This is a genomic window from Novosphingobium sp. ZN18A2 (assembly GCF_036784765.1).
Lineage (GTDB): Bacteria > Pseudomonadota > Alphaproteobacteria > Sphingomonadales > Sphingomonadaceae > Novosphingobium.
Window position 1 is genome coordinate 2,655,979 of the sequence record NZ_CP136651.1, and the last position, 386,522, is coordinate 3,042,500.

Sequence of the window (386,522 nt, forward strand, 5' to 3'; positions counted from 1 at the left end):
GATGGCCAGTACACCTTCATCGGCAGCTGCAATCCGGCGCTTCGCCAGACCTTCACGCAGGGCCAGTCGATTTCCGACATCATGGCGGCGGGGCTGAACGCGTCGCAGGCGGCGCAGGTGTTCAACGCGCTCAGCGCACCGGACAAGGCGCGCACCAAGGGCACGATCTTCAAGGGCACGATCACTTTCACGCCCACCGAAGACGTGATGCTTTATGCCACCTATTCGGAAGGTTTCCGTCCCGGCCTGCTCAATCGTCCGGGTGGGGCGCAGGGACCAAACGGCTATACCGTGCCCTTCGCGCTCGATACCGATACGGTGCAGAACTATGAATTCGGGTGGAAAACCGAACTGCTCGACCGGCAGCTGCGCTTCAACGCCAGCGCGTTCTATGTCGACATCAAGCGGTTGCAGACCACGATCTTCGATCCCAGCATCGTCAACCTGTTCTTCTCGGACAATGCGGCGAATGCGCGCATCTATGGCATCGAAGGCGACTTTACCGTTGCGCCCTATGCGATGCCGGGCCTGACCGTTGCCGGGGCGTTCTCGTTCCTGGACACGAAGATCACAGACGTCCTCTTGCCCACCAACGACGTGCACACGGGCGACAGCCTTGCTTATGCGCCCGCGTTCCAGGGCAACCTGCGCGTCCGCTACGAATGGGATCTGGGCGATACCGGCATGACCGCGCACGTGATGCCGCAGGTTTCGCATTCCTCGTCGAAATACACCGACATCATCGACATCAACCGCCTGAAGCTGGCTGGTTACACGACGTTCAACCTGTCGGTGGGTATCGACAAGGACCAGTGGTCGCTTGAACTCTATGGCCAGAACCTGACGGACAAGCGGGCCGAGGTCGCGGGCACCTTCGTGAACGACCGTCCGCGCATCACCATCAACCGTCCGCTGACGGTCGGTCTGCGCGCGTCGTTCAAATATTGATCGTATCCACCTGACTCGCGCGGCGGGCGGGGCTTTCGGGCCGCGTCCGCCGCGTCTGTTTCGAAATCCCGTCAATCTATGGCATTAGAGGTGCGATGGCTGTCAGCGACGATACCCGGGCGCCGGACCTGAAGTCCGCGCAGGATGCGCTGCAGGCCGGGAATTTTTCCGGCGGCCTTGCCCGTGCCGAACACATTCTGAAGCGCGACCCCGGCGATGCAGAGGCGCTTTACCTCGCCGCTGTCGCCTGCCGTTATCTCCAGCATCACGATACCGCGCACGAATACCTTGCGCGCCTCCATTCCGTATCGCCCGAATATGGCCGGGCATGGCAGGAAAACGGGCATCTCGCCCGCGCGGAAGGCGATGCCGACACGGCCATTGCCGCCTATGCCCGCGCCTGCCGCTTCAATCCCGTACTGGAAGCAAGCTGGCGCGCGCAGGCCGACCTCCTTGCCGCATCGGGCCGCACCGCAGAGGCAGATGCCGCCCGTGCGCAGGCCGATCGCATCGCAGCCATGCCGGTGGAGCTGGTGGCCGTCAGCAACCACCTGCACGAAGGCAGGCTTCTGCGTGCCGAGGAAATCTGCCGCCATTACCTGCGCGGCCATCCCCGCGACATAGAGGGCATGCGCCTGCTGGCGGAAATCGGCAGCCGGTTCGGCGTACTGGAAGACGCCGAGTTCCTGCTGGAAAGCGCGGTGGCCTTCGCGCCGGACAACATCCAGCTTCGGCTCGATTACATCCAGGTGCTGCGCAAGCGACAAAAGTTCACCCGCGCGCGCGAAGAAGCGGAAGCGCTTTACCGAAGAGACCCCGACAACCCGCTGTTCCAGTCGCACCTCGCCATCGAATCCATGCAGACGGGCGATTACAATCGCGCGTTCGGCCTGTTCGACGCGGTGCTGGAAAAGCTGCCGTCAGACCCTGCGACGCTCACCTCCAGGGGCCATGCGCTGAAGACTACGGGCCGCGAAGAGGACGCGGTCAGCTCGTATCGCGCGGCGGCGGCCGCAAGACCCGATCACGGCGATGCGTGGTATGCGCTGGCGAACCTGAAAACCTATCGCTTTACCGACAGCGAAATCGCAACGATGCGCGAACAGGCGGAACGGCCTGACATCGCCTTCATGGACCGCGTTCACCTGTCCTTCGCACTGGGCAAGGCACTGGAAGACCGCGGCGAATATGCGGGATCGTTCCGGCACTACGACCAGGGCAATGCGCTGAAGCGCAAGCAGACCCGTTACGATGCCGACCGGATGACCGAGGAACTGAAGGCGCAGGCGCAATGGTGCACGCCGGAGCTGTTCGAACGGCACGCCGGAATGGGGCACGACGCCCCCGATCCGATCTTCATCCTTGGCCTGCCGCGCGCGGGATCGACGCTGCTCGAACAGATCCTCGCCTCTCACAGCCAGGTCGACGGAACGCTCGAACTTCCCAACATACTGGCACTGGCGCACAAACTGCGCGGGCGCCGCGCCGGGCAGTCGCTCTATCCGCAAGTGCTTCACGATCTTGGCGCGGAACAGCTGACGGCAATGGGCCGCGACTATATCGAGAACACGCGCATCCACCGCCGGGGCGCCCCCTTCTTCATCGACAAGATGCCGAACAATTTCCGGCACATCGGCCTGATCCACCTGATCCTGCCGAATGCGAAAATCATCGATGCGCGCCGCGCGCCGCTCGATTGCTGCTTTTCGGGCTTCAAGCAGCTTTTCGCCGAAGGACAGGAATTCACATACGGGCTGACGGAAGTGGGCCGCTATTACGCTGATTACGTCGACCTGATGCTGCACTGGGACAATGTGCTGCCCGGCAAGGTGCTGCGCGTGCAGCATGAAGACGTGCTGGACGACCTTGAAGGACAGGTCCGCCGCATGCTCGATTTTCTCGGCCTGCCCTTCGAACAGGCATGCCTCGATTTCCACCGCACCGAACGGGCGGTGCGCACTGCCAGTTCGCAACAGGTGCGGCAACCGCTCAACCGCTCGGGCGTGGGCGCGTGGATTCCCTATGACGAATGGCTCGGCCCGTTGCGCGATGCACTGGCGTCGTCGTGGGCCGGGATGGACAAAGCAATCGATGGAGAAGGACTCATTGGCTGAAGCCGCGATAGAAGAACAGGGCGGGCCACCGGGTCTGAACAATGTCGAGAAACTTTCTGGCCAGAGCCTGAGCGCCGGAATGATCGGCAACGTGCTCGAATGGTACGACTTCGGGCTTTACGGTTATCTCGCGCCGATGATCGGCGCCCTGTTCTTCCCGTCCGCGAACCCGATTGCCTCGCTGATCGGCGCTTATGGCGGGTTTGCCATCGGCTTTGCGGTCCGCCCCATCGGCGGCGCGGTGCTGGGCCATCTTGGCGACAGGATCGGCCGACAGACCGTGCTGGTCGCCTCGGTAGTCCTGATGGGCGGCGCGACGACGCTGATCGGCTTCCTGCCCACCTATGACCAGATCGGGATCTGGGCACCGATCCTGCTTCTGCTGATCCGCCTGTTCCAGGGTTTCTCGGTCGGCGGCGAATTTACCGGGTCGGTTACCTACCTTGTCGAAACCGCGCCGATGCACCGGCGCGGGTTTGCCGGAAGCTTCGCGAACATCGGTTCCACCGCGGGTTACCTGCTTGCCGCAGCGCTTGCCGCGGGCACCGTGATGCTGACCAAGGCCCACCCCGAATACCCGTGGATCTGGCGCGTGCCATTTATCGCTGGCGGTCTGCTTGCCGTCCTTGCCTACTGGATGCGCGCAAGGCTGACGCATACCGGGTTCGAACCCGACATTCCCGAGGAAGGCGAAGAACACGAACTGCCAATGAAGCAAGCCTTTACCCAGGCTCCGCGCGCCATGATCCTGGCAGTCATCTTCACCTGGGGATACGGCGTTGCGGACTATCTGGCGCTGGTTTTCCTGCCCACTTACGCCAGCAGTTTCGGCGCGGTCGATCATGGTGCGGCGTTGACGATCAACACCTTTTCGCAGGCCGCGGCCATTATCGTCATTCCGCTGGCAGGCTGGCTGACAGACCATGCGCTGCGCCGGCGATCGATGCTGATCCTTGCGTTCGCCCTTATCTTCTTCACATCGGTGACCGTGTTCGAGCTGGCCGCCGGGCCGGGCCTGATGCGCTTTGCCGTCGCGCAGGTCGCCTTCGCGGTGTTCCTGGGCATGATCATGGGCACCGCGCCGGCCATGCTGGCAGAGCTGTTCCCGTCCCATTTCCGCATGACCGGCTATTCCATCGCCTTCAATATCGGCCTTGGCTTCGGCGGCGGCACCGCGCCGCTGATCGCGACCGCGCTGATTGACCTGACCGGGCACAACCTTGCGGCGGCGGGATACATGATGGTGGGCGCATTGATGTCCGTCGTCGCGCTGGCGCTGATGAAAGACCGCAGCCGCCAGCCGCTGCACTAGGCGGCGCGTCAGTCTATCGTGGTAACGTCGACCGCAACGCTGGTGCGTTGCGGTGCCGCGCCGATGAATACGCCGTCCACCGGCGCAACGTCGGCATAGTCGCGCCCCATCGCGACAACGATGTGGGATTCGCGGGCAAGGCAATCGTTGGTGGGATCGACACCGATCCACCCTGCCTTCTCGCCCGCCCAGACCGCGACCCATGCGTGCATCGCGTCCGCGCCGACCAGCCTTGGCCGTCCCGGCGGCGGCAAGGTACGCAGATATCCGCTGATATAGGCCGCCGGAATGCCGTGGCCGCGCAAACCCACGATCATAACGTGGGCGAAATCCTGGCAGACGCCGCTGCGTTCCTCGAAGGCTTCGTGCGGCATGGTGGTGCTGTCGGTCTTGCCGGGATCGTAGGCAAACGCTTCGTGGATCGCGTGCGCCAGATGGCTCGCCGCCGCAACCACGCTGTCCGAATAGGAAATGCTGTGCGCGGCCCATGCGGTTATCGCGGCATCCGGCACGGCGATGCGCGATCCGAACAGGTATGGCACGGGCGAGAGGATCGAAAGGTCGCGCGATTGCAGCGCAAGACGCCTGATATCCTCGACACTGGGAATGTCCGCCGGCAGGTCCGGCGGGGTCACGTCGATCTCGAACGTGCCGGTCACGGTCAGATCCTTGACCGGATCGGCATATGCCATGGCATCGAGGTTCACCAGGTATGGGCCGCTGGTTCGCCGCACGTCTGCCGGTGACGGATCGACCGAAAGCGACTGGCGCAGCATCCGCTGGCCCGGCCATTCCACCGGGCGCAACCTGAGGTTGAGGCGCGCATCCCTGACGGGCGCCTGATACGACAACCTCGATTGATGGCGAACCGCGTATTTCATGCCAGGAACGTCGCGCCATCGCGGGCGGCCGGCGGGCCTTCCTGCAGGAAGAACCGTTCGCCAATCGCTTCGGAAACGCCACCAAGCAGCGAAACGGCGGTTTGCAGGTCTTTCGGGACCACGCTTTCGGCATCCAGCATTTCAATGTGCGCGGCAAACCTGCGCGCCAGCTTCAGCGGGGTTTCGGGCAATCCGTCATCCGTCAGCACAGGCAAGGCTTCAAGGTGTTCGACGATCCGCGCGGCCTGGAAGGAAAGCCCGCGCGGCTGTGCGGGGTCGAGCAGGACCACGTCGAGAACCGGGGCAATATACGGCATCGCCAGATAGCGGCTGCGATAGAGCGCCTGCGCGTCCGCAAGGTCCAGCAAGGCCGAAAGATCGTCGGCACTGGCGTGTCCGGGCACAAGCTCAAGCGTCGCCTGGGCGATCAGCGATGCCCGTTCAATCAGGATGCCAAGATCAAGGAAACGCCAGGCATCGGTCCGGTTCATGGTATCCGCCGTCAACCGGCCGATCGCGGAATACCGCTCCACCAGAACATCGGTGGCCTGCACCATCGATTCGGCGTGTCCGGGAAGGAATCCGGGGAACGGGCGATTGATCATCCGCCAGCTGTCGCGCCCCAGCCTGTCGCGCAGCAAAAGCGCGATCTGTTGGCCGCGGCGCGCAAGCGCGGCGACGGAACCTTGCGTTTCCCCAGCAAGCGCCAGTTGCGCGATCTCCAGCGGCGACCGTGTCCGTTGCGCGGTGGTAATCGCGCCCCAGCGCAGAAGCAGGCCGCACAGCCGGTCTATCGTGCTGTTTCCATCGGCATCGGCCTTCTTGTCCGCCTGCGCGGCGCTTGCCACGTCGAGCAAGGTGCGTACCGCGCGCACGGCCTGGTGCCCCCGTTCGCCATAGCGGCCCAGCCAGAACAGGTTGTCCGCGCTCTGGCTGGGGAGCAGCCCCACGGGGCGCCGAACCGGCGGCGCGACCAGCGTGGGCGCGGGTACCGATTGCGTCGGCGTGGCCGGATCGACCACGCACACATCGCTCGACAGGTCACCCAGCCCCATCAGCGACGTCCTGAGGTCGCCATGCTGCGAAACGCGCCCGAAGCCGCCGGGCAGCGTAACCCAGTTCCCGTCCGCATCGCGCGCAAGAAAAGCCCGCAGGGTGAACCCGCGCGGCCGCAAATGCCCGTCGGCAATACACGGCGTGGTGGACAGGCGGATGATCTCTTGCCCGCAATAATCCATGGGCCGCCGATTGATCGCCTCGATCAACGCGCGCCGTTCCTCTCCCCTGAATGTGCTGCCCGCACGCGTATGCCCGTCGTCCAGCCCTTCAACCGGCAGACGGTACGACGAACTGATTACCATGCGGTCCAGGCTGTCGATCACGTGCGCACGTTCGGCCTCGCCCCCGCACCACCACGTTGCGGCGTTGGGAAGCTTCAGCGGCCCGCCGGTGATGTGGCGCGAAAGCCGCGGCAGGAAAGCGGACATCGCGCGGGCTTCCACCACGCCGGCCCCCGGCCAGTTCGCCACCAGCACATCGCCTGTGGCACAGGCGGCAAGGAGGTTGGGCACCCCGATCCGCGAACGTGAATCGAAGTTCAAAGGATCGATGTCGCGCGTATTGATCCACCGCCACAGCGCATCGATCCGCTTCAGTCCGGCAATCGTGCGCACGAAGATGCGCCCGTCGCGCTCAACCAGGTCGCGCCCCTCCACCAGCGAAAAGCCAAGGTGCCGGGCAAGGTGCGCCTGTTCGGGATAGCTCTGGTTGAAGCGGCCGGGCGTAAGCAGGCCAATTCGCGGATCGGATCGGGCGGCACCGGCGGCGATGCCTTCGCGCAGGGCTTCATAGAAATCGGACTGTCTGCGCGCCCGGATGGAAGCCAGCAGACCGCCCGTCGCCCGCGTCAGCGCCAGCCGGTTTTCCAGCGCATAGCCTATGCCGATGGGCAGGCGCACCCGGTCTGCCAGGACGCGCCATTCGCCATCCGGCCCGCGCGCCAGATCGACCGAATAGACCCGCAGGAAATGTCCGCCCGCAGGCGGCATCCCCACCATCCGCCGCGCGAAATTCGGGCTGCCCGAAACGACCGCGGCGGGCAGGTGACCGTCGCGCACAAGCCTTTGGGGGCCGTAGATATCGGCAATCACGGTTTCCAGAAGGTCCGCGCGCTCGACAAGCGCGCCTTCGATCGTCGCCCATTCATCGGCCCCGATGATGATCGGAACCGGCCCCAGCGGCCACGGACGCTCCTGCTCGTCCCCCGTCAGGCGGAAGGCAAGGCCAAGGTCCGATACATGCCGGTCAAGATACGTCTGGACCCGCGTCAGATCTCCGTCGGCCTGCGCGGCGATGCCGGTAACGAAATCGCGCCACGCCGCTGCTGCCGGCCCGGTTGCGTCGGCATAGATATCGCCGCCCGCCCCTGGGTCGTAATAGGCCAGCGGATCGCGTTCGGGATCCGGGCCGAAAAGGTCTGCGCCGTGCGTGGCCATTTGCCTGCTTTAATGCATTCCGGCCGGTCGGCGAAGGTCCAGCGTCATCGGGAACTCACCGCCAAATTCGGCGGCCGGGATATCGACCCGCCCCGGCGTATGACCATGATCCTGGAAACGCGCCTTGCGCCGTGCCTCCGCCTCGTACTCGTTGACCGGAACCGTATCGTAATTGCGCCCGCCCGGATGCGCGACGTGATAGACGCACCCGCCCACCGACCGGCCGTTCCACGTATCGAACACGTCGAATGTCAGCGGCGCATCCGCGCCCAGCAGCGGGTGCAGGCACGATGGCGGCGCCCATGCCTTGTACCGCACCCCGCCCACGCCCTCGCCCGGCACGTCCGTCGGGTGCATCGGCACACGCCGCCCGTTGCAACCGATCACGTGGCGGCCGGGCACCAGACCGGTAGCGCGAACCTGCAAGCGTTCGGTCGAACTGTCGACATAGCGCACGGTGCCGCCCACCGCGCCCGTCTCGCCCAGCACGTTCCACGGTTCAAGCGCATGGCTGATTTCCAGCACCACGCCGCCCGCCTCTATCGATCCATGCACGGGAAAGCGGAACTGGCGCTGCGCTTCGAACCACTGGGGATCGAAATCGTATCCCGCGCGCCGCAGGTCGCCCAGCACTTCCATGAAGTCCGTCCAGCAGAAATGCGGCAACAGGAACCGGTCGTGCAGCATCGTGCCCCAGCGCACCAGGCTGCCGTCTTGCGGTTCGCGCCAGAACCACGCGAGCAGCGCGCGCAGCAGCAATTGCTGGGCAACGCTCATCTTCGCGTCCGGCGGCATCTCGAACCCGCGAAATTCGACCAGGCCCAGCCGCCCGGTCGGGCCGTCGGGCGAATAGAGCTTGTCTATGCAGATTTCGGTGCGGTGGGTATTACCCGTCACATCGACCAGCATGTTGCGGAACAGCAGATCCACGATCCACGGGAAGCGCGGCGCCTCACCCGGCGGCGGCACTTGCGACAGCGCGATTTCCAGTTCGTAGAGACTGTCATGCCGGGCTTCGTCGATACGCGGGGCCTGGCTGGTCGGACCGATAAACAGGCCGGAGAACAGGTAGCTGAGCGAGGGGTGCCGCTGCCAGTAGAGTACGAAGCTTTTCAGCAGGTCCGGGCGGCGGATGAACGGGCTGTCCGGGAATGTTGCCCCGCCCATCACCAGGTGGTTGCCGCCGCCGGTGCCGACCGAGCGGCCATCGACCATGAACTTGTCGGCGGTAAGCCCCACCTCGCGCGCGTCGTCGTAAAGCCCCTGGGTCAGTTCGACGAGGTCGTGAAAGCTCGATGTCGGGTGAATATTGACTTCGATCACGCCGGGATCGGGCGTTACCTTGAGCACGGAAATGCGCGGGTCGGGCGGCGGCGGATAGCCTTCGATACGCACCGGCATCTGCAAGCGTTCCGCCGTCGCTTCCACTTGTGCGACGAGTTCGAGGAAGTCCTCTATCGCTTCGACAGGCGGGATGAACACGGAAAGGTAACGGCCGCGCGGTTCAACGGTGATCGCAGTGCGCACCGCGCCTTCGATGATTTCCTGTTCGACCACGTCCTGCCGGTTTCCGCCCGCGCTCTCCACCCTCTGAAATGGCTGGTCGGCGGCCACTTCGCGCGCAACATCGGCTGGCGCGGCGCGCTGTTCGCGAAAATCGGATAGCGGCGCCTGCGCATCGGTCGTCACGCGCGGGTGGATATAGGGATAGTCCGACTTGGGAACCCAGGGCAGAGACCCCAGCGGCAGCCGGTAGCCAAGCGAGGAATCGCCCGGCACCGCGAACAGCTTGCCCCTGCGAAGGGTCCACTGTTCGGATTTCCAGCGCGGTCCCTTGGCCGGTTCGGCCTGCCAGCGCTGGATCGGCAGAACATAACCGGCGGGCTTAGACAGGCCGCGCTCGAACGTGCGCACGATGCGCGATCTTTCTTCCGGATCGTCAAGCCTGGGATCGGATACGTCGACATTGATCGGCAAGTCGCCTTCGCGCTCGATCCATTTGGCAGGATCCTCATACACCGGCTGGATGAACGCGCTGTCCACCCCCAACCCGCTGGCCGCTGTATCCAGGAACCGTTCGGCATCGTCGCCGGTAAGCGCCTTTTCCGCCGGTTCGGTATCGTCATCGGGATCGGCGGCGATCAGGCCTGGGTTTGACCACAGCGGCTTTCCGTCGTTGCGCCAGTATAGCGAGAAACCCCAGCGCGGCAGGCTCTCGCCCGGATACCATTTGCCCTGCCCGTGATGCAGCAACGCGCCGGGGGCAAATCTCTGCCTGAGCTTGCGGATCAGCTTGTCGGCATATTTCGCCTTTGTCGGCCCGACGGCATCGCCGTTCCATTCGCCGGCTTGCGGATCGTCGGCGGCGACGAACGTCGGCTCGCCCCCCATGGTCAGCCGGCAGTCCTGCGCCGCAAGATCCCTGTCCACCGCCTCGCCCAGTGACAGCAGCCGTTCCCAGCGGCTGTCGGTAAAAGGCTTGGTAATCCGCACCGCTTCGGCAACGCGGTCCACCCGCATGGCGAAATCGAAATTGACCTCTGCCGGCTCGGCAACGCCGGATACGGGCGCGGCGGAGCGATAATGCGGCGTGGCGGCGAGCGGAATGTGCCCTTCACCGGCGAACAAGCCGGACGTGGGATCGAGGCCGACCCATCCCGCACCCGGAACGAACACTTCGCACCAGGCGTGGAGGTCGGTGAAATCGGCTTCGGGGCCTTTCGGCCCTTCCACCGGCTCCACATCCGCCTTCATCTGGATCAGATAGCCGGACACGAACCGCGCGGCCAGGCCGAGCCGGCGCAGCAGGTTGACCAGCAACCAGCCGCTGTCCCGGCACGATCCGGTGCCAAGGCGCAGCGTTTCCTCGGGCGTCTGCACCCCCGCTTCCATCCGCACGACATAGCCGATGCGTTCTTCCAGCTCGCGATTGATGCGCACCAGGAAGTCGATCGTGCGTTCCTCGACGCCCGAATAGCGGTCCGCCAGCGCATCGAGCAGCGGGCCGCCGGGCACCGCTTCGAAATAGGCGGCCAGTTCCTCTCGCGTCGAACCGTCATAGGCGAAGGGGAAGGTTTCGGCGCTGTCTTCAACGAAAAAGTCGAACGGATTGATCACGGTAAGGTCCGCGATCAGGTCTACCTCTATCGAGAACTGGGTGACGCGTTCCGGAAAGACGATGCGCGCCAGCCAGTTGCCGTGGGGATCCTGCTGCCAGTTCAGGAAATGCCCCGAAGGTTCGATCTTCAGCGAATAGTTGGGAATGGCCGTGCGCGAGTGGGGCGCCGGTCGCAGGCGAACCACCTGCGGCCCAAGAGCCACCGGCCGGTCATAGGCATATCTGGTCGAATGGTGCAGGGCCGCGCGGATCATGCCGCTATCAGACACCCGATCATGCTGCGTTGCAATACGTTCCGCGCATCGGGCCGGGCACACCTACGCACGAAGCGCATGGCGCGCGAAGGCGCGGAAGCGTTCAAGCCGCTCCCCGGCTTGTTCGGTTCCATAGGTCCGGGCGCGCCGGGCCTCTACCGCGCTGCGATTGGAGCGCGGCGGCACATCCAGCGCGGCTGCCGTCACGAAGCGTATCCGCCAGGCCAGCGTGACGGTGTCTACGCCGGGTTGTATCGCCTGGAGCGCCCCGGTCACGCGATCCACGCCGGGCGCGAAGATCGTCCAGATCTCGCCATGCAATTCGGGGGTCGCGCGGGCGAAAATCTCGTCCAGAACAACGATCGCGCGTTCATCGCCCCCGATGGCCGATCGGGTCCACAACGGAAGAACCAGCGCATCGACGGCCGCATCGAAATCGTCCGGCGGAAGCCGTTCCAGCAGGCTCGCGCGTTCATCGGCAAGGCGCCGCGCGTTAAGCAACGCCAGTTCGCGCAAAAGGCCGGGCACACCGCCGAAATGATAGCGCACAAGCGCGGAATTCACCTGTGCCTCGCTGGCGATGCGGCGCACGGTCAACGCGTGGACACCTTCGCGCACCACCAGCGATTCCGCCGCCTGCAACAACCTGTGCCGCGTCTGCGCCGCGCCTTCGGCCTGGCGACTTCCTTCGATGGATCGCCCGCCGTTCATCCAGCCCAGGTCCAGAGCAGCATCGCCAGTGCGGACGCACCAAGGGCCGCAACAAGCGGCATGGCCGCGCCGACCCCGCCGCGCCCGAATGCGATTCCGGCCGAAAGCGCGGCCTTGATCGCCGTATTCGCCAGCACGGGCACCGCCAGCACCACGCCCGCCGACGATGGCGAAAGCATATGCCCCGGCAGGCCCGCCAACGTCAGCACCGCCGCATCCACGTCCATCAATCCGGTCAGGCCAAGAACCACGGCAATGCCTTCGTCACCGAACCGGGCAAGCGCCCACCGCGCGGCTACCGAAAGCACGACGACCGACCCTGCAAGGATCAGCGCCGGTGCGAAATCGAACGGATTGCCCAGCTTCACCGGGGCCGCCTCGGCATGGCGCTGGCGCATCCACGCGACCAGCGCGAACCCGCCGGCCACGATCGTCGCCGGCGCCATGGTCAGTGCAAGCGTCGGCAAGGCGGACGGAACAAGGATCGCCGTCAGCAACTGGACGCGCACGAACATCACGATAGAGGCAATGGAAATTCCCGCGGCAAGCGCGCTTCTCGCTTGCGGCTCATCGCGCATTCGGCGGGCATATTCTGCTGTCACGGCGGTAGAGGAAACGATGGCGCCGGTTATCGCGACAACCAGTATCCCGCGCTCCTGCCCCCAGCGGCGGGCCGCGACATAGCCCGCGAAGGAAAGCGCCGCGACCAGAACGACGACCATCCATATCCGTCTTGGATTCCAGGCATCGAACGGCCCCATCTGGGTATCGGGCAACAGCGGCAGGACCACCAGCGCCACGACCAGGAAGCGGGCAACGCCCTCAATCTCTTGCTCGGTCAGGCCGTTCAGCAGGGTGTGCAGGTAACGTCGCGCGCTCAACAGGGCGAAACTTGCGGCGGCGGCGGAAAGCGCCACGATCGGCGCGACGCGCACGGCGGTGAAGCCGATCGCGAAAGTCAGCACCGCAGCCACGGCGGAGGTTGCCGAAACATGGTCCCGGTTCGCGGTCCGGAAATAACCCAGCGTCACCAGCGCCACCACGCCTGTGGCAATTATCGCGGCGAATATATCCGGCGCGAGCCCGGCGATTCCGCCAGTCAGGCCGATCAGCCCGAAAGTGCGCACACCCGATACGCGTCCGCCGGTCGGTCGGTCGCGCAAGGCCCAGCCGCGTTCCACGCCCACGATCAGGCCGGCCGCGACGGCCGCGGCCAGCGCGGTCAAGGTTTCTGCATGAAGTGGCGAGATCTGGTTCACGCCGACGGTTCCCCCACTGGACCGTGTTGGCCCGACCGCCCCCCTAACGCCTGTCGATCTGCTGCGCCAGCCACGCCGCTGCCTGCCGGGGTGACTGCTTGTCCGAATCCCTGCTGACAAGCACGTTGGCGGCGCGCATCGTCTTTACGTCGATCTTGCCCAGCAACGGCCGGATCGCGCCCACGCATTTCTGGTTCGTCATGCATCGCGGCGATGCCAGCACCACCGCGTCGTAATGCGGAATTGCCTCTTCGGGATCGTCCAGCACCGTAAGATCGTAAGCGGCGATGCGCCCGTCGGACGAAAACGCGGTAATCGTATCCACTGCCCCGCTCTTCACCGCCTTGTACATGAAGGTGGGGTTATACCGGCGCTTCATCCTGAAATGCATGGGATAGGCCCGCTTCACCGCGGCCCATTCCGGACGATTGAGGAACTCAAGATCGGTGCCCATGGAAAGCTGCCGCGATTTGGAGGCCAGGTCTTCAAGATTGCGGATACCCAAACGCTTCGCTTCGTCGCTGCGCATCGCAAAGGCATAAACGTTTTCAAAGCCCAGCGCGCCGATCAGCCTGCCGTGCCCCTGCCTGTCCATCCAGCCGGAGATGTCGTCGATCATCTGCTGGCGTCCGGCCTTGTCGGTGCGCCGCATCTCGTTGGTCCAAAGCGTGCCGGAATAATCGACGTAAACGTCTATGTCGCCGCGCTGCAGCGCCTTGAAGATGACTGCTGAACCCAGCCCCTGGCGATAGCGCACGTCGAAGCCGGCCTCGGTCAATTTGTCGCCCAGCAGCCGGGCGAGAATATACTGCTCGGTATATCCCTTCGCGCCCACGGTCAGCACCGGACGCGCCGTGCCAGCGCCGCCGGGCAGCAGGGCCCAGGCGATTCCCGCCGCCGCAATGGCCGCGCCAAGCCACGTCATCCAGCGGCGGCGATTGGCAAGGCCGCGCTCCACCAGTCCCAGCAACGCGTCCGTCACCAGCGCAAGCGCGGCCGATCCGATACATCCGGCAAGCACCAGCGCCCAGTCCTCGGTCTGGAGCCCGGTGAAGATCGCATCGCCCAGGCTTTGCGCGCCCACCGTGGTGGATAGCGTTGCGGCCCCGATGGTCCACACCGCCGCGGTCCTTATTCCGGCCATGACGAAGGGCGCTGCCAGCGGCGCTTCCACCCAGCGCAGCTTTTGCGTCGCCGTCATCCCCATTGCATCGGCCGCCTCGCGCGCGGCGGGATCAAGCTGGGCAAGGCCCGTCACGCCGTTGCGCAGGATTGGCAGAACCGCATAAAGCCCCAGCGCCAGCAACGCGGGCAGGAATCCAAGCGCCGGTATCCCTCCGCCCAGTATCGCCGAAACCGACAGCAGGAACGGATAGAAAAGCGCCAGAAGCGCAAGCGCCGGAATCGTCTGTACCAGCCCGGCAAGGCCAAGCGATATGCGCGCGACCTGCCGCGAGCGGGCCGACCATACGATCATAGGCAGCGCGATCAGGATACCCAGCCCCAGCGCGGCGGCGGACAGCACGACATGGGCCTTCAGCGCCGAACCAAGGTTCAGCAGGTCGGCCAGGATCGCGTTCACGCCTCGATCTCCGCGATACGGCGTGCCTGTTCACGCGGCACCGCGACAAGCGACTGCGCTATCTCGCCACCTTCTCCTGCAAGAAGTTGGTGCGGCGTCGCGTCCGCAACCTTCACACCGCCTTCCATCACCACAACCCGGTCCGCCAGCAACAGCGCCTCGCTCATGTCGTGGGTGACCATGATCGTGGTCAGGCCAAGTTCGCCGTGCAGGTCATGCAGGCGCTTTCCCAGCGCCTCGCGCGTCACCGGGTCAAGCGCGCCAAGCGGTTCGTCCATCAACAGCACGTCGGGGTTCCCGGCCAGCGCGCGCGCTATGCCCACGCGCTGGCGCTGTCCGCCCGAAAGCTCGGCCGGAAGGCGCTGTGCGAATTCGTGAGGCAATTCGACGAGGTCCAGCAATTCGCCCAGCCGCGCCTCATCCCGCGCTTCGCCAGCGATGCGCCACGCGGTTGCGATGTTGTCTCCCACTGTCCAGTGCGGCAGCAGGCCGATATGCTGGAAGACATAGCCTACGCGGCGGCGAAGCCGGGTCACCGGTTCCTCGTCGGCAGGCCGGCCGCCGATCAGCACACGCCCTTCGCCGCTGGCGCCGTGCGCTTCGTCAAGCCGGTTGATCGCACGCAGCAGCGTGGACTTGCCAGAGCCGGACGCACCGACAAGCGCGACGAAACTGCCGCCTTCGATATCGAGATCGACCTGCCGCACCGCGACCGTGCCGTCATATCGGCGCGTCAGGCTTTCAAGCTTTACCGATGGTCCCACGCGGCCAGCATAACGGCTCGAACCTGCAGGTCACCCCCCGCGCGCGTTTTCACCACGCGGCACGAAAATGCCTGTCAAGGCCAGCGCCCTTGCCAGCGCAATTACACGACGCTACGCCCCGCCATGCGCATTTATGTTTCGATGTGGAACCTATTTGCGCAAAAGGAAATCGCCTGCCTGAAGGCGGGGTTCAGGGGCAATTCAGCCGGATTGGCCTATGAACGAAACAACCCGGCCCGTTTTCGCCTTTGCGCGAGCGGGCAAATTTCCCGGGTATTTCCATAGAGGAAATATCTTCCAGGATCGTCCGGTCGGTAACGGACGGATGATCCGCACGAACGCACTTTTTGGGACCAGAGTACCGGAGAACACCATGAACCTTCTTAAACTGGCCGCCTCGGCCGCCCTCGCCACCGCCATGCTTCCCGCCGCCAGTGCCTATGCCCAGGCCGCAGCGCCGCAGTTGACCGCGGGCACGACCGTCTATGATCCGCAGGGCGGCGAAGTCGGCACGATCGTCAGCTCGGCTGGCGGAAACGTGGTGATCGACACCGGCGCCAACAAGGCGACCATTCCCGGCGCAGCCGTGACCAAGGGCGACAAGGGTCCGCAGATCGCCTATACCAAGGCGCAGCTCGACGCCGCGATCCAGGCCGCTGCCGGTCAGGCGCAGGCCAAGCTGCAGCAGTCGCTGGTTCCCGGCACCCTGGTGTACGGCAAGGGCGGCGCGATGGTCGGCGCCGTGAAGGAAGTCAAGGACACGCAGGTCGTCGTGACGCGTCCGGGCAACGTGCTTGTCGCGCTGCCGAAGTCGGCCTTCACCGTCGGCGCACAGGGTCTGCAGATCAGCATGACCTCAGCCCAGCTCGACACGCAGCTCCAGGCTGCCGCACCGGCGACTCCCGAAGCTGATGCAACCGCTTCGGCCGATGCCGGGGCCGCCGCTTCGAACGACGCGGGCGCGGGCACGGACGCCGCCGCGCAGTAATTTCCTGCGCCTTGCGCAAGAAACGGCAGAGGGGCTCCGCTTCGGGGCCCCTTTTTCGTTGTCTCAATCGGTTGCGGCCGCGCTGCCGTCCACAGGATCGATCGGGCCGGTCTGGATCACCGGATCGTTGTGCTGGTCCACTTCGCCCAATACCTCGCCCAGCCGCTCCAGCGAGGCGAGGATCATTGCCTGCTCCCACGACGGAAGGTCCGCGAAGCGTTCAAGAAAACGGTCCTGCAAGGCATCGGGCGCGGCCTCCAGCGCCGCGTGTCCGGCGGGGGTTGCGGTCAGCAACATCGTGCGACGGTCCGCCTCGCCGCGCCGTCTGAGAACAAGCCCGGCGGCAACCAACCGGTCGGTGATGTTGGTGACGGTTGCCTGTGCGAAATGCAGCGATTGCGCGATGCGCGTGGGCGTCGCTTCGCCCAGCCTGGCGATTTCCTGCAACACCAGCAGTTGCGACGGGACCAGCCCCGTTGCGGCGGCGATCCGCCTGCCGCCAAGATCGCTTGCCCGCAACACCCGGCGCAGCGCCTTCAATGTCGCGATAGGGACGGGCGTTTCCATTGCCATGCCATAGCGCAATCCACACATCGTGCCATGGCCCCTTGTAACAGGGCCGCGTTCAGCCCCGTCCGCGATAGGAGGCAACGCCCTGTTCGGGAATCCACACGCCATCGGGCTGCGCGCCGGATTGCCAGAACACATCGATGGGAATGCCTCCGCGCGGATACCAGTAACCGCCGATGCGCAACCAGACAGGTTTCATTTCCGCAACCAGCCGTTCCCCGATGCCGACCGTCACGTCCTCGTGAAATCCGCAGTGATTGCGGAACGAGCCGAGGAAAAGCTTCAGGGACTTGGATTCGACGATTGTCCGGTCTGGCACGTAATCAATAACCAGATGGGCGAAATCCGGCTGACCCGTGACCGGGCAGAGCGACGTGAATTCCGGCGCGGCGAACCGGACCATGTAGCGGCTCTGGCCGCGCGGGTTGGGCACATAGTCCAGCACCGCCTCTTCGGGCGAAGCCGGCAGGCTGCTGGCCTGCCCAAGGTGAAGGGGTGTATTATCGCTCATCGTATCGCTTTTCCGGTGTGATCTGTCTTCAACGCCGGCCGGATGCCAAGCAGGCCGAACCATCGCGGCAAAGGGTGCGAATGCACTTATCGCGCGGGTGAGGCAAGCCGTCGCCGGGATGTGCCCCGGCATCGCCGGTTCCCCTGTTCGCCCGTAGGTTCAGGCGCTATTCACCGCGCCCGCGCTTGGCAGCGGCACTGCTTCACGGGGAGGAAATGGGAAAGAACCGCCGAAATCGCCAATCATTCGGCCCGCACCGCTTGTCGCTGTGGCAAGCGGCGGCAATCGCCGTTGCGACAGCCCTTGCCTGCCCTGCCGTACTGCGCGCGCAAACATCCGATTACCGTGATTTCCAGTTGCAGCCGCAGGCAACCGCAACCCCGCGCGCGTCCGGCCCGGTCGCGCCGGACGGTGAAGCACCGCGCGCGCTTTCCACGCAAGGGGTGGCCACGGAAGCGGCGACGCCCACGCCTGCCTCCTCCCCGTCGCCAGCGACCGGCGCGACCGCGACTGCCGCACCTTCCAATCCTGCCGGTGCAGTGCAAACGGCGCCGCCCCCTGTGCAGACCGCTCCCGCCGCAAGCCCCACAAGCGTAGCACCGCGCCCTGCCGCTTCCTCTACGCCCCCTGCGCAGACACCTTCGCCCCGCACCCCCGCCGCTACGGCGCGACCCGAGACGACGCCCGCACCTTCGGCAAGCGAATCCCCGGTTCTGGCAGTGCCTCCGGAAGCCACAGCCTCCGACAGCGCGCCCAGCCTTGCCGCGCCGGAGCCGCCGCCGGGCGGCATTGCTATAAGTCCGCTGCTGGCCGCCGCCATTGCGCTTGTCCTTGTGCTGTTTGCAGTATCGGCGCTCCTCTATCGTCGCCGCATGGCCGCAGTGGATGCAGACGAGGCCGGAGGATACCCGGCGGAGACAGACGGAGACGGTGAAGATATCGCGGCGGTCCCCGATAGTGCGCCCCGTATCCCGGATGCCCCGCCCGAAACGATTCCCAGCCCGGCACCGCAGTTTCCATCGGACGTCCCCGAGGGCGGCGGCGAACCGGCGCAGCAGCCCGCCGCACCGGTTCCGCCGATAGTCGTGCAGGCGCCGCGCAAGTCGGATTCACCGCTTTTCGACCTTGAGCCGAGGCGACTGGGCGTGACGCTGGTAAACGCGACGCTCACTTATCGCCTGCAATTGACCAATACCGCCCCCCGGATGCTGGAAGATATTGCCATTTCCGGCGACATGATAGCGGCCCATGCTTCGCTGCCGGTCGAACAGCAGCTTGGCGCCGACGGCGCACAATTCGCGCCGCTTCATCGAATCGAGTCGATCGAACCCGGCGAAAGCGTGACGATCGAGGGAGATTTGCGCCTTGCGCTGGCCGCAATCCTGCCGATCCGGCACGGACAGCATCGCCTTTTCGTGCCGCTGGCCCGGTTCGAAACTTCGTGGTCGGCAGGCGAAGCGCGAAAAGCGCGGGTGAGTGCGTTCCTGATCGGCCTGCTTCCCGATGGCGAAAGCGACAGGCTGCGGCCATTCCGGCTCGATCTCGGGCCACGAATGTACCCGGATATCGGGCAAAGACTTCTGACCGCAATTAGCTGATCTGCATATTCGGCCTTTTTACGGCTTCACGCGTCCGGTGCTCCCGATTAAGACTGGCAAGGTTGAAGCCCGGATCAACGGGCCGTGATGACCAGGCAGGAGCATGACATGGAATCCCTCGTATCGACCGAATGGCTTGCCAACGAACTGGGGGCGAGCGACCTTCGCGTCGTAGATGCCAGCGCGTTCCTTCCCGAAAGCAAGCGCGACGCCGCCCAGGAATACGAAGCCTGCCACATTCCCGGCGCGGTCTTCATGGACCTTGCCAACCTGATCGACACCGCCTCCAAGGTGTCCAACACCCTGCCCCCGGCGGAAAAATTCGCCAGCCGCATGCAAAGCCTGGGGCTTGGCGACGGCAGCCGCATCGTCCTTTATGACGACAGCCCGATCAAGAGTTCGGCCCGGGCATGGTTCATGCTGCGCATGTTCGGCGCGCACGATGTGGCGATCCTCGATGGCGGTCTCGCCAAGTGGAAGCAGGAATGCCGCCCTTGCGCGCAAGGCAAGGAATCGCTGCGCCACCGCCACTTCACCGTCTGGCAGGACGACAAGAACCTGCGCACCAAGGCCGATGTGCTGAAGAACCTCCATTCAAAGGAAGAACTGGTCGTCGACGCGCGCGGCGCGCCCCGGTTCGAGGAAGCGCACATCCCCGGCTCGCGCAATGTGCCCTATGCCGCGCTGTTCAACGCCGATGGCACCTGGAAAAAGCCCGACGAACTGAAGAAGGTGTTCGAAAAGGCAGGCGTCGACCTGTCGAAGCCGCTGGTTTCCAGCTGCGGTTCGGGCATGACGGCCAATGTCGTGATCTTCGCCCTGCACCTGATCGGCAAGGACGACGTTTCGCTTTACGACGGCAGCTGGTCCGAATGGGGCGCCGATGCCGATACCCCGAAGGAGTCCGGCGCCGCCGCCTGAAACGATGACGGGCGATAGCGACAGGAAACTGGCCAGCGCCACCCGGCTCGTTTCGGCGGGCCGGCGCGCTGAATGGACCGGCACGCCCGGTCATCCCTCGGCCGTGGTCAGCCCGCCGGTCTGGCGGGCGAGCACGCACCTTTATGCCGATACGGCGGCGCTGAAATCCGGTCCGAAGCTGAACGAGGACGGCCGGTTCTTCTATGGCCGCCGCGGTGCACCCACGCAGTGGGCGCTGGCCGATGCGCTGACCGGGCTTGAACCCGGTGCCGCGGGAACGATGCTCTACCCCTCTGGCGTAGCGGCGATTTCGGGCGCGTTGTTGACCGTTCTGCGCCCCGGCGATGTGCTGCTGATGACGGACAACGCCTATGAGCCGAGCCGGACGATGGGCAACGGCCTGCTCAAGGATTTCGGGATTGAAACGCGCTGGTTCGATCCGCTTTCGCCAGACGCTTTCGCCAAGGCGATCTGCGAACGGACAAAGTGCGTTCTGCTCGAATCGCCGGGAAGCCTGACCATGGAGGTGCAGGACGTGCCCGCCATTGCCGCGATCGCGCGCGACAGGGGGGTCATCTCGATCATCGACAATACCTGGGCGAGCCCGCTGGGATTCGCCCCGCTTTCCCACGGCGTCGACATTACGGTGATGAGCCTGACCAAGCACGTCGGCGGCCACTCGGACGTGATGATGGGCAGCGCCTCGGCAGGCTCGCACTGGTATGCAAGGCTGCGCAAGACCGCGCAGGCCATCGGCCACGTCGTCTCTCCCGACGATGCGGCGCTTGCCCTGCGCGGCCTGCGCACGATGGGCCTGCGCCTCGAAAGCGAAACCGCCCATGCGCTGGAACTGGCGGCATGGCTTGAACAGCAGCCCGAAGTGGCGCGCGTGCTTTGTCCGATGCTGCCCGGTTCGCCCGGCCACGACTTGTGGGCCCGCGATTTCAACGGTGGCTGCGGCCTGTTCAGCTTCGTGCTGAAAGGGGGAACGGCAGAAGCGCGCAATGCGCTGATCGACGCGCTTGAGCTGTTCGGCATCGGCTTCAGCTGGGGCGGCTTCGAAAGCCTGGTAACGCCGGTCGATCCCGCGCGAATCCGCTCGGCATCCGGCTGGCCGCTTGCCGGCATGGCCGATGAAGACCGCTTCGGCGTGCGCCTGTCTATCGGGCTTGAAGATCCTGCGGACCTGAGGGCCGACTTGCGCTCGGGGCTCGACGCATGGCGGAGAGCGGAAGGCTGATGACCGTGACGCTGGACTCGCACGCACCGGTTGCAGCGCAATTGTTCGGTCCGAACAGCCCGATCACACAAGTGATCGACATGCTGGACAAGATCGGCTTCGACGTCGGCAACACGCGCATCTCTATCTGGGGTGCGATCGTGGTCATCGTGGTGGTGATCGGCGTTCTGGTGGCGGCCCGCCTGGGCGGTTCGATCGCGACGCGCATTTTCGGCAAGATCACGCGGCTCGATCCCGCGCAGCAGTTGCTGGGCGAAAAGCTGGTTTCGATTGCCGTATGGGTCATCGCCTTCCTTGTCGGCATCGATATCCTGCATATCGACCTGACGGCACTGACGGTATTTTCGGGCGCATTCGGCCTTGCCGTCGGCTTTGGCCTGCAAAAGACCTTCGGCAACCTGATCGCGGGAATCATCCTGTTGATGGACCGTTCGATCAAGCCGGGCGACGTGATCGCCATCGCCAACAGCGCCGGCACCGGGCAGACCTTCGGGCAGGTCAAGAAGATCGGAATCCGCGCGGTTTCGATCACCACACGCGACCAGCGTGAATACCTGATTCCAAACGAAAACCTTATGACCAGTCAGGTGGAGAACTGGTCCTATTCGTCAAGGAACGTGCGCATCCAGGTGCCTGTGGGCGTCGCTTACGGGTCCGACATGGACCTTGCCGAAAAGCTGATGCTGCAGGCGGCGAAGGATTCTAAGCGCATCCTGGACGTGCCCTCGCCCACGGTGTGGATGCACGAATACGGGCACAGCTCGGTAAACTTCGTGATCCAGTGCTGGATCAACGACCCGGAAGAGGGCTTGGGCAACGTCCGGTCGGCGGTGCTCAAGCGTTTATGGGTGCTGTTCAAGGAGAACGGGATCGAGCTTCCCTTCCCGCAGCGCGACCTGAACTTTCGCCGGAATGAAGAGTTCGACCGGCTGGTGACGGCGATAGAAGGGAACAGAGACGCCCCCGACGGGGACTGAGCGGCGCAGAGGCGCAAAAAGGGCGCCTATAGGGAGCACTAAAGCTCTCCTACCCGCGCCCCAAACCATTCTCGCTGGCATGCCGATGCCGGTGCCGCCATTTCGGCGGAATGAGCAAGCCGTCCAACACGCCCGGAACCGTGTTCCTTGTCGGCGCCGGTCCCGGCGATCCCGACCTGATGACCGTTCGCGCCGCGCGCCTGCTTTCGGCCGCGTCGCTTGTCGTGCACGATGGGCTGGTCGATCCCTCCGTTCTGGACATGGCGCCGCCCTCCGCGCGCTTCGTCTCCGTCGCCAAGGCGCGCAGCCGCCACACGATGCGGCAAGAGGCGATCAATGCGCTGCTGGTGCGCGAGGCGCTTGCCGGGCGCGACGTCGTGCGCCTGAAGGGCGGCGATCCCTTCGTGTTCGGGCGTGGCGGCGAGGAAGCCGAAGCCTGCCGCGCCGCGGGCGTCCCGGTTGAGGTCGTTCCCGGCATCAGCGCCGCGATGGGCGCGGCGGCGGCGGCGCAGATTCCGCTTACCCACCGCGATGCGGCCAGCGTGGTCAGCTTTGTCGCGGGCCAGTGCAAGGGGCTGTCCGACCAGAACTGGGCGGGCCTTGCGGGCGTTGGCCGGACGCTTGTCATCTACATGGGCGTCGCGACGAGCGAGGCGATTGCCGAAAAGTTGATCGGCGACGGTCTTTCCCCCGCCATGCCCATCGCGGTGATCGAAAACGCCGCGCGCCCGCAGATGCGGGTGCTGCGCGGGCAACTGGCGGGTCTTGGCGCGCTTGTTGCCGCCGATAAGGTGAAAAGCCCGGCGCTGATCGTGATCGGCGAGGTCGCCGCGCGCAACGATACCGCCGAACTTGAACGAATTGCGGAGACGGCACTGTGAAGATCATTACGGGCAACAACCTGCGCACCGGCGCGGTGGTGTGGTGGACCGGTTACGACTGGTCGATCCACATCGAGGACGCGATCGACGTTGCCGAACATTACGAAGCGATCATCGCGCGCGAAACCGGCGCACAGCGCGTGACCGATGCCTATGCGATAGAGGCCGAGCGCGACGGCACGCGCATTCGCCCCGCGCACATCAAGGACCGGATCCGCTCTCTCGGCCCCACGGTGCGCCCCGACCTGACCCTCAAACCCGCCGATCCGTCCATCGGCAACTGGGTGATCTGATGTACCAGTACGACCAATACGACCAGGCCATGGTCGATGCCCGCGTTGATGAATTCCGCGGCCAGGTGGCACGCCGCCTTGCCGGCGACATTACCGAGGACCAGTTCAAGCCGCTGCGGCTGAAGAACGGGCTATACCTGCAACTGCACGCCTATATGCTGCGGGTGGCCGTTCCCTATGGCACGCTCAATTCGCGCAAGGTGCGGGCGCTGGCCGACATCGCCGAAAAGTACGATCGCGGTTACGGCCACTTCACCACGCGCCAGAACATCCAGTACAACTGGATCAAGCTGGAAGACGCGCCCGATATCCTGGCGGACCTTGCCAAGGTAGAGATGCACGCGATCCAGACGAGCGGGAACTGCATCCGCAACACCACGTCCGACCAGTTCGCGGGCGCGGCGGCCGACGAAGTGGTGGACCCGCGCCCTTATGCCGAGCTTCTGCGCCAGTGGTCGAGCTTCCATCCGGAGTTCGATTACCTGCCGCGCAAGTTCAAGATCGCGGTAATCGCCAGCGATACGGACCGCGCGGCGATGCGCCTGCACGACATCGGCATCCAGCTTGTCCGCAACGACGCGGGAGAGCTTGGCGCGCGGTTCTTCGTGGGCGGCGGCATGGGCCGCACGCCGATGATCGCCCCCGAAATCGCCGCGTTCGTGCCGATCGACCGCATGGTGACATTCACCGAAGCCTGCCTGCGCGTCTACAACCGCTATGGCCGGCGCGACAACAAGTTCAAGGCGCGCATCAAGATCCTGGTGCACGAAATGGGCGCGGACGAATACCGCCGCCAGGTAGAGGAAGAGTTCGCGCACCTTTCCACGCTGGATATCGAGCCGCCGGCTGCGGAACTGGAACGCATCGCCGCGTTCTTTGTCCCGCCCGCGTTCGAAACCGGCCTTCCGGACGAGATCGACCGCAGCGATCCCGATTTCGCGCTGTGGCTGGATACCAACACGCTTGCGCACCGGCAGCCCGGCTATGCCTGCGTGACAATCAGCCTGAAACCCGTCGGCGGCATTCCCGGCGACGCCTCTGCCGACCAGATGCGGCTGATGGCCGACCTTGCCGAGCGTTACTCTTTCGACGAACTGCGCGTTACGCATGCGCAGAACATCGTGCTGCCGCACGTGCGCAAGGCAGACCTTCATGCGCTGTGGCAGGTGCTGGACGGCGCGGGGCTGGGTTCTGCCAATCTCGACACGATCGAGGACATCATCGCCTGCCCCGGCCTCGATTATTGCGCGCTTGCCAATGCCCGCTCGATTCCCGTCGCGCAGAAGATCGCGCGCCGCTTCGCAGACCGGGGCCGCAGCCACGAACTTGGCGAACTGAAGCTGAAGATCAGCGGCTGCATCAATGCCTGCGGGCACCACCACGCGGGCCATATCGGCATCCTTGGTGTCGACCGGAAGGGCGTGGAAAACTACCAGTTGCTGCTGGGCGGCAGCGAGGCGGCCGACGCTTCGCTGGGCAAGATCACCGGGCCCGGCTTCGACGAGGACGGCGTGGTCGACGCGGTCGAGAAAGCGACCGACGTCTATCTGGCCCAACGCGCGGATGGGGAACGCTTCCTCGACACGTACCGCCGCATCGGCATCGATCCGTTCAAGGAGGCAATTTATGGGTGACCTGTTGCGCTATCGCGATGACGAGCCGGTCAACGATCCGGCGGTGACGGTCGATGCCTTTGCCGAACAGTCGAACGCAACCGCCGTGCGGATCGAACCGGGCGACGACGCGCGCGACATTTTGCCCTACCTTAACCGTATCGCGCTGGTAGAGGTCGATTTTCCCGGCTTCGGCGACGGGCGCGGCTATTCCGCCGCGCGCATCCTGCGCGAAAGCGGATACGAGGGCGAACTGCGCGCCGTGGGCGACGTGCTGATCGACCAGCTTTCGCACATGCGCCGCTGCGGTTTCGATGCCTTTTCGCCCGACGTGGCGATATCGCGCGAAGCGGCGGACAAGGCGCTTGCGACCTGGCCGCAGGTCTATCAGCGCGCCGCCGATACGCGTCCGCCGATCTGGGCCTTGCGCCATGACTAATGCTCCGGCGGCGCGCACGGCCGACCGGCTGGACACCGGACCGCGTTTTACAGAGCAGGATGCGCACCGCCTGAACGCGCGCTTCGAAGGCGCGGGCACGGCCGAGCTTCTGCGCGGCGTCCTGTCCGAAGGCCTGGCCGGAACGGTGGGCGTGGTCAGCAGCTTCGGTGCGGAAAGCGCGGTTTTGCTGCACCTTGTCGCGGCGGCCGATCCGGCAACGCCGGTGCTGTTCCTGGATACGCAGAAGCATTTTCCCGAAACGCTGGCCTATCGTGACGAACTGGTCGCCAGGCTGGGCCTTGCCGGGCTTCGCGTGATCGCCCCCGATGCCGCGCGGATCGCGGCGCGCGACGATACCGGGCTGCGCTGGTCATGGGATCCGGACGGGTGTTGTGAAATCCGCAAGGTCCAACCGCTGGCGCGCGCACTGGCAGACTTCGACGCCTCAATCACCGGGCGCAAGGGGTTCCAGTCGAAAACCCGCGAAGGCCTGCCGCGCTTCGAGATCGACCGATCGGACGCGCAGGGGCGGCTGAAGATCAACCCGCTGGCGGACTGGTCCAAGGCAGACCTTGACGCCTATATCGCCGCGCACGACCTGCCGCCGCATCCGCTGGTGGAACAGGGATACCTGTCCATCGGCTGTTCGCCCTGCACCAGCAAGGTCGCCCCCGGCGAAGATCCGCGCTCGGGCCGGTGGAAGGGCTGGGACAAGACCGAATGCGGCATCCACCAGCCGATAGACGGCAATGGCGGCGACGACCTGCCCCCGGGATTCGAACCGGCGTTCTAGTGACCCGAATCTGAAGTTCGTTTCACTATTCGGCAAGCGCAGAGTGAACTTCAGATTCAAAAGGGTCACTAGCAACTATATGATTCTAGTGTGGTTTACGGATTTGAAATTCGCTCCCTACCTTGCCGATCAATGTGGCGAATTTCAAATCCACCACACTAGAGGCAGGACGTATTGATTGCCTTGATCCGGCGGCGCCCCGTGGCACCGGATCGAAAATGCCTTATGGTGCGTTGCCACCCCAGGGGGAGCGGGAGCAGCACCGGATATGGAATACCAGGCAATCGTCTTCGCGCTGATCGGCGTGCTGGGGATCGGCGCGCAATGGGTCGCGTGGAAAACCGGCTGGCCGGCCATCGCGCTGATGCTGCTGGCGGGCGTTCTGGCCGGGCCGGTGCTGGGCCTGATAGACCCCGAACACACGTTCGGCGCGCTGCTTGAGCCGGCCATATCGCTGGCGGTTGCGGTGATCCTGTTCGAAGGCGGCCTTTCGCTGCGGCTGCGCGAATTGCGCAAGACCGAAGGCGCGGTGATCCGCCTGACACTGATCGGCGTGCCGGTGGGCTGGGTGCTCGGCGCGGCCGCCGGGCACTATCTTGCCGGGCTCGCCTGGCCGGTTGCGGTGCTGTTTGGCGGCATCCTTGTCGTCACCGGGCCGACCGTGGTGATCCCGCTGCTGCGGCAGAGCAATATCGAAAGCCGCCCTCGCACGATCCTGAAGTGGGAAGGCATCGTCAACGATCCGGTGGGCGCGCTTTGCGCGGTGCTGACTTACGAATACCTGCGCCGCTCGCTGGAAGGGGGCACGCTGGCCAGCGTCGCCGTCTCGCTGCTGGTCGCGTCGCTGGTGGCGGGCGGCATCGGCTATGCCGCAGCCCGGTTGATGAGCTGGGCACTGCCGCGCGGCCATATCCCCGAATACCTGAAATCGCCCGTGCTGCTGGTGATGGTGATCGGCGTTTTCGTCGCGTCGAACCTGATCCAGCAGGAAGCCGGGCTTGTCGCCGTAACGGTGATGGGCGTGGCAATGGCCAACATGCAGATCGATTCGCTGCGGGAACTTCGCGCGTTCAAGGAAAACGTGACGGTTATCCTTGTTTCGGGCGTGTTCGTGCTGCTTTCCGCGTCGCTTGACCTTGAACTGGTGCGCCAGTTCGAATGGCGCTTTATCGCTTTCCTCGCCGGCGTGCTGTTCCTGGTGCGCCCGATCGCGGTGATGGCCAGCCTGGCGTTCAGCCGCGTGCCGTGGCGCGAACGTGCGCTGATCGCGTGGATCGCGCCGCGCGGCATCGTGCTCGTCGCCATTTCCGGCCTGTTCGCATTGCGGCTGGACCAGATCGGCTATTCGGGCGGCACGGTCCTTATCGCGCTGTCGTTCTCGGTCGTCGCGGCAACGATCGTGGTGCACGGCTTCACCATCGGGCCGCTGGCGCGCGTGTTGAAGCTGACGGGGCCGAAAAAGTCCGGGCTGATCCTTGCGGGCGGCACATCGTTTTCCTTCGGCCTTGCCGAACAACTGAACGAACTGGAGGTGCCGGTGCTGATCGCCGACACCAGCTGGCAACGCCTCGCCCGCGCGCGGCAGGCGGGCATCCCCACCTATCATGGAGAGATCCTGGCCGAAGCGACCGACGAACATATCGATATGTCGCACTATCAGGCGCTGGCCGCCGTTACCGAAAACGAAGCCTACAACACGCTGATCTGCAACGAGTTCGCGCCGGAATTCGGGCGCGACAACGTGTATCAGCTGGGCGATGCGGGCAATGGCGGCAGCCTGGCCCTGCCCGCCGACCTGCGCGGGCGCGCGCTGTTCGCCTCTGGCCTTGGCGTGGAGCAGATATCGCGCCACGTGCGCGCGGGGTGGACCTTCCGCAAGACACCGATCACCGATGTCTATGGCCTTGCCGAAATGCGCGAAGAGCTGCCCGAGGAAAGCGAATTGCTGATGGTGCTGCGCAGCGCGGGGACGATCAAGTTCTTCACCCACGCCAGCCAGCCCGAGCCCGAACCGGGCGATACGGTGATCAGCTATGTCCCGCCCCACCGCGACGCGCACGCCAGCAAGGCGGCGGCCTGAGCGCGGTCAGAGCCAGCCTTCCTCGCGATACCAGGCGGCGGTGGCGTGCAGGCCGATGGTCGTTTCCACTTCGGGCGCCCACACCGCGGCTGGCGGGCGGGCGCCTTCGCCCGCGCGCCAGTCGGGATGGCACATATAGCCCACGCGGTCCTGCGTCAGCTTGGCGCCCTTGCCGCGCACCATCGCATCGATCCGCGCGCCAAGGCGCAGCACGCCGGGTTTCAGCGGCAGCGCGGCAACACGCTTGCCCACCGCGCGGCCGATCGCGCGGGCCAGATCGGTATGCGTCCAGCCGCCGTCGCGCCCGTCGTCCGGTTCGAAGGTCTGCCGCGTCACGTCCTCTCCTGAAGGGACCAGCGCCAGCAGCAGGCGGGCCAGGTCGTTCACGTGGATGACGGACAGGTGCCCTTGCGGCGGCAGCGGCACGATCCCGCGCTTCGCCAGCTTGAACAGTTCGAACATCTCGGTATCGCGCGGGCCATAGACCGCGGGCGGGCGCACCACGGTCCAGTCCAGCCCGCTTGCGCTGACCAGCTTTTCCCCGCGCAGCTTCGATGCGCCATAGGCCGAAAGCTGCGGCTCGCGCGCGGAGAGCGATGAAACGTGGACGAAGCGCGGCACGCCGGCCTTTCGCGCGGCCTCCACGACGTTGAGCGTGCCGGTGACGTTGCCCGCTTCGAACCCCGCCGGGTCGGGCGCGTTGACCACGCCCGCGATGTGAACCACCGCGCTGGCGCCGCGCGCCAGCTTTGCCAGCGCGCGCGAATCGCCAAGGTCGCCCTCCACCCATTCCACGCCGCCGCGCGGCTCTTGCGGGCGGCGGGTGAGCGCGCGCACGTCATACCCGCGCCGCGCAGCGATATCGAGCAGCGCCTGCCCGACGAAGCCCGTCGCCCCGGTAACGGCCAGCAATTCGGATGGCATCAGAGCAGCACCATCTGGTCACGGTGGATGATCGCGCTGCGCGGCGTATAGCCCAGGATCGCCGCGTGCCGGTGCGTGCTGTGGCCCACCAGCTTCGCGCAATCGCCGGAATCGTATTCGGCAAGCCCGCGCGCCAGCGTTTCGCCCTTCGGGCCGATCACCGAAATCACGTCTCCGCGCCGGAACTGGCCGGTAACTTCCACCACCCCGGCGGAAAGCAGGCTTGATCCGCCGGCCAGCGCCTTTGCCGCGCCCGCATCGATATGCACCGCGCCCTTCATGCGCATCCGGCCGCCAAGCCACGCCTTGCGCGCCTGCTTGCGTCCGCGCGGCAGGAACAATGTGCCGCTGCCTTCACCCAGCGCGCGGCCGATCGGCGCTTCGGGACGGCCATCGACGATGCCCAGCGCGATGCCCGCAAGCCCCGCGATCTCTGCCGCCTGCAACTTGGAGGTCATGCCGCCCGATCCCAGGCCGGACGAGGAACCGGGCGTCGCCATCGCCAGGATTTCGGCCGTGATCCCGCGCACCAGCGGCACGCGTGCCGCCCCCGCCTCGCGCGGGTCGCGGTCATACAGGCCATCGATATCGGACAGCAGCAGAACCCCGTTCGCCCCCGCCGCCTGCGCGACGCGCGCGGCAAGCCGGTCATTATCGCCAAAGCGGATTTCGTTGGTGGCGACCGAATCGTTCTCGTTGATCACCGGCACCGCGCCTGCCGCAAGCAGCCGGCCCAGCGTTGCCGTCGCGTTCAGATAGCGGCGCCGATCCTCCAGATCGTCCAGCGTCAACAGGATCTGCGCGGCGATCAGCCCGTGCCCCGCGAACAGTTCGGCCCAGAGCCCGGCCAGCGCGATCTGCCCGACCGATGCCGCCGCCTGCGCATCGGCCAGCCGCCCGCGCCCGCCCTTTTCCATGCCCAGCCGCCGCGCGCCAAGCGCAATCGCGCCAGACGACACGACGATAACCTGCTGGCCGCGGGCGCGCGCGGCGGCAATCTCCGCAACAAGGGCGGAAAGCCATTGCCCGCGCGGTTCCCCGTCGGTCCCCACCAGCAGGGCCGAACCGACCTTGAGCACAAGTAGCGGACAGGCGACCGGATCGGTCAGGTCATTGAGGGCGGAAATCTTCATGGAACGCCGCGCTTAGGCGAATTGTCGCGGCTTGGAAATGCGTCAGAGCGGCGACCACGGCTTTTCGTCTTGCGCTTCTTCCACTTCACCGTCCGGCCGTTCGGTCACGGTAGCGGCCGGCAGGTACTGGAGCGCGGCGTCCAGCAGCGCGTCGAGCCCTTTTCCCGTGGCGCCCGAAATCGGGAACACCGCATCGACGCCCGCATCTGTCAGTTCCTGCGAAAACGCCTCTACCAGTTCGGCATCGACAAGATCGATCTTGTTCAGCGCGACCAGACGGGGCTTTTCGTCCAGCCCGGCGCCATAGGCTTCAAGCTCCGTCTCGACGATGTCCAGCGCCTCTACCGGGTCGGTGCCGGTAATGTCGATCAGGTGGACCAGCACGCGGCAACGTTCGATATGCCCCAGGAACCGGTCGCCGATCCCCGCCCCGTCCGCCGCGCCTTCGATCAGGCCGGGGATATCGGCCAGCACGAATTCGCGGTTGCGGTGGCGCACCACGCCAAGCTGCGGGCGCGTGGTGGTGAAGGCATAGGCGCCGACCTTTGCCTTGGTATTGGTGATCTGGTTGATGAAGGTGGACTTGCCCGCGTTGGGCAGGCCCACAAGGCCGACATCGGCAAGCAGCTTCAGCCGCAGCCACACCCACATCTCCTCGCCCGGCCAGCCGGGGCCGGACTGGCGCGGCGCGCGGTTTGTGCTGGACTTGTAGCTGGCGTTGCCGCGCCCGCCGTCACCGCCACGCAGCAATGTGACCTGCTGGCCCGCTTCCGTCAGGTCGGCCAGCACGGTCTCGCGGTCGTCGTCCAGGATCTGGGTACCCACGGGCACCTTTACGACCATGTCCCGGCCGCCGGCGCCGGTGCGGTTCTTGCCCGCGCCGCCGATGCCGCGCTGCGCCTTGAAGTGCTGGGTATAGCGGAAATCGATCAGGGTATTGAGCCCGGCGACCGCTTCGAAAACGATATCGCCGCCCTTGCCGCCGTCTCCGCCGTCCGGCCCGCCGTATTCAATGTATTTCTCGCGCCGGAAGCTGACCGCGCCGGGGCCGCCCGCGCCCGAGCGCACATAGATCTTGGCCTGGTCTAGGAAATGCATCTTTTGTTCCGATGGTCCCGCTGGCGGTTCGGCAAGTGAAACGGAATACTGCCAGTTAGGCACGCCACGGCCAACCAACAAGGCAAATAGCAATAAGGCCGCCGGTTGTGCCGGCGGCCTTATGGTGATCTGGTGGAGCCGAGGGGGATCGAACCCCTGACCTCGTCATTGCGAACGACGCGCTCTCCCAGCTGAGCTACGGCCCCGTTCCCAGTATCGCCCCGCGGCGCATGCCGACGGGAGCGCCGCCTTTACGCAGCGCCGTGTCCGGTTTCAACCGAAAAATGCGTGCGCATGTCGCGGCCGCGTCGTCGGCCTTAACCGCCGGGCTGTGCATGGCCCGCCGAAGCCGTGGTCGCCTTGCCCGCTGGAAGCGAGACGGCTTGCGCGGTCGGCGCATATTTCGCGTCCCATTCGGCCGCATCGATGCGCCACTGGTCGTAACGGCGATAGAAATTGTCGAACACGACCTCAACATTGGGCAGCGCCCGCTGCGCAAACGATTCAAGATCGCCCGGCTTCACCGCGCGCGCATCGTTGCTCATCGCCAGGACCGCTTCGCAGAAATCGCCCAGCGTAGGCGGCAACGCATAGTGATTATAGACTTCGGTCATGTATTTTTCGCGGGCGCGGATATAGCTGCCGCGATATTGCTTGCGAAACTCGGAATCGAGCTCGCGATTGGTTTTCGACAGGACCCTGTTGTTGTCCTTCAGGAAGTCCTTGTAGTTCGCGAGGATGGGCGCGAACTTCGCCGCCGTGCAGTTCAGCGCACCCACGTTATAGGCCGAACGCAGGTTCCACAGCTTTTGCGCGGGCGAGATATTGCGGTTCACGCTGACCCGCAGCCCGTCCGCGCCGGTGGGCGGCACGCTGAGTGTGGCCGAAGCACCGTCAGGCGGCATGGGACGCGGCGGAATCCGCACGACCGTGGCAACCTTTGGCGGCGGCGGTGGCGGTGGCGGCGGCGGCGTGGCGCACGAGGCGAGCGCCATGGCCAGACCAGTGGCGGCCAGTGTCGCGATCTTTGGAACAGCCGCGTTGCGGCGGGCGAAGTCAGACATTTTTATCCCCCGAAGGTTCAGAACCGCCAACATCAACGCGGAACTACCTTTCTCCAATCTGGAGGAACCAACTTAACCGGTCATAAAGGTAAATAAAATGCCCGGCGGGACAGAACACCCGCCGGGCACGACGATCCGAATCATTCCTGCGACGAACGCCCTTGGCGGCCTGTGCCAACGGGCGTCGCAGAGCGGCTTTAGCGGCGATCGCCCATGAAGCGCAGCAGGAACATGAACAGGTTGATGAAGTCGAGATAGAGGCTGAGCGCGCCCATCACGACCATCTTGCCCATGAAATCGCTGCCGGCGACGTGGTAATACATCTCGCGCAGCTTCTGCGTGTCATACACGGTCAGCCCCGCGAAGATCAGCACGCCAAGGAAGCTGATGCCCCATGCCAGGCCGCTGGAATGCAGGAACATGTTGATGATCGAGGCGATGATGATGCCCACCAGGCCCATGATCAGGAACGTGCCCATGCCCGACAGGTCACGCTTCGTGGTGTAGCCATAGAGGCTGAGCCCCGCGAAGGCGCCCGCGGTGGCGAAGAACGTCGCCGCGATGGACGTACCTGTATAGACAAGGAAAATCGTCGACATCGAAAGGCCCATCACCGCGCAATAGGCCCAGTAGGTGGCCTGCAATGCCGTGGTGGACAGCCTGTTGAGGCCGAAGCTCATCACCATCACGAACGCCAGCGGCGAAAGGATTATCAGCCACGACAGCGCCCCGCCGTTGACGAAGACCTGCGCGGCCATGCCGCTTTGCGCGAAAAGCATGGCGACCACGCCCGTAAGCAGGACGCCAGAGGCCATGTAGTTGTAGATGGACAGCATGTAGCTGCGCAGGCCGGGATCGACAGTTGCCGCCTGGCCCGCTGCGGCACCGCCGAGGCCGGAATACGCGCCGAAGCCCGTGCGGCTGTCGCGGCGCGTGGGCTGTGGATCGTTCCAGTTTGCCATGTCAGTTCAAAACTCCGTTACCGGCCCGAACTGGACCGTTGCGACAAATATCGCGTCTTGTCGGCCCGTTTTCAAGGAAAACCGGACTTTGCGATATGTGTCAAAGTGTATCCGAAGCCGGTTCCGGCGTGAATTGCGACCGCGCGAATCAGCCGCGTTCGCGCGCCTCGCGGGTCATTTCGGCGCTGCGGTCGCGCGCGTCGCGCAGGGTGTCTTCCAGCAGGCGGGCAAGGCGCCGGTCCGCATCCAGCACGTCGATGCCCACTTGCGTCACCCCGCCGGGGCTGGCCACGCGGCGGGCAAGTTCTCCCGGAGAATGGGGTGAACGGGCGGCAAGCGCCGATGCCCCCTCCACCATCGCCAGCGCCAGCCGGTCCGCCTGTTCGCGCGGCAGACCCAGCGACGCCGCGCCTTCGGCCAGCGCATCGATAAAGCGATAGACGAACGCCGGGCCGGACCCCGCCAGCGCGGTAACAAGGTCCATCTCGCCTTCGCCGGAAAGCCATTCCGCCGTTCCCAGCGGGGCCATCAGCCGGTCGGCAAGCGCACAGGCCGCCGGGCCTGCATCGCCCACCAGCGCAACGGGGGACTTGCCAAGCGCGGCGGCAAGATTGGGCATCACGCGCACGATGCCGCCGGCGGCGGGAAACAGTTCGCGCAGGCGGGCAAGGTCCGGGCCGGCAAGGATCGACAGCAGCAGCGTGTCCTCGCCCACGAACGGGCGCACCGCTTCGGCGGACGCGGCAAGCTGCTGCGGCTTGAAGCCCAGCAACACCACATCGGGCGCAGGCTCGCCAATCGGCGGTTCGCGCAAAAGCGTTACGCCTTCGGGCACGGTTTCACGTACCGGGTCGACAACGGTCACGCAGGCCGGATCGACGCCGCCCGCCAGCCACCCGTCAAGGATCGCGCCGCCCATGTTGCCGGCGCCGAACATCATGATCGTCTCGTTCATACGGCCTTTCCTACCAATCCGCTGCCCATGCTGTCGAACCGGAATCGAATCCGCACCGGGGCGGCGCCGGTCGCGCGGTCAGGCCTCGCCCGCCGCGTCCACCATCGCGCTTGCCAGCGCATCGGACGGCGACTTGTCCCCCCACAGCACGAACTGGAAGGCGGGATAGAACCTGTCGCATTCGTCCAGCGCCACTTCCACCGCCGTCTGCGCCTGGGTGAGCGACAGCAGCCCGTCGTCCCCCAGCATCATGCCGTGACGATAGAGCAGCACCGACCCGTTGGACCAGATATCGAAATGGCCCAGCCAGACCTGTTCGTTGATCAGGGCAAGCAATTCGAAAAACGTGGTTTTCTTGTCATTGGCGACGCGGATGTCGGGAAGGCACAGCAGTTGCAGCACGCGGTCTTCCGCGCGCCACACGCCGCGCATCTGGTATGTCGCCCAGCTTCCCTGGACTTCGCCCAGGATCTCGTCGTCCGAAACGTATTCGAACTCCCAACCGCGCGCTTCGAACAGCGCGGCCAGCATCTCTACCGGGGCCGCGTCGTCGCGTTCGCTTTCGTGTCGGCTGGCGCGCATCATGCCTCCCGTGGACAGGCGGGGAAAATCCCCGCCCTGCTCTGCCAGCGTGAATGCGCGATGCGCTCTTCCCGCTTCAACCGGTGGTGAACGGGGTGTTGAGTATAACTCGACAAGTCTGTGCAAACCTTGTGGACAAGGGGTGCACAGCGCGGTGCGATCACTTCGTGTCGATCTTGTCGATCACCTGTCCGGCGTCGCTGGTGAAGATGAACCCGTCGATCTTCTCCTTGGACAGGTCGTTCAGGAACGAGCGCGCCTTCTCCTCGCTGGGGAACGGCCCCGCCAGCAGGCGATAGACGCGATTCCACGGCGTGACATAGGCCGAACGCTTGCGGAAAAGCGCGGGCGCCTGCTTGGCGATCTTGCGCCATTCCTCGTCCATCCAGCCGCGATTTGCGCCGGTTGCCACCTGAACCCACACACGGCTGGGGTTGGCCTTTTCCAGTGCGCGCTTCTTGCGCGCCTCTGCCTCGGCCTTCGCCTTTTCGGCGCGTGCCGCCGCTTCGGCCTTTTCCTTTTCGGCCTTCGCGCGGGCTGCCGCGCGCCGCTCTTCCGGGCTGGGACCGCGCGGAGGCTCGAACTTGTTGAGGTTCACGGCCGCTTCGCGGCGCCGGGTTTCGGACCTGGGCGGCTGGAAACTGTCGAAAGCCGCGCTGAAATCGACCGGCTCTTCATTGGTCGGCCCGGCAGCCTGCGCGGGCGGCGCGGCGCGAGAGGCCGAAGGCTTGTCGATCATCGCAAGGTCGAAACCGGGCGAGGAGCCCGGCTGTCCGGCGGCCATGCGCTGCGGTTGGGATTGGGGCTGGGCCTGGGGCTGGGGCGCAGGCGTCGTTTGCCGAACCGGTGGCGGCGGAGGCGGTGGCGGTGGTGGCGGAGCTGGCGGCGGAGGTGCCGCCTGTTCGGCCCGCGCTTCACGCGACGATGCCTTGGCCGCGGCAAGCGGGTTCCACACGATGTTGTAATCCGGGCCGGGCGACGAACCGTGGCGCGGCTCCGAAGCGGTCGGGGTCGGGGTCGGGGTCGGCGCAGGCGCAGGTGCGGGCGTCGGCGCAGGTGTCGACGCCTGTGCCTGCCTGTATGCGGGTGACGGCGTGAGCTTCAGATCGGTGGTGAACGCCGAAGTGGCAGGCGGTGTGGCCGCGGGTGTGGGCGTTGGGGCAGGTGTCGGTGCAGGTGTCGGTGCAGGCGTTGGAGTTGGCGTAGGTGCTGGAACCGGCGTCGCCATCCGCATCGGATGGGGGTTGCTGACCGGCGGAAGTTCGCCCTGCGCCTGCGCCATGCGCGTGGGTTGTTGCTGCGGTGCCTGCGCCTGCGGTGCCTGCGAGGCCGTTACCGCCGCAAGACGCGCCGCGTCAGCCTGTCCGCCCTGGCCGGGACGGCGACGCTTTTCGCGGCTGACCTTGCGGCTCTCACGCGTGGAAGCTGCGGACGCCGTCGCGCCCATCGGTTGGCCCGACGGGATCAGCCCCGCGCCGGTCTGCGCGTTCATGCCCGGATGGGCGGACGCGTATTCGCGCACGGCCTGATCGTCGCGCCCGATATCCGCGGCGCGCGGGAACCGGCCGAAGTTCGCCGCCGCGGCCTGCTGCGCCCGCGTAAGGCGCGGCATATAGCGCAGATAGGGGGAAATCCCCTGCGCAAGATCGGTCGGCATCGTGGCCCTGGCGATGGACACGGCTTCATCGTCCTTGCCGCCGATCGCCATGATAAAGGTGCGAACGCGCCACGCCGCGCGGTCCTGTTTCTGGATCAGCGGCGCGATCATCTGCTCCGCGCCCTTCTGGTTCCCCGCTATCGCAAGGCTGAGCGCATAACGCTGGCGCACTTCGTCGTCCGAAGGATCGCGCGCCAATGCCACCTGGTACCAGCGCTGCGCGGTACCGTTGTCGCCGACCAGGTCATAGGCGAGGCCGCGATCCCCGGCAAAGGCGCGAACGTCGCCGCCCGCCCGTTCCGCATCGTCGAAATAGCCGATCGCTTCCACCGGCTTGTTGGCCCGAACAAGCGCGCTGGCGATCTGCGTCTTGATCTTGGCGTTGCCGGGCGAAACCTGGTCCGCGCGGCGGAAGAAGCCCAGCGCCGCGTCCACATCGCCCAGCCGCAGGGCCGCGCTTCCCGCGTCGATCAGCGCATCGACATCGCGCGGATTGCGCGAAACGCGCATCAACGCTTCGTTGAGTTCCGTACTGGTGGACTTTGCCGTGTTCTGGACGACCGGGCGCGAAACGACGGGCACACCATCGTCTTGCTGCGCGGCCAATGCGGCAGTGCTGGAACAGGCGAGAAGCAGGGCGCCGAAACGGACGCCGCGCCTGGCAAATGCAGGATGCGTCATGACGCCAACCCCAATAGCAATCCGATCCTTAAGCCGCGACAACGGCAGCCGCCGCGGCTGTGGACATCTCTGGCGAACCCGAAGGGCAAGCGGCCCTTCACGCGCGCGATCCCCGGCCTGCCGCCAACCTTACTGGTTGTTCTGGCGACCCAGGAATCGCGGAATGTTCAACGAACCGGCATCGTCGCCGTCTTCACCATCCTCGTCGTCCTCGTCGCGCGAACCCCCGCGCGAGAGGTTTGCCATCCGCTCGAACAGGGTGCTGCCGGCACCCGCGGCGCCTTGCGAGACGCGCGGCGCGGGCCGGTCTTCGCCCGTGCGGGCAACCCTTGGCGTTGCGACGGGCGACGGTTCCGGCGCTTCCTCGCCGCCGCCCAGCAGAAGCTCGCCCTCGTTCGGGGACGGCGGCTCCGCCGGTGCGCCGCTGCCGGCATTGCCTGCACCGATTCCGCCTGCACCTATTCCTCCCGCACCGCTTCCGTCGGCAGCACCGTCCTCGTTGCCCTCTTCAAGGTCCAGCGTCAGGTCCAGCGCGTCATCGTCGGCAGACGCCGTTTCAGGCTCGGCCGGCGCGGGCTCTGGCGCCGCCTGCGGTTCGGGCGCGGGCTCCGGCCGGGCGACAGGTTCGGGTGCGGGTTCGCTTGCAGGCGCCGCCGTTGGAAAAGCCGGGCCGCGTGCGCCGCTCGACAGGCTGAACGGACGCGAGGCCGCTTCGGCCTGTTCCGCGCTCTGTTCGATGCCGGTGGCGACCACCGACACGCGGATCTTGCCATCCAGATCGGGATTGAACGCCGAACCCCAGATGATGTTCGCGTCGGCATCGACGAGTTCGCGGATATGGTTCGCCGCTTCGTCGACTTCCAGCAGCTTCATGTCCTCGCCGCCGATGATCGAGATGATCACGCCCTTGGCGCCCTGCATCGACACGCCGTCGAGCAGCGGGTTGGCGATGGCACGTTCCGCCGCCTCAAGCGCGCGATTCTCGCCCTCGCCCTCGCCCGTGCCCATCATCGCCTTGCCCATCTCGCCCATCACGGAGCGCACGTCGGCAAAGTCGAGGTTGATGAGACCCGGCATGACCATCAGGTCGGTAATCGAACGAACGCCCTGCTGCAGGACTTCGTCGGCAAGCTGGAAGGCTTCCTTGAAGGTCGTTTCCGCCTTGGCGATCAGGAACAGGTTCTGGTTGGGGATGACGATCAGCGTATCGACGTGCTTCTGCAGCTCTTCGATGCCCTGCTCTGCCGCGCGCATCCGGCGCGTGCCTTCGAACAGGAAGGGCTTGGTAACAACGCCCACCGTCAGCACGCCCTTCTTGCGCGCCGCTTCCGCGATCACGGGCGCCGCGCCGGTGCCGGTGCCGCCGCCCATGCCGGCCGCGATGAAGCACATGTGCACGCCATCCAGCGCGCGTTCGATCTCTTCGATCGTTTCCTCTGCGGCGGCACGGCCCACTTCGGGTCGCGCGCCCGCACCCAGGCCCTGCGTGATATCGGGACCAAGCTGGATGCGCTGTTCGGCCACGGCGTTGTTCAGCGCCTGCGCGTCGGTGTTGACCACCACGAAATCGACACCCTCGATCTTCGCGTCGATCATGTTCGCGATCGCGTTGCCGCCTGCGCCGCCGACACCGATAACGGTGATGCGGGGCCGCAGTTCATCGATCGACGGCGGTCCGATATTGATGCTCATCACAGTCTCCCAGCCATCCCGGCCTTGGAACAAGAATTTGTGTTTTTGTGGCACAACTGAATCCGACTAGGCAAAGCCGAATTAACCTTTTCCACAGCCGCGAACCCGTATAGTCCGCAATTCTCCACCGGCATGGCACAATAGGCGCCACGCGGCCCTCAGAAATATTCCTTCACCGCGCCATATACCCGGCGCAACAGCTTCACCCCGGCATAGCGCATGGTGGGCGTGTAGCTGGGGCCGACCTTGCGAATATCCACCGGATCGGCAGCAGCATAGATCACAAGCCCCGCCAGCGTCGAATAGCTGGGCGTCGCATGCGTCGGCGGCAAGCCCACCATCGCGGGCGGCGCACCGGTCCGCACCGGGCGGCCCAGCGCGCCCTGCGCATAGTCGGCCAGACCCGGCAACTGCGCGCCGCCGCCGGTCAGCACCACCTGCTGCCCGCGCTGGCCGGCAAAGCCCATCGTCTTCAGCGCCTTGCCCACTTCCTCTGTAAAGCGGCCCAGCTGCTGGGTGATGACGGACACCAGTTCGGCGCGCGGAATGCGGTTCTTGTCGTCCGCGTGCCGCGCGACCGGCCCCGCGCCTTCGGGGTCGCCCGGCGCGTTAACGGGGATCATCTCGCGGTGGTCGGTCGGGCTGGCCATCGCGGAGCCGGCCATGCATTTCAGCCGCTCGGCCTGGTAACGGCGGATGCCGAACGCCGACGCGATGGCATCGGTGATATCGCCCGAACCGAACGGGATCACCTGCATGCCCAGCAGCATTCCAGAGGCATAGACGGAAACGGTCGTCACTTCCGCGCCGAATTCCACCAGCGCCACGCCCAGTTCGCGCTCTTCCGGCGTCAGGCAGGCGTGGCCCGCCGCGACGGGCGAGCCGACCACCGCCTCGACCTCAAGATGCGCGTTCTGCACGGCTTCGGTGATGTTGCGGATCGGCGCGCCGTCCGCCAGCATCACGTGGATATCCACCGCCAGCCGCTCTGCGTGAAGCCCCTGCGGATTGGGAACGCCGTGCGCGCCGTCCAGCGTATAGTGCGCGGGCTGGGCATGAAGCACCATGCGTCCGTCGGGCTCTATCACCTCGCGCCCGGCCACCAGCAGGTGTTCCACATCGTCCTGTTCGATGCGTCGCCCGCCGATATCGACTTCCACCCGCGCGGTCGTGCTGGCAAGACCCGCGCCCGAACAGCCGATCCACACGCGCGAAACGCCGGTGTTGGCCATCTTTTCCGCGCGTTCGATCACGTCGCGGACCGAATGCGTGGCCGCCTGCATATCGGTAACATAGCCGCGCTTGATCCCGTCGGCGGCGCGGTGGGCCGAGCCGAGCACGATCATGTCGCCGTTTTCGGCGATACCGGCAATCATCGCCGATACCCGGAACGAACCGATGTTGACGGCGGCGAACAGCTTGGAAATGCGGGGTGCGGCCATCGTGCCTATTCCTTCCCCGCAGCGGCCCTGGCGGCCGCCTCGCGCGCTTCCTCGGCTGCTAGGCCGGGAATGCGCATATACATCCTGTCGGGCGCGCGCATATCGAAATAGGCGACCTTGCCGCCCAGCAGTCGGTTCACGCCGTCCATCCGCGCGAAGCTGAGCAGTGCCGAGGCCGACTGCGCCTCTCCTTCGGGAAGGGCGAGCGTCTGGCCGGTCTTGAACGTCACGTTCCAGCGGCGGTTGCCGATCCATTCGGCGCTGGCCACTTGCGGCCGCAATGCGGGTGCGGCGTCAAGCAGGTGGTCAAGCGCGGCGACCTGCTGCCCCGCGCCCGGACCGGACAGCACCAGCATCCCCCTGGCATTCGCCTTGGTTACGGGTTCAAGCTCGTGCCCGGTATCGTCGATCAGCACCATCTTGTCGGCCTTTTTCAGCACCGCGTGGGGCACCCGTTCGACCACATCGACAACCAGCGTATCGGGCAACTGGCGCGCCACCCGTGCGTCTTTCACCCACGAAAGCTGGAGCAGGTCCTGCCGCAGCGCCTGCACATCGACGTTGGGCATCGCCTGATCACGCTGGCCCAGCACCTTTTCATAGATCTTGAGCTCGTTCATGCGGTTCACGCCGCGCACTTCCACGCGCTTTACCTTGAAGCCCGCATCGGCGGAAACGACGGCAAGCTGCTGCTGCGCCATCGCGGGCACGCCCGCATAGCTGGCGACGATCCACACCAGCGCGGCAGCCACGGCCAGGATGGCCGTCAGCACGATACGATGAAGCGTCTCCTCGCTCAGCGGCAGCCAGCGCATGAAAGTGTCGAGCGCGCTGCCGGTGCGCTTTTTCGCCGCCTGCACCTTGCGCTTCTTGCCGCGCGCCGCGGTTGCGCGCCGCACGCCCTTGCCGCCCCGTTTGATGGTTTGCGCCGCCATCAGCCGTTGTCCCCCTGCCCCTTCTTCGCATGATCCAGCGCGTCGGCAACGATCGCCTCCACCAGATCGCCGTAATCCATTCCCGTGTGCCGCGCCTGTTCGGGCACAAGGCTGAGCGGCGTCATCCCCGGCTGGGTATTGACCTCAAGCAGGAACAGCCCCTCCACGCCCTGCGTATCGTCCCAGCGGAAGTCGGCACGGCTGGTGCCGCGACAGCCCAGCAGGCGATGCGCACGCAGGGCGATGTCCTTGCACGCCTCGGTAATCGCGTCGGGGATGTCGGCCGGACAGATATGGTCGGTCATCCCGTCGGTATATTTCGCGTCGAAATCGTAGAAGCCGGACTTGGGCCGCAGTTCGGTGACCATCAGCGCCTTGTCGCCGATCACCGCCGTCGTCAGTTCGCGCCCGCGGATATAGGGTTCGGCCAGAAGCGTATCGAATTCCTGCCACGGCCCGCGCGCATCGGGGCTGATCGGATTGCCGAAGTTGCTGTCATCGGTAACGATCGCCACGCCGACCGACGATCCTTCGTTCACCGGCTTCAGCACGTATGGCCGCGCCAGCGGGTCTTTCTCGTATAGGTCCTTCGTCGCCACGATCCGCCCGCCGGGCATCGGGATGCCGTGCGGGACAAGAGCCTGCTTGGTCAGTTCCTTGTCGATCGCGATGACGGACGTGGCAAGGCCGGAATGGGTATAGGTCAGCCCCATCAGGTCCATCATGCCCTGCACGGTGCCGTCCTCTCCCGGCGAGCCGTGGAGCGCGTTGAACACCACATCGGGCTTCGCGTCCGCCAGCTTCTGCGCAACGTCGCGGCCCATGTCGATGCGCGTGACCGTGTGGCCGCGCTCTTCCAGCGCCTTTGCTACGCCCTCGCCGCTCATCAGCGAGACGGGCCGTTCGTTCGACCAGCCGCCCATCAGGACCGCGATATGAAGCTTGGGGAGGGTCACGCCTTGCCTGCTCGTTCTTCTGTGTGCGCTCCGGCAAAAATGCCTACGCGTTGAATTTCCCATTCGAGTTCGACACCCGAGTTTTCCTTCACCCTGCGCCGCACTTCCTCGCCCAGCGCTTCGATGTCGGCACTGGTGGCCGTGCCGGTGTTGATGAGGAAATTGGTGTGCTTTTCGCTCACCTGTGCCCCGCCCACGGCAAGGCCGCGGCACCCGGCGGCATCGACCAGTTGCCACGCCTTGTGCCCATCGGGGTTCTTGAAGGTGCTGCCCCCGGTCTTCGAGCGCAGCGGCTGCGAAGCCTCGCGGCTGGCGGATATGCGATCCATCTCCGCCTGGATGTCCGCCGGTTCGCCGGGGCGGCCACGAAAGCGCGCGGAAACGACAATCGCGCCTTCGGGCAAGTCCGAATGGCGATAGGTATAGTGAAGGTCCGCCACCGGCAGCGTCATCAGCGAACCGTCGCGCAGCACCACGTCGCAATCGACCATGATGTCTTTCACTTCGCCGCCGTATGCGCCGCCGTTCATCCGGCAGAAGCCTCCCACGGTGCCGGGGATGGAGCGCAGGAATTCCAGCCCCGCGATGCCGTTGTCGCGCGCGGTGGACGATACCAGGATACCGCTCGCCCCGCCGCCGCAATCGAGCGTGGTTTCGTCAACGCGCGCCACTTTGGCGAATGCCTTGCCCAGCCGCACCACGACGCCGGGAACGCCGCCATCGCGCACGATCATGTTCGATCCCAGCCCCAGCGCCATGACCGGAACCGCCGGATCGAGCGCGGCAAGGAATCCGCGCAGGTCGTCCACATCCTTCGGTTCGAACAGCCACTCCGCCGTGCCGCCCGACTTGAACCAGACGAGCGGCGCCAGCGGCGCGTGCGCCGTCAGCTTGCCCGCAACCCGTGGAGGCGCATCGGCCATCACGCCGCCACCTGCTTCGCCTTGACGGCATCGGCCAACCCTGCGGCCCACTTGGTGATATCGCCCGCGCCAAGGCAGACGACCATATCGCCCGCACGGATCGTGGCGGCCAGTTCGGCGGCAAGCGCATCGGCGCTGTCCACGGTCGCGGCGGCGCGGTGGCCGCGATCCTTCAAGCCCTTTACCAGCGCGGCGGCGTCCGCCCCTTCGATCGGCTGTTCGCCCGCCGCATAGACCGGGGTTACATAAACGACGTCGGCATCGTTGAACGCGGTCTGGAACTCGTCCATCAGGTTGTGAAGCCGCGAATAGCGGTGCGGCTGGACCACTGCGATCACGCGATCCTTCACCCCTTCGCGCGCTGCGGACAGCACGGCGCGGATTTCCACCGGGTGATGGCCATAGTCATCGATGATCGCGACCGTGCCGCCATTCACCGGCACATCCCCGACCCTGGTGAAGCGGCGCTTTACGCCGCCGAACTTGTCAAAGCCGCACTGGATCACCTTGTCGTCGCAGCCCATCTCGGCCGCGACGGCCACGGCGGCCAGCGCGTTCTGCACGTTGTGGCGGCCGGGCATCGGCAGTTCTATCCCGTCGATCCGGCGGGAAGAGCCATCACGCTGGCGCAGCACCACGTCGAAGCGGTTGCCGCCGGGAACCGGCGTCACGTTCTCGCCGCGCACGTCGGCCTGCGCGGAAAAGCCGTATGTCACCACGCGGCGGTCGCGAACCTTGGGAATCACGCCCTGCACTTCGGGGTGGTCGATGCACAGCATCGCCGCGCCATAGAAGGGCACGTTCTCTATGAATTCGACGAAGGCTTCCTTCACCCTGTCGAACGAACCGTAATGGTCAAGGTGTTCGGGATCGATATTGGTGACGACCGCGATCGTCCCGTCGAGCCGCAGGAAGCTGCCGTCGCTTTCGTCCGCTTCGACCACCATCCAGTCGGAATCGCCCAGCCGCGCGTTGGACCCGTACTGGTTGATGATCCCGCCGTTGATCACGGTGGGGTCCACCCCGCCCGCGTCCAGCAGAGCGGCGATCATGCTGGTCGTCGTGGTCTTGCCGTGGGTGCCCGCCACCGCAACGGTGTTTTTCAGCCGCATCAGTTCGGCCAGCATTTCCGCCCGGCGCACCACCGGGATGCGGTTTTCCAGCGCGGCCACCACTTCGGGATTGCCGCGTTTTACCGCGGTGGAGGTGACGACAACCGCTACCCCTTCGACGTTTTCCGCCTTGTGGCCGATCTTCACGTCGATCCCGCGCGCACGAAGCCCTTCGACGACATAGCCTTCCGCTATGTCCGATCCCTGCACCGAATAGCCCATGTTGTGCATCACTTCCGCGATGCCCGACATGCCGATGCCGCCGATGCCCACGAAGTGAATCGTGCCGATGTCCGTGCCTACACCCTTCAACGGTCCGCCCCTTCCAGCGCGAGCGCCTCTTGCCCGTTGGTGGCGGGCGCCTTTGTCGAAGGCCGGATAACGTCCATCAGCGGCGCGCCTCCGAAGCTTTCGACCAGATCCGCCAGGTCGTGCACCGCGTTCGGCAAACCACAGTTCCACGCCGCATGGGCGGCGTTTGCCAGCGTCTGCGGATGCATCGCCATCGCCTGGATCTGCTTGGCAAGATCCTTTGGCGTGAAGCCCGACTGCCGGATCGCGCGCGCGCCGCCTGCGGCCACGATCTCACGCGTGTTGGCGGCCTGGTGATCGTCGGTCGCGATGGGCAGCGGAACAAGGATCGCAGGGCGGCCAACAGCGGTCAGTTCCGCAATCGTAGAGGCGCCCGCCCGCCCGATGAACAGATGCGCTTCGGCCAGACGTTCGGCCATATCCTCGAAATAGCTGCCCAGTTCCGCCGGGATCTGGTGCGCGGCATAGCGGTCGCGCACCGCGTCAAGGTCTTCCGCGCGGCACTGCTGGGTCACCTGCAGCCGGTGGCGCAGCGACGGGGGAAGCATGGCAAGCGCATCGGGCACGACTTCGGACAGCACCGAAGCGCCCTGGCTGCCGCCCGTCACCAGCACGCGGAACAGCGAATCCCCGGTAAACGCCGGGAACGGTTCCTTGCGCAGTTCCAGCACTTCGGGCCGCACCGGGTTGCCGACAAGGTGGACCTTGCCCCACAGCCTGGGGTCGAGCCGGTCGACTTCGCGATAGGACGTGGCGATGGCGTCCACGCGCTTCGCAAGAAAGCGGTTCACGCGCCCCAGTACGGCGTTCTGTTCGTGGATCACGGTGGGGATCTTCGCCGAACGCGCCGCCAGCAGCGCGGGAAGCGCCGGATAGCCGCCGAAGCCGACGACGCAGGTCGGCTCGAAACTTTCGAACAGGCGCAGCGCCATCTTGCGCCCCTGCCAGATCGAATGGCCCGCGCGCATCACGCCGACCGGCCCGCCGCCGAGGCGGCCCGCGGGAAGGACGTGCGCGGTCAGGCTTTTCGGCTTGCCCGGAATCTTCGCCCCGCGATCGTCTGTTACCAGCGCAACGTGATGACCCCGCCGCTCAAGCTCTTGCGCCAGCGCGAAGGCCGGGATCAGGTGCCCGCCGGTCCCGCCTGCCGCAAGTACGAAATGCCGTGATACGCCGCTCATCTCTTCACCATGTCCATGATCGGGAAGCTCTCGCGCGGCAGATAGGGGTTGCGGCGGGTAATCGCGAGAAGGAATCCCACACCCGTCAGAAGCGCGATGGTTGACGATCCGCCATAGCTGATCAGCGGCAGGGTCATCCCCTTCGAAGGGAACAGCTGCAGGTTGACCAGGATGTTGATGAAGGCCTGCCCCACCAGTTGCACGGTCAGCCCGCCCGCGGCCAGCACGGTGAACAGGTCGTCCTCGTCCACCAGGCGCATCAGCACGCGCACCGCGATCGCGGTATAGAGGATCACCACGACCATGCAGGCGATAAGCCCGAATTCCTCTCCAATAACGGAAAAGATGTAATCGGTGTGCGCTTCGGGCAGCGCCATCTTGCGCGTACCCAGCCAAAGTCCGGTGCCGTTCCACCCGCCAGCCATCAGCGTGCGCATGGCAAGGTCCACCTGATCGAATTCGCTGCCGCCCGACATGAAGCTGTCGATACGGTGCGTGGCGTTGGGATAGAACAGATAGGCGAGCACCAGCACGACCGCGACACTGGCGATCGCGCCGGCCACGCGCACCGCTGAAAGGCCCGAAAGCAGCGCCAGCGCGAACCAAATGCCGCAGAACAGCATCGTTGCGCCAAGGTTTGGCTGAAGCATCAGCAGCATGCTGATAAGGCCGACGAACGCCACCGAAAGCCCGATGACGGGCAGGTTGGGGTCGCGCACCCGCCACGACAGTATCCATGCGCAGGTCACCGCGAAGGCGGGCTTCAGGAACTCGGACGGTTGCAGGCTGAACCCGATCCACAACCAGCGTTTGGCGCCCTTCACTTCCATGCCCACCAGCGGAACAAGGAACAGGCCGATAACCATCGCCGCGCACAGCAGGATCGCCAGCCGCCGCACGGTTTCCCTGGGCAACCACGAAACGACCAGCATGGCCGAAAGCCCCACCGCCAGCCAGCGCAGGTGCGCCCAGAAGAAATAGAGATCGGGAAGCTGCACGTGCGAGGTGGAAAGCCGGTGTGCGCTGGCAGGGGAGCCGGCGGCGACGGCGATCACGCCCACGCAGACCAGCGACAGCACCAGGCCCAGCAGCACGCGGTCTATCTCGCGCCACCAGATCAGCAGTTCGCTGCGGCGGCTGCGGCGATAGCGTCCGTTGCGGCCCACCACGCGCACGCCGCCGTCGCGGGTGGTGGTGGTGACAAGGCGTGTCGGCGTGGTGTTCATGCCGCGCTCTCCTCGTCCGCCTCGATCAGCGCTTCCACCACCTGGCGGAACGCATCGCCGCGCGCCTCGAAATCGCGGAACTGGTCGAAACTGGCGCAGGCGGGCGAAAGCATGATCACATCGCCGGGCCGCGCGGCATCCATCGCCTGCCGCACCGCGTCGCACAGCAGTTCGCTGCGCGTCACGGGCATCACGGGCTGGAGAAGCTGCGCGAAGCGGTGGCCAGCCTCGCCAATGGTATAGGCGGCCACGACATTGCCGAAATGCGGCGCGCATTCATCAAGGTCGTCGCCCTTGGGCAATCCGCCAAGAATCCAGTGGATGCGCGGATAGGCGGCCAGTGCGGGTGCCGTGGAGGCCGGGTTGGTCGCCTTGCTGTCGTTCACGAACAGCACGCCGCGATGTTCCGCCACCCGCTCCATGCGGTGCGGCAGTCCCTTGAACGTGGCAAGCGCGGGGCGCCACTGGCTTTCCGTCAGCCCCAGCAGCCGCGCGATCTCTACCGCGATGGCCGCGTTCTGGAGGTTGTGCGGGCCTTGCAGCGAAGGCCAGTCCGGCTGGCCGTGAAGCGCCGACGGATCGACCACGTGAACATGGCCATCAAGCCGTGCGGCCTCCGTCTCCCCGGCGATGCGCAGCGTTTCCGCGTCGCCGCAGCCGAACACCGCGTGCTGGTCTGCCCGCTGCATCTGGAACAGCCGCGCCTTCGACGCGACATAGCCGGGAAACCCGTCATAGCGGTCAAGGTGATCGGGACTGATGTTGATCAGCGCCGCGATATCCGCCTGCAGGCCATAGGTAAGGTCTATCTGGTAACTGGACAGTTCCAGCACATAGACGCCGCCGGCGGGCAGCGGGTCCTGCCCCAGGACGGGAAGCCCGATGTTGCCGCCCATGCGCACCGGCCGCGCGGCGCTGCGGCAGATATGGTCGACAAGCGCCGTCGTGGTCGATTTGCCGTTGGTGCCGGTGATCGCCACCACCTTGTGCGGCGGCAGGGACGCGCGCGCCTGCGCGAACAATTCGATATCGCCGATCACCGGAACGCCCGCGGCGGCGGCGTGTCCCGCGATCGGATGCCGGTTGAGCGGCACACCCGGCGAGACCACCACCCCGTCAAAGCCCGCAAGGTCTATCGAAAGCGGGTCCGCCAGATCGGCCAGCGGGTTGTCCAGCGCCGCCACCGCCTCGCGCGCTTCCTCGCGATTGTCCCACGCGGTCACGCGGGCGCCGCTGGCCAGCAACGTCCTGACGCTGGTCAGCCCCGACCGCGCAAGGCCCAGCACCGCGTAACGCTTTCCGGAAAAGGCGGGAGAGACGATCACGCCCGGCTCACCTCACCTTCAACGTCGCAAGGCCGATCAGGGCGAGCACGATTGAGACGATCCAGAAGCGGATCACAACGGTCGATTCCTTCCAGCCGAGCTGTTCGAAATGGTGGTGGATCGGCGCCATGCGGAACACCCGCTTGCCAGTGCGCTTGTAAACGAAAACCTGGATGATGACCGATGCCGCTTCCAGCACGAACAGCCCGCCCACGATCGCCAGAACGATTTCGTGGTGCGCGGAAACGGCGATCACGCCCAGCGCGCCACCCAGCGCCAGACTGCCGGTATCGCCCATGAACACCGCGGCGGGCGGCGCGTTGAACCACAGGAAGGCCAGCCCCGCCCCCATCACCGCCGCGCAGAAGATCGCCAGTTCGCCAACGCCCGGCACGTGCGGAATGCCCAGATAGTGCGCATAGTCGACGCGGCCCGCCAGATAGACGATGATCGCGAATGTCCCGCAAGCGATGATAACCGGCATGATCGCCAGCCCGTCCAGCCCGTCGGTCAGGTTCACCGCGTTGCCCGCGCCCACGATCACGAACATCGCGAACAGGTAATAGAGCGGGCCAAGCGGAATATAGAGATCGCTGAAGAACGGGACGTAAAGGTTCGTCTCGCCCACCACCATCCACGCCGCGATACCAGCCACGACGAATTCGCCCAGCAGGCGCACCCGGCCCGAAACGCCCGCGTGGTGCGCCTTCTTCACCTTGTCGTAATCGTCAAGGAAGCCGATCAGCCCGAAACCCGCCGTCACCGCCAGCGCGGCCCAGACAAAACGGCTTTCCAGATCGCCCCACAGCAAGAGCGAAAACGTCAGCGCCGAAACGATCAGCAGGCCGCCCATCGTCGGCGTGCCGCGCTTGGCCAGGTGGCTTTGCGGCCCGTCCTCGCGGATCGGCTGCCCCTTGCCCTGGCGCACGCGAAGCATGTTGATGAAGCGCGGACCGATCACCAGCCCGATGGCCAGCGCGGTAAGCACCGCCGCGCCCGCGCGGAAGGTCTGGTATCTGACAAGATTGCTGAACCCTTCGAAGTTCAGCCACTGCGCAAGCAGGTAAAGCATTTAGCGTTCCCTGGCCGTCAATGCGCGCACCAGAGCGCCCAAACCGACCGAATTCGACCCCTTGACCAGCACGGCGTCTCCACCGGCGATCGGCTTTTCCGCAAGGCATTCGGCGGCCTTTGCGGTGCTTTCCACATGGTCCACTTCGATTGCGGCGGCAAGCGAGTCCCCGGCCCTTTTCCCCAGAGCCCCGGCCAGAGCCGCCATCTCGTCGCCCACCAGTATCGCCCTGTCGATTCCCGCCTCTATCAGCGGTTCGGCAAGTCCGGCGTGATAGCGTTCCTCCTGCGCGCCCAGTTCCTTCATCGCGCCCAGCACCACGATGCGCCGGCGCGCGGGCGTTGCGCCCAGTTGCAGGATGGTCGCGCGCATGGACGCCGGATTGGCGTTATAGCTTTCGTCTATCAGCAGCGCCGTGCCCGATCCGTCTCCGCCTTCGGCTTCCACGGTGTGCCGCGCGCCGCGCCCGGCCAGACCTTCCATCTCGGCCAGGGCCAGTCCCGCCGCGCCAAGGTCTCCGCCCACCGCCTGCACCGCCGCCATGACGGCCAGCGAATTGGCGACCCAGTGCGCACCTTCCTGCGCCACGGTATAGCACACGCGCTGCCCGCCAAGGTCCGCCGTCACGAGCGTGCCGCCACCCGGCGCGGGCACCGCGTCGAGCACGCGCACATCCGCGGTGCGCGACAGGCCAAAGCCGATCACACGGCCCGCGTGCCTTGCGGCCTTCGCCCGCAGGCGTTCGAAATGCGGGCTGTCCGCCGGCACGATGGCGGTTCCACCCGGCTCCAGCCCTTCGAATATCTCGCCCTTGGCGTCGGCGATTTCTTCCTCACCCGAAAAGAAGCCGATGTGCGCGGGCGCGATAGTCGTCACGATCGCCACGTGCGGGCGCACAAGTCGCGTCAATTCAGCCAGTTCGCCGGGATGGTTCATCCCCATTTCGAACACGCCGAACTTCGTGCGTGACGGCATCCGCGCAAGGCTGAGCGGAACGCCGACATGGTTGTTATAGCTTTTGAGCGATCGGTGTGCCCGCCCGCGGCTGCCGCGATCCAGCGCAGCGAAAAGCGCTTCCTTCACACCCGTCTTCCCGGCGGACCCCGTCACGCCGATCACGTGCGCCGCCGCGCGTGCCCGCGCCGCGCAGCCCAATGCCTGCAACGCTTCGAAGGTATCGCCCACAAGCACATGGGGCTGTTCGATTTTCCGGTCGACGATTGCCGCCTGCGCGCCATTGCCGAATGCGCCGGCCAGGAAGCGATGGCCGTCGCTGTTTTCGCCTTTCAGGGCAAAGAACAGGTCGCCTTCGCGCACTTCGCGGCTGTCGATTTCTATACCCGAAACCTGGAAATCGCACGATGCGGCGCCGCCGGTCGCCTCGGCTATTTCGGCCGAGGTCCACAACGCGAGCGGTCGGACGTCCTCGTCCGTCACCGGCCAATCCAGAAGGGCGGGATGCTGGAATGTCATGCGGCAGCCACCTCGCGTGCAACTTCCACATCGTCGAACGGCAGCACGCGCATCGCATCGCCCCGGCCGACGATCTGGCCCTGTTCGTGCCCCTTACCCGCGACAAGGACAATATCGTCGCCGTCGGCGGCCGCAACCGCTGCCGAAATCGCCTCGCGGCGGTCTGCCACCTCCATCGCGCCGGGGCAGCCGCCCAGCACCGCCTTGCGGATCGCCGCCGGATCTTCTCCGCGCGGGTTGTCGTCGGTAACGATCACAAGGTCGGAACCGGCGGCGGCGGCGCGGCCCATTTCAGGCCGCTTGCCCTCGTCCCTGTCCCCGCCCGCGCCCAGCACGGTGATCAGCCGCCCGCGCACGTGCGGGCGCAGCGCGGCAATCGCCGCCTCGATCGCGTCGGGCGTATGCGCATAATCAATATAGACCGGCGCGCCCGCGCGCGTGATCGCCGCGCGTTCAAGCCGTCCGCGCACCGGCTGGAGCCGCGCCAGCGCATCGAATACCTGCCCCGCCTCTCCGCCGGTCGCCAGCACCAGTCCGGCGGAAACAAGCGCGTTCGCGGCCTGGTAGGCGCCGATAAGCGGCAGCACGACCTTGCGGCGTTCTCCCGCCATTTCGACATCGAGTTCCTGCCCCAGCTGGGTCGGCGTGCGGGCGAGCAAGCGGATCGACGATCCATCCGTTTCCGCTTGCCCGCCCACCGCGAGCACGCGCAACCCCCGTCTGCCGGCGTGCTCACAAACCTTGGCCGACCACGGATCGTCGGCCCAGACCACGGCCGTTCCGTCTTCGGCGATGACTTCGTCGAACAGCCGCATCTTGGCGGCGAAATAGCTCTCCATCGTCCCGTGATAATCGAGATGATCGCGGCTGAGGTTGGTAAAGGCGCCCGCCGTCACCCGCAGCCCTTCGTTGCGGTATTGCGAAAGGCCGTGGCTCGACGCTTCATAGGCGACGTGGGTCACGCCTTCGCGGGCGAGGCCGGTCATGTTGGACAGGAACGTGACGATATCGGGCGTGGTCAGCCCGGTCGAAACGCTCTCGTCCGCCGTCGTCACGCCCAGCGTGCCGATCGACGCGGCGTGGTGCCCGCCCATGCGCCAGATCTGGCGCGTCATCTCCACCGTAGAGGTCTTGCCGTTGGTTCCGGTGACGGCGACGATCGTTTCCGGGACGGGCGTGAAAAAGCGCGCGGCAAGGCGGGCGAAGGCGCGGCGGGGTTCCGCATCGGCGATATGGACCGCGCCTTCCACCCGCGCTTCGGGCCGTGCCACGATTGCCACCGCGCCGGCCGCCACCGCGGCGGGAATGAAGTCCTCGCCGTTGAAGCGCGTGCCGGGAAAGGCGCCGAACACCGTGCCGGGCGCCACCTTGCGGTGATCGATGGCGAAGCCGGTCACGCCTGCCTCCCCCCCGGTATCGAGCGCGATGCCCGCTTCCTGCGCCAGCCGCCCCAGCTTCATTCGCCGTCTCCGTTGGCGACCAGCGGAGCGATATCGGAAATGTCCACATCGCGCGTGGGGTCGGGCATGATGCCCAGCATCGGGCCGATGCGCGGCACAAGGCGGCCGACCACCGGGGCCGCGTTCCACGCCGCCGTGCGCTGGAACGATGTGGCCTGCGTGCCCTGCGGCTCATCCAGCGTTGCGATCACCACATAGCGCGGCTTGTCCATCGGGAACGCGGACGCGAACGTGGCGATCACCGCGTTCTTGCGATAACCGTGCTCGCCCGCCAGTTCGGCGGTGCCGGTCTTGCCGCCGATGCGGAACCCGTCGGCATTGGCCTTGCGACCGGTGCCCACTTTCACGATCATCCGCAGCAACTGGCGCATCCGCGCGCTGGTGGAGGCGGTGAACACGCGCCGCCCTTCAACCTTTGCGCCCGGCTTTTCCTTCATCAGCGTCGCGGGATGCCAGATCCCGCCGTTCACCAGCGCGGCATAGGCACAGGCAAGGTGCAGCGGCGTGATGGCGATGCCGTGGCCATAGCTGACCGTCATCGTGGTGATGCGCGACCATTCGCCATGATCCTCTAGCCGCGGCCACAATGGCTTGCCGCGCGCGGGCAGTTCGATGAACGGGCGTTCCTTGAAGCCCAGCGAAAGCATCGTCTCTCTCAGGCGATGGGCACCCAGTTCATCGCCGACCTGCGCCAGCACGATGTTGGAGGAATGGACCAGTGCTTCGGGAATGTTGAGCGTCGCGCCATAGTTGTGGTCGTCGTGGATCTTGAAACCCGCGATTTCAAGCGGTGCGCCCGCCTTGTAACGCCGCGACAGGTCGGTGATCGTCCCGGCATCGATGGCCGCCGCCACCGTCAACGGCTTCATCACCGAACCCAGTTCGTAAACCTGGTTCGTCGCCCGGTTGTAAACGAGGTGGTTGTACGCCTGGTCCGGCCGGTTGGGATCGAATTCCGGCAGCGAGGCGAGCGCCAGCACCTCGCCGCTGTCGACATCGAGCACGATGCCGGTTCCGCCCTTGGCGTTGGTCAGTCCGATCTCGCGGTTCAACTCGTCCTCGAGCGCGCTTTGCACGCGCACGTCGATCGACAGTTCCACCGGCTTGCCGCGCGTCGCGGGGTCAAGCAAGCGCTTGTCCAGCACCTGCTCCATGCCCACGCGGCCATGCCCGTCGGTCGCCACGTATCCCAGCACGTGCGCGGCCAGCGACCCTTGCGGATAATAGCGCTGGTTTTCCCTGGGGATTTCCAGCGCGGGTTCGCCCAGCGCGTGCACCCTGTTCGCCTGTTCGGGCAGGACGCGGCGGACAAGGTAGCTTGCCTTGTCCTGCTTCAGGCGCTTCACCAGTTCGTCGTAATCGGCATCGGGGAAGATTTTCACCAGCGCGGCGGCCACTTCCTGCGGCGTCTTTACCAGCGGATTGCGCCCGTCGTCGTTGAACGCCTTGGGATTGAACCACAGCGCATAGGCGGGAAAGGCGCGGGCCAGCGGCTCTCCGTTGCGGTCGGTGATCTCGCCGCGCGGCGGCAGCAGGCGTTGCGCCATGGAACGCCCTTCCGGCGCCTGCTCGGCAATGCCCAGTTGAACGATCCGCGCGATCGCGACGAAGGCCACGAACAGGATCAGCCCGACGATGACCAGGATGCGGACCTTGGCCGTCAGCAGGGAATTCTGGCGCACATTGGCAAGCTGCACGCGTCCAGTGGCGATCGCCGAGGATGCGGTCAATGTGCTCACCTGCGTGTGGCCTCCACGGCTCCCTTCAATGTCCCGGCCGTGGCGGAACTCTTCGCTTTCCCGCCCTTGTCCGCAAGGATATCCGCAGATTTGTCCACAACGATGCGATGGTGCGGACCCACCGGCAGCGCACTGTCGTCCGCATCGAGCAGCGTCAGGCGCTTGCCCAGCCCCTCGGCCGCCTTCTTGCGGTCCACCGCCTTGGCCGGCTTCGCGTCATCCGCGCTTTTCACGCCATCGGCAACGTCCTCCATCCGGTCGGCCAGCGACGAAACGACCGCGGGGAACGCGGCGCGCGCGGCAACCGCATCGTCCGCGCTGGCGACGCGGATCGGCGCGGGCGCATCGGGGCCGGCGGGCTTGCCCAGCGCGGCAAGCTGGCGCTCGCCTTCGATATACTGCTGCGCTTTGGGGGCGACATAACCGAAGTCGAGATCGTTCCAGGCCTTCAGTTGCTGCTGGTTGGACCGCGTTTCGAACTCGGTTTCAAGATACATCTTTTCCTGCTTCAGCGCGACGATCCGGTTTTCCGAATGGCGCACTTCGCTGCGCAGCGCGTTCACGTGGAACGCCTGCACAAGGATCAGCGCGGCGAACAGGCCCAGCAACGCAAGCCAGCCGATGTTACGCAGGCGGTTGGCGGTGACGATCATGCCGCGATCCTTTCCGCCGGCGGACGCGCCGGCGCGTCGGTGCGCGCCGCCCAGCGCAAGGTGGCCGAGCGGGCGCGGGGATTGCGCGCCACTTCGGCGTCCGAAGGCCGGATGGCGCGAGAGGGTTTTGCGAACGTCGCCGCCGCGCGCGGGGCGACGTCCGGCAGGTGGCGCGAACCGCCGGGGCCAGACTGGCTGGCGGCGCGCAGGAAGGTTTTCACGATGCGGTCTTCCAGACTGTGAAAGCTGACCACGACCAGCCGGCCGCCCGGTTCAAGCAGGTCTTCGGCGGCGGCCAGCGCCTGCGCCAGTTCGTCAAGCTCTCCATTCACGTGGATGCGCACCGCCTGGAAACTGCGCGTGGCGGGGTCTTTCGCCATGCCCGGCTTGTGCCCCAGCGCCTTGCGCACGACGGCGGCGAACTGGCCGGTCGTGGTCAGCGGGCGGGCGGCAACGATGGCGCGGGCGATGCGGCGCGACTGGCGTTCTTCGCCATAGCGGTAAAGCACGTCGGCAATCGCGGCTTCATCGGCTTCGTTCAGGAAATCAGCCGCGCTTTGCCCGTCCTGCGACATGCGCATGTCCAGCGGGCCATCGACCGAAAAGCCGAAGCCGCGACCCGACTGGTCAAGCTGCATCGAACTGACGCCGATATCCATGACCAGGCCGCGCACCTTGTCCACGCCCGCTTCGGCAAGGCTTTCTACCATTTCGGAAAACCGCCGGGGATGGAGCACGAGGCGCGGGGGGCTTTCTTGCGTTTCGGGCCAGCGGTTGCCCGCCTCGATCGCGTCGGGATCGCGGTCGAAGGCATGGACGGTGGCGCCGGCATCGAGCAGACGGCGCGTGTAACCGCCCGCCCCGAACGTGGCATCCACGATCAGGTCGCCCGGCTGCGGGTCCAGCGCCTCCACCACTTCGTCAAGCAATACGGGAACGTGCGGGGCGGTATTTTGCGCGGCAGGACTCACCGGCGCCTCCCCTTGCCGTTCGCCGCATCGGCCATCAGCGCGCGACACTTGGCCTTCGCGGCATCCCAGCCAGCCCCCATCTCGAACAGCCGCTCCGGCGCCCAGATGGTGATGAGGTCGCTACCGCCGTTGAAATAGAGGCCGCCCGTCACCCCGCCCATGTCGGCCAGGTATGACGGCAGCACGAAACGCCCCGAATCGTCGAAGCTGGCGCGGTGGAAGGCGGAAAGCTGGCCCAGCATCTCGTCCCGGTCGAAAGAGCGGTCGCCCGCGGCCTTGGCCATTTCCCATTCGTCGTGCACCAAGGCGTCGAACGTCTCGGTGCGATCGAAGCCGAAACCGACAAGGCACGGCAGCTTGTGATGCTTGTCCAGGCACAGCAGCTTGTCGCCGCCCGATGCGGCGCGAACGCTGGCGCGGAAGTCTGACGGCAGCACGAACCGGTCCTTTTCGCCGCGCGGCGAAAAGCCCTGTCCGAAATACCGAGTTGGCCCTCCCGCCACGCAAACACCCCGCTACGGACAAACTCCTCCGCCTCGGGAAGCGCACGCGCATCCCGGCGCATCCCCCGCGGATGCGGCATGGAAAATCGTCCAGATACGCCTTCTTAACGCGGGAAAGTGCGGGCGGGAAGAGCAAATCGCGGGAAATTACGGGAATTTGCGTCCAGTTGTGCAGTTTTATCAGGATTCTTGCGGGATTCCGGGTACCCCACAGCCTCGGATACCGGACCATGAGTAGTTCTGGCAGATTCGCAAACCCATGTGAATCCTTGTGTTTTCCGGACTGGAATCACTCACGCCCGCACTTTCCCCGAAAGTACCCGCGCGCGACCTTCGTCCCCAAACAGGCAAGGAAATGTGCGAATCGCCGCGAGGCGAGGCAGTCAGGGTTGCTGTTGCTTGACGTCCGGTTCGGAGGTCGGCGGCGCCTGCGTGGGTGTGCCGGCATTGCCGGGCAGCAGGATCATCGCATCGGGCTTCGCGCTGGGGCTCGGCTTGTTGACCGGCAGTTCGGGCGCGACGCCCATGTCCACCAGCGGGTCGCTTGCGGCAGTGGTTGTCGGAGCCGCGGCCGGTGCGGTGTCGACCGCTTCGGGCGAAGCGATGGCCACCGCGTCTTCCGACTGGCGCGCCCGCTCCATCACGATGTTGGCAAGGCCCACCATCAGCAGCATCCCGCCCAGCCCGAACAGGCCCACCTGCAAGCGGTGCACCGCCTGCGCGCGCAATTCCCGCTCACTGGGAGAGGTGAAGCGCAGGGGCAGCGCCGGGCGGCTATCCGCCGCGATATGCCGCGCGATACGCTTTTGCAGGGGGTTGGCGAGACGTGCCATCGCCGGACCCTAGCCGATCAGGCCAGCCAGGGAAATACCGGGCGTTCCTTGGCGCGCAGCCATTCGGGATTGTAAAGCGTCGACAGGTAGCGGAAGCCCGTGTCGCACAGGATCGTCGCGATGCGGGGGCTCTTGCGGCCTTCGGCCACCAGCTTGCGGCCCAGCGCGACCGCGCCCGCCACGTTGATCCCGCTGGAAAGACCAAGGCACAGCCCTTCCTCTTCCAGCAGGCGGCCGACCCAGTGCAGCCCCTCTTCGTCGGAAATGCGGAACGCGGTGTCGATCGGCGCGCCTTCTAGATTGGCGGTAATCCGCCCCTGCCCGATCCCTTCCGCGACAGAGCTGCCTTCCGATTTCAGTTCGCCGCATTCGTAATAGGAATAAAGCGCCGCGCCGTGCGGATCGGTAAGCGCGATGGTCACGTCCTCGTCGAACGCCTTCAGGCCCAGCCCGACGCCCGCGATCGTCCCGCCCGTTCCCGCGGCGCAGGTAAAACCGTCGATCCGGCCGCCCATCTGCTCCCAGATTTCGGGCGCGGTGCTTTCGATGTGGGCGCGGCGGTTGGCGATATTGTCGAACTGGTTGGCCCAGATCGCCCCTTCGGTCTCTTCCGCAAGCCGGCGCGAGGTGTGCACGAAGTGGCCGGGGTTCTTGTAGGGCGCGGCGGGAACCAGCACCAGTTCGGCCCGCAGCGCGCGCAGCGTATCCATCTTCTCGCGCGACTGGGTTTCGGGCATCACGATCACCGTCTTGTAGCCCAGCGCATTGGCGACAAGCGCAAGGCCGATGCCGGTGTTGCCCGCCGTGCCTTCCACGATCGTGCCGCCGGGCTTCAGCGTTCCGCGCTCTTCGGCGTCGCGCACGATCCACAACGCCGCACGGTCTTTCACCGATGCACCGGGGTTGGCGAATTCGCACTTGCCGAAGATGTCGCAACCCGCCGCCTCGCTTGGCCCTGCCAGGCGGACGAGCGGCGTATTGCCGATAAGGGAAAGCGTATCGGGAAGGGTCGTATCAGAAGTCATGCAGAAACAGGTAAGGCCCGGCTGCCGGTTCGGCAATGCAATTGCGCTTGGCCGCCTGCAAGCGCGGCTTATTCGCGCCCCGCACGGATCGCCGCCCCGCCGGCGAACGGCGCGATGGCCAGTGCCGCAAGGCTTGCCGCCGCCAATAGCAGCAGACCGCCCTCTCCGCCCTGTTGCAACGACCCCGCGCCGAAGATCAGCAACGGGACAGTCAGCGGGATAGCCAGCAGCCCGCCCAGCGCCGCGCCGCCGCGCAGGCCCGCCGTCAGCGCCGCGATGGTCACGCCGATGGCCGCAAGCCCCGGCGTGCCCACCAGCAGGCCAAGCTCGACAACCGCAAGTTGCCGCGCATCGAGCGACACGAGCGCGGCGGCAATCGGTGTCGCCAGCATCAGCGGGATGCCGAAGCTAAGCCAGTGGGCGATAATGCGCACCAGCATCAGCGCCTCTTCCGATATGCCGCGCAATGCCCACTGGTCGAAGAACCCGGCGTCGAGGTCGGGTTCCACCAGCCGGTCTATCGGCAGGATCGCAGCGAGCAGCGCCGCCACCCAGATCACGCCCGCGCCGGTCCGGTTCAGCAGCTTCGTGTCCGGTCCCACCGCAAAGGGGAACAGGATCGCCACCGCCACGAAGAACAGCAGGGGCAGAACCGCTCCGCCGCGCCCCTGCGCGCCGCGCGTCAGCAGCACCAGGTCGCGAAGGAAGATGGCCCAGAGCGCGCGGATCATTCGTCCGCCTCCGCACCTGCCCGCTCATCCGGCACGTGGTCCGCGATGGACAAGACCTGAAGGCCGTCCAGCGCCAAGGGCAGGTGCGAGGCGATGACGGCGATTCCGCCGGCCGCGCGGTGCAGTTCGATCATGTGCTGCGCGCGTTTGGCCCAATCGACATCCAACCCGTTCAGCGGTTCGTCCAGCATCCACACCGACGCCCCGCTCGCCGCCACGCGGGCCAGCGCCGCGCGCTTTTTCTGCCCGGTCGAAAGATAGCGCACGGGAACGTCCAGCAGGTCGTCAAGGCCAAGCGCGGTCACGCGTTCCATCACGCCGTCCACCCTGCCCCAGAATGCCAGCGCGCGTTCCAGCGGCACGTGCGCGTCCAGCGCCATGCGTTCGTCTATCAGCGCGATACGCCCTTCGCGTTCCACCGATCCGGCGTATGGACGCAACAGGCCGGCGAGGATGCGGATCAGGCTGGACTTGCCGGTGCCGTTCGGCCCCGTTACCTGCAAGGCATCGCCCGGCGCGAGCGACAGCGACAGGTTCCTGAACAGGATCCTGTCGCCGCGTCGGCACGCGAGATCCCTTGCGGCTAGGCGGCAGGCTTGCATGGCGCGTGGCGATAGTTGAAAGCGCGAAGCCTGCCAAGCAGCCCCGATCTCCCAGGAGTAAACATGGCTATCGATCCCCTCACCGATTCCGAACGCGACAGCGCGCTGGACCGCCTTTCCGCCTGGACCCTTCGCGACGACGGGCTGGCGATCCGGCGCAGCTTTTCATTCGACGATTTCAGCGAAGCCTTCGCCTTCATGACCCGCGTGGCGCTCTATGCGGAAAAGGCGGACCACCATCCCGAATGGTCGAACGTCTACAACAAGGTCTCGATCACGCTGACCACGCACGATGCGGGCGGCCTTTCGAAGCGCGACCTGGCGATGGCCGCCGCGATCGACCGGCTGGTGTAGGCCGCCCGGACCTCAATCCATGGGCGCAAGCGTGCGGCGCCGCACCAGGCCGGGGGCGAAGCGCGACATGAAGGAAAGCTGCTTCGCGGTCTTTCCCACCAGCGTGTGAACCTTCGATCCGTGGACCGCGTCCCACGCGGCCTGGGCCACGTCTTCCACCGGGATGAAGTCCAGCTTCGCCTCCACCACGCTGTCGCGCATCGAAACGTTGGTGTGCGTGTTGCCGGGCTTTTGCAGCAGCGGCGTATCGATGAAGCCGGGCATCAGGTCGCGCACCTTGATGTCATCCGCCGACCATTCGGAATCGAGCGCCTCTGTCATCGCGCGCACGCCGAACTTGGTGGCCGAATAGGTCGCCATGTTGGCAATGCCGTAAAGCCCGGCCGCGCTTGCGGTGTTGAGCAGGCAACTGCCCGGAGTCTTCGCGAGATAGGGCCGGGCGGCCTGCGCACCATAGATCACGCCGCGAAAGTTCACGTCCACCAGCATGTCGATTTCCGACTGCTGCATTTCAGAAAGCGGGCCACCGAAGGCAACGCCCGCGTTGTTGAACATCACGTCGATACGCCCGCCGCTCGCTTCCGCGAAATCGGCCAGCGCCTCGTCCCACGCCAGCCGGTCGCGCACGTCCAGCCTGTGCATGGTCGATCCGCCGTCGGGCAGCAGCGCAGCGGTTTCGCGCATTCCCGCCTCGTTGATGTCGGCAAGCCCGACCAGCCAGCTTTCGCGCGCAAACCGCTGCGCGACCGCGCGGCCTATGCCCGATCCGCCGCCCGTGATGAAAATCGCCTTGCGCTGCGACATTGCCCCTCACCCTTCCCTGATTCGCTGAGCTTGTGAACAGGCATCCTAGAGCGCGGGATTGTTGTAGCAATGCCAAGTGAAGATGGCCGCCGCGCCGCGGTGCGGGCGCCAGTCCTCTGCCAGCGCGCGGGTTTCCTTTTCGCCGGGCCGTTCGGGCAGGTCCAGCAGCTTGCCAATCCCCGCCTGCACCGCAAGATCGCCCGCCGGCCAGATATCCGGCCGGCCTTCCGCGAAAAGCAGATAGATCTCTGCCGACCAGCGCCCGATGCCCTTGATCCGCACCAGTTGCGCAATCGCCGCTTCATCGTCATCCGGCAGGTTTTCAAGGTCGAGCTGCCCGGTTTCGACCAGCTCGCAAAGCGACCGGGCGTATCCCTGCTTCTGGCGCGAAAGGCCGCAGCCGCGCAGCGCATCGAACTCCGCGTCCAGAAGGTCACGCGGGGGAATATCCTCACCCAGCAAGGCTTCGAGCCGGTTCCATACCGACGCGGCGGCGGCCACGCTTACCTGCTGGCCCACGATCGTGCGCAACAAGGTGCGATACCCGGTCGGGCGGATGCGCGGTTCGGGATAGCCCACCCTTTCCAGCGCGCGCGCGATCCCCGGCGAACGCGCGGCAACGTGATCCAGCCCTTCTGCAATGGCGTGTGCGCTCAGGCCCATCGGCATTCATTCCCGTCAAAACCCGGCCAATATCCCGGTCAGCCCGCAACGCACGATGCTTGCCAAAGCCGGGCACAGCCTTTAGCAGCCCGCAGCGAACGCAAACAAGGGGCGCAGCGGACCGCGGGCGCCTGCCAAGAGGATAGTCGAATGCCCAAGCTGATCGTTGTCAATCGTGCCGGTGAAGAAACGACTGTCGATGCCACCGCCGGCCTTTCGGTGATGGAAACGATCCGCGACAACGGTTTCGACGAATTGCTGGCGCTGTGCGGCGGTTGCTGTTCCTGCGCCACCTGCCACGTTCACGTCGATCCCGCCTCGATGGACAGGCTTGAGCCGATGGGCGAGGACGAGAACGACCTGCTCGACAGTTCGGACCACCGCAACGAATATTCGCGCCTGTCCTGCCAGATCGAGATGAGCGACGCGCTCGACGGCCTGAAGGTGACGATCGCGCCCGAAGATTGATTCGGCGAAGCGGATACGACGCGAATTGAAGCAGCGCAGATTGATCCGCAGCGGACCAAATTTACGAGAAATGCGGACGCGTGCGGCGGGCTGGTGCTAAAGCCGCAGCCCCGCGGTTTCATCCAGCCCGGACATCAGGTTCAGGCTCTGCACCGCGGCGCCGCTCGCCCCCTTGCCCAGATTGTCGAGCCGCGCGACGAGGCGCGCCTGCGACCCGTCGGCGCTGGCCATCACGAACAGTTCCATCCCGTCCCACGGCTGCATGGATGCGCGCAGCAGCAGTTCCCCTTCTTCGGGAACGCCGGGATTGACCGTTACGATGGGCGATCCTTCATAAAACCGGGCGAGTTCGGCGCGTAGCGCGTCGCGCGAACCTGCGCCGGGCATGGCCGAAAGCGCCAGCGGCACTTCCACCACCATGCCGCGCAGCGCGGGGATCACCGCCGGCGAGAACAGCGGCGCGATCGACAGCCCGGCATAGGCTTTCATTTCCGGTACGTGCTTGTGCCCGAAGGTAAGGCCATAACCGCGCCACGCGATATCGGCATCGTCGGCATAGCGCGCGATCAGCGCCTTGCCGCCGCCAGAATAGCCGGACACGGCGTTGCAGCTATAGGCCCAGCCGGCAGGCAACATCCCCGCGCGCACCAGCGGCGCCAGTCCACCAAGGAAGCCGGTGGGATAGCACCCCGGATTGGCGACGCGCTTCGCATTGGCCACGGCATCGTGCCCGACCAGTTCGGGGAAACCATAGGTCCAGCCATCGGCCACGCGATGCGCGGTGGATGCATCTATCACGCGGGTGGTATCGTTGCGGATCATGCCCACCGCGGCGCGCGCCGCATCGTCGGGCAGGCACAGGATCACCACGTCGGCATCGTTGATCGCTTCGGCGCGCGCGGTATCGTCCTTGCGCCGCGCATCGTCGAGCGCGATCAGCGCGAACTCGCTCCGCCCGGCAAGCCGTTCCGCGATTTCCAGCCCGGTCGTTCCCGCCGCGCCGTCAATGAATACCTGCACCGTCATGGCAACACCCGCCTGCGGGACGTTTCCCCGCCTTCCTTGCGCGCCAGCATGTCTGCCAGCGGCTCTTTCACGACCTTGCCCGCGTCCTGGCTGGCATGGATCACCGTATCCGCATCCACCAGGATCGCCACGTGCCCCTTAAGGAAGACCAGGTCTCCGCGCTGCGGTGCCGCGCCGGCGTCCAGCTTGCGCCCCGCTTCCGCTTCCTGCTGGTCGCTGTCGCGCGGCAGCCGGAATCCGGCGCGCGCGAACACGGTTTGCACAAGGCCCGAGCAATCGATGCCCGCACCGCCGCGACCGCCCCAGACATAGGGCGTGCCGACAAGCGCTTCGGCGCTGGTAACCGGGTCCGTTCCGTCGGGCGCGGGGGGCGGCGGCACGTCGGCCGGATCGCCCAGCGCCTGAAGCGGAAGATAGCCGAGATAATGGTCGTGCGCGCCATAGCCCCAGCCCCATCCACCGGCGAGGTCGAGCAGCATGAAGCGTTCGCCTCGCAACAGTTCGGACACCTGTTCGGACGCGTCGCCCTTGGCCGCACGCAAGGCGACGTGATCCACCGCCACCGCGCGCTCCATCGGCACGACATAATGCGGGGCGAAAAGCTGGCCGCGCAGCGCGATATCGGCAAGGTCGCCACGGATCGGCGTGACGCGCGGATCGGTTACGCGCGCGGGTCCGGCCAGCGCATATTGCCCGGCATAGGAATCGGTGTCTGGCTTTGCTTCGGCGTTCAATTTCTGTCCTTCATGGGAAGCGCGCGCGATTAGCGGCTCATCGCCCCGGGGGCAAGCATTGCCGCCGCCGCGCCCCAGCATGAAACCGTTCAATCGTAGCGTCCCTTCAGCATGTGCCATGCCGCGCGAAGGCCCAGCGCCTCGCCGCCCTTGGGCCGGCCGGGCTTGGCCGCGGGCCGCCACGCGAATGTATCGAAGTGCAGCCAGTCTATCCCTTCGCCCACGAACCTGTCTAGAAACAGGCCCGCCACGCTCGCCCCCGCAAACCCGTTGGGCGCGGAGTTCACCATGTCGGCGATGTCGGACTTCAGGTATTCGCGATAGGCTTCGGGCAGCGGCAGTCGCCAGCACGCATCGTCGCTGGCCTTGCCCGCCGAAAGCAGCGCATCGGCCGTCTCGTCGCGGCGGGCGAACATCGCCGGAAGATCGGGGCCGAGCGCCACGCGCGCGGCACCGGTCAGCGTTGCGAAATCGACGATCAGGTCCGGCTCGTCTTCGCTCGCCCTTGCCAGCGCGTCGGCCAGGATCAGCCGCCCTTCCGCATCGGTGTTGGTGATTTCCACCGTGGTTCCCCCGCGCGCGGTAAACACGTCGCCGGGGCGGAAGGCATTGCCCGAAATCGCATTCTCCACCGCCGGGACAAGCAAGTGCAGCCGCACCTTCAGGTTGTGCTGCATGACCAGCCGGGCCAGCGCGATGGCGTGCGCGGCGCCGCCCATGTCTTTTTTCATCAGAGCCATGCCTGCGGTCGGCTTGATATCCAGCCCGCCCGAATCGAAGCACACGCCCTTGCCCACGATCGCCAGTGTGGGATGCTTGTCCTTGCCCCATATCAACTCGATCAGGCGCGGCGCGTTGCCGCGCGCCGCCGCGCGGCCGACCGCGTGGACCAGCGGATATTCCTGCTCCAGCTTGTCTCCGCCGGTCACGCTCACTTGCGCGCCGTGCGCCTTGGCAAGCGCGCGCACCGCGTCTTCAAGCTGGGGCGGCCCCATGTCCTCTGTCGGCGTGTTGACGAGGTCGCGCACCTGCGCCACCGCTTCGGCTTCGTGCAGCGCCGGTTCGATTGCCTTGACGTCGGTCGTCAGCAGCACGCGCGGCCCCTGCGCCTTCGGGTCCTTGCGATAGCGATCGAAGCGATATTGCCCCGTCACCCAGCCGTGCAGCGCGGGGCCGGGTTCTGCGCCATCGCGGCGATAGGTGCCTTCGGGCAGCACTTCGGCCAGCTTGGCCATGCACCAGCTGGACAGGCTTTCGACATTGGCGACGCCGGCGACGACCGACCATTCATCGCCTTGCGGCACGATTGCGTGTTCATATCCGCCGCCGGTGAACTTCTGCGCTTCCACCGCGGCGCGCTGCCCTGCGGACAGCGACTTCAGCCAGTCTGGAAAGGTAGCCTTGTCGACAAGGCGGATCGGGATGGCCTTCTGGCCGCGGTCGGGCTGGATCAGCGCGTTCTTGTTTGTCATGCTGACAGGCTATTGCCCCAGCCGCGCCTCATTCGCGAGAGGAAATTCCCATGCGCCTGCCCCCTGCGCCCGTTTCGGCCCTGCTTTCGGCCTTGCTCCTTGCGGCCTGTTCGGGCGGCGGATCGCCCGACGATGCGGGCGGCGGCGCGCAGGCGGCGTCCAGTCCCGCGCCAGCAACCGCGCGAACGGTAAAGGAAGCCAACGACCTTTATTCCTTCGCCTATTCCTATCCCGCGCAAGCGGGGGCGATCCCCGCGCTCAAGACGTGGCTCGATGCCGATCTCGACAAGGCGAAGAGCGAACTGGCGAACGAAGCGAAGGACGCGCGCGACGATGCGGAGCGGCAAGGCTATCCCTTCCGGCCATATGACCGGACCGAACACTGGAAGGTGGTTGCCAGCCTTCCCGGCTGGCTCAGCCTGTCGGGAGAGACATATGCCTTCACCGGCGGCGCGCACGGGATGACCGGATTCGAAACGCTGCTGTGGGACAAGGCCGCGGATACCAGGCGCAAACCGATCGACCTGTTCGTTTCGGAAGACGCGCTGCGCGGCGCGATCCGCAAGGACTTTTGCGCACAACTGGACAAGCAGCGCATCGAAAGGCGTCAGGGCCACACAATCGGCGGCGGCATCAGCGAATTCGTGCAGTGCATCGACCCACTGCGCCAGACGCTGGTGCTTGGATCGTCGAACGGCAAGACGTTCGACCGGATCGACATCCTGATCGCCCCTTATGCCGCCGGCCCCTATGCCGAAGGGACGTATGACGTCGCCGTGCCGGTAACGGATGCCGTGCTGCGCGCGGTGAAACCGGCCTGGCGCGAATATTTCGCGAATGGCGGCTGACGGGCGCGCCCTCCCCTCGCAATTTTGCGAAGCGTTCGCTACATGGGCGGCATGACCGAATATGTAACCGTGGACGAAAGCGACGTCCTGCCGCGTGACGGCACCATCAAGCTGCATGGCCCCGCCGGCTTCGAAGGCATGCGCAAGGCGGGCCGCCTTGCCGCCGAAATCCTTGACGCGCTGGTTCCGCTGGTGAAGCCGGGCGTGACGACGGGCGAGCTTGACGACGTGGTGCGGCAGATGACGCTCGATGCCGGCGCGGTTCCGGCGACGCTGGGCTATCGCGGCTATACCCATTCGTGCTGCATCTCCATCAACCATGTGGTCTGCCACGGCATTCCTTCGGAAAAGACGCTGAAGGACGGCGACATCGTCAATATAGATGTGACACCGCTGCTCGACGGCTGGCACGGCGATACCAGCCGCATGTATCTTGTCGGCGATGTGCCGCTGAAGGCCAGGCGGCTGGTCGATACGACGTATGAATGCCTGATGATCGGGATCGAGCACGCGAAGCCCGGCGCCCGACTGGGCGATATCGGCGCGGCGATCCAGGCCCATGCCGAACGCCAGCGTTATGGCGTGGTGCGCGAATTCTGTGGCCACGGCGTCGGCCGCCTGTTCCACGACGCGCCCGAAGTGGTCCACGCCGCGCGCGCGGGAACCGGCCCCGAACTGAAGCCGGGCATGTTCTTCACCATCGAACCGATGATCAACCTGGGCAAGCCGGGCGTGAAGCTGCTGGACGACGGGTGGACGGCGGTTACGCGCGACAGGTCGCTTTCGGCCCAGTTCGAACATTCGATCGGCATTACCGAAGACGGGTGCGAGATCTTCACGCTCAGCCCGAAGGGGCTGCACAAGCCGCCCTACGACACCGCGACTGCCTAATATTACGACACCGCGACTGCCTAATATTTAGGCAGATCGCTGCGCAAACTTTGTGCAGTGCGGCAGCGCTGGCGCGCAATTTCGCGTGCCAATCGCCGTTGCGCGCGATTCTTTTCTTACTGCAACCGCGAAATTGACGCTTTCCCCGCGCCTTGCGATGTCCTAGGTCGGGGAAAGTGAGCATGGCACGATTCTTGTTAGGCTCGTGCCGTATGGACAAACCGCCGGCACTTCCGAACAGCCCGTCCGGGCCTTCGGGAAGAACCCGCCGGTAGAGCGTTGCAGGGGTCAAAGGGTCCGTGAAAAAGGTCGAGGCGATTATCAAGCCGTTCAAGCTCGACGAAGTGAAGGAAGCGCTTCACGAAGTCGGGGTTTCCGGAATCACAGTTACAGAGGCCAAGGGCTTCGGGCGGCAGAAGGGCCATACGGAGCTCTATCGCGGCGCCGAATACGTCGTTGACTTCCTCCCCAAGGTAAAGCTCGAGGTCGTAGTGCCCGACGCCATGGTGGAACGCACGGTAGAGGCGATCGCCGCCGCCGCGCAGACCGGCCGCATCGGCGACGGCAAGATCTTCGTCGTGCCGATCGACAGCGCGCTGCGCATCCGCACCGGAGAGCGCGACGAGGACGCGGTCTGACACGCATTTCAACCCGCCGGACACCCGGCGGGCCGGAAAAACGGAGGGCTTGCCCGCCAACCGCGCGGGCGAACTTCCACCCCAAACCCCTTGCATCGCGCAAGGCCAGTCAAGAGGACCAAGATGGCTAAAGCAAAGGACATCCTCGCCCAGGTGAAGGATGAGGAAATCGAATGGATCGACCTGCGGTTCACCGACCCCAAGGGCAAGTGGCAGCACCTGACCATGGTTGCGGGCGTGATCGGCGAGGACGAACTGGAAGACGGCCTGATGTTCGACGGTTCGTCGATCGAAGGCTGGAAGGCCATCAACGAATCCGACATGATCCTGAAGCCAGACCTTGAATCGGTCTATATCGATCCGTTCTCGGCCACGCCGATGATGATCATCAACTGCGACATCGTGGAACCGTCGACCGGCGACCTCTATGCCCGCGACCCGCGCTCCACCGCGAAGCGCGCCGAAGCCTACCTGAAGAGCTCCGGCATCGGCGACACCGTGTTCGTCGGCCCCGAGGCCGAGTTCTTCATGTTCGACGACGTGAAGTTCTTCGACGGCTATGACGGCAACGGTTTCAAGATCGACGACATCGAACTGCCGACCAATTCGGGCAAGGACATCGAAGGCGGCAACCTCGCCCACCGTCCGCGCGCGAAGGGCGGTTATTTCCCGGTCGCCCCGGTCGACAGCGCGGTGGACATCCGCGGCGAAATGGTCGCCACGATGCTGGAAATGGGCCTGCCCTGCGACAAGCACCACCACGAAGTGGCCGCCGCCCAGCACGAACTGGGCCTGACCTTCGGCACGCTGGTGCAGACCGCCGACCGCATGCAGATCTACAAGTACGTGGTCCAGCAGGTCGCCGCCGCCTATGGCAAGACCGCCACGTTCATGCCCAAGCCGATCATGAAGGACAACGGGTCGGGCATGCACACCCACATGTCGATCTGGAACAAGGGCAAGCCGCTGTTCGCCGGTAACGGCTATGCCGGCCTGTCGGACATGTGCCTCTATTACATCGGCGGCGTGATCAAGCACGCGAAGGCGCTGAACGCCTTCACCAACCCCACCACCAACAGCTACAAGCGCCTGGTTCCGGGTTACGAAGCGCCGGTCCTGCTCGCCTATTCGGCGCGCAACCGTTCGGCCTCGTGCCGCATCCCCTATGGCGCGGGCGACAAGGCAAAGCGCGTGGAATTCCGTTTCCCCGACGCGATGGCCAACCCCTACCTCGCCTATTCGGCGCTGCTGATGGCCGGCCTCGACGGTATCCGGAACAAGATCCACCCCGGCGAAGCCATGGACAAGAACCTTTACGACCTGCCCCCGGCGGAACTGGCCGAAGTGCCGACCGTGTGCGGTTCGCTGCGCGAAGCGCTGGAAAGCCTGGAATCCGATTACGAATTCCTGCTTGAAGGCAACGTCTTCACCAAGGACCAGGTCGACGCCTATCTCGAACTCAAGTGGCCGGAAGTGCTGCGCTGGGAAACCACGCCGTCGGCGGTCGAGTTCGACATGTACTATTCGGCCTGATCCCGCACGGATCGGAACCGAAACAGCAAGGGGCGTCCGGAGCGATCCGGGCGCCCTTTTTGTTTGCGGTTTCAGTCCGCAATGAACGTCATCCTGTTGAATCGGTGGCGCAATGACGCCAGAACTACATCACGGATGCGAAAGGGGAACGTTGCATATGAAGCCAATGACCTGGGCAACGGTGTTCGGCATCGGCATTGCGGCGTTGCAGCCTTCGACTGCCCACGCCGACTGGCTGGAAGTCAGCTCGCCCAATTTTCGTTTCTATAGTCAGGGCAAGGAACAGGAATCGGTCGAAACCGTCCAGAACCTTGAAAAGCTCGACCATCTCGTGCGCGCGGTAACCGGCAACGACAAGCCGCCCAGCCCCAAACCGCTGACGATCTATGAACTAGGCACAATGCAGGATGTGCAGGCAACAATGCCTGGCGGCGGGCGTGGCGTTGCCGGGTACTACACCACCAGCCCACAGGGCGCGCATCTCATTACGTTCCGCAAGCCCGTGGAAGCGCCCGTACCTGGCTCTCGGCTCAAACGCATCTACAACATCAATGCAGAAGTGACGCAGCACGAATACCTGCATCACCTGATGTTCCAGTATTTCCCGACCAACTACCCCACGTTCTATCCTGAAGGCTTTGCCGAGTATTATGGCACCATGCTGTTCGAGCCGAACAACGTGATCGTGGTCGGCCATGCTCCGGTCGGCCGGCTTGAATCGCTGAAGGACTGGCTGCCGATCCGCAAGGTGCTGACTGCGAAAAGCTATGGCGATGTGACGAACTTGAGCAGCCTGTATGCCGAAGGCTGGTTGCTGACGCACATGGCTGCCGCCCGACCCGAAGTGGGCAAGGAAATGGCCTCGTTCCTGCGTGCGATAACCAAAGGCGTGCCATACGAAAAGGCAGCAGAGGATTCGTTCGGCGACCTCGATGCTTTCGACAAAAAGGTCCATGACTATGCGGGGCACGTCACCGCACTGACGATCAAACTCAAACCGTTTGCGATCAGCAAGGTTACGGTGCGCCACCTGTCGCCGGTCGAGGAAAAGCTGATCTCGACCGAGATCAAATTGCGCTCGGGCATGAAGGTTAATGAAGCCGACGCCGAAGCCCGGCGCGTCCGTTCGGTCGTAGAGGCCAACCCGGGCAATGCCTATGCCCTTGGCGTGCTGGCGCTGACCGAATGCGTCGCAGGAGAAATGGATCAGGCTCGCGCCACCGCGCAGCGCCTGCTGTCGATAGACCCCGGCAACGTGCGCGGCGACCTTGCTCTTGGCATGGTCCAGGTAGCGGAACTGGCCGGATCCGGCTCAGACGACGCAACCGCGTGGGACGAGGCGCGCGAACCATTGGCGCGCGCGATCAACAGTGACGCGACCGCAACGTGGCCGCGCATCGCCTATTACCAGAGCTATCTCAAGGAAGGCGTGTTGCCTTCAGCCGGGGCGCAGAACGCGCTTGTGCAGGCATTCAAGCTGATCCCGCAAGACGACGACGTGCGCTACCTCGTCGCGCGCGATTACGAAATGCGCGGCATGATCAAGGCGGCAATTTTCACGATTTCGCCCAGCGCCTATGGCACGTTCGACGGGAACGAACGGCGCAAGAGAAAACGCGACAAGGCCTACCGCGAAGCGGCCGCCAAATACACCAACATCGCATACCACGAATCCGCCGGCGACATGCTGAAGCGGCTGGAAGCCAAGCGTGATGGACGCTGGGACGAAAAGACGGGAACGATAACCGCGGCACCGAAAACCGCATCCGCGCCCGCCAGCTAGTACGGCGGATCACGACCGGCGGGCGCGTTCATTCCGCCGTCCGGTTGATTTCGCTTGCAACCACCCATGCCGGAAGAGCAGAGCCGCAATCGATGATCTCGGTACTCGATCTCTTCCGCATCGGAATCGGCCCGTCCAGTTCGCACACCGTGGGGCCGATCCGGATCGCGACCGATTTCCTTGAGCGGATCGAACGCCAGGGCGCGCTGGAACGGGTCGCACGTATAGAGGTGACATTGCAGGGATCGCTTGCGCTTACCGGCGTGGGCCACGGCACGCCCGATGCCTGCCTGATGGGCCTCATGGGCCTCAACCCGGAAACGCTCGACCCCGAAGCCGCGCACGCCGCCGTTGCGAAAGCACGGACCGAAGGCCGCATCGCCTTGCTCGGCAAGCACGAAATCGCCTTCGATGCGGCGCGCGACCTGTGCCTTGCCTTCGATGTCATCCCCGCCCTGCACCCCAACGGCATGGTCCTTGCCGCGCTGGACGATGAAGGCGGCGAGATTGCGCAAGCCGAGTATTATTCCACCGGCGGCGGCTTTTTCGCCACGCGTCGCCAGCTGGAACAGCCCGCGCAGGGCGACCTGATTGCCGGGGCCGCCGATGCGCGCTTTCCTTTTGCTTCGGCGAACGATCTGCTGGACATCTGCCGCACGCAGGCGCTGTCCATCTCCGACGTGGTGCTCGCCAACGAGGCGAGCTGGCGGGCGAAACCCGAAACGATGGAAGGGCTGGACCGTATCGCCCGCGCGATGTGCGAATGCATCGATCGCGGCCTGTCGCGCGACGGATATCTGCCCGGCCCGCTGAAAGTGCGCCGCCGCGCCCGTGAAATTCACGAAAACCTCGTCTCCAGCGCCGCCCCGAACGAGCCGGAGTGCCTGATGGACTGGCTCAACCTCTATGCGATGGCGGTGAACGAGGAGAACGCCAGCGGCGGGCGCGTGGTTACCGCGCCAACGAACGGCGCGGCGGGCATTATCCCGTCCGTGCTGCGCCACTATTGCTGCGAGGAAGGCGGTCCCGTCTTCACCAAGACACGGCGCTTCCTGCTGACGGCGGCGGGGATCGGCTTGCTCTACAAGCAGCGCGCGTCGATCTCGGGTGCGGAAATGGGATGCCAGGGCGAAGTGGGCGTGGCCTGTTCCATGGCCGCGGGCGGGCTTGCCGCGGTCTGGGGCGGAAGCCCCGGACAGGTTGCGGCGGCGGCCGAGATCGGCATGGAACACAACCTTGGCCTCACTTGCGACCCGGTGGGCGGGCTGGTGCAGATCCCGTGCATCGAACGCAACGCCATCGCCGCGGTAAAGGCGGTGAACGCCGCAAGGCTGGCGCTGCACAATTCGGAAAGTCCGCGCGTATCGCTTGACCAGGTGATCGAAACGATGCGCCAGACCGGACTGGATATGTCGACCAAGTACAAGGAAACCAGCCTTGGCGGCCTTGCGGCGAACGTGATCGCCTGTTGAACGATCCGGCCTGTCGGAACCTTTCGCATTTCCGATGCGTTGGTTTGGCAAGCGGGCGCGTGGTGCGATCCCCCCTCCCTTACTCTCCGCGCGCCCGTACTTCCCCCCGCACCTTCCACGGCGCGGCATTATCCATCACAGCGATAGCCGGTCGATTTCCGCGTCATTTCGCAAAATCGGCTCCACAAGACGCATTGGCGCGGGTTGCATCTTGCAATCGAGCGGCAAGAGGCCGAAATGGGGCCAGTTAACCGGTCCATTAAAACACGGAGAGATTCCCATGCGTGAGCGGCTTCAAAACTATATCGACGGCAAGTGGGTCGACAGCGAAGGCGGCAAGCGCCACGAGGTCATCAACCCCGCCACGGAAGAGGCATGCTGCGCCATCACACTCGGCACGCAGGCTGATGTGGACAAGGCCGTTGCCGCCGCGCAGCGCGCCTTCAAGACCTTCAGCAAGACCACCCGCGAAGAGCGGATCGCGCTGATGCAGCGCATTATCGAGGAATACAAGAAGCGGGTGCAGGATCTTGCCGTTTCGATGGCCGAGGAAATGGGCGCCCCGCTCAGCCTGGGCACCACCGCGCAGGCCGGGGCCGGCATCGGCGCCTTCATGGGCACGATCGAAGCGCTGAAGAATTTCGACTTCACCGAAAACCACGGCGCCTATACCGTCGCTTACGAGCCGATCGGCGTCGTCGGCATGATCACGCCGTGGAACTGGCCGCTGAACCAGATCGCGCTGAAGGTCGCCCCGGCACTGGCCGGCGGCAACACGATCGTCCTCAAGCCTTCGGAAGAGTGCCCCACCAACGCCGCGATCTTCGCGGAGATCCTTGATGCGGCGGGCGTACCGGCGGGCGTGTTCAATCTTGTCCAGGGTGACGGTCCGGGCGTCGGCCAGGCGATCAGTTCGCACCCCGGCATCGACATGGTCAGCTTCACCGGCTCTACCCGCGCGGGCATCCTCGTCGCCAAGGCGGCGGCCGATACCGTGAAGCGCGTCCACCAGGAACTGGGCGGCAAGTCGCCTAACCTCGTCCTGCCCGACGCCGACTTCGCGCAGCACCTTGCCCCCACCGCGATGGGTCCGCTGGTGAACACCGGCCAGAGCTGCATTTCGCCCACGCGCATCCTTGTCCCGCGTGAGCGCGAGGCAGAGGCCGCGCAGTTCCTTACCGCGATGTATTCGGCCACGCCGGTTGGCGACCCGATGCAGGAAGGCAACCACCTTGGCCCGGTCGTGAACAAGGCGCAGTACGACAAGATCCGCGACCTGATCCAGTCGGCGATCGACGAGGGCGCGAAGCTTGAAACCGGCGGTCCGGACCTGCCCGCGAACGTCAATCGCGGCTATTACATCCAGCCGACGGTGTTTTCGGGCGTCACCCCCGACATGCGCATCGCGCAGGAAGAAATCTTCGGCCCGGTCGCCACGGTCATGGCGTATGACAGCCTGGAAGAAGGCATCCAGATCGCCAACGACACCAGCTATGGCCTGTCGGCGGTGATTTCGGGCGATCCGGCCAAGGCGGCCGACATCGCACCGGAACTGCGCGCGGGCATGGTTGCGATCAACAACTGGGGCCCCACGCCGGGCGCGCCGTTCGGCGGCTACAAGCAGTCGGGCAACGGCCGCGAAGGCGGTCTGCACGGACTCAAGGACTTCATGGAAGTGAAGTCGATCAGCGGGCTTCCCGCCTGATCCACACCTCTTGACCGAACAAATGAAGGGGGCCTCCGCATCGCTGCGGAGGCCTCTTTCGTTTGCGCCGCGTGCACGTGGGTCGGCGCGCGCGTTTCGGGCGGAGCTATTGCAGCGGCGCGGGCGTCGCCTGCCTGGCTTGCGAGGGATTGCCCGAAACCTTTTTCACGATGTTGGTGGTGACGTGGGGAAACACGAACCGCTGGAACGATTCGTCGCCGTTGCGGTCTTTCACCAGCAGGTCCATCTCCATGATGATGGTCTGCGAATAGGCGAGGTAATCGAAGCTGTCGGCATCGTGCGACAGCAGCCAGTAATCGGCCCAATAGGCGGTCACTTCGGACTTGCGCTGTTCGAAAGGCACGTTGGTCACATGGCCCTTGTCGCCCAGCAGCGGCTCGGTCGTCACGCGCCAGTGGATGAAATAGCGCGGCTTCAGGATATCGATCCCCGCCTGCAACGGGTAATTCGGATTCAGCGTCCATGACGGCAGCGGGTTTTCGTATTCACCCGCACCGGGGTTGGCTTCGTCGCCCAGTTGCACTGCATAGGCATCGCAATAGGGAGCAGACGCCTGGTCCGCCGGCGCCGGATAGGGAACCGGCGCATCGGGCAGTTCGGGCTTTCCGCGAAAGATAAACTTGCTGCCGTGGTCGGTGAGGCTGCTGTTGAAGTGATCGCGGTCGTTCAGGTCGACGCTGCCCAGTGCCAGCACCGAATTGCCGTGCGGAACCGAAATCTGCTTTGCCACCGTCACATAGGACGGCTGACGCAGGACCGGACCGGGGTAGGCGTCGGGACCATAGGGGCCGACAAGCTGCTGCGCGCTTCCGAAATGGAGCCAGGCCCCGTTTTCGACATGGATCACCTTGTCCTTGTCCGGACCGTCGGCAACGAACACAAGCTGGTCATAGAACACGGCGTGGGACGTTTGCGTATAGGTGCCGCCCCTGTTCGGCGCGCCGGCGACGACCGCCAGTGCCCCGGTGTCGATATGCTCGGCCGGGTCGGCGGTCATAATGCTTCCGTTGAAGCGGATGATTTCGTTGAAACTGAAGTTCTTCAGGATGAAGCCGCCATACTGGCTGCCGGCCGGGCGGCTCGGCTGCGTTTCCACTTGCGGCAGGGGCATCACGTTGAAAGACGGCGGCCTGCCGTCGACAAGAAGGTCTGGATCGTTCTTCCATGTGCCGATCAGGCGGCACTGGAATTCGGAAAGGGATCCGGCGTCAATCGCATATGGCATAGCGCGCTCCTCAGCAGTTCGGACGATTGCCGATGCGACCCGCCATGCAAATCAGGTTTGATTTGTTGAATTGATAAAATTTTTGAACTCTACTTCATCCTCCCGGCAATCTGGCGGGGACGTTCTTCGTTATATTTCGAGGAGTCAACCCGCAATTACGCACGGTTAACTGGGTTATATATATTTTGTATTTGCGTTTTCACGAATACAAGAGCAATACTTTTCATTAATTCAGGCGGCTATACCGGAATTGGTCAGTCGACCGGACGCCGCCAGGCGCGCTTGCGTTAGGAAAGACAGCGCGAACGCATACGTGCCGGCGCGACAACGGGCACGCGCGACTCGCCCGCCTGCGCGCAACCGGCCAGCCTAGTAATCCTTGCTCGCCTTCACGTTGACCGAGTTGTCGCCGATCGTCGAAAGCGTGGACAGCAGCGAAAGCCAGCGGGTGAAACGGAATTCGACCGACGTGGCGGAATAGCCCTGCCCGTCCGTCACCAGTTCCACATAGAACTTCTGGCCGATGTACTTGCCCACTGCGATGGCGGTGCCGCGATTGATCGTGGGATCGGCGCCAACGATGCGCAGGCGATCCAGCCCGATGGCGCTGCGCAGCTTGTTGATCGGGTCTAGCCCGCCGCCGCCGCGAAGCGATGCCAGCGCCGCGGCAAGCTGGACCGCTTCGGGCGCGGAAATGTTGGTGATCGACGTTCCGAACAACAGGCGGCTCAGCAGTTCGTCTTCCGGCAGGGCCGGGGTGGAACTGAACGAGATGACCGGTTTCAGCGCGGAGCCGGTGATGTTGATCGTCGCGGTCACGCCGTTCGCATCGCCCGTCGCCACGATATCGAGCTGCGGATCGGGCGGCGATGCGCCGAAGAACCGGATGCGCCCCTTCGTCAGTTCGAAGGTCTTCCCCGCGAACTGGTAATCGCCGCGTACAAGATCGGCCTGCCCGGTAATGCGCGGTTCGGCCGTGGTACCGCGCAGCTTCACGTCCGCGCTCCAGTCGCTGGTAAGGCCCAGCCCGCGCACGTCCACCTGGTCCGGCGCCGAAGCGTCAATCATGTAGTGCCACGTGCCCGACGCGGCGCGCGGCGGCGCGATATCGGCGGGGCGGTTGACTTCCGTGGTCTTCAATTCGGGAACGGCTTCGGCCCCCGCCGCCTGTCCAAGCGCCCAGTTGGCCCGTTCTATGCGCAGGCGCCCGGCGATTGTTCCGCCCGCGTTGGTGCCGTCGCTGACGATGCGCAGCGGGCCGGAAACGGTTGCGCCCAGCCCGTCACGCTTCAGCAATTGCGCGTTCGCCGCGGCAATCCGCAAGTCCAGCTTCGCGCCCTTGGTCAGCAGGTCCGACAGGTCCACCGTGCCGCTGCCCGAAACGCTGCCGCCATTCGGCGTCTTGCCCGCGAAGCGCGCCAGCGAAAGACGCGCACCGTTGAAGGTGCCGCTCAGTTGCACGCCGGAAAGATCGGTGCCGGTCAGCGCGCTTTGCACTTCAAGGTCCGTGCTGGCGACGTTCCCGCGAAATTCCGGCTCGTCGATCGTGCCTGAAACGTCTGCGGTGGCGGAAACGGTGCCTGTCATGTCGAACACTTCAACCGCGGCGAGCCGCCAAAGCGCGTCCGCCGGCCCCTTGTAGCGCGCCTTCGCGGCAAGGCGTCCGGCACGCAGCCGGGCCATCAGGCCGGTGCCCGCCGGCATACCCGAAACCACCATCTGCACGCGGCCGCGCGTCGTGCCGTCTTCATCCACCACCGCCTTGGCCTGAAGGCTGGACGGGTCGAGCCGCGCCACCAGTGCCAGGTTTATCGGACGCGAGGTGAACACAAGGCCCGAACGCGTCAGCCGCTTGACCATCAGCCTGGCATCGCCGGTCGGCTCTCCCGTCCCGTCGTCGCGATAGGTCACGATGCCCGATGCATTGCCGCTCAGCCCCAGGTCGGCAACGGCGATATCGGCAATCGAAAGCGGCATCCGCGCAAGCTGGAGCTTCACGTCGGTCAACCCGCCGCCGAAATGCCCCTGCGCGATCGCGATGCCGCGGCCATAGCTCACCTGCGTGGGCGAAAGGGTCCAGCCACTGTCTCCGTGCGTGATGACCGCGCGGCGCGGCATCCTTATGCGGCGCCCCGCGAAATGGCCCTGCGCCAGCGCAACGATCTTTCCGGGCGCGATATTCGCCTGCCCTTGCAGTTCGAACCGGCTGCCGCGCCGGCCGGCGATGGAAGCCGTGACCAGGCCGGACCCGTTTTCCAGTTTCGCGTTGGCGGCAAGGCGGCCGATGAAAAGCTGCCCGCTGCCCACGCCGACGGCGTGGATGGTTGCATCTACGGTGCTTTTGCCCTTGGCGAAAAGCCCGTCCACATCGATGTCCGCCTCTCCGATGGAAAGCGGCGTCGGCCCTGCGAAGCTGGCATGGTCGGCCCTGATCTTCGCCTTGACCGACTGCCCGCTGTCTTGCGGCGCAAGCGCGATCGTGCCGTCCAGCCCGCCGCCCGAAAGCGCCAGCTGGCCGCTCGCCCCGCCATCGCCCAGCACCAGACTGCCGGTAACGCCGGTTTTCCAGACTTTCAGCTGCTGGATATCCAGCCGGGTCGGCCCGCCTTTCGGCGAAAACAGGCCCAGCGTTCCATCGAACGGACCAAGCGCCGATCCGCCCTTCGCTTCGATCCTGAACCCGTCGGTTATGGGCGAAAGGGCAACGCGCACGTCTTTCAGGCCCGCGGCGGGCAACGGGCTGGCGAAGACCAGCACCGCGTTCGGCCCCTTGGCGTCCATCGCGGCTTCGACCGTGAACGGACCGTAATCGGCACTGCCGCCCTTGCCGTTCAAGGTTGTGCGCCCGTTCGCCAGCCGCTTTCCGTTGATCGCAAGGTTGAGTTTCTTCGAAGACAGGCGCGTATCGCGGAACAGGATCGGCAACCCGCCGCCAAGGCTCAGCTTGCTGTGGAAGCGCACGTTGCCGCCGGTCAGGTTGGCCAGTGTGGCGTTATCGATCCGCGGCATGGACCCGTTGACGCTTGCCCCAAGCGCCCACGGCTGCCTCGCGCCCACGCTGAACAGCACCATCGCATCGGCATTCACCGCGCCGAGGTTGGGCAAGGCAAAGCCGCGCGCGGTTACCGGCCCGGCAAGCGCATAGCCCCCCTTCGCCACGTTGCCGCGCAGCGTCATCCTTGCGGCCAGCCCGTTGAAGTCGGCAGCGATGCGCTGCGAATGCAGCTCGTTACCCTTCAGCGTGACGGTGCCCGTGATCTTCCCGCCGGAAAGCCGCCGGTCCAGTTCGGCATTGCCCGCCACGATGCGCCGCGCCGTGAGGTTGAGCGGCAACGACCATGCATCGCCGCCGCGCGACAGGACGCCTTGCTGGCGCAGCCCTTCCGCTTCGAACGACCCGGCCTTCAGCCGCGCGACCGAAAGCGTGTGTTCGATGGAAATGTCGTCAAACGCGCCGTTCGCCTTCGCCGTCAGGCGCACGCCGGAAAGGCCGGGCGAGGACAGCACCTGCGCGGGCCGGGTCAGCACCGCGTTGACGGAGAAATCCTTCGCGCGGTTCCTTGCAAGGTCCAGCTTGCCGGACGTGCTCGCGCGGAACGCGTCGCCCTGCACGAATGTATGCCCTGCAAAAACCTCGCTCGCGAATGTTCCGCGCCAGACCAGCGACACCGTCTTGCCCGTCGCCGCGCGCGCAGTCCCGGTCAGCAGCCCGTAGGGATGGACCTGCCCCGCCAGCAGGTAGTTGCCCGACCGGTTGTCCAGCCGCAGCGCGGCCAGTTCCCTGCCGTCCTGCCGTGCATAGGCAAAGCCCTTCCAGTCGTTCCAACTGCCCTTGCCGCGCACCAGCGCGGAGATCGCGCTGTCTGCCCCGGCAAGCGAGGCCAGCAAGCCGCCCTTGGGCGCGTTGTAATCCAGCGCGAGATCGAACTTGCCCTTGTCCGGCTCTGAATCGAGGTGGAGGACAAAGCGATCCTTGCCGCCAAGCCGGCTGTTCACGTCGGCAATGGCGTGGCCACCGCGAATGTCGGCGCGCGCGGTAAGGTCAACGCGCCGCCGCTCTCCCATCACGCCCCGGGCGACGGAAAAATCGTCGAGCACCAGCGTGCCGACGTGGATGTCGAAATTGGGAAGGATCTTGGCGTTCGGATTGGTGCTGGGGTTGAGCGCGGGGGTGCGCAACAGGTGGCCGCGGTGGGCGACGAGGCTGCGCACGTCCAGCCCGCGATTGAGCCAGGCGAGCGGCCGCCAGTCCAGCTCTGCCTGCGGGATGGTGAGGAACGGCCCCTTGGGATCGCTGATCACGATGTCGCGAAGCGTGGATGCGCCATAGAGCGACCCTTCGACGCGGCCGATCTTGATCCGCAGTCCGTTGGCGGGCGCCAGCGCCGCGATGCGGTCCACCACGAAACGGTGGCCGAGCGAGGTATCGAGCAGGAACAGCGTCGCCGCGACCAGCAGCGCGATTCCGCCGGCGACCATCATGATCGCGCGGCCCACCCGGCGCGACCAGTGCGGGCGCAGCTTCGCCGGCAGCACCGCCTCTGCCGGGGTGGTTTCGGGCGCGTCGTCCGCGCCGCCGGGGATATCGTCCTGCCCAGCCATCAGAACGCCTGCCCCAGCGCCACGTAAACGCCGATGCGGCTGTCACCCGGTTCGGGATTGAGCGGCGTGCCCACGTCGATGCGGATCGGGCCGAAGTTGGTCATATAGCGGATGCCGACGCCAGCACCGTATTTCATGCCCTTCAGCGTTGGCCACTGCCCGGTGCCGACCGTGCCGGCATCGAGGAACGGCACAACGCTGACCGCGCCGCCGACAAGGCCGGTCTTCACACGCGCTTCCAGGCTGAATTCGGTAAGCGAGGTGCCGCCGGTGGGATCGCCCTGCGAATCGCGCGGGCCGACCTTCTGGTAACCGTAACCGCGCACCGATCCCGCGCCGCCCGCATAGAACCGCCGCGACGGTGCGATGTAATCGGTGTTTGTCCCGACGATGCTGCCCAGCCTTACGCGGCCCGCCAGCACCACCCTGTCACCCGCGACCGGCTTGTATATGCTGCCATCGAACTGCGCCTTCACATATTGCGACGTGATGCCGTCCGTCTTCGAATATTCGGGCGAGGCGCGCAGCGACAGGCGATAGCCATCGGTGGGGTTGAGCAGGTCGTTACTGTAATCGAACGCGATCTGGGACGGCAGCGCGGCGATGTAATAGGTCCTGCGCCGGACATTGCCATTGGCATCGGGCGCATCGGTTTCACGCGTGGCCAGAAGCTGTATCCCGGTCGACCAGACGAACGGCTTCTGGAAGATCAGCGATTGTTGCCGCTCTATCGACGTTGTCAGCGAAAGCGTGCTGGCGCGATAGGCATTGGTCAGCACCGTCTGCGCATAAAGATCGGCATTCAGCACCTGGTCGCGGCGCAGGAAATTGTTGCGGCGGAAGGTCACGCCCGCAAGCTGCTCGTCCGTACCCGCCACACCGCGCACGCGCAGCATCCCTTCGGGCGGGAACAGGTTGCGGTTTTCCCAGCTTCCCGCGACGCGGAAGCCCTGGCCGGTGGAATAGCCGATCTGGCCCGCGATAGTGCGCGGCGGCGCCTTGGTCATGGTAACGTCCAGGTCCACCGTTCCCGGCCCGGCGCCGGTCGGTTCGGCAACCTTCTTCGGCTTGACGGTGACGGAAGAGACAAGGCCGGTGGCAAGGATCGCCTGGCGCAGGTCGGTTACGTCGGAGCGTTTGTAGATATCGCCCGGATGGAACCGCGCGATCAGTTGCAAGTGATGCGAAGACAGGAACCTGGGCAGCGCGCTGACCACCTGCCCGAACTGGAACTTGCCCTTGTTCTCGACAGGCACGGACACGTCGCCGGTCTGGGGCTTGTGGTCTATCAGCAGTTCGGGCGCGCCGACGTGCGCGAAGGCATAGCCGCTTTCGCCCAGCGCGGTATCGAGCGCGGATGCATCGTTGAGGATGGTCTGCGTTTCCAGCGGATCGCCGGTCTTCAGGCCGAACGCATCACGCAGCTTCGTATAGTCGTCGCCCGTCTGCTCAAGATCGCCCAGCGCGATCTTGCCGACCGTGTATTGCGGTCCCGGGACGATATCGAAACGCACGACCGCGTTTTCCGCGTCGCGCCGCCCGCGCCTTTGCCCGTTGGCGTTTCCGGTCGAACTTGTGCCGGGCTTACCGCCACCGTTGGTATTGCCGTTCGCCTTATCGTCACCCGACGTCTGGTTCGCCTGCGACTGGCCCTGCGCCTGCCGTTCGGGGCGCTGCACGGTCTGGTACACGGTTGCGCCGTAATATCCGTAATAGCGCATCAGCCGGTCGAGCAGCTCGGCATCCGATTTCGCCCGCCGGGCCAGCTGGGCCAGGTTGTCGTCGTTGGTATCCAGCTGGCGCAGGCTGGAAAGCGCCTCGAACCGGCTGGCCAGCTCGTCACGCTGGGGGAAGGCCGCGTCCTCGCGCGGGAAGGCAAGTTGCACCTGCGGGCCGGCATCGACGATGTAGGCGTCGGCAATCATCGATTCGCCATTGTCGCCCCCGTTATCGCCATTCGCATCGGCAAGCCCGTCCACCGCTTCGCCCGCCGCCTTGCGCGACTCGGCGATGTCGGGATCGGGCGTCAGGCGTTCGGCCTTGGGAATATCGTTTTCCACCGGCCAGGTCAGCGTCATGCCCGGCAGGTCCGGCATGGGTTCGGACGGATCGACCGCCTTTTCCGCCTGGTCCGGTTCTGGCGCGGGCTGCTTTGCCGCGTCCGTATCGCGCGCCCACGCCTGCGGATCGTCAAGCGCCGAATCGGGGATCAGTGCCTCAAGCGCCTTGTCCGTCTTGCGGTCCTGCGCGTGGAGCGCGACCGGCGAAACGGCGAGGGACAGTGCTGAGAGTAAAGCCGCAAGGCGGCTAGTCGTGGCGATAACGCCCATGCCCGCCGGGCACGCCATCCTTGTTGCCGCCTTCAAGCTCTGCCAGGTCTTCGCGGCGCGTCGCGGCGGCGCGCTTGATCGCGCCTGCCTGCTCATCGGGGGCGAAGCGCTCCCATCCGTCGCGGCCAAGCCGTTCGAGCGGGCGGAAGCGGACCTTGTACTGCATCCGCGCGGACCCTTCGACCCAATAGCCGAGATAGACATAGGGCAGCCCGATCCGCTCGGCACGAAGGATGTGGTCAAGAATGATAAAGGTGCCAAGTCCCGACCGGCTCTCGTGTTGCGGATCATAGAAACTGTAAATCATCGAAAGGCCGTCACCCTGTTGGTCGGTCAGGCAGGCCCCAATCAGTTTGCCCGGCTTCCCATCTTCACCCGGCTCCCTGTATTCAATCACATAGCTTTTCACGGGCGTGTGTTCCACCATGTCCGCGAAGTCCATCTCGTCCATGGTGGCCATCCCGCCGCCCGGGTGGCGAACGGAAAGATAACGCTGCAATAGCTCGAATTGTTCCGGTGTCGACCACGGCTTGCACGCGGTCACGACAAGGTCCGAATTGCGGCGCAGGATGCGGCGCTGGGTGCCCGAAGGCTCAAACGCGTCGGCCACCACCCGCACCGAAACGCAGGCCTGGCAATCGATGCAACTGGGGCGATAGGCAACGGTCTGGCTGCGGCGGAAACCGATGCGACCCAGCGCATCGTTCAGCTCGTCCGCATGCGCGCCCTTCAGTTCGGTAAACACCTTGCGCTCGCTCTTGCCCGGCAGGTACGGGCACGGCGCCGGGCTCGTCACGAAGAAGCGGGGAAAGCGCACCGGGGCGGTCACGGTCTGTCAGTCATCCTGTTGCTTGCCGGGCGACCCGGCACCTTCTGACATGACAATGCCTCAGCCGCGGCTATGGTGAAAGACCCTTAACCATGAATCGCGGTTAACGGCTGAAAACAGGCTATATTTTATCGCACGACCGGCACCGCCGGGCGATTGCGTCAACCCAGTTCCACCTGACTGACCGAATAACCCTTGGCCCGCAGACTCGCCACCAGCCGGTCAAGCTGGTCGCGATCGCGCGCTTCGCACTCGATATCGGTGATCAGGCCCTTGGCCGGCAGGTGCGTGAAGATGCGCTGGTGATAGATTTCGATGATGTTCACAGAGTGCGCATCGAATTCGCGCATCACCTTGAACAGCGCGCCGGGGCGATCCTGCAACGTAAGCCGCAGCCGCGCGAGACGGCCCGACCGGGCCAGATCGCGCAGCAGCACGTTGGCAAGCAGGCGCGTGTCGATATTGCCGCCAGTCAGCACGATGCCGACGTTGCGCCCTTCGAACAGTTCCGGTTCCGCCATCACGGCAGCAAGCCCCGCCGCGCCCGCGCCTTCGACAACCGTCTTTTCTATCTGCAAGAGCAGCGCCAGCGCGGTTTCCAGTGCCGCCTCGTCAACCAGCACGATGTCCTCGACAAGGTTGGCCAGCACTTTCGACGTGAACTCGCCCGGCGCCTTCACCGCGATGCCTTCGGCCAGCGTATCGCCGCCGCAGGGCAGGTCCACATGCTTGAGCTTGGAATACATCGACGGGAAAAGCTGCGCCTGCACACCGATCAGGCGCATATCGGGCTTCAGCCCGCGCGCCGCGGTGCCCATGCCCGAAAGCAGGCCGCCGCCGCCGATGGGGACGACCAGTGTATCGATATCGGGCGCGTCCTCCAGCATCTCCAGCGCGACCGTGCCCTGCCCGGCGGCCACGTGCGGATCGTCGAACGGGTGGACATAGGTCATGCCCAGCTGGCGCTCCATTCCGCGCGCGTATTCGGATGCCTCGTCGAACGTCTCACCTTCCAGCACGACCTTCCCGCCCACGCTTTCGGTCTGCATGACCTTCACCGTGGGAGTGGTGCGCGGCATCACGATCGTCACCGGCGTTCCCAGCCGCGTGCCGTGGTACGAAAGCCCCTGCGCGTGGTTGCCGGCCGAAGCGGCGATCACGCCGCGCGCGCGCTGTTCGTCCGTAAGCTGGAGCAGCGCGTTCAGCGCGCCGCGTTCCTTGTAGGCGGCGGTGAACTGCTGGTTTTCGAACTTCAGCCAGATATTCGCACCGGTAATCGTGCTGAGCGTCTTGGAATACATCGTCGGCGTGCGGACAACCTGGCCGGCGATTCGCTCGGCCGCGGCACGGACATCGGCAAGGGTCAGCAGCGCTTCGGGCTGCGCATCGGACTGGACGGCTAGGTTTTCCATGACCTGCGCGCCCTAGTCTAAAGCGCGCGGCTTGCAAACAGTCGTCCGCACGAACGCGCAATGATGCGAAAAGTCAGTCGGGGTCGGCGGAGTCAGGCGGTGCCTGGCAGGACAAGGCGCTTTGCCAGCCAGCCGATTGCCAGCGCCAGAACGATCGCAAGAGTATCGGCAACCCAGTCATGCCAGTCCATGTCGCGATGAAGCACCGGTATCGCCTGAAGCACCTCGATCAGAAGGCCCAGCATGGAAAGCCGCAGGCCAACCTTCCAACGCGAGGCTCCGGGCCAGGCGAGCCGGGCCACTACGGTCAGCACGAAAAATGCCAGCATGTGCTCGAACTTGTCGCCAAAGCGGTCGATCGGCAGCCCCGGCGGCTTGGGCAAGAGTGCCATGAGCATGGCAAACGCGACCAGCGCCCAGAACAGGGGGCGGGTCAAACGTGGCGAGAACACCATTTGGAAGATTCGCAGCATTGACCGCCGGATAGCGGGCTGGCGGGATCGGGCAAAGCCGCTTAACACGCGGGTATGCCTGAACAGCCAGATGCCCCCGCCGAATCGCCGCCGCACCAGCCGCTCAGTGTCTCTTTCATCGGCCTTGGCGTGATGGGCGGGCCGATGGCGCGCCATATCGCGACGGCGGGGCACCGGCTGACGATCTATAACCGGTCGCCCGCGCGGGTGGAAAAATGGCGCGCGGCCAACCCCGGACTGGACGTGCGCGTGGCCGCCACACCGGCCCATGCGGCGCGCGATGCGGACGCGGTCGTCACCTGCGTGGGCACGGACGACGATCTGGCCGATGTTGTGCTAAGCCCCAACGGCGTATTCTCGACGCTGCGGCCCGGTGCGGTTTTCATCGACCACACCACCGTTTCCGCGCGCATCGCACGCCAGATCGCGGTGGAAGCGCGCGACAAGGAAGTGCTGTGCGTCGATGCGCCCGTCACCGGCGGGCAGGCGGGCGCCGAAGCGGGCACGCTTTCGATCATGTGCGGCGGCATGTCGCGCGCGGTGAAGGCCGCGCGGCCGGTGATGCAGCCCTATGCCAAGCGGATCACACACGTCGGAAAGTCGGGCGCGGGACAGACCACCAAGATGGTCAACCAGATATGCCTTGCCGGAACGATCGCCAGCCTTGCCGAAGCGATCCGCTTCGCACAGGCCGCGCACCTCGATCTCGACAAGGTTTACGAAGCCGTCTCCGGCGGGGCCGCGCAAAGCTGGGAAATGGACAACAACTGGGACACGATGGCGCAGGACAAGTTCGATTTCGGTTTCGCGGTGGACTGGATGCGCAAGGATCTGGGCCTGGCGATAGACGAAGCGCGCGCGACGGGCGCAAGCCTGCCCACCACTGCGCTGATCGACCAGCTCTATGCCGAAGTGCAGGCGCTGGGCGCAGGGCGCGAGGATACGAGCGCGCTGATCCGCCGCCTTCCCCGCCGGGGAGCCAAGGCATGAAGGCATCGTTGCTGGCTGCCGCCGCCGCGCTTTCGCTTGCCCCTACCCTTGCCCCCGCGTCCGCCCGCGCGGATACGCTGGTCGACAACGTGAACGGCGAAACCGTGGCCGAAGACGGCCGCGTGGTGAACTTCGTTGCGCTGACCTTTGACGATCATGGGGTCATCACCCACGTCTATTCGCGCGGCGAAAAGCTGCCCAAGCACCCCGAATACCATATCGACGGCAAGGGCAGCACGATGCTGCCGGGCATGATCGACGCGCACCTGCACGTGATGAGCCTGGGCTTTTCCGCGCTGACGCTCGACCTGTCGGGCACGCATTCGCTTGAAGAGGCGCTGGCGAAGATCAAGGCCTATGCCGCCGCCAATCCGGACCGGCCATGGATACTGGGCGGCGGCTGGAACCAGGAGCTGTGGCACCTGGGCCGTTTCCCCACCGCGGCAGAGCTGGACAGCGCGGTGCCCGATCGTCCGGTGTGGCTCAGCCGCGTCGACGGCCATGCCGGATGGGCCAATAGCGCCGCGTTGAAGGCAGCCGGGATCACGCCGAAATCCAAAGCGCCCGAAGGCGGCGAGATCATTCGCGATGCAGCCGGAAATCCGGCGGGCGTGCTCGTCGATGCGGCAACAGGGCTGATGGACCATGCTGTGCCCGCCCCGCGCCCGGCGGACCGCGACCTTGCGCTGGACAAGGCGCAGCGCATCCTGTTCCGCTATGGCGTTACCGCCGCGGCCGACATGGGCACCAGCATAGAGGACTGGCAGGCGTTCCGCCGCGCGGGCGATGCCAACCGGCTTTACCTGCGGATCATGTCCTATGCGCTGGGCGTAGACAACATGGTGCTGATCGCCGGTCCGGGGCCGACGCCGTGGCTTTATGGCGACAGGCTGCACATGGGCGGGCTGAAACTGTTCATGGACGGCGCGCTCGGCTCTCGCGGGGCGTGGCTGAAGGCGCCTTATGCCGACGATCCCAATACGCGCGGACTGCCGCAGCTTACCGGCACGCAGCTGAAAAACCTGATGAGCCGCGCGGCGATGGACCACTTTCAGGTCGCGGTCCACGCGATCGGCGATGCGGCCAATGCCGAGGTACTGGATTCAATCGAAGACCTTGCCGAAACCTACAAGGGGGACCGGCGCTGGCGCATCGAACATGCGCAGATCGTCGATCCGGCGGATATCGCGCGCTTCGGCAGGAACGGAATCGTCGCCTCGATGCAGCCGGTTCACGAAACCAGCGACCGGTTGATGGCCGAAGCGCGGCTGGGTCCGGACCGCCTGGCAGGAGCCTATGCCTGGCATTCGATGCTGGCCGCCGGTGCGCACCTTGCCTTCGGATCGGACGCGCCGGTGGAAGCGCCCGATCCGTGGGCGGGCATTGCCGCCGCGATCAGCCGGCAAGGACCGGACGGAGAGCCCTTTGGCGGCTGGCAGCCGCAGGAAATCGTCACGCGCCAGCAGGCGCTGGCCGCCTATACCACCGGCGGTGCATGGGCCGGGTTCGCGGAAAAGAAGTTTGGCCGCCTCGCCCCCGGCTATCGCGCGGACTTCATCTTCGTCGATACCGACCCGATGCTGGCCAATGCGGACGAGATCAGGAAGACCAGGGTGCTGCAAACCTGGATCGGCGGCGGCAAGGTGTGGGACGCGGACGACGCGAAGACCGGTGAACCGAAGAACGGCGCATCGGGAAACACGGCGGACCGGCACGCACCCGAAGGGCGCTGACACAAATCAGGACGCTTTTCGACCGCACCGGATCGCCGTGATTGGATGCTCTAGGGCGCGGGCGGCGTTGAATCCGGCAAGAGCGGGGTGGGGTCACCGGCCTGATCTTCGGACCGCGCCTTTGCCTCTTCCGCTTCTTCGCGGGCCTTCGCCTCTGCATCTTTCCTTTCGGCGATGCGCATCAGGATCATGGTGCCTTCGAACAGGATCAGCAGCGGCACGGCCAGCATCATCTGCGAAACCACGTCGGGCGGGGTCGCGATGGCAGCCACGGCGAAGATCGCCACGACCACGTAACGCCGGGCAGAGACAAGCTGCTTGCGCTCAAGAATCCCCGCGCGGTTCAGCAGCATCAGCAGCACCGGCAGCAGGAAGCTGATCCCGAAGGCAAGGATGAACTGCATGACCAGCGCAAGGTAATCGCCCGTGCCCGGCAATGCCTCAAGCGTCAGCCCGCCCTTCTCTCCCGCGAAGCTGAGGAACCAGTGGAACGCGGTGGGCATGACCACGAAATAGGCAAGGCTGGCCCCCATCACGAACAGCACCGGCGTCGCGATCAGGAAGGGCAGGAACGCCTTTTTCTCTTTCGCGTAAAGGCCGGGCGCGACGAAGGCCCAAAGCTGGTTCGCGATAACCGGAAAGCTGAGGAAGAAGGCGGAAAACAGCGCGATCTTCACGTTCACGAAAAAGGCTTCGTACAGCTTGGTATAAATGAGCTTGCCCTGCCCCTGCGGAAAGGCCTCCGTCAGCGGGCGGACAAGGATGCCGAAGATATCGTCGGCAAAATACATGCAGATCGCGAAGCTGATCGCCATCGCATAGACGCAGCGCAGCAGGCGCGTGCGCAGCTCTATCAGGTGGTCGAGCAGCGGGGCCTGCGTTTCGTCGAGTTCGCGGAACTTCAAGACGCCGGCCCTTCCGGCTTCGCGTCCGCGGCAGCGGCCGGTGCGGCGGGTGCCGGTGCTTCGTCTGATGCGGGTGCGTGTTCGGTTGAGGGGGGGGCTGCGCCTTGAGGCTCGGCAGCATCGCTTCCGGCAGCGGTAAGCGGCTCCATCGCGGGCGCGGCGGCATCGGCCGAAGCCGCGTTCGCCTTGTCCTCCACGGTGATGTCCTGCGCCATGATCGCGGCGTTATGTTCCTGCCACTTCTTTTCCATCTCCTCCAGTTCGGCCTCACGGATCATCGCTTCGATACCGGAACGGAAATGGTTGGAAACGCGCCGGATCTGACCGATCCAGCGGCCCGCCGTGCGCATGGCGAGCGGCAGGTCTTTCGGCCCGATCACAACGACCGCGACGATCACGATGAGCAAAAGCTCGGAAGCTCCGATGTCGAACATCGGTCAGTGCCCTTCAGCGGGCCGACGGGTCAGTTGCCGCCGGCTTTCTGGTCCTTGCTGACAGGCTCACCGTTGAGCGACGGCTGCTCGGTCTGCGATGCGGCAGGCGCTGCCGACGGCGGGGGCGAAATCTGCGCAGGCGGAGCCTGAGGCGCGGAAGTGCGCTGGTCTTCCTCGTTCAGGCCCTGCTTGAAGCTTTTGATACCCTTGCCGAAATCGCCCATCATTTCGGAAATGCGGCCACGTCCGAAAAGCACGAGTACGACCAGAGCGATAATGATAAGCTGCCAGGGTCCAGCCTGCATTGTTCAAATCCTTTTGCGACTTGCAGCGAATATAGGGGATTGGCGGCTGTCTTTCCAGTCAACCGTCAAGCGCGTCCGACTCCGTATCTTCCGCCGCACCGTCATCCGTGTCCGGTTCGGAGGTTTCCGTCAAGGCGTCGAAAGCAGCATCTACGGGGTCGAGCAGGCCCGCGGCGCGTAATTCGTCGATTCCGGGCAGGTCGCGGCGCGATTGCAGGCCGAAATGCGCGAGAAATTCGCCCGTCGTGGCATAGATCACCGGCCGCCCCGGCACTTCACGGCGTCCCGCAACGCGCACCCAGCCCGCCTCCATCAGCACGTCAAGCGTGCCTTTCGACGTCTGAACGCCGCGAATCGATTCGATTTCCGCGCGACTCACCGGCTCGTGATAGGCGACGATCGCCAGCACTTCGGTCGCCGCGCGCGACAAGTGGCGCACTTCCTCGCGCTCGCGCCGCAATAGGTGCGCAAGGTCGCCTGCGGTCTGGAAATGCCAGCGCCCGCCGCGTTCCACCAGTTCGATCCCGCGCCCGTCGTAGAACACGCAAAGCTCTTTCAGCACGGCGCGCACGTCCGCGCCGCCCAGGTGGGTGGAAATCGCCTGCGCGGTCATCGGTTCCTCTGCCGCGAAAAGCGTCGCCTCCACCGCGCGCAGCAGGTCATCGGGCGGCGCTTGCTGCGTCATTCCTTCACCCCCCGCAACATCAGCGGGCCGAAGGTTTCCTCCTGCCGCAATTCGGCCTTGCCCATGCGCGCCAGTTCCAGCGCGGCCACGAAGCTGGATGCAAGCGCCGAGCGGCGCAGTTGCGGATCGCCCCATCCGGCCTCGCCGCTTCGGGGCAGGAAACTGCGCAAATCGGCCCAGTCCATGTTCACGCCCAGCATCGCGGATACGCGAGACAGGGCCGAATCCAGCGTCATCACCGGCCGTTCGCGCACCATGTGCACCACCGGCTGGGTTCGCGCCTTCACCTGGCCATAGGCCTGCACAAGATCGAACCATTCGCATTGCCAGCGGTTCTTGCGGTCGACGCGCAAGCCTTCGGGCGCGCCGCGCCGGAAAACATCGCGCCCCAGCCTGTCGCGCGCCATCAGCCGGGCGCCCGCCTCGCGCATGGCGCCCAGGCGTTGCAGGCGCAGTTGCAGGCGCAGCGCCAGTTCTTCCGGGCTTGGCTCCACTTCGGGATCGCGCGGCAGCAGCAACAGCGATTTGAGGTAAGCCAGCCACGCCGCCATCACCAGGTAATCGGCCGCCAGTTCCAGCTTCATCGCCTCTGCCCGCTCGACATAGGCGATATACTGGTCGACCAGCGCAAGGATGGAGATCTTGTGAAGATCCACCTTCTGCCGCCGTGCAAGGTCAAGCAGCAGGTCGAGCGGGCCTTCCCACCCGTCAAGTTCAAGGTAGAGCGCCGCATCCTCTCCGGCCGCCGATGCGGGGCCGTTCCAGTCGTCCCCTTCGTCCATCGTCGGAACGGCGGATGCCGCGTCGTCCATCATGCCTTCGCCGCCGCCTGCGCCAACAACCGGTCGCGCCGCTCGATCAGCGCCGCCTGCGTTTCGACCGCCGCGGGCGTGGTGAAATCGCTTGTTCCCGCCAGAGCGCGTTCCAGCCGCGCGGCGCCTTGCGCGGATATTGCCGGAAGTCGCCTTGCGATCCCGACCATGTCCTCCATGTCCGCCCAGCAGTTGAGCGCGATATCGCAGCCCGCCGCTATGGCCCGTTCGGCGCGTTGTGGCACGCTGCCCGAAAGCGCGTCCATATCCAGGTCGTCGGTCAGCAAGAGGCCGGAAAAGCCGATGCGCTTGCGGATCACTTCGTTGATCACGAACGGGGAAAGCGTGGCCGGGTTCCTTTTGTCCCACGCGGTGAACAGCAGGTGGCCCGTCATGCCGATCGGCGCATCTTTCAGCGCGCGGAACGGGGCAATATCGGTTTCCAGTTCGGCTTCACTGGCGGTGACGGTGGGCATCGCCTTGTGCGAATCGGTCGTCGTGCGTCCGTGGCCAGGAATGTGCTTGATCGTGCCCGCCACGCCCGCGCGCGCCAGCCCGTCCAGCACCGCGCGGCCCAGCGCGGCGACGCGCAGCGGCTCACTGCCCAGCGCGCGATCGCCGATCACGTTGTGCGCGCCCGGCTGGCGCACGTCCAGCAGCGGCAGGCAATCGACGTTGATGCCCACTTCCGCAAGGTCGAGGCCCAGCGCCTCGGCATTCGCGCGCGCCGCCTCTATCGCGCTGGCAGGCGCGGTATCGTAAAGCCTGTCAAACACCTCGCCCGGCGGGAATAACAGCCATTGCGGCGGCTTCAGCCGTGCGACCCGCCCGCCTTCCTGGTCTATGCAGATCAGCGTTCGGTCGCGCCCATGCAGCGCGCGCAGCGAATCCGTCAGCGCGCGCAACTGCTCCCGATTGTCCACGTTGCGGCCGAACAGGATATAGCCGGCCGGATCGGCATCGCGGAAGAAGTCTCGCTCGTCAGCGGTCAGGACAAGTCCCGACAGGCCGAAAATCGCCGGTAACATGCCGCGAATCTGGCGGATTGCCGCGGTTTCGGCAAGCTCTTGCGCGCTTTCAGGTGTGGATAGCGCGGCGGGCGGCGAAAAAGCCCCTCACCCTGCCCCGCTCTCGCAAGCGGTTCCCCCGGCGACCGTCACTTCACCTGGCAGGAAAGCCCGTCCGCGCGCAGCTTGCCGCACAGCGTATTCGCAGCCGCGCGGTCGCTTGCCACCGCCTGCAGACGATAGACCTTGCCGATGTCGGCCTGGCCTTCGACGATCCGGTGCTTGAAGTCCTTCAACGCCTCATAGTCGGCGGACAGCTTGCGCCAGCCCGCTTCGGCGGAGGAGGTGCTGAAATAGGCACCCACCTGCACCCCCACACCCGGCAGATCGGCGGGCGATGCCTGGGCAGACGGAGCAGCGGATTGCGTGGCGGAAGGTTCCGGTGCCGGCGCGGATGCGGGTTGCGCAACCTTCGCTTGCGGCTTTTCGCCCTCGCTCACCTTGAAGCTGGTATCGCCGGTGCCTTCGAATGTCTTGCCGCCGGGGTTCGTCGGCGCAACCTTGTAGGGCGTCTTGCTTGCCACGATCAGGCTTCCGTCCGCATCCCGAGAGGCACCGCCGCGATGGGTGAACCAGTAGATCCCGCCGATCAGCAGCGCGAGCGCCACGATGGCGACAACGGCAAGGCCGATAATCCGGCCGCCATCGGTTTCCCCGTCCTCGAAATCGACGTCATCGGCGGATTCAAGCCACGGAAGGCGCTCTTCATCGCCCAGCGGCAAGGCGCCGGTCTGCGCTTCGTCCTGCGATGCGGCTTCGAACGGATCGTTGTCCTCCGGCATTCCGGCGCCGGATTCCCCGTTCTGGTCGTGCCCCCCGATTGCCATAGACTTCAAAGCTCCTCAGCAGCCTCCACGCCCAGCAGGGCCAGCCCGTTCTTCACTACTTGCCCGATCTGGTCGGCAAGGAAAAGGCGCGCGGCGGTCAGTTTGCCGTCCTGTGCCACGATGAAGCGTTTTTCCGGCCGGTCGTTACCCACGTTCCAATAGGCATGGAATGCGGCGGCCAGATCGTAAAGGAAGAAGGCGATGCGGTGCGGCTCGCGCGCAACGGCTGCGCCTTCCACCACGCGCGGGAACTGCGCGGCCAGCTTCACCAGCGCCAGTTCCTCTTCGCCCAGCAGGTCAAGATCGTCGGGCGCGGGCGCAAACCCCTCCTCCGCGCCCTTGCGGAGCGTGGACCGCACGCGCGCGTGGCAATACTGGACGTAGAACACCGGGTTGTCCTTCGACGCTTCGACCACCTTGTCGAAATCGAAGTCCATCTGCGCGTCGGGCTTGCGGGTCAGCATGGTGAAGCGCACCACGTCCTTGCCCACCATCTCCACCACGTCGGCCAGCGTCACGAAGTTGCCCGCGCGCTTCGACATCTTGAACGGTTCGCCGCCTTTCAGAAGCTGCACCATCTGCACCAGCTTTACCTCAAAGGGGATCGGCTTGCCTTCGGCGCCTGTCATCGCCGCGACCGCCGCCTTGATGCGCTTTACCGTGCCCGCGTGGTCCGCGCCCCAGATGTCCACCAGAGCATCCGCATTCTGGGCCTTCTGGAAGTGATAGGCGAGGTCGGCGCCGAAATAGGTCCAGCTTCCGTCGGACTTTTTTATCGGGCGGTCCTGGTCGTCGCCGAACTTCGTGGAGCGGAACAGCGGCAGTTCCACCGGCTCCCAGTCCTCGGGCGTCTTGCCCTTGGGCGCTTCAAGCTCGCCATCGTAAACAAGGTCATGCGCGCGCAGCCACTTTTCGGCGGCTTCGGGCTTGCCCGCCGCCTGAAGCTCCGCTTCGGACGAGAACAGGTCATGGTGGATGCCCAGCAGCGAGAGGTCGTGCTTGATCGCAACCAGCATCGCCGCAACCGCGCGGGTGCGGAACGGCACGAGCCAGTCCGCTTCGGGCGCGGCGGCGTATTTGTCGCCATATTCCTTCGCCAGTTCCTGCCCCACCGGCACAAGGTAATCGCCGGGATAGAGGCCAGCCGGGATCTCGCCAATGTCCTCGCCCAGCGCCTCGCGATACCGCAAGTGGACAGAGCGGGCGAGCACGTCGACCTGTCCGCCGGCATCGTTGACATAATATTCGCGGATCACCTTGTGTCCGGCAAATTCCAGCAGGGCTGCCAGCGCATCGCCCACCACCGCACCGCGGCAATGGCCCATGTGCATCGGCCCGGTCGGGTTAGCCGAGACGTATTCGACGTTGACCACCTTTCCGCCACCCAGCCCCGACTTGCCATAGTCCGCACCGCTTTGCGCGATCCGCCCCAGTTCCTCACGCCATGCCGCATCGTCGAGCCGCAGGTTGATGAAGCCCGGCCCCGCGATTTCGGCCGAGGTTACGTGCGGAGCCTTCTCCAGCTCTGCTACAAGCGCCGCCGCCAGCGCGCGCGGATTGGTCTTTGCCGGCTTGGCGAGGACCATCGCCGCGTTGGTGGCAAGATCGCCATGCGAAGGATCGCGCGGCGGTTCGCACGTCACCGCGCCACGCGGCAGGCCGCCCGGAAGCGTTCCGGCAGTCTCAAGCGCGTCGAGCGCAATATCGATCTGCCGGGCGAAGGCGGCGTGCAGGTTGGCGTGGGTTTCGGTCATCGCAAGTGCTCGTGAAAAATGGCGGCGCGCGCCCGGCGACTGCCGGATGCGGCGCATGAAGGACGGGCTTGCCCTTAGTTTATCCCCGGCTGCTGCCGCAAGCCGTCAGGCGACGGGCGCGACCGCGAGGATTTACACGGAGCCGCCGTTATCGGGTGACGTTGTAGGCAAGCTGGTCGCTGGTAAGCTGAAAGCCCACCAGCAGTTCGAACGAGGCACGCGCCAGCGCGGCCTTCACATCGGGCTGCGACAGCGGATCGATCGCCGCATCGGCATCGCCCGAACGGCGCTTGCGCGTCAGCTTTTCGCGAATGTCCCGCGGCAGGGTGGCCTGCTCCCGGTCGACATAGGCGCCAGCCTCTCCGTGCCCGGTCGCGCGCGCCTGCCCGTCCGCGAAATCGATAGTGACGGTTCCCACCCGCTTCGAAACAACGGCCCCGCCGCCGCGAACAACCGAAACGAAATAGGGCAGCTTCACCTGCCGCGCGCCGCGCGTATCGGTGCGGCTGGCCAGCACGTCGAACGTCGCCTGGGTATAAAGCTTGGGATTGGACGGATCGTTGGTGCACTGGCTGCGCAGGTGCGTCATCGTTGCCGTTACATCCATATTGGATTCGTCGGTGTTGCCCGGCGTGCGGAACTGCGTGATGTCGCCGGTATAATCCGGGATGCCCACGGTCGGGCACGGGCTGCGCAGCGCTGTAACGCCGACGCCGCCGGATACGACCAGTTCGCCCTTGTCCTTGGCACAGCCCGAAAGCGTACCCGCAAGTGCCAGTGCCAGCACGGGAACGCCGATCTGCGCGGCACGGCGAAACGAATGGATCATCAACGCAATTCCTCAGGATCTGGTGGCCGGTGCCCCGCATCGCGCCGGACGGACCGCAAATTCGCGCCACCTCTAATCGCCGCGTCCGGTTTCGGCAATGGTTCCCCGTCCGCGCCCGCACTGCTAAGGGCGGCGGCATGAACACCAGCTTTCCAGCTTCCGCCGACGCGAATCGGGATGCATCGGGCGAAAAACTTCCGCTGCTGCTGCTGATCGCCGCGCCGCGCGGCTTCTGCGCCGGAGTCGATCGCGCGATCGAAATCGTGGAGCGCGCGATCGAACGCTTCGGCGCGCCGGTCTATGTCCGCCACGAAATCGTGCACAACAAGTTCGTGGTCGACAGCCTGAAGGACAAGGGCGCGGTCTTCGTGGACGAGCTGGACGAAGTGCCGGACGGCGTGCCCGTGGTCTTTTCCGCCCACGGGGTGCCCAAGGTGGTGCCGGCGGAAGCGTCGCAGCGCGGGCTGGACTGGCTGGACGCGACCTGCCCGCTGGTCAGCAAGGTCCACCGGCAGGCGGAGCGACAGGTGGAAGCAGGGCGGCACATCGTGTTCATCGGCCACGAAGGGCACCCGGAAGTGATCGGCACGCTGGGCCAGGTGCCGGCCGGCACGATTACGCTTGTCGAAACGGTGGCGGACGTGGCCGGGCTGGACTTTCCCGCCGATGCCCCGCTTGCCTTCCTGACGCAGACCACGCTCTCGGTCGACGATACGAAGATGGTGGTAGATGCGCTGAAGAACCGTTTCCCGCAGATCGTCGGCCCGAAGGCGGAAGACATCTGTTATGCGACATCGAACCGCCAGGCCGCGGTAAAGATCGTGGCTCCGCAATGCGATCTGGTGCTGGTGATCGGGGGCGCCAACAGTTCCAACTCGCTGCGGCTGGTCGAAGTGGCAGAACGGCAGGGCACAACCGCGCGGTTGATCCAGCGCGCAACCGATATCCGGCCTGAATGGCTTGAAGGTGTGGGCACGCTGGGCCTTACCGCAGGGGCATCGGCACCCGAACTGCTGGTGCGCGAGGTGGCGGAACGCCTCGCAGAATGGCGCGAGATCGAAGAACGGACCGTCACCACCGTAGAAGAAAAGATGGTGTTCAAGCTGCCCCGCCGGCTTCTGGACTGAAGGGGCGGCACATGGCGGTCTATACGCGGATCGGGGCCGAAGAGATGGCCGCGCTGGTCGAACGGTTCGACGTGGGCAACCTCGTTTCCGCCAAGGGCATTGCAGAGGGCGTATCGAACAGCAACTGGCTGATCGAGACGACAGGCGGCAAGGACGGCACGCGCTTCATCCTGACGATGTACGAATACCGCATCGAAGTGGAAGACCTGCCCTTCTTCCTGTCTCTGCTCGATCACCTGGCGGCCAAGGGATGCCCCGTCCCGCGCACGATCCACGATTCCGAAGGCCACCTTTACCGCATCCGCGACGACGGCAAGGGCCATGTCCGCGCGCTGGCACTGATAGAGTTTCTGCCGGGCGTTTCCGTCAGCGAGCCCACGCCGGCACAGGCGCGCGCGGTGGGCGGGGCGATGGCGCAGGTCCACCTGGCCGCGGCCGATTTCCCGCAGGCGCGCGAAAACGCGATGGGGCTTCCCGAATGGCGGCGGCTTGCCGATGCCTGCGGGCACGACGGGCTGGAACAGATCGATCCCGGGCTGGCCGAAATCGTGGAGCGCGAACTGCCCGTCCTGGCCGACCGCTGGCCGGTAGACCTTCCGCGCTCTGTCATCCATGCGGACCTGTTTCCCGACAATGTGCTGATGCTGGGCGACCGCGTTACCGGGCTGATAGACTTCTATTTCGCCTGCACCGACATCACCGCCTATGACGTGGCCGTTACCCATGCGGCATGGTGCTTCGATGCCGATGGCACAACCTTCCGGCCCGACCTGTCGCGCGCGCTGATCGAAGGATATGAAGCCGTGCGCCCGCTTTCGGACGGTGAACGTGCTGCGCTGCCGCTGCTGGCGCGAGGCGCGGCGATGCGCTTTACCATGACGCGCGCCTATGACTGGCTCAACACGCCCGCTGGCGCGCTGGTGACGAAGAAAGACCCGATGGCCTTTGCGCGGCGCATCGCCTTCTACGCCGATCCCGCCAATGCCGGGGTCTTCGCGTGAAGCACGTGGAAATTTTCACAGATGGCGCGTGCAAGGGCAACCCCGGCCCCGGCGGCTGGGGCGCGATCCTGCGCATGGGCGAACACGAAAAGGAAATGTCCGGGTCGGAAACCGGGACGACCAACAACCGCATGGAACTGATGGCCGCCATCCGCGCGCTGCAGGCGTTGAAGGAACCGTGCCGCGTCACGCTGCACACCGACAGCAAATATGTGCTGGACGGCATTACCAGATGGGTTTTCGGCTGGCAGAAAAACGGCTGGAAGACCGCGGCGAAAAAGCCGGTCAAGAACGGCGAGCTATGGCGCGAACTGGTTGACGCGACCCGCCCGCACAAGGTCGAATGGGTATGGGTAAAAGGCCATGACGGCCACCCCGAAAACGAACGGGCCGACCAATTGGCGAGTGACGCGGCGCTTGCGGCTGCCTGACGGCGTCATCGCCTGACGCAGCCGGCGCTGGCATAGATGCAGACACCGATCAGGGCCGGTGCCGCCGCGCGATTGCGCAGCAGCACGCGCCCCCTTCGGTTATTCGGCCGACTTGTCGACGATTTCTGCGCCCGGGCCATTCTTCAGGATCGATTCGATCGCGTTCTTCGCGCTGGCCTTGCTGGTATAACCTTCGGTCCAGAAGATCGTCTCGGAGTTATAGACGAAGTACGAAACGAACTCGCCCTTCTTGTTCTTCCGGATCTCGAAACGGTGAGCCATGTCCTGTTCCTTCCTTTTGGCAAACTCCACGGGCGACAATAGCAACCCGCGCGGCGATTAACAGACGCGATCTTGCCCGCCTTTATTTTCCCATGAAACGGGCGGGCGAATAAGCGACTGAATCGATGGGCGCGGTCATCGCATCGGCATCGCGTCCCAGCAAGAGCTGCGCGCCGAGACGGGCCGCCGCCGGTGCGGTCTGGATGCCGAAACCGCCCTGCCCGGCAAACCAGAAAAACCCGTCCACCACCGGATCGAAGCCATAAACCGGCAAGCGATCGGGCGCGAAGCTGCGCAGCCCCGCCCACTTGCGTTCCAGTGCCTCCACCTTCCAGCCGACGACATGGCCCAACCGGTCGATCGTGCGGGCGATGTCGATATCCTCGGGCGCAACGTCGCGCGCGATGTCCGGCGTTTCGTCATGCGGGGAGAGCCACAGGCGCCCCGCCTGCGGCTTGAAATAGAAGTCTCCGTCTATCCCGATGGTCAGCGGCAGGTCGTCCCGCGCCGGGGGATCGGTGCGCAACTGCGCGACCGTGCGGCGCAAGGGGCCGATGCCCAGCGGCCACGCGCCCGCCACCGACGCAACCTGGTCCGCCCATGCGCCCGCCGCATCGACCAGGACGCCGGCCAGCGCCTCTCCGCCGCGCCAGCCCAGTCGCCAGTCCGCCCCCTCGCGCTCGGCCGCGTCCAGCCATGCCCGCACACGCAGCACGGTGCCGGCCCTGCGCCCGGCGGCAAGGTAATGGGCGTGGACACCGGCCACATCGATGTCCGCGCAGGACGGCTCCCACGATCCGCACGTCCATTCGGGCAAGAGGCCGGGCACGCGGCGTTCCAGTTCGTCACGCCCGACCGTCACCAGTTCCGCGCCCAGCGCGCGGAAGCTGTCCACCAGCGCCTCAACCTTGTGCCGGTCGCCGGTGCCACCAATGTTGAGCGCACCGCGCCGGGTGAGAAAACCCCCGTCGCGCAGCCAGCCGCCCGACGCGGCGGTAAGCGGATAGACGCCCGGCCCGCCATAGGTTTCCGCCCAGAACGCAGCGGACCGCCCGGTGGAGTGATAGCCGGGCGCATCCTCCCCCTCCAGCACCAGCACGCTCACGTGCGGGGCCAGTTCGGCAGCAAGGCTGGCACCGGCCATCCCCGCGCCGACAATCGCGACATCGAAACGTTCGGTCATGATGCGGGGGCGGCCTCCGGCGGGGCCATCCGGTCAAGGAAATCGTCTGCAATCGCGATCGCGCGGCTGCGCACGGCATCCTCCTCGCGGAAAAGTTCGTGATAGGCTTCTCGCCCCCAGGTCATCAGCTGGGCGCGCGGAAGGCGGCGCGCGGCGCGCTCTATCGCCTTGAACTGCACCAGCCCGTCATGCCGCGCGGCAAGGATCAGGATGGGCGTGTCCACCGCCTCCAGTGCGCCGGGCGCGAAAATCACGCGCATGGAGGCATAGGCCCGCTCCACCCAGCGCCAGGTGCCTGCGCCCATCGCGACTTCGGGCCGGTTTTCGCGCCACCACTGCTCGTCGGCATAGCGTTCGGCATCGTGGGTAAGCAGTTGCGCGCGCCTGGCGGGCGTCGCTCCGGGTTTTTCGCTCCATTTCCAGGCCGGGCGCGCCGGATCGCCGATCCGGCACATGAGCCGGGCGACCGCGTGCCCCACGGCAGGCGGGAATGGCGCGATAAATCCCAGCATCGGCGCGCTCAGCACCGCCGCTGCCGGATCGATGCGCTGTTCCACCAGCGCGCGCAGGACGAGGTGCCCGCCCATCGAATGGCCGACGATCACGCGCGGCCCCGGCGCTTCGCCGGACCAGTCCTCCCAGAAATCGGCAAGGTCGTTCACCCACACCGAAAAATCGGACACGTCGCCGGCCATCGGGTCATCCGTATGGCGGCCTGATCCCGCCTGCCAGCGCCAGTCCGCCGCCGTGACACGCCAGCCTTCGCGGTGCCAGTGTTCCAGCGTCTCCAAATACTTTTCATAGTGATCGCCGCGCCCCGGCATCAACAGCAGGGAACCGCGCGGCGGATGCCCTTCGGACGTGCGCCCCGGCCAGTCGATCCGGCGGACCCGGTGGCCGTCGCGCGCGGTCCAGAACCCTTCGCTGGCCGCCGCGGGTATCGCGCGCCGATCGAAACCGCCTGCCATTATGTCATTGAACTCCCTGGGCCGGTGTATTTGCAAGTCTGCCTAATTCCGCCTTTTTGGGCTTGGTTACTTTTTGCTAATCCCTGCGCGCTATCCCCTAATGCCATGCAGGGGGACTATCTCGTTTACGGGCTGCTTACAGCCTTGGCAATCGCGCTGCTTTTCGCGGCATTCACCGATATGCGCCGGCGTCAGATCGACAACTGGCTCAACGCGGGGATTGCTCTGGCGGCGCCGGTTTACTGGTATGCCAGCGGCCTTACGCTGTGGCCGGGCGTTGCCTTGCAATTTGCCGTCGCGGCAGGCGCTTTCGCCATCCTTGCGGTGCTTTTCGCACTGAAGATGATGGGCGGGGGCGACGTCAAGCTGCTTACCGCGCTTGCGCTTTGGCTGCCCTGGCAACCGTTCCTCCAGCTGGTCGTTCTGATGAGCCTTCTGGGGGGCGTCCTCACCATCGTCCTTGGGTCGTGGCATGTGATGCGGCGCCAGAAGGACAAACTCAAAATTCCCTACGGCGTGGCCATAGCCACGGCCGGGATCTGGGTGCTCGCGGTCAACTACTGGCCCGTGTCCCAGGCTGCCGGCGGGCATTTGGGGTGAACCGGATATTAACCATTTTGCCCAAAGGATACGGGCTGTTCTTGAAGGGGCGGGACTAAAGCCATGGACAAGAGAAAGCTGATTCTGCTGGTCGGCGCGCTGATCGTCGCGATCGGCACCGCGTTTGCCGCAAGGAGCCTGTTCATCGGCGCATCCACGCCGAAGGCAGAAGCCGCGGCCAAGGTTCCCAAGGGACCGAAGGTTCTCGTCGCGCAGCGTGCGCTGCCGGTGGGCACGATCATCACCGCCGATGCGGTGGGCTATCAGGACTGGCCCAAGGGGCTGGTGCAGGACGCCTATTTCATCGACGGCGAAGCGGACATGAGCAAGCTGCTCGGCACCGTCGTGCGCCACCCGATAACCGCGGGCGAACCGATCACGCAGGGCTCGCTCGTCGCGCCGGGTGACCGCGGCTTCCTCGCCGCCGCTCTCGGCCCGGGCATGCGCGCCGTCACCATCCCGGTTTCCGCGCGCACCGGCGTTGCGGGCTTCGTTTTCCCGGGCGACCATATCGACCTGGTGCTGACGCAGTCCGTCAAGGGCCAGGGTCAGGGCCAGACGCTGAAGGCATCGGAAACGATCCTGAAGAACCTGCGCGTGCTCGCCACCGACCAGAAGACCTCGTCCGAAACGGTCGACGGCAAGACCCGCGTGCGCACGTTCAGCACTGTCACCATCGAAGTGACGCCCAAGCTGGCCGAAGAAGTCGCCGTGGCGCAGACCATAGGCACGATCAGCCTGTCGCTGCGTTCGCTGGCGGACAGCCAGAGCGATCTCGACAAGGCGCTGGCCACCAGTGACGTGAAGGTGCCCAACGGCGCATCGAAGGCCGAGGAAGACCAGCTGATCAGGACCGCGCTGGCGCGTCCGTCGGACAAGGGTTCCACTTACACCACGGGCGGCGATGTCTCGCGCTTCCAGCGCAAGTCGATGCCCGCCATGAGCCCGTCGCCCGCCTTCGGTCAGCCGATGGGCGCCGGCCCGATCGCTTCCGCCCGTCCGGCCGGTCCGGTGGTGCGCGTGACCCGCGGCAAGAATACCGAAGCCGTCGTGGTCGGAGCGAAATGAAATGAAGCGTGACACCACGGATCTCGTGAGGGGCAAGACCATGAAACGCCGTATCACTTCCTCGTTGCTGGCAGCGGTGTTCGTCGCCGCCCCGCTGGCCCTGATGCCCGCGGTAACGCCGGCTAACGCCCAGGCTGCCAACCAGCCGTCCAAGACCATCGTCCTGTCGATCGGTCGCGGCCAGCTGATCACCGTCCCGGGCAAGATGTCGGACGTCTTCGTGGCCGACGACGCGATTGCCGACGTCCAGGTGAAGTCGACCAACCAGCTCTATGTCTTCGGCAAGGGCGGCGGGGAGACCACGGTCTATGCCAGCAACAGCCGCGGCGACGTGGTCTGGTCGGCCAACATCCGGGTGGGTTCGAACATTGACTCGATCGACCAGATGCTGCGCCTCGCCATGCCCGAGGCCAAGATCCACGTCGCGACGATGAACAACACCGTCCTGCTGACCGGTACCGTGAAGGCGCCCGAGGATGCGGCCGAGGCCGAGCGCCTGGTCAAGGCCTTCGTCGGCGACAAGACCAACGTGATCAGCCGGCTGAAGATGGCAACGCCGCTTCAGGTGAACCTGCAGGTCAAGATCGCCGAAGTCAGCCGCACGCTGGTGCGCGATATCGGCGTGAACCTGGTCAACCGCGACAACACGGGCGGCTTCGTCTTCGGCGTATCGCAGGGGGCGGCTCCCGGCACGATCGGCGCGATCAATACGTCGGGCTTCCCGTCGCTGGACGCCTCGTCGCTTTATGGCCTGCCGGCCGGTTCGGTCTCGCTGCCGTTCAACCCGGCCACCGGCAAGTTCGTGACAGGCGGCACGAATTACACCTTCAACCCCAACGCGTCGGGCGCGACGCGGCTGGGCATGGCGGGGCGCCTGCTGGGCATGGATGTGCTCGGCGCGCTGGACCTGGGTGAGAAGCTGGGCCTTGTAACCACGCTTTCGCAGCCCAACCTGACCGCGCTTTCGGGCGAAACCGCAGACTTCCTTGCCGGCGGCGAATTCCCGATCCCGATCAGCCAGGGCCTTGGCACCACGACGATCCAGTACCGCAAGTACGGCGTCAGCCTGGCCTATACGCCCACGGTGCTCGCCAACGGCCGCATCTCGCTGCGCGTCCGCCCGGAAGTGTCCGAACTTTCGAGCCAGGGTGCGGTAACGCTGAACGGCTTCACCGTTCCGGCACTGACCGTGCGCCGCGCGGAAACGACCGTGGAACTCGGCTCTGGCCAGAGCTTCATGATCGCCGGGCTGATGAGCAACAATTCGCAGAACAACCTGCAAAAGGCGCCGGGCCTGGGCGACATTCCGATCCTGGGTTCGCTGTTCCGTTCGACCAACTACCAGAAGGGGCAGACCGAACTGGTCATCGTTGTGACGCCTTACCTGGTGAAGCCGGTCAGCGACGGCGACATCAAGCTGCCCACCGACGGTTACCAGGCGCCGAACGAGATCCAGCGCCTGCTGGGCAACATGGATAACGACGGCAAGAGCGGCGCGACCCGCCCGATGCCGACCGAGAAGGAAGGCACGGTCCAGTCCGGTCCCGAGATCGGCGCGCTCGACAAGTCGTCGATGCCCGCCCAGCGGCCCGATACCCGCGCCAACCGCAAGTCGCGCGGCCAGCGCCAGGCCAAGGCCGGCGATGCCGCTCCCGGCTTCAGCTTCTGACGAGAAAGGGACAAGTCATGAGTGTCAATCTGACCCGGAGCCTTGGTGCCGCGCTTGCTCTCTCGCTCGGCCTATCGCTCACCGCGTGCGGAGGAATTCCGCAGAACCGTTCGCTTTACAGCACCAAGCAGCCGGTGGTTTCGCGCAACAGCTATGTGCTGGATGTGAACACGCTGCCCGGCGGCGGCCTGTCGGTGCCCGAACAGCACCGCCTGACCGGCTGGTTCGATGCGATGAAGCTGAAGTACGGAGACCGCATCTCGGTCGATGATCCCAGCCAGTCGCCGGCAACGCGCAACGCGGTTGAAACGGTCGCATCGCGCTATGGCATGCTGGTCAGCGATGTCGCCCCGGTCACGCCGGGCAACATCGCCGGCGGCACGGCGCGCGTGGTGGTGACCCGCACGACGGCGGAAGTCCCCGGCTGTCCCGACTGGTCGGCCAAGTCGGACTTCAACCCCAACAACGCGACGTTCCCCGGCTATGGCTGCGCGGTCAACGGCAACCTTGCCGCGATGGTCGCCAATCCGGAACACCTGATCCACGGCGCGGAGAACACCGGGGATACCGTGGTCATGAGCAACAGCAAGGCGATCGACAGCTATCGCAGCCAGAAGCCCTCGGGTGAAGGCGGTCTGAAGCAGGTCTCCAGCCAGTCGACCGGAGGAGGTAACTAAGCCATGAACGCACCCTGGAAATCCGGGTCCAACCGCGATGTCTTTGCCGCCTATCTCTGCGATGAGGCCGCACTAGACGTGTTGCGTCCGGTCGTCGTCGACATGGGCTGGCAGCCCGAAAAGTGCAACAAGGGCGGTCTGCGCAACGCGATCCAGTCGCTGTCGATCAGCGCCAGCCCCAACATCCTGCTTGTCGACCTGTCGGAAAGCGGAGACCCGCTGAACGACATCAACGCGCTGGCCGAGGTTTGCGAACCCGGCACGGTGGTGATCGCGGTCGGCCAGGTGAACGACGTTCGCCTCTACCGCGACCTGCTCGGCTCAGGCATCCACGACTACCTGCTCAAGCCGCTTTCGGCCGGGCAGCTGCGCGATGCGCTGGTCCAGGCGCAGGCGATCTTCACCGCGCCGAAGAACCACGATTCGCAAGGGGTGAAGCATCATGTCTCCACCGCGATCGTGGGAACCCGCGGTGGTGTCGGTGCATCCACGCTGGCAACCTCGCTCGCCTGGATATTCAGTTCCGACAAGAAGATGCCGACGGCCCTGCTGGACCTCGACATCCACTTCGGCACGGGCGCGCTGACGCTTGACCTGGAACCGGGACGCGGGCTGACCGACGCGATCGACAACCCCAGCCGCATCGACGGGCTGTTCATCGAACGCGCGATGATCCGCGCGAACGACAACCTTGCGATCCTTTCGGCCGAAGCACCGATCAACTCTCCGCTGATGACCGACGGCAGCGCCTTCGTCCAGCTTGAGGAAGAGTTCCGCCAGGCGTTCGAGAGCACGATCATCGACATGCCGCGCAACATGCTGATCAACTTTCCGCAGCTGATGAGCGACGTGAACGTGGTGATCGTGGCGACGGAAATGACGCTGGCCGGCGCGCGCGACGCGATCCGCCTGCTTTCGTGGATGAAGTCCAACGCGCCCCACGCGCGCCACATGGTCGTCGCCAACAAGGTGCAGTCCGGCATAGCCGAGATCAGCCGCGCTGACTTCGAAGCGTCGATCGAACGCAAGGTCGATTTCCTCGTGCCCTATGACATCAAGGCCGCGGCCAACGCCGCCAAGCTGGGCCAGCCCTTCGTGGCAGCCAACCGTTCGGGCAAGGCGACCGCCGCGATCAACGACATTGCCGACGCGGTGATCGGTTCGATTGGCGAGGACGGTTCGATCCTGGCCGAAAAGGACCCCAACGCCAAGAAGTCGCTTCTGGGCAAGTTCGACCTCAAGTCGCTGATGCCCAGCAAGGGCAAGGCCGGAGCGGCCGCCACGGCGGAATAACCTCTCTTCGGGGGGACGGGCCGGCTCGCAGGAAAGCGACCGGCCCGTGATCCGCGGGGAGACAAAGCGAGTCAGGAAGAGCCGATGAGCATAATCCAGCTGCTTGTGATGTCGATGGGCATCATGCTGATGCTGATCCTCGGCTATGCGGCCTTTGCCGGGCCGTCGCCGGCGAAGGAAAGCGCGCGCCGTCTTCAGGCGGTGCGCTTCCGCCACTCGGAAAGCGCGACCGACAAGGTCGAGGCGCAATATCGCAAGGCCATCGCCGCGCGCAAGCCGAAGGCCCACAAGGTCGCAGGCTCCGCCTCGCGGCTCGAAGCGCTGGAAGTGCGCCTTTACCGCACCGGGAAGAACTGGACGTTGCGCCAGTATTTCTATGTCTCCGGCGGCCTGGCCGCGGCGATCACGCTGCTTGTTTACCTGAAGACCAACGCCGCGTTGCTGTCGCTGGGCACCGGCCTCTCGATCGGCGCGTTCATCCCGCACTTCTGGGTGGGCCGCACGATCGACAAGCGGATCAACGCATTCAACGTGCGCTTTCCCGATGCGCTGGAACTTCTGGTGCGCGGCTTGCGCTCTGGCCTTCCGGTCACGGAAACGCTTGGCGTGGTGGCAAGGGAACTGCCCGGCCCCGTCGGCGAGGAATTCAAGATGATTACCGACCGCATCAAGGTCGGCCGCACGATGGAAGAAGCGCTGCAGGAAACCGCCGACCGCCTTGGCACGCCGGAATTCCAGTTCTTCGTCATCACCCTGGCGATCCAGCGCGAAACCGGCGGCAACCTGGCCGAAACGCTGGCCAACCTTGCCGAAGTGCTGCGCAAGCGCGCGCAGATGAAGCTGAAGATCAAGGCGATGAGCTCTGAATCGAAGGCCTCGGCCTATATCGTCGGCTCGCTGCCGTTCATCGTCTTCGGGCTGATCTACTGGATCAACCCTTCGTATATCGGGAAGTTTTTCGTCGACGAGCGACTGATCGTCACCGGCCTTGGCGGACTGTGTGGCTGGGCCTTGGCGCCTTCATCATGTCGCGCATGATCAGCTTCGAGATCTGAGCGGAAGGACAGGATTACAATGGTGAACCAACCGCCCGGACCCACGCTGCTCGGCTTCGACGTCATCTTCGTCGGCACCGTGCTGGTGTTCGTCGCCGCGATGGCCGCGCTCTATGCGATCTATACCGCGGTCACGGTGCGCGACCCGATGGCCAAGCGCGTAAAGGCGCTGAACGAGCGGCGCGAGCAGCTCAAGGCGGGCATCGTTACCGCCAGCGCCAAGAAGCGCGCCAAGCTGGTGCGCCGCAACGAGACGACCGACCAGGTGCGCACGTTCCTCAACCGGGGCAAGGTGCTGCAGGACACCCAGCTTGCGGAAATCACGCAAAAGCTGGCGCAGGCCGGTATCCGCAACAAGGAATGGGCAGTCTACGTCATCCTGGCGCGCCTTGTCGCACCAATCGTGCTCGGCCTGCTGGCGGCGCTGGTGATCTGGGGCTTCAACTATTTCCCCGACTGGGGCAGCCTGAAGCGCTATGCCGGTTTCGTGGTGATGGTGGCCATCGGTTACAAGGGGCCGGACGTGTTCCTGGCGAACCTGATTTCCAAGCGCACCAACGCCATACGCAAGGGCCTGCCCGACGCGCTGGACCTGCTGGTGATCTGCGCCGAGGCGGGTCTTACCGTCGACGCCGCCTTCTCCCGCGTGGCGCGCGAACTGGGCCGCGCCTATCCCGAACTGGGAGACGAATTCTCTCTGACGGCGATCGAGCTTTCGTTCCTTACCGAACGGCGCCAGGCATTCGAGAACCTTGCCTATCGCGTCGACCTGGAAGCCGTGAAGGGCGTGACCACCACGATGATCCAGACCGAACGCTATGGTACGCCGCTCGCCTCCGCGTTGCGCGTGCTTTCGGCCGAATTCCGTCACGAACGCATGATGCGCGCAGAAGAAAAGGCGGCCCGCCTTCCCGCGATCATGACCGTGCCGCTGATCCTGTTCATCCTGCCGACGCTGTTCATCGTCATCCTTGGCCCGGCGGCGTGCAACATCTCTGACCAGTTCATCAACCGGAAGATGTAGGTCGGAAGAAACAGGCGATACAGACAACGATAACGTCCAAACGAACTGGCCCCCGCCCTTCCCGGCGGGGGCCATTTTCTTTTGGAAGCAAACGGCAGACGTTCAGGACAGGCGGTGCAGCGCGATAGCCTCGACTCTCCTGATTGACAGCGGCCCGATGACCCAGACCACCGTTCGGGTCATTCCCGCACTACTGACGGCGCAGCACGGCGGCCGTGCGCGTTAAACAATGCCCCCTGCCCCCAACGCGCGGTCAGGGTTTCACCACCTGGTGATCGATCGCACCGAAGATCGAGTGGCCATCGCCGTCGCGCATTTCTATCCGCACGGTGTCGCCCCAGCGCAGGAACGGGGTTTTCGCCTCGCCGCTGGCGATCGTTTCGATCATCCGCTGTTCGGCGATGCACGAATAACCGCGCCCGCCCCCGCCCACCGGGCGGCCCGGCGAACCGTCGGGATCGCGGTTGGACACGGTACCCGAACCGATGATCGATCCCGCGCCGACCCGGCGCGTTTTGGCGAGATGCGCGATCAGCGTGCCGAAATCGAACGTCATCTCCTCGCCCGCCTCCGCCCGGCCGAACGGTTCTTCGTTCAGGTCAACCATCAGCGGGTGCGACAACTTGCCGTCCGCCCAGGCATCGCCCAGCGCATCGGGCGTCACGAAGACCGGCGAGAAGTGGCAGGCAGGCTTCGACTGGACGAAGCCGAACCCCTTGGACAATTCGCCGGGAATCAGGTTGCGCAGCGACACATCGTTTACAAGGCCGACAAGGCGGACGTGCTTCAGCGCATCCTCGCGCGATACGCCCTGCGGCACATCGCCGGTGACGACGACGATTTCCGCCTCCATGTCGCAGCCCCAGGCCTCGTCCGCCAGTGTGATCGGATCGCGCGCGCCGCGCATATCGTCGCTGCCGCCCTGGTACATCAGCGGATCGGTCCAGAAACTGGCGGGAAGTTCCGCCCCTCGCGCCTGCCGCACCAGTTCGACATGGTTCACATAAGCCGAGCCGTCGGCCCACTGGAACGCACGCGGCAACGGCGCGGCCGCTTCGCGTTCGTGGAACCGCTTGCGGGGGATGGCCTCGTGCTCAAGTTCTGTCGAAAGCGCGGCAAGAGCCGGCTGGTGCCGGTCCCAATCGTCAAGCGCGCCTTGCAGCGTGGGCACGATGTGATCGGCATCGGCATACCAGGCAAGGTCTGCCGACACGACGATCAGGCGCCCGTCGCGACCTTGCGGAAGAGAGGCGAGCTTCATTCGGTTTCGCCTTCGATCTTGCGCACCGATGCAAGCAGCTTGTCCAGGATTGCGCGCAGCTTGTCCTGGTCCTTCTGCGGCAGGGTGGCGAAGATCCGTTCGGTCATGCCATGCGCCTGCGGCCAGATTTTCGCATGCATCTCTTTCCCCGCGGCGGTGAGTTCAAGGTGGTGCGAGCGACCGTCCGCCAGGTTGGGAATGCGCGCGACCAGCCCGCGCTCTTCCAGAACCTTGCTGGCACGATTGACCGCGACCTTGTCCATCACCGTCGCGCGGACGAGTTCGCGCTGAGTCATGCGCCCCGCATCGCCAAGCACGGCCATGATCCGCCATTCGGGAATTTTCAGTCCGAACTGGCTGCGATATTCGTCGGAGATCAGTCCGCTCACCGCGTTGGAGGTGATGGCCATTCGATAGGGCAGAAAGTCTGCCAGTCGGGTCTCTGTTCCGGGCATGGAACGATTACTACTGAAACAATCGTGCAGCGCAAGGGGGCCTTGTCGCGCATTATTGTGCGCAGCACCGTAATTTTGGGAAAATACTCCGAAATGGGTGCTTCACGCGATTTTGCGGCGCACCAATTGTTCGATGCGGGAAACAGCCTTGCTGTCGCGCGCGCCCGGCGCCGTAACCAGCGCGGTATCCAGAACACGATCGATCGGGCTGGCCGACCGTTCGCCGGGAAGGATTCGGGCCAGTTGCTCCACTGTGCGGCGGGCCTTGTCCGCATTGGCGGCCATGACCTGCAATATCTCCGCAACGTCCACGCTTTCGCCTTCGCGCCAACTGTCATAGTCGGTGACCATGCCCAGCAACGCATAGGGAAGCTCCGCCTCGCGCGCCAGGCGCGCTTCGGGCAGCGCGGTCATCCCGATCACGTCTGCGCCCCAATTGCGGTACATCCGACTTTCCGCGCGGGTCGAAAACTGCGGACCCTGCATCGAAAGATAGCATGCGCCTTCGTGCACCGTGGCCCCCGCCTCGCGCGCGGCGGCGGCGGCCCAGCCGGTCAGGCGCGGGCAAACGGGATCTCCGAACGGCACGTGCGCGACAAGGCCGTTTCCGAAAAAGCTCTGCGGGCGGCCATGCGTGCGGTCGATGAACTGGGTAACGCTTGCGAAATCGCCCGGCGCCATTTCCTCGCGCAACGAACCGATGGCGGAGATTGCCAGGATGTCCGTCGCGCCAAGCTGCTTCAAGGCCGCGATATTGGCGCGATAGGGCACGCCCTCCGGCGCCAGCCCGTGGCCCGGCCCGTGGCGCGGAAGGAAGGCGAAGCGCACGCCGCCGATGCAGCCGGTCGTCACCGGGCCGGACGGCTTCCCCCACGGCGTTTCGATCTCCTGCGCCTGCGCATCTTCAAGCTGGTCGAGCACATAGAGGCCCGAACCGCCGATAACACCGATGCACCAATCGCCCATGCCCGCCTCCGCAAGTTGGTTTGCGCAGGCGCTAGGCCGCGGGCGTTACAACCGCAAGAACGCTTATTCGGGATTCACCAGGATGCCGTGCATGACGATGTCCATCACGTGCGCCTTGTAACGCTCGCGCAGTTCGTCGGTCATGTTGTCGGTATCGAAGCAGTGCTGCAGCACCAGCCGGGCGGAAAAGAAGCGGTCCGAAGCGCCGGTCACCAGGAAATAGAACATCTCGTGATCGATGTCGCGGAACACGCCTTCCTGCACCCCCTGCCTGATGAGCTTGTCATAGGCCCGGTTCAGCGGGGTCAGGTACAGATCGGCGATCCGCCGCGCTTCTGCCGGATCGCTTTCGCGCACAAGCCGCATCAGCAGGCGGTTGAGGTATGGATAGTCGTAGTAGGTATCGATGACCTTGGAGATATGCCGCCGGAGTTTCGCTTCCGGGTCCATATCGTCCTTCACCACCAGGGCGTCGACGCTTTTGACGATGCTCGCCATGTCGCGGTCGAGCAGCGCCTTGAGAAGGCCCGCCTTGTTGCCGAAATAGTATTTCACCAGCGCCGAGTTCAAACCCGAGCGCAGCGAAAGTTCGGACAACGAAATATCGACGATATCGCCTTCGCGCATGATCGCCGACGCGGTTTCCAGCAACAGCGCGCGTGCGCCGGCGGGGCCGTTCATATCGGAAGTTCTGGATGCCTCTGTCATTCGTAGGCCGGTTCGTCCCACCACGGATAAAAGTCCGGCATATCCGAAGAAACCGTGCCGGGGTAGACCGGCGCCCGCTTCTCGAGGAAGCTTTGCACACCTTCCGCGGCATCCTTGCCCTTCGACAGGCGATAGATCGCGCGACTGTCGATCTTGTGCGCCTCCATCGGGTGATTGCCCGGCGGAATGCGCCACAGCATCGCCCGCGTCATCGCAACGGAAACCGCGCTGGTATTGTCGGCAATCTCGCTCGCCAGAGCGCGGGCCGCACCCAGCAGATCCTCGGGTGCGTGAATCGAACGAACCAGCCCGCCGTTGAGCGCCTCTTCCGCGCCGAACACGCGCCCGGTCATGCACCATTCCGCCGCCTGGCTGACGCCGACGAGGCGCGGCAGGAACCAGCTCGAGCAGGCCTCGGGCACGATCCCGCGCCGCGCGAAGACGAAGCCATAGCGCGCCTTGTCGCTTGCGAGGCGGATGTCCATCGGCAGTTGCATGGTGATGCCTACGCCCACCGCGACGCCGTTGCATGCCGAGATCAGCGGCTTCTTTGACTGGTAGAGGCGCAGCGTCAGCAGCCCGCCGCCATCGCGCACACGCGGGTCCGAAAGGTCTTCGACCGGTTCCGAATTGGAAAAGACCGCGCGCCCATCGTCCGGGGTCAGGTCCGCGCCCGCGCAGAACGCCCTGTCGCCGGCGCCGGTAAAGATCACCGCCCGCACGTTGTCGTCGGCGTCGGTGCGGTCCATCGCATCGATGATCTCGTTCATCATCGTGCCGGTAAAGGCGTTCATCTTTTCAGGACGGTTGAGCGTGATCGTCGCGATGCGATCGGTCACGTCGAAAAGTATCTGGGTATATTCGGACACGGACCTCTCCCCTGGTTCCGATGGCGCGCGCCGTTCATCCGGCGCGCGCCACGCACGTTTCCGGACTTACCGGGGCGCCATGCGGATGCCGCCGTCGAGGCGCACGTCCTCGCCATTGAAATAGCCGTTCTCGATCATGCACATGGCAAGATTGGCGTATTCGGGGGGATTGCCCAGGCGCTTGGGGTTGAGCACCGAGGCACCCAGCGCATCGCGCACGTTCTGCGGCGCACCGGCCAGCAGCGGCGTGTCGAAGATGCCAGGCAGGATCGTGTTCACGCGGATCTTCTCGCTCGCAAGGTCGCGCGCGATCGGCAGGGTCATGCCGACAACGCCGCCCTTCGACGCGGAATAGGCCGCCTGGCCCATCTGGCCGTCCTCGGCCGCGACCGACGCGGTGTTGACGATAGCACCACGATCACCGTCTTCCTGCGGGTCGAGCGTCAGCATACCCGCCGCCGACTTGGCGATGCAGCGGAACGTGCCGACAAGGTTGATCTGGATGATGAAGTTGAACGCATCGAGCGGGAAGTGCTTGATCGAACCGTCTTCCTTACTGCGGCTGGCGGTCTTGATCGCGTTGCCGGTGCCCGCGCAGTTGACCAGGATGCGCTCCTGTCCAATTGCTTCGCGCGCCTTGGCGAAGGCGGCGTCTACACTGGCTTCATCGGTCACGTTGCATTCGCAGAACACACCGCCAAGCTCGGCGGCCATCGCTTCGCCCTTCTCCTTCTGAAGATCGAAGATCGCGACCTTCACGCCCTTGGCGGCAAGCGCGCGAGCCGTTGCGGCACCAAGGCCCGAAGCACCGCCGGTAACGACCGCGGCAACCGTATTGTCGAGTTTCATGTGTTTCTCTCCGTTCGATCTCAGACCATTTCGACGATGGTGACGTTGGCGACACCGCCGCCTTCGCACATCGTCTGCAGGCCATACTTCTTGCCACGCGCCTTCAGTGCGTGAAGTAACGTGGACATGAGCTTCGTGCCCGAAGCGCCGAGCGGGTGGCCCAGCGCGATCGCACCGCCGTTGACGTTCAGCTTTTCCGGATCGGCGCCGGTGTGCTTCAACCATGCGAGCGGGACAGACGCGAACGCCTCGTTCACTTCGTAAAGGTCGATGTCCGCCATCTTCATGCCCGCGCGTTCAAGCGCCTTGTCGGTCGCGAAAAGCGGCTCTTCCAGCATGATCACCGGATCGCCGGCAGTAACGGTCAGCGTGTGGATGCGCGCCATCGGCGTCAGCCCGTAACGCTTCAGCGCCTCTTCCGAGACGATTAGCGAAGCCGAGGAACCGTCGCAGATCTGGCTGGAACTGGCGGCCGTCAGCGCGCCGTCGGGCATCAGCAGCTTCACGCCCTGTATGCTTTCCAGCGTGGCGTCGAAGCGGATACCTTCGTCCACCGTGTGCATGTCCGGACCGTCGGGCGTTTCGATCGCGATCGGTACGATCTCTTCCTTGAAGGCACCGGCTTCGGTCGCGGCGATGGCGTTCTTGTGGCTCTTCAGGGCGAAGCGATCGAGATCGTCCTTGGTCAGGCCGTGCTTCTTCACGATCATCTCTGCGCCCATGAACTGGGACCACATGATGCCCGGATACTTCTCTTCAAGGCCCGGCGACTTGTAGTTGCCCAGCCCTTCTTTCATGTGGAAGCTTGCGGTCGACCCCATCGGCACGCGCGTCATGCTTTCCACACCGGCCGCGATGACCACGTCCTGTGTGCCGCTCATGACCGCCTGCGCGGCGAACTGGATCGCCTGCTGGGAAGATCCGCACTGGCGATCGATGGTGACGGCCGGGGTCGATTCGGGAAGCATCTTGGACGCCAGCACCGCGTTGCGGCCAACCTGCATGGCCTGTTCACCACCCTGGCCGACGCAACCCATGATCACGTCATCCACGGCGTTGGGATCGACGCCCGTGCGCCTTACGATGTCATCCAGCGTTGCCGCGGCGAGATCGACCGGGTGCACCCCGGCCAGACGTCCGCCGCGCCTGCCACCTGCGGTTCTGACCGCGTCGACGATATAGGCAGTGCCCATGATATTCCGACTCCTCTCCGAATGGATTTAACCGATCGGTTAAACCTGTCGGCGAGGCTGGTCAAGCTGGCTGGATAAGACGGTCGCTCCGCCGGGTCATTTCCACCCACAAACCCTTACCGCCAAGCGTAGCGACACGGCGGCCCAGAACGCCCGCCCAATGGGCATCGTTGCCGAATTCGCTGCGCCAGCTCATCAGCCGGCGGGTATAGCGGTTCAGCGCGTATTCCATCGTGAAGCCGATCGCGCCGTGAACGCGGTGCGCGATGGGCGTGGCGCGATCGATCGCGATATTGGTGCGCAACTTGGCAGAGGCGATTTCGAACCCCGCCTCGTCAAGTCCGTCCAGCGCCGCCGCGCAACCGGCGGCCGATGCATCGACTGCGGCCGCTTCCTCCGAAAATTCGGCCATCGCCTGCTGCACCGCCTGGAACTTGGCAAGCGGACGGCCGAACTGCTGGCGCTGGTTGACGTGTTCGATTGCCAGCGTGAACGCCGCTTCCAGCGCGCCGGAAGCCTGCGCGACGCGGGCGAAGGCACCCAGCGCCGCAAGGTCCGCTTCGCACGGCGCGCCTGCCGCGGCGGTACCGGTAAAGGTCACAGCGTCAAGCGGTTCGCCCGCCGGCGATTCGCCTTCGGTAAACGTGCAGGCGTCGACCATGTAGAGGCTGGCCTTGCCATCCTCTACCGAAACGACCGCGTCTGCATGGCGTCCCCACGGCACGCGGCAGCCGGGCGCGGCAATGGAAACGAAGCCCTGCGGAGCCTCGATCCCCGCCAGGGCGAGCACATGGTGCGCAAGGATTGGCTCGGCCACGGGGGCGGGAACCGCATTCCTGCCCGCAAGACGGAGGACGGCCAGCACGTCTCCCCAATCGCCGCCGAAACCGCCCTTGTCTTCAGGGACCAGCAGCGTGGAAAACCCGGCTTCGGCAAGACGCGGCCATGCTGCCTCGAAATCGCTCTCGGCAAGCTCGGCAAACAGGCCTTCGGCCATGTCGGCCAGCAGTTGGCGGTTGTCACTCATCCCAAATACCTCACCCCGAAAATCTCAGCGAAGCCCCAGCCCCTTGGCGATAATGCCGCGAAGCACTTCGGGCGTGCCGCCGCGCAAGCTGTAGCTGGGGCTCTGCACCAGCAGCCAGACGAGCAGGCGCGAAAGGTCGGTCCTGTCCGCAAGGTCGGCATCTACCGCCGCCTGCACCAGCCGCGGCAGCGCCTGTTCATAGGCATTGCCCAGATCCTTGACGATCGCCGCTTCGACAACCGGATCTTCGCCCGCGTCCAGCTTGGCCGCCGTGGACATCGACATCTGGCGCAGCGTCCACAGTTCGGCGGTAAGCCGGCCGATCAGTTGCGCGATGTCGGGCGCGGGCTCCGGCCCCACCGCATCGATCAATGCAACCAGCAGCGCATGGCTGGACAGATAGCGTTCCGGGCCGGACCGTTCGAGCGCAAGCTCGGCAACCACCTGCTTCCATCCGTTGCCTTCGGTTCCCACCAGCGCATCGAGCGGGATCAGCGCGTCTTCGAAGAATATCTCGTTGAAGTGGTGGCTGCCCGTCATGTCCACGATCGGTCGGATCGTGATGCCCGGCGTATCGAGATCGATCATCAGCTGCGAAAGCCCGGCGTGGCGTTCGCTGCCTTCTTCGGTGCGCACCAGCGTAAGTGCGGCGTGGCTGCGGTGTGCGCCGCTGGTCCATACCTTCTGCCCGTTCACGCGCCAGCCTTCGGGCGTCTTGCGGGCGGACGTGCGGACGCTTGCAAGGTCCGACCCGGCATTGGGTTCGGACAACCCGATGCAGGCGTAAATCTCACCGCGCGCCATTCCGGGCAGGTATTTCTGCTTCTGCGCTTCGGTGCCATAGCGGATGAGCAGCGGCCCGGTCTGCCGGTCGGCGATCCAGTGCAGCCCCGCCGGAGCGCCCAGCGCAAGAAGCTCTTCCAGCACGACATAGCGTTCCAGCATCGTGCGTTCGTGGCCGCCGTATTCCTTTGGCCAGTTCATCGCCAGCAGGCCCGCCTTGCCCAGCGCCTTCGAGAACGCCTCGTCGAAGCTGAACCAGCAGTTGGCCCGCGATTCGAGCTGCCAATGCGATTCGTGCTGCGCCACGAGATCGCGAACCTGTTGCCGCAGGGCGGGAATGTCACCGGGCGGATTGAACGGGCGGATCGGGAATATTTGCATCGCACGCTTCCCTATGGCAGCGCGAATTTAATCGCAAACTTAAACACGCCTTCACCGCCCAGCCGTGAACGGCCCAGAGAGGAGAACCGCGTTGACCCCGTTCCTTTCCGTAGAGCGCCGCGGGCGCGTGGCGATCCTGACCATGAGCCGCCCCGAATCGATGAATGCCATCGGCAGCCTCGAGGATTGCGACAACATCATCGAAACCTTCGCGATGCTGGGTGACGATCGCTCTGTCAGCGCCATCGTGCTGACCGGTGAAGGCCGGGCGTTCTGCACCGGCGGCAACATCAAGGGCATCCGCGAACGCAAGGGCATCGGCCCGCTCGACCAGCCCGATTCGACGCGCAGCAACTATCGTCGCGGCGTGCAGGCAGCAACGCGCGCGATGCTCGATTGCGAAATCCCGATGATCGCGGCGGTGAACGGCCACGCCATCGGGCTGGGGCTGGACCTTGCCTGCCTGTGTGACATCCGCATCGCTGCACAGGGCGCGAAGATGGCGGCCAGCTTCATCAAGGTGGGCATCGTACCGGGCGATGGCGGCGCGTGGACGCTGCAGAAGATCGTCGGCTATTCGAAGGCCGCCGAACTGTTCCTGACCGGCGAAACCTTCGGCGCGGACTATGCGAAGGAAATCGGCCTGGTCGGCTCTGTCGTGCCCGATGGCGAAGCCGTGCAAGCGGCGGTGATCATGGCCGAGAAAATCGCGGCCAATGCCCCGCGCGCGCTGCGGCTGACCAAGCGCCTGCTGCGCGAGGCGCAACACGGACGCGCGGATGACGTGCTGGAACTTTCCGCCGCCTACCAGGCGATCGTCCACGAAACGAAAGACCACTATGAAGCGGTCAGCGCGATCCTGGAAAAGCGCGCGCCGGTTTTCACCGGGGATTGAGGCAGGGCGCAACGGCACCGGATAGCCTTGTATGTCCCGTGAAGCAGACTTCATCGACGGCCTGAGAGCCCTTGCGACCAGCCCCGCCGCGCGCGGGCTGGAAGACGATGCGGCCGTGCTGGACATCGGCGGCGAATCCATTGTGCTGACCCACGATGCGATGGTGGAAGGCGTTCACTGGCTGGCCGGGCAAGACCCGGCCGACGTGGCGTGGAAGCTGGTCGCGGTGAACCTGTCCGACCTTGCCGCCAAAGGCGCCGAACCCGTCGGCGTACTGCTGGGCTATTCATTCGGCAGCGACGATGCGCGCTTCGCCGAAGGTTTGCGCGCGGTGCTGCACGAATACGGCGTTCCGCTACTGGGCGGAGACACCGTGCAGACGCCCGGACCGCAATCGCTGGGGCTTACGGCGATTGGCCGTGCGACCCACCGCCCGGTGCCCTCCCGCTCGGGCGTGAATGCGGGGGACCGGATTTTCGTAACCGGGCCGGTCGGCGGGGCGATGATGGGGTTCGAGGCCATGCGCGACGGGCACGAGGGCGCGGACACCCTGCCCTATCGCCGTCCCGTGCCGATGCTTGCCGCCGGGCGGGCCATCGCCCCGCTCGCTCACGCGATGATGGACGTGTCCGACGGATTGCTGCTGGACGCAGGGCGCATGGCCGATGCAAGCGGCGTGACCATCGCGATCCGCGCAAGCGACGTGCCGCTCGCCCCCGGTATCCCGCCCGAGCGACGCGACGATGCGCTGCGCTGGGGGGACGATTACCAGCTGCTGTTCGCCCTGCCGCCCGGAGTCGCACCGCCGTGCGATGCGTGGCCCGTGGGTGAGGCGCAACCGCGCGGCAAGGCTTCGATCCTGCTCGACGGTGCGCAGGTTACCGGCCATCTTGGCTGGCAGCACGGCGAAAACGGTTGATTTGCGGGACATTGTCCAAACTTGCACTTGCGAGCCGCGAATAAAACGATAGCGTCCCGCCCCAATGCCGCCACAAGGTGGCCCAACCCCCGGCAATGACCGGGGCGAGAGAGGGGGACTGATGTCGTGAATCCAGTCGTTATTGCAATTATCCTGGGACTCGTGGCCGTGCTTTATGGCTTCGTGACCAGCCGCCAGGTGCTTGGCGCACCGGCCGGCAACGAAAAGATGCAGGAAATCGCCGCCGCCATTCAGGAAGGCGCGCAAGCCTATCTGAAGCGCCAGTACACCACCATCGGCATCGTCGGCGTGATCGTGGCCGTCATCATCGCGGTAACGCTCACCTGGGTTTCGGCGGTCGGCTTCGTGCTGGGCGCGGTGCTTTCGGGCGCGGCGGGATTCATCGGCATGAACGTGTCGGTCCGTTCCAACGTGCGCACCGCCGCGGCCGCACAATCCGGCCTGCAACAGGGCCTGACTCTGGCTTTCCGCGCGGGCGCGATCACCGGCATGCTGGTGGCGGGCCTCGCCCTTCTCGCGATATCGGTATTCTACTGGTACCTGATCGGCCCGGCGGGCCACACCGTCGGCGGCGATGACCGCACGGTGGTGGAGGCGCTGACCGCGCTGGCCTTCGGTGCGTCGCTGATTTCCATCTTCGCGCGTCTTGGCGGCGGTATCTTCACCAAGGCTGCCGACGTGGGCGCCGACCTTGTCGGCAAGGTGGAAGCGGGCATCCCCGAGGATGACCCGCGCAACCCGGCCGTGATCGCCGACAACGTTGGCGACAACGTGGGCGACTGCGCCGGCATGGCCGCCGACCTTTTCGAAACCTATGTCGTCACCGTGGGCGCCACGATGGTGCTTACCGCTCTGCTCGTCAAAGGCGCGGGTGACCTGCTGATGCCGATGATGGCACTGCCGCTGCTGATCGGCGGCGTATGCATCGTCACGTCGATCATCGGCACCTATTTCGTCCGTCTTGGCGGATCGAACAACGTCATGGGCGCGATGTACAAGGGCTTCCTTGTCACCGCGGTCCTTTCGATCCCGGCCATCTACGTCGCCATGCAATACTCGCTGGGCGACATGGGCGCGCAGATCGGCGACAAGGGCCTTACCGGCATGGCGCTGTTCTGGTGCTCGATGCTCGGCCTTGTCATCACCGGGCTGATCATCTGGATCACCGAATACTACACCGGCACCAACTTCCGCCCGGTGAAGTCCATCGCCAAGTCTTCGGAAACGGGACACGGCACGAACGTGATCCAGGGCCTTGCGATCGCCATGGAGGCAACCGCGCTGCCGACGCTGGTGATCGTGGCGGGCATCATCATCGCCTACCAGCTCGCCGGGCTGATCGGCATCGCCTATGGCGCAACCGCGATGCTGGCGCTGGCCGGCATGGTCGTCGCGCTCGACGCCTATGGCCCGGTTACGGACAACGCGGGCGGCATCGCCGAAATGGCGGGGCTGGACGACAGCGTTCGTGAAAAGACCGACCTGCTGGACGCGGTGGGCAACACCACAAAGGCCGTGACCAAGGGTTACGCGATCGGATCGGCGGGGCTTGCCGCGCTGGTACTGTTCGCCGCCTATACCACCGACTTGCGTGAGTTCTTCCCGTCGCTGGACGTGAACTTCAGCCTTGAGAACCCGTATGTCATCGTCGGCCTTCTGCTGGGCGCGCTGCTGCCTTACCTGTTCGGTTCGATGGGCATGACCGCCGTGGGCCGCGCGGCGGGTGACGTGGTGATCGACGTGCGCGACCAGTTCGCCGCCGATCCGGGCATCATGGCAGGGACCAGCAAGCCCAACTATGCCAAGACGGTGGACCTCGTCACCAAGGCGGCGATCAAGGAGATGATCATCCCCTCGCTGCTGCCGGTACTGGCGCCCATCGTGGTCTATTTCGTGATCAGCGCGATCGCGGGATCGGCCAACGGCTTTGCCGCGCTTGGCGCGCTGCTGCTGGGCGTGATCGTCGGCGGGCTGTTCGTCGCGCTTTCCATGACCGCCGGCGGCGGCGCATGGGACAACGCGAAGAAGTACATCGAAGACGGCAACCACGGCGGCAAGGGCAGCGAAGCCCACAAGGCCGCGGTGACGGGCGATACCGTGGGCGATCCCTACAAGGACACCGCGGGTCCGGCCGTGAACCCGATGATCAAGATCACCAACATCGTCGCGCTGCTTCTGCTCGCGGCACTGGCGGGACACGTCGCCGGGTGATAAGTACGTAACCATACGCGGCAGGGCAAAGCCTTGCCGTGCGGGTCCCGGGCGGGAAAACCGCCGGGATGCCACCCCAGGTCGGGGAGAGGAACGAACCCCGTCCGGAGCGATCCGGACGGGGTTTTTCATTGCGCCGGCCGATCCCCGGCAAATTTCCGGCCGCCTCCACGAAGTTGCACCTGCAACCATTCAGCTTGCCATTCCGCCCCGCCTCTGGTGAATCGTCGGGCATGACCGACGTTACTTATGCGAGTTATCTCGCGCTCGACGATATCCTTGCCGCCCAGCACCCCGCATCCGATGTGCACGACGAGTTGCTGTTCATCGTCATCCACCAGACCAAGGAACTGTGGCTGAAGCAGACCATCGCGGAACTGCAAGTGGCCAAGCGGCTGGTGCGCGAAGGCGCGCTGGTGGAAGCGTACAAGGGCCTTGCGCGCGTCAGCCGGATACAGGCGGTGATGACTCTGTCGTGGGACGTGCTCGCCACCATGACGCCCAGCGACTATTCCCGCTTTCGCGACGTGCTCGGATCGTCGAGCGGCTTCCAGTCGGACCAGTTCCGCACGGTGGAGTTCATGCTCGGCCTGAAGGAAGCCGGGCACCTTCAGTTCCAGGACGACCGCCCCCATGCGCGCGCCGCGCTGGAAGCGGCGCTGAATGCGCCTTCGCTGTGGGACGATGCCAATGCGGCGCTCGCCCGCGCCGGGTTTGCCCTTCCCGCCGAAGTGCTGGAGCGCGACTGGAGCCAGCCCTATGTGCCCGGCGAAGCGGTGGAGGACGCGTGGCTGGACGTCTATCGCGACACGCACCGGCATTGGGAGCTTTACCAGCTTGCCGAAAAGCTGGTCGATATAGACGACGCGCTGGCAACGTGGCGGCATCGCCACGTCCTCACCGTCAGCCGCATCATCGGCGGCAAGCGCGGCACCGGCGGCACCGCGGGCGTGCCTTACCTGCAATCGACGCTGGCCAAACGCTGCTTTCCCGAGCTTTGGTCACTGAGGACGCGCCTGTGACCGGCGAAAGCTTTCGCCGCCTGTTCCAGCGCGCGATTGCCGCCGCGCCGGACCGGCTGCACCTTGCCGCGCACAGCCACCACCTGTGGCCCGATGCAAGCTGGCTGGGGCAACAGGCCGCGTGGGACGACGCGGCGCGGCTGGCCGATCGCAAGTGGGACCGCGTCATGGGCGAAATCTGGCCCGGCGCGCAGCGGCACGTCGCCGCCGAACTGGGCCTGCCCGATCCGGCGACCGTGGTCTTCGCGCCCAACACGCATGACCTGATCGTGCGGCTTGTCTCTGCCCATCCCGGCAAGCGCCCGCTGCGCGTGCTGGCGAGCGACGGCGAATTCCATTCGTTCCGCCGGCAGGCCGCGCGCTGGGTGGAAGCGAGTGAGATCGTGCTGGAGACGGTGCCGGTGGCGGGCAACGACTTTACCGGCCGCTTTGTGGAGCGCGCACGGACCGGCCAATGGGATCTGATCTTCACCAGCCACGTGATGTTCGGCAGCGGCGGCGTGTTCGAAGGGGTCGACGAACTGGCCGCGCTTTCCGGTCCTGACGGACCTTGGGTGGCGATAGACGGCTATCACGGCTTCATGGCGGTGGAGACGGACCTGTCCGCCGTGGCGGACCGGGTGTTCTACCTTGCGGGCGGATACAAGTATGCAATGGCGGGCGAAGGTTGCGCCTTCATGCACTGCCCGCCCGGTTTCGGCCCCCGTCCCGCAATCACCGGCTGGTATGCCGCGTTCGATGACCTGTCGCTGCCGCCCGGCACGGTCGGCTATGCCACGGACGCGCGCCGCTTCATGGGGGCGACGTTCGATCCATCGGGCCTCTACCGCTTCGTGGCGGTGCGCGACATGCTGGCACAGGAAGGGCTGACGACCGCGCGCATATCGGCCCACGTCGCCGCCTTGCGTGACGATCTGCTGGCGCGCATCGCGCATACGCCGCTATCGCAAGCAGACGTGCTCAACCCGCCGGGCCATGGCGCGCAAGCGCGCTTCCTTGCCTTCCGCTCACCCCACGCCGCGCAATGGCAGGCGCGCCTTCTGGAACAGGAGGTGGTGACGGACGTGCGCGGAGACGTGTTGCGCATTGGCCTTGGCCTCTATCACGATGCGCGCGACATGGCCCGGGCAGGGGATGTGCTGGCGAGGCTTTAAAGCATTTTCCGTTCGCGGCGGGTCCGGGCATCAACCCGCTTGCGCCGCTTCCTTCGCCACCACCTTGCGCAGCACGTTCACATAAGTTTCCGGCTCCTGCGCGCCGGGGATCAGCGCCCTGCCGTTGACTACCATCGCCGGGACGCCGGTGATATTCATGTCCCACGCGGTCGCCTCCTCGTGCCGCACGGACTTGCCCACCTGCTCGTCCAATAGGGCCTGCGCCGCGCCGAGCCTGGGAAGGCCCACGCTTTCCGCCAGTTCGACCAGCACTTCGGGATCGGCCATGTTGCGGCGCTGCTGGAAATGCGCGTCGAACATCGCGCGCTTCAGCTTTCCCTGCACCTCCGGCCCGCCGGCACGAAGCGCCCAGTAAAGCAGCTTGTGCGCGAGGAACGTGTTCCACATCATCGCCTGGGGCGCTTCGCCCTCGCCTTCGTAAGCAAAGGAATAGCCCACCCGGTCGCCAAAGCCCTTCAACCTGTCGCGCACGTCCGCGCTTTCGGCGGCAGGGCGGCCGTATTTGCGCTGGATATGCGCGGCCTGCTCCTCGCCTTCTGGCGGCATATCCGGGTTCAGTTCGAACGGACGGAAGCGCACTTCCGCCTCGATCTCTCCGTCCAGTTCGTCCAGCGCCTTTTGCAGCTGCCGCGTGCCGATCACGCACCACGGGCACATCACGTCCGACCAGACGTCTATCGTGACTTTCGTCGGCTGCTCGCTCATCGGGCTTCTCCTGTTATCGTGATAGCCACCAGCTTAGCAGGTGGTACGCCACCGCATGCGGCGGCGGGGCGATGAAAGGCGCGCCGTCCCGTTCCTGCATCGCGGCCAGCACTTCGTCGCGCGTGAACCAGCGCGCGGTTTCCAGCTCGGTATAATCGATCGTCAGGTCTGCGCTGTCCGCCATGGCGTGGCAGGCGATCATCAGCGAGGACGGGAAAGGCCAGGGCTGGCTGGCGACGTATTGCACATCGCGCGCGACCACGCCCGATTCTTCCATAACCTCGCGCGCCACGGCCTCTTCGATCGATTCGCCCGGCTCCACGAAGCCGGCCAGCGCCGAAAATCGCCGCTCCGGCCAGCGCGGCTGGCGGCCGAGCAGCAATTGCCCGTCATGTTCCACCAGCATGATCGTGACCGGATCGACGCGCGGGAAGTGTTCCGCACGGCACGTCACATTGGTGCAACTGCGCTGCCAGCCGCCCTTGGCCAGCTTCGTTTCGTGCCCGCAGCGCGCGCAGAAACCGTGGCGGGCGTGCCAGTCGACCAGGCTGCGCGCAGTGCCGTATGTCGCGATGTCCGAATGGCCGAGCGTGGCGATGGCCGACCATGTCCGCGGGCTTGGCGGACCGGCGCCATGCGAGGCCGCGCCGCTGACTTCGGCAAAGCATCCCTTGCCGTCCAGCAAACCCAGGAACACAAGGTCGCTGTCGGGCGAGGCATCGGCCAGCGTGCCCCATTCCAGCCCGCCTTCGGGCGTTATCACCGGATCGAGCCCGTCCAGCTTCAGCAGCCGCGCGCGCCAGTCCATCAGGCCGGCCAGCCGGTCCGCGTCGGAACGGATGTGGTCGGCGCGGTCCAGCGCCGCCCCCGCGAATGCAATCGTGCGTTCGGTCATGCTGCTGCCTTCCTGCCAGTCATCGTCTCGAGATCGGCGATCACCGCCTTGGGAAACTGCTTGCTTACCGGATAGCTGTTGTCGGGCATGTATTGCGTGAACAGCGATGCCCGGTTGCCGACGCGCGTGTTGACGAACGCGACCGTCCCCGCCGCGCCGCCCCAGCCATATGTCCCCGCGTCCACGCCCAGCCCCACGCGCCCGCCCGCGCCGAAGCCCGCGCCTTCGATCCAGGTGCCCTTGGTATTGGCGGTGGCGGGAAGCAGGTTGGACATGCCCATCTTCACCGCAGCCTCGTTCATCACGCGCCGCCCGCCGATCTGCCCCATGCCGAGCAGCATCATCAGAAAACGGTCGTAATCGCGCGGGCTGCTGACCAGCCCGGCCCCGCCGAACGGGAACGGCGGCTTTTCCAGATAGATCGAATTGTCCGCCGGATCGATCGGCACCAGCACACCGCCGATCACGCCATAGTTGGTGGTAAGGCGCGGCTCGTCGGCCTTCGGCACCTTGAAGAACGTGCTCGTCATCCCCGTGGGCGCGAAGATCCGCTCTTTCAGGAATGCATCGAACGGCTGGCCGGTGACGACTTCGATCACCCGCCCCATCAGGTCCAGCCCCACCGAATAGGACCACTGCGTGCCGGGTTGATAGACCAGCGGCATCTGCGCCAGCGTATCGGTAAAGTCGGCCAGGCTGGACACCGGCGTGGAATCGTCCAGCCCCGGTATCTTCATCTTGCTGACCTGCCCCGGCACCAGCCCCGAATCCTCGTATGCCTGCTTGATCGGCCCCTTCTGGACGATCGAATAACCGAGGCCCGACGTATGTGTGATCAGTTCGCGGATGGTGATCGGCGACTTCGCGGGCAGCACGTCCTCTATCGAACCGTCTGGCGTTGCCTGCACCATCATCTTTGCGAACCGGGGCAGGATGTCGGCCAGTGGCTGGTCAAGCCGCAGCTTGCCTTCGTCCACCAGGATCATCGTCGCCATGCCGGTGATCGGCTTGGTCATCGAATAGATGCGATAAAGGCTGTCTATCGTAACCGGGGTTTCGCTGTTGTTCGCCAGCGTGCCGCGCGCGATGGCCATCGGCGGCTGCTGCCCCCAGCCCAGTGCGGCGATCATTTCGGGCAACTTGCCGGAATCGACATAGCCATCGACCAGCGCCGTGACATTGGGCCAGTTCGCCTCAGCCACGGCGGCTGTCGGCGCCGCTGCGAGCGAGGTGCGCGGCAACAGCGCAAGCCCCGCACCCGCTGCGATGCCGCCGCGCAGCAGCGCGCGACGCGAAATGTCCGGTTGCTCTTCCCCAAGATCCATTGTTTTCTCGCGAACAGGTTTTGAAATGAAACGCCCAACAGGCACAGCGATGTGCGCCCTCACCCCCTTCGGGTCAACAGGGCGAACCGGGAATGAACGGCTTGAAGCCTTGGTGTGTTACATCTATATAACACCTATGTTCAACCTGATCTCGATCCTCATCGGTATCGTCGCGCTGGTGCTGGCGATCCCTTCCACCATTCCCCTGCTGGGCTGGGGCAACTGGTTCGTCCTTCCCGTCGCGCTTCTGGGTGCGGGGATTGGCGCGCTGTCGCGTTCCGACGGCGGGCGGAACTTCTGCCTTGTCGTGTTCCTGGTCGCGATCGTGCGGTTGTGGATCGGCGGCGGGATTATCTGAGACGGGCGGATACTGCCGCCCGCATTGCAAAGGGACGATAGCGCTTGGGCGGATTGCCAGACGGCGTCCGCCCTCGACGTTTCCTAAGCCAAGACCCTGCGCGCCGCCTTGGCGAACAGGGTCGGCAGCCCGGCATCGTCCAGCCGTTCCACCGGCCACCATTCGCCTTCGCCGACGGGCGGGTTTTCCCCTTCAACAGCCAGAACCGCCAGATCCAGATCAAAGTGCGTGAAGCCGTGGCGCACGCTTCCCGCCGCATGCCAGTCGCCGGCCAGCGGAGGCTTGCCCGAACCGTCCGACCTTGCGGACCAGCCATCGTCCGGCAGCGCGCGCATGCCGCCCAGCATTCCCTTGCCGGGACGGCGCACCAGCCACACCGCACCGTCGCGCTCTATCCAGAAGGCGTGTCCCTTGCGCTGCGGCTTCGCCTTTTTCGGTGCCTTTACCGGATAGCGTTCCGCATCGCCCTGTTTCCCCGCGCGGCAACCGGCGCGCAGCGGGCAGAGCAGGCAGCGCGGCGCGCGCACCGTGCAGACGGTGGCGCCAAGGTCCATCATCGCCTGCGCGAAATCGCCGGGACGGCTTTCGGGCGTGATCTCCCGCGCCCTTGCACGGATTGCCTTGCGCGCGCCGGGCAACGGGTCGGCAATGGCAAAAAGGCGCGAAACGACGCGCTCGACATTGGCGTCGACCACCGCGGCCGGTTGGTCGAACGCGATGGCGGCAACGGCGGCGGCGGTGTAATCGCCCAGCCCCGGCAGCGCCTTCAGGTCCGCCTCGCTTTCCGGAAAACGCCCGCCCGACGCCGCAACCGCGCGTGCGCAGGCGAGCAGGTTGCGCGCCCTTGCATAGTATCCCAGCCCCGCCCACGCGGCCATGACCTCTGCATCGTCGGCGGCGGCAAGGTCCGTCACCGACGGCCAGCGATCGAGGAACTTCGCGTAATAAGGGCCGACCGCGGCAACCGTGGTCTGCTGCAGCATCACTTCCGATAACCACACGCGATAGGGCTCCTGCCGCCCCTCACCCGGCAGCTTGCGCCACGGAAGGGCGCGCGCGTTGGCGTCATACCAGGCAAGCAGGTCGCCCGAAATCGAAGTCTTGCCGCTGGCCTCCATCGCGCCGCTATGGCATGGCGCGCGTGTCAATGGAACGCGATCCGCAAAAGCCCCCCCGCAGCAAACCGGCCCGCAGCAAGCCCGGCAAGCCGTATGAACGGCCGCGCGGCAAGGGCGCGCGCGCGATTTCCGACCTTATGCCCGAAATCGGGCGCACCGCCTTTCGCCGCTTCGGCTTCGTGCAGTCGAGCGTGGTCACGCGCTGGCCCGAGATCGTCGGCCCCGCCCATGCCGAACATTGCGAACCGGAATCGATCCGCTTCCCGCCCGGGGAGAAGTCGGACGGCATCCTGCAACTGGTCGTCGCGCCCGGCCACGCGCCGATCATCCAGCACGTGATTCCCGAGATCGTGGAGCGGGTGAACCGCTTTTTCGGCTACAATGCGGTCGCGCGGGTCAAGATCCGGCAAGGAAACGTTCAGCAATCATCGGCAAAGCCTGATCCGGCGCGCCGCGCGCCGCCGTCTCTGAAGCCGATCCCGATGGAACTGGGGGAATCCCTGCGCGACATCGGCGATCCGGAATTGCGCGCGGTGCTGGAATCGCTGGCGCGCAGCGTGGGCGATGCCGGGAACACGGACGACGAGGGGAATTGAGCGTGAACAGGATCAAGGGGCTTTTCACCGCATTGACGGCCGCGTTCGCCGGAATGGCGCTGGCAGGTGCGGCGCTGCCGGGCGTTGCGATGGCGGCTGCAAAGCCGCTGCCCGAAGCGATGCCGGGCGGCCACAACTGGAACGCCACCGTGGCGAAGACCGATCACGACAGCTATGTGCTCGGCAACCCGGAAGCTCCGATCAAGCTGGTGGAATTCATCAGCTATACCTGCCCGCACTGCGCCCATTTCGAGGAACAGTCCGACGCGCCGCTGCGCATCGGCATGATCGCCAAGGGAACCGGCTCCATCGAAGTGCGCTCGTTCCTGCGCAACCCGATCGACCTTACGGTGACGATGCTGGCCCACTGCGGCAAACCTTCGCAGTTCTTCATGAACCACGAGATGTTCCTGCGCCGCCAGCAGAGCTGGATCCAGCCGATGATCGGCTCATCGCCCTCGCAACAGAAGCGCTGGACGAACCCCGACCTTGTGACGCGCAACCGCTATATCGCGACAGACTTCGGCCTGTACGAGATGATGAGCGAGCGCGGATACAACCGCGTCGAGATCGACAGGTGCCTGGCCGACAGCGCGCTTGCCAAGCGCCTGCAGACAGAGACGCTGGTCTATGAGGTCGACCCCACCTGCTATGACCAGGCCGACCCGGAGGCCTGCATCAGCGACAGGGTGAAAAAGCTCAAGGAATTCCAGGCCGCCGTGAAGGCGGGCACCGCCGACCCCAAAGACAATCCCGTTGCCGGACAGGGCGTGCAGGGAACGCCCAGCTTCATACTTGGCGGCGTATTGCTTGCCGGTACATACGACTGGGACACGCTGCGCCCGCAGGTGGAGGCTCGGCTCGACCAGCTCAACACCGGCAGCCCGAGCGGCGACGACTGAGCCCGACCGCCCGACTGTCCACGCGCGATTCCTGTGGGGAACGCGCACGGGGGCGGTCATCCGCCCTTCAATCGCCGCTTTCTATCGGCTAGCCCTGTCCTGCACGGGGAAACTTGCGCAAAAGGAATTTTCGACGCCATGACCACGATCCGCGCCAAACTGATGCTTGCCGCCGCCCTGCCGCTCGCGCTGGGGCTTGCCGCCTGCGGCAAGAAGGACGCCAGCGGCGATGCGCCGGCGACCAGCAGCACCCCGATCGCCAAGATCGCACCGCCCGCGGGCAAGCAGTGGTCGGACGTCGTCAGCAAGACGGCCGAAGGCGGCTATCGCATGGGCAATCCCGATGCGCCGATCAAGCTGATCGAGTACGGCGCGCTGTCGTGTTCGCACTGCGCGGAATTCGCCAAGGAAGGCGCGGCCAAGATCCGCGACGATTACGTCGCCAGCGGCCGGGTCAGCTATGAATTCCGGCCGTTCATGCTGAACATTTTCGATATTACCGCCACGCTGCTTGCGACGTGCGGATCGGATGAAGCGGTGATTCCGCTGGCAGACCAGTTCTGGGCATGGCAACCGAACCTGTTCGATCATCTCGACGGTAACAAGGACAAGGTTCAGGCCGCCGGCAACCTTCCGCCCGAAAAGCGCTTCATCGAACTGGCGAAGCTGGGCGGGATGACCGATTTCTTCGCTTCGCGCGGGATCGGCAAGGCCAAGGCCGAAGCCTGCCTGGCCGATACCGACAAGGCGACCGCGCTGGCCAAGGAAACGCAAGGCTACAGCGAGAAATACAACATCACCGGAACCCCCACCTTCTATCTCAACGGCAAGGACATCGGTTCGCTGACCTGGGGAGGTCTCGAACCCATGCTCCAGGACGCCGGCGCCCGCTGACGCGGGCGTAAGCGGGATCGGCGGGGGCAAAGAGCCGGACGACACTACCCAGTCCCACCGTGACGGAGTCGATTTTGGTCCAATGCAAGGCGCGAGGAGGGAGCCATGCCATCGCATAGTGACCGACGAGTAACGCAGCAGTGGGCCAAAATCGGCCCGCCGCAGAGCGGTTGCCCTGTGAAGCCGCGTGGCAATGTCGCGTCGCTTGCCCGGGGCCACCGGCCCGCGCGGCGCGACGCTTCTCCCCACGCGGCTTCACAGGACAATCACGGCGGGACTGGGTAGTGTCGCCCGGCTCTCACGCGATGCAGATCAAGCGCTTGAAACTGTCCGGTTTCAAGAGCTTCGTTGAGCCCGCAGAGCTGCGCATCGATCCCGGCCTTACCGGCGTTGTCGGCCCCAACGGCTGCGGCAAGTCCAACTTGCTGGAAGCGATCCGCTGGGTCATGGGCGAAAGTTCGCCCAAGTCGATGCGCGGCGGCGGGATGGAAGACGTGATCTTCGCGGGCACCGGCACCCGCCCCCCGCGCGATTTCGCAGAAGTGGTTCTGTTTGCCGAAACCGCCGAGGACGGCCCCTATGGCGGCGAAATGGAAGTGGTCCGCCGGATCGAGCGCGGATCGGGCAGCGCCTATCGCGTAAACGGACGCGACGTGCGGGCAAAGGACGTGGCGCTGGCCTTCGCCGATGCCGCCACCGGCGCGCACAGCCCCGCGCTGGTCAGCCAGGGGCGCATCGCCGCGGTGATCGCCGCCAAACCCGCCGAGCGCCGCCAGATGCTGGAAGAGGCGGCAGGGATTTCCGGCCTTCACGTCCGCCGCAAGGATGCCGAGCAGAAGCTGCGCGCAACCGAAACCAATCTGGCGCGGCTGGAAGACATGCTGTCCGGCCTGGAAAGCCAGATCGCAACCTTGCGCAGGCAGGCGCGCGCGGCGGAACGTTACAAGGCGGTGTCGGACAAGATCAGGCTGGCAGAGGCGCGGCTGGTCTTCGCGCGCTGGCGCGATGCCGCCGCCGCCGCCGATGCCGCGCGCAAGGAGGCCGAAGCGGCGGAGGCGCGCGTTGCGGCCGCCCAAGAGGCTGCGAAAGCCGCGCAGGCCGCGCAGCACGAAGCGGGAAGCGCGCTGGCAAAGACGCGCGACGAACTGTTCGACCGGCGGCAGGACGCCTCTGCCCATGCGCAGCGCATGGCCGGACTTGCGGCGCAACTGGAGGCGGCGGAACAGCGCGTGGCCGATATCGACCGCCAGCTTGCGCGGTTGGAGGAAGACCGCGGCGCCGCCGACCGGCTGACCGAAGACGCCGCCGCCGCGCTGACGAAGCTTGAGGCCGATGTCACCGCCGCCGAGACCGCGCTGACCGAGGCTGAGGCGCGCCGCCCCACACTTACCGCCGCGCAGGACGATGCGGACCGCGCGGCGCGGGCCGCCGAAGTCGCGCTGGCGCAGCGCGTGGCCGAACAAGCCGGAATCGATGCAGACTGGCGCGTGGCCGAAGCCGCGCTTGCATCTGCCCGCCAGCGCCTTGCCCGCGCCGATGCCGAGGCTGCGCGCATCGCCGGGCAGGTGGCGGCGCTTGCCGATGAGGCCGATCCTGCCGACCTGGTGGCCGGGGCCGAGAGGCAGCGGGACGAAGCCGCCGCCGCGGTTGCCGCCGCGCAGTCGGAACGCGAGGCGCTTGGATCGAAGCGTGAGGAACTGAGCGGCGCACGCGATGAAGCCAGCGCCGCCCTCGCCGCCGCGCGCGCGGAGCTTGCGACGATAGAGCGCGAAGCGGACGCCCTCGCCCGCGACCGCGCGGCTCGCGAAAAACAGGCCGCCGCCAAGGGCCGGGGACCAAGCGCGATCGGCGCGGTGAAGGTCGCGCCCGGTTATGAACGCGCGCTTGCCGCCGTGCTGGGGCGCGATGCCGCCGCCCCGCTGGGCGCGGCGCCTGCCGGGGCGGACGGCCGGTTCTGGACCGGCGCCGAAGCGCGCGATCCACTGGACGGTTCGCTTGCCGCGCACGTCACCCAGTGCCCCCCCGAACTGGCCGCGCGGCTGGCCCTTGTGCGCGTGGCCGAGGCGGACGACGGCCAGCCGCTTGGCCCCGGAGAATGGCTGGTCACGCGCGAAGGGCATCTGCGCCGCTGGGATGGCTTCGTCGCGCGCGGCGAAGGCGCGGCGGAAGCGGCCCGGCTTGAAGCCGACAACCGGCTCACCGAACTGGAAGCGCGCCTGCCCGATGCACGCGGCGCGGTGGAGCAGGCGGAAGCCGCGCACGAACAGGCGCGCACCGGGCTGGTCGAAGTCCAGGCCGCGCTCGCCGGTGCCGAACGCAGGCTGGCTGAAGCATCGGACGCCGAACGCTCGGCCCTTCGCGCGCTGGATCAGGCCGAAGCGGCAAAGGCCCGCATAGAGGCGCGGCGAAGCGAACTGGACCGCGCCGGTCGTGAGACCGAAGAACAGCAACGGGCCGCGCGCATGGAAGTGGACGCGGCCGAGGCACGCCGCGCCGACCTTCCCGATCCCGAAGCGGGCCGCGTCGCGCTGGAAACCGCGCGCGCGCGCAACGATTCCGCGCGAACCGCGCTTCAGGCCGCCAGCGCCGCAGCCGCCTCGCACGAACAGGACATTGCTGTGGGGCGCGAACGCGTTGCCGGCCTGAAGGGCGATATCCGGTCATGGCAGGCGCGCGCGGGCGACGCGGCCAGGCGCCTCTCGGAAATGACCGGACGGCGCGAGGAACTGGCGCAGGAACGCGCGGTCATCGCCGCCAAGCCCGAAGGGCTGACGCGCGAGATCGAGGGCGGAGAAGCGGTGCGCGAAAGGCTGGCGGCGGAACTGGCCAGCGCCGAAGCCGCGCAAGGCGAGGCAGAGCGGGCTGCCCGCGCCGCGGAAGAAACGCTGAACGCCGCAAACGAAGCGCTCGCTTCCGCGCGCGAAGGTCGCGCCGGGGCGGCGGCGCGCGCCGAAAACGAAGACGCCCGCCGGCAGGAAATGGCCGGTATTTCGGGCGAACGCTTCCAATGCCCGCCGCCGCTGTTGCCCGAACGCTTCGGATTCGATTCCGCCGAGGTTGAAGGGTCTGCCGGGGAATCGGCAACGATGGACAAGCTCGTGGCAGAGCGGGAGCGCATTGGCCCGGTCAACCTTGTCGCGGCGGACGAACTGGCCGAAGCGGAAGAGACGCACGGCTCGTCGGTTGCCGAACAAGCCGAACTGACCGAAGCGGTAAACCGGCTGCGCGGCTCCATCGGCAACCTCAACCGCGAAGGGCGCGAACGGCTGCGCGCCGCGTTCGAAGCGGTCGACGGCCATTTTCGCCGCCTGTTCGCCCGCCTGTTCGGCGGCGGCGAGGCGCACCTGGCGCTGATCGACAGCGACGATCCGCTGGAAGCCGGCCTGGAGATCTTTGCCCAGCCGCCCGGCAAGCGGCTGCAGTCGCTGACACTGCTTTCGGGCGGCGAACAGGCGCTGACCGCCGTGGCGCTGATCTTCGCGCTGTTCCTCACCAACCCCGCGCCGATCTGCGTGCTGGACGAGGTCGACGCGCCGCTGGACGATGCGAACATCGAACGCTTCTGCGACCTGCTGGACGCGATGACGCAGGAAACGAAGACCCGATACCTGATCGTCACGCACAACGCCGTCACGATGAGCCGGATGCACCGGCTGTTCGGCGTGACCATGGTGGAAAAGGGCGTATCGCGGCTCGTCAGCGTGGATCTTGGCGGGGCGGAAGAACTGCTGGCAGCGGAATAGGATCTCGTGCACCGCCCCGCGGCTTCCTTGCCAAGCAGCCGCCCGTCATGCAGACTGCATCGGGTCTTGACGGAAGGGGAAGGCGCATGACCCTCAGATCGACCCTGGCGATTTCCACCATCCTTATGCTTGGCGCGGCGCCTTGCACGGTCAGCGCGCAGGACGCGGCGGAATCGGCCATGATCCTTTCGGGCACCGGACAGGGACAGGCGAGTTCGGCGCGCTCGCTAGGGTCTTCAATCGCCAACAGCATGAATGCCGCCAGCCGCGAAATACGCACGCAACGCGCCAGCGGAAACGCAAGCGGCCGCGCGCATTACAGGCGCCGGACGCGCGGCGTTGCACGCACGGGCGCCGTTTCGGCCGCTATTCCCGCCAATGCAGATATGCTGAAGGGCACCGATGCGCCAACTTACAAACTGGGTAATGGCGCTTCGATCCGCGTCAGCGGCGGACTTGTGCAGGCGCCCACCACCTCATGCGTAAAAGACTGCCCGAAGCCTCCCAACTGAAACGTCGGCCCATCGCACCTCAACCGGTGTAACGCTGGCGACTACGCAAGCCGCGCCGCGTGCCAGGCAACGTGCTGCGCCATGAACGTCGAGATGAAGAAATAGGAGTGGTCGTATCCCTCTTGCATCCGGATCGTCGCCGGCATTCCAGCCTTCTCGCAGGCCGATGCCAACAGGTGCGTCTTGAGTTGTTCCTCAAGGAAATTGTCGGCCGTTCCCTGGTCGACCAGCAGGTCCGGCAAGCGCGCGCCGTCTTCGATCAGCGCGCAGGCATCGTATTCGCGCCATGCCGCCTTGTCCGCGCCGATATAGCCGCCCAGCGCCTTTTCGCCCCACGGGCAGGAAAGCGGCGAAACGATCGGTGAAAAGGCGCTGACCGAACGGAAGCGATCCGGGTTGCGCAGGCCGATGGTCAGCGCGCCGTGACCGCCCATCGAATGCCCGGTGATGCCCTGCCGCGCCATGTCGGCGGGAAATTCCGCCGCGATCAGAGCGGGCAACTCGCTCTCGATATAGCTGCGCATGCGGAAGTTGGCCTTCCACGGATCTTGTGTGGCATCGACATAGAAGCCCGCGCCCTTGCCGAAGTCATAACCTTCGTCATCGGGCACATCGTCACCGCGCGGAGACGTGTCCGGTGCAACGAAGATCACGCCATGTTCGGCGCAAGCCGCGCGATATTCGCCCTTCTCCGTCACATTGGCGTGCGTGCAGGTGAGCCCCGAAAGATACCACAGCACCGGCAGCTTCGCGCCGGGCGCATGGTCGGGCACGAAGACCGAAAAGGTCATCGGCGTGCCCGTCTCGCTCGACTGGTGTGTATAGACGCCCTGCGTACCGCCGTGGCTGCGATTGCTGCTGGCCTGTTCCATCTTCTCGCTCGATTCTCTCATGCGTTACGATTGACCGGCTGATGGCCCCTGCGCGGGGGTGAGCGCAAGCCCCGATCACCGCTATGTGCGCGCCATTGGGAACCGGACGAAGGGAACCAGTGGCCCGAATCGCGGGGGAAGCTGCCGCCGTGCAATTGCACACCCCGCTGCGACTAGCACCGCCTGCGGCGGCGCAAGTCTCGCTCCCCTCCCGCTTGCGGGAGGAGTTGCGGGTGGGCCGGCGGTATGTCTGCTTGCGGTTAGACAGCGCAGAAAGCTGCCCTTTCCCTCAACCTCAAACCGTCTTGATGATCGCCGAGAAATCCAGCCCGCCGTTGCCCGCAGCGTCGAAGGCTTCGTAAAGATCGCGCGCGTATTTGCCGATCTTCACGTCGGCATCGGCAACGTCAGCCGCTTCGGCCGCGAGGCGCAAGTCCTTGAGCATCAGAGCGGTGGCGAAGCCGCCCTGGTATTCGTTGTCCGCCGGGCTTTGCGGGCCGACGCCGGGAAGCGGGCAATAGCTGGTCATCGACCATGACTGGCCCGAAGCCTTGGAACTGATGTCATAGAATGTCTGCGGGTCCAGGCCCAGTTTCCGGGCCAGGGCAAATGCCTCGCAGGTCGCGATCATCGTCGCGCCCAGAATCATGTTGTTGCAGATCTTCGCCGCCTGCCCCGCGCCAGCGCCGCCGGCGTGGATCACCGCCTTGCCCATCGCCGCAAGGATCGGCTCGGCACGTTTGAAGCCCTCATCGCTGCCGCCGACCATGAACGTCAGCGTCCCGCCGTTTGCCGCCGCGATCCCGCCAGATACCGGCGCATCCACCATCGTATAACCGGCAGCGGCAGCGGCTTCCTCCACGCGCCGCGCGGTGGCGACGTCGATGGTCGAACAGTCGATCAACAGGGCCGTCGTCGGTGCGCCGTCGATCACGTCGGAAACATAGACGCTTTCCACGATCTTGCCGTTGGGCAGCATGGAAACGATTGCATCTGCGCCCTGCACTGCATCGGGGACCGAGCCATGGGTGGTGCACCCATTGTCCTTCGCGCGGGCAATAGCCTCTTCGCTAAGGTCGAATGCGTGAACGTCGTGGCCGGCTTTCACAAGGTTCGCGGCCATGCCGCCGCCCATGTTGCCGAGGCCGATGAATGCGATCTTCATGTCAAATCTCCCCTCCCGCTTGCGGAAGGGGCCGGGGGTGGGCCACCTCCCATGGGAGTCTTGCGTGGGCCGCGCCCACCCCTGCCCCCTCCCGCAAGCGGGAGGGGAACCGATTTACTTGCCCTTCCAGACCCCGGCGCGCTTTTCTATGAATGCGGCCATGCCTTCGGCCTTGTCCTCGGTCGCGGTGAGCACCTGGAACACGCGGCGTTCGAACAGCACGCCCTGGTCGAGCGTGGTTTCGAATGCGGCGTTGACCATTTCCTTGTTGGCGATGGTGGCAAGCGGCGGCATTCCGGCGATCGTTTCGGCGGTCTTCATCGCTTCGGAGAGCAGGTCCGCAAGCGGCACCACGCGTGCGACAAGGCCCGAACGCTCGGCCTCTTCCGCACCCATCATGCGGCCCGTCAGGCACATTTCCATCGCCTTGGACTTGCCCACCGCGCGGGTCAGACGCTGGCTGCCGCCCATGCCCGGCGCGACGCCGAGCTTGATCTCCGGCTGGCCGAACTTTGCTGTATCGGCGGCGATGACGAAATCGGCCATCATCGCAAGTTCGCACCCGCCGCCCAGCGCGAAGCCGTTTACCGCCGCGATCCACGGCTTGCGCGTGGTCTTGACCAGGTGGCTGGTCCAGCGACTGAAGAAATCGTCCGAATAGAATTCGGCTGCCGGTTTTTCCGCCATCTGCTTGATATCCGCGCCCGCGGCAAACGCCTTTTCGCCAGCGCCGGTCAGCACCGCGCAAAGCTGTGTGGGATCGGCCTCGAACTTCGCGAAAGCATCAATCAGGTCTTCCAGCACGAACGAATTCAATGCGTTCAGCGCCTGCGGCCGGTTGAGCGTGATCAGCGTGACCGCGCCCCTGGTTTCGACCAGGATGTTTTCGTATTCGGTTTCTGCGCTCATAGCGGGGTCCATTCCTCGTTGGCTGGCAAAGGCGCGAAAATGGCGTCGAGCAGTTCGCTCGTCACGCCTTCCGCCGTGGCCGGGTTCCAGTGCGGGTCATTGGTCTTGTCGACGATCAGGGCACGCACGCCCTCGGCAAAATCGGGACGGACGAGCACACGGCTGGCAATGCGGTATTCGTGCCGCATATTCTCCGCGAAGTCCGTTAGCGAAAGGCTTCCATGCAACTGGCGCAGGGCTACCTTGCAGGTCTGCGGGCTCTTGGTGGCGAGCGTCCGGAGCTGTTGCGCCGCCCATTCGCCGCCATCCGCTTCCAGCATCGAGAGGATTGCCTCATAATCGTCCGAACCGAACAGGCGTTCGATCTCATGGGCTTGCGCTGCGATCTTGGGTTCGGGTGGAACCGCGGACAATTCGCGCAGCGCGGCCGCGATAACGTCCGGTGCGCCGGCAATGCGCGATTTCGCATCGGCCAGTGCATCGGGCGCCAAATAGTGCGTCGCCATGCCCGCCCACAGGCATTCCGCCCCGTTCAGCCGCGCGCCGGTGAGCGCAAGGTACTGGCCCAGCCGCCCCTTCAGGCGCGAAAGATACCAGCCTCCGCCGACGTCCGGGAAAAGGCCGATGCCGGTTTCGGGCATGGCCAGCCGCGTGTTCTCCGTCGCCACGCGGAATGTCGCGGGCAGGCTGATCCCCACGCCGCCGCCCATCGTGATTCCGTCCATGAAGGCCACGATCGGCTTCGGATACGTGAACATCAGGTGGTTCAGGCGATATTCGTCGTGAAAGAACCTGCGCCCGCTCTCTCCCCCGTCGTTCACGGCAGAATTGCGCAGGAATGCAATGTCTCCGCCCGCGCAGAACCCCCTGCCCTCCGCATGGTCGACGATCACCGCCTCGATTGCCGGATCGTCGCGCCACTTCACCAGCGCATCGGTCATCGCGTGGACCATCGGCAGCGTCAGCGCATGGATCGCCTTGGGCCGGTTGAGCGAGAGAACGCCCACGCGGCCATCCACGCGCGACAGCACGTCCTGTGTCATCGTATCGGTGCTCATTGGCGCAACAAGTCCCTTCCCACGATCATGCGCATCACCTGGTTCGTCCCTTCAAGGATCGAATGGACGCGCAAGTCGCGCCAGAACCGCTCGATCGGATAGTCTTTCAGATAGCCATAGCCGCCGAACAGTTGCAGCGCGCGGTCGACCACAGCGCTGCCGCTGTCGGTGGCGAGCCGCTTGGCCATGGCGGAAAAGCGGCTCTTGTCCGGCGCGCCCGCGGTCACCTTGCAGGCCGCCAGGTATAACAGCGCGCGCGCCGCTTCCAGGTCGGTCGCCATGTCGGCAAGCGTAAACTGCGTATTCTGGAAATCGGCAATCGGCTGGCCGAACTGCTGGCGGTCCCTGGTATAGGCAATCGCTTCGTCAAGGCACCGCTGCGCACCGCCCAGCGAACAGGCGCCGATGTTGAGCCGCCCGCCGTCCAGCCCGGCCATCGCAAAGCGGAAGCCATCGCCTTCGGCACCGACGCGATTGGCGACCGGCACCTTCACGTTGTCGAAGATGACCTGCGCGGTGGGCGACGCGTTCCAGCCCAGCTTCTTTTCGGGCGCGCCGAAGCTCAGCCCTTCCATGCCCTTTTCCACAACAAGGCAGGTGATGCCCTTCGGCCCTTCCGCCCCGGTGCGCACCATCGTGACATAGATATCGTTCACACCGCCGCCGCTGATGAACTGCTTCGTGCCGTTCACCACGTAGTGATCGCCTTCCAGCCGCGCCGTCGTTTTCAGCGCCGCCGCGTCGGACCCGGAACCCGGCTCGGTCAGGCAATAGCTGGCCATCCTTTCCATCGTCACCAGATCGGGAAGGAAGCGCTGTTTCACGTCGGCCGACCCGAAAGTGTCGATCATCCATGAAGACATATTGTGGATCGAGATGAACGAACTGGTCGCGGGGCAGCCATAAGCCATGGCTTCCATGATCAGCGCCGCTTCGAGACGACCGAGACCGATCCCGCCGCTCTCCTCGGAAACATAGATTGCGGCGAAACCCAGTTCTGCCGCCGCCTTGATCGTCTCACGCGGGAAAGTGTGATCCTCGTCCCATTGCGCGGCATGGGGCGTGATCATGTCGGCGGTGAACCTGCGCGCCATCTCCTGGATGGCAAGCTGGTCATCGGTCAGCGCAAACTGGTCAGTCATCTAAGTCCTGTTTCTGCTTGCCCCGCTCAATTGCAGGAAGCGCGGGTGATCACATAGTTGTCGTCATACGAAACGGTCAGGCGGCCGGAGACATACATCATTGTTACCGCCGTGCGCGGCGGCACCCAGCGCAAGCTCGTCGCGCCGGACGCCTGCATCATGGCCACGCCGGTTTCGACGCTGGCCTTCCGCCCGATGAACCTCTTCGCCGCGTCCGCATGGCAGGTGTTTTCCGCCATGCCCTTCGGATGCGGCCGGGCAGGCTCCGCATTCACACTGGCGCAACCGCACAGGGCGAACGTTGCGGCGGCAAGGGCGAATGTCGTGCGGATCATGGAACGCCCCTTTCTCAACTGCACCGGGCGTAGGTAAGCGGGCCGGTTTCAGCATCGCCGCCCATCCCCGTCAGCACCAGCGACTGGCCCTTGCCGCCGGCGTCGAGCGAAAGCTCGCGCGACCAGTCCTTGCCCTCGCCCGAAAAGGCAAAAGTCGCCTTCATGTGTCCGTCGGTGTCTTCGGCCACTTTGGTAAGGCGCGCCATCGATTCATAGAACTTCAAGTTCATCGGGCCGATTTCCAGCAGCCCCTTGGCATCGCCCGCGCTCGAAGTGCAATCGGCCTGCGTCAGCCCCCAGCGTCCCTGGATCGCGGCCGGAATCTCGTTTGCCACCGGCGATTGCATCGCGCCCCCGGACGCCCCGACGTCAACGCCGCTCATCGCGGATTCGGCCGGAACAGGCATGCCGCTTGCCGCCGGTGCGTCGCTGCCTTCGGGTGCGGGTTCGCTGGTCTTGGCGCAACCCGCCAGGGCAAGGCTGACGGCTGCGGCGGCAAGGATCGGACTGAACTTCACGTTTGTCTCCCATGGACTGACTTCGGAGCCGGGGTTGCGCAACATCTCCCCCCAGCCTCTCCGGGTCAACGCAGCGATGCGCATTCCTTTCCGCGCAAAGTGCCCTGTCCGCCTCCGTCAGCCATCGAAACCGCCGGTCGCCCTCTTATCCCATCGTCGGGATGACGAAAGCGTTCGATCCGTCGCCGCCGCCGTCGGGCCAGCGCTGGGTCACGGTCTTGACCTTGGTCCAGAACTTCAGACCTTCGGTGCCATACTGGTTGGTGTCGCCAAAGGCAGACCGCTTCCAGCCTCCGAAGGAGTGATAGCTGACCGGCACAGGGATCGGCACGTTCACACCAACCATGCCCACGTTCACGCGGCTGGCGAATTCGCGCGCGGCGTGGCCGTTGCGCGTGAAGATCGCCACGCCGTTGCCATACTGGTGGTCGCTCGGCAGGCGCACCGCTTCCTCGAAATCCTTCGCGCGCACGATCTGGAGGACCGGCCCGAATATCTCGTTCTTGTAGCTTTCCATATCGGGCGTGACGTTGTCGATCAGCGTCGGGCCGACGAAATAGCCGTCCTCGTGCCCTTGCAGCTTGAAGCCGCGCCCGTCGATCACGATTTCGCCGCCTTCCTTTTCGGCGGTGGCGATCCAGTTTTCGATGCGCTGCTTGTGCTCTGCCGTCACGACCGGACCATACTGCGCTTCGGGATCGGTGGAGATGCCCACGCGCAGCGCGTTGATCGCGGGGATCAGCTTTTCCTTCAGCCGTTCCGCCGTATCATCGCCCACCGGCACGACCACGGGCAGCGCCATGCAGCGTTCGCCCGCAGAGCCGAACGCGGCACCGGCAAGGTCGTTCACCACCTGGTCCAGATCGGCGTCGGGCATCACGATGCCGTGGTTCTTGGCCCCGCCCATCGCCTGGACGCGCTTACCGGCGGCGACGCCGCGGTTATAGACATAGTGCGCGATGTCGCTCGATCCGACGAAGCTGACCGCCGCGATGTCCGGATGGTCGAGGATCGCGTCGACCATCAGCTTGTCGCCGTGGACAACCTGCAACAGCCCTTCGGGCGCACCCGCTTCAAGGAACAGTTCCGCCAGCCGCACCGGCACGCTGGGATCACGCTCGCTGGGCTTTAGGATGAAGGCGTTGCCCGCTGCGATCGCCATGCCGAACATCCACATCGGGATCATCGCCGGGAAGTTGAACGGCGTGATGCCCGCGCCGATGCCCAGCGGCTGGCGCATCGAATAAACGTCAATCCCCGGCCCGGCGCCCAGCGTGTATTCACCCTTCTGCACCTGCGGAATGCCGCAGGCATATTCGATCACTTCCAGCCCGCGCTGCACGTCACCCTTGGCGTCGTCGATCACCTTGCCGTGTTCGCTGGAAAGCAGTTCGGCCAGCGACTGCATATTATCTTCGATCAGGCGCTTGTAGTTGAACATCACCCGGGCGCGGCGCTGCGGATTGGTATTGGCCCAAGCGGGCTGGACCTTCTTCGCGTTCGCCACGGCCCGATCCAGCAACGCGGCATCGCCCAGCGCGACCTGCGCCTGCACGCCGCCGTTGTTGGGATCGAATACGTCGCCCTTGCGATCCGCGGCTCCGCCGGCACCGCCGACGATGAAATGATCGATCTGGCGCATGGGTAATGGTTCCTCTCGATTGCGTTTGCACCGGGCCTGCACCCGCGAGGGATTGCAGGCAAGCGGCATTTCTGCGACTTGATCCTGCAAAATTGCAGGTGGTTCCATGCACGCAGACGACTGGAGCGATTATCAGGCCTTCCTCGCAATCGCACGCGCCGGCCAGCTTGCCCGCGCGGGCGCCGCTCTGGGCGTTGACGCAACCACCGCGGGCCGGCGTTTGCGCAGGCTGGAGGCGCGACTCGGACTTACGCTGTTCGAGCAGACGCGCGAAGGGCAGGTATTGACCGAGGCGGGCGAAAACCTTCTGGTCGCTGTCGAGGCGATGGCTGCGGCGGCCGCCGGGATCGGCGAAGCGGCGCATCCGGGCGAAGGGCTTTCCGGCACATTGCGGGTCAGCGTGTCGGAAGGCTTCGGCAGCGCCTTCCTTGCCCCGCGCATCGGCGAATTCGCCGCACGCCATCCGGCCCTGACGCTGGACCTTGTTGCATCGAGCGGTTTCCTTTCGCCCTCACGCCACGAAGCGGACATCGCGGTGATGCTCTCGCGTCCGCGCACCGGGCCGGTGGTGGCAAGGAAGCTCTCCGATTATGCGCTGCGGCTCTATGCGAGCCGCGCCTATATCGACCGTCATGGCGCGCCCGAACGCGAGGCGGTGCTTGCATCGGGCCACCGCCTGGTCGGCTATATCCCTGACCTGATCTATGCGCCCGAACTGCGCTATCTCGACGAGATACACCCCGGCCTTGCCGCCACGCTGCGCTCTCCCAGTATCGTTGCGCAGCAGCGCCTTGTCGCCAGCGGCGCCGGGATCGGCGTGCTGCCATGTTTCATGGCTGAAGGCGACGCGCGGTTGATGCCCGTCATCCCGCAAAGGCGCATCTTGCGCAGCTTCTGGCTCGTCACCCACAAGGATACGCGGCGCCTCGCCCGCGTGCGCGCCGCGATGGACTGGCTGATAGAGACGACGGCGAACAATCGCGCCGTGCTCGTGCCGCCCGTTTGATCCGCTTCACACCGCTTACCGCTTTGCTATGAACAAGGCGGAGAGAGGGGACACCTATGGACCTGATCGAGGATATTCGCGCCATCGTTGGCGACAACGGCCTGCTTGCCGGCGATGAAGCCGCGGCACGTCCGGCGGACTGGCTGGGGCAGGCGAAATGCGGGGCGAAAGCCGTGGTGCGCCCGCGTTCGACCGACGAGCTTTCGCGCGTCATGAAACTATGCCACGCCGCGCGCCAGCCAGTCGTCGCGGCAGGCGGGCTTACCGGGCTGGTCCATGGGGCAGACGCGCGCGCCGACCAGATCCAGATCTCGTTCGACCGGATGCGCGCCATCGGCGAGATCGATTCCGTGGGGCGCACGATGGTGGTCGAGGCCGGCGTGCCCTTGCAGGCCGTGCATGAAGCCGCCGCCGCGCACGGGCTGATGTATGGCGTGGACCTTGGCGCGCGCGGATCGTGCACGATCGGCGGCAACATCTCCACCAACGCGGGTGGCAACACCGTGATCCGGTACGGCATGACGCGCGAGAACGTGCTGGGGCTTGAGGTCGTACTGGCAGACGGCACGGTGCTGTCATCGATGAACACGCTGCTCAAGAACAACGCCGCCTATGACCTGAAACACCTGTTCATCGGCAGCGAAGGGACGCTGGGGCTGGTCACCCGCGCGGTGCTGCGCCTTCATCCTGCCCCCGCCAGCGATGCGACGGCGATGCTGGCGGTCGACGGGTTCGACAATATCAAGGCGCTGTTCGCCCATGTCGGAAAGCGGCTGGGCGGGCAGCTTTCGTCATTCGAGGTGATGTGGCGCGAACACTATGACCTGATCGCCATCGAAAGCGGCCGGCACAAGGCGCCCCTGACCGCCGGTCATGATTTCTATGTGATCGTGGAAGGCACCGGCACCGATGCGGGGCGCGACGAGGCCTTGTTCGCCGAGGTGATGGGCGAAGTGCTGGAACAGGGGATTGCGGCGGATGCGGTGCTGGCGTCGTCTAAAGCGCAGCGCAGCGCGATCTGGGGCATCCGCGAGGATGTTGAGGGCCTGTTCAGCGCGCTCTATCCCAGTGCGACGTTCGACGTCAGCCTGCCGATCGAGGCGATGCACGATTACGTCAAAACCCTGAAAGCGGCGTTCGCGCGGGAATGGAAGAACGAAGGCCGGATGGTGGTGTTCGGCCACCTTGGCGACAGCAACCTGCACGTGCTGCTGGCACCGCGTCCGTGGAGCGAGGAGGCGCGCCACCGCGCCGAGGAACTCGTCTACCGCCCGCTGCAACCGCTACATGGATCGATCAGCGCCGAACACGGCATCGGGCTGGAAAAACGCGACTGGTTGCCCCTGTCGCGCACGGCAGAGGAAATCGCGCTGATGCGCACCGTGAAGCACGCGCTAGACCCGCTGGGCCTGCTCAATCCCGGCAAGGTTCTGGCATGACCCGCAAGCCGGAATCCGTGCCAATCGGCGCGCCGTATCCGGGTATCTCCGCCGCACGATAAAACGGCATGGCGGTGCATCACGAATATTCGGTCCAGTGCTGCCAAATCGGCAGTATTTCCCGCTACCCGCTTCAAATAATTGGCTATCGTGCGCTGCGGGGACTTTTGGCCCGGCCTTTTGAATGTATAGTATTCGCCGGGACGGTTACGCCAGGGAGGCGTGGATTTGAGGGATCGCTGCAACGTCGCGACGCGCTGCGCAATGGGTTTGGCCGCCCGGCCGATACCAGCGTTGGCAGCCCTGGCGCTTGCCGGATGCGCCGCAAACCTGACTGCTCCCGCGCCGCCGATGGACGTTCCCGCGACGTGGTCGGAAGGCAGCGCCGCCGATGCAACGCAATCTGCGGCCAACGCAGGCGACGCGGCGAAAGCGGACATTTCGCAATACTGGAAGATGCTGGGCGATCCGGTGCTCGCCTCGCTGGTGGACGAGGCGATCGCCAACAACCTCGACATTGCGCAGGCCGCCGCGCGGCTTGACCAGGCGCGCGCCACGCTTTCCGGTGCAAGGGCCAGTTACCTGCCGCAGATCAGCGCCAATGGCGGCGCCAGCAAGGACGTGGGCGATTTCGCGGCGAAAAGCGTACAATACTCGCTTGGCGCGAACGCCAGCTGGGAGGTTGATCTTTCGGGTCGCATCGGCGGCAACGTGAAGGCCGCGCGCGCGGACCTTGCCGCCGCCGGATATTCGCTCGCCGATGTCCAGCGCCTTGTCGTCGGGCAAGTGGCGCTGAACGTGATTTCCGCCCGTGCGACCGCCGCGCAACTGGCCATTGCACGCAACACGCTTTCCAACGACGAGGCGAACCTCCAGATCGCGAAATGGCGCAACGAAGCGGGCCTTGTCTCCAGCCTGGACGTGGAACAGGCGCGCAGTCGCCGGGCGCAAAGCGCGGCGGCGATCCCCGCGCTCGAGTCCAGCCTCGCCGCCACAGCCAATGCCATCTCTACCTTGATCGGAGAGCCGCCGGGGCGCGTGCTGTCGCTTATGCAGGACGGGCCGGCAACGGTGCCCGTTCCCGCCGCGATCGGCGACTATGCGGCGCCGGCCGACGTGCTTCGCCGCCGGCCCGACGTTCGCGGCGCGGAAGCGACCCTGATTGCGCAGAGCGCGCGGGTCGGCGTCGCGAAGGCGCAGCTTTTGCCGCTTTTGCAGCTTTCCGGGCAGGTTACGACCGGTGCCACCACCATCGGCAACCTGTTCGACGTGATAACCGGCGGCCTGTTCGCCACGATTTCGCAACTGGTGTTCGACGGCGGAAAGGCGCGCGCACAGGTCCGCGGGGCCGAGGCATCGGCGCGCGGCGCGCTGGCCGCCTGGCACCAGTCCATCCTGACCGCGCTGTCGGACGTGGAGACGGCGGCAACCGCGCTGCGCACATCGCGCACGCGGGTTGCGGCCAATGAAGAGGCGCTGGACGCCGCGAACAATGCCGCCATCCTCGCGCGCAGCCAGTACCGCGCCGGGCTGACGGACTTTACCGCGCTTCTGACCGCCGAAACCACGCTGCTTTCGGCTCGCAACGCGCTTGTCCAGGCCAGGGCCGGACGGGCCAGCGCATTCGTCCAACTGACCCAGGCGCTGGGCGGCGGATGGTCGACCAGCCAGTATCCCCTGCCCGATGGTGCCTATGCCCCGGCCCCGACGGCCCCGGCCAACAACAGGACTCCGCGATGAGCGAAACCGATCCCGGGATGAACGGCGATGCCGAACTTGCCGAATTCCTTGGCGAAAAGCCCCGCCCGCGCTGGCGCCGCTGGCTGAAGTGGGGTCTTGTCGCGCTGGCCGTATTGCTGGTGGTATTGCTGGTTTCTCGCTGCGCGCGCGGGGACAACGGGCCAAATTATATCTCCGAGCCGGTAAAGCGCGGAGCGCTGAACCTGACGGTAACCGCCACCGGCAACATCCGCCCGACCAACATTGTCGAGGTCGGCTCTGAAATTTCGGGCAAGATCGACAAGATCTTTGTGGACGTGAACGATCGGGTCAGCGCCGGGCAGGTCGTGGCGATCATCAATACCGACGTGATCGACGACCAGATTCGCCAGGCCAACGCCAACCTTGCCGCCGCGCGCGCGTCCGTCGTGCAGTCGCAGGCCACGCTGGACGTGGACAAGGCGCAGCTTGCCCGCCTGCAAAGCGTGGCAAAGGCATCGGGCGGCAAGGTTCCGTCGAAAACCGAAATGCAGGCGGCCGAGGGCGCGGTAGCGCGCGACAAGGCTGCTGTCGCATCGGCGAAGGCCAATGTCATTGCCGTGTCGGCCACGCTTTCCACCGCGCAGACGCAGCGATCGCGCGCGGTGATCCGCTCCCCCATCTCGGGTGTGGTGCTGGCACGCCAGGTCGAACCCGGGCAAACCGTAGCGGCATCGTTCAATACCCCCACGCTGTTCCTGATCGCGCAGGATCTTTCGGCGATGCAATTACGCGTTTCGATCGACGAAGCGGACATCGGCCAGGTCCATGCCGGCCAGAAGGCGACCTTCACAGTGGATGCCTATCCCGGCCGCAAGTTCGACGCGACCGTGGACAGGGTCGACCTCGCCTCCACCAACACCGCCGCGACGACAAGCAGTTCGGCGAGCGCGTCCTCGTCGTCCGCCAGCACGAGTTCGGTCGTTGAATACGAAGCGCGGCTGACGGTGCCCAACCCTGACGGTGCATTGCGCCCGGGGATGACCGCAACCGCCACGATCGCGACGGCCAATACCGGCGAACAGATGCTCGTCCCCAACGGCGCGCTGCGCTTCAAGCCCGAAGATGCCGGCAAGAAGGCCGATGAAGGCGGCGTCCTCAATCCGCAGATCGGCCTGAAGAAGGACGGCCAGAAAGCCACCATCGGCGCCGGCAGCACGCAACAGGTCTATGTTCTGGAAGCCGGTAACAAGCTGAAGGCGGTGAACGTGGTTACGGGCGAGAGCGACGGACGGCTTACCGTCGTAAAGTCGAAAGACCTGAAACCGGGCATGAAGGTCGTTTCGGGCATCAAGGCCACCGCCGGGTGAGCGAAGCGGGCGCATCCGGGCCGCCGCTGATCGAACTGCGCGGCATCACCAAGGTGTTCGGCTCGGGCGAAGCCGCTTTCCAGGCGCTGCGCGGCGTGGACATGACGGTTGAGCGCGGCGATTTCGTTGCCGTGATGGGGCCGTCGGGTTCGGGCAAGTCGACGACGATGAACATCCTGGGCTGCCTGGATACGCCCACGTCGGGCACGTTCCGCTTTCACGGCATCGAAGTGCAGTCGCTCAACCGCGACCAGCGATCCCTGTTGCGGCGGCGCTATCTCGGCTTCGTGTTCCAGGGGTTCAACCTGCTTGCCCGCACCAGCGCGCTGGAAAACGTGGAACTGCCCCTGCTCTATCGCGGCGAGAAAAAGGCCGTGCGCCGGGCCGCCGCGCTCAAGGCGCTGAACCACGTGGGACTTGTGCCCTGGGCCGACCATACCCCGGCAGAGCTTTCGGGCGGCCAGCAGCAGCGCGTCGCCATCGCCCGCGCGCTGGTGACCGAGCCGGATGTGCTTCTGGCGGACGAGCCGACCGGGAACCTGGATACCGAACGCTCGATAGAGATCATGGAACTGCTGCGCGACCTGAACCAAAGCGGCATTACCATCCTGATGGTCACGCACGAGGCCGAAATGGCCGCTTTCGCGCGCACGATCGTCCATTTCCGCGATGGCGTGGTGGAATCCGTGGAACAGGGAGGGACGGCCTGATGTCGGGGATGATGGGGGCAACCCTGCTGCTTTCGATGCGCCAGATCCGCCGCCATATCCTGCGCTCGTTCCTCACGACGCTGGGCATCGTCATCGGAGTCGCAGCGGTGATAACCATGGTCACGCTGGGCAACGGCGTGACGGCTTCTGTCCGCAACCAGATTTCCTCGCTCGGGTCGAACGTGCTGATCGTGATCCCGTCGCGCGGGCAACGGATGATGTCAGCGCCCAAGGCTTTCAAGCAGGCCGATGTAACCGCGGTGGGCGAACAGATCGCCGGTGTGCTTTACGTGGCCGGAACCGTCACGAAATCGGCAAATGCCTTTCACAACGGACAGGCGTGGCAAACCACGGTGCGCGGCGCGAACATGGATTTCCTGCACGCCCAGTCGATAGAAGTGGAAAGCGGACGCGGATTCACGGCGGCCGAGGAAAGCGCGGGCAAGGACGTGTGCATCATCGGTTCGAAGGTCCGTTCGGAGATCTTCGTTCCCGGCACCGACCCAATGGGCGAATCGATGCGGCTGGACGACGTTTCCTGCACGGTGATCGGCGTGCTGAAAGAACGCGGGGCAAGCGGGCCGAACGGGCAGGACGAAGACAATATCGTGGTCATGCCGCTCAAGACCGTGCAGCGGCGGTTCACCGGCAACAACGACCTTCAGTATTTCGTGGTGAAGTATTCGCCCGATTATTCGTCCGCCACGATCCGGAACGCGCTGGAAGAACTGATGCGCGAAAGGCGGCAGATCCAGCCGGGTGAGGATGTCGATTTCAACATCATCGATACGGCGCAGGTGAACCAGGCCGTTTCCGCCGCGACCGGCGCGCTTACCGCGATGGTTGCCGCGATCGCCGCCATCAGCCTGATCGTGGGCGGTATCGGGATCATGAACATCATGCTGGTTTCGGTAACGGAGCGCACGCGCGAGATCGGCATACGCCTCGCCATCGGCGCGCTAGCCCGCGAGGTACGCCTGCAATTCCTTACCGAAGCCGTGGTGCTGTGCTGCTTTGGCGGCCTTGTGGGAATCGCGCTGGCATTCGGGCTGTCACTGGGTCTTTCCAAGCTGGTCGACGTGCCCTTCGTGTTCGACCCGGTGATCAACGTGTTCAGCTTCGTCTTTTCGGCGCTGATGGGGATCGCCTTCGGGTATTACCCGGCGCGCCGCGCATCGCGGCTGGACCCGATAGAGGCGCTGCGCCACGAATAGGGAGCGCGCTACTCCATCGCGGCTTGAAGCTGAAACGGAAGCGAAGCTGTAGCTGCTTGTTTTCATGCATTTTCGAACCGAAAGACCGGCATCCACTTTTTCTGAAAATGCTTTATTCGGCCATAAGGATTGCCGCCAGCGCGCGGGCGATCCGGTCAAGCGTACGATCGCTTTTCCACATCGGGTGGTCGCGCGTGGTATCGGCCAGTTCGCGTTCGCGGCCCGAAATGATGCCTGCCATCGCCGCGCCCATGAACACAAGGCGCTGGTTCACCTGCCGGGCGGGAACATCGGCGAGCAGGCGCCGCACATGGTCCTGGCAACGCAGGTAACCCGAATTCCATTTACCCTCGAGCGCGTCCATGAAAAGCGCGTGGTTGGTCAGTTCCACCATGACCACGAACCGGTTGTAACACGCGCTCCACGGCGGATTTTCCGGGACGAGCGACGAGCGCACCAGCACATCCGTGACATCCAGGACCGAAGCCGGGCCGCCCCGCGCTTCAAGCCTGTCCAGCATCCGGTTGCGCAAGTCATCGATCAGGCGCGCGCCATGAACCACGATTGCGCGCACCAACGCTTCCTTCGACCCGAAGTGATAGCCCACCGCCGCGTGGTTCTTCTGTCCCGCGGCCTCCGCGATCTGGCGCACCGTCACCCCGTCCACCCCGCGTTCGGCAAACAGCGTAAGCGCCACCGCCTTCAGGCGTTCGGAGGCATCGGGCAGTGTATCGGACACGGTTGGCTGCATCGTGCAAATGATAGCTTGACGGACGCCTACGTCAAACGCATTATCCATCTGGATAATAAATTGAGAGGATCGGCGTGGACGCAGGCGTGGACCTTGCCGCGCTTGCGGCATGGATGGATGGCAAGGGGCTCGGTTCCGGCCAGCTTTGCGATGTGGAGCGGCTTTCGGGCGGCACCCAGAACATCCTTTTGCGCTTTTCCCGTGCAGGGCGGACTTATGTCCTTCGCCGCCCGCCGCCGCACCTGCGCGCAAATTCGAACGAGACGATGCGGCGCGAGGCGCGGGTTCTGGCCGCGCTTGCCGGAAGCGCGGTGCCCCACCCCGGCCTGATCGCGGCCTGCCCGGACGAAAACGTGCTGGGCGCGGCGTTCTATCTGATGGAGCCGGTCGACGGGTTCAACGCGACGCAGGACCTGCCTCCGCTCCACGCGGAAGACCCGGCGATCCGGCACCGCATGGGGCTTGCCATGGTCGACGCGATCGCGGCGCTGGGCCGGGTTGATCACGTTGCCGCCGGGCTGGCCGATTTCGGCAAACTGGAAAACTGGCTGGGCCGCCAGGTGGGCCGTTGGGCATCGCAGCTTGCCAGCTATGCCGATTTCCCCGGCTGGAGCGGCCCCGAAGCCATTCCGGGCGTGGAACGGGTCGGCCGCTGGCTTGACGGCAATCGCCCGCAGGATTTCCGGCCGGGCATCATTCACGGCGATTTTCACCTCGCCAACGTGATGTTCCGCCATGACAGCGGCGAACTGGCCGCGGTGGTCGACTGGGAGCTTTGCACCCTGGGCGATCCGCTGCTCGACCTGGGCTGGCTGATCGCGACATGGCCCGAAGAGGATGCCCCGCGCGAAACGGACGTCGCGATCCGCCCGTGGGAAGGCTTTGCGACGCCGGCGGAACTTGCCGCGCGATATGGCGAGCAATCGGGGCGCAGCCTTGCCGATCTCGACTGGTTCGTGGTGCTGGCCTGCTACAAGCTCGGCATCATCCTTGAAGGATCGCACGCCCGTGCCTGCGCCGGGAAGGCCCCGCGCGAGATCGGTGACCGGCTGCACGCCCATACCATCGACCTGTTCGAACGCGCGCTAAGGCGCATCGGCTCACATTCGCAAAAGGAACAATCGCATGATTGACGATACCGACTTCACGGGCAAGCGCGTGCTGGTTGTGGGCGGCTCAAGCGGGATTGGCAACGGCATCGCCCACGGCTTTCGCGAACGGGGTGCCACCGTCCACGTGTGGGGCACGCGCACCAGCGCCGGTGAATACGACGCGGCGGACGGGTCCGACCTTTCCGAACTTGGCTATACCTGCGTGGATGTAAGCGACGCCGATGCGATTGAAGCGGCCCCCGCACCCTTTGCCAACGGGCTGGACGTACTTGTGCTCTGCCAGGGCACGGTCGTTTACAAGCGCGGAGAGTTTGAGCGTGCGGGCTGGGACAAGGTGATGGCGGTCAATCTCGACAGCCTGATGAATTGCGCACGGCGCTTCAAGTCCGCGCTGCTCGAATCGCAAGGCAGCGTGATCGTGGTCAGTTCCATTTCGGGGCTGAAGGCCAATATCGGCAACCCCGCCTATGCCGCTTCCAAGGCGGGCGCGATCAGCCTTACCAAGACGCTGGGCCAGGCCTGGGCACCCGAAGGCATCCGCGTGAACGGTCTCGCGCCCGGCCTTGTCGACACCAAGCTGACCAGGGTCACGACCCGGAATCCCGACAGGATGGCCGCATCGCTGGCCGCCATTCCCCAGCGCCGCGCGGGCCTGCCCGCGGATATGGCCGGGGCCGCCATCTTCCTTGCCTCTCCCCTCGCCTCATACGTCACCGGCCACACGCTGGTGGTCGATGGCGGACTGTCCCTCTGAAAGGAAACGCAGACATGGATTTCGAACATAGCGACAAAGTGAAGAACCTGATCGCCGAAGTCAGCGCCTTCATGGACGAGCACGTCTATCCGGCAGAACAATCGTATCACGACTGGGTCAACGATCCCGGCAAGCTGTGGCAGGAATGGCCCGGCATGGAAGACCTGAAGGCCAAGGCTCGCGCCAAGGGGCTATGGAACCTGTTTCTTCCGCACGAATATGGGGAATTCAGCCCCGGTCTCAGCAATCTCGAATACGCTCCGCTGGCCGAGATCATGGGCCGCGTGCCCTTCGCCAGCCAGGTTTTCAACTGCTCCGCCCCCGACACCGGGAACATGGAGGTGCTGGCGAAATACGGTTCCCCCGAACAGCAGGACAAGTGGCTGCGTCCGCTGCTCGACGGTGAAATCCGCTCTGCCTATGTGATGACGGAGCCGCAGGTGGCCTCTTCGGACGCCACGAACCTTGAACTGTCGATCGCGCCCGATGGCGACGACTATGTGCTCAACGGCCGGAAATGGTGGATTTCCAACGCGATGCACCCGCGCTGCAAAATCTGGATCGTGATGGGCAAGACCGATTTCGACGCGCCGCGCCACGCCCAGCATTCGCAGATCCTGGTCGAACCCGACACACCGGGCATCACGGTAGTGCGGCACCTGACGGTGTTCGGATCGCACAACTCGCCCGGTGGCGAATGCGAACTGCGCTTTGAAAACGTGCGCGTGCCCAAGGAGAACATGATCCTGGGTCCGGGCCGCGGGTTCGAAATCGCGCAGGGTCGCCTCGGGCCGGGCCGCATCCACCATTGCATGCGCTCCATCGGGCAGGCGCAGCGCGCGCTGGAGATCATGTCGCGCCGCGCCGACAGCCGCGTCGCCTTCGGCAAGAAGCTCGCCGACCAGTCGTCGATCCGGCAGGACGTGGCGAAGAGCTTCTGCGATATAGAGATGGCGCGCCTGCTGACACTGAAGGCGGCCGACGCAATGGACCGCCATGGCAACAAGGTTGCCAAGGATCTGATCGCGGCGATCAAGGTGGTCGCGCCGCAAATGGCGCAAACCGTTTGCGACCGCGCGATCCAGGTCCACGGCGGGATGGGTGTGTCCGACGATACGCCGATTGCGCGTTTCTTCACGCTCAACCGCTTCGTTCGCATCGCAGACGGCCCCGACGAAGTGCACATGAGCCAGCTCGGCAAGCAGAAGATCAGGGAATACGCGGCGATGAACGAACGCTGAGGCACGCACAGGCGGCGCAATCGGAGAGGAGAGGACGATGGGCCGGATCACGAGCGGCGAACGAACGCTGATGAGCGCGGCGCTGGATGACCGCATCCGGCGCGCCGCGACGGTCCTTGCCGGATACGGCCTTGAAAAGGGAGATGGCGTTGCGCTCTATCTGCGCAACGACATCGCCTATTTCGAGGCCGCCTTCGGCGCGGGGATGCTGGGTGTCTATCCGGTACCGGTGAACTGGCACTATACCGTGGACGAGGCGAACTACCTGCTGGTGGACAGCGGCGTAAAGCTGTTGCTGATCCATGCGGACCTGCTGGACGCGGTGCGCGCGGCGATACCGCCGGGCCTGCCGGTCGTGGTCGTCCCCACCCCGCCCGAAATCCGTGCGGCCTATGGCCTGCCCGATGCGCCGCCCCCGGCCGACCTTCCGGTCTGGGACGATCTTGTCCGAGCCGCGCAGCCCATGCAGGGTGAAGGCGAACCCGCGCCCAGCACGATCATCTATACTTCGGGCACGACCGGTCGGCCAAAGGGTGTGAAGCGCGGCGCCTTCACGCCCGAACAGGCCGAAGCGGTCAACGTCATGCTCGGCTGGTCATACGGGTTTGCCGACGTGTTGGCCGGAAAGCGCGATCCCGCCACGATCACAACCGCCGTGATCGGGCCGGTTTACCACTCCGCGCCGAACGCCCATTCGTCTTTCTCGACCAGGCTTGGCGCGAACGTTGTCGTCACGCCGCGCTTCGATGCCGAAGGCCTGCTGGCACTTATCGAGAAAGAGCGGATCACGCACCTCAACATGGTGCCGATCATGTTCAATCGCCTGTTGCGCCTGCCCGATGAGGTGAAACGGAAATACGACCTGTCCAGCCTCGAATATGTCACCCACGCCGCGGCCCCTTGCCCGCCGCCGGTCAAACGCGCGATGATCGAATGGTGGGGCCCGGTGATCTGGGAATACTACGGCTCCACCGAGATGGGCAACGTGACCAACCTGTCCTCGCAGGAATGGCTTGCACACCCCGGCTCCGTGGGCCGCGTGCAACCCGGCGTAACGCTGCGCGTGGTCGATGCGGACGGAAACGACGTCGCCCCCGGCGAAGTGGGCGAGGTTATCGGCAAGGGCCGTCACGGCACGGACTTCACATACCAGAACGCCCCCGAAAAGCGCGCGGCGATGGAAAAGTACGGCCTCGTTACACCCGGTGACATGGGATATTTCGACGAAGACGGGTTTCTGTACCTGTGCGACCGGATAAACGACATGATCATCTCGGGCGGCGCCAACATCTATCCCGCCGAAATCGAGGCCGAACTGCACAAGTTGTCCGGCGTTGCCGATTGCGCGGTATTTGGCATCCCGGACGAGGAATTCGGCGAAAGCGTGATGGCCGTGGTCCAGCCGATGCCCGACGCGGACCTGACGGAAGACGCCCTGAAGGCGGAACTGCGCCGGGTGATGACGGCCTACAAGGTTCCGCGCCGCATAGACTTCGCGGCCAGCCTGCCGCGCGAGGATTCGGGCAAGATATTCAAGCGCAAGTTGCGCGAACCCTTCTGGGAAGGGCGCGAGCGGCGCATCTGAGAGAGGACGGTAAATGAAGGCGCTGCGCTATTACGGGGCACGGGACATCCGGCACGAAACCATGGACGATCCCCAGCCGCAATCCAGCCGCGATGCAATCGTGAAGGTTGAAGCCTGCTCGATTTGCGGCAGCGACCTTCACATCTACCACGGCCACGGCTTTTCCGAGGACATGGGGTTCTGCGTCGGTCACGAGGCGGTTGGCGAAATCGTCGAAGTGGGCCGCGGCGTCCACCGGCTGAAACCGGGCGACAAGGTGATGATCCCGGCCGCTGTCGGCTGCGGACAATGCCGGTCGTGCCTCGCCGGCGTCGTGAACCTGTGTGAGAACGGACAGGGCGCCTGCTATGGCCTGTCCGCGAAGCTGCAGGGATCGCAGGCGGAAGCGGTACGCGTGCCCGCTGCCGACATGAATGCCGTGCCTGTGCCGGAAGGCGTGAGCATGGAACAGGCGCTGATGATGACCGACGCGCTGGCCACTGCATGGTATGGTGCGCGCAACGCCGATATCCAGCCGGGATCGGGCGTCGCGGTCGTCGGGCTTGGCCCGATCGGCCTGATGGCGGTGGACAGCGCATTCGTGATGGGTGCGCACGTCGTCTATGCGATCGATCCGGTGCCCGAACGCCGGGCGCTGGCCGAAGAAGCGGGCGCCATCGCCCTGCACCCCGACGAAGCGATGGAACGGATCAAGCAGGATACGAAAGGCCGCAAGCTCGATTGCGCGGTCGAAGTCGTGGGCAGCGATGCGACAGTCGATTTCGCGCTCCGCCTGGTGCGTCCGCGCGGCACGGTATCGGTTATCGGGGTGCAGCAATCGCGACGTTTCGCCTTCCCGCTTGAACGCGCGTTCGCACAGGGACTTACCTTTCGCGCCGGCACCTGTTCGGTTCCCGAAGAACTGCCCGCGCTGTTCCCGCTGGTGCAGTCGGGCCGCCTCAAGCCGGAAAAGTATGTCAGCCACCGGATGTCGCTGCGCGACGGGGCGGAAGCCTATCGTCTGTTCGAAGCGCGCGAGGCGGGTGCTCTCAAGTTCGTATTGCGCCCCGATTGACCGGTTGGCGGATTGCATGAATTGACGCGGCCGGACCCGCCCGGCCCGGCCACGTCGTCCCCTCAATTCCGTCCGAGCAATTCAAAGCGCATCAGGTCGCGCCCAACGATCACGTTGCCGTGGAAATAGGTCTTCACGCCCCTTACCAGCTCATCGGCAAGATCGGGGGATGGCGCAGCAACGATATGCGTGAGGATGACTGTCCTGACGCCAGCCCTGGCCGCCAGCTTGCCGACCTCTTCCGGCGAAAGATGCTCACGCATCATGTGGTCCGCCAGTTCATCGCGCAGCGCCTTGTTCGCCGCTGAAATGCTTTCCGCGCCCGGCTGGTCCCTGGGGGCAAGGTAGACTTCGCTGACAAGCACGTCCGCGCCCTTTGCCAGTTCGGCCACGGCATCGCTGGGGCCGGTGTCCCCGGTAAACACGATGGAGCCGTTCGGCGTGTCGAACCGATAGGACAGTGACATGTCCTTCTTGCCGTCCGGGCCATAAGACGGATGCGAAAAGTGCGTGTTTTCGGCCGCCGTGACCTTCACTGTCCCATCGTCGAAAAAGGGCCCGTCCCGATCGATTACGTGCGGCACGAACATCGTGCGCGAATCCGGAAGGCTGGGAATCCCGGCGCGAAAGATACGCTGCGACGTGCTGAGATAATCGAGGGCCGCGTGCACAAGGTGATCGGTTGCCGGCGGCCCGTATATGTTGACGGGCGTATCCTTCCCGAAAAGGCCATTGCCGATCCAGTTCAGACTCATCAACGGTTCAAGCCCGGCGGTGTGGTCAAGATGGTGATGAGTGAGGAATATCGTGTGGATCGACGGCGGCGGAGCGTCCGCGGCAGCAAGCTGGCGGGCCACACCGGCGCCTGCGTCGATCAGGTACTTGTGCCCGTCGACAATCAGCAGGTTGGCCGGTTCGGAACGCTCGGGATCGGCGGTCGGGCCGCCCTTGGTACCCAGAAGCACGACGCTGACTTCGTGCGGTTCGTTCCCTGCCGTGGCGGCAAGGCCGTTCTGCGAACTCATCCCTGCAAGCAACGCCAGGCCAATGGCAGCGATCTTGAACATGCGTGGGTATCCTTTTCGTCGGGAAATCTGGCTTTTCGTTCGGGAAATTCAGCCGCGCCGTGCAAGCAGCGCTGTTTTCGTTCGTCCGTTCACCGAACCGGGATAAGGCCGGTAAAAAGGTCCGCGTGGATCGAACCCGGAGGGGAAGACAAGTCCACGCGGACAGCGGTACGAACGGGGGGAGCGGTCAGAATTTCCTCTTGACGGTCAGCGCCCATTCGCGCGGCCGCGCCGGTGCACCGGTGATCAGGCCGGCGCCCGCACCCGTCAGGTCGAAGGTCTGGTAGAAATAGTACTCGTCGAAAAGGTTGGTGACGGCCAGCGACACCTGCCAGTTCTCGTCGGGAGTACGATAGGTCAGCCTCGCGTTGGTGAGCGTGTAGGAGGGAACCCCGCCGAACAGTGCCGAGGGCGACCCGGCGGCCGGAACCGTGTTGCTGCCTGCCATCTTGCCCTGATAGGCAACGTCGACGCGCGGCGTAAGGCTGCCGAGATTGCCCATGTCTATGCGGTACTGCGCACCGACAGACCATTGCCATTTCGTCACACCGCGTGGCGGCGCCGCAAGCGCTCCCACGATCGACGGATCGCTCGAACAGATGTTGGCCTCTCCGGGCTGAAGCGCGCGCACCACCTGGATCTTCGCGCAGTCCCAGGTCCAGTCCAGATAAGACAGCGAACCGTTGATATCGAGACCGTAGATCGGCGACGCGGTGACTTCAGCCTCGACGCCCTTGATCGTCGCGTCGCCCGCATTCTGCGGCAGCGCGCACGGCCCCGGCCCGCCGAACTGCGGACAGGACAACAACGACAGCTGCGCATCCTTGAACTTGTTGATATACCCCGAAACATTGAGCCGCAGCCTGCGGTCGAAAAGGTCCGACTTCACGCCGATTTCATAGGCGGTAAGTTTTTCGGGACCGAACGGCTGCACTTGTGCCGCGTTGAACGGACGCGGCGCGATGCCACCGCCCTTGAAGCCGGTCGACGTGGTCGCATAGACCAGCAGCGCGGGAGAGAAGCGGTAGTCGACACTGGCGCGATAATCGAAACGCGCACCGCTGTATCCGCCGGTCAGGCCGTTAAGCGCCCGGACGATCGTCGATGTTCCGGAGTTGCCGACGTTGAGGTAATTCGGCCCCACATAGCCGATCCCATAGGCGGCGCCGATCGGATCGACGAAAGCGTTTGGCGTAACGCCGTCGTAGTTGAGCCGCTTGTAGGTCGTCTTCTTGCTTTCATCGGTATAGCGTCCGCCAAGCGTGATCGTCAGCCCATAGGCAGGCCGGACGAACAGGGTGCCGAAGGCGGCGACCGACTGGACGTTGACCGGGCCGCCACCGATGAACTGCAACGGATAGATCGGCGAACCGTTGGCCGCGACATACCGGATGTCCGTCCGCGTGGTCTGGTTGGTATCCTCGTTCGAGAAATAGCCGCCGACAGTCGCTTCCAGAAGATCGCTGAACTTCGCGTTCACGCGCATTTCGTGGCTGAAGAAGCGGCTTCTCAGGTCCACCATCGGTGCATCGATATTGGCGGGCGAAAGGTCCGTATCGTTCGAGAATGTCGAATCGAAGCCGCGATACGCGGTAATCGTGGTCAAGTTCGCCCAGTCCGAAAGTTCGAACCTGGTGTGCAGCGACACGCCCCAGCCTTCATAGAAAGCCCGGTTGTTGTGCGTCGACGGCTGGATCGGAAAGCCCTGCAGCCCCGGTATCAGCCCCGCGACAAAGCTGCCCCCCGGCGATGATGTCGTGGAATAGTTGCAGAACCGGCCGCAAATGAACCTGCTGTCATACGGGATGCCGGGTGCAGCTTCCACGTTGGGGTTCGAGTTGTTGGCGTAGAGCAGCACTTCGCCCGCGTTGTTGGCGGAATCGTGCGTGTAGTCGCCCACCAGCATGATATCGACCGCGCTGCTGGGGTTGTACCGCATGGCAACGCGCCCGGCATAGTAATCCTTGTTGCCGAAATCCGCCGTCTTGCAGTCCGAAGAGCCGGTTTGCGAGGGTATGCCGCTCGACGGATGCAGGCATCCATAGTCATAGCCCTGAACATAACCGTCCTGGCGACCATAGGCCCCGGAAACGCGCGCCGAAAGGTCGCCGATGATGGGGAACTGGATCGCACCGCGCAGGTTCACCCTGTCGCGGCTGCCATAGGTTCCCTCGACGAACCCGCCGAACGTCCCGTCGGGCTTCTTGGAGACATACTTGATCGCACCGCCTTCGGAGTTGCGCCCCGTCAACGTGCCCTGCGGGCCGCGCAGGACTTCGACCCGTTCGACGTCGACCAGCTCGAAGTTTGCCCCTGTCAGGCGCGGGTAATAGACATCGTCGATGTACATGCCGACGCCCGGCTCGACGAGCGGATTGAAGTCGATCTGGCCCATGCCGCGGATCGTGGCCGAGATCGACGGACCGAACGATGCGGACTGGGGCCTGAGCGAAACACTGGGAGCCTGGTTGGCGATATCCGAAAGGTTTTCCTGGCTGCGCGCTTCCAGCATCGCCGAATTGACGGCCGTGATCGCCAGCGGCGTGTTTTGCAGGTTCTGTTTGCGGAACTGCGCGGTGACGACGATTTCGGCGCCTGCGCTGGCGCCGTCCTGAACGGGTGCTTGTGCAGCCGGCGCGGCATTTGCAGTCCCATCCTGGGCCATGACCGCGCTCGAGCAGAGAGCGATCGCGATCGCGCTCGATCCGGCAAGGATCTTCCGCACAGCCGCGGGTGACGTAATGCGAGCCATTGGTTCCTCTCCCCTTGTTTTGAATTGCGGCCCTAATCGTTTGGAAACGCCCTGCGGGGCAACCAATCCAGAGGTGATGACAGGCCGTAACCTTCAGGTTATGAGTCGGAGCAGGATGCCGACCCTGCCTTTCACCCTGCGCCAGCTCGATGTGTTCGGAACGCTTTGCAAAACCATGTCTTTTCGCAAATGTGCCGATGAACTGGGCGTTTCGCAGGCATCGATAAGCAACCAGATAAAGGTGCTGGAAAACCAGCTGGGATTTCGCCTGTTCGCGCGGCCGGCCGGTCTGCCGCCTTCGTTGACGCGCGAAGGGCTGGCTTTCTTGTCCGATCTGGGTGCATTTCAGGATGCAGCCGCGCGCCTGGCGGCCCATCGCCGCAAGACCATCGATGAACGGCAGGTGCGCTCGTTCCGCATACTCATCGCGAACGGCATCATGGAGCGATACATCAAGCCAAAGCTGGATCGCTTCATTGCCAAGAACCAGTTCGTGGAGTGCGATTTCGTCACGCAGCATCCGCGCGCCTTGCCGATCCGATCGATCGCGGGCGGGCAATATGACTTCGCGCTGTATCATGCGCAGGAAATGGCCGCCGTCCCCGAAGGCCAGACGGTCCTGGCTCACCTCGAGACCGGCATCATCGGTCACAACAGGCTTGTTGCGGGGCGGCCCTTGCCACTGAGCGCGGACGAGCTGAGCGATCTTCCGATGGTCCTGCCGCCGAAGTCCAGCGAACTGCGCCAGCGCGTGTTATCCGCGCTTGCCCGGAAAGGCGTAATTCCGCGTAACGTAGTGGGAAACACGCAGTATCATGAGGTCATGGCGCAAATGATCGAACGCGGCGTGGGCGTCGGCCCCCTCCCCATTGCCATGATCAACCGCGAAGCGCGGGCCAATGTCTCGCAAATATTCCCGGTCACCAAATGGACGCTTCTCTGGTACCGCAAACCCGGACTTGACGGAGACGAAGCGGATGCGGTCGAGCGTTTCATGAAATCGTCCGTGCTTGCCGATCCCGATTACGCCAGCAGCGCGACAATCGCCCCGGAATTACCAGCGCGATCCTGACCGCCGACACGCGGAGTGTGATCGACGGCACCCGTTGCAACATGTTGCCGTTCGGCATCGTGATTACCGCAAAGCCGACGCACGCCGACGGAATTCCCCTTTTTCGCAAGCCAAGAGCGAATTCCCGGCCTATGGGGTGCGGCAAATACGCAATCGCGATTGCGTCAGCACTCAATATCCCAACCGTGATTGCGCCGTTCGCAACGAACCGGCGCCCCCTCTTTTATTAGGCCATCGCCATGACATTCCCCCCGCTTCCTTCCAGCCTCGAGGCCGCCCTTGCCGAGCGAGGTTATGACACGGCCACTCCGGTGCAGGCCGAAGTCATGCGTGCGGAGGCAGCCGGGCGCGACCTGGTCGTTTCGGCCCAGACCGGATCGGGAAAGACAATCGCCTTCGGCCTTGCCATAGCCCGGGAACTGCTGGGCGAAAGCGATGCCATTCCCTTCTCGGAAGGGCCGCTTGCGCTGATCATCGCACCGACACGCGAACTTGCCTTGCAGGTCAGTCGCGAGCTGGCGTGGCTTTACGGCAAGGCCGGCGGACGTATTGCAACCTGCGTTGGCGGAATGAACCCGCAGCAGGAACGCAGGGCGCTGCGTTCCGGCGCGAACATTGTCGTCGGCACGCCGGGCAGGCTTCGCGACCATCTTGAGCGCGGTGCGCTCGACTTGTCCGGGCTGAAGGCCGTGGTGCTCGATGAAGCGGACGAAATGCTCGACATGGGCTTTCGCGAAGAACTCGAAGAAATCCTGGATGCGATGCCTGAAACGCGCCGGACATTGCTGTTTTCCGCAACGATGCCCCGTCCGATCGAGGCAATTGCCCGCCGATACCAGCGCAATGCCTTGCGGATTGCGACGATCGACGAAGGGCGCGGCCATGGCGATATTTCCTATCAGGCCGTAACGGTTTCCCCGCCCGAGATCGAAAACGCCGCGGTCAATCTGCTGCGCTTTCACGAGGCGGAAACCGCCATCCTGTTCTGCGCGACCCGCGAAAACGTCCGCCACCTGCACGCCACGCTGCAAGAGCGCGGGTTTGCGGTTGTCGCACTCTCTGGCGAACATTCGCAGTCTGAACGGAACCAGGCGCTACAGGCGCTGCGCGACCGTCGCGCACGCGTGTGCGTTGCCACCGATGTCGCTGCACGCGGGATCGACCTGCCGACGCTGAGCCTTGTCATCCATGTGGAAATTCCGCGCGACGCGGAAACACTGCAACACCGTTCGGGACGCACGGGCCGTGCGGGGAAAAAGGGCACCGCCGTGATGATCGTGCCGTTCTCGCGGCGCAAGCGCGTGGAATCCATGCTTCGCCATGCGAAGATCACCGCGGACTGGACCGATGCGCCCGACCGCGAAGCCATCAAGACAAGGGACCGGGAGCGTTTGCTCGAAAAGCTGCTCGAACCGGTCGAAGTCGACGAAGGCGACCGCGAACTGGCGGAACGACTTCTGGCCGAGCGCACGCCGGCGCAAATCGCCGCGATGCTGGTGCACGCGCACCGCGCAAGCATGCCCGAACCCGAAGACCTTATCGCAAATACGGCCGAAGCCAGGCGCGAGGCACAAAAGGAGCGCCACCGCCCCGGCTTCGAGGACACGGTCTGGTTCCGCATGGCACTGGGCCGACGCCAGAACGCCGACCCGCGCTGGATACTGCCGCTACTGTGCCGTCGCGGCCACATCACGCGCAACGAGATCGGCGCGATCCGTATTGCGCCTGACGAGACGTATTTCCAGATTCCGCGCCGTATCGCCGAAAAATTCGCCGATGCTGCCGCACGATCGGCCAAAGACGACGGCGACGATGAACCTGTTGCTATCGAAATGTCGGAAAGCGGCCCACGCGACGCGGCAAGAACCAATCGCAAACGCCACCATGCCCACGGCAAGGCCGATACACAGCGAGCGAAGGCAAAGCCTGCCTTCAGGAAATTCGACAAGGCGAAAGGCAAGAAAGACGGAAAGCCCGGCAAGCCGCCAAAGGGCGCAAAAGGCATGCCCAAAAGCAAGAAGCACTAGGCTGTGGTGACATTTTAGGGATTCACGGCGGCTGAGATTTCTGATTCAACGCTGGCTTTTGGAGGCTGGTGTGGAAGGCGAGGTTCTCAGGGACGATCAGTGGGAGCGGTTGCGCGAGTTTGTGCCTGGCGGGCGCAAGGGCAAGCGCGGCCCGCGCAGCGATGGACGGCGGTTTCTGGATGCCTTGCTGTGGCTGGCGCGTTCAGGTGGGCGCTGGCGCGATCTGCCAGAGAAGTTCGGGCCGTATCAGACCGCGAAGCGACGCTATTATCGCTGGGTCGAGCAAGGGGTGATCGACCGGATTTTCGAGGCGGTGTCCGACGATCCTGACATCGAGTGGCTGGCGATCGATGCGACCGTGATCCGCGCTCAGGCCCAAGCTGCCGGAGCACGGGTAAAAAGGGGGGCGCTCAAGCCCAGGCTCCTGGGCGATCCAGAGGAGGGTTCGGCACCAAGGTCCACGCCGTCGTCGACGCCCTCGGCTTGCCGATCCGCTTCATCCTCGGTCCCGGCCAGCAGAACGACATGGCGCCGGCCTGCGACCTGATCCGAGGCATCCCGGCTGGCCAGGTTCTGGCCGACCGGGCCTACGATGCCGACAGCTTGCACGACTTGATCTACGAGCAAGGCGGCGAACCAGTCATCCCGCCCCGCCGCCACCGCAAATACCAGCACCACTATGACCGCATCGCCTACAAACAGCGCTGGGGCATCGAGGGTTTCTTTGCCAAGCTCAAGCAATGGCGGCGCATCGCAACTCGCTATGACAAGCTCGCCGCCAATTTCCTCGGATTCGTCAAACTCGCCAGCATCATGCTTTGGCTGAAATGATTAAATCGTCACCACAGCCTAGCCGATTGCATGCTAGGGAAATGGTAGCGGAGGAGGAGTATTTTCTAGACATCTATTATATTGATACATAATGATTTTTGTAATTATCGCACTCAAAATACCCCCACTGATACCCCCAGATTTCCGATGCGGCGAAACGCATGTTTTATGCGGCGGTTTGCCGATTTTTCAGCCCAGATCGCGACACCTTCCGTTTCGGCAATCACCCACCAGCGCATTCGGCTTCCAGGTAGCGCCGGACATGCATGATGTCCGCCAGCTCACCGTCCAGCATGAGATGAAGTGCGCTCACGCCATCAAAAGCGCCATTGTCCGTTCGTTTCCACGAATAAGCTCGCCCCGACTCCCGGAAAATCATCCTGAGCGCTCTGTCAATGCTCATCAAATTCAACAATCGAGCATGACACTCGGAAGAACACTTGCCGCCCCCTGCCCCTTCCAGCGCCGATAGACCCGCAATTCCATGCCTAACAGCATGGCCGCCTGCTCGTCCGTAACGCCCCATTTCTCGAACAGGCTCAGGCTCGCGCGAAAGAGCGCGGCAGCTTCCTGCTGGGCAGTGACGGAATTAACTTCGCCGAGCATTTGCACCAAATCCCCGCGAAAATCGAAATCTGCTCCGAGACTTCATAACATGAGGGCATGGTGTGATCCACACGGCGGCGGCCACCCAATCCATTCCCATCTCATCAAGTGTAGCCATTGACTACATTGAAGCCATGAGCTACACTGCAGGAAATGAAGCCAGTCACCTACACGCGGGCAGCACTGAAGACCCTACGCAGGATGCCTGCGGACGTAGCGGAACGGATCATAGGGAAAATCGAGCAATATGCCGCCGCCCCAGCCTCGCAGGCCAACAATGTTACGGTTCTCAAGGGACGAGAAGGTATCCGTTTAAGAGTGGGTGATTGGCGTGTGATCATGAATGATGACGGCGTTGTTCTGGCGGTTCTCGATATAGGACCGCGCGGAAGCATCTACGGTTGATGGAGGCAGATATGGGTGAAATGATTTCGATCCCGCTTGAGGAATACCGCAGCTTGCAGGCCGCTGCCGAAGAACTGGCCGATCTGCAAGCTTATGACCGTGCCTTGGCGCAGTTGGCAAACGGCGATGAGGAACTGCTTCCTGCCGAATTGGTGAAGCGCATGCTCTCCGGCGAAAGCCCTCTACGCGTCTGGCGGGAATACCGAGGTCTTACCCAGACCGCCCTCGCTGAAGCTTCGAGCGTCAACCGGGTGCAGATCGCGGATATCGAGTCTGGACGGAAGAGCGGTTCGATTGAGACGGTCAGGAAGCTGGCTGAAACCTTGGGCATTACTCTCGATGAATTGATTTAAGAGCAAATCCATTCTGCAAAGACAGCACTTGCCGCCCGCTCGTTAAGTGCAACAATCAGTCTTCACCTGTCTGAGTAGCTTTCGTCACAAGAAAAGCCGGTTCCCGAAGGAACCGGCTAAAATGATTTTGTGGATCAAATCCTTGTTAACGGAAAGACCACGCTGCTTGGACTGCTACATCAAGCAAAACTACGTTAGACTGCTGAAAACGCCGCGTCAACGATCTGCGCAAATTGGCCCAGACCACATATGAGACTCAGCAGTGCAAGCAGCCTGGGCCAACCGCAACTAAAATGGAGGAAACCACACGCACCTCCGCTTCAGCCTCTTGCAGTAAGGTTTGGACGCTCACCCAAGCCATCGACAGGTTCGATGGCAGCAAGATTGCATTCCGGATAGCATCGTTGACACAACGGATCAACTCCTCCATTTTAGAAAACATAAATTGTATTAAGAACGACGGGAGCCAAGAGCATGGTTGATCAGCAGGGCACAACCCAAAAGCGCTGGCGCCTCGGAATCGACCTGGGAACCAATTCGATCGGCTGGGCAGCTTTGTCGCTTGGTGCCAATGGCAAGCCCGATGGCCTGCTCGACATGGGCGTGCGGATTTTCTCCGACGCACGCGATCCGCAAAGCCGGGAATCCAATGCCGCCACCCGTCGCGGGCCGCGCGGGGCGCGCCGCAACCGCGATCGTTATCTGCAACGGCGCGAACAATTTCTGCGCACGCTAACAGAAGCCGGACTATTGCCCGCGGACAAGGCGGCACGCCAAGCACTTGAGCGGCTCGACCCATGGATCTTGCGCGCCCGCGCCCTGACCGAACCGCTAGACCGACATGAAGTCGGACGCGCGCTGTTCCATTTGCAGCAGCGGCGCGGCTTCAAGTCCAACCGCCTGACAGACAAGGGCAGCGATGAAAAGGGCGCAGTGGAAAGCGGTGCGGCGGCCCTTCGCGCCGATATGGATGCTGGCGATGCAGCAACGCTTGGTGAGTTAAAGGGGAACCCGCGCCAAACCATCGCCGAAGAAAACCACAGCCTGCCCAAGGGTGCGCGTAGTCCAATGCCGCTGGCCCGCGTCCGTACGCACAGCGAAGGCGCGAAGATGGTCTACGACTATTATCCGCTACGCGAGATGATCGAGCAGGAATTCGACGCGATCTGGCAAGCCCAGGCGCGCCATCACCCGGATGTCATGACCGAAGATGCGCGCACCGCCCTGCGCGACGTTCTCCTGTTCCAGCGCCCGCTCAAGCCGCAGCCGGTCGGGCGCTGCACTTTCGAGAATGAAGAAGAACGCGCCCCCAGCGCCCTGCCCTCGGTCCAGCAGCTGCGCATCTATCAGGAACTCAATAATCTGCGTGTCTCCGCACGGCCGGGCGAACCGCAGTTGCCCCTCTCCCCGGCGGAGCGCGACGAGCTGGCCGGGATTGCGCTGAGAAAGGTCAAATTTAGCCTGCGCGATATGCGCGGAGCGCTGGGCTTGACCGAGGCCGCCATCTTCAGCATCGAAGCGGGCGGTCGCGATTTTCTGGATGGCGACAAGACGCACGACATCATCACCAGGAACCGCAAGAACAATACTGGAAACTGGCCGGACTGGGCCGAGTTGCCGCTGGCGGAGCAGGACGCGCTCACCGAAATCCTGCTGGGCCGCGTCGCGCCGGGCCGGGGCAGCCACCAGGCGGTGGTCGCGACGCACGAACGCGTGGTCGCACGCATCGTCGCAGGTCTCGGCCTGTCCGAAAGCCGGGCACGCGAATTGCTGGCAGCGAAGGACGAGGATGAGATCGCCGCCTTCCTTGCCGAACGGTATGGGCTGGAGCCTTCCCATGCCGCCCGCATTGCCGGCCTGCGCCTGCCCGATGGCCACGGCCGCCTCAGCCGCACGGCAGGCGACAAAGTGCTGGCGCAACTGATCGAGCCGGACGCCGATGCTCGCTTGCGGACCTATGACCGCGCCGTCGTCGATGCCGGATACTTCCACCACAGCCTGAAGGGCACCGGCGAGGTGTTCGACCACCTGCCCTATTACGGCGTGGTGCTCGAACAGTCGGTTGCCTTCGGCTCCGGCGATGCGAGCGACATCGAGGAAAAGCGGATCGGCAAGCTGGCCAACCCCACCGTCCATGTCGCGCTCAACCAGTTGCGCCGGGTGGTCAACGCGCTGATCGACCGCTTCGGCCCACCTGCGGAAATCGTGGTGGAACTGTCGCGCGATCTGCCGCTGGGCGCGTTCGACTTGGGCAAGTTAAAGAACAAGCAAAACGAGAACCGGAAGGCCAATGAAAAGCTTTCTGAAAGGCTTGCCGAGTTTGGAGCACCAAACAATTATAATAACCGCCTGTTTCTGCGCCTTTGGGATGAACTGGATGCGTTAGGCCGCAAATGCCCCTTCACCGGGCAGCACCTGTCGCAAGAACTGCTTGTCAGGAGTCTCAAAGGTTCCGGCGAACTCGAGGTTGAACACATCCTCCCCTTCTCCCGCACGCTCGACGATGGCTTTAACAACAAGGTGCTGGCCCTGCGCGAAGCCAATCGCCGCAAGGGCAGGCTCAGCCCATGGGAAGCGGTGGAAAACGGCATTTTCGACCGCGAGACGATCGAAAACTCTCTGCGCGATCTGCCCCCTGCGAAGGCCTGGCGCTTCAGCCCCGATGCGATGGAGCGGTTCGAGAAAGAGGAACGCGATTTCCTCGACCGGCAGTTGAATGACAACAAGAATATCTCGCGCCTCGCCGCGCAATATCTCAAAAGCCTGGGTTCCGATGTCTGGGTCATCAACGGCCGTCTCACCGCCGATCTGCGCCACCATTGGGGGCTGAATAAGGGCTGGCGTGGAGACAACCGCAACCCGGCGGATAGCGAAGCGGATGAGGTAAAGAAAAACCGCAACGATCACTGCCATCACGCAGTCGACGCCTTCGTGATCGCCTGCACCGACCGCGCGATGGTCAAGGCCGCGGCGGATGAGGCGAAGAAAGTGGAAGAGGAATTCACCGCCGGGAGGCGCGATCATCGACGCCTCCTGGCTGGGTTGCCCGATCCCTTCGATGGCTATCTGCTTGCGGTGAAGGAGGCAGTCGGCAAAATCGTGGTCAGCCACAAGCCCGATCACGGCATTGAAGGCAAGCTGCACGAAGCCACCAATTACGGCGTTGTGCAAACACAGGCGGGCGAGACTCGGCTCGCCACCCGCAAGCCCATTATCGACCTTACCCCCGGCGAAGTAGCCAGTATCGGCGATGACCGCATTCGCCGCGAACTTGTCGCACTGACCGATGGACTTGGCGACAAGGAGCGCAAGCAGGCATTGCTCGAATACAGCCAGCGCACCGGCCACAAGCGCGTGCGCGTCCACAAGGTGCAGGCCAGTTTCGAACGGATCGCGCACGGGCCGGACAGCAAGGGCAAATCCCACACCCGCGCTGTCATTCCGGGCGACAACTATTGTATGGACATCATCGAAACGCCGGACGGCAAATGGCACGGCGTCGCCGTCACCCGATTTCAGGCGCACAAGTTCAAGAAGGATGATGCGTGGAAGACACTCTGGCGCAAGGACTACCCCGATGGGCGCCTTACCATGCGCGTTCGCAATGGCGACCTGCTGATGCTAGAACATGAAGGCGAAGAAAAGGTGATGCAGGTGGTGCGCCTTAACCCGTCCGGCAATCGCCTTTATCTTGCGCCTGCTTATGAAGCAGGGAAATTCGCGGATCGTCACAAGGATACAGACGATGAATTCCGCTGGGATCTCGCCGGCATAAGCGGGCTGAAACCCCGCAAGGCTCGCCTCGTGCGCGTGACACCCGATGGGCAGTTGCTGGATCCCGGACCTCCCGCCTAACACACTGTTAACCATATTCTGCGACAACCGGTGCGCTTCATTTGGGAGTGGACCTGATGCAGCAGCGCATCGTCGAAATCGCAAGCGACGGGATACACCTGTCCGCCTTCCGCGGCTTCATGCGAATTTCCCGTGCGGATGAGGAACTGGGCCGCGTGCCCTTTGCCGACATCGGCGCGGTCATCCTGCGCGGGCATGGCAGCACGCTTTCGGTCAATCTGTGTACGCGCCTGTCTGATGCCGGCGCACCGCTGGTCATCTGCGGCTCGAACCAGTCCCCCGCCTCGCTGCTCTGGCCAGTGCGCGGACACTACGAACAGGGCCGCCGCATGGAAGCGCAGGCAGAGGCCTCCCGCCCCTTGCGCAAGCGTGCATGGCGCGACCTCGTCAGCGCCAAGATCGCAGCTCAGGCGGCAGTTCTCGAAGCGACCACGGGCAAGGATGCGCGCCTCGATCGGATGGCGCGGGAAGTGAAATCAGGCGATAGTGACAATCTCGAAGCACAGGCCGCGCGGCGCTATTGGAATGCACTGTTCGGGCCGGATTTCCTGCGCGATCGGCAGGCAGAAGGCATCAATTCCGCGCTCAATTACGGCTATACCGTACTTCGCGCGGGCACTGCTCGCTCAATCCTTGCCGCGGGGCTTCACCCATCGCTTTCCATCCATCACACCAGCCGGGGCGATGCCCTGCGCCTAGCCGACGATCTGATGGAACCGTTCCGGCCCTGGCTCGACCTGCTTGTTTGGCGAATGACCCGCGAAGAACCCGTTTCGGAACTTACAAGCGCGATGAAAGGCCATCTCGCCGAAGTGCTCACGCTCGATCTTCCGGGGACTGATGGTGTCAGCCCCATCCAGATCTGGCTCGATCGCCTGGCGCTTTCCTGGGCAAAGATCTGCATGGGTGAAGCCGGAAAGCTGGACCTGCCCGGCCAGCCCTCGCCGCTGGAACTCAGCACGTGACGCACCTCAGCGGGTATCGGATCATGTGGATAATGGTGCTGTTCGATCTTCCTGTCCTGACGCCCGAAGAGCGTAAGGCAGCCACTGGCTTCCGCAACTACCTGCTCGATGAAGGCTTTGAAATGGCGCAGTTTTCGGTGTATCTTCGCTGTACGCCAAGCAAGGAAGCCGCAGCTGCCTATATCCGCCGAATCGAGACAGCAGTCCCGAGCGACGGCAAGGTGGACATTCTGCAATTCACGGATCGTCAGTATGAAAATATCATCTGTTTTCGCGGGCGGATGCGCGAATCAAGCCCGGAAAAACCGAGCCAGCTCCTCCTTTTCTAGGTGGAACTGGCTCGTTTTCCAGTGGCAGGAAGCCAAGTTTTTCTTTTCCCTCCAGCCATTTACCGCAATTCAGATTTAGCAGTCCAAGCAGCGCGGGCCAACCGCAACAGCCGTCAAGCGCCTATCTCCGCTGCCAGTGATTTAGCAGTCCAAGCAGCGCGGGCCAACCGCAACAAGGCGGCCCAGCGCGGCGTTGCTGATTTGGATTTAGCAGTCCAAGCAGCGCGGGCCAACCGCAACATCACCAGCCTCCATGCGCTTCGCTGGTTGATTTAGCAGTCCAAGCAGCGCGGGCCAACCGCAACTCACCGACGTGAATGGCATCACCTATTACGGATTTAGCAGTCCAAGCAGCGCGGGCCAACCGCAACGCACATGACGCGAGGCAACGCAGCGCAACGATTTAGCAGTCCAAGCAGCGCGGGCCAACCGCAACCAGCGTCCTCGTCACGCCATCTATAGAAAGGATTTAGCAGTCCAAGCAGCGCGGGCCAACCGCAACTGACGTGGAAGTTCTCCGGCTCGAGGTAGGCGATTTAGCAGTCCAAGCAGCGCGGGCCAACCGCAACGATCACACCGATCTCGAATTTCAGGGGATCGATTTAGCAGTCCAAGCAGCGCGGGCCAACCGCAACTGGCGGGATCGGGCCATGTAGAACCCGGTCGATTTAGCAGTCCAAGCAGCGCGGGCCAACCGCAACGCTTACGTCCGTCTCATCTCGATCAGCGACGATTTAGCAGTCCAAGCAGCGCGGGCCAACCGCAACGAGAGGGCCAGCAGCGCGAGCACCGCCAGCGATTTAGCAGTCCAAGCAGCGCGGGCCAACCGCAACTAGGGCAACCATGCCCATCTCCTCGATTGTGATTTAGCAGTCCAAGCAGCGCGGGCCAACCGCAACGCTGCCCTTGCCTGCGCATCGCCACTATCAGATTTAGCAGTCCAAGCAGCGCGGGCCAACCGCAACACCGATAACGGACGCGCCTTCGCCAGCAAGATTTAGCAGTCCAAGCAGCGCGGGCCAACCGCAACTCAGGTTTTCTCCGCCTTCCAGGCGATCGCGATTTAGCAGTCCAAGCAGCGCGGGCCAACCGCAACAAGTTGGCGCGACTGCCGGCGTGCCGCCTGATTTAGCAGTCCAAGCAGCGCGGGCCAACCGCAACGCCAAGCGGTTATTCAAGACGCTTGGCAGGGATTTAGCAGTCCAAGCAGCGCGGGCCAACCGCAACCTTCCATCTTTACGCCGTGTATCTTTGCGTGATTTAGCAGTCCAAGCAGCGCGGGCCAACCGCAACGGCCTTCCTGATGCCGATCAATGACGATCAGATTTAGCAGTCCAAGCAGCGCGGGCCAACCGCAACGCGCGATGTAGTTCGCCGTGCCTGCCGCCGATTTAGCAGTCCAAGCAGCGCGGGCCAACCGCAACAAGTACTTTATGGTAGTGGTCACCCTTTAAGATTTAGCAGTCCAAGCAGCGCGGGCCAACCGCAACGGCCGGGATATCCTCGGGCTCAATCCCGTTGATTTAGCAGTCCAAGCAGCGCGGGCCAACCGCAACCAGATGCGGAACAGCGCCGCGCCATAGTCGGATTTAGCAGTCCAAGCAGCGCGGGCCAAGGGACTCACCGATGACGAGATCGCCAGAGTGGTCGGTTGGACCGCCAAACGCGTCTCCAAAATCCGTGCCAGATATGTCGACGAAGCCCGCGTCGTGATCAGCCTGGTCGAACGCCTGAGCGCGTGACACGAAGCGACAAAGTTTACAGGCAAGTGTAAACTTAGTTTCAAGGACGCTTCTAAGTCATTGAAAAATGGTAGCGGAGGAGGGACTTGAACCCCCGACACGCGGATTATGATTCCGCTGCTCTAACCAGCTGAGCTACTCCGCCCCGAAAGGCTCCGGCGGGCGCGAACCCGCGAGGCAGGCGGCGCTATTAGGCGGCGGCGGCGGCGCGGTCAAGCCGCGAAATCGCCTAGGCCTTCCCTCGGAACGGCCAGCGTCCCACCGCCTCCCACGGACCGCCGCGATAGATGTGCAGGCCAAGCCCCCGGAACGCGAAGTCGCGCGACCGGAAAGCGGCCGAAAGTTCCGCCTGCAGCGCCTTTGCCTTGTCGACGCCAACCTTGTTCTGGATGGTGATGTGAAGGCGCAACGGATGGTTGTCCTGCGCGGTCAGCGCGCCGTGGAAGTGTTCCGCAATGTCTTCGCGGATCGCGGTCATGCCGGGGCTTTCGATCCTCAGCGCCGTGCCCTTCCCCAGCGGCATGATCCCGGTGATCCGCGCCGGCTGGGGCGGATGTTCGGCAACGATCCGCTGCAACAACGGCTTCAGTTCCTCGAACAGCGACGGCGCGAGCGCGTGGAACAACGTTACGTGCGCTTCCAGGTGGTTGCGTTCGGGCGGAAAGTGCGCACGGCGCAATCCGTCGGCCCATGCAAACACGTCGCGCGGCAATTCCGCAGTCACGATGAAGGGTTCGAACGGCATCGTGCCTTACTTGCCGCATTCGGACCGACAGGCAAGGTGCACAGGCACCTCGCCCCGGCGCCAGAATGGACGTTACAGGTCGCCGCGCGCCTTCCTGATGGCGAACCACTTGGCGACGTTGGCGTTGTGCTGTTCAAGCGTCTCTGCAAACACGTGCCCGCCTGTGCCGTCCGCCACCATGTACAGCGCCTTGGTGCTGGCCGGATGCAGCACCGCTTCGATCGAGGCTCGCCCCGGATTTGTGATCGGCCCGACAGGCAGCCCGACACGGGTATAGGTATTGTAATCGTTCACCGCCTGAATTTCCGACTGGCGGATACGCCGGCCGAGCGGTTTGCCCTTTGTGATCGGGTATATGATCGTCGGATCGGCCTGAAGCAGCATGCCTTCCTTGAGGCGGTTTTCGTAAAGCCCGGCAACCAGCTTGCGTTCGCCCGGCTTTCCGGTTTCCTTCTCGACGATGGAGGCCAGCGTCACGGCCTCCTCAGGCGTCTTGACGGGCAGGTCTTTTGCCCGCTTTGCCCATAGCTCGGCCACGGTCTTCTTCATCGCGTCCTGCATGCGCTTCAGCACTTCGGCGCGCGATTCGCCGCGCTCATAATCATAGCTGTCGGGCAGGACCGATCCTTCGGGCGGCACCGCGATCTTGCCGGTCAGCAGCGGCGTGGCCATCAACCGGTCATAGACCATCACCGAAGGCATCCCTTCGGGAATTGTCACCATGCGCCGCAGCGGCTTGCCCGTTTGCAGGATGGACAGGATCTGTGCCGGGCTGGCGTGCGCCGGCAGGCCGAATTCGCCCGCCTTCACCGGAGCCGGGCTGCCCAGCACCCGCGCATGGACGCGGAACGAATTGGCCGAGGCGATCGCGCCTTCCTTTTCCAGCTTCTGCGCGACGCTGGTCAGCGTAGAGCCGTCAGGAACAAGAAAGGTAGCCTCCTTGCCCAGCGGCCCGGGGCCGTACCACTTGTAAAGGAAGCGTCCGCCGGCAACGGCAAACGCCAGGACCAGCAACACCGCCAGCATGCGGCCCCTGCCGCGCATAGCCTTGCGTTCCTCAGACCTGCTTGAGGATCAGGCTGGCGTTGGTGCCGCCGAAACCGAAGCTGTTGTTGAGAACGGCCCGCACGGCCCGCTTCCTGGCGACCTTGGGGACAAGATCGACGCCTTCCGTCCCTTCGTCCGGATTGTCGAGATTGAGCGTCGGCGGAACGATCTGGTCGCGAATGGCAAGAATGCAGAAAATCGCTTCCACTGCACCGGCGCCGCCCAGCAGGTGGCCGATGGCGGACTTCGTGCTGCTCATCGAAGCGCCGGACAGATCGTTGCCCAGCACGCGCTTTACTGCACCCAGTTCGATCGTGTCGGCCATGGTCGATGTGCCGTGCGCGTTCACATAGTCGATATCGCCCGGCTCCATTCCGGCCTTGCGCATCGCCATGCGCATCGACAGTTCCGCGCCCTTGCCCTCAGGATGCGGCGCGGTGACGTGATAGGCATCGCCCGAAAGGCCATAGCCCACCACTTCGGCATAGATCTTCGCGCCGCGCGCCTTGGCGTGTTCATACTCTTCCAGCACGACAACACCCGCGCCTTCGCCCATGACGAAACCGTCGCGGTCCTTGTCGTAAGGGCGGCTCGCTTCGGTGGGACGGTCGTTATAGCTGCAGTTGAGCGCGCGCGCCTGCGCGAACCCGGCAACGCCCAGCGGATTGATCGTGCTTTCCGCGCCGCCCGCCAGCATCACGTCGGCATCGCCGTCCTTGATCATCCGCGCGGCATCGCCGATCGAGTGTGCGCCGGTGGAACAGGCGGTTACCACCGCGTGGTTCGGCCCCATCAGGCCGTACTTGATCGAAACCTGGCCGGAGATCAGGTTGATCAGGCGGCCATGCACGAAGTGGGGCGAGACGCGGCCCGGCCCCTTTTCGTGCAGCACAATCGACTCGCTCTCGATCCCCGGCAGCCCGCCGATTCCCGAACCGATCGAGCAGCCGGTGCGCAGCTTCAGGTCATCGTCCATGTCGGCAAGGCCGGCATCCTCGATCGCCTGACCGGCCGCATCGATGCCATAGACGATGAAGGGATCGACCTGGCGCTGGATCTTGTGATCGACACGCTTCGACGGATCGAAACCGTATTCGTGATCGGCCGGCTTCACCTCGCACGCAATCGTGCACTTCTGCCCTTCGGTATCGAAACGGGTGATCGTCCCCGCGCCCGACATTCCGGCCAGAAGGTTCTTCCACGTCGTCTCGACGTCGCCCCCCAGCGGGGTGACAAGGCCAAGTCCGGTTACGACCACACGGCGCATGCAACTCTCTCCAAAATCACGAAAGGCCCAGCCCACGCGGGAACTGAGCCTGTCGTCACCCGCCCGCGCCCGCAACGGGGCAGGCGCAGCCGGGGTTGCGGGCGATCAGCCCTTGTTTTCGTCGATGTACTTGATCGCGTCGGACACGGTGGAGATCTTCTCCGCCGCATCGTCGGGAATCTCGACACCGAATTCTTCCTCGAACGCCATGACGAGTTCGACGATGTCGAGCGAGTCGGCGCCCAGGTCGTCGATGAAGCTTGCATCTTCGGTGACCTTGTCGGCCTCGACCCCCAGGTGCTCGACAACGATCTTCTTAACGCGGTCGGCAGTATCGCTCATTGATTGCCCCTTCAAAGGAAAGCGGTTGGAAATGCTGTTCGGCATTCGCCCTAGTCAACCGGCATGCGGCTGGCAAGAGGCATGCCCGATGTACCGGCCCGTGGATCGGGCACATCGATGCGGCCCGTGCCAGCGATCGCGGCGCAACCAGCCGCCCGCCGAACGCGATTTTCGCGGCCGTCAGCCCGCGTCCGGCGCCACGACCCTTGCCGTCGCCTGGCCGCCAGCGGCGGGCTTGTTCGGCTCGACGATGCGCACGTGCAGTTCGCGCAACTGCCGGGGCGCCGCCGGCGAAGGCGCGCCCATCAACAGGTCTTCGGCGCGCTGGTTCATCGGGAACAGCGTGATCTCGCGAAGGTTCTGCGCGCCGCACAGCAGCATCACGATCCGATCGACCCCCGCGGCCATGCCGCCGTGCGGCGGCGCGCCATACTGGAACGCGCGATAGAGCCCGCCGAAGCGCTCTTCCACGTCCTGCTTCGAAAGGCCGACCTTTTCGAACGCCGCAACCATCAGGTCCGGGCTCTGGTTACGGATAGACCCCGATGCGATCTCGAATCCGTTGCACACGAGGTCGTACTGATAGGCTTTCAGCGAAAGCGGGTCTTGCGAGGAAAGCGCCTCCATCCCGCCCTGTGGCATGGAGAACGGGTTGTGCGCGAAATCGACGCGCTTTTCGTCCTCGTCCCATTCGTAGAACGGGAAATCCACGATCCACGCAAGGCGGAAGGCGTCCTTCTCTACCAGGTCGAGCTGTTCGCCCACGCGAACACGCGCATGACCGGCGAGCTTCGCGGCATCGGCTTCCTTGCCGGCGGCGAAGAACACGCCGTCGTCCGGCCCCAGGCCAAGCGCCTCGACCAGTCTGGCCGTCGGTTCTTCACCGTGATTCTTGGCGATCGGACCGGCGGGCGTACCGTCCTTGATGTTGATATAGCCAAGCCCCGCATAGCCTTCGCCGCGCGCCCATTCGTTCATGTCGTCGAAGAACTTGCGCGAAAGCTTGCCCGCGCCCGGCGCGGGAATGGCGCGAACCACGCCGCCACTTCCGGTGATCTTGTCGAACAGGCCGAAGCCCGACCCCTTGAAGTGCTCGGTAACGTCCGAAATCTCGATCCCGATGCGCAGGTCCGGCTTGTCGCTGCCGTATTTCAGCATCGCTTCGGCATAGGGGATGCGCGGGAATTCGCCCGCCGGCGTCACCTTGCGACCCTCGGCGAATGCTTCGAACACGCCGGCCATCACAGGCTCCATCGTGTTCCACACGTCTTCCTGGGTGACGAAGCTCATCTCGAGGTCGAGCTGATAGAACTCGCCCGGCAGCCGGTCGGCGCGCGGGTCTTCGTCGCGGAAGCACGGCGCGATCTGGAAATAGCGGTCGAAACCCGCGACCATCAGCAACTGTTTATACTGCTGCGGAGCCTGCGGAAGCGCATAGAACTCGCCGGGATGGATGCGGCTTGGGACGAGGAAATCGCGCGCGCCCTCGGGCGAGGACGCGGTCAGGATCGGCGTCGAATATTCGGTGAAGCCGATCGCGTTCATCCGTTCGCGCATGTCGGCGATGATCTTCGTACGCTTGACGATATTGGCGTGCAGCGTCTCGCGCCGCAGATCGATAAAGCGATAACGCAGGCGGATATCCTCGGGATAATCCTGCTCGCCCGCCACTGGCAGCGGCAATTCGTCTGCCGCGGACAGCACCGTGGCTTCCTGCGCGCGCAATTCGATCTCGCCGGTCGGAAGGTTCTGGTTGATCGTGTCGAGCGTGCGCGCCACGACCTTGCCCGTTACCGTCACCACGCTTTCCACGCGCAACCGCTCGAACAAGGGGAAGCAATCGCTGTCGGTATCGATCACGACCTGGGTCAACCCGTAGTGGTCGCGCAGGTCGACGAACAGCAACCCGCCGTGGTCGCGCTTGCGGTGGACCCAGCCCGAAAGTCTGGAGATCGTGCCGACGTCGCTGGCGCGAAGCTGGCCGCAGGTATGAGAACGATAGGCGTGCATGGAACGTCCGTGAATCTGGTGAGGATCGCGGGCATCCTTTCGGCCCCGCGCGAAAGGCGCCCTAACACAGGGCGCGCGGGCGTTTGTCAAGCGTTGGCGGCGGCCCCGGCCCGAACTCTGCCGCGCAAATCCTCTACCGTACCGAACGCGCGGAAGGCGGCGCGGCGCAGCGGACCGCCCAGAGCGACCCGCCCCTCCACCAGCGTGCGCCGCCCCGGCCACATGCGGCTGACCGGTTGCTGGCCGGGTGCGCTGCAGCTGTCGACCTGCGGAACGCCCAGTTCGGCGAAGCGCCGCGTCAGTTCGTCAAGCAGGAGGACGCCCGGCGCATAGCAGCCGAATGCCTCGTCATAGGCCATCTTGAAGCCGAACCCGCGCATGGGGCCAACAAAATGCGTGGACATGGCCAACGGGACGCCTCCGGCGCGCAAGGTCAGGGCATCCAGCGTGCCCTCGCTGGCGGCAGAGGCCATCACGGACGCGAAAAAGCCGCCGGTATCCTCAGAACTTGTCAGCGAGGAACCCTGCAGCCCCTTCCAGCCGGAATGCTCAAGCGCGAGGAATTGCCCGACCAGTGCCGGAACGTCGTCACCCTGTCGCCAGCCGATAAATTCGACCGGGCCGACCTCTCGCTCAAGCTTGCGGCGCAGACTGGCGAGACGGCGACGATCTTTCGGCCGTGGCTCCGGCGCCTGTCCTGCACAAGCCAGCATCGCTCGTTCGAACCTGTGATCGACATGGAATTCGCGCCCCTCGCTCCGGCAGCAATCGGAGAGCGCCGCGTTGACCGGATCGTCGGCAGGCAGATCGAACAGGCGCAATGCGGCAGCAGCGGCATTCTCCTTGTCCAGGAACGCCAGCAGGGCCGACCAGAACGCACCTTCGCAGCCACGGCGCACAAGCGGCGTGCCCACGAACTGGTTCGCATGGCGCCAGGCAGACCAGTGCGGCAGCGGCGCGCGCCCGTATAATCGCGCGAAGACCAGCGGGATAACCCCCGTCCATTCGCCCGATGCGTCGCGTGCCACGGCCAGCCGCGCTTCGCCCTTTGGATCGAAACACGCCAAAGAATGGCGCAGGAACCAGGGCCGGGAGAACACATTGCCTGTCCCCGCGCCCGTGGCCAGCCGATCCCATGCGGCAAGATCGTCCGCACCAAGCGCCGCGAGCGGCAAGAGCGCCATGCTGTTTGCCGGGGTCATGCCGCCATAGCCGGCGGCATCGCACGACAGCACGGCATTCACCCTGCCGCATCCCCGCCCAGGCCTGCACGATTCAGCACGCGCCACCCCATTGCCTTGGCGAACGTGACCGGCGATCGCATAGCGGGTGCCCGCAACGCCAGACCTTTCGCGCGGCTCCAGCCGTTGAAGCGCCAGGCATCGTCCTGCGCCTGGCTTTGGCGCGAACACCATGTCAGCGACAGCGAGACCGAGGGTTCCTCCCCAACGCGGACCCAGTGCGGCGATTTGAACGGAACGTAAAGCGCATCGCCGGGATCAAGCACGTTCGCCTGTCCCACAAGTTCCGCGCCGGTGTGCCAGGGCAGAAGGTTGTCGCCGTCACGGTGGAAGCGTTCCTGCTTTTCGTCGGTCAGATACGGCGGCCCCGGAGAATAGACGGTGAAGTACTTGCGACCCGAGATCTGCATCAGGATGTTGTATTCCGGATCGAAATGGAACGGGGTCAGCGTGTCGGGAGAGGACACGAAGATAAACCCCTGCAACCGAACCGGCTCGCCCGTGCTCTGCCGGATGACCGGCGCGATCTCTGCCAGGGTGTCGGACAGCAGCGCCCGGTATTCGGGCAACTGCTCGACAAATCGCAGCATCACCCAGCGGCCCGCTTCGCCGATCGCGCGGATCGTATCGTGCGGCCCGCAGCCGGCAGGCGCGGCGAACGCAAATTCCTCTCCGTTGCGGTTTTTCGCCGCCCGCACCTCGACATGGCGCGGATTCATCCGTGTCGCCGCATCGGCGAGCGCGTCGGTCGTCAGCAGCGGATGTCCGGCAAGCAGATGGCTGAATCGACCGGACACGGCCGGATAGAGGCGCGCGAACTGCGCCTGCGCCGTGTCGTCAAGGGCAGCGGACGCCGCCCCGCGTTCGGGTGGCCGGTGAACGGACATGCGCGCTACATGCCAGTCACATCTTAACATCTTGCGTGGATTGGCGCTTGTTACTGCGCCATATTGGAAGCTATGGCCGTTGGATTGACCCGCCGGAACACTGGTGGAGCACAGTCCCGAAACCGCAAATCGCAAAGAACGTCGCAACCGTTTCCATGAAGATCCACCCGCTGATCACCACGACCGAGGCCCTGGCCGAGCTGTGCGAGCGGCTGGCGAAGGCGGAATTCGTGACCGTCGATACCGAATTCATGCGCGAAAACACCTATTGGCCGGAACTGTGCCTGGTGCAGATCGCCGACACCAACGAGGCCGCCGCGATCGATCCGCTGGCGCCGGGCATGGACCTTTCGCCACTGCTGGACCTGCTGGTGGACAACGAAGACGTGCTGAAGATCTTCCACGCCGGCGGGCAGGACGTGGAAATCGTCTATAACCTGACGGGAAAGACCCCGCACCCGATCTTCGACACCCAGATCGCGATGATGGCGATCAGCCAGTCCGAACAGATCGGATATTCCAATCTTGTCGAAGCGTGGCTGGGGCTGACGATCGACAAGGGCGCACGCTTTACGGACTGGTCGCGCCGCCCGCTGACCGAACGGCAGATCGAATATGCGATCGGCGACGTTACGCATCTTTCCAAGATATTCCCGCGCATCCTCAAACGCCTGATCAAGACCGGGCGCGGCGAATGGCTGAATGCCGAAATGGAGCGACTGGCTGACGTGGAAAACTACCGGTCCGATCCGAATGCGGCCTGGCAGAAGGTGCGCGCGCCCAACCGCAACCCCACCGTGCTGGGCCGGCTGAAGGCGCTGGCCGCGTGGCGCGAGCGCGAGGCGATGGACAAGAACATCCCGCGCGGACGCATCATGCGCGACGAAACGCTGGCCGATCTTGCCAGCCACCCGCCCAAGCAGCAGGCCGAACTCGCCAAAGTACGCGGTCTTTCCGCGGGCTGGCGCGATAACGAAATCGGCAAGCGGCTGATGGGCGTTCTGGCCGATGCGCAGCCGCTCGACCCGTCGGAAATTCCCGCGCGCAGTTCGCGCGGCGCACCGCTTGGCAAGGAAGGCGCGCTTGTGGCCGACCTGCTGAAGCTGCTGCTGAAGATCCGCGCGCGCGAGATCGACATCGCCGCCCGCCTGCTTGCCCGAAGCGACGATCTTGAAGCCCTTGCCGCCGGGCAACGCAAGGATGTCGCCATCCTGAAAGGCTGGCGTTACGAACAGTTCGGACGCGATGCGCTGGACCTTGTCGAAGGAAAACTGGCCTTCGCGGTGGTCGAAGGGAAGTTGAAGATGGCGCACATCGACGACATCGGCAGCAGTCCGGGCGACGAGGCGGTCGCGCACGTGGACGGCTAGCCGGTCGATGAGCACATACCTGCCCACGCTCAAGCAATTGCAATACCTTGTTGCATTGCACGAGCACGGGCACTTCGGCCGCGCCGCCGAATCCTGCTTCGTTTCCCAATCCACGCTGTCGGCCGGATTGCGCGAGCTTGAATCGCTGCTGGGCGTTACGCTTGTCGAACGCACCCGCCGCGTGGTCCGCTTCACTCCGCTAGGCAACCAGGTGGTGGCCAAGGCGCACCGCCTGCTGCGCGAGGCGGAGGAACTGTCGGAACTGGTGCAGTCGCAGGGCCAGCCGCTGGCCGGAGAACTGCGGATGAGCGTGATCCCGACAATCGCACCGTTCCTTCTGCCGCGTATCCTGCCACGCCTGCGCCGCGAACGCCCGTTGCTGAAACTGTTCCTGCGCGAAGAGCCCAGCGCGGCGGCCATCGAATCGCTGCACCACGGGCGCGCCGATTGCGTGCTGCTGGCCCTGCCCTTCGCGACCGGCGAGGTGGAAACCGCGCATATCTGCGACGACGCGCTTTACGTCGCCTTTCCCCAGGACGATCCGCGCGATCCGCCGCGCGAGGTAGATCCGATGGTGATCGACGAGAACCGCCTCCTGCTTCTGGAAGACGGGCATTGCCTGAAGGATCACGCCCTCGCCGCGTGCAACCGGCCCGAATTGCGCGCCAGCGCGACGATGGTCGGCACCAGCCTGCACACGCTGGTCCAGATGGTGGACAACGGGCTGGGGCTGACGATGCTGCCCAGGATGGCGATCGACGCGGGAATCCTCAACGAAACGAACATCGTCGCCCGCCCGCTCCATGCGGAACACGCTGCGCGCGAAATTGCGCTTGTCTGGCGCAAGAACAGCCCGCGCGCCGGTGAATTCGAGCTTCTGGCCGAAGAACTGCGCGCCGGCTGACCGGCGCGACCCGATCCGCCGCCAGACGCCCTTGCATCAATCCCGGTATCTCAATCCATGTGCTTCAGGCCGACGCGCAGATAATCCCACCCTGTAATCAGCGTCAGCACCGCCGCGCCCCAAAGGGTGGTCAGCCCCACCGTGTGCGGCACGTTCGCCTCCACACCGCCGATCACGACATTCCACTGCGGCATGGCGCCCCCAAGGATCAGCGCGCCCAGCGCAACCATCTGGAATGTCGTCTTCCATTTGGCGAGGCGGCTGACCGGCACCGAAACCTGGATACCGCCCAAAAACTCTCTCAGGCCGGAAACGGCGATTTCGCGGATCAGGATGATCAGCCCGGCGATCACGTGCGCATCGCCCACATAGGGGCCGGTCAGGACGCCCTGCGCGGTCAGCACAAGGATCACCGCGGCGACCATGATCTTGTCCGCGATGGGATCGAGGAACACGCCCAGCTTGGAAACCGTTCCCTGCGCGCGGGCAAGGTAGCCGTCGAAATAATCGGTCACGCCCATCAGCACGTACATTGCGAAGGCCAGCGCATATCCGGTCGTCCAGTCGGACCACCACAAGAAGAAGGCCAGGACCGGAACCGCGACGATTCGCGACAGCGTAAGGATGTTCGGCAAGGTCAGCATCGCGATGCCTCTTACGCCGCCTGACGGCTGTGTGAAAAGGCCGATTGTCCCTTGTTCCTGTCCGTCATGGGGCTAAGGGTCGAAATAAATCGCAACGGGTGCGGCAAGGACGGGATGACAACTTCCACAAAACTGATCCATTCGCGCCGATTTCTGCCGTTGTTCGTCACCCAGTTGCTGAACGCGTTCAACGACAATCTCTTCAAGAACGCGATGGTGCTGTACGTGGTTTACAGCATCTACAATTCGGAGGCGGCCGAAGCCCGCTTTTCCGCCATCGCTTCTGCCCTGTTCATCCTGCCTTTCTTCCTGCTTTCCGCGCTTGCCGGCCAGCTTGCCGACATGCGCGACAAGGCGAAGATCATCCGCATCATCAAGGCCTGCGAAATCGGCATCATGGCCGTCGGCGGCGGCGGGCTGGTGCTCGCCTGGATGCACATAGAGGTGAACGCGCTGGCAATCCCGCTGATGCTGGCCGCTCTGCTGGCGATGGGCGTCCACTCCACGTTCTTCGGGCCGATCAAGTATGCGATCCTGCCGCAACATCTTGAAAAGGACGAAGTGCTGGCGGGCACCGGGCTGGTAGAGGCAGGAACGTATATCGCGATCCTTGCGGGCACGATCCTGGCCGGCTGGATTCCCGTGGAATGGGCGGCAGCGGCCGTGGTGATAACCGCGCTGGTCGGATACGCGACCAGCCTTTCCGTCCCCCCCGCCCCGCCCGAGCATGAACCGGACCCGCTCGATTTCCATATCGTGCGCGCCTCGATCCGGCTGGTGGCGAATTCGATGCACCACAGCCGCGTGTTCCTCGCGATCATGGCGATCAGCTTTTTCTGGACCATCGGTGCGGTGCTGTTCATCCAGTTCCCGCCGCTTGCGAAGAACGTGCTTTATGCCAGCAAGGAAGTGGCGAGCCTGTTCCTGGTGATATTCTCCATCGGTATCGCGATCGGCTCGATGTCGATCAATGCACTGCTCAAGGGCCGCGTCTCCGCACGGTTCGCCCCCGCGTCGGTGCTGGTCATGGCGTGTTTCGTGGTTGCCTTCCACGTTGTCTGCAAGCTCTGGGTCTCGGTGCCGAACGAAGCGTTGATGGACGTTCCCACCTTCATCACGCAGCCTTTGGCGGTGCCCCTTCTGATCAGCCTGCTGGGCATTGCAGTGGCAGGCGGCATGTTCGTGGTGCCGCTCTATGCCTTCCTGACCACGATTGTCGAAAAGTCGGAAACCGCCCGCACCATTGCGGCCAACAACATCGTCAATTCAGGGGCGATGGTGGTGGGCGCGGTCATCGCCGTGGGGCTGACCGCGCTGGACGTGGCCGTGGTGGACCAACTGTTGCTCGGCGCGGCGATGTGCCTGGTTTCCGCATGGCTGGGATGGCTGCTTTACAAGGCAGAGAAGGAACATTCGGAAATCGAACACCACGTGTTCGATTGAATCACGGGTTTCATCCTTCGGCCCCGCCGCGCCATGCATTCAGGCGATGAAGATCATCACCGCCATGAAGCAGGCAAAATAGGCCAGCAGGAAATCCTTCACGTCCTGCCGGGTGATCCGCCGGGGATCGACATCAGGCGAACGCAGGCGCGTTTCCGCACGCGCAATTGCGGCCTGCACCTCAGGTTCGAAAACAGGCAAAGCGCGCGTCACATGCGCGGGAAGCGTCTGCCGATAGGGATGACGCGTATGCTCCGAGGTCTGGACAAGCGCTCTGTTCATAACGCTGTCTTAACGCTCGATTCACCATTTGGGCACTGCCCCGGCCGCACTTTTACGCAGCCGTTCCGCGGCGGGACATTAACCTTTTCGGATAACCGATTGCCGGCCCGTCCGCGGTCAGGCGCCGTCTGTCTGCGCCATGGCGATCACGCGGTCCCATTCGTCCTGCTTCACCGCGCATACCGACAGGCGCGAAAGCCGCACCAGTTCCATGTCAGACAGTTCGGGCGTCGCCTTGATCTGCTTCAGGCTGACCGGGTGCGGCAGCTTTTCCACCGGTTTCACCTTGACCGCCGCCCACTTGTTTTCCGGATCGGTGGGGTCGGTGATGCCGGCGACTGAAATTTCCACGATGCCCACAACTTCGCGCCCGATATTCGAGTGGTAGAAGAACGCACGGTCACCCACCTGCATCGTGCGCAGGTTCTTCGCGGCAAGGTGGTTGCGCACACCGTCCCACGTGCCTTCGCCCTCTTCGAGCAGGTCGTCCCAGCCATAGACGTCGGGTTCCGACTTCATAAGCCACAGACCTGTACTTTGTGCCTCACCGGTGTCCTTGCCCTTGGGGGAGTTTTTGATTTTGCTCATGCCTCGCTCGTCCAAACCGTCTATGGGCGCGTCCATAGACAGATTTATACCGGACACGCAAAACATGCCTCTTTCCACCCTCCCCGTCCTCTCGCTTGCCGACGACAAGGCCGGCTTCGCCCGGAAGATAGGTGACAGCTTCAAGACCTTCGGTTTCGCGATGGTGAAGGACTTCGATATCGACCGCGCGCTGATCGACCGCGCCTGGGCGCTTTCCGAAGCGTTTTTCACGCTGCCCGAGGAAGAGAAGCGCCGCTATTTCAATCCGGCGATTGCCGGTGCGCGCGGTTACACCCCCTTCGGCACCGAGATCGCCAAGGATGCCAGGGTCCATGACCTTAAGGAATTCTGGCACATCGGACGCGACCTGCCCCAGGGCCACCCGCTTGCCGACGCCTCGATGCCGCCCAACGTCTGGCCCGACCGGCCCGAGGGTTTCAGGGAGACATTCAGCGAGCTTTACCGCCAGTTCGACGCAACCGGCGCAACGATACTTTCGGCAATCGCGCTGTACCTGGGGCTGGACGAGCACTGGTTCGACCGCCCGATAGAAGACGGCAACTCCGTCATGCGGCTGCTGCACTATCCGCCGCTGACCGACGTCGATGGCGAAGCGATCCGCGCGGGCGCGCATGGCGATATCAACCTGATCACGCTGCTGCTGGGTGCGGAGGAAGCCGGGCTGGAACTGCTGACCCGCGAAGGCAAGTGGATACCCGCCTCGCCGCCCGAAGGTGCAATGGTTATCAACGTGGGCGACATGCTGGAGCGGCTGACCAACAACGTGTTGCCGTCAACCGTGCACCGCGTGCGCAACCCGAACCCCGAACGCGCGCGCTACAGCCGCTATTCCATGCCGTTCTTCCTGCATCTGCGCAGCGACTTCGCGTTCCACACCCTTCCGCAATGCATCACGCGGGAAAATCCAGACCGGTATCCGGTTTCGATCACCGCGGACGCGTTCCTGCAACAACGCCTGCGTGAGATCGGCCTGAAGAAATAGGTACGGCGCAAATTCGCGCCACTGGCGACCGGCCTCACCCCGCGGGCATCGTCCGGGGCATCACGTTGTACTTCCGCACTTCGTCCTGGCTCAGGCAATAGCGCGTAGAACGGTCGGCATCGGTGGCCACGGCCTGCTGGCGATACATGATATCGGTCAACAGCTTGCGACTGATCCCCATCCGGATCAGGAAATCGTTGTCCGCGCTGGCCAGCATCGCGCTCGATTGTTCGATCTGGCCGATCAACTTGGTTGTTTCGGTCGCGCCTTCGTCCACCGAAAGGTCGATCGCGTCGCGTTCGCTGGTCGTGTGGGTGAACATGTGGACCATGAAGATCCCGCCCGGATCGACATAACGCAGGTCGCCGCCCATGAACACGAAGTTGCAGGCGGAAAAGCATGTCCAGCCGGACGGGATGCGCGTGGTCATGCCCGGGTACTGCTTGCGGATCAGCAGGCCCGTGGCATTGCCCGCCTTCGCATTTCCGCCGCGCGATTTCAGCCAGATCTCCGATATCCGGGGATCGGCGTCCAGCGCCGCCTTCATCCGTTCCGGCAGGCGGGAATCGATAATGCCGTCGGCCAGAAGAACGTGCTTGCCGCCGCGGTCCGCGGGCGTGAGGGTCATCGCTTTCGGTTGCCCCCAATCGACATCGGCCGGACAGGTAGGATTGTCCTTGTCCATCGCCGGTGCCGCCGCCGCACCGCAGGCCAGTGCGGCGAGGATGACCGCCATTGGCTTGAGCATCCGCATGGCCCGCCTCACGCCATCAGCGAATAGCGCGCGCCGCCGGGCGGCTTGCACATCTTCTTGTTGGCGGTCGTCTCCTCCCCGTTCACGATGATGACATCGGTGACCATGATGCATTTCATGCCCGTCGCCCGGTCATCGTTGCGCGCCGTTACCGTGGAGCTTCCCGACACGTTCTTGCGCGATTGCGACGTCCACGACGCGCTTGACCCGACCGTTTCGCCACGCGTCGCCTCAAGCGTGGCATCGGCGGCCTGCTTCTGCTCTTCCGGGTCAAGCCGGCAGGCGATCGCATTGGTCAATTGATCGGCAACTTCGGCGGATGGCACCCAGCTGGAAATGCCTGCCGACCCCGCCGCCTTGTTCACCGCGCGTCCCAGGAAACCGCCAAGGATGGATGAGCCCGCACTTTTGCTTTCCCCTTTGGGGCACCCGTCCGAACTCTTCGCCGCGTTACCGGAGCTGCTGGACGGAACAGGGATCGATGGCAGGCCAAGGCCGCCGAACTGGGCATGGGCCGGCGCGGCGGAGACAATGCTCGCCGCGATCACGGCTGCCCCAAGGACAGACCTTGCCGGAATAGAAGGATTTTGACCGGGCATCGCAAGCCTTTCGCTGGAAAACAGCGGTTTGTGCTGGCGTCGGCTTCTTTCACACGAGCTGGCCTGTCTGCCTGCCCGAAGCAGCGTCAGTTCTTCTGCTTCCTGTTCCCGACCCGATGGAGAGAGAGGCTATGCAATGCGGCGGTGTCCGTCAATCGCACCGCGGCGGACGCCGGGTTCCACGGCGACCCGCAACAGAAAGGGGCCGGAAAGCAATGCGCTTTCCGGCCCCCGTCGTGTCAGATCAGACGCTGCTTAGAGCGTGCCGTCCTGGGCGTTGTCCATCTTGCCCGAAACGGTCTGGAAGGTGTTCTTCACCGAGTTGCCGAGCGAACCCATCGCGACGGTCGCGGCAACGGCGATCAGGGCGGCGATCAGGCCGTATTCGATCGCGGTGGCGCCTTCATTGTCCTTAAGCAGGTCACGGAAAAACTTCATGGTCGGTCTCCTGTTTTGTCCCCCGCCCGCCAGGGAACCCCGGCGGGACGTGGATCGGGCTAAGCCCTAACCCCTAAGCCGAAGTTAATGGTTGCATCGGAAATCATCTGGGGCGAATAGCGGCACCGTGCCCGCCGTGGATGGATGACGACTGCGCCGGGCACAGGATGCGCGGCGGGTGGAGTCGCGCCCCGCGCGTCCACGACTTATCAATCTCTTTGAGAAACAACCGGTATGGACAGAACTGCCGAGTTCCCTAGACTCGCCAGTCAACACACACCCCCCGGAAAAAAGAGCCGGGTCGCAGGGGGCGGAATACAATGATGCAGTCGGGGATGGCGCACGCACTGGTCGTGCGCGAACGCGGTCTTGCCAAACAAATCACAATCGCGGTGTTGCTGGTCTGCGGTTCCACATTCCTGCGGTTCTTCATCGATCATGGAAGGCTGGGCGTGCAATTCGTTTCGGTCTTTCCGGCCATCCTGCTTGCTTCGCTGCTGCTTGACCGGATCTTCACCGTGCTGGTCGCCATCGGCGCGGTCGCGCTGGCCCAGTGGCTGCTGGTCGGGGAGCGATGGTTCACGCGGGTGGATGCCGAACATGTGTTCGTGGCCGGGATCTTCTTTGCATCGCTGGCGATCATCGTGGTCGCCGGACACTCGCTTCGCGCGGTGTTGCGGCGGCTGGACGTTCTTACCGCACAGCAGGACCGGCTGAACGACGAACTGCGCGAACGTGCGCGCGACAGCCTGGGCATGATCCGCTCGGTCGTAGCCTCGGTGCCGCAGGATCTGCCGCAGGACACCGTCCGGCGCGAGATCCTGTTGCGCATAGAAGCGATGGCCTCCGCGTGCGAGATGCTCAATGCCGACGATGCGCAATTGTGCCGGCTGCCGGACGGATTGCGCAACAACCTGGCCCCGCTCAACCGCGACGGACGAATCGCGCTGGACGGGCCGGATTGCACGTTGGACCTGCGCAGTGCGGTTGCGCTCAATTCCGCGATCCACCGGCTCGCGGCCGAATCGGCCCAGCGCGGCGCGCTCGCGTTGCTTGACGGCTCGGTCCACGTCGGCTGGACGATCCGCGCGCGCGGCGATCTGGCGGTGCGCTGGACGGAAGCGGGCCGACAGGCCGCGGGACGATGCCGCGATGCGGGGCCGCTTCTGGCCCAGTTCCCCAGCGTGCTGACCGCGGATTTCGAGGAATTGCGCGACGGCCTTGCCTGCAACCTCCTGGTCCGGCGCGCCGTCACGTCAACGCGCATCTCCGAATCCGGGACAAAAGCTCCCGGCGCGCGCAGCAAGGCGGCCGATCGGCAAAAGCTTGTCTTCGAGGCCACCCGCACCAACGGGTGAACAATCTTTTGAATGGATATTCGGTGGATGGTGGAGCCGAGGGGGATCGAACCCCTGACCTCTACAATGCCATTGTAGCGCTCTCCCAGCTGAGCTACGGCCCCATATTCCATCTCGCATGCCCTGGGAGGCATGCCGGCCCGGCGAATGGCGACTTCGTCACCGCGTCGGGAAGCGGCCCTTTAGTCGAAGGGCCGCGATACTGGCAAGCGGCTTTTTCGCATCACCTGCCGATTATTTGCCTTCCAACCGGCCACGCGGCGCCCGCGATGCGCGGGCCCCGCGTGTGTCCGGTCAGGTATCGTCCTTGTCGTCGTCGTCGCCGGCCGAAACGCCCAGATCGTCGTCACCGCCAAGGTCGACATCGTTATCGGGCGAATCGCCGTCCTCGTCGATGTCCAGATCGTCATCGGCCAGATCTTCGTCCGATTCCTTCTTCTTGTCCTTCTGGACTTCCTCATAGGGAATCGGCTGCTTGGACTTCAGCACCGGCTCGGGATGCCAGGCATGGCCGCACTCGACGCATGTGACCGGGTCATCCTTGCCCAGGTCGTAGAAACGGGTGCCGCACTTCGGACAGGTGTGCTTGGCGCCCCACTCTGGCTTGACCATGAAATTTCCTCGTCTGCGCCCGCGAACCGGGAAGGCGGCGGGCGGAAAAAACTTTCGCGTTGATGGTGATGCCGGGCCGGCTTGGCAAGACCTGATCGCAAGCCTTGGTCCGGGCGCCGGTATCGTGCGCGGCGCGCGCCTTGCCATAGGAGGCCCGCGCTGTCAAAAGCCGCGCGCATTTCACCCCCGCGCGTAACGGAAGCCCAGACCTTTGAGCACGACCGATTCCCCGCAGCCACGCCCGCGCCGCTTTGCCGCATCAGGGCCGCTGACCGGACGCATCCGCGTGCCGGGCGACAAGTCGATCAGCCACCGGTCGCTTATGCTGGGCGCGCTGGCGGTGGGCGAGACGCGCGTGGCCGGCCTGCTTGAGGGTGAGGACGTGCTGGCGACCGCTGCCGCCATGCGCGCGATGGGCGCGCAGATCGAACGGCGCGGCGATGGGGAATGGCGCATCCACGGCGTTGGCGTTGGCGGATTGATGCAGCCCGCCGGCGCTCTCGACATGGGCAATTCGGGCACGTCGACGCGCCTGTTGATGGGCCTTCTTGCCAGCCACCCGTTGACCGCGACCTTCATTGGCGATGCCAGCCTGTCGAAGCGCCCCATGGGGCGGGTGACAGAGCCGCTCAGCCGCATGGGCGCGGATTTCACAGGCGCCCCCGGTGGCCGGCTGCCGCTGACGCTGCGCGGCCTTTCGCCCGCGGTGCCGATCGAATACCGCCTGCCGGTCGCCAGCGCCCAGGTGAAAAGCGCGGTTCTTCTGGCAGGGCTCAACACGCCGGGCATCACCACGGTGATCGAGCCTGTGCCCACGCGCGACCATTCCGAACGGATGCTGCGCGGCTTCGGCGCACACCTTGAAGTAGAGCGCGATGCGGACGGTGCCCGCGTGATTCGGCTGACCGGCGAGGCCGAGCTGCGTGCGCAGGACATCGTGGTGCCGGGCGATCCTTCGTCCGCCGCCTTCTTCGCCGTTGCCGCGCTGCTGGTGCCGGGCAGCGACCTGACCATAGAGAATGTCGGCCTCAACCCCACGCGCGCCGCGTTGTTCGATGTGCTGCGTGCGATGGGCGGCAACATCGAAGAGATCGACCGGCGCGACGTGGGCGGCGAACCGGTGGCGGACCTGCACGTGCGCCATTCGGTGCTGACGGGGATAGAGGTCGATCCGGCGGTGGTGCCCAGCATGGTGGACGAATTCCCCGTTCTGTTCGTCGCCGCGTCGCTCGCGCAGGGCCGCACGGTAACGCGCGGGCTGGAGGAACTGCGCGTCAAGGAATCGGACCGGATCGCGGTCATGCGCGCGGCGCTTGACCTTGCCGGTGCGCGCGTTACCGAGACCGAGGACGGGTTGATTATCGATGGAACAGGTGGCGATCCGCTGCACGGCGGCAGCAATCGGCCTGTGCCGACGCACCTCGATCACCGCATCGCGATGAGCATGGCCGTGGCAGGGCTTGCCAGTGCGAACGGCGTTGAGGTTGACGATACGCGCCCCATCGCCACCAGCTTCCCCACGTTCGAAAGCCTGATCGACCAGGCGGTCACGGCATCATGATCCAGATTGCCGCCAACGCCGCCGGGTTCACGGGGATGGCCTGCATCATCTTCGCCTATGCCTATGTGACGAAGCAGGATCGGCCCAATCCGTTCATCCAGCACGGCGTGAACCTTGCAGGCGCGATGCTGCTTACCCTCTCCCTGCTGGTGAACCTCAACCCCGCATCGCTGACGTTGGAATTCTTCTGGGCCACTATCGCGATCTGGGGACTGGCCAAGGCCGTCCGGGCGCGGAAAGGCGCGTCGTGATCATCGCGGTCGACGGTCCCACCGCATCGGGCAAGGGCACGATTGCCAAGGCGCTGGCCGCGCATTTCGGCCTGCCGCATCTGGACACGGGCCTTCTCTACCGGGCCGTGGGGCGTCAGGTGTTCCTGAACGGCGGCAACCCGGACGACCCGGACGATGCGCTTGCCGCCTGTTCCTTCCCCGACAGTCTGCTGGACGATCCCGAACTGCGCAGCGAAGCAAGCGGCAGCCTTGCCAGCCGGTCGTCGGTCCACCCGGCGGTGCGGAAGGCGCTTTATGACCGCCAGCGTGCGTTCGCCATGCAACCCGGCGGTGCGGTCCTCGACGGGCGCGATATCGGCACGGTGATCGCGCCGGAGGCTGACGCCAAGCTCTTCGTTATCGCCAGCGTGGAAGCGCGCGCGAAGCGGCGCTGGCTGGAAATGCAATCGCAGGGCCGCGACGTGGCGCTGGATGCCATCGAAGAAGACCTGCGGATTCGCGACGCGCGCGATTCGGGCCGCAAGAATGCGCCGCTGCGTGCCGCAGACGATGCCGTCACGCTCGATACGTCGGACATGGATCGCGATCAGGCGATCGCCGCCGCCATCGCGCTGGTCGAAGCCAGACGGGCGTAACGGGCAGCCCAAAAGGAAAAGGGGCCGCGAAGCGCGACCCCTCCCCTTATCCTGCAATGGTGAAGCGGATCAGCCTTCGCTGATCGTCGCCTTCACGATCTTGCCGGGGTTTGCCGGCGGCTCGCCCTTGGGCAGCGCGTCCACGTTTTCCATGCCTTCGACGACCTGGCCCCAGACGGTGTACTGGCGATCGAGGAAGGTCGCATCGTCGAACACGATGAAGAACTGGCTGTTGGCCGAGTGCGGTGCGCTGGTGCGCGCCATCGAGCATACGCCGCGCACATGCGGCTCTTCATTGAACTCGGCCTTGAGGTCGGGCTTGGACGAACCGCCCATGCCCGTGCCGTTGGGGCAGCCGCCCTGCGCCATGAAGCCGGGGATCACGCGGTGGAACTTGATACCGTCGTAAAAGCCTTCGTTGGTCAGTTCCTTGATCCGCTCGACATGGCCCGGCGCGAGATCGGGGCGCAGTTTGATCTTCACGTCGCCGCCCTGGCCATTGCCGGCATCGAGCGTGAGGGTCAGGAATTCGTCGGCCATCAAAATTCTCCTCATGGTGCCGGCACAGGCCGGCCATCCTGTAAATGCCGGCAAGGGCCGGCGGGGGCCGGGGCAGCACCCGGATCACGCCGCCGATATAGGGTCTTGCGCAACAAAGTCACCGCCTGATGCCCGAACCCGGTTGCTTTTGCTTGTCAGCCGCCTATCCCCGCCTGCGATGAGCGAACGCGAGGAAGAAGGGGTCGGCGTGCTGGCCGACGGGGGCGAGATGCCGCCGGCGGACGACCAGCAGCGCAACTCCGAAAGCCTTGACGAGGAAAACACGCTCAAGGCCTCGTTCGTGCGCAAGGTAGTCGAAGCGCTCGAAGAAGGTGACACCGGCGCGGTCTACGACCTTGTGGAGCCGCTCCACCCCGCCGACATCGCGGACCTGTTCGAACTGGTAGAGGCGGACGAACGTCCGGCACTTGCCCGCGCGATCACCGACCTGATGAGCAGCGAGGTGATCGCCGAGCTCAACGACCACGTGCGCGAACTGCTGGTCGAATCGCTGCCCGCCGGCATGGTCGCCGACATCGCCGAGCAGCTGGAGACCGACGACGCGGTCGCCATGCTGGAAGACCTCGACGAGGAAGACCAGCAGGCCGTCCTGGCCGAGATGGAGCCGGAAGACCGCGCGGCGATCGAAACCGCGCTATCCTATCCGGAGGAAACCGCCGGCCGCCTGATGCAGCGCGACCTGATCGCGGTGCCAGAACACCTGACTGTCGGCGACCTGATCGATTACCTGCGCGAAAACGCGGACCTGACGACGGAGTTCTGGGAAGTCTTCATCGTCGATCCCGCGCATCGCCCGGTCGGCACCTGCCAGCTTTCGTGGGTTCTGCGCACACCGCGACACATCGCGCTGGCGGACGTGATGAAGCGCGACCAGACGCTGATCCCGGTAGAGATGGACCAGGAGGAAGTCGCCCTGCGCTTCCAGAAATACGCGCTGATCTCTGCCGCCGTGGTGGACGAAAGCGGGCGGCTGGTCGGCCAGATCACGGTCGACGACGTGGTCCACATCATCCAGGAAGAGGCGAGCGAGGATATCCTGCGCCTGTCAGGTGCGGGCGACGGCGACATCAACGAACCGATCATGCTGACCGTGCGCACCCGGCTGACCTGGCTGGTGGTGAACCTTGGCACGGCGGTCATCGCCTCGTCGGTGGTCGGGCTGTTCCAGGGCGCGATCGCGAAATTCGCGCTGCTCGCGGTGCTGATGCCAATCGTTTCCGGCATGGGGGGCAACGCGGGGACGCAGACGCTGGCCGTCGTCGTGCGCGCGCTCGCCACCAACCAGCTGACCAGTTCCAACACACTGCGAATGATCGCCCGCGAACTGCGCATCGCCATCGCCAACGGCGCCACGCTGGGCGTGCTGATCGGCGGGGCGACCGCGCTGCTGTTCCATAACCCGCTGCTGGGCGCGGTGATCGGAAGCGCGATGGTCATCAACAACCTGACCGCGGGGCTTGCGGGTATCGCCGTTCCAGTCACGCTGGACCGGTTGAAGATAGATCCGGCGGTATCGTCGGCGGTCTTCGTGACCACCGCGACAGACGTGATGGGGTTCTTCTCTTTCCTTGGCCTTGCCGTACTGACGGGACTGGCATGATTGCACCGCTGCCGCGCCGCCCTATCTAGGGCACATGCCGCTGCACATGACCAAGGTCGCCTACGGGGCGCAATCGCTGGAGGAAGTCCACGGCTGGTTCAAGGCGCGTGGCGACACGGCGCGACTCACAACGCGCTATCTGCCCAAGCGGCATGAAGAGATGGTCGGCGGATCGCTGTTCTGGATCTTGAAGCACCAGCTTGTCGCCCGAAGCGAAATCCTTGGCTTCGAGGAAGCCGAAGGCGGCCGCACGCACATCGTGATCTCCACGAAGCTGATCGACGTCCGGCCCAAACCCAAGCGCGCGCACCAGGGCTGGCGCTACCTGGAAGACAAGGATGCCCCGACCGACCTTGCCGACGGCGCGCAGGGAGACGACGTGTTGCCCGGCGGACTGGCAAGCGAGCTTGCGCGGCTGGGCCTCGTCTAGGCGGAGTTGACGTTTACGTAAAGGAGATGCATGGGCCTTGCCATGAGCGAAGACCCCACGCGCCCCGACCAGACGCCGCGCCAACTTGTAGACGACCTGATCCACCTGCTTGAAGTGCAGGTGACGGGCGAGGACACGTTTCTTGGCCGCAAGAAGCCCGATGGCGTGGGCCGCGTGTTCGGCGGCCAGGTGATCGCCCAGGCGCTCGCCTCTGCCGAAACAACGGTCGACCCGGCCCGCCCCGCACACTCTCTCCACGCCTATTTCCTGCGCGGGGGCAGCGAAGGAATCGACATCGATTACCGCGTGGAACGCGATTTCGACGGCGGCAGCTTTTCCAACCGCCGCGTCGTGGCAAGCCAGCAGGGCCGCCCGATCCTGAACCTTACCGCCAGCTTCCAGCGGCACGAGGACGGGCTGCACCATGCCGACGCACCGATGCCGGACGTGCCCCCGCCCGACGATCTTGAACCGGAGGCCGAAGTGCGCCGGCGCTTTGCCGAGCAGGCCCGGCCCGAAGCACGGCACCATTTCCTCAGCCCGCGTCCCATCGAAATGCGCGCGGTCGAGGGACGGCACTGGCTGAACGAAGGCCCGGCCGCGCCCGTCTCGCATTCGTGGTTCCGCACTGTCGCGCCCCTGCCCGACGATCCGCGCATTCATCGTGCGGTCCTGGCCTATGCCAGCGACATGAGCCTGCTGGGAACATGCGCCCTGCCCCACGGCCTTTCATGGGCGCGCGGCGAGATCATCAGCGCCAGCCTGGATCACGCCTTGTGGTTCCACGAACCGTTCCGCGCCGACGAATGGCTGCTTTATGCCACCGATTCGCCGTGGAGCGGGAATGGGCGCGGGTTCAACCGGGGGCGCGTGTTCACGCGCGACGGACGCCTTGTAGCCAGCGTGGCGCAGGAAGGGATGATCCGGCGCGCGAAGGCGAAGGACTGAACGCGCCGCGATCAGTCCTTGCGGTTGTTGCGGGGCGGCTCTTCCACCGCCAGACGGCTCGCGATGCGGGCGGTCTGCACGATGAAGAACACGATCAGCAGCAGCCCCACACCGCCGACGAAAAGATCGAACCATGAAAGCCCCGCGATCACGCCCTGTTCCGGTCCCACCGCCATCATGGAGAAGGTGAGCGCCAGCAGGACGAAGCGCAGTTCGGTCGGCCCGGCATAGGCATAGGACAGCTTCATCTCGCCCAGCACGCGGACCGACAGGAACGCGTGGATCGACAACAGCAGGTATCCGGTCAGCGCGACCAGCGCGACGGAAAGCTGCACGTATGGGCTGAACCCGATCCCCGCGACAACCAGGGTGGTCGCCAGACCATCGCAACTATGATCGAGGAAATAGCCATAGCGCGGCCGCTCGATCTTGCGGAAGCGCGCAAGGCTGCCGTCCATCGAATCGCCAAACCATTGCACGAAATATCCGGCGACGGAGAGCCACAGCCATTCGGCGCCAAGGTTGCTGGTGACATAACCGGCGAACACCGCCAGCGCGCCGACCATGCCGATCGCGGTAAGCATGTCTGGCGTCACCCATCGGGGCATTCGCGCGCATAACCAGTTGAGCAAGCGTCGTTCCTGCGCCGCAAGGAGGTTTTCCTGAATTCGGTTTATCTGCCTTGCGTTATCGCCGTGAAGTGTCGCCATGCCAGCCCTTGCATCCGGGACCAGCCCCGCCATCCGGTCTTCGGATGGGGTCCGCCCCTCGCAAGCCTTGTTGCATAATTATTGCAAAAGTCCATGATTTGCCGCTGGAATGGACATTTAGATTGATCTGCCCGTTGCAGCCTGCCCGCTAACGGTCGCCCAACCCGGCAGCCGCTTCACCCGCCCGGATGATAGAAATCATACACTGTTTGCGCCACCGCCGCGCTCACGCCCGGTGCGCGTTTCAGGTCGTCCAGTGCCGCCGCCCTCACCTTGCCAGCCGTGCCGAAATGCAGCAGCAGCGCGCGCTTGCGCGCCGGGCCGATGCCCGGAATCTCGTCCAGCGGGCTGGCCGTGATCGCGCGGCTGCGCTTTGCGCGGTGCGCGCCGATCGCATAGCGGTGCACCTCGTCGCGCAGGTTCTGCAAATGGAACAATAGCGGGGAATTTACCGGCAGCGTCTTTTCGCGCCCGTCGGGAAAATGGAATACCTCGCGTCCCTCGCGCCCGTGATGCGGCCCCTTTGCGATGGCGATCAGCGGCACGTCCTCGATTCCCATTTCCTCCAGCGTCTCGCGCGCGGCCGTCATCTGCCCCTTGCCGCCATCGATCAGGACAAGGTCGGGCCACATGCCGCTGTCCCGGTCGGGATCTTCCTCTGCCGCGCGGGCGAAGCGGCGCTGGAACACCTCGCGCATCATGCCGAAATCGTCGTTGGTCTGCGCGCGCTTGATGTTCCATTTGCGGTACTGGCCCTTCACGAAGCCCTCCGGCCCCGCGACGATCATCGCGCCCAGTGCCTGCGCGCCCTGGATGTGGCTGTTGTCGTAAACCTCGATCCGTTCGGGCGGCTCGGCCAGTTCAAGGAACTCCGCCAGATCGCGGTTGATCTTCGCCTTCGTGCCACTTTCCACCAGCCGCCGGTCAAGCGCCTCCACCGCGTTTCGCGATGCCTGCTCCACCAGCCGCCGCCGGTCGCCGCGCTGCCCCTGCGCGATTTCCACCTTGCCGCCGGCCAGTTCTCCCAGCGCTTCGGCCAGAAGGTCGCCTTCGGGCAGTTCCCGGTCGACCAGCACGGTGCGCGCGGGCGGCACTTCTTCATAGAACTGGGCAAGGAAGCTGGTCAGCACGGCGGCCTCGTCCAGCCCGTCGGTATGCGTGGGAAAGAACGCGCGGTGCCCCCAGTTCTGGCCGCCGCGAATGAAGAATGCCTGGATGCCGTATTGCCCGCCCTTGGCGGCGATGGCGAACACATCCGCATTCTGCAACGCGCCCGCGTTGATCGCCTGGCTTCCCTGGATGAAGGTCGCCGCCCGCAACCGGTCACGCAGCATCGCCGCGCGCTCGAAGTCCAGGTCTTCGGCGGCCTTGCCCATCTGCGCTTCCAACTCGCGCTGCACGTTTGACGACTTTCCGCCCAGGAAATCCTTCGCCTGGCGCACCAGTTCGGCATAGCCCGTTTCGTCGATCCGTCCGACGCAGGGGGCCGAGCAACGCTTTATCTGGTAAAGCAGGCAGGGCCGGTCGCGCCGCGAAAAGAAGCTGTCGGTGCAACTGCGCAGCAGGAACAGTTTCTGCAACGCGTTGATCGTCGTGTTGACCGACCCGGCGCTGGCGAAGGGGCCGTAATAGCTGCCCTTCGCCTTGCGCGCGCCGCGATGCTTCATGATGCGCGGGAAAGCGTGATCCGCGCGCAGCAGGATAAAGGGGAAGCTCTTGTCGTCGCGCAGAAGCACATTGTAGGGCGGGCGGAAGCGCTTGATCAGCTGCGCTTCCAGAAGCAGCGCCTCGGCCTCGCTGTTGGTGGTGACGATCGTCATCGAGCGCGTCTGGCTCACCATGCGCTTCAGCCGGTTGGAAAGCCGGTCCACCTGCACATAATTCGCCACGCGGTTCTTCAGCGCACGCGCCTTGCCGACATAAAGTACATCACCGCGCGCGTCGCACATCCGATAAACGCCGGGGCGCGGCTTCAGCGTCTTCAACGTATCGCGGATTGCCGCGATGCCAGCTTCGATATCGGGCTGGTCCGATCCGCGCAGGGTCAGGCTCGCGCGGTCCTCGTTGAACCGTTCGGCGCCTTTCGGATGGTCTGGAGTTCCGGCGGGAGTGCGGGCCATGCTTGCCAGATAGTCGCAGACGTCCCGTTTTGGGAGCCCCTCAATCCACCGCAGTCTGTCGCCTTGCCATGCCCATGCGTTACAGTAAGCTTTTGCGGGCGGACGCCATTGGGGGGCTTCTGGGCCATGGCCGTCGAGATCGAACTCAAGCTTGCCATTGCGCCGGACGCGGCGGCGCGGCTTTCGCGCGCGTCTTTCCTTGGCAAGCCGCAGCGCACGCGCCACCTTGCCGCGACCTATTACGATACGCCTTCGCAGTCGCTGCGTACCGCCGGATTCAGCCTGCGCGTGCGGCGCGAGGATCATGCGCTGGTGCAAACGGTGAAGCGTGCGAACGGCGCCGGCGCCGGGCTGATGAAGCGCGGCGAATGGGATATACCGCTGGACGCGCCCACGCCCGTTATCGACGCGCGCACCGGTGTTCCCGACCTGTTAGAACGCTCAGGCGAAGATCTGCTGCCGCAGTTTACCGTAACCGTCAGGCGCGAACTGCGCAATCTGCCGCTGACCGACGGGGGCAGCGTGGAAGTCGCGCTCGATACCGGGGTTGCCGAAGCGGACGAACGCGAGGATCACTTCGCCGAGATCGAGCTGGAGCTTCGCAAGGGCGATCCCGCGGGGCTGTTCGCCCTCGCCCGGCAGGTTGACCGTGTGGTGCCCGCGCGGCTTGGCGTCACCACCAAGGCCGGGCGCGGCTGGCGCCTGCTCGGCCCGATGGCGAATGCGGTGCGGACGGACCCGCCGACGCTCGACCCCGCGATGCCGGTGCGCGATGCCTTTACCGCGATCGCAAGCGCCTGCATCGCGCAATACCGCGCCAACGAGGATATCCTGCTCGACCGGCATTCGCCCGAAGCCGTCCATCAGGCGCGCATCGCGCTGCGCCGTTTGCGCGCGGCGCTGCGCGCGTTCCGCCCGATCCTGCCCGGTCCGGACGCGGCCAGGCTGGACCGGCGGCTGCGCAGCCTTGCCGTCGCGCTGGGCAAGGTGCGCGACCTTGACGTGATGGTCGCACAAGTGCCGCGCGGTCCGTTGCGCAAGCGGATGAAGGCGGCGCGTGTGGCGGCCTGGGCGCATTTGCGCCGCAGGCTGGGGGCAAAGCACACGCGCGCGCTGTTGCTGGATCTTGCCGAGTGGCTGGAATGCGGCGCGTGGCGCAGCCATCCGGCGACGCTGACCGCGCGCGAGGCGCCGCTGGAACCGTTCGCGGCGCATTCGCTGGACCGCCTGCTGCGCAAGGTGCGACGGCACGGCAAGCATCTGAAAACGGCCGATGACGAAGCGCGTCACCGCCTGCGCAAGGACGCCAAGAAGCTGCGCTACAATGCCGAAGCGTTCGGTCCGATGCTCACGGGCAAACAGCACAGAAAGGCACACAAGGCGTTCTTCAAGGCACTGAAGGTGCTTCAGGATGATCTGGGCGCGCTTAACGACGTGCGCGTGGCGACCGAATGGCTGCGGGCGCAGGGGTTGCTGGATTTACCCGAAGCGCAGGCGTGGCTTTCCGCTATGCACAAGCGCCATTTGATCGGAAAAGCGGGCAAGGCCCGCCATGCGCTGCTGGCAATAGAGCCATTCTGGCGCTGACTGCGCGGGGCGCGTCAGAAGCGTTTGCGGAAATCGATTGTGATCACGCGCCCGCGCGGATTTTCGTATCCGGGCTGATAGCGCAGTGGCACCGCACCGGTGCCGTCCGTTACCTTCTGTTGTCCGTCGAACACGTTTTCGATCTTGAACAGCAAGCGGCTGTTCCTGAGGAACGGCACCGCCTTGATCACACCGGCCTGCCGGTCGAGATCGACAAACAGGCGCGCGTTGAACGTGGCGATCGGCGCGAAGTCCAGCCGGGTCGATCCGGGCAGCCCGCTTGCGTCGATGTGGCTGGCGCCGGTGTAGTTGCCGGAAAGGCGGAAACCGAAACCGCGATAGAACGCGCCGCCTTCCATCGTGACCGAACTGCGCGCGACGCTGCCGCTGATCGCATCGCCGCCCAGCAGGTCCAGCACCGGCCCGCCCGCCGCAAGTTGCGCGGTCTGGGTGAAGCGGACCGTCTGATAGGCGGACAGGTTCCAGCGCCCCTTGCCGTCGCCCCTGCGCCCGCGCCGCCCGCCGCCCTTGCCGCCGCGCTTCGCCGCCGGATCGGCCTTGCCGAACCGCCCGCCGATGTTGAAACCGTAACGCAGGCGCGATCCGCGCTCTTGCGCGAAAGTTACCGGCCGTTCGTCTATCGACACGATCTGCCCGCCCGCATCGCGCACCACGCGCCCCGGAAAGGCCGCTTCGACATCGGGCGTCAACAACGGGAAGGCGTTGGTGGTGTTCGACGAGTGGTTGCGAAAGTATTCGACGATGAGGTTCGACCTGTCGAGCACCGGCAAGTCCCACGTAAGGCCGAACTTCCAGTCGCGCTGTTTCTCCTTCAGCAATTGCGGATTTCCGCCGGTCGTCACCGTGGCCAGCACCGTCTGCCCGGTCGAAAAATCGTAAACCGCAACGCCCGGCGTCACCGTTACCGGCCCGCCCAGATCCGAAAGGCCCGGTGCCTTGTCTTCTGCGATGTAACTTGCCTGGAACGACAGGCGCGGGGTCATGCCCCAGGTCAGCCCCGCTCCGTAACTGTATAGCGTGCCGAAGTCCGACAGGCTGTGAACGCTTCCGTTGAAGTTGAGCGAGACATCGCCCAGCGCCGCGCCGAAATCGTTGCGGCGGCTGGTGATCGGGATGGCGATGTTGCCGCCTGCCTGCACGTCCCCGCGCAGCAGGTGCAACTGTCCGGCTGCCGTGCGCGAATCGCTGCTGGTGATGTCCGAATAGGCATAGCCGGTCTTCAGCGTCAGCGTCGTTTCACCGCCGGGCAGCAACAGCGGCTTGCCGGTCAGCGTGACAAGGCTGGTCGCGCTGTCCGAATTGCTTTTCGCGGTGTCGGGCGCGAACGTCGCGATACCGCTTGCCGGCAAGGCGCCATCAATCGGCAGAGTGCCGGCTGCCGCCGTCGCGGCAAGCGCGGAGAGATCGGCCTGCCGGTCTGTCGTGCTGCGCGTATCGGTGTGGGTATAGTCCGCCGTTGCCGAAAGTTGCCACTTGCCTAGCGGAAGGTTCAGCGAAGCGCCCGCCTGCGCCGTGGTGGTGCGGGTAAAGTTGGTGAGCGGACGGGGCGAAAGCGTGGTGCGTGTCTCGCTGTTTCCGGCCGGATCGGTCAGCACCGCGGTGTTGAGGCCGTTCAGGCTGCGCGCGTCGCTGCGGGTCAGCGCGCCGTTGAAGCTGATCGATCCACCGATGCCATCCTTGCCCAGCCCTTTCGCCCAGTTGGCGTTGAGCGAATAGGATTTGCTGTCCGAAATCAGCGTGTTGTACGCTGCCGGATCGGGATCGCCATTCACCGTGGGCGCGCTGGCCGCCGGAACCGCGATGCCGCGTTCCGCCTCTGTCAGCGGCGACGTATCGTTCAGCTTGGCCTTGATGTTCAGCCGGGCGCCGTTGTCGATTCGCGCGATGCGGGTTTCCAGTTCCAGGTCATGGAACCCGCCCTGCGTGGGAACCCCGTATTCGACCCCCGCATCCTGACTGGCGAAGTGATCCTTCAGGATGAAGTTCACCACGCGCTGGTTCGGCGCATAACCGTATCTTAGCGCAACTTCCTCGGGCAGCACTTCCACCCGGCGAATCGCCTCGGGCGGAAAATCGCGCAACTCGCGGAAGCTGGAGATGCGCTGGCCGTTCAGCAGGATGACCGGTGCGCCATCACCCCGGCCCCGGCCAGACGCCGTTTGCGGCGAAAGCTGGGAAAGCAGGTCGGCGATAGAGGTCGCGCCATAGGCGGCGATGTCTTCCTCGTTCAGTTCCAGGACGGGCGCCTGCGGTGCCTGGACCTGCCCCTTTATCCGCCCGGCGATGACCACGATCTGCCCGGCTTCCTGCTGAATGATTGTGGCATCCCCATCGTCCCGATCGACCAGAATGGGCGACGGTTGCGCGCCTTGCCCCGCCGCGCTTGCAGCCTGCGCGAATGCCGGTGTTGCAGGGCTGACCAGGGCCAGCACCACGAGGCTGGCAGAAGGGTGGGACTTGAAGGACATTGTCTTCCTGTTCGGCACGGCACGAAGCGAGGCCGGCGTGCGCCCGTGGGCGCATGGCGGCTTTCGCCACGCAGGAGATGGCGCGGCGGCCATGGCCGGGGCAATCCGCAATGCGTATCAATTTGTCGCGCGCAGTCGTGCCCTGTTACCCACTTGCGCCTCCGCATTTTCGTCGCGCGCCATTCGCCCCCGCGCCGTTCAAAGGCAGCACGGGCCGAAATCCCATAGCAACCAGAGCAGGCTTTTCTTTTGTGCTGCCGCCCGCTATGGCGCGCATCGCGTGCAACCGGCGGTTGTGCGGCCGGATTATTGCGCGCAACAACCGCGCGTTCTTGCAAGGGACAAAGCACGGCGCCGATGGCGAAAGAAGAACTCCTGGAAATGCGCGGCACAGTGGTCGAACTGCTGCCCAACGCGATGTTCCGCGTCCGCCTGGAAAACGATCACGAAATCCTGGGCCACACCGCCGGCAAGATGCGCAAGAACCGCATCCGCGTTCTTGTGGGTGACGAAGTGCTGGTCGAACTGACGCCGTATGACCTGACGAAGGGCCGGATCACCTATCGCTTCATGCCCGGCCGCGGCGGTCCCGGCGGCTTCTGAGCCGCGCCGACGCGACGATGGGCGAAAGCGCGCCCGCTCCCGAACGCCCCGCACTGGTGCTTGCGTCTGCCAGTCCGCGCCGCCGCGAGCTGCTGGCGCGTCTTGGCGTCACGCCGGACCGTGTGCTGGCCACCGATATCGACGAAAGCCCGCTGAAAGGCGAACTTCCGCGCGGCCACGCGGTGCGACTGGCGGCGGAAAAAGCGCGCGCGGCGGCAACACAGGCGCCGGGTGCGATCGTGCTGGCAGGCGATACCGTGGTCGGCGCGGGGCGGCGAATCCTGCCGAAGGCCGAGGACGAGGCGACCGCGCGCGATTGCCTGGCGCTGCTTTCGGGCCGCCGCCACCGCGTATATTCCGCCATCGCCGTTATCACGCCCGACGGAACCCTGCGCGAAGCGCTGTCGGAAACGGTCGTGCGCTTCAAGCGGCTGACGCCTGACGAAATCGACGGATATATCGCCGGGGGCGAATGGCACGGCAAGGCGGGCGGCTATGCCATACAGGGCAGCGCCGAAGGGTTCTGCGCATGGCTTGCCGGCAGCCATTCGGGCGTTGTCGGCCTGCCGCTTTACGAAACGCGCCGCCTGCTGCTGGCGGCGGGAGTGAAACTTGCCTGAATCGGCACGTCCCGTGTGGCTGGTGGAAGAAGGAATCGGCGAAACCCGCGCGATCCTTGTGGAAGACGGCGCGATCCGCGCGGCCCGCGTAGAATGGGACACGCGGCTGCGCGCGGGGCTTGTGGCCGAAGCTCAACTGGTTTCGCGCCGCGCCGGATCTAAGCGCGGCACCGTGCGGCTGCCCGACGGGACAGAGGCGCTGGCCGACGCACTCGGCCCCGAAGCGACCGAAGGCACGACGCTGACCGTGCGCGTCACCCGCAGCCCGATAACCGAACGGGGGCGCTCGAAGCTTGCCCACGTGCGGCCCGCGCCGGGTGAACAGCCGCGCGCGGCGCCCCCGCTTGCCGATGCGCTTGCCGCCGATGGCACGCCGGTCGTCAGGGCCGCTCCCGGCGACAGCCGGTTCGACCGGGCGGGGTGGGACGAGATCGTGGAAGAGGCGCTGTGGGGAGAGATTGCCTTTCCCGGCGGCGCGCTGCTGGTCAGCCCGACGCCGGCGATGACCCTGATCGACATCGACGGGGACGATGCGCCGCGCCAGCTTGCGCTTGCGGCGGTGCCCGCCATCGCAGCCACGCTTGCGCGGCTGGACCTGGGCGGTTCGGTCGGGATCGATTTTCCCTCGCTCGCGGAAAAGAAGGACCGGCAGGCGGTGGATGCGGCACTGGCCGATGCGCTTTCCGGATGGCGCGGGGAACGCACGGCGATGAACGGGTTCGGCTTCGTCCAGCTCGTCTCGCGGTTCGAACGGCCCAGTATCGTCCAGCTCTATTCGCGCAAGCCTTCCGCCGCCGCGCGCATCCTGATGCGCCGGGCGGAACGCGTGCGCGAACCGGGGGCCTTGCTGCTTGTCGCGCATCCCGCCGTGCGCCACATGGTGAAGCCCGAATGGGAAGCCATGCTTGCCAACCGGACCGGGCGCGGAATCGTGTGGCGGGACGATCCGGGCCTTGCACTCACCGCCGCATTCGCGCAGGCCATCGCGCCATGACCGCGAAGACCGAAAAGACCCGCAAGTGCCCGATCTGCGGCAAGCCGCGCAGCGCGGAACACACCCCGTTCTGCTCCGCCCGCTGCCGCGACCGCGACCTGGTTCGCTGGCTGGACGATGGATATGCCCTTCCCGGCCCGCCGGCCATCGATGAAGAGGAAGGGCGCGGCTGACTTGGCGGAACACGCAAAAAGGGGGTGGACAGATCGGGCGCGTCTCGCCATAGGCGCGCTTCCAACCGCTCGCCGGTCTGCGTACAATCGTGCGAGGGACCGTCGCCGCAGCGATGCCCGGGTAGCTCAGTTGGTAGAGCACATGACTGAAAATCATGGTGTCGGTGGTTCGATTCCGCCCCCGGGCACCACTCCTTTGCGGGGAGTGCGATGAACAATCTCAGGGAATGGACGAACGAGGCGATCCGCAAGATCGATGCGGATTTCACACGTTCTGCCGAAACGCATCTGGTTCGCGTGGAAATGCCCCGGTTTCCCGACATCACGCTGTATCTGAAGGACGAATCGAGCCATCCCACGGGCAGCCTGAAGCATCGCCTTGCCCGGTCGTTGATCCTGTATGCCCTGTGCAACCAGAAGGTCGGGCCGGATTCCACGCTGATAGAGGCGACCAGCGGATCGACCGCGGTTTCCGAAGCCTATTTCGCAAAGCTGATCGGCCTTCCCTTCATCGCCGTCGCGCCGAAAACGGTCTCGCCATCGAAGATAGAGGCGATCCGGTTCTATGGCGGCAACGTGCACCTGGTGGACGATCCGGGCACCGTTTATGCAGAGGCGGAACGGCTGGCGCGCGAGACCGGCGGCTATTACCTCGACCAGTTCACGTTCGCCGAACGCGCGACCGACTGGCGCGGCAACAACAACATCGCGGACAGCCTGTTCAGCCAGATGCGGCGTGAGGAACATCCCGTGCCGACGTGGATCGTGTGCGGCGCGGGAACGGGCGGCACGTCCGCCACCATCGGGCGCTATATCCGCTATGCCCGGCACGATACCCGGCTGTGCGTGGCCGATCCGGAAGGGTCCGTGTTCCATCGCCATTTCGCGGACCGCGCGGTGCGCACGCTGGACGGCGGGTGCAAATCGTGCATCGAGGGGATCGGCCGCCCGCGCGTGGAACCCTCGTTCGTGCCCGAAGTGATCGACCGGATGATGGCGGTGCCCGACGCGGCCAGCGTGGGCGCGATGCGCGCGCTTTCGCGCAAGATCGGGCGGCGCGTGGGCGGCTCTACCGGAACCAACATCGTCGGCTGCATGGCGCTGGTGGAAGAAATGGCGGCCGCCGGGCATTCCGGCTCAGTCGTCACGATCCTGTGCGATGCGGGCGAACGCTATGCGGCAAGCTATTACAACGACGAATGGCTGGAAGCGCGCGGCATAGACTGGCGCGCAGAGGAAGAACGGATTTTCGCGCTGCTGACCTAACGCGCCAGCCGCTCGATCAGGAACGCCGACGCCCGCACGACATCGTTCCATGCGGTGCGAAAGTCGTCCTCGTCGCCGAAATAGGGATCGGCAACAGCCGTGCCTTCGCGGCCGGGCACCAGGTCCATCAGCAGTTCCAGCCGCGATTGTTCGCGCGCGGGAGCAATGACCTTCAGATCGCGCAGGTTCTGCAGGTCGAGCGCAAGGATATGGTCGAACCGCAGGAAATCGTGCGGCGTCACCTGCCGGGCGCGATAGCCGGCGATGTCTATGCCGTGTTCGCGCGCCACCAGCTGCGCCCGCGGATCGGGCGGGCGGCCGATATGCCAGTCCCCCGTCCCGGCGCTGTCCACGTCAATCGCAATCCCCGCATCGTGCGAGGCCTTGCGCAGCGCTCCTTCCGCCATCGGAGAGCGACAGATGTTGCCAAGGCACACGAACAGGACGGATGGACGGGTCATACGCAAACGATCTCCCGCTGGCCGGGCCGGCCCAGCGCATGCAGAAGTGCATCGTCCGCCTGTCTTTCCATGAAGGCCGGTTTGCCGGTGATTCCCTGCCATTGCAATGCGACCAGCACCTGCCCGATCGCGCCGCCCAGCGTCTCGCCGGGGCCGAGCAGCACGATCCGGTCTGGCGCGAATTCGCGGATCGCGACGGTCATTGCCAGCGTGAAATCATAGGTGTCGAGGATCTGCGCGCCGAAGGTATAGTCCCACAACGCTCGCGTATCGGTGGAGAACCTGCGCCAGATCGCACCGCGCCCGTCGATCAGAGGAATGTGCGGCTGGCTGAACCATTCGTGTGGCAACATGGCCCGCGCAGCTTTGGCGCTGCCCGCCATCAGCGGCGTGTGGAATGGGCCGTTGCCGGGCAGGCGCATCGGATCGCGCGGGAGGTGCGGCAAGTCCTTTTCCAACGCGTCGAGCGCGGGCGGCGCACCCGCGACAACCAGCATCCCGCCCAGCCGGATGGAAGGCAGCGCGCCATGCTTCGCGCAAGCCGCCTCGACCGCGCGGGCCAGCGCGGGATCGACGCGCCATTCTTCGTCCGCCAGCACCAGAACGGCCTGCCCGCCCGCTTCGTGACGCTGCGAATTGACGCCCATCGCATCGGCAATGGCAAAGCCGTGCTCACCTGAAACCGCACCCGCGCAAGCAAGCGCGGAGTACCAGCCCATCGAGTTTCCGGTGACCGCCACCACATCGAACCGGTCACGGTCGAGGCTGAGGAAATCAAGATAGCTGGCCGCATAGATCAGCGGCGCGGCCACGTCCCCGCGCGTGTGGAGCGCGGGCGAAAACCGTGCCGCACCGTCCAGCGCGGTCAGCGTTTCAGCCCCTTTTCCGACGCGCATCGCATCGAACCGCGCCAGTTCGGGCCGCGCGGCGTGGTGGCGCGCCAGATAGCCGAGGTCCGGCGCGTTGTAGGTGCCGCGTCCGGGGCAGACGACAAGGACGGATTCCTTAGCCATCAAATCGCCCCTCTCGCTTGCGGGAGGGAACGGAGTGGACCTGCGCGACCGATCCGCTTTGCGCGATCCTTGCGGATCGCGTGCCCACCCCTAACCCCTCCCGCATGCGGGAGGGGGATGTTTCCTGCCGCCTAGCCACGCATCATCTCCCGCACTTTGGCCACGATCATGTCGCGGCTGGGCAGCGTGTAGGTGGCGGCGCGCGCCAGGGGGATGAAGCTGTCGGTCGCGGCGATGCGGGCAATTGGCTTGCCGGGCGCGCGCTCCGCGAACAGCGTCATCAGCGCCTCGCTTTGCGATCCGGTTCCGCGGCATTCGTCGACGATCAGCACCTTGCCGCACGGCGCCACCGCTTCCAGCAAAGCGTCTTCGGCCAGTGGGGCCAGCCAGCGCAAGTCGATCACGCGCACGTCGACGCCTTCCTCCTCCAGCAGCTTTTGCGCTTGCCGCGAAAGGAAGCAGCCGTTGCCGTATGTAACGATGGCGAGATCGGTGCCGTCACCATGCACGCCGGGTTCGCCCAGCCGGATGTCGCCCTCGCCCGGCGGCTGGTAAAGGCTGGTCATCAGGCCGTCGCCTTCGGCATGAAGATCGCGCATCATGTAGAGCGCGATCGGCTCCACGAACACCACCACGCGCTGTTCCTCATGCGCCAGCCGCACGCATTCGCGCAGCATCGCCACCGCGTCCGCGCCGCTGGAAGGGACAGCCAGCACCACGCCCGGCACATCACGGAAAACAGCGAGCGAGTTGTCATTGTGGAAATGCCCGCCGAAACCGCGCTGATAGGGCAGCCCCGCGATGCGCACGACCATCGGGTTGGTATATTGCCCACCCGAAAAGAAGCTGAGCGTCGCCGCCTCGCCGCGAATCTGGTCTTCGGCATTGTGGACATAGGCAAGGAACTGGATTTCCGGAATCGGCAGCAGCCCGTTGTGCGCCGCGCCGATGCCAAGGCCCAGAATCGCCTGTTCGTCCAGCAGCGTGTTGACCACGCGCGACGATCCGAAACGCTGGTGCAGCTTCGCGGTCGCGGCATAGACCCCGCCTTTCGGCCCCACGTCCTCTCCGCACACAATCGCGTTGGGGTATTGCAGCAGCAGGTCGGCCAGCGCCCACGAGATCAGCTTTGCCATGTGCTGCGGCTTGTCCATCTGCGTGGCATCATCCGCGAACAGTGCCTGCCGCGCGCTGGCGGGGGCAAGCGGGCGTGGCAGCGCATCGGACTTTGGCGGAACGATGCTTGCCATCACTTCGGCCGCGTCTCTCAGCTTGGGCCGCGCGATTGCCAGTTCCGCCTGCCGCGCCAAAGTCTCGCCCGTATCCTCATAGAAATCGCGCACGTCCGCCGCGCTCATCACCCCTTCCCCGACCAGCAGAGCGGCGCTGGCCAGTAGCGGGTCGCGCGCTTCGTCTTCGGCGATGCGTTCCTTGCTGAGATAGGTGCCCTGCACATCGTTTCCGGCATGGCCGTAAAGCCGCACGGTCTTCATGTGCAGGAACACCGGCTTGCGATCATGCCGGGCGATCTGTTCCGCCTCGCGCGCGGCGCGATAGGCGTCCACCATGTCGCACCCGTCGCAGGCGATGTAGTGCAGGCCAGCGCGCTGTTCGAACTGCGCTTCGATCCAGCCTTTCGGCGTCTGCGTGGAAATGCCGATGCCGTTGTCTTCGCACAGGAAGATCATCGGCATGGGCGTGCCCTGAAATGCCGCCCAGCCTGCGGTGTTGAACGCGCCTTGCGCGGTCGAGTGGTTGGCGCTGGCATCGCCAAAGCTCGCAAGCACGACCCCGTCGTGAGCCAGCGGCGTGCCGTCCAGCTTCATCCGCCGGGCGATGCCGATGGAAAACGCCGCGCCCACCGCCTTTGGCAGATGGCTGGCGATCGTGCTGGTCTGCGGCGGGATGAACAGCCGTTTGGACCCAAGCACCTTGTGCCGCCCGCCCGAAATCGGGTCTTCGCTGGAAGCCGCGAAGGACAGCAGCATATCCCACGCCGGGTTTTCGCCGGGAACGCGGCCCGCGCGGTGAATCTGGAAAGCGGCGTCGCGGTAATGGAGGAACGCGATGTCGTTTACGCGCAGCGCTTCGGCCAGCACCGCGTTGCCTTCGTGGCCCGAACTGCCGATGGTATAGAACCCCTCCCCGCGCGCCTGCAGCTTGCGCGACAGGCGATCGAGCTGGCGGCTCATCACCTGACTCTGGAACAGGGCGGCGGCGCGTTCGGACGCAAGGCCGACATCCGAAAGACCCAGGTTAGACCGGCGGCGCAGCGTTCCGCCACCCAGCGCGGCGAGAAACTTGGCGTGGACCTGCTCGGCAGCGTCCATCAGCGCGATCCGGTTTCAATTGCGATCATCCGTGCGTCTTACGAGAGCCGCGCGGCGCGGGCAACGCCATAGCGGAGCAAACCTGCGCCGGTTCCGCTTCGCCCGGTCCGAAAATACGGCTAGGAAGGCGGGCATGGTGCACCTGTCTTCGTTCGATGTCGCCGCGCTGCTTGTGGTCACGGCCGCGCTGCTCGGCTATCTCAACCATCACATCCTGCGCTTGCCGCACGTCATCGGATTGACCGTGATGGGCGCGCTCGTCGCCATCGGGTTGCTTGTCGTCAACGCGTTCATCCCCGGCGTCTCGCTTGACGACTGGGTGGCGAACATCCTGTCGCAACTGGATTTCTCGCAGACGCTGCTTCAGGGAATGTTGAGCTTCCTGCTGTTCGCGGGCGCGCTTCACGTCGATCTGGACCGGTTGAAGAAGGACTGGCTGCCCGTCGTCCTGCTGTCCACGGTCGGCGTGCTGATTTCCACCGTGTTGGTTGGCGGCGCGCTTTACGGCGTGGCATTGGCCGCACACCTGCCGCTGCCGGCGATATGGTGCTTCGTGTTCGGCGCGCTGATCAGCCCGACAGACCCGGTTTCGGTGCTGGGCATCCTGAAGGAAAAGGCGGTGCCGCCGTCGTTGCAGGCGGTGGTCGCCGGTGAAAGCCTGTTCAACGACGGGGTGGGGATCGTGGTTTTCCTGATCCTGCTGGGCGCGGCGGTGACGGGCACCGAATTTTCCATCGCCGAAGGGGCCAGGCTGTTCGCCGAGGAAGCGGGCGGCGGCGTTCTGCTGGGCATCGTGATCGGCTGGCTGGGCTTCAAGGGCCTGCGCAGCATGGACGAATATGCGCTGGAGGTGCTGATCACCATCGCGGTGGTGATGGGCGGCTATGCGATTGCAGAGCCGCTGCACGTCTCCGGCCCGATCGCCATGGCCGTCGCCGGGCTGCTGATCGGCAATTACGGCGTGACTTACGCGATGAGCGACATGACACGCGATTACGTGATCAAGTTCTGGGAGCTTATCGACGAAACGCTGAATTCCATCCTGTTCCTGCTGATCGGGCTGGAAGTGCTGGCCATCGTGCCGCACCGCAACCACCTGTTGATCGCGGCCGCCGCGGTGCCGATCGCGCTTGGCGCGCGCTGGATCGCGGTCCGTGCTTCGCTGATCGTGGTGCCGCGCGCGGAAGTGGCCTGCCACGATTCGCGGCCCGTGCTGGTCTGGGGCGGGTTGCGCGGCGGCATCTCTATCGCGCTGGCGCTGTCGTTGCCCGAAGGACCGGTCCGCAACCTGCTGCTCGCCGCAACGTTCGCAGTGGTGCTGTTCTCGGTGCTGGTCCAGCGCGCGACGCTGAACCCGTTTATCGAGCGCGCGAAAAGGGCGGCAAACCGCACCGATCCGGACCCGTCCGCGGCTTCGGGCGAATAGGGCGTTTTCCGATCAATCCGGATCGCAAGACCGCGCGCAGCGGCCTTGCGGCGGCGCGCGCCTAGTTGATCGAGGAGCTTTCGAGCGCGCCCCGGTGCATTGCCGGGGCGCGCTCAATCGGGCTGACGCGGGGGGCGGGCGTCAGCCGAAAAGCTTGTTGGCGGTGTTGGCAACGCGGGCGCCAAGATAGCGCGCGCCTTCCAGTTCGGTCTCGCTCGGCTGGCGCGAACCGTCGCCGCCGGCAATCGTGGTCGCGCCATAGGGGGCGCCGCCGACCACCGTTTCATGCCCCATCTGCCCGGCGTGGCCGTAATCCAGCCCGACAACCGTCATGCCGAAGTGCAGCAGGTTGGTGATGATCGAAAACAGCGTGGTTTCCTGCCCGCCGTGCTGCGTGGCGCTGGAAGTGAACGCCGCGCCCACCTTGCCGTTAAGCGCGCCGCGCGCCCACAGCCCGCCGGCCTGGTCAAGGAACGCCGCCATCTGCGAACTGATGCGGCCAAAGCGCGTGCCGGTTCCGACAACGATCGCATCGTAGTTTTCCAGATCGGCGATGGTCGCAACGGGGGCCGCCTGGTCCAGCTTGAAGTGTGCCGCCTTCGCCACGTCTTCCGGCGCGGTTTCGGGCACGCGCTTCACGTCCACCTGGGCGCCCGCGCCGCGCGCACCGGCGGCAATCGCCTCGGCCATCGCTTCGATGTGGCCGTACGTGGAATAATAGAGGACCAGAACCTTGCTCATCGCGAATTTCCCTTTGTTGCGGGCGGACTTTCCCGCGTGGGAATGGCGCCGCCGGTTTCATGGGAGCATATGGCCCATCCGTCCTTTTCCGGTCAGCCCGATAATCTCAAAGCGTTTGTTCGAATTTGTTGAACAGTTGCCGCTTGGCACGGTCAGGCGCGCAAGCAGGTCCGTCAGGCACGGGGGAATTCGCGCGTGATTGCGCAAGACACGCTTTTCGCATAAAGGGCGCGGGTCCGCCCCGGCAGCGCAGTCCTTACCGGCTCGCAAATGCCGGGGCTTACCGTTTTCGCGCCAGACGCATGTTGCTAAGGATAGATGCCGATGTCCCGCCGCCGCCAGATTTACGAAGGCAAGGCCAAGATCCTCTATGAAGGTCCGGAGCCGGGCACCCTTATCCAGTATTTCAAGGACGATGCCACCGCGTTCAACGCGCAAAAGCGCGGCACGATCAGCGGCAAGGGCGTGATCAACAACCGCATCAGCGAATATGTGTTCACGCGCCTTTCGCACATCGGCATCCCCACCCACTTCATCCGCCGCCTGAACATGCGCGAACAGCTGGTCCGGCAGGTAGAGATCGTTCCGATCGAAGTCGTGGTGCGCAACGTTGCCGCCGGTTCGATTTCCAAGCGCCTGGGGATCGAGGAAGGCGAGCCGCTGCCCCACACGCTGATCGAATATTACTACAAGGACGATGCGCTGGGCGATCCGCTGATCGCGGAAGAACACATCGCCTGCTTCGGCTGGGCCAGCAACGAAGAGATGCAGGACATCTCTTCCATGGCGATCCGCGTGAACGATTTCATGTGCGGCATGTTCGCCGCGATCAATATCCGCCTGGTCGACTTCAAGCTGGAGTTCGGGCGCATCTGGGACGGCGACTATTCGCGCGTGATCCTGGCGGACGAGATCAGCCCCGACGGCTGCCGCCTGTGGGACATGACGACGGGCGAAAAGCTGGACAAGGATCGCTTCCGCCGCGACCTGGGCGGTGAGGAAGAAGCCTATCAGGAAGTCGCCCGCCGCCTTGGCCTGTTGCAGGACGACGCCGGGCCAAGCGAAGTGCTGGACCTTTCCACGCATCGCAAGCTGCGCGGCAAGAAGTAATACCTAAGCGCGATGAGCTTGACTCATCGCGCCTTGGTATAACGCCGCTCCGGCCTTCACGGCTGGAGCGGGTGAACCTCTATCCGGTGCGTCGCCAGCCGCGCCGCTTCCTCGCGGTCGTGCGTGACATAGAGGATCGGCAGCTTCAGCTCGTCGCGCACGCGCTCTATCACGCGCATGATTTCCGCGCTGCGATCGGGGTCCAGCGAGGCAAGCGGCTCGTCCATCAGCAGCGCGCGCGCGCCCGATAGCAGCGCACGACCGATCGCCACGCGTTGCGCCTCTCCGCCCGAAAGCGTGCGCGGCTGCCGGTCGAGAAGCGCGCCGATGCCCAGGAACGCCGTCACGTCTTCCAGCGCGATCCAGCGGTCTTCGGCGCGCGCCAGCTTCCAGCCATAGAGCAGGTTCGCGCGCACCTTCATGTGCGGGAAAAGCCGGGCGTCCTGGAACACGAAGCCCAGCCGCCGCCGGTGCGCGGGAACGTTCACGCCCGCCGCGCTGTCGAACAGCGTATCCGAGCCCACGCGCACATGGCCGGCATCGGGGGGAACAAGGCCCGCAACCATATTGAGGATCGTCGTCTTGCCCGCGCCCGAAGGTCCGAACAGCAGCGTCAGCCCCTCGTCCGTGGCGAAACGGGCGCCGAGCAGCTGGCCGCCCAGCTGCACCCGCACATCAACGTCAAAGGACATGGCGGAACACCCTCGGGCCGTCCTTCGATCCGCGCCGCGCCAGCCATTCCGACACCAGCAGCGCGGCCAGCGACAGCGCGACGGAAACCGCGGCCAGCGTCCACACGCGCCCTTCCTGCCCCGGCACCTGCAAGGCGGAATAGATCGCAATGGGCAGGGTCTGCGTTTCGCCGGGAATGTTGGAAACGAACGTGATTGTCGCGCCGAACTCTCCCAGAGAGCGTGCGAAGCCAAGGATCGCGCCGGTCAGCACGCCAGGCAGGCTGAGCGGAAGAGCGATGGTAAGGAACCGCCGCACCCCGTTGGCGCCAAGCGAGCGCGCGGCCTGTTCGTATCGCGGGTCTATCGCTTCCAGCGAAAGGCGGATCGCGCGGACCATCAAGGGCAGGGCCATAACCGCCGCCGCGATGGCCGCGCCGGTCCAGCGGAACATCACCGTCATGCCGAAGGCGCGTTCGAGAAACGCGCCGATCGGTCCGTTCGTGCCGAACAGCAGCAATAGCACCCAGCCGACCACCACCGGCGGCAGCACCAGCGGCAGATGGACCAGCGCATCCAGCAGGAACCGCCCCGGAAAGCGCCCGCGCGCCAGCAGCCACGCGCACAGGAAGGCGAACGGCAGCACGCAGGCAACCGCCAGAAGGCTGACTTTCAGCGATAGAAGGACGACGCCCCAATCCTCGGCCCGCAGCACCCCCGCCCCTCCTCAGTGCGTGCCAAAGCCGTGGCGGCGGAACGCGGCCTTCCCGCGCGGGGACTTCAGGAAAGCAAGGAATGCTGCCGCTTCCGGATTGGAAGAGCGCGCCATCTGCGCAACCGGATAGGCGATCAGCGGATGGCTTTGCCACGGAAAGCGGCCGATCACGCGCACCTTCCCCGAAGCCAGCGCATCGGTTGCATAGACGATTCCCATCGGCGCCTGCCCCCGCTCCACCAGCGCCAGCGCGGCGCGCACGTTTTCCGCAATGGCGATGTGCGCCTTCACCGCATTCCATACATCCAGATAGCGCAGCGCGGCCTTGGCATACTTGCCCGCCGGCACCGCATCGGGATCGGCCAGCGCCAGCCGGCCGCCGCCCAGCGCCTTTGCCAGCGGAAAGCCCTTGCCGATCGAAAGACGCGAATGGCGCCCCGCAGGTTCGATCAGCACCAGCGTGTTATAAAGCAGATCGGACCGCGTGGCCTTCCGGATCAGCCCTTTGGCGGCCAGTTCGTCCATCCAGTCCTCGTCCGCCGAAACGAACAGGTCCGCCGGGGCGCCCGCTTCGATCTGGCGGGCAAGCGCGGAACTGCCCGCGAACGAGACGACGGGGCGCGGATGGCCGGTGCGGGCAAAGGCGGTTGCCGCGTCGTTCATCGCTTCCTGCAGGCTGGCGGCGGCCAGCACCACGGGCGCCCGCGGCGCCGCCTGCGCGCAGACCGGCACGACCACGAAAAGAAAGGCGACAAGGAAACGGAACAGGCGCGACATCGTGCGCTGTCTAGACCACCTCAGCCGCCAGCGAAAGGATCGCCGAACCCGGTTGCGTAATGGGCCATGGCCATCGTGGTGAACTGGGCGTTCACGCGGATGCAGCTGGGAAACACGCTGGCATCGGTGACCAGCACGTTCTGCGTCCCGTGAACGCGGCAATCGGTATCGACCACGCCGATTTCGGGATCGACGCACATCGGATTGCCGCCATGCGGGTGAGAGCTGGACAGGGTAACATCGTCCGCCTCGCGTATTGCGTGCCTGAAGAATTCCTCGATGTTCATGTCCGGGGTCAGCGTCTGGCCCTTCAGCAACGCGGGCCAGACTTCCAGCGCGCCGCCCGCGAAGTGCAGCCTGGTAAGCGTCGCCATCGCCTTGCGGACAAGGTCGATCTCGCCCGCGCCGATCTTGAAATCCAGCTTGCCGCCCCTGATCCGCCCACAGCGATCCGCAGGGAACAGGATGCCCGACGAACAGATGCGGTTATAGCTGCGCATCCGCCGGTCCATTTCCTCGAACCAGCCGGGCATCATCGCGGCCATCGACATCGGCGGCTGGAAGTGGCTTTCCAGCAGGAATTCCCCGCAATCGACGACGGTCGCCATCTGGTCTTCGTCCCACGCCGGGCTTTGCCCTTCGGGCATCAGCGCGATCACCGGAGAGGCGACGTTCATCGAAATTCCGCGCCCCGTCCCTTCGATGCCGCTGCGGTCCAGCAGCAGCGAACTGGCTATCGTGCCCGCGGCCACCACCACGCCGGTTTTCGCGGGGATGAAATGTTCCGCGCCGTATTCGTCGATCACTTCCACGCCGATTGCCCGGTCCCGCCCGCCGGTGCCGCGCGCCCAGCGAATACGCTCAACCTTGGTTTCAGCGATGATCTTCACGCCGTTATGGCGGCAGGCATCGGGCAGGTAGCTTTGCGCCATGCCGTTCTTGCGCGCATAGGGGCAGCCGGTGTTGCAATATCCGCAATAGACGCAGGCCTTGTCGGTATGCGGCGGGCCATAGTTCTTGGCGAACCAGCCCGCCTTCGCGCGCTGTTCCATCGGATCGGCGGACTGCGCGGCAAGCGCCGCCCAGCCGCGCATCAGGTGCGGGCCATTGGTACGGCTTGACCGGTGTTCAATCTCGCCGATCCCCAGGTATTGTTCGACCGCGTCATAGCTTTGCTGGAAACGCGCCTCGTCTATCGGTGCGCCAAGCGCGCGCCATGCCTGGAACGGATCGTGCGCATCGGGATGGCTCAGCCGGTCGCCCTTCATGCGCAGGCAGATGCCGTTGTTGATCGTGGGGCTGCCGCCGACGTTGCGCCCCTGGAACACCACGAAATCGTTATCGCGCGTGGTCTGCAGCGCGCCGTGCTTGAACAGGTGCGATGCCATGCGCGCCTCTTCGTGGCTGATCCGCGCAGAGGGGTAGTGCGGCCCCGCCTCGACGATCACGACGCGATAGCCCTTGCGCGCAAGGTTCCATGCCGAAACCGCCCCGCCCGATCCCGAACCGACAACGACGATATCGATGTCGTCCGGCAGGTCCTCCACCGTGGTGAAGTGTTCGTGCGTCAGGTCGCGGTCCTCGACCATGGCGATCGGCAATTCGCCCGGCGCGTTTCGGTTGCGGAATTTCGGCAGGGTAAAGCCGATCTGCCGCAGCACGGGATTGTTGCGGTTTTCGTCCTCGCCGCCCGGTTCCCAGTGGCCGTAATAGGCGAAATAGAGGATGCCACGGATGCGGGCCATGTCCTGGAAGGCGTCGAACCCGGTGTCGCGCATCCGGTGCTCTATCCGTTCGCGCCGCGCCTCGATGGAAAGCTCGTTGAAGAAGGGCGCCATCGCCAGCTGGCACAAGCGCAGCGACCAGCTGATCTCGCGCGCCTTGGTGCCGCCGATCATCGCGAAGATGTGCTGGACGTTCTCCACCACCTGTTCGTGGGTGATGGCCATTTCGCGATAGCCGTCGAACAAGGCTTCGGCCATCTTGCGCATGAAGCGCATCTGTATGTGATCGAACGGCAGGCGCTCGCCCATCGTGGTTCTCCCCCGTTGAGTCCTTGTGGCGCGACCTGTCGTTATGGCCCGCTTGATGGACGGCCCATGCGCTTGAACGCAAGCCGAATTTCACACGCGGGGGATCGGGCGCCGGATTGGGTGCCGGATCAGGCGATGGTATCCTGGTAACGGCGGACCGCGATGAACGTCAGCACCGCCAGCATCAGCGCCAGAACGCCGATCTGCGGCAGCGCAAGCGTCAGGTTCCAGCCTTTCAGCATGATCCCGCGCACCAGCACGATATAATGCGTGGGCGGCAATATCTCCGCCAGGTACTGGACGATGACGGGCATCCCGCGGAACGGGAAGGCAAAGCCCGAAAGCAGGACCGACGGCATGACGTAGAAGATCGATATCTGCATCGCCTGCACCTGGCTTTTCGCCACGGTAGAGATCGTGAAGCCCAGCGCCAGGCTGACCACGATATAAAGCAGCGTCACCGCGAACAGCAGCGCCAGCGATCCTTCGAACGGCACCTGGAACACCGTGGCGGCGAAGATCAGCACCACTATCGTCTGCACAAGGCCCATCACGATGTAGGGGATGATCTTGCCGATCATCACCTCGATCGGGCGCAGCGGCGTTGCCAGCAGGTTTTCCATCGTGCCCTGCTCCACCTCGCGCGTTACCGACATGGCCGTCAGCACGACCATCGTCATCGACAGGATGATCGCCAGAAGGCCGGGCACGGTGTTGTGGCTGGTGATCCCTTCGGGGTTATAGCTCTTGTGCAGCACCACATCGACCGGGGCCTGCGCGGGCATCAGGCGGGCAAGCGGGCCGGCAAGGTCATGTCCCAGCGCGTGCGTTACCGCCTCTCCCACGGCGGCGACCGCGGGGCCGGTGGCGGCCGGATCGGTCGCGTCGGCGGTAAGCAGCAGTTGCGGCCGGTCCCCGCGCACAAGATCGCGCGCGAAGTGGGGCGGGATCGTCAGCAGGAACTGCGCCTTGCCTTCGGCAATCAGCCGGTCGCCGTCGCCATAGCCGCCGGGTACCTGCGTCACTTCGAAATAGGTGGTGTTGCGCAGCGCCGCGACGATGGAGCGCGAATATTGCGAATGGTCGCTCACCTCCACCGCCAGCGGCAGGTGGCGCGGATCGTTGTTGATCGCGAACCCGAAGATGACGAGTTGCATGATCGGGAAGAAGAACATCATCGCCAGCGTGCCCGGATCGCGGGCCATCTGGCGCACTTCCTTGAACACCATCGCGCCGATCCGCTGCCACATCAGGCGTGCTCCACCACGACGGAGTTGTCCTTTGCGGTGCGCATCAGGTTGATGAACACGTCCTCAAGCGTGGGATCGGCCTCTTTCCAGTGGAACCGGTCCTTCCACGGAGCCACCGCCTTGCGCAGGGCGTCGGGATCGGTGCCGCAAACGTGGATCGTGGTGCCGAAGGGCGCGGCCATGGCGACACCGGGCCGGGCTTCGATCTCGCCCGCCAGCCGGTCCGCGCCCGGCCCGTCGCCGGTCAGCGCATAGAGGCCGGATTGCGCGATCACCTCGTTCACCGTGCCGCGCGCCAGCATCACGCCATAGGCAATATAGGCGATCTCGTGGCAGCGTTCGGCCTCGTCCATGTAATGGGTGGAGACGAGTACGGTCATCCCGTCACGCGCGAAGGCGTGGATCTGGTCCCAGAAATCGCGACGGGCCAGCGGGTCGACGCCGGCGGTCGGTTCGTCCAGCAGCAGTATCTTCGGACGGTGCAGCACCGCGGCGGCAAGCGCGAGGCGCTGCTTCCATCCACCCGAAAGTTTTCCCGCAAGCTGGCTTGCCCGCGTTTCCAGCCCCAGCTTCTCCAGCGCTTCTTCCACCCGCTCCTTGCGCCGGTCCAGCCCGTGGACGCGCGCCATGAATTCAAGGTTTTCGGCAATCGAAAGGTCGGAAAACAGGCCGAACTTCTGCGTCATGTAGCCGACCTGCTGCTTTATCTCCGCCCGCTGGGTGGCAAGATCCAGACCCAGCACCGTCCCCTCCCCCTCTTCGGGGATCAGCAGGCCGCAGATGATGCGCAGCGTGGTCGTCTTGCCCGATCCGTTGGGGCCGAGGAAGCCGCAGATGGTGCCGCGATTGAGCGCAAGATCGAAATGGTCGACCACCGTGCGCCCGCCGAACCGCTTGGTAAGCCCGCGCACGTCGATCACGGGATCGGGAGAAGCCGGTTCCTCCGCCACGTTACTGCGCCCGCACCGAAACCGGCAGGCCCAGCGGCAGGGGCTTGTCCGCCGGCAGCCACGCTTCGACCAGGAACACCAGCTTGGACCGCGCGCGCTCCGAATAGATCACCGGCGGGGTATATTCCGCGCGCGGGGCGACATAGCTGACTTTCGCCGTCCGGTCGCCGCCGCAATCGTCGCAGGTGAAGTGGATCGTTTGGCCCGGCCTGATCGCGGCGATCCTCCCCTCCGGCACGAAGAAGCGCAGCTTGCGCTTGTCGTTCGGAAGCACGGAAAGCACCGGCGCATTGGCAGGCACCCATTCGCCGGGGTTGTAATAGGTCTGCTCTATCACCCCGCTGGCGGGCGAAACCGGCGCGATCTCTTTCTGCCTGTGCTTCTGCGCGGCCAGCGCGGCCTGCGCGTTGGCGACATCGGCGCTGGCGGCACGCTGCTGGCTGGCGCGCCCCACCGACAGTTCGCCCGACCGAAGTTGCGCGCGCGCCTGGGCAAGGCTGGCGGCGGCAACGTCGCGCGCCTGCCGTGCCGCATCGAGCTGCGCGCGGCTGGCAAAGCCCTTGGCGGCCAATGCGGCATAGCGGTCAAAGTCCTTCTGCGTCTTCGCCAGTTGCGCGGAGGCTGCCGCCTCCGCCGCGCGCGACACGTCCAGCTCCGGCTGGCGCTGACGCTGCACGGCAAGGTCGGCCGCTTGCGCCTGTGCGGCGGCGACTTGCGCGGCGGCCTGCGCGGTGCCTGCCTCGGTCACGACCGGGTCTATCGAAAACAGCGCGTCGCCCGGCTTCACGCTTGCGCCCCGGTCCACCGCTCGGCTTGCAAGCGTGCCTGAAACGGGCGCGGCGATCTGCAAGGGTTCGCCTTCTACGTAACCGAGCCAGCGTTCCTGTGTATCGCGCGGCCACAGGAACCATGCCGCCAGCGCGACAACGGCAAGAAGGGCCAGGATCAGCAAGGGGATTGGAGGACGCTTCATGGCGCCGGTTCCTTTCGGGAAAGCAGGCCGTTGAATACCAGATCGGTGTGGGCGCGGGCCATGGCATCGATATCCAGCGGCTCCGCACCCACGGGTTCGAACACCGCGCGCCACATTGCCGACAGGATGATGCCGCCGACCACGCCGCGCGCCGCGTGGTGCGGATCGTCGCATGCAAACTCTCCGCGCTGCACGCCCAGCCGCAGCGCGGCCTCCACGCGGTCAAGCATGCGCATGATCCCCTGATCGTAATAGAAGCGCGCCAGTTCGGGGAAGTTCTGCCCCTCTCCCGCGATAATGCGCGGCACGAAGGCGAAATCGGACCGGGTGAAGCGCGTGAAGGCCCCGGCGATGAAGGCGCGAAGGTAACCTTCGGCCGATGGCACATCGGCAAGGTCGGTCACGTTTTGCGGAATCACGTCCGCAATCAGCCCGCCGACCAATGCGGCGAAAATCGCCTCTTTCGAATCGAACTGCAGGTAAAGCGCGGGGCGGCTGATCCCCACGCGCCGGGCGATATCCCCCAGGCGGGCCGCCGCGAACCCGCGCGCGGCAAACTCTTCGCGCGCGGCGGAAAGAATGGCTTCGCGCCTGTCGGGAGGGGTGACTCGCGGCATCGCGCTTTAATAACTGACGCGTCAGTTATTAACAAGCCTGCCTGTCGGGAGGCAAACAGTGGCGCAGCGCGCTTGCCCGCCGCGCCGCGCCGGTCCATAGGCGCACGCGAATCCGCATGAAGCCAGCGAAAGGCACCACGATGAAAGTCCGCGTCCACGTGAGCCTCAAGAACGGTGTGCTCGACCCGCAGGGCCGCGCCATCCACCACGCGCTGGAAGGTCTGGGCTTTTCAGGCGTGAATGACGTGCGCGCCGGCCGCCTGATCGAACTCGACGTGGACGACAGCGTTACGGACGAGGCGCTTGACGATATGTGCCGCAAGCTGCTCGCCAACATGGTGATAGAGAACTACCGCATAGAGAAGGTCGGCTGATCATGACGCTCAACGCCGCTGTCGTCACTTTTCCCGGTTCCAATTGCGACCGCGACATGGCGGTGGCGATCGAAGCGGTTTCGGGCATCGCGCCGCACCGTGTGTGGCATGGCGATGCCGAATTGCCCGCGGGGCTGGATTTCATCGCGCTGCCCGGCGGCTTTTCCTATGGTGACTATCTGCGCTCCGGCGCGATGGCTGCGCGTTCGCCGATCATGCGCGCGGTGGTAGAGGCGGCGGAACGCGGCGTGGCCGTACTGGGCGTTTGCAACGGTTTCCAGGTGCTGACCGAAGCGGGACTGCTGCCCGGCGCGCTGATGCGCAACGCCGGCATCCGTTTCGTATGCCGCGACGTGCCGCTGACGGTGGAGAACAGCCAGTCGCTGTTCACGTCCGGATACGAAAAGGGCCAGCGGATTGTCATTCCCGTGGCCCACCACGACGGCAACTATTTTGCTGACGATGCCACGCTCGACCGGCTGGAAGGCGAAGGTCGCGTCGCATTCCGCTATGCCGATCCGGTCAACGGGTCTGCGCGCGACATCGCGGGCGTGCTCAACAATCGGGGCAACGTGCTGGGCATGATGCCCCACCCCGAACGGATGATCGAACCCGCGCAGGGCGGCACGGACGGTCGCGCGCTGTTCGAAAGCGTGCTGAAGGGCCTTGTCGACGCCTGACGTCCGGGCGCGTTTACAGAATGATCTGAAATCGTTCGGGGGGCTGAATCCGCGCGGTCCCTAGGCGCGTTGCTTGAGTACCGCCTGGGTAAACAGCAGCCGCGCGTCCTGCGCGCACATCGGTCGGCCGAAATAGTATCCCTGAATCTTCCGGCAGCCAAGGTCGCGAACGGTGTTGAGTTCGTCGATCGTTTCCACGCCTTCCGCCGTCGTCGACATTTCCAGGCTGTCCGCCATCGCCACCACCGCGCGGATGATGGCAAGGCTTTCCGGGTTCTGCCGCGCGGCGCCCTGCACGAAGCTGCGATCGACCTTGATCGTCGAAAAGCGCATCTTGCGGAGGTAGCCGAGCGAGGAATAGCCGGTGCCGAAATCGTCCAGCGCCACGCCGCACCCCAGCGCCATGATCTGTTCAAGCGTCGCCTGCGCGGTCGTGCCGTCGCGCACGAAGATGCTTTCGGTCACTTCGATTTCCAGGCGATGCGCAGCCAGCCCGCTTTGCGACAACGCCGAGACGACCGTCGCGCCAAAGCCGGGATCGAGCAGTTGTTCGCCCGAAACGTTGACTGCAACCTTCACGTTTTCCGGCCACTTCATCGCTTCCATGCAGGCCGTGCGCAGCACCCATTCGCCGATGGGAACGATCAGGCGCGTATCTTCTGCCAGCGGGATGAACTTTGCCGGGCTGACCGTGCCGTGTTCCGCGCTGTTCCAGCGCAGCAGCGCCTCGAAGCTGACGACATATTCGCCCACCGCATCCACCACCGGCTGGAAATCCAGCGTGAATTCTCGGCGGTCGAGCGCGCGGCGCAACGACATTTCAAGCTTGCGCCGTTCTTCCGCGTGGGCGTGAAGCTCAGGCTCGTAATTGCAATGGTGCCCGCCGCCGTCATCCTTGGCGCGATAGAGCGCAAGGTCGGCATTGCGCATCAGCGTTTCCACCGTCGCACCGTCGCGCGGCCCGATGGCGGAGCCGACGCTTGCCCCCACGTAAAGCGTATGGTGTTCAACCTCGTAAGGCGCGGAAAGCGTTTCGATCACCGAATAGGCGACGCGTTCGACGCGGCTGAAATCGGACGCATCGCGGATGACGATCGCGAATTCGTCTCCGCCCAGCCGTCCGCACAGCTCGTTCTGGGTCATCAGTCCGTTAAGCCGTTTCGAAACGCGCGCCAGCAACTGGTCGCCGATCTGGTGCCCCAGCGTATCGTTGACCGCCTTGAACCGATCGAGGTCGATCATCAGGAACGCGCAGCGCGTGCGCCACTTTTCGGCATAGGCCATCGCGTCGCCCAGCGCATCGGTAAGCTGCAAGCGGTTGGGCAGCCCGGTCAGCGTATCGTAACGGGCAAGATAGGCGATCTTTTCGCTGTTTTCGCGCTGTTCGGTGACGTCGGAACCGACACCGCGAAAGCCGCTGAAATTCCCGTTGTCGTCATATTTCGGCGATGCGGACAGCTCCCACCAGCGGTTTGCGCCGCCCAGCGTCACCCGCACCAGCAGATTGGAAAAACTTTCGCGCCGTTTCAGCTTTTCGGCCAGCCCGTGGAGCGAGGAATGGAAATGCCCGCTTTCCCAGGCCTCACCGGCGATAAGCTGGATGAAGGGTTGCCCGTCGACGTCTTCGGGGTCCAGTCCCAGCGCGAAGGCGAAACGGGGAGAGATGCTGCGCACCCGGCGCGAACTGTCGATCTGCCACAGCCAGTCGGCCTCACCCTCCTCGAACTCGCGCAGCAACAGCGAAACAACCTCGCTCTTCTCGTTCATCCCGGCTTCGGCCACCTTGGCGCCAAGGAACGTGCGCGCCGCCTCGATCGCCGCGACGCAGACGATAACCACGAACACCGCGACAACGGCGGCGGCCGTGAAATTCCCGTCGAGCACGAAAGTCGAAATCGTAACCCCGCCCACGATCGCGCTGAACAGCAGCGTGCCCAGCGGCACGGCCGCGAAGCCGATCGCCATGCCGGTCATCAGCATCGCGGTAACGGTCCATAGCGAAAGCTTGTCCGCCGCCGCGCCCAGCCGCGCGAAGATCACGATGGGAACCGCCCAGACAAGCGCGGTCACCACCGTCGTGACGGTCTGCTGGTGAACCTCGCGCCGCGACATCCGGCGGCGGTCCGCGTCCTGAAGGCTGTGGTCGAACCGCGCGCCCACCACCAGGGTAACTAGCAACAGGCAGGCCCACCCGCCGATAAGCGCGGGTGGCACCGAACGGGCGAATATCTGGAACACCAGAAGCGCGGCAAGGCCGTGCGCCAGCAAGCGCGCCTTGGTCACGCGGGCAAGGCTTGAATACTGCAAGCCGCGCAACCGCCCCCAATCGCCATCCTGCGGGTCCGAAACACCCAGGATCGCAAGGGTCGGAAGTCGCTTGGGCAGCGTATTGGCAGACACCGGCATCGTCACGCCTGCCGGTCTACGTTTCAAACCTTTCCGAAGGGTAATCGCAGACCGCGCAAATCGAAGAATTATTGCGGGTTTCTTGCCACCGGCAGCCTGTCTGTTTCCGGTTTATTCAACCGTTACGGATTTTGCCAGGTTGCGTGGCTGGTCAACGTCCGTGCCTTTCGCCACGGCAACGTGATAGGCCAGAAGCTGGACCGGCACCGCATAGACCAGCGGCGCGATCAGCGGGTGGACCTTCGGCATCTCTATCGTGGCAAGGCAGCCCTCGCCCGCCTCCGCCAGACCTTCGGCATCCGAAATCAGCACGATCTTTCCGCCGCGCGCGCGCACTTCCTGCATGTTCGATACGGTCTTTTCGAACAGCGGGCCGGACGGGGCGAGCACGATGACCGGAACCGACTCGTCGATCAGCGCGATCGGCCCGTGCTTCATCTCGCCGCTCGCGTAACCTTCAGCATGTATATAGCTGATTTCCTTCAGCTTCAGCGCCCCTTCCAGCGCCAGCGGATAGTCCGGTCCGCGTCCCAGATAGAGCACGTCGCGTGCGGGCGCGATCAGGTGCGCCATCGCGGCGATTTCGTCATCGTGATCCAGCGCGTGGTTCAACGCGGCGGGCGCTTCGAGCAGGTGCCTGACGACGGAGGTTTCCTCTGCCCGGTCCATCCGCCCCTTCTTCACCGCAAGGTGCGCGGCAAGCGCGGCAAGCACCGCAAGCTGGCAAGAAAAGGCCTTTGTCGAAGCGACGCCGATCTCCGGTCCGGCGTGCGTCGGCAAAAGGAGGTCCGCCTCGCGCGCCATGGAACTGGTCGGCACGTTTACGACGACGGCGATCTTCTGCCCTTCGGCCCGTGCATGGCGCAGGGCGGCCAGGGTATCGGCCGTCTCCCCGCTTTGCGAAATGAACAGCGCCAGCCCGCCCGGTTCCAGCACCGGCTGGCGATAGCGGAATTCGCTTGCCACATCGATATCCACCGGCACGCGCGCAAACTGTTCGAACCAGTATTTCGCAACCATTCCAGCATAATAGCTCGTGCCGCAGGCGACGATGGTCACGCGGCGCACGTCGGACAGGTCGAAGTCCATCTGCGGCAGCGTAACCGACTGCTCAAGCTGGCGGATATAACTGCGCAGCGTCTGCGCGACGACGATCGGCTGCTCGAAGATCTCCTTCTGCATGAAGTGGCGATAATTGCCCTTCTCGATCGCCGCGGCCGAAACGCCCGACGTCGTGACTTCGCGCGTTACGGGATTGTTGTTGGCATCGAAAATCCGCGCGCCGTCACGCGTGATAACAACCCAGTCGCCCTCTTCCAGATATGCGATCCGCTGCGTCAGCGGTGCAAGCGCCAGCGCGTCGGACCCGAGATAGGTCTCGTTTTCGCCATAGCCCACGACCAGCGGAGAGCCGAGCCGCGCGCCAACCAGCATGTCGGGATGTTGGCGAAAGGCGATGGCCAGCGCGAATGCCCCGCGCAATTGCGGCAACACCGTCTTGACCGCGTCTTCGGGCGAAGCGCCCTGCTCGACCTGTTCCGATACAAGATGCGCAACCACTTCGGTATCGGTCTGGCTTTCGAACGTGCGCCCGCGTTTTTCCAGCGCTTCGCGAAGCGGGCGGAAATTCTCGATGATGCCGTTGTGGACCAGCGCAACCTCGTCCGTCGCGTGCGGGTGCGCGTTGTTGGTGGTGGGCGCGCCGTGCGTCGCCCAGCGGGTATGCGCGATACCGGTGGTGCCGGGGGCCGGGTTGCGCGCCAGTTCCACCACCAGGTTGTTGAGCTTGCCTTCGGCGCGGCGGCGGATCAGCCGCGCATCGTGCACGGTGCACACGCCCGCACTGTCATATCCGCGGTATTCCATGCGCCGCAGACCGTCCACCAGACGATCCGCGACCTGTTCCTTGCCGACGATACCGATAATTCCACACATGAACCTGAGCCTTGGCTAGAGAGTGTAAGGGACGCGGATGCCTGGCATCTGAGCCGGGAAGTCCTTGGTATTTCGTGTAATCAGGATCGCACCGTTAACCTGCGCCGTGGCAAGGATATATGCGTCCATAAGCTTCATTCTGGAGCGATGCCGAATATCGGCCGCCGCGACGGCGATGCGAGCATCGATCTCGACTGCTTCGAACGGCGCGATCAGTTCGCGCACGGTGTCGCGGTGTTCCAGCGGCTCGCCCGCCAGTATCTCCGTCCAGACGATGCGGCTGATCCTGTGACGCTTGTAGCGCGACAGTTCCGCAATCGCTTGCGGACGATCCTTTAGCCAGTCGATCAGGATGTTCGTATCGAAGAAGGGGTCGGACACGTATCACAATTCGTCGTATGGTGTGCGGTCTTCGCGCATGGCCCGCTGATATTCCAGCGCATCGCCGATATCGTCACGGTTCTTCCAGTAGCCGGCTCCACGCTCGATCCAGCTCTTGTTGCCGGATGCCGGTGCTTGCGCCTTGAACGCACGGACCGCCTCGCGCAGCAACGAGGCGCGCGACTTGCCCTGCTCGGCGGCGCGGGCATCGAGCCATTTGATGTCGTCATCGGGCAAGTCGGCGAGTATCCGGGTCATTACGATATCGTGATATCATATCGTGATATCAAATCAAATGAATTTGCTGAAATGTTCAATCCCCGTCGATCATGTCGCCCAGCGGGCCGAGGATCGATCCTTCGCCGCGCTTCTGCCCTACCGGTCCGGCAGCGGCCAGCATCCGACCCGCCAGCCGCGAGAACGGCATCGACTGTATCCACACCTTGCCCGGACCGCGCAGGCGCGCGAAGAACACGCCCTCACCGCCGAAGATCATGGATTTGATCGATCCCGCGCGCACCAGGTCGAAATCGACTCCCGCGGTCATCGCCGCAACGCAGCCGGTGTCGACGTGCAATTCCTCACCGGGCCGCAATTCGCGCTCTATCACCATGCCGCCCATCTGCACGAACACCCAGCCGTCGCCGTCCAGGCGCTGCATGATGAAGCCTTCGCCACCGAACAGCCCGGTCATCACCTTCTGCTGGAAGAAGATACCCATCGAAACGCCGCGCGCCGCGGCCAGAAACGCATCCTTCTGGCAGATCAGCGTGCCGCCCACGTCGGCAAGGCGGATCGGCAGGATCGTGCCCGGCACGGGCGCGGCGAAGGCAACCCGCGCCTTGCCCTGGCCGTGATGCGTGAAGACCGTGGTGAACAGGCTTTCACCCGTTACCAGCCGCTTTCCCGCGCCCAGCAGCTTTCCCATGAATCCGCCCTGCGCGCCCGCGTGAGAGCCGTCGCCGAACACCGTGGTCATTTCGATAGAGGCGTCTTTCCAGACCATCGCCCCGGCTTCGGCCACCGCGCTTTCGCCCGGATCCAGTTCGATCTCTACGAATTGCAGTTCCTGACCCCTGACCTCGAAATCGACGTCATCCGCAAGTTGCGGGTTGCGGGTATTGCTCCAGGGGCTGCCTGCCATCGAACGTCTCCTTGGTCCGGGGAATAACCGGCGGTTACTTCTTCGCTTCGGCCTTTTTCTTCTTCATCGCATCATGGAACCGGTCGGCCCAGCCGGGCTTGGTCAACTGTTCCGCGCGCACCAGCCGCAATTCGCCGTCCGCCACGTCGCGGCTGACCGCGCTGCCCGCCGCGACGATCGCGTCCGCGCCGATCCTTACCGGGGCGATCAGGGACGAATTGCTGCCGATGAAGGCGCGATCGCCGATGACCGTCCTGTGCTTGAAATAGCCGTCGTAATTGCAGGTGATCGTGCCCGCGCCGATGTTCGCGCCCGCGCCCACATCCGCATCGCCAAGGTAGGTAAGGTGATTGGCCTTGGCGCCGGTGCGCAACACGGCCTTTTTCACTTCCACGAAGTTGCCGACCTTGACCTTTTCTTCCAGCACGGCGCCGGGGCGCAGACGGGCATAGGGGCCAACTTCGCAGCCCGACGCGATGCTTGCGCCCTCTATGTGGGAGAACGCGCGGATCGTCACCCCGTCCGCCACGGTCACGCCCGGCCCGAAAACCACGTTGGGTTCTATCGTGACATCGCGCCCCAGTCTGGTGTCGTAACTGAAGAACACCGTTTCGGGCGCGCGCAGCGATGCGCCGTCGGCCATTGCCTCTTCGCGCCGGAAATCCTGCCACTGGCGCTCCGCCGCCGCCAGTTCGGCGCGGCTGTTGATTCCGGCGACTTCGCCGGGGTTGCCGGTGGTGACCACCGCGCAAGTGCGCCCGTCCGCGTTGGCGACGTTCACCACGTCAACCAGGTAGTATTCGCCCGCCGCGTTATCGTTGCCCACGCGCGAAAGCAGCGCGAACATGTCCGCTGCCCGCGCCGCCATCAGGCCCGAATTGCACAGGCGGCACGCGCGCTCCTGCCCGGTCGCGTCCTTGTGCTCAACCATCTTCACGATGCGGTCGCCATCGGCGATCACGCGGCCGTATTGCAGGGTGTCCGCAGGTTCGAAGCCCAGCACCACGACCGCCGGTTCGTCCGCGCCGTGCAGCCGCTCGATCATCGCGCGCATCGTGTCCGCGCTGACGAACGGCACGTCGCCGTAAAGAACCAGCAGGTCGCCTTCGAAACCGGCCAGCGCGCTTTCGGCCTGCTGCACCGCGTGGCCAGTGCCAAGCTGCTGTTCCTGCACGGCGATTGCGGCCCGGTCGCCGACCGCCGCTTCCAGTTGTTCGCGCCCGTGCCCTGCGACCAGCACCTGCCGCTGCGGGCCAAGCTCTCCCACCGCGTCCATCAGGTGAAGCAGCATCGCCTTTCCGGCGATGGGATGAAGCACCTTGTGCAGGTCACTTTTCATCCGGGTGCCCTTGCCAGCGGCAAGGATCACGACAGCAAGCGGAATCGGCGTATGAGTCATGCGCGCGCTCATGCCAGCAAATGCTTGCCGTTTCCACAATCGCCGGCCAGATGGGCACCGCAATGGAACGGTTTCCTTTCGACATCGTCGGTTTCGACCTCGACGGCACGCTTCTCGACACCAGTGGAGACATCGGCGCCGCGCTCAACCACGCGCTTGCACAGGACGGCCGACCGCCGGTTCCGCAAGCGGACGTGCCCCGCCTGATCGGCGGCGGATCGGGGCAATTGCTGCGCAACGTGCTGGGCGACCAGACGAGCGAGGCGGAGTTCGAGCGGCTGCAAGGCGTGCTGCTGGATTACTATGGCGCCAACATCGCCCGGCATACGCGGCTGTTTCCCGGCGGCATCGCGATGCTCGACGCGCTGGCCGCGCAAGGCACCAGGGTGGCCATCGCCACCAACAAGCGAGAGGATTATGCCGTGCGCCTGTTTGGCGAACTGGGCCTGCTGGGCCGGTTCGAATGCGTGATCGGCGGCGATACGCTCGGCCCCGGACGGTCGAAACCCCGGCCGGACATGCTGAATGAGATGGTGGCGCGGTGCGGCGGCGGGCGCGCCGCGTTCGTGGGCGATACCAGTTACGATGTCGGCGCGGCGAAGGCGGCGGGTATGCCGGTGGTTGCGGTATCGTTCGGCTTCAACGACCATCCGCCCGCGATGCTGGGCGCGGATGCGGTGATCGATCACTTCGACCACCTGATCCCCACGCTTTGCGCGCTCTGACGCGCGCCGCTTCAAGGTTGCGCGTCATCGCCAGTCGTGGCATCGGCGCCCCACGTTAATTGCCCGGTTAGGGCCACCAGACAGGAGCCGCAGAGGATGTCCATTTCCTACGAGAACAAGGTTGCCATCGTCACCGGCGCGGGCGGCGGGCTTGGCCGCGAATACGCGCTTGAGCTTGCCAAGCGCGGCGCGAAAGTCGTGGTGAACGACCTTGGCGCCTCGCGCGACGGCACCGGCCATTCGGACGCCGCGCTGAAAGTGGTGGAAGAGATCAAGGCCGCGGGCGGCGAAGCGATGTCGAACGGCGGTTCCGTCACCGAATACGAACAGATGGTGGAAATGGTCGCCAAGGCGAAGGAAACCTGGGGCGGCGTGCACATCCTGATCAACAATGCCGGCATCCTGCGCGACAAGAGCTTCGCCAAGATGGGCATGGACGACTGGAAGATCGTGGTCGACGTCCACCTGAACGGCACGGCCAACTGCACCAAGGCGGTGTGGGAACTGATGCGCGAGCAGGCCTATGGCCGCATCCTCAACACCGCCAGCTCCACCGGGCTTTACGGCAACTTCGGCCAGGCCAACTATGGCGCGGCCAAGCTGGGCATCGCGGGCCTGACCAAGACGCTGGCGCTGGAAGGCGCGAAGTACAACGTGCGCGTCAACACGTTGGCGCCGGTCGCCGGAACGCGCATGACCGAAGACCTTGGCATGCCCGAAGCCTTCTTCAAGGCGCTGGCGCCCGAGAACGTCGCGCCGATGGCACTCTACCTCGTCAGCGAGGATGCGCCCACCAACATGATCTGCGGCGCGGGCGCGGGTGCGTTCCACGCGGCCTATGTCACGCTGACGCCGGGCGTCGCCCTGCCGGCAGACGAGCGCACGCCCGAGGGCATCGCCGCGCACTGGGACCAGATTATCGACCGCACCGGCGAGATCGTGCCCCAGTCGGGCGCGGAGCAGAGCCAGGTGGTGATGGCCGCGCTGGCCAAGATCGGCGGCATCGGCTGATCGATCGAGCGGACTTGCGGCCGGTTCCGGCCGTATCGCGCAAACAAAAATCCGCGCGGAGGGAACGCCTTCCGCGCGGTTTTTTTATGCAGCGATCGGTTTCTGGGCGGGGCATGGACAAATGCCAGCCTGAAGAACCGGCAGCTTCCGCAAAAGCCGGCAAGGCCGCGCGAATGGCGGGAATGTCGGGAGGTAGCCGCCGCCGCACACTTGCCCACACCGCTGCGACCAGCACCGCCTGCAGCGGCGCAAGTCTCGCTCCCCTCCCGCTTGCGGGAGGGGTTGGGGGTGGGGAGCCGCTTCGCCCGTCATCCCAGCGAAAGCTGGGATCGCTCACGGCAAGGCGAGATGTTCGAAGAGGTCGCTCCACTCCGGATTGGCATTTTCGATCAGTTCGATCTTCCATGCCCGTTTCCACGCTTTCAGCGCTTTCTCTCTGGCAATGGCACCCTGAATGTCGGGATGCGGTTCGGCATAGACCAATCGGTCAAGGCCGTAGCGGCGGCAGAACGCGGAGCCGTTACCCGTGCGATGTTGCATGACACGAGCGGGCAAATCAGAAGTAACCCCGATATACAGAACGGCATCGCGCTTGTTGGCCATGATATAGACCCAGCCGCCCACAGCAACTGGCCAGCACGGAGCCGACAGCGATCCCAGCTTCCGCTGGGATGACGGGTGCGGGAGGGGAAACGTCGGCAACTGCGTCGTATCCGGAACGGCGGCTTTCCGGCAAAATCAACGGATAACAGACGCTGAGCCGGGGTGTCGTGCCGCCTAGCCTTCCACCACCTTCAGCAACCTGCGTTCGATGGGGAACAGCACGCCGGCCAGTTCATGCCCGCGCTTCAGCACCTGGCCCGCTTCGCCATAAAGCGTCCACATGCCCTGCTTGTGCCGCAGCGACGGGCGTTTTTCCACGCGCGCGGTCGGGCGTTCGGCGGTGCGGCGGAAGGCGGAAAAGCTGGCGGCATCCTTCGAAAAGTCCATCGCATAGTCGCGCCACTGCCCGGCGGCGACCATCCGGCCGTAGAGATCGAGGATGCGCATCAGTTCGATGCGGTCGAACGCGACTTGCGCAGCCCCGCGCGACAGCGGGAAGGCAACGATATTGGAAGCGTGGCCGTCGGGATCGCCAGCGCGCATCCGGGCTTAGCCCCGCGACCCGCCGCTGCCGCCGATCGCGGTCGGCGCCGGCCTGGGATCGTTGTCGTCCTTCGCCGTTTCGGCCATCGCCGCGACCTGCGCCTTCAACTGGGCGAGTTCGGCCTCAAGCTGGTCGACGCGCGCACCGCTGCCCGCCGGTTCGCACGGTTCCTTGCAGGGCGTGCCATAGGGGATGAATTCCTTCGCCCATTCCTCGACCGGGACAAGCGTGGAACGCGCCTTCAGGCCGATCATCGTCGCGCCTTCGGGTACGTCGTCCGTAACCACCGCGTTCGCGCCCACGCGCGCGCGCTGGCCCACGGTGATGGGGCCGAGAATTTGCGCACCCGAGCCGACGATCACGTTGTCGAGCAGCGTCGGGTGCCGCTTGCCCGCTATGCCGTTGGCCGGGTTCGTGCCACCCAGCGTCACGCACTGGTAGATCGTGACATTGTCGCCGATCTCGGCCGTTTCTCCGATCACGGTAAAGCCGTGGTCGATAAACAGGTGCTTGCCGATCGTCGCGCCGGGATGGATGTCGATCGCGGTGAAAAAGCGCGACATGTGGTTCACCAGCCGCGCAAGGAAGAACAGCTTGCCTTCGAACAGCCAGTGGGCGACGCGATGGAAACCCACCGCCCATACGCCGGGATAAAGCAGGATCTCCCACCGCGAACGCGGCGCGGGATCACGCGAGTGGATCGAGTCCAGGTACTCTCCGAGGGCACGGAACATCCCACGAACCTTTCACTTTTTGCAGCCCTTAAGCCAGGCGGCACTACATTAATGCGTCGTGATTGCCCTGGGAAGCTCCGTGGGCAGGAGCGGCGCGCGGCGCAGGCTTGGTTGCCTGTGCAAGCGCCGCGACGAAGCCACGGGGCTTCCCAGGGCAACCGCTACGCGGCGGGCCGGTTTTGGCCGGTCACAGCGTTGCTCGTCGGTCACTATGCATTGGCATGGCTCCCTCCTCACGCCTCCTGACCGGCCAAAACCGGCTCCGTCACGATGCATCAATGTAATGTCGCCTGGCTCTAAAGCAAGCGCGGCTGCCATTGTCCGCCCTGTTCGCCGAGCGCTTCGCGAAGCAGGGATATGGTAACGGGTGCCTTCCGCTCAAGGCTCAACCGGTCGATTGTTTCAACCAGCGCCTCCGCGGCGGCATGCGCGCGGACCATGCGCGGGAGGAGATAGGCCGCCGCACCGTCGCACAGCGCAAGCCCGCGGCGCGCCGCGTGCTGTTCTATCAATCCGGCCAGCAACTCGTCTTCCGGCGGGCCGATTTCCACCAGCAGCGCCGCCCCCAGCCGCGAAGCGAGATCGGGCAGCGCGATCTTCCATTCACCGGGCAGCGCACTGCTGACCAGAAGCAGCGGCGTGCCGTTCGCCTGCGCGCGGTTCCAGCGATGGAACAGCTCGTCTTCGGGCAGCCTGTCGGCATCGTCGACCGCTTCGCCCAGCCCCGATGCGGCAAACCAGCGCGCGATCAGGCTTTTGCCCGAACGCGGCGGCCCGGCAAGGATCGCGGTGCGGAACGGCCAGTCCCCCGGCTTGGCCAGCCGGTCGAGCACGTGCTGGATGCCTGCCGAAAGCACGATGGATTCGGCGCCTTGCGTGGCGGACAGCGGAAGGGGAATCTGGCGCACGGCGGGCGATCCTGCCCGCCTTACTTGCGAATGCTGAGCGCGCCGGAGCCTTGCGTGACCTGCCAGCCGCGCGTCTTCAGCGCGGATGCCAGATCGTCCAGGCTGCCCGCGAACGTCACCCGCAGCACCGACGTGCCGCCGATCGCGATAGAGGTGGTGGCCACCGTCTTCACACCCGGCACACCGCGCACCGCAGACATTCCCGCGTCCACCGAAGCGGCCTCTGGCGTTGCGATCTGGACGGTATAGACGCCCGAAACGGCAACCGGGCCGGGCGCGGATGCGGTGCCCGACTGGGTATCGCCCAGCGCGGCCGGCTGGCTCTGCGCGCCAAGACCCTGCGAATCGAGGATCTCGTCGATCAGCGCGGGGTCCACCTTCTGCTGCATGTTGAGCGACGCATCGGGCGCAAGCTGGCCCTGCGCAAGGGCGGTGGCGTAAATGCCGTCGAGCCGCTGGATCGCCTGCTCCAGCATCTTGGGCAGGTCGTCGTCTCCGTTCGCGGTCAGCGTGAAACTGCCCAGATAGCGGTTGTCCGGCCCGAAGCGCGCGGTGAAGGTGCCGCGAATCGGGCCGCCCGGCCATTGCCGCTCAAGCCGCGCAATCGGCATTATCACGTCGGACGCGCCGAACTCGTCGAGAATCAGGCGCCACCAGGTCCGGCTGCGGCGATCGATCTGCCCGGCGTTGAGCAGCAGCGAATCGGCACCCGCGCCGTTCGGCCGCACATAGTCGATCACGCTTTGCCCGGTGCGGAATTCGGCCCAGGCGCGCTGCCACGGGGTGCGCGTTTCGTAAACCGATGCCGCGCCGCCTTCGTAAAGCACCGGGACGACGAGCATCGGCGCGGAATGGGCGCGGTCGCTCTTCAGGCCGAGCAGCGCGCCGGTACGCGCACGGTCGAAAATCACGCCCAGCGTCGCGACATAGCGGCGCGGTCCGATCTCTTCCTTCTGCACGACGACGGCGGACACCATCGATTCGAGCTGCGAATCGGATATCGCCGGAACCTTGCCGCCAGACCCGTGCTGTGCCCACAGCTTGGCCCAGCCCTTGCGCTGCGCCTCTTGCCAGCCTTTCTGGCGCGCATCGTAGGAATCCTTTGCGGTCACATCGACATCGATCCCGTCGACTTCGAAATCGCCGCTGCTGGCAACGGGCGCGATGCCGCGATCCCCTTCGATCTGGGCGATAAGCGCGGGGCCGATCAGGAACAGCGCAAGCGCGCCAAGCGCCGCGACAACGATCGCAAGCGCAGCGGAACGGCGCGACTTCGGCAGGAACGTCATGTGGCTGGCGGCCAAGAAAACCCTCATCCGGCCGCGTTCGGAAAAGTTTGTGCGGCCCTTCGCGGGCGCTTTTGCCCAAAGGCAAGTAGAAATCCAAGCCGTAAAGCGTTAGGCGGCGCGCACCATGGCATCAGACGACACCGGAAACCCCGAATCCTACAGCTACGCCAATGCCGGCGTGGACATCGCCGCGGGCAATGCGCTCGTGCGGGCGATCGGCCCGCTCGCCAAGTCCACCGCACGCCCCGGCGCGGACGCGGATCTTGGCGGATTCGGCGGGTTTTTCGACCCGCGCGCCGCCGGATACAAAGACCCGCTGCTGGTTGCCGGGAACGATGGCGTGGGCACCAAGGTGAAGCTTGCGATCGACCACGACCGGCACGATGCGATCGGCATAGACCTTGTCGCTATGTGCGTGAACGACCTGATCGTCCAGGGCGCCGAACCGCTGTTCTTCCTGGACTATTTCGCGACCGGCAAGCTCGACAACGGGGTGGCGGAGCGAGTCGTTGCCGGAATCGCCGACGGTTGCAAACTGGCGGGCTGCGCGCTGATCGGCGGCGAGACGGCGGAAATGCCGGGCATGTACGCGGCGGGCGACTATGACCTGGCCGGCTTCTGCGTCGGCGCGGTGGAGCGGGGCGAGCAATTGACCGGCGACCGCGTGGCCGAAGGCAACGTGCTGCTGGGCCTTGCCAGTTCGGGCGTCCATTCGAACGGCTATTCGCTGGTGCGCCGCCTTGCCGCCGACAAGGGCTGGAAGATGGACCGCCCCGCCCTGTTCGACCAGGACAGGCTGCTGATCGACTACCTGATCGAACCGACGCGCATCTATGTGAAGACGCTGCTGCCGCTGGTGCGCGCGGGCCGGATCAACGCGCTGGCCCATATCACCGGCGGCGGGCTGCTGGAAAACGTGCCGCGCGTGCTTCCCGAAGGGCTGCATGCGTGGATTTCCGCCGATGCCTGGCCGCAATCGCGGCTGATGGCGTTCCTGCAGGCGCAGGGCAATATCGAACCGCAGGAAATGGCGCGCACGTTCAACTGCGGCATCGGCATGGTGCTGGCCGTATCGCCCGACGAAGTGGCCGGCGTAACCCGCGACCTGCAAGCCGCGGGCGAGACGGTTTACGAAATCGGCGCCATCGAAAAGGGACCGCGCGGTTGCACTGTGGCGGGGGCGCCGGGCAGCTGGTCCGCGCGCGCGGCGTGGGACGCCACGCACACCGCGTGACGGTTCACGCCTCGTCGGGCACCGGCTCAACATCCGATTCGCCCAGCGTGTCGCGCAAGTAGAACTCGCGCACGCCGACGAACGTGACCACCAGCAGCGCGCCCGCGAAGAACACGCCATAGACACCGAAGACCGCGCCCACCGCCAGGATGGTGAACAGCGTTACCGCCGGGGGGATGTTGATCACGCGGCGGTTGATTACCGGCGTCAGCAACCACGCCTCTGCCAGCCGCACCACGACATAGGCGATCAAAGTGCGCACCAGCACCGATCCGCCCGCTTCCGCCGCAAGGCCGATCGACGGGACCATGGCGACTGCCGGCCCGACATAGGGCACGAATTCGCTCAGCCCGCCAAGCAGGCCCAGCGCCGCCCAGGATTTCAGCCCCGCCATCCACAGCGCGCCGCCGATGAACACCGTCATCGCCGCCATCGAAAGCAGCTTCGCGGTCAGCCACAAGCGCAATGCGCGCGACATTTCCTTAAGCGCGCGCTCCATCGTCGGACGCGCGGCGGGCGGGGTAAGCAGGATCAGCCCGCGCGCATAGGGCTTGGGATTGCCGGTAAGGAACAGCGCGCCCACGATCACGATCACCATGTTGACCAGCACCATGCCCGCGCCGGACAACAGGTCTCCCAGCCGGTTGGCGATGGTGCCGCCGCCGGTCGCCGCTTCCACCGCCTGAACCACGGCGCGGCCCACGGGCGAGCCGGAAAGGCCATCCTCGATGGATTTGATCGTGCCCGGCAGGTTGCCCAGCATCCGCCCGATCTCGCTGCCGAACTGGACGGTCAGCAGGAAGCCGATGGCGCCCAGCACCGCCAGGACCAGCGTCACCCCCAACCCCAGCGCGATGCGGTGATTCTTCACGCCGAGCCGCTGGAACAGCCGGCCCGCGCTACCGAACACCACCGCCAGCAGCACCGAACCGAAGGCCAGCATCAACAGGTGCGCCGCGCGCCACACCACAAGCAGCACGATGGCGATGGCAATCGTCCACGCCAGCCGCCGCAGAAAGGGCCGGTCATCCTCGTGCGGGCGGAAAACGGGCTTCATCGCCATGTTGCCGCAAGGCCCGCGTGCGCATAGAGAGAGCCGCAGAGCCGTGATGAACCCGTTCCCATCATATCCAGAGACAATGCCCGCAGGCGGCAGGCCGTTCCCGCAAGGGGACTGGGGGTGAGCGCGCGCGCACCGGTGGCGGTGCTGATTTCCGGTTCGGGTACGAACATGGCTGCCCTCCTTTATGCCAGCCGCGCGGCCGATTGCCCCTATGAAATCGTGCTGGTCGCGTCGAACGACCCGCAGGCGGGCGGGTTGAAGCTGGCCGAAGCCGAAGGCGTGGCGACCTTTGCGCTGCCGCACAAGGGGATGGACCGCAAAGCGCACGACATGGCGATGGACGCTGCGATTCGCGAAGCGGGCGCCCAATACGTGGCGCTGGCCGGGTACATGCGCATTCTGACGCCGGGCTTCGTTTCGCGCTGGGAAGGCCGGATGCTGAACATCCACCCCTCTCTGCTGCCCAGGTACAAGGGGCTGCACACGCACCAGCGCGCGATAGAGGCAGGGGACAGCCACGGCGGGTGCAGCGTCCACCTTGTCACCGCCGAACTGGACGACGGGCCGCTGCTGGGCCAGACGCCGGTCGCCATCGTGCCCGGCGACACCGAGGAGACGCTGGCCGCGCGCGTGCTGATCGCCGAACACCAGCTCTATTCGCGCACGCTGGCCGCCTATGTCGCGCGCGAAACCGATCCGGAATGGCTGCTGGGCCAGCTGCGCCCGCTGGCCATGGCCCAGCCCGAGGCGGAAGAGACGGTAAGCCACGGCATGGCCTGCTTCGGCATCGCGGGCGGCAAGAAGTTCGCCTATTTCTCGTCCAACCACCATGGCGACGGGCGCGTGGCGCTGCTGTGCAAGATCAGCGGCGCGGACGAACAGGCCATGCTGATTGAGCGCGATGCGGACCGCTTTTCCCGCCCCGCCTATTTCGGCGACGGCTGGATCGCCATGCGGCTTGACCTCGGCGGCGTCGACTGGGCCGAGATAGAAGGCTGGCTCACCCGATCATGGCGCGCCGTCGCGCCGAAGAAGCTGACGCGCCTGCTCGACGCAGCGGACGAGTTCTAAGGCGTTCTGCGCCCCACGCCCGGGATGATCATGCCCACGCTTGCGCGATATTCGACGTATGTCGAACCGAAACGCTTCACCAGATCGCGTTCTTCATATCGGATGCCGATCAGCAGATAGACCGTCATCCCGGCGGCGAAGAGGACATGGCCCGCGGTCATGTGCGGCGTCGCCCACAGCGCGATGAAAAAGCCCGTATAGATCGGGTGGCGCACCGCGCGGTAAAACAGTGGCGTCACGAAGCGCGGATCGGGCATCGGGGCATTGCGCACGTGCGACCATGCCTGCGCCAGCCCGAACAGCTCGAAATGGTTGATCAGCCACGTGCTGATGAAAACGACGCCGATTCCACCCAGGAACAGCGCCCACAGCACGATTTGCCCGGCCGGGCTGGTTACGTTCCACACCATCCGGTCGATCGGGTGCCAGAAGGCGAACAGGATGGCCAGCGCCACCGCCGCACCCAGGCAATAGACGCTGCGTTCAAGCTGCACGGGGACGATCCGCGTCCACGCGGCCTTGAAGCCGCTGCGCGCCATCACCGAATGCTGGATGCCGAAAAAGGCAATAAGCGCAACGTCGATAACCGCGGCGACCGGCGCCGGGGCGACCAGTCCCTTGTCAATATTGGTGGGCAGTTCGGGAATCCCGGCAAGGAACCCCACGAAATAGGCGAAGGCGGCAAAGAAGGCGAAATAGCACAGCACAGCCGTCAACATTCCGAGAACGCGGCTCATCTGCAATCTCCCCGTGCGGCGGGGCGGCCGTGCCGGATATTGCCGAAGGCAGCCCCCTGACCGGCAGAAAACATACCATTTCGGACCTGTTTGGTCGAATCGGGCAAGCGCTTGTTCGCGCGAAACAAAAAGGCCGCCCCTCACGGGACGGCCCTTTTCGTGTTCCGGCGATGTGGCGCGGATCAGCCGACGATTTCTTCGGGCTTGAAGAAGAAGTCGATCTCGATCTTCGCGTTCTCGTCGCTGTCCGAACCGTGGACCGAGTTGGCCTCGATCGATTCGGCATAAGTCTTGCGGATAGTGCCTTCGGCGGCATCGGCCGGGTTGGTAGCGCCCATCACGTCGCGGTTTGCCTTCACGGCGTCCTCACCTTCGAGAACCTGCACGACGACCGGACCGGAAATCATGAATTCCACCAGTTCGCCGAAGAAGGGGCGTTCCTTGTGGACCGCGTAGAAGCCTTCCGCCTGGTCGCGGGTCATGTGGATGCGCTTGGAAGCGACGACGCGCAGGCCGGCGTCTTCCAGCATCTTGGTAACCGCGCCGGTCAGGTTGCGGCGGGTGGCATCGGGCTTGATGATCGAAAAGGTGCGGGTAACCGCCATGACGTATGTTCCTTGCGAGGGTATGTAACTATTTTGCGCGCGCCCCTAGCGGGCTTTTCGCGGCGCGGCAAGGTGGGGGTGCGCAGCGCAGAGCCCTACCCCGCCTTCACCCACTTGCCCCCGTCCTGCCGCCAGAAGTGCGGTTCGGCGTCGTCGCGCGCCTTTACCATCCGCCAGGTTTCGCGCGCGGCCTGCACCCGGTCTTCCCCGAACAGCAGGAACACGCGCTCGGTTCCGTCCGCCTCTTCGCGCCACAGCCCGTCGGCATAGGCGACATATTTCGCGCCGTTTTCCGGTTCCACGCCCTGCGAGAGCAGCACCGGCTGGCGATCCGCGTGCGGTTCTCCCGCGCGGCCGTTGGCAAGGAAGCTGTCCGGCAGACGCGTCCACAGCGCCTCGCTTATGCGGGCCAGTTGCGCCTCGTCGTCCGATACCACCAGCAGCCGCGCCCCGGCGGACAGCGTGTTGCGCGCGATCAGCGGCAGCACGGCCTCTGCCGGGTCACGGGTCAGCTGGTAGAAATCGACGCGCATCGCCCCCGGATCAGCCTTCCAGGTTGTCGCGCACGAACTGGTCGAGCACGCGCACGCCAAAGCCGGTCGCGCCCTTGTCCCAGGTGGCGCCGGGCTTGTCGCTCCACGCCATGCCCGCGATATCGAGGTGCGCCCACGGGGTGTCGTTCTCGATAAAGCGCTGCAGGAACTGGCCCGCCGTGATTGACCCTGCAAAGCGCGGGCCAACGTTCTTCATGTCGGCAATCGGGCTGTCGAGCAGCTTGTCGTAAGCCGGCGAAAGCGGGAAGCGCCACAGCTTGTCCCCGCTCGCCTTGCCGGCGGATAGCAGCTTTTCGGCCAGATCGTCGTTGTTCGACATCAGCCCTGCGTGCTCATGCCCCAGCGCGACAATCATCGCGCCGGTCAGCGTGGCAAGGTCCACGATCTGCGCGGGCTTGTATTCCTTCTGCACCCAGCAGAGCGCATCGCACAGCACCAGCCGGCCTTCGGCGTCGGTGTTGATCACCTCGATCGTCTGTCCGGACATGGAGGTAACAACGTCACCGGGACGCTGGGCATTGCCGTCCGGCATGTTCTCTACCAGGCCGCAAACGCCGATCACGTCTGCCCTGGCCTTGCGCTTTGCAAGAGCAAGCATCGCGCCCGCAACGGCGCCCGCGCCGCCCATGTCCCACTTCATGTCTTCCATGCCCGCCGGCGGCTTCAGGCTGATGCCGCCGGTGTCGAACGTCACCCCCTTGCCGACAAAGGCGGTGGGCTTCGATACGTTCGCCCCGTTCCAGCGCATGGCAAGCAGGCGCGGTTCGCGCACCGAACCCTGCGAAACGCCCAGCAGCGCGCCCATGCCAAGGTCGGCCATCGCCGCCCTGTCCAGCACCACGAACTCGATCCCCGTGCCTTCCATTCGCTCCTTGCAACGCGCGACGAAGCTTTCGGGATAGATCACGTTGGCCGGTTCGGTAACGAGTTCACGCGTCAGCGCCACGCCCGCCGCCACGGCCGAGGCATCGGTCCACGCCGCTTCGGTGCCTTCGGGCACGCCGACCGCGACGATTTCGGCAAGGGAGGGCTTCTGCTCGTCCTTCAGCTTCGTGCGATAGACGTCGTGCCTCCAGCCGCGCAGCGTGGCGCCCAGCAGCACGGCGGCAACGTCTTGCGCGGAAAGGCCCGATCCGGTGAAATCGATGGCCATCGCCGTTTCGCCGGACGTCAGGTATTTCGCGGTAAGCGCCGCGCCGGCCTTTTCCAGCGCCGCGCCGCGGCCATCGCTCTTGCCTTCACCGAACCCGGCATAGGCGGTGCGCACAAAGGCGTCTCCCTCACCCGAAAAGGTTTCGAACACCTGGCCGGTCTTGCCGCTGAAACGCGCGGCTTTCGCGGCTTCTGCCACAGCAGCTGGCGTGGCTTCGGGCAGCGCGCCCTGCGCGACGACGCGGGCGACAAGGCGGGGGCGGGACGCGTCGGCAGCGCGGAAAATCACGTTCATGAAAAGCTCCTGTCGGAAAGGTGCAACGCTCTGGCGGTCGATACGCCGGTGCGAAAATTGTGGGTTTGCAGTTAAGGCGCGCCGGTGCGATAGGCAAGCGCATGCAACCCGCAAGGCGGCTGATGCCGCAAGCCTTTTGTCGATGCTTGCGTTCCCGCCGGCTGCTCGCGGGGACGACTTTGCTTGCGCTTGTCGCCCTGCCGCAGGCCGCCGTGCACGCACAGGACGCAGGGAATGCGCCGGCCCAGAACGCGCCAAGTGATGCCGCGCCCGGGCCGGATGGACAGGCCGCCGGGGAAAAGCAGCAGGTCCAGTTCGAGGCGGACCAGGTCGAATACGACAGCAAGAATGACACGATTACCGCCACCGGCGCGGTGGTGCTCCACCGTGGCGACCAGTCGGTGCGCGCCGATTCCGCGGTTTACGACCGCAAGACGGGCAAGATCGTCGCCACCGGGCACATCCGCCTGGTCGATGAGAACGGGAATGTCGCCTATTCCGACCGGGTCGAACTGACCGACGAGCTGAAGGCCGGGATGATCGAAAACATGCTGCTGGTCCTGCGCGAAGGCGGCAGGCTGGCGGCAAGCGGTGGCGAGCGCGAGGACGACGGGATGATCGTTCTCAACAACGCGGCCTACACCGCCTGTTCTGTGCAGGAAAACAACGGCTGCCCGCACCGGCCCAGCTGGCGCATCACGGCGGCAAGGGTCATGATCGATCCCAGGGACAAACGGGTTCATTTCAAGGGTGGGGTGTTCCACCTTTTCGGCGTGCCGGTCCTGCCGCTGCCGGGCATCAGCCTGACGACAGACAATCGCGGCGAAAGCGGGTTGCTGCTGCCCGACTTCCGCCTTTCCGCGTCGAACGGCATCGAACTGAGCGATACCTATTATTTCCGCTTTGCCGACAACCGCGACCTGTCGCTGACGGGTTACGTGTTTTCCGATGCGCTGCCGATGGTTTCCGGGCAATACCGCCAGCTGACGGGGAACGGCGCCTTCCAGATCGGCGGCTATCTTACGCAAAGCCGACGCATACCGCTCAGCACGTCCGGCACGCTCGCCAATTCGCAGCTGGACCTGCGCGGCTATCTGGAAACGAACGGCCGCTTTCAGTTCGACCGGCACTGGAGCCTCACCTTCTCTGGCCGGATCAGCACCGACCGCACATTCCTGCGCCGGTATGACATCAATCGCGACGACCGGCTGCGTTCCACCTTCAACCTGGAACGGATCGGCAAGGACAGCTATTTCAGTCTGGCCGGCTGGGCCACGCAGACGCTGCGCGTGGGCGATGCGCAGGGGCTTGTGCCGATCGCGCTGCCGGTGATGGACTGGCGTCGGCGCTTCACCAACATTCCCGGCGTGGGCGGAAAGCTTGAGCTGCAGCTTAACACGCTGGCGATCACGCGCACCGGCGGGCAGGACACGCAGCGCGCTTTCGCCAAGGCGCAGTGGGACTTGCGCACCATAACATCCGGCGGCCAGCTTGTGACGCTGACCGCGCTGGTGCGGGGCGACGCCTATCATTCCGACCAGAACGCGCTGACCACCAATGCGCTCTATCGCGGCGAAACGGGCTGGCAGGGGCGCGGTTTCGCGCTGGCCGCGCTGGACGTGCAATGGCCGCTGGTGGGCAAGCTGCTGGGCGGCACGCAAGTGCTGACACCGCACGTGCAGATCGTGGCCAGCCCGCACGTCCGCAACCTGACCATTCCCAACGAGGATTCGCGCGCGGTTGATCTTGAGGACACCAACCTCTTCTCGCTCAACCGCTTTCCCGGATACGACCGGATAGAGGACGGGGTGCGTTTCACCTACGGGTTCGACTGGCAGCTTGACCGGCCGGGATGGCGCGTGATGTCGACCATCGGGCAAAGCTATCGCCTGTCCAGCCAGAACGCGCTTATTCCCGACGGCACCGGCCTTTCCACGCGCCAGTCCGATATCGTGGGGCGGACGGAACTGCGCTTCAGGGATATCGTCAAGTTCACGTGGCGCTACCGGCTGGACAAGGGCAACCTTGCGCTGCGCCGGAACGAGGTGGACGCGACCATCGGCAACCACCGCACTTATGCGGAAATCGGCTATCTCGACCTCAACCGCAATATCGACCCCGCGTTCGAGGACTTGCAGGACCGGCAGGAACTGCGCGCCGCCGGGCGCGTGCAGTTCGCCAAATACTGGTCGGTGTTCGGCTCCGCGGTCATCAACCTTACGAACGACCCGACCAATCCCACGCTCAACGGCGACGGATTCCAGATGCTGCGCCACCGCCTTGGCATCGCCTATACCGACGATTGCCTGGACATCGGCTTCACCTGGCGCCGCGACTATGTGACGACGGGCGACGCATCGCGCGGCAACGTGTTCCAGGTGACGCTGGCGCTGCGCAATCTTGGCGTGCGCTAGGCGGCACGCGCGCATTGGACGAGCATCTTTCCACAGCGCCCCAAACCCGCTATCGACCGCGCCACTCAGCTTGGGTTAAGCCGTCCCCTGCGATGGCGCTGCCGGATTCCGGGCGCTTGCCATGCGCCAGATGTGACAGGACTTTCCTACTGCCATGATGCTTGCCAAACGCTTCAATTCCCCGACACTTCGTGGCGCGATCGCGGCGGCGGCGGTGTTCGCCCTGCCGGTTTCGGCCATCGCGCAGATTGCAGGCGAGGAACCGGCGGCACCGGATGAATCGTCGACCGCCGGCCTGAACCTGCCCGCCAATCCGCAGATTCTGGGACATAACGACCCCAACCACCGCAAGGCCACGGCCAAGGTCAACGGCGAAGTGATTACCGGGACCGACGTCGACCAGCGGCTGGCGCTGATCGTCGCGGCCAACAAGGGCAAGATCTCGCCCGACGAACTGCAGCGCCTGCGCCTGCAGGTGCTGCGCAACCTGATCGACGAGACGCTGGAAATCCAGGAAGCCAAGGCGTCCGACGTCGAAGTCAGCAACGCGGAAGTCGACGATACCTATAACCGCGTGGCGCAGCAGAACTTCGGCAAGACGCCCAAGGAACTGGCCGATTACCTTGCCACCATCGGATCGTCGCCCGCGTCGCTGAAGCGGCAGATCAAGGGCGAAATGTCGTGGCAGCGCCTGCTGCGGCGCAACGTGGCGCCCTTCATCAACGTGTCCGAAGAAGAAGTGCGCGAGGTGATGGACCGGCTGAAGGCCGCGAAGGGCACCGAGGAATATCGCATCGGCGAAATCTTCCTGTCCGCCAACGACGTGAACCAGCAGCAGGTCCAGGCCAACGCGCAGCAGATCGTCGACCAGATCAAGAAGGGCGGCAGCTTCGTTGCCTATGCCCGCCAGTATTCGCAGGCGTCCACCGCGGCGGTTGGCGGCGACCTGGGCTGGATCCGCCTTGCGCAGCTTCCGCCCGAACTCGCCAATATCGCCAAGGGCATGCAGGCCGGCCAGCTGGTCGGCCCGGTGCCGGTACGCGGCGGATACGATATCCTTTACATGATCGACAAGCGTCAGGTGCTGACCGCCGACCCGCGCGACGCGGTGCTGAGCCTGAAGCAGATCTCTCTCGATTTCCCCGCGGATACGGACCAGCAGGACGCGGCGAAGAAGGTGCAGCTTTTCACCAAGACCGTGCAATCCATCAAGGGTTGCGGCGAAGCCGATGCCGCCGCGCAGTCCATCGGCGCGACCGTGGTGGAAAACGATCAGGTGAAGGCGCGCGACCTGCCCGGCCCGCTGCAGGAAGCCGTGCTCAGCCTCAATGTCGGACAGGCGACCCCTCCGTTCGGTTCGCTGAAGGAAGGTGTGCGCGTGCTGATGCTGTGCGGCCGTGACGATCCCAAGGTCGACGACGGTCCCAGTTTCGACCAGATGATGAGCAAGATGGAAGACGACCGCATCAACAAGCGCGCGCAGACCTATCTGCGCGACCTTCGCCGCGATGCCGTGATCGAATACGACTGACGCGTTTACGGGCCGTCATTTGCCGCGGCCCGGTGCGGGCCTATAACTTCGGGGCCGGACCATGACTTGCGCCGCACCCATTGTTGCCTCGCTGGGCGATCCGGCCGGTATCGGCCCCGAACTGCTGTGCGCGGCGTGGGCGGCAAGGCGTGCGGAACACCTGGCTCCATTCTTCGTCGTGGGCAGCCGTGCCTTGCTGGAAGCCGCCGCGCGGCAGCGCGGGCTGGACGTGCCGGTGCGCACGATTGACGTCCCCGCCGACGCCGCCGCCTGTTTCGACAGCGCGCTGCCCGTGCTCGATATCGGCACGCTGGACTATACGCCGGGCGACCCGTCGGACGCGGGCGCGCAGATGGCCATGCGCTCGCTGGAAATGGCGACTGGCCTTGCGCGCAACGGCGCGGCCTGCGCCGTGATGACGGCGCCCATCGCCAAGGCGCGCCTTGCCCGCGTCGGCTTCAGCCAGCCCGGCCAGACCGAATACCTGGCGGAAGCCTGCGGCATCCTGCCGCGCAACGCGGTGATGATGCTGGCGGGTCCAAGCCTGCGCGTGGTGCCGGTTACGGTCCACGTTGCACTGCGCGACGTGCCCGGCCTGCTGACGGTCGAGCTGATCCGGACGCGCGCGACCATCGCGGCCAATGCCCTGGCGCGCGATTTCGGCATCACCCGCCCTCGACTTGCGGTGGCCGGACTGAACCCCCATGCGGGCGAGGACGGACGAATGGGGCGCGAGGACATGGAAATCGTCGCCCCCGCGGTGGAGGCACTTCGCACGGCGGGGATCGACGCGGTTGGCCCCCTTCCCGCCGATACGATGTTCCACGCCGAAGCGCGCGCCCGGTATGACGTGGCGATCTGCATGTATCACGATCAGGCGCTGGTGCCGCTGAAGGCGCTCGATTTCGATCGCGGCGTCAACGTGACGCTGGGCCTGCCGATCGTGCGCACCTCTCCCGATCACGGCACCGCCTTTGCCATTGCGGGAACCGGGGAAGCGCGCGAGGGGGCCACCATTGCCGCGCTGCGCATGGCGGGCGAATGCGCCGCGCGGCGGGCCGATGCCTGATCTTCCCCCGCTGCGCGAAGTCGTTGCCCGGCACGGCCTTTCCGCATCGAAGGCACTGGGCCAGAACTTCCTGTTCGACGAACACCTGCTGGACCGGATTGCCGCGGTTCCCGGCAAGCTGGAAGGGCAGGACGTGCTGGAAGTCGGCCCCGGCCCCGGCGGCCTGACCCGCGCCCTGCTGCGCGCGGGGGCGAACGTAACGGCGATAGAGATGGACCGTCGCTGCCTGCCCGCGCTTGCCGAACTGGGTGAAACCTTTCCCGGCAGGCTGCGCGTGATCGAAGGCGACGCGATGAAGGTGGACCCGGGTTTCGCCGGCCCGTTCCACGTCGTCGCCAACCTGCCCTACAACGTGGGCACCGCGCTGTTCACCGGCTGGCTTTCGGGAGAGGAATGGCCGCCGCAATGGTCCAGCCTTACCCTGATGTTCCAGCAAGAGGTGGCGCAGCGTATCGTCGCCGCGCCCGGCACCGGCGCCTATGGCCGCCTTGCCGTCCTTGCCCAGTGGCGCAGCACGGCAAGGCTGGCGATGAAAGTGCATCGCAGCGCCTTCACCCCGCCGCCCAAGGTGATGAGCGCGATTGTCCACGTGACCCCGGCCGCCATGCCCGAGGGCGTTTCCGCGCGGATGCTGGAACGGGTCACAGAAGCCGCCTTCGGACAGCGCCGCAAGATGCTGCGCCAGAGCCTGAAGGGCCTGCCCGGCGCGCTGGATGCGCTGGAAGCGCTGGCCATCGACCCGCAGCGCCGGGCAGAGACGCTGGACGTGGGCGAATTCGTGGCCATCGCGCGCGCGCTTACGCGCTGACGCAGGCTTGCCAGCCTCCCGCAGTTGTAGCACCTTGCCGTCGACATCTGGCGGGGGAAAGGTCTGGCGGGCATGGCCGAACAGGTATCGGTGGCATCGGCAACCGTGGCGCGAGATTTGCGCATGGCCGATCTTCGTGCGGCACTGGCGGCTGGCTGGGGCGATTTTCTTGCCTGCCCCGCCTACGGGCTGTTCTTCGCCTCGATCTATGTGGTTTCGGGCCTGTTCCTCTACTTTGCGCTCGTCGTGCGCGGGCAGGTTGCCTGGCTGATACCGGCCGCCGCAGGATTCCCCTTGCTGGCACCGTTCGTCGCTGTCGGCCTTTACGAAGTCAGCCGCCGGCGCGAAGCGGGCTTGCCGCGTAGCTGGCGCGGCGTACTGGGCGCGCTGCGCGGGCGCGGAGACGACCAGTTGCTGATGATGGGCGGCTTCGTGTTCGTGGGCTTTACCTTCTGGATCATCCTTGCCCACGGTATCTTTGCGATCTTCCTGTCCGAATCCGGCATGGGATCGGAATCGATCGCGTTCCTCTCCACGGGTGCGGGGATGATGATGCTGGCGGTAGGCGGCGCGGTAGGCGCGATGATGGCGCTGGTGTTCTATTCGGTTACGGTGATGAGCCTGCCGATGCTGGTCGACCGCGAAGTCGATTTCCTGACCGCGATCATCGTAAGCCTTGCCACGGTGCGGTCGAACCCGGTGGTCATGCTGGTGTGGGCGGCGATAATCGGCACGGTGCTGTTCGCCGCGATGATCCCCGCGTTCCTGGGCCTGCTGGTCGCACTGCCGGTTCTTGGCCACGCAACGTGGCACCTGTATCGCCGGGCCGTGCGAGAGCGCTGAGTTTCCGGTGCATTCACCCTTTTTATCTTGCCAGCCTCGCGCAGTCACGGAAATCAGGTTGATTCGCAAGCACTATGGTAGCGAGCCTGCCTTCAGGGCGCTTCGCGTAATATGACGAGCAACCTCGAACCTATGCGTCACCGCTCCACCTTTTTCCATGCGCTTGTCTCAGTTCTGGCAGTGATCGCAGCCTTGGCGCTGCAATGGTCGCGCCACGTCAATCACGATGTCGCCTACCTGACATGGGTTGCGGACAAGGTGATGCACGGCGCGATTTTCGGCATCGACATCCGGGAGATCAACCCGCCGCTCAGCTTCATCTTATACTGGCCTGCGGCATGGCTGGCTCAGTGGTTCACTTACGATCTGGCCATCAAGGTCTGGATCGCTGGGATTGCACTGTTCTCACTGACCGTGCTGGAGAGAACGGCGCCGGAAGACCTGCGCCTGCCACTGCTGATCGCGTTCGGTGCTTTCCTGGTGATGGGATACCCACGGGAATTCGGCCAGAGGGAAGAGATCGCGATGTTCCTCACCGCACCCTATGTCATCGGACCGGCCGAAAGGCGCGGCTGGAACGTTGTAAGTGGAATCATGGCCGGCATCGCAGCCTGCATCAAACCGCATTTCCTGCTTGTGCCCGTGTTGCTGCTCGCACAGCGCAGAAGGATTAACGCTGCCGAATGGGCCTTGGCGTTGACCGGTTTTGCCTATGCGGTGCTGCTGATAATGTGCTTCAGGCCCTATCTCGAAGTGATGCTGCCAAGCGCTGTTGCAAGCTATTCCGGTGTCCAGCCGGCAGACGTCGGTTTCCAGCGGCTGGGCATGGCGACATGGTTCGTGATGCTGGCATTAGCGCTCGCGGTCATCGCGAGCGACGCCAAGGCGGTAAGCCTGGGCTTGGCGGCGTTGGGCTTTGCAGGCGCGGCGGCGCTGCAGGCCAAGCTCTTTCCGTATCACTTTCTTGCCGCCTGGGGGTTTGCGCTGGCCAGCCTTGTGGTGACGGCAGTTCGGCGCACCGGCATGATCAGGGCGATGGCTGGCGCCACCATTGCACTTGTTGCCGTCTATCTTGGCATCCTGATCGCATTGCCGTGGCAAAACGACATCGAGCGGCGTGAACGGGATATTCCCGTTCTCTTGCGCGAGATCGACCGCGCCGACAGTTTTCTGGTGATTTCCGATTATCCCTATCCGGCCTTTCCCACCGCGATCTATACCCGAACACCTTATCTGGGATCGCAGGCATTCACTGGTGCGATTCCCAGCGTTGCGGCGCTGGAAACCGGCCAGGATCCTTCAATAGACCCGAAAGTGAAGGATCTGGCGCTTTACAATGCGCTGACAGACCTCAGGAAAAATCCGGACCTAGTGATTGTAAACGGGGACTGGAGCAGTTTTCCCGGCCTGAAGTCCCGGAATTTCGACGGGCTGAAATGGCTTAACCGGCACCCCGCCTTTCACCGACTCTGGAAAAATTATCACATCGAAAGGCGGATTGGCAATTGGACATTGTATCGCCGGGCGGTGATCGTCGGCGGCTGACGCTTGCGCTTCTTTTCGGAAATTTCAAATAAATTGCCAGCCATTTTTGCAGGTTTCCCGTTTGCAATCGCGCCTATCTTGAAGCGGAGACCTGAACCCATTCAAGGCCCGAATCCATTCCAGGACAGACTAGACCATGACCACGCAGCCCGGTTTCTATATCCCGCACGGCGGCGGCCCGTGCTTCTTCATGGACGACCCACAGGGTATGTGGACCGGGATGGAAGCGTTCCTTCGCGGCCTGTCCGATACGCTTCCCGAAGCGCCCCGCGCGATCCTTGTCGTATCGGCGCATTGGGAAACGGACGGGTTTCGTTTCACGGCGGCTGAGCGGCCGCCGCTGGTGTTCGATTATTACGGGTTCCCGCCGCACACATACGAACTGCGCTATGACGTGCCCGGCTCCCCCGCGCTGGCCGGCCGGGCGGCATCGCTGTTGCGCGATGCGGGTCTGGCGGCGGATGTCGATGCGGAACGCGGGCTGGATCACGGCGTGTTCGTGCCGCTGCTGGTGGCCTTCCCCGAAGCGACGATCCCGGTGGTGGAAATGTCGCTCGACCGGTCGCTCGATCCGGCGCTGCACGTCGCCGCCGGCAAGGCGCTGGCGCCCCTGCGCGAAGATGGGGTGTTGATCCTCGGTTCGGGCATGAGCTTCCACAACATGCGCGCCTATGGCGACCCGCGCGCAACGGAGCCGTCCCACGATTTCGATCGCTGGCTGGCCGATGCGGCCACGCAGCCCGGCCCGGCGCGCGCCGCTGCGCTGGATCACTGGGCACAGGCGCCTGCCGGACGGTTCAGCCATCCGCGCGAAGAACACCTGATCCCGATGATGGTTGCCGCCGGAACGTCCGAAAACGCGGGGCGCCGGGTCTATGGACAGGACGTGATGCGCACCGCGATTGCGGGCTTCCGCTTCGATTAACCGTGAACATCCCATCCGGTCGTCACCCCGGACGTGATCCGGGGCGCCGGGACGGAGAGGGACGACCCCCGAATACGGGAACTCAGGCGCCCGCCTTTTTCCGCTGCCGCCATGCATGGAGCAGCGGTTCGGTATAGCCGCTGGGCTGCTCCACGCCCTTGAACACAAGGTCGCAGGCCGCGCGGAAGGCATAGCTGGTGTCCCAGTTTCCGGCCATCGGCTCGTAAAGCGGATCACCCGCGTTCTGCGCATCGACCTTGGCGGCCATGCGCTTCAGCGAATCCATCACTTGCGCCTCGCTCGCCACGCCATGCAGCAGCCAGTTCGCCATGTGCTGACTGGAAATGCGCAGAGTCGCGCGGTCTTCCATCAGGCCCACGTCGTTGATGTCGGGCACCTTCGAACAGCCCACGCCCTGGTCGATCCAGCGAACGACATAGCCGAGCAGCCCCTGCGCGTTGTTGTCCAGCTCTTCGCGAACCTCGTCTTCCGACCAGTTGACGCCTTGCGCCAGCGGGATCGTCAGCAACTTATCCAGCCCCGGCACCGGTTCCTTCGCCACCGCCTTCTGCACGTCGAACACATCGACCTTGTGATAGTGGATCGCGTGGAGCGTCGCGGCGGTGGGGGACGGCACCCATGCGGTGTTCGCGCCGGTTTTCGGGTGGCCGATCTTCTGTTCCATCATGTCGTGCATCATGTCGGGCGCGGCCCACATGCCCTTGCCGATCTGCGCCTTGCCGGAAAGACCGTGCGCCAGCCCGATGGCGACGTTGCGCTTTTCGTAAGCAGCGATCCAATCGGAGTTCTTCATCGCGCCCTTGCGGATCATCGGCCCGGCGCGCATCGATGTGTGGATTTCATCGCCGGTGCGATCGAGGAAGCCCGTGTTGATGAACACGATGCGGTCCTTCACCGCCGCGATGCAGGCGGCAAGGTTGGCGCTGGTGCGGCGTTCCTCATCCATCACGCCCACCTTGATGGTGTGGCGGGCAAGGCCCAGCAGGTCTTCCACCGCATCGAACAGGTCGTTTGCGAAGGCGGCTTCCTCCGGCCCGTGCATCTTGGGCTTCACGATATAGATCGACCCTTCGCGGCTGTTCGAATAACGCCCCAGCCCCTTCAGGGCGTGAACCGCGATCGCGCTTGTCAGCACCGCATCCATGATCCCTTCGGGAATCTCGCCGCCGTCTGGCAGCAGGATCGCGGGATTGGTCATCAGGTGGCCCACGTTGCGCACGAACAGCAGGCTGCGCCCCGGCAGGACCAGCGTGCCGCCATCGGGCGTGGTGTATTCGCGATCCGGCTCAAGCGCGCGGGTCATCGTCTTCCCGCCCTTGTCGAAGCGCGCTTCCAGGTCGCCGCGCATAAGGCCGAGCCAGTTGGTATAGGCGGCCAGCTTGTCTTCCGCGTCCACCGCCGCGACCGAATCCTCCATGTCCACGATGGTGGTCAGCGCCGCTTCCAGTTCGATGTCCGCGATGCCGGCAGGATCGTCCTTGCCCACGGGGTGATCCCGGTCGAACACGATCTCTATGTGCAGCCCGTTGTGGCGGAACAGCCGGCGCGCGCCGCCGTCGCGTTCCCCCACGTATTGCGCGGGATCGCGCAAGGCGATGCCGTTCGCCTCCGGGTCCGCCAGGTCTGCCCAGCTTCCCGATGCCAGCGGAAGCGCATCATCGAGGAACGCCTTCGCCGCCGCGATCACCGCCGCGCCGCGCGCCTTGTCATACCCGCCGGGCTTCGCCGGCGCCGCATCGAGCGCGTCTGTGCCGTAGAACGCATCGTAAAGGCTGCCCCAGCGGGCATTGGCGGCATTCAGCACGAAGCGGTCATTCAGCACCGGCACCACAAGCTGCGGCCCGGCCATCGTCGCGATTTCCGCATCGACATTGCGCGTGCCGATCGTGAAGGGCGCGGGTTCGGGCACCAGATAGCCAAGACCGGTCAGGAAATCGCGATACCCGGCAATGTCCACCGGCTTGCCCGCCCGCGCGACGTGCCACGCGTCGATCTTCGCCTGAAGGTCGTCACGTTTGGCAAGCAGCGCGCGGTTGACCGGCGCGAAACGTGCGCACAGGGCTGCGAAACCGTTCCAGAAGGTGGCCGCGTCCTGCCCGATGGGGGCCAGCACACTGGTTTCGATGAAGTCCGCCAGCGCCTTGTCGGCCTGGAGACCCCCGCGGTTCACTCTATCGCTCATCATTCCTCGCCGTGTTGCACCGCACACCGGGCCAAGCCTGTGCGCGGCCGTGAAAAACTGCAAGTCCCGGGGAGGAATCGGCACGCCCTATCGCCCATCGCGCGCCGCTTGGCAATGACCCGGCTGGCCAATTGCATCCGGCGCGGTTAACAAGGTTGCAAATGAAACAGCTTTCTCCAGACGAACGCGCGCTTGCCGAACGGCCCGATGCCGTCGCCATGCTGGCCGAAGTGCAGGCGTGGAGCGCAATCAACACCGGCACCGCCAACCTGCGCGGCCTGGAACAGCAGGCCGCCGCGCTGGCAGACGGCTTTTCCGCGCTGCCCGGCGATGTGCGCCTGCGCGATCCCGCCCCGGTGGAAGTGGTGGGCGCGGACGGGTCCGTAACGCACAGGCAGCACGGGCAGCACCTGGTGCTGAGTGTGCGGCCCGATGCGCCGCGCCGCTTCCTGCTGACCGGGCACATGGACACCGTGTTTCCCGTGGACCATCCGTTCCAGACCCAGCACTGGATTGACGACGATACGCTGAACGGCCCCGGCGTTGCCGACATGAAGGGCGGCATCGCGGTGATCCTGGCCGCGCTCTGCGCGTTCGAGCATGCAAGCCCGCGGGCCGGACAAGTGGGCTATGACGTGATGATCAATTCGGACGAGGAGACGGGCAGCCTTTCGTCCGCCGCGCTGATCGCCGAACTGGCGAAGGGCAAGGCCGCCGCGCTCACCTATGAACCGTCCGCCCTGCCCGACGGCACGCTGGCCGGCGCGCGCGGGGGAAGCGGCAACTTTTCCGCCGTCGTCACCGGGCGCTCCGCCCACGCGGGCCGGAACCCGCGCGACGGCCGCAACGCGGTTGTCGCCGCGGCCGACCTTGCCTTGCGGCTGAAGCACATGGAAACGGGCACGCTTTCGATCAATCCGGCGAAGATCGAAGGCGGCAGCGCCAACAACGTGGTGCCCGACCACGCGATCCTGCGCTTCAACATCCGTCCGCGCGAAGAAGGCGACGCGGAGCGCTTTTCGCGCGCGATCGAAGGGATCTCGCACGAGATCGAGCAGGCGCACGAGGTTTCCGTCCACTTGCACGGCGGCATCACCCGCCCGCCCAAGCCGCTGGGCGAAGGCGCGCAAAGGCTGTTCGGTCTGGTGCGCGACTGCGGCGCCGCGCTGGGGCAGGACATCCGCTGGCAATCGACCGGCGGCGTGTGCGACGGCAACAACATCGCGGCGCTGGGCGTTCCGGTGGTCGATACGATGGGCGTGCGCGGCGGCGCGATCCATTCGGCGGACGAATTCCTGATCGTGCCCTCTCTTGCGGAACGTGCGGCGCTTTCCGCGCTTGTGCTGCACCGGCTTTCGGGTGGAGAGTAAGCCCATGACGTTCCGTATCCGCGCCGCGCGCACACAAGACCTGCAACCGCTTTACGAGATGGCGAAGCTGACCGGCGGCGGTTTCACCAACCTTCCGCCCGACCGGCGCAACCTGGGCGCAAAGCTCGACCGTTCGGCCGAAGCCTTCGGGCGGGCGGGCGAATACAAGCTGGGCGAACTGTTCGTTCTGGTGCTGGAAAACGTGGCGACCGGCGAAGTGCGCGGCACGTGCCAGCTGTTTACCGGCGTTGGCAGCAAGTGGCCGTTCTATTCCTATCGGCTGACCACGCTAACGCAGCATTCCAAGGAACTTGACCGCACCTTCCGTGCCGAGATGCTGCAACTGACCACCGACCTTGAAGGATCGAGCGAAGTGGGCGGCCTGTTCCTGCACCCGTCCGAACGCGCGGGCGGGCTGGGCCTGTTGCTGGCGCGCAGCCGCTATCTTTTCATCGCCATGCACCGCGCGCGCTTTTCGGACCGCATCCTGGCCGAACTGCGCGGCATTATCGACGAACGCGGCGGCTCCCCGTTCTGGGACGGGGTGGCCGGGCGCTTCTTTGGCATGAGCTTCCAGGAAGCGGACTATTTCAACGCGATCAACGGCAACCAGTTCATTGCCGACCTGATGCCCAAGCACCCGGTCTATATCGCCATGCTGCCCGAAACCGCGCGCAGTGCAATCGGCCTGCCGCACCCGTCTGGCCGCGCGGCGATGCGGATGCTGGAGGGCGAGAATTTCCATTACGAAGGCTATGTCGACATATTCGATGGCGGCCCGACGATGACCGCGCGGACCGACCGGGTGCGATCCATCGCGCTTTCGCGTGCGGCAAAGGTTGTCTCGACCCAGGCGGAGCGTGGGAACAAGGCGCTGATCGCGGCCGGACGGCTCACAGATTTCCGCTGCTGTTTCGGCGTGGCGATCGAACAGGACGGCGGCCTTGCCATCGATGCCGCCGCCGCGGACACGCTGGGCGTGGGCGTGGGGGACGAAGTGTGGCACGTTGAGCGATAGGGGGCTGGCCGACCCGCCCCGCACTGTTAGTCCCTGGCCGGTATTGCTGCGTGACGGCTGCGCTTTCGAAGGACGGGCTTTCACTCCACGCCCGGAATTGGCACACAACCGCCCTTCGACAAGTATGGGCCGAACAAAGGTAGGCTGACCTTGCTTCAGGAAATCAATTTCGACGGCATCGTCGGCCCCAGCCACAACTATGCGGGGCTCAGCCTTGGCAACCTTGCGGCCACGGCCAACGCGGGCAACGTTTCCTTCCCGCGCGCCGCCGCGCTTCAGGGGATCGAAAAGATGCGCGCCAACATGGCGCTGGGCCTGGCGCAGGGTTTCCTGCTGCCCCTGCCCCGCCCGCACGACGGGTTCGTCGCCTCGCTTGGCCTGACCGGCAGCGATGCGGAACCGGCGCTGCGCGCGGCGGCATGGTCGGCGTCCTCGATGTGGACGGCCAACGCGGCAACCGTCAGCCCCGCGCCCGATACGGCGGACGGGCGCTGCCATTTCACCCCCGCCAACCTTGTCACCATGCCGCACCGTTCGATCGAATGGCCCGATACGGTGCGCCAGTTGCGCCTCGCCTTTGCCGATTCCGCGCATTTCGCGGTGCATGACGCGGTGCCGCCCTGCTTCGGGGACGAAGGCGCGGCGAACCACATGCGCATGGGCCTTTCGCATGGCGATCCGGCGCTGGAAATCTTCGTCTATGGCCGCCCCGGCGGCGCGTTCCCCGCGCGCCAGAACGAACAGGCCAGCCGCGCCGTCGCGCGCCTGCACCGGCTCAATCCCGAACGGGTGTTGTTCGTTGAGCAGAACCCGCAGGCGATCGCGGCGGGCGCGTTCCATAACGACGTGGTCGCCGTCGCCAACGAACGCGTGCTGTTCACGCACGAACTCGCCTTCGCCGATCCCGACGCCACATATGCAGCGATCCGCGAAAAGCTGCCCGAGGCGGAAATCGTGATCGTGCCCGCATCGCGCGTAAGCCTTGGCGAAGCGATCCGCAGCTATCTGTTCAACGCCCAGCTCCTCACCCTGCCCGACGGCACGATGGCGCTGGTCATCCCGACAGAGGCGTGGGACAGCGCCGAAGTGCGTAGCTGGCTGGAAGAGATGCTGCGCGCCAACGGCCCGATCCGCCGCGTGATCCCCGTCGATGTGCGCCAGTCCATGGCGAACGGCGGTGGCCCCGCCTGCCTGCGCCTGCGCGTGGTGGCCGACCCGGCAACGGTCGATCCGCGCTTCATGCTGGACGACGCAAGGGCCGAATCGATTTCGGCGGTGATCGCGGCGCAATGGCCCGAACAGATCGACCCGGCGGACCTTGACCGTCCCGCGCTGGCACAGGCCGTGCGAAAGGCGCGACGGAACCTGCTGGAAACGCTCGACCTTGCGGAACTCGACTGACCGCAGCTACGTTGATTGACCGTGGTTGCCGCACGGTGTCGGGCTGCCTTACACTCCCCGCTGCATTAACCTCCGAAGTGGGCAGTATTACGTATCTGGCACGATCGTTGCGATACTGACTGTTAACGATTTGCAGCGCCCCTGAAGGGGCAGGAAGGCAAGGACGATAATGCTGCGCAAGGTCGGCCGGCTGTTCGTGGTCAAGACGCGCTGGGAAGCGTTCATGATCATCTATGCGCTGGCGACCGGTGCGATCGAGCGCGGGCAGCATTACATGACGCGGTTCCCCGGTTTCGGCGGCTGGCTACTGCTGCTGGCCTGCACCGGATCTGTGTTCATGGCCGGCGCGAAGATGCTCGATTGCCTGAAGCACGAAAAGGCCGCCAAGGCGCGCGAAGGCACGTTCGTTCTGGTTGAAGAGGAAAAGACCTGACCGGCGATTTTGCCGCTCTGCATATCCCGATCGCGCTTTGTCATCCCGGATCGAGGGCGGGACACGGGGATGTCCTGCAAGGGAAGCGGTGGGGGTTTCTGTTGCTAGGCACCCGCGCTTTTCGATGCGGGGGAGAAACGCCGCGCCTGACCACAGCGGGACACCTGTCTGGCAACGGAAGCGGTGGGGGTTTCTGTTGCTAGGCACCCCCGGGCCCCCGAATTCCCTTCTGTTACCCGGTGGGTTCAACCGTGCTCAAGGCTTTGTAAATTCGGGCCGTTAGGCCGTAAAATTACGCAGCGAGAGCAAGTGCGTCGTTGTCGTTGGCACTTGTAGGTTTTGAGCCTTTAACGGGTTACTCAGCCCGGACGAAAACAGCGCTTTTCAACACACGTCGATCCTAGTTCGGCCCCGTCATCCGCCCCGATTGCGCGGGAAGGGTGGTGGAGCCGGCGGGTACTGCCCCCGCGTCCGCTGCGCCTATTGCACGCCGCAGTTTATCGTCATAGCCGGCCGAAACCGGCAGGCCCTATATAGGCGTTCCCGCCTGAATGAAAAGTGGACGGCCCCCGAAAGAAGCCGCCCACGCGAACGGATCAGGCCTTTTTCTTCAGCTCGTCGCGGATCTCCTTCAGCAGGTCGACCTCGCTCGGCCCCGCGGGCGCGGCTTCCGCTTCCTTGGGCGGGTTCATCTTGTTCGCCGCCTTCACGATCAGGAAGATGATCCAGGCCAGGAACAGGAAATCGACGCACTGGGTGATGAAATCGCCATAGCCGATCATCGCCACGCCCGCTTCCTTCAGCGCGGCATAGTCGGTTGGCGATCCCTTGTAGGTATCGGGTATCGTGCCCAGCAGGATGAAGTGGTTGGTAAAGCTCTTGCCGCCCATCAGCCAGCCGATCACCGGCATGATAACGCTTTGCGTAAGCGAGGTGACGATCTTGCCGAAGGCCGCGCCGATGATCACGCCAACCGCCAGGTCCAGCACGTTCCCGCGCGAGACAAAGTCCTTGAATTCCTGCATCATGGTCATGCGCCAGTCCTCCTTCTTCCTCTGCGCGAAGGTGTGCCACCGCCAGCACGGCGCGACAAGCGGGCCTTTGCCGTTCGCGAGCAAATCAGATGCATTCGCTTCGGGCATTTCGGACGGGACTGTCTTGAACCCACAATACAGCTCGTTATCTTGTAGGCTGCTATCGATTGCAAAGCGCATCGCCGGTGCGGTCCGTTCCCCGGATCGTGTGCCCGGCCAGACAAGAGGTTTCCGGAACCATGGCCGCTTCCCCGTTTGCCCGCATCGGGCGTTTCCTGTTCGTCGTTGCCGCCGCCGCCGGCCTTGCCGGTTGCGGGATCAACTCGATCCCCACCGCGGACGAGGAAGCCAAGGCCAAGTGGGCCGACGTGCAGAACCAGTACCAGCGTCGCGCGGACCTGATCCCCAACCTGGTCGCCACGGTGAAGGGCTATGCCACGCACGAGGAAAAGACGTTGAGCGAGGTGACGCAGGCCCGCGCAAGGGCCACTGGCGTTACCCTTACGGCTGACGACCTGACCGATCCCGCCAAGATGGCCGCGTTCCAGCAGGCGCAGGGCCAGCTTTCGCAGGGGCTCGGCCGCCTGATGGTCGCGGTGGAAGCCTATCCCGACCTCAAGGCGAACCAGAACTTCCTTGCGCTGCAAAGCCAGCTTGAAGGCACGGAAAACCGCATCTCCGTGGCGCGCCGCGACTATAACGAGGCGGTACGCCAGTATAATACGCTGATCCGCACGTTTCCGGCGATCATCGGCGCCAAGGTGATCTATGGCGCCAAGCCGATGGTACCGTTCCAGGCGACCACGCCGGGCGCGGAACAGGCCCCGACCGTGAGCTTCGATTCGGCCCCCGCCCCCGCTCCCGCGGCCAACGACAACACCGCCCAGCAGCCCGGCCAGGCCGCGGCGAACTGATGCCCCGCACCGGGGTGCCCGCGATGAAACGCCTTTTCCTCCTGCTTTTTGCCGTGCTGGCCTTCGCAAGCCAGCCGGCGCTGGCCGAGCCGACCTTTCCCAAGCTGACGGGCCGCGTGGTGGACGATGCGCATATCCTTTCGGCTGGGGAAGTGCAGGCGCTCGACGCGAAGCTGGCGGCACTGGAACAGCAATCCGGGCACCAGCTGGTGGTGGCCACGCTGCCCTCGCTCCAGGGATACGACATCTCGGATTACGGCTATCAGCTCGGCCGCGCGTGGGGCATCGGCAGCAAGGCGAACGACGACGGCATCCTGCTGATCGTCGCCCCGAAAGAGCGCAAGGTGCGGATCGAGGTGGGGTACGGCCTTGAAGGCATCATAACCGACGCGCTTTCCAGCGTGATTATCAACACGCAGATCACGCCGCAATTCAGGAAAGGCGACATGGCCGCCGGCATCGATGCCGGGGTCGATGCGCTGGTGCAGCAGCTCCAGCTTCCGCCGGACCAGGCGAAGGCGCGCGCCGCGCAGCTTGCCGCACAGGCGAAGAAGGCAAACGAGCCGCAGTTCGATTTCGGCACGGTGGTGTTTTTCTTCATCTTCTTCTTTTTCTTCGTCCTGCCCTTTTTCCGCGCGATGCGCGGCGGCGGGCGACGCTATGGCCGCGGCCCCGGCGTGATGATCTTTCCCGGCGGCGGCTGGGGCGGAGGCGGCGGCTGGGGCGGCGGAGGCGGCGGCTTTGGCGGTGGCGGCGGGTTCTCCGGTGGTGGCGGCAGCTTCGGCGGCGGCGGCGCAAGCGGCAGCTGGTAGGCGCGGGGGAGAGACGACATGGCCTTCAAGCCGCTTACCAAGGCGGATCACGAGATTGTCCGCAGCGCCGTTGCCAGGGCGGAGGACAATACCTCTGGCGAAATCGTGACGATCGTCAGCACGCAGTCCGACGGATACTGGGATGTGGCGCTGGCGTGGAGCGCGTTTGTCGCGTTCCTGGCGCTGGCCGTGCTGGAACTGGCGCCCGGTTTCTACCTGTCGTTGTTCGAACGGGTCTTCGGCCTCTGGGCGGTGGAATGGACGCCGCGCGCGGTGCTGGGGCTTGCCCTGACCGTCGTCTCGTTGAAGTTCGCGGGCATGACGCTGCTGCAATTGTGGAAGCCGCTGCGCTTTTTCCTGGTGCCCGGCCCGGTGCGTTCGGCCCGCGTCCACGCCCGCGCGCTCACCTGCTTCAAGGTGGGCGCGGAACGCCGCACCCACGGGCGCACGGGCATCCTGATCTATCTTTCGCTGCGCGAACATCGCGCTGAAATCATCGCGGACGAAGCCATCGCCTCTCGCGTTTCGCCCGATGAATGGGGCGCGGCGATGCACGCCATGCTGGAACACATCCGCGATCGCCGCATTGCAGAAGGCATGGCGGCAGCGGTTGAAAAGGTTGGCGAAGTGCTGGCCGAACACCTTCCGCGCGCCGCCGACGACGTGAACGAGCTGCCCGACCGTCTTATAGAAGTGTGACCCGTGCCATGAGCGACCCCGACGCAAACGCCCCCGAAGAAGTGATGTGGGAGGGCCGCTTCGTCATCGCGAAAAAGAAGGGCCGATGGGAATATGTCAGCCGCGCGCGCGACATCCGTGCGGCGGTGATCCTGGCCATCGACCATGACGACAAGGTGATCCTGGTGGAACAGTACCGCGTGCCGCTTGGCCGCCGGTGCATAGAGCTTCCCGCCGGGCTGATCGGAGACGACGACTCCGCGAAGGACGAACAGGCCACCGCCGCCGCCGCGCGCGAACTGGAAGAGGAAACCGGATATCGCGCCGGACGGCTTGAACTGATCGGTGATTTCTATTCCTCGCCCGGCATGGTCAGCGAAAGCTTCTCGCTGATCCGCGCCTTCGACCTTGAACGCGTATCCGAAGGCGGCGGGACAGAGCATGAGGACATCACCGTGCATCACGTTCCCCTTGCAGGGATCGGACATTTCATCGAAACCCACCGAAACGACGGCAAGGCGATCGACGTGCGGTTGCTGATGCTGCTGGGACAGGACATCCTCGGGAGGGCTTGATGGGACGTGTTGAAGGCAAGAAGGCGCTGGTAACCGGCGCCGCACAGGGGCTGGGCGCGGCAACCGCGAAAATGCTGGCGAAACAAGGCGCGCAAGTCCTGCTGACCGATATCAATGCCGAAGGCGTTGCTGCCGTCGCGGCCGAAATCAACGACGCCCACGGCGCGGGAACCGCGTTTTCGCTGCGCCACGACGTTGCCGACCCGGCCGACTGGAAGGCCGCCATCGATCTTGCGACCGAGGCCATGGGCGGGCTTTCCATCCTGGTGAACAACGCCGGCATCGGCGTGCGCGGCAACATCGAAACCTGCACGCTGGAAGAATGGAAGCGCGGCTTTTCGGTCAACGTCGACAGCGTGTTCCTGGGCTGCCAGACCGCGCTGCCGCTGATGAAGGACACCCAGCCCGGATCGATCGTCAACATCAGTTCCATCGCTGGCCTGATCGCCAGCGATACCATGCCCGGCTATAACGCCAGCAAGGCGGCGGTGTGGATGCTTTCGAAATCGGTCGCGCTCTATTGCGCGAAGATGGGCTGGGACATCCGTTGCAACTCTGTCCACCCCACTTTCATCGACACGCCGATCCTTGACGGCATGACCAAGAGCAGCGGGCACCCCAAGGACGTGATCATGGGCAAGCTGGCGCGCCAGATCCCGCTGAACCGCGTGGGCGAACCGAACGACATCGCCAATGCCGTGCTCTACCTCGCCAGCGACGAGAGCAAGTTCGTGACCGGCGCGGAACTGAAAGTGGACGGCGGCATCAGCGCGAAGTGACGGGTGGGCGTCGCGGGAATGGCGTAATGTGGCAACATGCTGCTCCTCCTGAAACGTCCTTGCCCAAGGGCTAACCATACCGGTTCACCCGGAATTTACCGACTTGCGATGTGATTTCGTAATTGTTGTGATTCGGGAAATCGCTCGCATGGGTGATGGAAATTCGCCAACGCCGCCGGCACCGTCGTGCAAGCTCTGCTGTTTCTGGGCACCGAACATGGTGGGCGAAGCGGCGCGGGAAGGCGTTTGCCGAAAGCTGGCCGAAAACCAGAAATACTACGGCTCGCTGATTACAGAGGCCGATGACAGGTGCGACAATTGGGCGCGTCTCGGTGTTTATGAAGATGCCGAGGGGCAGGTGCACGAAGAGCGCCGGATCGCCCTGCGCAACCGGATCAACCTGCCCGCGCAATTCCATACCGCCGGCGGCGACCAGGCGGTGTGGCTGGCCGACATATCCGAATATGGCGCGGGCATCAGCCTTGCCGACCCGCCGATGGTCGGCACGCCGGGCATGCTGAAGTGGGGATATTACGAGGTCTTTTTCACCGTGGCGTGGGCCAACGACGATTCGTGCGGCGTCATGTTCGATGCGCCCATTTCGGGCGAGATCGTGCTCGAAGCGATCCGCAAGGGCGGATTGACCAACAATCGCTCGGCCCAGCCGTCACGCATCGCGCCCGGCCACAAGCGGGCCAGGCTGGGCGCGTCAACCTGACGCGACGCGGCGGAGAGGACGCGATCGCCCTCCCCGCCTCGCCATTTATCAAGCCGCGTTGGGGTTCGGCGCGAACACGCAGATCTTGTTGCCGTCCGGATCGAGCAGGTAGGCGCCGTACTGCTGGCCCGGCGACTGTTCGCGCACGCCCGGCGCGCCTTCGTCCGTTCCGCCGTTGGCAAGACCCGCCGCGTGCCACGCATCGACCGTCGCCGCGTCCTTCGCGACGAAGCCCAGCGTATGGCCGTTGGAGACGGTGTGCGATTCGCCGTTGCGCGGCGTCGCCACGATCAGCGCGCCGGTGGGGCTGCCATAGGCGGTGCCATGCGGCAGCGGCGCGCCGGTATAGCCCAGTGTGCTCATCACCGCGTCATAGAACTTGCGCGAACGCGGCACGTCGTTGGTGCCAAGGAAGCTGTGCGTAAACATCTGTTTTGTCTCTCCGTAATACCTCAGAAAACCACGACGCTGCGGATCGACTTGCCCGCGTGCATCAGGTCGAATGCGGTGTTGATCTCTTCCAGACCCATGACGTGGGTAATCATCGGGTCGATCTGGATCTTGCCGTTCATGTACATGTCCACGATCTTGGGAACGTCGGTACGGCCCTTGGCCCCGCCAAACGCGGTGCCGCGCCAGTTGCGGCCGGTGACGAGCTGGAAAGGACGCGTGCTGATTTCCTTGCCCGCTTCGGCCACGCCAATGATGATGCTGGTGCCCCAGCCGCGGTGGCAGGCTTCCAGCGCGGTGCGCATCACTTCGGTGTTACCGGTGGCATCGAAGGTGTAGTCCGCGCCGCCATCGGTCATCAGCACGATCTTTGCCACGATGTCCTCGCGGCTCATCCCCGTGGTGTTGAGAAAGTCGGTCATGCCGAACTTGCGGCCCCATTCCTCGCGGTCGGGGTTGAGGTCCACGCCGATGATCTTGTTCGCGCCCGCCAGCTTCGCGCCCTGGATCACGTTCAGCCCGATGCCGCCCAGGCCGAAGATCACCACGTTGTCGCCCACTTGCACCTTGGCGGTATTGATCACCGCGCCAACACCCGTGGTCACGCCGCAGCCGACATAGCAGCTGGTCTTGAACGGCGCGTCTTCACGGATCTTGGCAACCGCGATTTCCGGCAGGACGGTGAAGTTGCTGAACGTCGAGCAGCCCATGTAGTGGAAAATCTGCTGCCCCTTGTAGGAAAAGCGGCTGGTGCCGTCGGGCATCAGCCCCTGCCCCTGCGTGGCGCGGATCGCGGTGCACAGGTTGGTCTTGCCCGAAAGGCACGATTTACACTGGCGGCATTCCGGCGTGTAGAGCGGGATCACGTGATCGTCCGGCTTCACGCTGGTTACGCCCGGCCCCACTTCACGCACGATGCCCGCGCCTTCGTGGCCAAGGATCGAGGGGAAAATGCCCTCGCTGTCCAACCCGTCGAGCGTATAGGCGTCTGTGTGGCAGATGCCGGTCGCCATGATCTCTACCAGGACTTCGCCCTCCTTGGGGCCTTCCAGGTCGACCTCGACGATTTCGAGCGGCTTCTTCGCCTCGAAGGCGACGGCGGCACGCGTTTTCATGGCGATGCTCCTATCAATGAAATTTTGTATGCGGCACTTACAATCCTGCGGTCGGCGCCGTCAATCCAGCGGCTCGCCCGCAGGCATCTCTTCCAGCCCCAGCTTGTCCGCATCCTGCAACGGCAACAGCGCGAACAGGATGAGGGCTATGGCAGAGCCGAGCGACATGATGGCGGAAACGGCCAGCAACTGGTCGTTCCCCAGCGTCTTGAACAGGAAGCCCGCGATAATAGGAGAGCCTGCCGCACCGAACCGCCCGATGCCCAGTACAAAGCCCGTGCCGGTCGCGCGCGCATAGGCCGGAAAACCCAGCGCGAAGGCGGCATAAAAGCCCACGATCGCCGCGTTGGTGGCAAACATCGCGAACGATGCGGCCGCGCGCCAGCCCAGCAGGGTGGGGTGGCCTGTGCCGAACCAGATTACCGCGATCACGCCCAGCGCCAGCATGGCGATGGTCGGCGCCTTGATCTGCCAGCGCTTCATCAGGAAGCCGAACAGGAACCCGCCCAGCGCGCCGCCCACGTTTGCCCAAAGCAGCACGCTTGACGCATCGGGCTGCGAATAGCCGGGCGGATAGTCGGCCACGATCTTCACCGCCCACTTGAGGATGAAATAGAACGTGATGGTGTGGAACATATATCCGAAGGCCAGCAACAGAGTGACCGGGCGCAGCTTCGGGTTGGTCAGGATATCGGAAACCTTCGGCCTGGCCGCTGTCGGAGAAATGGCCGGGAGTGCGCTTATCAGCGGCTTGCCCAATGCCTTGAGCGACCGGTTGATCCTCTCCACCGCGCCTTCGGGCCGGCGCGCGGCATAGAACGCGGGGGTTTCAGGCACCAGCAGCATGACCAGCGGGATCATAACCGCGGTGCAGGCCGCGCCGAACAGGAAGACCGCGCGCCAGTCGTAATAGACAAGCAGCCATTCCTTCGCCGCGATTCCGCCGAACACGCCGCCCAGCGGATAGCCGATCACGTAAAGCGCCATGGAAAGGCTGCGGCCCGACTGGCTGGTGCTTTCGGCAACGACCGCGTTGGTGGCAGCCAGCATCCCGCCGATGCCGATACCCGTGATGAAGCGCCACGCCGTGATCGGCGCAACCGCCTGTGCCGCGTGCGCCAGATACATGCCGATCGCCATGACCACCAGACAGGCCAGCATCGTCAGCTTGCGGCCGAACCGGTCGGCCATGCCGCCCAGCAACACGGAGCCGACGCCCATGCCGACCAGCTCGGCGGACAGCACGATGCCCAGCGCTTCGCGGTCGATGCCCCATTCCTTCGAGATGCCGACAGAGGCGAAGGCGCTGGAAAGCACGTCGAATCCGTCAAGCGCGTTAAGCGCAATCATCAGCGCAACGACAATGCCCTGCCGGATACCCATCGGGTTTTCATCAATCACGCCTTGCGGATCGCGCACGCCCACCGAGCTGTTCATCTGTCCAATCCTCTCCCCGCGAATTCGCTCAAAATCCAGTGCCTGCTTGCGACTATTCGTGAATTCGCGACAGCATTTCCATCAGCACTTTCACTTCTTTGTCGGTGAAGCGGCTTTTCACCCAGGCTTCATGCTCGCCAATGGCCTTCTTCGCTTCGGCCAGCACCCGAATGCCTTCCGGCTCAAGGAACAGCGCCTGTTTGCGCCCATCGGTCGGTGAACGGTCACGACGCAGATAGTGCTTGGCCTGCAGGCGATTGATGATCGCCATCGTGGTCGCACGATCCATCCTGAGGCGTTGGGCAAGGTCCGTCTGTGCGATTCCGGGATGATCGTCCACCAGCCACAGAACCGATACCTGCTTCTGCGTAAGGTCCAGATCGGCGAAAGTTTCCGTGAAGTGGCGAAGGCATGCGCCATGCGCGAGACGGATGTGAAAGCCCAGAATCTCGTTGATCTGGCCGATGTCGCCATCGTCGTGGTCCACCGGAGTCACCGCGTCTTCGAATTTGTCCTTGATCAATGCCTCGCCCCCAATCGTCCTTGTTTATTTGTTTGTATCACATACAATCTGCACGAGGAGGATGCCATGGCCGAATTTCCACAAACACCTAGTTTCACCGGATTCAACACACCGTCGAGGATCGAGGCGGATATCGTCGACCTCGCGCACGAGGGTACGATCCCGCAGGGCTTAAACGGCGCGTTCTATCGCGTCCAGCCCGACCCGCAGTTTCCGCCGCGCCTTGCCGACGACATCGCCTTCAACGGCGACGGCATGATCACCCGCTTCCACATCCACGACGGACAGGTGGATTTCCGCCAGCGCTGGGCGAAAACCGACAAGTGGAAGCTGGAACACGAAGCGGGCAAGGCGCTGTTCGGCGCCTATCGCAATCCGCTGACGGACGACGAATCGGTGAAGGGCCGCATCCGCTCCACCGCAAACACCAACGCCTGGATCTATGCCGGCAAGCTGTGGGCGATGAAGGAAGACAGCCCCGCCCTGCTGATGGACCCTGCCACGATGGAGAGCGGGGAATTCGCCACCTGGGGCGGCAAGATGAAGTCCATGACCTTCACCGCGCATCCCAAGATCGACCCGAACACCGGCAACATGGTCGCCATCGGCTATGCCGCCAGCGCGCTGTGTTCGGACGATTGCGCCTATATGGAAGTGAACCCCGAAGGCGAGCTGGTTCGCGAGATATGGTTCAAGGTTCCCTATTACTGCATGATGCACGACTTCGGGATTACCGAGGATTACCTCGTGCTTCACGTCGTGCCGTCGATCGGCAGCTGGGAACGGCTGGAAAAGGGCCTGCCGCATTTCGGCTTCGACACCACGATGCCGGTCTATCTGGGCATCATTCCGCGCCGCGACGATCTGAAGCAGGAAGACATCCGCTGGTTCAAGCGCGACAACTGCTTCGCGTCACACGTGCTCAACGCCTGGCAGGAAGGCACCAAGGTCCACTTCATCGTGCCCGAGGCGAAGAACAACATGTTCCCCTTCTTCCCCGACGTTCATGGCGAGCCGTTCAACGGGCTTGAGGCGATGAGCCACCTGACCGACTGGACCGTGGACATGGCATCCAACGGCGAGGATTTCGATTCGATCACGCAGCTGACCGATACCGCCAGCGAATTCCCGCGCATCGACGATCGCTTCACCGGCAAGAAGACCCGCTATGGCTGGGGGCTGGAAATGGACATGAAGCGCCCGGTGGAACTGAAGGGCGGCAGCGCGGGCGGGCTGTTGATGAACTGCCTGTTTCTGAAGGATCTGGAAACCGGCAAGGAACAGCACTGGTGGTGCGGCCCGGTCAGCTCGCTTCAGGAACCGGCCTTCGTCCCGCGCTCCAAGGACGCGCCCGAAGGCGATGGCTGGATCGTTCAGGTCTGCAACAGGCTGGAGGATCACAACAGCGACCTGCTGATCTTCGATGCGCTCGACATCGAAAAAGGCCCGGTTGCGACCGTGCACATCCCGATCCGCCTGCGCTTTGGCCTGCACGGCAACTGGGCCAATGCGGAAGAAGTCGGCCTGCTGGAAACGGAAGCAGCATAATCCAACCCCCTCCCGCCTGCGGGAGGGGAGCGAGACTTGTCCCCGCGCAAGCGGGGCTACAGCATTGCGCTTAAAGGTTGAATCAGAAGCAATGCTGTAGCTGTTTGTTTTTACGCATTTTCGAACCGAGAAACCGGATCCACTTTTTCTGAAAATGCTTTAGTCGCAGCGGGGTGGGCATTTGCGGGGGTCGGCGCACGTTTCGCCCACCCCCGCCCCTCCCGCAAGCGGGAGAGGAGAACAATGATCAAGCCAGACCTCGAATTCGTTTACGAAGCCACAGGCGACCTGGAACCGCCGCGCCAGATCGGCGAGACCTATGACGGGTCGCGCCGCATCATCCCCATCGTGGGCGGCGGGCGCGTGGAAGGGCCGCTCATCAAGGGCAGGCTGGTGGGCAACAGCGCCGACTGGCAACTGACCCGCGCGGACGGGGTAACCGTGGCCGACGCGCTCTATGCGATCGAAACGGACGACGGCGTCGTAATCCAGATCCGCAACAAGGGGCTGCGCCACGGCCCGCCAGAAGTTATGGCGCGGCTTGCGGCGGGCGAGGACGTGGACCCGGCCGAATACTATTTCCGCACCGTGCCGGAGTTCATCGCGCCCAAGGGCAAGTACGAATGGATGAACCGGTCGATCTTCATCTGCTCTGGCGCGCGCTATCCGGCGGGTATCAAGCTCTGGGTCTGGCGGGTGCTGTAAGCGCCCGCTCTCATTTCGTCAGACCGGCTCGCCGGCGGCCCTCGCCCGTTCCACCACGCGCGCCTCGTCCCCTTTTACGCGCAAGGCCAGCACCAGCAGCATCGCGGCGATCGGCAGGCCGACCCAGTTGACCGAGCGGATGGCGAACGAAAGGTCGCCGCCATGGGCATCGCTGATCAGGCCGACCAGATACGGCCCGGTGCCCAGCCCGCAAATTGTCGACACGATGATATAGGTCGATGCCGTGATGCCGCGCATCCGGGGCAGCACCTGATCGTAAAGCGTCGCATAAAGCGGGGGCAGCCACATCGTCAGCACAAGGCTGTAAAGCGTGAAGCGCAAATAGAACGCGGCGGGATCGGCCGCGGTATAGACCCACAGCGCCATCAGCGGCGAAACGCCCATCGAAAAGAACGCCAGCCACACGCGCCCGGTGCCGGGCACTTTCGCGGCCGCCCAATCGGAAACCGGGCCGGAAATCATCGGCCCGATCACGCCGATCGCGCCTGCCAGCAGGCCGAACTGCACGCCGGTTTCGGCTGGCGACAGGCCATAGCTTTTCATCAGGAACATCGGCGTGAAGCCCATCACGCCATAGTTGATGATCATCTGCAGCGATCCCGCCGCCATGCACAGCACCAGCGATGGCGAGGCCATCACCGCGTGCGCGGTCGGATCGGACAGTTTCAGCGACTGGATCAGGTTGACCACCACGAAAACGCCGAAGCCCACCACACCCCATTGCAGCACGTGCGCATTGACCGGGACGCCGCCGATGTGCAGCGGCGCGCGCGGGGACAGCGCGTTGCCGATGTTTATGGCGACCGCCATTCCCGCAACGATCAGCGCCAGCGCAATCAGGTTGAACAACCATTGCTTCCCGCCAGCCCCGCGCCGCGCCATCGAAAGCCAGTGCGATCCGGGCGTGACCGACCCCAGCACACCCGCGCTGGCACGGAACGGGTGCGGATCGTGCGGCGTGGGCAGCCCGTCGATCGCGCCGCGCACCGGCTCTTTCATCCGCCACAGGAAAAAGGCCAGCGGCAGGCCGGGAGAAGAAGCGACAAGGAAAGCGAACTGCCAGCCCGCCAGCCCCAGCGGTGCCGCCGCGCCGCCTCCGCCATAGCGCGCGTCCCACCAGTCCGCCGCCACGCCGCCAAGGATGGAGGACAGTCCCAGACCCACCGCGATGGCCGCCGCCATGACCGCCATGGCAAGCCCGCGCCGGGGCTTTGGGAAATAGTCATAGACAAGGCTCGTCCCCGCAGGCTGGGCCGCCGCCTCGCCGATCCCCACGCCCAGCCGCGACAGCGCCAGCATGGCAAACCCGCTGGCAAAGCCCGCCAGCGCGGTGGAAACCGACCAGAACGAGATACAGATCGCCAGCAGCCGCGTGCGCAGCCAGCCATCGGCCAGCCGGCCCAGCGGCAGCGAGAACAGCGCATAGAACAGCGCGAACACCGTGCCGTAAAGCAGCCCCATCTCGGCATCGCCGATGTGCAGATCAGCCTTAATTCGCGGTGCAAGGATCGCAAGGATGTTGCGGTCGAGCAGGCTCAGAAGCTGGGTTATCGAAACCAGCGCCAGCGCATACCAGCCGCCCTTCGCGACCTTCGATCCGGGTTGGCTCACAGCTTGAACCAGCGTTCCGCGTTGGTCTGGAAGAACTTCTTCTTCTGCGCGTCAGTAATGGCCAGGTTATCCATCGCGCGCACTTCATCAGCCACGTATTCGTATGGATAATCCATCGCGTAGAGCACCCGGTCCTCGCCCATCACATCGATCATCAGCTTGATCGCCGGTTCAAACGGCAGGCCCGAACAGGTGCCGAGGAAGTTGTTGCGCATATAGTGGAACAGGTCGTGTTTCAGCGGCTTCAACCGCTCATACCTGTTCGACCGCACGCCCGCGTTGAACATATAGTTTGTGCGATAGAGCCAATAGGGCAGCGCCTCACACCCGTGCCCGGCCATTATCTGAAGATCGGGATAGCGATCGAAGATCCCGGTCGTGACAAGGCGCAGCAGGTGATAGCTGGTTTCCACCGCGAAACCGAACACCGCGCCATCCAGCCCGGCGTCGATCATCCCGCCCATCATCTCGTCGGGCAGCGTCGCCGGATGGATGTAGAGCAGTTGCCCGGTATCGGAAAGCGCGCGGAAGATCGGGTCGAACTGCGCCTCGTCAAGGTAGTGGCCTTGCGTGTGGCTGTTGATCTGAACGCCCTTGAAGCCAAGTTCGTTCGCGCCGCGGCGGATTTCGGCGGCGGACCATTCCGGGTCTTGCGGAGCAACCGCGGTCATGCCGATGAAGCGGTCCGGGTGCTTCGCGCAAGCCTCGGCCAGCGTATCATTCGCGCGCCGCGCGATGCCCTTTGCCTCTTCGGTGTCGAGCATCGGCTGAACGCCGGGACTGGTAAGCGCGAGGATCGCCTTGTCGATCCCGGTTTCGTCCATGTGCCGGATGCGCATGTCGCCAAGGTCGAGCAGCCGGTCCATGATCTGTGTCGCGCGTTCGGACGGACTGGTGGCATAGAACCCCCAGAGCGAGACCATGCCCTTGTCCGCCGTGCCGTCGCGCACCATGCGCAGGAACACGTCCACCTGTTCGCGCGTGGCAAAGGCTTCCTCGGTCGCGATGCGCAGATAGCCGCGATCGCCGCCGGTTTTCAGTTCGTGGGTCATATATCCTCTCCGCAAGATCAGCGCGAACGTGCTTCGGTGCTTCGACAGGCGCAGCAATCAGCACGAACGGACGTTGTTGTTCTCAATCCCCAAGACCCGTTCGCCCCGATCTCATCGAAGGGCGCCCGGGCGGCGCCACCTTCACCCTTCGTGCACGGCCTTCGTCACAAGGCATGCCATCAGCCCTTCGGGGCCGTCCTCGTGCCCGTGGCCCGACCACTTGACCCCGCCGAACGGACTGTCCGCCCCGCCGATCATGGTGGAATTGATGCCCAGCATCCCGCTTTCCACATCGCGCATCAGGCGCTGCTGGCGCTTGGAATCCTGCGTCCAGGCATAGGCGGCAAGGCCATAGGGCAAGCGGTTCGCTTCCTCGATCATCGCGTCCTCGCTGGTGAAGCGGTTGATCAGCGCGACCGGGCCAAACGGCTCTTCGTTCATGATTTCCGCGTCCAGCGAGATGTCGGACAGCACGGACGGCGCATAGAAATACCCGGCGTTGCCCACGCGCTTTCCGCCGGTGTGCAGCGTTGCGCCCTTCGCGATAGCATCGCCGATCATGCGGTCCATCGCTTCGGGCCGGCGCGGGTTTGCCATCGGGCCCATCTGCGTCCCGTCCTCAAGACCGTTGCCGATCTTCAGCGCGGATGCGCGTTCGGCAAAGCCGGTGCGGAACTTTTCGAACACCGCATCCTGCACGATGAAGCGCGTCGGGCTGACGCAGACCTGGCCGGCGTTGCGATACTTGTGCGGCACCATCGTATCGAGCACGCGGTCCACATCGACATCGTCGAACACCAGCACCGGGCCGTGGCCGCCCAGTTCCATGGTGGTGCGCTTCATGTCGTCCGCCGCAAGCTTCGCCAGGTGCTTGCCCACAACGGTCGATCCGGTGAACGAAAGCTTGCGCACGATGGGGCTGGCCAGCAGGTGGCGACTCACTTCATCGGGCACGCCGAACACCGCCTGCGCAACCTGCTTCGGCAGTCCCGCATCGAGCAGGCACTGGAGCACGCCCAGCGCCGATGCGGGCGTTTCTTCCGCCGATTTCAGGATCACCGAACAGCCCGCGGCAATCGGCGCGCCCAGCTTGCGGCCGGGGTTGCCCAGCGGGAAGTTCCATGGCGCGAAGGCCGCGACCACGCCCACAGGCTGGTGCATCACGGTGGAGCGCATGCCGGTGGGCCGCACCAGCGCACGGCCATAGATGCGGAACACCTCGCCCGCATAGAAGTTGAACAGGCCGACGTTCATCAGCACTTCGATGCGGCTTTCGGCGAGCGGCTTGCCCTCTTCCATCGTGGCGACGCGGGCCAGGTCTTCCTGGCGTTCCAGCATCAGGCGCGCCGCGCCCTGGAGCACGGCGGCACGCTGCTGCGGCGTCGATTCGCGCCAGATGCGGAAACCTTCGCGCGCGGTTTCCAGCGCACGGTCGAGGTCGGCCGCGTCCGCCAGCGGCAGTTCGCCCAGCCGTTCGCCCGTTGCGGGATTGACCACGTCGAACGTGCGCCGGCCGCCGCCGGACACTTTTTCGCCGTCGATGATCATGTGGAGCGCGGGGTATTCCATCACATCCCTCCGTCATCCCGGCGACAACCGGGATCGCTGTAGTCCTGGCAATGCACCTGGCCGGTCGCGGTCCCGCATTCCTCCGGGACCGCGACCGGCGCTAGCTCAGGCGTTGGCCTTGGCCTTGGCGCGGTCGATATCGCCCTGCCAGCGCTGGGCCACCATGTCTTCGCCGGTGATCGGGTGCTTCATGTGGAAAGGCAGCAGCTTGTGCGTGGGCCACAGCCAGTGGTCCTCGATCAGTGCGTCGGGGCCGCTGGGATCTTCGGGATAGAGCACCTTGGGGAACGGCACGTATTCGGCCTTGGTGTGCGCCCAGCCGGTTTCGAAATCGGCATGCCAGTGCGGGAAGTAGTTGAGAACGTGGATGCGCCACTTGCCGTCGGCGCCCTTCCTGTAGGTGTTCTCGTAAAGGCCGCCTTCCCACCACTGGCGCGCGCCCATCGCGGGATTGTCGGGATCGGTATAATCCTCGTGACGGCCGGCCTGCATGGTCGAACGGCCGCGCAACCTGGCGGTAACGCCGTCGGGATCGATATCGACGATCGCCTGGATCTGCGGGTGATCGAGCAGGAAGCCGTCGATCGGGCCGTTGTTGTCGTGCGTGAAACGCTTGCGGAAACGATCGACATAAAGGCGGCGCACGCCTTCCTTGCCCTTCCACACACCGCCGAAGAAGCGCACTTCGCCATCGTCGGTAAACAGGTCCACCACCTGGTCGTACATGCATTTGTCGATCAGGTAGCCGTACAGGTACTGCAGCTTTTTCACGTCCAGCTCGTCCTCACGAACGACAAGGCGCTTTTCCAGCTCGTCGACCTTGGCGGCAAGCGATTGCAGCGTAACTTCGGACATACTCCTACTCTCCCGATTTCGTATGTGTTGCTTACAAAATGCGTGACGAGGCGAGGCTTGTCAACGCCCTAGCGCTTCAAGGCGCGCAACTTCCTTCCGGTACGGCTTCATCGCGCGGTACATCAGCACGCAAGCCGAAGGCAGGACCACGGCGGCGGTGATCACCAGCGCTTCGCGCAGCTTTTCGGGATCGCCCACGATGTATTGCGAGACCAGCCCGATCACGAAGCTGCCCATCGCGCCGAAGAACGTGAACATGAACAGGTAGAACGCCGTCACCTGCCCGCGCATGGAGTTGGGTGCGACGCGCTGTACCGCGGCGTTCTGCGGCACCGCTCCGGCAAGGCCGAACATCACGGCGATACCGAAGCCGATGATCGAACCCCATGCCGTCGGTGAAAGCAGCGCCCCCAGCGTGCTGACCGTGGTGCCGCAGAAGAACAGGAACGCCGCGCGCACGTTGGCGTCCTTGTGGCGTTTGGCGAGAAATTCGACGACCGCGCCGCCCAGCACCAGCCCGGCAAGCGATCCGATCAGCCCGACAAGGCCGATCGCGCCGCCGATCTGCGCCTCGTTCCAGCCGAAAGTGCGGATCATGAACGGGACGCGCCAGAAGGCCAGACCGAAACTTTCGGTCGCGCTCAGTGCCAGGGCGGCAAACAGCGGATAATAGACATAACCGCCCGCGTGGATCGCCTTCGCCGCATCCCAGCCCATGAACGTCACCGCCTTGCGCACCAGCAAGGCGTTTTCCGGCGGCTGCTCGACATCGGCAACGGGCGCGGCGCGCTCCGGCTCCTTTACCGTCAGGAACATCAGCGCGGCGATGAACGAGGGGACGGCAAGCCCGATCAGTATCCATTGCCAGGAAAACACGCGCAGCCCCATCAGGCTGCCCGTGCCCCAGCTTGCCGTCGCCACGATCAGCCACCCGCCCAGGATCGGTCCCAGCGTGGTTCCGCCGATGAAGCCGAACTGCAACAAGGCGAAGGCGCGGCTGATCTTCTTCGGGGGGAAGGCATCCGCGATCAGCGAATAGGAACTGGGTGCGTGCGCCGATCCCCCGGCCGCAAGAAACACGCGACTGCCGATGAACTGGACATAGGTCTGCGCCATGCCGCCCAGCGCGGTGACAAGGCCGGTCACCGCCACGCCGCCGGCCAGCACGTATTTGCGCGGCCAGATGTCCGCCAGCCGGGCCAGCGGGATGCCCACGAACAGGTAACAGATGATGCTGGCGGGGCCGGCAAGGAAGCCCAGCTCCGAATCGGTCAGCCCGAAATCGGTCTTGATCCGCTCTCCCAGCATGCCGAACACGACCTGATCGAAAAACGTGAGGAACGTTGCGAAAACAATCACGAACAGCGCCCAATAGGCGGCGCCCGCGCTGGGCCAGCGCTTGCCCGGAATCTCCCCGCCCTCGGGCTCTACGATCTCCACACCCGGCGATGCCGGAACCGCTCCACCTGCCATTCCATTCCTCTCCCGAACTGCCGGGGCCTCTTTCGCACCCTTGGCAACCGCCCCTTGGCAATCGTCGTCAGATTGTTAGTCTTGCATACAAATTCGCTCTGGTGAATAGACTATCGGCAAATGGCCACGGTGCACCGTCCCGATCGAGGGACAGTGCGCGGCAAATGGAGAGGAATATGCAGGATCTTGGCGGAAAAACAGCGTTCGTAACGGGCGGCGCAAGCGGAATCGGACTGGGAATCGCCAAGGCGCTTCTGGGTCAGGGCATGAACGTGGTGATCGCGGATATTCGCGACGACCACCTCGATTCGGCACGGGCCGAGCTTGACGGCGGAGACAAGGTTCTGCCGATCCGGCTTGACGTGACCGACCGCGAAGCCTTTGCCGCGGCGGCGGACAAGGCAGAGGAAACCTTCGGCAAGATCCACATCCTGGTGAACAACGCGGGCGTCGCCGTTGTCGGCCCGACCGAGATGGCGACTTTCGCCGACTGGGACTGGGTGATGGGCGTGAACGTGGGCGGCACGGTGAACGGCATCGTCACCATGTTGCCGCGCCTCCTGTCGCACGGCGAAGGCGGTCACATCGTGTGCACCGCATCGATGTCTGCTCTGGTGCCCGTGGGCGGCACGACGATCTATTCGTCCACCAAGGCGGCCGTCACCAGCATGATGGAATGCATGCGCCCCGAACTGGAGGCGCGCGGCGTGATCTGTTCGGCCTTCTGCCCCGGCGCGGTGCAATCGAACATCGCCGACGCGGGCAAGACGCGCCCGGCCGAACTGGCCGAAACCGGCTATGCCGAAGCGGACAAGCGCCGGCAGGACGGCGGCAACTTCTTCCACCTCTACCAGACCAAGGAAGAAGTGGGCGAACGCGTGCTGCGCGGCATCCTGGATGACGAGCTTTACATCCTTACGCACAGCGAATTCCTGGAGGGCGTACGCGAGCGTGGTGAGGCGACGACGCTGGCGGTGCAGGACCACCTTCCGGAAAACCCGGAATACAAGGAAACCTTCGCCATGCTGTTCCGCAACCCCGCGATCACCGAAGAGATCGCGCGGCAGAAACGCCTGAAGGCGGAGCGGGGCTGATCCGATGCCAACCTACGCCGAGGACCGCGCGGAGATAGAGGACCTGATGGCCCGCTATCTCTTCGCGCTCGACTGGGGAGACGGCGATGCCTACGCCGCCTGTTTCACCGAGGACGGCGGGATAGACTGGGCGCGGGAGACGACCGTCGGGCGCCCTGCCCTTGCCGCGATGTGCAACGGCTTTGCAGCGGCAATGGAAAACATAATGGGCAAGGGCGTGCCGCACCGGCATTTCCTTTCGCACGTCGCCGTCACGGTGAACGGCGACGAAGCGCAAGCCCGCGCCGCGTGGTTCGAGGCCGCCCGGCGCGACGACGGCTTCGGCAAGGCAAGTTTCGGACATTACGAAGACCACCTGGTGCGCGTGGACGGCCGCTGGCTGTTCCGCCGCCGCAAGATTTACAACGAGTTCCTTCCCGGCCGCAGCGCCGGACAAGCGAACCCGGCAATGGAAGAGGGAATGAAGCGATGATCGATTTCGCAGGACGCACCGCGTTCGTCACCGGCGGCGCCAACGGCGTGGGCATCGGCCTTGTGCGCGCCTTGCTGGCGCAGGGCTGCAAGGTGGCAATCGCCGATATTCGCGAGGACCATATCGAACGCGCACTGAAGACGCTGGACAACCAGGAAGCGATGGGCGTGAAGGTCAACGTGGCCGACCGCGAGGACATGGCCCGCGCGGCGGACGAAGTGGAAGCGAAGTTCGGCCCGGTCACGCTGCTGTTCAACAACGCGGGCGTGAACCTGTTCCAGCCGATCGAGGAATCGAGCTGGTCCGACTGGGACTGGCTGATGGGTGTAAACCTGCACGGCCCGATCAACGGCTGCATGACCTTCGCCCCGCGCATGATCGAACACGGCAAGGGCGGCTATATCGTCAACACCGCGTCGATGGCGGGCTGGCTGGCAAGCGGTTCGCCCGGCATCTACAACACCACCAAGTTCGCGGTTCGCGGGCTTTCGGAAAGCCTGCGCTATTCGCTGGCGCCCAAGGGCATCGGCGTATCGTGCGTCTGTCCGGGGCTGGTGAAGAGCCTGATCTACGCCAGCGACGACATCCGCCCCAAGGAACTGATGGACGGGGCGAAGCCGGTGAACACCGAAGGGGTGAAGCAGCTTGCCGGGATGCACGAAGTGGGCATGGAGCCGGACGTGATCGCCGAACGCATCCTGCAGGGCATGCGCGAGAACCAAGCCTATATCTTCCCGATGCCCGACCACAAGGAAGAACTGGCCGAATACTTCCAGGAAGTGCTGGGCGACTATCGCGACTATCCGCAAGATCCCGGTTACGACGAGCGGGTCAAGATCGAATCCTTCCGCCGCGAACGCTACAAGGAAGCGCGCGAGGCGGCCCGCAACGCGATCTGATACCACAGCGCGATGAGCTTGACTCATCGGGCTTTGGTTAAGCCGGTGTGGCGCTTGAACATTTCCAAGGCGTGATGCGTCAGCATCTTAGCGCCTTGGTATGACGCGTCGACCGCGTTCAGTCTGATAAAGGTGCCGGCGGTAGGCTTGCCGCCGGCATCTTTTTCGGGACCGGCCCGGACCAGTTCAGGGCGTGCGCGCCGGAGCCTGTTGTGGCATGTTGGCGCGGCGACCAATGGCCCTGACCCTTTCCGCCTTCGTCCATCAATTCGGCGCGCTCGGCATTGGGCTGGGTGCGGGGCTGGAAGGCGAAACGGCAGTTGTGATTGGCGGGATCGTTGCGCGGCATGGTGCGGTCAGCCCCCTGGCCGCCTTCACCGCCGCCTGGCTCGGCTCGATGATCGCGGATCAGGCATTCTTCCTTCTCGGCCGCTGGCGGCGCGACGGGGCCTGGGTGCACAAGATCATGGCGCGGCCCGGCTTTCACAGAGCGATCGACTTTGTCGAGCGAAACCCCAAGACGTTCTGCATCGTCTTTCGTTTTCTTTACGGGCTGCGCACCGTCGGGCCGGTCACCATCGGTCTGTCACGCATTCCGGCTTCGCTGTTTTTCGCGCTGAATGTCCTTTCAGCGGCGGTCTGGGCCGCGACCTTCACCTTCGTCGGCTATCACTTCGGGCAGGCGTTCGAACTGGCGCTGGGCCGCGCGCTGACGCCGTTGCACGTCATCGCGCTGGCTGCGGCAGCCATTGCCGTCGCGTTACTGGCGAAGTGGCGGCATCGCCGCCGCGAAGGCGGACAAGCGCCGGAATCCTGAAAGTCAGTTGCCCATGCAACCGAGCAGGATTTGCAGCACCTGTTCCGGCTGGTCGCCCATCACGTCGTGGCTGGCGTCAGCCTCGTGGTATTCCCACGCCGGGTCGCCCTTCACCCGGTCGCGAAAGCGGGTGAACGGCGTTGGCTGCCAACCGGCGGCGAAGACATAGATCCGCCGCTTCACCTTGGCCTCTTCACCGGAGAAGCGCACCGCCTCGATCAGGGTCAGCAACGGGTGCCGTCCCAGCCGCGGGTTGTCGAGGCCGGGCAGCGGAGCGACAAGGCCCGGCGTGAACTTCTGGCTGTCTATATAATGGTTGTGCTCGAATTCGCCGACCGTGTCCCACAGCGACTGGCCGTCTTCGGGCAGGAACGCGTCTAGATAGACCAGCGCATCGATGCGCGCGCCAAGCTTTCCGGCAACGCCGGTGACGACCATCCCGCCATAGGAATGGCCGACCAGCACGAAGCGGCTGAACCCGGCGTGGGCGATCTGGTGGCAGACATCGTCGATATGCCTGGTCAGCGTTATCGCGGGATTGAGTTCCGTCGCGTGCGCGCCCAGCCCTGTCAGCTGCGCGACGACAACGCGATGACCGGCGTGGCGCAGGTCCGCTGCCAGCCGGTCAAACGTCCAGCCCCCGCCCCATGCGCCGTGGACGAGGACGTAATCTGTCATGCAGCGCCATGCCTCTTTTCGTAGTCGTGAATCCACTCAAGCGTCTTGGTCATGCCGCCGAACGGATAGAAGTGCAAGCGCACGCGGCCGTGTTCGGACCCAAGGCCGTTGGCGAAGGCATCGACCAGCTTGTCCGGCCCCGCGCTGCCCAGCAGATTGGTGACCGAAATGCCGTATTTCTTCAGGACCGACGTCGATGCACCCACGCCGCAACGCGCGGCATAGGCAAGCAGGCGCTTGATGCCGGCCGGACCGGGCACACCGATGCGCACCGGACAATCGACACCGCGCGCGCGCAGTTCCTTCAGCCATGCCAGGAACGCGTCGGGATCGAACCCGAACTGGGTTACGATCAGCGGCGCCATGCCACGGCGTTCGATTTCGGCGACCTTCTTTTCCAGAACGTCCCAGCATTCGTCGACCGTCATGTTGGGGTGCCCTTCCGGGTGCCCGCCAATGCCGATCGCCTGCACGCCCGCACGTTCGAACGCGCCGGTGGCGATCAGCGCCGAGGTATCCGAATAGGGGCCTTGCGGTTCCGGCGGGTCGCCCGCGACGATAAAGCAGCGCTTCACCCCCGCCTGCTCCACCACGGCCTTGAGGTAGCCTTCGAAGTCGTCGGTCGAAAGGATGCGGCGCGCGGAAAAGTGCGGCATCGGCTCGAAGCCCAGTTCGCGCACCGCAACCGTGGCGGCGACGCGCGCTTCCACGTCCTCGCCGGGCAGGAACGTGATCGCGATCGGGGTATCGGCGGGAATAAGCGGCGCGGCTTCGCGCAGCTTGGGTTCGTCCTTCGCGGTCATCTCCAGGCTGAAGCCGTCGGTGATGATATCCGGCGTCTTGTCCCAGTTGGGATGGATTTGCGGTGTGGCCATGGCCCTCCCCCTCAAGAATAGCGTCGCCGCCCGGCCGCGCTTGGCGCGGTCCGGGCGGCAAGCGATTGCGTGGCTCAGCCTTCGCTGCGCCAGCCGGTGTGATACGATTCGCGGGCAACGCGGCTGTAGGGGACCGGCGAAACGATCGCGCGGACCTCTATCTGCTTGTGCGGCTCGACGGTCGTCTTGCGGGTGCCGCCGTTCTCTTCGCCCCACACAACGCGCAGCTCGGTTCCCTCGGGGATTTCCGGATCGACCGTTGCGAGGCTGAGCGCCTGCTTTTCGTTGTACGAATAACCGGTGAACATCGAGAAGCCGACGGTCTTGCCGTTGGCATCCACCACCCGGTCATAGTTCGACGAGGCATAGTTCGCCAGCGGCGTATCGAAGAACTTGTACTGCTCGCCATCGGGGTTGAACAGCGACGACATGATCTTGCTCATGTCCTCGGGGTTCCAGGCCAGTGTCACCTTCTTGCGCTGCTTGGCGGGATCGAGCTTCTCCAGCGCCTCGCGGCCGTGGAAATCGTGGTCGAACTTCACGAAGAAGCCGTAACCCAGTTCCCAGGGGTTGAGGTAATAGTCCTCGATATTGTCCGAAACGAACGAACCGCCGATCGAGCCGGTCGCTTCATAGCTGTCGGCACCAAGCCATTCGCGGAAGCCCTTCAGCTTGTCGCCGGTGTAGATGGCCGGCAGCGGCGAGGGGATCCAGCCCGATTCGAGGGTGTTCGACGGGTATGCGCGGCTGCCGCACGGGATCAGGCCGAATTCCTTGCCCGCTTCCAGGATCGCGTGGCGGATTTCTTCCTGCTCTTCATACGGACCCCAGATTTCAAGGCCCGGCGCGCCCGACATGCCGTGGCGCAGCGTGCGCACCTCGCGGCCGGCGATGTTCATGGTGCTCATGTTGAAGAACTTGAGCTTTTCGAGCGGGCCGCCATGCAGCTTCTCGATCACGTTCCAGGCCTGCGGACCCTGGATCTGGAAGCGCCATTCCTTGCGCTTGGCCGGCTTGCCCATGAGGCGCATCGGCGAACGGTCGTCCAGCTCGATCTCGCAGTCATAGCCGCCGGTTTCGCCGTGATAGCGCAGCCAGTTGCTGGCCGGGGCGCGGCCGACATAGGTGAAGCTTTCTTCCTCTTCCCAGAAGATGATGCCGTCACCGATCACGTGGCCGTAAGGCGTGGTGGGGACGTACTGCTTCGCCTTGTTGACCGTCCAGCCCTTGGGGCTGTTGATCATCGTGTCGGTCAGCAGCTTCAGCGCGTCTTTGCCGCGGATGTAGAGGTTGACCATGTGGTGCGACTGATCGAACAGCACCGCGCTGTGCTGCCAGGCCCACTGTTCGGAGCGCCAGTTGGAAAATTCGGGCGCGACGACCGGATAGACATAGGCGCCGAGTTGCGAGTTGCGCAGCATCTCGACGGTGTTGCCACTCGCCTGAAGGACCTGTTCGAGGTTGGTTGCAGCCATTTTTACTCTCCCGCTGGATTTGGCCGGTTGAAATTTGTATGTAGCACATACAATATTGCACCAGATTCGCAATCGGAAATCGCGCATCGATGTGGGCGCGTTTCACGAACGGGAGAGGAAAAAGATGTCTGCACCGCTTATCCTGACCATTTCCTGCGCCGATACGCCGGGCATTGTCGCCCGCGTTTCGGGGTTCCTGGCCGATGCCGGCACCAACGTTCTGGAAGCGCAGCAATTCGATGACCTCGAATCGGGCCGCTTCTTCATGCGCGTCGTTTTCGATCCCGATAGCCACAGCGTTGATTCGCTGAAGAAGGGATTCGCCGATGTTGCGCAGCAATTCGCGATGGAATGGCACCTTCGCGACACCTCGCAGAAGCGCAAGGTCATCCTCATGGTGTCGAAGTTCGATCACTGCCTGGGCGACCTTCTCTATCGCATGAAGATCGGCGAACTGCCGATGGAGGTGGTCGGCGTGATCTGCAACCACCCGCGCGAAGTGCTGACCACGTCGCTGATCGGCGACATCCCCTTCCACCACCTGCCGATCACCAAGGACACCAAGCCGCAGCAGGAAGCGCAGGTAAAGAAAATCGTCGAGGAAACCGGCGCCGAGCTGGTCGTGCTGGCGCGCTATATGCAGATTCTGTCGGACGACATGGCCAAGTTCCTGTCGGGCCGCTGCATCAACATCCACCACTCGTTCCTGCCCAGCTTCAAGGGCGCGAAGCCCTATCACCAGGCGCATGCGCGCGGCGTGAAGATGATCGGCGCGACCGGCCACTATGTGACCGCGGACCTTGATGAAGGGCCGATCATCCACCAGGACGTGGAATCGATCACCCACGCGGATACGCCCGAAGACCTTGTCCGCAAGGGCCGCGACATCGAACGCCGCGTGCTGGCCGAAGCGGTGCGCCTGCACTTGCAGGATCGCGCGCTGCTCAACGGCGGGAAGACCGTGGTATTCAAGAGCTGACGATCAACCGATTCGGTTTGTCCCGGACCCGTCGAAAGGCGCAGCCCAGCCGCAGCTTTCGACGGGTCCGCGATGAATGCGGGGATTGCAAGGAGAGGGAACATGCAGGTCAACGCGCTCGATCACGTCAACATCATCACGGACAACCTCAACGGCACGGCGGAATTCTACAAGGAATTCCTCGGGCTTGAGCGGCGTGACGCCCCTGCCCCGCTGACCCCGCAGAATGCACAGTGGATGTTCGACAAGGGCGGCAAGGCCATCCTGCACATCAACTCCGTCGATTGCCCGCGCGCCTTCGACCGGGACGTTCATCCGGGCGACCTGACCGGGGCGGTGCACCACGTTGCGCTGAACTGCACCGGATACGACGAGATGATACGGCGGATCGAGGATCGCGATCTCGACTATCAGGTGAACCACATCGCTGCGGTCGGCCTTCGCCAGATCTTCGTCGCCGATCCCAACAACGTGCTGCTTGAGCTCAATTTCTTCGGCGATTGAACGCGGCGGTCAAACCGGCCGCGCGCCCGCCATCGTGGTGCGATACATCTCGCGCCGGAACCCGTCGTAATCGTTCGCGGCAAGATGCAGCGCGGCGCGGTTGTCCCACATCGCGATCATGCCGGGCCGCCAGCGCAAACGGCATGTGAAGGCGTGCTGGGTGATATGGCGAGTCAGGAAATCAAGCAGCGGGCGGCTCTCTTCCCAGGTCATCCCTTCAATCCCGACCGCGTAAACCTCGTCCACGTAAAGCGCCAGTTCGCCTGTAACGGGATGCGTGCGCACCAGCGGATGGAAGTTGCCCTGGAACGCGGCATTGCGGCGTTCGTCGGTGGCGAAGGCCATGGGCTTTCCGCTCACCTTTTCCTGCGTCGCGGCGTTGGCGGCTGCCGACATGTGCACTTTCAGCGGGCGCAGCATGTCCTGCATCGCGGGGCTTAGCATGCGATAGGCAAGCGCGCTGTTGGCCCACACCGTGTCCCCGCCATAGGGCGGCACCTCGACCGAGCGCAGGATGGTGACAGAGGGCGGCTCGTCCAGGAACGGGCTGTCCGTATGCCAACCGCTTCCGAACAGCGCCTTGCTGGAATGATCGGCTTCCTTGATCAGCGGATGGACATTGCGGTGCCCTTCCACGCCCTGCGTATAGGCATCCACCGCGAAGTCCCCGAAACGCGCGCTGAACGCCTCGTGGTCGGCATGGGTGATGGTCTGGTCGGCAAAAACGATCATCTTGTGCCGCCACAGGGCGTCCTGCACTTCGGCGAAGGCGGCATCGGTAAGGTCGGCGATCTGCGATCCGACCACTTGCGCCCCCATCGCCGCCGCAATCGGTTCGACGCGGATGTGCCGGTATGCGCGCGCCGAATTGTCGAACCTGCCGTGCGGGCTCAGCCTTACCTCGAACATCGCGCTTTCTCCCATGCCGTGCGGCAAACTTATGCCTTTGGAACCGCCCCTTCCAGCGCATTCGCCAGTTCGACCGGCTTCGAAAGATAGGGGCTGTGATCCGCCTCCAGCGTGACGACGTTCGCACCCGGCGACATGGCCTGCATCTTGCGCTGGCTATCGATAGGGATCGTGCGGTCCAGCGTGCATTCCACATATGTGCGCGCGAGCGAGCCCCAGCGTTCGGGCGTAAGGTGCAGCTTCTGCGAGCGCGGGCCGTGCGGTTCCGCCACAAGGCGCGGCAGCGCGGCGGCGACCAGTTCGGGCGGAGAGACTTGCGCGAAGACCGGCGCGGCGCGCGCGGGATCGACCACCGTGCCCGCCCCGCCGGCAACTTTCGAGATGATGGCGTCGAAATCGGGGTTCGGGCCTTCAAGTTGCTTGAACTCCGCCCGGCTCATCCCGTCGGGCAGCATCATCGCGCAGACATAGACCAGCGCATCCATCGCATCCGGCGCCATTTCCGCCGCCGTGCTGACCACCAGCCCGCCGCGGCTGTGCCCGGCCAGAACCACAGGGCCGACATTCGCCGCGCGCATCTCGCGGCATTGCTGCGCAGCAAATTCACCCCAGGAATCAAGCGTGACCGCGGCGAGTTCTTCCGCCGAACCGCCCATGCCGGGGAGGTCCGGCGCAACAACGGTGTGACCGCGCGCGCGCAGGATTTCGGCGACGGGATCGAAACACCAGCCGCCGTGCCACGACCCGTGGATCAGGACAAAACCGGCCATTCGTTTTCCTTCGCTTCCTTGCGCATCTTCGCCGCGGTGAGCGTGTTTTCCATCAGGCAGGCGATGGTCATGGGTCCAACCCCGCCCGGAACCGGCGTGATCGCACCGGCGACCTTCACGGCCTCGTCGAAATCGACATCGCCCTTCAGCGTGTAACCGCTGCCGTCTGCCTTGGGCACGCGCGTGGTGCCGACGTCTATCACCACCGCGCGCGGCTTGATCCAGTCCGCATTCACCAGCCCCGGCTTGCCCACCGCCGAAACGATGATGTCCGCACCGCGGCAAACGAACTTCGTATCGCGCGTGTGGATATGGCACTGGGTGACGGTGGCATGCTCTTCCAGCAGCAGCGCCGCCATCGGCTTGCCAACGATGTTGGAACTGCCGATCACCACCGCGTGGCTTCCGGTAAGGTCGGGAATGACCGACTTGATGATCTTCATGCAGCCCAGCGGCGTGCACGGGATCAGCCCGCCCGATCCTTGCGTCAGCCGCCCGGCGTTGAGCGCATGCAGCCCGTCGACGTCCTTCGCGGGATCGACCGCCGCCATCACGCGCAAAGTGTTGATATCGGCGGGAAGCGGAAGCTGGACAAGGATGCCGTCGATCTCGTCGCGCGCGTTCAGCTTCGCCACTTCTTCCAGCACGCGCGCTTCGCCGCAGTCGGCGGGAAGCTGGATCTTTTCAGTCAGGAATCCCAGTTCCTCCGCGCGCTTCACCTTGGTGCGCACATAGACGTGGCTCGCCGGATCGTCGCCCGCGATGATCACGGCAAGGCCCGGCGGCCGGTCCAGCATTTTCGCGCCTTCGGCCACTTCGGCCAGAACCTGCCGCGCCAGCGCGCGCCCGTCGATAATGTCGGCCTGCATCAGCGATCTCCCGACCAGGTGCGCAGGCCCGGCGCGGTGCGATCCTCGCTTTTCAGGGCTTCGGCCACGGCGGGCCGCGCCGTCACCCGCTCACGCCAGTCGACGAGGCGCGGGAAGCGATTTGCCACGTCCATTTCAGGGAACATGCGTTCCACCATCATGCCGCAGTGCGCATAGAAGTTGATGTCCGCCAGCGTATAGGCATCGCCCGCCAGCCACGCGGTTTCGCCAAGCTGCTTTTCGACCTTGGCCAGCGCGTATTCGATCTTTTCCTTCGCGTTCGCCAGATCGGCTTCGGAAAAGCCCGAACGCGCGGTCATCCACTTCTTGCGCTGGTCGGGCAGCGGAACGTGGCTCATCAGTTCCTCGAAATCGCCGCTGTCGATGTTGCGCGCGATCACGCCGACCAGCCGGTGCCAGCCGTGCATCGAGACGTGGTTCATCACATGCTCGTCCACGAACTTGTTCCAGTACCGCATCCGCGCCGCGCCCACCGGGTCTTTCGGGCGAAGCGGGCCGCTTTCGGGCTGCCGGTCGGGGAAAACGTCTTCCAGGTATTCATTGATTACCGTGGTGTGCGTGATGATCGTGCCGTCATGGTCGAGCACCGGCACCTGCCCTTCGGGGTTGATCGCCACGAACCAGTCCGAATGCTGTTCGAACTTGTGCAGGTCGACATAGACGCTTTCGTAGGCAAGACCCTTTTCCTTCAGCGGCACCATCGACTTGAGCGAGTTCGCCAGCGGTTCGGCGTGATAGTATTTAAGCGCCATCGCGCCTGTCCCTCCTGTTCGTTCAGACCTCAAGCGTGCCCAGCACGCCGCCATCCACCGCAAGCGCCTGGCCGGTTACGTGGCTGGCGGCGTCGGACAGCAGGAACGCGGCCACTTCGGCCAGTTCCCGCGATTTGCCGGTGCGGCGCTGGGGCACACGCGCGGCCATTGTTTCCCATGCGTCGGGCGGCAAAGCGTCGAGCATCGGCGTTTCGATAAATCCGGGAATCACGCAATTGCAGCGCACGCCTTGTGGCCCGCCTTCCAGCGCCACGGCGCGCGAAAGGCCCAGCACCGCGTGCTTGCTGGCGACATAGCCGACATTGTTCGCCATGCCGCGTTCTGACGCGAGGCTGCCCGTCACAAGGATCGCGCCCTTGCCGCGCGCCGCCATCTGCGGGAGCACGTGGGCAATCGCCCAGAACGGCCCCTTGAGGTTTACCGCCATCACCGCGTCGAAAACCTCGTCCGGATATTCCGAGACGGGCGCGAAGCTGCCGCCCGTGCCGGCGTTGAGGAACAGCCCGTCGACAGGCCCGTTCACCGCAACCGCTTCATCCAGCGCGGCGATCAGTTGCGCCTTGTTTCCCGCGTCGGCGGCAACCCATGCGGCCCGCCCCCCCAGTTCCTCGCACGCCGCCGCAAGTTTGCCCGCGCTGCGCGCGATCAGCGTTACCTTGCCACCGGCGGCGTGGACGCGGTCGGCGGTGGCACGACCGATTCCGGTCGATGCGCCTGTGATGACCACGTGGCGATCGGCGAAGTCCATTGTTGCTGCCCCTTGTCCTTCAGGGGCCGTCAGGCCAGTCCCAGGACGCGCGCGGCGTTGTCCTTCATGATGCCGGGCATGATCTCGTCCTTGAAGCCCACGTTCTTTGCCGCATCGATCCACTTCTTGGGATGGATCAGCGGGAAGTCGGAACCGAACATCATCTTCTTCTTCAACTGCGTGTTGGCGTACTGGATGATCTGCGGCGCGAAATACTTGGGCGACCAGCCCGACAGGTCGATGAACACGTTGTCCTTGTGCAGCGCCATCGACAGGCTTTCATCCACCCACGGCCAAGACGGGTGGGCAAGGATGATCTTCATGTCGGGGAAATCCACCGCCACGTCGTCCACCAGCATCGGCTGCCCGTATTTCAGGCGCATCCCGCCGCCGCCGCGCATTCCGGTGCCCATGCCCGAATGGCCGGTGTGGAAGATCGCGGGCAGCTTGTATTCGTTGATCACTTCATAGATCGGATAACCGACCTGGTCCGCCGGGTGCACGTTCTGCGCGATACCGTGGAACTTGAAGCCCTTGACGCCGTAGTTCTCGACAAGGTCGCGTGCCTCGCGCGCGCCATACTTGCCCTTGTGCGGATCGATAGAGGCGAAGGGGATGCAGATGTCGTCGTTCTTCGCGGCGAATTCCGCGATTTCATAGTTCGACACGCGCTTGGCGCCCATGCCGCATTCGGCATCGACCGTGAACAGGCAGAAGGCGATCTTCTGTTCGCGATAGATTTCCGCGATCTCGGGCATCTTGGGACGTTCGCGCGGCGCCTTGAAATAGGCGCTGGCCGCATCGAAGAACTTGCCCATCACCGGGTCTTCCGGATCGTGGCAAGACACTTCGGCATGGACGTGGACGTCGATCGCCTCGATTTCGTTGAGGTTGATGGGCATGGGATTGCTCCGGATAATAGGGTCGTCATTCCCGCGCAGGCGGGAATCCAGTTCGATTTACCGGCTGGATTCCCGGCCTGGCGGGAATGACGAATGCACGGTTTACAGCTGGACGATGACCGTCTTGGTTTCCATGTAGGCTTCGACGCCCTGGCGGCCCTGTTCGCGGCCCAGGCCCGATTCCTTGTAACCACCGAATGGCAGCGCCGTGTCGATCATTGCGTGGCAGTTGCCCCAGACAGTGCCCGCCTTGATCTTGCCGGCCAACTTGTGAAGCGTGGACACGTCCTTGGTCCACACGCCCGCGCCCAGGCCATAACAGGTGTTGTTCGCCTCCTTGGCCACTTCGTCCAGGTCGTCAAAACGCTGGGCGACGACGACCGGGCCAAAGATTTCCTCGCGAACCACGCTCATCTGCGGGTTCACGTCGGCAAGGATGGTGGGGTTGACGTAATAGCCTTCGGGGCTGTCGCCGCCCATCACCACGCTGGCGCCATCGCGCTTGCCCGCCTCGATATAGCCCATCACGCGGTCGTGCTGTTCCTTGGAAACCAGCGGACCCATGTGCGCTTCGGGATCGAGCGAGGGGCGCGGCGCCCAGAACGGCGCGGTTTCGGCCATGCCTTCCAGAACCTGGTCGAACACAGACTTGTGCGCATAAAGGCGCGAACCGGCAACGCAGACCTGGCCCGAGTTGAAGAAGATCGCGCCCGCAACGCCCGGCGCGGTGGCCGCAACGTCGACATCGGGCATGACCACCACCGGGCTCTTGCCGCCCAGTTCCAGCGTCACGCGCTTCAGGCTTTCGGTGGCGTTCCTGTTGATCAGCTTGCCGATCTCGGTCGAACCGGTGAAGGCCACCTTGTCCACTTCCGGATGCTTGACCATACGGTCGCCCGCGGTGTGGCCGTTGCCGGTGATCACGTTGACCACGCCCGCCGGGAAACCGGCCTCCGCGATCAGGTCCGCCAGGCGCAGCGCGGTAAGGCTGGTCTGCTCAGCCGGCTTCAGCACGGTGGTGCAGCCCGCAGCCAGCGCCGGGGCGATCTTCAGGCAGGCCATCAGCAGCGGGAAGTTCCACGGCACGATCTGCGCGCACACGCCCACCGGCTCCTTGCGCGTATAACCGAACACGGCGCCTTCGGGCATCGTGTAGGGCTGGATCACCTCGCCGTTCACCTTGCTGGCCCAGCCGGCCATGAAGCGGATGTGGCTGGCCGCGCCCGGAACGTCGACCGCGCCCGCCATCGTCTTGGGCTTGCCGTTGTCGATCGCTTCCAGTTCGGCCAGTTCGTCGGCATTCGCCTCGATCAGGTCGGCAAGACGGATCATGATGCGTTCGCGCGCCATCGGCGGAAGGCCCGACCAGCGTCCATCGTCGAACGCGGCACGCGCGGCCATGACCGCGCGATCCACGTCACGGTCCGACGCGTCGACGACCTTGCCGATGATCTTGCCGGTCGAAGGGTCTTCCACGTCGATGGTCGCGCCGTGCGAACTGTCGACCCATTCGTTATTGATGAACAGTTGCGGCTTCCGCGCGAGGAAAGCCTTGGCAGCAGCCGAATATTCGGGCTGCACGCGGGAAATGGTCGCCATGTCGTTCATGTCCGGGTCCTCTCCAGGTGTCGTTGACGTAGCATCGAGAATAGCGAAATTCGTTCGTGTTGCATACAAATTTATGCAGCGAAAGACAGGTCGCGCAGCGCGTCGCGGTTAACCTGCCCCCCTTGCTTCGGCTTGCGTGCTTCGGTTCTGTTCGCGCGGGGGCCGTCCGGTCCCCGCGCGCTTGCCTACTAACCTTACTTGTCGCCCAGGGCCTTGTCCTCGTTGGCCCGCTTGATGACATAGAGGCGGATATCGTCGACATCCTTTTCGTTCAGCGCGGACTTGAACGAAACCATGCCGTTTTCGTGAAGCTGGCCGTCGATGACGATGGCCTTCATCACGTCAAGCGATCCGATGGCGCCCGAGTGGCGAAGGTCGGGGTTAAGCCCGCCCGCCACCGCCGCGTCTCCGTGGCAGACCGAACAGTACCGGCCATAGAGCTGCGCACCCCTGGCGATCTGTTCGGGCGTGCCGGTCGAAGGCGGCGGGTCGAGCACACGCTTCGCTTCGGGCGGCGGCGCGGGCAGCTTGCCGTCCGCTCCCAATTTGAACACCAGCAGGCGGCTGATGTTGCGTTCTCCGCCCGACTTGTCGGCCAGCACGCCGGTGGCGATATCCCAAACGCCGCCCCAGCCGACCATGATCGCAACGTATTGCTGGCCGTCGATCGAATAAGTCATCGGTGCCGCGATGATCCCCGTCTGCGACGGGAACGACCACAGCTTCTTGCCGGTATCGGCGGTATAGGCGACGAAATCGCCCGCGGCGTTGCCCTGGAACACCAGGTTGCCCGCCGTCGCCAGCGTGCCGCCGTTCCACGGGCCGACCTGTTCGACCTTCCAGGCCGGCGCCTGCTTTACCGGGTCCCACGCCAGCAGCGTGCCGGTGGTCGCCTTGGCCGCCGCCTCGCGCGCGGACTTGTTGGCCGGCATCGCGACAAGCGCGCTGTCTTGCGCGGTCTGGAACCCGATGTCCGAAGGCTTCCAGTCCTGTGCCGGGGCATAGGGGAAAGCCGCGTTGTTCACCGGGATATAGACATAGCCGGTCTTCGGGCTGAAACTCATCGGCTGCCAGCTATGCGCGCCGCCCGCGCCGGGCACGCCGATGAAGGGCTTTCCGGTCTTTTCGTACTTCGCATCGGGCGCGATCTTCGCGCTGCCCGTTTCCGGGTCGATGCCCGTCGTCCAGTTCTGCGGTACGAAGCCCTTGGCCGAAATCAGCTTTCCGGTCTTCGCGTCGATCACATAGAAAAAGCCGTTCTTCGGCGCGTGCATCAGCACGCGACGTTCCTGCCCGTCTATGTTCAGCGTGGCGACCGTGATCGGCGCGTCGCTGTCGAAGTCCCAGCGGTCTTCGGGCGTTTCCTGATAGTGCCACTGGTACTTGCCGGTATCGGCGTTCACCGCGACGATCGACGAGGTATAGAGGCTGTCCCCGTCGCGCCCGTTGGCGCCGGGGTTCCACGGCTCGGCATTGCCGGTGCCGAAATAGACCATGTTGAGATCGGGATCGTAAACGATCGAATCCCACACGGTGCCGCCACCGCCGTATTTCCACCAGTTGGAGTTGCCCCAGGTCTTCGCGGCGGCCTGCATGGCCTTGGCGTTGACGCCTTCCTTGTCGAAACCGTCCGCCGGGTTGCCCGGCACGGTGTGGAAGGTCCACACGGTCTTGCCGGTCTGCGCGTCATAGGCCGAGACATAGCCGCGCGCATTGTATTCCGCGCCGCCGGACCCGATCACCACCATGCCCTTCACGATGCGCGGGGCGCCGGTGATCGAATAGTTTTTCTGGTCGGGCACCACGACGCGCGACCACACTTCCTTGCCGGTCTTCTGGTCGAGCGCGACGAGCCGCCCGTCGAGCGTGCCGACATAGACCTTGTCGCCATAAAGCGCGACGCCGCGATTCACCGCGTCGCAGCAGGCGCGAACCAGCGTGTCGCGCGGCACCTTGGGATCATAGGCCCACAGCTTCTTGCCGGTCTTCGCATCGAAGGCGAGCACCTTCGACCACGCGGTGCTGGTATAAAGCACGCCGTCATGCATCAGCGGCGTGGCTTCCTGCCCGCGCGCGGTATCGAGATCGGAATACCAGGCAAGGCCCAGCTTGCCGACGGTCTGGTCGTTGATCTGGGCGAGCTTGGAATAGCGCTGCTCGTCATAGCCCTTGCCATAACTGAGCCATTCGCCGGTTTCGGCCGCCGCGATCATCGCATCGGTGACACCGTCCTTCGCCAGCGTCACGCCGGACTTGCCGCCACCGGGCATATTGCATGCGGCCAGTGGAAGCAGCGCTGCGATGAGCGCGATATTCTTCATTCGCATCAGATCAGTAACCTCTCCGTCGGCAGTCCGGCCAATGCCGATCCCGCCCCTAGTTGACCATCCGCGCGTTTTCGCCCCAGTACTTGGTGCGAAGCGCCTTCTTGTCCATCTTGCCAGCCGCCGTGCGCGGAATCGAGTCAAGAAATTCGACGGACTTGGGCGCCTTCACGCCGCCCAGCCGCGCCTTTGCATGGGCGATGATTTCCTCTGCGGTGATGCCGTCAGCAACCACGGCGGCGTGGACCTGTTCGCCCCACTTTTCATGCGGAATTCCGAACACCGCGGCTTCGCGCACTTGCGGCAGTTCCGTAACGGCGGCCTCCACTTCGGCGGTGAAGACGTTGAAGCCGCCCGAAACGACCATGTCCTTCTTGCGGTCGACGATATAAAGGTATCCGTCCTTGTCGAACTTGCCGACGTCGCCCGTGTGGTGCCAGCCGAACTTGCGGATCTCGGCCGTCTCTTCGGGCTTTTCGAAATACGAATCGGTCACCAGCGCGCCGCGCACGCAGATCTCGCCCGCTTCGCCCAGCGGCACCTGGTTGCCGTCGTCATCCAGCAGCGCGACCTTGATCGAGCGGGTCGGCTTGCCGCAGGCCGCGAGCTTTTCCGGCGCTTCGTAGGCGAACTTCGCCACGTCCTCTGGCGGGAACCACGCCACGATCATCGGACATTCGACCTGGCCATAGGACTGGCACATGGCGGGGCCGAAGGTTTCGACCGCCTGGCGCAGCTTTTCCGGCGAACAGGGCGAGCCGACGAGGATGAAGATCTTCAGCGACGAATAATCGTGATCCCCGATCTCCGGAGAGGCCAGCAACTGGTACAGCGCCGTGGGCGGCAGGTACATGTGCGTGACCTTGTATTCCTCGATCGTCGTCAGCACGCGCTCTGCATCGAAGCCGGGCAGGATCACCTGCGTCGCGCCCAGCGAAAGCGTGGACAGCGCGATCGGCCCCGCCGCGTGCGTGATCGGCGCGGAAACGAGCGCGACGGGGGAATCGGTGCGTCCGCCCATCGCGTCCGCCGCGGTTTCGATCATCGTCCCCCAGCCGAGGTTCGTCACGTTCGCCCCCTTCGAAGGGCCGGTCGTGCCGCCGGTGGGGAAGATGCCGACAAGGTCGGACAGGTTGCCGAAGGCGTCGATTTCTGGCTCGACGAAATCCGCCGACGTTACGCCGGCCATGAACTCCTCAAGGCTGGGATCGTCGCCCATGCGCCTGTCGAGGCAGATGAAGTGCTGCATCACCGGGCAGAGCTTCTTGAGCTGCTCCACCTCGTCGACCTTCGACGAATGATAGACCAGCCACTTGCAACGCACGTAGTTGATGTAACCCGCGTTGGCGTCGATCGCGTTGCGTGTGTTGACCGGAATCCACTTGCCGTTGGCGCGCCACATGGCGAGCAGCACGACCAGCAACATCCCGTCGTTCGGACCATAAAGGCCCAGCAGGTCCTGGTTTTCGAAGCCGTGCTTCTGCATCGCGGCGGCGATGCGTTCGGACAGGTCTTTCACTTCCGCGAACGTGAGCTTCAGCCCGGTTTCGGTGTCGATTACGGCCAGCCGCTGCGGATCGCGGTCATGGCCCCGGTCGAAATAGTCGATGGCACGCATGGCTTGTCTTCCTTAGCCCCAACGGTTGATTTCAGGCCCCGGCGCCCAGCTGGCTTCGGGGGTTGCGGTTGTCGCGCGGGCCAGCGCGGCCTGCACGGACGGGCGCGCCTTCACGCGGTCCATCCAGGCGGCGGCACGGTCCTTCCCGGCAAAGGCTTCGGGCACGACTTCGGCCATGCCCGACAGCCAGCCATAGGTTTCGAAATCGGCGATGGTCAGGTCGCCCATCAGCCATTCGCGCCCGTCGGCCAGTTGCTCGTCCACCATGTTCACCGCGTCGGTTACCTTGGTCACGCTGTCCGCCGTTGGCACGTCGGGGAAGTCCCCCGCGCGGACCGATGCCCACCGCGCGCGCAGATCATCGCTGGCGATGTTGGCGGTGAGCGCTGCGAACGCCGCATCGTCCATCGCGGCCAGCGCATCGTGCGCACTCGCCTTGCAACCCAGGAACGCCGCGGCGGGCGCGGCGCGCTCTGTAATGCGGCGGCACCACATCATCATCTGCCAGTGGGCATAGGCGTCGCTGGGCTGGAGCGTGTTCGCGCCGCTTTCATCGAGGTACTGGGCGATGAACACGCTTTCGGTCATCGCTTCGCCGTCAATCACCAGCACCGGGCCTTCGCCTTCCACGCCCATGTCGCGCGCGACCGGCTCTGTCACTTGCGCAAGAGTGTGGCGCTCTCCTTTAAGAAGGTCGATTGCCTTGCATTCGACATTCAGCCCGCTTTCGCCCAGCGCAGCCAGCACCGCAAGCGAGGGGCCGTTGGGTTCGCCGTGATAGAGAATGGTGCTCATCTTAGCGTACTCCGCTCGAAATGCCCTCTGCTTCGTCGCGGGGCGGGATATAGTCCTGTTCCAGAATCTCGACACGGCTCGCCATCGGCGTGCGGCCCAGTTTCCAGCATTCGCGCGTCGCCGGGCGGCGATAGATCGCGCGCAGCCAGCGCATGATGTTGGGCGTCAGTTCATCGTTGGCGAGGTGCGGCTGCGACAGCGGCATCGCATAGGCGAGGTTGAAGCCGTTGACGTCGGCCAGCGAATACTGGTCGCTCGCCAGCCATTCGCGCTTGCCCAGCTCTTCCTCCAGCATCTTGATGCCCAGTTCTATGCGGCGGCCGCTTTCGGCCATCTCGTCCTCACTGAACAGGCCGAACACCGCCTTGCGCCATGCGGTGCGGCGTTCGGGCAGGGGAATCTGTTCGATCTGCGCTTCGATCTTCTCGCGTCCGTGCGCCTTCAGTGCGTTGGGGCCGACGAAGAACTTCCAGCCGAACATGGAAAAGCTGGGCGCAAGCCACTGGTCCATGAACTTCATCCACCAGCGGATGCGCCAGCGGTCGCGCGCGTCGGCCGGCATCAGGTCGGGGCCGCCGAATTCCTCGTTCACGTATTCCATGATCGCGGTCGATTCGACCAGAACACGGTCGCCATGGGTCATCGCGGGGATCGTGCCCTGCGGATTGATCGCCAGGTATTCCGGCTTGTGCTGGTCGAAGTTCAGCATGTCGATGTAATGGCTGTCGAACTTCACGCCCTTTTCCATGAGCGCGAGCATGGGTTTGCCCGAATTCGCATTCGGCTCCCAGTGATAGAGGGTAATATTGCTCATCTTCCGCCCTGCTCTCCCTTCTCCCGCGGGTTGACGCGGGGAGCGTGCCTTCCGGTGTCCGGCTTCGGGGAGACGCCTCGTTGGCTACGCGGGAAGCACGGAACCTCCATTTCGCGAATCTCTCCCGTCCGGCACACCGGATTTGTATGCAAGACTTACTAATTGGCTTGTCGCCCGGGTCAAGTGGGTTGCCACGATTTTGTAAGCGCAACATACCGTGCAGCGAAACACGAAACCGGCGCACCCGTGCCGCGTTGTGCAACGGGGCGCCGCGGCAGAGGAGGCCAGAGCTATGAGCGATCCGCAGTTCGAGGATTGGGCGGGCGATACGGGCGATCGCTGGCTGGAACACATTCACAGCTTCGAATCGATGATTGCCGACATCGGCCGCGCGCTGATCGGCTTTGCCGAACTTGCGCCGAACGAGAACGTGGTGGACGTGGGCTGCGGCGGCGGGCCGACCACGCTGCTTATCGCGCGCCCGATCGAACCCGAAGGCCATGTCACCGGGATCGACATCGCCTGCCGGCTGATCGAGAAGGCGCGGCTGCGCGCCAGCGAGGAAGGGCTGACCAACGTAACCTTCACCGCAGGGGACGCGCAGATGGCAACACCCGGGCGTGCGCCGTTCGACCGCATATTCTCGCGCTTCGGCGTCATGTTCTTCGACGACACCGAAAAGGCCTTCGCCAATATGCGCGGGTGGCTGAAGCCGGGCGGAAAGCTGACCTTTGCCTGCTGGGCATCGCCGCAGGACAATCCGTGGTTCGGCATCATCGGTTCCGTCATTTCAAAGTATATCGAAATGCCCGAGCGCGATCCCGATGCGCCGGGGCCGTTCCGCCTGGCAGACAAGGACGCGACGGCCGCGATGTTGCAGCGCGCGGGCTTTGGCGATGTAAGGTTCACGCCCCACGCCGCCGACCAGCCGCTGGGCGGAAAGGGCGCAAGCCCCGATCAGGCGGCCGAATTCGTCCTTTCGGCGCTCGACATCGGGCCGATGCTGGCAGAGGCCGGCCCCGACCTTGTCAGCAAGGTGCGAGCGGACCTTGCCGCAACCTTCGCGCAGCACGTGAAGGACGGATCGGTCATGCTTCCGGGCAAGAGCTGGTTCGTCAGCGCCGTGGCAGCCTGATCGCCGGACGGTTCAGCGCGGGCGCATGGTCCAGCGGAAATGCGCCTGCGCGCGGTCGCGCCGCACTTCGCCCACGGTGCGGAAACCGCGATCCTGCAACATCCCACGCAGGCCGACCCAGTCGCTCCACCGCGTAAGCCCTTCGATTGTCGCGCCGCGCGGCACCCGCGCCAGTTCGCGCCGCACGGACAGGATGCCGCGGGCAAGGTCTATACCGCGTCCACCGGCGAATGCGGCGGAACCGGCGATGCGGCTGTCATAGACCACGACCCGCGCCTCTCCCCGCGCCGCGGTCAGCGGCAGGGCGGCGGCGGCCCCGGCAATCGCCCCCGCCTTCAGCACCGAACGGCGCGAAACCGCCGTCATTGCGCAGCCCCTGTGGTATCGCCAGCCGGTATATCGCTGGCGTCGGCATCCGGTTTGGCCTTGCCGAGGTAGTCCGCGATCTTGTCCAGTTCCGCGTCGGTCACGTCGACCGGCGTCTGCGGCGGCATCGCCCCCTTCCCTTCGCGCACCACCGTTTTCACGTAATCGGCGGACAGATCCGTGCGGTTGGAAAGAAGGCCCATTTCCGGCGGCCTGCCCAGCGCGACCTGTTGCTTGGTCAGCAGGTTGGTGCCCATCCCCCACGGCAGGTGGCAATAGCCGCAGCGCTGCTCGAAAACCGTCTTGCCGTCCGCCGTCGGCGCAAGCCGGTTGGCAGCGGGGTCGATCGGCGGACGCATCTGGTAGGTGGGGACCGGGCCGGCCGGTTCATGCTGCGTGCTGGCCGCTTGCTGGTCCGCCTTGCGGTCCTTCGTCGGCGTAAGGCTGCACGCCGCCAGCATCGCGGCGGACGCGGCAAGGACCGCAGCCGCCTTCACGAGCGCACCCCGGCTTCGGCGCGATAGGCTTTTGGCCAGACACCCTGCTTGCCCGGCGCAAGGATGCCGTGCGGGTCCAGTGCGTCCTTCACCTTTTCGTTGAAGCGGCGCAGCGCATGGTCGTTGAAACCGAACGTGTCCATCACCGGGTCCATCCAGCCAAGGTGCGTGCGGTATTCGGCATAGCCCGCTTTCGCCGTCTCGCTGATCAGCGCATCGAACAGCTTGCGGATATTGGCGACCTGTTCGGGCTTGTCGCGATCGTACATCAGCATGTTCACGTTGTTGGCGAAGCGCCCGCCCAGCGTGAAGCTGGCATAGAAATCGACATCGTGATCGGCGATGATCTTGCGGCTGCGTTTCAGCTGGCCGACCACGTGTTCGCTGGTGGCGGGGACCACCGGCGAAAAGCCCATGTGCCCGCCGCGCCCGCCGACCCAGTCGCTCATCTGCAAGGGCATCACCGTGGGAACGCCCATCGTCAGGTCATAATTGTCGATCGGATCGCCTTCGTGCCACCAGCTTTCCTGCGGCGGGGTGGAAAGGTGCTGGCGCATCGCGCCCTTCACGACCTCTGCCTTCGCCCGGACCACGCTTTCCTCGCCATAGAAGCGCAAGGTGACGTGCCAGTACCCCAGGTTGTATTGCTTGAGCAGTTCCTGCACCCGGCTTTCGGGGATCGCGCCGGGCTTGTCCCAGAAATCCTGCCGGTTGCCCAGCGGCACCAGCGCGCCCATCCAGCTGGGGATGAACACGTTCTGGTCTATCACGCCCGCGATCTTCAGCGGCGCGATGGTGTCGATCACCCAGGCAATGTCTTCCTCTCGCGGGATCTGCCACGACAGTTCCAGCGACGATCGGGGCGCGGGCATCAGCCACATGCCCGCCTTGGTCACCACCCCCAGGTTTGACTGGCTGAAGGCCAGATCCCACGTCGGGCCGTATCCGAACGGAAACAGGTGCCAGGCGGGATTGTCCTTCATCGCGCCAAGGCCGGTGCGCACAAGGTCGCCCTGCGGCAGAACCGCCTCTATCCCGCACAGGTGCCGCCCGTTGAGGCCATAGGGCGTATAGCCGATCCCGTGTTCCAGCGCATTGCCGATGACGGAACCCCAGCCGTTGCCCGGCACGGAAAGCCACAGCGGAATGTTCTCTCGCCGGATATGTTCGTAAAGATCGAAAAAGCCGACGCCCGGTTCCAGCACCGCATAGGCAAGCTTCGGGTCCACCTCAAGGATGCGGTTCATCCGCCCCAGGTCCATCACCACGCTGCCGGGCAGGCGCGGGGCGGCGGTGCCGTATCCCAGGTTCTTCCCGCGCGAAACCGGCCATAGCGGGGTGCGGTATTCGTTGGCGAGCCGGACGATCGCCTGCACTTCTTCCACCGTTTGCGGCGCGACGGCGGCCGATGGCGGCCATTCATCCTTCGGCCCCGGTGCATAGACATCGGAATAGGCATCGCGGTCCGCGTCGGTGGCCATGACCCAGTCCTTGCCCACCACGCCTTCGAAGGCCTTCAGTGCCGCCGAGAAACGCGCCGGGCTTACCCGCGGCGGCAGGACCAGTTTCACGCTTTCATCCTCCCATGCATGGCGCGACCTTGGAACCGCGCGCCGCGCCGGTCAACCGCCCCCTCAATAGTTGGAAAGGATCGCCAGCGCGGGCGCGTCCAGCGGTTCGCCCGCCTTCTGCTTGGCCAGTTCCTCTGCCCGTGTCTTGCCCTGGAGGTCTATCAGGTAGGCGTGGATCGCGTGGACCTGTTCCGGTTTCAGCAGGTCGTCCCAGCGCGGCATCCCCATCGGAACCAGCGCACCCTTCAGCACGATGTCGTCAAACGCTTCGTGCGTGCCGGGCTGCATCCGGCGCAAGTCCGGCGTGATGGAGCGCGGCTGGTTCGAATGGCAGATCGCACAATGCCCCATGAACGCCTGCTGCCCCTGCGCGATGGTCGCCGGGGTTACGCCCGGCGCCTGCTGCGGCGGCCTGGGCGCAACCTGCAAGGGCGGCAACAGCGGCGGGATCGGCGTTTTCCCGCCATCCAGCTTGAACACCAGAAGACGCCCCTGGTTGCCGCGCTTGTAGGCGGCGGCATAGCGCGGCACGAACGGAAAGCCGCCCCCGCCCCAGGCCGCCATCACCGCCACGTATTGCGTGCCTTTCACCTTGTAGGTCATCGGCGCCGCCAGGATCGAGGTGCCGGTGTCGATCGACTTCAAAAGCTTGCCGGTCCGTGAATCGCGCACTTGCAGCTTTCCGCCGATGGTGCCGTGGAACAGCAGGCCCGATGCGGTGGTCAGCACACCGCCGCGGTCCTGCCAGCCGCCGGTGTCGACCGCCCACACTGTCTTGCCGGTCAGCGGGTCGATCGCGCGGATCTGCGCCTTGGCCGGATTTTCCATCGCCCACTTGTAGGCGGGCAGATCTTTCACCGCCTTGACCAGCGGCGGCGGCATCGTCGCCAGCGCGGGGCCGAGCACGGTGGTGAAGATCAGCGCCGCATCGGTGTTCAGTCCCTTGGGCTTGTATGGCTTTTCGCCCGGCGGCACGAACATCAGGTTCCCCATGTCGAGGATCGATCCGTAATAGAGCCCGGTACCCGGATCGTATGACGCCGGATGCCAGTTGCGCGCACCCGGCGTGCCCGGAAAGATGATCTGCGGCCCCTTCGAATAGTCCGACGTTTCGGGCGTCAGGATCGGCTTGCCGGTCTTCAGGTCCACCCCGCTCGCCCAGTTCATCCGCACCAGCGGACTGGCGCGCAGCACTTTGCCGTCGCGCCGGTCGAGCACGTAGAGAAAGCCGTTCTTCGGCGCGTGGAGCACGACCGGCGTATCCTTGCCGTCCACCTTCATGTGCGTAAGGATCATCGGCGCGCAGGCATCGTAATCCCACTGGTCCGCGGGCGATTCCTGGTAATGCCACTTCAGCCGCCCGGTCTTCGCGTCGATCGCCACGATGGACGAGACGAACAGGTTGCTGCCCCCGTCGGGAGAGCGGATTTCAAGGCTGTAAGGCTCGCCGTTGCCGGTGCCGACCAGCACCAGCCCGGTTTCGGGATCGTAGTTGATCGCATCCCACGGACCGCCGCCCAGCCCCTTGTCGAAGGCGCTGCGCGGGTCCCACGTCTTCAGCGCGCTTTCCAGTTCGGGATTGTCCTGCGGCCCCAGCTTCGGATCGCGCGGCACGACGTGGAACCGCCACGCGAGCTTTCCGGTATCGAGGTCATAGGCAGAAACATAACCGCGCGCGTCATAGTCCGCGCCGCCATTGCCGATCACCACCACGCTTCCGGCGATTTCGGGCGCGCCGGTGGAATTGGTGCCGCGCGAATGGTCCTCTATCGTGTCGGCCTGCCACACGACCTTGCCGGTCTTCCTGTCCAGCGCATAAAGTTTGCCGTCGAGCGCGGCGACATAGACCTTGCCATTGGCCAGCGCCACGCCGCGATTTGCCATGTCGCAACAGACGGTGCGGTTCACCTGCATGTCCACTTCGGGTTCGAAGTACCACAGCCGCTTTCCGGTCGCCGCGTCGAAGGCATAGGCACGGCCCGCCACGCCCGAGGTATAAAGCACGCCGTCCTTTTCGATCGGCGTCGCTTCCAGCACGCGGTTGGTGCCAAGGTCCGCCCCCCAGGCATAGCCGAGGCGCGAGACGTTGCCGGGACCGATTTCGGTCAGCGTCGAATGATGGGTCTTGCCCGCATCGCCGCCCGGATTGGTCCAGTCGTCGCCCGCCGCCGCCTGTTGCGGGGGCGCGGCGTGCGTGCCGCCCTTGGCGCAACCTGCAAGCAACGCGCACGAAAGCGCGGCAGCAAACAGTGAACGGAACGCAGGGGTCACTCTTCTCTCCCGTCAAGCGGCGCGATTCAGTCTTTGACGCCTCGGCCGATCTGTCGCATATCTTAACAAACGTTACAATATAGGGAGAGCGTCCGATGAGCCGTACCGCCGCGGAACAGGCGAACCTCGACCTTGTGCTTTCCATGTATCGCGACGTGCTGGTCGCGATGGATAGCAGCAAGGTCGATCAGTACATATCGCCGCAATACGTCCAGCATTCCTCGCTGGCGGCGCCGGGCGTCGATGCGCTGAAGGGCTTTCTGGACCATGTCCGCGCCGAATCGCCCGATGCGAAACAGACGATCCACCGCGCGATGGTGGATGGAGACCAGGTCGCGGTCCACGTCCATGTGGAACGCTTCCCCGGCGATCCGGGGCTGGCGGTGATCGACTGGTTCCGTGTGGAAGGCGACACCATCGTGGAACACTGGGACGTGATCCAGGCCGTGCCGGAAAACCCCGTCAACCCGCTCGGCATGTTCTGAGGGAGCCCCGCCATGCGCCTTTTGGTCCTTTCGCTCCTCGCCGCTCTCGTTCTGCCGCAAGCCGCGCGGGCCGCCGAATGCACGCTGACGCCGAAGCAGGTCGTCACCCGGTTCATGACGCAGTTCTATATCGACAAGGACGTGCGCGGCGCGTTCGAGACGTGGGTCGATCCCGGCTATATCCAGCACAACCCGATGGCGAAGACGGGACGCGACGCTGCCATTGCCTTTCTTGAACCGTTCTTCGCCAGGAACCCGCAGATCCATTACGACATCAAGCGCGTGATCGCTGACGGCAACCTTGTCGCCGTCCACTCCCACGGCGTGTTCAGGAAAGACGATCCGGGCATCGCCGTGGTCGATATTCTGCGCGTCGAAGGGTGCAAGGTGATGGAGCACTGGGACGTGGTCCAACCGGTTCCTGCCAAATCCGCCAACGACAACACGATGTTCTGATACGGGAGATTGCCGATGCGCTTTGCGAACAAGTCGGTCATGATCCTTGGCGGTAACGCCGGGATCGGCCTTGCCGCGGCGCGCCTGTTTACCGAAGAAGGCGCGCGCGTCGCGCTGACCGGGCGCAACGAACAGACGCTGGCAGACGCCGCGGACGAAACCGGCGCGCTGGCGGTGCAGGCCGACATGGGCGATCTTGCCGCGCAGGCCCACGCGCTTGACCGGATCGGCGCAGAACTTGGCCCGATCGATGCGCTGTTCGTCAATGCCGGCGTGGGCGGATTCGCGCCGGTTCCGGACGTGGACGAAGCGTTCTGGGACGGTATCCATGACGTGAACCTGAAAGGCGCGTTCTTCGCCATCCGCCACGCGCTGCCGCTGATGCGCGATGGCGGTGCCATCGTCGTCACCGGGTCGATCGGATCGGTCGCCGCGGTGCCGGGCAATGTCGCCTATGCCGCCGCCAAGGCGGGGCTGCGCGCGGTGGTGCGGATCGTCGCCAAGGAACTGCTGCCGCGCCGAATCCGCTGCAACATGGTCAGCCCCGGCCCGACCGACACGGAGATTTTCAAGCGCGGCGCAAGCGAGGAAGATATCGCGGGAATGCGCGAGATGATGGCGGGCGTCGTGCCCATCGGCCGCATGGGCACGAGCGAGGAAGTGGCTCGCGCCGCCGTATTCCTTGCCAGCGAGGACGCCAGCTTCATCAACGGTGTGGACCTGTTCGTGGACGGTGGGTCCATCGAGCTGGGTTGATCCGCCTACAGTATGAAGTGATCGCCCGACGCACGCACCGTCATCTCGCCGATGGAGACGCCCCAGGGCTGGTCGATCACATGGATGATCGCATCGGCGATGTGTTCGGGCGCAAGGCTTTCGTAAGCGATGTTTTCCGGGTCCATGCGCTCGGCCGCGATTGACCCGCTTTCGATCTGGCCGACCATTTCCATGAATGCGCCCGCGTTCTGCCCGATGATCCCGATGGTCGCATCGGGGTTGATGATCGTGCCCGAAAGCCCCGTGGCGGGAACGCCGGTGGGCTTGATCGTCGTTACCTTGATCTTGCCGCGCGCTTCCACGCGCAGCGATTCCGACAGCACGTTCACCGCCGCCTTGGTCGCGCCATAGACGGCAGCGCCGGTGACCGGGAAGTTGCCATAGATCGAGGAGAGGTTGACGATCTGCCCCCGCCCTTGCGCCATCATCGCGTCGTGCGCGGCCACCATGCCGTTGAGCACGCCCTTGAAGTTGATGTCGATGCACCGCTCCCACGCGTCATAGGCCTTTTCATGGTCGGCGATGAACGACAGCGGCATCGTGCCCGCGTTGTTCACCATCACGTCGATCCGGCCGAACGCTTCCGTCGCGGCCTTCACCAGCGCCTTCATGTCGTGCAGCTTCGTTACGTCCGTGCGCAGCGCTTTCGCGCTGCCGCCGCCGGAAACGATGTCCGCCACCACGTCGTGCACCGCTGCCTCGTTTATGTCGCCGCATACAACGTGTGCGCCGCGCGCGGCGGCCTTGCCCGCGACCAGCCGGCCGAATCCGCCGCCCGCGCCGGTGATGACGATGACTTTGCCCGCGATGTGATCTTCGCCCATGTCCCTCTCCTTGTCCGGGTGCCCGATGTTGTCAGATGCCGGATGGCATTCCGTCGATCAGGATCGTCTTCAATTCAAGGTATGGCTGCAAGCCTTCCGGTCCGCCCTCGCGCCCGATTCCGGATTGCTTGAAGCCGCCGAACGGCAGGCCGAAATCCATGCGCAATCCATTCTGCCCCACCCCGCCGGAGCGGATTGACCTTGCGATGCGATAAGCGGCGTCGGCATCGCCGGTCAGCACCGATCCGTTGAGGCCATAGTTCGATTGGTTGGCCAGCCGGATCGCGTCGTCCTCATCCTCGCAGGGGATCAGGCTGAGCACCGGGCCGAAGATTTCCTCCTGCGCGATGCGGCTGGAATTATCGACGTTGGCGAACAGCGTCGGCTCTATGAAATAGCCCTGGTTCAGGTGCTTGGGCCGCCCGCCGCCGGTCACGAGGTCGGCGGTCTTCCGGCCTTCCTCGATATACATCTCCACGCGCTCAAGCTGGCGTTTCATCGCCACCGGGCCAAGCTGGGCGGCGGGGTCGTCGCTGTGGCCGATCACCACCTGCTTCATTTCCGCGGCGATGGCCTCGGCCAGTTCGTCGTGCCGCTTCCTGGGCACGATCACCCGGCTCAGCATCGCGCAGACCTGCCCGCTCATCATCGTGATCGTGCCGGTCAGCATCTTCGCCGCCGCGTCTATCGGAAAATCGTCGCGCACGATGGCCGCCGACTTGCCGCCCAGTTCCAGCGTGCAGCGCGCCAGCCGCGCGCCGCAAACGCTGGCGATGCGCTTGCCCGCAACGGTCGATCCGGTGAAGCTGACCTTGTCCACGCCTTCGTTGCAGACCATGTGGTCGCTCGCCTCACGGTGCCCGGTAACAAGGTTCACCACGCCCGCCGGCAAGCCCGCCGCTTCAGCCGCCTCGGCGATGATATAGGCTTCCAGTGGCGTTTCCGGGCTGGGCTTCATGATCACCGTGCAGCCGCACAGCAGCGCATAGGCAACCTTGTTGGCCATGATGCCGAACGGCCCGTTCCACGGCGCGATGGCCGCGACGACGCCGACCGGCTCATAGGCGATCAGCGCTGCTTCGGCCGCCATTGACGGGCGCTTCTGAACGAATTCGAAGTTCTCCGCGAAACCCGCGATCTGGCCCAGCACCGCGACCGAACCGCCGTGCATCGGCCCGGCGAAGCTGGCGAGCCCGCCCATCTGCGCGGTCCAGGCTTTCGCCAGTTCGGGCACGCGGGTTTCAAGGTGCGCAACCATGCGGCGGAACGCGGCGATGCGTTCGGCAGGCGGCGTGGTCGGCCACGGCCCGTTGTCAAACGCCGCGCGCGCCGCGGCAACGGCCGCGTCCATGTCCGCCTCGTCCGCTTCGGCGACACGGCCCACGACCTGCTCTGTATTGGGAGAGACCAGATCGATCATCCGGCCAGAGTGCGCGGGAATCCACTCGCCTCCGATATAGAGCCGGTCCGGATGGGCGATCGTCACGCCTTCGGGAATCATTGCTGCCTCTCCTTGTTGCCGCGCGCTGTGTACCGCTGCGGGCGCGCTTCCGTCTCGCGGCACGCTCATCTTAACGAATGTTACGATTGCCGCAAGCATGGCGCAAACGAAAAAGGGCGGCCCGGATGGACCGCCCTTTCCCTCATGTTATGCGGTTGCCCGCACTATCCGTGACGATCAGAATTCCTTGCGGACGCTGATCGCGAATTCACGCGGCTTGCCGACGTTGGAATAGGTCGTTCCCGCGAAGGCATAGAGCGCGGCGAACCGGATCGGCAGCAGGTAATAGTGGTCGAAAAGGTTCTGAACCTCGAACGAAACCGACAGGTCCTCGTCCTCGTTCTTCCAGGTGATGCGCGCGTTTCCGATCGCATAGGCCGGGTTGAAATCGAGCGAGGAGAACGGCGTCAGGCGGCCAAGGCTCTGCTTGCCGGTATAGGCAAGGTCGAAGCGCGGGGTGATCGATCCGGCATTACCGCCAAGGTAGGCCTTGTACTGGATGCCGAAGCTGCCGCGCCAGCTGGGCGACACGATCGGGTCGGACATCTGGATCGATTGTCCGACTGTCTGGCCGATCTTCTTCCATTCGCCATCGATGTAGCTGAGCGAGGCATCGATATCGAGGCCGTCGACCGGGGTCGCGCTGAACTCCGCCTCGAAGCCGTACATCTTGCCGTCACCCGCGTTGCCGATGGCAGCGCAAGGAAAGGGGTCTGTTCCCACGGGAAGCCCGTCGAGCACCGAACAGTCGGCCAGCGGCAGCTGGATGTTCTTGTAATCGTTATAGAACGCCGCAAGGTTCAGGCGCATGCGGTGATCGAACAGATCGTTCTTCAGGCCCACTTCATACGCAGTGAGCGTTTCGGGGTTGAACGTGCCGTTGATCGCCTGGTTCTTCGTGAACGGACGCGCCGTGACGCCGCCGCCCTTGAAGCCCGTGCTGATCGTCGCATAGGCAAGCACCTGCGGATTGAAGCGATAGTCGACAGACACGCGGTAATCCCAGCGGCTGCCATTGTAGACCGCCTGCGACCCGTCGAGCAGGCCCACGCCGAACAGATCGTTCAGCACCCCGCCGCTGAAAGTCTTGCGCACGAAGGTATAGTCCTTGTGCTCCTTCGTGTAACGGATGCCGCCGGTGATATTCATCGCCGGGGTCGGGTGCAGGATGACCGTGCCGAACACCGCCTTGCTGTTCGCCTTGATCGGGTCGTTGCCCTGGAACTGCAAGTAGGCAGTCGGCGAGATGTACCGGATATCCTGTCGCGTGAAGTAGACAGATTTCTGGTCGGAATAATAACCGCCCAGCGTCAGGTCCGCGAGATCGCCGAGCTTTGCGTTAAGGCGCAGTTCCTGACTGAAGAAGTGGAAATTCAGGTCGTTGTAGCCGGCGCCGCCGATGAACGGATCGGGCGTATAGTCATCGTCCGTTCCGAAGATTTCCTCGTACTCGCGATAGGCAGTGATCGACTTCAACGTCACGTTGTCGGCAAGCGTGATGTCCATGTTGCTGGAAACGCCCCACCCCGTGAACTTGGTGGTATTGGGCATATAGTATGCCGCCGGGGCCTGCCCGCCAGCCGGAAGATACCAGTTGGCATAGGTACAGAACCTGCCGCAGGTGAAATCGATGCCATCAGAGGTCGCGGTATTGTCGGCCGTGATTACACCCGCCGCATTGAGCCGCTTTTCGTAGGTGTAGTCACCAGTGACGATCCAGTCGAAATTGTCGCTGGGATTATAGCGCACCGACGCACGCACGCCTGCATAGTTTTTCTCGCCCAGCTTGCCGACCACGCAATTCGCCGGAGTAGAAGGCAGCGGATTGAGCGTCGTCGAAACGGACTGCGGATCGCCGTTAAAATCTATGTAGTTGTGCGTGATCGTAGTGCCCGGATGCGCGCAGCCATAGTCGATCTGGTTCACATAGCCGTCCTGGTGCTTGTAAACACCGGCGACGCGCGCGAACAGGCTGTCGGTCAGCTTCACGTTCATGCTGGCGCGAAGGTCCATGCGCTGGCGCGAACCATACGCGGCTTCGATGCTGCCGCTGTTTTCCGCGTTCGGCTTTTTCGAGAACAGCTTGATCGCGCCACCGATCGAGTTACGGCCGGTCAGCGTGCCCTGCGGCCCGCGCAGCACCTCGACCCGGTCGAGGTCGAGAAGGTCGAGCACGTTGCCGGTCAGCGTGGCGTAATAGACATCGTCGACATAGATGCCGACGCCCGGCTCATAGGCGGGGTTGAAGTCGTACTGGCCGATGCCGCGGATATAGGCAGCCATCGACGAACCGAAGGCGCCGCCCATCTGCGTAAGCTGCACGTTCGGCGCCTGCGCGGCGACCTGCGAAAGGTCGGTCTCGTTGCGCGCGGCGAGCATGTTTGCGTTGACCGCGGTGATCGCCAGCGGCGTATCCTGCAGGTTCTGCTGCCGGAACTGTGCGGTAACGACGATTTCCTGCGTGGAATCGTCCTTCTTGTCTTTCGTTTGAGCGTCTTGCGCATGAGCCGGCATCGCCATGCCGAGCGCAAGAGCGGAAAGGCCCGCGCCAAGCGCAAGCCGCCTGGACGCAATTCTGGTGTTGCGTGAAGTCATGTCCCTCTCCTGCTGGGGTTCTCTCCAGGGAACCCTGTCGTACCGATTGTTAGTAAGACATACGAATTTGCGGATTGCAAGACCCTGCTTTGCTGCGCAGCATTCCGCTCGAAAGTGGTGCAAAAAAGGCACATATGTTAGATTTTTCTAATCGATTGTTATGGTTGCGCACGGCTTGTTTGGGGGGCAATAGCTGACCGCATGGGGCAAGATATCCACAAAGAAAGCGGCCATCGTCCGTGGACCGACGAATCGGCCCAGGGCTTGCTGGTCGACCTTCTGAAACTGGCCAGCCTGATCAATGCGCCCATGCGCGAAGGCGTGGCCGATCCTTCCGGACTGACCCGCACAGAGTTGCAGATCCTGCTGGGCCTTGCCGGCGAAGGTGCGCTCGCAGGGCACGACCTGTCCGAAGTGATGGGCCTTGCCCCCATGAACGTGAGCCGCGCGCTGGCCGCGCTCTCGTCGCAAGGGCTGGTCGAACCTGATGGCGATCACACCGGCCGCCGGCGCAAGCCGATGCGGTTGACCGAAGCAGGCCGCCGCAAGATCGACCAGGTGCTGCCCGACATGAACGACATCGCCGAAATGCTGCTCGGCGCCCTGTCCTCCAGAGAGCGATCCGCTTTCCAGGCATCCGCGCGCAAGGTCATTGCACGGATGACGGACTGGATGGGGGAGCATCATCCCGAAATTCCGCGCGGCCAGCGATAGACCCCTCCCGTCCCTGCCTTCGCAGAGACGGGATCGTCGGAGCATCAGGGCCAGGTTTTCTGCATCGCGGTGAAGTGTTCCTTCACGAAAGCCGCGCCCAGCACCGGATGCGCGAAGCTCATCGCCACTTCCTGCCGGTTGGGCCATGTCGGGCGCCATTCGTCGTCCGGCAGGATCACGTCGGGACCGATCGGATTTTCCGGGAAGCATTCCACAGCGGGCTGCAAGTGCGCCGGGGTATGCGCCCAGCCCGCCTCGTAATCGGCCTGCCACTGCATCATGTAGTTCAGGCGCTTGATCTTCCACACGCCGTCTTCGCGCACATAGTCGTTTTCGTACAGACCGGCTTCCCAGAACTGCTGCGGCATCCCTTCGGGCAGCGCATCCTTGATCTCGTCATGCCAGCCGCCCGCCAGAATGCCGCGAAAGCGACCCTTCGCGGTCTTGCGGTCGGGCGCGACGGTGATGATGTCCTGCAACTGGAAATGATCGAGCAACAGGCCCTTTACCGGGCCGCGACGGCCGCCGGTGAACAGGTTCTGGAACCACGTGCCGTAAAGCCGCATCACGCCCGCGTGGCCGCGATACTCGCCTGAAAGGAACACCACCGCGCCGTCTTCGGCAAACAGCCCCGCCACTTCCTCTGGCCGGTTGTAATCGATGTAATAGCCATAGGCCATTTGCAGGCGGCGGATGGCGGCCTTGTCCTCGATTTCGGCCACGCTCTTTTCAAGCGCGGCCAGCCGGGTTTCGACGTCGCTCATTTCAACTCTCCCAATGCGTTCGTTTGTATGCAACACTAACAATTGAGAGAATTAATGCGAGAGGAAAATTGCACATGGGCAACTGGAATGGCCGCGTGGCCTTCGTCACCGGGGGCGTTTCCGGGCTGGGTCTGGGGATCGCCAAGGCATTCAGCGATGCGGGGATGCGGCTGGCGCTCAGCTATCGCAACGAGGACTATCGCGCGAAGGCAGCCGAATGGTTCGCGGCGAACGGTCGTGAGGAGCCGCTTTGGGTGAAACTGGACGTTACCGACCGCGCGCGGTTCGCCGAAGTCGCAGACGAGGTGGCGGCGCATTTCGGCGCTGTCCACGTGCTTTGCAACAACGCCGGCGTTTCCGTTTTCGGGGATACCGCCGAAGCAAGTTACGGCGACTATGACTGGATCATGGGGGTCAATTTCGGCGGCGTGGTCAACGGTCTTGTCAGCTTCCTGCCCAAGCTGAAAAAGGCAGGCGGCAAGCGCCACGTGACCAACGTCGCATCGATGGCCGCCTATCTCTCCGGCCCGCAGGCGGGAATCTACACGGCGAGCAAGTTCGCTGTGCGCGGGCTGACCGAATCGCTGCGCTACAACCTTGTGCCGCTTGGCATCGGCTGTTCACTGGTGTGCCCTGCCCTCGTCGCGACGAACGCGTGGGATTCGGCCTTCCGCCGCCCCGGAGAATTTGCCGATTCGGGCTTTGGAGAGGTGGACAAGGACCAGCTCACCACCTTCGGCAAGGTGTTCGAACAGGGCATGGACCCGCACGAAGCGGGCCGTCGCATCCTTGCCGGGATGTCGGAAGGGAAAGGCACGATCTTCACGCACCCCGAATTCGCGGAAGACTTCAAGGCAATCTATGAAGACAGCCTGGCGGCGCTTCCGGACGAGGCAGCCCCGCCCGAACGGCTGGAAATCGAACGCCTGCGCCGTGAAGCGAACAAGGCCGCGCTGGAAGGCAAGGCGATCTCCATCGACGACTTGAGCTAGCTTTTCGCGCTGCTATCCTGCCGCATGGGCGGGCAATTGCAGCGAAGGGCCGATGCCATGTGCGACGAATTCACCGAAGCCGACAACGAGGCGCTGCTGGCGCGGCGCGCGCTGAACCGGCGCGACTTCACGATTGCCGGGGCAAGCGTTGCGGCGCTGGCCGTCATGCCCGGCTGCATGGCAAAGGACCAGCCGCAGGCAAGCGGATCGGGCAAGGCCGCGCCCGCGCTGGAAACGATCTCGCAAACGGTCATGGTCGACACGCCCGACGGGCAGGCCGACGCATTCTGGGTTCACCCGAAAGAGGGCAAGCACCCCGCGGTGCTGATGTGGCCCGATATCGCGGGCCTGCGCGACGCGTTCCATACCATGGCCACGCGGCTGGCGGGGGCCGGCTATGCGGTGCTGGCGGTCAACCAGTATTACCGTTCCGCCCCGGCTCCGGTGCTGAAGGACTTTGCAGAGTGGCGGTCCGACGCGGGGCAGGCGAAGCTGCGCCCGATGATCGCCGAGATCACGCCCGATCGCACCACCAGCGACGGCGGTGCGTTCGTGGCGTGGCTCGACAAGCAGGAAGCGGTCGATACGGCGAAGAAAGTGGGCACGGTCGGCTATTGCATGGGCGGGCCGTTCACGGTGCGCACCGCCGTCGCCGCGCCGGACCGCGTGGGCGCTGCCTGCTCCATGCACGGCGCGAACCTTGTCAGCGACGATCCGCAAAGCCCGGTCAAGCTGCTCGGCAAGACGAAGGCCGCATACCTGTTCGCGATCGGCCAGAACGACGACGAGCGCCAGCCCGAGGCGAAAACCGCTCTGAAACAGGCCGCCGAAGCCGCCGGGCTTCACGCCGAAGTCGAGGTTTACCCCGCAAACCACGGCTGGTGCGTGATCGACACGCCGGTTTACGATCACGACGCGGCGGAAAAGGCGTGGGGCCGGATGCTGGCGACGTTCGGAACCTATACCTGAACTGCGCGCACGCGCAGGCGGGAAACGTTCAGGTTGGCGGAGCTTCGGCTGCTGCCTTCAACATCGCGGCATTCGCCTCGATCATCTGGCGGGTAGAGCGCGCCGGGCGCCCGGTCAGCCGCTCGACATCGTTCGTGCACACCGCAAGGAAGCCTTTGCGGATCGCCTGTCCGAACGTCACCATGTCGTCGCTGTTCCACGGGATGCCATTCACCGAGCTATCGTCCACCGGGCGGCGCGGAATGCCCATCGCATCGAACATCGCGTATTGCGCTTCGTCATCCGCGCTCACGTATTCCAGCGGCACGCCGGTCACTTCGGCCATGATCGCGGTGACAGCCGCGAACGTCTGAAGTTCCGGCCCGGTAATGTTGTACGTCTTGCCTTCGTGGCCTTCGCCGGTCAGCACCGCCGCCGCGCTGTCGATGCAGTCGTCGCGCCAGACCATCGCTTCAAGACCATCGCCCGCGTTGGAAATCCATTTGCGCGTGGCCATCACGCCAGGCCCGGCCATCACGATCATCGCATCGGCATAGTGCGCGTCGCGCAGCATGGTCCACGCCATGCCCGATGCCCTGATCAGTCGCTCCGTCTCTATGTGATCGTGCCGCACTTCGGCGGGGTTGGCCGGATCGTCGATCCCGATGAAGCTGGTATAGGCGATGTGCTTCACCCCGCCCGCCGCCGCCGCGTCGATCGCCGCCTTGTGCTGCACCACGCGCGCGCCAACGCGGGTGCCGCTGATCAGCAACATCCTGTCCGCTCCGTTTACAGCGGCCACCAGCGTTTCGGGCCTGTCGAAATCGCCATAGCGCACGTCGCACCCTTGCGCGGCGCGGTCCGCCAGCTTTTCCGGCTTGCGCGTGATCAGGATCAGGTCGCGCGCCCGGCCCGCGGCGACCAGCCGGTCGGTCAGCCCGCTGCCGTACTGGCCAGAGGCTCCGGTGATGACGATACGGCTCATGGTCTCAGCCGAGCGCGTCGAGTTGCGTCTGCGGCACCCACCAGCCGTGGACTTGCGGGCGCAGCCGCGTGGGGATCGTCACTTTGGCGACCGCGCCGGCGCCGATGTTCCCGGCATCGACCACCCAGGCTTCGTGCACGAACTGGTTGTCGCCGGTCTGCTGGTCCACGATCATCACCAGCCAGCCGTCCTTCGACGGGTCGCTGGCGGGAACGTGCACCGGCTCGTTGAAACCGGCCAGCGGCGGGAGCGGCAGCGCGCCGGTTACGTGCGGCGCGGGCGTGTCCATCCCGTCAAAACGCAGCAGCAGGTTGAAATCGACCCCCACCGGCCCGGCAAGAAGCGGCGGCCCCTGAAGATCGGGGTTCATCGTCAGCATCCAGCCGGTCTTGTACGGCTTGCCCTGCTTCTTCGCCGGGATCACCGGGAAGTCTCCGGGCGGGCCGATCAACGTTTCCGTCACCTCGCCACCATCGGCCTTGGGGTCCACGGTCCAGCGGGTGAGCGCGCCCTTTATGTCCTGCTGCCCCATGACGATGCCCGAAGGTTCGCGGATGAAGGCGAACGCGTTGGTGTCGTTGAGGCACGCATCGAAATGGAGCATCCCGCTCTCATCCTCCCACGCGTTCATCATGTGATACGAATGGCAGCCCTTCGGCCCCTTGAACCACTTGATCTCGCTGACGTCGCCATAGCGCGGCATCACGCCCAGCCAGCTGTCCAGCTCCGGTTCGTGGTGCCAGTGCTCTCCGCCCGCCTTGATCCGGTCGAGGTCCGCCGTGGTGGGATAGATGGGAAACAGCGCATAGTTTTCGCTGATCGTGAAGTCGTGCATCATCGCGCAATAGGGCGCATCGAACCACTGTTCGCTTTTCAGCGTGCCGTCCGGATTGACCACGCAATAGGCGACCTTGGTGGACGCGCAGCCGTCGGCTTCGTAGCCATAGAAGAACAGTTCGCCCGTCTCCGCGTCGATGCGCACGTGCGCGGTCATCGTTTCGGATTTCAGCGCGCCGCCGAAGTCATAGCTGCCGATGGTTTCCAGCGTGATCGGATCGACGCGATAGGGCCGGCCGTCTTCCTTGGCCATCAGCAAGCGGCCCGCGTGCCAGACGGGGGTGGTGTTGGCCACCGTGCGGTCTATGCCCTGCACGTCCGGATCGTCGGTAAACGGGTTGCGATACTTGCCGAAGCGCGCATGGCCCGCTTCGACTTCCGCCTTGTGGCGCGCGGTCTGGACGAACCTTATCGCGAAATCGGCGGTTCCGTCGTCGTTGAACGACAGGCGGCTGATCATGCCGTCCCCCGAAAGGGTATGGTCGTTTTCGAACTTGGGCGGGAACGCGGGATCGGGAACCGCACGATAGAAGCTTCCGCGCACTTCCGCCGGCAAGTCTCCTTCGACCTTCAGACCCTTCAGATCGACTTCCTGGCCCACCGGCTCGTTCAGGCCGGTAAAGTACTGCGTCTGCGGAAACGCACCCATCGCATCCTCCAATCCTAACTATTGTTATGATTGGTCTAGCGCGTTCGGCGCGCCGCGAAAAGGCCTCATTCAAAAAAACAGGCCCGCCGACTTATACCAACCTGCACTGATCCCAACCCATGAGGACGGTTTCTGGCGGCTCCCGGCAAGGAGCGCCCGAAGGGATGATGTGGTTCATCATACCAAGGGCGCGACGCTGTCCGGGGGCCGCCAGAAATCGCCCGAAGGGTTGCCCTTCCCCGCCCGCTGGACTTCGTCGCAGCCTTGCGACGATGAACCACATCGCCGCTGCGGCCACTCCTCGCCAGCGAACGGGGAAGGGCAATCCCCATGGGTTGGGATCAGTGCAGGTTGGTATTACGCCGACGGGCCCGCAGTTCAGGATGAACGTGTTCAGAATTCCTTGCGAAGCGTCACCGCCCAGGTCCGCGGCATGCCCGGCGCGCCCGAGATGGCACCGGCTGCGTTGAACTGGCTGTACTTCGAAAGGAAGTAGTACCTGTTGAAGACGTTCTGCACTTCCAGGCTGACCGACAGCGGCTTGTCTGCATCCTGCATCCACGTCAGGCGCGCATTGCCGAGGAAATAGCCGTCGATGCGGTTGGAAGCGACCAGCGTGGCGAGCGGACCGCCGCCGCCGTCAAGGCCAATCAGGCCCACAGGCGTCAGCGTATCGGCCGCAACGGTGCTGGAGACGACCTGCGAATCGACGTTCAGCGCGTCGGAATAGATGTGCGACTGATAGCTGCCGTCGAAGCGCGGGGTCAGCGTGCCGCCCAGAACGTTCCGGATGTCGTACTGGACGCCGAAGCTCCACTTCCATTCGGGCGTATAGGGCGTGATCATGTCCGGCGTCACGCCGGTCGATGCCGTATCCACGCTGGTGTACTTGAAGTCGAGGTAGCTGAGCGATCCGTCGATCGCGAGACCTTCGACCGGGCGCAGCGAGGTCTCGACCTCGAAGCCCTTCACGTGCGCGCTGCCGGTGTTGGTCGGCCGCAGGCAGGGCGTGGCCTGTCCGATCGAGGCAAGGTCCGCGCAATAGCTCGCCTGCAGGATGATGTTCTTGTAATCGTTGTAAAACGCCGAAACGTTGAAACGCAGCATCCGGTCGAACAGGTCCGACTTGAAGCCCACTTCATAGGCAGTGATCGTCTCGGGCGTGAACACCTGTTCCTGGCTGGGATAGAACGGACGCGGGTTGACGCCGCCACCGCGATAGCCGGTCGAAACCTGGGCATAGGCCATGAAATCGCGGCTGAAGCGATAGTCCAGCGCCACGCGCCAATCGGTGCGCGATGTCTTGAAGTGCGCCGATGTTCCGTTGAGGCCATAGAGCAGGCAGTTGGGCTGGTTGCCCAGCCCCGTCGGCCCGTCCAGCAGCGGTCCGGGCACAACGCCGGCAAGCTGCAGGAAGAACGTGCAAGGGCCCTGGATGTCGGTGCCGTCCGGGTTGTGACGCTGGTATTCGTAGTCCTTCTTGTCCCACGACTGGCGCACGCCCGCGTTGACGGTCGCGCCCGGCAGGAATTCCCACGAGACGTTGGCGAACAGCGCCTTGCTCGTCGCCGGCGTCGGGTCGGGACCGTGCAGGAAGTCGATCCCCGCATAGTTGAGGTCGATACGGCCCGAGAACACGCCCTTGGTGTGGAAGTAGAACCCGCCGACCGTGTAGTTGATGGTGTTGTTCGCCGCCTTGCCGCTGAGCCGGATCTCCTGGCTCCACTGGGTGTTCTTCTGTCCCTGGTCGAGCAACTGGTTGAGCACCGGCGCGCCGTCGGACACGAAGTTCCAGTCCGACGTATAGTGGCGCCACGCCGAAATCGATTTCAGCTTCAGGCTGTCGGTCAGGTCGGCGTCGATCGTCAGCGCCGCGCCATAGTTGTCGAGGTTGGAGTGCGGTGCCGACGCGAACGGCTTGTAGGCCATCTGCGAATCGCGCGGTGCGTTGTCGGCATAGTTCGAATACGAGATATAGCGCCGGTCGTAACCGGTGATCGTGTCGCACGAATTCACGCCGTTCGGCACGAACTGGCAGTTGAGCCGCACCGGATTGCCGTCTGTGCCCATCAGCCACGGGCGCGGGCCACCTGTTGCGCTGGGGCCGTCGAACACGGCAGAGGCGTTGTCGTAAAGCGCGACGGCCGCGCCGGGCTCATCCCGCTCGCGCGTGTAGTCGGCCGAAAGGTTCACTTCGATATCCGGTGTCGGCAGCCAGCGCAGGGCCACCTTGCCCGCCGCGAACGACTGGCCGCCCTGCCAGCCGAGCGTCGGGTCCGCGCCGGCGGTGTTGGTCGGCACGTTCGAACCGGGGTGCGTCGCCGCATAATCGAGCAGGCGGACATAGCCGTCGTGGTTCTTGGTGGCACCCGAAACGCGCATGAAAAGGTTGCTGGCCAGCGCGACGTCGAAATAGCCCTTGGCGTCGATGCGGTTCATCGATCCGCCCGTCACCTGGATTGCGCCGCTGTTGTCGCCCTTCGGCTTGGTCGAATAGACCTTGATCGATCCGCCCAGCGAGTTGCGGCCGGAAAGCGTTCCCTGCGGACCGCGCAGCACCTCGACCCGCTCGACATCGGCAAGGTCCAGAAGCGAACCGGTCAGCGTCGGCAGGTAAACATCGTCCAGATACATGCCCACGCCGGGTTCGAGCGCGAAGTTGGGGTCCGTCTGCCCGACCCCGCGAATATAGGCGATGATGCCCGGCCCAAGCTCCTGGCCTTGCGGCTTCAGCGTCACGTTGGGCGCCTGCTGGGCGATCTGCGCAACGTTCGTCTGCCCGCGCTGTTGAAGCTCGGCGGCGTTGACCGCGGTGATCGCCAGCGGCGTATCCTGCAGGTTCTGCTGGCGGAACTGCGCGGTGACCACGATGACCGGCATCGCGGAATCGGACTTCGCGGCATCTGCCTGCGCGTTGGACTGGTCCGCCGCCGGGGCGCCCTGCGCCATCGCGGGATTTGAAGCGAGCGCCAGCGCTGCCACGGCAACGCCGGACAGTATGCGTACACGATTGCGTGTCATGAATTTCCCTCCCTCGAACCGGCAGCCACAAACGTGGCGGCCATTTAGGTCCGGGTTGGCTGCTATCACGCCTGTGATTTATTCGGCAACGCGAAATATTCGCATTGACGAATTTTCATGCAAAGTGTTGCCTATCGGTCCCAGAAAGCGATTGCGCGCATTTCGATGCTGGCGCGCGGCGGTGCATCGTCAGGCACGCCCGCCAGGTCGAATGCGACGTGCGGCACGTGGTGCGCACGGCCGGCATCGCTGTCGTTGGTCTTGAACAGCACCGCCTCGTCGACCGTCATGTCGGGGAAGAATGACCAGCGATGTGCCGGATTGTACGCGACGACCAGCCCTTCGAACGACCATTCGGGCTTGTCCGGTTCATCGAAGATCGCATCGGCCAGGATCAGGTCTTGCGCGGCCAGCGTGCGCGCATCGCAGAAGGCCAGCGGCACGTCCTGCGGCGGAGCGGAGATCGCGCGCCAGACGTTATAATGGCAACAGCGCGCAAAGGGCTTCCCGCCCGCGGCGCGCTCTGCAAACGCAGCGGCGGTGCTGTCCGATATGTCGATATGCGCAAAGCGCGCGGGCATCGAATTGTTAAGGCTGCCCGCCCTGCCGGAGCGTTCGGAAAAGCGCAGCACGCCGGGGCTGGAGACGACGACGCGATCCGCCCCCGTCTCTTTGCGCACCAGTTCCTCGATCTCGGCCGGGTGGACGCGCGCCATTTCCTCGCGATCGGCGAAATCGGTGACCGCGCTTCGGTGCCGCACGATCTGGAAGCCTTCGCGGTCGATAGAGGCGCCGGTCGCGCGCGCATCGTGCATCGCCATCGGGACGGGCACGATGTCCACCTCGTCCCGCTCGTGCGCGTTGGCGTAATAGCGCGGGCGGGCGAAGCGCCGTCCCGAATAGGCGATCAGCGCCTCCATTCCCGTCTCTCCCCGCGCGTTCGCTTACTTGGCGGCTTCCAGCTGCTTTTCGAGATCGCCCAGTACGCGATAGCAATCGAGCACTTGCGCCACCGAGCTGTTCGGTTCGCGGCCTTCGCGGATCGCGGCGATGAACTCACGGTCCTGCAGTTCGATGCCATTGTTTGAAACCGCGACGCCGGAAAGGTCGATCGGCTCTTCGCGTCCGTTCACCAGATCGTCATAGCGCGCGATATAGGTGCCGGTATCGCCGATATAGCGGAAAAAGGTGCCCAGCGGCCCGTCGTTGTTGAACGACAGCGAAAGCGTGCAGATCGCGCCGGTCTCGCTCTTCAACTGGATCGACATGTCCATCGCGATGCCCAGTTCGGGATGGATCGGTCCCTCTATTGCGTTGGCCTGCACGATCTTGCCCGCCTGATAGGCGAACAGGTCCACCGTGTGCGCCGCGTGGTGCCACAACAGGTGGTCGGTCCAACTGCGCGGCTCACCCTTGGCGTTCATGTTCTTGCGGCGGAAGAAATAGGTCTGCACGTCCATCTGCTGGATGTTGAATTCGTTCGCCTTGATCCGATTGTGCACCCACTGGTGCGACGGGTTGAAGCGCCGCGTATGGCCGACCATGCAGACAAAGCCGGTTTCCTTCTGCTTGGCGACAACCGCCTCCGCATCGGCCCAGCTGTCCGCCAGCGGGATTTCGACCTGCACGTGCTTGCCCGCGTCCATGCAGGCGATGGCCTGTTCCGCGTGCATCTGGGTGGGCGTGCACAGGATCACCGCATCGACATCGGAAAGCGCGAGCGCCTCAGAAAGTTCGGTTCCCGAATGCTTCGCGCCGTATTTGGCGGCCACTTCCGCCGCCTGATCCGCGCGGCGCGAGATGACAGAGGCGATCTCGACGCCGTCGACGTTCTTCAGTCCATCCAGGTGCTTTTCGCCGAAAGCGCCGGCGCCTACCAGGGCAATACGCATGTTGAACTCCTTCTCCCCCTCCTGTTCGCGGAAGGGACCAGGGGTGAGCAATGGCAGGGGTGTGCCCGAACGGCCCACCCCCGCCCCCTCCCGAAAGCGGGAGGGGGGATAATCAGGCCGTGACCGTCTCTTCCTCGACCGGTTCGAGCACAAGGTGCCCGATCGCGGTGTTGGAGCACGGCACGTGATAGTGGCGGTGGAGGCATTTCGTCTCCTTGCCCAGCGCACCGCGCATGATCAGCCACATGACCATCTCGATCCCTTCGGAACCGGTTTCGCGCAGGTATTCGATATGCGGAATCCAGCGCAATTCGTCGGTGGTGCCGATCAGCTTGTCGAGGAACATGTTGTCCCAGTCCCTGTTGATCAGCCCGGCGCGCGGTCCCTGCAACTGGTGGCTCATGCCGCCGGTGCCCCAGATCTGCACGTTCAGGTCTTCGGGGAAGCTTTCCACCGCGCGGCGGATCGCTTCGCCCAGCGCCCAGCAGCGATTGCCCGAGGGCACCGGATAGGTAACCACGTTGACCGCCAGCGGAACCACCTTGCACGGCCATTCCTCTACATCGCCGAACATCATCGACATCGGCACGGTCAGCCCGTGATCGACGTCCATCTCGTTGATGATGGTCATGTCGAATTCGTCGAGGATCAGGCTTTGCGCCACGTGCCAGGCCAGATCGGGATGGCCGATCACGTCGGGCACCTTGCGCGGCCCCCATCCTTCGTCCGCGGGGGCATAACGCTCACCACAGCCGATCGCGAATGTGGGCACGATCTTCATGTCGAAGGCCGATGCGTGATCGTTATAGACAAGGATCACGACGTCGGGCTTTTCGGCCTTTTCCCATTCGCGGGTCCATTCGTACCCCTTGAAGATCGGGCCGAAGTAATCGTCCTTGTCCTTGCCGAAATCGTGCGCGACGCCCAGCAGCGGAACGTGGCTGGAGGCGACGCCTGCGGTAATGCGGGCCATGTCAGTTGCTCCCCTTGCTGTCTTTGTGCGGAGCGCCATTGCCGAAGTCGGCATCGGCCCCCGAAGTATCCTTTACCGCCGTCGCCTGACTGGCACCGGCGCCCGCAACCGCGCGATTGGCGCGGATCGAACGATTGCCTTCGGGGGAACGCCCGCCGGCAACCATCATCGCGGTATATTCCTCGAAGTTCATGTCGGTCATCGTGCTGACTGCCTGTGCGAAGCTGAAACCGTCGGTGCTGAACAGCTTGGCAAGGAAATAGACGTTGCCGCCAAGGTCCAGCAGCTTGTTGTAATCACGCGCCAGCAGCGCCGCCTTGCCTTCGTCGGAGATGTCCCACTCGTCGAGATAGGCCTTTTCGTCCGCCTTGAAGCGTTCGCGGTTCTCTTCCTTCATCAGGCTCATCGCGAACTGGTTTATCCAGTAGCCGCGCCGCGCCCGGGCTGCGGTGTAAACGCGCGTGCCGGGAATATCGTCGAACTCCGCAAGGTATTCGTGGATGTTCTGCGTGGGTCGTGGCTGGTTGCGGGCGTCGGTCACTTGCCCATCTCCTTCAGCTTGGCGTCAAGGCGCGGGAACACGCGGCGGGCATTGCCCTCGAAGATCGCGTGGCGCGCCTCGTCGGAAATGTCGAGAGCGTCGACATAGCGCTTGGTGTCGTCGAAATAATGGCCGGTCTGCGGGTCGATCCCGCGCACCGCGCCCACCATCTCGCTGCCGAACAGGATGTTCTTGGTGTCGATCACTTCATTGAGAAGGTCGACGCCCGGCTGGTGATAGACGCAGGTATCGAAATAGACGTTGTTCATCACGTGCCCGTCGAGGCTCGGCTGCTTGAGCATGTCTGCCAGCCCGCGATAGCGCCCCCAGTGATAGGGCACCGCGCCGCCGCCATGCGGGATGATGAAGCGCAGGTTGGGGAAGCGGCTGAACAGATCACCCTGGATGAACTGCATGAAGGCCACCGTATCGGCGGCGATGTAGAACGCGCCGGTCGCATGGAGACCGGGATTGCAGCTCCCCGAAACGTGGATCATGGCGGGCACGTCAAGCTCGCACATCGCTTCGTACATCGGGAACCAGTATTCGTCGGTCAGCGCCGGGTGTTCAAAATGGCCGCCGCCCGGATCGGGGTTGAGGTTGCAGCCGATGAAGCCCATTTCCTCAACGCAGCGGCGCAGTTCCTTGATGCTCGCCTTCAGGTCCGCCTTGGGCGATTGCGGCAGCATGCATACGCCGGTGAACGTTTCGGGAAACAGGTCCACCACGCGCGCGATCAGGTTGTTGCAGTGGATCGACCACGCTTCGGAAACCTGCTGGTCGCCGATATGGTGCGCCATTGCGCTGGCGCGCGGGGAAAAGATCGTGTGATCGGCGCCGCGTTCCTTGATCAGCTTCAGCTGGTTCTGCTCGATCGTCTCGCGGATCATGTCGTCCGGGATCGCGGGGTAGGCGGGCGGCGCGGAGCCGTCCTTGAACGCGGCCTTCTGCGCCTCGCGCCACGCGTTGTGCGGTTCGGGAGCGGTCGTGTAGTGACCGTGGCAGTCGATGACGAGGGTCAATTCATTTCTCCGGTAAGAGCCCCGTTCGGCCCGGACGACGGTGAGATACTTTCGTCGGGACCGAACGGATCGAATGCAGCGCCCGCCATGTCGCGCTGGCGGCGCACGGTGCCGGCGGTCATCACCGGCTCCACGCCCAGCGCCGTCAACGTCTTGGCGGATTCTTCCATTTCGGCGGCGCGGCGCACCCCGTGGGTGGTCATGCGCTCAAGATTGTAGGCCGCGCGTTCGGCCCAGCCGATCGTTTTTTCGCTGGCGTCGAGCGAGGCGAGCACTTCGTCCGCCACGCCCGCCGCATCGGCGGCGAGCATCATCTCGGCGGTCAGTGCCTCGACACCCTTGACCATGACCGAACGGATCATCTTGATCGCGCTGGCGCGGCCAACCTCGTCGCCCACCACGCGCACGTTGGCGTATCCCACGGCGCGCAACGCGTTAGCGGCTTCGCCCGCGGCAGGCCCGGAAACCAGCAGCGGCACGTTCATGCGCGCCGGGTTCACCGGCGCCAGAACCGCCACATCGACATAGCGCGCACCGGCGGCCTCCACGGCGCGCGCGGCGGCGCGCTTCGTTTCGGGCGCGACGGAGTTCATGTCGCACCACAAGGCGCCTGGCTTCAGCAGCGGTGCATCGCCTTGCGCCGCGTCGAGCGCGGAATCCGCCGTGACGAGCGACAACACCAGACCGGCATCGCCCAACGCCTGTTCGGCCGAAGCACAGACCACAACGCCCGCCGCTTCCATCGCCGCGCGGCGCCCGGAATCGATATCGAAAGCACGCGCACCCGATTCCCACCCTGCGGCGTCCGCGAAGGTCGATCCGGCCTCTCCGAACCCGATCAGGGCCAGCGTGGTTTCAGGCGTACTCTCCATGACCATGCGTCCTGCGTCGATGCGCGCGCACGGACAAATGAATAGACCGCGCCATTCATAACTTTATGCGAATTCATCGGCGGCCACTTCGCGAAGCATCGCCACGAAGGCAGCCTGTGTGGCGGTCGGCCGCCAGCCTTCGCGCGTGGTGATGCCGATGGTGCGCGTAACCGGAACCGGCGGCGGCAGGGTTTTCAGCACACCGCCGCGCAGTTCCACCGCAAGCTGGGCCGGGCTGAGCAAGGTCAAAGCATCCGAACCGAGCAGGAGTTCGCGCACCGCGAGCACGGACCCGCACTCTATCCCCACGTGCGGCGGCTCTGCCCCGGCCGCGCGCATCATGTCTTCCCAATAATGCCGCAGCGGCGTGCCGCGCGGCGGAAGTATCCACGGATAGGCGAGAAGCGCGTCGCTATCGACCACGGGCGCGCGAAGCAGCGGATGGTCCGCGCGCATGATCATCGCCGGCTCATCCTCGAACACGGCCTCTTGCGCCAGGTCGTCCAGCGCCGTTGCCTCGCGCAATGCGCCCAGCATCAGGTCGACCTCGCCATCGCGCAACGGGCCGGCCAGTTCGGCATGGCTGCCTTCGACCACCACAACGTCCACGCCCGGATGCGCGGCATGGAACCGCAGGACGCTTTCGGGCAGCCAGCGCGCGCGGCAAAGCGGCATCGCCCCGATCACGATCCGCCCCGCCGCGCGCCCCTGCCATGCGGCGACTTCGGCCAGCCCGGCGCGCAGTTCAGCCATTGCCAGGCCAAAGCCGCGCACGCGCCGTTCACCGGCCGGAGTCAGCATGATGGAGCGTCCGTGCCGGCCGACCAGCCGCTGGCCCAGCGCAACCGACAGGTCCGCCACCGCGCGGTGGAGCGATGCGGCGGAAAGCCCGGTCGCTTCGGCCGCGCCGGCATAGGAACCGGCCCGCGCCAGCGCCAGGAAAGCGCGCATCTGCGTGCCGGTAACGCGCGGGGAACCGATATGTGCAATCGCCGCCTCGGCGCGCGGCGCCAGCAGGCGGGCGGGCTCGGTCGGCGTCATCCCGCCAGACCCGCGTTCGAACAGCGCACAGTCTAGTTCAGCCTCGAGCCGGGCGATGGCCTGGGTCAGCGCGGGCTGGGTAAGGTTCACGCTGCGCGCCGCGCGCGTCACGCTGCCATGGCGGACCGTGGCGGCCAGCACGGCGAAGTGGCGGACGTTGGGCGCGGGAAGGATCATGCAATACTCGCTTAGCATTTCCTTATGGGGCGCGGCAAACATTGCATTGGCCGCGCGCGCACCCGTGGGCGCATGGCGCGCATCAACACGAATTTCCAACCGGGAGCAGGCACATGGCAGGCATCGTCGTCCAGAATATCGAGCGGGCTGACCCCGCAATCGTAGACGCACTGGGCAAGTGCGGCGTTGCCACGGTTCACGAAGCGCAGGGCCGCACGGGGCTGCTCGCCAGCCATATGCGCCCGATCTATCCCGGCGCGCGCATCGCCGGCTCCGCCGTCACGATCAGCGCGCCTCCGGGCGACAACTGGATGCTCCATGTCGCGATCGAACAGTTGCACGATGGCGACGTACTGCTGCTCGCCCCCACTTCCCCTTGCGAAGACGGCTATTTCGGTGACCTTCTGGCCACCAGCGCGATGGCGCGCGGCTGCCGGGGTCTGATTATCGACGCGGGTGTGCGCGACGTGCGCGACCTTACCGAAATGGGCTTTCCCGTATGGTCGAAAGCGATCTTCGCGCAAGGCACGGTCAAGAACACGCTGGGCAGCGTGAACGTGCCGGTGGTCTGCGCCAACGCCGCGGTAAACCCCGGAGACGTGATCGTGGCCGATGACGATGGCGTGGTCTGCGTGCCGCGCGAAAAGGCGGCCGAAGTGCTCAAGGCCGCGCAGGCGCGCGAAGCCAACGAGGGCGAAAAGCGCGAAAAGCTGGCGAGCGGCGTGCTGGGCCTCGACATGTACAAGATGCGCGAACGGCTTGAGAAGGAAGGGTTGAAGTATGTCTGAGCCTCACTCGGCCCCCTGCATGTGGATGCGCGGCGGGACGAGCAAGGGCGGCTACTTCCTCAAATCCGACCTGCCCACTGACACCGCCAAGCGCGATGCATTCCTTTTGGGCGTGATGGGCAGCCCCGACCCGCGCCAGATCGACGGGATGGGCGGCGCCGATCCGCTGACCAGCAAGGTGGGCGTGGTCAACAAGTCGGCGCGCGAAGGGATCGACGTCGATTACCTGTTCCTCCAGGTCTTCGTCGATCAGGCGATCGTTACCGACCAGCAGAACTGCGGCAACATCCTTGCCGGCATCGGCCCTTTCGCGATCGAGCGCGGTCTGGTGCAGCCGACCGGCGACGAGACGCGCGTGGCGATCTTCATGGAGAACACCGGACAGGTCGCCGTCGCCACCGTGCAGACGCCGGGCGGCACAGTCTCCTATTCGGGCGAGGCGCGGATCGACGGCGTGCCCGGCACGCACGCGCCCGTGCCACTGGAATTCCGCGACACCGCCGGATCGAGCTGCGGCGCGCTGCTCCCCACCGGCAACGCGGTGGACGTGATCGAAGGCGTGGCCTGCACGCTGATCGACAACGGCATGCCGTGCATCGTCTTCAAGGCCGAAGACGTGGGCGCGACCGGCTATGAAAGCCGCGAGGAACTGGAAAGCGAAGCCTTCGCGCCGATCCGCGCGAAAATCGAAGCGATCCGCCTTGCCGCCGGGCCGCTGATGAACCTTGGCGACGTGACCGAGAAAAGCGTGCCCAAGATGACGCTTGTCGCTCCGCCAAAGCATGGCGGCGCGGTGACAACGCGCGTGTTCATCCCCAAACGCGCCCACGCCAGCATCGGTGTGCTGGGCGCGGTGACGGCGGCAACCGCGTGTCTTGTGCCCGGATCGCCCGCCGCCGAAGTGGCCGTGATCCCCGAAGGCCCACGCAAGACGCTGAGCATCGAACATCCCAGCGGCGAGATGAGTTGCGTGCTGGAAGTGGACGACAACGGCGACGTGAAAACCGCCGCCCTGCTGCGCACCGCGCGAAAGCTGATGGACGGCGTGGTGTTCGTGTAATTCGTCGTCCCAGCGAAAGCTGGGACCGCTTTCGGCCAGCGCCGACCAAGAGGATGGAGATCCCGGCTTTCGCCGGGATGACGGAGTAGAAGATGACCGCCAACGAACACCAGCGCATCGTTTCCTGGCACGCCAACCCCAGCAAGCCGCGCTACACTCCGCCCGCCGGCGCGATTGACGCGCATTGCCATGTGTTCGGGCCGATGGCGCAGTTCCCGTTCAGCCCCAAAGCAAAATACCTGCCCGAAGACGCCGGGCCTGACATGCTGTTCGCGCTGCGCGACCATCTGGGCTTTTCAAAAAACGTGATCGTGCAGGCAAGCTGCCACGGCACGGACAATTCCGCCACGCTGGACGCCATTGCGAAATCGAATGGAAAGGCGCGCGGCGTGGCCGTGGTCGATCCCGCGATTTCCGAAGCGGAGCTTGGTAAACTGCACGAAGGCGGCATTCGCGGCATCCGCTTCAACTTCCTCAAGCGTCTGGTGGACGATGCGCCCAAGGACAAGTTTCTCGAAGTCGCGCAGCGCTTGCCCAAGGGCTGGCATGTCGTGATCTATTTCGAGGCGGACATCCTTGAGGAACTGCGCCCGTTCATGGACGCGATCCCCGTGCCGCTGGTGATAGACCACATGGGCCGCCCCGATGTGACGCAAGGGCCGGACGGCGCGGACATGAAAGCCTTCCGCGCGTTCCTGAACAGCCGCGACGACATCTGGTTCAAGGCGACCTGCCCCGACCGGCTGGACGTGGAAAACGGCGATCCGTGGAATGCCTTTGCTAATGCAGTGGCCCCGCTCGTTTCCGATTACAGCGACCGCGTGCTGTGGGGCACCGACTGGCCGCATCCCAATATGCAGGCCAACGTGCCCGACGACGGCCACCTGGTCGACATGATCCCGCGCATCGCGCCAACCGAAGCGCTCCAGCGCAAGCTACTGATCGACAACCCGACGGCACTTTACTGGGCGGATTGACCCCAACTTCCTCGCCGCCTGGTGTGGCAAAATACTTCCGAAAACTTGCACGTTGCGCATTTCGTCGCAGGCGGCGAAGTCTTGCGACTGTTGCGCATCTGCAACATTTGGCAAAACAATACCGTTACATGAATTTTTTTTCATTGACGGTTTCACCAGAAACTTCACGCTGCAATTCATCCGTGTCGTGCGATTCACGTTAGTGAATGATTCAACCGGTTTTTGTTCACGAATGGGCTGTGCCGGAAGCCGGGGGGCTTCCGAAAATGCCAGCCACATACGGGGGAATAATACATGAAGTTTTCGCTAAATTCGGCGTTGCGACCTGCTGTGTCGGTTCAGGCACTGGCCGTCATGCTCGCCGCGGCCTCGCCTGCATGGGCGCAGGCTGATGCCTCGGTTACCGATACAACCAACTGCGTGGATGCCAATCTCGATGGCGTCTGCGATGACAAGGACGTTTCGGCCAATGGCGACGTTGCCGCCAATGGCATGATCACCGTCACTGGTTCGCGCATTGCCCGCCCGAACTACGATACGGTAGAACCTTCGATCGTCATCAGCTCCGAACAGATCGAGGCGCGCGGTTTTGACACGCTGGGCCAGGCTCTGAACGAACAGCCGTCCTTCGGCGTCCCCGGTTCCTCGCCGGTCGGCGGTCAGTCCGACTTCGGTCAGGGGCAGAGCTTCGTCAACTTCCTTGGGCTTGGTTCGCAGCGTACGCTGACGCTGGTCAATGGCCGCCGCTTCGTCTCGTCGAACACGGCCTCGATCTTCGGCCCCACCGGCGCAGGCAGCCAAGTTGACCTCAACGTGATCCCGACCAAGTTGATTGAGCGCGTTGACACCATCGCCGTGGGCGGCGCGCCGATCTACGGTGCCGACGCTATCGCCGGCACGATCAACGTGATCCTCAAAAAGGATTACCAGGGCTTCGAGCTTGATGGTCAGTACGGCACCAGCAGCATGGGAGATGCGCGCAGCTATCGCTTCCGCGGCCTTGCCGGCGTGAACTTCAACGACGGTCGCGGCAACATCACGATTGCCGGCGAATACAACAAGAGCGACGGCCTAACCGGACCGGAGCGACCGGTGTTCGCGCGCGGCACGTTCTTTCGTAACTCGAACGATCCTGCTTCGGGATTCACGCGGGCGCTCTACTATGATCGCCGCATCCCGTCGATTTCGGAAACCGGTTCGCCGATCGTCGGCCTGGCCGCCTATGGCCTCGACTTCAACTTCCCCGATTATCAGGGACCGATATTCGGCCTTCCCGCCGGCTACAACGGCGCGGTGCAGGACGCCAATGGCAACCAGCTGAAATTCGACCCCAACGGCAATCTGATTCCGATCGATTTCGGCACCTACGCTGGCAGTCCCGGCAGCTTCGGAATCGACTTCGCCGGCGGCAACGGCTTCAGCCTTGTCCCGACCACGAACCTGCTGTCCGAGATCGAACGTTACAGCACGATCGCCACACTGAGCTACGAACTGACCGACAGCATAAAGTTCTCGGGCGAAGCATGGTATTCGTCGAGCAAGGGCACCAACCTGCGTGATCAGCCGGTTTACAACTCGGCGCTGTTCGATGCCGCGGGTACGCCCGACGGCAACATCGTCGTCAGCATCGACAACCCGTTCCTGTCTGACGCAGCACGCCAGTCGATCGTCGATTCGATCAACAACAACCCGTTCTCCGACCAGAACTTCCTGGGCGTGAACCAGGATTACTTTTACCTGGGCCGAGCTAATACCGACCTTGCCAGCGGCCGTTCGGTCGGCAAGGTGGAAGTGATGCGTTTCGTTGGCGCGCTCGACGGTTCGTTCAACTTCCTCGCCGGTCCGTGGAACTGGGAAGTCGCGGCCAATTACGGCCGTTCGACCACCAAGAGCACGGTCCGCAGTCTGGTGCAGCAGAACTTCGAGAACGCGGTTGACGCGGTTCTGGATTCGAGCGGCAACATCGTCTGCCGTCCGGGCTATACCAATGCCTCGATCGCCACGATCAGTTCGACCTGCGCCCCACTTGATCTGTTCGGCACCGGAAAGGCCTCGCAGGCTGCGCTTGACTACATCACCGCGCTTGCAACGCCCAAGTCGACCAACGAGTTGACCGACCTGACGGCGTACATTTCCGGCCCGGTGTTCAGGTTGCCCGGCGGCGATTTCTCGGTTTCGGTCGGTTACGAACACCGCATCGAATCGCAAGACTTCCAGCCCGGCGACTTCTTTCGTGGCGAACTGCAGTCCGATGGCAGCTATGCGTCGTATGGCCGTTCGGTGCCGATCCAGCCGGTCTACGGCAAGTATCATACCAACGAGTTCTCCGGCGAGTTTCTGGCCGAGATCATCAGCCCCAACACTGGCGCACCGATCAATCTGCTCGAGGTCAAGGGTGCGGGCCGCATCGTCGATCACTCGATCGCCGGTTCGGACTTCACCTGGACACTGGGTGGCCGCCTCGGGATCATCAAGGACATCACGTTCCGCGGAAACTATACGCGTTCGATCCGCGCGCCCGCGATCACTGAAGCGTTCAACCCGTCGAGCGAATACTTCGGCTTCGCGGTGGATCCGTGCGACGCGGCGAACATCGACAACGGCCCAGATCCGGCAACCCGCGCGGCGAACTGTGCCGCTGCCGGCATCACCCAGCCGTTCAGTTCGCTGTCGAACAGTCGTTCGTTCCACCAGGCGATTTCCGGCAACCCCACCCTCAAGAACGAGGTTGCCGACAGTTGGACGATTGGCGCGGTCATTCAGCCGAGCTTCTTCCCGCGCTTCCGCATGAGCGTCGACTATGTCGACATCAAGCTGAAGGACGTGATCGACCAGCTGTCGGGCAGTCAGGTCGTGGCGAACTGCTATGACTCGACCGACTTCCCGGGCAACCAGTTCTGCGGCCGCGTGACGCGCGATTCGAGCAACCAGATCTCGTACATCGAGACCGGTTACTTCAATTCGGCGCTACTGCGGTACAAGGGCATACTGGGTTCGCTTGAATACCGCATCCCGCTGAAGATCGGTTCGACGCCGGGCACGGTCGGCTTTCAGGTCAGCTACCAGTACCTGGATACGCTGAGCTCACAGGCCGATGCCAACTCGACGCCGAGCCAGACCGACAACAGCATCGGGTATTCGCAGCACAAGGCTGTTGCCACGCTGAACTACAGCAACGACAGCTTCGACGTGTACACGCAGGTATCCTACCTCGGTAAGACCAAGATCGATCCGCAGGTTTCGGACACTTACTATCCCAACGGGTACAACGACGTACCGGCGATTGCTTTCGTCAACTTCGGTGCAAGCTGGGATATCAACAAGCACCTGACGATCCGCGGCGTTGTGGACAATGTGTTCGACCAGCAGCCGCCGTATCCGTACCCGGCGACGGGTGGCACGATTACGTACTTCCGTGGCGTGCTGGGCACCTATTTCCGCATCGGCGCCACCGCGCGGTTCTGATCGCGGCTTTCCGGCCCGCAATTGGGGCGGTGCGGCTTCGGCTGCGCCGCCCCTTTTCTTTTGCGTGCCACTTTGCGATTTGCCTGCACCATGCGGCAATCCTCGACCCTGATCACCATCTCCACGCCCGGACGCGGCTTGCATGAAATCACGCAAGAAATGGAACGCTGGGCCGACGCCCAGGAAATGCGCGAAGGGCTGCTGACGGTGTTTTGCCGCCATACGTCCGCTTCGCTGACCATTCAGGAAAACGCCGCGCCTGCCGTGAAGGACGATGTCGTTGCATGGCTGGACCGGGTGGCACCGGAAGGGCCGCACTACGACCACGACGACGAAGGGCCAGACGATATGCCCGCGCACCTGAAAGCGATACTCACCGGCGTATCCTTGTCGATCCCGATGACGGATAGACGCCTCGCGCTTGGAACATGGCAGGGCATCTACCTGGTTGAACATCGCCGCGTCGCGCACCGACGCGAAGTTACGCTTCACCTCATGGGCGAATAGGCCGCCGGGCATCTGCCCCCGTCCGCAAAAAGAAAGGCGCCGCTTCCGACTTGGGGGAAGCGGCGCCCGGGCGCATAGCGGCAGAGGAAGAAGCCGCTACGCGACGACGTTGAACGTCAATGCCCCGTCGCCTTCGTCGATGGTGACGGTGGCGCCGTCGGGGATTTCGCCCGCCAGCAGCTTTTCGGCCAGCGGATCCTGAAGATAGCGCTGCACCGCCCGCTTCAGCGGACGCGCGCCATAGACGGGATCGTACCCCACGCGGCCCAGCCAGCGCTTTGCGCCATCGGTAAGGTCGAGCACGATCTTGCGATCCTTCAGCAGTCGCTGCACGCGGTCTACCTGGATCTCCACGATCGGCCCCATGTGCTCCTGGCCCAGCCGGTGGAACAGGATGATCTCGTCCAGCCGGTTCAGGAATTCGGGCCGGAAATGCGCCCGCACCACTTCCATCACCTGCGGCTCGACGCTTTCCACGTCCTGCCCGTCTTCCATGTTGGCAAGGTACTGGCTGCCAAGGTTGCTGGTGAGGATGATCAGCGTGTTGGTGAAGTCCACCACGCGCCCCTGCCCGTCGGTCAGCCGCCCGTCGTCAAGCACCTGCAACAGCACGTTGAACACGTCGGGGTGCGCCTTTTCGACCTCGTCGAACAGCACGACCTGATAGGGCCGGCGCCGCACCGCTTCGGTCAGCACGCCGCCCTCGTCATAACCGACATAGCCCGGAGGCGCGCCGATCAGACGGGCGACCGCGTGCTTTTCCATGAACTCGGACATGTCGATGCGGACCATCGCGCTGTCGTCGTCGAACAGGAACCCGGCCAGCGCCTTGGTCAGCTCGGTCTTGCCAACGCCCGTGGGGCCAAGGAACAGGAAGCTGCCCAGCGGCCGGTTCGGGTCCTGAAGGCCCGCACGCGCGCGGCGCACGGCCTTGGACACGGCCTGCACGGCCTGCTCCTGACCGATCACGCGTTCGCCGATCACCTTTTCCATCTGGAGCAGCTTTTCGCGCTCGCCCTCCATCATCTTGTCGACGGGGACGCCGGTCCAGCGACTGACGACGGAAGCAATGTCCTCGTCGGTCACTTCCTCGCGAAGCATCGCGTTTTCGGAATGCGCCTGCGCTTCGGCCAACTGCTTTTCCAGCGCGGGGATCGCACCATAGGAAAGCTCGCCCGCCTTGGCGAGATCGCCAGAGCGTTGCGCCTGCTCCAGTTCCAGCCGCGCCTGGTCAAGCTGTTCCTTCACCTTGCCTTCGGCGGCAATCTTGTCCCGCTCGTTCTGCCAGCGCGTGGTCAGTTCGCTCGATTGCTGTTCAAGGTTCGCCAATTCCTCGCGCAGGGCCGAAAGCCGGTCCTTGCTGGCCTGATCGCTTTCCTTTTCGAGCGCGGTTTCCTCAATCTTCAACTGGATGATCCGCCGGTCGAGCGCCTCGATCTCCTCGGGCTTCGATTCCACTTCCATGCGGATGCGGCTGGCGGCCTCGTCCATCAGGTCGATCGCCTTGTCGGGCAGGAAGCGGTTGGTGATGTACCGGTTGGAAAGCGTCGCCGCCGCCACGATCGCGCCATCGGTGATGCGCACGCCGTGGTGCAGTTCGTACTTCTCCTTCAAGCCGCGCAGGATGGAGATCGTGTCTTCCACGGTCGGCTCGTCCACGAACACCGGCTGAAAACGGCGCTGCAAAGCGGCGTCCTTTTCCACATACTTCTGGTATTCATCCAGCGTGGTGGCGCCGATGCAGTGCAGTTCGCCACGCGCGAGCGCTGGCTTCAAGAGGTTGCCGGCATCCATCGACCCTTCGGACGCGCCGGCACCGATCAGCGTGTGCATCTCGTCGATGAACAGGATGATGTGGCCTTCCGCGCCCTTCACTTCGTCGAGCACGGCCTTCAGCCGCTCCTCGAACTCGCCGCGATACTTCGCGCCCGCGATCAGCGCGCCCATGTCGAGCGCCATCAACTGCCGGTCTTTCAGGCTGTCGGGCACGTCGCCATTGGCGATGCGCAGTGCGAGGCCTTCGACGATGGCGGTCTTGCCGACGCCGGGATCGCCGATCAGCACCGGGTTGTTCTTGGTGCGCCGCGCGAGGATCTGCACGGTGCGGCGGATTTCCTCGTCGCGCCCGATCACCGGATCGAGCTTGCCGTCCTTCGCCGCCTGCGTAAGGTCGCGCGCGTATTTCTTCATCGCGTCATAGGCGTTTTCCGCCCCGGCGCTGTCCGCCGTGCGGCCGCCGCGCAGTTCGGTGATCGCCGCTTCCAGCGCCTGCGGCGTAAGGTTCGCGGCCTTCAGCGCCTTGCCCGCCTCGGTCGTGCCCGCAAGCGCGAAGGCCAGAAGCAGACGCTCTACCGTCACGAAGCTGTCGCCGCTCTTGGTCGCGATCTGCTCGGCCTGGTCCAGCAGGCGCACGGCGTCGTTATCGAGGCCGGGCGTCTGCTGGGCGCCCGAGCCGGAGACGGCCGGAATCTTCGCCAGCGCCTTGTCCACCTCTTCCTGCGCGAAGCCGGGATTGCCGCCCGCGCGCTGGATAAGGCCGGAGGCCATGCCCTCGCCGTCTTCCAGCAAAGCCTTCAGGATATGCTCGGGCGTAATCCGCTGGTGGTTCATGCGGATGGCTACGGTCTGCGCCGCCTGCAGGAAGCCCTTGGCGCGATCTGTGAATTTTTCGAGGTTCATATGGGGTCTCGGTTCCTCCTCTGAAGCCCGAGATAGTGTTGCTATTGTGCAACACAAGGACATGGATCAAATTTTTCGACCAGCCGCATCCCCCGACCTGCAAGCGCGCCGTCAGCTCCCGCCAAGCACGCCTTTCAGCAGCGATCCGGCGGGGCCGACCGGGTCTGCGCGGAACTTCCGTTCTTCCGCGCCCATGTATTTGAAAATGCCGCTCATCGCCTGTTCGGTTACCGAATGGCCGAGCTTTTCATGCGTGAGCCCCGCCGCCGCGACGAGTCTGGAAGACCGGTTCAACTGGTCAAGCTGGCGATAGGCGCCCACGTCGCCCAGCGCGCTGTCGATCAGCGGGCGAACCTGCACGGCCAGCGTGTCGCCCGCGCTGCGCCGCAGGTATTGCGTGGCCCCGTCGCCTTCCTTCACGATTCCGGGAACGTCCGAGACGGTGAGCTTGTCGATCGCGGTTCGGAACACGGGCTTTGCCGCCTTCGCCGCATGGCCCGCGGCATCGTTTATGCGGCGCGTGATCCCGTCCGTTACGCCCAGCTTGTCACCGGCATCCAGCGCCTGGCCCAGCAGACCACCCAGTCCGCCACCGCCGCTTCCTCCAAGGCCGCCGCCCACCAGCGGCAGGAGGATGCGGATCGACTGGTCGTTATAGAACGCGCCGGGCTGCGAAAGCTTGTCCAGCGCGCTGTCGGACGCGCGGCCCAGCAACCCGGTAAGCCCGCCGCCCAGCGCCGAGCCGCCCAGACCACCAAGCCCGCCGAACTGCGCGCGCGCGGCAACAGGCAGGAAAAGGCCGCCCGCGCCAAGCGCCGCCAGCAGCGCCCGGCGCGCCATGCGGAAATCGGTATCATGCATTTCGGGCTCTCCCGCGTTGAAAAGTCTGGGAAATGAGAGTGTCGAGTCGGATGGTCCCACAGCCATGCCGGGCAATCAACGCCCGATGGTGCCGTATCGGGCTTTCGCGGCCGGGGTCGCACACGCGGTTGACACGGCAGGCGCGCGCGTCAGGATCGCGCGCATAACAGGCCGGGGTACCGGGGGGAGAAGCAAACGATGAAGCTGGCATTGCGCCGCGTTGGTGGGACTTTGCTGGCGCTTGTCCTGGCCGTGCTGTTCATCCTGCTGGTGTGGGAGCCTTTTGCCGCCCCTGCCGCCAAGGCCCCGCCACCCCGCCATTACAGCGCACAGATCACGCGGGACGAATTCGGCGTGCCGCATATCCACGGCGCGACCGACCCCGATGTTACCTTCGGCGTTGCCTATGCCCATGCCGAGGACGATTTCTCCACCCTGCAGGACGTGGTGGCGATGACGCGTGGCCGCTATGGCGCGATTGCGGGGGCGGACGGTGCGAAGATCGACTATGTCTTTCACCTGCTTGACGCGCGTGGCACGGTTGACCGGCATTACGCACAGTTTCCGGCAGACGTGCGCGCACTGCTCGATGGCTATGCCAGCGGCCTGAACCTTTATGCAAAGCGCCATCCGGGCGAGATAAAGCTGGCGCGGCTGTTCCCGGTGAACGGTCAGGACATCGCCGCCGGGTTCGCGCTGCGCCAGCCGTTCTTCTTCGGCCTCAACACCGCGATCGGCCCGCTGGTTGCCGGAAAGCCGCTGCCGCGCGAGCATGGCCCGGCAGAGGACGGCAAGCCCTGGCCCGACTATGCGCACGGCGGCGGCGATCAGGTCGATCTTCCCCCTCCAGCAAGCGGGGGAGGGACTGCGAAGGCCAGCCTCATGCCCACCGCGGAAGACGGTTCGAACGCCTTCGCGGTCGCGCCGTCGCGTTCGTCCGACGGGGTCACGCGGCTCGTCTCGAACTCTCACCAGCCGTGGCGCGGCGGCGTGGCGTGGTACGAACTGGTGATACGCAGCGATTCCGGCTGGCACTTTGCAGGCGCGACCTTCCCCGGATCGCCCTACCCCTTCCTCGGCCATAACGAGACGCTGGGCTGGACCAACACCGTCAACCGCCCCGACCTCACCGACGTCTACAGGCTGGTGCTCGACAAGGCGGGCACGCATTACCGCATGGATGGAAAGTGGCTGCCGCTGGAAAGCCGCCGCGTGCTGCTGCCGGTGCGCTTCGGCCCGCTGGTGATCCCGGTGTGGAAGACGGTGTATCGTTCGATCCACGGCCCCGTGATCGTGAATGCGAACGGTGCCTTCGCCGTGCGTTATGCGGGAATGGACCGGATCGACCAGCTCGACGAATATTACCGCCTTTCGAAAGCGACGACGTTCGACCGGTGGATGAAGGCGCTGGCCATGCAGGCGGTGCCTTCCACCAATTTCGTCTATGCCGACCGGGCAGGCAACATCGCCTATATCTACAACGCCGCGCTGCCCGCCCGCGAACACGGGCCGGACTGGCGCCACGTGCTGCCGGGAGACCGTTCGGACCTGATCTGGCACGGCCCCGTTTCGTGGGACAAGGTGCCGAAGATCGTCAATCCGAAGTCCGGCTTCCTGTTCAATTCCAACAACACACCGTGGGTCGCCGCCGGTCCGGGAAGCGAACTGGACCCGTCAGGGTTCTCGCCCGATCTGGGCATCGAATCCGACATGACCAACCGCGCCCGCCGCGCGGTGAAGCTGCTGGGCGCGACGAACCCGATCGGCCGCGACGAGCTTGAGCGGATCAAGTACGACGAAGGGTACGAACGCGCCGGGTACGTGAAGTGGACGCTGGACGCGATCGCCGGGCTGGACCTTGCGGGAGAACCGCGATTGCAGAAGGCGCAGGCGCTTCTGGCGAAGTGGGATCTTCATGCCGACGGACGCAACCCGGCGGACGCGCTGGCGGTGATGATCCTGAAAGACCCGATGGTCGCCAGCTACGAACTGGAACCGCCGCCCGACCCGAAGGCCCAGCTTGATTGGGCATCAAAGCACCTGATGAAATACTTCGGCCGGCTCGATCCGCCGCTGGGCGAGGTTCAGCGGCTGCGCCAGGGCAAGGTCGACCTGCCGATGGATGGCGGCGGAGACACGCTGCGCGCGGCGACAAGCTGGAATATCGACAAGGACGGACGGCTGGACGTGAAGCACGGCGACAGCTTCATCATGTTCATCTCCTGGCCGAAAGGCGCCGATGGAAGGCCCGGCCCGGTGCGTTCGGAATCGATCCAGCCCTATGGCGCGGCGACGACGCGGCCCGAATCGCCGCACTATGCCGACCAGGCGCCGCTGTTCGTGGCCCATCGCCTGAAACCGGTGCGCTTCACCCCCGCCGACATCGCCGCGCATGCCACCAGCCGCGAGACGATAGCGCAATAGCTCTGCCCAGATCCGCGCCCCGTCCCGGCGAATTGCAAACAGGCGGAGCGCGGAAACCGGGAACGGTCAGGCCGGCGTGCCGGGCAGCGGCACCTTTGCCGGCTTGCTTGCGGCGGCCGGAACCGGACCGCCGTCCTGCTTCACGGCGTCGCAATCGCCCGCGCTGGTGCGCGTCACCCTGGGTTTGGCGGACGCGCCGGTGGACGACCACTCAACCGTGCGGGTGCAGGCGTTGCTGCCGTTGCTGCTGGTCATCACCGTATATTGCCAGCTTCCGGCAGGGGTATTCGCACCGGACGTGGATTGCATTGCCGGGGCGCCAGAGGCTGCGGCCTGCTCCATCGCGGCCGCCTGCTGCATCATGGCCTGCGTCCGCGCGTCCATCATCGCCACAACGCGGTCGAGATTGGCGAAACCGGCATCGGCCAGCGGATCGCCGAACGCGGCGGGCATGAAGGGATCGAGGGCGACGACACCCTGCCCCGCGACGGCATTGGCCGGCATGGCGTTTACCGGAACGACTTCTATTTTCGGCGCGATCTTGCCCGCATATTCTATTTTCGCGACAGACCCGTCGGGCAGGTTCACATTCATCACGTGCATATCGCGGGTGGCGGCGAAGGCTGTGCCTGCAAGGCCGATGGTCGCGGCACCCGCAATGACGGCAGTACGAAGCTTGCGCATCGAACGTCCTCCTGATGTCCGTCCTGCACATTCCCCGGCGATATCAATAGCTAGCGTACCTGAATTTTTGCTGACCGGGATACCCGGCCTGTCTGCCGGGGCAAACATCTCGCCTCTGGCCTTACAGGCGCAAGGCGCTAGTCTGGCACCAAGGCCCGGCCATTGCCCGGCATCCGGAGAATCAGCTCCGGCAAATCGAACAAACGACTGTTGACAATGGTGTAGGTAACGACTGAAATCGTTACCGTTCTGAAGGAAGAGGAGAATCCCCCCATGTCCGTTTCCGGTACCTATGATTGCGTGACCAAGACCCCGATGGGCGACCAGACCAGCAAATTCACCGTCAATGCGGACGGCGGCACCTTCACCGGCCAGAACGCCGGGCAGATGGGATCGATGGACGTGGAGGACGGCAAGGTCGACGGCAACAAGCTGACCTGGAAGATGAACATGACGGTGCCGATGCCGATGACGCTCGACTGCGAAGCGACGATCGACGGCGATGCGCTGACCGGCTCCGTAAAGGCCGGCGCATTCGGCACCTTCCCGATGACGGGCACACGCGCGGGCTGATCCCTCGCCGGATCGCAGGAAAGAGGCCTCCGGGAGCGATCCCGGGGGCTTTTTTCATGGTCGAACTGGTGTTTTGGACGACCGCCTGCGCGTGCGGGGCATCGGCGCCGGCCGGCATGATGGGTGCAAAAGCTGCGGCGGCGCAAGTCTCGCTCCCCTCCCGCCTGCGGGAGGGGTTGGGGGTGGGCCGGTTCAACCGCCGCTATGTCGTCAATACCGGAACCCCCGCGTTCGGAAAGGACGCCGCAAGGGCGCCCCCCGAATGGGCGTCACATTACCCCAGCTTCTTCTTCAGCAGTTCGTTCACCACCTGCGGGTTGGCCTTGCCCTGCATGGCCTTCATCGTCTGGCCCACGAAGAAGCCGAACAGCGCCTGCTTGCCCGCCTTGTACTGCTCCACCTTGTCGGCATTGGCGGCAAGCACTTCGTCCACCTTGGCCTCGATCGCGCCGGTGTCCGATTCCTGCTTCAGCCCTTCACGCTCGACAATCGCTTCCGCGCCGTCGCCGGTCTCCAGCATCATTTCCAGCACCTGCTTGGCGATGGAGCCGGAAATCGTGCCCTTCGCCATCAGCGCCAGCAGTTCCGCACCGCCCGCGGGCGACACGGGCGAGGTCGAAAGATCCTTGCCCAGCTTGTTGAGCGCGCCGAACAGTTCGCTGGTCAGCCAGTTGGATGCCTGCTTGGCAACGTCCGCTTCGGGCTTGCCCGCCTTCGCGGCGGTTTCGGCCAGAAGCGCCTCGAACCAGTTCGCCGTTTCCACCTCTGCGGTCAGCACACCCGCGTTATAGGCCGAGAGGCCCAGCGCGTTTTCATAGCGGTGGCGCTTGGCGTCGGGCAGTTCGGGCAGGCTGGCGCGGCAATCTTCAAGGAACGCATCTTCCAGTTCCAGCGGCAGCAGGTCCGGATCGGGGAAATAGCGATAGTCGTGCGCGTCTTCCTTGCTGCGCATCGACCGCGTGGTGCCGGTGTCAGGATCGAACAGGCGCGTTTCCTGCACGATCTTGCCGCCGTTCTCCAGCACATCGACCTGGCGTTCCGCCTCGTGCTCGATCGCCTGCATGACGAAGCGCACGGAGTTGACGTTCTTGGTCTCGGTCCGCGTGCCGAATTCCTCGCCCGGACGGCGCACGGATACGTTCACGTCGGCGCGCATCGAGCCTTCTTCCATGTTGCCATCGCACGATCCGACATAGCGCAGCAGCGTGCGCAGCTTGCGCACATAGGCGCCCGCTTCGGCGGGGCTGCGCATATCGGGGCGACTGACGATTTCCATCAGCGCCACGCCGGAGCGGTTGAGATCGACATAGCTCATCGTCGGGTGCTGATCGTGCATCAGTTTGCCCGCGTCCTGCTCCACATGGATGCGTTCGACACCGATGGTCTTGGTCTCGGCGTCGGGGTCTTTCTCGTCCAGGCTGATCTCGATCGAGCCTTCACCCACCAGCGGGTGATAGAGCTGGCTGATCTGATAGCCCTGCGGCAGGTCCGCATAGAAATAGTTCTTGCGGTCGAACCGGCTCCACTTGTTGATCTGCGCGCCGATCGCCATGCCGGTGCGCACCGCCTGGCGGATGCACTCGCGGTTGGGCACGGGCAGCACTCCGGGCATCGCGGCATCGACAAGGCTGACCTGCGCGTTGGGCTCCGCCCCGAACGCGGTTGCCGCACCGGAAAACAGCTTTGACTGAGACGTGACCTGCGCATGGACTTCAAGGCCGATCACGACCTCCCATTCGCCCGTTGCGCCCTGAATGCGATAAGTGCTCATCCTACCACCACTTCTCCGGCTTCGCGGTGAAGCCCGCGCGCTGCTCAATCGCCAGCCCCGCGTTCAGTACGCCCTGTTCGTCGAACGGCTTGCCCACGATTTGCAGGCCCAGCGGCAGTCCTTCGCGGTTCAGCCCGGCGGGGACGCTCATCGCCGGAAGCCCGGCGAGGCTGGCGGGCACGGCGAACACGTCGTTCAGGTACATCGCCAGCGGATCGTCACTCTTGTCGCCCAGCGCGAAGGCGGCGCTTGGCGCTGTGGGAGCCAGAATCACGTCGCACTGGCCGAAGGCATCCTTGAAATCGCGGCTGATCAGCGTGCGGACCTTCTGCGCCTGCGTGTAATAGGCGTCATAGAAACCGGCCGAGAGCACATAAGTACCGATCAGGATGCGCCGCTTCACTTCCGCGCCGAAGCCCGCCTCGCGCGTGGCGGCATACATGTCCTGCAGGTTCGCGCCTTCGGGCAGGTCGCGCAGGCCATAGCGAACGCCGTCATAACGGGCGAGGTTGGAAGACGCCTCTGCCGGGGCGATGATGTAATAGGCGGGCAGCGCATACTTCGTGTGCGGCAGCGAGATATCGACGATTTCCGCGCCCGCATCCTTCAGCCACGCAACGCCGTCTTCCCAGCTTTTCGCGACGTCGGCATCCATCCCGTCCATGCGGTATTCGCGCGGGATGCCCACTTTCCTGCCCTTGAGATCGGCGGAAAGGCCCGCTTCCCATTCGGGCACCGGCATGTCCAGGCTGGTCGCGTCCTTGGGATCGAAGCCGGCCATCGCCTCCAGCATGATCGCGCAGTCGCGCGTGTCGCGCGCCATCGGCCCGGCCTGGTCGAGCGAGCTGGCAAAGGCGACGATGCCCCAGCGAGAGCAGCGGCCATAAGTCGGCTTGATCCCGGTTATGCCGGTGAAGGCGGCGGGCTGGCGGATCGAACCGCCGGTGTCCGTTCCGGTCGCCGCCGGGCAAAGCCGCGCGGCAACGGCGGTGGAACTGCCGCCCGACGAACCGCCGGGGGCCAGCGGCGCATTGCCGCCGTCGTTGCGCCGCCACGGGCTGACCACGTTGCCGAAATAGCTGGTCTCGTTCGAAGAGCCCATCGCGAACTGGTCAAGGTTCAGCTTGCCCAGCATACCCGCGCCCGCATCCCACAACTTCTGCGAAACGGTGCTTTCGTACTGCGGGGTAAAGCCTTCAAGGATGTGGCTGGCGGCGGTGGTCTGCACGCCGGCGGTGGCGAACAGGTCTTTCATGCCGATGGGCACGCCGCCCATCTTGCCCGGCGCTTCGCCCCTGGCGCGCTTCGCATCGACCGCCTTTGCCGCTTCCAGCGCCTTTTCCGGCGTGGCAACGATGAAGGCGTTCAGTGCCTCTTGCGCGGCGGCGACGTTCGCGTTGAACGCCTCTGCCACTTCCACGGCGGTAAAATCGCCGCCTGCAACACCGTCGCGGATCGCCGCGACGCCCAGTTCGGTAAGGTCGGTCATTCTATTCGATCACCTTGGGCACGCCGAAGAAGCCGTGTTCGGCGGCAGGAGCGTTGGCCAGCACCTTGTCGCGGATGCCGCCGCCGGTCAGCGGATCGGCATTCACCACATCTTCGCGCAGGCGCAGGTGGTTTTCGATAACGGCGGTCATCGGCTCGATGCCTTCGACATCGACTTCACCCAGTTGTTCCACCCAGGCGAGGATGTTGTTGAGTTCGGGCACCATCGCGCCCAGCTCGTCATCGGAAAGCTTGATGCGGGCCAGCGCGGCGATCTTTGCCACGGTGGCGGTATCGACGGACATGGTTGGACCTCTCGGCCTGAATTGCCTGAAGGCCCGCGCGCTAGCATCGCCGCCGCACACCTTCAAGCAAGGGAGAGCGCGACACCGGGGCCGCGCGCGAAATCAGTGCTTGGGCGAAGGCGGGCCGCCCGCGCCACCGGGACCGCCGGCGCTCTGCCCCATCTGCGCCTGCATCTGCTGCATGGCCTGAAGCTGCTGGGCGTTCATGAAATCGATCAGGTCGATATCGAACACCAGGTCGCTGTTGGCGGGGATCACCACCTTGCCCTGCCCGTCGCGCTTTTCATCCGCGCCATAGCCAAGGTTCGAAGGGATCTCCAACTTGTAGGAACCGCCCTTCTGCATCCGTTCGACGCCTTGCGTGAAACCGGGAATCATCTGCGAAAGCGGAAGCGCCACCTTTTCCCCCCGGTCGAACTCGCTGCCGTCCTTCAGGCGGCCGACATAGTTGACCAGAACGACGTCTTCCGCCGTCGGCGACGGGCCTTCACCGGCCTTCAGCGTTTCGACCACCAGGCCGTGATAGCGCGCGGCATAGGCGACACCGATCGCCAGAACGATCGCGACGATGATCCCGATCCAGATCTTGGTAACGCTGCCCTTGGCAACGGGCTGCAACGGGACGCGGGTGATCTCGGTCATGGGTTCCCCCGAAAGGATGTTCAGATGCCGGACGTGCAAAGGGCGCCGGCTTGGCCAGCGCCCTGATGGCCCAACCGGGCCTTTGCCACAAGCGGATTGAAAGCCGCAAGCGCAATTGGGGCAAGTGTGGATGGTCCCGCCGGGGCGGGACCGCACCGCTTACTTGACGCCGTCGCGCTCCATCCGCTTGCGCTCGAGCTTGCGGGCACGACGGACGGCCGCCGCCTTTTCACGCGCGCGCTTTTCGCTGGGCTTTTCGTAGTGACGGCGCAGCTTCATCTCGCGATAGACACCTTCGCGCTGGAGCTTCTTCTTGAGCGCACGAAGGGCCTGGTCGACGTTGTTGTCGCGAACGAGAATCTGCATAAACCGCTGTCACCTCAAATAAAAATCACGAAATGGCGCGGCTCCTGCCGGCAGCGCCCAATCCGCGTAGAAAAAACGAAAATCGGCCGAATCCAGAAGGACCAGCCCCGAAAACCGCCGGGCGGCTAGCACCACATAGCGGCAAATGCAAGGCGCAAGCGCCGTGCCTTCGCATTTCCTATAGCATTTCCGGGCATCTTTCGCAAACCGCGCGCGGCGGCTAAGGCGGGCGCATGGCAGCACCTTCTCCTTCCATCGCATCGCTTATCGTCGCACTTGGCGGCGGGCTTGGCGCGGCGGCACGCTATAACGTGGGCCGCTGGGTCGGGCATCTTACCGGCGTGAACGCGGTTTTCCCCTGGCCCACGCTGACGGTCAACGTCGTGGGCAGCCTTGTCATGGGTCTTTTGACCGGGTGGCTGGCGCGGCACGGCGATCCGGGCGAAACCTGGCGCCTGCTGATCGGCGTGGGCATGCTGGGCGGATTCACCACATTCTCGTCGTTCAGCCTGGAAATGGCCCTGCTGGTAGAGCGCGGGCTTCCGGCGATGGCCGCGCTTTATGCGGGCGTTTCGGTGCTGGCGGGGATTGCGGGACTGTTCCTTGGCCTGATCGTGATGCGGGTGGCGGGATGACGAAGCCCGGCAACCCTGATGAGGTCCGCCAGTTCACCGTCGCGCGCGACGATGACGGCATCCGGCTGGACCGCTGGTTCAAGCGCAACCTGCCGCAAGTGGGCTTTGCCACCGTATCGCGCTGGGCGCGCACCGGGCAGCTGCGCGTTGACGGGAAGCGCGCCGATCCGGCGGACCGGCTTGCCGAAGGGCAGGTGCTGCGGGTGCCGCCGGGGGGCAGCGCACCGCCCAGCGGCGGCAAGGCGCCGCGCCCGCGCCGCCAGTTGACCGAAGACGAGGTGGCCGAAGCCGAAGCGATGGTCTTGACCAAGGACCGCGCCGCCATCGTGCTCAACAAGCCGCCCGGCCTTGCCACCCAGGGCGGCAGCGGCACGAAGCACCATGTCGACGGCCTGCTGGATGCCTTCGCCGGAGAGGGAGAGCCGCGCCCGCGCCTGGTCCACCGGCTGGACAAGGATACCAGCGGTGTCCTGCTTATCGCGCGCACGCCGGGCAGCGCTGCGTTCTTTTCCAAACGCTTTTCGGGCCGGTCGGCACGCAAGATTTACTGGGCGCTGGTGGTCGGCGTGCCGGAAATCGACGACGGGCTGATAGACCTGCCGCTGGCCAAGCAGCCGGGCACCGGCGGCGAAAAGATGATGGTGGACGAAAGCGGCCAGGGACAGACCGCGCGCAGCCGCTATCGCGTGATCGACCGTGCGGGCAACCGCGCCGCCTGGGTGGAACTGCAACCGTTGACCGGCCGCACCCACCAGCTTCGCGTACATATGGCGGCGATCGGCCACCCCATCGTGGGCGACGGCAAGTATGGCGGACAGGGCGCGTTCCTGACCGGATCGATCAGCCGCAAGATGCACCTGCACGCCCGGCGCCTGCGGATCGAGCATCCCGAAGGCGACCATATCGACGTGACCGCCCCGCTTCCCGAACATTTCGCGGCCAGCATGGAGCAACTGGGCTTCGACGAGGCCGATGGCGACCTGCCGATAGAGCAGGTGCAGCAGGTTCCCGAAAAGGCCGCGAAGAAGCAGGCCGCCAAGGCGCACGCCAAGCAGTATCGCAAGGAACGGCGCGGCGAACGGCGCAAGCGCGTCACCTCTGCCCCGTCCGGACGCGCGGGGGCCGGGAAAAGCGGCGGCGGCAAACCCGGAACCGGCAAGCCCGGCGCACGCAAGGCGCCGCGCAAGCCTGGCCCGAAGCCGGGCGCTCCGAAAGGCAGGCGCTGATGCATCCCAATCCCGCTTTCCGCATAGAGGACCGCGCGCTGTTCGAAGCCATGATCGACGAGATCGGCTTCGGCATGCTGTTCCTGTCCACGCCAGACGGGCCGCGCGTCGCGCATACGCCGATGATCTCCACCCGCGACGGCGCGGTGCAGTTCCACATCGCGCGCGGCAATGCGCTGGCCAGGCACCTTGACGGCGCGACCGCGCTTGCCGTGCTGAACGGACCCGACGGCTATGTCTCGCCGCGCTGGTATGCGGAACCGGACCAGGTGCCGACGTGGAACTATGTCTCGCTTGAACTGGAAGGCCGCGTGCGGCGGATGGACCAGGACGGGCTGCACGGCCTGCTGGAAGCGTTGTCCGCCCGGTTCGAGGAGCACATCGCTGAAGGCGAACCGTGGACGATGGACAAGATGGACGAAGGCCGGCAACGCCAGCTCATGGCCGGGATCGTCGGGTTCGAGATGGAAATCCTTGCCTGGCGGCCAACCTTCAAGCTTTCGCAGAACAAGCCGGCGGACGAGCGTGAGCGCGTGGCGCAGGGGCTGGAAAGCGAAGGCTCGCTCGCCATCGCGCAGATGATGCGCACGCTGGTCGGCACAGGACCGGTATCGTGAGCGCGCCGCTGCGCCTTGCCCTGTTCGATTGCGACGGCACGCTGGTCGACAGCCAGGCCGATATCTGCGCGTCGATGGACGAGGCCTTCGCGCTGGCGGGGCTTGCCCCGCCCGATGCGCATGCCACGCGCCGCGTGGCCGGCCTGTCGCTGACCGAAGCGATGCGCCGCCTGCACCCCGAGGGCGAGGCCGATGCGCACGCGCTGCTGGCCGCGCATTATCGCGACGCCTTCCGCACCCGGCGCGAGGCGGGAATGCTGGCAGAGCCGCTGTACGAAGGCATCGCCGCGCTGGTGGAGGAACTGGCCGCGAAGGACTGGCTGCTGGGCGTCGCCACCGGCAAATCGGATCGCGGGCTGGCGCACGTGCTGGCGAACCACGGCCTTACCGGCCATTTCGTCACGCTCCAGACGGCAGACCGGCATCCGTCGAAGCCGCACCCCTCGATGATAGAGGCCGCGCTGGATGCAACGGGCGCCGACCGCGCGCTGACCGCGATGATCGGCGACACCGCCTATGACATGGAGATGGCGCGGAACGCGGGCGTTCGCGCCTTCGGCGTCGCCTGGGGTTATCACGACCCGCACGAACTGGAAGAAGCCGGGGCAGAGGCCGTCGCCCATTCGGTGCCGGACCTTCGCGCGCTGCTGGAGGGAATGGAATGAACGCCGCCCCCGACCCCGATCCCGCAATCGCGCGCTTCGCGATCCTGCAGGCCATGCGCCTTTCGGGCGCGCTGCTGGTGCTGCTGGGCGCGGTCACGCTTTCGCGGCGGTTCGCGGCGCTCAACACCATTCCCGACACGGCCGCCTATGCGATCATGGCCGTGGGGCTGGTGGATTTCTTCGTCGTCCCGCTGCTGCTCGCCCGCCGGTGGAGGAGCCCGCGCCGATGAAGCGGTTCTGGAAAGAGGCCGCGCCGGTCGCGGCGGAAGGCGGCTGGCAGGTCGCGCTCGACGGGCGCGGGGTGAAGACGCAGGGCGGCAAACCGCAAGTCGTCCCCACGCGCGCACTTGCCGATGCGCTTGCCGCCGAATGGACGGGACAAGGCGAAGAGGTCGATCCCGGCGCCTTCGTAATGCGCGACATGGCCGATTATGCGATCGACGTTGTGATGGCGGACCGCGCGGCGGCGGTTGCCGCGCTGCTGCCCTATGGCGATACCGATACGCTGCTTTACCGCGCAGACCCGGACGAAGCGCTGCACCGCCGCCAGCACGCCGAGTGGGAACCGCTCGTCACCGCCGCAGAGGCGCAACACGGCGTCACCTTCATCCGCGTGTCCGGTATAATCCACCGCGCCCAGCCCGACGCAACGACCGCGCAGATCCGCGCGCAACTGGAAACGCTGGATCCCTTCACCCTTGCCGCGCTGCGCACGCTGGCGGGAATTTCCGCCTCCCTGATCGTGGGGCTGGCCGCGCTGGCGCCCGATGCAGACGCAGGTGCGCTGTTCGATACCGCGCACCTTGAAGAGGCCTGGCAGGCCGAACTGTGGGGCAAGGATGCAGAGGCCGAAGCACGCAATGCCGCGCGGCGCGCCGCATTCGAGACCGCCGCGCGCTTTGCCGGGCTGGCGCGGAACGCGTGACGAGCGCGGCTTGAAGATCGTCTTCAGCCGCAAGGGGTTCGACAGCACGGCGGGCCGCGCCCCTTCCCCCATAGAGCGGGGCCGCGCGATCTCGCTTCCAATTCCGGCGGCGGACCGTTCGGCCACCCGCTATCGCGACATCGGCCACGGCAAGCGGGTGGAAGCGGCAACGCGCGGGCGCATCCGGCGCGGCGCGTTGTGCCATGACGATCCGATGTTCGCCGATGGCCGGTGCTGGTTCGGCCAGTGCGGCGCGGCGCAGGGGCACCTTGAAAAACAGGGCGTGCGCGCGGGCGACGTTTTCGTGTTCTTCGGCCTGTTCGCCGATCCCGAAAGCGGTGAGCGGCACCACCGGATATTCGGCTGGATGAAGGCCGCCTGCACCGGCACGCCGGGCACGGTAGAGCAATCGCCGGAATGGAACGCACCCCCGCGCCCACACCCGCACCTTTCGGGTGAATGGCCCAACCCCAACACGATCTGGCACGGCCCCGGCAACGCCGACGCCCCTGCACACGACGCGCTGCGGCTTACCGTTCCCGGCGGCCCGCTCAACCTGTGGCGCGTGCCGTCATGGCTGCGCGAATGCGGGCTGAGCTATCACGCGAAGCCGCAACGCTGGGTGGGCGACGGCCTGCTCGACAGCGCGAAACGCGGGCAGGAATTCGTGTGCGATACCGGAGAGCGCGAAGACGCGCGCAACTGGCTGGCGCGGGTGATCGACCTGATCGAAGGCTGACGCCAACCTCCACCATGCCCGGCAGGCTAGCCCCTGCCGGTCCGGGCCGGCCCGGCCGACCGACGCCCGTTCTGCCGCAGAAGCAAAACGGGCGCGTATCGGCCTAGGCGGCGGCAGCAGGCATGACCGTCAGGGCCACCTGGTCGGATTGAAGCGATGCCCCTGCTTCACGGGCCAGCCGCGTGCGCGTGCTTTGATCCAGCCCGAACACGACTGTCGCGCGAACGGTTGGCGAAACACCTGCGGGCAAGGGCGCCATGTTCCTTATGCCTTCCACGGCTGCCAGCGCCGCGCGATCGAGCCGCGAGCTTCCGGTCGACCGTGTCAGCATGACAGCGGCCGGCGCACCATCCGCGCCAACCCGGAAGCTGATCTGGGCATATCCTTCCCGGGCACCCTGGAAGCCGTAATACATCGGATAGGTCAGTTTCCTGTCCAGCGCGTGGGAGACATCCGTCGCCCAGTTCTGCACGTTCGCCCGGTTTCCTTCGATTTCGATGGGCGAACCGCTTTGCGCGGCCACCGCGCCGGGCGCGATCAGGATGGCGGCACCTGCCGCCAGGAGTGCGTATCTCATCGAGACATCCTTCCCATATTTTTTCTGTTCATTCGTTTTTGGCGGTCGCACCAGCGGATGCCGCAAATTGCGCGCAAGTTCCGATGGTGCGACCGAAGCAGGATGGCGTGTGTTCTGCGGACCACGCGCTTTCCTGAAACGAAACCGAGCAGGAAACGCCATCCAAGTCAACGATTGCGCAAGCGCCGCCCGGTCAAGCCCCCGGTCGCCCGACGAAAAAATCGGTCCTATTCGGATGCAATGTCAGCTGTCGCACGCCGCGCCGCGCAAATCCTGCCGTTTGCGCTTGTCAGACACCCGCGCAGAAGGCGGTCATCCCACCCAGTCGGCAACCTCTCCGGCAACCTTGTTGGCCGCTTCGTTGAGAGCGGCGGCGACAGGTTCCGCTTCGGCGGAGACGCCGGGAACCACGTCTTCGAACCGGCGGGTGGAAACCGCACCGTCGCGGCCGGTCTTCACCGCTTCGAACCGCACCACGACCGACTGGCTGGGCGCATCATAGCCCATGTCGAGCAGGCGCCCGCCAAGCTGGGTCTGCGCGGTGCCGATATCGCCTTCCAGCACAAGGTGCCCGCCCCTGGCGCGCAGCGTTTCGGTCAGCAGGTGCTGGAACAGCCGCGTCGGGCGCTCGATCCAGGTCGCATCCTTCAGGTAGGCGACCGTCGTGGCGTTCACCTGCACCGGCACGCGGGTAACGGCCAGCTTCTGGTCGGCGGCCGGTTCAAGAACCGCGATCGCCGTGTCGTATTGGCCGGTGCTGGTGGCGCCGGCCTTGACCTGCGCGGTGGGCGTCAGGTCAAGCAGCGCCCTGGGCGGCTTGCCCGCACCGATGCTGACGCAGCCTGAAAGGGCGAGCACGGCCAGCGGCGCCGCAAGAACGAGCGGCCTGATGGCCAGCCCGGTCACGGCATTCCTTGCAAGGGCGATCTTCGTCACGGCAGTTTTCGTAACATTCATGGTTTGTAGTCCGGCAGCTTTGGACCCCCGACCACAGAGCCCATGCCCTGGTCGCTGATCTTGTCGGTCAGGTTGCGTAGCGCCTTGCTCGTCTCGCGAAGTTCGCGGATCGCGGCTTCGGCTTCAGGCAAGGTGCGCTGGTTGATCTGCTTCGCGGCGGGCTGCGTGCTGTCCAGCGTCTTCTGCAGCGAATCCGCCGCGCCCTTCGCGGACTTCAGCGTTTCGCCAAGCTGCTTTGCCAGCGTTTCGCCCTGCCCGTTGATCAACGTATCGGTCGAATCGGCAACCTTCTGAAAGCTCGCCAGCGTTTCGTTGGCCTGGCGCAGCGTCGCCTGCAGTTCGGCCAGCGTGCGCTTCATGTCGGGCGCGGAATCGGCCAGCGTCTTCGTCATCCGGTCGGTATTGGCCAGGATTCCGGCGATGGAGTGCTGGTTCTTGTCGGACAGCACCTGCGTCAGGCGTTCGGTCAGCGTGGCCAGCCGTTCCAGCAGCAGCGGCGCGTTCGCCAGGATCGCGCCAAGGCCGCCCGGTTTGGTGGGGATGACCGGCACGCCTTCCGGCCCCGGCTCCGTGATCGGCGGTGCGCCGCGCACGGCGCCGTCAAGCTGCACCGTCGAAACCCCGGTAAAGCTGCCTTGCAGCGTTGCGGTGGTGCCTTCCAGGATCGGGATCTTGTCATCGATCTTGATGCGCACACGCACGAATTCCGGGTCCTTGGTCCACAATTCGATATCGCTTACCTGCCCGGCGGGAACGCCCGCGAAAGACACCTGCGAACCCTTGGCAAGCCCGTCCACCGATTGCTTGAAGAAGATGTCATAGGCGTTCTGGTCGCCCTGGTTGATGCGCGCAATCCAGATAATGCCGGCGGCAAGCGCCGCGAGCAGGGCAAGGGTCACAGCACCGACCCAGATGTAATTTGCCCGCGTTTCCATGCCTAGAGCTTGCCCCTCTTCTTCACGTCCTATGCCCCGCCGCCGTCCGGCTTGTCCACCGGCTTGGCAGGGGCTTCCTCAACGCGCGAGGCGGAAAAGCGGTCCCGCGCGTCCTTGGCCGCGCGTCCGCGCGGCCCGTTGAAGTATTCCTGAATCCACGGATGGTCGAGCGCCAGAAGCTCTGGAATGGTGCCAACCGCAATCACCTTGCGGTCCGCGATCACCGCCACGCGATCGCAGATTTCGTAAAGCGTATCAAGGTCATGCGTGATCAGGAACACGGTCAGTTGCAGCGTTTCCTGCAACTCGTCGATCAGCTGGTCGAAAGCCGCCGCGCCGATCGGGTCCAGCCCGGCGGTCGGCTCGTCGAGAAACAGAAGCTCCGGATCGAGCGCAAGCGCCCGCGCGAGGCCCGCGCGCTTGCGCATTCCGCCCGAAAGCTCCGACGGGAACTTGTTCGTCGCATCGGACGGCAGGCCGGACAGCAGCACCTTGTAGCGCGCGATCTCGTGGCGCAGTTCGTCAGAGATTTCGGGATAGAATTCGCGCAGCGGCACTTCCACGTTTTCGGCCACGGTCAGCGTGGAAAACAGCGCGCCGCCCTGGAACAGCACGCCCCAGCGCGAGCGGATATCGATATCGCCATCGTCCAGCGCATCGTCGATATCGCGGCCCAGCACTTCGATTTCGCCCGCGACCGGTCGCTGCAACCCGATGATCGACCGCATCAGCACCGACTTGCCGGTGCCCGACCCGCCGACCACACCGATGATCTCTCCGCGCCGCACGTCGAGGTCCAGCCCTTCGTGGACCACGTGTTCGCCGAACGCGTTCTTCAGCCCGCGCACGCGGATCGGCCATTCGCCGCTGTAATGGACCGGCGTTTCGGGCAGCTCTTCGGCGATTTCCTCAAGCGCCTCGCGGTCGGGTTCCTGGTCCTTGGCGGGTTCCTGGTCCATGATCAGCCCCACCCGATCTTGGTGAAGAAGACGGCGAAGAACGCATCGAGCACGATGACCACGAAGATCGCCATGACCACCGCGGAGGTTGTGCGGTTGCCCACTTCCTCTGCATTCGATTTCACCTGCATGCCCTGATAGCAGCCGGAAATCGCCACGATCAGGCCGAACACCGGCGCCTTGACCAGCCCCACCCACACATCGTGCATGGGCACGACTTCCTGAATGCGGCTGAGGAAGGTGAAGAACGGAATGCCCAGCGAAAGCGACGCAAGGAAAGCGCCGCCGACGATCGTCACCACAGAAGCATAGGCCCCCAGCAGGATCATCATGAAGACCCCCGCAAGGATACGCGGCAGGATCAGCGCCTCTACCGGGGAAACGCCGATGGTGCGCATCGCGTCCACTTCCTCGGTCAGTTTCATCGTGCCGATCTGCGCGGCGAAGGCCGAACCGGACCGGCCCGCCACCATGATCGCGGTCATCAGCACGCCCAGTTCGCGCAAGGTCAGCCGGCCCACAAGGTTGACCGTATAGATCTCCGCGCCGAACTGGCGCAGCTGCACCGCGCCCTGCTGGGCGATGACGATGCCGACCAGAAAGCTCATCAAGCCGATGATCGGCAGGGCGGTTACACCCACAAGTTCCATCTGGTGGACAAGCGCCTTGCCGCGGAAGCGGCGCGGATGGCGGATGGTCGTGCCGATAGAGAGAATGACCTCTCCCAGGAAACTTATGACCCCCACGGAGCCGCGCAGCAGGTCCATCGTCACTTCGCCAACGGCCATGGTCACGCGCTGGACCAGCGGCGCGCGCGGCGCGGACACGTCCTCGCGGTTGGCGTCCGCTTCGCTGATCGCGCCGATCAGCCGTTCGGCATTGCTGCTGGCGTTGACGATGCTGGCGCCCAGCCGCTGCGAAACACGCCAGACGACCCATGCGCCGACCGTATCGATCTCGCTTACGCCGGACAGGTCGACGGCGGACACCGGCCCATCCACCGCGCGCAGGGCGGCGTCGATCGGTCCCAGGGACGATACGATCATCGGGCCGCTGAACGCGACTGTCGTGCTTTCCCCGTCCCCGGGCACCAAGGTAAAATCGGCTAATGCCCGCATCGTTTCAGCCTAATGCGGGAAAAAGCGCGAGCCTACAAGTGCATGGGCGCGCGCTTCGCGGGCCTTGCGCGACCGCACGTTCCGTCAACGCTTGCCTGCCTGTGCATGCGCTGGCAAAGCGCGGCGCCATGACCGATCAGAATCCCGCAACCGAACCGGCGGCAACGGAATTGCCGAAAACGTTCGAGCCCGCCGAGATGGAGGCGCGCTGGTACGCGCATTGGGAAAGCACCGGGCAGTTCCGCCCCGAACGTCCCGACGCGCAGCCCTTCACCATCGTGAATCCGCCGCCCAACGTCACCGGAAACCTGCATATCGGCCACGCGCTGGACAACACGCTGCAGGACATCGTGATCCGTTACGAACGCCTGCGCGGGAAAGACGCGCTGTGGGTGGTGGGTACGGACCACGCCGGCATCGCCACGCAGATGGTGGTCGAACGCCAGATGGAAGCGAAGCAGGACAAGCGCACCAATTATTCGCGCGAAGGCTTTGTGGAGAAGGTCTGGGAATGGAAGGCGGAAAGCGGCGGCCAGATCACGCGCCAGCTGCGCCGCCTGGGCTGTTCGATGGACTGGAGCCGCGAACAGTTCACCATGGACCCGCACTTCACCCGCGCCGTGGTGAAGGTGTTCGTGGACCTGTATAATCAGGGCCTGATCTACCGCGACAAGCGGCTGGTGAACTGGGACCCCAAGCTGAAAACCGCGATTTCCGATCTGGAAGTGGAAACGCAGGAACTGAAGGGCAGCTTCTGGCATTTCCGCTATCCGCTCGCCGACGGGGTGACGCTGGATAACGGGCAGGACTTTATCGAAGTCGCCACAACGCGCCCCGAAACGATGCTGGCCGATATGGCCGTGGCCGTTCACCCGACGGACGAACGCTATGCCAGCGTGATCGGCAAGGACATCCTCCAGCCGATCACCGGGCGCCGCTTCAAGGTGGTGGCGGACGAACACGCCGATCCCGAACTGGGCAGCGGCGCGGTGAAGATCACGCCGGGGCACGATTTCAACGACTTCGAAGTGGGCAAGCGGGCGGGAATCGAACCGCGCGACATGCTCAACATGTTCGATGCCGAAGCCAACGTGGTGCAGGTGGCCGATAACCTGATCCCCGCCGAATTCGTGGGGATGGAACGGTTTGAGGCGCGCAAGCTCGTTGTCCGGCGGATGAAGGAACTGGGCTTCCTGATCCCCCACATCACGAAGGACAAGGAAGGCAACGAAGCAGAGCACGACGCGGAGCCGCGCACGATCCAGACGCCCTTTGGCGACCGTGGCGGCGTGGTGATCGAACCATGGCTGACGGACCAGTGGTATGTCGATGCCGAAAAGCTCGCCGCCGCGCCGATGGAAGCGGTGCGTTCGGGCGCCATCGAGATCGTGCCGAAGACGTGGGAGAAGACGTTCTTCAACTGGATGGAGAACATCCAGCCGTGGTGCGTAAGCCGCCAGTTGTGGTGGGGGCACCGGATTCCGGCGTGGTATGGCTCAGACGGGAAATGCTACGTTGCCGAGAGCGAAGATGAAGCGCGCGCGCAAGCGGGCGAAGGCATCACGCTTGAACGCGATCCCGACGTTCTGGACACATGGTTTTCTTCCGCGCTGTGGCCGTTTGCCACGCTGGGCTGGCCGGACCAGACCGACCTTCTGAAAAAGCACTATCCCAACGACCTGCTGATTTCCGGTTTCGACATCCTGTTCTTCTGGGATGCGCGCATGGCGATGCAGGGCATCCATTTCATGAACGAAGTGCCGTGGAAGCGGCTTTACCTGCACGGGCTGGTGCGCGCGGCGGACGGCTCGAAAATGTCGAAGTCGAAGGGCAACGTGGTCGATCCGCTGATCCTTGTCGATCAGTACGGGGCGGATGCGCTGCGCTTTTTCATGGCGGCGATGGAAAGCCAGGGCCGCGACATCAAGATGGATGAAAGGCGGGTCGAAGGATACCGCAACTTCGCCACCAAGCTGTGGAACGCCGCGCGTTTCTGCCAGTCGAACGGCATCGGCGCGTCGCAATCGCTTGCCGCCCCCACGGCGACCAGCGCGGTCAACAAGTGGATCGTGGGCGAAGTGGTGGAAACCCTTGCCGAACTGGACAAGGCGATGGCCGACCTGCGCTTCGATGCCGCCGCCAACATCATCTATCACTTCGTGTGGGACCAGTTCTGCGACTGGTACATCGAGCTGGTGAAGGGCAACTTCGACGCGGAAACCAAGGCTGTCGCCGGATGGGTGCTCGACCAGATCCTTGTCATGCTGCACCCGTTCATGCCCTTCGTGACCGAAGAACTGTGGTCGAAGATGGGCACGCGGCCTTACGACCTGATCGTTGCGAAGTGGCCGCAGCCCGACGCGGGCGTTGACGCGGCGGCAAAGCGCGAAGTGGAATGGCTGATCGCGCTCGTTTCCAACCTGCGCACCGCCAAAAACGAACTGGGCATCGCGCCCGGCGCCAAGCTGGACGCCTATCTGCCAGAACCGAGCGCGGCGACCCGCGCGATCATCGATGCCAACACCGGCGCGATAGACCGGCTGGCGCGGCTCAGTTCGATCCATTTCGAAGCGGCCCCGGCGGGTGCGGCGATGCAGGTTGGCGCGGGCGATGCCAACATCGTGATCCCGCTGGAAGGCGTGATAGACATCGCGGCGGAAAAGGCACGGCTGGAAAAGGCGCTGGCGACCGCGGAAAAGGAAGCCAGATCGCTGGAAGGCCGCCTGTCGAACCCAAAGTTCGTTGAAAAGGCCAAGCCCGAAGCGGTGGAAAAGGCGCGTGCCGACCATGCCGCCCACGCGGCGGAGGCCGATCGGCTGAGAGCGGCGCTGGCGCGGCTGGGGTGACACTTCAAAGGGGGGAACACGCCGGTTTCCTACACTGTGCTTTCGTGCCATGCGCGATGGCCATGACCCTCGCCCGCGCCTCGACCGGGAAAGCCCCTTCCCCCCGCCGTGTCACCCTCGCAGATCGCGTGGACACCTCCAGCGATTCCGGGCTTTCGCGTATGGCGCACCCGGGTGACACAGTGTCACCTCTGTCACCCTGTGGAGCCGTTGTATGGCACTAGTCCTCGCCACCACGACTCCCGGCGAACCGGAAATCTTCGCCTCGCTTCAGGGAGAGGGGCCGTCCATCGGGCGCCCGTCCGTGTTCGTGCGCCTGTCGCGCTGCAACCTTGCCTGCCGCTGGTGCGACACCGCCTATACCTGGCGCTTCACCGGCGACAACCGGCCGCACCGGGACGATCTGACGTTCGAACGCAAGGCCAACCAGATGACGCTGGACGAGGCCGACGTGGCGGACCGCATCTGTGCATACGATGTGGACAGGCTGGTGATAACCGGTGGAGAACCGCTGCTTCAGGCCCCCGCCCTCTCCCGCGTGCTGCACCGGTTGAAGGACATGCGGCCCACCCTTCACGCAGAGGTGGAAACCAATGGCACGGTGCCCGTTCCGGAAGCGCTGGAAGCACTGGTGGACCAATGGAACGTAAGCCCCAAGCTGGCGCATTCGGGCAATCCCGCCGACCTTGCACTGCCCCCTGAACAGATTGAACAATGGTCGAAAAACAATAAAGCTTACTTCAAGTTCGTGATTGCCAATCCGGCAGATTGCGACGAGGTTTCCGCCCTCGCCGCACGCCATGGCATCGCGCCCGTGCGCCTGTTCGTGATGCCCGAAGGCACCGACAGCGAAACGCTGCGCACGCGGTCAAAATGGCTGGCGGAAGAGGCGTTGCGGCGCGGCTGGCGCTTTACCGACCGGCTGCATATCCACCTTTACGGCGACACACGCGGCACTTAACCGCACACAGATGCCGCTGACCCGCCTCACCTTGCGCGACTTCCGCAACCATGCGGCGACGAGGCTTGATGGTCTTGCGCGTTTCAACGTCCTGGTGGGCGAAAACGGCGCGGGCAAGACCAACGTGCTCGAAGCGATTTCGCTGCTGGCGCCGGGGCGCGGCCTGCGCCGTGCTTCGCCCGCGGAAATGGCGGGCCATTCGGGCAGCGGCAGCTTTGCGGTGTCGGCCGAACTGGAAGGCGGAGACGTGTCGATCGTCACCGCCACCACGCCGCAGGCGCCCGCGCGGCGCACGGTGCGGATCAACGGTGCCGAAGCGCCGGCCGCGCGGCTGGGCGAATGGCTTTCGCTCACATGGCTTACCCCCGCGCAGGACCGTCTGTTTGCAGACAGCCCCGGCGCCCGGCGGCGTTTCCTCGACAGGCTGGTGCTGGCGCGCGACCCCGGCCATGCGCGCCTTGCCGCGCGCTATGAAACCGCGCTGCGCGAAAGGAACCGCCTGCTGGCCGAACCGGGCGAGCCGGATGCACGCTGGCTTGATGCACTGGAAGCGCAACTGGGCGAAAGCGGTGCGGCGCTGGCGGCGGCACGGCGGCGCATGGTGGACGATCTTGCGGCCGCCATCGCCACACTGCCCGAACAGCCTTTTGCCCGTCCGTCGCTTTCCTATGCGAGCGAAACCCCGGCGGAAGAGGCCGCGCTGGCCGAAGCCCTGCGCGAGGGCCGCCGCCGTGATCGCGCGGCCGGGCGCACGCTGGCTGGCCCGCACCGCGACGATCTTGCCGTTACGCTTGCCGCCAAGCACGCGCCCGCCGCCGAGTGTTCTACCGGCGAACAGAAAGCGATGCTGATCTCCATCGTCCTTGCCCACGCCGCGCTTGCCGCCGAAGGCCGCCCGCGCCTGCTGCTGCTGGACGAGATCGCCGCCCACCTGGATCCGGTGCGCCGCGCCGCCCTGTTCGACCGGCTGGCGCGCGGCACCGCGCAAGTATGGATGACCGGCACCGAAGCCGCGCCCTTCGATGAAATCGCGGGCCGCGCCGCAATGTGGTGCGTGAGGAACGGCGTGGCGGAGCGGATCTAGGCAGTAACGTGCTCAGGAAAGGCCGGAAAGAAAATCAGGGCAGTCGCAATTTACGTAAATGGAGCGTTTACCGTAAAGCCGATAAAATTGACCATTTTTACCGATTAATGCAATCGTAACCCCGCCATGATGGAAGTCTTTCCGAGATAAAGTTGAACGGAGACTTCCAATGCGCAAGTCATTCTCTGCAATTTCGATAACTGCACTGGTTGCCATTTCGATGATCCCCTCGCTTCCCGCCCATGCCACCCCGGATAACGGCGCCGCTGTATTCAAGGGAAATGCCTGCGGCTTCCACATCGACACCCCGGAAGGCTATGTCGCCGCCACCGGCACGTCGCACTATGTCGTCAACCACGGCGGCATGACCACGGCCCTTTGCAATCTTGACCAGACGACCGGCCCGAAGCTGAGCCGCACTTACGTCGAAACCGGCTGGAGTTGCGGTAGCCGGACGCTTGGCACCAGCAACGACACGAAGGCGATCCTGACGCCGAGCGGGAATGTGACGATCATCTGCAAGTTCCACTAGGGACGACAGGGACAGGTTCGACTTCGACTCTGCGCGTCCGCTATCCTGTCGTTCCAGGTACCAGTCCGCGCCGCCTAAGCCCCCTCGTCATTCAGTCCGGCGACCACGCGGTCCACGGTAGCCGCAACCACCTTGCCCACGCCTTTGGCATTGGGGTGGATGTTGTCTGCCTGCATCAGGCCGGCTTGCCCGACCACCGGTTGCAGGAAGAACGGCACCAGCGCGTCGCCGTGCTTCTTCGTCAGTTCGGGGAACAGTTCGTTGAAACGGCTTGCATAGTCCTTGCCCATGTTGGGCGCGGCCAGCATTCCTTCCACGATCACGGGAATGTGCCGCTTGTCGAATTCGGCAAGGATCGCGTCCAGGTTCGCGCGTGTCTGGTCCAGCGGCAACCCACGCAGCATGTCGTTCCCGCCAAGGCTGATCAGCGCAAGAACGGGCCTGGCCGGCTGGTTGTCGAGCGTGAAGGCCAGCCGTTCGCGCGCGGCGGCGGTGGTGTCGCCCGAAACGCCCGCGTTGACCACGCTGGCGTTGATACCCTTGGCCCACAGCGCGCGTTCAAGCTGCGCGGGATAGCTTTCGCCGGGGTCGAGGCCGTATCCGGCAAAAAGGCTGTCCCCGAAGGCCAGCACCACCTTGTGCGGCCCCGCCGGGCGCTGCGGCGGCTGGGCAGAGGCGCTTGCCTGCGGCGCGGCGGGGGCCGTCCGGTCTCCGCACCCCGCCAGCGCGAGCGGCAGCGCGAAGGCGATGGCGGTGAAGGTGGCGGCTTTGGCGAACGGGCGTCTGGCTTGCTCCATGCCCCCTATCTATGCCATCGCTGGCGCGTGACAAGCGACCCTGCGGCCCGTTCCGCTTCCGTTATCGTTGCCCGCAACCTCACGCTCGCGCTGGGCGAAGCGGACGCGCGCGTGGACGTGCTGCGCGGCATCGACCTTTCCGTGCGCGAGGGCGAGACGCTGGCGCTGCTCGGCCCTTCCGGTTCGGGCAAGTCCAGCCTGCTGGCGGTGCTATCGGGGCTGGACCGGGCAAGCGGCGGGCACCTTTCGGTCGCCGGGCAGGATTTTACCGTGCTGGACGAAGACGCGCTGGCCGCAGCGCGGCGCGGGCGCATCGGCATCGTGCTTCAGGCCTTCCACCTTCTGCCGACCATGACCGCGCTGGAGAACGTGGCCACGCCGCTGGAACTGGCAGGAATGGCGCACGCATTCGATCGCGCCCGCGACGAGTTGAAAGCGGTCGGCCTTGGCCACCGGCTGACCCACTATCCCGCGCAGCTTTCGGGCGGAGAGCAACAGCGCGTGGCCATCGCCCGCGCGCTCGCCCCGCGCCCGGTGCTGCTTTTCGCGGACGAGCCGACCGGCAACCTTGACCACGCGACCGGCGACAACGTGTCCGACCTGCTGTTCTCGCGCGCCGGGGAAGCGGGCGCGACGCTGGTGATCGTAACCCACGATCCGGCACTGGCCCGCCGGTGCGAGCGGATCGTGACGCTGGAAGACGGGCGCATCGTATCGGACAGCGCGGCATGACAGGCTGGCGCACCGCGTGGACGCTGGCGCGGCGCGGGCTGGACTGGCGCTTTCGCGGCCTGCGCCTGCTGGTGGTGTGCATCGTGCTGGGCACCGCCGCGCTTGCCGCGATCGGCACGCTGACCGGCGCGATAGAGCGCGAACTGGCCGAGCGCGGACAGGTGCTGCTGGGCGGCGACGTGGAAGTGCAGATCCCTCTGCGCGCGGCGAGCCCGGACGAACTGGCAGAATTCCGCAGCTTCGGCCCGGTTTCGTCGGGAATGCGGATGCAGGCGATGGCGCGGCGCACCGGTACGGCGGGCGAAAGCGTGGTGGCGACGCCCGTCGCGCTGAAGCAGGTGGACGGCAACTGGCCGCTTTACGGCACCTTGCGACTGAAGGGCGGGCGCGTTGCCGGCGCGCCAGCAGGCATGGATGCATGGATCGATCCGGGCGTGGGAGAGCGGCTGGGCCTGAAAACCGGCGACACGTTCGCCATCGGCAAGGCGCGCCTGACCGTGGGCGGCGTGATCGCCAGTGAGTCGGACCGGCTTTCGGAAGGCTTCTCGCTCGGCCCCACGGTGATTATCGGCAAGGCCGCGCTCGATACGTCGGGCCTTGTCCAGCCGGGCAGCATGGTGCGTTCGAAATACCGCATAAAGCTGCCGCCCGGCAGTGATCCCAAGGCGGTGGAGGCGGCCATCAAGACGAAGTTCCCCGATGCCGCGCTGGGCACGCGCACGCGCGACGCCGCATCGCCGGGGCTGGACCGCTTCGTGGGGCGGATGGGGCAGTTCCTGCTGCTGGTGGCGCTTGCCGCGCTGGCGATTGCGGGGATCGGCATAGGCAACGGGGTATCGGGTTATCTGGAGGCACGGCGCGGCAGCATCGCCACGCTGAAGGTTCTGGGCGCGACAAGCGGCGATATCGCACGGATTTTCCTTTTGCAGATCGCGGTGACCGCGCTCGTCTCCGTGATCGCGGGGCTGGCAATCGGGCTGGCCGTTACTCCGCTGCTGGGCCTTGCGCTGAAAGGGCTGCTGCCCGTGGCGCCGGGTTTCGTGTTCGATGGCGTCGCACTTGCCACGGCGGCGGCGTTCGGCCTGCTGATCGCGCTGACATTCGCCGCGCCTCCGCTGGTGCGTGCGCGCGAATTTCCCGCGATGGCGCTGATGCGCGCCCGCGTATCGCCGCTTTCCGCGCGGTGGCGGCCGCTGTTGCTGCCCGTGGGTCTGGGGCTTGCCGGTATCGTGGCGCTGGCGGTGTTGACCGCACCGCAAAAGCTGCTCGCGGCGGGCTTTCTTGGCGGCGCGGCGGCGCTGTTCTTCCTGCTGCTGGCGCTGGGTCGCGCGGTGACATGGGCCGCTGCGCGCGCGGCGCGCCCAAAGAACACGGTGTTGCGCCTTGCGCTTGCCAACCTGCACCGCCCCGGCGCGCAGACCGGGCCGCTGGTGGTGGCGCTGGGCTTCGGCCTTGCCGCATTCGTGCTGATCGCAGCGATACAGACCAGCCTTGACGGCAATATCGCGCGCCGTGTGCCCACCCGCGCGCCGGACTATTTCGTGCTGGACGTGCCAAAGGACAAGGCGGCGCAATTCGAACAGGCGGTGCGTGGCGCCGCCCCCAGAGCCGCTATCCGCACGGTGCCCGCGCTGCGCGGGTCAATCCTTGCCTTCGGACCGAAAGACCGGATGACCGTGGTCGCGCAGATGGGCAAGATCTCCGACGGGGCATGGGCGCTGCGCGGCGACCGGGGCCTCACCTATTCGGCGGACGTGCCCGAAGGCAACACGGTGACGCAAGGCAAGTGGTGGCCGAAGGATTATACCGGCGAGCCGCTGGTTTCGGTGGACGAGAACCTGGCCAAGGCCATCGGCCTTTCCATCGGCGACTATATCCGCTTCACGTTCCTGGGGGTTGAGCGCACCGCGCGGGTCGCATCGTTTCGGCGGATTGACTGGGATTCGCTGGGTTTCAACTATGTGCTGGTGTTCAGCCCCAACACGCTGGAAGACGCGCCGCACAACCTTGCCGCGACGATAGAATTGCCCGCCGGTGAAAAGGGAAGCGGCACGAAGGCCGCGATCCTCTCCGCGCTGGTGCGGCAATTCCCGTCAAGCTCTGTAATAGAGGTCGGCCCGGTGATCGGGCAGGCGCGCACGATCCTTTCGCAGATGGGCACCGCCATCCTTGCCGCCGCCAGCGTGGCGATCCTGGCGGGGCTGGCCGTCCTGGCGGGCGCGATCGCCGCCGCGCGCGAGGCGCGAACCTATGACAACGTGATCCTGCGCGTGCTGGGTGCAAGCCGCCGCCAGCTTATTACCCTGCTGCTGTCCGAATACACGCTGCTGGTGGCGGTGACATCGGCGATCGCGCTGGCGCTGGGCACGGGCGCGGCATGGCTGGTGGTGACGCGATTGTTCGATTTCGAATGGATGCCCGGCTGGCCGCGCGTGCTGGGCGTGCTGGGCGCGGGGGCGGCGCTGGTGCTGATTCTGGCGGTCACCGGATCGCTGGGCGTGCTGCGCAGCCGCCCCGCGCGGGTGCTGCGCGAGCTGTGATCCTGTCGAAGGGCCGCTCCTGGCGATGAAGCCGCGCGGGGCCCTAGCGGAACACGTCCACCGTGCCGCGCCCCTTCGGATCGGGGCCAAAGCGGTTATCGCCCGGCGTGCCGTCAAGCAGCATCAGCACCAGCAGCGCGAACCACCCGAAAAACGGGATCAGCACCAGCAGCATAAGCCAGCCGGTGCGGTTCTGATCGTGCAGCCGGCGGACCGAAACCGCGAGCCACGGCACCACGCTCACCAGCCAGAACACACTGGAAATCCCGTTGCCCAGCGGCGTAAGCGACCGGTGCACGGAAATCGACATCGGGCCGCGCACCACGTTGTCGTTGTATCCGAACAGGCCCGCGATCACGACCATGACGATCCAGTAGAACAGCCAGAACATCCAGTATTCCAGCCGCCGCGACCGTCCGCCAAAGTCGAAATAGCGGCGATAGGGTTCGATCATCCAGTGCATGGCGCTCTCCGGCTGTGGCTGCGGCGCGTCAGGCGAAAACGTCCGCGCTTGTCGGGTCCTTGGGGTCCGGGCCGTATCGGTTGGGTCCGCGCGTTCCTTCAAGCAGCATGAAGATCAGAACCACCAGCGCGCCCACATAGGGAACGAAGTTCAGCAGGACCATCCAGCCCGACCGGTCCTGATCGTGAAAGCGGCGGACCTGCACCGCGATCGACGGGATGAAGCTGCCGATCGCGAAGATCGTAACCAGCGCCGCGCCCAGCCAGAACGATGCCCCCGGCGATGCGGCGGGCGCGCCTTCCAGTTCGCCCATGGAAAAGCCGCCCATCATCATCAGCGCGATGCCAACCGCATAGACGATGAAATAGAGCAGCACGAACATCCAGTATTCCCTGCGCCGCGACCGGCCGGAAAAATCGGCATAGCGCCAAAACGGCATCAGCATCCATTCCATGGTCATTCCCCCTGTGCAGGCCGCCCTTCAGGCGGCGCATGGGCGGAATCATCCACGATTTGGTTGCATTGGCAAGGGGAACGGACCCCCTGCGCGGACCTGTCAACCGCGCGCGAACCGAACGCTCCGCACGAATCCGGCAATCCCACGCAACTTCCGTTATTCCTTGCGAAGATCCTCGCGGATATCGCCCAGACGGTCATAGATGCCGAAAAACACCATATAGACTTCCATGAGAACGCGCCAGAACAGCACGCCAAAACCGAAACCGACCACCGAAAGAAGAATCGTCCCCACACCGGTGGCGAAACTGTAGCGCATCATCCCCAGCGCCCCGGCAAACGTAATCAGGGCAAAGATCGCCATGCCGACGAGCCCAAGCCAGTATATGATCTTTATGACTTTTGGTGTGACGAGCTTTTCAAAATTTCCGAGATCGGAAATCGAGAAGTCTTTTTCCATTTATTTCCCCAGTTCTGCACACATTTGCGCGTACAGTGGATGGCAACATCCGTGGAAGAAATAGTCAACTGCCAACAGGAGTTTTATAAATCCAGAATGGAAGGGACGATAGCCCCTCCCACCCTGGATAACTATTCGATCACTTCGATCAGAAACGCACCCGCACCGTGCCGCCATAGGTGCGCGGCTGGCTGGTGTAGCCCGAAATGGAGCCGGGCTGCGCAACCGAATCGAACACCGATACCAGGTACCGGTTGTCGAGCAGGTTGCGCGCCCACGCGGTCAGTTCCACGCCGTTGTGAAGCGCAAGCGTGGCCGACAGGTTCATGTCGTCGACCTCGCGCCGGAACGGGCGCGCCGCGGCGATTGCCGCCGCCGTGCCGCCCGAAAGGAAGCCCGGCAGCCCTTCGATGATCTGCACCGGCGATTCATAGTGGAAGTCGCCACGCAGGATCAGGTTGTTGCGCCCGATCGGCTGGTTCCAGCTGGCGGTCCAGGTGGCGGAAATCGCGGGGATGCCCGCCGGTTTGGTGCCCGAAAGGTCGCCCACCGCAGAGAACCGGAAGTCATCATACTTCGGATCGAGGTAGGTGACGGACAGGCCCAGCGTCAGCGGTGTTGCCGGGCGCACCGTGCCTTCGAATTCGAAGCCCTTGACCGATTCCTTGCCCGCGTTGGCAAGCTGGAAGCCGGTGCCGGTGAACACGTTGGACTGGAAGCCCTTGATGTCCTGCTTGAACGCCGCGAAATTCAGCGTGGCGATGCCCCAGTCGGCCTTCAGCCCGAATTCCCAGACGGACGAGTTTTCCGGCCCGGCGAAGCGCGAACCATACGTCTGGTTGGGCATCGTCAGCCCCGCCGCGCCCAACGCCGCGGCGTCTGACGCCAGCGGACGGCTATCGCGCGAGAGGTTGACCGAACTGGCCTTGAAGCCCGTCGCATAGGACAAATAGACGTTCACGTGGCGCGTCACGTCATAGGCGGCGCGGGCGATGTACGTGAACTTGTCGTCGTTGGTCCGCCCCGGCTCCACCGCGTTGGGCAGGTTCAGGAACGGCGGCAGGAACTGGAACGCCTTCAGCGGCGCCAGCGGGTTCGCCGCGGGGTTGTTGGCGTTGGCCGCGGCATAGGCCGCCGCGTCCGCCGACGAAAGCCCCTGCCCCAGTGCGCCATCATAGAGCAACTGCTGGCGGAAAGGCGCATAGGCGGGCGAATCGAGGTCTATGCCAGAGAACACGTCGGTCGATTGCACGTTCGTGGCAAAGTGCTTCGTATCGGTGGTGTAGTTGACGCCGCCCGTCAGCGTCAGCCCCTCGACCGGCTTGAGGTCCACCTGGCCGAACAGCGAAAACGCCTCGTCCTTCAGGGTATAGCGTTCGTCCAGCCCCTGGCCCGCCGCGAAGAACTGGCCCTGGTATTTCGCCGGATCGCCTTCCAGCGTGCCCAGGATCGTCTCCAGCGTGGGAACGTCGAGCGCGCCGCCGGTGGCCCCCTGGATCAGCGCATTGCCATAGGGACGGAACTGCGTGCCGTCCTGGATCTGGTTCGCCTGGTCGATATGCTCGTTGAAATAATAGGCGCCGAACAGCCCGTTCAGCGGCCCGTCGAAATCGGTCGCGGCGCGCAGCTCCTGCGTGAAGGTCTTGATCCGCAGGTTCTGGTAGTTGCGGCCCAGCAGGTCGGCGCTGGTGAAATCCGAATCCTGGTTGGTCACCGCGTTGGTGCGGCGATAGGCGGTGATGCTGGTCAGCGTCACCGGGCCGGCGGTGTAATCGACCTGGCCCGAAAGACCCCAGTTTTCGATATCGTTGGTCGAATCGAAATTGTCATAGACCTTGTTCGCGAAGATTTCGTTCGGCGCGTTCACGTTGCCGCCCAGCGCGCGCACGATCTGCGTGGCCTGCGAGGGCCGGAGGTTCACGACGCCGCAGCAGTTTTCGTCAATCTTGCCGTAATCGCCGATGATCCGGACCTTGAGATCGCTCGACGGTTCGAACAGCAACTGGCCGCGCGTGAACCAGCGGTTTCGCTCGTTCGTGTCGCTGCCGGTGCCCAGATCGTGGTTATAGCCGTCGCGCTTGTTCACGCCCGCCGCCAGGCTGAAGGCCACCGCGTCGGTTATCGGGCCGGTGACCATGCCTTTCGCGACCATGGCGTTATAGTTGCCATAGCTCGCTTCCAGGTTACCGCCGAACCGGAACTGCGGTTCCTTGGTGATGATCGAGATCACGCCGACAGACGCGTTCTTGCCGAACAGCGTGGACTGCGGACCGCGCAGCACCTCTATCCGCGAAACATCGGGAAAATCGGCGATCTGCGCGGCCGAGCGAGAGCGATAGACGCCGTCGATGAACACGCCGACCGACGGTTCGATACCCGCGTTGTTGGCCCCGTTGCCGAAGCCGCGGATGATGAAGTTGGTGTTCGCGCTCGATTGCAGCTGCGTGACGCGCAGCGACGGCACGACGCTGGTCAGGTCTTTCAGGTCGCGGATCTGCGCCTGTTCCAGCGTCTTCTCGCCGGTTACGCTGACGGCCACCGGCGTGTCCTGCAGGGTCTGCGCGCGCTTGGTGGCGGTAACGACGATCTCGTTGCCGTCGCTCGGCTGCGTGTCGGCCGTGGCGCTGTCCTGCGCGGGAGTATCCTGCGCGGGGGCATCCTGCGCCATGGCCGGGGCCACGGCAGCAATCGAAAGGCTCGCCGCTCCGGCAAGGAACATGGCACGCATACGGCCGCGATGGCCGGCGGAATCGAATTTCATGGGTCTGGATACCTTCTCGTCACATCCGGAATGTGGCCGGGGGATCGGGCCGTTCCACGGCTCTCGCACCTCCCCCTTCCTGCGCGCGTCCGTAAAAGCGCGCCGTGCATGATACAATGATACACGGGTGCAAGTGACGGAAAAAGGTATGCATAGTTGCGCATATGCAACACGGGGCATGGCCGAGGCGTCCTCGCGGCTTGCCGTTCGGGGGGTTTGCCGCTAAGCGCGCCCGCAAAGATGGCGGGTCCGATGGGCCGGCCGATACCCCCTGCACGAAAGCACCGTTTCCATGTCCGCCGCAGCCTTGCGCAATATCGCCATTATCGCCCACGTCGACCACGGCAAGACCACGCTGGTGGACCAGCTGTTCCGCCAGTCGGGCACGTTCCGTGAAAACCAGCGCGTGGAAGAACGCGCGATGGATTCGAACGACCTGGAAAAGGAACGCGGGATCACCATCCTTGCGAAGTGCACCAGCGTTGAATGGAACGGCACGCGCATCAACATCGTCGACACCCCCGGCCACGCGGACTTCGGCGCCGAAGTTGAGCGCATCCTGTCGATGGTCGACGGCGTGATCCTGCTGGTGGACAGCGCGGAAGGCGCGATGCCGCAGACCAAGTTCGTCACCGGCAAGGCGCTGGCGCTGGGCCTGCGCCCCATCGTCGTGGTCAACAAGATCGACCGCCCGGACGGCCGCCCGCAGGAAGTGCTGGACGAGGTGTTCGACCTGTTCGTCAGCCTTGACGCGAACGACGAGCAGCTTGAATTCCCGCACCTCTATGCTTCTGGCCGCAACGGCTATGCCGGTGAAGATGAAAGCGTGCGCGAAGGCACGCTGGACCCGCTGTTCCGCACGATCGTGGATCACGTCCCCGCGCCGGGGCTGGACGACAGCGGGCCGTTCACCTTCCTTGCCACGCTGCTGGACCGCGACAACTTCATGGGCCGCGTGCTGACGGGCCGCGTCCAGTCGGGCACGATCCGCGTGAACGACCCGATCCGCGCGCTCGACATGGACGGCAACGTGGTCGAAACCGGCCGCGCGTCAAAGCTGCTTTCGTTCCGCGGGCTTGAACGTGTGCCGGTGGACGAGGCGCGCGCGGGCGACATCATCGCGCTGGCCGGGCTTGAAAAGGCAACCGTTGCCAACACCATCGCCGATCCCGCCGTCAGCGAACCCATCGCCGCGCAGCCGATCGACCCGCCGACGCTGGCCATGCGCTTTGCCGTCAACGACAGCCCGATGGCCGGGCGCGAGGGCGACAAGGTGACCAGTCGCATGATCCGCGACCGCCTGCTGCGCGAAGCGGAAACCAACGTTGCCATCCGCGTGACCGAATCCGCCGACAAGGACAGCTTCGAAGTGGCCGGGCGCGGCGAATTGCAGCTGGGCGTGCTGATCGAGACGATGCGCCGCGAAGGCTTTGAACTGGGCATCAGCCGCCCGCGCGTTCTGTTCCAGACCGACGAGAGCGGCGCGCGGACAGAACCTTACGAAACCGTCGTGATCGACGTGGATGACGAGTTTTCGGGCACGGTCGTTGAAAAGATGCAGCGCCGCAAGGCCGAGCTGACCGAGATGAAGCCTTCGGGCGTGGGCAAGACCCGCATCACCTTCTCCGCCCCCTCGCGCGGGCTGATCGGCTATCACGGCGAGTTTCTTTCGGACACGCGCGGCACCGGCATCATGAACCGCCTGTTCGAGAAATACGGCCCCTACAAGGGCGCGATCGAAGGCCGCATCAACGGCGTTCTGATCTCGAACTGCACCGGCGAGGCGGTGGGCTATGCGCTCAACGGCCTTGAAGATCGCGGCATCCTGTTCGTGCGTCCGCAGGACAAGGTCTATGAAGGCATGGTGATCGGCGAGAACGCCAAGCCCGACGATCTTGAAGTGAACCCGCTGAAATCCAAGCAGCTGACCAACTTCCGTTCCACCGGCAAGGACGACGCGATCCGGCTGACCCCGCCCCGGATCATGACGCTGGAACAGGCCATCGCCTATATCGACGATGACGAGATGGTTGAGGTCACGCCCAAGTCGATCCGCCTGCGCAAGGCGATCCTCGACCCGCACGAGCGCAAGAAGGCGAACCGCAAGAAGGACGTGGCGTAACACGCCACCTTTTCCAAGGCTCGCCCCGCTGCGAACAGGGCGCGCTGACAAATTCCTCGCTGAACGAGCGTCCGCTATCGAGGCGTCCGGAATGCCGCCTCAACGAACGGAATGTTGGGGAATGTCGGGAGGCAGCTGCCGTCGCGCAATGCCCACCCCCAACCCCTCCCGCAAGCGGGAGGGGTTGGGGGTGGGGAGCAGCTTCGCCCCCTTCGCCCGTCATCCCAGCGGAAGCTGGGATCGCTCACGTCAAGGCGAGATGCTCGAAAACGTCGCTCCACACTGGATTGGCATTCTCGATCAGTTCCATTTTCCATGCCCGTGCGACGTTGCATGACACGAGCGGGCAAATCAGAAGTACCCCCCGACATACAGAACGCCATCGCTTGTTGGCCATGATATAGACCCAGCCGCCCACAGCAGTTTGCCAGCACGGAGCCGACAGCGATCCCAGCTTTCGCTGGGATGACGGGTGCGGGAGGGGAAACGTCCGCAAGGACCTCTGATCTTGCCCCGCAATATATAGTCTGCTTCGCTACGCCCTAAGGGCTCCGCCACGCGCGCCATTGCTTCAACCGCGCTGATGCGCAAAAAACCGCCAAGCCCTAATCCCAGCTGGGGGTCGCATCAGATGCTCGAGATAAAATTGCCCCGGAGTCTCCGCCATGCTGATTTTCTTAAGGCGAAGTGCAACAATTTGGATGATAAATTTTTTAGGTATAATAGCAACATATCTTACCACGAGGTTACATTCGATTTCATATATAGCTTTGCCAATATTTTTAGTGTTAATGACAACTTTCTTATATTCTCTGCATCTAATGCTTAGGGTTTCTAGGATAAAAGAGGTATTTTTTTATTCCTTAGGAAGGATTTCTGTTTTCCCAATTTGGATTGGAATGATTTTTCTCGCTGGCTTCCCAAATATCCAATCGTCATTGCTTGGGGATATAATTTCAGTTCTTATATTTTTATCAGCATTTTTATTTGTTGTTTTTGGACCTGGATTCATATCACCTCCATCCCAATTTGATACATTTGATATATCCGAGTGAATTAGAGCACGTTGACCAATTACTCGCTAAATGAGCGTCCGCTATCGGGGCGTCCGAAAGGCAGCCCCAACTACCGGCGTGTCGGGGGCTGGCTGCCGCCGCGCGGGTGTCTGAGCGCCCTTTCCTACACACCTGCCCCCATGCGAAAGACGGCAACGCTCTTTCTCATGGTCGATCGCTGCAACCGCGCGCTTCGCGGAACGGTTGTCTGTGCCCGGCGCCGGCCTCTGCCGGGTTTTCGCGCAAGGCACCGTCAACACCGTCAACTTCGCTCCGCTCCATTCATACAACTTTCGACAAACCTGAACGAAAGCTGCGAGGGTTGCTCCGACCCCGTTCAGTTTCGTTCATGTACAAAGAGGTCAAGCTGAACGACCGGACCGTTTTCCGGCTTCGGCCAACCAGGGAAACGAATACGGAGCAACGACCATGAAAAGCATTCTTGCAAAGACTTCGCTGGGCGCCGCGGTTGCCGCGATGTCCCTTGCCACGATGGCCCCGGCCGCGCAGGCCCGCGATTACGACCGCCACCACGGCGGCGACACCACGGGCGCCGCGATTGCCGGCGGGATCATCGGCCTGGCGCTGGGCGCGATCATCGCCAGCTCGTCAAACGATCATGACCGCTATCGCGACGGCCGCTATAACTATGGCAACAACGGCTACGCCTATGGCGACTACGTCTATCGCGACGGATATTACTGGGACCGGAACGGCCACCGCTACAACCGCCGCGAGATGGAACGCCACCGTCGCGACTATTACCAGCGCCGCGGATACGACAACCGGTACCAGGGCTATTACGGTCGCGGGTACTGATGAAACTGCCGATCCCGGAACCCCGGGGGCAAACGGGGGCGGAACCGCCCGGCGTGGTTCCGCCCTTCGTTCGGCCGTGCCCGGGGGCCGGTATCCGGTCCGCGCCGGGGGAACGGTTAACAGCCGGTTCAGAGCCCCTGGCGCATGAAGCGAAGGTAACCGTCGCCGCGCCCCGACCTTGCGCGGCGAACGGGGGAGACACACGATGAACATCCTTGGCAAAGCAACACTCGCCGCAGGAATGGGCGCAATGGCGCTGGCCGTTGCCGCACCCGCGCAGGCGCGCGACCATTACCGCCATCGTGGCGGCGGAGACGACGCCGCCATCGCGATCGGTGCGGGCATTGTCGGCCTTGCTGTGGGCGCGGCGATCGCGTCTTCGGACGACGACGACGGATATTATTACGACGGACCGCGCGGATATTATTACGGACCGACCTATTACCCGGCCTATCCGGTCTATCCCGCCTACCCCGCGTATCGCGGATACTATTACCAGTCCTATCCGGCCTATCGCGGTTATTACCGCGATCATTGGCGTCACGAACGGCGCGAAGATCGCCGCGAATGGCGGCGCGAAGGCCGGCGCGACTATCACCGCGATTACCGCCGCGGACATTGAGCGTTCCCTGGAGGTGCGCGCCGGGCAAAGTGTGGCACGGCGCGCACATGGGACGCCCTTCGGGCCGCGCGGGTGAGAACTTTTCCTGACAATTGGACAGAACGCGGCTATGGGCCGCTGACCATGCCCGCCAGTATCAATTCCCGTATCCCGTCCGAAACCTCGGACCTGCGCGTCGCGCTGTTCAGCGGCAACTACAACATGGTTGCCGACGGACCGACGCAGGCGCTCAACCGCCTTGTCGGCCACCTGCTGCGCCACGGCGCGGCGGTGCGCGTCTATGCGCCGACGATCCCCAACCCGGCCGTCGAAGCGACGGGCGACCTTGTCAGCCTGCCGTCCTTCGCCATTCCGGGCCGCAGCGAATACCGCGTGACGATGGGCCTCCAGCCGCACATCCGGCGCGACCTGAAGGAATTCGCGCCCAACGTGCTGCACGTGTCCTCACCCGATCCGGCGGGCCACCGCGCGGTAAGCTGGGCGCGCAAGCGCGATATCGCGGTGCTCACATCGGTCCACACGCGCTTCGAAACCTATCCGCGCTATTACAACCTGGCCTTTACCGAACCGCTGCTGGAAGCCCTGCTGCGCCGCTTCTATCGCCGGGCGGACGCGCTTGTCGCGCCTTCGGAATCGATGGCGCAGGTGCTGCGCGACCAGCGCATGAACTATGACATCGGCATCTGGTCGCGCGGGGTCGACCGCGATGTGTTCAACCCCGGCCGCCGCAGCATGGAATGGCGCCGGGAACAGGGCTTCGGCGACGACGAGATCGTGATCGGCTTTTTCAGCCGGCTGGTCATGGAAAAGGGGCTGGACGTCTTTTCCGACGCGGTCGACGAACTGCGGCGCAAAGGCGTGAAGCATCGCGTGCTGGTGGTCGGCGAAGGCCCCGCGCGCGAATGGTTCCAGAACCGCCTGCCCAATGCCGTGTTTACCGGCTATCGCGGCGGCGCGGACCTTGCGACCTCTGTCGCCAGCATGGACCTGCTGTTCTTCCCGTCGATCACCGAAACCTTCGGTAACGTGACGCTGGAAGCCATGGCCTGCGGGTTGCCGGTCGTCGCCGCACAAGCCACAGGCAGCGAAAGCCTTGTGGACGACCACGTTTCGGGCCGGTTGATCCGGCCGGGCGCGATCCACCAGTATGCCGATGCACTGCAGGCTTACGTTACCGACGCGGACCTGCGCCGCCGGCACGGCGCGGCGGGGGAACAGCGCAGCCTGGAATTCAGTTGGGACCGGATCAACCAGTCGGTCGCTGACACCTACCTGAGGCTCGTCCGGCAACGGGCATTGCGCAGCTGACGGCAAGGATTTTGGCAGCAAACGCTGTCAGCATCGGGCCGTTCAGCGCAGCACACCCGCCCCGCGCAAGCGCACGGCATACCAAAGCTGGAGCACGAGGACGACCGCGATCACGACCTGCATCGCGATCATCGCATCGGATCGCGCAAATCCCGGCATTGCCACGGTCATCTGGTAACCCTGGGTGATCGCCAATCCCAAGAGCGACAGCGCGAACGCGGCCACCGCATAACGCGACCGGGCCAGCAAAAGGATGGACCCGGCCAGAGAGCCCCACACGCCCAGCGCCCAGAACCCCGTCAGCCACGCGGGCAAAGCATCGAGATAGGCGATCATTTCCGGTGGAAGCTGGGCAAGGTAGGCCGGATTGCGCAGGTTGGTCATCGCGTAATCATAACACCCGAAGCTGTTCCAGAGCAGGCCCGCTACACCGACAGCCCAAAGGTGCCAGGGCGCGCGCGCCTTCATAGCATCGTTCATGGCAATTCTCCCCCGGCCACGCGGCCGGAGGAGAAATTACGTCCGATACGGATCGTCTGCAATCCCGGTGCAGACCGGGTCTCGCCGGGTCAGGATTCGTCCCGCCATTCGAACGGCAAGGGCGCTTCGCGAAAGGCGAAGCGGTCCACGTGGCGCGAAACCGCCCCCTTCAGCCCGTCACGTTGCGCAGGCTCGCTCGCATCGATGCGGCATTCCAGCGTTTCAGGCGTGGCCGACAGCGTTACCGTGGCATCGCCCACCCAGTTGTTGCCGCGCGCATCGTGCGGAAACACGATCGTGCCCTTCTGCGCGTCGAATTCCACCTTCAGGTTGTGCTGCCAGTGCTTGCACAACTGCTGCAGGTAACGGCTGGCGCTTTGCGTTGGAACGCTGGCCGTGGCGCTGCTGTTTTCAGGGCTGTTTACGGGGCTTGTCATATCGGTCACGGTCTCCTTCAAAGTCGTTCGATCCGGCGTGCCGCATCGTCGATGATATCGGCGATGCCATGCGCGGCTTCGATATCGAACCCCTCGGCCATCGCGCGGTTCCGCAACACGGCCATCAGGTTGCCCATCGCGCGGCGAACCGGCGGGCTGGCCTGGCGGTTGCTTTCCTCTGCCACGGCCTTGAGCCGGGCCAGCAGCGCATCGGCTTCGACCGAACGTTCGTCCAGCTCCTTGCGCCCGGCTTCGGTTACGACGAACGGCTTGCGCGCGCCCTCTCCCTCGGCTTCGTCGATCATCCCTTCGTCAAGCAGCAAGCTGAGCGTGGGATAGACCACGCCCGGGCTCGGCGCATATTCGCCGCCGGTCATTTCCTCGATCGCCTTGATCAGATCATATCCATGGCGGCTTTCGTCGGCGACCATGCGCAGCAGGACAAGCCGCAGTTCGCCGCTGGCGAACATCCGCTTGCGCCCGCGACCGCCCCGACCACCGCCAAAGCCGCCACCGCCGAAGCCGCCGCCAAAGCCGCGTCCGCCACGTCCGCCGCCGAAGCCCGGCCCCATGCCGAAGCCTTCGCCGAGCCCGCCGGCCAGAATCGCCTTGTAGGCGTGTTTTCCCATACCTTGGCCCAAACCGTGGCCCATTCCGCGACCGCGCCTGCGGCCGCCTCCACCGTTGCCGCATTCGCCGCGGCCCATCCGGTTCATTCGCATCTCGTTCATTACTCCATATCTTGAGATGCTCTTAAGATATATCTTAATGCGCTCTTGGCAAGAGGGAGATTCAAAATTTTTCGCAATGTCGGCCCAATCGCCCTATCTCGCGCAAATGGCCGACCTTTTCGCCGACGACCTGCCTGCCGGATCGGGCGCATCCGATGCCCCGGACGAGAATGCCCCGCTTGCCGATCGCCTGCGGCCGCACGCGCTTGCGGACGTTGTAGGCCAATCGCACCTGACCGGGCCGGAAGGCGCGATCGGGCGCATGGTGGCGGCGGGCAAGCTTTCCTCCATGATCCTGTGGGGGCCGCCGGGCACCGGCAAGACCAGCATCGCGCGCCTGTTGGCCGATGCCGTGGGCATGCGCTTCGCCGCGATCAGCGCGGTGTTCAGCGGCGTCGCCGATCTGAAAAAAGCCTTCGCGGAAGCCGAAACTTACGCGAAGACCGGCAAACGCACGCTTCTGTTCGTGGACGAGATCCACCGCTTCAACCGCGCCCAGCAAGACGGTTTTCTGCCCTTCGTGGAAAACGGCACGGTCACGCTGGTCGGCGCGACGACGGAAAACCCCAGCTTCGAACTCAACGCCGCGCTGCTGAGCCGCGCGCAAGTGCTGATCCTCCACCGGCTGGACGCCGCCGCGCTGGAAGAACTGCTCTCGCGCGCTGAGGCGCTGCTTGATCGCGCGCTACCGGTCACCGCCGATGCGCGCGCCGCGCTGGTTGCCAGTGCGGATGGCGACGGGCGCTTCCTGCTCAACCAGGCCGAAACGCTGTTCGACGTGACGTTTGAAAGCCCGCTCGATCCGGCGGGGCTTTCCGGTTTCCTCCAACGCCGCGTCGCGGTTTACGACAAAGACCGTGAAGGGCATTACAATCTCATCTCCGCGCTGCATAAGTCCTTGCGCGGGTCCGATCCGCAGGCCGCGCTCTATTACCTTGCGCGGATGCTGGTGGCGGGCGAGGAACCGCTTTACGTGCTGCGCCGTCTGGTGCGCTTCGCCAGCGAGGACATCGGCCTTGCCGACCCGCAAGCGCTGGTTCAGTGCCTTGCCGCGAAGGACGCTTACGATTTCCTCGGCTCGCCCGAAGGCGAACTGGCCGTGGTGCAAGCCTGCCTCTATTGCGCCACCGCGCCCAAATCGAACGCCGCCTACAAGGCACAGAAATCCGCGTGGAAAAGCGCGAAGGAAACCGGCAGCCTGATGCCGCCCGCCAACATCCTCAACGCGCCGACCAAGCTGATGAAAGACGTGGGATACGGCGCGGGATACGCCTACGACCACGACGCGGAAGGCGGCTTTTCAGGCGCGAACTACTGGCCCGAAGAAATGCAGCCGCAAACCTATTACGCGCCGGTAGAACGCGGGTTTGAGCGTGAGGTGCGCAAGCGGCTCGACTATTGGGACAAGTTGCGGAGCGAACGCGCGGGATGATTGCACCGGGCCGCTTCCGGCACTTTCTGGCAATAGACTGGTCCGGCGCGGTCGGCCCCCGGCAAAAGGGCATAGCGCTGGCGATCGCTCTGGCCGATGGCGGCGCGCCGGTGCTGGTCGATCCGGGCCGGGGCTGGTCGCGCGAAGACGTGCTGGTGATCCTGCGCGACGATCTGCCCGCCGATACGCTGGTCGGCATGGACCTGGGCATTTCGCTGCCCTTTCACGACGCGGGCGCATTCTTCCCCGGATGGGACCGCAGCCCCGCCGATGCCCGCGCGCTGTGGGCGCTGATCGACGAAATCTGCGCGGATGACGAGCACCTTGCCGCGACCAGCTTTGTGCGCCACCCGCAAGCGGGGCGGTATTATCGCCATTCGCAGGATCACGTGGGCGACCGTTTTCACTTGCCCGATGCGCCAACGCGCGAAGGCCGCTTTCGCGTGGCCGAGCATGCGCAGCGCGCGCAAGGGGTGCGTCCGGTCAGCAACTTCAACCTTGTCGGCGCGGCACAGGTGGGCAAATCGAGCCTTACGGGGATGCGGCTGCTGCACCAACTGGAAGGCCGCGTGCCGGTGTGGCCCGTCGATCCGCTGCCGCCCACCGGTTCCGCCATCGTCGAGATATATACCTCGCTCGCCGCCCTGTGTGCCGGCGGCCGCAAGAGCGCGACCAAGATCAGGACATACGAACAATTAAACGAAGCGCTGGCCGTGCTGGACACGCCCCCGGTCGCGGGCGCCGGTCCGATAGACGATCATTCGTCAGACGCGCTTATCACCGCCGCATGGCTGCGCGCCGTCGCGCACGACGCGGCGCTGTGGACCCCCGCCGGGCTGACTCCTGAAATCGCCGTGACCGAGGGCTGGACCTTCGGCGCCCGGTGATTGCCGGTGCCAGCGATCTTGTCAGTGTTCTCTTGTGAAAGCCACGCCGCCGCATTAAGCGGACCGCTCAAAGCGCGGGCGGCCTTTTGCCCGCCGACATGGAATGCCGGCTTAGCACAGTGGTAGTGCAGCGGTTTTGTAAGCACAAAACAACCGCAGATTTCTGCGGGTTTCAGACCCTTAGTCGCTAATTAGTCGCTCAAATTTTGGGCAGGTGGTGCCGGTTGCGGGACTCGAACTCGCGACCTACCGCTTACAAGGCGGTTGCTCTACCAACTGAGCTAAACCGGCATTGGAGCGGCCTGTACGGCAGAGTGAGTTTTGTCGCAAGCACCTTGAAACTGGCGCATGTTCTCCTATCTTCTCCGCAGCTTAGCCGAACAGGGGTTCGAAAATGGCGAATAAGTTCAATCACGGCGATGTTGTAGTGATAAAATCCGGCGGACCGCCGATGACGGTTGATAGGGTTCCTGGAGAGAAAGCTGTCGATTACCCTTACGAAGATAAAGACGAATATCATTGCGAATGGTTCAAAGGCGCGAGTGCTCAACGTGGTTATTTTGCTGAGCATCTCCTCGAAACCTACACGCCTCCTGCAAAGAAATGACACCCGACGAAGCCGCTGAGTGGATGCTGGCGGAGTTTGAGGCGAAGCGCTTCCTCTACCAAGAGGAAGCAGCGACCCACCTGCTACATCTGCACGACGAGCAACTTGCCTACTATGATGGGAATGGCAACGTTTGCGTTGGTAGGAAGGTTCTCACCGCATTCAACAAGCTCACGCCTGATGCGGTGTATGAACGTACCGAAAAGTTTTGGCGCGACCGGCTCCCGTCTGACCAGTCAGGTCGCCAACAATAATAGTACAACACAAAAACCCGCCTCTGGGATACGCCCGGCGGGTCTGCTATATATAGTCTAAGGACTTTCACCTACCTCTGGCTATCTCCTACATACTAAGGCCATTGAGAAGTCTGCTCACGCGGTTCGGGGAGACACCCTGTATCTATGAGCCTCTCGGTCCTCACATTGAATTGTAAACTCAGAGAGAACATTTGTCGAACTTCGTAGTGTGGATTAGTCTCTTTCTAGTCGCATTTTCCCAAAGGCGCTTTTCTGAGACTTTTCTCTCATATCAAGAATGCCTTAGCGGATGAGACCATCTGTTATGGAAACCGGTGCCCGCGCAACTTATTGATTTTCTTATGAGCCTCGGCCGTTTGTAAACCGAAGGTCGGGGGTTCAAATCCCTCAGCCGGCACCATTCCCGCACTGCAATTGGACAGATTGACCACTGGCGCACCGCGTCCCGGCGCGTTAGGGCGCCTGCGGGGACTTATTTGATGCCGGGCCAAATACGGGATTGCGATTGCAATGACGCCTAACGAGAAACGCGCGGCCAGTTCGCTGGCGGCTGTCTTTTCGGTCCGGCTGCTCGGCCTGTTCATGATCTACCCGGTCTTCGCGGCCTATGCGCACAACCTGGCCGGGGCGACCGCCTATACAATCGGGCTGGCGCTGGGCATCTATGGGCTGACGCAAGGGCTGTTGCAGATTCCCTTCGGCCTTGCGTCCGACAGGATCGGGCGCAAGCGGATGATCGTGCTGGGCCTGCTGATCTTCGCCATCGGCAGCGCAATCGCGGCGATGTCTCACACCATCATGGGCATGGTCATCGGCCGCGCGATTCAGGGCGCGGGCGCGGTGGGATCGGTGATCCTTGCGCTGGTGGCGGACCTTACCGCGGAAGAAAACCGCACCAAGGCGATGGCGACGGTGGGCATCACCATCGGCTTTTCGTTCATGGTCGCGGTTGTTGCCGGGCCGATCGCGGCAAGCATCGTGGGCGTTTCGGGCATCTTCTGGTTGATGGTGGTGCTGGGCCTTGCGGGGATTGCAATCACCCTGTTCGTGGTGCCACACCCGCCGCGCGCGGTGCATCACCGCGACGCGCAAGTTACCGCATCGATGTTCGGGCGCATCCTGCGCAACGGAGAGCTTCTGCGGCTCGACTTCGGCATTTTCGCGCTTCACGCGATGCTGACCAGCAGTTTCCTTGTCATGCCGCAACTGCTCAAGGCATCGCTGGGCATTACCGCGCAGCAACAGTGGATGGTCTATCTGCCGGTATTCGCCATCGCGGTCATCGTGATGGTCCCGGCGATCATCATCGCGGAAAAGCACCGCAAGATGAAATCGGTGGTCGTGGCGGCGATTGTCGCGATGGCGGCAACGCAAGTGCTGCTGATCTTCGCCAGCACCAACACCATTGCCTTGCTGGCGGGGGTTACGGTGTTCTTCACCGGCTTCAACATCATGGAAGCCACGCTGCCTTCGCTGGTGACGAAAACCGCCCCCGCCGAAGCCAAGGGCACGGCCAGCGGCATCTATTCCAGTTCGCAGTTCATCGGCATTTTCGTGGGCGGCGTGTTCGGCGGCTGGGCGCACAAGACCTGGGGCAATCCGGGCGTGTTCATGCTGTCTTCCGCCATCGCGCTGGCATGGGTGCTGATCGCCGCGACGATGCGCGAACCGCGATACCTGACGACGCGCCTGCTGCGCGTGGAAGGCGATGCCGACGCCGGATCGCTGGCGGAACGGCTGAAGCAGGTGCCCGGCGTGGCAGAGGCACTGGTGGTGGCCGAGGAAGGGCTGGCCTATCTCAAGATCGATTCGCGCACCTTTGACGAGGACGCGGCGCAGGCCGTTCCCGGCATCGGCTGACCGTCAGGCGCGTGCGCGGCGCGCTGCCGCTGCCCGCGCCGCAAGCCACAAGGCGGCGAACAGCGCAATCGCGGCATAACCGCCCCATTGCCGCAGCCATCCGGCAAATCCGCCCTCACCCGCCGAAACCATCGCCATGACCTGCACCGTGCCCACCGCCAGCGCGACCACCACGGACGCGAACGTCACCGCGATGTTATAGGTCAGCTTGCGGCGCGGCTGCACGAAAGCCCAGCCATAGGCTCGCGCCATCAGCGCCGAATCGAGCGTATCGACAAGGCTCATCGCGGCAGTGAACAGCGCGGGGAATATCAGGATAGACCAGATCGCCGCGCCGTGCGTTGCGGCAGAGGCGGATATGCCCAGCACCATGATCTCCGTCGCGGTATCGAACCCCAGCCCGAACAGCACGCCGACAAGGAACATGTGGCGGCTGCGCGTGACAAGACGGAACAGCGGGCGGAACAGGCGCGCCAGCGGTCCGCCCGGTACCAGCCGCTCGTCAAGCTCATCGCCCGCGCTTTCGCCGTGTCGTCCGCGCCGGAACGCGCGGACAAGGCTGGCAAGGACGAACAGGTTGGCAATCGCGATGGCGAACAGGAACAGCACCGAGACGCCCGGCCCGACTACGCTGCCGATTTCACGCACGCGGGCAAAGCCGGGGCTGGCCGCGCTCGCCACCAGCGCCGCGCCGATTGCCGCGAGCCACACGACAGTAGAATGGCCGAGCGAGAAGAACAGCCCGGTCAGCATCGGGCGCGCCGGGGCGTGAGCCGTGCCATGCACCAGCTTGCGCGTCGCCCCGTCTATCGCGGCAATATGGTCGGCGTCGACCGCGTGACGCAGGCCGAGAATCCACGCGAGGCTGGCCGCACCCAGCAGCACTGGCTGTTCGCGGAACAGCACAAGCGCCAGCGCCCAGACCACGACATTCGCAAGGGCGAGCGAGGCGAGCAGCCGGGCAACGTCACCGCGAAACCTCATGCCTTCGCGCCTTCCTCCTTGCTCGCTTCTTCCTTGGCCCCTTCCTTCTCAACCAGCGCATCGGCGACCATTTCGACAAGGCTCAGCAATTCGCCGTCCCAGTGGAGTGCCTCCTTGCTTTCGTCCATCGTCAGCCGGCAATTGGCGCAGGCGGACACCAGCTTCTTGGTGCCGGTCGCTTCGGTCTGCTTTACCTTCAGTTCGAAGACCTTGTGGCGCAGGTCCGCCGCGCGGCCCATCGCCTGCACGCCGCCCCCGCCGCCGCAGCACCAGTTCATGTCGCCGGTGGGCGTCATCTCGCGGAAATCGGTGGCAAAGCCGTTCAGGATATCGCGCGCGTCCTGCGTCGCCCCGCCACGGCGCGAAACCTGGCAAGGGTCGTGATAAGTGATCGCATCGGCATAGGGCTTCATCTTCAATTTGCCCTCGCGTTGCAGCTTCGCGATGTATTCGGTGATGTGCAGCACCTCGAACGGCAGTTCGCGGCCGATCATGTTCGCGCCCGACCAGCGCATCACGCCATAGGCATGGCCGCATTCGGGGATCACCACGGTTTTCGCGCCGATTGCCTCTGCCGCCTCGACGATGCGCATCACCATCGTTTTCGCGATGTCTCCGCGCCCGGCGAGATAGCCGAAGTTGGTCGCTTCATAGCCCTTGGTGCTGAAGGTCCAGTCCACCCCGGCGTGGTTCATGATCTTCGCCATGGCGACCAGCGAATCGGGATATTTCATCGCTTCGATGGACGAGACGGTCAGCAGCACATCGGCCTTGGCCTTGTCCGTCGGCATGTCGGTTTCGAAATCGTCTTCCAGCCATTCGACGCGGTCCATCAGCTTTTCGGGAGACAGGCCCAGCGGGCTGCCGTGATCGCGCGAGTTGACGGCGGCCGCTTCAAGGTCTTCGGGGCCAAGCCCTGCCGCCACGAACGCCTTGCGCGCCTGACCGACGATGGAGGCGATATCGATCCCCATCGGGCAGATCGTGGTGCAGCGCCCGCACATCGTGCAGCTGTCGAACAGCAGTTCTTCCCATTCCTGAAGGTCTTGCTCTGTAACCTTCGGGATCAGCCCCAGCCAGCCTAGCGGCGAGCGTTGCCGCTTGTAGGCCTTGGCCATCGGAAACAGTTTGTAGGCGGGCGTATAGCGCGGATTGCCGGTCACTTCATGGAAGTGGCACGCCTCTGCGCACATCCCGCAATGGACGCAGGCCTCAAGGTAGCTGACGAGGTGTTCTTCCGTCTGCGACAGGAATACGCGGGCGGCGGCATCTGCGTCTATCGGCCGTTTGGTGACTTCGTTCATGGCGTTCACCTCACCTTGACCTGCACCATCTCTTCGCCGTCCTTGTCTGTGACATGGACCGCGCAGGCGATGCAGGGGTCGAAAGAGTGGATCGTGCGCAGGATCTCCAGCGGCTGCTTGGGATCGTGCAGCGTATGCCGGTCCATCAGCGCGGCTTCATAGGCGCCCGTCTGCCCCTTTTCGTCACGCGGGCCGGCGTTCCATGTGGAAGGGACGACCGCCTGGTAATTGGCGATCTTCTCGTCCTCTATCACGATCCAGTGCGCCAGCGCGCCGCGCGGGGCTTCCATGAAGCCCACGCCCTTCGCCTTGCCCGGCCAGCTTGACGGGTCCCACAGCGCCTCGTTGTGCACGGACAGGTCGCCGGCGCGGATGTTGGCCACAAGCTCGTCGTACCAGGTGCCCATCTGGTCGACCACGATCTTGCTTTCCAGCGTGCGCGCGGCGGTGCGGCCCAGTGTGGAGAACATCGCGGTCAGCGGCAGGCCCAGCTTGCCCAGCGCCATTCCGGCCAGTTGCTTCGTCGGTTCATGCCCGCTGGCATAAAGCATCAGCACGCGCGCCAAGGGGCCGACTTCCATCGCCTGCCCCTTCCAGCGCGGCGATTTCAGCCATGAATAGGCGTTGGCGACATCCAGTTGTTCGTAAGGTGGTTGCGGGCCGGTAAAGTGCAGGTTGGTTTCCCCGTCATAGGGGTGCAGGCCCTGTTCCTTGCCGCCACTGTAATCGTACCAGCTATGCGCCACGAACTCCTCGATCTCGCCCGGCGCGTTAAGGTCTATCGGGTGGATCGTGGAAAGGTCGCGGTTCAGGATCACGCCCGCCGGAATCATCCAGCTTTCCTTGCCGCCATGGCCCTTCAGCGGAAAATCGCCATAGGTCAGGAAGTTGCCCAGCCCCTCTCCGCGCGCGAACCAGTCCTTGTAGAACCCGGCGATCGCCAGCGTATCGGGCAGATAGACCTGATCGACGAAGGCCTGCATCTTCGTGATGACATCCTTCACCTTGTTCAACCCGTCGATGTTGAGCGCGGTTGCCGCGCTTGCCCCGCTGCCCACGCTGATGGGAGACGGCGCGCCGCCGACAAGGAAGTTGGGGTGCGGGTTCTTGCCGCCGAAAATCGCGTGGAGCTTCACCACGTCGCGCTGCCACGACAGCGCTTCCAGATAGTGCGCCACCGCCATCAGGTTCGCTTCGGGCGGCAGCCTGTATTCGGGGTGCCCCCAATATCCGTTGGCGAAAATGCCTAGCTGCCCGCCTTCGACAAAATTCCGCAGCGTCTTTTGCGTTTCCGCGAAATAGCCGGGGCTGGATTTCGGCCAGGCAGAGATAGACTGCGCCAGCGCGGAGGTTGCCTTCGGATCGGCCTTCAGAGCGGAAACCACGTCCACCCAGTCCAGCGCGTGCAGGTGGTAGAAATGCATCACGTGGTCGTGCACGTATTGCGCGGCGATCATCAGGTTGCGGATGATCTGCGCGTTGGCCGGAATCTCGTATTGCAAGGCATCCTCGACCGCGCGGACCGACGCGATGCCGTGAACCAGCGTGCAAACCCCGCAGATACGCTGAGCAAAGGCCCACGCATCGCGCGGATCGCGGCCCTTCAGGATCGTTTCGATCCCGCGAACCATCGTGCCAGAGCTATAGGCATCGGTGATCTTGCCCGCGTCGTCCGTCGCGGCCTCTATCCGCAAGTGACCTTCGATCCGGGTGATCGGATCGACTACGACACGCTTGTTCATACGTGTGCCCCCCGGCGGCTATAGAAAATTCCCGTCTGCGTGCGCGTGACGAACACCAGGAAGGCGTGCATCAGCTTGCCGAACGGGAAGGAAACAAGGAACAGGCAGACGCTGAGGATGTGGATCGCCAGCAGGTCTTCATACCGGATCCACAAGTGCGAAACCGCCGCCAGCCCGGTAATCACCGGCAGCGTGGTGACGAACCACGCCCAGTAATCGGTGAACGTGGAAATCACCTTCAGTACCGGGCTTGTCAGGCGGCGGACCAGCATGAACACCAGCGCCGCCAGCGTAACCACCGACACGGCGGAAATCACCGCCGTCGGCAACCCGCCCCAGTGCAGCCCCGTGATCGAACGGATGAACTGGATGTGCTGGCCAAAGCCGAACACGATCACCGCCAGCCCGATGTGGAAGGTATAGGACGCGATGGTGTTCACCAGCGTGCGCGAGGCGTATTCCCTTGCCGGCCACATGTGCCGCACAAATCCGCCGACCGTTCCCGAAACCAGCGCGCCGCCGGTAAGCCTGGCTTTCGACCGGTCTTTCGTGCGGGGAAGGAACAGCAGCCACGCCAGCCGCCAGATCACGCCGAACACGAAGACGATCATCGCCGCTTCTATTGCCGGGCCGCGCGCGAATTCGAGCAGGTTCATTTCACGTTCCCCTCTTCCTCTGCGGCTTTCTTCTTGCGCTGGCGGGCGAGCATCGCGGTGCCCGCGCCCGCGACAAGGCCGACCGCGCCCGCCGCGCCGATATCGCGCCCGCGATGCCGCGTTGGCTGCGGCAGCGTCTTGTAGAAGCCGCCCATGTCCCAGAAGTTCGGTTCGGAGCAGCCGAGGCAGCCGTGGCCCGACTGGATCGGGAACGACGTGCCGCCGTTCCACTTGGTCGTCGCGCAGGCGTTGTAGGTGACCGGCCCCTTGCAGCCCACTTCATAGAGGCACCAGCCGTTGCGCGCGCCTTCGTCATCGAAGGACTTGGCGAACAGGCCCTTGTCGTAGAACGGGCGGCGATAGCAGCGGTCATGGATCGAATCGCCGAAGAACGGCTTTGGCCGTCCAAGGTGATCGAGCGGCGGCAGCTTGCCGAAAGTGACGAGGTAGGCGATCGTCCCGGCGATCACTTCGGGCACCGGCGGGCAACCCGATACGTTTATCACCGGCTTGTCGGTTATAATGTCGCTGACCGGCACCGCGCCGGTGGGGTTGGGATGTGCGTGCGGGATGCCGCCGAAAGACGAACAGGTGCCGACCGACAGGATCGCCAGCGCATCTTTCGCGGTGTCCTTCAGCACTTCAAGGTTGGTCTTGCCCGCCGACGTGGAATAGACCCCGCCGTCCCTGGTGGAGACGGACCCGTCGACCACCACAACGTATTTGCCCTTGTTGGCCTCCATCGCATCGAGGCGGGCCTTTTCCGCCGCTTCCCCGGCGGCGGCCTGAAGCGTTTCCTGGTAGTCGAGCGAAATGAGGTTGAAGATCATCTCTTCGACCGAGGGACTGAAGGACCGGGTAAGCGATTCGATGCAGCCGGTGCATTCCTGGAACGAAAGCCAGATCACCGATTGCCGCTTCGATCCCGCCAGAGACTGCGCGATTGCGCGGCCCGCGGTTGGCGGCAGCGCCATCAGCGTGGCAAGATAGCTGCCGTATTTCAGCAGCGACCGGCGCGACACGCCCTGCCGCGCCAGCGCCTCGCCGACGGTCCCTTTCCCGTTCGCCCAATCGTCCATCGGCTCCTCCTGCTTACGCGTCACCAGGGTCGCGCAAGGCGATATGCTCGCGCATGCGAATGGCGGCCGCGCGTGCGTCCGCCGGATCGGTTTTCAGAATTTCGGGCAGCAGCGTGATTTCCACCTGTTCGGCAATCACTTGGCCATCGGTGCCCTTGTGCCGCACCCACCACACGCCGTTGAAGCGCGTCTCCCACACCTCGCTCTCACCCATCGCCGAAAGCGTGGCATGGACTTCGCCGCGCCCCAGCGCGCCTTCCAGCTCCTGCCGGTCCGCCTCGCTCATCGGCAGGCCGCGCAAATCGATCGCCGCCTCGGTGCCGTCGCGCGCAAGTGCCTCGAGGTGCTCGAGGATCTCCTGCTCCACCGCGCGGGCAAGGCCGGTACGCACGCTCTCGAACGGGCCGGCGTCATGCATGGACGCACCACGCATCGACAAGGCCGGTCACGATTTCGCACACTTGCGGCACCGCATCGGCCACCGCGCCTTCCGCTTCCATGCCCCAGCCGATCCGGCCCGGCTGGACGCCGATCAACACGCGCTTTTCGGGCGACCGGCCAACCAGTTGCGCGGCAGCCAGCAGGTCGGCCAGCGCGACTTCGTGCGCGCTGCGCTTCTTGCCGCCCAGCTGGACCTCTATCTCGCCATCATGAAACACGCCGATGGCGCCCGGTGCTTGCCCCAGTTCCATCGCATCGACCACGATTAGCGCGGCGCAATCCTCTATATCGGTGAGCAGGGAAAGGCCGATCGTGCCGCCATCGCGCAAGGCCACGGAAGGCGGAAGGCCCGCACTTTCCAGCGCGCGGATCACATGGATGCCGACACCGTCATCGGCCTGGAGCAGATTGCCCAGTCCCAGCACCAATATGCCTGATCCCCTGTCCATTACATCGAGTTCCCTTTGCGAGGGGCACTTCCCGTATTTGCAGGTAAGCTAATCCGAATCGGATCTCATTGACAGTGGTCAATCGCAATCGTCTTATATTCGCATAGTCTTTTATGGATCAGGCGGCAGGAGGAACGCGCCCATGTGCCTCGGCATTCCGATGCGCATCGTCGAACGAAACGGTTTCACCGCGCGCTGCGAAGCGCGGGGGGTGGAACGCGACGTGAGCCTTTTCCTGATGCAACACGAAGACCTGGCGCCGGGAGACTTCGTGATGGTCCACATGGGCGAAGCGCTCGAGAAGATGAGCGCCAGCGCCGCGCAGGAAGCCTGGGCACTCTATGACGAGATGCTCGCCGCCGAAGCCGTGCCCCTTCCGCCGGTCTGATCGAACATCACGAAGCGTCGGCGGGCGCCACCACATCGCGCAACATCGCGGGCACCGAGGGGTCCTCGATAGTCGGCGGCGTGGCGAAATCCTCTCCGTTCACAATCTTGCGCAGCAGGTTGCGCAGGATCTTGCCAGAACGCGTTTTTGGCAGTTGCGGCACGACGTAGGCGGTCTTGAGCGCAGCCACCGCGCCCAGGTCTTGCCGCACCGCCGCGATCACCCGCGCGGCCATCGTATCGTCGCCTTCCGCACCGGCGCGCGGGATCACGAATGCGACGGGAATCATGCCCTTCAGGCTGTCGTCGGCGCCGATCACCGCGCATTCGGCCACGCCGTCAACCTGCGCGACGATTTCCTCCATCTGCCCGGTCGAAAGCCGGTGGCCCGCCACGTTGATGATGTCGTCGGTGCGGCCCATGATGTTCAGGAAACCATCGGCGTCAAAGTGGCCGGCATCGCCTGTTTCGTAATAGCCGGGAAAGCCCGCGAAGTTCTTTTCGTATCCCGCGTGGTTGTTCCACAGCGTGCGGAAAGCGCCGGGCGGCAGCGGCGCCTTGATCGTGATCGCGCCGCTTTCCCCTTGCGCAACAGGCTGCCCGTCGTCGCCCAGCACGACGAATTCGTACCCCGGCACCGGCAGACCCGCGCTGCCCGGCTTGCGGCGCAAGTCGCCCAGCGCGAAGCAGGTGGCGATGGCCGGCCAGCCCAGCTCTGTCTGCCACCAGTGATCTATCACCGGCAGGCCCGATTTTTCCTCCAGCCAGCCGATCGTTTCCGGATCGGCGCGTTCCCCGGCCAGGAAGATGACGCGCAGCGGACCCGTGCCGGTTTCTTCCAGCAGCTTCGCCTCCGGGTCTTCCTTGCGGATCGCGCGGATCGCGGTGGGCGCGGTGAAAAAGGTCTTCACACCGTGGCGCACGATCGTGCGCCAGAATGTGCCGGGATCGGGGGTGCCGACGGGCTTGCCTTCGAACAGCACCGTCGTCGCGCCCGCCAGCAGCGGGCCATAGACGATATAGCTGTGGCCCACGACCCAGCCCACGTCGCTCGCCGCCCAGAACGGATCGCCCGCGCCGATATCGTATATGTTGGCCATCGACCAAACGAGCGCGACCGCGTGCCCGCCATTCTCGCGCACCACACCCTTGGGCGCGCCGGTCGTTCCGGATGTATAGAGGATATAAAGCGGATCGGCCGCGGCGACCGGCACGCAGGCGGGCGTGGGATCGCCGGCGCATTCGGTGCGCAGGGCTTCCCAATCATGGTCTCGCGACGCGAAGAGTTCCGCCTGCAATCGCTCCCGCTGGAACAGCACGACATTGCTCACATCGTGCCGGGAAAGCGCCAGCGCCTCGTCGACCATGGGTTTGTAGGCGATGGTCCGCGCGCCCTCGATCCCGCAAGACGCGGTCAGAACCACCTTCGGCGTCGCGTGGTCGATCCGCTTTGCCAGTTCGTGCGCCGCGAAGCCGCCGAAGACGACCGAATGGATCGCCCCGATCCGCGCGCAGGCCAGCATGGCGAAAACGGTTTGCGGGATCATCGGCATATAGATCACCACGCGGTCACCCCGGCTCACGCCCAGACGCGCCAGCATCGCGGCCACGCGCTCCACCTCGCCCAGAAGTTCGGCATACGTCCACCGCGCCACCGTGTCGGTAACCGGGCTGTCGTATGCGAGCGCAAGCGTGTCTCCGCGCCCCGCCGCCACGTGCCGGTCGATACAGTTGAAGCAGGTGTTCAGCGTTCCGCCCGGAAACCAGCCTTCATCGGGATCGTAGGCCGCGCGCGGCGGCACGTTCCAGTCGATCGCCCGGGCGGCGTCTGCCCAGAACGCCTCGGGATCGCTGATGCTTTGCGTCCAGGCACGTTCGTAGGCTTCGCTCATGCTCGTATTCCCGTTCCGTTTCGCCGCCATGCCTTGCCTTGCCGCAGGCGATGCCGCTGTCCCTTGACCTGCCGCAAGATGCGGCGCTTTGCCGTGCATTACCATAGGCCGATTGGACCATGGGACTACGACCATGGTCCGGGGTTTCGCGAATGGGCATCCGGCGTCTATCATGGCCGCCGTGTGCGGCCGCACGGACGCGGCCCGGGATTCAGTCAGGAGAGGCGTAAGAAATGAGCGAGGCGATCCATCCGGTTCCGGCGCAGTGGGCGCAGGATGCCCTGATCGACAACGAAGGTTACTTGCGCGAATATCGCCGCTCGGTCGACGATCCGGAAGGCTTCTGGGCCGAACACGGCAAGCGGATCGACTGGATCAAGCCCTTCACCAAAGTGAAGAACACCTCGTTCGACGAAGCCGATTTCGGCATCAAGTGGTTCGAGGACGGTACGCTGAACCTCTCCGCCAACTGCCTTGACCGGCACCTTGCCGACCATGGCGACGACGTAGCCATCCTTTGGGAGCCGGACAGCCCGGACGAGGACGGCCGCCGCATCACCTATCGCGAACTGCACGAACAGGTCTGCCGCTTCGCCAACCTGATGAAGGCGCGCGGCGTCGGGCGTGGCCACCGCGTGACGATCTACCTGCCGATGGTGCCCGAAGCGGCCGTGGCAATGCTCGCCTGCGCGCGGATCGGGGCCATCCACTCGATCGTATTCGCCGGCTTCTCGCCCGATGCGCTCGCCGGGCGCATCCAGGACTGCGATTCGACCATCGTGCTGACCGCCGACGAAGGTCTGCGCGGCGGACGCAAGGTTCCGCTCAAGAAGAACGTGGATGAAGCGCTCGACCATTGTCCGGCGGTTTCGACAGTGATCGTGCTGAAGCGCACCGGCGCCGACGTAACGATGAAGGATGGACGCGATATCGACTGGGCTGAAGGCGTTGCATCGCAGCCAGTCGATTGCCCGGCCGAGGAAATGAACGCGGAAGATCCGCTGTTCATCCTCTACACTTCCGGCTCCACCGGAAAGCCCAAAGGCGTGCTTCACACCACCGGGGGCTATTCGGTCTGGGCATCGATCACGCACGAATACGTGTTCGATTACCGCCGCGGCCAGGTTTACTGGTGCGCGGCCGATATCGGCTGGGTCACCGGCCATTCCTATGTCGTTTACGGCCCGCTGATGAACGGCGCGACGACCGTGATG

355 protein-coding genes, 5 tRNA genes, 1 other RNA gene, 2 pseudogenes and 1 CRISPR repeat array (2 of these 364 only partly in view) are annotated in these 386,522 nt (G+C 64.7%); of the genes and pseudogenes, 154 read left to right on the top strand and 209 right to left on the bottom strand.

Annotation, left to right across the window (positions count from 1 at the left end; translation table 11 throughout):
- From RXV95_RS12710 to RXV95_RS12720, 3 genes are all read left to right on the top strand, one after another.
- Positions 1 to 948, top strand: partial view of a TonB-dependent receptor gene (locus RXV95_RS12710; protein WP_338466407.1) — the end only. The gene continues 1,695 nt to the left of window position 1, outside the view; only the last 948 of its 2,643 coding nucleotides appear in the window; its start codon lies beyond the left edge, outside the window; it ends in the stop codon at positions 946 to 948.
- Between the two features lie 95 nt (positions 949 to 1,043).
- The gene (locus RXV95_RS12715) at positions 1,044 to 3,062 is read left to right on the top strand and encodes a sulfotransferase (protein WP_338466408.1); all 2,019 of its coding nucleotides are present in this window, start codon (positions 1,044 to 1,046) and stop codon (positions 3,060 to 3,062) included.
- Positions 3,055 to 4,374 (top strand): MFS transporter, encoded by a 1,320-nt coding sequence (locus tag RXV95_RS12720; protein WP_338466409.1) that lies wholly within the window; start codon positions 3,055 to 3,057, stop codon positions 4,372 to 4,374. The genes RXV95_RS12715 and RXV95_RS12720 overlap by 8 nt, the downstream gene beginning before the upstream one ends.
- Before the next feature lie 8 nt (positions 4,375 to 4,382).
- On the opposite strand, the gene RXV95_RS12725 is transcribed toward RXV95_RS12720, so the two are convergent.
- From RXV95_RS12725 to RXV95_RS12755, 7 genes are all read right to left on the bottom strand, one after another.
- The gene (locus tag RXV95_RS12725) at positions 4,383 to 5,255 is read right to left on the bottom strand and encodes a transglutaminase family protein (protein ID WP_338466410.1); all 873 of its coding nucleotides are present in this window, start codon (positions 5,253 to 5,255) and stop codon (positions 4,383 to 4,385) included.
- The gene (locus RXV95_RS12730; protein WP_338466411.1) at positions 5,252 to 7,750 is read right to left on the bottom strand and encodes a circularly permuted type 2 ATP-grasp protein; all 2,499 of its coding nucleotides are present in this window, start codon (positions 7,748 to 7,750) and stop codon (positions 5,252 to 5,254) included. Before RXV95_RS12730 ends, RXV95_RS12725 begins: the two co-directional genes overlap by 4 nt.
- A 9-nt stretch (positions 7,751 to 7,759) precedes the next feature.
- Entirely contained in the window at positions 7,760 to 11,122 is a 3,363-nt protein-coding gene (locus RXV95_RS12735) for a transglutaminase family protein (protein ID WP_338466412.1), read from the bottom strand.
- Between the two features lie 63 nt (positions 11,123 to 11,185).
- The gene (locus RXV95_RS12740; protein WP_338466413.1) at positions 11,186 to 11,833 is read right to left on the bottom strand and encodes a TetR family transcriptional regulator; all 648 of its coding nucleotides are present in this window, start codon (positions 11,831 to 11,833) and stop codon (positions 11,186 to 11,188) included.
- Positions 11,830 to 13,092: an MgtC/SapB family protein gene (locus RXV95_RS12745; protein WP_338466414.1), complete on the bottom strand. Its 1,263-nt coding sequence runs from the start codon at positions 13,090 to 13,092 to the stop codon at positions 11,830 to 11,832. The genes RXV95_RS12740 and RXV95_RS12745 overlap by 4 nt, the downstream gene beginning before the upstream one ends.
- Before the next feature lie 43 nt (positions 13,093 to 13,135).
- Positions 13,136 to 14,674, bottom strand: a complete 1,539-nt coding sequence (locus RXV95_RS12750; protein ID WP_338466415.1) for an ABC transporter permease/substrate-binding protein — start codon at positions 14,672 to 14,674, stop codon at positions 13,136 to 13,138.
- Positions 14,671 to 15,438 carry an ATP-binding cassette domain-containing protein gene (locus RXV95_RS12755; RefSeq protein ID WP_338466416.1) on the bottom strand — a complete coding sequence of 256 codons (768 nt, stop codon included), beginning with the start codon at positions 15,436 to 15,438 and terminating at the stop codon, positions 14,671 to 14,673. Before RXV95_RS12755 ends, RXV95_RS12750 begins: the two co-directional genes overlap by 4 nt.
- 373 nt (positions 15,439 to 15,811) lie before the next feature.
- Here RXV95_RS12755 and RXV95_RS12760 point away from each other — a divergent pair, with 373 nt between their 5' ends.
- The gene (locus RXV95_RS12760; protein ID WP_338466417.1) at positions 15,812 to 16,426 is read left to right on the top strand and encodes a hypothetical protein; all 615 of its coding nucleotides are present in this window, start codon (positions 15,812 to 15,814) and stop codon (positions 16,424 to 16,426) included.
- Between the two features lie 63 nt (positions 16,427 to 16,489).
- Here the strand turns inward: RXV95_RS12760 and RXV95_RS12765 are convergent, their stop codons facing one another.
- Both RXV95_RS12765 and queF read right to left on the bottom strand, forming a co-directional pair.
- Positions 16,490 to 16,993 carry a MarR family transcriptional regulator gene (locus RXV95_RS12765; protein WP_338466418.1) on the bottom strand — a complete coding sequence of 168 codons (504 nt, stop codon included), beginning with the start codon at positions 16,991 to 16,993 and terminating at the stop codon, positions 16,490 to 16,492.
- Between the two features lie 58 nt (positions 16,994 to 17,051).
- Positions 17,052 to 17,507: a preQ(1) synthase gene (queF, locus tag RXV95_RS12770; protein WP_338466419.1), complete on the bottom strand. Its 456-nt coding sequence runs from the start codon at positions 17,505 to 17,507 to the stop codon at positions 17,052 to 17,054.
- Positions 17,508 to 18,226: 719 nt separating this feature from the next.
- Between queF and RXV95_RS12775 the strand changes: the two genes are divergently transcribed.
- From RXV95_RS12775 to RXV95_RS12820, 10 genes are all read left to right on the top strand, one after another.
- Positions 18,227 to 19,105: a hypothetical protein gene (locus RXV95_RS12775; RefSeq protein ID WP_338466420.1), complete on the top strand. Its 879-nt coding sequence runs from the start codon at positions 18,227 to 18,229 to the stop codon at positions 19,103 to 19,105.
- A gap of 108 nt (positions 19,106 to 19,213) precedes the next feature.
- Positions 19,214 to 20,026 carry a 3-mercaptopyruvate sulfurtransferase gene (gene sseA / locus RXV95_RS12780; protein WP_338466421.1) on the top strand — a complete coding sequence of 271 codons (813 nt, stop codon included), beginning with the start codon at positions 19,214 to 19,216 and terminating at the stop codon, positions 20,024 to 20,026.
- Positions 20,027 to 20,030: 4 nt separating this feature from the next.
- Positions 20,031 to 21,266 carry a cystathionine beta-lyase gene (gene metC / locus RXV95_RS12785; RefSeq protein ID WP_338468562.1) on the top strand — a complete coding sequence of 412 codons (1,236 nt, stop codon included), beginning with the start codon at positions 20,031 to 20,033 and terminating at the stop codon, positions 21,264 to 21,266.
- An 80-nt stretch (positions 21,267 to 21,346) separates the two neighbouring features.
- Positions 21,347 to 22,243, top strand: a complete 897-nt coding sequence (locus tag RXV95_RS12790; RefSeq protein WP_338468563.1) for a mechanosensitive ion channel domain-containing protein — start codon at positions 21,347 to 21,349, stop codon at positions 22,241 to 22,243.
- 110 nt (positions 22,244 to 22,353) lie between these two features.
- Positions 22,354 to 23,124, top strand: a complete 771-nt coding sequence (cobA, locus tag RXV95_RS12795; RefSeq protein ID WP_338466422.1) for a uroporphyrinogen-III C-methyltransferase — start codon at positions 22,354 to 22,356, stop codon at positions 23,122 to 23,124.
- Positions 23,121 to 23,417, top strand: coding sequence for a DUF2849 domain-containing protein (locus RXV95_RS12800; protein WP_338466423.1), 297 nt, complete (start codon positions 23,121 to 23,123; stop codon positions 23,415 to 23,417). Before cobA ends, RXV95_RS12800 begins: the two co-directional genes overlap by 4 nt.
- Positions 23,417 to 25,051 (top strand): nitrite/sulfite reductase, encoded by a 1,635-nt coding sequence (locus RXV95_RS12805; protein WP_338466424.1) that lies wholly within the window; start codon positions 23,417 to 23,419, stop codon positions 25,049 to 25,051. The genes RXV95_RS12800 and RXV95_RS12805 overlap by 1 nt, the downstream gene beginning before the upstream one ends.
- Positions 25,044 to 25,469: a DUF934 domain-containing protein gene (locus RXV95_RS12810; protein WP_338466425.1), complete on the top strand. Its 426-nt coding sequence runs from the start codon at positions 25,044 to 25,046 to the stop codon at positions 25,467 to 25,469. The genes RXV95_RS12805 and RXV95_RS12810 overlap by 8 nt, the downstream gene beginning before the upstream one ends.
- Positions 25,462 to 26,262 (top strand): phosphoadenylyl-sulfate reductase, encoded by an 801-nt coding sequence (locus RXV95_RS12815; protein ID WP_338466426.1) that lies wholly within the window; start codon positions 25,462 to 25,464, stop codon positions 26,260 to 26,262. The genes RXV95_RS12810 and RXV95_RS12815 overlap by 8 nt, the downstream gene beginning before the upstream one ends.
- 268 nt (positions 26,263 to 26,530) lie before the next feature.
- A complete protein-coding gene (locus RXV95_RS12820) occupies positions 26,531 to 28,342 on the top strand; it encodes a sodium:proton antiporter (RefSeq protein WP_338466427.1) in 1,812 nt (603 codons plus the stop codon).
- 6 nt (positions 28,343 to 28,348) lie between these two features.
- On the opposite strand, the gene RXV95_RS12825 is transcribed toward RXV95_RS12820, so the two are convergent.
- From RXV95_RS12825 to ccmA (RXV95_RS12965), 29 genes are all read right to left on the bottom strand, one after another.
- A complete protein-coding gene (locus RXV95_RS12825; protein WP_338466428.1) occupies positions 28,349 to 29,266 on the bottom strand; it encodes an NAD-dependent epimerase/dehydratase family protein in 918 nt (305 codons plus the stop codon).
- Entirely contained in the window at positions 29,266 to 30,399 is a 1,134-nt protein-coding gene (gene proB, locus RXV95_RS12830; protein ID WP_338466429.1) for a glutamate 5-kinase, read from the bottom strand. Before proB ends, RXV95_RS12825 begins: the two co-directional genes overlap by 1 nt.
- A gap of 42 nt (positions 30,400 to 30,441) precedes the next feature.
- Positions 30,442 to 31,497, bottom strand: a complete 1,056-nt coding sequence (obgE, locus tag RXV95_RS12835; protein ID WP_338466430.1) for a GTPase ObgE — start codon at positions 31,495 to 31,497, stop codon at positions 30,442 to 30,444.
- Between the two features lie 130 nt (positions 31,498 to 31,627).
- Positions 31,628 to 31,703 (bottom strand) — tRNA-Ala (locus RXV95_RS12840).
- 111 nt (positions 31,704 to 31,814) lie between these two features.
- Positions 31,815 to 32,561 carry a hypothetical protein gene (locus tag RXV95_RS12845; protein WP_338466431.1) on the bottom strand — a complete coding sequence of 249 codons (747 nt, stop codon included), beginning with the start codon at positions 32,559 to 32,561 and terminating at the stop codon, positions 31,815 to 31,817.
- A 197-nt stretch (positions 32,562 to 32,758) separates the two neighbouring features.
- Positions 32,759 to 33,523 (bottom strand): Bax inhibitor-1/YccA family protein, encoded by a 765-nt coding sequence (locus tag RXV95_RS12850; RefSeq protein ID WP_338466432.1) that lies wholly within the window; start codon positions 33,521 to 33,523, stop codon positions 32,759 to 32,761.
- A 148-nt stretch (positions 33,524 to 33,671) separates the two neighbouring features.
- Positions 33,672 to 34,478 (bottom strand): pyrroline-5-carboxylate reductase, encoded by an 807-nt coding sequence (locus RXV95_RS12855; protein WP_338466433.1) that lies wholly within the window; start codon positions 34,476 to 34,478, stop codon positions 33,672 to 33,674.
- Between the two features lie 78 nt (positions 34,479 to 34,556).
- Entirely contained in the window at positions 34,557 to 35,063 is a 507-nt protein-coding gene (locus tag RXV95_RS12860) for a YbjN domain-containing protein (RefSeq protein ID WP_338466434.1), read from the bottom strand.
- 157 nt (positions 35,064 to 35,220) lie between these two features.
- Positions 35,221 to 37,398 carry an SPOR domain-containing protein gene (locus RXV95_RS12865; RefSeq protein ID WP_338466435.1) on the bottom strand — a complete coding sequence of 726 codons (2,178 nt, stop codon included), beginning with the start codon at positions 37,396 to 37,398 and terminating at the stop codon, positions 35,221 to 35,223.
- A 129-nt stretch (positions 37,399 to 37,527) separates the two neighbouring features.
- Positions 37,528 to 39,090: a cell division protein FtsZ gene (gene ftsZ, locus RXV95_RS12870; protein ID WP_338466436.1), complete on the bottom strand. Its 1,563-nt coding sequence runs from the start codon at positions 39,088 to 39,090 to the stop codon at positions 37,528 to 37,530.
- 158 nt (positions 39,091 to 39,248) lie between these two features.
- Entirely contained in the window at positions 39,249 to 40,532 is a 1,284-nt protein-coding gene (ftsA, locus tag RXV95_RS12875; protein WP_338466437.1) for a cell division protein FtsA, read from the bottom strand.
- 5 nt (positions 40,533 to 40,537) lie between these two features.
- Positions 40,538 to 41,467 carry a cell division protein FtsQ/DivIB gene (locus tag RXV95_RS12880; protein ID WP_338466438.1) on the bottom strand — a complete coding sequence of 310 codons (930 nt, stop codon included), beginning with the start codon at positions 41,465 to 41,467 and terminating at the stop codon, positions 40,538 to 40,540.
- Positions 41,467 to 42,423, bottom strand: coding sequence for a D-alanine--D-alanine ligase (locus RXV95_RS12885; protein WP_338466439.1), 957 nt, complete (start codon positions 42,421 to 42,423; stop codon positions 41,467 to 41,469). The genes RXV95_RS12880 and RXV95_RS12885 overlap by 1 nt, the downstream gene beginning before the upstream one ends.
- Positions 42,420 to 43,346 (bottom strand): UDP-N-acetylmuramate dehydrogenase, encoded by a 927-nt coding sequence (gene murB, locus RXV95_RS12890; protein ID WP_338466440.1) that lies wholly within the window; start codon positions 43,344 to 43,346, stop codon positions 42,420 to 42,422. The genes RXV95_RS12885 and murB overlap by 4 nt, the downstream gene beginning before the upstream one ends.
- Positions 43,346 to 44,770 (bottom strand): UDP-N-acetylmuramate--L-alanine ligase, encoded by a 1,425-nt coding sequence (murC, locus tag RXV95_RS12895; RefSeq protein ID WP_338466441.1) that lies wholly within the window; start codon positions 44,768 to 44,770, stop codon positions 43,346 to 43,348. The genes murB and murC overlap by 1 nt, the downstream gene beginning before the upstream one ends.
- Entirely contained in the window at positions 44,767 to 45,951 is a 1,185-nt protein-coding gene (gene murG / locus RXV95_RS12900) for an undecaprenyldiphospho-muramoylpentapeptide beta-N-acetylglucosaminyltransferase (protein WP_338466442.1), read from the bottom strand. The genes murC and murG overlap by 4 nt, the downstream gene beginning before the upstream one ends.
- A complete protein-coding gene (locus RXV95_RS12905) occupies positions 45,948 to 47,177 on the bottom strand; it encodes a putative peptidoglycan glycosyltransferase FtsW (RefSeq protein ID WP_338466443.1) in 1,230 nt (409 codons plus the stop codon). The genes murG and RXV95_RS12905 overlap by 4 nt, the downstream gene beginning before the upstream one ends.
- Positions 47,174 to 48,502: a UDP-N-acetylmuramoyl-L-alanine--D-glutamate ligase gene (murD, locus tag RXV95_RS12910; RefSeq protein WP_338466444.1), complete on the bottom strand. Its 1,329-nt coding sequence runs from the start codon at positions 48,500 to 48,502 to the stop codon at positions 47,174 to 47,176. The genes RXV95_RS12905 and murD overlap by 4 nt, the downstream gene beginning before the upstream one ends.
- 7 nt (positions 48,503 to 48,509) lie before the next feature.
- The gene (gene mraY, locus RXV95_RS12915; protein WP_338466445.1) at positions 48,510 to 49,574 is read right to left on the bottom strand and encodes a phospho-N-acetylmuramoyl-pentapeptide-transferase; all 1,065 of its coding nucleotides are present in this window, start codon (positions 49,572 to 49,574) and stop codon (positions 48,510 to 48,512) included.
- Entirely contained in the window at positions 49,575 to 51,047 is a 1,473-nt protein-coding gene (murF, locus tag RXV95_RS12920; RefSeq protein ID WP_338466446.1) for a UDP-N-acetylmuramoyl-tripeptide--D-alanyl-D-alanine ligase, read from the bottom strand.
- Positions 51,044 to 52,507 (bottom strand): UDP-N-acetylmuramoyl-L-alanyl-D-glutamate--2,6-diaminopimelate ligase, encoded by a 1,464-nt coding sequence (locus tag RXV95_RS12925; protein WP_338466447.1) that lies wholly within the window; start codon positions 52,505 to 52,507, stop codon positions 51,044 to 51,046. Before RXV95_RS12925 ends, murF begins: the two co-directional genes overlap by 4 nt.
- Positions 52,504 to 54,246 carry a penicillin-binding protein 2 gene (locus RXV95_RS12930; protein ID WP_338466448.1) on the bottom strand — a complete coding sequence of 581 codons (1,743 nt, stop codon included), beginning with the start codon at positions 54,244 to 54,246 and terminating at the stop codon, positions 52,504 to 52,506. The genes RXV95_RS12925 and RXV95_RS12930 overlap by 4 nt, the downstream gene beginning before the upstream one ends.
- A complete protein-coding gene (locus tag RXV95_RS12935) occupies positions 54,243 to 54,899 on the bottom strand; it encodes a hypothetical protein (protein WP_338466449.1) in 657 nt (218 codons plus the stop codon). Before RXV95_RS12935 ends, RXV95_RS12930 begins: the two co-directional genes overlap by 4 nt.
- Positions 54,896 to 55,870, bottom strand: coding sequence for a 16S rRNA (cytosine(1402)-N(4))-methyltransferase RsmH (gene rsmH, locus RXV95_RS12940; protein WP_338466450.1), 975 nt, complete (start codon positions 55,868 to 55,870; stop codon positions 54,896 to 54,898). Before rsmH ends, RXV95_RS12935 begins: the two co-directional genes overlap by 4 nt.
- Positions 55,867 to 56,307 carry a division/cell wall cluster transcriptional repressor MraZ gene (locus RXV95_RS12945; RefSeq protein ID WP_338466451.1) on the bottom strand — a complete coding sequence of 147 codons (441 nt, stop codon included), beginning with the start codon at positions 56,305 to 56,307 and terminating at the stop codon, positions 55,867 to 55,869. Before RXV95_RS12945 ends, rsmH begins: the two co-directional genes overlap by 4 nt.
- A gap of 449 nt (positions 56,308 to 56,756) precedes the next feature.
- A complete protein-coding gene (locus tag RXV95_RS12950) occupies positions 56,757 to 57,206 on the bottom strand; it encodes a hypothetical protein (protein ID WP_338466452.1) in 450 nt (149 codons plus the stop codon).
- Positions 57,207 to 57,223: 17 nt separating this feature from the next.
- A complete protein-coding gene (locus RXV95_RS12955) occupies positions 57,224 to 58,231 on the bottom strand; it encodes a cysteine synthase A (protein WP_338466453.1) in 1,008 nt (335 codons plus the stop codon).
- Positions 58,232 to 58,299: 68 nt separating this feature from the next.
- The gene (gene ccmB, locus RXV95_RS12960; RefSeq protein ID WP_338466454.1) at positions 58,300 to 58,962 is read right to left on the bottom strand and encodes a heme exporter protein CcmB; all 663 of its coding nucleotides are present in this window, start codon (positions 58,960 to 58,962) and stop codon (positions 58,300 to 58,302) included.
- Positions 58,959 to 59,564 (bottom strand): heme ABC exporter ATP-binding protein CcmA, encoded by a 606-nt coding sequence (ccmA, locus tag RXV95_RS12965; RefSeq protein WP_338466455.1) that lies wholly within the window; start codon positions 59,562 to 59,564, stop codon positions 58,959 to 58,961. Before ccmA (RXV95_RS12965) ends, ccmB begins: the two co-directional genes overlap by 4 nt.
- A gap of 63 nt (positions 59,565 to 59,627) precedes the next feature.
- Between ccmA (RXV95_RS12965) and RXV95_RS12970 the strand changes: the two genes are divergently transcribed.
- Complete coding sequence (locus RXV95_RS12970; protein ID WP_338466456.1) at positions 59,628 to 59,918, top strand: 4a-hydroxytetrahydrobiopterin dehydratase; 291 nt, start codon at positions 59,628 to 59,630, stop codon at positions 59,916 to 59,918.
- A 12-nt stretch (positions 59,919 to 59,930) separates the two neighbouring features.
- Here RXV95_RS12970 and RXV95_RS12975 read toward each other — a convergent pair whose 3' ends face one another.
- Both RXV95_RS12975 and RXV95_RS12980 read right to left on the bottom strand, forming a co-directional pair.
- Positions 59,931 to 60,722: an SDR family oxidoreductase gene (locus tag RXV95_RS12975; protein WP_338466457.1), complete on the bottom strand. Its 792-nt coding sequence runs from the start codon at positions 60,720 to 60,722 to the stop codon at positions 59,931 to 59,933.
- A gap of 45 nt (positions 60,723 to 60,767) precedes the next feature.
- A complete protein-coding gene (locus RXV95_RS12980) occupies positions 60,768 to 61,385 on the bottom strand; it encodes a DNA-3-methyladenine glycosylase 2 family protein (protein ID WP_338466458.1) in 618 nt (205 codons plus the stop codon).
- A 150-nt stretch (positions 61,386 to 61,535) separates the two neighbouring features.
- Between RXV95_RS12980 and RXV95_RS12985 the strand changes: the two genes are divergently transcribed.
- Positions 61,536 to 61,853 (top strand): 2Fe-2S iron-sulfur cluster-binding protein, encoded by a 318-nt coding sequence (locus RXV95_RS12985; protein ID WP_338466459.1) that lies wholly within the window; start codon positions 61,536 to 61,538, stop codon positions 61,851 to 61,853.
- Between the two features lie 96 nt (positions 61,854 to 61,949).
- Here RXV95_RS12985 and argC read toward each other — a convergent pair whose 3' ends face one another.
- The 3 genes from argC to RXV95_RS13000 form a co-directional block, all read right to left on the bottom strand.
- Positions 61,950 to 62,879: an N-acetyl-gamma-glutamyl-phosphate reductase gene (gene argC, locus RXV95_RS12990; protein WP_338466460.1), complete on the bottom strand. Its 930-nt coding sequence runs from the start codon at positions 62,877 to 62,879 to the stop codon at positions 61,950 to 61,952.
- Positions 62,876 to 63,613, bottom strand: coding sequence for a C40 family peptidase (locus RXV95_RS12995; protein WP_338466461.1), 738 nt, complete (start codon positions 63,611 to 63,613; stop codon positions 62,876 to 62,878). Before RXV95_RS12995 ends, argC begins: the two co-directional genes overlap by 4 nt.
- 89 nt (positions 63,614 to 63,702) lie before the next feature.
- Positions 63,703 to 65,085 (bottom strand): leucyl aminopeptidase family protein, encoded by a 1,383-nt coding sequence (locus RXV95_RS13000; RefSeq protein WP_338466462.1) that lies wholly within the window; start codon positions 65,083 to 65,085, stop codon positions 63,703 to 63,705.
- A gap of 50 nt (positions 65,086 to 65,135) precedes the next feature.
- Between RXV95_RS13000 and RXV95_RS13005 the strand changes: the two genes are divergently transcribed.
- The 7 genes from RXV95_RS13005 to RXV95_RS13035 all read left to right on the top strand — a co-directional run bounded on the left by RXV95_RS13005 (position 65,136) and on the right by RXV95_RS13035 (position 73,955).
- Entirely contained in the window at positions 65,136 to 65,933 is a 798-nt protein-coding gene (locus RXV95_RS13005; protein ID WP_338466463.1) for a DUF4163 domain-containing protein, read from the top strand.
- 51 nt (positions 65,934 to 65,984) lie between these two features.
- A complete protein-coding gene (gene map / locus RXV95_RS13010; protein WP_338468564.1) occupies positions 65,985 to 66,824 on the top strand; it encodes a type I methionyl aminopeptidase in 840 nt (279 codons plus the stop codon).
- A 299-nt stretch (positions 66,825 to 67,123) separates the two neighbouring features.
- On the top strand, positions 67,124 to 67,462 hold the full coding sequence (locus RXV95_RS13015; protein ID WP_338466464.1) for a P-II family nitrogen regulator: 339 nt from the start codon (positions 67,124 to 67,126) through the stop codon (positions 67,460 to 67,462).
- 123 nt (positions 67,463 to 67,585) lie between these two features.
- Positions 67,586 to 68,995: a type I glutamate--ammonia ligase gene (gene glnA, locus RXV95_RS13020; protein ID WP_338466465.1), complete on the top strand. Its 1,410-nt coding sequence runs from the start codon at positions 67,586 to 67,588 to the stop codon at positions 68,993 to 68,995.
- Between the two features lie 157 nt (positions 68,996 to 69,152).
- A complete protein-coding gene (locus tag RXV95_RS13025) occupies positions 69,153 to 70,778 on the top strand; it encodes a hypothetical protein (RefSeq protein WP_338466466.1) in 1,626 nt (541 codons plus the stop codon).
- 92 nt (positions 70,779 to 70,870) lie between these two features.
- Positions 70,871 to 72,250, top strand: a complete 1,380-nt coding sequence (locus RXV95_RS13030; RefSeq protein ID WP_338466467.1) for an L-serine ammonia-lyase — start codon at positions 70,871 to 70,873, stop codon at positions 72,248 to 72,250.
- A 280-nt stretch (positions 72,251 to 72,530) separates the two neighbouring features.
- The gene (locus tag RXV95_RS13035; RefSeq protein WP_338466468.1) at positions 72,531 to 73,955 is read left to right on the top strand and encodes an aldehyde dehydrogenase family protein; all 1,425 of its coding nucleotides are present in this window, start codon (positions 72,531 to 72,533) and stop codon (positions 73,953 to 73,955) included.
- Positions 73,956 to 74,061: 106 nt separating this feature from the next.
- On the opposite strand, the gene RXV95_RS13040 is transcribed toward RXV95_RS13035, so the two are convergent.
- The 6 genes from RXV95_RS13040 to RXV95_RS13065 form a co-directional block, all read right to left on the bottom strand.
- Positions 74,062 to 75,201 carry a hypothetical protein gene (locus tag RXV95_RS13040; RefSeq protein WP_338466469.1) on the bottom strand — a complete coding sequence of 380 codons (1,140 nt, stop codon included), beginning with the start codon at positions 75,199 to 75,201 and terminating at the stop codon, positions 74,062 to 74,064.
- Positions 75,202 to 75,570: 369 nt separating this feature from the next.
- Complete coding sequence (locus RXV95_RS13045; RefSeq protein ID WP_338466470.1) at positions 75,571 to 79,803, bottom strand: translocation/assembly module TamB domain-containing protein; 4,233 nt, start codon at positions 79,801 to 79,803, stop codon at positions 75,571 to 75,573.
- Positions 79,803 to 82,151, bottom strand: a complete 2,349-nt coding sequence (locus RXV95_RS13050; RefSeq protein ID WP_338466471.1) for a BamA/TamA family outer membrane protein — start codon at positions 82,149 to 82,151, stop codon at positions 79,803 to 79,805. Before RXV95_RS13050 ends, RXV95_RS13045 begins: the two co-directional genes overlap by 1 nt.
- Entirely contained in the window at positions 82,111 to 82,962 is an 852-nt protein-coding gene (locus RXV95_RS13055; protein ID WP_338466472.1) for an arginyltransferase, read from the bottom strand. Before RXV95_RS13055 ends, RXV95_RS13050 begins: the two co-directional genes overlap by 41 nt.
- 161 nt (positions 82,963 to 83,123) lie before the next feature.
- Positions 83,124 to 84,374: a threonine ammonia-lyase gene (locus RXV95_RS13060; protein ID WP_338466473.1), complete on the bottom strand. Its 1,251-nt coding sequence runs from the start codon at positions 84,372 to 84,374 to the stop codon at positions 83,124 to 83,126.
- Between the two features lie 92 nt (positions 84,375 to 84,466).
- A complete protein-coding gene (locus RXV95_RS13065) occupies positions 84,467 to 84,847 on the bottom strand; it encodes a hypothetical protein (RefSeq protein WP_338466474.1) in 381 nt (126 codons plus the stop codon).
- Positions 84,848 to 84,901: 54 nt separating this feature from the next.
- Here RXV95_RS13065 and RXV95_RS13070 point away from each other — a divergent pair, with 54 nt between their 5' ends.
- Together RXV95_RS13070 and RXV95_RS13075 are read left to right on the top strand one after the other, a co-directional pair.
- Positions 84,902 to 85,837 (top strand): NAD(P)-dependent oxidoreductase, encoded by a 936-nt coding sequence (locus RXV95_RS13070; protein WP_338466475.1) that lies wholly within the window; start codon positions 84,902 to 84,904, stop codon positions 85,835 to 85,837.
- On the top strand, positions 85,834 to 87,570 hold the full coding sequence (locus RXV95_RS13075; RefSeq protein WP_338466476.1) for an amidohydrolase: 1,737 nt from the start codon (positions 85,834 to 85,836) through the stop codon (positions 87,568 to 87,570). The genes RXV95_RS13070 and RXV95_RS13075 overlap by 4 nt, the downstream gene beginning before the upstream one ends.
- 50 nt (positions 87,571 to 87,620) lie before the next feature.
- On the opposite strand, the gene tatC is transcribed toward RXV95_RS13075, so the two are convergent.
- The 9 genes from tatC to RXV95_RS13120 form a co-directional block, all read right to left on the bottom strand.
- Positions 87,621 to 88,475 carry a twin-arginine translocase subunit TatC gene (gene tatC, locus RXV95_RS13080; protein WP_338466477.1) on the bottom strand — a complete coding sequence of 285 codons (855 nt, stop codon included), beginning with the start codon at positions 88,473 to 88,475 and terminating at the stop codon, positions 87,621 to 87,623.
- Positions 88,472 to 88,909 carry a Sec-independent protein translocase protein TatB gene (tatB, locus tag RXV95_RS13085; protein WP_338466478.1) on the bottom strand — a complete coding sequence of 146 codons (438 nt, stop codon included), beginning with the start codon at positions 88,907 to 88,909 and terminating at the stop codon, positions 88,472 to 88,474. Before tatB ends, tatC begins: the two co-directional genes overlap by 4 nt.
- 29 nt (positions 88,910 to 88,938) lie before the next feature.
- Positions 88,939 to 89,214 (bottom strand): twin-arginine translocase TatA/TatE family subunit, encoded by a 276-nt coding sequence (gene tatA / locus RXV95_RS13090; RefSeq protein ID WP_338466479.1) that lies wholly within the window; start codon positions 89,212 to 89,214, stop codon positions 88,939 to 88,941.
- A 58-nt stretch (positions 89,215 to 89,272) separates the two neighbouring features.
- Entirely contained in the window at positions 89,273 to 89,899 is a 627-nt protein-coding gene (gene scpB, locus RXV95_RS13095; protein ID WP_338466480.1) for an SMC-Scp complex subunit ScpB, read from the bottom strand.
- On the bottom strand, positions 89,896 to 90,681 hold the full coding sequence (locus RXV95_RS13100) for a ScpA family protein (protein ID WP_338468565.1): 786 nt from the start codon (positions 90,679 to 90,681) through the stop codon (positions 89,896 to 89,898). Before RXV95_RS13100 ends, scpB begins: the two co-directional genes overlap by 4 nt.
- Positions 90,682 to 90,710: 29 nt before the next feature.
- Positions 90,711 to 91,739, bottom strand: coding sequence for a beta-N-acetylhexosaminidase (gene nagZ, locus RXV95_RS13105; RefSeq protein WP_338466481.1), 1,029 nt, complete (start codon positions 91,737 to 91,739; stop codon positions 90,711 to 90,713).
- 128 nt (positions 91,740 to 91,867) lie between these two features.
- Positions 91,868 to 92,605: an SPOR domain-containing protein gene (locus RXV95_RS13110; RefSeq protein ID WP_338466482.1), complete on the bottom strand. Its 738-nt coding sequence runs from the start codon at positions 92,603 to 92,605 to the stop codon at positions 91,868 to 91,870.
- Between the two features lie 5 nt (positions 92,606 to 92,610).
- Complete coding sequence (argS, locus tag RXV95_RS13115; RefSeq protein ID WP_338466483.1) at positions 92,611 to 94,359, bottom strand: arginine--tRNA ligase; 1,749 nt, start codon at positions 94,357 to 94,359, stop codon at positions 92,611 to 92,613.
- A 148-nt stretch (positions 94,360 to 94,507) separates the two neighbouring features.
- Positions 94,508 to 95,188, bottom strand: coding sequence for a hypothetical protein (locus tag RXV95_RS13120; RefSeq protein WP_338466484.1), 681 nt, complete (start codon positions 95,186 to 95,188; stop codon positions 94,508 to 94,510).
- Positions 95,189 to 95,325: 137 nt separating this feature from the next.
- Between RXV95_RS13120 and ispH the strand changes: the two genes are divergently transcribed.
- From ispH to rnhA, 3 genes are read left to right on the top strand one after another with little or no spacing between them, the layout of a single operon-like run.
- Complete coding sequence (ispH, locus tag RXV95_RS13125; RefSeq protein WP_338466485.1) at positions 95,326 to 96,315, top strand: 4-hydroxy-3-methylbut-2-enyl diphosphate reductase; 990 nt, start codon at positions 95,326 to 95,328, stop codon at positions 96,313 to 96,315.
- A gap of 11 nt (positions 96,316 to 96,326) precedes the next feature.
- Positions 96,327 to 97,316, top strand: coding sequence for a homoserine kinase (gene thrB, locus RXV95_RS13130; RefSeq protein WP_338466486.1), 990 nt, complete (start codon positions 96,327 to 96,329; stop codon positions 97,314 to 97,316).
- The gene (gene rnhA, locus RXV95_RS13135; protein ID WP_338466487.1) at positions 97,313 to 97,747 is read left to right on the top strand and encodes a ribonuclease HI; all 435 of its coding nucleotides are present in this window, start codon (positions 97,313 to 97,315) and stop codon (positions 97,745 to 97,747) included. The genes thrB and rnhA overlap by 4 nt, the downstream gene beginning before the upstream one ends.
- 99 nt (positions 97,748 to 97,846) lie before the next feature.
- Here the strand turns inward: rnhA and RXV95_RS13140 are convergent, their stop codons facing one another.
- The 3 genes from RXV95_RS13140 to RXV95_RS13150 all read right to left on the bottom strand — a co-directional run bounded on the left by RXV95_RS13140 (position 97,847) and on the right by RXV95_RS13150 (position 100,180).
- On the bottom strand, positions 97,847 to 98,029 hold the full coding sequence (locus RXV95_RS13140; RefSeq protein WP_338466488.1) for a DUF1508 domain-containing protein: 183 nt from the start codon (positions 98,027 to 98,029) through the stop codon (positions 97,847 to 97,849).
- Positions 98,030 to 98,111: 82 nt separating this feature from the next.
- Positions 98,112 to 99,212 carry an FAD-binding oxidoreductase gene (locus tag RXV95_RS13145; protein ID WP_338466489.1) on the bottom strand — a complete coding sequence of 367 codons (1,101 nt, stop codon included), beginning with the start codon at positions 99,210 to 99,212 and terminating at the stop codon, positions 98,112 to 98,114.
- On the bottom strand, positions 99,209 to 100,180 hold the full coding sequence (locus tag RXV95_RS13150) for an alpha/beta hydrolase (protein ID WP_338466490.1): 972 nt from the start codon (positions 100,178 to 100,180) through the stop codon (positions 99,209 to 99,211). The genes RXV95_RS13145 and RXV95_RS13150 overlap by 4 nt, the downstream gene beginning before the upstream one ends.
- A 105-nt stretch (positions 100,181 to 100,285) precedes the next feature.
- Between RXV95_RS13150 and RXV95_RS13155 the strand changes: the two genes are divergently transcribed.
- From RXV95_RS13155 to RXV95_RS13185, 7 genes and pseudogenes are all read left to right on the top strand, one after another.
- On the top strand, positions 100,286 to 100,780 hold the full coding sequence (locus RXV95_RS13155; RefSeq protein WP_338466491.1) for a prepilin peptidase: 495 nt from the start codon (positions 100,286 to 100,288) through the stop codon (positions 100,778 to 100,780).
- A 63-nt stretch (positions 100,781 to 100,843) separates the two neighbouring features.
- On the top strand, positions 100,844 to 101,848 hold the full coding sequence (cpaB, locus tag RXV95_RS13160) for a Flp pilus assembly protein CpaB (RefSeq protein ID WP_338466492.1): 1,005 nt from the start codon (positions 100,844 to 100,846) through the stop codon (positions 101,846 to 101,848).
- Positions 101,849 to 101,888: 40 nt separating this feature from the next.
- Positions 101,889 to 103,517 carry a type II and III secretion system protein family protein gene (locus RXV95_RS13165; protein WP_338466493.1) on the top strand — a complete coding sequence of 543 codons (1,629 nt, stop codon included), beginning with the start codon at positions 101,889 to 101,891 and terminating at the stop codon, positions 103,515 to 103,517.
- A gap of 17 nt (positions 103,518 to 103,534) precedes the next feature.
- On the top strand, positions 103,535 to 104,194 hold the full coding sequence (locus RXV95_RS13170; RefSeq protein WP_338466494.1) for a CpaD family pilus assembly protein: 660 nt from the start codon (positions 103,535 to 103,537) through the stop codon (positions 104,192 to 104,194).
- 3 nt (positions 104,195 to 104,197) lie between these two features.
- Entirely contained in the window at positions 104,198 to 105,487 is a 1,290-nt protein-coding gene (locus RXV95_RS13175) for a pilus assembly protein CpaE (protein WP_338466495.1), read from the top strand.
- Positions 105,488 to 105,571: 84 nt separating this feature from the next.
- Positions 105,572 to 106,542, top strand: a pseudogene (locus RXV95_RS13180) (type II secretion system F family protein).
- Between the two features lie 19 nt (positions 106,543 to 106,561).
- On the top strand, positions 106,562 to 107,566 hold the full coding sequence (locus RXV95_RS13185) for a type II secretion system F family protein (protein WP_338466496.1): 1,005 nt from the start codon (positions 106,562 to 106,564) through the stop codon (positions 107,564 to 107,566).
- A 253-nt stretch (positions 107,567 to 107,819) separates the two neighbouring features.
- Here RXV95_RS13185 and RXV95_RS13190 read toward each other — a convergent pair whose 3' ends face one another.
- The 9 genes from RXV95_RS13190 to RXV95_RS13230 form a co-directional block, all read right to left on the bottom strand.
- On the bottom strand, positions 107,820 to 108,827 hold the full coding sequence (locus RXV95_RS13190; protein WP_338466497.1) for a fumarylacetoacetate hydrolase family protein: 1,008 nt from the start codon (positions 108,825 to 108,827) through the stop codon (positions 107,820 to 107,822).
- Complete coding sequence (locus RXV95_RS13195) at positions 108,824 to 109,282, bottom strand: MarR family winged helix-turn-helix transcriptional regulator (protein WP_338466498.1); 459 nt, start codon at positions 109,280 to 109,282, stop codon at positions 108,824 to 108,826. The genes RXV95_RS13190 and RXV95_RS13195 overlap by 4 nt, the downstream gene beginning before the upstream one ends.
- Positions 109,283 to 109,384: 102 nt before the next feature.
- Positions 109,385 to 110,248: an S-methyl-5'-thioadenosine phosphorylase gene (gene mtnP / locus RXV95_RS13200; protein ID WP_338466499.1), complete on the bottom strand. Its 864-nt coding sequence runs from the start codon at positions 110,246 to 110,248 to the stop codon at positions 109,385 to 109,387.
- A 63-nt stretch (positions 110,249 to 110,311) separates the two neighbouring features.
- Complete coding sequence (locus RXV95_RS13205) at positions 110,312 to 110,929, bottom strand: TetR family transcriptional regulator (protein WP_338466500.1); 618 nt, start codon at positions 110,927 to 110,929, stop codon at positions 110,312 to 110,314.
- Positions 110,930 to 110,952: 23 nt separating this feature from the next.
- Positions 110,953 to 111,825: a crotonase/enoyl-CoA hydratase family protein gene (locus RXV95_RS13210; protein WP_338466501.1), complete on the bottom strand. Its 873-nt coding sequence runs from the start codon at positions 111,823 to 111,825 to the stop codon at positions 110,953 to 110,955.
- A 66-nt stretch (positions 111,826 to 111,891) separates the two neighbouring features.
- Positions 111,892 to 112,674, bottom strand: a complete 783-nt coding sequence (locus tag RXV95_RS13215) for an SDR family NAD(P)-dependent oxidoreductase (RefSeq protein WP_338466502.1) — start codon at positions 112,672 to 112,674, stop codon at positions 111,892 to 111,894.
- Between the two features lie 20 nt (positions 112,675 to 112,694).
- Entirely contained in the window at positions 112,695 to 113,867 is a 1,173-nt protein-coding gene (locus RXV95_RS13220; RefSeq protein ID WP_338466503.1) for an acetyl-CoA C-acetyltransferase, read from the bottom strand.
- Positions 113,868 to 113,928: 61 nt separating this feature from the next.
- Positions 113,929 to 114,894 (bottom strand): acyl-CoA dehydrogenase family protein, encoded by a 966-nt coding sequence (locus RXV95_RS13225; RefSeq protein ID WP_338466504.1) that lies wholly within the window; start codon positions 114,892 to 114,894, stop codon positions 113,929 to 113,931.
- Positions 114,895 to 114,918: 24 nt separating this feature from the next.
- Complete coding sequence (locus RXV95_RS13230) at positions 114,919 to 116,058, bottom strand: acyl-CoA dehydrogenase family protein (RefSeq protein ID WP_338466505.1); 1,140 nt, start codon at positions 116,056 to 116,058, stop codon at positions 114,919 to 114,921.
- A 91-nt stretch (positions 116,059 to 116,149) separates the two neighbouring features.
- Here RXV95_RS13230 and RXV95_RS13235 point away from each other — a divergent pair, with 91 nt between their 5' ends.
- From RXV95_RS13235 to RXV95_RS13255, 5 genes are all read left to right on the top strand, one after another.
- Positions 116,150 to 116,953 (top strand): enoyl-CoA hydratase-related protein, encoded by an 804-nt coding sequence (locus RXV95_RS13235; protein WP_338466506.1) that lies wholly within the window; start codon positions 116,150 to 116,152, stop codon positions 116,951 to 116,953.
- 31 nt (positions 116,954 to 116,984) lie between these two features.
- Positions 116,985 to 117,872, top strand: coding sequence for a thiamine-phosphate kinase (gene thiL / locus RXV95_RS13240; RefSeq protein ID WP_338466507.1), 888 nt, complete (start codon positions 116,985 to 116,987; stop codon positions 117,870 to 117,872).
- A gap of 126 nt (positions 117,873 to 117,998) precedes the next feature.
- Positions 117,999 to 120,104 carry a sodium-translocating pyrophosphatase gene (locus RXV95_RS13245; protein WP_338466508.1) on the top strand — a complete coding sequence of 702 codons (2,106 nt, stop codon included), beginning with the start codon at positions 117,999 to 118,001 and terminating at the stop codon, positions 120,102 to 120,104.
- A gap of 233 nt (positions 120,105 to 120,337) precedes the next feature.
- Positions 120,338 to 121,126 (top strand): tryptophan 2,3-dioxygenase, encoded by a 789-nt coding sequence (locus tag RXV95_RS13250; RefSeq protein ID WP_338466509.1) that lies wholly within the window; start codon positions 120,338 to 120,340, stop codon positions 121,124 to 121,126.
- Positions 121,123 to 122,280, top strand: a complete 1,158-nt coding sequence (locus RXV95_RS13255) for a class V aminotransferase (RefSeq protein WP_338466510.1) — start codon at positions 121,123 to 121,125, stop codon at positions 122,278 to 122,280. The genes RXV95_RS13250 and RXV95_RS13255 overlap by 4 nt, the downstream gene beginning before the upstream one ends.
- A 30-nt stretch (positions 122,281 to 122,310) precedes the next feature.
- Here the strand turns inward: RXV95_RS13255 and RXV95_RS13260 are convergent, their stop codons facing one another.
- The 3 genes from RXV95_RS13260 to RXV95_RS13270 are packed head-to-tail and all read right to left on the bottom strand — an operon-like array spanning position 122,311 to position 125,226.
- Positions 122,311 to 123,006 (bottom strand): DsbA family oxidoreductase, encoded by a 696-nt coding sequence (locus RXV95_RS13260; protein ID WP_338466511.1) that lies wholly within the window; start codon positions 123,004 to 123,006, stop codon positions 122,311 to 122,313.
- 13 nt (positions 123,007 to 123,019) lie between these two features.
- The gene (nudC, locus tag RXV95_RS13265; protein WP_338466512.1) at positions 123,020 to 123,901 is read right to left on the bottom strand and encodes an NAD(+) diphosphatase; all 882 of its coding nucleotides are present in this window, start codon (positions 123,899 to 123,901) and stop codon (positions 123,020 to 123,022) included.
- Positions 123,898 to 125,226, bottom strand: a complete 1,329-nt coding sequence (locus tag RXV95_RS13270; protein WP_338466513.1) for a serine hydrolase domain-containing protein — start codon at positions 125,224 to 125,226, stop codon at positions 123,898 to 123,900. Before RXV95_RS13270 ends, nudC begins: the two co-directional genes overlap by 4 nt.
- Before the next feature lie 136 nt (positions 125,227 to 125,362).
- Between RXV95_RS13270 and RXV95_RS13275 the strand changes: the two genes are divergently transcribed.
- Complete coding sequence (locus RXV95_RS13275) at positions 125,363 to 125,584, top strand: hypothetical protein (protein ID WP_338466514.1); 222 nt, start codon at positions 125,363 to 125,365, stop codon at positions 125,582 to 125,584.
- Positions 125,585 to 125,667: 83 nt separating this feature from the next.
- On the opposite strand, the gene mutY is transcribed toward RXV95_RS13275, so the two are convergent.
- Positions 125,668 to 126,702 carry an A/G-specific adenine glycosylase gene (gene mutY / locus RXV95_RS13280; protein ID WP_338466515.1) on the bottom strand — a complete coding sequence of 345 codons (1,035 nt, stop codon included), beginning with the start codon at positions 126,700 to 126,702 and terminating at the stop codon, positions 125,668 to 125,670.
- Between the two features lie 29 nt (positions 126,703 to 126,731).
- Between mutY and RXV95_RS13285 the strand changes: the two genes are divergently transcribed.
- The 5 genes from RXV95_RS13285 (at position 126,732) to RXV95_RS13305 (ending at position 133,349) form a co-directional block, all read left to right on the top strand.
- Positions 126,732 to 127,298, top strand: coding sequence for a DUF721 domain-containing protein (locus RXV95_RS13285; protein ID WP_338466516.1), 567 nt, complete (start codon positions 126,732 to 126,734; stop codon positions 127,296 to 127,298).
- Positions 127,299 to 127,300: 2 nt separating this feature from the next.
- Complete coding sequence (locus RXV95_RS13290) at positions 127,301 to 128,200, top strand: thioredoxin domain-containing protein (RefSeq protein ID WP_338466517.1); 900 nt, start codon at positions 127,301 to 127,303, stop codon at positions 128,198 to 128,200.
- Between the two features lie 138 nt (positions 128,201 to 128,338).
- Positions 128,339 to 129,094 (top strand): thioredoxin domain-containing protein, encoded by a 756-nt coding sequence (locus tag RXV95_RS13295; RefSeq protein ID WP_338466518.1) that lies wholly within the window; start codon positions 128,339 to 128,341, stop codon positions 129,092 to 129,094.
- Positions 129,095 to 129,399: 305 nt separating this feature from the next.
- Positions 129,400 to 132,837 carry an AAA family ATPase gene (locus RXV95_RS13300; protein ID WP_338468566.1) on the top strand — a complete coding sequence of 1,146 codons (3,438 nt, stop codon included), beginning with the start codon at positions 129,400 to 129,402 and terminating at the stop codon, positions 132,835 to 132,837.
- 86 nt (positions 132,838 to 132,923) lie between these two features.
- Positions 132,924 to 133,349 carry a hypothetical protein gene (locus tag RXV95_RS13305; protein ID WP_338466519.1) on the top strand — a complete coding sequence of 142 codons (426 nt, stop codon included), beginning with the start codon at positions 132,924 to 132,926 and terminating at the stop codon, positions 133,347 to 133,349.
- Positions 133,350 to 133,390: 41 nt separating this feature from the next.
- Here the strand turns inward: RXV95_RS13305 and fghA are convergent, their stop codons facing one another.
- From fghA to RXV95_RS13345, 8 genes are all read right to left on the bottom strand, one after another.
- Entirely contained in the window at positions 133,391 to 134,221 is an 831-nt protein-coding gene (fghA, locus tag RXV95_RS13310; protein WP_338468567.1) for an S-formylglutathione hydrolase, read from the bottom strand.
- Positions 134,222 to 134,516: 295 nt separating this feature from the next.
- Positions 134,517 to 135,386 carry a 3-hydroxyisobutyrate dehydrogenase gene (mmsB, locus tag RXV95_RS13315; RefSeq protein WP_338466520.1) on the bottom strand — a complete coding sequence of 290 codons (870 nt, stop codon included), beginning with the start codon at positions 135,384 to 135,386 and terminating at the stop codon, positions 134,517 to 134,519.
- Between the two features lie 114 nt (positions 135,387 to 135,500).
- A complete protein-coding gene (locus tag RXV95_RS13320; RefSeq protein WP_338466521.1) occupies positions 135,501 to 136,295 on the bottom strand; it encodes an enoyl-CoA hydratase-related protein in 795 nt (264 codons plus the stop codon).
- Complete coding sequence (locus tag RXV95_RS13325; RefSeq protein WP_338468568.1) at positions 136,292 to 137,338, bottom strand: enoyl-CoA hydratase/isomerase family protein; 1,047 nt, start codon at positions 137,336 to 137,338, stop codon at positions 136,292 to 136,294. Before RXV95_RS13325 ends, RXV95_RS13320 begins: the two co-directional genes overlap by 4 nt.
- Before the next feature lie 11 nt (positions 137,339 to 137,349).
- Complete coding sequence (locus RXV95_RS13330) at positions 137,350 to 138,495, bottom strand: acyl-CoA dehydrogenase family protein (RefSeq protein ID WP_338466522.1); 1,146 nt, start codon at positions 138,493 to 138,495, stop codon at positions 137,350 to 137,352.
- A gap of 26 nt (positions 138,496 to 138,521) precedes the next feature.
- Entirely contained in the window at positions 138,522 to 138,830 is a 309-nt protein-coding gene (locus tag RXV95_RS13335; protein WP_338466523.1) for an I78 family peptidase inhibitor, read from the bottom strand.
- A gap of 14 nt (positions 138,831 to 138,844) precedes the next feature.
- Positions 138,845 to 139,348 carry a hypothetical protein gene (locus tag RXV95_RS13340; protein WP_338466524.1) on the bottom strand — a complete coding sequence of 168 codons (504 nt, stop codon included), beginning with the start codon at positions 139,346 to 139,348 and terminating at the stop codon, positions 138,845 to 138,847.
- A 145-nt stretch (positions 139,349 to 139,493) separates the two neighbouring features.
- The gene (locus RXV95_RS13345) at positions 139,494 to 140,990 is read right to left on the bottom strand and encodes a CoA-acylating methylmalonate-semialdehyde dehydrogenase (protein ID WP_338466525.1); all 1,497 of its coding nucleotides are present in this window, start codon (positions 140,988 to 140,990) and stop codon (positions 139,494 to 139,496) included.
- A 106-nt stretch (positions 140,991 to 141,096) separates the two neighbouring features.
- Between RXV95_RS13345 and RXV95_RS13350 the strand changes: the two genes are divergently transcribed.
- The 6 genes from RXV95_RS13350 to RXV95_RS13375 all read left to right on the top strand — a co-directional run bounded on the left by RXV95_RS13350 (position 141,097) and on the right by RXV95_RS13375 (position 148,427).
- On the top strand, positions 141,097 to 141,996 hold the full coding sequence (locus tag RXV95_RS13350; RefSeq protein ID WP_338466526.1) for a LysR family transcriptional regulator: 900 nt from the start codon (positions 141,097 to 141,099) through the stop codon (positions 141,994 to 141,996).
- Between the two features lie 56 nt (positions 141,997 to 142,052).
- Positions 142,053 to 143,435 (top strand): FAD-binding oxidoreductase, encoded by a 1,383-nt coding sequence (locus tag RXV95_RS13355; RefSeq protein ID WP_338466527.1) that lies wholly within the window; start codon positions 142,053 to 142,055, stop codon positions 143,433 to 143,435.
- Positions 143,436 to 143,729: 294 nt separating this feature from the next.
- Entirely contained in the window at positions 143,730 to 145,175 is a 1,446-nt protein-coding gene (locus tag RXV95_RS13360; RefSeq protein ID WP_338466528.1) for an efflux transporter outer membrane subunit, read from the top strand.
- Entirely contained in the window at positions 145,172 to 146,503 is a 1,332-nt protein-coding gene (locus RXV95_RS13365) for an efflux RND transporter periplasmic adaptor subunit (protein WP_338466529.1), read from the top strand. The genes RXV95_RS13360 and RXV95_RS13365 overlap by 4 nt, the downstream gene beginning before the upstream one ends.
- Complete coding sequence (locus RXV95_RS13370) at positions 146,500 to 147,213, top strand: ABC transporter ATP-binding protein (protein WP_338466530.1); 714 nt, start codon at positions 146,500 to 146,502, stop codon at positions 147,211 to 147,213. Before RXV95_RS13365 ends, RXV95_RS13370 begins: the two co-directional genes overlap by 4 nt.
- Before the next feature lie 8 nt (positions 147,214 to 147,221).
- Entirely contained in the window at positions 147,222 to 148,427 is a 1,206-nt protein-coding gene (locus RXV95_RS13375) for an ABC transporter permease (RefSeq protein ID WP_338468569.1), read from the top strand.
- 112 nt (positions 148,428 to 148,539) lie between these two features.
- Here the strand turns inward: RXV95_RS13375 and RXV95_RS13380 are convergent, their stop codons facing one another.
- A complete protein-coding gene (locus RXV95_RS13380) occupies positions 148,540 to 149,166 on the bottom strand; it encodes a TetR family transcriptional regulator (protein WP_338466531.1) in 627 nt (208 codons plus the stop codon).
- An 86-nt stretch (positions 149,167 to 149,252) separates the two neighbouring features.
- Here RXV95_RS13380 and RXV95_RS13385 point away from each other — a divergent pair, with 86 nt between their 5' ends.
- Genes RXV95_RS13385 through RXV95_RS13405 form a run of 5 tightly spaced genes read left to right on the top strand, consistent with a single transcriptional unit; the run spans position 149,253 to position 154,924 of the window.
- Positions 149,253 to 150,311 carry a phosphotransferase family protein gene (locus RXV95_RS13385; protein ID WP_338466532.1) on the top strand — a complete coding sequence of 353 codons (1,059 nt, stop codon included), beginning with the start codon at positions 149,253 to 149,255 and terminating at the stop codon, positions 150,309 to 150,311.
- On the top strand, positions 150,304 to 151,044 hold the full coding sequence (locus RXV95_RS13390) for an SDR family oxidoreductase (RefSeq protein ID WP_338466533.1): 741 nt from the start codon (positions 150,304 to 150,306) through the stop codon (positions 151,042 to 151,044). Before RXV95_RS13385 ends, RXV95_RS13390 begins: the two co-directional genes overlap by 8 nt.
- 14 nt (positions 151,045 to 151,058) lie before the next feature.
- Positions 151,059 to 152,285, top strand: a complete 1,227-nt coding sequence (locus RXV95_RS13395; RefSeq protein WP_338466534.1) for an acyl-CoA dehydrogenase family protein — start codon at positions 151,059 to 151,061, stop codon at positions 152,283 to 152,285.
- Between the two features lie 37 nt (positions 152,286 to 152,322).
- Positions 152,323 to 153,870 (top strand): acyl-CoA synthetase, encoded by a 1,548-nt coding sequence (locus RXV95_RS13400; protein ID WP_338466535.1) that lies wholly within the window; start codon positions 152,323 to 152,325, stop codon positions 153,868 to 153,870.
- 13 nt (positions 153,871 to 153,883) lie between these two features.
- Positions 153,884 to 154,924, top strand: coding sequence for an alcohol dehydrogenase family protein (locus RXV95_RS13405; protein ID WP_338466536.1), 1,041 nt, complete (start codon positions 153,884 to 153,886; stop codon positions 154,922 to 154,924).
- Between the two features lie 62 nt (positions 154,925 to 154,986).
- Here RXV95_RS13405 and RXV95_RS13410 read toward each other — a convergent pair whose 3' ends face one another.
- Positions 154,987 to 155,991, bottom strand: a complete 1,005-nt coding sequence (locus RXV95_RS13410) for an MBL fold metallo-hydrolase (RefSeq protein ID WP_338466537.1) — start codon at positions 155,989 to 155,991, stop codon at positions 154,987 to 154,989.
- A 187-nt stretch (positions 155,992 to 156,178) separates the two neighbouring features.
- Positions 156,179 to 158,656 (bottom strand): TonB-dependent receptor, encoded by a 2,478-nt coding sequence (locus RXV95_RS13415; RefSeq protein ID WP_338466538.1) that lies wholly within the window; start codon positions 158,654 to 158,656, stop codon positions 156,179 to 156,181.
- On the opposite strand from RXV95_RS13415, the gene RXV95_RS13420 reads away from it, so the two are divergent.
- From RXV95_RS13420 to RXV95_RS13430, 3 genes are all read left to right on the top strand, one after another.
- Positions 158,655 to 159,815: a LysR family transcriptional regulator gene (locus tag RXV95_RS13420; RefSeq protein ID WP_338466539.1), complete on the top strand. Its 1,161-nt coding sequence runs from the start codon at positions 158,655 to 158,657 to the stop codon at positions 159,813 to 159,815. The genes RXV95_RS13415 and RXV95_RS13420 overlap by 2 nt on opposite strands.
- A 239-nt stretch (positions 159,816 to 160,054) precedes the next feature.
- The gene (locus tag RXV95_RS13425) at positions 160,055 to 161,842 is read left to right on the top strand and encodes a DEAD/DEAH box helicase (protein WP_338466540.1); all 1,788 of its coding nucleotides are present in this window, start codon (positions 160,055 to 160,057) and stop codon (positions 161,840 to 161,842) included.
- A 70-nt stretch (positions 161,843 to 161,912) separates the two neighbouring features.
- A protein-coding gene (locus RXV95_RS13430; protein WP_338466185.1) for an IS5 family transposase occupies positions 161,913 to 162,673 on the top strand; the annotation gives its coding sequence in 2 pieces (ribosomal slippage) (positions 161,913 to 162,237 and positions 162,237 to 162,673; 762 coding nt in all).
- Between the two features lie 223 nt (positions 162,674 to 162,896).
- On the opposite strand, the gene RXV95_RS13435 is transcribed toward RXV95_RS13430, so the two are convergent.
- Positions 162,897 to 163,076 carry an antitoxin Xre/MbcA/ParS toxin-binding domain-containing protein gene (locus RXV95_RS13435; RefSeq protein WP_338466541.1) on the bottom strand — a complete coding sequence of 60 codons (180 nt, stop codon included), beginning with the start codon at positions 163,074 to 163,076 and terminating at the stop codon, positions 162,897 to 162,899.
- Between the two features lie 5 nt (positions 163,077 to 163,081).
- Positions 163,082 to 163,279, bottom strand: a complete 198-nt coding sequence (locus RXV95_RS13440) for an antitoxin Xre-like helix-turn-helix domain-containing protein (RefSeq protein ID WP_338466542.1) — start codon at positions 163,277 to 163,279, stop codon at positions 163,082 to 163,084.
- A gap of 153 nt (positions 163,280 to 163,432) precedes the next feature.
- Between RXV95_RS13440 and RXV95_RS13445 the strand changes: the two genes are divergently transcribed.
- From RXV95_RS13445 to cas2, 5 genes are all read left to right on the top strand, one after another.
- On the top strand, positions 163,433 to 163,684 hold the full coding sequence (locus tag RXV95_RS13445) for a type II toxin-antitoxin system RelE/ParE family toxin (protein ID WP_338466544.1): 252 nt from the start codon (positions 163,433 to 163,435) through the stop codon (positions 163,682 to 163,684).
- Positions 163,685 to 163,695: 11 nt separating this feature from the next.
- Positions 163,696 to 164,037, top strand: a complete 342-nt coding sequence (locus tag RXV95_RS13450; RefSeq protein ID WP_338466545.1) for a helix-turn-helix transcriptional regulator — start codon at positions 163,696 to 163,698, stop codon at positions 164,035 to 164,037.
- 474 nt (positions 164,038 to 164,511) lie between these two features.
- Positions 164,512 to 167,892, top strand: coding sequence for a type II CRISPR RNA-guided endonuclease Cas9 (gene cas9, locus RXV95_RS13455; RefSeq protein WP_338466546.1), 3,381 nt, complete (start codon positions 164,512 to 164,514; stop codon positions 167,890 to 167,892).
- Between the two features lie 56 nt (positions 167,893 to 167,948).
- Positions 167,949 to 168,857, top strand: a complete 909-nt coding sequence (gene cas1, locus RXV95_RS13460) for a type II CRISPR-associated endonuclease Cas1 (protein ID WP_338466547.1) — start codon at positions 167,949 to 167,951, stop codon at positions 168,855 to 168,857.
- Between the two features lie 23 nt (positions 168,858 to 168,880).
- Entirely contained in the window at positions 168,881 to 169,186 is a 306-nt protein-coding gene (cas2, locus tag RXV95_RS13465) for a CRISPR-associated endonuclease Cas2 (RefSeq protein WP_338466548.1), read from the top strand.
- 72 nt (positions 169,187 to 169,258) lie between these two features.
- Positions 169,259 to 170,808: direct repeats of the CRISPR family, unit length 36 nt; unit sequence GATTTAGCAGTCCAAGCAGCGCGGGCCAACCGCAAC.
- 188 nt (positions 170,809 to 170,996) lie between these two features.
- Here the strand turns inward: cas2 and RXV95_RS13470 are convergent.
- From RXV95_RS13470 to RXV95_RS13505, 8 genes are all read right to left on the bottom strand, one after another.
- Positions 170,997 to 171,073: transfer RNA gene (locus RXV95_RS13470), tRNA-Met, on the bottom strand.
- Between the two features lie 84 nt (positions 171,074 to 171,157).
- Positions 171,158 to 171,673, bottom strand: coding sequence for a 2'-5' RNA ligase family protein (locus RXV95_RS13475; protein ID WP_338466549.1), 516 nt, complete (start codon positions 171,671 to 171,673; stop codon positions 171,158 to 171,160).
- 72 nt (positions 171,674 to 171,745) lie between these two features.
- Entirely contained in the window at positions 171,746 to 172,717 is a 972-nt protein-coding gene (gene mltG, locus RXV95_RS13480; RefSeq protein ID WP_338466550.1) for an endolytic transglycosylase MltG, read from the bottom strand.
- A gap of 13 nt (positions 172,718 to 172,730) precedes the next feature.
- The gene (gene fabF / locus RXV95_RS13485) at positions 172,731 to 173,987 is read right to left on the bottom strand and encodes a beta-ketoacyl-ACP synthase II (protein WP_338466551.1); all 1,257 of its coding nucleotides are present in this window, start codon (positions 173,985 to 173,987) and stop codon (positions 172,731 to 172,733) included.
- 105 nt (positions 173,988 to 174,092) lie between these two features.
- Positions 174,093 to 174,329, bottom strand: coding sequence for an acyl carrier protein (locus tag RXV95_RS13490; RefSeq protein ID WP_028657713.1), 237 nt, complete (start codon positions 174,327 to 174,329; stop codon positions 174,093 to 174,095).
- A gap of 180 nt (positions 174,330 to 174,509) precedes the next feature.
- Positions 174,510 to 176,339, bottom strand: a complete 1,830-nt coding sequence (gene aspS, locus RXV95_RS13495; RefSeq protein ID WP_338466552.1) for an aspartate--tRNA ligase — start codon at positions 176,337 to 176,339, stop codon at positions 174,510 to 174,512.
- An 86-nt stretch (positions 176,340 to 176,425) separates the two neighbouring features.
- Positions 176,426 to 177,583: a GNAT family N-acetyltransferase gene (locus RXV95_RS13500; protein ID WP_338466554.1), complete on the bottom strand. Its 1,158-nt coding sequence runs from the start codon at positions 177,581 to 177,583 to the stop codon at positions 176,426 to 176,428.
- Entirely contained in the window at positions 177,580 to 178,467 is an 888-nt protein-coding gene (locus RXV95_RS13505) for a cupin-like domain-containing protein (protein WP_338466555.1), read from the bottom strand. Before RXV95_RS13505 ends, RXV95_RS13500 begins: the two co-directional genes overlap by 4 nt.
- A 155-nt stretch (positions 178,468 to 178,622) precedes the next feature.
- Between RXV95_RS13505 and rnd the strand changes: the two genes are divergently transcribed.
- Both rnd and RXV95_RS13515 read left to right on the top strand, forming a co-directional pair.
- Positions 178,623 to 179,837, top strand: a complete 1,215-nt coding sequence (gene rnd / locus RXV95_RS13510; protein ID WP_338466556.1) for a ribonuclease D — start codon at positions 178,623 to 178,625, stop codon at positions 179,835 to 179,837.
- Positions 179,838 to 179,844: 7 nt separating this feature from the next.
- Positions 179,845 to 180,741, top strand: coding sequence for a hydrogen peroxide-inducible genes activator (locus RXV95_RS13515; RefSeq protein ID WP_338466557.1), 897 nt, complete (start codon positions 179,845 to 179,847; stop codon positions 180,739 to 180,741).
- A gap of 50 nt (positions 180,742 to 180,791) precedes the next feature.
- On the opposite strand, the gene pgsA is transcribed toward RXV95_RS13515, so the two are convergent.
- A complete protein-coding gene (pgsA, locus tag RXV95_RS13520; RefSeq protein WP_338466558.1) occupies positions 180,792 to 181,385 on the bottom strand; it encodes a CDP-diacylglycerol--glycerol-3-phosphate 3-phosphatidyltransferase in 594 nt (197 codons plus the stop codon).
- Between the two features lie 114 nt (positions 181,386 to 181,499).
- On the opposite strand from pgsA, the gene RXV95_RS13525 reads away from it, so the two are divergent.
- A complete protein-coding gene (locus RXV95_RS13525) occupies positions 181,500 to 182,828 on the top strand; it encodes an MFS transporter (protein WP_338466559.1) in 1,329 nt (442 codons plus the stop codon).
- 39 nt (positions 182,829 to 182,867) lie between these two features.
- On the opposite strand, the gene RXV95_RS13530 is transcribed toward RXV95_RS13525, so the two are convergent.
- The gene (locus tag RXV95_RS13530; protein WP_338466560.1) at positions 182,868 to 183,110 is read right to left on the bottom strand and encodes a hypothetical protein; all 243 of its coding nucleotides are present in this window, start codon (positions 183,108 to 183,110) and stop codon (positions 182,868 to 182,870) included.
- Between the two features lie 117 nt (positions 183,111 to 183,227).
- Positions 183,228 to 183,629 carry an EVE domain-containing protein gene (locus RXV95_RS13535; protein ID WP_338468570.1) on the bottom strand — a complete coding sequence of 134 codons (402 nt, stop codon included), beginning with the start codon at positions 183,627 to 183,629 and terminating at the stop codon, positions 183,228 to 183,230.
- A gap of 133 nt (positions 183,630 to 183,762) precedes the next feature.
- Between RXV95_RS13535 and RXV95_RS13540 the strand changes: the two genes are divergently transcribed.
- Positions 183,763 to 184,701, top strand: coding sequence for a 2-oxoglutarate and iron-dependent oxygenase domain-containing protein (locus RXV95_RS13540; protein ID WP_338466561.1), 939 nt, complete (start codon positions 183,763 to 183,765; stop codon positions 184,699 to 184,701).
- 34 nt (positions 184,702 to 184,735) lie between these two features.
- On the opposite strand, the gene RXV95_RS13545 is transcribed toward RXV95_RS13540, so the two are convergent.
- The 3 genes from RXV95_RS13545 to RXV95_RS13555 form a co-directional block, all read right to left on the bottom strand.
- Positions 184,736 to 185,455, bottom strand: a complete 720-nt coding sequence (locus RXV95_RS13545) for a hypothetical protein (protein WP_338466562.1) — start codon at positions 185,453 to 185,455, stop codon at positions 184,736 to 184,738.
- Between the two features lie 8 nt (positions 185,456 to 185,463).
- Positions 185,464 to 186,003, bottom strand: coding sequence for a hypothetical protein (locus RXV95_RS13550; protein ID WP_338466563.1), 540 nt, complete (start codon positions 186,001 to 186,003; stop codon positions 185,464 to 185,466).
- A gap of 306 nt (positions 186,004 to 186,309) precedes the next feature.
- Positions 186,310 to 186,492, bottom strand: coding sequence for a Flp family type IVb pilin (locus tag RXV95_RS13555; RefSeq protein ID WP_338466564.1), 183 nt, complete (start codon positions 186,490 to 186,492; stop codon positions 186,310 to 186,312).
- A 320-nt stretch (positions 186,493 to 186,812) separates the two neighbouring features.
- On the opposite strand from RXV95_RS13555, the gene RXV95_RS13560 reads away from it, so the two are divergent.
- Positions 186,813 to 187,850: an HWE histidine kinase domain-containing protein gene (locus RXV95_RS13560; protein WP_338466565.1), complete on the top strand. Its 1,038-nt coding sequence runs from the start codon at positions 186,813 to 186,815 to the stop codon at positions 187,848 to 187,850.
- A 28-nt stretch (positions 187,851 to 187,878) separates the two neighbouring features.
- Here the strand turns inward: RXV95_RS13560 and RXV95_RS13565 are convergent.
- Together RXV95_RS13565 and RXV95_RS13570 are read right to left on the bottom strand one after the other, a co-directional pair.
- Positions 187,879 to 187,954 (bottom strand) — tRNA-Ala (locus RXV95_RS13565).
- 190 nt (positions 187,955 to 188,144) lie between these two features.
- Positions 188,145 to 188,462: an FYDLN acid domain-containing protein gene (locus RXV95_RS13570; RefSeq protein ID WP_338466566.1), complete on the bottom strand. Its 318-nt coding sequence runs from the start codon at positions 188,460 to 188,462 to the stop codon at positions 188,145 to 188,147.
- 211 nt (positions 188,463 to 188,673) lie between these two features.
- On the opposite strand from RXV95_RS13570, the gene aroA reads away from it, so the two are divergent.
- Genes aroA through RXV95_RS13585 form a run of 3 tightly spaced genes read left to right on the top strand, consistent with a single transcriptional unit; the run spans position 188,674 to position 190,891 of the window.
- Positions 188,674 to 190,023: a 3-phosphoshikimate 1-carboxyvinyltransferase gene (gene aroA / locus RXV95_RS13575; RefSeq protein ID WP_338466567.1), complete on the top strand. Its 1,350-nt coding sequence runs from the start codon at positions 188,674 to 188,676 to the stop codon at positions 190,021 to 190,023.
- Entirely contained in the window at positions 190,020 to 190,274 is a 255-nt protein-coding gene (locus RXV95_RS13580) for a permease (RefSeq protein ID WP_338466568.1), read from the top strand. Before aroA ends, RXV95_RS13580 begins: the two co-directional genes overlap by 4 nt.
- Positions 190,271 to 190,891, top strand: coding sequence for a d(CMP) kinase (locus RXV95_RS13585; protein ID WP_338466569.1), 621 nt, complete (start codon positions 190,271 to 190,273; stop codon positions 190,889 to 190,891). Before RXV95_RS13580 ends, RXV95_RS13585 begins: the two co-directional genes overlap by 4 nt.
- A gap of 69 nt (positions 190,892 to 190,960) precedes the next feature.
- On the opposite strand, the gene RXV95_RS13590 is transcribed toward RXV95_RS13585, so the two are convergent.
- Complete coding sequence (locus RXV95_RS13590; RefSeq protein ID WP_338466570.1) at positions 190,961 to 191,431, bottom strand: peptidylprolyl isomerase; 471 nt, start codon at positions 191,429 to 191,431, stop codon at positions 190,961 to 190,963.
- A gap of 229 nt (positions 191,432 to 191,660) precedes the next feature.
- Here RXV95_RS13590 and mgtE point away from each other — a divergent pair, with 229 nt between their 5' ends.
- The 3 genes from mgtE to RXV95_RS13605 are packed head-to-tail and all read left to right on the top strand — an operon-like array spanning position 191,661 to position 194,430.
- Complete coding sequence (mgtE, locus tag RXV95_RS13595; protein WP_338468571.1) at positions 191,661 to 193,052, top strand: magnesium transporter; 1,392 nt, start codon at positions 191,661 to 191,663, stop codon at positions 193,050 to 193,052.
- Between the two features lie 34 nt (positions 193,053 to 193,086).
- A complete protein-coding gene (locus RXV95_RS13600; protein WP_338466571.1) occupies positions 193,087 to 193,482 on the top strand; it encodes a DUF1489 domain-containing protein in 396 nt (131 codons plus the stop codon).
- 42 nt (positions 193,483 to 193,524) lie between these two features.
- Positions 193,525 to 194,430, top strand: coding sequence for an acyl-CoA thioesterase II (locus tag RXV95_RS13605; protein WP_338466572.1), 906 nt, complete (start codon positions 193,525 to 193,527; stop codon positions 194,428 to 194,430).
- 11 nt (positions 194,431 to 194,441) lie between these two features.
- Here the strand turns inward: RXV95_RS13605 and RXV95_RS13610 are convergent, their stop codons facing one another.
- Positions 194,442 to 195,140 (bottom strand): CDP-alcohol phosphatidyltransferase family protein, encoded by a 699-nt coding sequence (locus RXV95_RS13610; protein WP_338466573.1) that lies wholly within the window; start codon positions 195,138 to 195,140, stop codon positions 194,442 to 194,444.
- A 176-nt stretch (positions 195,141 to 195,316) separates the two neighbouring features.
- Complete coding sequence (gene uvrC / locus RXV95_RS13615; protein WP_338466574.1) at positions 195,317 to 197,260, bottom strand: excinuclease ABC subunit UvrC; 1,944 nt, start codon at positions 197,258 to 197,260, stop codon at positions 195,317 to 195,319.
- 126 nt (positions 197,261 to 197,386) lie between these two features.
- Between uvrC and RXV95_RS13620 the strand changes: the two genes are divergently transcribed.
- A complete protein-coding gene (locus tag RXV95_RS13620; RefSeq protein WP_338466575.1) occupies positions 197,387 to 198,847 on the top strand; it encodes a CHAD domain-containing protein in 1,461 nt (486 codons plus the stop codon).
- Between the two features lie 14 nt (positions 198,848 to 198,861).
- Here the strand turns inward: RXV95_RS13620 and RXV95_RS13625 are convergent, their stop codons facing one another.
- Positions 198,862 to 201,336, bottom strand: coding sequence for a TonB-dependent receptor plug domain-containing protein (locus RXV95_RS13625; RefSeq protein ID WP_338466576.1), 2,475 nt, complete (start codon positions 201,334 to 201,336; stop codon positions 198,862 to 198,864).
- A 357-nt stretch (positions 201,337 to 201,693) separates the two neighbouring features.
- On the opposite strand from RXV95_RS13625, the gene infA reads away from it, so the two are divergent.
- The 6 genes from infA to RXV95_RS13655 all read left to right on the top strand — a co-directional run bounded on the left by infA (position 201,694) and on the right by RXV95_RS13655 (position 204,992).
- Entirely contained in the window at positions 201,694 to 201,939 is a 246-nt protein-coding gene (gene infA / locus RXV95_RS13630) for a translation initiation factor IF-1 (protein ID WP_041550738.1), read from the top strand.
- A 17-nt stretch (positions 201,940 to 201,956) separates the two neighbouring features.
- Positions 201,957 to 202,559 carry a Maf family nucleotide pyrophosphatase gene (locus RXV95_RS13635; RefSeq protein WP_338466577.1) on the top strand — a complete coding sequence of 201 codons (603 nt, stop codon included), beginning with the start codon at positions 201,957 to 201,959 and terminating at the stop codon, positions 202,557 to 202,559.
- Positions 202,552 to 203,553 carry a ribonuclease E/G gene (locus tag RXV95_RS13640; RefSeq protein WP_338466578.1) on the top strand — a complete coding sequence of 334 codons (1,002 nt, stop codon included), beginning with the start codon at positions 202,552 to 202,554 and terminating at the stop codon, positions 203,551 to 203,553. Before RXV95_RS13635 ends, RXV95_RS13640 begins: the two co-directional genes overlap by 8 nt.
- Entirely contained in the window at positions 203,550 to 203,726 is a 177-nt protein-coding gene (gene yacG / locus RXV95_RS13645; RefSeq protein WP_338466579.1) for a DNA gyrase inhibitor YacG, read from the top strand. Before RXV95_RS13640 ends, yacG begins: the two co-directional genes overlap by 4 nt.
- 115 nt (positions 203,727 to 203,841) lie before the next feature.
- Positions 203,842 to 203,917: transfer RNA gene (locus tag RXV95_RS13650), tRNA-Phe, on the top strand.
- A gap of 19 nt (positions 203,918 to 203,936) precedes the next feature.
- A complete protein-coding gene (locus RXV95_RS13655) occupies positions 203,937 to 204,992 on the top strand; it encodes a PLP-dependent cysteine synthase family protein (RefSeq protein ID WP_338466580.1) in 1,056 nt (351 codons plus the stop codon).
- Here the strand turns inward: RXV95_RS13655 and RXV95_RS13660 are convergent.
- The 3 genes from RXV95_RS13660 to RXV95_RS13670 all read right to left on the bottom strand — a co-directional run bounded on the left by RXV95_RS13660 (position 204,989) and on the right by RXV95_RS13670 (position 208,796).
- On the bottom strand, positions 204,989 to 205,453 hold the full coding sequence (locus RXV95_RS13660) for a low molecular weight protein-tyrosine-phosphatase (protein WP_338466581.1): 465 nt from the start codon (positions 205,451 to 205,453) through the stop codon (positions 204,989 to 204,991). The two genes, RXV95_RS13655 and RXV95_RS13660, sit on opposite strands and share 4 nt — an antisense overlap.
- Positions 205,450 to 206,466 carry an ACP S-malonyltransferase gene (locus RXV95_RS13665; RefSeq protein WP_338466582.1) on the bottom strand — a complete coding sequence of 339 codons (1,017 nt, stop codon included), beginning with the start codon at positions 206,464 to 206,466 and terminating at the stop codon, positions 205,450 to 205,452. The genes RXV95_RS13660 and RXV95_RS13665 overlap by 4 nt, the downstream gene beginning before the upstream one ends.
- 131 nt (positions 206,467 to 206,597) lie before the next feature.
- Positions 206,598 to 208,796: a thiamine pyrophosphate-dependent enzyme gene (locus tag RXV95_RS13670; RefSeq protein WP_338466583.1), complete on the bottom strand. Its 2,199-nt coding sequence runs from the start codon at positions 208,794 to 208,796 to the stop codon at positions 206,598 to 206,600.
- A gap of 133 nt (positions 208,797 to 208,929) precedes the next feature.
- Between RXV95_RS13670 and RXV95_RS13675 the strand changes: the two genes are divergently transcribed.
- Complete coding sequence (locus tag RXV95_RS13675) at positions 208,930 to 210,222, top strand: sodium:proton antiporter (RefSeq protein ID WP_338466584.1); 1,293 nt, start codon at positions 208,930 to 208,932, stop codon at positions 210,220 to 210,222.
- Between the two features lie 141 nt (positions 210,223 to 210,363).
- Here RXV95_RS13675 and wrbA read toward each other — a convergent pair whose 3' ends face one another.
- Positions 210,364 to 210,963, bottom strand: coding sequence for an NAD(P)H:quinone oxidoreductase (gene wrbA / locus RXV95_RS13680; protein WP_338466585.1), 600 nt, complete (start codon positions 210,961 to 210,963; stop codon positions 210,364 to 210,366).
- 324 nt (positions 210,964 to 211,287) lie between these two features.
- Between wrbA and purC the strand changes: the two genes are divergently transcribed.
- On the top strand, positions 211,288 to 212,073 hold the full coding sequence (gene purC, locus RXV95_RS13685; protein WP_338466586.1) for a phosphoribosylaminoimidazolesuccinocarboxamide synthase: 786 nt from the start codon (positions 211,288 to 211,290) through the stop codon (positions 212,071 to 212,073).
- 56 nt (positions 212,074 to 212,129) lie between these two features.
- On the opposite strand, the gene RXV95_RS13690 is transcribed toward purC, so the two are convergent.
- From RXV95_RS13690 to RXV95_RS13725, 8 genes are all read right to left on the bottom strand, one after another.
- Positions 212,130 to 212,765, bottom strand: a complete 636-nt coding sequence (locus RXV95_RS13690) for an ATP-binding cassette domain-containing protein (protein ID WP_338466587.1) — start codon at positions 212,763 to 212,765, stop codon at positions 212,130 to 212,132.
- Positions 212,755 to 213,459: a molybdate ABC transporter permease subunit gene (gene modB, locus RXV95_RS13695; protein ID WP_338466588.1), complete on the bottom strand. Its 705-nt coding sequence runs from the start codon at positions 213,457 to 213,459 to the stop codon at positions 212,755 to 212,757. Before modB ends, RXV95_RS13690 begins: the two co-directional genes overlap by 11 nt.
- A gap of 12 nt (positions 213,460 to 213,471) precedes the next feature.
- Positions 213,472 to 214,236, bottom strand: coding sequence for a molybdate ABC transporter substrate-binding protein (modA, locus tag RXV95_RS13700; protein WP_338466589.1), 765 nt, complete (start codon positions 214,234 to 214,236; stop codon positions 213,472 to 213,474).
- 20 nt (positions 214,237 to 214,256) lie between these two features.
- The gene (locus RXV95_RS13705; protein WP_338466590.1) at positions 214,257 to 216,269 is read right to left on the bottom strand and encodes a GMC family oxidoreductase; all 2,013 of its coding nucleotides are present in this window, start codon (positions 216,267 to 216,269) and stop codon (positions 214,257 to 214,259) included.
- Between the two features lie 128 nt (positions 216,270 to 216,397).
- Positions 216,398 to 217,519: an ABC transporter permease gene (locus RXV95_RS13710; protein ID WP_338466591.1), complete on the bottom strand. Its 1,122-nt coding sequence runs from the start codon at positions 217,517 to 217,519 to the stop codon at positions 216,398 to 216,400.
- Positions 217,519 to 218,469 (bottom strand): heme ABC exporter ATP-binding protein CcmA, encoded by a 951-nt coding sequence (gene ccmA / locus RXV95_RS13715; RefSeq protein ID WP_338466592.1) that lies wholly within the window; start codon positions 218,467 to 218,469, stop codon positions 217,519 to 217,521. The genes RXV95_RS13710 and ccmA (RXV95_RS13715) overlap by 1 nt, the downstream gene beginning before the upstream one ends.
- Position 218,470: 1 nt before the next feature.
- The gene (locus RXV95_RS13720; protein ID WP_338466593.1) at positions 218,471 to 219,442 is read right to left on the bottom strand and encodes an HlyD family efflux transporter periplasmic adaptor subunit; all 972 of its coding nucleotides are present in this window, start codon (positions 219,440 to 219,442) and stop codon (positions 218,471 to 218,473) included.
- On the bottom strand, positions 219,439 to 220,059 hold the full coding sequence (locus tag RXV95_RS13725) for a TetR/AcrR family transcriptional regulator (RefSeq protein WP_338466594.1): 621 nt from the start codon (positions 220,057 to 220,059) through the stop codon (positions 219,439 to 219,441). Before RXV95_RS13725 ends, RXV95_RS13720 begins: the two co-directional genes overlap by 4 nt.
- 140 nt (positions 220,060 to 220,199) lie before the next feature.
- Here RXV95_RS13725 and purS point away from each other — a divergent pair, with 140 nt between their 5' ends.
- Both purS and purQ read left to right on the top strand, forming a co-directional pair.
- Positions 220,200 to 220,433, top strand: coding sequence for a phosphoribosylformylglycinamidine synthase subunit PurS (gene purS, locus RXV95_RS13730; RefSeq protein WP_338468572.1), 234 nt, complete (start codon positions 220,200 to 220,202; stop codon positions 220,431 to 220,433).
- Positions 220,434 to 220,435: 2 nt separating this feature from the next.
- Entirely contained in the window at positions 220,436 to 221,113 is a 678-nt protein-coding gene (gene purQ, locus RXV95_RS13735) for a phosphoribosylformylglycinamidine synthase subunit PurQ (protein WP_338466595.1), read from the top strand.
- A 60-nt stretch (positions 221,114 to 221,173) separates the two neighbouring features.
- Here the strand turns inward: purQ and RXV95_RS13740 are convergent, their stop codons facing one another.
- From RXV95_RS13740 to glmU, 6 genes are all read right to left on the bottom strand, one after another.
- On the bottom strand, positions 221,174 to 223,519 hold the full coding sequence (locus tag RXV95_RS13740; protein WP_338468573.1) for an EAL domain-containing protein: 2,346 nt from the start codon (positions 223,517 to 223,519) through the stop codon (positions 221,174 to 221,176).
- Between the two features lie 111 nt (positions 223,520 to 223,630).
- A complete protein-coding gene (glmS, locus tag RXV95_RS13745) occupies positions 223,631 to 225,454 on the bottom strand; it encodes a glutamine--fructose-6-phosphate transaminase (isomerizing) (RefSeq protein ID WP_338466596.1) in 1,824 nt (607 codons plus the stop codon).
- A gap of 15 nt (positions 225,455 to 225,469) precedes the next feature.
- Complete coding sequence (locus RXV95_RS13750; protein ID WP_338466597.1) at positions 225,470 to 225,835, bottom strand: type II toxin-antitoxin system VapC family toxin; 366 nt, start codon at positions 225,833 to 225,835, stop codon at positions 225,470 to 225,472.
- Between the two features lie 3 nt (positions 225,836 to 225,838).
- Positions 225,839 to 226,093, bottom strand: a complete 255-nt coding sequence (locus RXV95_RS13755; protein ID WP_338466598.1) for a ribbon-helix-helix protein, CopG family — start codon at positions 226,091 to 226,093, stop codon at positions 225,839 to 225,841.
- A gap of 55 nt (positions 226,094 to 226,148) precedes the next feature.
- The gene (locus RXV95_RS13760; RefSeq protein WP_338466599.1) at positions 226,149 to 226,979 is read right to left on the bottom strand and encodes an AIM24 family protein; all 831 of its coding nucleotides are present in this window, start codon (positions 226,977 to 226,979) and stop codon (positions 226,149 to 226,151) included.
- A gap of 34 nt (positions 226,980 to 227,013) precedes the next feature.
- Positions 227,014 to 228,378 carry a bifunctional UDP-N-acetylglucosamine diphosphorylase/glucosamine-1-phosphate N-acetyltransferase GlmU gene (gene glmU, locus RXV95_RS13765; RefSeq protein ID WP_338466600.1) on the bottom strand — a complete coding sequence of 455 codons (1,365 nt, stop codon included), beginning with the start codon at positions 228,376 to 228,378 and terminating at the stop codon, positions 227,014 to 227,016.
- Between the two features lie 62 nt (positions 228,379 to 228,440).
- Between glmU and RXV95_RS13770 the strand changes: the two genes are divergently transcribed.
- Complete coding sequence (locus RXV95_RS13770) at positions 228,441 to 229,103, top strand: HAD-IA family hydrolase (protein ID WP_338466601.1); 663 nt, start codon at positions 228,441 to 228,443, stop codon at positions 229,101 to 229,103.
- A 96-nt stretch (positions 229,104 to 229,199) separates the two neighbouring features.
- Positions 229,200 to 230,114, top strand: coding sequence for an SDR family NAD(P)-dependent oxidoreductase (locus RXV95_RS13775; protein WP_338466602.1), 915 nt, complete (start codon positions 229,200 to 229,202; stop codon positions 230,112 to 230,114).
- Between the two features lie 333 nt (positions 230,115 to 230,447).
- Here RXV95_RS13775 and RXV95_RS13780 read toward each other — a convergent pair whose 3' ends face one another.
- The 5 genes from RXV95_RS13780 to RXV95_RS13800 all read right to left on the bottom strand — a co-directional run bounded on the left by RXV95_RS13780 (position 230,448) and on the right by RXV95_RS13800 (position 234,207).
- Positions 230,448 to 230,738, bottom strand: coding sequence for a GIY-YIG nuclease family protein (locus RXV95_RS13780; RefSeq protein ID WP_338466603.1), 291 nt, complete (start codon positions 230,736 to 230,738; stop codon positions 230,448 to 230,450).
- Between the two features lie 153 nt (positions 230,739 to 230,891).
- On the bottom strand, positions 230,892 to 231,260 hold the full coding sequence (locus RXV95_RS13785; protein WP_338466604.1) for a DUF2794 domain-containing protein: 369 nt from the start codon (positions 231,258 to 231,260) through the stop codon (positions 230,892 to 230,894).
- Positions 231,261 to 231,266: 6 nt separating this feature from the next.
- On the bottom strand, positions 231,267 to 231,995 hold the full coding sequence (gene epsC / locus RXV95_RS13790; RefSeq protein WP_338466605.1) for a serine O-acetyltransferase EpsC: 729 nt from the start codon (positions 231,993 to 231,995) through the stop codon (positions 231,267 to 231,269).
- A 296-nt stretch (positions 231,996 to 232,291) separates the two neighbouring features.
- On the bottom strand, positions 232,292 to 232,903 hold the full coding sequence (locus RXV95_RS13795; protein ID WP_338466606.1) for an ATPase: 612 nt from the start codon (positions 232,901 to 232,903) through the stop codon (positions 232,292 to 232,294).
- A 20-nt stretch (positions 232,904 to 232,923) separates the two neighbouring features.
- Entirely contained in the window at positions 232,924 to 234,207 is a 1,284-nt protein-coding gene (locus RXV95_RS13800; protein ID WP_338466607.1) for a heavy-metal-associated domain-containing protein, read from the bottom strand.
- 109 nt (positions 234,208 to 234,316) lie between these two features.
- On the opposite strand from RXV95_RS13800, the gene purM reads away from it, so the two are divergent.
- Positions 234,317 to 235,426: a phosphoribosylformylglycinamidine cyclo-ligase gene (purM, locus tag RXV95_RS13805; RefSeq protein ID WP_338466608.1), complete on the top strand. Its 1,110-nt coding sequence runs from the start codon at positions 234,317 to 234,319 to the stop codon at positions 235,424 to 235,426.
- Between the two features lie 4 nt (positions 235,427 to 235,430).
- Here the strand turns inward: purM and RXV95_RS13810 are convergent, their stop codons facing one another.
- Positions 235,431 to 236,489: an AI-2E family transporter gene (locus RXV95_RS13810; RefSeq protein ID WP_338466609.1), complete on the bottom strand. Its 1,059-nt coding sequence runs from the start codon at positions 236,487 to 236,489 to the stop codon at positions 235,431 to 235,433.
- Between the two features lie 117 nt (positions 236,490 to 236,606).
- Here RXV95_RS13810 and purN point away from each other — a divergent pair, with 117 nt between their 5' ends.
- Positions 236,607 to 237,560: a phosphoribosylglycinamide formyltransferase gene (purN, locus tag RXV95_RS13815; RefSeq protein ID WP_338466610.1), complete on the top strand. Its 954-nt coding sequence runs from the start codon at positions 236,607 to 236,609 to the stop codon at positions 237,558 to 237,560.
- Here purN and mddA read toward each other — a convergent pair.
- The 4 genes from mddA to RXV95_RS13835 all read right to left on the bottom strand — a co-directional run bounded on the left by mddA (position 237,557) and on the right by RXV95_RS13835 (position 240,903).
- A complete protein-coding gene (gene mddA / locus RXV95_RS13820) occupies positions 237,557 to 238,297 on the bottom strand; it encodes a methanethiol S-methyltransferase (protein WP_338466611.1) in 741 nt (246 codons plus the stop codon). The genes purN and mddA overlap by 4 nt on opposite strands.
- Positions 238,298 to 238,479: 182 nt before the next feature.
- Complete coding sequence (gene ndk / locus RXV95_RS13825; protein WP_338466612.1) at positions 238,480 to 238,902, bottom strand: nucleoside-diphosphate kinase; 423 nt, start codon at positions 238,900 to 238,902, stop codon at positions 238,480 to 238,482.
- A 95-nt stretch (positions 238,903 to 238,997) separates the two neighbouring features.
- Positions 238,998 to 239,435 carry a DNA polymerase III subunit chi gene (locus RXV95_RS13830; RefSeq protein WP_338466613.1) on the bottom strand — a complete coding sequence of 146 codons (438 nt, stop codon included), beginning with the start codon at positions 239,433 to 239,435 and terminating at the stop codon, positions 238,998 to 239,000.
- Positions 239,436 to 239,445: 10 nt separating this feature from the next.
- A complete protein-coding gene (locus tag RXV95_RS13835; protein WP_338466614.1) occupies positions 239,446 to 240,903 on the bottom strand; it encodes a leucyl aminopeptidase in 1,458 nt (485 codons plus the stop codon).
- Between the two features lie 179 nt (positions 240,904 to 241,082).
- On the opposite strand from RXV95_RS13835, the gene lptD reads away from it, so the two are divergent.
- The 7 genes from lptD (at position 241,083) to RXV95_RS13870 (ending at position 250,038) form a co-directional block, all read left to right on the top strand.
- On the top strand, positions 241,083 to 243,317 hold the full coding sequence (gene lptD / locus RXV95_RS13840) for an LPS assembly protein LptD (protein ID WP_338466615.1): 2,235 nt from the start codon (positions 241,083 to 241,085) through the stop codon (positions 243,315 to 243,317).
- Positions 243,318 to 243,474: 157 nt separating this feature from the next.
- Entirely contained in the window at positions 243,475 to 244,848 is a 1,374-nt protein-coding gene (locus RXV95_RS13845) for a peptidylprolyl isomerase (protein WP_338468574.1), read from the top strand.
- A 61-nt stretch (positions 244,849 to 244,909) separates the two neighbouring features.
- A complete protein-coding gene (gene pdxA / locus RXV95_RS13850) occupies positions 244,910 to 245,917 on the top strand; it encodes a 4-hydroxythreonine-4-phosphate dehydrogenase PdxA (protein ID WP_338466616.1) in 1,008 nt (335 codons plus the stop codon).
- Positions 245,910 to 246,725 (top strand): 16S rRNA (adenine(1518)-N(6)/adenine(1519)-N(6))-dimethyltransferase RsmA, encoded by an 816-nt coding sequence (rsmA, locus tag RXV95_RS13855; RefSeq protein ID WP_338466617.1) that lies wholly within the window; start codon positions 245,910 to 245,912, stop codon positions 246,723 to 246,725. Before pdxA ends, rsmA begins: the two co-directional genes overlap by 8 nt.
- A 72-nt stretch (positions 246,726 to 246,797) precedes the next feature.
- Positions 246,798 to 247,568: a DUF2189 domain-containing protein gene (locus RXV95_RS13860; RefSeq protein WP_338466618.1), complete on the top strand. Its 771-nt coding sequence runs from the start codon at positions 246,798 to 246,800 to the stop codon at positions 247,566 to 247,568.
- A 111-nt stretch (positions 247,569 to 247,679) separates the two neighbouring features.
- Positions 247,680 to 249,113 carry a glycosyltransferase family 87 protein gene (locus RXV95_RS13865; protein WP_338466619.1) on the top strand — a complete coding sequence of 478 codons (1,434 nt, stop codon included), beginning with the start codon at positions 247,680 to 247,682 and terminating at the stop codon, positions 249,111 to 249,113.
- Positions 249,114 to 249,249: 136 nt separating this feature from the next.
- Positions 249,250 to 250,038, top strand: a complete 789-nt coding sequence (locus tag RXV95_RS13870; RefSeq protein ID WP_338466620.1) for a class III extradiol ring-cleavage dioxygenase — start codon at positions 249,250 to 249,252, stop codon at positions 250,036 to 250,038.
- 82 nt (positions 250,039 to 250,120) lie between these two features.
- Here the strand turns inward: RXV95_RS13870 and RXV95_RS13875 are convergent, their stop codons facing one another.
- Entirely contained in the window at positions 250,121 to 252,241 is a 2,121-nt protein-coding gene (locus RXV95_RS13875) for a malate synthase G (protein ID WP_338466621.1), read from the bottom strand.
- A 161-nt stretch (positions 252,242 to 252,402) separates the two neighbouring features.
- On the opposite strand from RXV95_RS13875, the gene RXV95_RS13880 reads away from it, so the two are divergent.
- The 4 genes from RXV95_RS13880 (at position 252,403) to RXV95_RS13895 (ending at position 256,463) form a co-directional block, all read left to right on the top strand.
- Positions 252,403 to 253,611 (top strand): hydrolase, encoded by a 1,209-nt coding sequence (locus tag RXV95_RS13880; RefSeq protein ID WP_338466622.1) that lies wholly within the window; start codon positions 252,403 to 252,405, stop codon positions 253,609 to 253,611.
- Positions 253,612 to 253,615: 4 nt separating this feature from the next.
- Positions 253,616 to 254,629, top strand: a complete 1,014-nt coding sequence (locus RXV95_RS13885) for an arginine N-succinyltransferase (protein WP_338466624.1) — start codon at positions 253,616 to 253,618, stop codon at positions 254,627 to 254,629.
- A gap of 150 nt (positions 254,630 to 254,779) precedes the next feature.
- On the top strand, positions 254,780 to 256,030 hold the full coding sequence (locus RXV95_RS13890) for an N-succinylarginine dihydrolase (RefSeq protein ID WP_338466625.1): 1,251 nt from the start codon (positions 254,780 to 254,782) through the stop codon (positions 256,028 to 256,030).
- A 169-nt stretch (positions 256,031 to 256,199) separates the two neighbouring features.
- Positions 256,200 to 256,463 carry a hypothetical protein gene (locus RXV95_RS13895; RefSeq protein ID WP_338466626.1) on the top strand — a complete coding sequence of 88 codons (264 nt, stop codon included), beginning with the start codon at positions 256,200 to 256,202 and terminating at the stop codon, positions 256,461 to 256,463.
- Positions 256,464 to 256,645: 182 nt separating this feature from the next.
- On the opposite strand, the gene ssrA is transcribed toward RXV95_RS13895, so the two are convergent.
- Together ssrA and mscL are read right to left on the bottom strand one after the other, a co-directional pair.
- Positions 256,646 to 257,025: a transfer-messenger RNA gene (gene ssrA / locus RXV95_RS13900) on the bottom strand.
- Between the two features lie 34 nt (positions 257,026 to 257,059).
- Positions 257,060 to 257,491: a large conductance mechanosensitive channel protein MscL gene (mscL, locus tag RXV95_RS13905; protein WP_338468575.1), complete on the bottom strand. Its 432-nt coding sequence runs from the start codon at positions 257,489 to 257,491 to the stop codon at positions 257,060 to 257,062.
- A 245-nt stretch (positions 257,492 to 257,736) separates the two neighbouring features.
- Here mscL and RXV95_RS13910 point away from each other — a divergent pair, with 245 nt between their 5' ends.
- The 6 genes from RXV95_RS13910 to RXV95_RS13935 all read left to right on the top strand — a co-directional run bounded on the left by RXV95_RS13910 (position 257,737) and on the right by RXV95_RS13935 (position 261,973).
- Complete coding sequence (locus RXV95_RS13910) at positions 257,737 to 258,411, top strand: LemA family protein (protein WP_338466627.1); 675 nt, start codon at positions 257,737 to 257,739, stop codon at positions 258,409 to 258,411.
- Positions 258,412 to 258,434: 23 nt separating this feature from the next.
- Positions 258,435 to 259,223 carry a TPM domain-containing protein gene (locus tag RXV95_RS13915; RefSeq protein WP_338466628.1) on the top strand — a complete coding sequence of 263 codons (789 nt, stop codon included), beginning with the start codon at positions 258,435 to 258,437 and terminating at the stop codon, positions 259,221 to 259,223.
- 18 nt (positions 259,224 to 259,241) lie between these two features.
- Positions 259,242 to 259,922, top strand: coding sequence for a hypothetical protein (locus RXV95_RS13920; RefSeq protein ID WP_338466629.1), 681 nt, complete (start codon positions 259,242 to 259,244; stop codon positions 259,920 to 259,922).
- A gap of 8 nt (positions 259,923 to 259,930) precedes the next feature.
- On the top strand, positions 259,931 to 260,476 hold the full coding sequence (locus RXV95_RS13925) for an NUDIX hydrolase (RefSeq protein WP_338466630.1): 546 nt from the start codon (positions 259,931 to 259,933) through the stop codon (positions 260,474 to 260,476).
- On the top strand, positions 260,476 to 261,255 hold the full coding sequence (locus RXV95_RS13930) for an SDR family oxidoreductase (protein ID WP_338466631.1): 780 nt from the start codon (positions 260,476 to 260,478) through the stop codon (positions 261,253 to 261,255). The genes RXV95_RS13925 and RXV95_RS13930 overlap by 1 nt, the downstream gene beginning before the upstream one ends.
- A gap of 148 nt (positions 261,256 to 261,403) precedes the next feature.
- Positions 261,404 to 261,973, top strand: coding sequence for a hypothetical protein (locus RXV95_RS13935; RefSeq protein WP_338466632.1), 570 nt, complete (start codon positions 261,404 to 261,406; stop codon positions 261,971 to 261,973).
- Between the two features lie 48 nt (positions 261,974 to 262,021).
- Here RXV95_RS13935 and RXV95_RS13940 read toward each other — a convergent pair whose 3' ends face one another.
- From RXV95_RS13940 to RXV95_RS13955, 4 genes are read right to left on the bottom strand one after another with little or no spacing between them, the layout of a single operon-like run.
- On the bottom strand, positions 262,022 to 262,402 hold the full coding sequence (locus tag RXV95_RS13940; RefSeq protein WP_338466633.1) for a VOC family protein: 381 nt from the start codon (positions 262,400 to 262,402) through the stop codon (positions 262,022 to 262,024).
- A 23-nt stretch (positions 262,403 to 262,425) separates the two neighbouring features.
- Entirely contained in the window at positions 262,426 to 263,538 is a 1,113-nt protein-coding gene (locus RXV95_RS13945) for an S-(hydroxymethyl)glutathione dehydrogenase/class III alcohol dehydrogenase (RefSeq protein WP_338466634.1), read from the bottom strand.
- A 60-nt stretch (positions 263,539 to 263,598) separates the two neighbouring features.
- Positions 263,599 to 264,975, bottom strand: coding sequence for an MFS transporter (locus tag RXV95_RS13950; RefSeq protein WP_338466635.1), 1,377 nt, complete (start codon positions 264,973 to 264,975; stop codon positions 263,599 to 263,601).
- Between the two features lie 52 nt (positions 264,976 to 265,027).
- Complete coding sequence (locus RXV95_RS13955; RefSeq protein ID WP_338466636.1) at positions 265,028 to 265,498, bottom strand: MarR family transcriptional regulator; 471 nt, start codon at positions 265,496 to 265,498, stop codon at positions 265,028 to 265,030.
- 66 nt (positions 265,499 to 265,564) lie between these two features.
- Between RXV95_RS13955 and RXV95_RS13960 the strand changes: the two genes are divergently transcribed.
- Together RXV95_RS13960 and RXV95_RS13965 are read left to right on the top strand one after the other, a co-directional pair.
- Positions 265,565 to 267,046, top strand: coding sequence for a carotenoid oxygenase family protein (locus RXV95_RS13960; protein ID WP_338466637.1), 1,482 nt, complete (start codon positions 265,565 to 265,567; stop codon positions 267,044 to 267,046).
- A gap of 243 nt (positions 267,047 to 267,289) precedes the next feature.
- Entirely contained in the window at positions 267,290 to 267,751 is a 462-nt protein-coding gene (locus RXV95_RS13965) for a DUF3237 domain-containing protein (RefSeq protein WP_338466638.1), read from the top strand.
- A gap of 18 nt (positions 267,752 to 267,769) precedes the next feature.
- Here the strand turns inward: RXV95_RS13965 and RXV95_RS13970 are convergent, their stop codons facing one another.
- From RXV95_RS13970 to RXV95_RS13990, 5 genes are all read right to left on the bottom strand, one after another.
- The gene (locus RXV95_RS13970; RefSeq protein ID WP_338466639.1) at positions 267,770 to 269,383 is read right to left on the bottom strand and encodes an MFS transporter; all 1,614 of its coding nucleotides are present in this window, start codon (positions 269,381 to 269,383) and stop codon (positions 267,770 to 267,772) included.
- Positions 269,380 to 270,435 (bottom strand): amidohydrolase family protein, encoded by a 1,056-nt coding sequence (locus RXV95_RS13975; protein WP_338466640.1) that lies wholly within the window; start codon positions 270,433 to 270,435, stop codon positions 269,380 to 269,382. Before RXV95_RS13975 ends, RXV95_RS13970 begins: the two co-directional genes overlap by 4 nt.
- A gap of 141 nt (positions 270,436 to 270,576) precedes the next feature.
- Complete coding sequence (locus tag RXV95_RS13980; RefSeq protein WP_338466641.1) at positions 270,577 to 272,004, bottom strand: NAD-dependent succinate-semialdehyde dehydrogenase; 1,428 nt, start codon at positions 272,002 to 272,004, stop codon at positions 270,577 to 270,579.
- 105 nt (positions 272,005 to 272,109) lie between these two features.
- Positions 272,110 to 272,859, bottom strand: coding sequence for a nuclear transport factor 2 family protein (locus RXV95_RS13985; protein WP_338466642.1), 750 nt, complete (start codon positions 272,857 to 272,859; stop codon positions 272,110 to 272,112).
- 60 nt (positions 272,860 to 272,919) lie between these two features.
- A complete protein-coding gene (locus RXV95_RS13990) occupies positions 272,920 to 274,332 on the bottom strand; it encodes an MFS transporter (protein ID WP_338466643.1) in 1,413 nt (470 codons plus the stop codon).
- A 164-nt stretch (positions 274,333 to 274,496) separates the two neighbouring features.
- On the opposite strand from RXV95_RS13990, the gene RXV95_RS13995 reads away from it, so the two are divergent.
- The 4 genes from RXV95_RS13995 (at position 274,497) to RXV95_RS14010 (ending at position 277,614) form a co-directional block, all read left to right on the top strand.
- Positions 274,497 to 275,426 (top strand): SDR family NAD(P)-dependent oxidoreductase, encoded by a 930-nt coding sequence (locus RXV95_RS13995; protein WP_338466644.1) that lies wholly within the window; start codon positions 274,497 to 274,499, stop codon positions 275,424 to 275,426.
- A gap of 4 nt (positions 275,427 to 275,430) precedes the next feature.
- The gene (locus RXV95_RS14000; protein ID WP_338466645.1) at positions 275,431 to 275,898 is read left to right on the top strand and encodes a nuclear transport factor 2 family protein; all 468 of its coding nucleotides are present in this window, start codon (positions 275,431 to 275,433) and stop codon (positions 275,896 to 275,898) included.
- Positions 275,895 to 276,797 (top strand): SDR family NAD(P)-dependent oxidoreductase, encoded by a 903-nt coding sequence (locus tag RXV95_RS14005; protein WP_338466646.1) that lies wholly within the window; start codon positions 275,895 to 275,897, stop codon positions 276,795 to 276,797. The genes RXV95_RS14000 and RXV95_RS14005 overlap by 4 nt, the downstream gene beginning before the upstream one ends.
- 193 nt (positions 276,798 to 276,990) lie before the next feature.
- Positions 276,991 to 277,614, top strand: a complete 624-nt coding sequence (locus RXV95_RS14010) for a DedA family protein (RefSeq protein ID WP_338466647.1) — start codon at positions 276,991 to 276,993, stop codon at positions 277,612 to 277,614.
- 3 nt (positions 277,615 to 277,617) lie between these two features.
- Here the strand turns inward: RXV95_RS14010 and RXV95_RS14015 are convergent, their stop codons facing one another.
- The 3 genes from RXV95_RS14015 to RXV95_RS14025 all read right to left on the bottom strand — a co-directional run bounded on the left by RXV95_RS14015 (position 277,618) and on the right by RXV95_RS14025 (position 280,642).
- On the bottom strand, positions 277,618 to 278,292 hold the full coding sequence (locus tag RXV95_RS14015) for an alpha/beta hydrolase (RefSeq protein WP_338466648.1): 675 nt from the start codon (positions 278,290 to 278,292) through the stop codon (positions 277,618 to 277,620).
- Positions 278,289 to 279,167, bottom strand: a complete 879-nt coding sequence (locus RXV95_RS14020; RefSeq protein WP_338466649.1) for a methylenetetrahydrofolate reductase — start codon at positions 279,165 to 279,167, stop codon at positions 278,289 to 278,291. Before RXV95_RS14020 ends, RXV95_RS14015 begins: the two co-directional genes overlap by 4 nt.
- 74 nt (positions 279,168 to 279,241) lie before the next feature.
- Complete coding sequence (locus tag RXV95_RS14025) at positions 279,242 to 280,642, bottom strand: aminomethyl transferase family protein (protein ID WP_338466650.1); 1,401 nt, start codon at positions 280,640 to 280,642, stop codon at positions 279,242 to 279,244.
- Between the two features lie 124 nt (positions 280,643 to 280,766).
- On the opposite strand from RXV95_RS14025, the gene purU reads away from it, so the two are divergent.
- Both purU and RXV95_RS14035 read left to right on the top strand, forming a co-directional pair.
- Positions 280,767 to 281,621 (top strand): formyltetrahydrofolate deformylase, encoded by an 855-nt coding sequence (purU, locus tag RXV95_RS14030; protein WP_338466651.1) that lies wholly within the window; start codon positions 280,767 to 280,769, stop codon positions 281,619 to 281,621.
- 102 nt (positions 281,622 to 281,723) lie between these two features.
- Positions 281,724 to 282,125: a VOC family protein gene (locus tag RXV95_RS14035; protein WP_338466652.1), complete on the top strand. Its 402-nt coding sequence runs from the start codon at positions 281,724 to 281,726 to the stop codon at positions 282,123 to 282,125.
- 9 nt (positions 282,126 to 282,134) lie between these two features.
- Here the strand turns inward: RXV95_RS14035 and RXV95_RS14040 are convergent, their stop codons facing one another.
- From RXV95_RS14040 to RXV95_RS14090, 11 genes are all read right to left on the bottom strand, one after another.
- Positions 282,135 to 283,034, bottom strand: a complete 900-nt coding sequence (locus RXV95_RS14040) for a TauD/TfdA family dioxygenase (protein ID WP_338466653.1) — start codon at positions 283,032 to 283,034, stop codon at positions 282,135 to 282,137.
- A gap of 29 nt (positions 283,035 to 283,063) precedes the next feature.
- Positions 283,064 to 283,804, bottom strand: coding sequence for an alpha/beta hydrolase (locus RXV95_RS14045; protein WP_338466654.1), 741 nt, complete (start codon positions 283,802 to 283,804; stop codon positions 283,064 to 283,066).
- Positions 283,786 to 284,673 carry a tetrahydrofolate dehydrogenase/cyclohydrolase catalytic domain-containing protein gene (locus tag RXV95_RS14050; RefSeq protein WP_338466655.1) on the bottom strand — a complete coding sequence of 296 codons (888 nt, stop codon included), beginning with the start codon at positions 284,671 to 284,673 and terminating at the stop codon, positions 283,786 to 283,788. Before RXV95_RS14050 ends, RXV95_RS14045 begins: the two co-directional genes overlap by 19 nt.
- Positions 284,673 to 285,446: a glutathione S-transferase family protein gene (locus RXV95_RS14055; RefSeq protein WP_338466656.1), complete on the bottom strand. Its 774-nt coding sequence runs from the start codon at positions 285,444 to 285,446 to the stop codon at positions 284,673 to 284,675. Before RXV95_RS14055 ends, RXV95_RS14050 begins: the two co-directional genes overlap by 1 nt.
- Positions 285,447 to 285,468: 22 nt before the next feature.
- Positions 285,469 to 286,215 (bottom strand): SDR family NAD(P)-dependent oxidoreductase, encoded by a 747-nt coding sequence (locus RXV95_RS14060; protein ID WP_338466657.1) that lies wholly within the window; start codon positions 286,213 to 286,215, stop codon positions 285,469 to 285,471.
- 29 nt (positions 286,216 to 286,244) lie between these two features.
- Positions 286,245 to 287,117 (bottom strand): amidohydrolase family protein, encoded by an 873-nt coding sequence (locus RXV95_RS14065; protein WP_338466658.1) that lies wholly within the window; start codon positions 287,115 to 287,117, stop codon positions 286,245 to 286,247.
- Positions 287,118 to 287,219: 102 nt separating this feature from the next.
- The gene (locus tag RXV95_RS14070; RefSeq protein ID WP_338466659.1) at positions 287,220 to 288,725 is read right to left on the bottom strand and encodes an aldehyde dehydrogenase family protein; all 1,506 of its coding nucleotides are present in this window, start codon (positions 288,723 to 288,725) and stop codon (positions 287,220 to 287,222) included.
- Between the two features lie 194 nt (positions 288,726 to 288,919).
- Entirely contained in the window at positions 288,920 to 291,052 is a 2,133-nt protein-coding gene (locus tag RXV95_RS14075; RefSeq protein ID WP_338466660.1) for a PQQ-dependent dehydrogenase, methanol/ethanol family, read from the bottom strand.
- A gap of 49 nt (positions 291,053 to 291,101) precedes the next feature.
- Positions 291,102 to 292,667 carry an AMP-binding protein gene (locus RXV95_RS14080; protein WP_338466661.1) on the bottom strand — a complete coding sequence of 522 codons (1,566 nt, stop codon included), beginning with the start codon at positions 292,665 to 292,667 and terminating at the stop codon, positions 291,102 to 291,104.
- Between the two features lie 12 nt (positions 292,668 to 292,679).
- Positions 292,680 to 293,462, bottom strand: a complete 783-nt coding sequence (locus RXV95_RS14085) for a glutathione S-transferase family protein (RefSeq protein ID WP_338466662.1) — start codon at positions 293,460 to 293,462, stop codon at positions 292,680 to 292,682.
- Position 293,463: 1 nt separating this feature from the next.
- Positions 293,464 to 294,276, bottom strand: a complete 813-nt coding sequence (locus RXV95_RS14090) for a glutathione S-transferase family protein (RefSeq protein ID WP_338466663.1) — start codon at positions 294,274 to 294,276, stop codon at positions 293,464 to 293,466.
- A gap of 292 nt (positions 294,277 to 294,568) precedes the next feature.
- Here RXV95_RS14090 and RXV95_RS14095 point away from each other — a divergent pair, with 292 nt between their 5' ends.
- On the top strand, positions 294,569 to 295,411 hold the full coding sequence (locus RXV95_RS14095; RefSeq protein WP_338466664.1) for a class I SAM-dependent methyltransferase: 843 nt from the start codon (positions 294,569 to 294,571) through the stop codon (positions 295,409 to 295,411).
- Positions 295,412 to 295,423: 12 nt separating this feature from the next.
- Here the strand turns inward: RXV95_RS14095 and RXV95_RS14100 are convergent, their stop codons facing one another.
- The 4 genes from RXV95_RS14100 to RXV95_RS14115 all read right to left on the bottom strand — a co-directional run bounded on the left by RXV95_RS14100 (position 295,424) and on the right by RXV95_RS14115 (position 300,116).
- Positions 295,424 to 295,777 (bottom strand): twin-arginine translocation signal domain-containing protein, encoded by a 354-nt coding sequence (locus tag RXV95_RS14100; RefSeq protein ID WP_338466665.1) that lies wholly within the window; start codon positions 295,775 to 295,777, stop codon positions 295,424 to 295,426.
- The gene (locus RXV95_RS14105; RefSeq protein WP_338466666.1) at positions 295,774 to 296,274 is read right to left on the bottom strand and encodes a cytochrome c; all 501 of its coding nucleotides are present in this window, start codon (positions 296,272 to 296,274) and stop codon (positions 295,774 to 295,776) included. Before RXV95_RS14105 ends, RXV95_RS14100 begins: the two co-directional genes overlap by 4 nt.
- Entirely contained in the window at positions 296,271 to 297,845 is a 1,575-nt protein-coding gene (locus tag RXV95_RS14110) for an FAD-binding oxidoreductase (RefSeq protein WP_338466667.1), read from the bottom strand. The genes RXV95_RS14105 and RXV95_RS14110 overlap by 4 nt, the downstream gene beginning before the upstream one ends.
- A 63-nt stretch (positions 297,846 to 297,908) precedes the next feature.
- Complete coding sequence (locus tag RXV95_RS14115; RefSeq protein ID WP_338466668.1) at positions 297,909 to 300,116, bottom strand: PQQ-dependent dehydrogenase, methanol/ethanol family; 2,208 nt, start codon at positions 300,114 to 300,116, stop codon at positions 297,909 to 297,911.
- A gap of 95 nt (positions 300,117 to 300,211) precedes the next feature.
- Here RXV95_RS14115 and RXV95_RS14120 point away from each other — a divergent pair, with 95 nt between their 5' ends.
- The 3 genes from RXV95_RS14120 to RXV95_RS14130 are packed head-to-tail and all read left to right on the top strand — an operon-like array spanning position 300,212 to position 301,813.
- Positions 300,212 to 300,601: a nuclear transport factor 2 family protein gene (locus RXV95_RS14120; protein WP_338466669.1), complete on the top strand. Its 390-nt coding sequence runs from the start codon at positions 300,212 to 300,214 to the stop codon at positions 300,599 to 300,601.
- A gap of 12 nt (positions 300,602 to 300,613) precedes the next feature.
- Positions 300,614 to 301,057 carry a nuclear transport factor 2 family protein gene (locus RXV95_RS14125; RefSeq protein ID WP_338466670.1) on the top strand — a complete coding sequence of 148 codons (444 nt, stop codon included), beginning with the start codon at positions 300,614 to 300,616 and terminating at the stop codon, positions 301,055 to 301,057.
- Positions 301,058 to 301,072: 15 nt separating this feature from the next.
- Entirely contained in the window at positions 301,073 to 301,813 is a 741-nt protein-coding gene (locus RXV95_RS14130) for an SDR family oxidoreductase (RefSeq protein ID WP_338466671.1), read from the top strand.
- Positions 301,814 to 301,818: 5 nt separating this feature from the next.
- On the opposite strand, the gene RXV95_RS14135 is transcribed toward RXV95_RS14130, so the two are convergent.
- The 3 genes from RXV95_RS14135 to RXV95_RS14145 all read right to left on the bottom strand — a co-directional run bounded on the left by RXV95_RS14135 (position 301,819) and on the right by RXV95_RS14145 (position 306,754).
- Positions 301,819 to 302,658, bottom strand: coding sequence for an SDR family oxidoreductase (locus RXV95_RS14135; RefSeq protein WP_338466672.1), 840 nt, complete (start codon positions 302,656 to 302,658; stop codon positions 301,819 to 301,821).
- Between the two features lie 31 nt (positions 302,659 to 302,689).
- The gene (locus RXV95_RS14140) at positions 302,690 to 304,159 is read right to left on the bottom strand and encodes an aldehyde dehydrogenase (protein ID WP_338466673.1); all 1,470 of its coding nucleotides are present in this window, start codon (positions 304,157 to 304,159) and stop codon (positions 302,690 to 302,692) included.
- A 177-nt stretch (positions 304,160 to 304,336) separates the two neighbouring features.
- Positions 304,337 to 306,754, bottom strand: coding sequence for a TonB-dependent receptor (locus RXV95_RS14145; protein ID WP_338466674.1), 2,418 nt, complete (start codon positions 306,752 to 306,754; stop codon positions 304,337 to 304,339).
- Between the two features lie 201 nt (positions 306,755 to 306,955).
- On the opposite strand from RXV95_RS14145, the gene RXV95_RS14150 reads away from it, so the two are divergent.
- Positions 306,956 to 307,468, top strand: a complete 513-nt coding sequence (locus tag RXV95_RS14150; protein ID WP_338466675.1) for a MarR family winged helix-turn-helix transcriptional regulator — start codon at positions 306,956 to 306,958, stop codon at positions 307,466 to 307,468.
- A gap of 44 nt (positions 307,469 to 307,512) precedes the next feature.
- On the opposite strand, the gene RXV95_RS14155 is transcribed toward RXV95_RS14150, so the two are convergent.
- Positions 307,513 to 308,232, bottom strand: coding sequence for a nuclear transport factor 2 family protein (locus tag RXV95_RS14155; protein WP_338466676.1), 720 nt, complete (start codon positions 308,230 to 308,232; stop codon positions 307,513 to 307,515).
- Positions 308,233 to 308,306: 74 nt separating this feature from the next.
- Here RXV95_RS14155 and RXV95_RS14160 point away from each other — a divergent pair, with 74 nt between their 5' ends.
- On the top strand, positions 308,307 to 309,224 hold the full coding sequence (locus tag RXV95_RS14160; protein ID WP_338466677.1) for an SDR family NAD(P)-dependent oxidoreductase: 918 nt from the start codon (positions 308,307 to 308,309) through the stop codon (positions 309,222 to 309,224).
- Positions 309,225 to 309,281: 57 nt separating this feature from the next.
- On the top strand, positions 309,282 to 310,193 hold the full coding sequence (locus RXV95_RS14165; protein ID WP_338466678.1) for a dienelactone hydrolase family protein: 912 nt from the start codon (positions 309,282 to 309,284) through the stop codon (positions 310,191 to 310,193).
- 28 nt (positions 310,194 to 310,221) lie between these two features.
- Here the strand turns inward: RXV95_RS14165 and RXV95_RS14170 are convergent, their stop codons facing one another.
- The 10 genes and pseudogenes from RXV95_RS14170 to RXV95_RS14215 all read right to left on the bottom strand — a co-directional run bounded on the left by RXV95_RS14170 (position 310,222) and on the right by RXV95_RS14215 (position 322,182).
- Positions 310,222 to 311,157, bottom strand: a complete 936-nt coding sequence (locus RXV95_RS14170) for an SDR family oxidoreductase (RefSeq protein ID WP_338466679.1) — start codon at positions 311,155 to 311,157, stop codon at positions 310,222 to 310,224.
- A gap of 4 nt (positions 311,158 to 311,161) precedes the next feature.
- Positions 311,162 to 312,643, bottom strand: coding sequence for a carotenoid oxygenase family protein (locus RXV95_RS14175; RefSeq protein ID WP_338466680.1), 1,482 nt, complete (start codon positions 312,641 to 312,643; stop codon positions 311,162 to 311,164).
- 393 nt (positions 312,644 to 313,036) lie between these two features.
- Positions 313,037 to 315,664 carry a TonB-dependent receptor gene (locus RXV95_RS14180; RefSeq protein ID WP_338466681.1) on the bottom strand — a complete coding sequence of 876 codons (2,628 nt, stop codon included), beginning with the start codon at positions 315,662 to 315,664 and terminating at the stop codon, positions 313,037 to 313,039.
- 131 nt (positions 315,665 to 315,795) lie between these two features.
- The gene (locus RXV95_RS14185) at positions 315,796 to 316,584 is read right to left on the bottom strand and encodes a CmcJ/NvfI family oxidoreductase (protein ID WP_338466682.1); all 789 of its coding nucleotides are present in this window, start codon (positions 316,582 to 316,584) and stop codon (positions 315,796 to 315,798) included.
- 24 nt (positions 316,585 to 316,608) lie between these two features.
- Complete coding sequence (locus tag RXV95_RS14190; RefSeq protein WP_338466683.1) at positions 316,609 to 317,556, bottom strand: Gfo/Idh/MocA family oxidoreductase; 948 nt, start codon at positions 317,554 to 317,556, stop codon at positions 316,609 to 316,611.
- A gap of 112 nt (positions 317,557 to 317,668) precedes the next feature.
- A complete protein-coding gene (locus RXV95_RS14195) occupies positions 317,669 to 318,529 on the bottom strand; it encodes a class III extradiol dioxygenase subunit beta (RefSeq protein ID WP_338466684.1) in 861 nt (286 codons plus the stop codon).
- 112 nt (positions 318,530 to 318,641) lie between these two features.
- A pseudogene (ligA, locus tag RXV95_RS14200) lies at positions 318,642 to 319,070 on the bottom strand (protocatechuate 4,5-dioxygenase subunit alpha); the annotation flags it as partial.
- Positions 319,067 to 320,092, bottom strand: coding sequence for an amidohydrolase family protein (locus RXV95_RS14205; protein WP_338466685.1), 1,026 nt, complete (start codon positions 320,090 to 320,092; stop codon positions 319,067 to 319,069). The gene RXV95_RS14205 and the pseudogene ligA, both read right to left, overlap by 4 nt.
- A complete protein-coding gene (locus RXV95_RS14210; protein ID WP_338466686.1) occupies positions 320,089 to 320,964 on the bottom strand; it encodes a DUF1932 domain-containing protein in 876 nt (291 codons plus the stop codon). The genes RXV95_RS14205 and RXV95_RS14210 overlap by 4 nt, the downstream gene beginning before the upstream one ends.
- Before the next feature lie 63 nt (positions 320,965 to 321,027).
- Positions 321,028 to 322,182: a LysR family transcriptional regulator gene (locus RXV95_RS14215; RefSeq protein ID WP_338466687.1), complete on the bottom strand. Its 1,155-nt coding sequence runs from the start codon at positions 322,180 to 322,182 to the stop codon at positions 321,028 to 321,030.
- A 113-nt stretch (positions 322,183 to 322,295) separates the two neighbouring features.
- On the opposite strand from RXV95_RS14215, the gene ligK reads away from it, so the two are divergent.
- The 5 genes from ligK (at position 322,296) to RXV95_RS14240 (ending at position 328,979) form a co-directional block, all read left to right on the top strand.
- On the top strand, positions 322,296 to 322,970 hold the full coding sequence (gene ligK, locus RXV95_RS14220; protein ID WP_338466688.1) for a 4-carboxy-4-hydroxy-2-oxoadipate aldolase/oxaloacetate decarboxylase: 675 nt from the start codon (positions 322,296 to 322,298) through the stop codon (positions 322,968 to 322,970).
- Positions 322,963 to 324,030 (top strand): 4-oxalomesaconate tautomerase, encoded by a 1,068-nt coding sequence (locus tag RXV95_RS14225; RefSeq protein WP_338466689.1) that lies wholly within the window; start codon positions 322,963 to 322,965, stop codon positions 324,028 to 324,030. The genes ligK and RXV95_RS14225 overlap by 8 nt, the downstream gene beginning before the upstream one ends.
- A gap of 92 nt (positions 324,031 to 324,122) precedes the next feature.
- The gene (locus tag RXV95_RS14230) at positions 324,123 to 325,007 is read left to right on the top strand and encodes an amidohydrolase family protein (protein WP_338466690.1); all 885 of its coding nucleotides are present in this window, start codon (positions 324,123 to 324,125) and stop codon (positions 325,005 to 325,007) included.
- A 294-nt stretch (positions 325,008 to 325,301) separates the two neighbouring features.
- On the top strand, positions 325,302 to 328,472 hold the full coding sequence (locus RXV95_RS14235) for a TonB-dependent receptor (RefSeq protein WP_338466691.1): 3,171 nt from the start codon (positions 325,302 to 325,304) through the stop codon (positions 328,470 to 328,472).
- 90 nt (positions 328,473 to 328,562) lie between these two features.
- Positions 328,563 to 328,979: a secondary thiamine-phosphate synthase enzyme YjbQ gene (locus RXV95_RS14240; protein WP_338466692.1), complete on the top strand. Its 417-nt coding sequence runs from the start codon at positions 328,563 to 328,565 to the stop codon at positions 328,977 to 328,979.
- Between the two features lie 96 nt (positions 328,980 to 329,075).
- Here the strand turns inward: RXV95_RS14240 and clpB are convergent, their stop codons facing one another.
- The gene (gene clpB / locus RXV95_RS14245; protein WP_338466693.1) at positions 329,076 to 331,658 is read right to left on the bottom strand and encodes an ATP-dependent chaperone ClpB; all 2,583 of its coding nucleotides are present in this window, start codon (positions 331,656 to 331,658) and stop codon (positions 329,076 to 329,078) included.
- Between the two features lie 111 nt (positions 331,659 to 331,769).
- Positions 331,770 to 332,519, bottom strand: coding sequence for a DUF4197 family protein (locus RXV95_RS14250; RefSeq protein WP_338466694.1), 750 nt, complete (start codon positions 332,517 to 332,519; stop codon positions 331,770 to 331,772).
- A gap of 198 nt (positions 332,520 to 332,717) precedes the next feature.
- Here RXV95_RS14250 and RXV95_RS14255 point away from each other — a divergent pair, with 198 nt between their 5' ends.
- Positions 332,718 to 334,943, top strand: a complete 2,226-nt coding sequence (locus RXV95_RS14255; RefSeq protein ID WP_338466695.1) for an acylase — start codon at positions 332,718 to 332,720, stop codon at positions 334,941 to 334,943.
- A 66-nt stretch (positions 334,944 to 335,009) separates the two neighbouring features.
- On the opposite strand, the gene RXV95_RS14260 is transcribed toward RXV95_RS14255, so the two are convergent.
- Positions 335,010 to 335,627 (bottom strand): hypothetical protein, encoded by a 618-nt coding sequence (locus RXV95_RS14260; protein WP_338466696.1) that lies wholly within the window; start codon positions 335,625 to 335,627, stop codon positions 335,010 to 335,012.
- A gap of 273 nt (positions 335,628 to 335,900) precedes the next feature.
- Between RXV95_RS14260 and RXV95_RS14265 the strand changes: the two genes are divergently transcribed.
- The gene (locus tag RXV95_RS14265) at positions 335,901 to 336,200 is read left to right on the top strand and encodes a hypothetical protein (RefSeq protein ID WP_338466697.1); all 300 of its coding nucleotides are present in this window, start codon (positions 335,901 to 335,903) and stop codon (positions 336,198 to 336,200) included.
- Between the two features lie 274 nt (positions 336,201 to 336,474).
- Here RXV95_RS14265 and gatB read toward each other — a convergent pair whose 3' ends face one another.
- The 5 genes from gatB to rpsU form a co-directional block, all read right to left on the bottom strand.
- Positions 336,475 to 337,971, bottom strand: a complete 1,497-nt coding sequence (gatB, locus tag RXV95_RS14270) for an Asp-tRNA(Asn)/Glu-tRNA(Gln) amidotransferase subunit GatB (RefSeq protein ID WP_338466698.1) — start codon at positions 337,969 to 337,971, stop codon at positions 336,475 to 336,477.
- 1 nt (position 337,972) lies between these two features.
- Positions 337,973 to 339,460: an Asp-tRNA(Asn)/Glu-tRNA(Gln) amidotransferase subunit GatA gene (gene gatA, locus RXV95_RS14275; protein ID WP_338466699.1), complete on the bottom strand. Its 1,488-nt coding sequence runs from the start codon at positions 339,458 to 339,460 to the stop codon at positions 337,973 to 337,975.
- A 1-nt stretch (position 339,461) separates the two neighbouring features.
- Positions 339,462 to 339,764 carry an Asp-tRNA(Asn)/Glu-tRNA(Gln) amidotransferase subunit GatC gene (gene gatC / locus RXV95_RS14280; protein ID WP_338466700.1) on the bottom strand — a complete coding sequence of 101 codons (303 nt, stop codon included), beginning with the start codon at positions 339,762 to 339,764 and terminating at the stop codon, positions 339,462 to 339,464.
- Positions 339,765 to 339,866: 102 nt separating this feature from the next.
- Positions 339,867 to 340,406, bottom strand: coding sequence for an FKBP-type peptidyl-prolyl cis-trans isomerase (locus RXV95_RS14285; RefSeq protein ID WP_338466701.1), 540 nt, complete (start codon positions 340,404 to 340,406; stop codon positions 339,867 to 339,869).
- 159 nt (positions 340,407 to 340,565) lie between these two features.
- The gene (gene rpsU / locus RXV95_RS14290; protein WP_067732879.1) at positions 340,566 to 340,772 is read right to left on the bottom strand and encodes a 30S ribosomal protein S21; all 207 of its coding nucleotides are present in this window, start codon (positions 340,770 to 340,772) and stop codon (positions 340,566 to 340,568) included.
- Between the two features lie 233 nt (positions 340,773 to 341,005).
- Here rpsU and crcB point away from each other — a divergent pair, with 233 nt between their 5' ends.
- Genes crcB through RXV95_RS14325 form a run of 7 tightly spaced genes read left to right on the top strand, consistent with a single transcriptional unit; the run spans position 341,006 to position 345,579 of the window.
- On the top strand, positions 341,006 to 341,407 hold the full coding sequence (crcB, locus tag RXV95_RS14295; RefSeq protein WP_338466702.1) for a fluoride efflux transporter CrcB: 402 nt from the start codon (positions 341,006 to 341,008) through the stop codon (positions 341,405 to 341,407).
- Positions 341,404 to 342,633: an RluA family pseudouridine synthase gene (locus RXV95_RS14300; RefSeq protein ID WP_338466703.1), complete on the top strand. Its 1,230-nt coding sequence runs from the start codon at positions 341,404 to 341,406 to the stop codon at positions 342,631 to 342,633. The genes crcB and RXV95_RS14300 overlap by 4 nt, the downstream gene beginning before the upstream one ends.
- Positions 342,633 to 343,250, top strand: a complete 618-nt coding sequence (locus tag RXV95_RS14305; RefSeq protein WP_338466704.1) for an FMN-binding negative transcriptional regulator — start codon at positions 342,633 to 342,635, stop codon at positions 343,248 to 343,250. Before RXV95_RS14300 ends, RXV95_RS14305 begins: the two co-directional genes overlap by 1 nt.
- The gene (locus RXV95_RS14310; RefSeq protein WP_338466705.1) at positions 343,247 to 343,915 is read left to right on the top strand and encodes an HAD-IA family hydrolase; all 669 of its coding nucleotides are present in this window, start codon (positions 343,247 to 343,249) and stop codon (positions 343,913 to 343,915) included. Before RXV95_RS14305 ends, RXV95_RS14310 begins: the two co-directional genes overlap by 4 nt.
- Entirely contained in the window at positions 343,912 to 344,145 is a 234-nt protein-coding gene (locus tag RXV95_RS14315; RefSeq protein ID WP_338466706.1) for a hypothetical protein, read from the top strand. The genes RXV95_RS14310 and RXV95_RS14315 overlap by 4 nt, the downstream gene beginning before the upstream one ends.
- A complete protein-coding gene (locus RXV95_RS14320) occupies positions 344,142 to 344,840 on the top strand; it encodes an ATP12 family protein (RefSeq protein WP_338466707.1) in 699 nt (232 codons plus the stop codon). Before RXV95_RS14315 ends, RXV95_RS14320 begins: the two co-directional genes overlap by 4 nt.
- Positions 344,841 to 344,850: 10 nt before the next feature.
- Positions 344,851 to 345,579 (top strand): hypothetical protein, encoded by a 729-nt coding sequence (locus RXV95_RS14325; RefSeq protein ID WP_338466708.1) that lies wholly within the window; start codon positions 344,851 to 344,853, stop codon positions 345,577 to 345,579.
- A gap of 103 nt (positions 345,580 to 345,682) precedes the next feature.
- Here RXV95_RS14325 and RXV95_RS14330 read toward each other — a convergent pair whose 3' ends face one another.
- From RXV95_RS14330 to RXV95_RS14350, 5 genes are all read right to left on the bottom strand, one after another.
- Entirely contained in the window at positions 345,683 to 346,156 is a 474-nt protein-coding gene (locus tag RXV95_RS14330; protein ID WP_338466709.1) for an energy transducer TonB, read from the bottom strand.
- A gap of 312 nt (positions 346,157 to 346,468) precedes the next feature.
- Positions 346,469 to 347,092 (bottom strand): ABC-type transport auxiliary lipoprotein family protein, encoded by a 624-nt coding sequence (locus RXV95_RS14335; RefSeq protein ID WP_338466710.1) that lies wholly within the window; start codon positions 347,090 to 347,092, stop codon positions 346,469 to 346,471.
- Between the two features lie 17 nt (positions 347,093 to 347,109).
- Positions 347,110 to 348,048, bottom strand: a complete 939-nt coding sequence (locus RXV95_RS14340) for an MlaD family protein (protein ID WP_338466711.1) — start codon at positions 348,046 to 348,048, stop codon at positions 347,110 to 347,112.
- A 29-nt stretch (positions 348,049 to 348,077) separates the two neighbouring features.
- Positions 348,078 to 349,013: an ABC transporter ATP-binding protein gene (locus RXV95_RS14345; RefSeq protein ID WP_338468576.1), complete on the bottom strand. Its 936-nt coding sequence runs from the start codon at positions 349,011 to 349,013 to the stop codon at positions 348,078 to 348,080.
- The gene (locus RXV95_RS14350) at positions 349,010 to 350,125 is read right to left on the bottom strand and encodes an ABC transporter permease (protein WP_338466712.1); all 1,116 of its coding nucleotides are present in this window, start codon (positions 350,123 to 350,125) and stop codon (positions 349,010 to 349,012) included. Before RXV95_RS14350 ends, RXV95_RS14345 begins: the two co-directional genes overlap by 4 nt.
- Positions 350,126 to 350,253: 128 nt before the next feature.
- Here RXV95_RS14350 and RXV95_RS14355 point away from each other — a divergent pair, with 128 nt between their 5' ends.
- From RXV95_RS14355 to RXV95_RS14370, 4 genes are all read left to right on the top strand, one after another.
- Positions 350,254 to 352,971, top strand: a complete 2,718-nt coding sequence (locus RXV95_RS14355) for a valine--tRNA ligase (protein WP_338466713.1) — start codon at positions 350,254 to 350,256, stop codon at positions 352,969 to 352,971.
- A gap of 214 nt (positions 352,972 to 353,185) precedes the next feature.
- Positions 353,186 to 353,932 carry a 7-carboxy-7-deazaguanine synthase QueE gene (locus tag RXV95_RS14360; protein WP_338466714.1) on the top strand — a complete coding sequence of 249 codons (747 nt, stop codon included), beginning with the start codon at positions 353,186 to 353,188 and terminating at the stop codon, positions 353,930 to 353,932.
- Between the two features lie 10 nt (positions 353,933 to 353,942).
- Positions 353,943 to 355,016, top strand: coding sequence for a DNA replication/repair protein RecF (recF, locus tag RXV95_RS14365; protein WP_338466715.1), 1,074 nt, complete (start codon positions 353,943 to 353,945; stop codon positions 355,014 to 355,016).
- Positions 355,017 to 355,185: 169 nt separating this feature from the next.
- On the top strand, positions 355,186 to 355,548 hold the full coding sequence (locus RXV95_RS14370) for a hypothetical protein (protein WP_338466716.1): 363 nt from the start codon (positions 355,186 to 355,188) through the stop codon (positions 355,546 to 355,548).
- Between the two features lie 74 nt (positions 355,549 to 355,622).
- Here the strand turns inward: RXV95_RS14370 and RXV95_RS14375 are convergent, their stop codons facing one another.
- A complete protein-coding gene (locus RXV95_RS14375; protein ID WP_338466717.1) occupies positions 355,623 to 356,345 on the bottom strand; it encodes an arylesterase in 723 nt (240 codons plus the stop codon).
- A 27-nt stretch (positions 356,346 to 356,372) separates the two neighbouring features.
- Between RXV95_RS14375 and RXV95_RS14380 the strand changes: the two genes are divergently transcribed.
- Positions 356,373 to 357,077 carry an ABC transporter ATP-binding protein gene (locus RXV95_RS14380; protein ID WP_338466718.1) on the top strand — a complete coding sequence of 235 codons (705 nt, stop codon included), beginning with the start codon at positions 356,373 to 356,375 and terminating at the stop codon, positions 357,075 to 357,077.
- Entirely contained in the window at positions 357,074 to 359,617 is a 2,544-nt protein-coding gene (locus RXV95_RS14385) for an FtsX-like permease family protein (protein ID WP_338466719.1), read from the top strand. Before RXV95_RS14380 ends, RXV95_RS14385 begins: the two co-directional genes overlap by 4 nt.
- A 43-nt stretch (positions 359,618 to 359,660) precedes the next feature.
- On the opposite strand, the gene RXV95_RS14390 is transcribed toward RXV95_RS14385, so the two are convergent.
- The 4 genes from RXV95_RS14390 to RXV95_RS14405 form a co-directional block, all read right to left on the bottom strand.
- Positions 359,661 to 360,080: a DUF805 domain-containing protein gene (locus RXV95_RS14390; protein ID WP_338466720.1), complete on the bottom strand. Its 420-nt coding sequence runs from the start codon at positions 360,078 to 360,080 to the stop codon at positions 359,661 to 359,663.
- 28 nt (positions 360,081 to 360,108) lie between these two features.
- The gene (locus RXV95_RS14395) at positions 360,109 to 360,534 is read right to left on the bottom strand and encodes a DUF805 domain-containing protein (protein WP_338466721.1); all 426 of its coding nucleotides are present in this window, start codon (positions 360,532 to 360,534) and stop codon (positions 360,109 to 360,111) included.
- 159 nt (positions 360,535 to 360,693) lie between these two features.
- On the bottom strand, positions 360,694 to 360,996 hold the full coding sequence (locus RXV95_RS14400) for a DUF4282 domain-containing protein (protein WP_338466722.1): 303 nt from the start codon (positions 360,994 to 360,996) through the stop codon (positions 360,694 to 360,696).
- Positions 360,997 to 361,144: 148 nt separating this feature from the next.
- Positions 361,145 to 363,757: a TonB-dependent receptor gene (locus RXV95_RS14405; protein ID WP_338466723.1), complete on the bottom strand. Its 2,613-nt coding sequence runs from the start codon at positions 363,755 to 363,757 to the stop codon at positions 361,145 to 361,147.
- A gap of 292 nt (positions 363,758 to 364,049) precedes the next feature.
- On the opposite strand from RXV95_RS14405, the gene typA reads away from it, so the two are divergent.
- The 4 genes from typA (at position 364,050) to RXV95_RS14425 (ending at position 369,683) form a co-directional block, all read left to right on the top strand.
- Complete coding sequence (gene typA / locus RXV95_RS14410) at positions 364,050 to 365,879, top strand: translational GTPase TypA (RefSeq protein WP_338466724.1); 1,830 nt, start codon at positions 364,050 to 364,052, stop codon at positions 365,877 to 365,879.
- Between the two features lie 1,484 nt (positions 365,880 to 367,363).
- Entirely contained in the window at positions 367,364 to 367,753 is a 390-nt protein-coding gene (locus RXV95_RS14415) for a hypothetical protein (protein WP_338466725.1), read from the top strand.
- Between the two features lie 205 nt (positions 367,754 to 367,958).
- On the top strand, positions 367,959 to 368,375 hold the full coding sequence (locus RXV95_RS14420; RefSeq protein WP_338466726.1) for a hypothetical protein: 417 nt from the start codon (positions 367,959 to 367,961) through the stop codon (positions 368,373 to 368,375).
- A gap of 123 nt (positions 368,376 to 368,498) precedes the next feature.
- A complete protein-coding gene (locus RXV95_RS14425; RefSeq protein ID WP_338466727.1) occupies positions 368,499 to 369,683 on the top strand; it encodes a glycosyltransferase family 1 protein in 1,185 nt (394 codons plus the stop codon).
- Between the two features lie 42 nt (positions 369,684 to 369,725).
- Here the strand turns inward: RXV95_RS14425 and RXV95_RS14430 are convergent, their stop codons facing one another.
- The 3 genes from RXV95_RS14430 to RXV95_RS14440 all read right to left on the bottom strand — a co-directional run bounded on the left by RXV95_RS14430 (position 369,726) and on the right by RXV95_RS14440 (position 371,229).
- On the bottom strand, positions 369,726 to 370,163 hold the full coding sequence (locus RXV95_RS14430) for a hypothetical protein (RefSeq protein ID WP_338466728.1): 438 nt from the start codon (positions 370,161 to 370,163) through the stop codon (positions 369,726 to 369,728).
- Positions 370,164 to 370,252: 89 nt separating this feature from the next.
- Positions 370,253 to 370,600, bottom strand: a complete 348-nt coding sequence (locus tag RXV95_RS14435; RefSeq protein WP_338466729.1) for a DUF2218 domain-containing protein — start codon at positions 370,598 to 370,600, stop codon at positions 370,253 to 370,255.
- A 17-nt stretch (positions 370,601 to 370,617) separates the two neighbouring features.
- Positions 370,618 to 371,229: a PadR family transcriptional regulator gene (locus RXV95_RS14440; RefSeq protein WP_338466730.1), complete on the bottom strand. Its 612-nt coding sequence runs from the start codon at positions 371,227 to 371,229 to the stop codon at positions 370,618 to 370,620.
- Between the two features lie 208 nt (positions 371,230 to 371,437).
- Here RXV95_RS14440 and RXV95_RS14445 point away from each other — a divergent pair, with 208 nt between their 5' ends.
- Both RXV95_RS14445 and RXV95_RS14450 read left to right on the top strand, forming a co-directional pair.
- Complete coding sequence (locus RXV95_RS14445; RefSeq protein WP_338468577.1) at positions 371,438 to 372,763, top strand: replication-associated recombination protein A; 1,326 nt, start codon at positions 371,438 to 371,440, stop codon at positions 372,761 to 372,763.
- Positions 372,760 to 373,650, top strand: a complete 891-nt coding sequence (locus RXV95_RS14450) for a hypothetical protein (RefSeq protein ID WP_338466731.1) — start codon at positions 372,760 to 372,762, stop codon at positions 373,648 to 373,650. The genes RXV95_RS14445 and RXV95_RS14450 overlap by 4 nt, the downstream gene beginning before the upstream one ends.
- A 215-nt stretch (positions 373,651 to 373,865) precedes the next feature.
- Here the strand turns inward: RXV95_RS14450 and RXV95_RS14455 are convergent.
- A tRNA-Thr gene (locus RXV95_RS14455) sits at positions 373,866 to 373,941 on the bottom strand.
- A 103-nt stretch (positions 373,942 to 374,044) separates the two neighbouring features.
- Here RXV95_RS14455 and RXV95_RS14460 point away from each other — a divergent pair.
- The 3 genes from RXV95_RS14460 (at position 374,045) to RXV95_RS14470 (ending at position 376,374) form a co-directional block, all read left to right on the top strand.
- Positions 374,045 to 374,257, top strand: a complete 213-nt coding sequence (locus tag RXV95_RS14460; protein WP_338466732.1) for a DUF2158 domain-containing protein — start codon at positions 374,045 to 374,047, stop codon at positions 374,255 to 374,257.
- On the top strand, positions 374,254 to 374,511 hold the full coding sequence (locus tag RXV95_RS14465) for a hypothetical protein (protein ID WP_338466733.1): 258 nt from the start codon (positions 374,254 to 374,256) through the stop codon (positions 374,509 to 374,511). The genes RXV95_RS14460 and RXV95_RS14465 overlap by 4 nt, the downstream gene beginning before the upstream one ends.
- A 513-nt stretch (positions 374,512 to 375,024) precedes the next feature.
- Entirely contained in the window at positions 375,025 to 376,374 is a 1,350-nt protein-coding gene (locus tag RXV95_RS14470) for an MFS transporter (protein WP_338466734.1), read from the top strand.
- A 3-nt stretch (positions 376,375 to 376,377) separates the two neighbouring features.
- Here RXV95_RS14470 and RXV95_RS14475 read toward each other — a convergent pair whose 3' ends face one another.
- From RXV95_RS14475 to RXV95_RS14505, 7 genes are read right to left on the bottom strand one after another with little or no spacing between them, the layout of a single operon-like run.
- Positions 376,378 to 377,358: a HoxN/HupN/NixA family nickel/cobalt transporter gene (locus RXV95_RS14475; RefSeq protein WP_338466735.1), complete on the bottom strand. Its 981-nt coding sequence runs from the start codon at positions 377,356 to 377,358 to the stop codon at positions 376,378 to 376,380.
- Positions 377,355 to 378,662 (bottom strand): (Fe-S)-binding protein, encoded by a 1,308-nt coding sequence (locus tag RXV95_RS14480; protein WP_338466736.1) that lies wholly within the window; start codon positions 378,660 to 378,662, stop codon positions 377,355 to 377,357. The genes RXV95_RS14475 and RXV95_RS14480 overlap by 4 nt, the downstream gene beginning before the upstream one ends.
- A 5-nt stretch (positions 378,663 to 378,667) precedes the next feature.
- A complete protein-coding gene (locus tag RXV95_RS14485) occupies positions 378,668 to 380,404 on the bottom strand; it encodes a nickel-dependent hydrogenase large subunit (protein WP_338466737.1) in 1,737 nt (578 codons plus the stop codon).
- Positions 380,401 to 381,060, bottom strand: a complete 660-nt coding sequence (locus tag RXV95_RS14490; protein WP_338466738.1) for a hypothetical protein — start codon at positions 381,058 to 381,060, stop codon at positions 380,401 to 380,403. The genes RXV95_RS14485 and RXV95_RS14490 overlap by 4 nt, the downstream gene beginning before the upstream one ends.
- A complete protein-coding gene (locus tag RXV95_RS14495; RefSeq protein WP_338466739.1) occupies positions 381,057 to 382,163 on the bottom strand; it encodes a hydrogenase small subunit in 1,107 nt (368 codons plus the stop codon). Before RXV95_RS14495 ends, RXV95_RS14490 begins: the two co-directional genes overlap by 4 nt.
- Positions 382,153 to 382,557: a hydrogenase expression/formation C-terminal domain-containing protein gene (locus RXV95_RS14500; protein WP_338466740.1), complete on the bottom strand. Its 405-nt coding sequence runs from the start codon at positions 382,555 to 382,557 to the stop codon at positions 382,153 to 382,155. Before RXV95_RS14500 ends, RXV95_RS14495 begins: the two co-directional genes overlap by 11 nt.
- Positions 382,550 to 383,029, bottom strand: coding sequence for a hydrogenase maturation protease (locus RXV95_RS14505; protein ID WP_338466741.1), 480 nt, complete (start codon positions 383,027 to 383,029; stop codon positions 382,550 to 382,552). The genes RXV95_RS14500 and RXV95_RS14505 overlap by 8 nt, the downstream gene beginning before the upstream one ends.
- A 142-nt stretch (positions 383,030 to 383,171) precedes the next feature.
- On the opposite strand from RXV95_RS14505, the gene RXV95_RS14510 reads away from it, so the two are divergent.
- Entirely contained in the window at positions 383,172 to 383,417 is a 246-nt protein-coding gene (locus tag RXV95_RS14510; RefSeq protein WP_338466742.1) for a HypC/HybG/HupF family hydrogenase formation chaperone, read from the top strand.
- Between the two features lie 7 nt (positions 383,418 to 383,424).
- Here the strand turns inward: RXV95_RS14510 and RXV95_RS14515 are convergent, their stop codons facing one another.
- A complete protein-coding gene (locus RXV95_RS14515) occupies positions 383,425 to 385,308 on the bottom strand; it encodes an AMP-binding protein (RefSeq protein WP_338466743.1) in 1,884 nt (627 codons plus the stop codon).
- 233 nt (positions 385,309 to 385,541) lie between these two features.
- Between RXV95_RS14515 and acs the strand changes: the two genes are divergently transcribed.
- Positions 385,542 to 386,522: the 5' portion of an acetate--CoA ligase gene (gene acs, locus RXV95_RS14520; protein WP_338466744.1), read on the top strand. Its footprint extends 969 nt past the window's final position; the window shows 981 of its 1,950 coding nt (coding positions 1–981); its start codon is at positions 385,542 to 385,544; the stop codon falls past the right edge of the window.

What these genes read in the sequence shown, in the direction of transcription:
- RXV95_RS14070 (WP_338466659.1), bottom strand. Translation starts at nt 288,725, where the DNA reads ATGAACGACATGGCGACCATTTCCCGCGTGCAGCCCGAATATTCGGCT.
- RXV95_RS12970 (WP_338466456.1), top strand. Translation starts at nt 59,628, where the DNA reads ATGGCTATCGATCCCCTCACCGATTCCGAACGCGACAGCGCGCTGGAC.
- RXV95_RS13365 (WP_338466529.1), top strand. Translation starts at nt 145,172, where the DNA reads ATGAGCGAAACCGATCCCGGGATGAACGGCGATGCCGAACTTGCCGAA.
- RXV95_RS13580 (WP_338466568.1), top strand. Translation starts at nt 190,020, where the DNA reads ATGATCCAGATTGCCGCCAACGCCGCCGGGTTCACGGGGATGGCCTGC.
- RXV95_RS13935 (WP_338466632.1), top strand. Translation starts at nt 261,404, where the DNA reads ATGGGTGATGGAAATTCGCCAACGCCGCCGGCACCGTCGTGCAAGCTC.
- RXV95_RS14145 (WP_338466674.1), bottom strand. Translation starts at nt 306,754, where the DNA reads ATGACTTCACGCAACACCAGAATTGCGTCCAGGCGGCTTGCGCTTGGC.
- RXV95_RS14475 (WP_338466735.1), bottom strand. Translation starts at nt 377,358, where the DNA reads ATGAGGTTTCGCGGTGACGTTGCCCGGCTGCTCGCCTCGCTCGCCCTT.
- RXV95_RS14090 (WP_338466663.1), bottom strand. Translation starts at nt 294,276, where the DNA reads ATGAGCAATATTACCCTCTATCACTGGGAGCCGAATGCGAATTCGGGC.
- RXV95_RS13120 (WP_338466484.1), bottom strand. Translation starts at nt 95,188, where the DNA reads ATGATCCATTCGTTTCGCCGTGCCGCGCAGATCGGCGTTCCCGTGCTG.
- pdxA (WP_338466616.1), top strand. Translation starts at nt 244,910, where the DNA reads ATGACTTGCGCCGCACCCATTGTTGCCTCGCTGGGCGATCCGGCCGGT.
- RXV95_RS13270 (WP_338466513.1), bottom strand. Translation starts at nt 125,226, where the DNA reads ATGGATCTTGGGGAAGAGCAACCGGACATTTCGCGTCGCGCGCTGCTG.
- proB (WP_338466429.1), bottom strand. Translation starts at nt 30,399, where the DNA reads ATGAAGATTTCCGCCCTCAATGACCTGACCGATCCGGTCGCCTGTCCG.
- RXV95_RS12880 (WP_338466438.1), bottom strand. Translation starts at nt 41,467, where the DNA reads ATGGCGGCGCAAACCATCAAACGGGGCGGCAAGGGCGTGCGGCGCGCA.
- pgsA (WP_338466558.1), bottom strand. Translation starts at nt 181,385, where the DNA reads ATGCTGACCTTGCCGAACATCCTTACGCTGTCGCGAATCGTCGCGGTT.
- RXV95_RS14050 (WP_338466655.1), bottom strand. Translation starts at nt 284,673, where the DNA reads ATGCAGGCCGACATTATCGACGGGCGCGCGCTGGCGCGGCAGGTTCTG.
- purC (WP_338466586.1), top strand. Translation starts at nt 211,288, where the DNA reads ATGTCCCGCCGCCGCCAGATTTACGAAGGCAAGGCCAAGATCCTCTAT.
- RXV95_RS13395 (WP_338466534.1), top strand. Translation starts at nt 151,059, where the DNA reads ATGGATTTCGAACATAGCGACAAAGTGAAGAACCTGATCGCCGAAGTC.
- RXV95_RS13230 (WP_338466505.1), bottom strand. Translation starts at nt 116,058, where the DNA reads ATGCAAATATTCCCGATCCGCCCGTTCAATCCGCCCGGTGACATTCCC.
- queF (WP_338466419.1), bottom strand. Translation starts at nt 17,507, where the DNA reads ATGAGCGATAATACACCCCTTCACCTTGGGCAGGCCAGCAGCCTGCCG.
- purU (WP_338466651.1), top strand. Translation starts at nt 280,767, where the DNA reads ATGTCTGCACCGCTTATCCTGACCATTTCCTGCGCCGATACGCCGGGC.
- sseA (WP_338466421.1), top strand. Translation starts at nt 19,214, where the DNA reads ATGGAATCCCTCGTATCGACCGAATGGCTTGCCAACGAACTGGGGGCG.
- RXV95_RS13425 (WP_338466540.1), top strand. Translation starts at nt 160,055, where the DNA reads ATGACATTCCCCCCGCTTCCTTCCAGCCTCGAGGCCGCCCTTGCCGAG.
- RXV95_RS14500 (WP_338466740.1), bottom strand. Translation starts at nt 382,557, where the DNA reads ATGCATGACGCCGGCCCGTTCGAGAGCGTGCGTACCGGCCTTGCCCGC.
- RXV95_RS13710 (WP_338466591.1), bottom strand. Translation starts at nt 217,519, where the DNA reads ATGTGGCAGCGGATCGGCGCGATGGTGTTCAAGGAAGTGCGCCAGATG.
- RXV95_RS14350 (WP_338466712.1), bottom strand. Translation starts at nt 350,125, where the DNA reads ATGCGGGCATTAGCCGATTTTACCTTGGTGCCCGGGGACGGGGAAAGC.
- RXV95_RS14130 (WP_338466671.1), top strand. Translation starts at nt 301,073, where the DNA reads ATGCGCTTTGCGAACAAGTCGGTCATGATCCTTGGCGGTAACGCCGGG.
- RXV95_RS13145 (WP_338466489.1), bottom strand. Translation starts at nt 99,212, where the DNA reads ATGACCGAACGTTTCGATGTCGCGATTGTCGGCGCGGGGATGGCCGGT.
- RXV95_RS14055 (WP_338466656.1), bottom strand. Translation starts at nt 285,446, where the DNA reads ATGGCGCTTAAATACTATCACGCCGAACCGCTGGCGAACTCGCTCAAG.
- RXV95_RS13880 (WP_338466622.1), top strand. Translation starts at nt 252,403, where the DNA reads ATGAAACAGCTTTCTCCAGACGAACGCGCGCTTGCCGAACGGCCCGAT.
- RXV95_RS14225 (WP_338466689.1), top strand. Translation starts at nt 322,963, where the DNA reads ATGTCTGAGCCTCACTCGGCCCCCTGCATGTGGATGCGCGGCGGGACG.
- RXV95_RS13600 (WP_338466571.1), top strand. Translation starts at nt 193,087, where the DNA reads ATGCCGCTGCACATGACCAAGGTCGCCTACGGGGCGCAATCGCTGGAG.
- RXV95_RS13975 (WP_338466640.1), bottom strand. Translation starts at nt 270,435, where the DNA reads ATGACCCACGAACTGAAAACCGGCGGCGATCGCGGCTATCTGCGCATC.
- RXV95_RS14120 (WP_338466669.1), top strand. Translation starts at nt 300,212, where the DNA reads ATGAGCCGTACCGCCGCGGAACAGGCGAACCTCGACCTTGTGCTTTCC.
- RXV95_RS13375 (WP_338468569.1), top strand. Translation starts at nt 147,222, where the DNA reads ATGATGGGGGCAACCCTGCTGCTTTCGATGCGCCAGATCCGCCGCCAT.
- RXV95_RS14255 (WP_338466695.1), top strand. Translation starts at nt 332,718, where the DNA reads ATGAAGCTGGCATTGCGCCGCGTTGGTGGGACTTTGCTGGCGCTTGTC.
- RXV95_RS13690 (WP_338466587.1), bottom strand. Translation starts at nt 212,765, where the DNA reads ATGTCCTTTGACGTTGATGTGCGGGTGCAGCTGGGCGGCCAGCTGCTC.
- epsC (WP_338466605.1), bottom strand. Translation starts at nt 231,995, where the DNA reads ATGTTCCGTGCCCTCGGAGAGTACCTGGACTCGATCCACTCGCGTGAT.
- RXV95_RS13150 (WP_338466490.1), bottom strand. Translation starts at nt 100,180, where the DNA reads ATGGCAGGCGGTTTCGATCGGCGCGCGATACCCGCGGCGGCCAGCGAA.
- RXV95_RS13355 (WP_338466527.1), top strand. Translation starts at nt 142,053, where the DNA reads ATGGACCTGATCGAGGATATTCGCGCCATCGTTGGCGACAACGGCCTG.
- RXV95_RS13450 (WP_338466545.1), top strand. Translation starts at nt 163,696, where the DNA reads ATGGGTGAAATGATTTCGATCCCGCTTGAGGAATACCGCAGCTTGCAG.
- RXV95_RS13505 (WP_338466555.1), bottom strand. Translation starts at nt 178,467, where the DNA reads ATGTCCGTTCACCGGCCACCCGAACGCGGGGCGGCGTCCGCTGCCCTT.
- map (WP_338468564.1), top strand. Translation starts at nt 65,985, where the DNA reads ATGACCGAATATGTAACCGTGGACGAAAGCGACGTCCTGCCGCGTGAC.
- RXV95_RS13350 (WP_338466526.1), top strand. Translation starts at nt 141,097, where the DNA reads ATGCACGCAGACGACTGGAGCGATTATCAGGCCTTCCTCGCAATCGCA.
- mtnP (WP_338466499.1), bottom strand. Translation starts at nt 110,248, where the DNA reads ATGGGCGATTGGTGCATCGGTGTTATCGGCGGTTCGGGCCTCTATGTG.
- RXV95_RS14085 (WP_338466662.1), bottom strand. Translation starts at nt 293,462, where the DNA reads ATGAGCACCATTCTCTATCACGGCGAACCCAACGGCCCCTCGCTTGCG.
- RXV95_RS13785 (WP_338466604.1), bottom strand. Translation starts at nt 231,260, where the DNA reads ATGCGCGCTGGCGATCCCGACGGCCACGCTTCCAATATCGTTGCCTTC.
- modA (WP_338466589.1), bottom strand. Translation starts at nt 214,236, where the DNA reads ATGTCGCGCCTGTTCCGTTTCCTTGTCGCCTTTCTTTTCGTGGTCGTG.
- RXV95_RS14285 (WP_338466701.1), bottom strand. Translation starts at nt 340,406, where the DNA reads ATGACCGAGATCACCCGCGTCCCGTTGCAGCCCGTTGCCAAGGGCAGC.
- RXV95_RS14135 (WP_338466672.1), bottom strand. Translation starts at nt 302,658, where the DNA reads ATGGGCGAAGATCACATCGCGGGCAAAGTCATCGTCATCACCGGCGCG.
- cas9 (WP_338466546.1), top strand. Translation starts at nt 164,512, where the DNA reads ATGGTTGATCAGCAGGGCACAACCCAAAAGCGCTGGCGCCTCGGAATC.
- RXV95_RS13030 (WP_338466467.1), top strand. Translation starts at nt 70,871, where the DNA reads ATGATCTCGGTACTCGATCTCTTCCGCATCGGAATCGGCCCGTCCAGT.
- RXV95_RS13895 (WP_338466626.1), top strand. Translation starts at nt 256,200, where the DNA reads ATGCTGCGCAAGGTCGGCCGGCTGTTCGTGGTCAAGACGCGCTGGGAA.
- RXV95_RS14385 (WP_338466719.1), top strand. Translation starts at nt 357,074, where the DNA reads ATGACAGGCTGGCGCACCGCGTGGACGCTGGCGCGGCGCGGGCTGGAC.
- RXV95_RS13325 (WP_338468568.1), bottom strand. Translation starts at nt 137,338, where the DNA reads ATGACACAGGACGTGCTGTCGCGCGTGGATGGCCGCGTGGGCGTTCTC.
- RXV95_RS12985 (WP_338466459.1), top strand. Translation starts at nt 61,536, where the DNA reads ATGCCCAAGCTGATCGTTGTCAATCGTGCCGGTGAAGAAACGACTGTC.
- RXV95_RS14065 (WP_338466658.1), bottom strand. Translation starts at nt 287,117, where the DNA reads ATGCCCATCAACCTCAACGAAATCGAGGCGATCGACGTCCACGTCCAT.
- RXV95_RS13420 (WP_338466539.1), top strand. Translation starts at nt 158,655, where the DNA reads ATGACCGCGCTCGAGCAGAGAGCGATCGCGATCGCGCTCGATCCGGCA.
- RXV95_RS13670 (WP_338466583.1), bottom strand. Translation starts at nt 208,796, where the DNA reads ATGGACGCTGCCGAGCAGGTCCACGCCAAGTTTCTCGCCGCGCTGGGT.
- RXV95_RS13445 (WP_338466544.1), top strand. Translation starts at nt 163,433, where the DNA reads ATGAAGCCAGTCACCTACACGCGGGCAGCACTGAAGACCCTACGCAGG.
- purS (WP_338468572.1), top strand. Translation starts at nt 220,200, where the DNA reads ATGAAAGTCCGCGTCCACGTGAGCCTCAAGAACGGTGTGCTCGACCCG.
- RXV95_RS14035 (WP_338466652.1), top strand. Translation starts at nt 281,724, where the DNA reads ATGCAGGTCAACGCGCTCGATCACGTCAACATCATCACGGACAACCTC.
- RXV95_RS13675 (WP_338466584.1), top strand. Translation starts at nt 208,930, where the DNA reads ATGGTGCACCTGTCTTCGTTCGATGTCGCCGCGCTGCTTGTGGTCACG.
- RXV95_RS12725 (WP_338466410.1), bottom strand. Translation starts at nt 5,255, where the DNA reads ATGAAATACGCGGTTCGCCATCAATCGAGGTTGTCGTATCAGGCGCCC.
- RXV95_RS13165 (WP_338466493.1), top strand. Translation starts at nt 101,889, where the DNA reads ATGAAACGCCGTATCACTTCCTCGTTGCTGGCAGCGGTGTTCGTCGCC.
- purM (WP_338466608.1), top strand. Translation starts at nt 234,317, where the DNA reads ATGGCATCAGACGACACCGGAAACCCCGAATCCTACAGCTACGCCAAT.
- RXV95_RS12950 (WP_338466452.1), bottom strand. Translation starts at nt 57,206, where the DNA reads ATGGCACGTCTCGCCAACCCCCTGCAAAAGCGTATCGCGCGGCATATC.
- crcB (WP_338466702.1), top strand. Translation starts at nt 341,006, where the DNA reads ATGGCAGCACCTTCTCCTTCCATCGCATCGCTTATCGTCGCACTTGGC.
- RXV95_RS14435 (WP_338466729.1), bottom strand. Translation starts at nt 370,600, where the DNA reads ATGACAAGCCCCGTAAACAGCCCTGAAAACAGCAGCGCCACGGCCAGC.
- ndk (WP_338466612.1), bottom strand. Translation starts at nt 238,902, where the DNA reads ATGGCGGTTACCCGCACCTTTTCGATCATCAAGCCCGATGCCACCCGC.
- thrB (WP_338466486.1), top strand. Translation starts at nt 96,327, where the DNA reads ATGGCGGTCTATACGCGGATCGGGGCCGAAGAGATGGCCGCGCTGGTC.
- RXV95_RS13405 (WP_338466536.1), top strand. Translation starts at nt 153,884, where the DNA reads ATGAAGGCGCTGCGCTATTACGGGGCACGGGACATCCGGCACGAAACC.
- RXV95_RS13925 (WP_338466630.1), top strand. Translation starts at nt 259,931, where the DNA reads ATGAGCGACCCCGACGCAAACGCCCCCGAAGAAGTGATGTGGGAGGGC.
- RXV95_RS13620 (WP_338466575.1), top strand. Translation starts at nt 197,387, where the DNA reads ATGGCCGTCGAGATCGAACTCAAGCTTGCCATTGCGCCGGACGCGGCG.
- RXV95_RS13945 (WP_338466634.1), bottom strand. Translation starts at nt 263,538, where the DNA reads ATGAAAACGCGTGCCGCCGTCGCCTTCGAGGCGAAGAAGCCGCTCGAA.
- RXV95_RS13920 (WP_338466629.1), top strand. Translation starts at nt 259,242, where the DNA reads ATGGCCTTCAAGCCGCTTACCAAGGCGGATCACGAGATTGTCCGCAGC.
- RXV95_RS12850 (WP_338466432.1), bottom strand. Translation starts at nt 33,523, where the DNA reads ATGGCAAACTGGAACGATCCACAGCCCACGCGCCGCGACAGCCGCACG.
- RXV95_RS13860 (WP_338466618.1), top strand. Translation starts at nt 246,798, where the DNA reads ATGGCCGAACAGGTATCGGTGGCATCGGCAACCGTGGCGCGAGATTTG.
- RXV95_RS14415 (WP_338466725.1), top strand. Translation starts at nt 367,364, where the DNA reads ATGAAAAGCATTCTTGCAAAGACTTCGCTGGGCGCCGCGGTTGCCGCG.
- RXV95_RS13705 (WP_338466590.1), bottom strand. Translation starts at nt 216,269, where the DNA reads ATGGGCGAGCGCCTGCCGTTCGATCACATACAGATGCGCTTCATGCGC.
- RXV95_RS13830 (WP_338466613.1), bottom strand. Translation starts at nt 239,435, where the DNA reads ATGCGCGTCGATTTCTACCAGCTGACCCGTGACCCGGCAGAGGCCGTG.
- RXV95_RS13930 (WP_338466631.1), top strand. Translation starts at nt 260,476, where the DNA reads ATGGGACGTGTTGAAGGCAAGAAGGCGCTGGTAACCGGCGCCGCACAG.
- RXV95_RS14395 (WP_338466721.1), bottom strand. Translation starts at nt 360,534, where the DNA reads ATGGAATGGATGCTGATGCCGTTTTGGCGCTATGCCGATTTTTCCGGC.
- RXV95_RS14305 (WP_338466704.1), top strand. Translation starts at nt 342,633, where the DNA reads ATGCATCCCAATCCCGCTTTCCGCATAGAGGACCGCGCGCTGTTCGAA.
- RXV95_RS14215 (WP_338466687.1), bottom strand. Translation starts at nt 322,182, where the DNA reads ATGATCCTTCCCGCGCCCAACGTCCGCCACTTCGCCGTGCTGGCCGCC.
- RXV95_RS13865 (WP_338466619.1), top strand. Translation starts at nt 247,680, where the DNA reads ATGACGAGCAACCTCGAACCTATGCGTCACCGCTCCACCTTTTTCCAT.
- RXV95_RS12825 (WP_338466428.1), bottom strand. Translation starts at nt 29,266, where the DNA reads ATGCCATCCGAATTGCTGGCCGTTACCGGGGCGACGGGCTTCGTCGGG.
- RXV95_RS13720 (WP_338466593.1), bottom strand. Translation starts at nt 219,442, where the DNA reads ATGAAGCGTCCTCCAATCCCCTTGCTGATCCTGGCCCTTCTTGCCGTT.
- RXV95_RS13525 (WP_338466559.1), top strand. Translation starts at nt 181,500, where the DNA reads ATGACAACTTCCACAAAACTGATCCATTCGCGCCGATTTCTGCCGTTG.
- RXV95_RS13845 (WP_338468574.1), top strand. Translation starts at nt 243,475, where the DNA reads ATGCTTGCCAAACGCTTCAATTCCCCGACACTTCGTGGCGCGATCGCG.
- RXV95_RS14405 (WP_338466723.1), bottom strand. Translation starts at nt 363,757, where the DNA reads ATGAAATTCGATTCCGCCGGCCATCGCGGCCGTATGCGTGCCATGTTC.
- RXV95_RS12845 (WP_338466431.1), bottom strand. Translation starts at nt 32,561, where the DNA reads ATGTCTGACTTCGCCCGCCGCAACGCGGCTGTTCCAAAGATCGCGACA.
- RXV95_RS13260 (WP_338466511.1), bottom strand. Translation starts at nt 123,006, where the DNA reads ATGAGCGAGCAGCCGACGAAAGTCACGATAGACGTCTGGTCGGACGTG.
- RXV95_RS13330 (WP_338466522.1), bottom strand. Translation starts at nt 138,495, where the DNA reads ATGACTGACCAGTTTGCGCTGACCGATGACCAGCTTGCCATCCAGGAG.
- ccmB (WP_338466454.1), bottom strand. Translation starts at nt 58,962, where the DNA reads ATGATCCGCGCGCTCTGGGCCATCTTCCTTCGCGACCTGGTGCTGCTG.
- RXV95_RS14375 (WP_338466717.1), bottom strand. Translation starts at nt 356,345, where the DNA reads ATGGAGCAAGCCAGACGCCCGTTCGCCAAAGCCGCCACCTTCACCGCC.
- RXV95_RS14505 (WP_338466741.1), bottom strand. Translation starts at nt 383,029, where the DNA reads ATGGACAGGGGATCAGGCATATTGGTGCTGGGACTGGGCAATCTGCTC.
- clpB (WP_338466693.1), bottom strand. Translation starts at nt 331,658, where the DNA reads ATGAACCTCGAAAAATTCACAGATCGCGCCAAGGGCTTCCTGCAGGCG.
- RXV95_RS14095 (WP_338466664.1), top strand. Translation starts at nt 294,569, where the DNA reads ATGAGCGATCCGCAGTTCGAGGATTGGGCGGGCGATACGGGCGATCGC.
- RXV95_RS13025 (WP_338466466.1), top strand. Translation starts at nt 69,153, where the DNA reads ATGAAGCCAATGACCTGGGCAACGGTGTTCGGCATCGGCATTGCGGCG.
- gatA (WP_338466699.1), bottom strand. Translation starts at nt 339,460, where the DNA reads ATGACCGACCTTACCGAACTGGGCGTCGCGGCGATCCGCGACGGTGTT.
- RXV95_RS13535 (WP_338468570.1), bottom strand. Translation starts at nt 183,629, where the DNA reads ATGAAGTCGGAACCCGACGTCTATGGCTGGGACGACCTGCTCGAAGAG.
- mgtE (WP_338468571.1), top strand. Translation starts at nt 191,661, where the DNA reads ATGCCGCCGGCGGACGACCAGCAGCGCAACTCCGAAAGCCTTGACGAG.
- RXV95_RS13910 (WP_338466627.1), top strand. Translation starts at nt 257,737, where the DNA reads ATGGCCGCTTCCCCGTTTGCCCGCATCGGGCGTTTCCTGTTCGTCGTT.
- RXV95_RS13655 (WP_338466580.1), top strand. Translation starts at nt 203,937, where the DNA reads ATGAACAATCTCAGGGAATGGACGAACGAGGCGATCCGCAAGATCGAT.
- RXV95_RS14425 (WP_338466727.1), top strand. Translation starts at nt 368,499, where the DNA reads ATGCCCGCCAGTATCAATTCCCGTATCCCGTCCGAAACCTCGGACCTG.
- RXV95_RS13810 (WP_338466609.1), bottom strand. Translation starts at nt 236,489, where the DNA reads ATGGCGATGAAGCCCGTTTTCCGCCCGCACGAGGATGACCGGCCCTTT.
- RXV95_RS14320 (WP_338466707.1), top strand. Translation starts at nt 344,142, where the DNA reads ATGAAGCGGTTCTGGAAAGAGGCCGCGCCGGTCGCGGCGGAAGGCGGC.
- rsmA (WP_338466617.1), top strand. Translation starts at nt 245,910, where the DNA reads ATGCCTGATCTTCCCCCGCTGCGCGAAGTCGTTGCCCGGCACGGCCTT.
- RXV95_RS13570 (WP_338466566.1), bottom strand. Translation starts at nt 188,462, where the DNA reads ATGGTCAAGCCAGAGTGGGGCGCCAAGCACACCTGTCCGAAGTGCGGC.
- RXV95_RS13060 (WP_338466473.1), bottom strand. Translation starts at nt 84,374, where the DNA reads ATGGAAAACCTAGCCGTCCAGTCCGATGCGCAGCCCGAAGCGCTGCTG.
- RXV95_RS14045 (WP_338466654.1), bottom strand. Translation starts at nt 283,804, where the DNA reads ATGGCCGGTTTTGTCCTGATCCACGGGTCGTGGCACGGCGGCTGGTGT.
- RXV95_RS13665 (WP_338466582.1), bottom strand. Translation starts at nt 206,466, where the DNA reads ATGGCTAAGGAATCCGTCCTTGTCGTCTGCCCCGGACGCGGCACCTAC.
- RXV95_RS14490 (WP_338466738.1), bottom strand. Translation starts at nt 381,060, where the DNA reads ATGAACCTGCTCGAATTCGCGCGCGGCCCGGCAATAGAAGCGGCGATG.
- RXV95_RS14230 (WP_338466690.1), top strand. Translation starts at nt 324,123, where the DNA reads ATGACCGCCAACGAACACCAGCGCATCGTTTCCTGGCACGCCAACCCC.
- infA (WP_041550738.1), top strand. Translation starts at nt 201,694, where the DNA reads ATGGCGAAAGAAGAACTCCTGGAAATGCGCGGCACAGTGGTCGAACTG.
- RXV95_RS12955 (WP_338466453.1), bottom strand. Translation starts at nt 58,231, where the DNA reads ATGACTTCTGATACGACCCTTCCCGATACGCTTTCCCTTATCGGCAAT.
- scpB (WP_338466480.1), bottom strand. Translation starts at nt 89,899, where the DNA reads ATGACGCAGCAAGCGCCGCCCGATGACCTGCTGCGCGCGGTGGAGGCG.
- RXV95_RS14315 (WP_338466706.1), top strand. Translation starts at nt 343,912, where the DNA reads ATGAACGCCGCCCCCGACCCCGATCCCGCAATCGCGCGCTTCGCGATC.
- RXV95_RS13440 (WP_338466542.1), bottom strand. Translation starts at nt 163,279, where the DNA reads ATGCTCGGCGAAGTTAATTCCGTCACTGCCCAGCAGGAAGCTGCCGCG.
- cobA (WP_338466422.1), top strand. Translation starts at nt 22,354, where the DNA reads ATGAGCAAGCCGTCCAACACGCCCGGAACCGTGTTCCTTGTCGGCGCC.
- RXV95_RS12925 (WP_338466447.1), bottom strand. Translation starts at nt 52,507, where the DNA reads ATGAAGCTGGGGCGGCTGGCGCAGGAAGCGGGCATCGCGCTCGATACC.
- RXV95_RS13985 (WP_338466642.1), bottom strand. Translation starts at nt 272,859, where the DNA reads ATGTCCGAAGTTACGCTGCAATCGCTTGCCGCCAAGGTCGACGAGCTG.
- RXV95_RS14510 (WP_338466742.1), top strand. Translation starts at nt 383,172, where the DNA reads ATGTGCCTCGGCATTCCGATGCGCATCGTCGAACGAAACGGTTTCACC.
- RXV95_RS12790 (WP_338468563.1), top strand. Translation starts at nt 21,347, where the DNA reads ATGCTGGACAAGATCGGCTTCGACGTCGGCAACACGCGCATCTCTATC.
- RXV95_RS13000 (WP_338466462.1), bottom strand. Translation starts at nt 65,085, where the DNA reads ATGACAAACAAGAACGCGCTGATCCAGCCCGACCGCGGCCAGAAGGCC.
- RXV95_RS13140 (WP_338466488.1), bottom strand. Translation starts at nt 98,029, where the DNA reads ATGGCTCACCGTTTCGAGATCCGGAAGAACAAGAAGGGCGAGTTCGTT.
- RXV95_RS14005 (WP_338466646.1), top strand. Translation starts at nt 275,895, where the DNA reads ATGATCGATTTCGCAGGACGCACCGCGTTCGTCACCGGCGGCGCCAAC.
- RXV95_RS14400 (WP_338466722.1), bottom strand. Translation starts at nt 360,996, where the DNA reads ATGGAAAAAGACTTCTCGATTTCCGATCTCGGAAATTTTGAAAAGCTC.
- RXV95_RS13305 (WP_338466519.1), top strand. Translation starts at nt 132,924, where the DNA reads ATGACCCTCAGATCGACCCTGGCGATTTCCACCATCCTTATGCTTGGC.
- RXV95_RS12855 (WP_338466433.1), bottom strand. Translation starts at nt 34,478, where the DNA reads ATGAACGAGACGATCATGATGTTCGGCGCCGGCAACATGGGCGGCGCG.
- RXV95_RS13960 (WP_338466637.1), top strand. Translation starts at nt 265,565, where the DNA reads ATGGCCGAATTTCCACAAACACCTAGTTTCACCGGATTCAACACACCG.
- RXV95_RS12905 (WP_338466443.1), bottom strand. Translation starts at nt 47,177, where the DNA reads ATGAACACCACGCCGACACGCCTTGTCACCACCACCACCCGCGACGGC.
- RXV95_RS14160 (WP_338466677.1), top strand. Translation starts at nt 308,307, where the DNA reads ATGGGCAACTGGAATGGCCGCGTGGCCTTCGTCACCGGGGGCGTTTCC.
- RXV95_RS13215 (WP_338466502.1), bottom strand. Translation starts at nt 112,674, where the DNA reads ATGAAACTCGACAATACGGTTGCCGCGGTCGTTACCGGCGGTGCTTCG.
- RXV95_RS12765 (WP_338466418.1), bottom strand. Translation starts at nt 16,993, where the DNA reads ATGGAAACGCCCGTCCCTATCGCGACATTGAAGGCGCTGCGCCGGGTG.
- gatB (WP_338466698.1), bottom strand. Translation starts at nt 337,971, where the DNA reads ATGAGCACTTATCGCATTCAGGGCGCAACGGGCGAATGGGAGGTCGTG.
- murG (WP_338466442.1), bottom strand. Translation starts at nt 45,951, where the DNA reads ATGAGCGGCGTATCACGGCATTTCGTACTTGCGGCAGGCGGGACCGGC.
- RXV95_RS13755 (WP_338466598.1), bottom strand. Translation starts at nt 226,093, where the DNA reads ATGACCCGGATACTCGCCGACTTGCCCGATGACGACATCAAATGGCTC.
- RXV95_RS13400 (WP_338466535.1), top strand. Translation starts at nt 152,323, where the DNA reads ATGGGCCGGATCACGAGCGGCGAACGAACGCTGATGAGCGCGGCGCTG.
- RXV95_RS13285 (WP_338466516.1), top strand. Translation starts at nt 126,732, where the DNA reads ATGGAACGCGATCCGCAAAAGCCCCCCCGCAGCAAACCGGCCCGCAGC.
- aspS (WP_338466552.1), bottom strand. Translation starts at nt 176,339, where the DNA reads ATGCACGCCTATCGTTCTCATACCTGCGGCCAGCTTCGCGCCAGCGAC.
- RXV95_RS13335 (WP_338466523.1), bottom strand. Translation starts at nt 138,830, where the DNA reads ATGATCCGCACGACATTCGCCCTTGCCGCCGCAACGTTCGCCCTGTGC.
- mddA (WP_338466611.1), bottom strand. Translation starts at nt 238,297, where the DNA reads ATGAGCCGCGTTCTCGGAATGTTGACGGCTGTGCTGTGCTATTTCGCC.
- RXV95_RS14015 (WP_338466648.1), bottom strand. Translation starts at nt 278,292, where the DNA reads ATGACAGATTACGTCCTCGTCCACGGCGCATGGGGCGGGGGCTGGACG.
- RXV95_RS13530 (WP_338466560.1), bottom strand. Translation starts at nt 183,110, where the DNA reads ATGAACAGAGCGCTTGTCCAGACCTCGGAGCATACGCGTCATCCCTAT.
- RXV95_RS13225 (WP_338466504.1), bottom strand. Translation starts at nt 114,894, where the DNA reads ATGAGTGACAACCGCCAACTGCTGGCCGACATGGCCGAAGGCCTGTTT.
- RXV95_RS13635 (WP_338466577.1), top strand. Translation starts at nt 201,957, where the DNA reads ATGGGCGAAAGCGCGCCCGCTCCCGAACGCCCCGCACTGGTGCTTGCG.
- wrbA (WP_338466585.1), bottom strand. Translation starts at nt 210,963, where the DNA reads ATGAGCAAGGTTCTGGTCCTCTATTATTCCACGTACGGCCACATCGAA.
- tatB (WP_338466478.1), bottom strand. Translation starts at nt 88,909, where the DNA reads ATGTTCGACATCGGAGCTTCCGAGCTTTTGCTCATCGTGATCGTCGCG.
- RXV95_RS13415 (WP_338466538.1), bottom strand. Translation starts at nt 158,656, where the DNA reads ATGGCCCAGGATGGGACTGCAAATGCCGCGCCGGCTGCACAAGCACCC.
- RXV95_RS14185 (WP_338466682.1), bottom strand. Translation starts at nt 316,584, where the DNA reads ATGGAGGCGCTGATCGCCTATTCGGGACGGCGCTTCGCCCGCCCGCGC.
- glnA (WP_338466465.1), top strand. Translation starts at nt 67,586, where the DNA reads ATGGCTAAAGCAAAGGACATCCTCGCCCAGGTGAAGGATGAGGAAATC.
- argS (WP_338466483.1), bottom strand. Translation starts at nt 94,359, where the DNA reads ATGACCGAAACCCACGCCAACCTGCACGCCGCCTTCGCCCGGCAGATC.
- rnd (WP_338466556.1), top strand. Translation starts at nt 178,623, where the DNA reads ATGAAGATCCACCCGCTGATCACCACGACCGAGGCCCTGGCCGAGCTG.
- RXV95_RS12740 (WP_338466413.1), bottom strand. Translation starts at nt 11,833, where the DNA reads ATGAACGGCGGGCGATCCATCGAAGGAAGTCGCCAGGCCGAAGGCGCG.
- RXV95_RS13320 (WP_338466521.1), bottom strand. Translation starts at nt 136,295, where the DNA reads ATGAGCGCAGAAACCGAATACGAAAACATCCTGGTCGAAACCAGGGGC.
- RXV95_RS13885 (WP_338466624.1), top strand. Translation starts at nt 253,616, where the DNA reads ATGACGTTCCGTATCCGCGCCGCGCGCACACAAGACCTGCAACCGCTT.
- rpsU (WP_067732879.1), bottom strand. Translation starts at nt 340,772, where the DNA reads ATGCAGATTCTCGTTCGCGACAACAACGTCGACCAGGCCCTTCGTGCG.
- RXV95_RS13515 (WP_338466557.1), top strand. Translation starts at nt 179,845, where the DNA reads ATGAGCACATACCTGCCCACGCTCAAGCAATTGCAATACCTTGTTGCA.
- RXV95_RS13410 (WP_338466537.1), bottom strand. Translation starts at nt 155,991, where the DNA reads ATGTTCAAGATCGCTGCCATTGGCCTGGCGTTGCTTGCAGGGATGAGT.
- RXV95_RS14480 (WP_338466736.1), bottom strand. Translation starts at nt 378,662, where the DNA reads ATGAACGAAGTCACCAAACGGCCGATAGACGCAGATGCCGCCGCCCGC.
- RXV95_RS12935 (WP_338466449.1), bottom strand. Translation starts at nt 54,899, where the DNA reads ATGATCGTCACCGCCAACCGCCTGCGTAACATCGGCTGGCTTGCGTTG.
- metC (WP_338468562.1), top strand. Translation starts at nt 20,031, where the DNA reads ATGACGGGCGATAGCGACAGGAAACTGGCCAGCGCCACCCGGCTCGTT.
- RXV95_RS13390 (WP_338466533.1), top strand. Translation starts at nt 150,304, where the DNA reads ATGATTGACGATACCGACTTCACGGGCAAGCGCGTGCTGGTTGTGGGC.
- RXV95_RS14025 (WP_338466650.1), bottom strand. Translation starts at nt 280,642, where the DNA reads ATGGCTGCAACCAACCTCGAACAGGTCCTTCAGGCGAGTGGCAACACC.
- RXV95_RS14260 (WP_338466696.1), bottom strand. Translation starts at nt 335,627, where the DNA reads ATGCGCAAGCTTCGTACTGCCGTCATTGCGGGTGCCGCGACCATCGGC.
- RXV95_RS14040 (WP_338466653.1), bottom strand. Translation starts at nt 283,034, where the DNA reads ATGTTCGAGGTAAGGCTGAGCCCGCACGGCAGGTTCGACAATTCGGCG.
- RXV95_RS12815 (WP_338466426.1), top strand. Translation starts at nt 25,462, where the DNA reads ATGACTAATGCTCCGGCGGCGCGCACGGCCGACCGGCTGGACACCGGA.
- RXV95_RS13250 (WP_338466509.1), top strand. Translation starts at nt 120,338, where the DNA reads ATGACCGACGTTACTTATGCGAGTTATCTCGCGCTCGACGATATCCTT.
- RXV95_RS14155 (WP_338466676.1), bottom strand. Translation starts at nt 308,232, where the DNA reads ATGAGCGACGTCGAAACCCGGCTGGCCGCGCTTGAAAAGAGCGTGGCC.
- RXV95_RS12715 (WP_338466408.1), top strand. Translation starts at nt 1,044, where the DNA reads ATGGCTGTCAGCGACGATACCCGGGCGCCGGACCTGAAGTCCGCGCAG.
- RXV95_RS14470 (WP_338466734.1), top strand. Translation starts at nt 375,025, where the DNA reads ATGACGCCTAACGAGAAACGCGCGGCCAGTTCGCTGGCGGCTGTCTTT.
- RXV95_RS14100 (WP_338466665.1), bottom strand. Translation starts at nt 295,777, where the DNA reads ATGACGGCGGTTTCGCGCCGTTCGGTGCTGAAGGCGGGGGCGATTGCC.
- ftsA (WP_338466437.1), bottom strand. Translation starts at nt 40,532, where the DNA reads ATGGCCGCACCCCGCATTTCCAAGCTGTTCGCCGCCGTCAACATCGGT.
- cas1 (WP_338466547.1), top strand. Translation starts at nt 167,949, where the DNA reads ATGCAGCAGCGCATCGTCGAAATCGCAAGCGACGGGATACACCTGTCC.
- RXV95_RS13175 (WP_338466495.1), top strand. Translation starts at nt 104,198, where the DNA reads ATGAACGCACCCTGGAAATCCGGGTCCAACCGCGATGTCTTTGCCGCC.
- mraY (WP_338466445.1), bottom strand. Translation starts at nt 49,574, where the DNA reads ATGCTTTACCTGCTTGCGCAGTGGCTGAACTTCGAAGGGTTCAGCAAT.
- mmsB (WP_338466520.1), bottom strand. Translation starts at nt 135,386, where the DNA reads ATGAAGATCGCATTCATCGGCCTCGGCAACATGGGCGGCGGCATGGCC.
- cas2 (WP_338466548.1), top strand. Translation starts at nt 168,881, where the DNA reads ATGTGGATAATGGTGCTGTTCGATCTTCCTGTCCTGACGCCCGAAGAG.
- RXV95_RS13005 (WP_338466463.1), top strand. Translation starts at nt 65,136, where the DNA reads ATGCGCCTGCCCCCTGCGCCCGTTTCGGCCCTGCTTTCGGCCTTGCTC.
- cpaB (WP_338466492.1), top strand. Translation starts at nt 100,844, where the DNA reads ATGGACAAGAGAAAGCTGATTCTGCTGGTCGGCGCGCTGATCGTCGCG.
- RXV95_RS13555 (WP_338466564.1), bottom strand. Translation starts at nt 186,492, where the DNA reads ATGAAGTTTTTCCGTGACCTGCTTAAGGACAATGAAGGCGCCACCGCG.
- typA (WP_338466724.1), top strand. Translation starts at nt 364,050, where the DNA reads ATGTCCGCCGCAGCCTTGCGCAATATCGCCATTATCGCCCACGTCGAC.
- RXV95_RS13045 (WP_338466470.1), bottom strand. Translation starts at nt 79,803, where the DNA reads ATGGCTGGGCAGGACGATATCCCCGGCGGCGCGGACGACGCGCCCGAA.
- RXV95_RS14450 (WP_338466731.1), top strand. Translation starts at nt 372,760, where the DNA reads ATGATTGCACCGGGCCGCTTCCGGCACTTTCTGGCAATAGACTGGTCC.
- RXV95_RS13435 (WP_338466541.1), bottom strand. Translation starts at nt 163,076, where the DNA reads ATGAGCATTGACAGAGCGCTCAGGATGATTTTCCGGGAGTCGGGGCGA.
- RXV95_RS13190 (WP_338466497.1), bottom strand. Translation starts at nt 108,827, where the DNA reads ATGAAGCTCGCCTCTCTTCCGCAAGGTCGCGACGGGCGCCTGATCGTC.
- RXV95_RS12975 (WP_338466457.1), bottom strand. Translation starts at nt 60,722, where the DNA reads ATGTCGCAGCGCAAGGCGATTTTCATCACGGGCGGCGGATCGGGCATA.
- RXV95_RS14445 (WP_338468577.1), top strand. Translation starts at nt 371,438, where the DNA reads ATGGCCGACCTTTTCGCCGACGACCTGCCTGCCGGATCGGGCGCATCC.
- yacG (WP_338466579.1), top strand. Translation starts at nt 203,550, where the DNA reads ATGACCGCGAAGACCGAAAAGACCCGCAAGTGCCCGATCTGCGGCAAG.
- RXV95_RS13990 (WP_338466643.1), bottom strand. Translation starts at nt 274,332, where the DNA reads ATGGCAGGTGGAGCGGTTCCGGCATCGCCGGGTGTGGAGATCGTAGAG.
- RXV95_RS13300 (WP_338468566.1), top strand. Translation starts at nt 129,400, where the DNA reads ATGCAGATCAAGCGCTTGAAACTGTCCGGTTTCAAGAGCTTCGTTGAG.
- RXV95_RS12860 (WP_338466434.1), bottom strand. Translation starts at nt 35,063, where the DNA reads ATGATGCGCGCCAGCCGACACGAAAGCGAACGCGACGACGCGGCCCCG.
- RXV95_RS13610 (WP_338466573.1), bottom strand. Translation starts at nt 195,140, where the DNA reads ATGGCGACACTTCACGGCGATAACGCAAGGCAGATAAACCGAATTCAG.
- RXV95_RS14420 (WP_338466726.1), top strand. Translation starts at nt 367,959, where the DNA reads ATGAACATCCTTGGCAAAGCAACACTCGCCGCAGGAATGGGCGCAATG.
- RXV95_RS14355 (WP_338466713.1), top strand. Translation starts at nt 350,254, where the DNA reads ATGACCGATCAGAATCCCGCAACCGAACCGGCGGCAACGGAATTGCCG.
- RXV95_RS13725 (WP_338466594.1), bottom strand. Translation starts at nt 220,059, where the DNA reads ATGCCGCGAGTCACCCCTCCCGACAGGCGCGAAGCCATTCTTTCCGCC.
- RXV95_RS13760 (WP_338466599.1), bottom strand. Translation starts at nt 226,979, where the DNA reads ATGGCAGGCAGCCCCTGGAGCAATACCCGCAACCCGCAACTTGCGGAT.
- RXV95_RS13540 (WP_338466561.1), top strand. Translation starts at nt 183,763, where the DNA reads ATGCCTCTTTCCACCCTCCCCGTCCTCTCGCTTGCCGACGACAAGGCC.
- RXV95_RS14485 (WP_338466737.1), bottom strand. Translation starts at nt 380,404, where the DNA reads ATGAACAAGCGTGTCGTAGTCGATCCGATCACCCGGATCGAAGGTCAC.
- RXV95_RS12735 (WP_338466412.1), bottom strand. Translation starts at nt 11,122, where the DNA reads ATGATCCGCGCGGCCCTGCACCATTCGACCAGATATGCCTATGACCGG.
- RXV95_RS13590 (WP_338466570.1), bottom strand. Translation starts at nt 191,431, where the DNA reads ATGGCCGACGAATTCCTGACCCTCACGCTCGATGCCGGCAATGGCCAG.
- uvrC (WP_338466574.1), bottom strand. Translation starts at nt 197,260, where the DNA reads ATGGCCCGCACTCCCGCCGGAACTCCAGACCATCCGAAAGGCGCCGAA.
- RXV95_RS14175 (WP_338466680.1), bottom strand. Translation starts at nt 312,643, where the DNA reads ATGGGTGCGTTTCCGCAGACGCAGTACTTTACCGGCCTGAACGAGCCG.
- RXV95_RS14075 (WP_338466660.1), bottom strand. Translation starts at nt 291,052, where the DNA reads ATGCGAATGAAGAATATCGCGCTCATCGCAGCGCTGCTTCCACTGGCC.
- RXV95_RS14000 (WP_338466645.1), top strand. Translation starts at nt 275,431, where the DNA reads ATGCCAACCTACGCCGAGGACCGCGCGGAGATAGAGGACCTGATGGCC.
- RXV95_RS12760 (WP_338466417.1), top strand. Translation starts at nt 15,812, where the DNA reads ATGAACCTTCTTAAACTGGCCGCCTCGGCCGCCCTCGCCACCGCCATG.
- RXV95_RS14210 (WP_338466686.1), bottom strand. Translation starts at nt 320,964, where the DNA reads ATGGAGAGTACGCCTGAAACCACGCTGGCCCTGATCGGGTTCGGAGAG.
- RXV95_RS13275 (WP_338466514.1), top strand. Translation starts at nt 125,363, where the DNA reads ATGTTCAACCTGATCTCGATCCTCATCGGTATCGTCGCGCTGGTGCTG.
- RXV95_RS14300 (WP_338466703.1), top strand. Translation starts at nt 341,404, where the DNA reads ATGACGAAGCCCGGCAACCCTGATGAGGTCCGCCAGTTCACCGTCGCG.
- RXV95_RS14150 (WP_338466675.1), top strand. Translation starts at nt 306,956, where the DNA reads ATGGGGCAAGATATCCACAAAGAAAGCGGCCATCGTCCGTGGACCGAC.
- RXV95_RS14060 (WP_338466657.1), bottom strand. Translation starts at nt 286,215, where the DNA reads ATGGACTTCGCCGATCGCCACGTGGTCATCACAGGCGCATCGACCGGA.
- RXV95_RS13740 (WP_338468573.1), bottom strand. Translation starts at nt 223,519, where the DNA reads ATGCCGGTGTCTGCCAATACGCTGCCCAAGCGACTTCCGACCCTTGCG.
- RXV95_RS13995 (WP_338466644.1), top strand. Translation starts at nt 274,497, where the DNA reads ATGGAGAGGAATATGCAGGATCTTGGCGGAAAAACAGCGTTCGTAACG.
- obgE (WP_338466430.1), bottom strand. Translation starts at nt 31,497, where the DNA reads ATGCATTTCCTAGACCAGGCCAAGATCTATGTGCGCTCGGGCGCGGGC.
- RXV95_RS14465 (WP_338466733.1), top strand. Translation starts at nt 374,254, where the DNA reads ATGACACCCGACGAAGCCGCTGAGTGGATGCTGGCGGAGTTTGAGGCG.
- nagZ (WP_338466481.1), bottom strand. Translation starts at nt 91,739, where the DNA reads ATGTTACCGGCGATTTTCGGCCTGTCGGGACTTGTCCTGACCGCTGAC.
- RXV95_RS13295 (WP_338466518.1), top strand. Translation starts at nt 128,339, where the DNA reads ATGACCACGATCCGCGCCAAACTGATGCTTGCCGCCGCCCTGCCGCTC.
- RXV95_RS13185 (WP_338466496.1), top strand. Translation starts at nt 106,562, where the DNA reads ATGGTGAACCAACCGCCCGGACCCACGCTGCTCGGCTTCGACGTCATC.
- RXV95_RS14440 (WP_338466730.1), bottom strand. Translation starts at nt 371,229, where the DNA reads ATGGGAAAACACGCCTACAAGGCGATTCTGGCCGGCGGGCTCGGCGAA.
- RXV95_RS13775 (WP_338466602.1), top strand. Translation starts at nt 229,200, where the DNA reads ATGTCCATTTCCTACGAGAACAAGGTTGCCATCGTCACCGGCGCGGGC.
- RXV95_RS14125 (WP_338466670.1), top strand. Translation starts at nt 300,614, where the DNA reads ATGCGCCTTTTGGTCCTTTCGCTCCTCGCCGCTCTCGTTCTGCCGCAA.
- RXV95_RS13100 (WP_338468565.1), bottom strand. Translation starts at nt 90,681, where the DNA reads ATGGACGAAGGGGACGACTGGAACGGCCCCGCATCGGCGGCCGGAGAG.
- ftsZ (WP_338466436.1), bottom strand. Translation starts at nt 39,090, where the DNA reads ATGAGCATCAATATCGGACCGCCGTCGATCGATGAACTGCGGCCCCGC.
- fghA (WP_338468567.1), bottom strand. Translation starts at nt 134,221, where the DNA reads ATGGAACAGGCCAGCAGCAATCGCAGCCACGGCGGTACGCAGGGCGTC.
- RXV95_RS13940 (WP_338466633.1), bottom strand. Translation starts at nt 262,402, where the DNA reads ATGTTTACGCACAGCTTCCTTGGCACCAACGACGTGCCGCGTTCGCGC.
- RXV95_RS13195 (WP_338466498.1), bottom strand. Translation starts at nt 109,282, where the DNA reads ATGCCCGGAACAGAGACCCGACTGGCAGACTTTCTGCCCTATCGAATG.
- RXV95_RS13770 (WP_338466601.1), top strand. Translation starts at nt 228,441, where the DNA reads ATGGAACGGTTTCCTTTCGACATCGTCGGTTTCGACCTCGACGGCACG.
- RXV95_RS14390 (WP_338466720.1), bottom strand. Translation starts at nt 360,080, where the DNA reads ATGCACTGGATGATCGAACCCTATCGCCGCTATTTCGACTTTGGCGGA.
- nudC (WP_338466512.1), bottom strand. Translation starts at nt 123,901, where the DNA reads ATGACCGAACGCACGATTGCATTCGCGGGGGCGGCGCTGGACCGCGCC.
- mscL (WP_338468575.1), bottom strand. Translation starts at nt 257,491, where the DNA reads ATGATGCAGGAATTCAAGGACTTTGTCTCGCGCGGGAACGTGCTGGAC.
- RXV95_RS12730 (WP_338466411.1), bottom strand. Translation starts at nt 7,750, where the DNA reads ATGGCCACGCACGGCGCAGACCTTTTCGGCCCGGATCCCGAACGCGAT.
- RXV95_RS13835 (WP_338466614.1), bottom strand. Translation starts at nt 240,903, where the DNA reads ATGAACGTGATTTTCCGCGCTGCCGACGCGTCCCGCCCCCGCCTTGTC.
- RXV95_RS14265 (WP_338466697.1), top strand. Translation starts at nt 335,901, where the DNA reads ATGTCCGTTTCCGGTACCTATGATTGCGTGACCAAGACCCCGATGGGC.
- RXV95_RS14240 (WP_338466692.1), top strand. Translation starts at nt 328,563, where the DNA reads ATGCGGCAATCCTCGACCCTGATCACCATCTCCACGCCCGGACGCGGC.
- purQ (WP_338466595.1), top strand. Translation starts at nt 220,436, where the DNA reads ATGACGCTCAACGCCGCTGTCGTCACTTTTCCCGGTTCCAATTGCGAC.
- mltG (WP_338466550.1), bottom strand. Translation starts at nt 172,717, where the DNA reads ATGCGCGGCAGGGGCCGCATGCTGGCGGTGTTGCTGGTCCTGGCGTTT.
- RXV95_RS14020 (WP_338466649.1), bottom strand. Translation starts at nt 279,167, where the DNA reads ATGGCCACACCGCAAATCCATCCCAACTGGGACAAGACGCCGGATATC.
- RXV95_RS13040 (WP_338466469.1), bottom strand. Translation starts at nt 75,201, where the DNA reads ATGCCATATGCGATTGACGCCGGATCCCTTTCCGAATTCCAGTGCCGC.
- RXV95_RS14180 (WP_338466681.1), bottom strand. Translation starts at nt 315,664, where the DNA reads ATGACACGCAATCGTGTACGCATACTGTCCGGCGTTGCCGTGGCAGCG.
- RXV95_RS13660 (WP_338466581.1), bottom strand. Translation starts at nt 205,453, where the DNA reads ATGACCCGTCCATCCGTCCTGTTCGTGTGCCTTGGCAACATCTGTCGC.
- RXV95_RS14080 (WP_338466661.1), bottom strand. Translation starts at nt 292,667, where the DNA reads ATGCGTGCCATCGACTATTTCGACCGGGGCCATGACCGCGATCCGCAG.
- RXV95_RS13035 (WP_338466468.1), top strand. Translation starts at nt 72,531, where the DNA reads ATGCGTGAGCGGCTTCAAAACTATATCGACGGCAAGTGGGTCGACAGC.
- RXV95_RS13205 (WP_338466500.1), bottom strand. Translation starts at nt 110,929, where the DNA reads ATGAACGGCCCCGCCGGCGCACGCGCGCTGTTGCTGGAAACCGCGTCG.
- murF (WP_338466446.1), bottom strand. Translation starts at nt 51,047, where the DNA reads ATGACATTCCAGCATCCCGCCCTTCTGGATTGGCCGGTGACGGACGAG.
- RXV95_RS13545 (WP_338466562.1), bottom strand. Translation starts at nt 185,455, where the DNA reads ATGCGGATGCTCAAGCCAATGGCGGTCATCCTCGCCGCACTGGCCTGC.
- ccmA (WP_338466455.1), bottom strand. Translation starts at nt 59,564, where the DNA reads ATGCAAGCCTGCCGCCTAGCCGCAAGGGATCTCGCGTGCCGACGCGGC.
- RXV95_RS13075 (WP_338466476.1), top strand. Translation starts at nt 85,834, where the DNA reads ATGAAGGCATCGTTGCTGGCTGCCGCCGCCGCGCTTTCGCTTGCCCCT.
- RXV95_RS14330 (WP_338466709.1), bottom strand. Translation starts at nt 346,156, where the DNA reads ATGAGATACGCACTCCTGGCGGCAGGTGCCGCCATCCTGATCGCGCCC.
- RXV95_RS14340 (WP_338466711.1), bottom strand. Translation starts at nt 348,048, where the DNA reads ATGGAAACGCGGGCAAATTACATCTGGGTCGGTGCTGTGACCCTTGCC.
- glmU (WP_338466600.1), bottom strand. Translation starts at nt 228,378, where the DNA reads ATGACTCATACGCCGATTCCGCTTGCTGTCGTGATCCTTGCCGCTGGC.
- RXV95_RS13155 (WP_338466491.1), top strand. Translation starts at nt 100,286, where the DNA reads ATGCAGGGGGACTATCTCGTTTACGGGCTGCTTACAGCCTTGGCAATC.
- fabF (WP_338466551.1), bottom strand. Translation starts at nt 173,987, where the DNA reads ATGCGCCGTGTGGTCGTAACCGGACTTGGCCTTGTCACCCCGCTGGGG.
- argC (WP_338466460.1), bottom strand. Translation starts at nt 62,879, where the DNA reads ATGACGGTGCAGGTATTCATTGACGGCGCGGCGGGAACGACCGGGCTG.
- RXV95_RS14460 (WP_338466732.1), top strand. Translation starts at nt 374,045, where the DNA reads ATGGCGAATAAGTTCAATCACGGCGATGTTGTAGTGATAAAATCCGGC.
- RXV95_RS14430 (WP_338466728.1), bottom strand. Translation starts at nt 370,163, where the DNA reads ATGAACGATGCTATGAAGGCGCGCGCGCCCTGGCACCTTTGGGCTGTC.
- RXV95_RS13980 (WP_338466641.1), bottom strand. Translation starts at nt 272,004, where the DNA reads ATGGAATACCCCGCGCTCCACATGATCATCGACGGCGAAAAAGTGTCC.
- RXV95_RS14370 (WP_338466716.1), top strand. Translation starts at nt 355,186, where the DNA reads ATGCGCAAGTCATTCTCTGCAATTTCGATAACTGCACTGGTTGCCATT.
- RXV95_RS13345 (WP_338466525.1), bottom strand. Translation starts at nt 140,990, where the DNA reads ATGCGCCAGATCGATCATTTCATCGTCGGCGGTGCCGGCGGAGCCGCG.
- RXV95_RS14195 (WP_338466684.1), bottom strand. Translation starts at nt 318,529, where the DNA reads ATGGCCCGCATTACCGCAGGCGTCGCCTCCAGCCACGTTCCGCTGCTG.
- RXV95_RS14360 (WP_338466714.1), top strand. Translation starts at nt 353,186, where the DNA reads ATGGCACTAGTCCTCGCCACCACGACTCCCGGCGAACCGGAAATCTTC.
- RXV95_RS13110 (WP_338466482.1), bottom strand. Translation starts at nt 92,605, where the DNA reads ATGGCAATCGGGGGGCACGACCAGAACGGGGAATCCGGCGCCGGAATG.
- RXV95_RS12980 (WP_338466458.1), bottom strand. Translation starts at nt 61,385, where the DNA reads ATGGGCCTGAGCGCACACGCCATTGCAGAAGGGCTGGATCACGTTGCC.
- RXV95_RS13050 (WP_338466471.1), bottom strand. Translation starts at nt 82,151, where the DNA reads ATGGCGTGCCCGGCGGGCATGGGCGTTATCGCCACGACTAGCCGCCTT.
- RXV95_RS13170 (WP_338466494.1), top strand. Translation starts at nt 103,535, where the DNA reads ATGAGTGTCAATCTGACCCGGAGCCTTGGTGCCGCGCTTGCTCTCTCG.
- glmS (WP_338466596.1), bottom strand. Translation starts at nt 225,454, where the DNA reads ATGTGTGGAATTATCGGTATCGTCGGCAAGGAACAGGTCGCGGATCGT.
- RXV95_RS13875 (WP_338466621.1), bottom strand. Translation starts at nt 252,241, where the DNA reads ATGAGCGATAGAGTGAACCGCGGGGGTCTCCAGGCCGACAAGGCGCTG.
- RXV95_RS13475 (WP_338466549.1), bottom strand. Translation starts at nt 171,673, where the DNA reads ATGCCGTTCGAACCCTTCATCGTGACTGCGGAATTGCCGCGCGACGTG.
- RXV95_RS13560 (WP_338466565.1), top strand. Translation starts at nt 186,813, where the DNA reads ATGATGCAGTCGGGGATGGCGCACGCACTGGTCGTGCGCGAACGCGGT.
- RXV95_RS13915 (WP_338466628.1), top strand. Translation starts at nt 258,435, where the DNA reads ATGAAACGCCTTTTCCTCCTGCTTTTTGCCGTGCTGGCCTTCGCAAGC.
- RXV95_RS13065 (WP_338466474.1), bottom strand. Translation starts at nt 84,847, where the DNA reads ATGCTGCGAATCTTCCAAATGGTGTTCTCGCCACGTTTGACCCGCCCC.
- RXV95_RS14235 (WP_338466691.1), top strand. Translation starts at nt 325,302, where the DNA reads ATGAAGTTTTCGCTAAATTCGGCGTTGCGACCTGCTGTGTCGGTTCAG.
- ligK (WP_338466688.1), top strand. Translation starts at nt 322,296, where the DNA reads ATGGCAGGCATCGTCGTCCAGAATATCGAGCGGGCTGACCCCGCAATC.
- murB (WP_338466440.1), bottom strand. Translation starts at nt 43,346, where the DNA reads ATGGCCGATGCGCCTCCACGGGTTGCGGGCAAGCTGACGGCGCACGCG.
- RXV95_RS12820 (WP_338466427.1), top strand. Translation starts at nt 26,531, where the DNA reads ATGGAATACCAGGCAATCGTCTTCGCGCTGATCGGCGTGCTGGGGATC.
- RXV95_RS14140 (WP_338466673.1), bottom strand. Translation starts at nt 304,159, where the DNA reads ATGATTCCCGAAGGCGTGACGATCGCCCATCCGGACCGGCTCTATATC.
- recF (WP_338466715.1), top strand. Translation starts at nt 353,943, where the DNA reads ATGCCGCTGACCCGCCTCACCTTGCGCGACTTCCGCAACCATGCGGCG.
- gatC (WP_338466700.1), bottom strand. Translation starts at nt 339,764, where the DNA reads ATGTCCGTCGATACCGCCACCGTGGCAAAGATCGCCGCGCTGGCCCGC.
- mutY (WP_338466515.1), bottom strand. Translation starts at nt 126,702, where the DNA reads ATGGAGGCCAGCGGCAAGACTTCGATTTCGGGCGACCTGCTTGCCTGG.
- RXV95_RS12805 (WP_338466424.1), top strand. Translation starts at nt 23,417, where the DNA reads ATGTACCAGTACGACCAATACGACCAGGCCATGGTCGATGCCCGCGTT.
- RXV95_RS13625 (WP_338466576.1), bottom strand. Translation starts at nt 201,336, where the DNA reads ATGTCCTTCAAGTCCCACCCTTCTGCCAGCCTCGTGGTGCTGGCCCTG.
- RXV95_RS13965 (WP_338466638.1), top strand. Translation starts at nt 267,290, where the DNA reads ATGATCAAGCCAGACCTCGAATTCGTTTACGAAGCCACAGGCGACCTG.
- RXV95_RS13605 (WP_338466572.1), top strand. Translation starts at nt 193,525, where the DNA reads ATGAGCGAAGACCCCACGCGCCCCGACCAGACGCCGCGCCAACTTGTA.
- RXV95_RS13870 (WP_338466620.1), top strand. Translation starts at nt 249,250, where the DNA reads ATGACCACGCAGCCCGGTTTCTATATCCCGCACGGCGGCGGCCCGTGC.
- thiL (WP_338466507.1), top strand. Translation starts at nt 116,985, where the DNA reads ATGTCCCGTGAAGCAGACTTCATCGACGGCCTGAGAGCCCTTGCGACC.
- RXV95_RS13220 (WP_338466503.1), bottom strand. Translation starts at nt 113,867, where the DNA reads ATGGGCACTGCCTATATCGTCGACGCGGTCAGAACCGCAGGTGGCAGG.
- RXV95_RS13490 (WP_028657713.1), bottom strand. Translation starts at nt 174,329, where the DNA reads ATGAGCGATACTGCCGACCGCGTTAAGAAGATCGTTGTCGAGCACCTG.
- tatA (WP_338466479.1), bottom strand. Translation starts at nt 89,214, where the DNA reads ATGCAGGCTGGACCCTGGCAGCTTATCATTATCGCTCTGGTCGTACTC.
- RXV95_RS12865 (WP_338466435.1), bottom strand. Translation starts at nt 37,398, where the DNA reads ATGACGCATCCTGCATTTGCCAGGCGCGGCGTCCGTTTCGGCGCCCTG.
- ispH (WP_338466485.1), top strand. Translation starts at nt 95,326, where the DNA reads ATGAACACCAGCTTTCCAGCTTCCGCCGACGCGAATCGGGATGCATCG.
- RXV95_RS13070 (WP_338466475.1), top strand. Translation starts at nt 84,902, where the DNA reads ATGCCTGAACAGCCAGATGCCCCCGCCGAATCGCCGCCGCACCAGCCG.
- RXV95_RS13950 (WP_338466635.1), bottom strand. Translation starts at nt 264,975, where the DNA reads ATGAACAGCTCGGTGGGCGTGCGCGATCCGCAAGGCGTGATTGATGAA.
- RXV95_RS14165 (WP_338466678.1), top strand. Translation starts at nt 309,282, where the DNA reads ATGTGCGACGAATTCACCGAAGCCGACAACGAGGCGCTGCTGGCGCGG.
- RXV95_RS14250 (WP_338466694.1), bottom strand. Translation starts at nt 332,519, where the DNA reads ATGCATGATACCGATTTCCGCATGGCGCGCCGGGCGCTGCTGGCGGCG.
- RXV95_RS14170 (WP_338466679.1), bottom strand. Translation starts at nt 311,157, where the DNA reads ATGAGCCGTATCGTCATCACCGGAGCCTCTGGCCAGTACGGCAGCGGG.
- RXV95_RS14190 (WP_338466683.1), bottom strand. Translation starts at nt 317,556, where the DNA reads ATGCGTATTGCCCTGGTAGGCGCCGGCGCTTTCGGCGAAAAGCACCTG.
- RXV95_RS14515 (WP_338466743.1), bottom strand. Translation starts at nt 385,308, where the DNA reads ATGAGCGAAGCCTACGAACGTGCCTGGACGCAAAGCATCAGCGATCCC.
- RXV95_RS12810 (WP_338466425.1), top strand. Translation starts at nt 25,044, where the DNA reads ATGGGTGACCTGTTGCGCTATCGCGATGACGAGCCGGTCAACGATCCG.